Origin of the sequence: Paramagnetospirillum kuznetsovii (genome assembly GCF_003284725.1) — a bacterium.
Taxonomy (GTDB): Bacteria; Pseudomonadota; Alphaproteobacteria; order Rhodospirillales; family Magnetospirillaceae; genus Phaeospirillum; species Phaeospirillum kuznetsovii.
Map to the genome: position 1 here is coordinate 55,647 of NZ_PGTO01000002.1, position 425,532 is coordinate 481,178.

Here is a 425,532-nt window from a genome sequence, read left to right on the forward strand (position 1 = left end):
GCGGCGGCGGCGGTCGCAATACTGGGCGCTTGCGCCACCCTGCCCGAGGATCCCGAGGAGCGGGCGGAGGCCGAGGCCGTCAATGATCCGCTGGAACCGACAAATCGCGCCATCTACGATGTGAACGCGTTTCTCGACGAATCCATCATGGAACCGGTCGCCCAGGTCTATTCCGACAATTTCCCCGAATGGTTCCGCCAGGCGCTGCATAATTTCCTGAACAATCTCAACGAGCCCTATATCGCGGGCAACGACCTGCTTCAGGGCAATCCCAGGGCGGCGGCCGACGCGCTCGGCCGGTTCATGATCAATACCACCTTCGGGCTGCTGGGAACCCAGGACAGCTTGGCCGATAGCGGTGGCCCCAAGGGCCACAAGACCGATATCGGCGTGACCTTCGGAGCCTGGGGCTTTTCGGAAGGCCCCTATCTGATGCTGCCCTTCTTCGGTCCGTCCAATCTGCGCGACGGCCTTGGCAAGGTCGCCGACAACTGGGCTAATCCGGTCGGTTCGGTGATTTCCGCCTATGGCCTCGAAGCGTTCAACAATGCCCAGATGGGGGCCGATATCGTGGACGGCCGCACCGAGCTTTTGGACCCCATCAAGGAATTGCGCCGGACCTCGCTGGACGAGTATGCCGCCATCCGCAGCCTCTATCGCCAGAATCGCGATGCGGCCATCGCCGCCTCGCTCAACGGTCAGGTGCGGCCCGGCCATGACGGCCCGCCTTCGGCCGCCGCCAGTGAGGCGAAGCCGGTTCCCGCCTCGGCGACGGTGCCTGCCGCCGCGCCGGTTTCCGGTCCCGCCTCCCCGAGCATGGAAACCGGAGCCGCCCAGTCACCCGACCCCAAAGCCGCACCCAGTGCCGTCGAATTCGTCGATCCGTCGAAGTAGGGCCTCGCCGGTGCGATTCGGGCGACGTGCCGATCGGGAGCTCGTCCCGACGGCCAATGTGCATATACGAATACCCTTGAAAAATTTGTGAGCATTATACAGAGTCGCAATAAGAGTAATTCCAACTCAATGAACGGTGCGATCATGGCGCTTCTGGACCAACGACAGATGGATTGCGAACGCCTCCGCGGCGCTGGCATCCGGCCGACGACCCAGCGTCTGGGCGTCATGCGGGCGATTCGCGAAGGCGGCCGTCGGCATTTGACCCCGGAATCCTTTCACCGCGAACTGGCGGAATCAAAGATCCGCATGTCGCTGGCGACCGTCTACAACACCTTGAACCACTTCGCCGACGCGGGGTTGCTGCGTCGCGTCGGATTTGGCGAGCGCATCTGGTTCTGCACCAATACCGGCGAGCACTACCATTTCTTCGACGAGACGACCGGCCGCATCGAGGATGTTCTTGGCGAGCAGCCGCAGGTGCTCGGCGTGCCGGAGCCGCCGCCCGGCATGGAAATCCTGGGGATCGACGTGGTTATCCGGGTCGGCAAGGCCGCCTGAGTCGGCCGACGAAAAGACTCTTCTGGAATGCGGCCGAAACGGCCGCGCTCCGAGAATAGGGCGCCGTTGGGAGCGCGGGCGTCCCGCCCGCCTTCGCGGGTCACATCGGACGATGAACGGTATAAGCATCCGGTTCTAGGGCCGAAGCATCGCCTCGGTCAGTCGTTGGCGGATGGCCTCGGTGAGCGGCGTCGACTTCCGGGTGGTCTCGTCGGCCAGCACGATCACCGATTCCGAGGTGCCGACGCAGGTTCCGTCCACGAACAAGCCATGGACCAGGGTGAAGGAGCTGCGACCGATGGTCAGGGTGGCGGTGCCGATCCTGACCTCGCCGGGCCACATGATCTCGCGCAGGAAGTTCAGCACCATGCGGGCGATGACGAAGAAGGTTCCCGGCGGATTCAGCTTGTCCTTGGGGTCCAGCAGAAACTTCACTCGTCCGGTCTCGCAAAAGACGGTGAAGGCGACGTTGTTGATGTGCCCCTGCTGGTCGGTGTCGCAATAGCGCAGCACGTCGGTGGCCCAGTGATGATAGAGATCCGGATTGGTCAGGTCCGGCTTGGTTTCCTCGGTCATGCATTCTCCTCGCATGGTTTGGCCGCCGCCTGCCGCCGTTCGGGCAGCATGGCATAGGCGACCGCCGCGATCACTACCATCCCTCCCGCCATTTGGCCATGACTGGGCGGGTTGCCGCCCAGGCTGGCGATGATGGCGGCAAAGACCGGCACCAGATTGAGGAACAGGGCGGTGCGGCCTGCTCCCAGACGGGTGATGGCCATGCTCCAGAACAGATAGGCCAGTACCGAACCCAGCACCGCCATGGTCAGCAAGGCCGCCCCGGACGCCGGTCCCGGCATGACCGTGGGGCTACCATCGAACAGCGACGCCAATGTCAGGACCAAGGCTCCCGCCGCCATTACCACCGTCACATTGGCGAATTGCGGACCGGGCGGCATCAGCTTGCGGGTCAAGACATTATAGGCGGCCCAGATCAGATTGGCGCCGAGCATTTCCAGATCGCCCCGTCCCGCCTGAAGGCCGCCGACGCTTGCGCCATCCAAGATGGCAGAGGCGCTTGCCCCGCCCAAGATGACGGCGGCGACCCCGAAAAAGGCGACGGGCAGGGCGGCGAGCTGGCGGCGCGGCAGCCGCTCCCTCAACACCAAGGCGGCCAGCAGCGCCGTCATCAGCGGATTGGTCGCCATCATCAGCGACCCGTTCACCGCCGAAGTTGTCCGCATGGCATCGAAGAACAGAATATTGAATCCGGCAATGCCGACCACCCCGATCACCGCCAGCTTCAGGCCGTGTTGGCGGGCGACCACCAGCATGGCCATGCCCTCGCGCCGGACAATGGTGATGGCGAGCATGATAAGCGCCGCCAGGACGAAACGCCCGGCCGCGCCTTCCATGGGCGGCAGGTCTCGCAGCACGACGCCCGCCAAATTGAAATTGGCACCCCAGAACATGGCGGCCAGGGCGGCAAGACCGTAGACGGACATCGCGCCCATGATGGGCCTCCACTGTGCGGGTTTCCGAGCCCTGAACCATAGTCCCGGATCATCCCCGGCGACAAATGAGGTGTTCTGTGCCGATGATGAGAAAAACTCACGCAAGATGCCTGCTTGAAACATGAATTGGCCGCGCGAGCCATCTTAAGCATAGGTTCCGTGTTCGAACGGATAGGAAGGGGCGGTGCGGCTTGTCTCCCCTCCCCGGAGTGCTAGGTTTGCTGTAAGCCGTCCAACCGAGGAGTCTCCCCATGAAGGGCAAGAAGAGCGTGATTTCCCGCCTCAACGAGTTGCTGGTCGGCGAGCTGGTGGCCGCCGATCAATATTTCGTCCATTCCCGCATGTACAAGGAATGGGGGCTGCACAAGCTCTATGAGCGCATCGAGCATGAACGCCAGGACGAGATCGGCCATGCCGATCTGCTGATCAGCCGCATCCTGTTCCTGGAAGGCACGCCCGACATCTCCAAGCGGCCCGCGCCTTCCATCGGCAAGGACGTGCCCGCCATGCTGCGGTCCGATCTCGATCTGGAACTGTCGGTGATCAAGGAATTGAAGGAAGCCATCGCCCATTGCGAGGATGAGAAGGATTACGACAGCCGTCGCATCCTGGCCAAGATCCTGGAAGACACCGAGCAGGACCACACCCTATGGCTGGAACAGCAACTGGGATTGATCGAGCGCATGGGCCTGCAGAATTACCTGCAATCCGCCGCCGCCGACAATTTCTGAACGGAAGGGACGCGCTATGAAGGGCGATAAGGACGTCATCCTCCATCTGAATGCCATCCTGCGGGTGCAGTTGACCGCCATCAACCAGTACTTCCTGCATGCGCGCATGCTGAAGAACTGGGGCTTCAAGGATCTCGGCAAGGCCATCTACAAAGCCTCCATCGACGAAATGAAGGAAGCCGACGAGGTCATCGAGCGTATCTTGTTCCTGGAAGGTCTTCCCAACCTTCAGGATCTTGGCAAGTTGATGATCGGAGAGAATGTACCCGAAATAATAGCGAGCGACCTAAAGATGGCCAGTGCCGGGCATAAGGCGTTGGTCAGCGCGATTGCTCTATGCGAAAGCAAGAAGGACTACGTGACTCGCGACGAGTTGTCGGAGATATTGGAAGAACAAGAAGAACATATCGACTGGTTGGAAACGCAAGTGGGCCTGATCTCCTCCATGGGCCTGCCCAATTATCTCCAGTCGGCGGTGGGTGAGGTCGAGGGGGCTTAGTCTGGGCATAGATTTGCGATCACGCCACCCGCTGGTTCTGTCGCTGCTGGTGGTCTTGGGTATCTGGCTGTCCGTCGGCTTGCTGGTGTGGCGCGATCGCGCCGATTCCTTGCGGGCCACCGGGCTGCTGACCGAATCCCTGACCCGGGTGGTGTCCGAGCGGGTGGACGGCGCCCTGCATGGCGTCGATCTGGTGCTTCAGGAAGTGACGGCGCGGCATCTGGGCCAGGGCGGCCGCGACCGCGCCGCCCTGACCAGTTTCATGCGCACCCGCTCCGTCGCCTTCTTCGAATTGCGCAATCTCTACATCATCGACGCCGACGGCATCGTGCGGACCAGCACTCTCGACTCCCTGCTGGGGGTCGATCTGTCCCGCCGACCATATTTCCAGGACATGAAGGCGGGCAACGGCCGCGATCGCATGGTGGTCACCGGCCCGATTCCCAGCGCGGCCACCGGCCGTATCGGCGTTCTGGCCGCGCGGCCGATCATCGGCCGACTGGGCACGTTCGAAGGCGTGGTCGTCGCGGTTCTCAATCCGGGATTCTTCAACGAGTCGCTGAGCGGCGTCATGTCGCCCGACGTGGATCGCTCCGTCATCGCCAATGCCGCGGGTGACGTTCTGGCGCGCCTTCCCGAGATGGAGTTCGACGCTGGCAAGTCCATTCGTTCCGGACCGCTGTTCACCCAGCACCTGCCGAAAAGCCGCTCTGGAACCTTCATCGCGGAAAGCACCTTCGACGGCAAGCCGCGCCTTGCCTCTTATCAGGCGCTGGACCGCTATCCGGTCGTGGTCTCCATCGGCGTGACGGTAGAGGCGGCGTTGCGGCGCTGGACCTTCAGCGCCATCGTGGTGTCCGTCGGCGGGGTGATGTTCACCCTGCTGGTCCTCGTCATCGCCGTGCTGCTGGACCGCCGCAATCGCGCCGAGCGCAGGGCGTCCGCCGCCCTGGCCGCCAGCGAGGAGCGCTACCGCCTGCTGGTCGAAGGCCAGAAGGACATCATTCACCGCTATCTTCCCGATACCACTCTGGTCGCCTTCAACAAAGCCTATGCCGCGTTCTTCGATACCGACGGCGACGCGCTGATCGGCAAGAAGTGGTTGGACTTCGTGCCCAAAGAGGAGCATGCGGAAATAACGGAGGCCCTGGCCTCCATGACCGCGAAGTCCCCGACCAGGGAGGACCGCCGCCGGGTGTTGCGACCAGGAAAGCCCGATTGCTGGATCGAATGGCGGACTACGGCGCAATTCGATGGCCAGGGCAATCTGGCCGGCTACCAGACCATCGGGCGCGACGTGACCGACGCCTTCCTGGCGCAGCAGGCCACCGCCGAGCGCGAGGAACTCTACAGCCAGATCTTCCACCGCAATCCCGCCGTCAAGTTGCTGGTGGACCCCACCACCGGCCTGATCGTCGACGCCAATGAATCGGCGGCCATGTTCTACGGCTATCCGGTCGATACCCTCAAAGGCATGCGGATCACCGAGATCAACACCTTGTCCCCGGATCAGGTGAAGGTGGAAATGGAGGCGGTGGCGCGCCAGGAGCGGCTGTTCCTGCGCTTCAAGCACCGGCTTGCCTCGGGCACCATCCGCGATGTGGAGGTCTATTCCTCGCCGTTCCATGTGGGGGGGCGCGCCTATCTCAGCAGCATCGTGGTCGATGTCACCGAGCGCAATCGCTTCGAGGCGGAACTGGCGTCCAAATCCCAGGAACTGGTCCGTTCCAACGCCGATCTCGAACAGTTCGCCTATGTGGCGTCCCATGATCTGCGTCAGCCGCTGCGCATGGTCGCCAGTTACGTCACCCTGCTGAGCCGCAGTCTTGCCGGTTCGCTGACCGCCGACCAGGAGGATTTCATCGGCTTCGCCGTGGCCGGCGTCAAGCGCATGGATGCCCTGATCCTGGGGGTGCTGGACTATTCCCGCGTCGGGCGCGGCAATGAATCCCGCGAGATGGTCGATCTCGGCGAGGCGGCGACGGACGCCGCCGCCAATCTCGGGCTGGATCAGCCCGACGGCGAGGCGCGGATCGAAATCCATGGCCCGTTGCCCGCCATCATGGGCGTGAAGGTCGAGCTGGTCCGGCTGTTCCAGAACCTCTTGGGCAATGCCGTCAAGTATCGCCATCCGGACCGGCCGCCGCGCCTGTCCGTGGGCTGTCGGCGCGATGGCGGCGACTGGGTGGTTTGGGTCCAAGACAACGGCATCGGCATCGATCCGCAGTATTTCGACCGCATCTTCATGATGTTCCAGCGGCTGCACGGCGAGACCGAGTATGAAGGAACCGGTATCGGTCTATCCATCTGTCAAAAGATCGTCCGCACCCATGGCGGCCGCCTCTGGGTGGAATCCGTCGAGGGTGGGGGCGAAGGTGGGGGCGAGGGCAGTCGCTTCCTCATGGCGTTTCCGGCGGTTGACGGCGTCCCCGGATTGCGCGAGCTTGTCGACTTCTCCTGAAGGAGTTTGGGGCATGAAGCTCGCGGCCATTTCGTTCAACGACAATCACAGCGTCAGCATGGATGTCGAGGGCGTGACCTATATAGGCACCGGCGCACCGCTCGCCCTGGACGACGGCACCTGGTTCCTGGAACTGCTGATCCGCACCAAGAGCGGCACCGTGGCCTTGCAACTGGTGGCCGACACGCCCGAGGAACTGGCCATCGGCAGCTATGGCTGAAACAAGGCCTTTCCCAGCAGGGTGAATTCCTTGCCACGGGCGCTGGATTTACGCCAAGCCAGCCCGATCAGCCGGGCGCCGTTCCCCGCCACCGGCCGGGTCACCAGATCGGTCCCGCGCAAGATGCCGCACTCCACCGCCATGCGGGGCAGCAAGGTGACGCCCAATCCCGAGGCCACCATCTGAACCAGGGTTCCGAGACTGGTCCCCATCACATCCTCGCCGCGGACCGGTCCGGGCAGGGAACACGCCGCCAGGGCGTGTTCACGCAGGCAATGGCCCTCTTCCAGTAAAAGCAGATGGGCCTGGGCCAAGTCTGGTCCCGATATTTCCGTCCGCGACGCCAGCGGATGGTCGGGCGGACAGGCGAGCACGAAGGGATCTTGCGCCAGAACCACGGTCTCCAACTCCGGCGCGTCATAGGGCAGGGCCAACAGGGCGACATCCAATTCGCCGCGTGACAGCCGGTCCAGCAATCGCGCCGTCAGATCCTCGCGCAGCACCAGCTTCAAGTCCGGATAGGCCAGCCGCAGGACCGGCAGCGCCTGGGGCAGCAGGAACGGCGCGATGGTGGGAATGACGCCAAGACGCATCTGCCCGCACAACGGCTTACCGGCGGCGCGAACCATGTCGGCGATATCCTCGGCGCCCCGCAACACCTCGCGGGCGCGTTGGACGACGGCCTCGCCCAGGGGGGTCATCAGCACCTTGCGCTTGGTGCGCTCCACCAAAACGGCGCCCAGCAGGGATTCCAATTCCTGCAAGCCCGCCGACAACGTGCTCTGGGTGGCCAGGCAGGCCTCGGCGGCGCGGCCGAAATGGCGGTGCTCGGCCAGGGCGACCAGATAGCGCAATTGGCGAAGGGTGGGCAGGTGAGTCTGCATGGTTGAAGTCTATCGCCCTCTTGCCCTTGGGACCAGAGTGCCTATCATCAAGAGGAATCACCCATCCGCCACCGAGGCCTTCATGCGCCAACCCTCCACCGCCCTCGCCGCCCTGCTGTCGCTGTCCTTGCTGACCTCGTGTCAGGTTGCCCCCGGGACAGGCCAGTCCAACTTCAACATCATGTCGGCGGAGGAAGAGGCCAAGCTGGGTGCCGATGAACACCCCAAGATCCTCGGCCAGTTCGGCGGCGTCTATGACGATCCCAAGGTTCAGGCCTATGTGGCGGGCATCGGCCAGCGTCTGGTGAAGAACACCGAGACGCCAGGCGCCACCTTCCATTTCACGGTGGTCAACAGCCCCATCGTCAACGCCTTCGCCCTGCCCGGCGGCTATGTCTATGTCAGCCGGGGCCTGCTGGCCCTGGCCGATGACGAGGCCGAACTGGCCGGTGTGGTGGGCCACGAGATCGGCCATGTCACCGGCCGCCACACGGCGCAGCGTTACAGCCAAGCCGTGGCGGCCAATCTGGCCACCGGCATTCTGGGCGCCGTGGTCGGCGTGGTGACCGGCGTCAACGGGCTTGGCGATCTGGCCGGACTGGGGGCCGCGGCCTATATCCAGGGCTATTCCCGCGATCAGGAAAGCGAGGCCGACGGGCTGGGCATCCGCTACATGAATATCAGCGGCTGGAAGCCGGACGCCATGGCCACCTTCCTGGGCAAACTGCGCGATCAGTCGCGCCTGGACGCGGTGCTGGCCGGGCGCTCGCCGGATGCGGTGGATGAATATTCCATGTTCGCCAGCCACCCCCGCACCCTGGATCGCGTGAAGGACGCGGCGGCGGCGGCCGACAAGGGCGGCAATCATCAGGGCGCCGTGGGACGCGACGGCTATCTGGCCCATATGGACGGCTTGCTGATCGGCGACGATCCCGGCGAGGGCGTGGTGCGCGGCCGGGTCTTTTCCCATTCCGGCCTGGGTATCCGCTTCGAGGTTCCGCAAGGCTATAAGCTGGTCAATGGCGCCAAGGCGGTGACCGCCACCCATTCCGACGGCTCCATCATCCGCTTCGACATGGGGCCGGAAGCCCATGGCGACATGACCAATTACCTGCAGAGCCAATGGGCCAAGGGCGCCCGGCTGTCCTCCATGGAGGACATCACCGTCAACGGCATGGCGGCGGCCACCGGGGTGACCCAGCTGAACACCAACAGCGGCGCCAGGGATGCCCGCCTGCTGGCCATCAAGGACGGCAAGGCGGTCTATCGTATGCTGTTCCTGACCAAGCCCCAGGCCACCAGCGCCCAGGCGGAGGGTATGAAGAAGGCCGGCTACAGCCTGCGTCGGCTGACCGATACGGAACGGGCCGACATCAAGCCGCTCAAACTCCACATCATCACCGTGAAATCAGGCGATACGGTGGAAGGACTGGCGGAAAAGCTGCCCTATGACGACCACAAGCTGGAACGCTTCCGGGTGCTCAACGGTCTGGCCGAGGGCGAGGCCCTGAAGCCGGGGCAGAAGATCAAGATGGTGATCTGAGTTTGCGGGCGGGACGCCCGCGCTCCAAAACAAAGACCGAGGAGCGCGGGCGTCCCGCCCGCAGATTTACGCCACCGCGCCGTGGCAGTGCTTGTACTTCTTGCCGGACCCGCAGGGGCAGGGCGCGTTGCGCGAGGTCGCCGCCCAGGTGGCCGGGTCGTTGGGGTCGATGGCGGTGCTGCGCGGCGACATGGAGATGGAGGCCGATCCGGCCGCCAGCGCCGGATCCTCGCGGGTCTCCTGGGTGCGGCTGGGGCCGCGCGGCTCCAGGGCCTGTTGCGGGCTTTCGTCGTCGCCGAAGCGCAGTTGCACATGGGCCAGCACCGAGGTCACCTTCTCGCGCAGGTCCAGCAGCATCTGTTCGAACAGGTTGAAGGCTTCCCGCTTGTATTCGTTCAGGGGATCGCGCTGGGCATAGGCCCGCAAGCTGATGCCCTGGCGCAGATGGTCCAGTTGCAGCAGGTGATCCTTCCAGGCCTGATCGAGCAATTGCAGCAGCAGGCTTTTTTCCACCATGCGCATGGTTTCGGCGCCGTAATTGGCGACCTTCTCGGCCATGCGGCGGTCGGCGAAATCCTCGATGCGGTGGCGGATTTCCTGGTCGGCGATGCCTTCTTCCTTGGCCCATTCGGCCACGGGCAGATCCAGATTGAAGATGCGCAGCACTTCCTCGTGCAGCCCGGCCACGTCCCACTGATCGGCATAGGCGCGTTCGGGGATGCAGCGCGAGACCATCTCGGCGATGACCTCGTGGCGGAAGGCGGTGATTTCCTCGGCCACTTCCTCGGCGGCCATGAGATCCTTGCGCTGTTCGTAGACCACCTTGCGCTGGTCGTTCATGACGTCGTCGAACTTCAGCAGATTCTTGCGGATGTCGAAGTTGCGGGCCTCGACTTTCTGCTGCGCCTTTTCCAAGGCCTTGTTGATCCAGGGATGGACGATGGCCTCGCCCTTTTGCAGCCCCAGCTTCTGCAGCATGCCGTCCATGCGCTGCGAGCCGAAGATGCGCATCAGATCGTCTTCCAGCGACAGGAAGAATTTCGACGCGCCGGGATCGCCTTGACGGCCGGAACGGCCGCGGAGCTGGTTGTCGATGCGGCGGCTTTCGTGGCGTTCGGTGCCGATGACGTAGAGGCCGCCCGCGTCGCGGACCTTGCCCTTGTTGACCTCGATCTCGGCCTTCAGCGCCTCGACCCGGCGGGCATATTCCGCCTCGTCGGTGATCTCGCCCAGTTCCTGGCGGATGCGCATGTCCAGATTGCCGCCCAACTGGATGTCGGTGCCGCGACCGGCCATGTTCGTCGCGATGGTAACGGCGCCGGGGACACCCGCCTGGGCGATGATGGAGGCTTCCTGCTCGTGATAACGGGCGTTCAGCACCTGATGGGGGATCTTCTTCTTCTTCAGCAGGGCGGACAGATGTTCCGACTTTTCGATGGAGGTGGTGCCCACCAGGGCCGGTTGCATGCGGCCGCGGCATTCCTCGATCAGGGTGACGATGGCGTCGTTCTTTTCGTCGGCGGTGCGATAGACCTCGTCGTCGGCATCCTTGCGGCTGACCGGCTGGTTGGTGGGGATTTCCACCACTTCCAGGCCATAGATCTCGTGGAATTCGCCGGCCTCGGTCATGGCGGTGCCGGTCATGCCGGACAATTTCGGATAGAGCCGGAACAGATTCTGGAAGGTGATCGAGGCCAGGGTCTGGTTCTCGTTCTGGATGGTGACGTTTTCCTTGGCCTCCAGCGCCTGATGCAGGCCCTCGGAATAGCGTCGGCCCTCCATCATGCGGCCGGTGAACTCGTCGATGATGATGACCTTGTCGCTCTTGACGATGTAGTCCACGTCGCGGGTGAACAGCTTGTGGGCGCGAAGCGCCTGATTGACGTGGTGGACGAGGCTGACATTGCCCACGTCGTAAAGGGCGCCCTTCATCAGACCGGCGGCGGCCAGCATCTCTTCCACATGCTCGGTGCCGCGATCGGTCAGGGTGACGGCGCGCTGCTTCTCGTCCTTCTCGAAATCCTCGGCGACCAGATCGGGCATGATCTTGTCGACCAGCCGGTACAGCTCGGAATTATCCTCGGTCGGGCCGGAAATGATCAGGGGCGTGCGGGCCTCGTCCACCAGGATGGAATCCACCTCGTCGACGATGGCGTAGTTGAACGGCCGGTGGCACATCTCTTCCAGGCGGAACTTCATGTTGTCGCGCAGATAGTCGAAGCCCAGCTCGTTGTTGGTGCCGTAGGTGACGTCGCAGGCATAGGCGCGCTGGCGTTCCAGATCGTCGATGCCATGGACGATGACGCCGACGGTCAGGCCGAGGAAACGATAAATCTGGCCCATCCACTCGGAATCGCGGGTGGCGAGGTAGTCGTTGACGGTGACCACATGGACGCCCTTGCCGGACAGGGCGTTGAGATAGACCGGCAGGGTGGCGACCAGGGTCTTGCCTTCGCCGGTCTTCATCTCGGAGATGCGGCCCTGGTGCAGCACCATGCCGCCCAGCAGCTGCACGTCGAAATGGCGCTGGCCCAAGGTGCGCTTGGCGGCCTCGCGCACGGTGGCGAAGGCCTCGACCATCAGGTCGTCCAGGCTGGCGCCTTCGGCGATGCGTTGCTTGAACAGGTCGGTGCGGCCACGAAGCTCGTCGTCCGAAAGCCCGACCAGAGAGGGCTCCAGGGCATTGATGGCGTCGATATGCTTCTTCAGCGGCTTGAGGATACGATCATTCGCGGTTCCGAAGATCCGCCGGGCAATGGCGCCGAACATAAGCTTCCTCGACGTGAGTGGCCGGGGCCTCCGGTCAGAAGGCCCTTCGCGACCGGCAAGAGATAGAGCCCGGCCCGCCTTCTGTCAATGTCGCGGGCCGGATGGGGCGGGATTTAGGCGCTTGCCCTGAGACCTCGCGACATTTCTTCCAGCAGGCCGAGCACCTCGTGCGATGCACTGTTGAGAAGATCGATCTCGGCCGTCGCGCCTTCGCCGTCGCCGCCAATGAACAGTTCAAGCGCCCGCTTGCCGTGGGCATGGACTCTTTGGTGCGGGTCCAGCAGTTTGCCGTAGGCGGGAAGCTTGGTAAGGCGTTCATCGGCCAGCGTGTCGTACCACTTGCCCAACCGGCAGCTATGGTGGTTGGACAGGCGGTCCGGCGTCAGATCGTTCTGGCCCAGGATGCGTTCGACGATGGAGCGCTTGAAGCGGACATGATCGTTCTTCGCCACCTGAAGCAAAGCCTCGGCGCTGCCGGATTTGGCGAAGTCATCGGCCCGCTTGTCCAGCACCGCCGCCGAGTCGCTCATGGCCTTCAGCACGGCGGCGATCTCGCCCAGATTATGGCCCGACACTTGGGCGATGTCGGCGGCCGACGACGCCACTTCGCTGGTGGCGGCATTCTGCTGGCCCAAGACGGAGGCGATTTCGTGCATGCGCTGGGTGACGCCGTCGATGCGTCCGGCAATGGCTTCAAGGCCGTCGGTGACTTGGGTCACGGCGCCGCGTCCGTCCTGGGCGGCGGAGCGCGAGCGGTTCATGGCCAGGGTGGCCTCTGCCATCTCGGCGGTCAGCCCTTCGATGCGGCAGCGAATATCCACCGTGGCCTTGGCGGTCTGATTGGCCAGGGTCTTGACCTCGCCCGCCACCACGGCGAAGCCCTTGCCGGATTCTCCCGCCCTGGCGGCCTCGATGGTGGCGTTGAGCGCAAGCAGATTGGTCTGGCCCGCGATGGCCTCGATCTGATCGATGATGGCGGCGATTTGACCGGAGGCCGAGCCCAAGGCCTCGATACGCTGGCCGACCGCGTCCACCGCTTCAAGCAGTCCGTCCATGGCGTTGCGCGCGGCGGCGGTAGCGGCGACGCCGCCGCGTGCCGAGGATTCGGCGTCCGAGGCCTCGCGCGCGGCGATATCGGAGGACTCGGCGATGGTGTGGACCGAGGCCACCAGTTCCTCGATGGCGCTGGCGATGGTCTGGCTCTGCTCCGAGGCGCGGCGCACCGAGCCCACCATCTTGGATAGGACCACGGCGGCCTCGTTGCTTTGGATGGCGGCCTCGACGATGCCTTCCAACTGGACCTGCATGCCGTCGCGCAGATTTTTCTGACCCGCCTCCAACTCCGCCATGGTGCGCAGTTGCGCTTCTTCCAGCGCCACGGTGCGGCGGACCTCCTCCTCCACCACGGCGACGGCGCGGGCCATGCGGCCAAGCTCGTCGTCTCGGTCTTGGCCGGGAACGGTGACGCTGAGGTCGCGTTTGGCGATTTTGTCCAAGGTGTCGCTCATGGACAGGATCGGCCGGGTGATGCCGCGGCTTAGCACGACGGCGGTTATCAGGGCGATGACCAGAACGACGGCGATCAGCGACAACATGTCGTTGCGCGCTTCGGCCAATTGGGTGGCGTAATGGCTGGCGTCCATGGCGATTTCGGCCACTCCCAGCGGCTTGCCGCTGTAATCCTTCATGGCGCGTCCCAAGATGGCGACGCGCCCGCCGGCGCCGTCCGCGACGGCTTTCAGCACGTCGCGGCCGTCCATGGCCTCGGCGATTTCCGAAGGTGACAGATTGGACGCGGCCAAGGTTCCGGCGAATTGCTTGAAGCCGTCCTTGCTCTTGACATGCAGCGCGACGTCGACGCCGAAGGATTTCTTGAAGTCGGCGAAGAACGGCTGGCCGAAGCTGAGGCCGAATTCCACCGACCCCACATGGGCGCCGCCGTCGAACAGCGGAACCAGGCCGCGCACGCCCAGACCGGCGACGCCGTATTCCAATCCCTGGGTCGGCTTCTGGCTGGCGTTGGTCTGCACCACCGTCTGACGGATGGCGGACAGGTCGTCGCCGAACTTTGCGGGCGCGTGGACCCGCAGGAAGGATGTGGCGGGGGGCAGATGGAACTGGAACTGCTCGATGCCGTATTCGGCGGTCATGGCCTTGAACGCGGGGACCATCTGCGCTGCAAGGGTGTCCCTCTGCCCGGTGGCGACCAGATGGGGAATGCCCGGCAGATTGGCCACCAGGGCGGCCAGGGCGCGGGCCTCGGAGGCAGAGCCGTCGACAGAGTCGCTCAATTGCTCGAATCGGCCCAGCAGTTCGCGCTTTTCCGCCTGTTCAATCAAGGTGACGGCATGGCGGTTGGCGAACCATCCCAGCAGGGCGGCGGTACCCACCGACATGAAGACCAAAGCCGTGCCGAAACGGGCGGCGATACCCATGGACATGCAATTTCCCCTCTGGAGACGGCGCACCGGATTGCGGCGTCCTTTGGCTGGCGCGCATGGCGACCTCCCCAAGTCGCGGCGCAAATTCGTCAGGATGAAATATGCAATAATACGAATATATATTCAAACTAATTTAATGAAAGGCGGAGGGGACTTGGGGAGGTCGCGGGGCTGGGGTATAAGGAGCGGCTGCTGCCGTGGCCCCTTGGCGGAATTGGTAGACGCAAGCGACTTAAAATCGCTCGCCTTCGGGCGTGCCGGTTCGATTCCGGCAGGGGCCACCATAGCTGCGCCCCGGACCGCCGATCACGCGGAGCCGGGCGTTTTTATGTCTCAACCCAGATCAGGAACGCCGCCGGGGCCATCCCCGGTGAACGGTGTTGCGCGCTCCGACGCTCGCAAAGGAGAGGCATCATGAAATATACGTTCACCCTGACCGAGGCCAACCTGAAGACGGCCATGAATGATCCGCGTGACCTGCCGTGGAACTTTCATCCAGCCATGGGTAGAGTCCCGACCAAAGTTACGCCGTCTGGCGCGGGTTGGGCCAATCGGGTCTAGTCGCTTCGCTCCGGGCCATTGACGCCCCGACATCCTCACTTCATCTTGGCGCCATGTTTCCGCTCTTCACCCATTTCGGCCATGCCCCCGACGCCTTGTTGCTACTGGTCATGGCCATCGGCCTGGATGCCGCACTGGGCGAGATGGGGCCGCTCTTTCGTCTGATCCCCCATCCGGTGGTGATGATCGGACGCACCATCGGCGCCCTGGACAAGCGGTTGAACAAGCCCGACCGCTCGGAGACGGATCGGCGCTTTCGCGGTTTTCTGCTGGCCCTGGGCATGGCGGTGCTGGCCCTGGCGGTGGGCGGCGTGATCAGCTTCCTCGCCCGCGTCCTGCCGCATTTCTGGCTGGCCGAGGTGTTCGTCGCCGCCACCCTGCTGGCCCAGCGCTCGCTGTTCCAGCATGTGCGCGACGTGGCCAAGGCGCTGGGCGATAATGGGCTGGAAGCGGGGCGCTACGCGGTCTCGCGCATCGTCGGCCGCGATCCGCAAAGCCTGGACGAATACGGGGTGGCGCGGGCCGCCATCGAAAGCCTCGCCGAGAATTTCGCCGACGGCGTGGTGGCGCCGGTGTTCTGGTATGTGCTGCTGGGGCTGCCGGGCTTGCTGCTCTACAAGACGGTCAACACCCTGGACAGCATGGTCGGCTATCGCAACGATAAGTACCGCGCTTTCGGCATGGCCTCGGCCCGGCTCGACGACGTGCTGAACCTGATTCCCGCCCGCATCGCGGCGCTGCTGCTGGCCCTGGCCGCGCCCTTCGTCACCAAGGGCAAGCCGGTGGCCGCCCTGATCACCATGGTGCGGGATTCCCGCCATCACCGTTCGCCCAATTCCGGCTGGCCCGAGGCGGCCGCCGCCGGGGCGCTGGGCCTTGCCTTGGGGGGGCCGCGCAAATATCCCGGCCTGACGGTGGACGAGAACTGGATCGGGGCGGGCCGGGCGCGGGCCACCGTGGCCGACATCACCCGGGCGCTGCACCTGTTCGCCGTGGCCTGCGTCATGGACGCCGGGCTGGTGGTGCTGGTGTTATGGCTGCAAGCCCGCTAGGCGGGCGAGGCGTTCCACATCCAGATGGGCGTCCAGATGATCGGCGAGGCGGTCCAGCACCGCGTCCACCTGCGCTTCATAGACCAGCCCGCCCGAGCGGCCGGGACGTAATCCGGCCAGCAGCCCGGCGCGGAATTCATCCGAGGTGAACAACCCGTGCAGATAGCATCCCGCGACCCTTCCGTCCGATGACACCGCCCCGTCCGGCTCTCCCCCCAGGGTGAGATAGGGCCGCGCCGCGTCGGGGCCGGTGGTGCGGCCCATATGCATCTCGTAGCCCCGGACCGGCACGCCCGCGGCATCGGTTCCGCCGATCTCGGTCAGAACCTTGTCGCCCGCCATGACGGTCTCCACATCCAGCAGTCCCAGACCGGCGGCGACGGAATCTTTGGGGCCTTCCACCCCCAGCGGATCGGCGACGGATTTGCCCAGCATCTGATAACCGGCGCAGATGCCCAGCACCCGGCCGCCCCGCCGCAGATGGGCCATGATGTCGATGTCCCAGCCCTGGGCGCGGACGAAGTCCAGGTCGGCGATGGTGGATTTGGAGCCGGGCAGGATCACCAGATCGGCATCGCCGGGCAGCGGCTGGCCGGGGGCGATCATGTCGAGGCGCACATCCTCTTCCGCCGCCAGCGGGTCGAAATCGTCGAAATTGGCGATGCGCGACAGGCGCGGCACCGCGATGCGGATGCCCTCTCCGGCACTGCTGCTCCCCGACAGCGAGGCGGCATCCTCGGCGGGCAGGCGGGCAGCGTCGGGGAACCACGGCACGATGCCCAGGCAGTCCAGCCCGGTCCGGGCCTTGATGATGTCGATGGCGGGCAGGAACAGGGCGGGGTCGCCGCGAAAGCGGTTGATGACATAGCCGACGAGGCGCGCCCGCTCGCTCTCGGGCAGCAGGGCATGGGTGCCCACCACCGAGGCGATGACGCCGCCGCGGTCGATATCGGCCACCAGCACCACCGGCACGTCGGCGGCCTCGGCGAAGCCCATATTGGCGATGTCGGCGGCGCGCAAGTTAACTTCGGCGGCGCTGCCCGCACCCTCTATCACCATCAGATCGGCCTCGGCGGCCAAGCGGTGAAAGCTTTCCAGCACCTTGGGCAGCAGGGTCGGCTTCAAGGCGTAATAGTCCCGCGCCGTGGCGCTGGCCAAGACCTTGCCCTGGACCACCACCTGCGCCCCGGTCTCGCTTTGCGGTTTGAGCAGAACCGGATTCATGTCCGAGCGCGGCGCCACCCCGCAGGCGCGGGCCTGCAAGGCCTGGGCGCGGCCGATCTCGCCGCCGTCGGCGGTCACGGCGGCATTGTTGGACATGTTCTGCGGCTTGAACGGCAAGACCTTAAGGCCGCGCCGGGCGAACAACCGGCACAGCCCGGCGGCCAGCAGGGACTTGCCGACATCGGAACCGGTGCCTTGCAGCATGAGGGCGGGAGTGGTCCTGGTCATGGCGGCGACTGTCGCAGACGGAGCGGCGGCGGGCAACCCTACTCCTCTCCATCCTCCCCGCCGCTGGCCCATTCGCGGACGCGGGCGAGGTGGAGGTAGTCGGAGTATTTGGGCGCGTGCTCCGGGTGGGGGCGCGCCGCATAGGGGGTCTCGGGGTCGTCGAAGGCGGTGATCAGGGCGCGCAGACCGTCCAGCGCCTCGGTGGCCAGGGTATAGGCGTCGTCACCGGCGCTCTTTTCCTCGCCGCCCGCCTCGCCGCCTTTCAGGCGCCAATACAGCAGACGCGAGGGTTCCGCCGCCTTGACGCCGCCAAAGCCGCCGTAGCGGGCCATGGCGCCTTCCAGCGGCAGTTGCGGCGCGTAACCGGCGGCCACTTCCTTGGCGCTGGGGGGCTGGCCGGTCTTGTAGTCGATCAGGGCCAGGCTGCCGTCCTTCAGCACGTCCACCCGGTCGGCCTTGGCGATCAGGGTGAAGGGGGCGTAAGGCGCGTCGATCTCCAAGGCGCCCTTGACCTCGGCGTGGATCGCGGCGATGTCGGGGCGGCGCTCGCGCTCCTTGACGGCGACCCAGCGGGCGATGGACTGGAAGCGCGGCCACCAGAACGCCCAGACGGCGGGCGAGGCCACGGCCTCCGCGAAGACCTCGGCGCCGATCTCCAGCAATTTGGCCTCGGCATCATGGGGCAGGGCGGCGGGATAAGCCTTGGCGAAGCGTTCCAGCGCCAGATGGACCATGCTGCCGTAATCGGCCGCCCCCGGATCGGCGTCGATGGGGTCCAGCGCCTTCAGCCCCAACACATGCTTCGCATAGATGCCATAGGGGTCGCGCATCCAGGTCTCGATCTCGGTGACCGACAGGCGGCGGGGGCGGGCGTCCAGCGGCGGCCGGGGGGCGGGCGGCTCGGCGCGGGTCCAGCGTTCGGGCCGGTCCAGCATGGCGTGCCAGTCCAGCCATTGGGTGGCGTCCTCCTCGAATGTCAGGCCGCAGGCATGCATCACCGCTTCCAGGCGCATCAGCCAGCGCGACGGCACCGTCGGCGTGCCCTCGGCGCGGACCGAGCGGGTCAGCACCACCTGGGGGGCGGCGAAGCCCTGGGCGAAGTCGTGGGCGGCGAGTCCGATGCGGCGTTCCGGCGGCGCCAGCCCGAAGGCGGCCTGCATGGGGCGGCTCATCCAGGGATCGGCCTCGGGCGGCGAAGGCCAGGTTCCCTCGTTGAGGCCGCCCAGGATCAACAGGTCGGCGTGCTGCAAGCGGGCCTCCAACGGCCCCCAGATCTGCAGGCGGGGATGGTGGTCCCAGGCGGAGCGGGCCGCCACCCCGGCCATCAGCTCGTCCAGCAGGGCGGGATAGCAGGCGCCGGGAATTTCGCCCAGGGCCGGGGCGGCGCGGGCTAGGTCTGCGGCGAAGCGGGCGCAGGCCTCGCCCGCCTCGCCCTTCCACAGCCGGGCCGGGCCGGGCAGGCGGTCGTCGGCGGCCAGTTTCTCGGCGAATTCCATATGGGCGCGCAACAGATCGGCCAGCGGCACCGAGTCCTTGGCCAGCAGGGCGGCGAAGGGGGCGGCCACGGCCTCCAGATCGGCCAAGAGGGCGGCAAGCCGTCTGTCCTTGACCATGACGAGAAGCCCGCCAATGCCGGGGCCGGGGCGGGGGCCGCGCAGGGTGGTGACCTCCAGCCTTCGGGTCAGGGCGCGGAAGGCGCCTTCGTCCATGCCGCCCGCCGCCAGGGGATGCTTCAGACAAGCCAGCAGGGGATGCGGGGCGAAATGTTCGGCCGTCATCTCGGCGGTCAGGCGCAGGAAGGCGCCCGGCTCGGTCAGCCCCAGGGGACGTCCGGCGGAATCGTCGATGCGGATGCCCCAGCGCTCCAACTCGCCCGCCACCCGTCGCGCCAGGGCGCGGTCGGGGGTCACCAGGGCGGCGGTGCGGCCGGGCGAATCCAGGGCATGGCGCAGCATCAGGGCGATGGCGCCCGCCTCCTCGCGCGGGCCGGGGGCGTCCAGCCGGGTGACGCCGTCCAGGGTATCGGGGGGCAACGGCGTGAGATCGCGCCACGCCTCGCAGGCCCCGGCCGGGCGCAGCGCCTCGGCCAGCAGGCGGGTTCGGGCGGCGCGGGGATCGGCATCGGCGACCAGCGGCGGCACCGCTTCGCGCTCGATCCCCAGCCGGGCCAGCAGGGCTTTCAGGCCGAATTGGGGATGGGACGGCTCCAAGACGCGCCATGCGGTGGCATCCATATGGCGGTCCAGGCCGGGCAGCACGACACGGCCCAGGGGCAGACCGGCGACGCAGGCCAACAGATCGGCGGTGGCGGGGCGCGATCCGGTGGAGCCCGCCGCGATGATGGGATGGGCGGGCGGCTTGGCGGTCCAGGCATTGATCTGGGCCGCCATCACCCGGTTCAGCCGATCCTCGGAATCCAGGGCGCCGCCCTCTGCCAGAATGGCGGGCCAGGACTGGGTCAGGATTTTCAGGAAATCCAGGGTGACCTGCCAGTGCTCGGCATAGTCGGCGGGAACCAGGTGTTCCAGCCGGGCGAAGTCGAGCCGCTCCGACTGCACCGCATCCAACAGCTTGCCCAGTTCACCGGCCAGCCGCGCCGCCTGGTCGGGCGAGGGCACGTGACCGCCGAGTGCCTTGGCCATGGCGGTGATCAGGCGGGCCAGGATCAGGCGGCGTTCCAGCGGCGCCATGGCGGGGGAAATGTCCAGCGGGTCGGCGCCGGACAGCTCCAACTCCTCCTCGTCCATGTCGCCCAGCGGTTTCAAGCGGGGCAGCAGCAGCGGCCGCCCGCCCGACAGCCGCAAAAACGCGTCGGACAAGGCGCGGCAGGCGCGCCGGGTGGGCAGCAGCACCTCCATCTCGGCCAGGGCCAGCGGATCGTCCTTCGCCTCGGCCAGCAGCCACGCGGCCAGGGTATCGACGAAGGGCAGGCCCGGCGGGATGGTGAAGACGGTCATGTGGGGCACCACGACCAGACGAGGTTTTCACCACGAAGGCACGAAGGCGCGAAGGAAAAGGAAAGGGACTTCCTTCGGCCTTCTTCGTGTCTTCGTGCCTTCGTGGTCAAATCTTACCTCTCTTCCGCCCGCAGCAGGGCCTCCACCCGGGGCAGCGCCTCCGGGGTTCCCACATGGTACCAGTTTCCGTCGTGAACGAGTCCATGGAGGCGGCCTTTGGCCAGGGCGCGGTCGTAGAGGACATTCAGCGAGAACTTGCCTTCCGGCGCGCCCTCGAACAGGCGGGGGTGCAGGATCTGGACGCCGGAAAACAGCAGCGGCGCGGAATCGGCCTCGCCCCGGCGGCGCAAGGTGTCGTTGGCGTTGATGAAGAAATCGCCCTTGCCGTCATAGCCCACCGCCGTCTTGACGGGTTGCAGCAGCAGCAGGGCGTCCATGTCGGCATCGACCCAGGCATGGGCGAGGCGTTCCAGGGCGGGCGTCGCGCCGTCGGTCCAGATGATGTCGCTGTTGGCGACAAAGAAGGGGGCGTGGCCCAGCAGCGGCAGCGCCTTGGCGACACCGCCGCCGGTCTCCAGCAGGACATCCTCGTGGGACAGCCTGACCTCGCCGCGTCCGGCCAGGTGCTCCTTGATGGCGTCGGGCAGCCAGTGGGTGTTGACCACCAGATTGTCGATGCCCGCCCGGCCGAGATGATCCAGCGCCCGGTCCAGCATGGTGCGCCCGGCGACGCTGACCAGCGGCTTGGGCGTGGTGAGCGTGATGGGGCGCATGCGCAGGCCCAATCCGGCCGCAAGAACCATGGCATGGGTGATCATGGCGCCACCGGTCATGGGCTGGGCACTCCGCGCTTGTCCTTGGGAATGTGGCGGTCAAGCCAACCGGCCAGTTCCTTGGTGACGGGATGGCGCAGCGCGTTTTCCAGCAGCCGCCAGACACGGGGAACATGGACCAGATAGCCGGGTTTTGCGTCGCGCTTGCACAGCCGGGTGAAGATGCCGATCACCTTGGCGTGGCGCTGGGCCGCCATCACCGCCCACGAGGCTTCGAACACCGTGCGGTCCAAGCTGGGGAAACGGGAAAGCCAGCGCTGCTTCATGCGCTCGATCATGACCACGTCGATGTCGCGGCGCGCATCCTCCAACAGGCTCATCAGGTCGTAGGTGGCCGGTCCCGCCACCGCGTCCTGGAAGTCCAGCAAGCCGCAGGCTTTGAGGCCGGGGCGGTCCAGCAGCATCAGATTGTCCACATGGAAATCGCGCAGCACCAGGGTGTCGGGCACCAGCCGCGCCACCGGGAACAGGCGGCGCCAGATGTCCTCGTATTCGGCCCGCGCTTCCGGTGCGGTCTCGGTACCCAGCACGGCGGGCATGTACCAGTCGGTCAGCAGGGTCGCCTCGGTCAGCAGCCGGGCATCGTCATAGGGCGGCAGGCCGTCGGGCATGGCGTCGGGGCGGGCCGCGATCTCGGCCAGCACGTCGGTAGCCAGGGCGTAGAGCGCCTCCTCGTCATGACCATTGGTCAGCAGCTTGGTATAGGTGTCGTCGCCCAGGTCTTCCAACAGCAGCAACCCGTTCTCCTCGTCCACCGCCAGCAGCCTGGGCGCCGACAGCCCCAGCGAGTCGAGATGGCGGGCGATGCGCACGAAGGGCCGCACGTCTTCCTTGGGCGGCGGCGCGTCCATCAGCACGGCGGGCGCGCCGTCGCGGTCCAGGCGGTCGTAATGGCGAAAGCTGGCGTCGCCCGCCAGCTTTCCGCGCTTGGCGTCGCCCCAGCCCGCCTCGGTCAGAAAAGATTGGATCAGCGCGTCGCGCTGGGTCATGGCTGCAAATCTCCCAGTCGATCGGCCCAACTGCCGTGGGCGGTCAGGGTGACGCGCCGCTCGCCTTCGGCATCGCCGGTTTCAAGCCGCAGGTCAAGTCGCCTCTTGGGCAAATGGCGGCCCAATTGCTCCGGCCATTCGATCAGGCTGATGCCCTCGGCGAAAGCCTCCTCGATGTCCAGTTCCAGGGCGTCGTCGGGCATTTCCAATCGGTAGAGGTCGAAATGCCAGATCAGCCCCGCCTCGGACTCGTATTGCTGCACCAGGGTGAAGGTGGGGCTCGGCACTTCCTCGTCGGGACTGGTCAGCGCCCGGATGAAGGCCCGCGCCAGGGTGCTCTTGCCGGTCCCCAGGGTGCCCCACAAGGCGATGACGTCGCCGGGCCGAGCCAGCGCCGCCAGCTTTTGCCCCAGTTGCTTGGTGGCGGCTTCGTCGGGAAGATTCATCCCTTTGCCCTCGGATGCGCGTCGCGGTAGACGGCGGTGAGCCGGGCCGCGTCCACCTCGGTATAGCGCTGGGTGGTCGACAGCGAGGCATGGCCCAGCAGTTCCTGGATGGTGCGCAGATCGCCGCCGCCCGCCAGCAGATGGGTGGCGAAGCTGTGGCGCAGCGCATGCGGCGTCGCCGTCTCGGGCAGGCCCAGCAGCAGGCGCAGGCGTCGCATCTGGCGCTGGACCACGCCGGGATTGAGCGGGCCGCCGCGTGCGCCCAGGAACAGCGGGTCGGTGGGCTCGGATGGGAACGGCAACTGCGCCAGATAGACGGCGATGGCGTCCCTGACCACCGGCAGGATGGGCACCACCCGCTGCTTGCGGCCCTTGCCGGTGATGACCATGGCCTCGCTCTTGGGCGCCTCGCGCCGGGTCAGCCCCAAGGCCTCGCCCAGGCGCAGCCCGGCGCCGTAGAGCAGGGTGAACAGGGCGATGTCGCGGGCCGCCAGCCAGGGTTCGTCATGCAACTCGCCCGCACTGGCCAGGGTCTCCATCGCCTCGTCGGCCGCCAGGGGCTTGGGCACCGATTTGGGCGGACGCGGAGATTTGACCGCCTTCAGGGCCGGGTTGTGCACCATGTCGTGGCGGTCGAGGAAGCGGAAGAAGCCGCGCAGCGTCGACATGGTCCGGGCCAACGAGGCGCGACCCAGCCCGTCGGAGGCACGCCGGGCCAGGAAGGCACGGAAATCCCCGGTGCCCAATGCGCCGAGCGCCGCCAGATCGGGCTCGGCGGCCAGATGCTCGGTCAGGAAGGACAAGAAGGCGGCAAGGTCGCGGCCATAGGCGTCCAGGGTATGGGCCGAGGCCCGCTTCTCGCCCTCCAGCCACTGCCGCCACGACTCCACCGCCCGCGACAGGTCGGCAAGGGCTGCGAAATGGATGGGGGTGGGGGGCATGGGTTACGCCATTCCAAACGGACGCGGATTTTTAACCACCAAGGCACCAAGGACACCAAGAGGCCTCCCAGATGGCGCCGTCGTGCCCATCTGCCGCGCAGCGGACATAATGATATGAGGGCGTTGACGAGACCCTGAGTGATCCGGCGGCTCCGCTCTCTTGGTGTCCTTGGTGTCCTTGGTGCCTTGGTGGTGAATCACGGCGAAAGCCCAGTCAATCATGCGTCGCCTCTCTGGTCAGGAGAAACGGCCTTCAGGCCACGGGTAACCCGTGCGGGAAGCGCGAACAGGAATTCCGCCAATGCGAGGGCAAATCTCTAATTCCAGCGGAAGTAACATTTCTACCCCGCGAAGCGCAGGACGCAGCGTTCCACCACGCGGGCGAGGAAGGTGATCAGCTCGGTGGCCTGACCGGCGTGGAAGGTGCGGCCGTGGCGCGAGCCCAGCGCCATGACGCCGTCCGGGCAGGGGGCGCCGGGGCTGAGGCGCACCACCGCCGAGGACAGCACCAGACCGGCGCCGTCGCCGAACAGGGCGGGGTCGCCGGGCATTTCCTCGGTCAGGGCGCAATCGCGGTCGGCGCCGCCCATCATCTTGGCCACGGTGCCGTTGGGCAGGGTCAGCACGCCGGGCGCCGCCAGCTTGGGCAGCGGTGCCTCGGGGGTCTCGAAGCACAGGGTCGCCACATCCACGTCCAGCAGGGTGGGCAGGTCGTCGCGCACCGCTTCCACCAGTTCCGCCATGTCGTCGGCCGACAGGATGGCCAGCACCGCCTTGTGGGTGCGGGTCTGGATGGACATGTTGGAGCGCGAGGTGTGGATCAGATGTTCGGCGGCGCCGCGCACCCGCTCCACCTCGTCGCGCAACCGGTCGATCATGAAGACCTGCATGTCCAGCACGCCGTCGTCCTCGGACCAGCGCGACGGCGGCGACAGGTTCAGCAGCAGGTCGGGATGGCGCACCAGGAAATCGGAATGGGCCCGCAAGAAGGCTTCCACCTGCTTCTCGTCGGGCAGGGGCAGTTGCAGGACCGCGTCGTCGCGCTTTCGCGCCATGCTTTTCACCTTGATTGAAGGAAAACGGTGCCGGAGGTTCGACGAGAGTTGCGCCGGAGCTTGGTTCGTTGGAATCTAGCTTATGCCCGCCGAGTCCCCCACTTCAACCCCCCCGTTCTTTTCGCGCGGCGATCGTATCGCCGTTTTGCTGCCGCTGCCCCTGGCCGGAGCCTATGACTATCTGTGCGGGACGGAGGCGCTGCATCCAGGCGACTTCGTAGCGGTGCCGCTGGGGGCGCGTCAAGCCATTGGCGTGGTATGGGGCGCCGGGCGGGGTGACGTCGCCGCCGCCAAGCTGAAGCCGGTGGCGGCGCGGCTGGCGGCGCGGCCCATGTCCCGGGTGACGCGCGACTTCGTGGATTGGGTGGCGTCCTACACCATGGCGCCCGCCGGGGCGGTGCTGAAAATGGCCATGAGCGTGCCTGCGGCGCTGGAACCGGCGGCTGGCCTGACGGCCTTGCGGCTGGGCGCGGTGCCGCCCGATCTCAAGCTGACCGCCGCCCGGAAAAAGGTGCTCGACCTGATGGCGGGCATGCCGCCGCTGGCCGCCGCCGATCTGGCCCGCGAGGCGGGGGTGGGCGTTTCGGTGGTCAAGGGACTGGCGGATCTGGGCGCGCTGGCGACGGTGGAACTGCCGCGTCCCTCCTTGTTCGCCGTCCCCGATCTGTCGCTGACCCGCGCTGAACTGTCGGACTCGCAACGGCTGGCGGCCGACACGCTGGTCGCTGCCGTGGCGGGCGGCTTCTCCGTCTCGGTGATCGACGGCGTCACCGGATCGGGCAAGACCGAGGTCTATTTCGAGGCGGTGGCCGCTTGCCTTGCCGCCGGGCGTCAGGTTCTGGTGCTGCTGCCCGAGATCGCGTTGTCGGCCCAATGGCTGGAACGGTTCAAGCGCCGCTTCGGGGTCGTGCCCGCCGAATGGCATTCCGATCTGGGCGATGCAAGACGGCGCGAGACATGGCGGGCGGTGGCGTCGGGCGAGGCCCAAGTGGTGGTGGGCGCCCGTTCCGCCCTGTTCCTGCCCTATCGCGAACTGGGCCTGATGGTGGTGGACGAGGAGCACGACCAGGCCTTCAAGCAGGAAGAGGGCGTCAGCTACCACGCCCGCGACATGGCGGTGGTGCGCGCCCGATTGGGCGAAATTCCCCTGGTCCTGGCCTCGGCGACCCCGTCGCTGGAAACCATGGCCAATGTCCAGGGGGGGCGTTATCGCCTGCTGCACCTGCCCGACCGCCATGCCGGGGCAAGCATGCCCGAGATCGTGGCGGTGGATCTGCGCCGCGATCCGCCGCCGCGTGGCCGCTGGCTCAGCCCCATTCTGGTCGCCGCGTTGGAAGAGACCTTCGCCGCCGGTGAGCAGGCCATGCTTTATCTCAATCGGCGCGGCTATGCGCCGCTGACCCTGTGCCGGGGCTGCGGCCATCGCCTGCAATGCCCGAACTGCACGGCGTGGCTGGTGGAACATCGCTCCGCCGGTCGCCTGATCTGCCATCACTGCGGCTATCACATTCGCCAGCCGAGGAAATGCCCCGGCTGCGAGGCCGAGGACAGCTTCGTCGCCTGCGGTCCCGGCGTCGAGCGGGTGGCCGAGGAGGCCGCCCTGCTGTTCCCCGACATCCGCATGGCGGTCATGACCTCGGACACCTGCGCCGGTCCCCAGGCGGCGGCGGAATTCGTCCGCGCCGTCTCCGCCCACGAGATCGACCTGCTGGTGGGAACCCAGATCGTCGCCAAGGGCTATCACTTTCCCATGCTGACGGCGGTCGGCGTGGTGGACGCGGATATGGGATTGGAAGGCGGCGATCTGAGGGCGGGCGAGCGCACCCATCAATTGCTGTCCCAGGTCTCGGGCCGCGCCGGGCGGGCCGAGCGCCCCGGTCGCGTCTTCCTGCAGACCTATCAGCCCGACCATCCGGTGATGCAGGCCTTGCGCTCGGGCGAGCGCGACGGCTTCATCGCCCGCGAGGCGGAGTTGCGCCGCTCCTGCGCCATGCCGCCCTATGGCAGGCTGGCGGCCCTGATCCTGTCGGGGCCGGATGTGGCGCAATTGGAAGGCTTCGCCGCCAAGCTGTCGCGCGCCGCGCCCCACGGCGGCGGCGTCGAGGTACTGGGACCGGCGCCCGCCCCCATGGCCCTGCTGCGCGGCAAGCATCGCCGCCGCTTCCTCATCAAGGTGCCCCGCACGGTCAACATCCAGGCGACGCTCCGCCAGTGGCTGACCCGCGTCCCAGCCGTGGCGGGGGTAAGGGTCCAGGTGGATATCGACCCCTATAGTTTTTTTTAAACCGGGTAGGGTACCTTTGGGGGTGGTTTTGGCCTCATATCGGCTGCCCTGGCCGAGCATAAGGATGTGCTAATATTGTGCATACCTCCCCCGAATGGGCAGGACTCGGCTTGCAACCCAAAACTCGATGTGCTAGTTAACCGACGCGCTTGCAGGGGGGTTTCCTGTTCAGCGCAGGAATAAGTTTGCGTTTCAATAGGTTACGGCCGCCGGTTCGACCCTATCCAAGGACTTGCCCAGGTGCCATCCGAGACAATTGGCGTTATCGCCACCCGCTATGCCACCGCTCTGTTCGAGTTGGCCGATTCTTCGTCCACCCTCGATCAGGTCGCCGGTGATCTGAAAGCGTTGAAGGCCATGATCCTCGCAAGCGCGGATCTGCGTCGACTCATCGACAGCCCCGTACTCAGCCGCACGGAGCAGGGGGGCGCTATCGCCGCCCTTGCGACGAAAGCCGGTTTCACGGAGCTGACCACGAAATTCCTGGGGCTGGCGGCCAAGAACCGCCGGTTGTTCACCCTTCCCGGGGTGATCGACGCCTATCTGAGTCGGCTTGCCGCCCGTCGTGGCGAGATGTCGGCTTCGGTGGCGTCCGCCGTGGCGCTGACGCCGGCCCAACAAGATGCCCTTGTATCCACCCTCAAGACGGCTTTCGGCGGCAGCGTTGCCGTCGAGGTCAAGGTCGATCCCAGCTTGCTGGGCGGTCTGGTGGTGCAAGTCGGTTCCCGCATGGTTGACAGCTCGTTGAAGACGAAGCTGCAACATCTCAAGCTCGCTATGAAAGGGGTTGGATGATGGAAATCCGCGCCGCGGAGATCTCCGCGATCCTCAAGCAACAGATCGCCACCTTCGGGACCGAGGCGGAAGTCGCCGAAGTCGGACAGGTGCTGTCGGTTGGTGACGGTATCGCCCGCGTCCATGGCCTCGACAAGGTCCAGGCCGGCGAGATGGTCGAATTCCCCGGCGGCATCAAGGGTATGGCGCTGAACCTCGAGACCGACAATGTCGGTGTCGTGATCTTCGGCGACGACCGTTCCATCAAGGAAGGCGATGTCGTCAAGCGGACCGGTTCCATCGTGGACGTTCCCGTCGGCAAGGGCCTGCTGGGCCGCGTCGTCGACGCTCTCGGCAACCCCATCGACGGCAAGGGCCCCATCGAGGCGGCCTCGCGTCAGCGCGTCGACGTCAAGGCGCCGGGCATCATCCCGCGTAAGTCGGTGCACGAGCCCATGTCCACGGGCATCAAGGCCGTCGACGCCCTGATCCCGATTGGTCGCGGTCAGCGCGAACTGGTGATCGGTGACCGTCAGACCGGCAAGACCGCCATCCTGGTGGACACCATCATCAATCAGAAGCGTTGGCACGATGCCAGCGACGAGAAGGCCAAGCTGTTCTGCATCTACGTCGCCGTGGGTCAGAAGCGCTCCACCGTCGCCCAGATCGTGAAGACCCTGACCGATTACGGCGCCATGGACTACACCATCGTGGTCGCCGCCACCGCGTCCGAGCCCGCTCCGCTGCAGTTCATCGCGCCTTACGCGGGCTGCACCATGGGCGAGTATTTCCGCGACAACGGCATGCATGCCCTGATCATTTATGATGATCTGTCCAAGCAGGCCGTCGCCTATCGCCAGATGTCGCTGCTGCTGCGCCGCCCGCCGGGCCGCGAAGCCTATCCGGGCGACGTGTTCTATCTGCACTCGCGCCTGCTGGAGCGCGCCGCCAAGATGGGCGACGCCGCCGGTAATGGCTCGCTGACCGCGCTGCCGGTCATCGAGACCCAGGCCAACGACGTGTCCGCCTATATCCCGACCAACGTGATCTCCATCACCGACGGTCAGATCTTCCTGGAAACCGAACTGTTCTATAAGGGCATCCGCCCCGCCGTGAACGTCGGTCTGTCGGTGTCGCGCGTCGGCTCCGCCGCCCAGATCAAGGCCATGAAGCAGGTCGCCGGTTCCATTAAGCTGGAATTGGCCCAGTATCGTGAAATGGCCGCCTTCGCCCAGTTCGCCTCGGACCTGGACCCCGCGACCCAGAAGCTGCTGGCTCGTGGCGCCCGTCTGACCGAGCTGCTGAAGCAGCCGCAGTTCTCCCCCATGCCGACGGAAGAGGAAGTCATTTCCATCTATGCCGGTGTGAAGGGCTATCTCGACAAGATCGACGTCAAGGACGTGGGCCGCTTCGAAAAGTCGCTGCTGGCCGACATCAAGTCCAAGGCGCCGGATCTGCTGACCACCATCGCCACCGAGAAGGCGATCAGCGGCCCGACCGAAGAGAAGTTGAAGGCGTTCCTCGACTCGTTCGCCAAGACTTTCGCGTAACCGTCCGACACGGAGTGTAGGTTATGGCGAGTCTCAAGGACCTGCGGATGAAGATCGTGAGCGTCAAATCGACGCGCAAGATCACCTCCGCCATGAAAATGGTCGCAGCCTCCAAGCTCCGCCGCGCGCAAACCGCGGCGGAAGCGGCCCGGCCCTTCGCCGAGCGCATGGAACGCATGTTGGGAACCCTGGCCGCCAGCCTCGCTGGCCAAAGCGGCGCCCCCAAGATGCTAACCGGCACCGGCGTCGATAAGGTGCATCTGCTGGTGGCGGTGACCGCCGACCGCGGTCTGTGCGGTGGTTTCAATTCCACCATCGTCCGCGCCACCAAGGCCATGGCCGCCGACCTGCTCAAGCAGGGCAAGACGGTCAAGATCATGCCGGTGGGCCGCAAGGCGCGCGAGCAGCTCAAGCGCGATTACGGTCAGTATATGATCGAAGGCTTCGAACAGCTTGGCCGCAAGGGCATCGTGTTCGGCGAGGCCGATCAGGTGGCCAATACGATCTCCACCATGTTCGACGCCGAGGAATTCGACGTCTGCACGGTGATCTACAACAAGTTCAAGTCGGCCATCGCCCAGGAAGTGACCCGCCAGCAGGTGATCCCCTTCCCGGTGCCCGCCCAGACCGGCGCCGCCGATGCCGGCGCGAAGGCCATCTACGAGTTCGAACCCGGCGAGGAAGAAATCCTGGCCGAGATCCTGCCGCGCAATCTGGCCACCCAGATGTTCCGCGCCTTGCTGGAAAGCCAGGCGTCCGAACAGGGCGCGCGCATGACCGCGATGGATAATGCAACCCGCAACGCGGGCGAAATGATCAATGCCCTGGCGATCAAGTACAACCGGTCGCGTCAGGCTCAGATCACCAAGGAACTGATCGAAATCATCTCCGGCGCCGAAGCGCTGTGACGGAAGACTAGGAGCAAACCATGGCAAACAAGAACGTCGGCAAGATCACCCAGGTCCTGGGCGCCGTCGTAGACGTGCGCTTCGACGGCCAACTCCCGGCCATCCTCAGCGCGCTGCATCTGGAGCACCAGGGCAAGAAGCTGGTTCTCGAAGTCGCTCAGCATCTGGGCGAGTCCACCGTGCGCACCATCGCCATGGACTCCACCGACGGTCTGACCCGTGGCACCGAAGCGGTCGATACCGGTTCGTCCATTCAGATGCCGGTCGGTCCCGAGACCCTGGGCCGCATCATCAACGTGATCGGCGAGCCCATCGACGAGCGCGGCCCCATCGGCAACAAGTCGACCCTGCCGATCCATGCTGATGCCCCCGATTTCGTCGACCAGTCCACCGAGACCGAGATCCTCGTCACCGGCATCAAGGTCATCGACCTGCTGGCGCCGTACTGCAAGGGCGGCAAGATCGGCCTGTTCGGCGGCGCCGGCGTGGGCAAGACCGTGCTGATCATGGAACTCATCAACAATATCGCCAAGGCGCACGGTGGTTACTCCGTGTTCGCTGGCGTCGGTGAGCGTACCCGCGAAGGCAACGACCTCTATCACGAAATGATCGAGTCGGGCGTTATCAAGCTGGACGGCCCCGGCTCCAAGGTGGCCCTGGTCTACGGCCAGATGAACGAGCCCCCGGGCGCCCGTGCCCGCGTCGCCCTGTCGGGTCTGACCGTCGCCGAATACTTCCGCGACGTGGAAGGCCAGGACGTGCTGTTCTTCGTGGACAACATCTTCCGTTTCACCCAGGCCGGTTCCGAAGTGTCCGCGCTGCTGGGCCGCATCCCGTCGGCGGTGGGCTATCAGCCCACTCTCGCCACCGACATGGGCGCCCTGCAGGAACGCATCACCTCGACCAAGAAGGGTTCCATCACCTCGGTGCAGGCCATTTACGTGCCCGCCGACGATCTGACCGACCCCGCGCCGGCCACTTCGTTCGCCCACTTGGACGCCACCACCGTGCTGAACCGTCAGATCGCCGAGCTGGGCATCTACCCGGCGGTGGATCCGCTGGACTCCACGTCCCGCGTGCTCGACCCCCGCGTGGTCGGCGCCGATCACTACCAGACCGCTCGCGACGTGCAGCGCATCCTGCAGACCTACAAGTCGCTTCAGGACATCATCGCCATCCTGGGCATGGACGAGTTGTCGGAAGAAGACAAGCTGGTCGTCACCCGCGCCCGTAAGATCCAGCGCTTCCTGTCGCAGCCCTTCCACGTGGCCGAAATCTTCACCGGTTCGCCGGGCAAGCTGGTCGCCATCGAAGACACCATCAAGGGCTTCAAGGCCATCGTGGCTGGCGAATACGATCACCTTCCCGAATCCGCCTTCTACATGGTCGGCGGCATCGACGAAGTGATCGAGAAGGCCAAGAAGATGGCCGCCGAAGCGGCGTAATTTGTTCAATACGGCGGGCTGCCCTGCGGCCCGCCGTAAGTTGCCAAAAGGAACTGCGGCATGGCCGACAAGATCCAGTTCGAGTTGGTGTCGCCGGCGAAGCTTCTGATTTCGTCGCCGGTGGACATGGTGGTGGTGCCGGGCAGCGAAGGTGACTTCGGCGCCCTGGTCCGTCACGCTCCCATGATCACCACCGTCCGGCCCGGCGTCATCGTCGTGCATGACGGCGGCAAGGTCTCGAGCAGCATTTTCGTGGCTGGCGGCTTCGCCGAGGTCAACGAAGAGCGCATTACCGTGCTGGCGGAAGAGGCTATCCCGGTGGCCGATATCACCGCCGACATGGCCGAGTCCCGTAAGAAGGCCGCCGACGAGGCGCTGAGCGACGCCAAGACCGACCGCGAAAAGGCCCAGGCCGAGCGTCTGGTGCTGATCGCCGAGGCCCTGGAGGCCGCGCGGCACTAAGTCGCGGTCCTGAGAGATCAAGCAAAGGGCCGTCCATAAGGGCGGCCCTTTCGCTTTTGTCGGCGGACGGATAAACTCCCCCCATGCGCATTCAAGCCCTGGCCGTAGCCCTCGCCCTGTCCGCCGTGCCCTGCCATGCCGCCGAGCCCGCGGTGGATGCCGCCGAGGTGGCGTCAGCCACCTTCGTCAAGGGCTGCGTCGGTTTCATGGGCGACTACGCCAAGTTGCGCGATCAGTTGCAGCCCGAGAGGGATCTGTATCTGCCGCAGATCCCACCGTCGGCCGCCAAGCCGTTCCTGCAGGGGCGCGAGGGCGAGGCCTACGCCCGCTTCGACGCCGGGGTCACCCTGGTGCTGTGGAAGGCCGAGGATCAGTGCGCCGTCTTCATGCAAAAGGGCAATACGGACCGGCTGCGCAAGCAGCTTGATGCCGATCTGAAAGCCGGATTGTCGCGCTCCTTCACCATCAAATCAGGCGGATGCGAGACCAAGGGCTCCATGCAGTCCTGTTTCACCGACATCACGCCCATGGGCGAGTACCGGGCCGAGCTGATGAAGAAATACGGCAAGGAGCCCGCCGGTCTGCGGGTTCTGCTGACCACGTCGGAAAGCGCCAATCCCAATCTGAAGGCCATCATCACCGTCGACTGGAAACTGCCATGAGGATTCTATTCGCCTGCGTTCTCTTCCTGGCGGCCACTCTACCGGCGGCGGCCCAGACCAGCGGCGACTACCGGCTCAGGGACGAGACGTCGCGGCTGGCGGTGGCGGTGTTGGGCAAGGTCTGCCTGATGAATCTGGGCGACATCAACGCGGTGATCACGGCGGCTTCTCCCACCGGGGAATTCGGCTTCGTCGAGGCGCCGGAAGACGTCGCCAAGGGCATATTGCAGGGACGTACCGGCTATGTCCGGGTTCTGCGCCGCCCGGGTCTGGGGGCGGTGACCCTGATCGTCAGCCATGACGGGATTTGTTCGGTGTGGTCGGAATTCGCCGACATCACCGCCATGCAACGCCATCTCATGGCCATGGTGGAAAAGGGCGGGCTGAAAGGCGGCGCGCAGTTGCTGGCCCTGGATGCCCGCGACACCGACGGGGTGCGCGTCAACGATTACTATCTGATGCCGTCGGGGTGGTATGCCGCCCAACTGGGCAAGCGCTACAACGACGACGGCAGCCAGCCCCTGGCGCTGGTGACCTCCATCTCGCCCCCCGGCCGCAGGCCCATGGAAGGCGCGCTGGTGGTCAGTCGGCCGCTGAAGCAGTAGGACGAGGATGGACGACGCCACCGCCAACGACTATGCCCGCATCCTGGCCCAGGTGGCCACGGTCTATCATTGCATCCTGGAAGAGCATGGTCCGAGCGCAAGCGGGGTCGGCTGGGCCGATTCCGAGGCGCAAGCCTTTCGCTTCGGTGTCCTGACCTCGCGGATCGATCCGGAACTGTCGCTGATCGTCAATGACGTGGGATGTGGCAGCGGAGATTTGTTCCCCTACCTGGATTCCCATTTCCGCCTTGCCGGTTACGTGGGGCTGGATGTGTGCGAGGCCATGGTGGTGGCGGCCAATGAGCGCATCAAGGATCCTCGGACGGCTTTCATCCAGAACGCGGTCCCGGCGACCCCGGCCCACTGGTCGCTGGCCTCGGGGACGTTCAATATCTCGGCCGGGGCCGATGAGGCGGCCTGGCGGGAATTGACGGGCGAGGTTATCCGCCGCATGGCGGGGTTTTCCCTGCGCGGCTTCGCCTTCAACATGCTGCGCCCCCATCGCCGCGATGCGTTCTTCTGGGGTGACGAGCCGGAACCGTGGGAGGCGTTCTGCCGCGACGGCCTGGGGGGGCAGGTGGAGCGCATCGAGCATCCCGGCGGCGAGGAATGGAGTCTGATCGTCCGGCGGGTGTGATTCCTTTCGCTTGCTTACGGTGAAGGCTTCCGGTAAAGCATGCCGACCGATGGAGGAAGCCATGTTTGGGCGCTTGTTCAGTGCGAACGCTCTCGCCGTCCGGGGTCAAAGCCCGGGGATGGTTCTTCTCGTCACACCCAAAACCGGCACTACCAAGACCGCTTGAGCGGGCCGGTTCGTCGCGACTGTACGAAAAAGGCCCGCGGTCAAGCACCTGGCGGGCCTTTTCGCATGAATTAGGTTAATCGCGGGACACCACCAAGGGTTCGCAACGGAGAAAAAGAACATGGGCTACAAGGTTGCTGTCATCGGCGCCACCGGCAATGTCGGTCGCGAGATGTTGAAGACTCTGGCGGAACGCAATTTCCCGGTGGACGACATCGTCGCCCTGGCCAGCGCCCGCTCGGTCGGCCGCGAGGTGTCCTTCGGCGACACCAAGATCCTGAAGGTCAAGGATCTCGCCACCTTCGACTTCAAGGGCTGGGACATCGCCCTGTCGTCGCCCGGCGCCAAGGTCTCGGCCGAGCACAGCCCGCGCGCCGCCGCCGCTGGCTGCGTGGTGGTGGACAACACCTCGCATTTCCGCATGGACCCCGACGTGCCGCTGGTGGTGCCGGAAGTGAACCCGGATGCCATCGCCCAGTACAAGAAGAAGGGCATCATCGCCAATCCCAACTGCTCCACCATTCAGATGGTGGTGGCGTTGAAGCCGCTGCACACCCTGGGCAAGATCAAGCGCGTCGTCGTCTCCACCTACCAGTCGGTGTCGGGCGCGGGCAAGGAAGGCATGGATGAGCTGTTCGAGCAAAGCCGCGCCGTCTTCGTCAACGACGCCATCAAGCCGCAGAAATTCGCCAAGCAGATCGCCTTCAACCTGATCCCCCAGATCGACGTCTTCATGGAAGACGGCTCGACCAAGGAAGAATGGAAGATGGTGGTGGAGACCAAGAAGATCCTGGACGCCTCCATCGAGGTTCACGCCACCTGCGTGCGCGTGCCGGTCTTCGTCAGCCATTCCGAGACGGTCAACGTGGAATTCGCCAAGCCGGTCAGCGTGGAAGAGGCCACCCAGGCCTTCCGCGACGCGCCCGGCGTCATCGTCATGGATACGCGTGAACCGGGCGGCTATGTCACGCCCTTGGAAACCACCGGCGAGGACGCGGTCTATATCAGCCGTATCCGCAAGGATCCGACCGTGAAGAACGGCATCTCGTTCTGGTGCGTGTCCGACAACCTGCGCAAGGGCGCGGCGCTCAACGCCGTGCAGATCGCCGAGGTTCTCGCCCGCGATTACCTGAAGAAGTAGGACGACGGCGGGCGGGACGCCCGCGCTCCTCGACTCGGAGCGCGGGCGTCCCGCCCGCTATTCCCGCCCATCCATCTTCTTGCCGTAACCCCGGGGCGTATAGGTCCAGGTCCGGCTTGGCGTGGCGAAGCTGCGGGTCTCGGAACTGCCCACCACCACCATGGTCAGCATGTCCACCTTGTCGGGCGACAACTCGCCCAGCGTGATGACCTCGACGGTCTCGCCGGGGCGGCCCAACTGGCGGGCCAGGATGACCGGCGTCTCGGGCGGGCGGCCGGTCAGCAGGATGTCGCGCGCCCTCGGCAATTGATCGCGGCGGCGGTTGGACACCGGGTTGTAGAAGCACACCACGAAATCGGCGCTGGCGGCGGCTTTGAGCCGGGTCTCGATGCTTTCCCACGGGGTCAGCAGGTCCGACAGCGAGATGGTGCAGAAGTCGTGATTGACCGGCGCTCCGGCGCGGGCGGCGGCGGCTTGCAGGGCCGAGATACCGGGAACCACGGTGATGTCCACCCGGTTCCAGTCGGCGCGCTTCTCGCGGTCCAGCAGTTCGAACACCAGGGTGGCCAGGGCATAGATGCCGGGATCGCCGGAACAGACCAGTGATACGGCGCGGCCCTCGGCAGCCAGTTCCAGGGCCTTGCGGGCGCGGGCTTCCTCGGCGCCCAGCGCGCTTTCGTGGCGGGACTTGCCAACCGCGGCGGGGCCCAGCAGGTCGAGATACATGCCGTAGCCCACCAGATCCTCGGAGGCGGCGATGGCGGCCGAGGCCTGGGGCGCGCGCCATTCCGGCGTGCCGGGGCCGATGCCGACCACGAAGAGTCGGCCCCTCGGCCTCCCGATCACCGAAGCATCCAGCGGATGGGGCGAGCGGGCGACGGCGCAGGTGGCGCGGGCGGCTTTGGCCTTGGGCACGATCAGTGCCCCATGGGCACCGGCTGCGGCCAGGGCGGCCCCCTCGGCGACGCCGTGGCAGCCGGTCTCGGCGAAGACCACGTCGGACGGGGTGGCGAGGCGCGGCGCTTCCCGCTCCAATTCCTCAGGGGTGAAGAAGCGGGCGGGAACCCCCAATTGGGCGGCCAGGGCGTGGACGGCGGCTTCGTCGGATTTGAGGTCGATGCTGGCGACGCAGGCCACCGACAGGGGCGACAGCGCCTCGGCAGCCAAGGTGTCCATGGCCAGTTTGATCAGATCCTCGGCGGGGGTATGGCGCTCGCAGCCGACGCCCAGCACCAGCACCGGCGGATGGAACACCAGTTCGTTATCGTCGGGCGTGATCGCCCTATCGGTGATGCGGACGGCATGATCGCCGGTCTCACCGAAGTCGATGCTTGCCAGCCAGTCGGCGTCTCCCGCTTCCACTTCCAGGCTGACCGCCTCCTCGGCCAGCAGGGCGGCGGCGACGGATTTGGCGCTGGCCGGATTGGCGATCGTCCAGCCGGGCGGCGGGTCATCCAGCGCGACGCCCAGGCTCAATTCCCCGGCGGTGGTCAGGGCGGCGGAGATCCCCAGCGTCCGGGCGATGCTCCGCGCCAGGGCATTGGCGCCGTGATGGCCGCCCAGCAGTGGCGCCACCGAGGATCCGTCCACCGCCACCGCCAGCAGGGGCGGCTCCGACCATTTGTCCAGCAACAGCGGCCCGACGGCGCGGATCAGGATCCCGGCGGCGCAGATGCCGATGATGGGGGTTCCGGCGGCGAACAGGGCGCGCAGATGGACCACGGTGTCGCTGAAGCTCACCTCGGCCTCTACCCGTCCGGCAAGGCCATGGATGCGCGAACCGGGCAAGGACTGGGCCAGGGTCTTGGCGGTTTCCAGCCCGGCGGGGCTGACCACCACCAGGGCGATGTCGTTCATAACCATGCGTGTCCTCGCCGATGAACCAGGATGATGGAGAAATAGGGCAGTTCCGCCACCGTGTCGGGGGCGAGAATGCGCTGATCGGCCAGGCCGATCCTCTCGATGACGCGGGCCTTGTCCCACAGACCCGCGCGCTCCAGCACGCGGCGGATCTTGGGCAGATTACGGCCGACCTTCATGAAGACAATGGCGTCGGCGGCACTCACCTGCGCCTCGATCTCCGCCTCGGATCGGGTCGATGGGATGATGGCGACGCCGTCGTCCCAGGCGCATAGCGGCGCGCGCAAGGCGGCTCCCGCCGCCATGATGGACGAGACGCCGGGTACCACTTCCACCGGGAAGCGGGACGACAGGCGGGCGAACAGATAGATGAAGGAGCCGAAGAAGAAGGGATCGCCCTCGCACAGCACGGCGACGTCGCGGCCTTCGGCCAGATGAGCGGCGATGTCATGGGCTGCGCAGTCATAGGCCGCTTCGGTCCCGGCCCGGTCCAGGGTGAAACCCATGCGGATGGGGATTTCCACCCGGCCGGGCGAAATATGGGCCGCCGCGATCACACGGGCCATGCCGTCGCCCTCCAGCGGGGCGGGCCAGGCGATGACCGGGGTTGCGGCCAGGATGCGCGCCGCCTTGAGGGTCAGCAGCTCGGGATCGCCGGGGCCGACACCGATGCCGTAGAGGGTGGCGGTCATGGACTTTCCCCCTCTCCCTGAGGGAGAGGGATGGGGTGAGGGGGAATTCGCCTCGCTCATCGCTTCCACCCCACATACTGGGTGACCGGCATGGCGGAATGCCAGGTGTGGAAGCCGCCCACCGGGGCGAGCCGGGCCACCGACAGGCGGGTCATCTCGCCGCCATGGGCGGCATGGAAGGCGATCAGGGCGGCTTCGCCCTCCACCGTGACGGCGTTGGCGACCAATCGTCCGCCGGGCGCCAAGGCGGCACGGCAGATATCGAGCAGGCCCGGCTCGGACACGCCGCCGCCCACGAAGATGGCATCGGGAACCTCGCGGCCCAGGGGCAGCCCGGCGGGGGCGCGGGCGGTGATGATATCCAGCGCGGGAACTCCCAGCGCGGCGGCATTGCGGGCGATGCGCTCGGCGCGCTCGGCGCGGGGCTCGACGGCCAGGGCGCGCCCACCCAGACGCATCCATTCGATGGCGATGGAGCCGCATCCGGCCCCCACATCCCACAGCAGCTCGCCCGGCAGCGGCGCCAGGGCGGCCAGGGTGACGGCGCGCACCTCGCGCTTGGTCAGCTGTCCGTCATGGGAAAAGGCGTCGTCGGGCAGGCCGGGCCCCGGCGGCAGCGGCCGTCGGCCGGGGGTGACGGCGCAATCCACCGCCACCAGATTGAGGTCGGAGGACGCCATGGCCCCCGGCGCCACCCGCTCGGTGGGGCCGCCGAGATTTTCCAGCACGGTTAGGCTGCTGGCACCATAGCCCTGGTCCGCCAGCAACTCCGCCAGCCGAGCCGGGGTATTGCGGTCCTCGGACAGGATCAGCAGCCGCCGCTTGGGGGCGAAATGCAAGGCCAGGGCGTCCAACGGGCGGCCATGGGCGGTCAGGCACAGGCAGTCCTGCAACGGCCACAACAGTCGGGCCGCCGCCAGCGAGAAGGCGCCGGGGTGAGCGATTACCGTCATCTCGGACGGGGCGAACCAGCGGGTCAGGGTGGCGGCGGCGCCGAACCACATGGGATCGCCGCTGGCGAGAACCACGACCTTCTTGCCGCGTCTCGCCTCGATCTGGTCCCGGCTGTCGGCGAAAGGGGTCGACCACATCAGGCGCTCGGCCTTGGCGTCGGGAACCATGGCGAGATGGCGGGCGCCGCCCACCAGCACCTCGGCGCCCGCGATCAGGGCGCGGGCGGTCGGGTTCAGCCCGTCCAACCCGTCCTCGCCGATGCCGATGATGGTCAGCCAGGGGAAGGTCATTCCAGCCCCCGCGCCAGGGCGTTGACCGCCGCCGCCGCCATGGCGCTGCCGCCGCGCCGCCCCGTCAGGGCCACATGGGGCAAGCCGGAGGCGATCAATGCATCCTTGCTTTCCACCGCGCCGACGAAGCCGACGGCGAAGCCCAGCACCAGGGCCGGTCGGGGGGCGCCCGCCGCCACCAGTTCCAGCAGGCGGAACACGGCGGTGGGCGCGTTGCCGATGGCCACCACGGCGCCGTCCAGATGGGGGAGCCATTTGTCCACCGCCAGGGCGGAGCGGGTGGTGGCGGCATCTCGGGCCTCGACGGCGGAGACCTCGCCCAGGGTGCAGATGACGGAATTGGCGGCGGGGAGATTGCGGCGGATGATGCCGTGGGCGACCATCTCGGCATCCACCAGGATGGGCTTGCCCGCCACGAGTGCGGCCCGTCCCGCCTGTCCGCCCCCCTCGCTCCACGCCAGATGGGCGACGATGTCGGTCATGCCGCAGGCATGCACCACCCGGATCGCCAGATCGGTCAGATCGGCGGGAACACGGCCCAACGCGGCCTCGGCCCGGATGGTGGCGAAGCTTTGGGCGTAGATGTCCGCCGGGCTCTTGATCCAGCCGGTCACGGACGGGCCTCAGTGATCGTGGTGATGATGGTGGCCATGGCCGTGATGATGGCCGTGATCATGGTCATGATGATGGTCGGCGTCGGTGCCGATGCCGCGCACATGGTGGTGATGACCGGCCTGAACCGCGCCGACGCTGGCCTCGTAGCCCACCACCTGTTCGCGATACTTGCACAGCTGGCAATTCATCTGGGGCTGGCCGTCCAGGATCTCGCCCACCCGCTCGATGAAGCTGTCGATCACCAAAGGGTGATCGTTGAGATAGGGCGCCTTGAGGAACTCGATGCCGGGATTGGCCTGGGCGCAGGCGTCGGTCCAGTCGTAGATGCGCTTGACCAGGATGCCGGTGAACAGGAAATAGGGGAAGACGACGACCCGCTTGTAGCCCAGCTTGACGCAGCGCTCCAACGCCTGATCCACCAGGGGATAGGCGACGCCGGAAAAGCCGATCTCGGCCCAGCCGAACCCCATGCCTTCCCACAGCATGCGCGCCACCTTGGCGATATTGGAATTGGCGTCGGGGTCGTTGGTGCCGCGCCCCACCACCAGCAGCAAGGTATCCTTGCGCTCGACCGTGTTGGGGCTGGCGGCCTCGGCTTCCTCGATACGGGCGGTGGCGGCCTTCAGCAGCTTGGGGGCGATAGCCAGTTCGCGGCCATAGCGGACGTCCAGGCCGGGATTGGCGGCGGCGAAGGAGTTGATCTCCCACGGCAGGTCGTTCTTGACGTGACCGGCGGCGAACAGCATGCCCGGCACCGCCAGGATGCGCGACACGCCCTTGTCGCGCAGCGCGTCGAGACCGGTCTTGATGATGGGCTTGGCGAATTCCAGGAAACCGCTTTCCACCTCGTACTGGGGCAGTCTGCGCTTCAAATGGGCAGCCAGGGTGTTGAACTCCCGCACCGCGTCCACGTCGCGGCTGCCGTGGCCGCACAGCATCACACCGATCTTTTCCGACATCGCGCCTGGTCCTTGCCTCTGAGCGTACCGGCTGGTCCATGCCTCCGGCCGATGAGGAGCGGACTATAGGCGGGAGGGCCGCTCCGATGCCAGTCCAAATATCTCAGACCGGGAAGGTGACGATGACCACCGTCCCGCCGTCGCGCGACACCGCCGACTTACCGTTCAACTGGCGGGTCAGGGCCTTGATCAGGCTGAGGCCGATGCCTTTTTCCGGTCGCTCGGGCAGTCCGATTCCGTCGTCGCGGATCGAAAAATGCCATTCCGAGTCGTCGCGGGCCAGGGAGATGGAGACCACGCCCGCCCGTCCATCGGGGAAGGCATGCTTCAGGGCGTTGGCCAGGGCTTCATTGGCCAACATGCCAAGCGGTACCGCCCGCTCCAACTCCATGGTTCCCGACACATCCACCTGGACGGTGACGCCGCCCTTGCGCGACGAGAAGCCACCGACCAAGGCCTCGGCCAGACGGCCGAAATAGACCCCCAAATCGACGTTGGCGGCCATGTTGTTTTCGTAGAGGGTCTGGTGCACCAGGCCCATGGAGGAGATGCGGTCCAAGGCATCCTTGAGGGTGTCGCGGGCCGCCTTGTCCTTCACATGCAGCAACTGCATGGTCAGCAGGCTGGAAATGACCTGAAGGTTGTTCTTGACCCGGTGGTGGACCTCCTGGAACAGGACGTCCTTTTCCTCCAGGGCTTCGGTCAGCTCCACCGCTTTGTGCTCCATGGAGCGCAGCAGGCGGCTTTCGTGCCGCAGGCTCTCATTGGTGACGGCGGCCAGGGCCAGCAGCAGCAAAATCGCCCCCGCGAACAGGGTGGCATTGCGCTGGGTGCGCGCCGTCCAATCGCGGAACACCATGGTGGTGGTCATGCCCGCGGCGATCACCATGTCCAGGTCTGGCAGGCCGCGAAAGGAGATGAGCCGTTCCATTCCGTCGACCACCGAAACGGAGCGGTAACTGCCGTCCAACGACATGCTGAACTCGGTGAACGGCGGCTTGGAGGTGTCGAAGCGGTACAAGGGCGGCGGCGGCATGGGGTGGCGGGCGACCACCACTCCGTCGGTGCCGACCACCAGGAAGATGCTGCCCAGATCCGGTTGCTGCATGGAGTGGAACAGATCGTTGAAATAGGCGGCATCGATCAGGATTTCGGCGATGCCACTCACTTGGCCGGACCCATTGTGCAATGTGCGGCTGAAGACCACCAGATGGTCGGGTTGAAGCCGCTCGTCCAGGATGGCGCTGGTGATGGTCTTGCCCGGGTGGTTCAGGGCCTTGGCCGCCCGCTCGCGCAGGCCGAAGACGCAGGCGGGCAGATCGCGGTGCTCGGAACTCGCCGCCAGATTGCCTTGCGAGTCATGGATGCAGGCCGACATGCCGCGTGGAACGGCGGCGACAATGCCGTCCAGCCAGCGGCGGTTCTGTTCCGACAGCTTCGCCTTCGTCACCGAGGAGGCGCCGAGCCGGTCTTCGATCCGCAGCAAATGGGCCTCGGCATCGGAATGAATGCCGCGAAGGCTGGATTCCAGCAGGCGCGCCGAGACGGCGAGATCCTGCCGCCAGTCCTCCAGGGTCGCTTGATGATCATACCAAGTGATGGAGACCAGACCGATACTGCCACCCAGCAGACTCAGCACGCCAACGAGGGCCAGCAGCAGCTTTGGGCGCGGCAGGCCGACCACGCTCAGCGCCCCCCTCGGCGGCCGTCCTCGTCGTCGAACAGCGCGGTCAATTGGCGCATCATGGTGCCGCCCAGATCCTCGGCATCCATGATGGTGACGGCGCGGCGGTAATAGCGGGTGACGTCATGGCCGATGCCGATGGCCACCAGTTCCACCGGCGAGCGGTTCTCGATGAAGGCGATGACGTCGCGCAGATGCTTTTCCAGGGTATTGCCCGGATTGGCCGACAGGGTGGAATCGTCCACCGGCGCGCCGTCGGAGATGACCATCAGGATGCGCCGCTGCTCCGAACGCGCGATCAGCCTCTCATGGGCCCACAGCAACGCCTCGCCGTCGATATTCTCCTTCAGGATTCCTTCGCGCAGCATCAGGCCGAGATTGCGCCGCACCCGGCGCCACGGCGCGTCGGCGCCCTTGTAGACGATATGGCGCAGGTCGTTGAGGCGGCCGGGATTGACCGGCTTGCCCTCGGACTGCCACTTCTCGCGGGCCTGGCCGCCCTTCCAGGCCTTGGTGGTGAAGCCCAGTACCTCGACCTTGACGCCGCAGCGTTCCAGGGTGCGGGCCAGCAGGTCGGCGCTCATGGCGGCCACCGTGATGGGCCGTCCGCGCATGGAGCCGGAATTGTCGATCAGCAGCGAGACCACGGTATCGCGGAAATTGGTCTCCTTCTCGATCTTGAAGGACAGCGAATGCATGGGATTGGCGACGATGCGGGCCAGCCGTCCGGCATCCAGGATGCCTTCCTCCAGATCGAAATCCCACGACCGCGTCTGCTGCGCCATCAATTTGCGTTGCAGCCGGTTGGCCAGTTTGGAGACCACGCCCTGAAGATGGGCCATCTGGTTGTCCAACTGATGGCGCAGGCGGGTCAGTTCGTCGGAATCGCACAGATCCTCGGCGGTGACGATCTGGTCGAAAGCGGTGGTATAGGGCTGGTAGGGCCGCTCGAAGGCGGCGGAATTGGACAACTGCTCCTGATGCTCGCGCGACGGGCCGCCCGCCTCCTCGGTTCCGGCGCCCAGCAGGGTGATGTCGTCGCCGTCGTCCAGCCCGTCCTGCTCGCCGCTGGCCTCTGAGGAACCGGGCGCCTGGGTCTCGCCGTCCTGCTGCTGGTCCTGGCCTTCGCCGTCGCCGTCCTGCTGTTCGCCGCTGGAGGCGGAATCCTGGGCCTGCTGGCCCTCTTCCGAATCCTCGCTGTCCTGGCTGTCGTCGGACGGATCGACGCCCAGGTCCAACTGGTAGAGCAGATCCTGCAACCCCCTGGAAAAGGCGTCCTGGTCGCCCAGCAGATCCTTCAGGCGATCGAGGGTGGCACCGGCCTTGGCCTCCACCTCGTCGCGCCACAGGTCCACGGCGGCCTTGGCCGATGGCGGCGGGGCCAGACCGGCGAAGCGCTCCCGCGCGATCAGGCGCATGACCTCGGCCAGCGAGACCTGTTCGCGGCGGACGGCGCGGTCCAGTCCCTCGGCGCGGGCGCGCTGTTCCAGCACCTCGGCGATATTGGCGGCGACACCGGCCATGCGCCGCGCGCCCAACGCCTCGACCCGGGCCAGTTCCACCATCTCGTAGACCTTGCGCGCCTCGGGCAATTGCGGCATGCGCCGGGCATGCACGCCGTCGTCGTGATAGCGCAGGCGCAGTCCGATGGCGTCGGCGGTGCCGCGCAGGCGGGCGAGATCGGCGGCGAGGATGGTGCGCGGCGGCGACGGCAGCCGGATCTCGGCGCCACGCACCGAGCCGTTGCCCGCGGCATAGGCGACGTCGAGATCCATGCGGCCGGAAATGGCCTTGAGCGCGGCCGCCGTCGTCCGGCGGATCAGATCGCCGGGGGTTTCGTCTCGTTCGGTGCCGTTGCCGGGGGAGTTCCGGTCCAAGATGAAAGTCCTCTGACGGGGTTCAAAATCAACCATCCGCTTCGTCATTCCCGCGAAAGCGGGAGTCCATGTGTCCGTCCCCACCATGGACCCCCGCCTGCGCGGGGGTGACGAATCAAGCTCAAACTACGCCAGCATCCTCGCCGGTCCTTCCGGCAGATCCTCGCCGAAGCAGCGCTGGTAGTATTCCGCCAGGATGGGGCGTTCGACCTCGTCGCATTTGTTGAGGAAGGTCACCCGGAAGGCATAGGCGCGGTCGTTGAAGATGCGGGTGTTCTCGGCCCAGGTGATGACGGTGCGCGGGCTCATGACGGTGGAGATATCGCCATTCATGAAACCGGCCCGGGTCAGATCGGCCAGCATCACCATCTTGGACACGATATCGCGGCCCTCGGGTGTGTCGTAATCCCTCAGCTTGCCGACCACGATGGAGCACTCGGCCTCGTGCTCCAGATAGTTCAGGGTGGCGACGATGTTCCAGCGGTCCATCTGGCCCTGGTTGATCTGTTGGGTGCCGTGATACAGGCCGGTGGTGTCGCCCAGCCCCACCGTATTGGCGGTGGCGAACAGGCGGAAGGCGGCGTGGGGCCGGATCACCCGGTTCTGATCCAGCAGGGTCAGGCGGCCTTCCACTTCCAGCACCCGCTGAATGACGAACATGACGTCGGGGCGGCCGGCGTCGTATTCGTCGAACACCAGGGCGCAGGGATGCTGCAAGGCCCAGGGCAGGATGCCTTCGCGGAATTCGGTGATCTGCTTGCCGTCCTTCAGGACGATGGCGTCCTTGCCGATCAGGTCGATGCGGCTGATATGGCTGTCCAGATTGACGCGGATGCACGGCCAGTTGAGGCGGGACGCCACCTGCTCGATATGGGTCGACTTGCCGGTGCCGTGATAGCCCTGGACCATGACGCGGCGATTGAAGGCGAAACCGGCCAGGATGGCCCGCGTGGTGTCGGGATCGAAGCGATAGGCCGGGTCGGCGTCGGGCACATGCTCGCTGCCCAGGCTGAAGGCGGGCACCATCATGTCGGTGTCGAGGCCGAACATCTCGCGGGCGGAGACTTGGGTATCGGGCAGCGCCAGCGGGTGGTCCGAGGCGAGCGGGGTCGGTGTCTTGGCGGTCATTGATTCATTGTCCGGTTACCCAGCGGCCATGCTGGCGCGCAGGGTGTTGTAGGCGTGGTTGATGCGTTTGAAGCGCTCTTCCGCTTGCTTGTCGCCGTTGTTGGCGTCGGGGTGGTGGCGTTTGACGAGTTCCTTGTAGCGGGCCTTCAGCATGTCGAAGGTGATGGAGCCCGAAAGCTCCAGCACCTTCATGGCTTCCTCTTCCGGCGTCGGCGGCATGCGGGCCTTGACGTGGCGGTCCTCGGCCTCCTTGTCCATCAGGTCGAAGGGGTCGTGCACCGTGAAGGTGAAGCGGCGCGAATTACCCTGCATGCCCAGCGGCCAGGTGGGGCGCTGCCAGGTGGTGTCCCTGCGGGTTTCCGCCTCGATTTCCTCGGGCCCCATGCCCGCGTAGTAGTTCCAGGCGGAATTGTATTCGCGCACATGGTCCAGGCAGAACCAGTAGTAATCGTTCAGCCGGTCGCGGGCCTGCGGCGCCCGATATTCGGCGCCGTGCGGGCAGCCGGGATGGTCGCATTGCCGCTGGGACGGCTGCGGGTCGGGGGGCGCGAAACGGGGGCGCCAGGACTTGCGTGTGCTCGAAGACCTCATCACAGCGGCCATAATGAGTGCTGGAACCAATCAAGGCAAGGCGCCAGACCGGAATATGGCTGAGCCGAATATCGGGCCTTGACGCCAGACGTCATTCCCCCCAATTGGGGAGAGCCACGGATGTTTGGAAGGGAATTTTCATGCGCGTCGCGCCGGTCATGCAGAAAAAACTGGAAGAGGGGCTGAAGCCCACCCGCCTGGAAATCACCGACGATTCCCATCGTCATGCCGGCCATGCCGGTCACAACGTGGACGGCGAAAGCCATTTCAGCATCGTGGTGGTGTCGGACGCCTTTACCGGCAAGAGCCGGGTCGATCGCCACCGCATGGTCAACGCCCTGCTGGCCGATGAGCTGGCCGGGCGGGTTCATGCCATGGCGCTGACGACGCTGACGCCAGCGGAAGAAAAGCGGTAGCGGTTCGCCGTCAGTCCGCGAGACCCATGACGAAGGCGATGGCCATGTCGAGCCGGACGATTTCATCGGTGGTCAGACGGCCGATGACCTGCCCGATCCTGTCCCGCCGGATGGTGACGGGCTTGTCGGCCATGATCTGGGATCGCTCGCGCAAGCCGTTGCCCGCGCGCGGCTCGACGGTCACCCGGAAGTCCGGGGCCTCCACCAACTCGGATGTCATCTGACAGACGACCACCGAGGAATGGCGTGGTGGAAAAGCATCGGTCTGGACGATCACCGCCGGGCGGGGTTTCCCGTAATCTCCCGCCACGGCCACGACGACGACGTCACCGCGACGCATCGTCGGCCGTGTCGAATTCGGATACGTGCTCGATCCAGTCCATCGCCTCGCTCTCGGAGGTCGGCGACAACCGCTCGACCTGCTTGGCGATCCGGAGTTTGGTTATCTCCGCCCGTGCGTCGGGAACCACAAGGCGAACCTCCCGCAGGCCTTCCGCTCGGCGCCGTGCGCGCATCATCCTCATTCGTTCCGCGGTGGTGGCCATGATCGCTCCCTGGCATGACGCATCATGGGACGAGCGTAACGCGTGACGGGCGGGCGTTTCAAGTGCCTTGGCTACCCCATCAGGGCGGCGGCGGCGGCCCTGGCATGGTCGGTGACGGTCTCGCCCGCCAGCATGCGGGCGATTTCTTCTTGGCGTGCCTCGGCGGGCAACGGTTCGACGGCGGTAAAGACGGCACCGCCCTGTTCATGCTTGGCGACGCGGTAATGCTGGCTGCCCTTGGCGGCCACCTGGGGCGAATGGGTCACCACCAGCACCTGCAATCCCTGGGACAGGCGGCCGAGGCGCTCGCCCACGGCGGCGGCCACGGCGCCGCCGATGCCGGAATCCACCTCGTCGAACACGATGGTGGGCGTGCGCGACACCCGCGCCAGCACCACCTTCAAGGCCAGCATGAAGCGCGACAATTCGCCGCCCGAGGCGATCTTGCCCAGCGGGCCGGGCGGGCTGCCGGGATTGGTGGCCACTTCGAATCCCACGGAATCGAGACCCGAGGCGGTCCAGCCGGACTCGTCCAATGGGGTGACACGGGTCTGGAAGCGGGCCTTTTCCAGCTTCAGCGGCGGCAGTTCCGCCGCCACGGCGCCATCCAGCGCCGATGCCGCCTGACAGCGGGATTTGGACAGGGCGCGGGCCTGTTCGGTGTAGGTGGTCCGTGCCGCCTGTTCCTCGCGGGCGAGGCGGGCGAGATCGCCGCCGCCGCCTTCCAGTTCGGCCAGTTGACGGCCCAGGCGATCCTTCAGCAGCACCAGCTCGTCCACGGTGCAGCCATGCTTGCGCGCCGCCGAGCGCAGGGCGAACAGCCGTTCCTCCACCTTTTCCAGGTGGCGGGGATCGAGATCGATCTCGGCGGATGCGCGTTCCAGCAGGCTGGTGGCCTCGGCGGCCTCGATGGCGGCGCGCTCCAGGGCGGCGATGACGGGGTCCAAGCGGCCTTCCGCCCGTTCCGCCACCCGTTCCAGGGCGCGCTGGGCCGAACGCAGGCTCGCCTCCACCTCGCCGCGCTGGGTGAGCGCGGTCTGGGCGGCGTTCATGGCTTCCAGCAGCTTCTCGCCATGCATCATGACGGCGCGGGATTGGGCCAGGGTCTCTTCCTCGCCGGATTTGGGGTCGAGGTCGGACAGATCCTCGAACATCTGACGCAGGGTCTCTTCCTCGGCGCGGGCCTTGGCCAGGGCCGCCTCGGCGGCTTCGCGGGATTTGGCGGCGGCCCGCCATGACTCCCAGGCGGTCGCCACCGCCGCCTTTTGCCCGGCCAAGACGCCGAAGGCGTCCAGCACGCCGAGATGGGTGGTGGAATCCAGCAGGCCGTGGCTTTCGAACTGGCCGTGGATTTCCACCAGTTCGTCGCCGATGCGGCGCAGCAGGCCGACGCTGACCGGCTGGTCGTTGACATAGGCGCGCGAGCGTCCATCGGCGGTCAGCACCCGGCGCAGCACAAGCGGCGCGTCACCGGCATCCATGTCCTGTTCGGCCAGCAGGGCGCGGGCGGGATGGTCCAGGGGAGGGTCGAATTCGGCGCTGACCGAGGCCTGGGCAGCGCCATGGCGGACCAGGCCGGATTCGGCGCGTGCTCCGAGGGCGAGTCCAAGCGAATCCAGCAAGATGGACTTGCCTGCGCCGGTTTCACCGGTAAACACCGATAAGCCGCCCGCGAAGGACAGGTCGAGACGCTCGATCAGGACGACGTCACGGATCGACAGCGAGACCAGCATCTACCAGAACTTGGCCCAGTTGAACCAACCTCCGCTGGTCTTGGCGGGGTCTTCCTTCTTGGGCTCTTCCGGCTTGGGTTTGTCGCTGGACCAGAAATTCAGCCAGCTCTTTTCCCGTTCCTTGCGCTTGGCCGGGTCCATGTCGCCATGCTCGACCATCGCATAGGTGTCCTGGTACCAGTCGCTGCCGGGGAAATTGTGCCCCAGCACGGCGGCGGTCCTGGCGGCTTCGCCTTCCAGCCCGAGGATGGTGTAGATCTCCACCATGCGATGCAGCGCCTCGGCCACATGGGTGGTGGTCTGGTACTGTTCGGAGACCGCCTTGAAGCGGTTCAGCGCCGCCAGATATTGCTGGATGGTCAGGTAATAGCGGCCGATGGCCATTTCCTTGCCGGCCACATGGTCGCGGGCAAGGTCGATCTTCAGCTTGGCATCGCGGGCATAGGGGCTGGTGGGGAAGCGATCAACCACTTCTTGCAAGGTCTTCAGGGACTGCTCGGTCATCTTCTGGTCGCGACCCACGTCGGTGATCTGCTCGTAGAAGCACAGACCCTTCAGGTAATAGGCATAAGCGACGTCGCGATTGCCGGGATGCAACTGGATGAAGCGGTCGAGAGCGATGATGGCGTCGTCGTATTTGTTGCGCTCGTACATCGCATAGGCGCCCATCAGCTGGGCCTTGGTGGCCCAAACCGAATAGGGATGCTGGCGATCCACCTCATCGAAGGCTTGGGCGGCCTTGTAGTATTCGCCCGCGTCGATGTTGTCCATGGCGGCGTTGTAAAGCTCTTCGACCGGCCGCTCCACATAGGTGTCCTTCTTGTCGGTGCAGGCGCCGACAAGCAAAAGGACAAAAAGCGCGAAGGCCGGGGCGTGATGACGCAACAATGCCAGGATCATGGAGACTCGTCGGAAGAGGGCGAAAGCGAGGACGCCGAACTATAGCACGGGAGCGCCGGAGGGGAAGAGCGAAGCCTCAACCCCGCAAGGCCTGGAGTTCGCTGATGGTGACCCGAAGGCGGGACGACAGCCCCACCGCCACGGCCTCGATGATGGTCAGCGCCAGACGGGGGTGTGTCTTGGCCAATTCGTCGAAGCCCGCGCGCGGCAGGACGAAGACGTCGGTGTCGGTCAGCGCCAGTCCGTCGGCCACATGGCCGCGATCCTCCACGAAGCCCATGCCGCCCATGATGTCGCCGGGGCCGCAGGTGGTCATGTGGTAGTTTTCCTTCTTGTGGATCGGCACCAGGATCTTGACGGCGCCGCGCCGCACCAGGAACAGGCCGTCATCGCCCTCGCCCGCCTTGAAGACCTTCTTGTCGGGCTTGAAGGACTGGGTCTGGATAATGGACTCCAGGGCCGTCATCTCGGCATCGGAGCATTTGGCGAAGACCCGCATGTCGCGCAGCTCCAGCGGCTTGACCTCGCTTTGATCCACCGGCAGCTGTTCAAGCTTTTGCGCCTCGACCCATTCCAGCGCCTCGTCCAGCTGGCGGAAGGCGAAGGCCTTGTTGGTGGGGCGCACCACGCCGGTATCCTTGAGGAATCGCTTCATCTTCAAGCCGCTGGGCAGGCCCTTGGGGATGTCGCAGAACACCAGATAGGCGTCGGTTTCCTCCAGACGATCCTTGATCTGCTCCAGCACATGGGTGGCGGTGATGTCCAGCGACTGGACCCGGCGCATGCTGAGGATGACGAATTTCCGGTGGCCGACCTCGGGTTCCAGCGCCGTGTGCAACTGACTGGCGGTGCCGAAGAACAGGCTGCCCTGCAACTCGAACACCACCGTCTCGCTGCCCTCGCGCTCCAGCTTCTCCATGTCCTGGCGCGAGCGCGAGCGCTTGGAGAAGATCTCGTTGCCCTCGATGCGGTGGCGCACCACCGAGGAACGGGTCTGCTCGCGGATGAACAACAGGATGGCCAGCGCCACCCCGACCCCTGACGCGGCGATCAGGCTGCCGAAGATGGCCACCAGGATGACCGACAGGATCACCAGGAAGTCGAACCGGGTCGAGCGGGTGAAGAAGAACGCCAGGCTGTGGCGATCGATCATGCGAAAGCCGATCACCATCAGGATGGCGGCCAGGGCGGCGACCGGCACCCAGGCGATCAGGGGCGACAGCAGCAGGAAGGCCGCCAGCGAGAACAACCCGGCCAGCAGGCCGGAAAATTTGGAATTGCCGCCGCTGGAAATGTTGATCAGCGACGCCCCCATGGTGCCTGCACCGGGAATGCCGCCGATCAGCGACGCGGCCATGTTGCCCAATCCCTGACCCATCAGCTCGCGATTGGAGTTGTGGTGGGAATTGGTCATGGCATCGATGACGACGCAGGTCTTCAGGGTGTCGATGGACAGCAGCGCCGCCAGGGTCAGCGCGGGCACCGCCACCTTGACCACCAGACCCAGCCCCAAGCCGCTCATGGCGTGCCAGCGTTGGGTCACCGCGTCGCTCAGATTACTGTCGCCTCCGCCGAGGCTTCCCACCAGCAACGGGTTGCCGACGGTGTTCAGAAGGGCGGGGTCGCCAAGCGCCAGCAGCAGATAGGCGGCGATACCGGCCAGCAGGGCCAGGATGGCCGCCGGAACCGCCTTGGTCAGGCGTGGAGTCACCAGCATGGCAATGATGACCACGGTGCCGACCACCACGCTCTGCCAGCGCCATGCCGCGGGCATGGCCAGCGCGTCCAGCAATCCCGCGCCGCCGGGCGCTCCCAGGAATTTTGGAATCTGACTGCCGATGATGATCAGGCCGACGCCGCTCAGGTAACCGCTGACCACCGGGAAGGGGATGAATTTGATCAACTGGCCGACCCGTGCCAGACCGAGGGCGATCTGTATGCCGCCAGCCATGATTCCGATCAGCCCCAGCAACAACAGCGCCAGACCGGGCGCCATGCCTTCCTTGGCGAAGCCCACCGCCAGGGCGGACAGCACCGCCGCCGCCGGGGCGCAAGGCGCGGTGATCAGCCGGGTGCTGCCGCCGAACAGCGGCGCCACCAGTCCCAGGGCCATGGCGCCGAGAATACCCGCAAGGGCGCCCTGCGCCGCCAGCGAGCCGCCGAGCGGTGAATATATCGCCACCCCGAAGGCGATGGCGGAGGGAAGGGCGACAAGCATGGCGGCAAGGCCGCCCCAAAGGTCGCCAACCAAATTCCGATTTGGCAGCTTGATTTCATGCGCGGTCATTGTGTCCCGCCCCCGGACAGACCCATTTCATGGAGCAAGTGTCATGCCCAATGTCACAAAACCGCAACAGTTTTCTTGTAGCAGCGGTTGAATGCACCGGGGCTAGTCTTCACCCGTCTTGACGATGGCCTTGCGCAGGCGCCGCACCCCCAGCCAGACGGCACCGGCGACCACCGGCAGGCCGATCAGTCCGGCGAGGTCGTAATCCACCGGCAGGCCGACGGACTTCAATCCCTTGGCCAGATAACCGATCAGGCCAAGCAGATAATAGCTGATGGCCACCACCGACAGGCCCTCGACGGTTTCTTGCAGGCGCAACTGTAATTCGGCGCGCCGGTTCATGGATTTGAGCAGGTCGCGGTTCTTTTCCTCCAGCGCGATGTCCACCCGGGTCCGCAGCAGGTCGCCCGCCCGCGACACCCGTGTCGCCAGCAGTTGCTGGCGCTCGGACACCGATTCGCAGGTCTTCATGGCGGGGCCGAGGCGGCGGTCGATGAATTCGGCGATGGTCTGCAGGCCGGGGATACGATCTTCCCGAAGCTCGGCGATGCGCTGGTTGACGATGGCGTAATAGGCCTTGGCGGCCGACAGGCGGAAGCTGGTGGCGGCGTCCAGTTGCTCGGCCTCGGCGGCCAGCCGGGTCAGGTGTTCCAGCAGGTCGCGGTCGTTCTGGGCGATATGGGGATCGGCCAATTGGGTGACGATGCCCGCCAGATCCCGGTCGATGCGGGCGATCTCGCCCGCCGCGTGGCGGGCCAGCGGAAAGGCCAGCAGCGCCATCATGCGATAGGTCTCGATCTCCAGCAGCCGCTGCATCAACCGTCCGGTCTGGCCCGCGGTGAGGCCGAGATCGTGCAGCACATAGCGGCCGAAGCCGTCGGCGTGCAGGCGGAAATCGGTCCAGGCTACTCCGGCGCCCCACAGAACCTTGCTGCCCACCAGGGGGTTGTTGTCGAAGATGGCGCCGAGATCATCGGGCAGGGTCTTGGTGACCGCCACATGGACGGCGGTGATCATCTCGCCCGGCAGGCTTTCCAGCCAGTCGGCGGGAAGCAGATCCAGCGCTCGGGCGGTGACGGGGAGGTCGAACGGGTCGAACCGCATGAAGGTATAGGTGGAGAATTCGCTGTGGCGCTCCCAGCGCAGGCGAAAGCCGCCAAGGTCGCGCAGAAAGTAGCTGGCGCCGTCGCCCGGCGGTTCGGCGCCGTGGCTGATCAGCAGGCTGGCAAGATGGGCGCGCTCGTCCTCGGGAGAGCCGTGCAACATGGCGATGCGCGACGCCCTGACCGGAGCGTTCAGCGATTCATAGGGGCGCGCATGGACCTCGCCGGCCAGGATGCGGCGCTGGCTATGTTCGCGAAAGCCGATGGTCCGGATTGGCGCGGCTTCGGTCATTGCCCATATAGCTCCAATGAGAGATGCTTGAGTCCTTGACAAGGTTTACACCGGACAGCCCCCGGCTGCCAATTTTCATCAGGAGCCGTCATGCCCCACGCCGCCATGGCCCACGCGTTGTTCTTCGACCGCGCCGGGCTCGACGAGACCCAGCTGCGCCGTCTGGTGGCCGAAGGCCTGGCCGGTGCCGATGACGGGGAATTGTTCCTGGAATACCGCCAGTCCGAGACGGTGGTGCTTGACGACGGCCAGATCAAGAGCGCCAGTTTCGACACCGCCCAGGGGTTCGGACTGCGCGCCGTGGCGGGCGAGGCGCACGGCTATGCCCACGGCACCGAACTCAGCGCCGACGCCATCCGCCGGGCGGGCGTCACCGTCCGCGCCGTCCATGGCGGTCGGTCGGGCCATATGGCCGAGGGACCGCACCGGCTGGCGCGGCCGCTTTACACCTCGCTCAACCCGCTGTCGCACGTGGTCTTCGAGGACAAGGTCAAGCTGCTGGAAGAGATCGACGCCTATGCCCGGGGCAAGGACAGCCGCATCCGTCAGGTCTCGGCCTCGCTGTCGGGGTCGTGGCAGGCGGTCTGCATCATCCGCCCCGACGGCGCCTTGGCCGCCGATATCCGGCCCATGGTGCGCCTCAACGTCAGCGTCGTCCTGGGCGAGGGCGATCGCATGGAGACCGGCGGACACGGCATCGGCGGCCGCATCGCCTATGGCGGGGTCATGAGCCCGGCCGACTGGCGCCATTGCGTGGACGAGGCGTTGCGCCAGGCCGAGGTTAATCTCGGCTCCATTCCGGCCCCGGCCGGGGAAATGAGCGTGGTGCTGGGGCCGGGCTGGCCCGGCGTCATGCTGCACGAGGCGGTGGGTCACGGCTTGGAGGGCGACTTCAACCGCAAATCCACCTCCGCCTTCGCGGGCAAGATCGGGCAAAGGGTGGCGTCACCGGGCGTCACCGTCATCGACGACGGCACTATTCCCGACCGCCGCGGTTCCATTTCCATCGACGACGAGGGCACGCCCTCGGCCCGCAACGTGCTGATCGAGGACGGCATCCTGGTCGGCTATCTGCAAGACCGCCTGAACGCCCGGCTGATGGGCGTCGCCCCCACCGGCAACGGGCGGCGCCAATCCTATGCCCACGCCCCCATACCGCGCATGACCAACACCTTCATGCTGGCGGGTGACAAGGAGCCGGGCGAAATCATCGCCTCGGTCAAGAAGGGCCTCTACGCCGTCAATTTCGGCGGCGGCCAGGTGGACATCACCAGCGGAAAATTCGTCTTCTCGGCCTCCGAGGCCTATCTGATCGAGAACGGCAAGGTCGGCCAAGCGGTCAAGGGCGCCACCCTGATCGGCAACGGCCCCGATGCCCTGACCCGCGTCTCCATGATCGGCAATGACCTGATGCTGGATCCCGGCATTGGTACCTGTGGCAAGGACGGCCAGGGCGTGCCGGTAGGGGTCGGGCAGCCGACCCTGAGAATGGACGGCCTCACCATCGGCGGAACCGCCGTATGACCTTAGTTTGGGTAGGTATGTTTACTCCCTATGGATGAAGAGGAGTCGTTCGTTTTGCATCGCAATATACCGATGCACGGATACCCCTAAGAAAATTAAGGGACTAGGGTTTGGGCATGGAAAGGGCACGCCATTGGCGTCGCCCTTTATTTTTTGAAATCAGGACCGATTGCCATGACCAAATACGGCCCCAAAGAAGGCCCCTGCGGCTGGGAGCAGCGAGTTTCCGATTTGGAACTGGAGGAACTGCACCACGTCTTGAATTGCGCCTCTGAACGTGGATGCAATCTATGTGTCCGCTGCAGCGAGCGCGCCCTCGAAAACCTCCTGACCATCGCGCGTCGGGAACGCACCTTCGGCTTCCTGGCGCTGGAGCGCCTTGAGATGGACATGGATATGTCGGGGATGCTGGGCCTCTAACCCGTCACCCCTCCATCAGGCGGCGCAGCCGATCCAGGCAGGCGGCGCAGCCGATCCAGGCAGGCGTCGCGGTCCGGCCGGAAATCCTGCTCCTCCCACCACTCTTCCACCAGGGACAGAAGACGTCCGATCTCGGGGCCGTGTGGCACGCCCTGGGCGAGCAGGTCGCGGCCCTTGATGGGCAGTTCCACCGGCCGCCAGTCCAGGGCGATGTCCAGCAAGGCGGTCCAGGCGGCGGTTTCGGCGGCTGAAAGCCGCGCATCCTCGCTGCGCCGCTCGGCCCAGGCCAATAGGGTCAAATCGCGGAATTCGTCCGCCCCCACCCGATGCAGGGCGCGACGGATATCTTGCCGCGACAGATCTTGGTGGATCTTCACCCTCGGTTCCGCCATGGCCACCAGACGCTTGGTCTGGATGACCGACAGTTTCAACCGGTCCCCCACCGCCTCGGCACCGGCCCGGTCGGTGGTCAACATGGCCGCCAGTCGCCGGATGGGGTCCACATGCACGTCGTCGCGCACAAGGCCGCGCTCTTCCAGCCAGGACAGGATTCGCAGGCGTCCGAAATTGCGCGCGGCAGGCAGGACATGCCCCAGAATCCCGGTGGTGTGCATGGTCAAAAGCACCGAGGCCGGATCCTCCGCCTGTAAAAGGCGGAGTATTTCGCCCGCTACCCGTTCGCCCGACAAAGTGTCCAGTCGTGGCGCCAGCTTGCGACAGGCGGCCAAAGCCTGGGAATCCATGTCGGTGCGGCGGCCGTAATGGGCATGGAAGCGGAAGAAGCGCAGCAGGCGCAGCGCGTCCTCCTCGATCCGCTGGACCGCATTGCCGACGAACTGCACTCGTCCGGCGCCCAAATCGGCCAGACCGTCGAATGGATCATAGATGCGGCCCAGGGGGTCGGCCGACAGGGCGTTCATGGTGAAGTCGCGCCGCGAGGCGTCCACCAGCCAGTCATCGGTGTATTCCACGCGGGCGCGGCGGCCGAAATTTTCCACGTCCTTGCGCAGCGTCGTGATCTCGAAATGGGCCTTGCCGATCACGGCGGTGACGGTGCCATGCTCGACTCCGGTGGGAATGGCGTGGATTCCGGCGTCGTCCAACAGGGCGAGCACCCGTTGAGGCGGGTCCGGCGTCGCGATGTCGATGTCCTTGATGGGGCGCTTCAGCACCGAATCGCGGACACAGCCGCCGACAAAGCGAACCTTGGCGCCGTCGACCATCAGCGCTTCGACCACCGCTTGGGTGTCGGGGTCTTGCATCCAGGCCTGCGGCTCCAACTGTCCGATGGGATCGCCGGGTTTCAAGGATGCGACGGCGCTGCGGCCCAGAGTTCTACTCGTCACGATCCGCCAGCACGTCGGAGAGATTGATCAGGATACCGGCGGTCGCCCCCCAGATCAGCTTGTCGCCCCAGGTCAGCGCCCAGAACGGCCGCTGGCGTCCCTGCACCTCGCGATGCTGGAGTTGATGATTGGCCTGATCCAGCACGAAGGAGAGGGGAACTTCGAAGATTTCGGCCACCTCGAAGGAATCGGGGGCGAGGCTGAAGGGCGGCTTGATGACGCCCACCACCGGGGTCACCACGAAGCCGGTGCCGGTGACATAGTCGTCAAGGCGGCCCAGAACCTTCACAAGGTCGGGGGAAAGACCAACCTCTTCCTCGGTTTCACGCAGCGCGCAGGCGGTGAAATCGCCATGATCGTCGCTTTCCAGGCGGCCGCCGGGAAAGCTGATCTGGCCGGGATGATGGGCAAGATGGGCGGTGCGCTTGGTCAGCAGAATGGTCATGCCATCGGGACGGTCCACCAGCGGAACCAGCACGGCGGCGGGCGTCAGACTGGCGGCATCGTCTTCGATGGGGGCGCCGGGTCGGATGGCGCCGCCATTCACCATGGCTTCCAGCGCCATGTCGGAGCGTCCGCGCGGATCGAGGCCAAGGGCCAGATTCCGGGCGATGGTGTCTTGCGTCAGTCGGAAAGGTCGAGCCTTCCCAGTGGAAAGAATATTCCGCTGCTCCATAGACCGTAGACTTTCTCTCCCCCCAGTTCTTCCTCCCAGCCCTGGGCCACCAGCTCATAGTACACGGATCGGGTCAGGCGCGCCTCCAATCCTTTCCTAACCAAGAGGTATGGAGACGGTTCGTGGGAACCTTCCGCCTCGACCACCCGCAGGGGATGGTCGGCATCCACCGTGACCAGTTCGTCCATGTTGGTGCGAAAACTGATGATCTTGTCGCGACCCGATCCGCAAGAGAACATCTCCACCGCCAGGAACGGCACGTCCTCGACCTGGATGCAGCCCATCTCCCCCGGCGTGATCAGCAGATAGCGCCCGTCCTTGGCGCGATGCATCACCGAAGCGAACAGGCAGACCATCTCTTTGCGGTTGATCGGCGAGCCATGGTAAAACCAACGTCCCTGCCGGTCGATGCTGATGCCGAGATCGCCGCAGTCGTCGGGCAGCTCGCCGTCGAAATTCACGTCAAGGTCAGGCAGTGTCACCGGCCGCTCCTAAGATTTCGTCCATCCGCTCACTCATCCAGGTGCCCCTTCCATGACCACCCAATTTCCCATCGCCGCGCCGCCCGCCGCCCCCGTCGCGGACATCGAGGCGCTGGAGGCAAGGCTGGCGCAAGCCCGCGACGGCGTTGGCCGCGTCATCTTCGGCCAGGAACGCGTGATCGACGAAGCTCTTATCACGCTGCTGGCGGGTGGTCACGCCCTGCTGATCGGCCTGCCGGGCCTCGCCAAGACCCGGCTGGTGCAGACATTGGGGGTGGTGCTGGGACTGGCCGACAAGCGTGTCCAATTCACCCCCGATCTCATGCCTGCCGATATATTGGGATCGGAAGTGCTGGAGGAAAGCCCCTCGGGGGAAAGGGCCTTTCGATTTATCAAGGGACCGGTGTTTTGCCAACTGTTGATGGCCGACGAAATCAATCGTGCCAGCCCGCGCACGCAATCGGCGCTGCTTCAGGCCATGCAGGAGCAGCGCGTCAGCATCGCCGGGCTCTCCCATGATCTGCCGGTACCGTTCCATGTGTTGGCCACCCAGAATCCGCTGGAGCAGGAGGGCACCTATCCCCTGCCCGAGGCGCAGTTGGACCGCTTTCTGATGCAGATCGACGTGGGCTATCCCGACGCCGCCTCGGAACGTCGAATGCTGATGGAAACTACCGGCGCCCAGGTGACACATCCGGTTCAGGTCATGACGGCCGAGGAATTGCTGGCCGCCCAGGGGCTGGTGCGCCGCATCCCGGTGGGCGAGTCGGTGGTCGATGCCATCCTCGCCTTGGTGCGGGCGGGGCGGCCGGAAAGTTCCGACATGGACTTGATCCGCCGGGCCGTGGCCTGGGGGCCCGGCCCTCGGGCCGCCCAGGCCTTGATGCTGGCGGTTCGCGCCCGCGCCCTGCTGCAAGGGCGTCTCAGTCCGTCGGTGGAGGATGTGGCCGCCCTGGCGCCCCCCATCCTGCGGCATCGCATGGCGTTGGGCTTCGCCGCCCGTGCCGACGGCGTGACCATGGATCAAGTGATCGCGGGTCTGGTGGCCCGGCTGGGGGCGTAATACTGCTCGTTGCTTGATGTGAACCGTGAAGGCGGGCGAGACGCCCGCGCTCCGACTGGCGCGCTATTTCGGGTGGGCGGCCGTCCCGGCCGCATTCCACAACGCTCTTTTCATCGGTCGAGCGCTATCAGCCACGGGGCCGCTTCAACAAAACCCAAGCCCCCAATAAAACCGAAGCCCCCAACAAAACCGAAGCCCCGCGGGAGACGCAATGCTCGGCGCGGGGCTTTTGGTTTGGGGCTCACAGGCCCTTTATGTTCGGCGCAACGGCCGATAACGTGTCGATCAATAATGTGAAAGTCAGGGGCACCAAATCAGCGGCACCTCATACTTGACCAGGTGGCGTCGTATCTATTCGAACACCCTCCCATCCCCTACGGCCCGTCCCAGGTGGGACGCGCGGTCGGCGGATACTGTTGTTACAGCCGTCCAAGCCCTGCACGCCTCCTGCTTTGTTATGGGTTAACTATGGCCCAATTGATAGCCATTGTCAATAATGATGTGGGGCGGGGCAAATGGGTGAGGGGGGGTAGGGAGGGCGTATTCCATCGCCTGATTGCCCTGTGGGGATTGCGGTTCGATCCCAAGGCGCCGTGGTCAAGGCGGGCCAACGCCAACGGCCCGGCGCGCCCATGGGGCGGCGGGCATCGTCCTGCTGACCGCCAAAGAATCTTGGCGGCCGAGGCGGTTCCGGTTCATTCCGACGCTATCGCGCACCCGTCCCGCCGCCAGCCGCGGATACGGCTGGCCGTGGGGTTGTCGCCTGCCCTCTTGCGTCGGAACCGGTCAGTTCTTCACGCCGGTTGCGGCGGCAACCGTGGTGGCCGGATCACCGGTCGCCGGACTGACCGGCGGAGCAGCGACCGCGACGACGGGAACCGGAGCCGGAGGCACCGTCGCGTCGGCGGCGAGACTGGATCCGTCATCCGTCGGGGCGGCGGCGGCTGGCTTGGAATCCGAGGATCCGGTTTGGACGCGCTGGTATTCAGCAACCGCCTTCTTGGACGGATACTGATCCTTCTCCTCGCCCGTGGAACCGTCACGCACCACCAGCAATGCCAAGCCGGTGTTGGTGTCGACCTTGATAACGGGAGTGGTGAAGGCGATCGCATCGGTCGCGGAGGGCGCCTCCTTCTTCACTTCCTCATTATGGGGAGTGGGTGAATGGGAGTGCGACGCGGCTTCTGGACCAAGTGTACGGGGGCCGATATTAGCGGCGATTGAGGTGGACATTCTGCCCTCCTATCTAGGTGTTTCACTGTGCACGGGGCCAAACACTGCGGCGTGACCCCTGGCAAATACCTTCTGGCACAGGGTATAGGGTGCTCATAATTGGCGGAAATTTGCAATCATATTTTTACGGGATCTAATGTGTCGCCTCGGGCTCCACGGCATTGCGCTCCACCTGGGGGCGTTTGGAGATCAGCAGCTCCACCGAGGCTTTGGCGAACAGCTTCAATCGCCGGATGCGATATTCAGGCGACAAATCCGCAGCCTTGATAACGCCAAGGAAAAAGCGCGACACCTCGGCCAGGGTTTGGTCGCGCAATGCGACGTCGTCGGCGCGGCGTAGCAAAAGATTGACGAAATCCTGGGTGCGATGCATCAGGGCGATACCGTCATCCAGGGCATCGATGGCAAAGCACATCTCGTCGTAGAGTGTCTGCTGGTCCTCGTCGAGGACGATATCGCCTTCCGCCGCCGCCATCGTTCCGCCCCCATTGGTGGCGCAGTTTATCCGATGAAAAGTTTCATTTTCGTTGAGACCGCCAGCGTTCTTCGCTGGTTGGGGCATCCAGTCGAAGGGGCCTCGCCATCAGTTCGTCGCGCAGGATGCTGCCGTCCACCGCCAGCGGCAGCGAGTCGACCAACTCCACGCGTCGCGGACACTCCGTCCCCCCGCGCCGTAGGGTGATCCAAGCCTTCAGTTGCTCGGCCAAGTCGCCATCGGCGGCATTCCTTGCCACCACGAAGGCACGCAACTCGCCGTCGGCCAAGGCGATGACGCCGGATTTTTCCACCAGCGGATGAGCGTCCAGGGCCGCTTCAACCTCGTCCAGGCGCACGGGCAGGCCCCGGATCATCACGACGTCGTCCGGCTGGGCCAAGGGTTCGGGCCAGATGTAATTGTCCAGATCCCGGCACCCCAGGCGACCGGTCAGCAGCCAACCGGCGACGCGGCGGGCGGGGCCTTCCACCCGGTCGCCCCAATAGCCGAGGAAGCTGCCCGGCGCATTGGGGGAAACCGCCAGGATGCCCCGCTCTCCGGCTTTCACGGCCTTGCCGCGCTCGTCGGTCGCCTCGATGGTCAGTCCAGGCGCGGTGCGGCCGGGCGACGGAGGACGCAACTCCATCAATCCCGCCAGATTGGCGGCCACCGCGCCGGTTTCCAGCACGCCCCAAGCCTCGTTGGCATGAATGCCGAACACCTTGATCACCCGCTCGTGCAGATCCTCGTCCAGGGGGTCCGGTCCGCTGGCGATGGCGCGTGGCATGGCGTGGGGGCGATTGGCGGCGGCTTCGCATAGCGCGGCCAGATGGACCGGCGGCAAATAGGCGGCGCGCACGCCGTGGCGCGACATGATGTCCAGGGCATGGCCCGGATGGAACCCTCCCATGCTTGCGACCGTCGGGCTGGCCACCACCGGCACGCCGTGATGCCAAGCCGGAAGGACCGCCCGGAACAGGGCCTCGCCGGTCATCCAATCGGCCGATGTCCAGGTAATGTCGCCGAACTGGGGGAACAGGCCCATGGACAGTTCCACCGCGGGCAGGCCGCCTACCATGGCCCGGTGGGGCAGTACCGCCCCGGGCGGCTTGCCGCTGGCATGGGCAGGATAAAAGATGAAGGCCGGATGACCGGCGGGGGTGACCAGCGGCGCGAAGCTGTCGGAAGCCTTTTCGACGCTGGCCCACATCTCGGCGATTCCGGGGCCGCCGCCATTGGGCGACAGCACCGGTCCGAGGCCGGTCAGCGACGCGCGAATCTCCGCCAGGGCCGGAATCACGGTGGGGTCGATCACCGCCGCAATCGCGCCGCTATTGGCCAATCGCCAACCCAGCGGCTCGGCCCCGAGGGCGGTGGGAATGGGCACCGCCACCGCTCCCATGCGGGTGACCGCCAGCAAGGTGACGGCGGCCTCCAGTCCGGCGGGCAGCGCCAAGGCGACCCGGTCGCCGGGGGTGACGCCCAGGGCGTCGAGCACATTGGCCAGACGGTTGGCCAATAGCCGCAGCACATGGAAGGTATAGCGCTCCACCTCGCCGTCGGCGCCCTCGACGATCAAGGCGGTACGGTGGCCGTCGGCGCTGCCCATGGTCTGGCGGTCGCAGACGTCGAACGCCAGATTATAGCGGTCGGGAATGCGCCACTTGAAGGTTCGACAGGCTTCCTCGTAACTGCGGGGATTGTTCATTCCAGCGGCACGTCCTGACCCATATAGGTGGAGGCGTATCGAGTCCCCAGGCGACGATCGTGCTCGATCAACAGCCGCAGCACCACATCCAGGCTCTGATAGACATCGTGCAAGATGGTCGCCATGCGCAGCAGTTGTCCGGCGTCCAATTGATCGAAGGCCATGAAGTCGCGCATGAAAATGGCATCGGCGTCCACCACTTGGCTGAGGCCGCGCGCGATATTGCCTTCCACCACCATGGGCTTGAGGGCGCGGGTGAAGGGTTGGGGCCAGAACCGGTGCAGGATGAAGCCCCGGCCGCGCAGAAACTGCTCCACCTCGGAAAAGAGAGGCTGATTTTCATAAAGCGGCAGGAACTCCACCTCTGTCTGAATCACCAGGCAATCTTTCAGGCGGTTGGGGGCGTTCTGGAACACCATCAACTCGCCGCCCTGAATGTCGATCTTCAGGAAGTCGAGCCGCTTGACCTGGGGAACATCATCCAGCCGGATCGTCTTGACCTGTTCGGTGCGCACGATCCTGGCCCAGTCGCTGAAGCCGTGAAAATACTTGTACAGCGCCTGATTGGGAGTGAGCAGCGAGCTCATGCCGGAGGCCTGGCAAAGATTCAGCGTATGGGTTTGCCCATCGCCCACCGCATGGGGCAGATAGGTTTCGTTCGGGCCTTTCTTTCGCTTCAACTTGGCGAGCGCGTCCGAATTGGGTTCGAAGCCGATCAGGCGTGCGCCCTTGCGGGCCAGCAGCGCCTTATAGGGCGGGTTGCCGTCGATGGGATTGGCTCCCACATCGACGATATTGACGATCACGTCGATGCCAAGAATCTTGGACAGGGGCCGGATAGCGGACTGACTCATGAACGTCATCTTCCCAAGGGCATCAGGTCTTCGAACCACAGATAGGTGCCGACATCGTCGAACATGACGCCGTCGAAGCCCAGATCCATGATGCCCGCCAGATACTTGCCCAGCACGCCGCGCCATTCGCCGCTGCCGGTGTCGGTGATGAACACGCCGGGCGGCTCGTCATGGGCGAAGACGAAGGCGGGATTGCCCACATCCCAGTCGCGCAGCCAGTACCAGCGCCAGTCATAGGCCCGCCCGATGGGCATCGCCGCCATGACGAGACGCCGCGCCCCCAGCTTCTTGAACTTCAGCTTGGCGATGTCGGATTTGACCAGCAGGTCCGACGAGCGATGGGCCACGTCCACCACCACCATGTCGTAATTGGTATTGGCGACGGCGTCCATGAACTTGCCCTTGGTGCCGAAGCGGTCCGAGCGCAGCACCGGCAGCCAGTTGCGCGCCGTGGCCAGGCTCAGCACCTCGGCGGGGTTCTCATAGGCGGCATGGGCGCGGGGCGTATCGTCCAACGGCGTCTCGCCGGTCTTGGCGAAGGTGGGCGTCTTGTCGCGGGCACCCGCCCGGAAGGCGGCCTCGGTCTCCTTGGCGTCGGCGCAGAAATCCACCGACAGCACATTGCGGCCCTCGTCGCGCATGGCGGCGATGGCGTAAAGCGCGCGCCGTTGCACCTCGGCACGCTCCTGCTTCACCTTGATCTCGGTGGCCTTGCGCAGTTCCTCGGTGGGGTCGTTGCTGAACGGCCCCATTTCCACCGGGGTGGGGGTGCGGTGGATGCCGCGCCTGCGTTCGGCGTCCAGCTCGGCGTCCAGGTCGCGCCGGGCCTTGACCAGTTCGGCCAAGGGCTTGTCGAATTTGTAGGGGCCGCAATACAGGCCATCCACCACGATGGCGTCCAGGGTTTGGACCAACTGGCGATAGGTGGCGCGCAACGGCAGGCGCTTGATGAAGTTGGTGCCCTGGGGGTCGCGGATATCTTCCCACTCCACCTCGATCTCGCCCTTGACCAGCAGCTCCGAGCCGCCGCGCATCATCACCTGGAAATTGGGGCTGCGCTTCTTGGCGTAGCGGGCCAGTTCCAGGATCACGTCGCGGGTCTGGTCGCGGAAATTGGGGATGCGCTCCATGGGCGGCGGCACGAAGTCGCGCGGCTTGTCCAGCGCCAGGGCGGGCGAGGCCAGGGCCAGGGTGAGGGCGAGGATTCCCCCCAATAGTCCTCTTCTCATGCCAGCAAATCTCCAACGTGGCGGGCGATGGCAAGACAGGATGTCAGCCCAGGGCTTTCGATTCCGTAAAGCGCCGCCACGCCGGGGGCGCCGGTCTCGGCGGGGCCGTGGAGGACGAAGTCGCGGGCGGGCTCGCCCTCGGCCTGGATCTTGGGACGGATCCCGGCATAGGCGGGTTCCAGCGCGCCGTCCTTCAGGCCGGGCCAATAGCGGCGGATGGCGGCGTAGAAGGCGTCGCCCCGGCGGGGATCGACCACGTAGTCCTCGCGCGCCACCCATTCCACGTCGGGGCCGAAGCGGCCGCGACCGGCCAGATCCAGGGTGAAATGCACCCCCAGACCGGCGGCCACCGGCACCGGATAGACCAGATGGGTGAACGGCGTCTTGCCGGTCAGGCCGAAATAATTGCCCTTGCACAGATAGGCGGGCGGGACATTTTTCAGGCCCAGGGCCTGCCCGAGGCGGGGGCTGGACAGACCGGCGCAGACCACGACGCGATCGACCAGCAGGGTCATGGGCTCGGCGCCGCCCACCCGGATCAGGGTGCCGGATTCGGTGGCGCGGCCTTCCAGGACCGGCGACTTGAAGACCACCGACGCCCCCCGGTCCTCCGCCTCGCCCTGCAGGGCCAGCATCAGCCCGTGGGTGTCGATGATGCCGGTGTCGGGCGAGAACAGCGCGGCGACGCACTTGACCTTGGGCTCCAGGGCACGGGCCTCGGCGGCGGAAATGGCGGTCAGCCCTTCGACGCCGTTGTCGCGGCCCTTGGCGAGAATGGCGTCCAGCGCCCTGGCTTCGTCGGCGTCGGTGGCGACAATCAGCTTGCCGGTCATGCGGAAGGTGACGCCCCGGCTGGCGGCATAGTCGCGCAGCATGCGGTTGCCCGCGACGCAGAGCCGTGCCTTCAGGCTGTCCTTGGGATAATACATGCCGGCGTGGATCACCTCGCTGTTGCGCGACGAGATGCCCGAGCCGATGGCGCCCTCGGCTTCCAGCACCAGCACCTCGCGTCCGGCCAGCGCCAGCTGGCGGGCGACGGCAAGCCCGACCACGCCTGCGCCGATCACCACGCTGTCGACCCGTTCCGCCCCGATGTCCGTCAACACCTTGTCTTCCAATCCCGGATCACCCTCTAGATGTCGCGGAGCATAGCATCGGGGCGGGAAGCGCGGAAGCGTTGCCTCGGCGGCCCGGCTGCGGCTAGACTTCGCCGCGCCGCACAAAAGGATTGATGCAAGTGACCGCCGAAACCCGCCCCTCCGTCTGCCCCCACGACTGCCCCAGCGCCTGCGCCTTGGAGGTCGAGGTGCTGCCCGGCGACAGGATCGGCCGGGTGCACGGGGCCGCCATGCCCTATGTGGACGGCGTCATCTGCGCCAAGGTCGCCCGCTACGCCGAGCGGGTCCATCACCCGGACCGGGTGCTGCATCCCCTCCGTCGTGTCGGCGCCAAGGGCGAGGGGCGTTTCGAACGCATCACCTGGGGCGAGGCGCTGGACGAGATCGCCGCCCGCTTCAAGGATGCGGCGGAAAGGCTGGGGCCGGAAACCGTGTGGCCCTATTTCTATGCGGGCACCATGGGCCATGTGCAGCAATCGGGCATCAACCGGCTGCGCCGCGTCATGGGCTATTCGGGGCAATTGAAGACCATCTGCGCCTCGGCCGCCGGAGCGGGCTGGGCGGGGGGCGTGGGCTCCAAATGGGGGGTGCCGCCCCAGGAAATCGCCCAGAGCGGGCTGGTGGTGGTGTGGGGCGCCAATCCCGCCGCTACCCAGGTCCAGTTGATGGGATTGATCAAGCAGGCCAAGACGGCGAACGGCGCCAAGCTGGTGGTGGTCGATCCCTATCGCACCGCCACGGCGGACAAGGCCGACCTGCATCTGATGTTGCGTCCCGGCACCGACGGGGCGCTGGCCTCGGCGGTGATGCATGTGCTGTTCAGGGACGATTTGGCCGACCGCGACTATCTGGCCCGCTACACCGATTGCCCCGAGCGGCTGGAACGTCATCTGGAGAGCCGCACCCCCGCCTGGGCCGCCGCCATCACCGGCCTGACCGAGGCGGAGATCGAGGCTTTCGCCAAGCTTTACGGCGGCGTGCCCAATTCCTTTCTGCGGGTGGGCTATGGCTTTTCCCGCTCGCGCAACGGCGCCGCCAATCTGCACGCGGTCAGTTGCCTGCCCGCCGTGACCGGCGCCTGGAAGCACAAGGGCGGCGGCGCGATGCAAAGCACCAGCGGCGTCTTCGATCTGGCGCGAACCCTGCTGGACGGATTGGACGTGCCGCAACGGCCGGTGCGCAGCCTGGACATGAGCCGCATCGGCCCCATCCTCACCGGCGACGTGGGCAAGGGGCCGCCGGTCACCGCCATGCTGATGCAGAACACCAATCCGGCGGTGGTGGCGCCCGACAGTGGCCTGGTGCGGCAGGGTCTGGCCCGCGACGATCTGTTCTTATGCGTCCACGAACAGGTGATGACCGAGACCGCCCGGTTCGCCGATATGGTGCTGCCCGCCACCACCAGCATGGAACATTCCGACCTCTACACCTCCTACGGCCACACCTTTCTGCAAGTGGCCAAGCCGGTGATCGCGCCCCAGGGCGAATCCCGTTCCAACCATCGGGTCATCTGCGATCTGGCGGCGCGGCTGGGGGCGGTGCATCCCGGCTTCGAGATGGACGAATGGGAGATGATGGATCAGGTGCTGGATGCCTCCGACCTGCCCAAGGCGGCGGAGATTCACGCCATGGGCTGGCTGAACTGCGGCAAGGTGTTCGACGACGCCCATTTCCTGTCGGGCTTCGGCCATCCCGACGGCCGCTTCCGTTTCGCGCCGGAATGGGGCGCGGAGGGGCTGCCCGAACTGCCCGATCATTTCGACGTGATCGAGAATGCCGATGCCGCGCACCCCTTCCGCCTGATCACCCCGCCGTCGCGCCACTTCCTCAACTCCACCTTCACCGAGACCCCCACTTCCCTGGCCCAGGCCAAGGAGCCGACGGCGCTGATCCATGCCGAGGATTGCGCCGCCCTGGGGCTGGAAAGCGGCGGCATGGTCCGTATCGGTAACGCCAAGGGCTCGGTCTTGGTGCGGGTGGCGGCGACCTCCGGCATCGCCCGTGGCGTGGTGGTGGTGGAAAGCATCTGGCCGGACCGCCATTTCGCCGAGGGGCTCGGCATCAACCACCTGACCAGCGCCGACGCGGCGCTTCCCGCCGGAGGCGCGGTCTTTCACGACACCAAGGTTTGGCTGAAGGCGATGCTTCCGGCCGACGACGATGAAAATGGAGCGTAGCGACTGGCGCATTGCGCGCCCGCCGCTCGTGCGGCGAAAGCCAAGCATCCCGGAGGGATGCGCCCGGCGACTGAGGGACTGAAAGGAATTTTCCCATGACCAAGCGCGCGCATATCGTGGTGGTCGGCAACGAGAAGGGCGGCACCGGCAAGTCCACCGTCTCCATGCATCTGATCATCAGCCTGCTGGAACGCGGCCTGTCGGTGGGCAGCATCGATCTCGACGCCCGCCAGGCCACCCTGACCCGCTATATCCGCAACCGCCAAGCCCGCAAGGATCTGGCCGAGTTGGGACTGCCGCTGCCCGAGCATGTGGCGCTGCCGCCCACCGACGATCGGGCGGGCGACGAGGCCAAGTTGAACGAGACCTTCGCTCATATGGCGGCCACCCATGACGTGGTGGTGATCGACACCCCCGGCTCGGATCACTATCTGTCGCGGCTGGGCCATTCCTTCGCCGATACGCTGGTGACGCCGCTCAACGACTCGCTGGTGGATCTGGATGTGCTGGCCCTGGTGGAGCCCGGCACCATGAAGATCCAGCGGCCCAGCCATTACTCCGAGATGGTGTGGGAGACCAAGAAGGCCCGCGCCATTCGCGGCGAAAAGGCGGTGGTGGACTGGATCGTGCTGCGCAACCGGCTGTCCAATCTGGACGCGCGGAACAAGCGCGACATGGAAAAGCTGCTGGGCGATCTGTCCAAGCGGGTGGGGTTCCGCGTCATTCCCGGCCTGGGCGAGCGGGTGATCTACCGCTCCATGTTCCTGGAAGGCCTGACCCTGCTGGACCTGCGCCAGAAGATCATGGGCTTCGAATTCTCCATGAGCCATGTGGCCGCCCGCCAGGAATTGCGGACCCTGGTGGATGCCATTGGCCTCAATCATTTGAAGCCCACCGTTTAGCGGACTCTCGTTGCGTCCAGGCCGCCGTCGTGGCAAAACAGCCGCCATCGGCCCAGGGCGCTTAAATTGGCGCCGAGCGGCCGCATGGATAAAGCTCGAAGGAGTTCCCGATGTCGCGTCGCGTGCGCAAGGCCGTGTTCCCCGTGGGTGGCATGGGCACCCGTTTCCTTCCCGCCACCAAGGCGATGCCGAAGGAAATGCTGCCGGTGGTGGATAAGCCGCTGATCCAGTACGCGGTGGAAGAAGCCGCCGCCGCCGGATGCGAACACTTCATCTTCGTGACCGGGCGCGGCAAGAACGCGCTGGAAGACCATTTCGACAACAATCCCGAGCTGGAACGCATCCTCAAGGATCGCGGCAAGTTCGATCTGGTCGAGGCGGTCACCAGCTGGATGCCCAAGTCGGGCCAGATCTCCTATACCCGCCAGTCCGAGCCGCTGGGCCTGGGCCATGCCGTGTGGTGCGCCCGCGATCTGGTGGCCGACGAGCCCTTCGCCGTGCTGCTGCCCGACGATCTCATCCTGGCCAAGACCGCCTGCCTGAAGCAGATGGCCGCCGTCCACACCGAGGTGGGCGGCCATGTGGTCGCCGTCTCCGACGTGCCGCGCGAGCACACCAAGCGCTACGGCATCCTGGACGTTGAATTCGACAACGGCCGCCTCGCCAAGGCCAAGGGCCTGGTGGAAAAGCCCGATCCGGAAGTGGCGCCCTCGACGCTGTCCATCATCGGCCGCTATATCCTGCATCCGGCCGTCTTCGACGTGCTGGACAAGAAGGAAAAGGGCGCGGGCGGCGAGATCCAGCTGACCGACGCCATCAGCCAGACCATCGGCATGGTGCCGTTCCACGGCCTGCGCTTCGAGGGCCAGCGCTTCGACTGCGGCGACAAGGTGGGCTGGCTGGAGGCCAATCTGGCCTTCGCCCTGGCCCGTGACGACACCGCCGAGGCGGCCCGCGACCTGATCCGCCGCTTCCAGCCGCAATAACACAAGGACGCGACAGACATGCGCATCGCCATGATCGGCACCGGCTATGTGGGCCTGGTGTCCGGAACGTGCTTCTCGGAATTCGGCATCCACGTCACCTGTGTCGACAAGGATGCCCGCAAGATCGAGCTGTTGGGCGAGAACGTCATGCCCATCTTCGAGCCGGGCCTCGACGACATGGTCGCCGCCAATGTGGATTCCGGCCGTCTCAGCTTCACCACCGACCTGAAGAGCGCGGTCAAGGACGCCGACGCGGTGTTCATCGCGGTGGGCACGCCGTCGCGGCGCGGCGACGGCCATGCCGATCTCAGCTATGTCTACGCGGCGGCCGAGGAAATCGCCGACGCCATGGACGGCTATACCGTGGTGGTCACCAAATCCACCGTGCCGGTGGGAACCGGCGACGAGGTGGAACGCATCATTCGCGCCCGGCGTCCCGATGCCGAATTCGATGTGGTGTCCAACCCGGAATTCCTGCGCGAAGGCTCGGCAATCAACGACTTCATGCGCCCCGACCGGGTGGTGATCGGCACCGAATCGGCCAAGGCCCAGCGGGTGATGAAGCAGCTCTATCGGGTGCTGTTCCTGATCGAGACGCCCATCGTCTTCACCTCGCGGCGCACCTCCGAACTGATCAAATACGCCGGTAACACCTTCCTGGCCACCAAGATCACCTTCATCAACGAGATCGCCGATCTGTGCGAGAAGGTGGGCGCCGACGTCCACGACGTGGCCAAGGGCATCGGCCTCGACGGCCGCATCGGCAAGAAATTCCTGCATCCCGGTCCCGGCTATGGCGGTTCGTGCTTCCCCAAGGACACCCTGGCCCTGGTCAAGACCGCCCGTGACTTCGACGCTCCGCTGAAGATCATCGAGACGGTGGTGGCGGTCAACGACGAGCGCAAGAAGCAGATGGCGGGCCGCGTGATCGCCGCCTGCGGCGGCTCGGTCAAGGGCAAGTCCGTCGCCGTGCTGGGCCTGACCTTCAAGCCCAATACCGACGACATGCGCGATTCGCCCGCCATCGACATCGTCGCCACCCTCCTCGATGCCGGCGCCGTCATCAAGGCCTTCGATCCCGAAGGCATGAAGGAGGCCGCCAAGCTGCTGCCGCCCGCGGTGCAGTATTGCGACAACGCCTATGCCACCATGGCCGGGGCCGAATGCCTTGTCATCGTGACCGAATGGAACGAGTTCCGGGCGCTGGACCTGGACAAGGTCAAGTCGCTGCTGAAATCGCCCGCCATCGTCGATCTGCGCAATGTCTACGCGCCCGACGAGATGAAGGAACTGGGCTTCGCCTATACCAGCATCGGACGGCCATGACGATTTGATGGCGCTTGACGCCATCGCCTTCATGATGGCATGATTCGCCATCATGAAGGCGAGTCTGCTGATCCGTGAACGGGTCGTCTATCCTGACGGTGCCTTGGTGGAAATGGTGGCTTGGCTGCTGCCGTCGCCACTATCGCCGTCGGTTCATCCATTCAAATACAGTCTCGTCTATATCGTCGATGGTGTGCGCGTGCTCGGCTACGACAATGAGCGCGGCAAGGGCGACCACCGCCACGTCGTCGACAGCGAGGAGTCATTTGACTTCACCTCCATGGACCTCTTGTTGGAGCGGTTCGTGGCCGAAGTCGAGGATCTGCGGAGGCGGCGATGACCAAGACGGTTCATGTGGGCGGCACGCTCCAGGACGCCGCCAAGCGTTTCGGCGACGCCTGGGCTCGGGCGCAGGCGGGGGATTCCGTCGTTCCCCAAGATACCGTCACCTTCGTCAGTTGGTCGGCGCTGGCGCCGGTGATGACCGATAAGCGGCACGAATTGCTGCGCCATCTTCATCAAACGCCGGAGAAAAGTATCCGCGCCCTGGCGCGCGCCCTGGGGCGTGATTACAAACGGGTCCACGAGGATCTTACGGCCCTGGCGACGGTCGGACTGGTGGAGCGCGACGGCGATTGCTGGCGGGCCGATTACGACGAAATCCACACCTCCATTACCCTGCTTTCGCCCCAGGCAGCCGAGTAATCCGCGCTTCGCTCCATTGACACGTCAGCCCGCTTCCGCCATCAACGGCGAAGCGAATCGCGGGCAGGGAGATTGCCGCCATGGCTAGTGTGAAGACCGTCGTCACCACTCCGTTTTCCGGCCAGAAGCCGGGCACCTCGGGCCTGCGCAAGAAGGTCGCGGTATTCTCCCAGCCCCATTACCTGGAAAACTTCGTCCAGGCGGTGTTCGATTCCATTGGAGGGGAAACGGGCGGCGAGGTCGCGGGCAAGACGCTGGTGGTGGGCGGCGACGGCCGCTACTACAACCGCACCGCCATCCAGGCCATCATCAAGATGGCGGCTGGCAACGGTTTCGCCAAGGTGATGGTGGGCCGGGGCGGCATCCTGTCGACGCCTGCCGCGTCTTGCGTTATTCGCAAGTACAAGACCTTCGGCGGCATCATCCTGTCGGCCAGCCACAATCCCGGCGGTCCCACCGAGGATTTCGGGATCAAATACAACATCCCGGCGGGCGGCCCCGCTCCGGAAGCCGTCACCGAAGCCATCCATGCCCGCTCCCAGGTGATCGGCTCCTACAAGATCGTCGAAGCGCCCGATCTCGATCTGGACAAGCTGGGCGAACAGCGCCTCGGCGACATGGTGGTCCAAGTGTTCGATCCGGTGGCCGATTACGCCGCCCTGATGGAAAGCCTGTTCGACTTTCCCGCCATCCGCGCCGCCTTCAAGGGCGGGTTCCGCATGAAGTTCGACGCCATGCACGCGGTGACCGGTCCCTATGCGGTGGAGATCCTGGAAAACCGACTGGGGGCGCCCAAGGGCACGGTGATGAATGGGGTGCCGTTGGAGGATTTCGGCGGCGGCCATCCCGATCCCAATCTGGTGCATGCCCATGATCTGGTGGAGGCCCTGACCGGTGACGGCGCCCCCGATTTCGGCGCCGCCTCGGACGGCGACGGCGACCGCAACATGGTGCTGGGCCGCGACTTCTATGTGACGCCGTCGGACTCGCTGGCGGTGCTGGCGGCCAATGCCACCCTGTGCCCCGGCTATGCCCAGGGGCTGAAGGGCATAGCGCGCTCCATGCCCACCAGCGCGGCGCCCGACCGGGTGGCGGCCAAGTTGGGCATTCCCGCCTGGGAGACCCCCACCGGCTGGAAGTTCTTTGGCACCTTGCTGGACGCGGGCAAGGCGACCTTGTGCGGCGAGGAAAGCTTCGGCACCGGCTCGGACCATGTGCGGGAAAAGGACGGGTTGTGGGCGGTGCTCATGTGGCTGAACGTGCTGGCCAGGCGCAAGGAAAGCGTCGCCGATATCGTCACGGCCCATTGGAAGGAATACGGCCGCAACGTCTATTCCCGCCATGACTACGAAGGCATCGACGCCAAGGCCGCCGACGGGCTGATGGAGCATCTGCGTGGCCTCGCCCTGAAGGGCAAGCGCCTGGGGGCCTACGCCGTCGCCTTCAACGACGACTTCGCCTATACCGACCCGGTGGACGGCAGCGTCAGCACCAAGCAGGGTATCCGGGTGGTGTTCGAGGACGGGTCCCGCGTGGTGTTCCGCCTGTCGGGCACCGGCACCGAGGGCGCGACCTTGCGAGTCTATATCGAGCGCTACGAGCCCGATTCGGCCAAGCACCATCTTGATCCTCAGACCGCCCTTGCCGATTTGATCAAGATCGCCCGCGATCTGGCCGAGATCGAGGCCCGCACGGGCCGAACCGAACCGACGGTGATTACCTGATGCCCCACATCTTCCATCCCAGCATTTTGCGGGAATACGACATTCGCGGCATTGTCGGCGAGACCCTGTTCGACGCCGATGCCCGCGCCATCGGCCGCGCCTTCGGCACGCGGGTGCGCCGCAACGGCGGCCGGGTGGTCTGTCTGGGCTGGGACGGAAGGCTGTCCTCGCCCGACATGGCCCAGGCCTTGACCGAGGGGCTGATGCAGGTCGGCTGTCTGGTGCGGCGCATCGGCCGTGGCCCGACGCCCATGCTGTATTACGCCGCGAAGGTGCGGGAAGCCGACGGCGGCATCATGGTCACCGGCAGCCATAATCCGCCCAATCACAACGGCTTCAAGATGGTGCTGGCGGGTAAGCCGTTCTTCGGCCCCGACATACACGACCTGGGCAAGATCGCCCGGTCCGGCGACTATGCCCGTGGTGAAGGCGAGGCGGTCAACGACGCCATATTCGACGAATACGTCACCCGTCTGGCCCAGGATTATGACGGCGAACGCGGCCTTAAAGTGGTGTGGGATTGCGGCAACGGCGCCACCGGCGAGGTTCTGACGGCCCTGGTCAAGCGGCTGCCCGGCACCCACAAGGTGCTGTTCGGCGAGATCGACGGGCGTTTTCCCAATCACCACCCCGATCCCACCGAGCCGCACAATCTGGTGGCGTTGCAAGATCACGTCCTGGCCGAAGGCGCCCATCTGGGCATCGCCTTCGACGGCGACGGCGACCGCATCGGGGTGGTGGACGGCGAGGGCCGCATCCTATGGGGCGACCAGATCCTGGTGATCCTGGCCGAGGATCTGCTGAAGGCGCGGCCCGGCGCCACCATCATCGCCGACGTCAAGGCGTCCAAGGTGTTCTTCGACGAGGTCGCCCGCATGGGCGGCAAACCGGTCATGGGGCGCACCGGCCATTCGCTGATCAAGACCCAGATGGCCGAGATCGGCGCCCCCCTGGCGGGCGAGATGAGCGGCCATATCTTCTTCGCCGACCGCTATTACGGCTTCGACGACGCCCTTTACGCGGCGGTGCGGCTGTTGGGGATCGTGGCGCGCTGGGACAAGGAGACGCTGGGCCACCGCCGCGACCGGCTGCCTCATATGGTCAACACTCCCGAGATCCGGTTCGATTGTCCGGAAGAACGTAAATTCGCGGTGGTGGCCGAAGTGCGCGGGCGGCTGGAAGCGCAGGGCGCCGCCTTCAATGCCATCGACGGGGTGCGGGTGGATACCGAGGATGGCTGGTGGCTGTTGCGGGCCTCCAACACCCAGGCGGTCCTGGTGGCCCGCTGCGAAGCGACCACGGCCGAGGGTTTGAAGCGATTGCGGATGACGTTGACCGAGCATCTGGCGGCAAGCGGCGTCAAGGCGCCGGGCTGACGCCCGCTTTACGCATGCCAATTGCCGAGTTGATCGTTGAATTTATCCGCGACCAGCCCCATTCTGACCCAAATGCAGGCATGGCGAAACCGTTCGCCCTGTCACGACAATAACGGTGCAGTTCAGTCCAAAGGGGGACATAGATGTCGGTTGAAACCATTCTCAAGACCAAGGGCAGCAATGTTTTTACCGTGCGCCCCGAACATACCGTCGCCGAAGCCGCTGCCTTGCTGACCAATAAGAAGGTCGGCGTCGCGGTGGTGTGCGACGCCAAGGGCAAGCTGGTGGGCGTGCTGTCCGAGCGCGACATCGTCAAGGGCCTGACCCAATACGGCAAGGGCGCGCTGGAAATGGCCGTGCGCAACGTCATGTCGTCGCCGGTGGTCACCTGCGGCCCCTCCGATACCGTCAAGGGCATCATGGAAGTGATGACCGAACGCCGCATCCGTCACCTGCCGGTGGTGGAGAAGGACGACCTGCTGGGCATCGTTTCCATCGGTGACGCGGTGAATTTCCGCCTCCATGAAGCCCAGATGGAAATGAACGTGCTGCGCGACTTCGCCGCCACCCGCTGATTCCATCGCCGACAAAAGCCCCGGAGCCCTTGGGTTCCGGGGCTTTGCTTTGGGGTATGCAAATTTCGCGGAGGCCCATGCGTGACGTTTTTGCTGCGCCGCAATATTCATGTTGCACCGCAGCACGGAATCAACGAGATTATGCTCATGTTGCGGTGCACAAAAGCCATGGGGCGGAGTGCACACCACCAAATCAGAAAGGGTGTCACCATGAGCTTCAAGATCGAAGGTTTCGAAAAGCTGGTTTCTCTGTCCAAGGACAACGCCGACGCCATCGCCAAGAGCAGCGCCGCCACCGTGAAGGCTTTCGAAGAGATCGCCAAGGCCCAGCAGGCCGTGGTCGCCAAGAATGTCGAGAAGGCCGACGCCGCCGTGAAGGCTCTGTTCGCCGTGAAGTCCCCGGCCGAGCTGGCCGACCTGCAGGGCAAGCTGGCCCGCGAGTCCTTCGAGACCGCCATCTCCGACAGCAAGAAGCTGGCCGAGCTGGCCACCTCGGCCTTCACCGCCGCCGTCGAGCCGCTGAACGCCCGCTTCGCCGCGTTCCAGGCTCTGACCAAGGTCGCTGCCTAACTTTCTTCGAGAGGCCTCTCGGTCCTCCACCTTGGGGCCTCTTGAAATAAGCCGTCGCCGCGCTCGGGTATCCGGGACTCTCCCCCCCCCATCCCGCGTTTCGGACGCCTGCGACGACGGACAAGAACCCCGGCCATCCTCCCATGGCCGGGGTTCGCTTTTTGGGGGCTCTCACCGCGATCTCTTGCCCTGACGCCGCCCGCCCACTACCTTGGGAAGGAGGAGGAGACCCGTCATGACGTTTCGCGGTACCGATAGCTATGTGGCCACCGAGGATCTTTTGGTGGCGGTCAACGCCGCGCTCCGGCTGGAGCGCCCGCTGCTGATCAAGGGCGAGCCCGGCACCGGCAAGACCGTGCTGGCCACCGAGGTGGCCCGATCGCTGGGACGCCCCCTGATCCAGTGGCACATCAAGTCCACCACCAAGGCGCAGCAGGGCCTGTACGAATACGACGCGGTGGCGCGATTGCGGGATTCCCAATTGGGCGATCAGCGCGTCCACGATATTTCCAACTACATCGTCAAGGGCAAGCTGTGGGAGGCCTTCGAGGCCCCCGAGCCGCCGGTCCTGCTGATCGACGAGGTGGACAAGGCCGATATCGAGTTCCCCAACGACCTGCTGCTGGAACTGGACCGCATGGAGTTCCATGTTTACGAGACCAAGCAGGTCATCCGGGCGGAACGTCGGCCGCTGGTGATCATCACGTCGAACAACGAGAAGGAACTGCCCGACGCCTTCCTGCGGCGATGCTTTTTCCACTACATCCGCTTTCCTGACCGCGAGACCATGGAGCGCATCGTCGCGGTGCATTTCCCCGCCATCAAGCCACTCCTGCTGCACGAGGCACTGACCGCCTTCTTCGATATCCGCGAGGTTCAGGGGCTGAAGAAGAAGCCTTCTACCTCGGAACTGCTGGACTGGATCAAGCTGATCCTGGCCGAGGATCTGAGCCCCGAGGATCTGCGGGCCAAGGATTCCCGCACGCTGATCCCCAAACTGCATGGGGCGTTGTTGAAGAACGAGCAGGACGTCCACTTGTTCGAACGCCTGGCCTTCATGAGCCGGCGGGAGGGACGCTGATGGGGCTGGTTGTCCGCTCCGCCAATCCAGACGATATGGCCGAACTGGTGGCCATGCTGCGGGAACTGGCGGCGTTCGAGCGGGCTCCGCCGGAATCGCTGCGCTGCCAGGAGGAGGATTTTCGCCGCGACGGTTTCGGGCCAAACCCTCGCTTCGAATGTCTGTTCGCCGAACTGGATGGGCGGAGAGTCGGCTTCGTCACCGTCCTTCCCACCTATTCCAGTTGGCAGGCCCGGCCGGGTCTCGTGATCCATGACCTCTTCGTGCGCGAGACCGCCCGCGGCCAAGGTGTCGCCCGCGCCTTGGTGGAGCGGGTCGCCAGGATGGCGGCGGAGCGCAAATGCGGGCGCGTGGATGTCAATGTCTTGAACTGGAACAGTGCCCGCGCCTTTTATGAGAAGCAGGGATTCGCCGCGCAGGGGGATTGGGTGCTCCATCGTCTGACCCTGGCAGAACCGCGACAGGGAGAAACCGTATGACCACCATCCAGTGGACCGAAGCCATGAGCGTCGGCGTCGAGGCCTTGGACGACGACCACAAGCATCTGATCCACCTGATCAACGGCCTGCATTATTCCGACACCGGCTTCGTCGAGCTGTTCAACGAGCTGTTGGACTATGTGGGTGGCCATTTCGAGCGCGAGGAACAGTTCCTGGACTCCATCGGCTATCCCGGCTTGGATGGTCATCGCGGCCAGCACGACGTCTTCGCCGATCAGGTTTCCGCCATGCTGAAGCAGTATCGCGCCGAAGGCTTCACCGATACCGACCAGCGGGTGGCCGACTTCCTGTGGACCTGGCTGAAGGGGCATATCCTCATCGAGGATCTGAAATACGCCGCCTGGGCCAAGGCGAAGGCGGGGTAGTTTGGTGTCCTTCAATCGCCGGGCGCGCGTCTCCGCGCGCTTGGCTTTCGCGCCACGAGGCGCGCCGACCTTTGGCCGCAACTTCTCGCCAAGAGCTCGTCCATAAGCCATGTTCCTCACTCTGTTCCTCGAACTACGCGATGCCAAGGTGCCGGTCACTCTGAAAGAGTACCTGACGCTGATGGAGGCTTTGCAGGCCGGTGTGGCGGAACAGTCGGTGGACACCTTCTATTATCTGGCGCGGTCCTGCCTTGTTAAGGACGAGCGCAATCTCGACAAGTTCGACCGGATTTTCGGCAAGGTGTTCCAGGGCGTGCTGACCGAGGCCGACGCCCTGTCCGACGCCATCAAGGCGGCCATCCCCGAGGAATGGCTGCGCAGGCTGGCGGAAAAGCATCTGAGCCCGGAAGAAATGGCCGAGATCAAGTCGCTGGGCGGCTTCGACAAGCTGATGGAGACGCTGAGGAAGCGCCTCGAGGAGCAGAAGGAACGCCACCAGGGCGGCTCCAAATGGATCGGTACGGCTGGCACATCGCCGTTCGGCGCCTATGGCTACAACCCGGAAGGCGTCCGCATCGGCCAAAACGAGTCCCGCCATCGCCGCGCCGTCAAGGTGTGGGACGAACGTGCCTTCAAGAATCTGGACGACGGCCTTGAACTGGGCACCCGCAACTACCGCATCGCCCTTCGCCGCCTGCGCAAATTCGCCCGCGAGGGCGCCGCCACCGAATTGGACCTGCCCGGCACCATCCGCTCGACGGCGCGTTCCGGCGGCATGCTCGACCTCCAGATGGTGCCCGAGCGCCACAACAAGGTGAAGGTGCTGCTGCTGCTCGATATCGGCGGCTCCATGGACGAGCATGTGCGCACCTGCGAGGAGCTGTTCTCGGCGGTGCGCTCCGAGTTCAAGCACCTGGAGCATTTCTACTTCCACAACTGCCCCTATTCCGGTCTGTGGAAGGACAACCGCCGCCGCCACCAGGACGTCACCCATACCTGGGACGTGATCCACACCTTCCCGTCCGACTACAAGCTGATCTTCGTCGGCGACGCCGCCATGAGCCCCTACGAGATCACCGTGCCGGGCGGCGCGGTGGAGGAATGGAACGAGGAGCCGGGCCATGTGTGGATGCAGCGCCTGCTGGACCAGTGGCCCAGCGCGGCCTGGCTGAACCCCACTCCGCAATCGCGCTGGCAGTGGACCCATTCCACCGGAATCCTGGCCCAGCTCATGGGGGGCCGCATGCATCCCCTGACCCTGGAAGGTCTCGATCTGGCCATGCGCGACCTCAATCGCGGCGCGTCGGCGCGCTGATCGTTTGTCATCAAAGTGAAACCCCGGATCGGCGACGCAGCGGCTACCATGCCGCCGCCGATTGGACTTTTGGGGGATGACCGTGATGTCGCGCACCTTGCTTGCCGCAGCCGTGATGGGAACCGTTGCTTTCGCCGGGGTCGCCCCGGCGGCAGAGCCGCTGAAGGTCGCCAAGGTGGAATTCACCGCCACGCCCGTGCCGGTCACCGACGTGGACATGGCGGTCGGGCACTCCAAGTCCTCCGCCATCCTCACCTTGACCGACGGCACCACCCGCACCATTCCCTTCGCTCCCGACGTGATCTGGAACAGCGGCCAGCGCATCGGCGGCCGACAGGTCGGCGTGGTGGTGGACAAGTTCGGCAAGCCCATGCCGCGCTCGGCCCCCGACAAGAAGGGCCTGGTCGCCAAGGGACCGTTCGTGTCGCCCGGCCAGGACGCCAATTCGCTGCTGGTGGGACCGGACGGCAAGCTGCGGCTGGTCACCCATCTGGAATACGTGGCCGAGGCTCCGAACGTCGAAGAGGGCAGGCCGCTGGTCAACACCTATGGCCTGCTGCCCGCCATGATGCATGTGACCGAACTGGCCCAGGATCCGAAGACCGGCACCCTGACCGCCATCAAGGTCGCCAATGTGGATGCCGGAGCGGTGGGCGGCATCTGGATTCCGTGCAACGGCTCCACCACGCCGTGGATGACCCATCTGGGCAGCGAGGAATACGAGCCCAACGCCCGCTACTATGAGACCCGGCCGCTGGAGCCCATGAATCTCTATCTCGGCACGTCGGGCAAGCTGTCCTCCCAGGGTGGCGCCAATCCCTATGCTTATGGACATCCCGTCGAAGTCAGCATCGGCAAGGACGGCAAGGCGAAGGCGGTCAAGCACTATGCCATGGGCCGTATCGCGCTGGAGATGTTCGAGATCATGCCCGACAAGCGCACGGCCTATGCCGGTGACGACGGGCGCGATACCATGATGCTGATGTTCGTCGCCGACAGGGCGGCGGATCTGACGGCGGGGACTCTCTACGGCGCCAAGTGGGAGCAGACCTCGGCGGCCGATGGCGGTGCCGCCACGCTGTCCTGGATTCGCCTGGGTCACGCCACCGAGGCCGAGATCGCCAAGCTGATCGCCAGGCACATCAAATTTTCCGACATCTTCGAGGTCGCCGCCGCCCCGGCCGAGGGCTTCACGCCGGTCTTCGTCTATCCCGGCTACGATGTCGAGGGCGGCAAGCAGACCCTGGAATATCTGAAGGTGAAGCCGGGAATGGAGAAGGCGGCGGCCTTCCTGGAAACGCGGCGTTATGCCGCCATGCAGGGCGCCACCACCGAATTCACCAAGATGGAGGGCATCGCCCTCGATCCCCAGGGCAAGACCCTGTTCACCGCCATGTCCTATATGGAGCAGGGCATGCTGGAGGGCAAGAACGACAAACGGCCCAATGACCATGTGCGCCTGGCGGGCGATCCCGCCGATCTCGTCTGCGGCGCCGTCTATGCCACCCGTCTCGCCGGGGGCGCCAGGGATACCGGCGGCGCGGCCATCGCCAGCGACTGGGTGGGAACCAGCGTCAAGGCCTTGGTGACGGGGGCCAAGAAGCCCAAGGACCAGACCGCCTACGGCGCTTTGGACAAGTGCGACACCGACAAGGTGGCCAATCCCGACAATCTGTCGTTCTCGCCCGCCATGCGCACCCTGTTCATCGGAGAGGATTCCGGCAACCACCTCAACAATTTCGTCTGGGCCTATGGGGTGGACGACGGCAAGCTGGCGCGTATCTTCTCGGCCCCGGCCGGGGCCGAGAATACCGGGCTGCGGATAGTGGAAAACGCCAAGGGCTTCGCCTATCTGCTGGGCAATATCCAGCATCCCGGCGCCGAGGAGGATCTGTCCAGCTATCCCGCCGAAATCCGCGCCAAGTTCCGCACCATGGTCGACAAGCGCGGCACCACCGGGGTGCTCGCCATCCTGCCGGCCATGACCCGCTGATCAGCGGATCGGGGTCGGCAACGGGAAGACGTCGGCCATGGACATGGAGCGGCCGTCGGACTGCACCATCCGGCAATGGCGGCGCGTCAGCGCCCTGGGCTCGGGCACGCCGCAGGAATGGGCGATGGTGCAGACTTCCTTTTCCATGTTCTTGACGTAGTGGGCCACCCGGTCGGCCTTGTTGAAGGGGTCGAGCCCCCGCTGCAGCTTGGGATCGTGGGTGGTCACGCCGGTCGGGCAGGTGTTCTTGTTGCACTGCATGGCCTGAATGCAGCCCAGGGCGAACATGAAGCCACGGGCGGAATTGACGAAATCCGCCCCCATGCACAACGCCCAGGCCACTTCGGCCGGATTGACCAGCTTGCCCGAGGCGATCACCCGAACCCGGTCCTTCAATCCCCATTTGACCAGCAGGTCCACCACATGGGGCAGGGATTCCTGGATGGGCAGGCCCACATAGTCGATCAGGCTTTGCGGCGCGGCCCCGGTGCCGCCATCGGCGGAATCGATGGTGATGAAGTCGGGCGCGCTGGCGACGCCGCGCTTGTGGATGCGCTCGCACAGGTCGTCGAACCAGTCGAAATCGCCGAACACCGTCTTGAATCCGGTGGGCTTGCCGGTCACCACCCGCACGTAGTCGATCATGTCCAGCAGGCCGTCGGCGCTGTCGATCTCGGGGTGGCGGTTGGGGCTGATGGAATCCTGGCCGACCGGAATGCCGCGAATGGCGGCGATTTCCGCGGTGACCTTGGAGCCGGGAAGAATGCCACCCTTGCCCGGCTTGGCGCCCTGGGCCAGCTTGATCTCGAACATGCGGATGCATTCCAGCTCGGACAGTTCGTGCATCTTGCCTTCGTCCAGGCTGCCTTCCAGATCGCGGATGCCGTATTTGGCGGTGCCGATCTGGTAGATGATGTCGCAATTGCCTTCCAGGTGATGGGGCGACAGGCCGCCCTCGCCGGTATTGAGCCAGCATCCCGCCTTGGCGGCGCCCATGGACAGGGCGCGGACCGCAGGCACCGACAAGGCGCCGAAGCTCATGGCCGAGATGTTGAACAGTGAATCCTGGAAATAGGGCTTGCGACAGGCCGACCCGCCGATTTCCACCAGCCGGGGGGCCACCGCCTCTTCATCCAAGGTGGGGAAGGCAGCGTTAACGAAGATCAGCTCGCCCGGCACCCGCAAGACGCGGGTCGAGCCAAAGGCGACGGTGGAATCCAGGTTCTTGGCCGCCCGGTAGACCCAGGCGCGCTGTGCCCGGTTGAACGGCATCTCCTCGCGGTCCTGGGCGAAGAAATACTGGCGAAAGAATTCCCCCAGATATTCGAAGAAGTAGCGGAAGCGGCCGATGACCGGATAGTTCCGCCGCACCGCGTGCTGGGTCTGGGTGATATCGATGACATAGACCACCGCGACCACCGCCAGGATGGCGCCGATGGCAAGAATGGCGACGGCCATGAACATGCTGTTGGCCGCCTGCACCAGATCGACGAAGGATCCCATCCAGAGCTCTCCCACCCATCCCGTTGGACTGAAAGGATGCCGTGGGTCGAACGCCCTGTCACGGCGGAATTGTCGGCGGCGGCCGCGTCGAGATCAGACCGCTAGGCGGCTTTCCAGGTGGAGGGAACAGGAATCATAGAGCTGTTCCACCAGGATGCGGGCGATGCCGGGCGTCAGGCTTGGATCGCGAGCCAGCAGGACGGCGCGGGCGGCTTCGCGTTCCTCAAGACGGTCAAGCCCCACCAGACGTGCGGCGGTGATGGCATTGCCGATAATCGCGATGAGCGAGCCTTCCATGACACCTTATCCGATCTCAAATATCATGGCCGCATCTTCCGTCCGGGGGCTGACTGGGCGCCAGCCACAAATGGAAATTATTTGTGAGTCAATGTGATAAGAGCGAGCGTTGCCCGCATGGATCAAGATGGCATGCCGCGGGGATCGCAAGCGGCGGCGGTGATGATCATGGGGCAGGCTAGGGTGGGGGCCTTAGTCCAATTATTGGTGATAACAGGGGCTTGCATTCCTGTGGAGTTTGGGCTAGCCTCTCTACAACTGGGATGAAAATATATCCCGGTTTGGCCCTTTGAGGCCGCTAGAATCGGCGCAGCCTCAAAAGGCCAGCGAATATCAAACGGCTTAGTCCAGAAAGGATACCGCCATGGCTGACGTAACACTCTCATCCGCTATCCGTAGCAACCTGCTGTCCCTGCAGGCTACCGGCTCCCTCGTTGATCGCACCAACACCCGTCTGTCCACGGGCTTGAAGGTCAGCTCCGCCATCGATGACGCGGTCTCGTTCTTCCAGAACAAGTCGCTGAAGGATCGCGCGGGCGATATGGCCTCTCGTAAGGACGAAATCGACCAGGGCATCAGCAATCTGACGACCGCTCTGGGTGGCGTGACCGCCGCCGAAAAGCTGCTCACCCAGATGAAAGGTATCGTGCTGTCGGCCAAGTCCGCTTCGGAACTGGATCGGCAGACTCTCGGCACCCAGCTGATCACCTTGGCTTCTCAGCTGAACTACCTCGCCAACGACACCTCGTACCAAGGTTTGAACCTGGTCAACTCGACCGGTTCGAACATTAAGGTGCAGTTCTCGGAAAAGACCGCGAACGTGCTCCAGGTCGATGGTGCCGACGTGCGTGTCTCCGGTGGTCTGGTCATGACCGCGTTCACCATGAACGCCAGCTTGATTGCCGGTTCTCTCGGCATCTCCAAGATCTCCGGTGTTTCGATGTTCGCGGGCTTCTCCTCGGTGTCCGCCTCGGTGTCGGTGTTCGATGCCTACATCGCCATGTTCGACTCGGGCGTGACCTCCGTTCGCGGTACGGCCAAGACCCTGGGTTCGAATGTCGCGCTGCTGCAAACCCGCGCCGACTTCACCAAGGAATACATCAACACCATGAAGATTGGTGGCGACAAGCTGGTGCTTGCCGACCTCAACGAAGAAGGTGCCAACCTGGTGTCGCTGCAGACTCGTCAGCAGCTGGGCATTCAGGCTCTGTCCTTCGCCAACCGTTCGGAGCAGGGCGTCCTGTCGCTCTTCCGTTAAGTCTTGGTTGGTTGATTGGGTTGTTACGATGGGGCGGAGGGCGCTATGCGCCTTCCGCTCTTTTCTTTTGCCGTTCAGGTGGCCTGGGCGGGATTTCTGCCGATGAATCCGAGGGCTATCAACGCAACATTAACCAATACTCGGCCATGCTGATGCATTGGACGCTTGTGATATTGGAGGTTTTGACTCATGGCCTATCCCACTGCCGACCAAGGCAAATATAGGTCTGTTCCCGCGGAGGGAAATCCTCGGGAGACCGAAGCCTGGGCGCTGACGGAAACGGCGCGGCGCCTGTCGGAGGGCTTGTCGGAATCGGTTTCAATCGACGACTTTCTGGCGGCAGTCAGGCTGAATTGGCGGTTGTGGACGATATTCCAGGCCGACTTGTCCATGCCGGACAGCGAAGTTCCGTTGGAGATGCGCCAAAACATGCTGGCTCTGGCCAATTTCGTCGATAAGAGATCGGTCGAAATCATCGCCACCCGGAACCGCACCTTGGTGAACGCCCTGATCAACATCAATCGGCAACTCGCCAGTGGCCTATTCACCGTTGTTCCGCCGAAAGAGGGCGTCGAGCCCGCTCCGCAGTCCGGTCTGTCGACCAACGAAGTGGTCTGATCGGTTCTGGTGGCATCGGTATCAGTCTTAGGGGGAATCCGTGAGCACCAACGAAAGCCAAGTTGCGTCCGCCGTAGCCGAGCAATTCCGCAGCCAAATGGCCGAGTATCGGCGTGAAAATGACGACCAAAAGGCCCTGGAAGCGGCCGAGGCCGCCCTCCAGGATCCCGCCCTGTCCGTCGAGGCCACCTGCGCCTTGGCCGCTATCTATTATCGCGCCGGTGCACTGGGCTATGCCATCAAGATGCTCGCCAGCCTGATGGAGAGCACGACCTATCCTAACGATATTCCCGAAGTACTCGCGGTGCTTTATGCTCAGGCGGGTTGCCTTTCAGATGCCCTTTATCTTGCCAAATTGGCCACAACCGAAAAGCCAGCTCATGATGTGCTGGATTATTTCGGCCCAAGCTTTCCTAAATTCGCCGATGCTTTTGCCCAGGTTTCCGCCAAACCTTTGATGGCGAGCGGCATGTCCGAGATGAATGCGGGCAATCTGGATCGGGCCAAGTTCCTGGTGCAGCAACATCTCATCATCCTGCCCAACGACGTCGAGGCGCTTGATGCCTATGCGCGAATTCTGACGCAGCTTGGCGAAATCACGGACGCCATCGGGATATTGCGCAGTGTTTCCACACTTGCGGGGCCGTCGGCCACCCTGCTTAGCCGTATGGGCCACTGCCTGATTCAGGTTGGCGACTTCCAGGAAGGGCTGGCATGCCACCACGAGGCGGTTGCCCGAGCCCCCACTTCGGCCCCGATTCTGGGTGCCGCCATGGCCGACATGCGGTTCTTTGACCGCCCCGAAGCCGCCGCCACCGGAATTCCGGACACTTGGGCGACCCAGTTGGCCAGTGCCGCGCCCAAGACCGTGCGGACTGCCCCCAAATATGCGGGCGCCAGTCCGGTTCGCATTTGCTACCTGTGCTCTTCGCTGGACAGCGACGAATTGCGCGGCATGGTCGGCGCCATTGCCCGCTCTCATGATCGGTCCCGGGTCACCGTGGTCGGTTTCGGCAAGGGCGAGGCGGAAGGTCAGAACAACCAATGGTCGCGCGGCGCCTTCGATCTGTGGCGCGACGTCTCCAGTCTTGATGTCACCACCATGGGCGCCCTGATTCGTGGCGAGGGAATCCATGTGGTCATCGATGCCGATGGATTGCTCGCGCCCGCCAGAAGCAGCCTGTTCCAGCGCAACACGGCTCCGTTGCAGGTCAGTTGGCTGCACGCGCCGGTCACCGGACGCGCGCCCGGCAATTACGTGTCGTTCAGCCCCGGCTCTGGCGATATGGGCGAGGGCCGTCTGGCCCTTGCAGGCGGCCGCTACTGCCTTTCCGGCTCCACGGGCGCCGCCCCGGTGGCGAGTCCCGCGCCCATGGAATCCGGCGAGACCATCACATTTGGCGTTGAACTGAGCCGCGCCGAACTCAATCCCCGGCTTGCCATGGCCTGGGGCCGAATTCTACAGGCGGTGCCAGGTTCCGTCCTGCTGTTCCGCGACACCGGCATGTTTGGCGATCAGGCTTCCATTGATCGGATCGTCAGCCTGTTCGGCAATGCCGGTGTGTCCCACCGTATCGATGTGGTCAAGGGCGGCGATCGCGCCGAATTTGCCGCCAATATCGACATTGCGTTGCTGCCGTTCCCATCGGCGAACATCCTCGCCTATGGAGAAATCCTGTGCGGTGGTGCTCCGGTCGTGGCACTGAGCAGCAGTGGGTCCGGCGCGGATATGGGGGCATTCCTGACGCAGGCCGGACTCGGCGATGCCCTGGTGGCGGCCGATGTTGCGGCCTATGTGGCGGCGGCCTCTGCCCTGGCCGGAGACAAGGCGGGGCTGGTGGCGCTGCGCCGTGGCTTGCCCGAGCGTCTCGCTTCCGTTCCGTCGTTCTCGGCCAAGGGTTTTGCCCGCATGGTCGAGGACGCGGTGATCGGCGCCCTTGGACAGTTGCAGGCGTGATGACAGGGCATGGCGGAGGCGTTGAGTCCCTGAAGCAGCGGAATCTTGACGCCTTCCGCCTGCGCTTCCCCGAGATTCATGCCCGTCTGTCCGCCATAGTCCATCCCGTTACCCGGATTGTCGAGCAGGACGGCGTCCCCATCGACATCGATCTGGGCACGGGACGTCTGTACAAATGCGATGGACGTGACCTGGCCCTGAAGCAGGCGGAGGACTTCATCGAGTCGCCGCGTCGTGTCGGCTATCAGGTCAACAATGCCATGACCGGGGACAGCCCGGTTTCGTTGCGCCTGTTCGCTCGGATCGTCGAAAGCACGCGCGAGCACAAGGCCACCGTCCTGACCGGCGCTCCCGTCGCCCGGTCGGGCTTTCTCTTCGTGTTCGGCCTCGGCCTTGGTCACCACCTTCCGGCCTTGGTGGAAGGCTTGGAAACCGAATGGATCGTGGTGGTGGAGACCATCGAGGAATTCGTTCTCCACTCCCTGTCCACCATCGACTGGGCGGCCATCTTCGAAAAGTGCGACAACTCGGGCACGCGCCTGAACCTGATTCTGGCCGAGCAGCCGGTGCAGCTTCAGCGCGAGATCCAGGATCTGATGGAAGAGCAGGGCGAATTGGGCATCGACGGCTCGTTCTACTATCGCCATTACCCGTCATGGCCGCTGGACAAGACCTTCGAGGATCTCGTCAATAATGTCCCGTTGAAGATGATTCAGCGCGGCTATTACGAAGACGAGCGCAAGATGCTGTGGAATACCATAGCAAATTTGCAGAAATACGACTGTCATATGCTGTCGGGCGAATTCCAGCTTCATGCACCGGCGCCGGCCTTCCTGATTACCTCGGGGCCGTCGCTCGATTACGATCTCGACTACATCAAGCAATGGCGGGATCACGCCATCATTTTTTCCGGCGGTTCGTCCCTGCAGGCGCTGTTGGCCAAGGGGATCGTTCCCGACTACCACGTGGAACTGGAAAACGTGGTCCAGGTCTGGGACTTCTTCGACCACATGCTGGACCTCAACCAGGACAAGTTTCCCGACCGCCGCTTCACCGGCATCAAGCTGATTGCCTCGGTGACGGTCAATCCGCGCGTTTCGGCGCTGTTCGACGAATCATATTATTTCTTTCGCGACAGCGTCAGCTCCTCGGTCTGCTTCGCCGACAAGTTCCCCATCATGACGGCCATCGGCCCCAATGTGGCCAATACCATCGTGGCGGTGGCGGCCCGACTTGGCTTTCGCCACGTCTACATGTTCGGCATGGATTGCGGTTGGCGCGATGGCACCGCCCATCACTCCAAGAATACCGCCTATTACACCTCCAAGACCTTCATGACCGAGAAGATGGAGAGCGAGTACACCTGTCCCGGCAATTTCGGTGGCACCATCCAGTCGACCATGGTGCTGTCCTGGACCCGCGACATGCTGGAGGGCAAGGCCCAGAAGTTCGGTTTGCGCGCCTTTAATTGCAGCGACGGCGCCCTGATCAGGGGGGCGGTCCCCAAATTGGCCGAGACCCTCGAATTCGAAGGCAAGCCCATCGACCGCGAGAAATGCTTCACCCATGTGCGGGAGAAGGCAACCTTCCTTGAGAAGGGAACCTATCTCCACCAATTCGACTTCGACGGCTTCGTCGCCGAGATCGACGTCTATGAGAAAATGATCTGCGATCTGTGCGACGAGATCGAACGGGATGGCCACGACTTCCGCTGGATGCTGCGCCAGCTTGCCGACATGAATCGGAAGTGGACCACCAGCGCCTATTCCCATGTCTATCCGGTGTTCCAGGGCCCCACCATCGGCATGGCCAAATGCGGCTGCGTTTTCCTCAACCGGATCGAGGATGCCGGGCAACTGGCTTTGGTCTTCAAGGACTTCCTGGCGGAATACCGCCAGATCCACGTGGATATGGCGGTGGAAACCCGCGCTATCTTCGCCGACGCCAAAACCTGGATCAATGGTGGGCCGGAACCGAAATGGGCCGCCGGATTGCAGACCGCGCCGGGTTACACCTTCTAGACGGAGAGGGCGATGACCGAGTCCGTGTTTGAGCGGGCGGTGACCTTCCAGGTTCGCCAGCAGTTCTCCGAAGCGGCCGAACTGTTCGACCGGATCCTCGCCAACACCCCGGACGATCCCGAGATATGCTGGCGCGCCAGCATTTGCGAGATGCATAACAACCGGCCAGACCGCGCATTGGCCTTGATCCGCGACGCCATTCGTCTGAGCGGCGGCTCGCCCGCCATGGCCCGACACGAGGCCAATCTGCTGCAGCAGAGCTATCGCATCCCGGAGGCCATGGCTGTCCTGGAACGGGCGGTGGCCAAGGCCCCGACCGAGGTGGAGACCCTGGCGATGCTTGCCGACCTCCGCCACTTCGCGCGGGACTATCAGGGGGCGGTTCAGTGCCATATGGCCGTCCTTGCGGTGGACCCCGACAATCTCGACGCCATCGACGGATTGCGCGGTGTCCATTTCAGCATGGGGCAAAGTGACGCCGCCCGGGAATGGAAGAGTCTCGGCGCCGAAAAGCGAGCCGAACTTGAATTCGATTATGGGCCACTGGTGCTGTCCGAAGAGGTTTCGGAACTCTCCGACGCCGAATATGCTCGCGCCCTGACATGCCTGGAAGCGGTCGAGACCATGATCGCCCGCCGCGAGGGCCTGAATGCCGACCATGTGGGAAGACCGGCGGGACAATGGACCTGCGACGAGGAGTCCCGCAGCCTTTATCGGCTGTTACGGACGCGCGATCGCGACGTGATTCGGAAGTTGCGGTTCTACGCCCAGGAATTCAGCGGCATTAAGCTTCCCACCATGGAGCCCGCCGTTGACCGGCCCCACATCGATGCCAAGGTGCCGGACAACTATGATGAATTCCTCAGAATATGGTCGCCGCTGCCGCCGCGGGACTATTTGGATCATATCCGGGGGATGCCGGACCGGTTACGGCTGGTTCAGCCCCGAAAATTCGCCGAGATCGGCTGGGCTTACGATGGCGGCATCATCAATCTCGATACTTATTTCACCCTGGTCTATGTGACGGAACTGGATGCCAACGGCATCCTGACCCATCTGAAGCAGCGGGCCGCGATTGGTCCGGCCCTGGCTTTGGAAATCGGTGGCGGTTACGGCAATCTCGGCTTCAATGTCCGCAGGCTGGTGCCCAATACCCGATATATCATCGTGGACTTGCCGGAATCCCTAGCCTTTTCCTCCATCTACCTCTCGACCCTTTTCCCAGAGGCAGAGACCGAGTTCGTCGATGTCGGCGCGCAATGCCGCCAATTGGACCGGCCGGGATACTCCTTCGTGTCGGCGGCGGCCTTTCAGCCCGGCGTCTTGGGCGAGCGCCGCTTGGATCTGGCCATCAACACCATGTCCTTGGCCGAGATGAGCGACGCCCAGAAAAGCCATTACGGTGCGGGGATCGGCAGTTTGCTGGACGATGATGGCGTGTTCTTCGAGCAGAATCAGACCATCATCGGTGGGCTCGATTACGTGGGCAGTTTCATGATGCCCTATTTCGCGGAGCGAAGCGGCTTTGTCCGGACCGATCTACCCCATGTCCATGCCGGGCGCGGCAATCTTTGGCGTCGGCCGCGCCGGGACGTGGCCATGGCGGCGTTCGGCCGCTAAACCAGCGCCAGCCAATCCTGGGCCGCGTCACGATCGGCTTCCATGTCCTCGGGCGGTCGGGTGCGGATCGTCCGGTGCAGCAGCGCCGACCAGAAGCGGTGGCCGTTGTAATGACGCTTGGCCCAGTCGTGGGCGTCTTGCGCGATCCGCGCCGCCAGGTCGGGGCGCCTGCCGATGAAATGGGCGATGTGGACGATGTCCTCCACATTGGTCCAGGGCAGGTAATGGCGGTAGGGCGTGAAGAATTTGGCGGTGGCGGGATTGTCTTGCTCCACCAGCAAGGCTCCGGCGGCGATGGTCTCCCAGACCCGTCCGGTCACCAAATGATCGTCGGCGGCGTGGCGCGACACATTCAGATTGGCCTGTGTTCGGGTCAGCAGCCGCGCATAAGCGTCGGTATCGCCGGTCTCCGCATGACGGCGGGCGCCCGTGATGGCGGTGAAGGCGATGTCCTCCGTCATCAGCACCGCCAGCACCATGATGCGCGGCTGCCAGGCGATATTGCCGACGAAGGTCAGGCCCGGCCGTCGTTCGGCGTGGTCCAGGAACGAAGAATGCAGGCTGGGCAACGGCACGATCACCACCTTGTCGCCGCCCTCTTGCCGAATTTGCGATAGGGGATCACCCATCACCATGGCGTCGCAGGCGGGCAGCCAGGACTGCAGCAGCGGCATGGCATGGCGATGGGCATCGCGCATGAGGCAAGCCAGCCGGAAGCCGAGCCTTGCCTTCAACGCCACCATCATGGCCGGGTTGACGCCGCGCAGGCTGAGGGGCTGACAGTCCAGGATCACCACGTCGGGGCGCAGGCGTTCCATGGCGGCGACAAAAACATCGACTCGGTTGGCCACCTCGCCGTCGGACCCCACGAAGTCCCTGCCCATGATGATGGCGCTGTCCAGATAGAGGTGCAGATCAACTCCCGCATCCCGGGCGGAACGCCCGAAATGTTCGGCCAAGTCATTGGGCAGGGCGCGATGATTGAAGCTGACCATCACCACCTTGACGGCGGGTGGCGGCGGATCATCGGGCAGGGGAACGACCGGCAAATCGGCTTCGTCCAGCGCGAAGGCCGCCTCGATGCGTTTCGCCAGTTCCGTCTCGATGGTCTCGTCATAGGGGCGAATGGCGCCGTCGAAATGGCCGATCAGAGGGTCGGGGCCGCCGGACACGCCGCCCCAGATGGAGGTGAACAGCGAGCGCGCCAGATGCGGCTTGCCGATCATCATGGCCACCGCCCCCATGTCGAACACATGGCCGGGAGCAATGGGCCAGCGGTCCGTCCAGCGGGTGATGAAGGCGGTGGCGCGCTCACATCGATCCATGGCGACCAGATGTTCGATCAGGCCGCGGTGCCGCCCGCTCCATTGACCGTCTTCCGCCAGCAAGGATTCCAGGGCGTCAAGGGTGGCGGCGTCGTTGTCCAGGGCCAGCAATTGCAGCAAGGCGTCGCAGCGGGAAGGCCCCGATCCGCCAATCTCTCCAAGCACGACTCGGGCGTCATCTGGTTTTCCGGCTCGCCGCAGCATCTCCGCCAGACGGAGTTGGAAGAAGGATTGCCCCGGCATCAGCGACAGGGCCATGCGGCAGGCGTCGATCTCGGCGTCGAAACAGCCGTAATGGTGCAGGCGTTCGGCCAGGGATCGCCATAGGGCCTGTGGCGGCAGACCCGCCTGGGCCAGCCAGGACTGTGTCACCTGTCGCAGGCCGTCGGCGATGACCTCGGGGGCTTCGTCGGCGATCCAGCCGCTGGCGATGGCCGCCATGGCGGCCGGTGCGATTGGGTTTGCCATCAATGACTCTTTATCATGGGTTGCAGCAGCCTAATCCAGTCGCACCGGTCTGTCTTCCTCTCGACCGCGACGCCGGAACAATTCCGGCAAGGCGCCGCGCCTCAGTTTGCCTCCCTCGGTCTTCGGAAGTCCGGCGACGCAAGCCATGTGGCAGCGTCCGACCCAGACCGGCAGCGCCATGGCCGCCGCCTTTCTGGCGGCGGCACCGTCCTGGCCGGGTCGCAACACCAGGGCCACATGCAGTTCATCGCTGCCGTCCGGACCGGGAAGGCCAAGGACGGCGGCCTCGGCCACGGCGGCGACCGCGCGGCGAATGGTGTCCTCCAAGGTAATGGGCGCCACCTTGATGCCGCCGAAATTCAGCATGTCGTCGCGGCGGCCGAGAAGTTGGAAGCGACCATCGGCAAGGCTGCGGCCCAAATCGCCGCTGAGAAACCAGCCGTGGCGGAAGGCGTCGGCCGACGCCGCTTGGTCTTGGTAGCGATCGGCCATGCCGGGGGCGCGCATGGCGACGATGCCATCCTCGCCCTCGGCCACACGGTGCCCCGCCTGATCCAGGATGGCGATCTCCACCCCGGGCGCGGCCTTGCCGATTGCGTTTTCATCCATCAGGCAAAGGGCGCTGCCGACCTCGTTGGCGCCGTATCCGACCTGAATCTCGGCCCCCAAGATCCGGCTGGCCCGCTGGCGAAGCACGGGCGTCACCGGAGCGCCGCCGGTGGTGAGCAGCGGCACCGGCGCCCCCGACGAAGGCCCCGTCTCCAAAAGCGCGTCCAAGACGGCGGGCAGGCACCAGACATGGGTGGCGCGATGGTTCCAGGCGGTGGCGAGGGCGGCGGGAAAGGCGATTTTGGCCCCCCGGCGCAGGCAGGCCTCGGCCCGCGTCTCCACCGCGTTGAGGGCGAAGGAATACAGGGCGAGAAAAACCGAGCCCGCATCCAGCCCCGATGTTCGGGCCACATGATCGACCCGCCAGTCCCAGGCGGCGGCCGATAGCGGAATTCCCTTGGGTATCGCGGTGGTCCCCGATGTCCAGATCACCCGGCAGGGCGACGGCCGGGTGAGCGCAGGCCCCTCGGATTGGGGCGGCAGGGAAAACGCCCATCGCAGCCAGTCCGCGTCGAGGCTGTGCCGTCGGCATGGCCCCAGATCCGAATGGGACAAGATCAGATCGGTGAAGGGGCGCAAGACCTCGGGAAAGCCGTGGGATTGCCATTGGTCGGCGGTGAAGGAGGTCGAACACGCCCCCTGCGCCTCGCAGGCGATGATCAGCAGCCAGTGGATATAGGGATCAGGGTGTTCCAGCGCCACCCGGGCACCGGCGGCAACCCCAAGCGCCGCGACGGCGCGGCGGAACCGATGGGCGTCGGCCCGGAACCTGCCATAGGAAATGACAGCCTCACCGACCGTCAGGGCGATCTTGTCGGGATCGCGCCCGGCATGGAGATCAAGCCAGTCAAGCTTGCTCCGGGGCGGGGCCTGTTTCGTCGATCCGATGATCACGTCCTCCGCGCGCACGGCCCATCAGTCCATTGAGCAATGCACTCTAGGGGAGCTCCAGGGCAGTGCCAAGGCTTCCGCCGAAATGACCCGTGCCCTGATTTCCGGTTGAGACGCGGTCTGCGTTTCCCGCCGCAACCACATGTCACGGACGGGGGTGGATACCACTTTCAGGGTAAAAATTTCATCTATGGCATTAGATATATGCCACGGTCTGACTTCCCTGCTGGTCATGAACCTGTTCGACACCAACGCGGTAATGCATTTTCCATGGTTGCTGCTGGGACCGGCGGTCTTTCTGATGATGCGCCACGGTTCGGGCATCGTCGTCCTCTCCGCCCTTTGCGTCGGCGGGGGAGAACTTCTGCAGGGCGTGGCGCTTGATGAGAGCATCGGCAGCGGGATTCGCTGCGCGGTGGCGCTCTCCACGGGGGGCTGGGTTTACCGGCGCACCGGCATCGGCCTTGCCATCTGCAAGAAGATCATCGAACGCCATTTTGGGCGAATCTGGCTGGAGTCGGCGCAGGACAAAGGAACGACCTCTTCTTTACCCTGCCGGACGGCCACGTCGCTCCATCAGCCGCCTCCCCGCCAGGATCGTGATTTCCCGAATCATCGGGCGAGGCGTTTTTCGGGTGACAGGCCAAGGTTGCTAAATTATAGATTCACCAGGATAGGCAAGCATTTTATCCCGGCGGTGTCCTTGATCTGAGCCAAGGCCCATAGCCCCGAAGGTGGCCGAGTGGAGATCGTCGTCAAAGCCTTCTCGCGTCCATTTTATCTGGACCGTTGCCTGACATCCATCCGCGCCAATCTGGATAATTTCACCGGCATCACCGTTCTCGATGACGGGCTGCTGCCCCCATTCCGCCAAGCCATCGCCGAACGCCACCCCGATGTCCGTATGGTCTCGGCGCCATGGTCCGACGTCAAACCCGTCATCATCCGCGAGCGCACCCGCCAACCGGTGGACATGGGTGAAACCGGTCCCCGCAATGACCTTGCCGCCGCCCTGGAGCGGGTTCTGGTCTGGCCCAGCAGCATGGACCCGCTGCCGTTCTGGCATCAATCCATCAGTGCCATGGACTCGCGCTACATCATGCTGATCGAGGAGGACACCTGGATCACCACCCATCTGGATGTGGCCGTGATCGAAGCCGAGATGACGCGTGCCGACTGCCTTGTGGCATCGCTGTATTCCCAACGGGCCCAAGCCTTCGAATCAGTGCGCGGCCGGACCTGTGTCGGCGAGGCCGCCGCGTTGGAAGTCATGAACGCCCCCATGCCGCCCCGCCGTCAGATCATCGACACCTATTTCCCCGTCAGCCTTGCCATCTTCCGCCGCGACTTCTGGCTGCGATGCCATGCCGGAATCCAGTTCTGGATTCCCGAATCCCCGATCCATGATCAGGCCATGACGGTGCTCGGCGACATGCTGGAACGCGGCGAGAGGCCATCCTTCGCCCGCATCACGCCCCAGGTGCTCGATCACGGATTTTCCCTCTCGACCCGCATACCACCGTCGCAATACGGCAGTGACGTCACCCTTTATGACATCTCCGATCTATTATCGGAGGCATGGCGGACCGGGCGACTTGATGCCATGCGCGATTTCCCTCTCGATTTCTCGGAGAATTATCTCTCGGCCATGATCGCCGCAAGCCTGGGCGGCGACGCGGCCGGGGAATGGCTGCGGCTGCGGCGCAATTACGAGGCCGCCTACGCCATGGCCATGCACCGCAAGGACGAGACGGCCGACAAGGGGGCATAACGCACGACACCACAACCGGCATGGGAGGGCGCCGTGGTTGCTCCACGGGACTGCGCCACAAGGGTGCTACACACGCCCGGATCGGGGGTGGCGAAAGGCGCGGATTTCCTTGCGAGGAGAAGTTGGCTGGGGCGCCAGGATTCGAACCTGGGAATGCCGGTACCAAAAACCGGTGCCTTACCGCTTGGCGACGCCCCACCAGCGCGGGTCGCGCACCATAATCCGAACCGCGACGGGTTTCAACGCCCTATCCCAACAACGGCGCCGGGGCCACCCACCAGTTGGGGCGGGCGGCATGCAGGTTGGTGGCGGCGGCGCGGGCGGCGTCCTCGGTGGCGAACAGGCCGAAGCAGGTGGCGCCCGATCCCGACATGCGGGCCAGCAGGCAGCCATCGGCGGCGGAAATGGCGGCCAGCATCTCGCCCACCACCGGTTCGATGCTGACGGCGGCGGGGGTCAGGTCGTTGCGCCGGGCGCCCAGGGCATCGGCCAGGGCCTTGGCGTCGGCCGGGCTTTCGGTCAAGGGATCGAAGGCGGAGAAGGGGCCGGTGCGGGCCTTGAACACGGCGGGCGTGTGCAGCGGCACCATGGGATTGACCAGGACCAGCCAGGCGGGGGGCAGGGCCGGGGCATCGCTGAGAACCTCGCCGACGCCCTGCATGCGGGTGGGCTTGCCCGCGAGGCAGACCGGCACGTCGGCGCCGATGGACAGCGCCAGCGCCCGCATGCGCTCCTCGGACAGCGCGACGTTCCACAACTGGCTTAAGCCCTTCAGGGCGGCGGCCGCGTCGGCGGAACCGCCGCCGATTCCGGCGGCCACCGGCAGGCGCTTGGTCAACAAGATGGAGGCGCCGGTCTTGACGCCCGCGATCGCGGCCAGCAGGCGGGCGGCCTTCAAGACGATATTCTCGCCTTCGGTCGGGATCAGGGACGCGGTGGGGCCGGTGACGTCCAGGCTCAGTTCGGCGGCCGGTTCCATGTCCAGGGTATCGCCGATTCCGGCGAAGGCCACCAGGGAATCCAGCAGGTGATAGCCGTCGTCGCGCTTGCCGACCACATGCAGGGTGAGATTGACCTTGGCGGGAGCGAATATGGTGATCATGGATGGTCTTACTTCAGTGGTTGGCCGGGCAGTTGGCCGGTGGAGATCTTGGCCTTGAGCGGGTCGATCTGCTCGGGCTCGGGGTCCAGGCTCATGGCGCGCTTCCACTGGAACCGGGCCTCGTCATAGCGGCCCACTTGCCACAAGGCATCACCCAGATGTTCGTTGATGGTGGGGTCTTCCGCCTTCAATTCGGCGGCGCGCTCCAAATACCGGACGGAGGCCTGGAACTCGCCCATGCGGTACAGCGCCCAGCCCAACGAATCCACGATGGCGCCGTCATTGGGGCGCAGCTCCACGGCGCGTTCGATCAGCTTGCGGCCCTTTTCCAAATTGATCCCCTGGTCCACCCAGGTATAGCCCAGATAGTTGAGCACGTCGGGCTGGTCGGGCTTGAGCCGCAGCGCCTCCAGGAAGTCCTTTTCCGCCTTGGGCCATTGGTGCGAACGTTCCAGCGCGATGCCGCGCGCGTAGAACAGGCCCCAATTGCGGGAATCGGCGCTGCCGCCCGCCTTGACCAGGGCCAGATCATAGGTGTCGGCCGCCTCGGCGAAGCGCTTGTGCCGCCGTTGCACATCGCCCAACGCCATCAGGGCGTCATGGTTGTCGGGGGTGGCGGCGGCCAGGGATTTCAGTTCGGCGATGGCGCGATCCACTTCGCCCATCTCGTCCAGATTGACCGCGAGACGCAACCGGGCGAAGCCGGAGACTTGGGCGGAGACCGGAATGGCGCGATAGACCTCGTTGGCTTCGGCCAGCCGCTTCTGGTGGCCCAGGGTGTCGGCCACCAGGATCTGCGCCATGGGGAAATCGGGCCGCAGCGCCAGGGCGAGGCGCGAGAACACCAGGGCGAGGTCGTGGGCATTGCCCTGGCGCACCAGCGAGGCAGTGTCGAACATGGCTTCGGCAAGGCCGTCGGCGGCGGTGGCGACGGTGGCGGGCGGTCCCGCGCCCGCGGCCAGAAGACGCCGGGCGTCCAACAGCGAGCGGTCGCCGTGCTCCTTCAGGTAGCGCTGATACAGTTCGGCGGCGGCATCCATGCGACCGGCGCGCTGATAGAAGGTGCCGACGGCTTCCACCGTGCGCACGCTGGTCTGGGCGGCGAGGGCGGCCTTGTAATGGCCCTCCGCCAGATCGGGCCTACCCGCCTGTTCGGCCATCAGTCCGGCGTGAAACTCATAGATGGGGGCGAAGGAGGAGGTCTCCTCCCGTGGCGCCAGCAGCGCCAGACCGCCGTCGAAATCCCCCTGGCCCGCCTTGGCCCAGGCGGTCAGCAGCGGCCCCAGGAAGCCGTTGATGCCCTTCTTGGGCAGAATGGCGAATCGCTTCTCGGCGGCGGCGAACCGTCCGTCGCGGCCATCGCGGGCTCCCATCATCATGGAGGGAAGCGCCGCCTCGCCGTCGATGATCAGCAAGCGCTCGGCCATGACGGCGGCTTCGTCCAGACGGCCCTCGGCCACCAGCAGGGTGAAGGCGCGTTGTTGCAGGTCGAGATTGTCGGGATCGCGGCGAGACGCCGTGGTGAAATAGTCGGCGGCGGCGCGGGTGTCGCCATGGGATTGGGCGAAGCGCCCCGCCAGATAGGCGCCCAGCCCGGCCTCGAGGCGGGACTCGTCGGCCATGTCGCCGTCGTCGCGGCCGGTCCGGCCGCCCGATTGGGGCATGCAGCCCCACAGCGCGGCGACGACGACCGCGAGGCTCCAGAGACGACCGACGGATATCACCATGTGCTCCAACCAAAAACCGGGATGCGGTCCCTTGGCGTCTCCCGACGAGACGCCAAGGCCCCAGCTTTACATGTTGGGATAATTCGGTCCACCGCCACCTTCGGGAACCACCCAATTGATATTCTGGGTGGGATCCTTGATGTCGCAGGTCTTGCAGTGCAGGCAGTTCTGGGCGTTGATCTGCATGCGCGGATTGGAACCGTCGTCATTGCGGATGATCTCGTAGACCCCGGCCGGGCAGTAGCGCTGCTCGGGGGCATCGTAATGCTCCAGATTGATGGCCACCGGCACGGCTGCGTCGCGCAGCTTGAGATGGGCCGGTTGGTTCTCCTCGTGATTGGTGCTCGAGATGAACACCGAGGACAGCTTGTCGAAGCTGACCACCCCATCGGGCTTGGGATAGGCGATCTTGGGGCATTCCGACGCCTTCTTCATGGCCAGATGGTCGGGATGGTGGTGGAGCGTCCACGGCATCTTGCCCCGGAACAGATAGGTCTCCAGCGCCGCATAGGCGATGCCGCCCCACAGGCCCCAGTGGAAGCTGGGGCGGATGTTGCGGACCTGATGCAGTTCCGGCCACACCCAGCTTTTCTTCAGATTCTCGCCATAGGCGGTGACCTCGTGGGTGGCGCCTTCATGCGCCAGCGCCTCGGCGACGGCCTCGGCGGCCACCATGGCCGACTTCATGGCGGTGTGGGTGCCCTTGATCTTGGGCACGTTGAGGAATCCGGCGGTATCGCCCACCAGGACGCCGCCGGGGAAGGTCAGCTTGGGGATGGACTGGAGGCCCCCCTCGGACAGGGCGCGGGCGCCATAGCTGACCCGCTTGCCGCCCTCGAACAGGGGACGGATGGCGGGATGGGTCTTGAAGCGCTGGAATTCGTCGAACGGCGACAGATGCGGATTGGCGTAGTCGAGTCCGACCACGAAGCCCACCGCCACCTGATTGTTTTCCAGGTGATAGAGGAACGACCCGCCATAGGTCTGGGTATCCAGCGGCCAGCCGACGGTGTGCAGGATGGTGCCGGGCTTGTGCTTGGCCGGATCGATGTCCCACAGCTCCTTGATGCCGATGCCGTAGGTCTGGTCCTCGCAATCCTTGCGCAGATCGAAGCGCTCGAACAAGGTCTTGGTCAGGCTGCCGCGGCAGCCTTCGGCGAAGATGGTCTGGCGCGCCCACAGCTCGACGCCCGGCGTGTGGTTGCCGGTGGGCTGGCCGTCCTTGCCGATGCCCATGTCGCCGGTGGCCACGCCCTTGACCGAGCCGTCCTCGTGATAGAGCACCTCGGCGGCGGCGAAACCGGCGAAGATCTCGACGCCCAGCGCCTCGGCCTGGGTGCCCAGCCAGCGGGTGAAATTGCCCAAGCTGACGATGTAATTGCCGTGATTGTTCATCTGCGGCGGCGTCATCAGGCGGATGGCCTTGGACTTGGTCAGGAACATGAAGCGGTCGTCGGTGGCGGGCGTCAGCAGCGGCGCGTCCAGCTCTTTCCAGTTGGGCAGCAGCTCGGACAGCGCCCGGGTCTCGATCACCGCGCCCGACAGGATATGGGCGCCGACCTCCGATCCCTTTTCCAGCACGCAGACGTTCAGATCGGCATTGATCTGCTTCAGCCGGATCGCCGCCGACAGGCCCGCTGGCCCGCCGCCCACGATCACGACATCGAATTCCATGCTTTCACGTTCCATAACCACCCCAACTCAGAATTGACCCGGGCCTCCACGCCCTTCGGTCCCGACAGGCCAACCGCCTCTATAGCACAACAGTTGCGATGGATTCGATCACTTATGGGCATGGCTGGGGCAAGAAAATGTCGTGGTATGTTCATCGGCCCATGAAATTCGCGGTGTCAGTGCCGCAGCAGCAGCATGACAATTCCCATGGTAGCGGCCAAATTGAAGCCGAGCATCCATTTGAGAACGGCTATATCGGTGCGCATGGGCTGCAACTCGGTCTGCAACACCGACTGGGTCACCACTGAATCATGGAGCGCCGCGTCCAGCGCGCTGGCATGGGCGCGGGCCTGATCTTCGGGCACGCCGGACGCCTTCAGCGTTTCCAGGTATGCCAACTTATCGAAGGTGACAGAGCTCATGGCACCACCTTCGCTATGTTGATTATGGAAGTCAAGATCACCGTCTTAGCCGAGTCGCGCTGTTTCCTCGGACGTGCTAGCTTTTCGCCCCATGGAGACGCAGAGCAATCCCTACGACATCCTGCGCTGGTATCTGGAAGCCGGCGTCGACGAGACCATGGGCGAGGAGCCGGTGGATCGGTACGCCGCCTTGCAGCGGGCGCAGCAGGCCCGCGCCGCCGCGCCGCCGCCGCGCCCCCCTGGATTCCATTCAACCGTGGTCGCGGCGGTCGCCACCGTGCAACCGGGCGGCGTCATTCCCGGCACCGCCGCCCATATCGCCAGCGGTTGCCACAGCCTGGCCGAATTGCGGGTGGCGCTGGAACATTTCGACGGCTTGCCCCTCAAGCAGGCGGCGGCCAGCACGGTTTTCGCCGACGGCAACCCGCAAGCCTCGGTCATGTGCATCGGCGAGGCGCCGGGCCAGGAGGAGGATCGCCAGGGCCGCCCCTTCGTCGGTCCCAGCGGCAAACTGTTGGATCGCATGCTGGCCTCCATCGGGCTCGATCGCGATAGCGCCTATATCACCAACGTGGTTCCCTGGCGGCCGCCCGCCAATCGCAAGCCGACCCCCGACGAGGTGGCGGTGTGCATGCCGTTCCTGACCCGCCATATCGAATTGGTGGATCCGCAGGTGCTGATTCTGTTCGGCGGCGCGGCGGCCTCGGCGGTGCTGGCCAAGGCGGACGGCATCAACCGCCTGCGCGGCAACTGGTTCCAGTTCAATTCGCCCGGCCTGCCCCGGCCCATCCCGGTGCTGGCCACCTTCCATCCCGCCTATCTGCTGCGGACGCCGGAAGCCAAGCGGTTCGCCTGGCATGACCTGCTCATGGTCCGCAAGAAGCTTGCGTCGGGGCAGCATTGATCAACGTTCAGGCAGCCTTGCAGCAGGTGGAGGCGTTGTTGCGCGCCGGTAAGGGCGCCGATGCGGCACGGCTGTGCAAGCAATTGCGCAAGAACCGGGTGGATGGTCCCGCCCTGCTCAAGCTGGAAGGCATCGCCGCCTTCATGCTGGGCCATCACGCCGAGGCGGCCAAGGCGCTTGGCCGGTTCTGCGACATGGCGCCCAACGATTCCGGCTCCTTGGCCATCCTGGGCAATGTCCAGCAGGCGCTGGGCAAGCCCGAGCGGGCGGCGACGGCCTTCCGCCGCGTCCTGGCGCTGGAACCCAATGCCGCCCCCATTCACTACAATCTGGGCAATGCCCTGCTGGACTTGGGCGATTACGCCGCCGCCGCCGAATCCTTCGGCCGCGCCATGGCGTTGCAGCCCAACTACGCCAAGGCCATGGCCGGACAGGCACAGGCCCTGGCCGCCCTCGGCCAGGACGAGGCCGCCGTTGCCGCCTATGTCGCGGCTCTCACCGTTGATCCCGACATGGCCCAGGCGCACACCAATCTGGGCAGCCTGCTGCAAGGGCTGGGGCGGTTCGCCGAGGCGGCGGCGGCCCATTCCCGCGCCGTGGCCTTGAAGCCCGATTTCGCCGAAGCCCATACCAATCTCGGCAATGCCCTGCAGGATCTCGGCCGTCTCGACGAGGCGGTGGCCGCCCATTCCCGCGCCGTCGCCCTGGCGCCCAGGCAGGCCCGCTGCCACAACAACCTGGGCGCCGCCCTGTTCGCCGTGGCCCGCCAGAAGGAGGCCGCCGAGTGCTACGAGAAGGCGCTGTCGCTGGCCCCCGATATGAAGGCGTGGCGCAATCTGCTGGCGGCGGCGTTGTATCGCGACGATCTCGACCACGCCGGGCTGGAAAAGGTCCAGCGTCGCTTCGGCCGCGCCTTCGACCAAAGGCCGGGCAAGATGACGCCCGTCCCTTGCGACGGTCCGATCCGGGTCGGCTATCTGACGTCCGACTTCAAGAATCACCCGGTGGCGGGCAACATGCTGCCGGTGCTCGAACGCATGAACCGCGCCGCCTTCCCGATCCATGTCTACGCCAATCAGATCCGCTCCGATGCCATGAGCGAACGCATCCGCGCCCTGGCGGCGGGCTGGACCGATATCGGCCGCATGAGCGATGCCGAGGCGGCCGAGCGCATCCGGGCCGACGGCATCCACATCCTGGTCAGCCTCGCCGGGCATTTCGACGAGAACCGCCCCACCATCTGCGCCCATCGCGCCGCGCCGGTTCAGATCAGCCTGCACGACGTGGCCACCAGCGGTCTGGCCGCCATGGACTACATCATCGGTGATTCCTTGTTGCTGCCGCGCGGCTCGCCCGAGGTTTTCAGCGAACGGCAATTGCGGCTGCCCCATTTCTACGTGGCCGACCTGCCGGGCGATCTGCCGCCGCTGCGCGACCCGGACGGTTCGGCGGGGCCGGTGTTCTGCTGCTTCAATAATCCGTCCAAGATCGGCCCCGCCACCCTGGCCGCCTGGGGGCGGATTCTTGGCGCCCTGCCCGATGCTCGGCTGGTGCTGAAATATCAGGGGCGCTACGGCAACCGCGAGATCCGCGAGCGCTTTATAACGCTGCTGATCCAGGCCGGGGCCAAGGCCGAACAAGTGGTCATGCTCGATCTCTCCGAGCCCTTCGCCGCCTTCCTGGATCGCTATAACGACGCCGATCTGGCGCTGGACCCGTTTCCCTTCAGCGGCTCCACCACCACTTTCCAGGCGCTGTGCATGGGCGTGCCGGTGCTGACCTGGCCGTGGCAGCGCATGGTCAGCCGCTGGACGGCCTCCATGCTGGAGCCGCTGGAACTGAATGAATTCATCGCCGATTCGGCCGACGACTATGTCGCCCGCGCCGTCGCCTTCGCCGCCGGGCGCGCCCAGTGGCGGGCCCGCCGTGCCGCGTTGCGAGCCCGGCTGGCGGCGTCGTCCCTGTGCGACGGCAGCCGGTGGGCGCGCCATCTGGAACGGCTTTATGGGGCGGTTTGGCGACGTCATCTTGCCAAGACGCAAGCGAGATAGTTGCGCGTTTCCAGCCCCACCCTATATAAGGCCGGTGAGACGGTTCCATCTTCACGTTTTGGGCCCGTCACTGAACATGCAACGCGATGGGGGTCTCCAAGGGGCTGCTGAAGCCGTCAGGGCCACCTAAGATCCGCCGAACAGGAATGAGGACGACATGAGCAAAGTTATCGGCATCGACCTGGGCACCACGAATTCGTGCGTCGCCGTCATGGAAGGCAAGAGCGCCAAGGTCATCGAAAACGCCGAGGGCATGCGCACCACTCCGTCGATGACGGCGTTCACCGAATCGGGTGAGCGTCTGGTCGGCCAGCCCGCCAAGCGTCAGGCCGTGACCAACCCCACCAGCACCCTGTTCGCCATCAAGCGTCTGATCGGACGTCGCTTCGACGATCCCATCACCAAGAAGGACATGAACCTCGTCCCCTACCACATCGTGGCGGGCGACAACGGCGACGCCTGGGTCGAGGCCCGCGAAGCCAAGTACAGCCCCAGCCAGGTCTCCGCCTTCATCCTGGGCAAGATGAAGGAAACCGCCGAGGCGTATCTGGGCGAGAAGGTCACTCAGGCCGTCATCACCGTTCCCGCCTATTTCAACGACGCCCAGCGCCAGGCCACCAAGGACGCCGGGCGCATCGCCGGTCTGGAAGTGCTGCGCATCATCAACGAGCCGACGGCGGCCGCCCTGGCCTATGGCCTGGAAAAGAAGTCGGCCGGCACCATCGCCGTCTATGACCTGGGCGGCGGCACCTTCGACGTGTCCGTGCTGGAAATCGGCGACGGCGTGTTCGAGGTGAAGTCCACCAACGGCGACACCTTCCTGGGCGGCGAGGATTTCGACGCCCGCATCATGGATTACCTGGCCGACGAGTTCAAAAAGGAGCAGGGCATCGACCTGCGCAAGGACCGTCTGGCCCTGCAGCGCCTCAAGGAGGCCGCCGAAAAGGCCAAGATCGAGCTGTCGTCCTCCATGCAGACCGAGGTCAACCTGCCCTTCATCACCGCCGACGCGGCGGGGCCGAAGCATCTCAACATCAAGCTGACCCGCGCCAAGCTGGAAGCCCTGGTGGAGGATCTGATCGCCCGCACCGTCGAGCCCTGCAAGGCGGCCCTCAAGGACGCGGGCGTCAAGGCCAGCGAGATCGACGAAGTCATCCTGGTGGGCGGCATGATCCGCATGCCCAAGATTCAGGAAGTGGTGAAGGAATTCTTCGGCCGCGAGCCCCACAAGGGCGTCAATCCCGACGAAGTGGTCGCCATCGGCGCCGCCATCCAGGGCGGCGTGCTCAAGGGCGAGGTCAAGGACGTCCTGCTGCTGGACGTGACGCCGCTGAGCCTGGGCATCGAGACCCTGGGCGGCGTCTTCACCCGCCTGATCGACCGCAACACCACCATCCCCACCCGCAAGAGCCAGGTGTTCTCCACCGCCGAGGACAACCAGACCGCCGTGACCATCCGGGTGTTCCAGGGCGAGCGCGAAATGGCCGCCGACAACAAGGTTCTCGGCCAGTTCGACCTGATCGGCATTCCCCCCGCGCCGCGCGGCGTGCCCCAGGTGGAAGTCACCTTCGACATCGACGCCAACGGTCTGGTCAACGTCTCGGCCAAGGACAAGGCCACCGGCAAGGAACAGCAGATCCGCATCCAGGCCTCGGGCGGTCTCAATGATTCCGACATCGAGCGCATGGTCAAGGAAGCCGAGGCCCATGCCGCCGACGACCGCAAGCGCAAGGACTTGGTGGAGGCCCGCAACCACGCCGACGGTCTGGCCCATTCCACCGAGAAGAGCCTGAAGGAATTCGGCGACAAGGCGTCGGGCGAGCTGAAAGCCGAGATCGAGAAGGATCTCGCCGCGCTCAAGACCGTCATGGAAGGCGACGACGTCGAGGCCATCAAGGCCAAGACCGAGGCCCTGATGCAGTCGTCCATGAAGCTGGGCGAGGCCATGTATAAGGCCCAGGAAGCGGCTGGCGGCGCCGAGGCTCCCCAGGGCGGCGCCAGTGGCGGTCATGCGGGCGGCGGTCATGACGATAAGGTTGTCGATGCCGACTTCGAGGAAGTCGACGGCGACAAGAAGGGCAAATAAGACTGTTTGTGGATAGGGGCGACGGCGGCGGGAAACCGCCGCCGGTTCCCATGGGGATGCGGGACGCATGAGCAAGCAGGACTATTACGAACTTCTGGGCGCTGAGCGCGGCGCGACGGGCGACGATATCAAGAAGGCCTATCGCAAGATGGCCATGCAGTATCACCCGGATCGCAATCCGGGCGACGCGGCGGCCGAGCAGAAGTTCAAGGAAATCAACGAAGCCTATGACGTCCTGAAGGACGAGCAGAAGCGCGCCGCCTATGACCGCTTCGGCCATGCCGCCTTCGAACAGGGTGGTGGCGGCGGCGGTGGCTTCGGCGGCGGTTTCGGCGGGGGCGGCGGCTTCGCCGACATCTTCGACGAGATGTTCGGCGAGTTCATGGGCGGCAGGCGCGGCCAATCCTCCGGGCGCGGCCAAGACCTGCGCTACAACATGGAAATCTCGCTGGAAGACGCCTTCGCGGGAAAAGCCACCACGGTCAAGGTGCCGTCCTCGGCCCAGTGCGAGGACTGCAAGGGCACCGGCGGCAAGGACGGCTCGCAGCCGGTGACCTGCTCGGCCTGTCACGGTCACGGCAAGGTGCGCAGCCAGCAGGGCTTCTTCACCATCGAACGCACCTGCCCCACCTGCCAGGGCATGGGCAAGATCATCAAGGATCCCTGCCGGTCCTGCGGCGGCACCGGCCGCACGCGCAAGGAAAAGTCCCTGTCGGTCAATATTCCGGCGGGTGTCGAAGAGGGAACCCGCATTCGTTTGGCGGGCGAGGGCGAAGCGGGAATGCGCGGCGCACCGCCCGGCGATCTTTATATCTTCCTGGCCATACAGCCGCACCGCATCTTCCAGCGCGACGGCGCCAATATCTTTTGCCGAGTGCCGATTCCCATGACCACGGCGACATTGGGGGGCGCCATCGAGGTTCCCACCATCGACGGCGGCAAGGCCAAGGTCACCATCCCCGAAGGCACGCAAAGCGGTCATCAGTTCCGCCTGCGCTCCAAGGGCATGAGCGTGCTGCGCAGCCCGGCGCGCGGCGATATGTTCATCCAGGCCGTGGTGGAAACCCCCGTCAACCTGACCAAGCGGCAAGTCGAGCTTCTGAAGGAATTCGATAAGACCGGCGAGGGCGAGAAGGCCAAGAACTCGCCGGAAAGCCACGGCTTCTTCGCCAAGGTCAAGGAACTGTGGGAAGACCTCAAGGAAGGCTGAGGTTGGGAGTTTGCGGGCGGGACGCCCGCGCTCCGACTTGATCGGCGGTGAGGATTGGGGAGCGCGGGCGTCCCGCCCGCAAATTCACCCCGCGTCCGTCCCGCCTCATCTCCAATCCCGCCGCCCGGGCGAGATCGTCGATGCGACCGTTCAGCCGGATGCCGAAGCGCCGTCGCAGGTGGTCGCCGACGCCTCCCGCCGAGGCCCAGCCGTCTCCCGCCAATTCCTCCACCACCAAACGCAGCAACTGCGGATGCGACAGGTCGCGGTGGCGCTCCGCCGCCAGCCCGGCCGCCATGGCGCGGGCGATATCGGCGTCGAAGCCTTTGTCGTTGGAGGCGATGGCGATCCGCTCGGGCCGCTGGGGCGAGGCGATCAACGCATCCACCCGCCGCGCCATGGCCTGATCGGCCGCCTGGGAGGGCGCGTCATGGGCGATGACGGTCTCCGCCGCCCAGGCCATTCCCGCCTTCGTCAGGGCAAGCCGCCACGGCGCCATGAAGGCTTCGCGGCCGAACAGCTCGATGCGGCCATACTCCGCCCAGCGCCGGACGGTGCCGCGCTGATGGTCGGAAGACAGATTCTCGCAGTCGATCAGGGCGATGGCGGGCATGGTTGTTTCCGAAAAGAGTGCGCATCTTTAACGCGTCTTTTTGCAAGCCACGGTTTATTGATGGTTACGGCCTGCCGCCCTATCTTAGCCGCCTTCCCGATATGGTCCATGGCGGAGTAATGGTCGTGCAGAAAACTATTCGTGACATCATCGGCGGCTTGTCGGTGGTTTGCGTCAAACCCGGTGATTCGGTTCGGCATGCGGCCAGAGCCATGTATGAGCGCGACGTGGGTGCCGTGGTGGTCATGGAGGACGGGCATCTGCGCGGCATCTTCACCGAACGCGACGCCCTGCGTTTCTTCGCCGCCACCCGGCGCAATCCCTATGTCATCGACGTGTCGGTGGTGATGACCCCGAACCCCGTCACCGTTTCTCCCGATACCCCCGCCGAGGAGGCGCGGCTGCTGATGCTGAGCAACGGATTCCGCCATTTGCCGGTGGTTGATGGCGACGAGGTGGTGGGCGTGGTGTCGCTGCGCGGTCTCGACTTTGATTCGTCGTGGCCGGGATGAAACACTTCACCTTAGGGCTTTGCTCATATACCCTCTTCGCTATGGAGTGGCGGCGAAGCCAAGGGCGTGCTATTCACCTTCATGGCAAGGTGGTTCGGAGTACCAATGTTCAAGCGCAAGGTTCTCGACGCTCAGATCGGTGACGTCTTCATCAAGACCCATGACACCAAGAGAAATCTTTGGGTGGTCGAGAAGCTGTTCGAGCATGTGGACGGCATCATGCACGCCCGGCTGTTCAACAAGAACCAGCCCAAGACCATGATCACCGTGTCGGCCTCCACCTTGATCGACGCCGATTTCTTCCAGCGGGCGCCGGTCGCTCCCCAGGCGGACTGATCCGCCGCGCCCGGCGATTGAGGGCGAATCTATTCCCCGACGCACCAATTGGTGCGGAGGCAAGGCCAAAGGCCGCCGCGCCACGTGGCGCGAAAGCCAAGGGCGCGGATGCGCCCGCCCGGCGATTGAGGGCGAATCTCTTATGGCGACAGCAGTGATCGGAACGGCGCCTCGGTGACCACCGAGGGCGGCTGGAACGGGTTTCCCTGCACCAGGACGATGGCGGCCGTCGGCGCGGCGGCGGCGGCGAAGATGGCGACGGCCAGAATCTCGGCGCGGGCCTGATCCACATGGACCATGGCGATGGAAATCATGGTCAGGAAGCCGAGCCCCGCCATTCCCAGCCATTTCAGCGGATTGACATGGGTCTGGCTCAGCGCGATGCGCTGGCCGCGGGCGGCGCGCACCTGGGTGACCTGGGCCAGCATCAGGGCATGGGCGCCCGCGGGCGTGGCGGCGGCGATGTCGTTGCCCGACAGCAGGGCCAGCAGGGCGTCCAGGCGGTCCGAGGCCTCCTTGCTGCTCTGCCGCTTGGCCAGCAGCGGCCAATCCTCGTCCACCGTGATGCGGGCATAGTCACCCACCGCCTTGTCCACGGCGGCGCGGGATTGGGGCGGCAGATGGACCGCCAGGGCCTTGATGCTGCGGAGCGCGTCGGCTTCCTGGTGCACGGTGTTGAGCGCCCGGTCATGGGCGTTCCAGGTGTCGTTGGCGAGGAAGGCCAGCGTCAGGGCGAACAGCACGCCGACCACGCCGAGGAAGGGCGGCGACACCCCGCGATAGGTCTTGATTTCGTCGGCCCAGGGCGACTTCAGGGTCACCCACAGCATGAACCACGCGGCCAGGACGGTGCCCACCAGGGCCACCAGGGCATAGAAATAGTGATCAAAGGCGCCGAGATCCATCAACCCGCTTTCGCTATGGAAGCCGGGACCATTTCACCCCAGGCAGCCGCTCCGCGCCAGCGCCACTTTTGATCCCGACCGCTTTTCCAGCGCCGACGCGATGAATTCGCCCGCCGCCATCAGTTTGTCGAGATCGACGCCGGTCTTGATGCCCATGCCGTTCAGCATGAACAGCACGTCCTCGCTGGCCACATTGCCCGACGCGCCCTTGGCATAGGGACAGCCGCCCAGTCCCGCCACCGAGGAATCCACCACCGCGACGCCCAATTCCATCACGGCGAGGATATTGGCCAGGGCCTGGCCGTAGGTGTCGTGGAAATGGGCGGCCAGCATGGCGACCGGCAGCTTGGCGGCGACCGCCTCGACCAGCGCCTGCGCCTTGGAAGGGGTGCCGATGCCGATGGTGTCGCCCAGCGAGATTTCGTAGCAGCCCATGTGGGCGAGGCGCTCGGCCACCGCCACCACCGCCTCGGGGGCGACGTCGCCCTCATAGGGGCAGCCCAGCACGCAGGAGACATAGCCGCGCACCTTCAGCCCCTCGGCGCGGGCCTTCTCCGCCACCGGGGCGAAGCGGTCCAGGCTTTCGGCGATGGAGCAGTTGATGTTCTTCTTGGAAAAGCTTTCCGAGGCGGCGGCGAATACGGCGACTTCGTCCACCTTGGCCGCCAGGGCGGCCTCCAACCCCTGCATGTTGGGCGCCAGCACCGGATAGGACACGCCCGGCCTGCGGGCGATGGCGGCCATGACCTCGGCACTCGCCGCCATCTGCGGCACCCATTTTGGGCTGACGAAGCTGCCCGATTCGATCACCGGCAGACCGGCCTCGGTCAGACGGTCGATCAGTCCGACCTTGATCGCCACCGAGACGGGTTTGGCCTCGTTCTGCAAGCCGTCGCGGGGGCCGACCTCGACCATCTTGACCTGGGGAGAAAAACGCATGGCTTGGTTCCTCGGCCATCCCCCCACCCCAGCCCTCCCCACAAGGGGGAGGGGGAGAGAGGGCATTCCTGTTTCTTCTCCCTCCCCCTTGGGGGGAGGGGCGGGGTGGGGGACTAGGCCGTCGCCTCGAACTCTAACAGATCGGCCCCTTCGGCCACCGGGTCGCCCACCTTGTAGTGAATCTCCGCCACGGTACCGTCGGCGGGGGCCTTGATGGTGTGTTCCATCTTCATGGCTTCCACCACGATCAGCGGCTGGCCGCTGGTGACCGCGTCGCCCGGCTTGACCAGCACCTGGACCACGGTGCCCGGCATGGGGGCGGCGAGGCGGCCGTCGCCGGCATCGCGGTCGGCCGCCTTGGCCGAGGGGTCGTCCAGTTTGATCCGCCAGGCGTTGCCGTCGTGCAGCACGGTGATGTCGAAGCCGCTTTGCACCACCGTGGCGGTGCGGCGCTCGCCGCCGATCTCGGCGGTGAGCGTGCGGCCGGTCAGGCTGGCGCGGCAGGCGGCCAGCGAGCCGCCCGGCAGGTCGAGCCGCCAGCCGTCCTTGACGAAATGCACCGTCACCGGGCTGACATCCTCGCCATCCAGGAAGCGGAAGTCGTGCTGGTTGTCCTCGTTGAGGCGCCAGCCGCTGGTCTGGTGCCAGGGCGAATGGGGATCGCCCGACTGTGCGGCGGCGCGCTCGGCCTCTTCTTCCCGCCACAGCAGCAGGGCCAGCGAGGCGAAGGCGAGCCCCAGATCGGGCACCTTGGCGGCGGGCGGCAGCAGATCGGCCCGGTGGCGCTCGATGAAGCCGGTGTCGATCTCCAGGGCGGCGAAGGCGGGATGGGCGGCGATGGCGCCCAGGAAGCCCACATTGGTGGTCACCCCCGCCACATGATAATCGGCCAGGGCCCGGCGCAGGCGGCGCAGGGCGGCGTCGCGGTCCTCGTCCCACACGATCAGCTTGGCGATCATGGGGTCGTAGAACATGGAGACCTCGTCACCCTGGCGCACGCCGGTATCGACCCGTACATGGCGGTTCTCGGCGGGCGGCTCAAGATGGGTCAGCCGCCCGATGGCGGGCAGGAAGTCCTTGGCGGGGTCCTCGGCGTAGAGGCGGGCCTCGAAGGCGTGGCCCCTGCGGGTGATCTGGTCCTGGCCCAGCGGCAGCGGGCGGCCCGAGGCTACCAGCAATTGCCATTCCACCAGATCGAGACCGGTGATCATCTCGGTGACCGGGTGCTCCACCTGGAGGCGCGTGTTCATCTCGATGAAGAAGAAGCGGCCGTCCTGGTAGAGAAATTCCACCGTCCCGGCGCCCACATAGTTGACCGCCTTGGCGGCGGCCACCGCCGCCTCGCCCATGGCGCGGCGCACATGCTCGTCCAGCGCCGGAGCGGGGGCCTCCTCGATGACTTTCTGGTGGCGGCGCTGGATGGAGCAGTCGCGCTCGAACAGATAGACGGCGTTGCCCTGGGTATCGGCGAAGACCTGGATCTCCACATGGCGGGGACGGCCGAGATAGCTTTCCAGCAGCAGGGAATCGTCGCCGAACGCCGATTTGGCTTCCCGCTTGGCCGAGGCGATGGATTCGGCCAGCCTGGCTTCCTCGGCGACCACCCGCATGCCCTTGCCGCCGCCGCCAGCGCTGGCCTTGACCAGCACCGGATAGCCGATGCGCGCCGCCTGGGCCGTCAGTTCGGTGACCGACTGGCCGGTGCCGTGATAGCCGGGCACCAGCGGCACCCCCGCCGCTTCCATCAGCCGTTTGGATTCCGACTTGGACCCCATGGCCTTGATGGCGGGAACCGGCGGGCCGATGAAGGTGACGCCCACGCGGCCGCAGGCCTCGGCGAATCCGGCGTTCTCGCTCAGGAAGCCGTAGCCGGGATGCACCGCTTGGGCGCCCGAGCGAGCCACCGCGTCCAGGATGGCGTCGGTGCGCAGATAGCTCTCGGCCGCGGGCGCCGGACCGATCAGGAAGGCCTCGTCGGCCATGGCCACATGCATGGCGTTGGCGTCGGCCTCGGAATAGACCGCCACGGTGCGGATGCCGAGACGCTGGGCGGTGCGGATGACGCGGCAGGCGATTTCGCCCCGGTTGGCGATCAGGATCTTGTCGAACATGCGTCCCTCTATTCCTTTCCCCTCGCCCGCTTGCGGGAGAGGGTGGCGAGCATTTGCGAGCCGGGTGAGGGCAAGTCTGCCGCCGCCACCCCCTCACCCCGACCCTCTCCCCCCTGCGGGGGGCGAGGGAGACTCTGAACCGTCACGTCACCCAGCTCGGCTTTCTTTTTTCCAGGAAGGCGGCGACGCCCTCCCGTCCCTCGTCGCTGGCGCGGATCTCCGCGATCTGCGCCGCCGTCCAATCCCGTAATGGGGTGTCCAGCGGGTCGTCGGCCACCCGGCGGATCAGCCGCTTGGCCGCTCCCATGGCCTTCGGGCTGTTGGCGGCCAGCCTGGCCAGCCAGGCGTCACGCACCTCATCCAGCCGGTCGGCGGGAACCACCTCATGCACCAGACCGCAGGACAGCGCCGTCGCGGCGGTGAAGACCTCGGCGGTGATGGAATAGCGCCGGGCGACGCGGCCGCCCATGGCGCGCACCACATAGGGGCTGATGGCGGCGGGGATCAGACCCAGCTTGACTTCGGACAGGCAAAAGTTGGCCGTCTCGGCCGCCACGGCCAGATCGCAGCAGGCCACCAGCCCGACCCCGCCGCCATAGGCGGCGCCCTGGACCACGCCGATCACCGGACGCGGGCAGGAATCCATGGCCTCCATCAGGCCGGACAGCGCCTTGGCGTCGTTCAGGTTGTCGGCCGGGCTGTTGGCCGCCATGCGCTTCATCCAGGCGAGGTCGCCGCCCGCTGAGAAGCTTTTCCCCGTGCTTTGCAGCACCACGGCGCGAACGTCCTCCACCGCCGAGAAGGCCTCGGTCAATTCCTTGATCAGGGCGTCGTCGAAGGCGTTGTGGCGGTCGGGCCGGTTCAGTGTGATGGTGCGGACGCCGTCCTTGGTCTCGATCAGCAGGTTGCTCATGACGATCGCTCCCGGCCATGCGGCGGCCAGGCATGAACCACGAAGGCACGAAGGCGCGAAGACAACACGAAGGGAAAGAAGGTCAATCCGTTCCTTCGTGCCCTCTTCTTCCCTTCGTGCCTTCGTGGTGAATTCCCGTTGAGGCGATCCTGGTTCTCGATGGACATCCCCGCCTCCTACATCCGGAACACGCCGAAGCGCGTCTGCTCGATGGGGGCGTTGAAGGCGGCCGACAGGCCCAGCGCCAGCACCATGCGGGTCTCGGCCGGGTCCACCAGACCGTCGTCCCACAGGCGTGCTCCGGCGTAATAGGGATGGCCCTGGGTTTCGTACTGGTCGCGGATGGGGGCCTTGAAGGCTTCCTCCTCGGCGGCGGGCCAGCTTTGGCCCTTGGCCTCCATGGCGTCGCGCTTGATCTGGGCCATGACGTTGGCGGCCTGATCGCCGCCCATGACCGAGACGCGGCCGTTGGGCCACATGAACAGCAGCCTAGGCTGATAGGCCCGCCCGCACATGCCGTAATTGCCCGCCCCGAACGATCCGCCCAGGATCACGGTGAAGCGCGGCACCTTGGCGCAGGCCACGGCGGTGACCATCTTGGCGCCGTCCTTGGCGATGCCGCCCGCCTCGTATTTCTTGCCCACCATGAAGCCGGTGATGTTTTGCAGGAAGATCAGCGGAATGCCGCGCTGGCTGCACAGCTCGACGAAATGGGCGCCCTTCTGGGCCGATTCCGAGAACAGGATGCCGTTGTTGGCGACGATGCCCACCGGATAGCCCCAGATGCGGGCGAAGCCGCAGACCAGGGTGGTGCCGTAGGTCTGCTTGAACTCGTCCAGGCGCGAACCGTCGACGATGCGGGCGATGATCTCGCGGATGTCGTAGGGCTTGCGGCGGTCGGCGGGGATGATGCCGTAGATTTCCCGGGGGTCGTAGAGCGGCTCTTCCGGCTTGGCCACGTCCATGGAGACCGGCTTGGTGCGGTTCAGGTTGCCGACGATGCGGCGCGCGATGGCCAAAGCGTGGCCGTCGTCCAGGGCATAGTGATCGGTGACGCCCGAGGTGCGGCAATGCACGTCGGCGCCGCCCAGATCCTCGGCGGTGACCACTTCGCCGGTGGCGGCCTTGACCAGCGGCGGCCCCCCTAAGAAGATGGTGCCCTGGCCCTTGACGATGACGCTCTCGTCGCTCATGGCCGGGATATAGGCGCCGCCCGCCGTGCAGGAGCCGTGCACCACGGAAATCTGCGGAATCCCCAGGGCCGACATCTGGGCCTGATTATAGAAGATCCGGCCGAAATGCTCCTTGTCGGGGAAGACCTCATCCTGGTTGGGCAGGTTGGCGCCGCCCGATTCCACCAGATAGACGCAGGGCAGGTTGTTTTCCTTGGCGATCTCCTGGGCGCGGAGATGCTTCTTGACCGTCATGGGATAGTAGCTGCCGCCCTTCACGGTGCCGTCATTGGCGATGACCATGCATTCCTGGCCCTGGATGGAGCCGATGCCGGTGATGATGCCAGCGCCCATGACGTCCTTGGAATACATGTCCCAGGCGGCCAGTTGGGAGAATTCCAGGAAGGGCGAGCCCACGTCCAGCAGGCGGCGAATGCGTTCGCGCGGCAACAGCTTGCCCCGCGCGATGTGGCGTTCGCGCATGGCGGGGCCGCCGCCCATGTTCACCTGGGCGACCACCTTCTTCAGGTCGTCCACCACGGCTTCCATGGCCTGGGCATTGGCCTTGAACTCGTCCGAGCGGGGATTGACGGAGGATTTGATGACGCTCATGGGGGCAGATCCTGTTTCCTTTGTCTCCCTCTCCCTGAGGGAGAGGGTCGGGGTGAGGGGGGAACGCCAGCAGGAATGCTTGCGGGCGCCAACTCTCCCTCACCCGGCCTCCGGCCACCCTCTCCCGCTGGGAGAGGGGAAAAGGCCTACTTCGTTTCCTCGAATAGCTCGCGGCCGATCAGCATGCGGCGGATCTCGCTGGTGCCCGCCCCGATCTCGTAGAGCTTGGCGTCGCGCAGCAGTCGGCCGGTGGCGTATTCGTTGATATAGCCGTTGCCGCCCAGGGTCTGGATCGCTTCCAGCGCCATCCAGGTCGCCTTCTCGGCGCCATAAAGGATGACCCCGGCGGCGTCCTTGCGGTTGGTCTCGCCCCGATCGCAGGCCTTGGCCACCGCGTAGGTATAGGCGCGGCAGGCGTTGAAGGTGGTGTACATGTCGGCCAGCTTGCCCTGCATCAGCTGGAACATGCCGATGGGCTGGCCGAACTGCTCGCGCTCGTGGACATAGGGAACCACGACATCCATGCAGGCGGCCATGATGCCCAGCGGGCCGCCGGTCAGCACGACCCGCTCGTAGTCCAGTCCGCTCATCAGCACGTTGACGCCCTTGCCGACGGCGTTCAGCACGTTTTCTTCCGGCACCTCGCAATCCTGGAACACCAGCTCGCCGGTGTTGGAGCCGCGCATGCCCAGCTTGTCCAGCTTTTGGGCCACCGAGAAGCCCTTGAAATTCTTCTCCACCAGGAAGGCGGTGATGCCGCGCGGCCCGGCGCTGATATCGGTCTTGGCATAGACCACGATCACGTCGGCGTCGGGGCCGTTGGTGATCCACATCTTGGTGCCGTTAAGGATATAGCGGTCGCCCTTCTTCTCCGCCTTCAGCTTCATGCTGACCACGTCGGACCCGGCATTGGGCTCGCTCATGGCGAGCGCGCCGATATATTCGCCGCTGATCAGCTTGGGCAGATACTTCTTCTTCTGGGCCTCGGTGCCGTTGCGGCGGATCTGGTTGACGCACAGATTGGAATGCGCTCCGTAGGACAGGCCCACCGAGGCGGAAGCGCGGCTGATCTCTTCCATGGCGATCACGTGTTCCAGATAGCCCATGGCCGAACCGCCGTATTCCTCCTCCGCCGTCACGCCCAGCAGGCCCATCTCGCCCAGCTTGCGCCACAGATGGTTGGGGAACTCGTTGCTGCGGTCGATCTCGGCCGCCAGGGGGGCGATGGTCTCGGCGGCGAAGGCCGCCACTGAATCGCGCAGCATGTCGGCGGTTTCGCCCAGATCGAAATTCAGCGCGGAATTGAAACCCGACATCGTGCAGTCCCCTTCATTCGGCAAGTGACGTTAAACGAGCATACGTTTTTTTAATCCCGCCGCAAGTGGATTCAGTTCAGGCCCACCAGCCATATCCACGCGGGCAGGATCAGGGCGGCGGCCAGGGTCTGGACCGACAGCATGGTGGCCACCAGCGGCGCGTCCCCCCCCATCTGGCGGGCCAGGACATAGGAGGCGGGAGCGGCGGGCAGGCCCGTATAGAGAATGCAGATGGCCAGCGGAATTCCGCCCAAATCGGCGGTCACTCCCAATCCCCACACCACCAAGGGCAGGAGCGCCATCTTGAGCAGGATCGACAGCAAGACGGCGGGACCGGCCGTCTTGGCGGCATGCAGGCTGAGCCCGGCGCCCACCGCCAGCAGGCCCAGCGGCAGCGATGCCCCGGCGAGGATACGCAGCACCGCGTCCAGCGGCGGTGCCAGGCCGATTCCGCCGAGGTTGAGGCCTATTCCGACCAGACAGGACAAGATCAGGGGATTGCGCAAGATGGGCAAGATCACTGCCTTCCAGCGAAATCCGCCATCCTGGGGGCTTGCCGCCCAGCGCAGCATGGCCATGACGCACAGCACGTTCGCCAGGGGGATGACGGTGGCGAGGCAGACGGCGGTCAAGGCCACGCCTTCGCCGCCCCACAGGCCCGAGGCGATGGCAAGGCCCACATAGGTGTTCGGCCGCAGCGAGCACTGGAACAAGGAGGTGAGGCCGGGGCCGTCCAGGCGCATGGCCGGATTCAGCAGCCAACGGGAAGTCAGGGCGATGCCGACGGCCACCGCCGTCACGCCGAGGGCAAGGACGGCGGCCATTGCTCCCACTGGCAGGCCGGTCAGACGAGCCCTGGCCAGCCCACCCACCAAGAGGGCGGGCAGCAGGATGTAATAGGTGACGCGCTCTGCTCCCGGCCAGAAGCCGTCGTCCACCCAGCGACGCGCCCGCAACTGATGGCCAAGGGCGATCAGGACGACGATGGGAAGCAGGGCGGCCAGGACGGCGCCCATCTCAATGCTCGATCCCGTGCTCCTGAAGAATGGCCTTGGCGTCGGCCAATTCCTTGCCCATGGCCCGCATGGAACTCAGCAGCGACAGGATCAGGCTGTTCAGTCCCGGCGGCGCCTGTTCCATCATGGCGCGGATGGCCTCCTTCTCCAAAACGAGGCAGGTGACGTCTTCGTCGGCGATGGCGCCCGCCATGCGCGGCGAATCATCCATCATGGACAACTCGCCGAACACCTGGAACGGCCGGACATGACCGATGGTGACCTTCTTGCCGCCGACGGTCTTGAAGATGCGCACGGTGCCTTGTTGCAGCATATAGGCCTTGTCGCCGACCTCGCCCTCGCGAAAGATCACGCTCGCCTTGGCGAAGCTGCGGCGTTCCGGGGCACGACTTTTCTGTTCGCTCATATTCGGATCCCCTGCCTTCACAGTTTGGGCCATCCCAGTCCGGCCGCCAGCATAGCGCGAGCGAGGGCGGGAGTCAGGTTGCTCATGACCGGCGGCAGGAGTACCCTTGAAAAAAAGATAAAGCGTTTCTCTCGAGGGAGGAAAAGCCCATGGGCAAGATGCATAAGGTCGCCTTGGCCCTGCAGGGCGGCGGCGTGCACGGCGCATTCACCTGGGGGGTGTTGGACGCCCTGCTGGATGAGGCGGCGGAGGGTAACATCGATATCGTGGGCGTCAGCGGCTCGTCGTCGGGCGCCTTGACCGCGACCGCGCTGGCTTACGGCTTTCACGAAGGCGCCGCGCTTCCGGGCCCCGCTACGGCGCGCACGCGGCGCATGGTCGAGGCGGCGCGCGGCAAGATGCGGGAATTGTGGGAGACGGTGGCGCGCACCGCCTTTTGGGGGGGAAACCCCTTCGTTGCCGCCATCGGCATGGCGGCGGACTGGAATATCGACGACATGCCGTCGGCCCGTTGGGCCGATGTATCCCTCTCCTCGGGCCATCCTACCGAAACCGGGCTGAACGCCACCCTGACCACGGTGCTGCGCGAGGTGCTGCCGCAAATTCCCGCCATCTTCGCCCTGCCGCAGGCGGGAACGCCCATGCTGGTGGTGGCCGCCACCGACGTGGCGGAGTGCCGCAGGCAGTTGTTCATCGACGGGGCCGTCTCGCCCGACGTCATCAAGGCCACCAATGCGCAGCCGACCCATTTCCAGACCGCCACCATCGGCGGCCGTGCCTATTGGGACGGCGGCTATATGGGCAATCCACCGCTGACGCCGCTGATCGAGGGCCTGCGCGAGAACGAGGCCCATGACCTGCTGGTGGTCACCATGAATCCGCTCAGGCGGGACGGCGCGCCGCACGGCCCGCGTGAAATCCTCGACCGCCTCAACGAGGTGACGTTCAACTCCTCGCTGATCCACGAGGTCAACGCCATCGAGACCATCAACCGCCTGATCGATGCGGGCATGGTCAAGGATCCGCCCGCCCGCCAGCGGCCCTATCACCGCATCAACCTGCACCGGGTCCATGCTGACGAGGAAATCGCGAAGCTGGGGATCTATTCCAAGGACGCACCGGCCTGGGACTTCCTGGTCCATCTGCGCGACCTGGGACGCCAAGCCTTCAAGGCGGCATGGCCCCAGATCAAGCCGGCGCTGGGCAAGTCGTCGTCCTGGGACACCACCGCCATGTGCGACAGCATCCTGGCCCGCAAGGCGATCACCACGCGGGAGAGGTGATCGCCTATTCCGGCAGCGGGGTCGCGCCCGCCACGCTCATGCCCAGCCAGCCGACGCTGGCGCCGATGACTTCGGGCGTGCCCAGCAAGGACAATTCCTCCACCGGATGGGGCAGGACCGCCAGACTGGCCTCGGCGTCATGCCAGTCGGAGGCGACCTTGTCGCGGATATCGGGCAGCACCCAATGCAGCCGGGGCGGCGCGTCCGGCCGGGTCAGATCGGGCAACCCCACCGCGCCGACCACCTTATTGGTCAGGAAGCCCAAGGGCTGGCCGGGGCGGCCGGTCAGGGTCAGCTTCGCCTCGATCAGGCGGCGTTCCTTCACGCTCAGCGACGCGCCCAGGCGATTGCCCGCCTTGATCTTGGCAGCGGCGGCATGGTCGATGGGCAGCGAGCGGGTCATATGGGTGGTCCCCAGCTTCTTGGGCCAGCCCTGCAAAAGACCGCGCAACAGGGAGATATCCTGATCCACCCAGATGAAGGGGCAGTAATTGTACAGGCTTCCGTCGGGCCGCTCGATCTCGGTGATGACGATGGTCTCGCGGTACTGGGAATAAACCGGGTCCAACAGTTCCGAACCGTCGGTGGTGGCCTGCCAGTCGGCGAAATGGATGCAGCCCTTGCCGGTCAGGCGACCCAACCGCGCCGGAACCAGTTCGGCGCCATGGGTGGTGTCCAAGCGCACCCCCACATTGATCAGCCAACCGGCATAGTGCCATGGCGGCGGCGGCACCAGGGCGGCGCGGCCGCTGGCGGTGAAGGGGGCGGTGAAGCTCGCGAAGGTCTTGTCCATGACTGTCTCCCGCTGACCTGGGGTGGACGGTAGCAAGGGCGTGGTGGGCTGTCAAAGGAGCCGGTCCCGCTTGACCACGGGCATGGGCTCCGCCATCCTGGCACGCCATGGATGAAGTGACGCGCCAGATTTCCGCGATTGAACGACTGGACTGGCTGCGTCTGATCCGCAGCGAGAACGTGGGTCCGCGCACCTTCACGCGGCTGTTGGAGCGGTTCGGGTCCGCCGCCAGCGCCTTGGCCGCATTGCCCGATCTGGCCAAGCGCGGCGGATCGCGCCGCCCTATCGTCTTGTGTTCCAAGGCCGATGCCGAACGGGAACTGGCCCGGGCCGAGCGGCTGGGGCTGCGCTATCTGGCGACGGTGGAACCGGGCTATCCCCGCGCTCTGGCGGCCACCGAGGACGCACCGCCGCTGCTGACCGTCTTGGGGAATGCCTCCCTGCTGACCAAGCCCATGGTCGCCATGGTGGGGGCGCGCAACGCCTCGCTCAACGGCCGCAATTTCGCCCGCAAGCTGGCGGCCGAGCTGGGGCGTTCCGGCATGGTGGTGGCAAGCGGCATGGCGCGCGGCATCGACACGGCGGCCCATCAAGGGGCCTTGGCCTTTGGAACCGTGGCGGTTCTTGCCGGTGGCGCCGAGGTGGTCTATCCGCCCGAGAACGACGGTCTGTGGCGCGAGATCGTCGAGACCGGCGTGGTTGTCTCGGAAATGCCGCCGGGCACACAGCCCCAGGCCAGCCACTTTCCCCGCCGCAACCGCATCATCTCGGGCCTGTCGCTGGGCGTGGTGGTGGTGGAGGCCAATGCGCGGTCGGGCTCGCTGATCACGGCGCGCTTCGCCGCCGATCAGGGCCGCGAGGTCTTCGCGGTGCCGGGCTCGCCCATGGACCCCCGCGCCGCCGGACCCAATGACCTGATCCGCCACGGCGCCACCCTGACGGAAAGCGCCGAGGATGTTCTGAACGTTTTGTCCGACCTATTGCGGCGGCCCTTGTCCGAGGGCAGAAAGGCCGATTACCGGGCCCAGAACGTGGCGATTCCCGGCGAGGAAGAGGTGGATCGGGCGCGGGTCGATATCCTCGAACTGCTGGGGCCGTCCGCCGTGACGGTTGACGACATGTACCGACGCTTATTGGGGGAGCCAAGAAAACCTAGGAAAACAGCCACTTTCAGCCACCTAAGAATAGCCGCATAAGGCGAAAATAAGCAACCGGCAAGCCGACATGTCTGGACGGCTGACACATGAAAAAGCCCCCAACTTTAATCGGGGGCTTTTTGCTGGAGCGTCATCCGTCAATTGCGGCGTCACGGCAGTTGGTTCGTGCTGTTCACCTTTTTAGAGTCAACCCAGAGAATTAAGTCGGATCGTTTGTATAGAACCCGACCGTTCGCAAAAGGCTTACTGAAAGGTGGTCCACCGCCAAGACGGCGATAGCGTTCAAGTGTGTATGGGTGGTTCCTAAGAAGCATAGCTGCTTCCTTCGGAGTTAGGTATTCATCATCTTTGTCCATTCTATTCCCCTATTCAATTTCACAGTTTTGTATACGCCTGAACAATGAATAGTTCAATCGCGTGCCAACACATTTACCGTCAACTCAAAGCGGCAAACAATATGGCCCCCATGAAATTCAATTTCTTTTTGGGTTATCGTGGCCTGGATGCAACAGGCCGGTCCCCCCCTTCTTTGAATCCGACACTATCCCCTCCACCTCAAGGCAGGCCTTCCTGACCAGTGCCATGTCGTGAGGATCGCTCAGCCAGACGATGACGGCGACGAACCCGATGTGTTTCAGCACCGTTCGCCAATGGATGTCGGACAATTCGCCACCGCCGTTGTCGGTCAGCACTACCTCGCCCAGCCGATCCTTCATGGCCTCTTCCAGGTAGCTCAGTCCTTCGTCATCGACTGCCAACATGATCGAGCAGGGGTAGGTTTCCGATAGCCCCGCCAACCGACGCTCGATGTCGGCAACAAGAGCGAGTTCTGCTTTAGCTTTTGTCATCGGGAAACTCAGCAGGAACAAAGCAGTTTTCGCAGATGATCTTGTTAGTTAAGGTTATTAGATAAAAAATACCACCACATTTTGGGCACGTCTTTGCGTATTGGTCTGGGTTTAGCTCTCGATCCTTCGGGAAATTAACTACTTCATGCATTGAATTGTTCATGATGCACCTCGCTTTCATGTTTATTTATGCTGCGAGTGCAGTCTTGCGTCCCAGTCCCGGAAATGGTGCAGGAACCATTGATTCTGGCACCTGCACCATCAGCCCGCTCGTCCTCACCGAGCGGTGGTCAATGTGGCTTCTGACGGAGCAATCGCTTGATTTGAGACCGAATGTTCCGCGAGGTTCTCCAGTTGGAGTTGGTTGAAGCCGTAATGCAGATCATTCCTGTCTCCCGGTGGACAAGGCGGTAGTGGCCTCCAGCCGTTAATTCCAAATCCCAATCCGCCCCGAACGTTTGTCGTAGTTCACGCTCGAACTTCTTCATGGCCGTTAATCCAACTGGTCGGCAACGCAGGTCCAGGTCGGATCATCCTTGGCAAAAGCCCAGAGGGCGGTGATGCAGCCGCGATACCAGTCACTGGCCTTGCCCATGTCCATACCCTTGATGAAGTAGTGATCCAGAGCGTTCGGGTCATCCTGGAGGGCAACGGCCAACTGGCTATAGACCACTGCCGAGACAAAGATGCCGTACTGGCTCGGGGTCATGGTGGCGGAAGCCCCATTGTCACTCCGCTCAACCGTCTCAGGGTTAGGCACGAACGGAATGGGGATCAGGTGCTTTCCTGCCTTCAGGTAGCCCCAGCTTGCGATCTTAAGCGGGATCAGCTTGGCAAAAACAGTGTGCCACCTCTGCGGAAATCCACCGAAGATGGAGGAATATTCTTGGAGATAGAGTAAAATCGTATCGTCTGAGAATTCAACGCTATCATTTGGCATGAATAGCGTCGCATTATCCGACGAAATCACAGTGTCGTAGAAGAGTGCTGTCGGAGTGTACGCAGGATCATCGTTAGTCGTTGCTTCTGATGTATTCTGATAGTTTGTTGTATTTGTGCTTCTCTGTGTCATAGTTTCTTTCTTTCGAAGGCGTGTTCCGCTTCATGATTGATTTGGATTTGGACGGGCTTCATGCCACGTCTGTTCAACGCCGCCATCGGGAGTGATGGATGGGAACGACCCATCGCCTGCGACTTTCGCCGCCGCTCTACGGTGAGCTACATCACCCAGTGATCGTCTGCCTGTCGGCATGGGGTCACGACCAAGACCCAACCACGTACCCTTCCTTGTCAGTCACAACGTTGGCCTTCACCTTCGAGGACCAGCCACGGCGATGGTTTGGCTTGACCGCCCGTTTATGGGCTGCTTTGAGCTTGGATATCTCCTGATGCAGGCGGTCAATCTCACTCATTTGCACATCGGCCACGGCTTCCCAATCGATAGAGGAACCGCCGATGTGACCGTCCCCCGTGCTGATCACGAGTTGGCTTGCGTGGATTCCCTTGGCGTTGAGTATGGCGGCGATCTTACCAATGGCCGTCAGCCGTTCTGGATCGGTTGCTGCGGGATCGAGTGCTGTGGCCAGCAGCTTTATGATTTTGTCCATTTGACTCACTCAATCAATCTGGCGTCGCATGCCATCATTGAAGATGGCATGCCGCACCTGATCATTATTGGGGCCGAATTAGGGAAGCGATTCAAAAGCCCGCATGCTCTCCCACTGCCTTTCGAGTGGGACGCCGTCAGCGACACTCTCTACCCCCCAGCAGAACCCAAGGATGACAGCTACCATATGGCGAACATCATCGTCGCCAAGCGTAGATAAGCCTTCAATCGCATTTTTATATAGACGCGATACGCGATCGTTGTGCTCACTTGTCAGGCAATCAATTTTTTCCGCTGGTTCGATGCAGTATTTTTGTGCCTCATTTGATGAGATTTGTTGTTCTTTGGCGTAGGCGGACAATTCAAAAATCATCACCGCAACACTAAAGTCGGTGATGTTTGACATCGTACCGCTGACTGCTGACATGATAAATTTAAACGTCTCGCAGTCGATGTTTTTGATAAAATTAGCTCGCAACATTTTCTCTCTCCTGACTGTGATGGCATTAAAGCTGTGCACTTGCTGCCCATAACCTGACTGGGGCACCGGCAACACCGATTACCAACCCCAACCAATATGGCTATAATGCCAGGAGCAAAATTCAGTCCTATGTGAGAGCAGCTTTTCCAAATTAGAGGGCTATGGCGATGTTTCCATCATCGGCAGTCATTTGTGAGTCGGGAGAATCGGCAGAATCTGATGCGTTTTCGTACTGCAAGTATGTGGCTCAGTGCTGCGGCATCCCCGTCGAGCGGCAAATTCAGGGGAGCGGCGATCTAGAAGACCAAATCCGCGATCTGCTTCGACAGGAAGACCTCATCGAAATCACTTTTGACACTCCAGCGTGGCACCCATTTATCGTACTGTTTGACAGTAGTGACCATATTTCTGATCAATTAATGGATTTATTTCTTCTGGAGCCAATTATTTTTTGTGATGCATTCTCTGTGTCGTCAAATCTATCACCTCCGATGTACTCTGTTGAAAATCCTTATCATCTTTTGCTTAATAGGCGGAACGTGCTTAATTGTTACCTAATGCTTCGTGGTGACTTCCAGAAGAGCAAAAAATCTGTACGACACCACGCCGTTGCTTATAAAATGCACGTTTACAATAAAATGATTGATATAATTGACGAAAAGAGGGTGTGGATGTCGGATGAATCGATTGGATACGCTCTTTGCGAAATCGGCTATATGTCGTCATGTGTTATTGATACAGAGACTGGTAGGGTTCTTTGGAACAGCAAAAATATAAAAGACTGTAGTGATTTAGATCTTACTTGTGGCCTCGACAGGGTTTTCTTTAACTTTCCAATTACCTTTATTAATATTGAAAATGCCGTTAACTCAATAAGCCGTGACAATGATCCTGTTGCAAAACTAATTGCGAAAAGGAGGCTTGATGTTAATTCTCGTCCAAAAGCATCAAAGACCAACGTCCTGTCACGGGTTGATGGCTCGCACATTCCATTCGACTCATCGTTAATTAGCAATTTACTTAAAGAACTAAATAAACGATCTGAGTGGGAGGAGGTAAAATTAAAATTCGGAACTCGCACTCGCACATCAAGGTAGGATGTAATATTTAGAATGCATTGATAAGACATTAAGCTGAACACTCCTGTCCTGGCATTATTTCTGAGCCGTGCAAATGTGTTCAGCCTGAATGTCACGGTTTCAATAAATTCTGGCAGTGTCTGCCTTCGGCGACGACGGAATGTCCGAAAAACGGACTCCTCGATGCTGCCAGTGGCGTTCGTTCTGATCGCAAGCCTTGCCACCATGACAGTTTCGGTCACCCATGCCGGTTTCATTTCTGATTCCTCGCTGACTCCTGGTTGCCCACGGGGCCGCCTATGGATACTCTGAGCAATTGAAAAGAGAGAATGCCATTCCGTAACGGGCGACAATGGCTGAACCGGGGAAATGTGGTCGTTGCTCGTGGCGGCGACCTGGGGGCTGAATGAGCTTGATCACGAATTACCACGCGAAGCTATTCGCACATGAGCTTCTGCGTCGGAAGTCTGTCGCCGATTCCGAAAAGCTGGCCGGTGCCCTGTTGGATGCCCAGGTTGACCTGAACCCGCATCAGGTCGAAGCGGCCCTTTTTGCATTCAAATCCCCCCTATCCAAGGGTGCGATTCTTGCCGATGAAGTCGGCCTCGGAAAGACCATCGAAGCAGGCTTGGTTCTGTCCCAGAAATGGAGCGAACGCCGCCGCTGCTTGCTGATCATCTGCCCCGCCAATTTGCGGAAACAGTGGTCCCAGGAATTGCAGGAAAAATTCTTCCTGCCGAGCATCATTCTGGAGTCGAAGAACTACAACCAGATGAAGAAGGATGGTGTTCGCCGCCCCTTCGAGAATCCGGCCATCATCCTGTGCTCCTTCCAATTTGCAGCACGGCACGCCGATGAATTGATGGTCATGCGTTGGGATTTGGTGGTCATCGACGAAGCCCATCGGCTCCGCAATGTCTATCGCCCCGACAACCGCATTGGGCGGGCCTTGAAGACGGCTCTTGCCAATGCTCCCAAGGTTCTGTTGACCGCGACCCCGCTCCAAAACTCATTGATGGAGCTTTACGGGTTGGTCAGCCTGATCGACGAATACACCTTCGGTGACGCCAAGAGCTTTCGTGCCCAATTCGCCCGTTTGAATGGCGATGAAATGTTCACCGAGCTAAAGGCCCGTCTCGCCCCAGTTTGCCATCGCACCCTGCGGCGGCAAGTGCTGGAATACATCCGCTACACCAATCGCCTGCCGCTCCTTCAGGAGTTCGTTCCGACCGAGGCCGAACAATCCCTGTATGACCTTGTTTCAGACTATCTGCGGCGGCCCAGCCTCCAGGCATTGCCATCCAGTCAACGCACCCTGATGACCCTGATCATGCGGAAGCTGCTGGCGTCGTCCACCTTCGCCATCGCGGGAGCATTGGACACCCTGGCCCGGAAACTTGAGCGGCAATTGAAGGATGACCGGAGCCTGCGGGAAAATCTTGAGGCGGAAGAGGTCGAGGAAATATCCACCGACTTCGAGGGATTGGCTGAAACCGCCGATGAATGGGTGGATGACGAAGAGGAACCCGCCCTTCTAAGCGATGACGATATCACGGCCATCGAACGGGAAATCGCGGACCTCCGAGCCTTCCGCAATCTGGCCGTATCGGTCACCGAAAACGCCAAGGGACTGGCATTGTTGAATGCCCTATCGGCTGGCTTTTCCAAGACCGCCGAATTGGGCGGGGCCGAGAAGGCCATCATCTTCACCGAGTCCCGCCGCACCCAGGAATATCTCGTCCAGTTGCTGGTCGCCAACGGCTACGAAGGCAAGATCGTCCTGTTCAACGGCACCAACGCCGATCCGCAATCGCGGACGATCTACGACATGTGGGTGGCCCGAAATAAGGACAACGACAAGGTAACGGGATCACGCACCGCCGACATGCGAGCCGCCCTGGTCGAACACTTCCGGGATACCGCCTCCATCATGATCGCCACCGAAGCGGCGGCGGAAGGCATCAATCTTCAATTCTGCTCCATGGTGGTGAATTACGACCTTCCTTGGAATCCCCAAAGAATCGAACAGAGAATTGGCCGCTGCCATCGTTACGGACAGAAATATGATGTGGTGGTGATCAATTTTCTAAACAAGAACAACGCTGCCGACATCCGCGTTCACCAGCTTCTGGCCGAAAAATTCAAGCTGTTCTCGGGGGTCTTCGGGGCCAGCGATGAAGTGCTGGGGGCGATTGAGTCTGGCGTCGATTTCGAAAAACGCATTGTCGCCATCTACCAGACTTGCCGCACAACGGTCGAGATCGAGTCGGCCTTCACCACCCTTCAGGCCGAAATGGACGAGCAGATCAAGGCCACGATGGATGATACCCGCCGCAAGCTTCTGGAGAACTTTGACGCAGAGGTCCATGACCGCCTGAAGATCAACCTGTCCCAGAGCCGCGAGTATATCGGCAGATACGAACACCTGCTTTGGATGATCGCCCGCCACGAACTTTCCGCCACCGCTGTGTTCGACGATGCCGGAATGTCCTTCGAACTTTCGAAAGGCCCATCTGGTGTTTCCGTGCCCATGGGGCATTACCATTTTTCCAAGGATGAGGTCCGAGGACATCGCCTTCGTCTCGGCCACCCTTTGGCCCAACATGTTCTAAAGATGGCGGCGGAGCGGCCCCTTGATGGGGCGGCCCTGGCCTTTGATTACTCCTCTTGGGGTCGTAAGGCGGCGGCGGTGGAACCGATGGTCGGCAAAGCTGGAACGCTGATCGCCCACCGTCTCTCGGTCACGGGATCGGACGAACAGGACCACATCATTCTGGCCGCCGTTATAGATGGCGGTAAAGCGGTTGATCCCGAAACCGCCAGAAGGCTATTCGAACTTCCATGCTCCATCACGGGGCACCAATCTGTTCCCGCTGCTCCTGCCGTCACCAAATCCATTGAGAAGCGGAAGGGTGAAATCCTTGAAGCCCTGGCTCAACGCCAATCGGCATGGTTTGACGAGGAAATCGACAAGCTTGATAAATGGGCCGATGACAAGCGGGCCGGGTTGAAATCCGACCTTCGCGAGTTCGAAGACGAGATCAAATCCCTGAAGAAGGAAGCTCGGCAAACCGGGAATCTGCCCGACAAGCTGGCCCTTCAAAGGAAGATCAAAGGGGTGGAGCAGAAGCGGGACGAAGCATGGCGGGAATATGATTCCTCCGCCAAGGTGCTCGAAGCCCAAAAAGATGATCTGCTCGATCAGGTGGAAGAACGCCTTCGCCAACAGGTGGCCGAGGAACAACTGTTTTCAATCCGATTTGCTGTTCAGTGAGACGGTGAAAGATCATGACCATGCCCGAAAAAATGTCGCTCACTTCCATGGATATCGCCGAAGCCAAGCTTGATCGCCTGAAAGAGGTTTTCCCGGAGGTGTTTGTGGAAGGAAAGGTCGATTTCGACCAGTTGAAGCGAGCTTTGGGGGAGTGGATTGATCCGGGTAAAGAGCGGTTCGGGCTGAACTGGCCGGGAAAAGCTGAATGCATGAAGATCATTCAGCAGCCAAGCGTAGCGACATTAAAGCCCGTGCGTGAAGAGTCTCTACGCTTCGATGAGACGGAAAATCTATTCATTGAAGGTGATAATCTGGAGGTCTTAAAGCTTCTACAGAAGTCGTATTTTGGCAAAGTAAAAATGATTTATATAGACCCCCCATACAACACGGGCAGTGAGTTCATTTACCCAGATAAGTTCTCCGAAACACTTGAGACATATCTTGCCTATTCTGGTCAGTCGGATGCCGATGGGCGTAAATTCTCCACAAATACGGAGGCATCAGGAAGATACCACTCTCGGTGGATGAGCATGATGTATCCAAGACTTTATCTGGCAAAAAACCTCCTCACGGATGGCGGCCTTATTTTCATAAGCATTGATGATAATGAGCAGGCAAATCTTAAAATAATGTGTGACCAAATATTTGGAGAAGAAAATTTCCTTGCGTCAGTTGCGTGGGAAAAGCGGTATACAAGAAGCAATAATGCGAGAATGTTCTATTCACTAAAAGATTTTATATTAGTTTATAGGAAGAGTGAGGCCATCAGCTTTTTGCGTGAAGTGAGGGGCGAGAAGGCACAATCACTATACTCAAATCCAGACGACGATCCGAGAGGTGTGTGGGCAAGCTCTTCGTATGTAAACCCGGCAACGAAAGAAGAGCGGAGAAACCTCGCCTATAAAATCACAAACCCATTTACTGGGGAAATTATAGAGCATCCAACACATGCCTGGAAATATGAACCGAAAGAACACCAGCGTCATGTTGATGAAAATCGCTTGTGGTGGGGAAAATCTGGAGAAGCAAAATATCCAAGGCTAAAGAATTTCTTGAGCGAAATGGACGATGGGATGGTCCCCATCGACTTGTGGGATTACAAATCAACCGGAACAACTGACGAAGGTGGGTTGCAAGTCAAAGAGTTGTTTGGAGAAGCAATCTTTGACAATCCTAAGCCGACCAAACTGATACAGAGGATGCTTGATATGGCAACAGCCTCTCAGAGCGAAGATATCATTTTGGATTTTTTTGCTGGTTCAGCAACGACAGCACACGCCGTGATAGCAGCCAATAATGCAGATGGTGGAAACCGACGATTCATAATGGTCCAGCTTCCAGAGCCGACAGGGCGGGAAGATTTTGTAACAATTGCCGAAATATCCAAGGAGCGTATCCGCCGAGTAGCCAGGAAAATTGAGGGCGAAAAGGCCGGGACACTTGAGCTTGAGGATCGTAAAAAAATTGATTCCGGGTTTAAGTCATTTAAGCTCGATAAATCAAACTTCAAAGTTTGGAGTGGTGAATTTGAAGAAAATAAGGATGTCGGCAGACAGATAGAAATGCACATTGATCATTTGCAAAATGATAGTAGTGCAGATGATATTCTATATGAGCTTCTATTGAAGTCTGGATTTTCACTCACAACAAAAGTTGAATCCATTGATATGGCCGGGAAGAAAGTCTTCTCCATAGAAGATGGAGCTTTGCTAATCTACCTTGAGCGGGAGATTTCAATTGAGATGATTAACGCATTGGCCGACGCCAACCCGCTTCAGGTTATTTGCCTGGATGAAGCATTCAAAGGCAATGACCAGCTAAAAGCCAACGCGGTTCAAACCTTTAAAGCCAGAGCGGCTTCTCAGGAAAGCGAGATTGTGTTCAAGACGGTGTGACGCCATGGATGATTCGATGTTTCTTGCGTCAAACGCCGTTGCCACAAACAGATTTGCGTCCGAGGAATTGTTCAATCCCAGACACAACGCCGCTTGTGGTTTGAAATTGGGACACAAAAAATGAAGCTCAAATTCGACCCCTCCTTGGAATATCAGCAGGACGCGATCAATGCCGTGGTCGATGCCTTCGCCGGGCAGCCACCGGCACAGACCGGGGCCATGGCGTTTCAATCCCTTCAAATCGGCGGGCTATTCCAGAACGAGTTGGGAATGGGCAACCATTTCAATCTGTCCGATGATGCCATCCTGAGCAATATCCACCGTGTTCAGGAACGAAATGATATTGAACAGGTTGCGGGGCTTCAGGGCCGGGAATTCTCGGTCGAGATGGAGACGGGGACGGGCAAGACCTACATCTACCTCCGGTCCATCTTCGAGTTGAACAAGACCTATGGCTTCAAGAAATTCATCATCGTCGTTCCCAGTGTCGCCGTCCGTGAAGGCGTGCTGAAGAGCATTGATGTGATGAAGGAGCATTTCCAGACCCTCTACGACAAGGTGCCCTTCGACCACTTCGTCTACGACTCCAAACGCCTCACGAAAGTTCGGCAGTTCGCGTCAAGCAACCAAGTTCAGATCATGATCATCAACATCCAGTCGTTCCAGAAGGATGTCCCCGACAAGGATGTGTCGGAGATGACCGAGGACGAGTTGAAGAAGCTGAATGTCATCAATCGTGAGAGCGACCGCATGTCGGGCCGCAAGCCCATCGAATTCATCCAGGCGACCACCCCCATCGTCATCATCGACGAACCGCAAAGCGTGGATAGCACCCCGAAATCCAAGCGGGCCATCGCCAATTTGAACCCGGCGGCGACCCTGCGATACAGTGCCACTCACAAAGACCCCTACAACCTTCTTTACCGTCTTGATCCCGTCAAAGCCTACGATTTGCGGCTGGTGAAGCGGATCGAAGTTGCGTCGATCCAGTCCGACGACAACTTCAACGACGCCTATGTCAAGCTCCTGAAGGTGGACAATTCCAACGGCATCAAGGCCCAGGTGGAGTTCCATAAGGAAGGGCCGAACGGCCCCATACCGACCAAGGCGTGGGTAAAGAAGGGCGACGATCTGTATGTCAAATCCGGGGAGCGGCACAGCTACCGGCAGGGCTACATCGTCCAGACCATCGATTGCACCCCAGGGTCAGAGATCATTGAGTTCAACCAGGGCCGGTTTCTCGAACTGGGGCAGGAAATTGGCGGATTGGGCGAGGATGTAATGAAGGCCCAGGTCCGCGAAACGGTGGAACAGCACCTGCGGAAGGAGCGGGCCTTCAAGGGCAAAGGCATCAAGGTTTTGTCCCTGATTTTCATCGACAAGGTTTCCAACTACCGCGTCTACAACGACGATGGAACCGTGGGCCTGGGCAAGATCGGCCAGTGGTTCGAGGAAGCCTATGCCGAACTGACGGCGAAGCCGCTCTTCAAGGGGCTAATCCCATTCGAGGTCGCTCAAGTCCACAATGGCTATTTTTCCCAGGACAAACAGGGCAAGCCCAAGGATACCAGCGGTAAAACCGCCGATGACGAGGGCACCTACTCCCTGATCATGCGGGATAAGGAACGCCTTCTTGACCCCGCCGAACCTCTGCGGTTCATCTTCTCCCATTCCGCCCTTCGGGAAGGTTGGGACAATCCCAATGTCTTCCAAATCTGCACCCTTAACGAATCGCAATCGGTGGATCGGAAGCGGCAAGAAATTGGTCGCGGTCTCCGCCTGCCGGTGAACGATAAGGGCGAGCGGGTGCATGACGAGGCCATCAACCGGCTGACCGTTATTGCCAATGAGTCCTACGAGGATTTCGCCCGCAAGCTCCAGACCGAATTCGAGGAGGATTTTGGTATCCGTTTTGGCCGGATCGAGAAGATTGATTTTGCCAAACTGACCCGCGTGGCCGACGACGGCAAGGACGCCCATATCGGCCAGGAAGCATCGGGCCGCATCTGGTCCGAATTGAAGGATAATGGCTACATCAATGCGGCGGGCGAGATTCTGGAAAAGTTCGACCCGAAGAATCCCCATTTCGAACTGAAGCTTTCTCCCGCATTCGCCGACCTGAAGGCCGAGATCGTGGACGAGCTTCAGAAGCGTCTATTCAAGAACCGGGTGGTCAATGCCCGCGAGAGGAAGACCGTTAACTTCCGCAAGGAAGTCCACCTCAGCGAGGATTTCCGCACCCTATGGAGCAAGATCAGTCAGCGGACCCGCTATCGGGTTTCCTTTGAAACCGCTGATCTCATCGCCAAGGCCGTCACCCGGATCAAAGAGAACATCCCCAAGATCGAGCCTGCTCGGATCACCATCAGCAAGCGGGACATCGACATCACCGAGGCCGGGGTCGCGGCGGACAGGGAACTGGATTCCCGCACCTATGATGCTGAACCCGTGAAGGTGCTTCCTGACATCCTGGGCTATCTCCAGAACGAAACGGAACTGACCCGTCATACCCTGGTTGAAATCCTGAAGCAGTGCGGGCGGTTGGACGAATTCAAGATCAACCCGCAATCGTTCATGTCTCAGGTGGGCAAACAGATCGCCGCCGCCCTGCATGACCTGATGCTCCAGGGCATTCAATATGAGCAGGTGGCCGGGCAGCATTGGGAAATGAGCCGAATCGAGCAGGACGCCGAAGAGGGCATCGTTCGCTACCTCAGCAATCTCTACGAGGTCCAGAACAAGGAAAAATGCCTGTTCGATCACATCGAATACGAGTCCGAGGTCGAGCGGCAGTTTGCCAAGGATTTGGACAGCAACATCAATGTGAAGATGTTCATCAAGCTGCCGTCCTGGTTCCGCATCGATACCCCCATCGGCCCCTATAATCCCGACTGGGCTTTCGTGACCGAACGGGATGAAAAGCTCTATTTCGTCCGGGAAACCAAAAGCACCTTGGACAAGGACGAGCGGCGGTCGAAGGAAAATCAGAAGATTGCCTGTGGCGTGCGGCACTTCGAAAAGATCGGTGTGGATTTTGGGGTAGTCACCGGACTGAAGGATGTAAAATTCTGATATGAAATAAAAACCTATTCGTCAATTTTAACAATCATGGCTGATGTCCTGCATTCAGATACAACCTCCACGAGGCCCCTTCCGCTGCTGCCTAACTTTAATCTATCTATTGGTGTCTCAGTGATTTCACGCGACAACAAGAACCACAGTCGCCGAGGTGCATCTATGAGGGAATAGTATTCTGGAATGAGGTGCTTAAACTCATTCGGTGGATTTTCCTCGTAAATAGCGGATATCTCGGAAAAATGACCGATAATTCCATCACCACATCTTGAGAATAGATACAAGTTCGTTGTTTCATTCAGTAAAACATGCCTTGAAAGGCTCTTAATTTTTTTGCCATCTGGCTTCAGTCCGAATTTTGCGAATAAAACGCTACCGCAGCTATTCACAATAGCGTTGTGCTCGCCAACAGTATTGAATTTCTTCGAGCCAAGCTTTATTGATAGTGGTGAGCGTATCGCAATATGTATTGGGGAATACATTATACCTTGCCTTCGCGGTCGCGTAAGGCGACAACGATAATGGTAACATCCACCTCCATCAAGGATACAGTTTAGCTGCGACATGGACACCACGACTGCCTCCATCGCCGTTCTGAAAGTTTCCCCAGTCAACAACGCGGGCAAGCTATTGGCGTTGGCGGATGTATCCATCTTGCTGGATGGTGTCGAGATCGTGATACACGGCATCCAGGTTCGGGCCGATGCCGGTGGAACCGAAGTCACTCTGCCAAAATACCGCTCACCGAGTGGAGCATGGGTAACAGCCGTCACTCTGCCTGATGAGGTGCGGGGACCAATGGGGGACGCGGTAATGGCCGCAGCCATCGAAGCTGGAATTCTGGTGGAGAAGCACCGATGAGTTTTGTTCGTTTTTCGATCATCGCGGTGACAATGAGCCTGCTGATGTCCGCTCAAGCCGGGTTGGCCGCTGACCGTCAGATCGAAGTCTGTTTCACGCCGGGCATGGACTGCACAGGGAAGGTCGTGGATGCCATCAGTGCTGCTCGACGCACCATCCTGGTTCAAGCCTATTCGTTCACCTCACCGGCCATCGCACAGGCTTTGGTGCAGGCCAAGAAACGCGGCATCGATGTTCGAGCCATATTGGACAAGAGCCAGAGAACGGAAAAATACAGCGGTGCTGATTTCCTTGCAAACGGCGGGATTCCGGTTCAGATCGATGCGGCCCACGCCATTGCCCACAACAAGGTAATGGTGCTGGACGGTTCAACGGTCATTACCGGGTCGTTCAATTTCACCAAGGCCGCCCAGGAACGAAATGCTGAAAACCTGCTGGTGATCCACGATCCAGAATTGGCGGCCCAGTACGAGGCCAACTGGAAGAAGCACGCCGAACATTCAGAAGCCTATGGGGACCGCAGAAGGTAATGACTTCACTCCATTTTATCACCCAGTAGGCGGCGGAACTCCACCTCAAGATCAGTCAGGGCGTCCTTAATTGGTCCAGAGCAACGCTCTTCAACTTCAACCCATTTTTTCATACGCTCTGGATTCTGATCATTTAGAACTACATATGTAAATTCGTTTCCCGTTCGAACCATCATCGCGTTGATTTCATCGATTTTTGCTGCAATGAAAGCTGGGACAAATATTAGTTTCTTTGTGTATATATCAAAAAATTCCTTATGGGCGTCGGCAAGCAACTTGCTGCGATCCTCCTTCGAGGGCTCGCCGGAAAACTCAATTCCTTTAACGTAATTATAAAGCTGGTGATGAACATTCTTGAGCGTTGAGTATATATTTGCGATAACATCAGCCCGCTTCTCGTGAAGATGGGCGAATACGATATTGTTCTCTGATGCGGCACGGCTTAAGTCAGACCGAAGACGCTCTATTTCAATATTCGATTTTGATGTTAACTCGATTTTATGGCTTTCAAGTTTGATATCATACTCACTCTTTATCGCCTGACGGATTTTCTCAGTGATGATGTTCTTAATTAGCCAGTAAAATACACCGCCGACGCCCAAGCTTACAGCGACGGATATCGCGATATTGACGAAAAAGTTCAGGTTAAGTGTCAGGTTCACATCTGTGATTTGCATGCAGCCACCACCCATTGGAACCGCCGCCGAAGCCAATGGCGTGCGTTATTTTACACAGATTTCTCATCTATTTCGCCGCCCGCTTTCCGCCAACGCCAGGATGAAGGGCCAGGGATTGACCGGCAGCATGACCGGCTTCAAACGCACCAGCAGCGACCTTCTTCCCCGATGCCCGGCCACGACGCAGGTTTAGGTCCAGCTTGGCGAATTCAGATTCCACGATGGCGTGGCGGACCACCACCAGATCGCGACCACTGCTGACCCGGTTGGCTTCGTCGCGTTCGGCCTTCATGGCGATCAATTTCTCACCAATCGACACCGCCATGCCGAACATGAACGACCCTTTTTCGTCTTTGCCGTAGCGGAGAATTCGCTGGGCAAGGGCATATTGGACCCAGGCGGTCTGCATGGCCGTGGCGATCACATCGTAGACGTAATGGGCCATCTCGATGCTGGGGCGAAGACCGAAGAAGACGTACCGGATGCCCTTGTCATCCTTTTCCCGCCAGACCTTGCAATCGCAATATTCGGCAATGGCCGGGATGCAGGCGGAAATCGGCTGCCGCTGCTTCCTGTTGGTTTCGATGGTGGACTTTTCGCACTGCTCCTCGCGGATTTCCAGGTCCGTGATCGACAGGTCATGGCGATCCAGCAGTTCGGCCACCTTGGCCGCCGCCGCCAACGCTTCTTCCTCGGTGCAGCCATTGGCGATGGTCTTGGCCCGAAGTGCCTGGAGCCGGGTCTTCAGTTTGTCGAGATCGGTGGTCATGGCGTCCAGTCCATCTGCATTCCTGGAAGCTGGGTACGAGCGATCAGAATTGTTTCCATGGCTACGCCCGCCGCCTGGGCCACCTTCTCGACGGTGATGTCAGATTCGAGGACAAAATCCAACACGGCTCCGAGGAAATCGGGATCGGTGATGCGGGTGCGAAGTTCGTCGGCCCCGCTGCCGGTGTGGGACATGAACTGGTTCAGCAATTCGTCATCAGCGACAATTACCGAGACGGCGTGCAAGGCCAGTGTTTCGGCACCTTCACGTCCCAGTTTTGGAATTTTCGGCGGCATTGGGTCGGTGACCAGTTCGGAAAGCGGTTGGTGGCCGCAGTGTAGTTCCGCCGGTCGCCGGGGGAAACGCCGATGTCGTGATGAATTCAATCGGGGTGCTATGGTTGGCCCGGCATCATGAACGTTGACCAGTAAATTTCGGAAGGGCCTCCCCGTGAGCATGAAGTTCAGAAAGACCAATCCCCGGTTTGGCTATCTGGTCGTTTTGATCGTGTTGTGCCTGGGCGTTGCGGGCATCTCCAGCATGGTCACCATTCCCGCTGTCCAGGGGTGGTACAAGGATTTGGCTCACCCATCCTTCACGCCGCCTGATGCGGTCTTTGGCCCGGTCTGGACGGCTCTCTACATCATGATGGCTGTGGCGGCCTGGAGGGCTTGGGGGCGTGATCAGTACCAGTGGGATAGCTCATGCATTCGGCTGTTTCTGATCCAGTTGGCGTTGAATTTCGCCTGGAGCTTCCTGTTCTTCAAGTTCCACCTGATCGGTGTGGCGGCGGTCGAGATTGTGGTTCTGGAGATCGCCATCATCGTGACCACTGTGGCATTCTTGATGCGAGACAAGATCGCCGGAATGCTCATGGTTCCATATCTGCTTTGGGTCGGGTTCGCATCTGCTCTAAATATCGGGTTTTGGTCACTGAATTGATGTGTCATATGGACAAGTCGTTAAAATAAATTAGCGGCTGGCATTTATTTATAGTTCAGGCAGATGTATGATTGCTCTCCTTCATATTGCAGAAGGAGGCATTCATGTTGTGGCTAGTTTGTGTATTGGCGATATTTTCGTCATTTCCGGCGATGGCACAGCAAGGTGTTTATTACACAGGGACCGCCAGCGTTTCCCCAGTGCCACCGCCACTGACCGAACAGGAAATCAGCGACCCTGATTTCTGGAAAAGGCAAAAGGCTGCGGTTCTGCGTCAGGATTCCACCGGCATGAACCTTTGGGAGCGTGGACGATACTGCGAATCGCGAGAAACCGAGGTCAACAGGTTCGCCGAAATTTCTCTTGAATGGGTCTACAGCCACGACCTCTGGGTCAGTCCATCAAAGGGGTTCATCCCCCATGGAATCGCGATCAGCGACCAGCAAACCCTCAGAATGTATGCTGAAGTGGCGTTTCGGGACATGCGGTACGTCAAGGGTGATGGGGCTGATATCGGCAAATGCGATGAAATTGCCCTGTTCGCGATCAGGCGAATTCTTGGGCACATGGAACGCTACCCCGCCGACGAGGAATGACCGGCCATTGTCCGTTTCTCGGACATGCAGTTGTGGTCCAGATCATTGAAATCGACATCTCCAGTTCGCGGATCAACTTGGGTCACCCGGTTCACCCTGATTGTTGCGTTCTGGATCACGCCGTCAATCTGACCGCTTTGAATCCAGATCGAGCCGTCGAGAAACTGGTCGATGGCAATATCCTGGCCGACGACACCGCCATTTCCCCAGACCAGGGCGGTTCCGGTCACCACCACGCTGGCATGGCGATGGTCAGAACGTTCGCCCATGGAACCGTCCACCACGGTTACGACTCCATCTTCGACGGTTCTGCCCAGGGAAACCACCCGGTACGGAGTATTTTGGCCGCCGTTTCGCTTAACGCGGCCAGCAATAGTAAATGTAATTAAGTAGACGATTTTGTCGGTTGGTTCGAAGTCATGCAATCTCATAAATATATTTAGCAAATAACACGAGGTACGTGATGAGATTAAATGATTTTACGATATCACCAAGTGATGCAACTTCTGTTGGACCAGGAAGAATGCCGCCAATTTACGACGAAAACCGCATTCGCTCTGAAATTATGGTGGTGTTGGATATTTTGAGAAGTGCTTTGAAAGATGCTCAGCGTTTGATCGACCTGATCGACCGCGAGCCAACACCACGTCTGTGATCATCGCTGGCGGATACCATTTTTCCACCGGCACCAAGAATCCTGTCCGCGAATCGGACAATCAGCCGGTTCGGAACCGCCCCAGGTCGCAGGGTCATCACCAGTTCCATGGCATCATCTGGGGTCAGGTGCAGGCATGCCAACAGGAATGCTGCTGCGGTGGACCTGCTGACCCCAGCCCAACAGTGGCACAAAACCCGACTACCCTTCGGTATCTCTCGACCAAACGCGAGAATGGCATCGGCATGGTCAATGCTGGGGTTTTCAGAACGCCCTTGCCGGGCCAGAGCCTTGCCGACCAGCCCGCCCATTGCGTGGAAATCATAGAACCGAAGGCTCAAGACACGCATCGATTCAGGGAAGATCAGTGGGTCATGATCGTCCTCCCCAGGGTCGAGAATTGAGACCACATGGGTCGGGGCGAACGATTCCAGTTCGTCGTCCAGTTCGTCCAACCCGCAGATCGAAAGTTCGAAGGGCAGTTTCCCCATGGTCATGATCCTCCCTCCCCGGAGGGCCGGGACCATAACAGGTACGACAAAGACGTGCAAATCAGGGGGAATGGCTGCCGAATGAACTTTCGACAGCCATTCACGATCAAGGCGGTCACGCAACAGCAAAAGATTCGATGCTGGCTGTAAAGGCAGATTTGGGAATATCGCTGTTGGCCGAAACCAAGAATTCATCCCATACACCAACGGCCTTCATGGGCTGGATTTTTTGGCCTAAGACAGCCCCCTGAAGCAGCATCTTCAGTTCAGAAAATTCTTGAGAATCCAGCCGACCAACTAGCCGGATGGCTTCATACCCATTTGCGATCATAGAAGCGTTGTCGTTGTCATTGCTGTCGATGATGGCCCACGCGGCCATGAGAATTCCCAAAAATTCTTCCTTTTTCATGATCGCAGGGAGTTCTCCAGCGGCAGCTACCATGAGCACGAACTGCTCTCCACATATTTCATTCAAGTCTAACATATCATTTATCCTGTTGTGTTGAGGTGACAGTGGCTTTACGTCACTGCATAACGGACATTCCGGCCGATCATATGGCGGTTTCAATATAATTCTGATGGCCGGTTGAAAATACATATTAGGGTTGTCTTCTGTCAGATTGGACTATTCCCGATCCACATCGACTGCGGTTCTGTCAATTTACTTATCTGCGTTCCTGGCGAATTTACAAATTGGCCGGGAGGGCATGGCCTTGCTATACGGGTTTGGCACCCATTTCATATGGAGCCAGCGAATTATCGCTATTGATAAATAGATGTACTGATCGAGCCGCCAACAGATCACGACAATCAAACGCCCGGATAGGTTCGGGTGATAACCCTCGACAGGAGCTTGGCGGCTCGCACTGTCGAGGGTTTTATTTTTGGTGATATTATGGAGATCAAGGGAAAACGAATTTTCACTGTTTCAAGCCCTGCAAGTGCAGGCAAAACCGATGCAGCAGTTACCTATGCGGTGGATATGGCAGCCAAGGGCCACAAGGTCATCATTGCCCAACCAACCAAAACCTGCATCGATGAATGGTTTGCCAAGGCTCTTGAACGGGCCAGATCACGGCGAAAGAAGCCGGTGCCGGTCTATCGGTTCGACAGCAGCACCTGCGAAGATGGGCAGGTGATCACCACGATCATGGGGCATCTCAAGTGCCCAGGTGAAGAGGGACAGGTTCTGTTCCTGACCCAGCAGGCTTTACTGCGGCTGCCATATTTCCACCGACCAGAGCATTGGCATGTGATCGTCGATGAGATTCCTGCTCCCGACGTGATGTTTTGTCGGCATCTGCCGTACAACCACGAGATCATCACATCGGCCATATCGTGGCAGGATTATTCCGCCGATAACGTCAAGGTGGCAGCAAAAGACAATGCCAAGCTTCGCCGTCTTGCCGATGGCGATGATGCTGTTGATGCCGAATTCAGAACCATAGCCCGAGCCATTCTGGACCCGGATTATGATGTCTTCGCGATCAGGGAGAACATCGAACGCACCGTGGCCGGTGACACAGAGACCGGGAAATATCCCCTCTACCTGTTTGGGGTTCTGAAGCCATCGGCATTCACGAAGTTCGCATCGGCAATCATCATGGGGGCACACTTTGAGGAGTCGCTGCTTCATCACCTATGGGCGGTCCAGGGGGCAGTGTTCGAACCACATCGCCAGTTGACCAATGCCCTTCGGTTCCAGCAGCACCAGAACGGTCATCGGGTCTCCATTCATTATCTGGCCGACGATAGCTGGTCCAAGAAACTGGGCGGCAAGAAGGTGACTGTCGATGGTTCGGAGATCAGCAACACCATCCTCGGCCTGACCAAGGCCTCCGGACTGGTTGGGGATCAGCCATTCCTCTATCAGGTGAACAAGGACGTAGAGGATGCCGCCGAGGAATTATTCGCCCAGTTGCCCGCGACCGCGTTGCCACACAAACCCCATGGGATGAATAAGTTTTCCGAATTTCATAACGTAGTGGTGGTGGCCTCGTTCCTGCCAACACCGATGCAATGCCGGTTCCTGTCGAACTTCGGCATTACCCCAGACCAGATCAGAGACGCGATCTGCCATCAAACCGTCTATCAGGCCGTGATGCGGTGCAGTCTTCGCGATCTCCATTGTGATGTACCTGTTCGGGTCGTGGTCACTGATGTCGGTGTAGCTCAGTGGCTGGCCGATCAGTTCCCCGGTTGCACCATGGTCCATGCTCCAGGTGTTCAGCTTGCAAAGAAGGGCAAATGGCAAAGGAAACGGCTCCATGCGGATAATTCAGCCCGAGTCCGGGCATATCGCAAGAGGCAAGATGAGCAAATTGGGGAAGTGGAACTGGCTAATATATTGCCCGGAATACAAAATGGTAAGATTTCACCGTTACGATTGGCGAATAATATATATTCACCTATCGTTACATCGAAACATGACCATTTGCCGTTAGCAGATACATCTGCATCTGATTTCATGGATCTGTCTATACTGGAACGGGAGCTATTCGCTGGAACTTTGTTCCGCCACATCCGGGACACCAACACCACCCGTCATCTGTTCCTCAAGTCCATGGGCGACATGATCGAGTGGCTTCGCCGTTGCCATGGACTGACCTACCAGAACAAGCACAGCAACATGCTGATCAGCCCGACCCTGTTCAACCCAACTCTGGGCGACAAAAGCAGGGGAAGGGAAAACGCGGTGATCACCTGGGGAATCTGGCTCGATATCGATGATGGGGACATGCCGTACACCGCCTTCGCCAAGATGTTCGCGGGAAAATCCATGGTGGTTTACAACACGGCCTCCTCGACCAACGACACCCGCTACCGGGTATTCATGCCGACGACCGGCTACATGATGGCTGAGACCTACGACTCCATCTGCAAACAGATCATCAAGGTGGTTCAGTCCAACGGCTATTGCTCACCCCGGCAACGGAAACGGGGATCGGCAAAGCCATGCCATGGCATCGACCCGACCAAGCTGTCGGTGGAAAACATGATGTACCTGCCGTGCAAACCCGTGGATGGCAGTGATGGGTTTTTCCAGGTCTTCGACGGCGATCCGATCAATCCCACCCTATGGGTCCAGAACAACATCCTGCCTGTCGATATGCCGCCGCCGGTCCTGATTGCCGTTCCAGATGAATTGCCCATGCCCGAAGATCAATCCCATGCCACCGCGTTTTTCGACAGACTGGTCACCGCCATCGGTGATGTCATACTGGGGCGAAACTGTGGCCTATACCGGGCATCGCTGCATGGGTTCGCCATGGCAAGTGCCGGTTTGCTCGATACATGGATGGTCGAAACCCGGCTTGAACAGGCTGCATTCGCTGCGGGATTGGAAAAAAGAGAAATCGGGCCGACCATTCGAAGTGGCCGCTACAATTCCAAAAATCAGATCGGGCGATATATGGGGTGGGCTGCACATGGGAACGTAGCAGCTTGATAAATACTCCTGCAACATCAGCAGGAGTAACGTCGATATGCGTGGACTACAGGATATATATGAAGAGTTCTATTCACTTGGAATTGTGAAATCAGGTCGCGATTTTGGTGAGTGGCTGAATAGAGGGCAGAGTTACTTAAGTTCATCGAAATCAAGGAACCGCAGAATCTCGACAGAAGCACTTTTGTCATTGATATCAAATGTTACCGGCGTGATAGATGCGACAAATGAAGCTGCCGTAGAATGCACAGATGATGCTCAAGCTACGGAATACAAGGAAGGCGTGAAGGCACTAAAGAAACTTGAAAACGAAGCATGGACTGAGATTTGGCGTCGTGTCGAGTGACATATTCAAAATATATTTATCCAGCCATATTGCAAATAATAATTTGAGTCCGTAACCTATGTGCAGACGTCAATGCATGGAGGTTATTATGCTTAACCTGAAGTTTTCTGACGCCAAGCGTCCGCTGATCTCTGAGACCAGGAAGAAGTCTGCCCGTGATGTTGTGATCGATGGTATTCAGCACCAGATCGGTCTGCTGGGTGATGCCAATTACAAGGTCGAACGCACCCGGTACACCAAGGATTCCGAAGGCAATGCCATCCGCAAGTCGGTCGCGGCACCGCCCAAACCCTGGTTCTGGCGGGCTACCGATGGGAACATCATGGTGCAAGTACGCTACGGCCATGCCGTTGTGGTCGAACTCCAGCCGGGAAAGCCGAGCATTGTTGCCGGAAAGACCGAGAAGGAGGTGATCACCGTACTGACCCAGGTGGTCCAGGCCGTGAAGACTGGCGAACTCGATACCCAGATCGAAGCGGCAAAGGCCAAGGCCAAGCGGAACAGGTCGGGTGAATAGGTCATCAGGGATCGGCGTGAAGGTTGGGTGAAAATTCGGCCTTCACGCCGCTTCATTGCATCGTTTTGAAATCCGGTGCAGCAATGTTCCGATGTCGCGGGCAGACGGTACTCCATCATCCCACCTTCTTGATCGCATCCCAATACCGCACAGGGTGATCGTGGATGGCAGGGCCGGATCGTTCGTACACGTCGATCACCGACTTGGGAAGCGACCGGAGATAATTCGAAAACGGCCTATGGTTTCCCCAGATCACAAAGGCCAAGCCCTCGGGCATCCGGGATTGAACTTCGACACCTTTCCCATCAATCCCCTTCAAGAACCCAACCTTGCCCGTGATGAAGAACACGCAGGCATGTTCACTCACGAATTTCCGCCAGTAGCTCGTGTGGGTGCGAACCGGGATGATACCGACCACGGTTTCGCATAGGGGCTGGTCACGAACAGCAGAAGATTCGGTCGGAGCATCGGGCATGTGGCGGCACCACACCGCATCGGCGGCCTTTTCGACCCAGTGACGAAGGCTATGATATGGGGGGTTCAACCAAACACGACCGTGCCATTTTTGAGCCAAGCCGTCGTCGTCCTGGGTGAAATGCTGGAGTGCCCAAACCGGGGCACTCTCCCCCTTGCTGGGCGAACAAGGGTCGAGATCGAGCGGCTGGTTGTCGTTGGCGGCATAGATATGGCGGAGCAAACTGGGCGGTGTATACCACTCGCAATTCTTTTTTTCGTTCCCCTCGGTGATGAAAAGGGTCCGGGCCTTCCATTCCTTCTTCGTGGGTTCACCAGCGGGTGAATCGTCGGTGGCCGTTTCGGCCTTCACCACCGGCACCTCATCATTGTTGGGCAAGACTACCGGGGCGGCCTGCTCGATCTCCACCCCGATGCTGCGGGCATGGAAGGCATAGAGCGGGGTGGAGTAGTTGGCACAGATCAGTTCCGCCGCCTCGTGAAACTTGCCCATGTTGCTGGTGTAGGTACGGCAGATCGGATTCATGTCCGAGAATGCGACACGATTCTCCGGGCTGTCGTCCACAGTGACCAAGCAGGAATGGCCGCTGTTGCGAACGTGCCGGGCAAGCTCTTCCAGGTCGAGTTCGCCGCACGTATACATCCGCTTGCTCACCTGGGCATAGGGCGGGTCGAGAAAACACATGACCCCGGTGCCAGGGGCGTCCAGAACCTCGCGGTAGTCCAGATTGGTGATCCGGGCACCCTGGAGCCAAGCCGAAAACTGAGGGATGTAATTGATATGGACCGGCTTGAGGCCGCGACCATCACGTTCAATGCTCGGGGCAAAACGCGACATGCCGTTGGTGCCGAACATGGATAGGTGGTTGCGAACGTAGAAGCCCGCCGCTGCCTCGGCCCGGTCGTCGCTATCAACCATCTGAACGGCCAGATCGAACAATTCTTGGCTGGCAGCCCCAAACTGTTCAATCAGCGAATGCAGCACCCGCATCAGACCGGCGGGGTCGTCGCGAACCACGGTCCACTGGTTGGCAATGTTGGAATCGAGGTCGTTGAGCCAGATATCCGTGACACGGCCCGTCCGAACCATACGGAAACCCACGGCGGCAGACCCGGCGAAGGGTTCGCGGTATTCCTCCACATTGAATGGGGCGAGGTTGACCAGATCGGAAGCCGTCCGGTGCTTCCCCCCAGGGGACTTGATCATGCTCGACATGGATTCAGGAACGGGAACCACGGTGAGATTGGTCGCGTCCAGCTTATTGGAAAAGGGCATAGCCATTATGCAGCCTCCACTTCGGAATGGGGTTGTGCCTGATTGTCGTTGTGCGGAACGGTCGTCGGCTGCTGGTGGTTTGCCAGAAGCCGAATTTCGGCAGCGTGCTTCCCGCAGTATTCCTTCCAGAATTCCGGGCAGCCCCCGAACTTCTTGTAGCTCCCGTACCCGGACTTGTAGTGGTTGATCGTCCCCAACGTGATGTCATAGCGTTCGATCAGAACCGAAGGCGGGTCTTCGGAGAGGATGATGTCCGCCGCTTCGTCATAAGTACGGCGGGGCTTGTGGGTCTTCGGACCCTGCTTGGTCGGCGGCGGATTGACCATGTACTGGTCCATGAGCCAGAGAATGCTCTTCCGCATGGCCTCGGATTCGGGGTGGTCGAAGGGCGTCCGCAGGGTGTAACGGGCGGCTTCAATCTGGGACTTGGTGAACATTTAAATGGCCTCCTTCATGGGCTGATTGTCATTGCTGCCGGTCTTGGAGACCTGGGCAGCCTTGCGGGTAAGCAGGCGGTCGATTTCGCCCTGGTCGCGTTCAACGACCCGTAAATTCGTAAGATTGAACTGCTCGTCGATGTCGCCCACGATCAGGACTCGACCCGGCGATTGAGCCAGGGCTTCGAGAGTCTGGCTGTCCTTGACATCATTGATGGTCGTGCACTGATGGTCGGCGTAGTGGGTGGTCGTCCCGATCTGCGGCAGACCGGCGACGTAGGTCTGGATGGTGCGGACCTTCTTCTCTTTGCGGCTCGGGTCGTGGCTGGTCCGACTCTCATTGCGAAAAGCCTTCACCAGCCCCGACACACCGCCCTGATCGTGAATCAACCGCTTAATGTATTCGGCGGGGAACTCGTCACGGTGCAGTTCCAGATACCGAAGGGCGGTCGCAATCTGCCCAAGACGGCGGCGGAAGTCCGTTTTTTCCGAGATGTTGTGGAACAAGACCTTGGCCACGAGGAGGACGAAATTGTCCACCGCCTTGCCCTTGACGGTCAGGCCATATTGCTGCTTGGCGAAATTGATAAACGCGGCCTCGTCCTTGCGGAGTTCGGGCAGCACCGCGAAAGCGGCGACGACGACGTTGACGAGGGCAATGTGGGTACGAAGACCCAGGGAGACGGCGGAGTTCACCGCCTTCCGGGAAGGGCGAAGAATGGTTTCATAGTCGGACATAGTGGGGTCTCCTTGTGATTATGCGGCCAGCCGCAAAGCCATGGCCGGGGGTTTGGGCGGGGTGCTCCCTTTGTGCGGGGTGTTATCGTTGCTGGGAGTGCCAGTCGTCATGGCACTGGGCCGGGTAATGACGCAGGCGATCACCCAACCAGCAACCTTCTCCGGGGTCTGGAATTTGCCGTTGGATTCGAAAATCTGACGGTCGATTTTTTCAAAGGCGGAGGAGCGGAATTCGTTGTTCATGGCGTGCCACCATCGTGGTTTCTGTCGCCATTAAACGAGGTGAATTCAAAGTTTGCAATAGGCTAACATATTGTTTTTAAAGTGTATTTTTGAGTTTTGTGGGAGTTTTTGCGTGGGAAAATTCCCAAGCCGAAATGGCCGGAAGCCTAACTTCCGGGCTGGAATTCTGTGGGAATTTTCGGCCCGATGGACGGGGGCTATATGGGAAAATTTAGGTGAAGATAGGGGGGATGCCTGGAATCAATTCGTCCGACAGAGCCTTGATCAGTGCCGCCTTGATGATGGCCCGCACTCGTGGCTCGTTATCCCCGAAACTCTCAGTCCACTTCTTCATACTAACGTAAGTAACCTGATTCAACCGAACAAACATTGCCTCAGGCTCACTTCTGTTGGGATCAATTTTCCGCATCAACAACTCAAGATCAGTCCCGGAAACATATGTCTCAACAATGGTTACAAGCTTTGGCTGATCATATGGCAGCCGCCCTGTCCGACTAACCTCTTCTCTATACGCAAAAAGTATCCTCTTCGCATAGGCTATAATTTCCGGAGTTGGCTCAGATTCATATGGAAATGACTCGCTTGCCCTTGCGTAGTGCTTTGGGTTGTATTCAAAGTAGTCACTGATTCTGCGTTCAATAGGCTTATGTGGCGGGATTGTAACTCTGAATGACCACTTAGCTTTCCCGCCGTCATTGGTTGGTTTATTCTGAAAAATTATAATTCTCGAATCGAGATATTCAAATGGATAGCTCTTTGATTTTTTAACCATGACGCCTTCCTGCCGTCCATGGGCTACGCCCCGATCATAGGACGCGGCATTTTCAGCCGCCCCTTCAAGATGCTACCACGGTACATCAAGGCGTCTACTCCAATGACTCATAGGTTGGAAAGTTTCATTGAGTCAAAAAAGCTGTGAATTGCCATCCATGTATTTAATATATCAATGCCTTTAATCTGTATCTTAGGAAGCATTGCCGTATGCAACATTAAGGTATACCCTGCTGCAACTCGGCCACAGTCAGGAAATATTGTTCCAGATGGGTTGCTTTTGTATTTATGGAACGCTTTAATATATGGGTCTATGACCCATATGGAGCAAATCCATGTTTTACGGATATGCCCGCTGCTCTTCCGCCGACCAATCTCTCGACATTCAGATTGATGCCCTGAAGGCTGCCGGTTGCCAGATCATCAGATCGGAAAAGATCAGCGGCACCAGCCGCGATGGCCGCCGCGAACTGGAAACCCTGCTGGAGTTTCTACGTGAAGGGGATGTCCTGGTCGTGACCAGGATCGACCGGTTGGCCCGTTCTATCGCCGACCTCCAGGACATCATCAAGGTGCTGAAGGAAAGGGGAGCCAGTCTGAAGGCCACTGAGCAGCCGTTCGACACGGGCGACATTTACGGCTCCCTGACCATCAATCTGCTCGGGGTGTTCGCCCAGTTCGAAACCGAGCTTCGGCGGGAACGACAGATCGAGGGAATCCAGCGAGCCAAGCGAGATCACCCTGAACGGTACCGTGGCCGACCCCCGAAAATCGACGCTGGTGAAATTCGTCGCCTCAAGGATCAAGGGTTCGGTGTCGCGGCGATCAGCAAGGAACTGGGCATCGCCAGGACCAGCGTCTACCGGGCCTTGGACGTGATTAGCTGAACTCGCATTGGCTCGGGCCAAGGAGATTTTGAAATGACCAGCCTGAATGATCTCAAGGCTAAAATTCTGGCTGATCCCGAGGTTAAGGCCGAATATGACCGTCTTGCCCCAGAGTTCGAGATTGCGGAAACCCTTATCCGTGCCCGCCAACGGGCTGGACTATCTCAGGCCGAAGTCGCGAAGAGGATGGGTACCACCCAGTCCGTGGTTGCACGGCTGGAAAGTGGCCGCTCCCTTCCTTCATTGACTTCACTGGCACGCTATGCCGCCGCCACAGGCAGTCGCCTTCATGTTGAGCTTCTTCCTGGTCGCTGAATCCATCACGGTTCCGCTGCTGAGGTAAAGAATTCAAGCCTTCACCACCGGCAGGTCATCCCAACTGGTCGTGTAGCTCGGCGTCCTGTTGCCGCATCGCATTTGCCAGGGTGCATCCTTCGGTGCCAGCCCGAACCCGACAGCCCCCTTGCCCATCTTGCTGTTGATGCCGTCCAAAGCGGCCATCAACGCTTTTGGCCGTGCCCCTGATTCGGGTGGTGGTGAAAACAGGTCGCGGGGAATGTCCTCGGGTCGGACCAAATCCAGCATGATCACGCCTGCCTTCTTGTACTCGTAGCCGTCACGCCACGCTGATTTCAGCCCCTTCAAGGCAGCACCAATGATGTGCGGCGTGGATGATGTCGGTGGCGAAAGACGGATCATGGAGTTCAGTGAAAACTGCGGCTGATCGGGCCGGAAGCGGTCGGTATAGGCGAACACCTGGACGGCACCGGCCACCAAACCTTCACCGCGAATTTTCTCCGCTGCCCGGCTGGCAAAGGTCATCACCGCATCATGCACTTGCTCAAACTCTGTGACGGATTCACCGAACGAACGCGAGCAGCAGGTCGTGTGCTTGTCTGATGGTGCCGTGTCCAGGGTGTGGACGGGGGTTCCTCGAAGTTCCATCACGGTGCGAAGGCCGACCGCCCCCATGGTCTTCTTGATCCATCCATCTGGCTGCAAGGTCAGGTCAAAGGCTGTGCGGATGCCGTTGACGCCGCAATGGGCTGCGTACTGGCGGCCAATGCCCCAGACATCACCGACCGGCGTTTGCTTCAAGGCCGGTACGACCCACTCGGGGTGACTGGCGAGATCAAGTACGCCGTTGGCCCTGACAGATTTCTTCGCCAGCCTGTTGGCAAGCTTCGCCAAGGTCTTGGTGGTGCCGATTCCCACAGAAACCGGTATGCCGGTCCAGCGTCGCACTGTGGCTCGTATCTGATGGGACCATGCCGTCATATCTGGAACTGGCAAACCATCCAGGTCGAGGAAACATTCGTCGATGCTGTAGACCTCAGCTCCCGGCGAGAAGGTCGCCAGTACCGACATGACCCGCTCGGACATATCGCCATACAGGGCGTAGTTCGAGGACAACATGACCAAGTCATGGCTATCGACCAAATGCCGCAATTTGAAGGCGGGTTCGCCCATACCGACACCAATGGCCTTGGCTTCGGCGGATCGGGCTACGGCACAGCCATCATTGTTGGACATGACGATGACCGGCTTGCCTTCAAGGGCGGGGTTGAACGCCCGCTCGCACGAGACGTAAAAATTGTTGCAGTCCACCAGGGCGTAGACCGCCATCGTCCACTACCGTTTAGCTAAAGCCGAGACGGCGAAGGTGACGACGCCCCATATCTGGACACCTTCTTCATCGTTCACCGGGAAGCTGGGGTAGTCGGGGTTGGCCGAAGCAAGCTCCCAACCATCCTCAACCTTCCGCAGGGTCTTCACCGTCAAACCGCCATCGAGCGTGGCTACAACAACGTCGCCGTCATGGGGCTGTACTGACCGATCCACCACCAGCAGGTCACCACTTTGGATTCCGGCATCCGTCATGCTGTCACCATCCGCCCGACAGAAGAATGTCGCCGCCGGTCGCTTCACCATCAACTCGTGGAGATCGAGCTTGCCCTCCAGGTGGTCATCGGCGGGTGACGGAAACCCAGCAGCCACCAGGGCGGAATAAATAGGTGCCGTGGACTCGGACGGAGTGAAGCCACGGGTGGATGCCAGACAGGTGCCGGGTGGTAATGGAGCGTTTGGGTTGGATGCGAACATGATGAGAACACTACACCGTGACTGCGTGATGGAGCAACGGTTCCAACGAAAAATTACGGCTCGTTCTCGGGCGGATCACTGACGATGATCTCTGGTTCTTCGCCCACGGAATCTTCATCAACGAAAGCGATCCGCATTCCCCACCCCGCATGGACGGTGAGCATCCGACCAAAATCACGTAGCGACAATTCTTGATCGTCGATATGGACAACGGCTTCACCATCTTCATCGGAATCAATGAAGCACCGCAGGACTCCACCGCGTGGCACCCATTGATCGCCGTCTTCGAAATATTTGATCTGGGGACGGCCCGGCGGAATTTCGGTAACGATGTTCTCGTGTTCGGCTCGAAGCTGGTCCTGGCTGGCGATGACATCGTTGAACAGGTCGAGGATTTCCTGATCGGACATGAGCCGGATTTCGGTGCCGATCTTCAACTGCATCACCGAAACGGTCGGGTCGGCGTTTTCGATGATGGCGAACTCGCCCTCGCGGATGATCTTAACCTCATCCATCGATGCCCGACGCGGTTTTTTCATTCGCATGGATTTCGTCCCTGACGGCGGTGGAATTGGCTGTTCTGTTATAGGGGCGAGGCGGCGGTTGGCACAACGAGCGGCATGGACAACAGTGAACTTTCTGATTTCCACGGCGGCGACAGCAATCCTCGAAGGTCTGGTGGTCAGGATGATGTCCGATTAAAGGACATGCCCCCACACAGACGCTGATCGCAATTTTGAAAATATAAGAATGTTATTTGAAACGCAAAATAACACAAAGAACGCGGCCCGTCGGCCACAGTTAAATCGCAATTATATTTTGAATGCAGATCGTCCATTGGCCGATGCAAATTTGTACGGTAGTGGTGTTTTCAACGCACGATGACAGTCGTGACTTGAAAGCAACCCGGCAAGGAGATCGAGATGCCGAATCCAACTACTGAAATCGCTTGGGCGACAGGAACATGCAACCCGTTCAAGGGTTGCTCCAAGGTGTCGCCCGAATGTGCCAACTGCTACATGACGGGCTGGGCATATCGCCATCAGTGCATGGGCAACGAAGGGTACGAAGGAACCGTCAAAGGCGAACGTGGCAAGCGAGTTCCGACCGGCAAAATCGGGATTGTCGAGAAGCAGATCGAAAGCCTCAAGACCATCAAGACCAAGCGGCTGTTCGTCAACTCGATGTCCGACACCTTCCACGAGAATGTCGATGCGGAAACCATTGCCCGCGTTTTCGACTCGATGAAGGCCAATGGCAACGGAACCAATTTCCTGATTTGCACCAAGCGTTCCGCTCGCATGGCGGAAATGTCCCAGACCCTGGATGTCCCCGACAACATCTGGATGGGAACCACCTGCGGCTGCCAATCGTCGCTTCATCGCCTTGATGATCTGCGGCGGACCAAGGCGAAGATTCGGTTCGTGTCAGTCGAGCCGTTGCTGGAACCCTTGGACATCACCCCATGGTTGGCTGACGGCACCTTGAAGTGGGTGATTGTCGGCGGCGAAAGCGGCAAGGGGTGGCGGAAAATGGAAAAGGAATGGGCGGAAGCCATCCTTCGCCAGTGCCAACAGTTCAACGTCCCCTTCTTCCTGAAGCAGTGGTCGGCATTCAAGCCCAAGTCTGATGCCGAATACCCGCCGACCATTGATGGTCAGGTGTGGCACCAGTATCCCCAGATCAAGGAGTGATCAACATGAGAAAGGTTATCGCCATCCATGCGTTCTACAAAAATAAAGTCCCAGGTGGGTTTGGCATCATGTGGAACTGTCCTACGGGGTTTGCCAAGGAGTTGCTCGAAGGAATCGAGGGGTATAAGGATTTTATCAAGCCAGACCCTGGAGAGACGCAAGATGAGTTTGCAGCCTTCTTGATACGCCAACTCGATTATTTTGGTGAAGCTAAGAAGTCGCGTTTGCTGGATAAGGCGGAGCAGGTTATCGCGGTTCAGAACACATATTGGCTTGAGCAGCATGGGTATCTGAAGGCAGACGAGTTTAATGGAATGCAGTTCCATTTTACCGAGGACAGAATTTCTGATGGGCAGCACAGGCTTGGGAGAGGGGTGGTTTCCGTTATGACCATCGGTGAAAAATTGGTCGATTGCGGAATTGAAGAACCAAAGGACTTTACTGATACATCTTCTCGGCAAGCACCCGGTGAGATGCATCGACCGTGAGCGGGTCTGGACAATCGTGAAATGCCCCATACCCTCAATGGCGACACGGCGACAGATGGTGACCTGATCCATTACGACCCTGGTGATCAGGTCACCATCGAGCGAAAGACGCAACGCTCGGTCACGAACAGGGCCGGTCGCCCGGCCCGGAGCCAGAGTGTCCATTTTTGACATGCTTCTTGTGTGCGTTTAAGAGTGCCTGCCATTGATCGTCCCCAGCCAGTGCTGCCTTCAACCTCGCTGGTGTGGGAATGGCGGACCAATAGGCCGCCAGGGCACTTCGCGATGCGAACCAGGATTGATCACGAGGGCCAGCAGGTTCGTGCCAGACGCCGAGACGGCCAAGTGGTAGCCATTCGGGGCTGACCTGGGCTCCTTTCTTGGTCATGCAGCCAAACGCTCCATCCCAAGGCCCCCAAATTCGAACATCACCATCATGGCGGCACTCAAAGAGATGGCCGTCAACGAACCGCCATCTGGCCGGAAAGCATTCTGATGTGGATGGGTTCCTCGTCATGGTGACCAGCATATTGGCCATAGGAGTCAAAAGCGGTCACCATCCGTTCTCAATGCGGTTGTCCCATTTGTCCATCCGAGAGAGAATGCGTGACCATTTCGGTCATGGGGGATTCGCCGTGCGGTACGAAAAGGCTGACAATCTCTTGCAGTTGGCATTGGAACTCCAGGCGGCACGAGGCGGTCTGTCGCTCTTGGACATCGAGCAAAAATTCGGCGTTGGTCGGCGTACTGCAATGCGAATGCGAGACGCCGCCATGAGAAACTTCCCCCAAATGGAGGAGGTCGATACGGGTGAGCGGACCAAACGATGGCGGCTACCAACAGGAACCTTGGATCGACTTGTTGCGTTTACCGCCGAAGAATTGGCGGCATTGGAAGCCGCCACTCGGTTGTTCGAGCGGGACAATCGAGAAGATGAGGCTGCCGAACTGGCAACCTTGGGGGCCAAGCTGCGGGCACTGCTCAAGCCGGAAGTAGCCCGAAGGGTGGAGCCGGACCTGGAAGCTTTATTGGAAGCTGAGGGATTGGCAATGCGGCCTGGGCCTCGTCCACGGATCGACATCTCTGTGGTCGAGGAACTGCGGCAGGCCATCATGGCGTGCAGCAAGGTCAAGATTAGGTACCGGAACCGCAAGACCAAGAAGGTCAATGAGAGGCTGGTCCACCCATACGGCTTCCTGCACGGTCATCGGAATTATCTGGTCGCGTGGCATGAAAATCCGAAGGCAAATACGGTCGCGTTGTTCGCCCTGCCCCAAATCAAAGGGCTGGAATTGACCAATGAACCGTTCGTCCGCGATCCCGGATTCTCGTTGGAGGAATATGCGGCCAGATCGTTCGGGCTTTTCCAGTCTGCACCGTTCAGGACTGTCTGGAAATTTGCACCGGACGCGGCGGATGACGCCGAGGAATTCATCTTCCATCCATCCCAGATCATGGACCGCCAGCCCGATGGATCATTGCTCGTCACATTGATGGCCGCGTCGGACCTGGAAATGGCATGGCACCTATATGCCTGGGGCGACAAGGTGGAGGTGGTGGAACCTGCGGAACTGGCAGAGATGGTTCATGAACAGCGTGTCGCGTGGTCCTCAACTCCATAGGTGACCAAAATAGTCACCCATGCCTGTCACGATACCCTGGTGATGAACAGCATGACCACCCAGCACCCGACAGACGATGCCATTCACCGGGCGGCAAATGAGCTAATTGACCGCCACGGCGTCCAGATTGCTATCGAACAGGCAACGCACCGAGCGGATGCGTTTGCACAGGCAGGCCGTTGGCCGGAACACGCAATGGCGATGAGGGTGCTGACGGTGGTCGAGCAAATCGGAGGGGAAACTCGATGAAGATTCTGACCCGGCTCGGACTATTTTCGGCCATCGCCTTGGCACCGGTTCTGATGGACGACATCCACGAGTATTTGATAGGCAGATATCAGATTTCAGTCCAGGTGGCGGATATGGATGTTCGGATGCCAGAGATGCGGCAGATTGCTACCATTCAGGTGAGATAATCAGGAGCATTAACTATGGCTGGTCGGAAAAAGCCAGAACTGTTCATTTCTCCGGACGAGTTGGCGGACGAAAATCGGTGGAATAATCCGCAATCACCTTGGAATACAGCGGCAATCAAGACCCGTCAAGTTGACCCATTTTGCTGTACGACCAGTTGGCAAATGTCGTTTCATGATGCATTTAGTCCAAATCGTCGTCTGCTGATTCGCGAAACATCAGATAGCGTTGTTGCCTTTGCGGAAAAGGCATATTTCAATAATTATACAATTCTTACGCCGATTGAATCGATGTGGTTCTTTGGAAATCCTCTGCTGGGGCCAAACTCGGTTGATTTATTTCAAGATACACTTGTTGACATTGAAAAATTCTATGGAAAGAAATTCCCCAATATCATGATCAGCGGTGTTGCTCCAAAAGGCGTTTTATACCGCGAACTGCGTAGCCGATTTGATGGAAAGTTTAATTTTAGGAAGCATTCATCAGAAGTACAATGCTCATCATCTTTAAATGGTGGCGTTGATGGCTTTGTCTCTCGAAGATCGGCAAATACCAGGAGAAATATTAAAAAATCTATAGGGCACGCATCGGCACTGAGCTTGGTGTTTGAGCGGCACGCTCCATCGTCAGTTGATGACGCAAGAAATATATATTTGAGAATGCTGAGCGTGGAAGACAGAAGCTGGAAGGGGCATGGTCGTTGTGGGATGACGGAGCCGCCAGCAGATCAATATTACTGGAAAATGATTAAACGACTGTCTTTTACGAAAAGTGCCAGGGTTATTTTGGCAGTTCACGAAGGCAAGGATATCGGGTTCATTTTTGGCGGAATGGCCGGAACGATTTATCGTGGGCAACAGTTTAGCTACGACGATTCTTGGAAATCCGCTTCAATTGGAACGATGCTGCAATATGAAAAGGTAAAGTGGTTGTGTGAAGAAGGTGCTACGCGGTACGACATGGGGCCGCTTATTGGGCATAAAATGGGCTACAAGGCAAGCTGGACTGAAAGAAAGCACAATTTAGAAGTCTGGATACTATCGAAACATTGACAAGTAATTTAGCGGAATTTGCTGCAATCATCTTGATCAAAGAGGCACTTGTGGACCCCTTCAAAACATACGAACCGAAGCCAAGACCGGTAGCCATGAAGATGACCCCTGGTGATGCGGAAACTATCGCTCTTCAAGTGGTCGCCTGGATCATTGGCGATGACACCATGCGTGATCGGTTTATCTCCATCACAGGATGCGGTGCCGACGATCTGCGAAATCGTATCGATCAACCAGCATTCCTTGGATCGGTGCTGGACTTCCTTCTGGCCGACGAATCATCCGTGCTGGCGTTTGCCGACCATGTTGGTCTGCCGCCGGAACTGCCGATGATGGCCCGCATGAAATTGACTTGATCAACAACAATGAACCTAAAGCAGACCTGATGAAATCAAATCACGTCAAAAGCATAAATGCGACTTCATGGCAGCCGCACGATATTCTGCGGGTCGAAACGCTCATGATGACGCCGGATTGGTTCATCGAGAGTGTCAAGGACGGGTGGGTGAGTTCTTCGATCCATGGAGATGTCGCTGCATCATTTCATATATACCCGGAGCTATCCCGTTTTTATCAAGATAACATTGCTGAGTTGATAAACATCGTTTGGGATAGCGGGCTTCGGCCCGCGTGCTTCAGGCCGTTCTGCTGCTGCGAATACAAGACGCCAGGATTTCCTGGATATGAGTCGAATGTATCGGAAATTTCAGCGAGTTCCCTGGTAGACATGGACACTTACACGTCTGGTCCGATTGAGATTGAGGTGTTTGAGGATTATTGGCAGCAGGACTACATCGATAACATTAGAGAGCTTGCCAAGCATTTAGGTGCTTCATTTGATGAGGTGTTTCTCGAAAACGGATACGAGCAGCGGCGTAAATGCGATACAACTGGCTGCCCTATATTGTTCAAGGGCGACAGATATAAGGTGGCCTTCAACAGTGAGGCTCGAAAGACCGAAGTAGAACTGATACCGGATGGAGTGACGTGGCCTTGAAAGGGCAAAAAAGGGGTCCGACTATCAGCACCGAATTGAGAATCTTTCGACAGCAGTGATCCGGGCAGCATGAATGTCCACATCTCGCTGATAGATTTCTTGGAGCAGGAAATCCTTTTCCGACTGAAGCTGATCCTCGGCCACGTCGATGAACCAAGCCCGTGGTCGGCCATCGCTTCCGTCCGACCACCGGTATCCCCGTGCCTTCAATACGTCCTTCAGGTCAAATGGCGAATTTTCTGCCCAGACCCGACACGTCGCTTCCCTGGCTTTTTCCAGCAGCTTCCCCATGGCAGGAACACCGGACTTCGGTAGTGGCCGAGCCAGGATTTCGATGGCGGCGTGGCAGTCGTCCGTCGCCCGGTGCCCATTGTGAAAAAGGCCGAAACCGCCCAGCAGGTATCCGAGCTTGGTACCTTCGAATCCTTCACCTGTCCAATCTACCTGGGACATTGAGCAGCCCCACGGTTTGGTCGAGAAACTTGGGCAAAACTGCTCTGCAAATTTCCGGTCGAAGGCGGCATTGTGGGCGATCACGATGGCGGCAGGAGCCGCGAATGCAGATACTTCATCGGGATCGATTGATTTCCCGGCGACCATTTCATCGGTGATGCCAGTCAGCTTGGTGATTTCCGGTGGAATGGGATTCTCGGGTTGTCGCAGACCTTGGAAAGCTGTGTGAACCTCAAAAATCCGACCATCCAAACCATAAACGAACGGGACCATTGCCAACTCAATGATCTCGTCTTTGGTCGGGTCCAAACCCGTGGTTTCCACGTCGATAAAAATGCCCAATCGGGTCTTGGAACCATCGTGCGGAGCAAGATTCTGGCGGGGGATCAATTTGCGAAGGACGCGATACTGGCCGGTGGCCTCCAACGCCACAGCCATCTTCTCGTGATCACCCATCTCCTGCATTCCACGCTCCTCTTCCTCAGGCGACACCCAGAATCCAGCCTTCAACTTCAGCTACAGTTCGCTGTGGTGGTGAAAGGTTGGGGTGGAAGAACCCAGGAAGGGTGCCATCTCGGTCTGCTCGTGACATCCATGCCGCGATACTGAAAGCGTCATGCTGATCAGGTGTGCGATCCTGCCTGGGGAATCCACGGCTCCAGAGGGCGGGATAGGCTTCAACAATGGCAGAACGTCCTGAAGGAATTTCCCATCCATCGAAGGGCCAGAAATGAATTCGTCGGCCAAGCTGGTGGCGAATGAACCGGAGCCAGGGAATTCCGGAATGAGTAGATTTTGCGACGGTTCCCTGCACATCGAAGTGGAATACCGATTTGGCTCCACCGGCCCGTTCCTCAGTCAGTCGCCGCCACCGAGTATTGCCGGTGCGATCCGCACCATTCCCCACGGCACCATGCCGAACGAAATCGACATAGACATGATCGCCGTCAGTGGGCCAATGAGCATGGAAATCATCAAGGAAGGTCGGCCAATCAGGAGGTAAACCATGCACTTCAAAATATCGAAGGGGGAAGGAGAAGCCGTGATCGATGCCAACCAAAGTCGACACCTCATCTGAGAGCAGGTCCACAAGCCAGTGGGCGATACCCTTTCGGGACCAATATTTTCGAGGGGTCGGATTCGGAATAGGCGACGGCGGTGGTGGCACCTCAATCGGATCAGCAGCCCCAGTTGTGACGTAGACCCGCAGTCCTTTGAGGTTCGCTGTTGGCGTTTCCGCCCCGGAGTAGTCGATGCCCACATAACGGCTGAACATGATAAGCACATTCCAACGGAAGGGTATGGTAGGGCAATGCCTTGTGCTGTGATCGTCAGGGCGTATCAATCCCCGCTGCTGGTTCCCATCTTCCCCAGGAAATCCCCAAAATCTTTGGCCTCACGGAAGTTCCGGTAGACCGATGCATAACGGAGGTAGGCGACCTGATCGAGTTCCATCAGCACGTCCATGACCAGTTCGCCGATGAGCTTGGACGGAACTTCATTTTCGCCAAGGCTCTCCAGGCGGCGGTAGACGCCATTGGCAATCCGTTCGATCTGGTCATCTTCGACAGGGCGTTTCCGCAGGGCGATCTGAAGCGACTTGATCACCTTGTCGCGGTCAAAGGTAGAACGGCTGCCGTCCTTCTTGACCACGACAAGATCACGGATTTGAACCCGCTCGAAGGTAGTGAACCGCGATCCACAACCTGGACAAGCTCGGCGGCGACGGATGGCCGCATTGTCGTCGGTCGGGCGTGAATCCTTCACCTGGGTATCGTCTTGACCGCAAAACGGGCATCGCATTGGTTCGCCTCCCACCACCGATGATCGGGACAATCATTCAGGAAATAGCAACTGCCAGCAAGGACGGAGGCATCGGCAGTCGAGAGGATCGGCATTAGAGTTTGCGACGAGTTAAGACAATCTGGCGGAGCTTGACGGTACAAGCACCTCGTGCAATTCATGAAGCCATACTTTTCGTAGGGGGGAGCAACATGAACAAGTCCGAATTGATCAATGCCGTCGCCGATGCGGCCAACATGACCAAGGCCGACGCGGGCAATGCCATTGATGCTGTTTTCGCAGCCATCACCGCCGCCATGAAGTCAGGTGATGATGTGCGTCTGGTCGGCTTCGGCTCATTTTCTGTTGCATCACGCCCTCATCGCACTGGCCGAAATCCACGTACTGGGGAAACCCTCGTCATTCCCGCAAGTAAGTCGCCGAAATTCACTGCCGGTAAGAGGCTGAAGGACACCATCAATGGCCGATGACATCAAGGCTCTGACCACCAAGATCGTGGTCGCCTACTTGGGTGGCAACGCCTTGGCTGCCACTGAAATCCCGAACCTGATCAAGTCCGTTTATTCGACCTTGGTTGGCACGGACGCCCCGGTCACAGCACCGGCTGAACAGCAGCAACCTGCCGTTTCGGTAAAGAAGTCTGTGACCCCCGGCCATATCGTCTGTCTGGAATGCGGCGACCACCAGAAGATGCTGAAGCGGCATCTCCTGACCGGCCACGGACTGACCGCCGACGAGTACCGGACCAAGTGGTCGTTACCCAGGGATTACCCCTTGGTTGCACCGGAATATGCTGCACGCCGATCCGAACTCGCCAAGGCAGCGGGGCTTGGCTTCACGCGGAAGAATCGTCGGCCCAAATCAGCCACCTGATGATCAGGGGAAGGGATCACCATGCCGCCACGTAAGAGTTCCAAGCCCACAGCCACCCCCAAGCCTGCCAAGGTCGCCAAGAAGGCTGGCCGGTCTACCAGAGGTCGCTTGGATGACGGCAGTGCCAACCCCATTGATGTCCATGTTGGTGCCCGCATCCGGCTTCGTCGAACCCTACTCGGGATGAGTCAGGAGAAACTGGGTGAGTGCCTGGGGCTGACCTTCCAGCAGGTCCAGAAATACGAACGGGGGGCCAATCGGGTGGGAGCATCCAGACTGTTCGATCTATCCCGTGTTCTGGATGTCCGTGTCGGCTATTTTTTCGAGGAAGTTTCGGCATCAGCCCGATCGGCATCTCCTGTTGAGGTGATCCGTGGCAACGTCACCAAGGCAGTCGATGTCCCCGACGATGATCCGATGACGAAACGGGAAACTCTCGAATTGGTCCGAGCCTATTTCAGCATCAGTGACCCCAAGGTCCGGGATCAGGTTCTCGCACTGGCAAAATCACTGGCAGCCCCCAAATAGTGGGAAATTAAGCGGTATGCGATGAGGAACCATGGACGAAGCTGACGTTGCGAATGACCGGGCAGAGCAATTCATTGCGGAAGCTTTGAAGGCCGCTCGATTGAAGAAAAATGAAGCACCTTCGACCGGCGTTTGCCGATCCTGCGAGGAATTAATTGAAGCTGAACGCCTTCGGATCAACCCTACCGCCCGCCTATGTGCCGAATGTGCAGCGGAAGATGAAGCTTCCAGGAAGCGTGCCCACCGCGTCGGCGGGTAGTGTTCGCCGATGACGGTCGAAGCTGCTCTGGGCATTTCCTAAAGCTTCAGGACTATCTCGTCTGCAATCGCCCTGATCGACCGGCCTTCCTTTTCGATCAGGCCAGCGGCGGCCAGGGCGTCCACATCTTCACAGACATTTTTATAATCTCGACCGAGTTGCCGGGCGAGTTCAGCAACTGATGTCGTGGGGTGCTCCCGAAGGAAGCGAACCATTTCCAATCGCTTCATCGCCATCAAGATGCCGGTGATGCATCTAATCGCCCATCATTGCAGATGCCAATCCCTCGGCAATGTCGTGATTCGCCTTGAGCTTGGTTTTCCGGGCAATCTTGTTGTAGTGGATTCTGGTGACCTCCGGGCTTGAGTGCCCAACTGCCTTCGAGACCGTCTCAAGGCTGATCTTCAGGTCATCAATTGCGAACGTAATCCACGAACGGCGAAGATCGTGGATGTTCACATGTGGCAAGCCAGCTTCCTTTCGGACATCACACCATACTTCGTCAACAGAGGTGATGTGCAATTCCGGTGCCGTGGAGCGAGCAAAAAGCCACTTTGAATTTTTCGGGATTCTGCCAAGGAGTTCCTGAACGGGTTCCGTGATCACGATTTGCTTGATCTTCGGTTTACGACGCCGTGAATTCCCCTTGTCGGTCACATGAATATATCCATCCTTTACGGCATCCCACTGCATTGACAGCACTTCCATTTTTCGGGCTGCTGTAAATATAATCATTTCGATTGCCATATACATTGATGGGTTGTTCTGAGGGTTTGCGTCGCGATGAGCAACAAGGGCTTTGTATAGCTCCCGATATTCGTTTTCATCGATCACAACATCTCTTGATCTCTTCTCGTTCATCTCCACCTTAAATGTTGGATTGCTGTTCATCGGCAGAATTTTTGGGATGCACCAGTTCCAGGCTGATCGAAGATAGCCAACGGCATTGTTGCCGTTCCCTTCTCCCGATGTCTCCGTCACATGATCGAGTAATTTCTGGCAGTCATCTTGGGTGACATCTTTCCATGGCTTAGTTCCCATAAATGGCCGCACATAATTTTTATACATTGCTCTGTAAGAACGCTGCGTGTTTGCTCCTTTTTTCTCAATGTGATTCGCCATATATAAGTCGAGTATATCATTTATGGTGATGCACTTTCTGTCATCCTGCTTGTCCTTGGCGGGATCACCGCCCAGAGTTACCTTCGCCAACACTTCTTTCGCTCTGGTTCGAGCTTGCTCAATGGTCAGCACTCGCACATCTGAAAGTGTCATGCGTCGATCTACGCCATACGAGTTGCGGTATTGAACGACATAGCACCTGTGCCCCTTGGGGGTGACCTTGACGCCAAACCCCGGCAGAGTTTCATCCCAGTAGATTCTGTCTGTGCATTGCGGCACGAGGGTGCGAAGGGCGGTTGTGGTCAAGCGGATTTTGGGCACGGTGCTTTCCTTCGTCGTGATAGGCTTTTTCTAAACCGGGTCGAAATGGCGGATTTCCGCCTTTCTTATTCGTATGTCGGCGGCCTTCTGGGGAAAGCAACCGGTAAGCAGCGAAGTACGGTCGTGTACGTTATGTTGATGTTGTGTTCTGTATGCATTCTCAGTTTAGCCCCCTGTTAGGGCATTGAAATCGCGAAAAAAACAATAAAATCAACGATGTGCGATTGGGGTTGACGAAATCATCCGCCAATGCCAATTGTCACCCTCCGTGGTGTCCTGGGTGCTGCTGGAACTGGAACTGGCAGGCCGTCTGGACCGCCACCCCGGCAATAGGGTTTCGCTGCTGGTCGGCTGAGCCCGGTTGTTTTTGCGAGTGTGATCGGAACCCCATGAAGGTCGTCGTCGTCGAGTCTCCGGCCAAGGCCAAGACCATCAATAAATATCTGGGCAGCGATTTTCATGTGCTGGCCTCGTTCGGCCATATCCGTGATCTGCCGCCCAAGGACGGCTCGGTGCGTCCCGACGAGGACTTCGCCATGGACTGGGAGACCGACCCCAAGTCCGAAAAGCACGTCAAGGAAATCGCCGCCGCCGTCAAGGGGGCCGAGAAGCTGTTCCTCGCCACCGATCCGGATCGCGAGGGCGAGGCCATCTCGTGGCACGTCAAGAAGGTGCTGGAGGACCGCAAGGCGCTGAAGGGCGTCGAGGTCAAGCGGGTGGTGTTCAACGAGATCACCAAGACCGCCGTGCTTGACGCCATGAAGAAGCCGCGCGACATCGACCAGGAACTGGTGGACGCCTATCTGGCGCGGCGCGCCCTGGACTATCTGGTGGGCTTCACCCTGTCGCCGGTGCTGTGGCGCAAGCTGCCGGGCTCGCGCTCGGCGGGCCGGGTTCAATCGGTGGCGCTGCGGTTGATCTGCCAGCGCGAATCCGAGATCGAAAGCTTCAAGTCCCAGGAATACTGGACCATCGCCGCCGATTTCCAGACTCCCAAGGGCGCCGTGCTGTCGGCGGCCTTAACCCATCTGGACGGCAAGAAGCTCGACAAGTTCGATCTGCCCACCGAGGCCGCCGCCCGCGCCGCCGAGAAGGCCGCCGCCGGTGCCAGCTACACGGTCGGCTCGGTGGAGCGCAAGCGGACCAAGCGCAATCCGTATCCGCCCTTCACCACCTCGACCCTGCAGCAGGAAGCCAGCCGCAAGCTGTATTTCGGGGCGCAGCGGACCATGCAACTGGCCCAGCGCCTGTATGAAGGCGTCGATATCGGCGGCGAGACGGTGGGTCTGATCACCTATATGCGAACCGATGGTGTCCAGATGGCCGCCGAGGCCATCGCCGGAGCCCGCGAGGTGATCGGCCAGGAATTCGGCCCGCGCTACGTGCCCGACGCGCCGCGCCTCTACAAGACCAAGGCCAAGAACGCCCAGGAGGCCCACGAGGCCATCCGCCCCACCGATCTGGCCCGCAAGCCCGAGGACGTGGCCAGGTATCTCGACAAGGATCAACTGCGCCTCTACGAACTGGTGTGGAAGCGCACCATCGCCAGCCAGATGGCCTCGGCCGAGCTGGATCAGGTGGCGGTCGACATTGCCAGCAATGACCACAAGATCACCTTCCGCGCCACCGGCTCGGTGGTGGTGTTCGACGGCTTCATGAAGGTCTACCAGGAAGACCGCGACGATTCCGACGAGGACGAGGCCGAAAAGCTGCTGCCCGACGTGGCGGAAAAAGACGCCATGGCCCGCAAGTCCATCAAGGCCGACCAGCATTTCACCCAGCCGCCGCCGCGCTTCTCGGAAGCCAGTCTGGTCAAGCGCATGGAAGAGCTGGGGATAGGACGTCCGTCGACCTATGCCTCGATCCTGACCGTGTTGCAGGATCGTAATTACGTGAAGCTGGATGCGCGGCGTTTCATCCCGGAAGACCGCGGCCGACTGGTCACCGCCTTCCTGGAAAGCTTCTTCGGCCGCTATGTGGAATACAATTTCACCGCCGAGCTGGAAAACCAGCTGGACGACATTTCCGGCGGTCGCATCCAGTGGAAGAGGGTGCTCGATCAGTTCTGGAAGGCGTTTTCCGGCTCGGTGGACGAGACGAAGGATCTCCGCGTCACCCAAGTGCTGGACGCATTGGACGAGTTGCTGGGGCCGCACTTCTTCCCCGACAACGGCTCGGGCCATGATCCGCGCAGTTGCCCCACCTGCACCGCCGGGCGGCTGTCCCTGAAGCTGGGCAAATTCGGCGCCTTCATCGGCTGCTCGGCCTATCCCGAATGCCGCTTCACCCGGCCGCTGACCACCGCCGAGAACGCCGGTGACGAGGATGTGCGCGAAGGCCCCAAGGAGCTGGGCACCGACCCGGTTTCCACCCTGCCGGTGACCCTGCGCAAGGGGCCTTACGGCTACTATGTCCAGTTGGGCGACGAGAGCACCCTGAAGGCGCCCGAACCCGCGCCCGAGCCCGCCCCCCCGGCCAAGGGCAAGAAAGCGGCCAAGCCCAAGGTGGCCAAGGCGCCCAAGCCCAAGCGGGTCTCGCTTTTTCGCGGCCTGGAACCGGCCGACGTCACCCTCAGCGTGGCTTGCCAGTTGCTGGCCCTGCCGCGCGAGGTGGGACCGCACCCCGAGACCAAGCTGATCATCAAGGCCGGCGTCGGCAAGTTCGGTCCCTATCTGATGTATGACGGCGGCTACAAGTCGCTGGCCAAGGGCGACGACGTGCTGACCATCGGCATGAACCGGGCGGTGGAACTGCTGGCCCAGGCCAAGGGCCGCTCGGTCGCCGCGCCGCTCAAGACCCTGGGCGAGGTGGACGGCAAGCCGGTCACCCTGCATGAAGGCAAATACGGACCCTACGTGTCGCGCGACGGCGTCCACGCCACCCTGCCCAAGGGCGCGGTGCTGGACGCGGTGACGCTGGACGCCGCCATGGAGCTGATCAAGGCCCGCGCCGCCACCAAGGGAACCGGCAAGAAGGCGCCTGCCAAGAAGCCTGCCGCCAAGAAGCCTGCCGCCAAGAAGCCCGCCGCCAAGAAGGCGCCTGCAAAGAAAGCCCCGGCCAAGCCCAAGGCCAAGAAGGCGGCGGAATAGAACCAAGGCGGCCGGGACGGCCGCGCTCCGGACCCGGGGCTACTCCTCGGAGCGCGGGCTTCCAGCCCGCCCTGGTCCGGCAGGAAGCATGGGAACAAGGTGCATGAAACCCGCCAATTCCATCCTGTCGTCCTTCGGCACCACCATCTTCGAGACCATGTCGCGCCTCGCCCAGGCCCATGGCGCCGTCAATCTGGGCCAGGGCTTCCCGGAAGGGCTGGAACCGGCCGAGGTGGTCGCCAAGGCGGCGGAGGCGCTCACCAGCGGTCCCAACCAGTATCCCTCCATGATGGGCACCCCGGAGCTGCGCGCCGCCATCGGCGCCCACGACAAGCGGTTCTACGGCCTCGACCTCGACCCCATGGCCGAGGTGATGGTGACCTCGGGCGCCACCGAGGCGCTGGCGTCCTGCCTGTTCGGCCTGATCGAGCCGGGCGACGAGGTGGTACTGATCGAGCCGCTCTACGATTCCTACCTGCCCATCATCCTGCGCGCGGGCGGCATCCCGAAGCTGGTGCGGGTGGCGCCGCCCCATTGGGATTTGCCGCGCGACCAACTGGCGGCGGCGTTCTCGGACAAGACCAAGCTGATCGTCCTCAACAGCCCAACGAATCCGGCGGGCAAGGTTTGGGACGCCGATGAACTGGCCTTTTTGGCCGGGCTGCTGGAAAAACACGATTCCTATGCGGTGTGCGACGAGGTCTATGAGCATCTGGTCTATGACGACCGGCGCCATGTTCCGCTGATGAGCCTGCCCGGCATGCGCGAGCGCTGCCTGAAGATCGGCTCGGCGGGCAAGATCTTTTCGCTGACCGGGTGGAAGGTGGGCTGGGTGATCGCCGCCCCCGCCCTGTTGCAGCCGGTGGCCAAGGCGCATCAATACCTGACCTTCACCACGCCCCCCAACCTTCAGGCGGCGGTGGCCTTCGGGTTGGGGTTGCCGGATGCCTATTACCAGGGGCTGGTGACGCTGTTGCAGGCGCGCCGCGACTTGCTGGCGGCCGGTCTGGAGCGGGTGGGCTTCCAGGTGCTGAACACCGGCGGCAGCTATTTCATCTCGGCCGATTTCCGGCCGCTCGAATTCAGCGGATCGGATGAGGAATTCTGCCGCCTGATCACCGAGAAGGCGGGGGTCGCCGCCATTCCGGTCAGCGCCTTCTACCAGACCAAGGACGTCGATCATTTCGCCCGGTTCTGCTTCGCCAAGACCGATAGTGCCATTCTGGAGGCGATCTCCAGGCTGGAACGGTACTTCGGCTCTTGACGGCACCACCGGGTATTCGCTAAACATGCGCCCTCCGGTGGCGGGTGTAGCTCAGTTGGTTAGAGCGCCAGTTTGTGGTACTGGATGTCGTCGGTTCGATCCCGATCACTCGCCCCATCCCCCCCTTTCGGTCGCGCCATGACCTCTTTGCCTATCAGGCGCTGGGCTAAGATCGCGGCCTTCAATCTCGGGCTGCTGCTGGCGGTCGCCGTGGCGGCCGAACTGGTGTTCGGGGCATGGCTGTCGTCGGACCCGCTGGATCGGATCGCCCTGCCACGCGACACGCGCCTGACGGTGAGTGCCAAGGGCCTCTATCCCCATGGAGATACCTTCACCTATCGCCGCAATCATTGGGGTTTCCGGGGGGCGGAGCTGGATCCGGCCAAGGTTGATTTGGTCACCCTTGGCGGCAGCACCACCAACCAGATGTATCTGCCGGAAGACCAGACCTGGCAGGCGGTCTTGACAGACGCATTTCGCCAGGCGGGCCGTCCCATGGTGATCGCCAATGCAGGCATCGACGGCCAAAGCAGCGTCGGCCATCTGGTGGCCCTCGAGTCGTGGCTGGCCCATGTTCCCGGCCTCAAGCCGAAACTTGTCCTCGCCTATGTGGGGCTCAACGACGTGCATGTGGGCGGCAACGTGGTCGATCAGTTGAAGCATTCCAGCCGCTACAAATGGTTCACCCAGAACAGCGCCCTGTTCCGTCTATGGCAATCGGCCCTGGGGGCGTTGAATGCCCGCAAGGCGCGGCTGAACCACGAAAGCTTCGATTTCGCCTCGGCGGTTTGGACGACCCAGGCGGCCGAGCCGCCCGAAAGCGACCTAGCCCCCACCGACTATGCGCGCAGGCTGCGCTTGATGGCTGAAAAGATCAGGGCATTGGGAGCCGAGCCCATCTTCGTGACGCAGCCTCGGGGCGACTGGCGCTTCCGCGACGGCCGGGGCGAGGGGATCGTCACCCCGGCCGGGCCGAACGGCGTCGATCAACATCGCCGTCTGGCCGCTCACAACGCCGCCGCCATGGCGGTATGCGGCGAATTGCGGATGACCTGCCTCGACATGGGCAGCCAGTGGATCTTCGCCGAGGGAGACTTCTACGATGTCGCCCACAACACGCCCCAAGGCGCGGCCAAGATCGGGTCAATGATATTCGAGGGCTTGAAGGACCATCCCCTACTGGGTCGGTAGGCATTCCCAGAGATCGAAATAGCGGCTGCTCTCCACCTTCCTGGTATGGGCGAAGAAGGCGTCGCGCGCCTCTTGCGGGAAGACCTGCTGGTTGTAGTAGCCCTTGATGTTGAGCGGCTCGCCGTCCTTGGGCACCAGCCAGACCTGAGTGTGGCAGGACGCCAGCCTGCGGACCGCTTCCGCCGGGAACGGAACGCCCAGTTTGGTCAGTTCCATCATGATGCCGACGTCGAGAGTGTAGGGATTGCCGCGATAGACCGGCAGATTGCGCCACTGGTAGTAATGAAAGCTGAGTGGCGCCGTGGCATCGGTGGCCGCCACATAGCCCGAGGTCATCTGGACCCGCTTGTCCTTGTGGCGATCTAGGATGTCGGCGATATCGGCCGTGACATCTGCCGAGCGTCCCCATTCCAGCCGCTTGAAAAAGCGGCGTTCCGCCTGAAACGATCCCATGAGGGTGAGCAGCGCCATTGCCGTGATGGCGATGCGCTGGCGCCGGGTCTGCCCAAGGGCGGCCACGCGGCGCAACAGATCGGCGGCCATGGGCAGGAACGGCATGAAGTAGTGGCTGCCGCCGCCCAGCTTGGTGGCGGGGAATACCGTCAGCAGCACGCACAGGCCATAGGCGCCCAGATAGACGGTCTCTCGCACCGGCAGACGGCGACTGGCACCCAGTGCCACGAACAGGAACGGAAAGTAATACAGGGCGATTTCCCAGAACCACCCGACCAGCCAGTTGTTTTCCTTGCCCGCCATCGGCCCGAACCACGCCAGATAATTGGTCAGGGGAAAGGCCGGCATGACAAAGAACAGTCCGGCGACGGCGGCGGCGACAATAGCCATGACAGGAAGCCGCCGCCAGTTGCCCGACAGGTGATAGAGGCCGATGGGGGCGAGATAGATGAAGCCGTGAATCTTGATGTCCACCGCGATACCGGCCGCCATGGCCATGATCACGGTCGATCGCCACCCCCAGGTATCGGCCTTGGCGGCGGCGAAAACCGCGACGGCCACCACCAGGGTCAGCAGCGCATCCGGCCGAATTACCACTGGGAAGGCGACATTGACGGTGTAGATGGCGGTCAGGAAGGCGACGATCCAGCCCAGCATGGAACCGGTGCCGCGAGTCAGGATGAATAGCGCTGGCGTCATCAGAACCGCCGCCACCATGGCGGCGATCTTGCTGGCGGAGACGGTTCCGCCGAACAGTGCCAGCGGCCACGCGTGCCACAGGAATGTGACGGGGCCGTAGACATTGGAGATCCGCTCGGGCGAGTCCATCGGGTAATAGACCTGGGCGCCTTCCATAAGCTTCCAGGCCATGGCCGAAATGGCCGATTCCCCGTGATCGATATAACCCTGATAGAGCATGTAGGCCACGGCGACGGCGACGATGTTGATCCAGGCCAACCCGGCCACTGTCCATCCCGCCCGTTCCCACACTTTGTCAGCCTGCATTCCGGATAGTCCCCTAGTGGCGTTGTGGAGCGACCGGCGCACCGGAGCAGGTGATGCCGATGGTAAAGATCATTTCGTCGTTGGCCATGCAGGTATCGTCGAAATGCCGTCCCGTGGTCAGGTCGCGGAAGCGATGGAACTGGTTTCCGCGAAAGACGGCGCAGGGATAGGCGGCCAGGACGGCATCCAATTCCACGGGGTGGTTCCAGCGCATCAGGCTTTGCTTCCACCATGTATGATCGAAGATGAACCAGCTGAATTCGTCGGCGGGAAACAGCTTTTCCAGCTTGGGCGAATAGCGGGCCAGGGCGTTCAGGTCGCCGCGCTGGAAGGCGAAGGACTTGGCCGAGGCCGCGTCGTAATAGACCTTGGCGCAGGCGCCGAAGCGCTCGGTGGGAAAGGCCAGGGTCTCACGGGTCCACTGGGCCAGTTCGGCGCGCTGACGCACCATGGCATTACCGCCCGCCAGGGCCAAAACCACGCCCAGCACCGCCCAGCATCCGGTCCACCACTTCTCGGGCAGGGATTCCCGGCTGAGCGACCAGAGCAGCGCCAATGCCGGACCGGTCAGCATCAAGGGCGGCACCATGTAGTGAGGAGCCGGTTGCTTGGCGATCATGATCTGAGTCAGCAGCGCAGCCGCCACCACGCCCAGCAGCAAACGGACGCGGCGGTCGCGCAAGGTCGCCCCCAGGCCGCCGCGCCGCGCCTGGTCCGCCATTGTCGCCAGGGACAGGATCAGCGCCCCGGTATAGAACCACTTGCCCGAAAACAGATGCCAGATGGCCCGGAAAAAGCGGCTGGGATCGATGACCGTCTGCGGTCCCGCCCCATAGGCGCCCGACCCCTGGGTGATGCGGCGCATCCAGTCCAGCCAGATGTCCAGCGATCCCAGCGCCGGGGCAAAGAACACCGCGATGGCGATGGTGGAGGCAAGGCCGTAGACGAGGACGCGGCGACGGTCGAACAGCAGCAGCGGCAGCACGCCCAGGCTGACGAAGTGAATCTTGCAGACGATGCCGAACCCCATGACCACGCCCGCCCAGACGGCGTGGCGATCCTTGGGCTGCTCCGCTCGCAAGGCGGCGAAGGCCACGGCGGTCAGCAGCGCCGCCGCCATCACCATGAAGGGTTCCGGCTTGGGATGAAGCGCCATCTTGACGATGATGCGGACCAGGAAGGGCGCCGATTGCGCCAGCAAGGCCGGGACCAATCCCCCCCATCGCCAGACCTCGCGTCCCATCAGCCACAAGGACAGGCCGACCAACAGATAGATGGCGTCGGTGACGACCATCAGATGGCCTTCCGGATCGCCCAGTACCAGATCGACCACTTGCTCGGTGGAGGCGAAGGGGTGCATGGCGCGAATGATGGCGCCGATCATGATTTGAATGGGCGTGCCCGGATGACTGACATCGGTGGGCGACAGGCCCTCGACGATGCGCAGTCCGTTCAGCAGGTAGTAATAGTCCGGATCCAGATTGAAGGATTGCCAGAACGGCAGGCTGGCGCTTCGCATGGCGAAAAGGGAAAGGACGAACAGCGCGGGCAATGCCCACAACAGCAACGACTCCGTCATCGTCGGCTTTGCTGCTGGCCTGATGCTTGTCACCGCCTGGATCCTCTTCCGCTAAGGGCAGCGCACGCTAGCACAGGGGCACCCACCTGTCAGCGGAGCTTCGTCGTTGGAACGTCGTCGTCGGGGAGGGTGAGAGAGGGCCGTGGCCGGGTGGCAGGCAAAAAAGTGGCGGGACGTGGCTTTCACCGCGCCCCGCCCAATCTCAGGGAGACAAAGCAGTAATGGGTATTGTGGTACCAAAATGCCGGAATTGAGTCAACAACAAACTTGGATGGACCGTCTCATGTTACCCGCCGCCTTATGTGATTCGCGAAGGCGGGCGAGACGCCCGCGCTCCAACATGTGACCCGCAGGGCGGGCGAGGCGCCGCGTGCGCCAACTGGCGCCCCATTCTCGGAGCGCGGCCGTCCCGGCCGCATTCCACGAGAGGCTTTTCATCGGCCGAGCGGTATCAAACTTGAAACGAGCGGGTGAATACGCCGGACGCGGACGCTTGGCGACCAAGCGTCCCTCCGCGACCTCCCCGATGGGAGGGCAGGCAGACACCAAGGAAAAATCGGCCTTCCGATCACGGAAGGCCGATTTCAATGTCCTTAAGCGATGAGTTCCACCGAGTCGGCCTGGGGCCCCTTGAGGCCCAGGGTGGTGGTGACGCGCACGCGCTGGCCGGATTCGAGGCTGCCGATGCCCGAACGCTCCAAGGCCTTCACGTGAACGAACACGTCCTTGCCACCCTCGTCGCAGGCGACGAAGCCGAAGCCCTTCTCGGCGGAGAAGAACTTGACCACGCCTTCGACGGTCTGGGTCGGGCCGCGCTCTTCGCGACGCGGCGCCTTGGCCACGGCGGTGGAGCTATCGACCTCATGGACCATCACCACCTGCGGGCCGCGCTGACCGGCCCCAAGATCGACCACGAGGGTGGTACCCTCGGCGACTTGGGCAAGACCGGCGCGTTCCAGCGCAGAAATATGCAGGAAGGCATCCGGCGATCCGTCGGCAGGGGCGACGAAACCGAAGCCCTTGGCGGCATTGAACCACTTCACAGTGGCTGTGACGTTAGCCTGACTGACCATTTGACGGTCGAAAGAGCTGGGTCCGGCTGACCGGGGGGGGCTGCTGCTGCGCGGCGGCTCGTATGCCGGCTCCCCGAAGTCGTCCCGCCGCCCGCGGTCTCGTGAGCGGCTGCCATGATTATCTCGGTTCCATGCCATGTGTCGTTCTCGTCGTAAGTAAACAAAGTCCCCCGCACCCACACGAGGGCATTCCGCCTCGGCCCAATGCACCCAGGTCGGTCTGAATGGATATCATTACCCGAGAAACCGTGTCCCCGCTAGAGGGTTACGAAGATTCCGCAGAGTCTTCGCGATTATTTTTCCAAATCGCCATGCTGCTACGCACAATAATAACGTGATGTAGCCATTGCGAAAGTCCGACCACGATGACCCCGGAGAACGCCACGTCGGATAGGAAATGCCCCCCCTGGGCAATCCGTACCCATCCCACGAAGGCCCCGAAAATCAAGGCCGCCAGTATCGCTGGCCGACGGTATCGGGGGGGCGCCAGCAAGGCGAAACTCACCATCCAAAAACCCAGGGCGGCGTGGCCCGACGGGAAGGAACAATTGTCGGGGCATTGTAACGACGGGATCAACGGCGTGACGTATTGGTTGGGACCACTGAATTCGGCGATGGTTGACGGTCGCGGGCGTCCCCAATAGTCCTTGAGTAGGGTATTGACGACCAGCCCCGGCCCCAGTGCCAACGATGCGACGATGAAGGCCCCCCCCCTGGCGCTCAACCCCAGCAGAGGCTTCTTCCGCCATGCCGCCGCCGCTCCCGTTACGGCGACCAGGGCGGCCAGGGCGAACAGGATGACGGGCAGCGTCTTGCGGACGAATTCGCCCACGGGGTGAGTCCGCAGAAGAAATGTCCGGTGGATGGGATCGAAAAACAGCGCCGATGCCGAAATATCGATCTGAGGAAACAGCAACAGCGGCACCAGGGTGGCCAGCGTCCATCGCCATGGATGGCGCTCCATGGACCTCAAAAGCCCCACGCTCAGCCGTCCTCGAGATGGAATAGGCCGCCCAATCCCACCAATCCGGCGAAGACCGCCGGTGTCCAGGCCGCCAGGGCCTGGGGCAGGGTCGAGGACAGGCCGAAGGCGTAGACCACCTTGGAGAAGAAATAGACGGTGAAGCCGGTGGCCACGCCGGCCGCCACCCGCGAGGTCAGGCCGCCCGAGCGGTTGTTGGGCTTGAGCGAGAACAGCGCCGCCAACAGGACCATGCCGCAATACAGAACCGGCGAGGCCAGCAGCGATTGCAGGTAGAGGCGATGCTTGTTGGCGGTGAAACCGGCGCGCTCGAAAAAGCGGATGAAGCCGGGCAACTGCCAGAAGGACAGGGTTTCCGGCGAGGCGAAATTGTCGTGGATGCGCTCCAAGGTCAACTGGGTTGGAATGCGGATGTTCTCGACGAAGGTCGATGGCTTGCCGCCTTCCATGATCCAGGCCCGCTTCACCTCGAACACGCCCTCGATCAGGGTGGAGGACTCGGCGCTGATGCGGCGGTAAAAGTGATCGGGCTTGTCGTAGATGAAGATCTGCGGATCCTTCAGGAACAACTGCAAACCATCCTGGCGCACGTCCTGGGAATGAACCACCATCTCGCCGTCGTCATGGGGCTCGCGCAGCCACAGCCCCACCTCGGACAGGTCGAAGGCGGTGGTCCGCGCATTGATCAATTCGTCCTGCAATCGCTCATAGCGCCCATACATGGCGGCGGCCATGGGATTGAAGGCGGTGATCTCGAGGGTGCCGAACGCGGCGGCCACCCCCAGCAAGGGCGCGATGAACTGCCAGGCGGAAATACCGGCCGAGCGGGCGACCACCAGTTCATGGGTGCGGGTCAGCCGCCAGAAACAGATCATGGCGCCGATCATCACCGCGAATGGCAGCACCGTGTGCAGCATCTGCGGCAGCTTCAAGAAGGCCATCACCAGAACCAGTCCCATGCCGATTTCGGGTCGCCCGGCGCTGCGGCGGATCAGTTCGATCAGGTCGAACAGCAAGATGATGCCCAGGATCACCAGCAGGACCGTGCCGAACGCCACCGCGAATTGCCGCGCGATATAGGCGCTGAGAATGGGAGAAAGTCGCATGCTGTCCGGTTCCTGGGCGAATCGGGAATGGTGGAACGAGAGTATAGAGCTTTCGCCGCCGCTCGTGTCATAAACCTCGTCACAGGACACGAGAGGCGAATCTATGGTCAGGCTGACGCGCATCTATACCCGGACGGGCGACAAGGGCAAGACTTCACTGGGCGACGGTGTCCGGGTGGCCAAGCATGCCGCCCGGGTCGAGGCCTATGGCACGGTGGACGAGGCCAATGCCGTCCTGGGTTTGGCCCGGCTTCATGCCGAGGGTGGCATGCAGGCGTTGCTGTCGCGCATCCAGAACGATCTGTTCGATCTGGGCGCCGATTTGTGCACCCCCGCCGCCGAGGCCGAGGAACCGGGCACTCGCCTGCGCATGTCCCAGGCCCAGGTGGATCGGCTGGAACACGAGATCGATGCGGCCAATGCCGAACTGGCGCCGTTGAACTCCTTCATCCTTCCCGCTGGCAATCCGCTTGCCGCCCATCTTCACCACGCCCGGACCGTGGTCCGCCGCGCCGAACGGCTGATGGTGGCCCTGGCGGAGGCCGAACCGGTCAACCCCGTCGCCATCGCCTATGTCAACCGGCTGTCCGATCTGCTGTTCGTCCTGGCCCGCGCCGCCAATGCCAATGGGGCGGCCGACGTGTTGTGGACGCCGGGCGCCAATCGCTAGGCGGCATATGACAGAGGCGTGAAATTCCTGCGACGGGCCTTATGGTTCGTTGACTCCCCCTGTCCCGGCGACGATGAATCCCCCACGACGGATAGTCGAATCGGCGTGGAGTAACAGCCATGAGTCCGGAAACGGGCCTGGACAAGCTTGGTGTGGCGGCGGCGGGGGCGCGGCGGGGCGATCGCTGGGGCCAGCGCGACATCCGGCGACCGTTCTCCGTGCCCGGGCGGCTGCCGCCCTTGCCGTCCGAGGATCACTGGAACGATATCGTGGGCATCCTCGACATTGCCTTCCAGCCCATCGTCAATATTCATTCCGGCGCCTGCTATGGCTACGAGGCGCTGTTGCGCAACACCGAGCAGGCGGGCTTCGCCACCATCGGCGAGGTGTTCGACGCCTGCCATGCCCTGGGCATCCTGGCCGATATGGAAGTGGCTCTGTGCGAAAAGGCCATGGCCAAGTTCGCCACCTTGCCCAACGCGCACGACACCAAGCTGTTTCTCAATGTGGACAATCGGGCCCTTGATGCCGAAGGCGACCTTCCCCGCCGCATGCGGGCTATCATGGATCGTCACGACTTGGCGGGATCGTCGGTGGCATTCGAGATCTCCGAGCGCCACCCGCTGGGGCCGCCCGACGATGTGACGGCCATCTTCCGCCATTACAAGCGCAATGGATTTCGCCTCGCCATCGACGATTTCGGCACCGGCTTTTCCGGCCTGCAACTGCTGTATTTTTCCGAACCCGACCTGTTGAAGATCGACCGATTTTTCATTTCCGACATCGCGGGCGACGCCAAGAAGAAGGTGTTTCTGGCCCATATCGTCAATATCGCCCATCTGCTGGGCGTGGTGGTGGTGGCCGAGGGCGTCGAGACCGAGCGGGAGTTCTTCACCTGCAAGGAAATCGGCTGCGACCTGATCCAGGGCTGGCTGGCCCAGCACCCCACCACCCATATGGCCGAACTTGCCGCCCACTACGATGTTATCGAGGAATTGGCGCGGCGCGAGCGGCGCGCCACCACCTCGGATCAGAAAATCATCGCCGATCAGATCATCCGGACGGCGCCTATCTTGACCAGCGCGCCCATGGAACATGTGTTCGCCCGCTTTCGCGCCGACAAATCGGCCACGTTCTTTCCCGTGGTGGATAACGGCGGCCAGCCGGTCGGCATCGTCCGCGAGAAGGAGTTGAAGGATTACACCTACTCTCCCTACGGCAAGGAGCTGATCGCCAACAAGAGCTTCGGGCGGACCTTGCGCGACTTCGTCGTCCGCTGCCCCATGGCCGATATCAACAATCGGGCGGAGCAGATCCTGGAAGCCTATTCGGCGGTGGAGCGTTCGGAAGGAATCATGATCGTCGATGGCATGTCCTATGTGGGCTTTCTGTCGGCGCATTCATTGCTTCGGGTCATCAACGAGAAGAATTTGGCCGCCGCCCGCGACCAGAATCCCCTAAGCCGCCTGCCCGGCAATACGGTGATCGTCGATTGGGTGTCCGACGCGCTGGACCGGCTCGACTGTGATTTCAGCCTGGTCTATTTCGATTTCGACAATTTCAAGCCGTTTAACGACAAATACGGGTTCCGTCTGGGCGACCGCGCCATCTTGCTGTTCGCCGACCTGCTGTCGAAGACCATGAACCGCGACGGCGGCTTCGCCGGACATATCGGCGGCGATGACTTCTTCGCCGGGTTCCGCGCCGTGGATTTCGCGGTGGTGATGGAGGATTGCCGCGCCTTGCTGGAAGCGTTCCGCCTGGACGTGGAAAGCTTCTACGACGACGAGACCCGCAAGCTGGGCTATATCCACGGCCATGACCGGTTGGGCAATCCCACCAGCTTCCCGCTGATGACGGTTAGCGCGGTGGCGGTCAACCTGCCCGCTGGCCGCTGCCGCCATTCCATCGACGATGTCAGCCGTCTGATCGCCTCCCTGAAGAAGGGGGCGAAATCCTCGCCGGACCACTTGAGCGCGGCCACGCTGGTGGACCCGGGCTGCTGCTGAATCTCGTTCTGGAACGGCTTTTCCCTTTCGTCATTCCCGCGAAAGCGGGAATCCATGCAGCAGCACACCCGCATTCAGCGGGCAACGCTAAGCACTTCCCCAACATGGACCCCCGCCTTCGCGGGGGTGACGATACAAAATTGGGCTGAGGGAGTTTTTCCGCAGCCGGCTAAAGTTACCGCTTCATCTGGGCTTCCACCGCCGCCAGGGCGGTGATGTTGACGATGTTGCGCACGGTCGCCGAGGGGGTGAGGATATGGGCGGGCTGGGCCGCGCCCATCAGGATCGGCCCCACCGACAGCGCCTCGCCCGCCACCTTCAGCAGGTTCAGCGAGATATTGGCGGCGTCCAGCGTCGGCATGATCAGCAGATTGGCGGCGCCCTTCAGCCGGGAATTGGGGAAGATCCGCTCGCGGATTTCCTGGGACAGGGCGGCGTCGCCGTGCATTTCGCCCTCGGCCTCCAGATAGGGAGCCTTTTCCCGCAGCATGGCCAGGGCCTCGCGCTGGCGTTGGGCCGAGGCGGTCATGCGGTTGCCGAAATTGGCGTGGGACAGGAAGGCCACCTTGGGCTCGATGCCGAATCGCCGCACCTCTTCCGAGGCCAGCAAGGCCATATCGCACACTTGCTCGGCCGTCGGCTCGGGGGTGACATAGGTGTCGCAGATGAAGAAGGTGCCCTTGGGCAGGATCAGCAGATTCATGGCCGCGGGCATCTTGACGCCGTCGCGGGTGCCGATCACCGCCAAGATATGGGACAGATGCTTGTCGTAGCGGCCGATGGTGCCGCAGATCATGGCGTCGGCCTCCTTGCGCTTCAGCATCAAGGTGCCGATCACCGTGTTGCGGGTGCGCACCACCGTCCGGGCGTATTCCGGGCTGACGCCGCTGCGTTCCATGATGGAGTGGTAGAGCTTCCAATATTCATTGAAGCGGGGATCGTCCTCGGGGTCGCACAGATCGAAGTGCTCGCCGATCTGGAGGCGCAGGTCCAGATCGTGGATGCGCTTTTCCACCACCTCGCGCCGCCCGATCAGGATGGGCCGCGCCAAGCCTTCGTCCACCACGGTCTGGACGGCGTGCAGCACCCGGCGGCCTTCGCCCTCGCAATAGACGATGCGGCGCATGTCCTGGCGGGCGCGGTCGAACACCGGCTTCATCACCAGACCCGAGCGGAAGACGAACTGGTTGAGCTGGTCCAGATAGGAGTCGAAATCGATGATGGGCCGCCGCGCCACCCCGGATTCCATGGCGGCGCGGGCAACGGCGGGGGCGATCTTGATGATCAGGCGGGAATCGAACGGCTTGGGGATCAGGTATTCCGGGCCGAAGGTGAGCGGCGCGGTGCCGTAGGCGGCGCGCACCCGCTCGTCGGATTCGGCCATGGCGAGACCGGCGATGGCGTAGACGCAGGCCAGCTTCATCTCGTCGTTGATCTTGGTGGCGCCCACATCCAGGGCGCCCCGGAAGATATAGGGGAACACCAGGACGTTATTGACCTGATTGGGATAGTCCGAACGGCCGGTGGCGATGATGGCGTCGGGACGCACCGCCTTGACCTCGTCGGGCAGGATTTCCGGGGTGGGATTGGCCAAGGCGAAGACGATGGGCTTTTGCGCCATCTTGTCCACCATCTCGCCGGTCAGCACGCGGGGCGCCGACAGGCCGAGGAAGATGTCGGCGCCCTCGATGACCTCGGCCAGGGTGCGCATGTCGGTCTTCTTGGCGTAGATGGACTTGTATTCGTCCATCAGCTCGGTACGGCCCTCGTAGACAAGGCCCTTGATGTCGGTGACCCAGACGTTCTCGCGCTTGACGCCCAGCTTGACCAGCAGGTTGAGGCAGGCCAGCGCGGCGGCGCCGGCGCCGGACGCCACCAGCTTGACCTCGCCGATATCCTTGCCGACGACGCGTAGCGCATTGACCATGGCGGCGCCCACCACGATGGCGGTGCCGTGCTGGTCGTCGTGCATGACCGGAATCTTGACCCGCTCCTGCAGCTTGCGCTCGACCTCGAAGCATTCGGGGGCCTTGATGTCTTCCAGATTGATGGCGCCGAAGGTGGGCTCCATGGACGCGATGATGTCCACCAGCTTGTCGGGATCCAGCTCGGCCAGTTCCATGTCGAACACGTCGATACCGGCGAACTTCTTGAACAGGACGCCCTTGCCCTCCATCACCGGCTTGGCGGCCAGCGGCCCGATGGGGCCCAGGCCCAGCACGGCGGTGCCGTTGGTCACCACCGCCACCAGATTGCCCCTGGCCGTGACATCCACGGCGGAATCGGGATCGGCGACGATCAGCTCGCAAGCGGCGGCCACGCCGGGGCTATAGGCCAGCGCCAGATCGCGCTGGGTGGCCAGCGGCTTGGTCGGCGTGACGCTGATTTTGCCGGGGGTGGGAAGACGGTGGTATTCCAGCGCCGCGTCGCGCAGCTCGTCGGACATGCTCATGGACTGTGACCTCGGGTAACGAAATTTCTTATTGAGGGCGACACCATACCCGGTTCGTGGCCCCAGGCAAAGTGTCGGATAACCGGTGTTTTGGAAAACCGCAGGCTTTTCACGGGGTTGTCGGTATTACCACCGAAAAAGCCATGGGTATTAAAGTTGCGCGGAGGATGTGGTGCGGGCGAGACGCCCGCGCTCCCAGTTACGGTGTCGACGAGCCGCTGGCGAGGAGTTGCGGCCAAGGGCCGACGCGCCTCGTGGCGCGAAAGCCAAGCCGCCAGAGGCGGCGCCCGGCGATTGAGGGACAACATCTCCAACAAAAGGCCCGCTGATCATGACCAGCGGGCCTTTGGTGTTTCGGTTGGTGCGGCCAAGAAGACTCGAACTTCCACGGGTGTTACCCCACAAGCACCTCAAGCTTGCGCGTCTACCAATTCCGCCATGGCCGCGAACCGGTCCCCCGAAAGGCTTGCCAACGGGGAGACAGGGGAATACCAAATCACCTCGGTCGAATCAAGGACGCGTTCCATGCCCTTGCCTGTTGAGTGGCGAATTTCCGATCATCCGGTCGATTATCTTGATGCCGTGGCCGAAATGGAGGCCCGCGTCGCCGCCATCCGCGCCGGAACCGCGCCCGAACTGGTCTGGCTGCTGGAGCATCCGCCGCTCTATAGCGCGGGCACCAGCGCCGATCCGCGCGATCTGGTGGACCCGGAACGCTTCCCGGTCTTCGAGTCGGGGCGCGGCGGCCAGTACACCTATCACGGCCCCGGTCAGCGGGTGGCCTATGTCCTGCTGGATCTGAAGCGGCGCGGCCCCGATGTGCGGGCCTATGTCCACGCTCTGGAGGAGTGGATCATCCGCACCCTGGACCGCTTCGTGGTCAAGGGCGAACGCCGCTGCGGCCGGGTCGGCATCTGGGTGGATCGCGGCAACGGCCGCGAAGACAAGATCGCCGCCATCGGTGTCCGGGTGCGCCACTGGGTGACCTTCCACGGCATCGCCCTCAACCTGGACCCTAATCTGAGCCATTTCGAGGGCATCGTGCCCTGCGGCATCCGCGAGCACGGTGTCACCTCGCTGTGGGATCTGGGCCTGACGCCCACCATGGAAGACCTGGACTGCGCCCTGATGAGCACCTTTCCCGAGGTGTTTCCCTAGCGTCGGTTCTCGGTTATCCTTGGGCCATCATGCAAGACAATCCGGCGCCCACACTCTCCGTCATCATCCCCTGCTATAACGAGGGCGAGAACGTGCCGTTGCTGTTCGGGCGGCTGTTGCCCGTCCTGGCGGGCCTCGACGTCAGCTTCGAGGTGATCTGCGTCAACGACGGTTCGCGCGACGACACCTTGGATCGTCTGCTGGAGGTTCAGACGGGCGAGCCCCGGCTGCGCGTCATCGACCTGTCGCGAAATTTCGGCAAGGAGCGCGCCCTGTCCGCCGGTCTGCTCCACAGCCGGGGCCAGGCGGTGGTGCCCATGGACGCCGATCTGCAACACCCGCCGGAAGCCATCGCCGATATGCTGGCCAAGTGGCGGGAAGGCTGGGACGTGGTGTTCGCCCGTCGTGACGCCCGTGTCGGCCAAGGCGTGTCGGAGCGGCTGTTCGCCAAGGGCTTCTATTGGGTGTTCGATCACCTGTCCGACGTGAAGCTGCCCCGCGAGGTCGGCGATTTCCGCCTGATGGACCGCAAGGTGGTCGATACGGTCAATCGGATGCCCGAACGCTCGCGCTTCATGAAGGGCATCTTCGCCTGGGTCGGCTATCGCCATGCCGAGATCGTCTATCGCCAGGGCGAGCGGGCGGCGGGCACCACCAAGTTCAATTCGCTGAAGCTGCTGCGTTTCGCCTTCGACGGGTTGACCTCGTTCTCCAATTTTCCGCTACGGGTATGGGGCGGTATCGGGGCCGCGATCTCCTCGCTGGCCTTTCTCTACATCGTGATCCGCATCATCCGCACCATCTTCTGGGGCGTGGATGTGCCCGGTTACGAATCCATCCTGGTCTCGGTGCTGTTCCTGGGCGGCATGCAGTTGCTGACGCTGGGGATCATCGGCGACTATGTCGGACGCGTCTTCGACGAGGTCAAGGGCCGCCCGCTGTTCATCATCCGCAAACTCTACGAGCCGGGCGGCGAGTAATTACGCCGTGCCCGGATCCTGGTGGCCCTCGGCATAGGTCCGATAGCGCAGATCCTTGCCGATGATGTGGCGCATCAGCCATTTGGACAGGAAGTCCAGGGCCTCGTTGGGCGTCACGCTGGCGGGGTTGTCGGCGTAGCGCTGGCGCATGTCCAGCACTTCCTTGACCATGGAGCGATGGACGCCCTGATGGGCTTCCAGGTCGGGATAGTTACAGGCGGCCAACAGCTTTTCTTCTTCGCCGAAATGATAGCGGGTGTAGTCCAACAGATCGTTGAGGACGGTATCGACGGTGCGGGTGGCGTCGCCGCTCATGGCGTCGAACAGCATGTTGATCAGGGCGATCAGCTTTTTGTGGTGGTCGTCCATGCGGGTCACGCCGACGCTCAGATTGTCCGTCCACTCCAGATATGCCATGCCATTTCCCCTTGTTTCCGACCTTGGGAGCGACACTAGCATGGCGGCGGCGCCGTCGGGAACATGTCCCTAAGGTTAATCAAAGCCATAGGCGTCCATGGCCAGCACGCCGGAATCCACGCTGTGGTGAAGGCGCGTGCCCCGGCCGGACCGGCTTGCGCCCAAGGCGGAAAAGAAGGGCAGCAGATGTTCCTCGGTGGGGTGATTGCGCTCCGCATGGGGGGCGAGGTCGCGGTAATCCAGCAGCGCGGCCACGTCGCCGGATTCCGTCGTTTCCGCCAGCCAATGGGTGAACTCGGCCACATGGGGCTCGGTCGGCCCCCCGGCGGGACGGCGGAAATAGTCCTCCAACCCATGGGTGGCGGCGCCGGTGCCCATGATCAGGATGCCGTCCTCGCTCAGCGGGCGCAGGCGGCGCCCCAGATCATAGTGATGGCGCGGCCCGTCCTCGGGCTGGACCGACAGCGGCACCACCGGCACATCGGCTTCGGGCCAGATCAGGCTCATGACCGACCAGATGGCGTGGTCGATGCCCGCGCCGGGATCGCGGCGAAGCGGTTCGCCCAGCAGATCGGCCGCCCTGGCCGCCACGTCAGGGGCGCCCGGCGGGGCATAGGCCAACTGATAGAGTGCGGGCGGAAATCCGGTGATATCGTTGATCTTGTCCGGCCAAGCGGCGAAGCCCAGGGCGGGCACCGCGCTCAGCCAATGGGCCGACACGGCCAGCACGGCGCGGGGCTTGCCGATACGCTTGCCCAGCTCGGTCAGGAAGGCACGGGCGGGCGTGTCTTCCAGCACCATCATGGGCGATCCGTGGGAGAGATAGAGGGCAGAGAAGTCCATCATGGGCCTTTCGTTCATCGGTCTTATTGTGTCTTCTGTGTCGGCGATCAACAATGCATGATCATGGAAACGGATTGTTGACGAGGCTGCGCCAATGACGCCCCGGTTCGATTACCTGCAGGCCTTCGTCAAGGTGGCCGAGACCGGCAGCTTTTCCGAGGCCGCCCGTAGGCTGGGCCTGTCCAAGTCCATGATCAGCCGCCAGGTATCGGCGCTCGAGGCTGATCTTGGTGTCCGGCTGCTTCACCGCACCACCCGTTCGCTGTCGCCCACCGAGGCGGGGCGCGCCTATCTGGAACGCTGCCAGCGCATCCTGGCCGATCTGGAAGAGGCCAATCTTCAGGTCAGCCACCTTCAGGCGGTGCCGCGTGGCAAGCTTCGGGTCAGCGCGCCGCTGTCCTTCGGCATCGGTCATCTGGCCGCCGCCTTGCCCGGCTTCCTCGAACGCTATCCCGAGATCGAGCTGGACATGAACATGACCGACCGTCATGTGGATTTGGTGGAAGAGGGCTGGGATGTCGCGGTGCGAATCGGCAGGCTGGCGGATTCATCGCTGATCGCCCGCCGGTTGGCGCCCGTCCGCCGACTTGCCGCCGCCTCGCCGTCTTATCTGGCCAAGCGGGGGATCCCCCTGGTGCCCCAGGATCTGACGCGCCACGATTGCCTGACCCATGGGGTCATGGTGGCGGCCGAGTGGCGCTTCACCGACGCTGATGGGCAAGGATACGAAGTGGCGGTGGGGGGGCGGTTCCACGCCGACAACGGCGACGTGCTGCGGGTGATGGCCCTGGCCGGTTTGGGGATCACCATGCTGCCCAGCTTCTTCATGGGCGACGATATCCGGGCGGGACGGCTGGTTCCGGTGCTGGAGGGCTTCGTTCCGCTGGACGCCACCTTGAACGCGGTCTATCCCCATTCCCGTCACTTGTCGCCCAAGGTGCGGGCTTTCGTGGATTATCTGGCCGAGGTGTTCGGGCCGGAACCGTATTGGGACCGGGATATCACCCCGGCGGTGGAGGCGTGAGCGCGCCGGGCGCGGCGGCGCCACTTCCGGGGCAGCGGCGGCAGGGCGGGAGGCTTGGCGGTGATGCCGTCGAGGGCTTCCAGCAAGGCGGCCCAATCTATAGGCTTGGTGGTCATGGCGCGATCCGTTTCGAGGTCGAGGGATGGTGTCGTCATCTGAGGAAAACATTACCCGACTTGGGGAGGCGGATACTGTGACGGGGTCCACAATGCGTTCATGTTTCGGAAAAGCGGCCGGTTCGCGACTGGCCGTGGCGGTTCTCGCCCTCGCCCTGGCGGGGTGCGCCGATACCAAGGGCGATCCCATGCAGACCGTGCGCGACAGCCTGTTCTATGACGGCCTCGCCGCCTTCCACGAGGGTTACTACAAGGAAGCCTCCATCCGCTGGGAGCGCGCCGCCCATTTCGGTGACGGCGAGGCGGCGCGCAATCTGGGCCATCTCTACCGCCAGGGTCTGGGGGTGGATCAGGATGCCGCCATCGCGGTGGCGTGGTATCAGATCGCCGCCGATGCCGGTGTGGTTTCCGCCCAGTATAATCTGGGCATGCTCTATATGAGCGGCGGCGCTCCCAATCTCGCCCCCAATCCGTCGGTGGGGATGTATTGGCTGAACAAGGCCGCCGCCGCCGGTCTGCCGCCCGCCAAGGCCGAATTGGAGCGGTTGGCCGCCGCCGCCAGCGAACCGAAGCCCGAGCCTGTCGCCACGCCTGTGGTCGCCATGCCTGTTGTCGCCGCGCCGGACCCGGCGCCCGCACCCGCATTCGTGGATACGCCGGAGACGGCACGGGCCCAGGTGGGCTCCTACCGTTCGCGCAAGGATGCCGAGGCCGATTGGAAGCGGGTGCGCAAGCCCGGTCTGGAGCCCGAGATCATCGAGGTGAACATGGGTGAGCGCGGCCGCTGGTATCGCCTGCTGGCGGTGGGGACGCCGGATGCGGTTGAGGCCTATTGCGATTACGCCGCCAAGCAGAAGGTCGGGTGTTGGCCGGGACGTTCGCGTCAGCCGTGACGGCTCATTCCGGGTCGGGCGTTTCGCCCTGCAGGCGACGCAGCACCGCCTTCGAATGCTCGTTGGCGAAGGAACAGGCGGTATCGAGAATCAGGATGGCGCCCGCCAGCCGCCCCCAGGCCTCGCGCTGATCATTGTTCGTGGGGCGCATCTTGGCCTTGAGATCCACCAGCAGCCGCATCAAGGTCCGGCCCGGCATCAGCTCGATGGGAACATCGGGCAGCGCCGCCACGCCATAGGCGCTCTCGATGGCGTGAAGGCTATCGCGGATATAGGCCTGATCGGCCGCGTCCAACGCCAGAATCTGGTTTGGCGCCTTGCGAACCAGCCGTTCTCCGGCGAAGTCGGCCAGGGGGCGTTCCATGATCTGGCGTCCTTTGCTGTGGTGAAACCTTGATATCATTCCAATATAGGGTGGAGAGCCGCCGGGGAGAAGATGTTCGTGAATGCCAAACATGGGACGCCGATGCATAGCTATCATGACCGGACCAAGCATGCGTCCGGGCGTTACGCCGCCGGTCCGGCGTTTTTGGACTGGGACTGCCAGCCGAATCCGTTCCGCGAATTCGAAGGGGCGCGGCGATTGCTGCTGCCGCTGGGTTTGGACCGGCCGACGCCAGCCTTTTCCCAATTGGACTCGGTGGCGCCTTCGCCGCTGAATGCCGCGACTCTGGGGCTATTCCTGGAACTGGCACTGGGCCTGTCGGCCTGGAAGGAAATTCCCGGCGCCCGCTGGGCTTTGCGCAACAATCCCAGCAGCGGCAATCTGCATCCCACCGAGGGCTGGGTCATCCTGCCGCCCTTGGACGGAATCGGCGAGGCTCCGGCGCTTTACCACTATGTCCCGCTGTTCAACGGATTGGAGGAGCGCTGCCGGATGGAACGGCTTCCCGCCGATCTGCCGCCGGGCTCGTTCCTGCTGGCGCTGTCCTCCATTGCCTGGCGCGAGGCGTGGAAATACGGCGAACGCGCCTTTCGCTATTGCCAGCACGACGTGGGACATGCCCTGGCGGCGGCAAGCTATGCCGGTGCCTGCCTGGGATGGCGGGTTCGCGCCCTGACCGTGCCGGGCGACGAAACCCTGGGTCGCCTGCTGGGGCTGGACCGTCCCGGCGCCTTCCATCGCCACGAGGGCGAGCATCCCGACCTGATCGCATTGGTCTCGCCGGACCCGGTGGGCGAGGTGGCTTTGGCGGCGGTGGCGGGGGAATGGTTCGGCGAGGCCAATCGCCTGAGCGAGGATCACGAGCCATGGCCGGTGATCGACGAGGCCTTTGCCGCATCGCTGCGGCCGGATTCTCCCGCTGTCATGCCATGGTCGGCGCGCTTTCCCCGTTTGCCGGGCAGCGCCGAGGCGGCGGGAACGCTCATCCGGCGTCGCCGCAGCGCCCAGCGCATGGACCGCGCGGTGGGAATAGGCCGCGACGCCTTCATGCGATGCCTGGCGCGGACCCTGCCCGACAGCGCCACCGCGCCCTGGTGGGCCTTTCCCTGGTCGCCGCGTTTGGCGCTGTCCCTGTTCGTTCACCGGGTCGAGGGGCTTGCGTCGGGCCTGTACATGCTGGTGCGCGACGCAGACAGTCTGGAACGCTTGCGGGCCGCCTGCGACGCGGACTTCGCCTGGGCGGCGGTGGAGGATTGCCCGCTGCCGCTGTATCTCCTGCAAACCGGTGACCTGCGCTGGGCCGCCAGCCATCTGTCCTGCCAGCAGGCCATCGCCGGCCACGGCGCCTTCAGCCTGGGCATGATCGCCGATTTCGGACGCACCTTGGACGAGGACGGCGCCTGGGCCTATCGCCGCCTGTTCTGGGAAGCGGGGATGATCGGTCAGGTGCTTTACCTGGAAGCCACCGCCGCCGGAGTGTCGGGCACCGGCATCGGCTGTTATCACGACGACGAGATGCATGACCTGCTGGGACTGAGGGGCGACGTCGCGTGGCAGTCGCTCTATCACTTCACCGTCGGCGGCGCCATCGACGACACCCGCATCGCCACCCAGCCTGCTTATGGGCATTTGAGCGGGGGTTAGAACCGCCCCTTGGCCTCGGCCAGGGCGGTGCGGGCGTGGTCATAGGCCAGCCGGAAGGCGTCCAGGCCGTCGCGGGACAGCGAACCGTCGGCCAATCCGTTCAAGACCTGGGTCATGATCTCGGCCATGGCGGATTCGATGGCGGCAAGTTCCCCGGCATCGGTGGCCGCCGCGATACGATGGCACAGTGCGACCATGTCGACGGTCCGCTCACTGGCCCGGCGCGGGCGGCGGCGGAAGACGGTGCCGTACAGCGCCACCGCCAGCGAGCCCAGCACGCTGGCCACCGACATGCCGATATAGATCAGGTCGGAATAGCGGTCGAAGAAACTCTTCACCTCGCTTTCCACATATTGATTGGCGCCGTCATGGACGGCGATCAGGGCGCCCTTCTCGGTGTCGGGGGGCTCGATCTTGGTGGCGAAGGCGTTTTCCACCGCCAGTTGGCGGCCGTTCTCGAACAGGGCGCGCATCAGTTCCACCACGTGCTGCTCGGGCAGTCCGCGCCGCACCACCAGGATTTTCTGCAGCGCCACCGTCTCCATGTCGTCTTCCGGAATGCGGGGCGAGCCGGACAGCAACCCCGCCTCGATGGTTTCGGGGTAGATGCCGGGAATCTTGCGGGCCAAGGCCTTGGAATCGGCCAGGGCGTGGACGGTGAAGCCCTTCATGGCATGGGCCAGGGCCTGGAAATCCGCCGACGAGCCCAGCCGCGACAGGGGATAGAACATCACCACCATGTCGGCCGAGGCGGGCAAGAGCTTGTCCATGGCGGTGCCGGGCGGCAGGGTGCGGATTTCCGTATGGGTAAAGTCGAACTTGTACTGTTCCAGCAGGCGGCGCAGGAACACCTCGTTGCGGCCGTCGCGGCCGATCACAGCCACCCGCTTGCCCTGCAGATCGCCCAGGGTGGCGATCTTGGCGCGCTTGGCCCCGATCAACAGCAGGGCCTCGTGCTCCAGCACCGCCACGGCGCGGGCGTTGGTGGGAATCTTGGCGTCATCGGTGCGAATGATGGCAAGATCGGCCTCGTGGTGGGTGAAATTAGAGAGCGCTTGGGCACGGGATTCCGCGACCACCACCGTCAGCCGAATCGAGGCGCGCGATAGGCGCAAGGTCTCCGCCAGCTTATTGGCGAAGGCGGCCTCCGGACTCTTTTCCACCCCGACCGCGAAAGTCAGCGCGGCGGGCGCCCGGTACCATTCATTGACCGCGACCACCGCCGCCACCGACATCGCCGTCAGCAGCAGGGTGGCCGAGGCCAAAAGCAGGATCCGGGTGCGGTTCCTCACGGAAGCTCGCGGTAGATGATCAGCATCAGACCGACCAGAATGATGCAGACCGGCCAAATCAGCCCGGCGATGGCCTTGGCACGGCCCTCGCTGCGGATTTCAAGCCAGCGCATCCAGCCCGCCATGACGCCGCACAGGCCCATGGGGATGTGGCTGAACTCGATCAGGAAGCGTTCCTTCACGTCGGACAGGGTGTGATTGTGGACCAGCAGCAGCGCCGCGCCCACCGCGCACAGGATGGGGAAGGTCAGCGCGGCCTTCTCGCTTTTCAGCCGCCCGGTGCGGACCGCCCATTCGAAGATGCCGAAGGGGAACAGCAGAAAGCCTACCACCCGGTGCTGGAAGGTTTCGGGATCGGACATGGCCTCGAAGAAGCCCCTGGGGCCGATGGGCCAACTGTCCGGGTCGGCGCGCAGCAGGATGGCGGTGCCGATCACCAGGAAGGTCAGTGGCCAATGCCGCGCCCACTTCGCCCCCGCGCCATTGGCGAAGGCGAGCACGCCCATGACCAGCACGAACAGGCCCGCCCAGTTGTGATTGAACTCGGACCACTGCTTGTCGGCCAGGATCATCTCCTCGGTACGGCTTTCGCCGTCCACGTAGATGCTCAGCAACGAGGAATCCGGGCTGACCAGGCGCGGGCCACGGGTCGGCATCATGCGCTCGACGATTTCCATGGGGGTGGCCTGGAACTCGGTCTGGTCCACCGACGGCGGCTGCGAGGCCATGGAGGCGGCGATCATCAGCACGGTGATGCCGATGCCGATTTCCACCTCGGCGAAGCGGCGCAGGCGGAACATGCCCTTGTCCTCGCCGGGATTATGGGTGGAGCGCCGGTTCATGGCGGCCAGCAGCAACAGGACCGCCAGCAAGATCACCTTGGCCGAGGTCATGATGCCGTAGGCGGTGCCCGACAGCCCGCCGATGGTCTGGATATAGCCCCAGGCCAGCATGGCGGCGCCGATCAGCAGCAGGCCCACGGCGGTGGTGAACAGATTGGAGAAGCGGATCCCGGCGGCGACCAGCACGTCGGAATCCTTCAGCCGGGCCAGGGCCAGCAGCATGAAGGGAATGCCGCCGATCCACAGCGAGGCGCCCGCTTGGTGCAGGACACCCGCCACGATGAAATAGGGGCGGTCGTCAAGCCGGGCATAGGCATGGCTGGACAGGATGGAGGCGGCCAGCACGGCAGCGGCGGCGATGGAAAGCACGGCGACGCGATTGCCCGAGGCGGACCGCGCGGCGAAGCCCGCCACCAGGGCGGCGGTCGCCATCAGCAGGTTCCAGCCGATGAAATCGGCGCCCAGGGCGTTGTCGGCGGGGATGTCGAGGCCCGCCACCAATTGGGCCAAGGTATTGACGACGGCGACGAACACGATGGCGGCCAATCCGAAGCCCGCCAGCGAGGTCCAGCGCAGACCGGAGGTTTCCAATTCGGGGCCGATTGCGCCGAGGCGCGGCGCCAGCGGCCGCACGAAGGCCAGGATGAACATGACGCCGCCCAACAGGATGGCCTGGGCGGACAATTGCAAGCCGCGCAGGATGACGGAGAAGAAGGCGAGGATGTCGGGAGGAAGGGCGGCCAGCATGATCAGCGCTCCACCGCGGTGAAGGGGATCTTGCCGCGGCTGACATGGCCGTCCACCGACAAGACGTCCCACAGCAGGGTATAGGCGCCGGGCTTCAGCCCTTCGGCGGTGGCGGCGATATCGGCCTCGGTCTTGCCCTGGCGTACCGTCAGAACGGTTTCGCCTCCGGCCCCCTTCAGCACCAGCCGCGACCGCTTGGCGTCGATGCGGCTGTTGTAGTGCAGATTGATCTCGATCTTGTCGCCCGGCACCTTGGATTTGACGATGGGGGTGGATTCAACCAGCACCGCATGGGCCTGGGCGGCATCCGGCGTCATCAGGCCAACGGCCAGGATGGCGCAAAGCAACAAGGTTCTGATCATCTCTCGTCCTTCGGTATGGAGTCTTCCGACGCGGCAGACCGTGCCATGGTCGGGCCGTCAGGGCAACAATTTGGCTCGCATGGCAGGCAGAAATGCGCGATGCGGGCTTGACGGATCGTCTGGCGGCGGCACAGTGGGGGCCGGAATGCGTTTGGGTGGGGTGGAATGGACCGGTTCAACCCGGAAGTGCTGTGGCGGGAGATGCTGGCGGAGGGGCGTGATGGCCTCACCGACGACGAGGCCGTCCGTCTGCTCGACTGGGTGGATGGCCGCGAGATCGTCGACGGCGACCCGCTGACCCCCAAATCCGAGGCCCAGGCCATCCAGGCCAGCGGCTTCGCCGCCCAATTGGTGAGCGACGACCGTCTGGACACGGCGCTGACCATCTTCCGTCTTGCCATCGCGGCCTTCGAGCGTTTTTCCAAGCCGCGCTCCACCGATCGCCTGGATGCGCTGCGCTCCTTCGCCACCGCCTTGTTGCGGGCCGACCGGCTGGACGAGGCGGAGACGGCGGTCGCCCGGCTGGGTGCCCTGGCGGCGGGCCTCAAATCGGGACGCGACGGCTGGGACGCCATCATCCTTTACCACCGCGCCGCCATCGCCGACCGGCGTGGTCATCAGGCCGAGGCACCCGATCTGCTGCGCCGCGCCCTGGAACTTGCGGAAGGCGCGTTCGGCCCGGTGGGCGGCTGGACCGACATCATTCGCGGCGCCCTGGCCAACAGTCTCGCCTTTCTCGGGCAGGACGCGGAACTGACCGATCTGTGTCGGCGCGCCGCCCTGCTGTTGCACGACGACGCCGAGGCGGCCCGGCCGTGGCTGACCCGGCTGGCCGAACTGCTGAGCGCCCAGGGCGGCTCCTCGGAACTGGTGGGCGTGCAGCTTCGCCTCGCCGAGACCAGCGCCGCCCTACTGGGGCCGTTGGCGCAGTTCGAGGATCTCATGGCGTTGGGGCGCAGTCTGGTGGAGTCCGGCCGCGCCGAGGACGCCTTGGAGCCCCTGGGCCGCGCCGTCGTCCTGGCCGAGGCCCAGGTGGGCGAGTCCGGAGTGGACGAGCCCGGGCTTTTGGCCTCTGCCCGGTTCTGGATGGCCGAGGCCATGGCGCAAAGCCCCGATGGCGATCCGGAGCTGATTCACGAACTCTATGGCGACGCCATCGCCGGTTTCACTGACGCGGCCGGTCCGGACGATGACGCCACCCTTTATGCCCGACATGCGCTGGGGCGCTTCTTACGCCAGATCGGCCTGCTGGAAGATGCCGAGGCGGAAATCGCCGCCGCCTGCGCCGCCGCCGAGGCCGCGGCCAGCCCCATGGCGGGCGCGCTGGCCGAAACCCTGACGCAATTGCGCAAGCGGCGTCTGGCGACGCGGGAGAAGGGGCGTCTGTTCGGCTGGGCCTTGGCGCAAAGCCGCGAGATCCATGCGGAGGATCGCTTGTCCCTGGCCTTGGCCGCCATGCGCATGGTGGCCGAGAATGTGGAGGCGGAGCAGGTCCGCCACCAGCTTTGGGCGGAAACCGCCGTTCTCTTGGCTTCGGTCGGGCACGAGGATCAGGCCATGGCCATTCTCGGCGGTGTCTTGGGCACGCCCGCCGCCGGGGTGGCGCGGGCCCGGGTTCAGTCTCTGCTGGCCATGGAGCGGCTGCGCCGTGGCGAGACCGAGACGGCGGCCGAGATGATCGCCCTGGCCTGTGCCCAGGCGGCGCCGGACGGTGATGCGGCGCTGGCCGATTTGGTGGACGCCCTGGCCTTGGCCGGGGGACGCGAGGCCCTGGCCCTGGCCGAACCGGCGCTGCCGCCCTCCCTGCTGCCCCGCCTGCGTGATGCCATGCTGGCCGAACGGGTGGCGAGCGGCGATCTGGACGGCGCCTTGGCCCTATACGAGGCCGGTGGTGGCGCCAGCCTGGGGCCGCGTATCCTTCGCGATCTGGCGACCCAGGCCGCCAAGGCAGGGCGCTCGGACGAGGCGGTGGCGCTGGCCCGCCGTCTGGCCGATACCAGCCTGGACGGCGAGGCGGTCGAGATCCTGCTACAGGTGGATGCCGAAGCCGAGGCCATGGCGGCGGTGGGCGCGCTTGAATCCGGCCTGCCCTTCATCGACGGGGTTGCCCTGACCGCCCGGCATTTCGCCGCCAAGGGCGATCGGGCGATCTTTGCCCGTCGGGCGGGCGAGGCCTTCACCCATATGGGCGCCCATCCGCTGGACGCCGCCGATCTGGCGGTGCCGCTGCGGCACATCGCCGAAGGGGCGCTGGACCTGATGGGCAAGGATCAGGCGCTGGTTTGGGCCGCCGGACAGTTGCCCGATACCCTGGTGGGCGGCTTCGCCCAGGCCATGGGCCGCGCCCTGGAGGAAAAGCGGGGCATCGGCGGCGACGGCGCCGCGCTGGAGGCCGGGATCGCCCTTGAACACGGCAAGGAATTGATGGCGCTGGGCCGTTGGGACGACGCCATTGCCGCGCTGGTGGCCTTGACCGACCCGGCCGTGGTGGTTGGCGCCTGCATCCATGTGGCCGAGACGGCGGCGGCGGTGGGCGATCTGGATGCGGCCGCCCGCGCTCTCAAGACCGCCTTCGGGCGCCTGTCGGGGGCCGACGCTCAATGCGGCCGCCGGTTGGGCGAGGCGGTGGCGGGATTGCTGCCGTCGGGCTGGCGGGGCGCGTTCTGCGATGCCGCCTTGACCAAGGCGGCGGGCATGGATGACCTGATGGTGGCCGCTTGCCATGTGGTGGCGGCGGCTCACGCCTCCATAGGGGCCGACTGACAGGCGACAGCGTCGGCCACGATGGCGGCGACCGCCTCGGCGATGCGCCGCGGCCGATGATCGATGCCGGTCAGGGTGACGGAACCGATGCGCGGGTCGATCTCGGCGATCTTGTTGCCGGATTCCACCGGCACTCCGTCACGGGTGATGCCGCGCACCACGCCGTCGAACACCGCGCATATGGGCATATGGCCGATCCTGGCGATCTCCTCGCCGACGCGCACCACTTGGCCGATTGTCGCCGAGGCTTGCAGCAGGCCCGCCTGGGGGGCATAGCGGAAACGGTCGCGGGCATGGCCCAGCACGGCGCGGGGCTCGCCGCGCAGCGGCAGGGTCTCGCCGTGGCGAAGGATGCGTCCCAACTCGTCCCAGCTGGTCTCCACCGCCACGTCCACATTGCGGCCGATGGCGCAGCCCGGTCCCATGCCGATCACCAGCGGCGCCAGCCCCCGCTGGGCTTCGGGACTGTGCTGCTTGTTCATGCGGGCATCGACCAGCACATCCCAGTCGCATTCCCGGATGGCCAAGGCGAAGTCTCGGTAAAGCAGGGGAATCTCGCCCGCCGCCCAAACCGAGGCCAGCGCGGCGGGGTCGTCAATCCGTCGCGCCGTCAATCCGTCCAATTGGGCGGTACCGTCGAACACCGCGTCGGAAAAAGCCATCAGACGACGAATGGCGATAGGGGGGCGACTGGCCTGCAAGGCGGCCAAGCCGCCCGCCCGATGGAGCAGGCAGGCCACCGCCGAGGCGATTTCGCCCGTGCCGCGTATCAGGATTCGAGTCGGCTTCATCATGCTGGAGGCCATTTTCGCTTCAAGAGGCCAACCATAGCACGGCCTATGCCTGTTCGCGGATGGTTGACTTTGGCGGGGCACGGCCTACCCTCTTCCCATCAAGGCAAGGGGGCATCGGTGGTCATGGGGCAGGCAGTGTCGCGGGGAGTGCGGATTTCGGTCGCCTTGGTCGGCCTCATGGTGCTGGCCGGATGCGCGGACCGAGTAGTCGGCTATCCGCCGCCGACAGAGTCCTGGCCAGCGCAACCCAAGGCGATGTCCATGATTCAGGCCCCCCTGGCGCCGCCGGTTCCGCTCAACATCCCGGCGGCCTTGGCCGGAGACCACGAGGCCCAGCGGTTCTACGCCCTGCACCGGCTGATGGAAGAGGGCGTGGTTCGTCCCGACGAAGCGGCGGTCCGGCGCAATGCCAATCTGGGGGCCCTGCTGCCTTATACGGCGCCGCCACCCGCCGCGGGTCTGTCCAAGCCTTCGCCGCTGCAAGAGCTGGCGACCAAACTGTCCGAACTGACGGTTTCACCCAGTGCCGCCGCTCAGACGGAGCGGAACTTCCTGCTGGAAGGGCTGCTGCCCTCCGAACCGAAGTTGCGCGGCGTGCCGGTGCGCACCGATGCCAACGCCCTGAGGATCGGGCGCGATCGGGTGTCCACCTTGGCCAATATGGGCCTTGTCAGTCCCGCCGAGCGGGATCGCGAATTGGCGGCCATCGGCTATGGCGAGCAGATACTCGCCACGGCTCCGCCGCCAGCTCCGCCCCCGCCGCCGGTCAAGAAGAAGCCGATCAAGAAAAAGCCTCCGGTCGGCTCCGAAGGCGGGGCAAAGCCGGGCGACGTCCCCGGCGGTGCCATTCCGCCTGCTTCCGGCAAGGGCCCCATGGGGCTGCACCTGCTGTCCATGGCCTCGGACAGCATGACCGACAAGGCGGTGGATGCCCTGAAGAAGGAGTATCCCGAACTGGCCGCCCTGACCTTCAAGGCGGTCAAGACCGATATTCCCGATCTGGGGACCACTTATCGCCTGCTGGCCGGACCCATGGCCCAGGCCGAGGCCGACCAGATGTGCAAGGCATTGAGAACCAAGGGACAATCCTGCGCGGTGGCGGCCTATTGAGACGTTCTTGGCCAGCCATGCAAAGACGGAAGGCGGCCATGCTGTCGCGATGCAGCAAAATCAGCCGCTTTGCCTCGCTATATCAACCGATTTGTAAGACATTCCAGACTATGCTGCATTGCATCATAAGCGTTCGCCGCTTGTGGAGCACGGTACCTTAGGACTTGGGAGCTTGCCATGAAACCGTCGTCGGGCCTTCGTTTCGCACATGCGCGGCTGGTGTGCCAGGACGCGCTCGCCAAGGGGAAGAACATCCCCGCTCTCTGCGAGGTCATTCGCGTTACCGAGAATATCGTGTGGTATTCCGTGCTGGGCGGCGATGGAAGCCCCGTCAGCCGCGAATGGTGCGAGGAAGCGGTGTTTCCCGAGATCTGCGCCAATGCGGCGTGATCCACGATAAATTCCAACAATTCCATCGGTGAGAGACAGGGCATGGCGGCCATGCCCTGAGGGTGGATTGCGCTTTGGGGTAAGTAATATTAGAGTAATCTAATTATTGAGCCCCACCAGCGAGGTCGCCGATGATCAAGGATTGGAACGAACTGGCCCAAGGCCTGTCCAAGGCGGTCGGGCAAATCCGCACCGGCGCCCCCGAAGCCATGAAGGGCTTTTCCGCCATGGCGCGGGCGGCCACCGCCCAAGGGGCGTTGGATGCCAAGACCAAGGAGCTGATGGCCCTGGCCTTGGGCATCGCGGCGCGCTGCGACGGCTGTCTCGCCTTTCACGCCAAGGCGGTCTATGACCTGGGCGGCTCGCGCGAGGAGGTGATGGAGACCATCGCCATGTCGGTCTATATGGGCGGCGGGCCGTCGCTGATGTACGGCGCCCTGGCGCTGGACGCCTACGACCAAGTCGTCGCGGCCGCGCCTCCGGAAGAATAGTTTTCCACACCGGGCGACTGCGTTAGTGTGTGCCCGGCCAGGGCGGACACCGTCGCCCGCCCAGTGGAAGCCGATCCCCATGAACCAGGATATCAGAAGCGAGCCCCTTCCCTCGGCCGCTCTGTTTTCGCCGGACATGGACCAAGGTGCCGGCCAGCGGGCCTACCGGCTGACGGTATGGTGCTTGGCGGCGGCGGCGGTGGTGCTGATGGCCTATCCCGCCATCCGCATGGGCTGGAATTACGAGATCGACAATACCGAGGGCTGGAACGCCTATCATCAGCTCCGGGCCATGGCCGGGCTGCCGCTGTATGAGGGCGGCTCCCCCCTATTCTTCAACAACTACCCGCCCCTGTCGTTCTATTTGGTCGGCGCGCTGTCGCTGCCGTTCGGCGATCCGGTCATCGCCGGGCGCATCCTGTCCTTGCTGGGACTGGTCGCCATCTGCCTGTCGGCGGGATCGGTGGTCCGCTCGGCGGGCGGGTCCAGGCTCGACGGCACCCTGGCCGCCTCCACCTGCGCCCTGATCTTTGCCACTTTCATCGCCGATCATGTCGCCAAGAACAATCCGCAGCTTCTGGCCATCGCCTTCATCATGGCCGGGCTGGCCACCCATCTGGGCGGCCGCCCCGGAATCGGGCGGGCTGCGGCGACCGCCCTGCTGTTTTCCATCGGTGTCATGACCAAGCACAGCCTGATCTGCGTGCCGCTGGTGGTGGCGGGCGATGTGCTCATCAACGGGCGGGGCCGTCCCCGTCTGGCGTTCTTTGGCTTCGGTCTGGGACTGGCGGTGCTGTGCGGCGGCGCCATGTGGGTCTTCGCGGGTAAGGCCTTCTTCGTTCAGTTGCTGGCGTCGCGAACCTGGGAAGTGGACCGCTCGTTTCTGTTCACCACCGAGATCCTGGGGCAGTTCCAGGCCCCCATGGCGGTGGTCGGGCTGGGTCTGATCCATTTCCGCCGCCATCGCCCGGCCGGGTTGATTCTGGCCTATCTGGGGGCCTCCTTGGCGTTCGGCATTTTCTATTCCGGCGGCGCGGGCACCGATATCAACGTTTATTTCGATGTCTTCATCGCCCTGTCCATTGGGGCCGGACTTGTCGCCCATCTGCTGCCGGTCCGGCGCGCGCGGGCGGTGGTGGCCTTGGCGCTCAATGCGGGGGTGCTGTTCTACACACCGTTCTCGCTGGGCCGGTTCGGCTGGGAGATGATGGGCGAGATGACCTATCGCGAGCGGCTGTTCCAAGAAGACGTGGACTATGTCGCCGCCATTCCCGGCGTGGCTCTGTGCCATTCCCATCTCTTGTGCCTGCGGGCGGGCAAGCCCGCCTTCTACGATCCCATCAACGTGTTGCAGGCCATGATCGCCGGTCGCCTTCCCGCCGATACCCTGACCGGGATGCTGCGTCGCCACGAGATCCAGGTGGTGGAGCTGAGCGATCCGCCGCGTCACCCCGAGGACGAGAATCCAGGCCTTCCCGGATTGCCGACCCGCTTCATGGACTTTCCGGACGATGTCTTCGAGGCCCTGCGGCAGGAATACGTCATCGACCGCATCGGCATTTCCGGCCGCTTCTATCGCCCGCGCACGGATCAGTCGCCGCCGGGGAAATAGGCGGCCATGGAGCGGCATTCATCGCCGGTGAGTTCAAAATCGAAAATGCTCAAATCGTCCTTCATGTGGACGGCCGAGGTCGTGCCGGTCAGGGGAATGATTTCGATCTGGCTCAGATAGCGGAAGAATATCTGCGGCCCCGTGCGCCGGTATTTTTCCATCAGCGATTTGACCGTGGCGTGGGCAAGAATCTCGGGGTTGGCGGTCAGGGTCCAGAAGCTTTGATAAAAGATGCCGTTCTTGCGGCAATCGGCGCGGATCATGCGGTCGAACCCGGTCTGGGCGTAAAAGCGGTTCTGCAGCACGGCGGGCTTGATCCGCGCGGTCTCGCACAGATGGCGGAACAGGGTCGGGTCATAGCAATTGCTGAGTCCCAGTTGCCGGGCGCCCCCGGACTCGAAGACGGCTTCCATGGCACTCCAGACGGTGCGCAGATCGGCGGGATTGGCCAGGGGCGAGTGAAGCACCAGGCAATCCACGGTGTCGGTCCCGAGGTTCTTTTGCGAGCGCTCGAACGACTGCGCCACCTGTCGGGCGAGAGGGGCGGTGGGGTCGTAGGGGACGCGGCTGGGATCTTGGCCCGATAAGGGCGTGAACTTGGTTTGCAGATAGAGATCATGGCGGCCAAGCCCGCTCTTCAGCGCGGCGGCCACTCCGGCGCCGACGCCCGCTTCGTCGTAATGCTTGGGCTGGCAGGCGGTATCGATGCCGCGAAAGCCCAGGGCGATGGCCTGTTCCACCAGTCCCGCCGTCCTGTCTTTCTTCCAGGCGGTGCCGTAGATGATGCGGGGGATCGCGACGCCGTGGCGGGACGTCCATGGATTGGCTGTCATGGGACTCTATTGTGCCTGGCGGAGACTGAGGATATAGGCGGAGACATCCCGGATATCACCCCGGCTCAGCACCAAATCGGGCATCTTTCCGTGCGGAGCCGACAAGAAGGCGGCCAGCGACGCCTCGGTGGTCGATGGCGACTGGGCGATCCAGGCGAAGGGCGGCGCGGCGTCCGTTGCGGATTTGCGTTGCAGGGGAGCGATGAGGTGGCAGTTGCTGCACAGAACCTCGGCGATCCACTTGCCCTTCTCGAGTCCCTGTGGGCGAGGCTCGCGGCCCCCTTCCGCCGCCCATGCGCCGCAAGACAGCAGCGCCGTGAAGGCCAGCACAGGCAAGGCCGAAAAACGTGGAAGCATGGGCGTGCTCCTTGAGAGCCATCACGCATTGTAGCAGATGGGGACGGTCTTGTCGCGCCGGGGCCGTCCGGATCAGGGCAAAGTGGCTAGGTTAACTGCGACGAGGCGAGTGTGATTCATCGCGTCGCTACCACCCGCTATAACCGTCATGCGCGGGCTTGTCCCGCGTATCCACGCCGTTCCGGCTTAAGTTGGCGTGGTTTCTTCGAGCGCCTGAGTCTGCCTGTATTTGAAGCCGTCGCCTTCGGTATGGGACTTGAAAGCCGATTGACCACCAAGACACCAAGGACACCAAGAGGGCGACACGGTTTTTTGCCTTCCGTCATGCCCGTGCTTGTCACGGGCATCTACGCCCATTCGTCCGGATTATTGCTTCATGGGGATTTCGTGTGGAACCGCGTGGATGGCCGGGACACGCCCGGCCATGACGAAAGAGTGAGGCTTGGCCGTTTGCTCCGCCCTCTTGGTGCTCTTGGTGTCTTGGTGGTCAATACCCTCGGCAGCCGCGAATCCTGTCGCCGAATTTAAACCGGACAGCCGTGGAACAAGTCCGGCCATGACGCTGAACTTAACGAGCTCTCAATCTGACCACGTCGCCGTGGCGCCCGACTCACCGCTCCCGCAAGGCCTGATCGGCATAGCCCAGGAAGGGGTCCAGCAGGTATTGCAGGACCGTCCTGCTGCCGGTGACGATATTGGCCTCCACCTGAATGCCGGGATAAAGGCGGTAGCTGAGATCGCCCGAGCGGAACTGGTCGGATTCCGTTTCGATGCGCACCTTGTAATAGGCGGCGCCGCGATCGGTGACCAGGGTGTCGGCGCTGATATGGACGACGCTGCCGTCGATGGTGCCGAACCGTGTGCCCTCGTTGGAGGCGAGACGGATCTTGGCGGGCTGGCCGACGCGGACATGGCCCACGTCATAGACCGGCAACCGCGCCTCGACGATCAGACGGTCGCCCTCGGGGACGATGTCGAGCACGGTGTCGCCGGCCTTGATGACGCCGCCGGCGGTGGCCACCCGCAGCGTCTTGACGACGCCGTCGACGGGCGAGCGGAGAATGGTGCGGCTCTGGCTGTCCGACAGCCGCCGCAGCCGTTGCATCAGCTCGTCATATTCGCGCTGGGCGGCGGCCAGATGCTCCTTGACCTCCTGGTCATAGGCGTGGCGGATGCCGTCGATCTGGGACTTGGCCTCCGAGATGGCCGATTCCGCCCGGCGCGCCGTGGCGGTGTCTTCCTCGATGCGGCTGCGCAGGGCGGACTGGTCGCGCAGCAGGGCCAGATGGTTATAGCGGTTGGTCAACTGGTCCTTCAGCAGCTCCTCGCTGATGCCCACTTGCTCCTCGATCAGTTTCAGTGAGTTGCGGGTGTTGCGCAGCCGCGCCGATATCTCGTTCAGGGATTGCTCGCGCTGGGCGATGGCCTGCTGCTGGCTGGCCAGGGCGTTGAGGTGGCGCTCGCGGCGGGACTGCAACAGGGCGAGGGCCTGGCGGGTCTCGCTGGGATGGTCGCGCGCCAGGTCGGCGGGGGGCACGAGGTCGGGGGCGCCCCCGGCTTCGGTCTGAAGGCGCAGGATGTCGAGCTTGAGCGAGGTCAGGCGCACCGACAACTCATCCACCTGGGTATCGGCCGAGGTGGATTGCAGCCCGACCAGCGGCTGGTTGCGGCTGACCCGGTCACCCTCGCGCACCATGATCTCCGAGACGATGCCGCCTTCCAGATGCTGAATGCTCTTCACCTGGGAATAGGGGATGACCTCGCCTCCGGCGCGGGCCACCACGTCGAGCCGCCCCAGCGACGCCCATAGCAGGAAGATCACGACCATGGCGGTGGCGCAGAGGATGAACAGCCGCGAGCCCGCCTCTTCCTCGCCCTCCATGGGGATCAGGCGGCGCAGACGCTCAAGCATGGACGGCGGCGTCCTCGGCGCGGGTCAGGCTGGGTATGGGCTTGGCGTCCAGATCCAGCACCATGGCGGCGCCGCGCAGGATGCCTGGATCGTTGGAGCAGACCACCAGGGTGCGACCCTCGCGGGCAAGCAGGCCGAGTGTGGCATAGACCACGGCGCGACCTTCGGAATCCAAGCCCTCGGTGGGTTCGTCCAGCAGGCACAGCTTTCCCCCGGTGGCCAGGGCGCGGGCGAGGCCGAGACGGCGGCGGATGCCGGGGGGCAACTGACGCCCGGCCTCGCCGATGGGGGTGTCGAAGCCGCGCGCCGAGGCATCCAGCCAGGGCTTCAGCCCGGCGAGGCCCGCCGCCTGATTGAGCCCGGCATCGTCGAGATCGGGATTGGCGAGGCGAATATTGTCGGCCACGGTGCCGTCCATGAAGTCCGGCTCCTGGGGCAGATAGCACAACTGCTTGCGCCACCATTCCATGCTGATCTGGCGCAGATCGACGCCGCCCACCAGGATCTGGCCGCGCAGCGGCTCCGCCAATCCCACCAGCAGGCGGGCGAAGGTGGTCTTGCCCGCGCCGTTGTTGCCGCGAACCACCAGGATGCCCCCGCTGTCCAGGGTCAGGGTCACATGTTCGGCCAGGGGCGCCGGGGCGCCGGGATAGGCGAAGGCGAGGTCGGACAGTTCCAGGCGGCCGTCATAGGCGCCGAGCGCGCTGCCGCTGGACTGTTCGCGCGGCAGCCGGGTGAAATCGGCCAGCCGCCGCAGCGCCAGTTCCGCCTTGGCCAGCGGCTCGATCAGTTGCACCAGCCGGTTCAAGGGGCCGAGGGCGCGGCCCGCCAGGATATTGGCGCCGATCAATTGGGCGGTGTTGAGCTCGCCCTTGACGCATAGAATGGCGCCGATGGCGATGATGGCGGTGCCCTGGAGCGCGGTGACCAATTGGATGGCGGACCCCGCCAAGCCCTGGTCATTGGCGATGGCGTCGCGGGCGGCCACCGCCGTCCGGCGGCTGTCGTCCCAGCGTTGGCGCAAGCGGGTGGCGGCATTGAAGGCGCGGACCGTATCGGAACCGGTGGCGGTGGTGGTGGCCAGCGCTTGCAGCGAGGCCTCGGCGGCGGCGGCCTGGGCCAGCCGCGCCCGCGCCCGGCGCTCCCCCACCAGGGTGATCGCCGCCGAGGCTCCGGCGCAGGCCAAGGCGACCACGCCAAGACCGGGGCTAAGCACGAAGAGCGCCAGCAAGGTAATGGCCGAGAAGGGCACGTCCAGCAGACCGGTCAGATTGCTTGCGGTATAGGCCCGCTCCATGGTGTCGAGGCCGCGCATGACCTCCAGGCGGGCGGCCACCGGCATCCGGTCCAAAAGGGCGGCGCGAACCCCCGTCATGGCGGAAAAGGCGATGCCCGCATGGCGACTTCCCTCCGGCCCGACCACGATTCCCGCCAGCCTGCGCCGCGCCTCGCGAAAGCCGAATTCCAAGGCGGCGGCGGCGGTGACTCCGACGGTCAGGGTGACAAGGGTGGCATCGACGCCGTAGGGAACATAACGGCCCAGCACCAGCATCACGAAGGCGGTGCTGGCCAAGCCGAGCAGATTGATCAGCAAAGAGGCGACCAGCAATTCGGCCAGCAGCTTTGGCCGGTCGGCCAGCCTCCGGATCAGCTCTCTCAGCGGATGGCCCCTTCGTCGAGATTGCCCATGGTGGACAGCAAGGTGAAGGCGGCGATGGCCACGTCGGCATCGGCCGAGGCCGCGCTGCTGTTGGCATTGATCAGCGCCGTCTCGCCCGCCAGCACGTCGATCAGCGAACGGGTGCCCAGCTTGCGCTCCTTGCGCGCCAGTTCCAGGAATTCACTGGCGATGTTGGACTGGTTTTTCAGATAGTCGGCCCGCGCCTTCTGGGTCGCCAGATTTTCCCAGGCATTGCGAACCTGCTCTTCCACCAGGTCGCGGGTATCGGCCAGCCGGGCCTCGGCCGCCGCCACGTTGCTTTCGGCGGCACGCAGCGAGTTGATGGCGGTGAAGCCGAGATTGAGCGGATAGGTGACCTGCACCTTGCCCAGCAGTTCGGTCTGATTGCCAGCGGTGCCCGCGTAATTGATCTTGTTGCGGGCCTCGCCCACCAGATCGACGCGGGGATAAAGCTGCGACGCCTTGGTGGCCTCGGCGCTCTTCCTCGCCATATCTGCGGTCATCTGGGCGATCTTCAGCGCGACATTGTTGCGCCGCGCCTCGTTGATGGCGTCGTTCAGGCCGAGGGGAATCAGGTCGGCGGGAACCGGCGGCGTCGCCAGAGTCGAGACATTGGCGGGGTCGCGCCCGAACAAGGCGCGGAAGCGGTTGCGGGCGCCGTCCAGCGCCCCCTGGGCGGTGACGCGGCCCGCCTCGGCCCCGGCCAGTTGGGTCTTGGCCTGCAACACGTCGGTGGACAGGCCGGAACCGCGCTGGACGCGGGCTTCTTCCAGGCCGGTCTGCTTGCGGATATTGCTTTCGGAATCCTTGGCGAAGGTGGTCTGCTGGCTGGTGCGGACCAGATTGATATAGGCGGTCAAGCCGTCGAGGATCAGGCTTTGCTTGGCGCCCGCCCGGGTGGCCTCGGCCTGGGCCTCGGCGATCTCGGCGCGGTCGATGGTGGCGTTGGCGGCGCCGAAATCCCACAGCAATTGGCGGACCGTGGCTTCGTACTTCTTGAAGTACATGTCGGTGTCGAGCGTGCCCGGCGGCTTGTTTTCCTTCTCATAGCCGTATTCGCCGGTGAAGGTGGCGGTAGGGTACCAGCCGCCACGGGCCACTTCCCGCAGATTCTGGGCGCCTTCCACATCGGCGCTGGCGGCCTTGACCCGGTTGTGGCCGGGCAGAACCTGTTCCAACATTTCCTTGAAGGTTTCGGCTTGGGCGTGAATGGGCGCCAGAATCGCCAGGGCGGCGGATATGGTCGCGAATGAAACAAGTCGCATGGTGGTTCAATCCCCGTGACGCCTCCGAATGGAGGCGGCTAGACGCAGTGGAAGTCGCTGGTGGTCAGCGTGGTGACATCGCTGACATTGCTTAGGGTGGCGACGTCGGTCACCGTCGCCGTCGATGTGTCGGTATCGCCGTTGCCGATGGTGATGGTGGCGATGCGGGTGACGGTGCCGTTGTCATAGGCGGCCAGGAAACGGCCGCCATTGCCGATTCCGGCATTGCCGAGGGTGATGACGGTGCCGCCGCCGGTATTGATCGCCGTCTGCAGGGCCGAGGCGCTGCTGAACGAGGAATGGCTGAAGATGAAGACGTCGTTGCCTGCGGTGGCGGTGAAATCGCCGGTGCTGGCCACCGTCTGGAACGCCGTCGTCGCATTGGCCGCCGTGATGGCGACGGCGCTGGACCCGTCGCCGGTGGTCAGCAATTTGTCGGCGGCGGTGAAGCCCGAAACCAGGAAGTCCACCGCGTCCTTGGTGCCGCCCGCGGTGAAGGTGGTGATGGTGTCGCCGAAGTCGCCGGATGCCTCGTAGCGGAAAATCGTGCTGCCGCCATTGCTGGTGGCGGTCAGGGTGTCGGCGCCGCCACCGCCGATCAGGGTGTCGGTGTTGCCGGTGGTGGCGCCGCCCGACAGGGTATGGGCGGTGGATGTGTCGGTGATGGTGCAGCCGTTGGCATAGGTCGACGACAGGGTGGTGACGTTGGTCAAGGTCTTGGCCGAGACGTCCAAAGTAGACCACGTGGCGGTTGTGATGGTGGCGCTGGCGCTGGCACCGGCTCCCACGATGGAGGTCACCGCCGCCAGACTGGCGCCATCGACGGTGAAGGTCTCAGACCCGCCGCTGGCGATCTCGATCGTGTCGATATTGGTCAGCGTCACACCCACCAGATTGAGGCTGTTGCTGTTGGTCTCGAAGATGTCGGTGCCTGCCGCATCGGCACTGAACACGGTGGTGACGCTGCCGGGGAAGCTGGAATTGGAGACAATGATGGTAGTGTTACCGTTGAAGGTGTCGCTGATCGTCTCGACCCCCGACATGGTGAGCGATCCGAGATTCATGGTCGAGTTGGTGGTGGTTACATCGTCGGCGCCGCTGCCGCCGATCAGGGATTCCACATTGGTGACATTGATGGTTTGGCCGCCCGATCCCAATTGAACCACGTCGGTTCCGGCGCTACCCACCAGGGTCTCTACGCTGGTCACTGTGATGGTTCCGGCACTGGCCAGGGTGATGGTGTCGGCGCCGCTGCCGCCGACGATGGATTCGACGCCGCTGACCGTCACGCTTTGACCGTCCGAGCCCAGGGTCAGCACGTCGATGCCACTGCCGCCGGTCACCGATTCGACGGCGCTGACGGTGATGGCGTTGGCTCCGGCCGCCAGGCTTATGCTGTCGGTATTGTCGCCGCCGGTAATGGTCATGCCGGTGACGGGCGCCTGGAAGGTGACGCTGTTGGTGGCGCCGTTGGCCAGATGCAGGCTTTGCACGTTGGAGATGGCGTTGATGACATGGGTGCCGGTGCTGTCCAGGTACAAGGAATTGGTGCCGCCCGCCATGTCGATGGAATCAGCCCCCGCCACGCCCAGATGCCCGATGATGTGCCATTCCTGGTTTCCGGTGGCGCCGGACGGCGACAGGCCGTTGACCAGGGTGCCGGTCAGATTGTCGACGCCATAGCTGACATAGATGCTGGTGGTTCCGTCGCTGGCGATGTCCACGTTCTTGATGCCCATGCCCTGATCCGTGGTCATGGAGCCGGTGAGGTCCACGGTCTCCACATTGACCACCGCGAAGGTGTTGGTGGTCCCGGCGCCCACATTGATGGTCACCCGGTCGCCGTCGCCCAGGGTGGGGTCGTAGAAGGTGTCGCCAGAGCCGAAATAGCCGACCACCGAGACTTCGTTGCCCTGGTTGGCGGTGCCGACGATGCTGTCGTTGACCCCGTCGGTCAGGGTGACGGATTGCGGGCCGCCGGTCAGGGTGTGGGTGATGGTGGACTGGCTGGCTGCCTGCTGCTGAATTTGTTGAATCTGGTTCTGGATGGTCTGCTGGACGATATTTTGGATCTGGGCGCCGACCTGATTGATCTGAGCCCCGAGATCGAAGCCGGATGTCTGTCCCGGCCCGAACACTCCCACCGGCCCGGTCGGACCGACCACCTTGGCGACGGCGTCGCTCGTCTTGGTGGCGATGTCGTTGGCCTGGCCGGGAGTCAGTCCCAGCGCCTGGGACAGCGCGTCGGCGATCTTGGTTTCAGCCAGCTTGACCCCGTCGGTCAGCGCCTTTTCCGCCGTCAATTTGGCGATCTGGGCCTTTTCCACCCCCAGCTTCTCGCCCAGGGCCTTGTCGGCGGCCACGGCCTTTTCGGTGGCGGCCTTTTCCGTCGCCGCCTTTTCGGCGGCGGTGACCTGGGCGGTCTGCACCGCCTTCTCGGTGGGGGCCTGGCTGCCCTTCTGCTGGATGTTCTGCTGGATCTGCTGCGGCGTCGGCGGTGGCGGCAGCACCTGGAGCGCTCCGCCGTATTGCTGCTGGATCTGCTGCGGCGTCAGGATGACCGGCGGCGGCGGCGCCAGGAAGGCGCTGGCGATCTGGGTGGTGGCGCCGGGCACGCTCATCACTTGGACGCCCGCCTGGTTGCTGACCGCCAGTTCGCCGACGGTGCCGTCGGCATTGGGCATCAGGGTGATGCGGTTGGGCTGGCCTTCGGGCGCCGCCAAACCGGCGCCGGTGGTGCCGCGCACGCCGATGGTGGCCACCGGCGTCTTGATGGACATGGCGTCGATGCCGGTCTTGGCGATCTCGCCGCTGACGAAGGAGAAGGGGCCGCTGACCACGGAGAGGGCTTCCGTGCCCTTGGCGGTGGCCGGATCCCAGGTCATCTCGTCCACGGTCATGCGGCCCTTCTGGCCCAGGGAGAACACGGCGCCATCGTCGAAGGTGATGCCGATCTGGCCGTTGGAGCCGGTCTGGATCACGTCGCCCTGAAAGATCTGGTCGCCCTGCTTGAGCGGCGCCGAGGTGCCATCGGCATGGCGGACGCTGGCGTCGCCGGTCAGCTTGGAGACGCTTCCCACCGAGGCGATGGCGGGGGCGTCGCCTGCTTGGGCGAATTGGCCCGGCGCCAGCGGACCCGCCAGCCGCGCCGCCAAACCGCCGCCGATCACCGCCCCGTGGTCGGTCACCAGATCGGGCAAGGTCATCTGGGCGAAATAATCGCGCACCAGCAGTTGGGCGCCGTCCTCGCCGGTCAGCAGAAGGTCGGCCCCGGCATGGGCGAATTTGGCATGAAGCAGCCAGTCGCCGCCCGGAACCGTCACCGAGCCGCCCTGTCCATCAACGCTATTGAAAGCGCTGGACATGCCATCGCCGAAATTACCGATCCGCCCCATGGCCGCCCCCTGCGACTCTCCTTATCAAGCGATGATATTCTACTCTGAGGGAAGAAACATTCAAGCTGTAGTGATGCCGCACCCATGGCTTTCGCCATACCGAAAATGCAGGGTAGGGCAGAGCGGCTTCCCGGTGCCTGCAATGCATGGGGGTTGACGAGGGTCGCGTGCAGGCCTAAAAAGAGATAGAACGTTATCTATAATAAAGGCCCGTCATGCCCCCGAGAGGTCGCCCCCGCGTGGATTCCGTCATCCTGGATCACGCCTTGCGCCTGTTCTACCGCGAGGGCATCCGCTCGACCGGCGTCGATCGCATCATCGCCGAGGCCGGTGTGGCGGGAATGAGCTTTTATCGCAACTTCAAGTCCAAGGACGGTTTGGTCGCCGCCGTGCTCAAGCGCCGTGACGAGGCCTGGATGGCTTGGCTGACCGGCGTGGTGGAAGCGGGTGAAGCCAGCCCGGCCGGACGGGTGGCCCGGATCTTCGACGCTCTCGATCAGTGGTTCAAAGGTCCGGATTTTCACGGCTGTATGTTCATCAACGCGGCGGGCGAATTCGCCGATCCCGCCTGCACCGTCCGCCGGGCCGCCGCCGCCCATAAGGAACGGCTCAAATCCTATATGGGTGGCCTGTGCCGATCCGCCGGGCTTGCCTCCGAGATTGCCGACATGCTGTTCCTGCTGGCCGAGGGCGCCATCGTGGCTGCTTTCGTCCAAGGCGACCTCGGTGCGGCTGGAACGGCGGGCAAGGCGGCGGCCCTGTTGATTCGCGCCCAAACTTCCCAGGAGTGAGTTCCATGCCCCATCATCCCGGCTTTCGTCTCGGCATCTATGTGTTCAAGGATGCCGAGATTATCGATTACGCCGCACCCCATGGCGTGTTCTCGGTGGCGCGGCGCCTGGACCCCGAGCTCGAGGCTTTCCTGATCGCCGATGCGGCCCGGCCGGTCCAGACCCAGGCGGGCTTCACCGTGCTGCCCAATTACAGCTTCGCCGACCGGCCCGCCATGGACGCCTTCCTGATCCCCGGCGGCTTCGGCACCCGGCAGGAAATGCATAACCGACGTCTGCACGAGTTCATCCGCGCCCTTCCCGCCGAGACGCTGTTGACCAGCGTCTGCACCGGGTCGTGGATTTACGGCGCCATGGGATTGCTGGACGGCTTGCCCGCCACCAACCGCAAGGAGCCGGACCGGCTGGAAGCGTCCGGGGCCGGGATGGTTCCCATCGACCGGCTGGCCAAGATCGCGCCCGCCTGCCGCATCAGCCGGGCGCGGGTGGTCGACGCGGGCCGGATCGTCACCGCCGGGGGCATCGCCTCGGGGATGGAGATGGGCTTCCATCTGCTGCGCCGGGCCGGTTATGGCGAGGACTTCATCACCGAGGTGGCCCGCGTCATGGAATACGCCCAGGCCTACGAGGCCTATCGCGGCGATATCGAGTATGCCGCCTGAGAGTGGGAGTGATCCGGGGCAATCGCTTGAAGGAAGAAGGTCGCCTTTTTCTCCCTCTCCCGCCTGCGGGAGAGGGTCGGGGTGAGGGGCTTTGCGTCGGCAAACCAGTTGCTTGGCGCGCGGACGCGCGCGGCCCTCACCCGTCTCGGCCTCGCCTCGCCACCCTCTCCCGCAAGCGGGAGAGGGAGAAAAAGGCAAATGCTCCGTCACCCGATTGCCCTGGGCTCCGATCAGTAGCGCTTGTAGGACAGGAACTTGCCCGACATGTTCAGCTTGACGCGGTCGCCCTTGGGGTCGGGCTGGCGCTCCATGGTCATGTCGAAGTCGATGGCCGACATGATGCCGTCGCCGAATTCTTCCTGGATCAGCTCCTTGAAGGTGGTGCCGTAGACCATCACCAGCTCGTAGAAGCGATAGATCAGCGGGTCGGTGGGCGGCATGGACGGGATCGAGCCGCGATAGGGAATCTCGGCCAGCAGCAGCGCCGCGTCGGCGGGCAGGCCCAGCAGGGTGGCGGCCTTCTCGGCCTCGGCCTTTTCCAAGGTCATCTGGCCCAGCAGGGCGGCGGTGATGCAGATGGGAGAAACGGACGGATTGATGGCGGCGGCGATGTCCTTCCAGGACTTGCCGCTCTTGCGCTTGGCATCATGGACCAGTTGGGTGACGTCGTCGCGGGTCATGGCTGTTTCTCCTCTGTGGTGGTGTCGAGGCCCGGCGTGGTGAATTTGGGCTTGCGAGGATCGAAGGTGGAGCGGTCGAACTGCTTCGAGCGGTCCACCAGGAACTCGATCAGGTGATTGCGGATGCGGTAATAATGGGGATGCCGGTGCAGATCGGCACGGTTGCGGTCGCGCGGCATGGTGTTGACCACGATCTCGGCGATCACCGCGCCGGGGCCGTTGGTCATCAGGATGATCTTGTCGGCCAGCAGGATCGCCTCGTCCACGTCATGGGTGATCATGAACACCGTCTGCGCCGTCTGGTGGCAGATGCGCAGCACCTCGTCTTGCAAGGTGCCGCGGGTGAGGGCGTCCAGGGCGCTGAAGGGCTCGTCCATCAGCAGCATCTTGGGCTCGATGGACAGGGCGCGGGCGATGCCCACCCGCTGCTTCATGCCGCCCGACAACTGGGCAGGCTTCTTGTCGGCGGCATTGCCCAATCCGACCAGTTCGATGAATTTCAAGGCGTGGGCGCGGCGCTTGGCCTTGTCCCAGTCGGGCCAGCGCGACCGCACCGCGAAGGCCACATTGTCCAGCACGCTCATCCACGGCATCAGCGCGTGGCTTTGGAAGATGACCGCCCGGTCCAGGGACGGGCCGGATATCTCGCGCCCTCCCACCAGGATGACGCCGTCGCTGGCTTCTTCCAGCCCGGCCAGGGCGTTGAGGATGGTGGTCTTGCCGCAGCCGGAATGGCCGATCAGGCAGACGAACTCGCCCTTGCCGATGGTGAAGTACAGATTCTCGAACACCGCCGTGGCGCCGTAGGTCTTGGCCAGATCGTCGACGAGGACGAAGGGATTCACGGTCATGGCGCTACTCCGGATAGGTGACCAGCCTCACCAGACGGGCGAGGACTTGGTCGAGCGCCATTCCCACCAACCCGATCATCAGGATGGCGTTCATAACGTTGGTGATGGACAGGTTGTTCCATTCGTTCCACACGAAATAGCCGATGCCGGTGCCGCCCACGAGCATCTCGGCCGCCACGATCACCAGCCAGGCGATGCCGATGGAAATGCGCATGCCGGTGAGGATGGTGGGAGCGGCGGCGGGCAGGATGACCTGAAGCGCCTTGCGGAGCGGCCCCACTTCCAGCGTCCGGGCGACGTTCAGCCATTCCTTGCGCACCGAGGCCACCCCGAACGCCGTGTTCAGCAGCATGGGCCACAGCGAGCAGATGAAGATGACGAAGATGGCCGAGGCCGACGAATCCTTGATGGTGTAAAGCGCCAGAGGCATCCAGGCCAGGGGTGAGATGGGCTTCAAGACCTGGAAGAACGGGTCCAGGGCCTTGTGCATCAGCGGGCTCATGCCGATCAGGAAGCCCAAGGGGATGGCCACCGCCACCGCCAGCCCAAAGCCCCCCAGCACGCGCACCAGGGAAAAGGCCAGTTGGATGCCGACGCCCTTGTCGTTGGGGCCGTTATCGTAAAAGGGATGGCTGAGATGCCACCAGAATTTCCCCAGCACCTCCATGGGGCCGGGCATGGCCGACTTTCCCGCCACCGCCGTGGCGCCCATCAGGCGGGCGTATTCCGGGTCCACATCGGCCACCACCCCGGTTCCCAGGGTGGCCAGATGCCACAGAAGCAGGAAACCGGCCAGCAGGGCGGTCGAAACGATGGCCGCCCGCAGGCGAAGCGAGGAAATCATGATCAGCTCCGCTTGATGGCGAAGCTGTCGATGTATTCCTTGGGCTTGGACGGGTCGAATTCCTTGCCCATGATGACGTGCTTCTTGAAGCTTTCATTGGGCGCGGCGAGCCCGGCTTCCTTCATGGCCCGATTGGCGTCCACCGCCAGAAAGACCTGGGTGGCGATGCTGCCGTAATTGATGTCGTCCTTTAGTTGGCCCCAGCGCTTCATCTGCGACAGAATCCACACCGCCATGGAATGCCAGGGGAAGGGCTCGAAGCCGATGCGGTCGGGAACCTTGCGGATATTGCCCAGGCCATCGGCGAAGGTGCCGGTCAGCACCTGCTCCACCACCGTCACCGGCTGGTTCAGGTAATTGGCCGGGGCGATGGCGGCCGCGATCTCCTTGCGGTTCTCCGCCTTGGTGGCATAGGCGGTGGCATCGACGATGGAGCGCAGCAGCGCCTGGAAGGTGTTGGGATTCTGGGTCACGAATTCCCGGCTGGCCGAAAAGGCGCAGCACGGATGGCCGTCCCAGATTTCCTTGGACAGGATGTGGATGAAGCCGACGCCGTCATAGACGGCGCGCTGGTTCACCGGATCGGGGGCCAGGAAGCCGTCGATATTGTCGGCCCGCAGATTGGCCACCATCTCGGGCGGCGGCACCGCCCTGATCTGGACGTCCCGGTCGGGGTCGATGCCGTGCTCGGCCAGATAATAGCGCAGCAGATAATTATGCATGGAGTAGTCGAAGGGCACGGCGAGCTTGAAGCCCTTCCAATCCTTGGGGTCGCGCCGCTCCTTGTGCTTCATGGCCAAGGTGATGGCCTGGCCGTTGACGTTCTCGATGGCGGGCATGGTCCAGGGAACCGGGTTGGACCCCACCCCCAGCGAGATGGCCAGCGGCATGGGCGACAGCATATGGGCGGCGTCGTATTCCTTGTTCATGGCCTTGTCGCGGATGATGGCCCAGCCGGCGGTCTTGATGACCTCGGCGTTCAGGCCGTAGCGCGCGTAAAAGCCCATGGGCTGCGCCATGATGATGGGGGTGGCGCAGGTGATGGGGATGAAGCCGATCTTGACGTCCTTCTTCTCCAGCGGACCGATCTTCTCGGCGGCGAAGGCCTCGCGGGCGGCGGCTAATGGAAAGAATTGCGAAACGGCCGCCATGGCCGTCCCCGAGCCGACCGCCTTCAGGAAGCCGCGCCGGGTGGTGTCGTCGGGGAACAGGGCGCGCATGATCGCCTGATCGACGACGCTGCCGTAACGGGTGTCCTCGGCGGCGGCGGCCTGGGCGCGCTCGGCGGCATCTGCGTCATGGGCTTCCTGGCTGGAATGATTGCCGCATGAACAGCGCGACAGCCCGTGCCGGGGATTGAACGCGTCATCGAACATAGCCATGGCTTGGTCCCCTTGATCGGATTGCGTTGAGCCAACCAAGTGCAATGGGCTTGCCAAGTGGAATGACAGCGCCAAAGGCGCGGAAACCGCCGGTTTTTCCTTGGGTGGCCATGTAACGAGATTTCGTTATTTACGGAACTTCGTGATCTTGTTACGATTTTTCGTAAAGGAGCCGCCGTGACCACTCTCGCCCCTCTTCTGCTCGATGCCATGGCCGAAGCCGTGGTCGCCTTCGATCCGGTCGACGACCGCATCCTGGCGGCCAATGCCGCTGCCTGCCGCCTCTATGGGCGGCGAAGCGAGGATCTGGTCGGCGCGCGCATGAGCGCCCTGCATCCCGACCAGTTTCCCAGTCTGGTGGTGTTCACCGAGGCGGTGCTGCATCAAGGGCGCGGCTGGACCCGCGCCCTGGCCTTGGAGGACGCCGACGGCAAGGGTCGGCAATTGGAATATCTGGCATCGCGCCTGACCCTCGACCAGCGCCAGGTGGTGGTGAGCCTGGTCAACGACCTCGAGGATGTGCGCCGCCGCGAGGTGGATTCCGAGGCCGACGGCTTCCTGCGCGACGGCATGGAGGGATGGCGGCGGGTCGAGCAGGTCTTTCGCGACATCGAACGGCACAACCAGCTGATCCTGGGCGCGGCGGGCGAGGGAATTTACGGCGTCAACGCCGAGGGCAAGGCCACCTTCGTCAATCCGGCGGCCGAACGCTTGTTGGGCTGGAAGGCCGCCGACCTCGTCACCAGGAACATCCATCACGTGGTTCATTACGCCCATCCCGACGGTAGCCATTACGACGAGAAGGACTGTCCCATCTATTCGGCCTTTCGCGACGGCGCCACCCGGCGGGTGGAAGACGACGTCTTTTGGCGCAAGGACGGCGCCCCCATCCGGGTGGAATACACCAGCACGCCCATCCGCGACCGCGGATCCATCGTCGGGGCGGTGATCGTCTTCCGCGACATCACGTCGCGCAAGGAATCCGAGGAACGGCTGCGCGCCGCCCTGGAAGAGGTGGAGCAGTTGCGCCAGCGTCTCGAACTGGAAAACGCCTATCTCCAAGAAGAAATCAAGACCGAGCGCAAGCATCACGAGATCATCGGCGCCAGCGCCGCCATCCAACGTCTGTTGCGCCAGATCGAACTGGTGGCCGCCACCGAGGCGACGGTGCTGATCACCGGCGAATCCGGCACCGGCAAGGAACTGATCGCCCGCGCCCTGCACCAGGGCTCCAGCCGGTCGCACCGGCCCATGATCCGGGTCAATTGCGCCGCCATCCCGCGCGAGCTGTTCGAAAGCGAGTTCTTCGGCCATGTGAAGGGTGCCTTCACCGGGGCGGTGCGTGACCGGGTTGGGCGCTTCGAACTGGCCGACGGCGGCACCTTGTTCCTGGACGAGCTGGGCGAAATTCCGCTGGAGCTTCAGCCCAAATTGCTGCGGGTGCTTCAGGAGGGGCATTTCGAGCGGGTCGGCGAGGACCGCACCCGCTCGGTGGATGTCCGCGTCATCGCCGCCACCAACCGCCGCCTGGACGAGGAGGTGGCGCGCGGCACCTTCCGCGAGGATCTGTTCTATCGCCTGAACGTGTTTCCCATCGAATCGGTCCCACTGCGCCAGCGGCGCGACGATATTCCGCTGCTGGCGGCCCATATCGTCAAGACCTGCGCCCTGCGGCTGGGACGCCCGGCGCCGCAATTGACCCGAGGCGGCATCGAACAGTTGATGGACTACGACTGGCCCGGCAATGTGCGCGAGTTGGAGAACATCATCGAGCGGGCGGTGATCCTGGATCAGGGCGGGCGGCTTGCCTTCGACATCCCCGGCCGACGGGTGGGACTCCCCCTTCCCGCCACGCCGAGTCAGCCCGCCGAGGCCGTCGTCACCGAAACCAACCGGCGCGCCCGCGACCGCGCCAACATCATCCAGGCCCTGGCGGCCTGCGGCGGGCGCGTCTCCGGCCCCAGCGGCGCCGCCGCCATGCTGGGAGTCAGGCCGACCACCCTGGCGTCCCGAATCAAAACCCTCGGCATTCGTCCCTAGGGCAAGATCGCCGCGTCGATGCGCTCGATCACGGCCTTGGGCACGGTCTTGCTGCACATCATGTAGCGCTTATTGCCCACCGGGACGTCGGGGAAGGTGAGCAAGCGAAGGCTTGCCGGAGGAATATTGGCGCCCTTGGCCAGGTCCACGTATTCTTCCTGGTCGGCGAACATGTAGTCGAATCGCCCGGCCGCCAGCATGCTCACCATGCCGGTCGTGGTATTGCCCCGTGACAACTCGACGGTTTTCATCTTGGCGATGACGGCATCCACGGCGGTCCCATAGGAAAAGCCGTCCACATAGCCCAACCGTAGATCCGGTGCTTCGGCCAGGGCCGCCAAGGTCTTGAACGGCGCGAATGCCTCCGAGCGATCCGCGCTGATCAGGACGCCGATGGGCTTGTTCTGATAGATCGACTTGGTGAAGACGGCATAGGCTTCCCGCTCTGGGGTCTTGAAGTTGCCCACGATGCAGATCCGGTCCTTGCCTTCCTGCACGCTTTTCAGCATCCGCTTCGGCGGCATCGCCTGAAACTGGTGCTCGATTCCGGCGCGGGTCAGAATGTCGCGGGCGATGTCGATGAACAGACCCTCGGCCTGACGTTCCCCTTGCCAGGAATAGCCTGGGCGTTCGATGAAGCCGATGGTCAGCGGCTCCGCCAACGCGAGACCGGGGCGGAAGATCGCGACCGCAAGGCCCAAGAAGAAGATCGCACTCCGCATCTCATGCATCATCCTGACCACCGGCGTATGATGCGAGAATATAGACGCGACGCGCCAATTAGAAGTGGTTTCCCCCATGCAGCCCCGAACCATACACCTATGGCAAGGGTGGGTATGACAGGGGTGATTTTGTTCTTATTCCTGGGGTTGGCGCCTTTCGCCAAATATGACGCACGGCGCTCTCGGTCCCTTTTATAGCTAGCCCGAGGCCGTGGTGACGGCATCCAGCAGCATGCCCTTGAACAGGGTCAGCAGGTTTAGGTCGATGTCGGCGGCCATGCGATCGGTCATCAGGGTCAGGGCTTCCTCGGGGGCCATGGGCTCCTTGTAGACCCGGCGATCGGTCAGCGCGCTGAAGATATCGACGATGGAGGCCATGCGGGCCAATTCGTTCAGCTGTCCGCCCTTTAGACCGTTGGGATAGCCGCTGCCGTCCAGCTTTTCGTGATGCTGCTCGGCGATGGTGACGACGCCCTTGGGCAGGGACTCGCACAGTTTCAGATAATCGACACTTTTCGGCACGTGGCTGCGCATGACCTGCAATTCGGAATCGTCCAGGCGGCCGGGCTTGTTCAGCACCTCGTGCGGGATCTTCATCTTGCCGATGTCGTGAACCAGCCCGCCCGATGTCACCAGGTTCATATCCTCGCCTTTCAGGCCGATGGTGTGGCCGAACAGCGAGAGTAAGGTCGCCACCCGCAACGAGTGGACATAGGAGTAGTTGTCGTGGCCCTTGACGTTGTCCAGGATCACCTTGAAGTCGTGATTGCTGACGGCGTCCACCAGGGACGAGCAGGCGCCGGTGACATCCTTGTATTCCAGCGGTTCGCCCCGGTCGATCAGGTCCGAGATGGTGTTGAAGCTTTCCACCGTGCGCTGCAGGGAGTCCCGGTATTGTGGCGCCAGACTTTCCCATCTGTTTTCGACCGACTTGTTGACCAGATTGGAGATGGTCCGGATCAGGCTGCTGCGGCGATAGGGTTTTTCCAGGCAGGCATCGGTGTCGCGCGCCGTTTCGCCCAGATGGGCGATGGCGCGATTGAGGGTGCGGATGATCGGGACGCCGGGAAGGAGGCGGCGGGCCGTCTTGACCGGGTCGCCTCCCATGCGGGGCATGGCCATCTCGTCCAGCAGCAAGACGCAGGGCGGCGTCTGGGCCAAGCCTTCCATGGCCATGTCGAAATGGGAGAAATCGACCACTTGGTAGAAGGAGGTCAGGGCCGTCGCCACCTGTCGGCGGTGGTCGGCATTGGCGTCGATCACGGCGACCAAGACCTTGCGCGAATGGGCCTTGGCGGCATCGGATAGGGCGGGGGCCGCGTTCATGCGGTCGCCGCCGTGCGAAGCGTGGCGGCGGGCATGTCCAGCCCGCGCAGGGTGTGTTCCAACACCTCGCGGATGGAGTCCGTTTGTTGAGCCGACGGACGCAGGCCGGTGGGGGCCGGGCGGCTCATGGAGGTCAGCCAGGCCCGCTGGCCGTTGGGTGTTTCCAGGAAGCGAAGCAACCGCCGCAGGGCATGGGCCATGATCTGGCCGACCCGCGGTTCCGCGTAGAAGGTGTCCCAGTTCAGATTGTGGCCGTGCGCCACCAAAAGCGACTGGAGCAGGGCCTTGCTGTGGCGGTCGTATTCCCCGTATTTCTCGCCATAGGCGGCTTCCAGGACATCGAAATAATTGCCCAGCAGCGGACGCGGATAGGGTGCGGGCTCGCCGCTCAGCAGTGTCTCGAACGGCCGAACCATCAAACGGCGGAACGGATTGTTGCGGGCCGAGGCCTTGTCGCGGCCGGGCTGCATGTCCTGGCGGCAGGCCTTCTCCTGATGCTCGAAGGCCACGTCCAGCTCGTAGGTGCCGCGCCCGACCAGTTTCAGGATCTTGACCGCCTCCTCGACCCGGACCATGCCGTCGCGGGCAGTCTCGCGCAGCAGACGCTCCAACACGTCGGACACGATGGTCGCGGCGGCATAGCACTTCTTCTGAGAGTCGGAACACGCGGTTCGGTGTTTGCTCATGGCCTTATCTGCCCCAACAGATTTGCGCCCAGCCGCGAAGCGACCGTCGTCCCGGAACTCCCCCCCTAACCCCGGGGCAATGTGCCGGGGTTAGGGGGGCAACACAATGGACGGTCAGTAACCAATGTGAATGAAATATGTCTCGCTCAGCGCGAGTTGGACAGCAGGGCCGACAGGTGTTCCCATAATTGTCCATGGGTACAGGCGCAGTCGTTCCACCGTTCGCAGGTCCGCAGGGCGGCGCAGCGGCTACCGCCCTTGATCATGGCGCCAGCCTGAAACAGGGCCTGATCGCCGATCAGGCCGTGAATCCTAGGGATTCGTTGGTCCAGGCAGTCGTGTGGGTTGCCGTCGCTCATTCTTGCCTCATCACCCTTCCGAGGCGATCATGGCACGCGCAAGGTGACGCCGCCATCGGGCGAAGGACGTATAAAAAATAGAAAAGCCCTCCCCGCGAAGGGAGGGCTTCTCATCGCGGACCTGTATCAGGTCTTAGTACATGTGCTGACCGCCGTTGACCGACAGGGTCGAACCGGTGAAGAACTCGGCGTCGTCGGCCACCAGGAACATCACGCAGCGCGCGATGTCCTCGGCGCGGCCGAGACGGCCCACCGGGATCTTGGCGATGATCTTTTCCAGCACCGCCGGCGGCACGGCGCGGACCATGTCGGTGTCCACATAGCCGGGCGCGATGGCGTTGACGGTGATGTTCTTGGCGGCGCCTTCCAGGGCCAGGGCCTTGGTGAAGCCGTGGATGCCGGACTTGGCGGCAGCATAGTTGACCTGACCGTACTGACCGGCCTGACCGTTCACCGAACCGATATTGACGATACGGCCGAAGCCGCGCTCGCGCATGGATTCGATGACCAGACGCGCCATGTTGAAGCACGAGCTCAGATTGGTGTGGATGACATCTTCCCACTGCTGATAGGTCATGCGGTGCATGACGCCGTCACGGGTGATGCCGGCATTGTTGACCACGACCTCGATCGGGCCATGGTCGGCGACGATCTTGGCGATGGCGGTCTCGCAGGCGCCGAAATTGCCGACGTCCCACTTCATGGACGGGATGCCGGTTTCCTCGGTGAACTTCTTGGCGGCTTCGTCATTGCCGCCGTAATTGGCGACAACCTTGTAGCCGGCGTTCTTGAGCGCCACGGAAATGGCGCGACCGATGCCGCGGGTGCCACCGGTCACAACTGCTAAACGCCCCATGGGGATCTCCTCTTGCTTGTGTCTCCGCTCGGCTCTTGAAGCCACCGTGTTGGTCCGGCACGGCCGAGTACCACCCGAATGAATGGACGGAAAGCCGCCGGGCGGGTCCGGCTTTCCATGATGTCGAGGTCCGGCTGTCGCGGGGGAGGAGGCGGAGCCGCCGCCGTCCGCTGGACTGGACGGCGACGATCCGATTTCTTGCCTAACGCAGGATACCCCCGGTCAAGTCGGGCCGATGCCTACAGGCGCTCGAACACCGTGGCGATGCCCTGACCGCCGCCGATGCACATGGTCACCAAGGCGTATTTGCCATTGATGCGCTGCAATTCGTACAGCGCCTTGGTGGCGATGAAGGCGCCCGAGCAGCCGACCGGATGGCCCAACGCGATGGCGCCGCCATTGGGGTTGGTCTTCTTCATGTCCAGTTCCAGGCCCTTGGCCACGGCCAGCGCCTGGGAGGCGAAGGCTTCGTTGGACTCGATGACGTCCATGTCGGCCAGGGTCAGACCGGCCTTCTTCAGGGCCAGCTTGGAGGCGGGGATGGGGCCTTCGCCCATGACGTCGTTGGGCACACCGGCGATGGCGTAGGACACCAGGCGACCGATGGGCTTGTAGCCGGCCTTGGCGGCCACGGCGGCGTCGGCCAGGACGAAGAAGGCGGCGCCGTCATTGATGCCCGAGGCATTACCGGCGGTGACGCTTCCGTCCTTCTTGAAGGCGGGGCGCATCTTGGCCAGGGATTCCATGGTGGTGCTGGGCTTGCCGTGTTCGTCGGTGTCGAACACCACTTCGCCCTTCCTGGTCTGCTTCACGATGGGAACGATCTGCGACTTGAAGCGACCCTCGGAAATGGCCAGGGCGGCACGGCGCTGGGATTCCACGGCGAAGGCGTCCTGGTCCTCGCGCGAGATGTTCCACTTGGTCGCCAGATTCTCGGCGGTGATGCCCATATGGCCGCAGCCGAAGGGATCGGTCAGCACCGCGACCATCATGTCGATGGCCTGGGTGTCGCCCATGCGGGCGCCCGAGCGCAGGGCGGGCATCATGTAGGAGCCGCGCGACATGACCTCGACGCCGCCGCCGATGCCGTAGTCACAGTCGCCGAGCAGGATGTTCTGGGCGGTGGTCACGATGGCCTGCAAGCCCGACGAGCACAGACGGTTGACGTTCTGGGCCACCGAGTCCATGGACAGACCGGCCTGGATCGAGGCAACGCGCGAGACATAAGGGTAGCGCGAATCGGTGGGGATGCAGTTGCCGACGGTGACATAGTTGATCAGGTTGGGATCGACGCCCGAGCGCGCAACCGACTCCTTCATTACGGTACCGGCCAATTCCGGCGGGTCAATGTCGCTCAAGGAACCGCCGAAAGCTCCGATGGCGGACCGCACCGCGCTCAAAACGACGACATCACGTTTGGTCATTGCCTAGTTCTCCTCAAGGAATCCACACATCGGAAGGCCTCAAATGCTGGGATCGGCTCCCCCAAATCCAACACGCCCACGATTAACGGTACAAACCCCCATCGCGGGTGCAGAATAGCGGGAACACAAGCTCCAGAGAAGTCCCGATATAGCATTAAAACAAATTTAATCGGCCAATTGTGCATGTGCGAAATAAAGCCGCTAAGGCTTTATGTTGCGGCGCAACCAACGCACCAAGGGCCCGTAGACGTCGGTCTTGGCGCGAGGCCCCGTCAGCATGCCCACATGCCCTCCTGACAGCATCAGCAGTTTGGCATTTCTCAACCGTTCCGCCAAGGGCAAGGCGGACATGGGTGGTACGATCCTATCGCGGTGCGGAATCATCAGCAGCGCGGGAACCGCCACCTCTTCCGGCCGGATTGGGGTTCCGCCCACCATCCACCGGCCCAGGGGCGGCGTATTGTCGCCGTACCAGCCGAACAGGCATTCGCGGGCCACCGGTCCGGCGAGATCGACGCCGTCATTGGCCCAGTCCTCCAAGGCCACGAAATCCCGTGCCCGCGCGCTGGCGCGGCGAAGGCGGGCGAAGGCCATGAACTTGCGCGCCGCCAATCCGGGGTCCAGCCCGGCGAACATGGATTGCAGCATGTCGACCGGGGCGGTGCCGTTGGCGTCGATCAGGCCGCCCAAGGGCGCGGCCAGGGCGCGCATCATGGCGGCATTGGCCTCGCGACCGGCCATGAATTCGAACGGCGTCGCCAGCAGCACCAGCGCCGACACGCTGTCGGGGCGGCGCTGGGCCAGGGCCAGTGCCAGCAGCCCGCCCATGCAATAGCCCACCACCGCCGGTTTGCGGCCGGTCAATTCGACCACCTTGTCCAGCGCGGCCTCAAGCCGTCCGGCGATGTAATCGGTCAGGGTGAAGCGGGATTCCTCGGGGCCGGGGGCGTCCCAATCCACCAGGAACGGCGCCAGGCCTTTGTCCGCCATATAGCGCATCAGGCTGCGTTTGGCCGACAGGTCCAGGATATAGGCGCGATTGATCAGCGAGGGGACCACCAGGACCGGCGGCGCGTCGGGGGCTGTGTCGGGGTGGCGGTAGTCCAGCAGCCGGGTGGTTCCCTGCCGCCACGCCACCGGAACCGAAGGCAGGACGCGGCGATAGGGATGATGGCGATAGGCGTCGATTCCGGCCAGGAAAGCGTCGTGGCGGCGGGTGCCTTCCGCCGCGATGGCGTGATCCAGCAGCTTGACGGCGTCAGGCCCGGCGGCGTCGAGGCTTGTCTGGAGGGCCTTTGCCGCTTCCGCCAAGTGCGGCTTCCAGGGTAGCGACCCGCTTTTCAAGAGCGGCAACGCGGCGCGCGAGCTGATCATGGTGGAGGCGTGCGTCATCAGATGCAGCGGCAGCGGCCGCGGCCCCGCGCGCAAGGGCGCTTTCAGCGGTTTGGGTCTGGTCGGTGGCGCTTGGCGAGACTGCCCGTTCATCGGATCCCGGCTCATTCCTGACAGGGGCGGCCTTGCCCTTGGTGATCCCGGTGGCTTCCGCCACGGCGGTGGCGGTCTGGGTCATCATGGCGACACCCCGGGCGACGGCTTCGCCCAAGGCGGGGTCGGCCGCCACGGCGGCGACTTGCTCCTGCCAAAGGTCGAGGTATCGGCGCGCGAGCGCGTTGAGATCGGGCGGCCCTTCTGACATGGCCGAACTATAGCCGAGCCGATTCGGCTTGACCAGACCATGGTGCGGATGGGGCCGCCGATCATGCTGCGCCCGCGAATATTTTCTGCTATTACTGGGGCAAGCGCCGGGTAATGACGCCCAAACACCCCTAGCGAGATGAAGCCCAGATGTCAGAGCCAGAGACCTCCCCCAAGGCCCCCATCACCATTAAGAAATATGCCAACCGTCGCCTCTACAACACGGCGACCAGCAGCTATGTCACGCTTGATCACCTGTCGCAGATGGTCAAGGACGGTGACGACTTCGTGGTCTATGACGCCAAGTCGGGCGAGGACATTACCCGCTCCGTGCTGACTCAGATCATCGTCGAGGAAGAGGGCAAGGGCGGCCAGAACCTGCTTCCCATCAGCTTCCTGCGCCAGTTGATCGGCTTTTACGGCGACTCCCTGGGCGGGTTGGTGCCGCGCTATCTCGACTATTCCATGCAGTCGTTCTCGCGCAATGAGCAGCAGATGCGCGACTACATGCGCAATGCCCTGGAAGGCATGTTCCCGTTCAATCCCTTCGAGGAGATGAGCAAGCAGAACATGAACTTCGTGGAAAGCGCCATGAAGATGTTCACCCCCTTCTATCAGGCTCATGGGGCCGAAGGCGGCCAGCCCCGCGCCGACGAGCTTCAGGCTCGCCTCGACGCCCTGCAACAGCAGATCGACAGCCTCAGCACGAAGAAGTAATTCCGCCCGTCGTTTGATGTGACCCGCTGGGCGGGCGTCCCGCCCGCCTGGCCGGTGACCTCACATTCCCGCCGGTCGGCCGACCACGACGATGGACAAGGCGTCGGGGTCGAGCAGGCGGGCGGCGGCTCGCTTGACGTCATCCAAGGATACCGCCGCGATCAGCGCGCCGCGGCGGTCCAGGAAGTCGATCCCCAAATCATCCAGGCGCATCTGAACCAACAGAGCGGCGATGGCCTCGGTGGAGTCCAACTGCAGCGGGAACGACCCGTTGAGATAGGTCTTGGCATTGGCCAGTTCCGTCTCGCTGGGGCCTTGCTCGCGCATGCGGCGGAATTCCGCTTTGATCAGGTCAATGGATTCGGCGAAACGGCCGTTTTCGGTGGCGACGCCGCCGACGATCAGTCCGGCATGGCGCAACGGCGTCAGATAGGAGTAGACCGAATAGGCCAGTCCGCGCTTTTCGCGCACCTCCTCGGTCAGCCGCGACGAAAAGCCGCCGCCGCCAAGGATATAGTTCATCACATAGGCGGGATACCAATCGGAGTCCTTGCGCTTGATGCCCGGCGCCCCGAACAGGCCCACGGCCTGGGGATTGGCCTTGTCGATGACGGTGACGCCGCCGACGGTCGCGGGCGTCGCCTCGGGCACGATGGCGGCGGTGCCGGCGGCGGGAAGGGCACCGAAAGTCTTGTCCAGCAGGCCGCCCAATTCGGCCGGGGTGATGTCGCCGACCACCCCGACGATCAGTCGGTCGCGGGCCAGTTGGTCGCGGACATAGGCCCGCAGATCGCCCTTCTGGATGGTCTTGATGGTGTCGATCTCGCCATGGGGCGAGCGTGAATACGGGTGACCGGCGAACATGGCCTTGAACCACTGGCGCGACGCCACCGCGTTGGGGCTTTGCGTTTCGCGCATCAAGTTGGACATGATCTGGCTGCGGATGCGCTCGATGGGCTCCTTGTCGAAGCGGGGCTGGGTCAGCGACAGGCGGAACAGATCGAAGGCGGTGTCGCGATTGGCGGTCAAGGTCTTGAGATGGCCGCGCAGATTGTCCAGACCGGCATCGAAATGCAAGGTGATGACCAGATCCTCGAGCTTCTGCTGGAAGGCCTGGGAATCGTAGGGTCCGGCCCCCTCGTCCAACAGGCTCGCCGTCATCTCGGCAAGACCGGATTTGTTGGCGGGGTCCAGCGCCGCGCCGCCCTTGAAGGCGACCTCCATGGCGATGATGGGATTGGCGTGGTCTTGGACCAGCCACGCCTCGACGCCGCCGGGGCTGACGACACGCTCCACCGTCATGGCCTGGGCGGCCAGGGGCAGTAGGCAGATCATGAAAATCGGCAATTTCTTCGTCATTCCCGCGAAGGCGGGAATCCATGTACGGGCAAAAATCAGCATTGACGATGCAAGGCATCTGGCCGTGCCATGGACCCCCGCTTTCGCGGGGGTGACGACGTTGGGGGAGATATCGCTCATCAATGCAGATCCCTCTTGAACCCGGCCAATGGCGAGACGGGGGCGCGGCTCCCAGCGGGCGCCTTGGGGTCGGGCAGCAGCAGACCGGTGACCGAGCCGCGGGCGTCCAGGACCTTGGCGGCGGCGCGGGACACCTGCTGCGGCGTGACGGCGGCCACCTGGTCGGGCCAGGATTCCACCTCGGCGACGCTTTGCCCGACCGCCAGGGCCTGACCGAAGGTCTGGGCGCCGGTGTGCAGCGAATCGCGGCTATAGGCGGCGCTGGCGATCAGGCGGGTCTTGGCGCGCTCCACGTCCTCGGCGGACGGGCCGTCCTTGGCGATCCTGGCGAGGTCGTGGTCGATCAGCGCTTCCAGCTTGTCCAGCGGCACGCCGGGCCGAGGGGTCACGCCGATGCGAAAGGCGGTCGGCCCCATGGCGGTGGGGTCGTAGGAGGCGCTGGCCGAGGCGGCCAGTCCCTTGTCCACCACCAGCGAGCGGAACAAAAGCGAGGTGGAGCCGCCGCCGACGATCTCGGCCAGCACTTCCAGCGGCGTCGCCAGTTCCTTGTCGCCCGACAAGGCGCTGGGGGCGAGGTAGAGGCGGGTCCAACCGGGTTCCGCCACCCGTCCGTCGGTCAGGGTGACGCGCCGGGCGGCGCGGGTCGGCGGTTCCTCGGTGCGGCCGCGGGCGGGGGTCTCGGCCCGGTCCAGCACACCGTAATACTTTTCCGCCAGCGGCCGCACCGTGGCGGCGTCCACATCGCCCGCCACGATCAGGATGGCGTTGTTGGGGGCGTACCAGCGGCGATAGAAGGCCAGGGCGTCGTCGAGGGTGAGGGCGGCGATCTCCTTCTCCCAGCCGATGACCGGCCGGTGATAGGGGCTGTTGAGATAGAGCGCGGCTTCCATCTGCTCGGCCAGGAGGGCGGCGGGGCTGTTCTCGACCCGCGAGCGCCGCTCTTCCAGCACCACCGCCTGCTCGGTGCGAAAATTGGCCTCGTCCAGCACCAGATTACGCATGCGGTCGGCCTCGATGCGCATGACCAGTTCCAGCTTGTCGGCGGCGACGTTCTGGTAATAGCCGGTGTAATCGGACGAGGTGAAGGCATTGTCGCGGCCGCCGTTGCGGGCCACCAGCTTGGAGAATTCCCCCGGGGCCATGGTGGGCGTTCCCTTGAACATCAGGTGTTCAAGCAGATGGGCCAGGCCGCTCTTGCCCGGCTCCTCGTCGGCGGCGCCAACCTTGTACCAGACCATGTGCGAGACGATGGGGACGCGGTGATTGGGAATCACCACCACCTGCATGCCGTTGGCCAGGGCGAAGGTCTCGGGATCGAACAGCCGGGCCTGGGCGGGGACGGCCAGCGCCAACATGACGACGACCAGCACGCAGAGACGAAGAATGGTCATCCTACCTCCAAGGAACGGGATGGGATGCATATGGGGGCAATCGACCGAAGGGCAAGGCTAGTTGAAGACGCCTTCCAGCCAGGCGCGCTTGCGGCGCTGGATCTGTGGGGTCTCGCCTTCGGAAACCGACTTGCCCAGCGCCTGATTTTCGCGGATGCGCTGGGTTTCCTTGGAAGGATCGACGGCGATGCCGGGCGGGTCCGGCTTGCGCCAGAACACGATGCGGTCGGTGAAATTCTTATCCGCATCCGCAAGGGACTGGGTTTCCTTGTTCACCAGAACCCGGATGTCGGGCTGGATGGAATCGGCGCCGACCCGCTTCATCAGCGAGAGGTCGCCCTGGCTGCGGCCTTCGGTGGCGATGGGGGTGACGCCGCGTTGGCCGCTCAGAACCCGGCGCGCCTGATCGCGGGTGGTGCCTTCCTGCGGACGGGCGGCGCCCGGGGTCGGCGGCCGCAGTCCGAAATCCGGCGGCATGCTGAGCGGCGCGCGCGCGACCACCTGAAACTCGTCCGGCGGCTGCTTTTCGTAGCCCAAGGCGCGCTTGGCCTCGCCACAGGCCGACAGTGCCAGCGGCAGCAAAGCGCAGGTGAGAGCGAGGACGAGGCGGGTGCGAGCGTGCATCTTGGTCATGGCCTTAATTCTTAGTCGAAACCCGGCCGGCAAACAAGGAGTCGAACACAAGAATCGCTGCGCCGACGCTGATGGCCGAATCCGCCAGATTGAAAGCCGGCCAGTGATGGCCCGCCAAATGGAAGTCCAGGAAATCGGCAACCGCCCCGAAGCGGGCGCGGTCGATGACGTTTCCCAGCGCGCCGCCGATGATTCCGCCCAGGGCCGCTTGCAGCCACGGACTCTCCGCCTTGCGCAGCCAGACGACCATGACGGCGACGATGACCAGGGCGAGGCCGGACAGGATCACGGCGTTCCATTCCCCCGCATTATTGCCGATGCCGAAGCTGACGCCCCGGTTCCACGCCATCACCAGATCGAAGAACGGGGCGACGGTGACGCGCAGGGGGGTGAAGAACGGCGTGCCCTCGACGCCGTCCGGGCGCATGACGCGCTCCATGATCCACCACTTGCTGATCTGGTCCAGCACGATGACCAGGGCGGCGAGGCTCAGTCCCCTACGCATGATCGTGCGCGTCCATGGCGTCAGCGCAACGGTGGCAGACACCGTCATGCTTGGCGGTTCCGACCTCGTGCAAGACCTTCCAGCAGCGTTGGCATTTGGCGCCCTGGGCCACATGGGGGACCACGGAAATGCCCGGCACCTCGGCCAGTGCGAAATCCTCGGGACGCGGCCGCCCATCGATCACCACCATGCCCGAGGTGATGCAGATCTCCGACATGTCGAGCCCTTGGACAAGGGCGTGGATATCGCTGGACACGGTGAGCAGCGGCGCGGCCTGCAAGCTGGAACCGATGCGCTTTTCCCGGCGTTCGATTTCCAGGGCGCCGGTGACCACCTTGCGGACCTCGCGGATCCTGGCCCATTTGGCCGCCAGTTCGTCGTCGCGCCAAGCGGTCGGGATGTCGGGGAACTGTTCCAGATGGACCGAGCCGTCCTCGGAGGGATGGCGGGCCAGCCATGCTTCCTCGGCGGTGAAGCACAGGAAGGGCGCCAGCCACTTGCACAAGGTGTCCAGCAGGATGTCGAACACCGTGCGCGCCGCCCGGCGGCGCAAGGACGAGGGGCCGTCGCAATACAGCGCATCCTTGCGGATGTCGAAGTAGAAGGCCGACAGATCCACGGCGCAGAAATTGTGCAGCTCGGTGAACAGCCCGTGGAACTGGAAGGAGTCGCAGGCGCCGCGCACCTGGGCGTCCATCTCGGTCAGGCGGTGCAGCACCCAGCGTTCCAGTTCCGGCATCTGTTCGGCGCCCACGCGCTCGGAATCGGTGAAGCCGTCCAGGGCGCCCAGCAGGTAACGCAGCGTGTTGCGCAGGCGGCGATAGATATCCACCTGGGTCTTCAGGATTTCCGGCCCGATGCGCAGATCGTCGGAATAGTCGGACCCCACCACCCACAGGCGCAGGATGTCGGCACCTTGGGCTCCCACCACTTCCTGCGGGCTGACCACGTTGCCCAGCGACTTGGACATCTTGCGGCCCTGCTCGTCGAGCACGAAGCCGTGGGTCAGCACCGCGTCGTAAGGCGCGCGCCCACGGGTGCCGCAGCTTTCCAGCAAGGAGGAATGGAACCAGCCGCGATGCTGGTCCGAGCCCTCCAGATACAGCGAGGCGGGCCAGGACAGACGCGGCCATTCCGCGCCCTCCAGCACGAAGGCATGGGTGCAGCCGGAATCGAACCAGACGTCCAGGATATCGAACACCTGATCGAAATCCTCGGCCTTGCGGTCCGCGCCTAAGAACCGTTCCGGCTTCGAGGTGAACCAGGCGTCGGAGCCTTCCGCCTTGAAGGCCTCGACGATGCGGTCGACGACGGCCTGATCGCGCAGCGGCTGGCCGGTTTTCTTGTCCACGAAGACGGCGATGGGCACGCCCCAGGCGCGCTGGCGCGACACGCACCAGTCAGGGCGGCTCTCGATCATGGAGCCGATGCGGTTGCGGCCCTGGTCGGGCACGAAGCGGGTCGCCGCGATGGCCTCCAGCGCCTTGGCGCGCAAGCCGGTGCTCTCCATGGAGATGAACCATTGCGGCGTGTTGCGGAAGATCAGCGGCGCCTTGGACCGCCAGGAATGGGGATAGGAGTGCTCCACCTTACCGTGGGCCAGCAGGTTGCCGGTGGCGGTCATGGCCTCGATCACCGGCTTGGCGACGGGCGAGTAGTATTTGCCGTTCTTGCCCTGGTTCAGCACATCCATCCCGGCGAAGATGGCCACATGGGGGAAGTACTTGCCGTCGGGCTGGACGGTGTCGGGGATGGCGATGTCGTGTTCCTTGCCCAGATGCCAGTCGTCCTCGCCGTGGCCGGGCGCGATATGGACGAAGCCGGTGCCGGTATCGGTGGTGACGAAGCCACCCGCCAGCAGCGGCACGGCGAAGTCGTAGCCGCCCTTGGCTTCCGGGTGATGCTTCAGCGGGTGATGGGCGATGGTTCCGGCCAGTTCCGCGCCCTTGAAGCGCGCGAGCTCCTTGAACACGCATTTGGCATCCTTGGCCACCTGCTCGGCCAGATCGGCGCAGACCACCAGCTTTTCGCCGACCACCGCGAGCGGGCTGTCACTGGATTCGATCTCGACCAGCACATAGTCGAACTCGGCGCCGTAGGCCACGGCGCGGTTGCCCGGCATGGTCCAGGGGGTGGTGGTCCAGATCACCACCTTGGCGCCGTTCAGCACGGGCAGGCTGGCCGTGACCACCGGGAACTTGACCCAGATGGTGACGGAGGTGTGGTCGTGGTATTCCACCTCGGCCTCGGCCAGGGCGGTCTTTTCCACCACCGACCACAGCACCGGCTTGGCGCCCTTGTACAGCGAGCCGTCCATCAGGAACTTGCCCAGCTCGCCGACGATCACCGATTCGGCGTGGTTGGTCATGGTGGTGTAGGGATGGTCCCAGTCGCCCTCGACGCCGAGCCGCTTGAACTCTTCCTTCTGGATGGCGATCCACTTGGCGGCGAACTGGCGGCATTCCTCGCGGAAGGTGACGATGTCGATCTCGTCCTTGTCCTTGCCGGCCTCGCGGTATTTCTCCTCGATCTTCCACTCGATGGGCAGGCCGTGGCAGTCCCAGCCCGGCACATAGTCGGAATCCTTGCCCAGCATCTGCTGGCCCCGGGTGATGACGTCCTTCAGGATCTTGTTGAGCGCGTGGCCGATATGGAGGTTGCCGTTGGCATAGGGCGGGCCGTCGTGAAGGATGAACTTCTCGCGGCCCTTGGATTCGGCGCGCAGGCGGGCGAACAGTCCGATCTTTGACCAGCGCTCCAGCAGCTTGGGTTCCAGATCGGGCAGGCCGCCCTTCATGGGGAAGTCGGTCTTGGGCAGGAATACGGTGCTTTTCAGGTCGACGCTCATGGGACTTCTCAGGCGTTGGGCGTTACCGGCACCAGGGGGCCGGGTTTCGCGGTGAATTTGCGGCCCGCCAGCAAGGCGCGGCCGGTCTCGACATCGGTGGCGATCTGCGCCCGCAATTCATCGATGCCGGAGAACTTGCGCTCGGGGCGGATAAAGTCGATCAGCGCCACCCGCAGATGGCGGCCGTAAAGGTCTTCGTCAACGCCGAGAAGGTGCACTTCCAGCAATTCGTCGGTCTTGTCGAAGGTGGGGCGGCGGCCGAAATTGGCGACGCCGTCGTGCCAGACGGTGTCGCCGCCCTTGTCGATGCCCGCGCGCACGGCGTAGACGCCGGTAGCGGGGCGCTGATATTCGTCGAGGCGCAGATTGGCGGTGGGGAACCCCAGCTTGCCGCCACGGGCGTCGCCGTGCTCGACCCGTCCTTCCACTTCCCAGTAATGGCCCAGCAGCTTGGCGGCGTCACTGGGCCGACCCGCCACCAGATAGTCGCGCACCTGGGTGGAGGAATAGACCTCGCCGCTGGGCGCCATGGCGGGCGGCACCACGGTGACGCCGAAGCCCTTCTCCTGGCCGATTTGCTGCAGGAAGGCGCCGGTGCCCTGGCGGCCCTTGCCGAACACATAGTCGTAGCCCACCACCACATGGCTGGTGCCCAGGCACTGGACCAGCTGTTCCTCGATGAACTGCAGGGCGCTGATGCCGGCGAAGCCGGTGTCGAAATGCTGTTGCAGCAACAGATCCATGCCCAGCGCCTCGATCAGGCGGGCCTTGACGCGGAACGGCGTCAGGCGGAAGGGCGGCTGGTCGGGATGGAAGACGGTGCGCGGATGCGGCTCGAAAGTCATGACGCCATGGGCGACGCCGTTTTCCTCGGCGATGCGCTTGGCGGTCAGGATCACCGTCTGGTGCCCGAGATGGACGCCGTCGAAATTGCCCAGCGCCACCACGCAACCGCGGTGTTCAAGCTTGAATTCGCCACAATGCCGGACAAGGCGCATCTGAGCACGGATCCCATGGAATGAAGGGCCAAGGGGTAGTGCATTAGCGGCCGAAGCGCAAGACCGAGCAAGCCCCCCACCCCAACCCCTCCCCACGAGGGGGAGGGGCTAAGCTGATCACCCCTCCCCTTGATGGGGAGGGGCCAAGCCGATTACCCTTCCCCTTGATGGGGAGGGGCCAAGCCAGTCTCCCCTCCCCTTGACGGGGAGGGGTGGGGGTGGGGGTGGGGGTGGGGTGACCCTCTCGGACTTTAGCCCTTGGACGGGACCATCAGGGTGGCTTCGCCGTCCATGACGATCTTGCCGGCCACCGTGCAGGTGGTCTTGAAGGTGGCGAACTTCTTCTCGGGGGTCAGGGCGGTGACCTCGACGCGGGCGGTGACGGTGTCGCCGATGCGCACGGGCGCCTTGAACTTCAGCAGCTGCGAGACATAGATGCAGCCCGGTCCCGGCAGCTTGGTGCCGAACACGGTGGAGACGAAGGCGGCCGACAGCATGCCGTGGGCGATGCGGCCCTTGAACATGGTCTGGCTGGCGAATTCCTCGTTGACGTGCACCGGGTTGAAATCGCCCGAAACGCCAGCGAAGGCGACGATGTCGGCCTCGGTGACGGTCTTGGCGAAGATGGCCGACTGGCCGACGGTCAGTTCTTCGAAATACATTCCGTTCAGGGATTCGCCGCTCATTACCGGTCTCCATGGTTCAGGTTGATGCTGCGTCGCAGCGCAATGGCGGCGGGAGTATAGACTCGACCATGGGGACGGGAAACGGAATTGTTCCAAGGCAGTTGGGGCGGTCCAACGATGGGAGATTTGCGTCATCCCCGCGAAGGCGGGGATCCATGGTGGGGACGAGTGGTGCGTTGGTCGGATATCATGCCGCCGGGCAAATGGATTCCCGCTTGCGCGGGAATGACGATCACATATTTGGCGCGGAATTTCTTTGCCCGGTTGATCGACCAAAGGCATCTTGCCAAGCATTATCGACTATGGCGGTATGGGGGCATGAAGCGCTTCGCCCTCCCCATGATCTGCCTGATGCTGCCCGCCTGCGCCGCCACTTCGGTGCCGTGGACCAATCCCGACGTGCCCAAGGAGGAGTGGAGCCGCGACTATTCCGGCTGCCGCCGCTATGCCGACCGCGACGTGGGCTGGCGCGACGACGACCGCGATACCGGCAGCGTGTTTCGCGACTACGACCGCCATCAGGCCAAGAAGCGCTATGACGCGGTTCTGGCCGCCTGCATGATCGACCGGGGTTATGTCCCCATCTCCCGCAAGAAGGAATGATGCCGTTGCGCCTGCTGTCTCCCCTGGCCGCCGTCTTGATGGTCCTGTCCGTTCCGGCTTTGGCCGAGGATCTCCCCCAAGGCCCCAAGGCGCCACCGCCCGAGCCGCTGCCCGAGGCCATCTGCGACACCTCCAAGGCCGATGCGGGCAACTGGCTGCTGGGGCGCTGGGTGGCGCCTTATTCCAAGTGGGAGTTCATCCGCCCGGCCTCCGGCCCCATGACCTGGACGCTGGAGCAGAAGGCCGACCTCAACCAGTCGCTGGGCTGGAAGCAGGGAACCCGCATCGACGGCCGGGTCGCAACCCTCAGCCCGTGCTCCGCGCGGCTGGAAGCCGGTGACGACGGCCAAGTCGCCTTCACCTTCGACGGCGTGCTGACCGCCGAGGGCAAGGTCTACGGCTATGCCATGAACACCAGCGGCCAGCAGGTGCGCTGGATCCTGCGCCGGGAACGCTGACACCGTCTCTATTCAAATGGTTAGGGTCCGGCCGCCTTGTCCAGGGCGGCCAGCACCTCGGACTCACTCAGCAGTTCGGACAGCGCCAGGCCATCGGGGGCGGCCGGGCCGTAGACGGCGTTGAAGGGAATGCCGTAGCGGCCGAACGAGGCCAGATAGCGCGAGATGGTCTCGTCGGGCTTGGTCCAGTCGGCCTTCATGGCAACGGTTTGGGGCAAGCCCAGCCGCCTGGCCACTTCGCCGCGTTCCACCACCGCCGCCTTGTTGACCTTGCAGGTGATGCACCAATCGGCGGTGACATCCACGAACACCACCTTGCCTTCGCCGGTCAGCCGGGTCAGGGCGGCGCGGTCGAAAGCCACCCAGGGAATGGTCCCGCCCGAGGCCGAGGCCTGGCCGCCGTCGCCATGGAACGGAGCCGCCAGGGCCAGTCCGGCCAGCGCCACCACGCAGGCTCCCACCGCCGAGCGCGACGAGGCGGGAAGGCGGTGCTTGACCGCCATGATGGCGATGGCCGCCGTTACCGCGCCGCCCGAAACCAGGGCGGCGAAGAGTCCGGTCTGCGCCGCCAGCACCGTCAGCAGCCAGATCCCGGTCGCCGCCAGGGCCAACCCCAGCAGCTTGCGCACCGTGATCATCCAGCGCCCCGGCTTGGGCAGGCGCAGCGCCGCGTCGGGCCATGCCGCCACCGCCAGGAAGGGCGACGCCATGCCGACGCCCAGGGCGGCGAAGATGGCGGTGATCTCTTCCGGGCCGCGCGCCAGGGCGAAGCCGATGGCGGTGCCCAGGAAGGGGGCCGAGCACGGCGTCGCCAGCAAGGTGGCGAAGGCGCCCGACAGGAAATGGCCCAGCACGGTGTGATGGTTGCCGCCGCCGCCGGTCATCAGCCATGTGGGCAGCGAAATCTCGAACACGCCCCACAGATTGGCGGCGAACAGAGCCAGCAGCACCACCATGGTGACCAGGAAGCCGGGCTGCTGGAACTGGATGCCCCAGCCGACTGCTTGGCCCGCCTGCTTGACCGCGATGGCCAGGGCAGCCAGCGCCAGGAACGAGGCGATGATTCCGGCGGCCGAGGCGAGGAAGCTGGCCCGCACATGGCCGCGCTCACCGCCGCCATGACTCAGCACGCCCAGCACCTTGATGGACAGGACCGGCAGCACGCAGGGCATCAGATTAAGGATCAACCCGCCCAGCAGGGCCACCGCCATCATGGCCAGCAGGCCCGATTCAGTGGACGGGGACGCGGTTGCCGGGACGGGGGTGACCATGGCGTCCAAGGATCGCAGCCCATCGGTCACGGTGATGCGCAGCAAGGCTCCGGCCAGCGGCTTCAACACCGTGCCGGGGGTGACCGGGGAGTTCAGAACGGCATGCCTCTTGTCCGGCGACAGGGTGACGCGGGGCTCGCCGAACCCGGCGACCTCGTCGGCCTCGACGAAGATGTCGGGCGCCGTCAGCGGCTCGGTGGAGGCCAGCGACAGACGCAGGACGGAGGCCTCGCCCGCGCCGAGCGCCTCGGCGGCCTCGACGGTCAGGCCATGGCGCGATCCGTCGCCGGGGACCAGGGCGCTGAACCGGCCGATGTCGTGGGCGAAGGCGGACGGCTCGGCCGGACCGGCGGGCAGGTCGAGGGAAAGCTCGGCCTTTTGTGGCACGCAGACCTGGGCGCAAGCCAGGAACTCGACGGCGAGGCGGGCGGCGACCGGCTGGCCGGGCACGGTGAGCGGCGCATCTAGCGGCAGCACCACCTCGCCCATATAGCCGTGGTTCTGCAACCCCGCCAACACGAAGCGGTGAGGGGCGGGCCATTGGATCACCGGGGCGCCCAGATTGGCCGAACCCGCCCAGTCCAGGCGCGGCGGATAGCCCGCGTCGCCAGGGCTGCGCCAATAGATCTTCCAGCCCGGCGCCAGTTGGAAGTGCAGACCGAGGCGCAGGCTGGCGGCCGAGCCGGTGGCGGCGACCGACGAGATCAGCCGGACCCGGCCCGATTCGCTGCCGGACCAGTCGGAGGACTCGGCGGCCGATGCGGGACCGGCAAGGAGCAGGACGGAAAACAGAAAGGCGAGAAGGCGCATGGTGCCCTTACATCTGGACCTGAATGCCCAACTCTACCACCCGGCCGGCCGGAATGCGGAAGAAGTCGGTGGCCGACACCGCGTTGCGGCCCATGATGACATAGAGACGCTCACGCCATTCCGCCATCTCGGGATGCACCGACGGGATCACCGTCTCGCGGCCCAGGAAGAACGAGGTGTCCATCATGTCGAATTCCAGGCCAAAGGCCTTGCACAGCCGCAGCACCTTGGGAATGTCGGGCTCCTGGAAGAAGCCGTAGCGCACCGTGATGCGGTAGAAGCCCTCGGCGAGGCCTTCCACCACCACCCGGTCGCGGGCCGAGACGCGGGGGATGTCGTCGGTGATCACCGTCATGAAGACGACGCGCTGATGCAGCGCCTTGTTGTGCTTCAGATTGTGCAGCAGGGCGATGGGAACGGTGTCGGTGTCGCCGGTCATGAAGATGGCGGTACCGCGCACCCGCAGCATGTGCTCGGACTGCTTTTGCTGTTGCAGGAACATCTCCAGCGGCATGGCGCCCTCGGCAAGGCGCTTGGCCAGGATGACGCGGCCGCGCCGCCAGGTGCTCATGGCCAGGAACATGGCGGCGCCCACCGCCAGCGGGAACCAGCCGCCATTGGCGACCTTCAGCAGATTGGCGCCGAAGAAGGCGAGGTCGACCACCAGGAACACCACGCCCAGGGCGATGCACAGCCATGCGGGCCATTTCCACTGATGGCGCGCCACCACCAGGGCCAGCACGGTGGTGGTGGCCATGGTGCCGGTCACCGCGATGCCGTAGGCGGCGGCCAGATTGGTCGAGCTCTTGAAGCCCACCACCAGGGCGACGATGCCGATCAACAGGCCCCAATTGGCCCGGGCGATATAGATCTGGCCCTCTTCCTCGTCGGAGGTGTGGCGGATGTCCAGGCGCGGGGAATAGCCCAGTTGCACCGCCTGGCGCGACAGCGAGAACACGCCGGATATGACCGCCTGACTGGCGATCACGGTGGCCAGGGTGGCCAAGGCGACCAGGGGATACAGCGCCCAATCGGGGGCCAGCAGATAGAAGGGGTTCTTGACCGCCTCGGGGTTGTCCAGCAACAGGGCGGCTTGGCCGAGATAGCTCAGCATCAGGGCGGGCAGCACCATGACGAACCAGGAAATCTGGATGGGCAATTTGCCGAAATGGCCCATATCGGCGTAAAGCGCCTCGCCGCCGGTCACCGCCAGCACCACCGAGCCCAGCACGATGAAGGCGATCCAGCCGTGGGTGAACAGGAAGGTCAGCCCATAGGCCGGATTGATGGCGGTCAGGATGCCGGGATGACCCGCGACCTCGATGAAGCCCAGCACGGCGATGGTGACGAACCACACCACCATGACGGGGCCGAACAGCTTGCCCACCAGTTCGGTGCCGTGGCTTTGGATGGCGAACAATCCGATCAGGACCGCCAGGGTGATGGGGATGACATAGGGCTGGAACATCGGGGTTCCCACCTCGAGCCCCTCCACCGCCGACAGGACCGAAATGGCCGGGGTGATGACGCCGTCGCCGAAGAACAGCGCCGCGCCGATCAGGCCCAGCACCACCAGCGGCCCGATGCGGGCGCGGTCGGCATTGGTGGCGCGCATGGCCAGCGCCAACAGCGCCAGGATGCCGCCTTCCCCCCGGTTGTCGGCGCGCATGACGAACAGCACGTATTTCAGGGTGACCACCACGATGATGGCCCAGAACACCAGCGAGGCGATGCCGTAGATATTCTCCGGCGTCAAGGGAACCCCGTGATCGGGATCGAAGCATTCCTTCAAGGTGTAAAGCGGGCTGGTGCCGATATCGCCATAGACCACGCCCATGGCCGCCAGGGACAGGGCGCCCAGGCGTTTGATGTCGGTCTTTTCGGTGGCGGCGGGTTCCATGTCAGATCTCTATCTGGCTGCCCAGCTCGACCACGCGGTTGCTGGGCAGGTGGAAGTAATCCATGGCGCTGGTGGCCATGCGCGCCAATCCGGCGAAGAGCTGATCGCGCAGACCGGGCAGCCCCTTCTTGGGCAGCGGGATCAGGGTCTCGCGCGAAACGAAATAGGACACCGACATGGGCTCGTAGAAGAAGCCGATCTGGTCGCGTCGCGCCTGGGCCAGCGCCTTGGGCAGATTGGGGGTCTCCATGAAGCCGTAGCGCACGAACAGGCGGTGGAAATTGGGAGCGAGCAACTGGTGCTCCAACCGGTTTTCCTCGGTGACGAAGGGCTTTTCCTCCACCTGGATGGTAACCAGCACCACCCGCTCGTGGATGATCTTATTGTGCTTCATGTTGTGCAACAGGGCGATGGGCACGCCCTCGGAGGTGCCGGTCAGGAATACGGCGGTGCCCGGCACGCGTGGCACCCGGTCCGACAGGCTGGCCAGGAAGTCCTCCACCGGGAAGGCGTCGGCCTTCAATTTGGCCAGCAGCCGGGCGCGGCCGTGCTTCCAGGTGGTCAGCAGGGTGAACAGCAAGCCGCCGACGATCAGTGGGAACCAGCCCCCGTCGGGAATCTTGATGGAATTGGCCAGGAAGAAGGCCAGATCCACCACCAGGAAACCGCCCACCATGATCTTGACCGTGCGGGCCTTCCACTTCCAGATCAGCAGCATCACCGTGCCCACCAGCAAGGCGTCGATCACCATGGTGCCGGTGACGGCGACGCCATAGGCGGCGGCCAGATTGCTCGACGTCTTGAAGCCGACCACCAGGATCATCACCAGGACCATCAGCAGCCAGTTCACGAAGGGCAGATAGATCTGGCCCATCTCGTCCTTGGAGGTGTGGATGATCTCCATGCGCGGCAGCAGGCCCAATTGGATGGCCTGGCGGGTCACCGAGAAGGCGCCGGAGATCACCGCTTGGCTGGCGATGACGGTGGCCAGCGTCGCCAGGATGACCAGTGGCAAGGCCATGGCGGCGGGGGCCAGCTTGAAGAATGGATTGGCGATGGCCTCGGGATGGGCGATCAGCAGGGCGCCCTGGCCGAAATAGTTCAGGATCAGGGCGGGCAGCACGAACAGATACCAGGCCAGCCGGATGGGAAGACGGCCGAAATGGCCCATATCGGTATACAGCGCCTCGGCGCCGGTCACGCACAGCACCACCGAGCCCAGCGCCAGGAAGGCGTGCCAGTTCTCGCGAAACAGGAAGGCGATGGCGTGATGCGGACTGAGCGCCGCCAGGACGGAAGGGGCATAGGCCATGTTCTTGACGCCCAGCACCGCCAGGGTGGTGAACCAGACCAGCATGACCGGGCCGAACAGCTTGCCCACCAGATCGGTGCCGTGGGATTGGATGGCGAACAGCACGAACAGGATGGCGATGGTCAGCGGCACCACCCATTGTTCCAGATGGGGGGCCGCGACGCCGAGGCCTTCCACCGCCGACAGCACCGAGATGGCCGGCGTGATGATGGAATCGCCATAGAACAGGGCGGCGGCGAAGATGCCGAGCGAACTGACGATCAGGGGTAGGCGGCCGCGGCCTTCCGCCGCGTGGCTGACCAGGGCCAGCAGGGACAGCGATCCGCCCTCGCCGCGATTGTCGGCGCGCATGATGATGATGACATATTTGAACGACACGATAATGGTGATCGCCCAGAACATCAGCGACAGGACGCCGAGTATATTTCCCCTGTCCAGCGCCACCGCGTGGGGGCCGCTGAAGGTTTCCTTTAGGGCGTAAAGCGGGCTGGTGCCGATGTCTCCGAACACGACGCCGATGGCGGCGAGCATCAGAGCGGGCACGTTCCGGGAGTGTCCCTCGCCCGGTTGGGCCGTCATATCAGGTGTCCCCTGCAGTAACAGCGCACATGGCTACCCGGAATGGATCAGGAGTCAAGCGTCCTGACGATGCAGCAATTCCTCGACAAAGGCTGGAACCAGCTCGGACGCCCGCCCCAGGCGGCTTTCGTGGAAGAGGCTGGCGCCTTCCGAGGGCTCCAGATTCAGCTCCACCGTATGGGCGAGACCGCGCTTGCGCACCCCCGCCACGAAACCGGCGGCCGGATAGACATGACCCGAGGTGCCGATGGAGACGAACAGGGCGCAGGCTTCCAGCGCCTCGAAGATACGCTCCATCTCCAGCGGCATTTCGCCGAACCAGACCACATGGGGGCGCAGCATGCCGGGGCGGCCGCAATCGGGGCAGGCGTGGTCGAGGCCAAGGTCGTCGGTCCAAGGGAATGGCTCGGCGCAACGGCGGCAGCGGATCTTCAGCAATTCACCGTGCATGTGGATCAGGTTGGTCGATCCGGCACGCTCGTGCAGGTCGTCGATGTTCTGGGTGACCACCAGCACCGGCGCGCCCCACTCGCGTTCCAGCCGCGCCAGCGCCGCATGGGCGGAATTGGGATGGATGCCGTCCTCGGCCAGGCTGCGCCGCCTTGCATTATAGAAGGCGTGGACCCTGGCGGGGTCGCGGGCGAAGCCTTCCGGGGTGGCGACATCCTCCAGGCGCACCTTGCTCCAGATACCGTCCTTGTCGCGAAAGGTATCCAGGCCGGATTCCTTGGAAATTCCGGCGCCGGTGAGCACGACGATGGGGCCGTTCCTGTCAATCTGGGGCATTTGGCTTCCGTCGATGGCGATTGTCACATCTGGAGTCTTCCCGTCCGCGCCGAATCAGTCAATGATCTGGAACAAGTCATAGAGCTCCGCCAATGGGGCCGTCAGGGAGGTCATCATGTCCAATTCAACGCGATCCCCCCAGGGGATAAGCGCGGCCGAGCCCAAGCCGAAGACGTGGCTGGCCCGCGCCTTCGGCCTGAACGAACCCGTTCTGATCCAGGCGCCGCCCCAACCGGCGCGCGGCTTTGATTTCACCGCCATGCACCGGTCCCTGACAAGCCTGGAACGCAAGGGCTCGGTCGGCGAATAGGACTTGCGGCGGCCTCTTCAATCCGAGAGGATGCCCGCCATGGTCAAGGTTCTGTTCGTCTGCACCGGCAATATCTGTCGCTCGCCCACCGCCCACGGGGTGTTTCGCGCCCTGGTGGCGCGCGAGGGCCTTGGCGCGGCGATCCAGGTGGATTCGGCGGGAACCCATGCCTATCACGTGGGCGAGCCGCCCGATCGCCGTTCCATGGAGGCGGCCAAGCGACGCGGCGTCGACCTCTCCGATCTGCGGGCGCGCCAGGTGGTCAAGGCCGATTACGACCGGTTCGATCTGTTGTTGGCCATGGATCGCGGCCATTTCGGGCTGCTTCTCGGCAAGTGCCCGCCGGTGCGCCAGGATGCCCTGGCCCTGTTCCTGTCCTTCGCGCCGCAGCTGAACATTCTCGATGTTCCCGATCCCTATTACGGCCCCGGCGACGGTTTCGAACGGGTGCTGGACATGATCGAGGCCGGATCGGTCGGCCTGTTGCAGCATATCCGCGAGACCTTGTTGTAGGGCATCGCCCATGCCGACCATCACAAGCTTTCGTGCCCAGGAACTGGCGGCCCGCCTGCCGCCCCTGCTGGTCGCGGCCCGCCGGGTGGCGGCGACGGTGGCCCAAGGCGCCCATGGCCGCCGCCGGGCGGGGCCGGGGGAAATCTTCTGGCAGTTCCGCCGCTCCCATCCCGGCGACGCGGCAAGTGCCATAGACTGGCGCCAGTCGGCGCGTTCCGATCATCTGTTCCTGCGCGAAAGCGAATGGGCGGCGGCGCAGACGGTCTGGCTGTGGCGTGATTCATCGGCGTCCATGGACTGGCGCTCGACACCGGAGCTTACCACCAAGGGCGAGCGGGCCGATCTGCTGATGCTGGCACTGGCGGAATTGCTGCTGCGGGCGGGCGAGCGGGTGGCGCTGCTCCATGGCGGTTTGGCGCCGACCACAGGGCGCGGCGCGCTGGAGCGGTTGGCCGAGGCCATGGAACGGGGCTGCGGCGATATCGGTGGTCGGTCGCTGCCCCACCATGTTCCGGTGGTGCTGATGGGCGACTTCCTGGCGCCGCTGGATGACATCGCCGGGCAAATCCGTCGGGCTGGCGGTCAGGGCCATATGGTGCAAATTCTCGATCCCGCCGAGGAAAGCCTGCCCTATGACGGGCGTGTCCGTTTTGAAGGGGTGGAGGGCGAGGGGCAATTGCTGGTCCGGCGGGCCGAGGCGCTGCGCGCCGCCTATGCAGAGCGTCTGGCGGCCCATCGCGACGGCTTGGCCGCCCTGGCGCGGGCCAGCGGTTGGAGCTTGGCCACCCATCGCACCGATCATTCGGCCGGTCCTGCCCTGCTGGCGCTCTACGTCCGCATGGCGGAGGGCGCGGCGTGAGCTTTCTGCCCGGCCTGGCCTTTTCCGCGCCTTGGGCGCTGCTGCTGCTGGCCTTGCTGCCGCTGCTGTGGCGATTGCTGAAGGTGACGCCGCCCGCGCCGCGTCTGGTGCGCTTTCCCGCCATCCGCCTGCTGTTCGGCCTGAAGGAACGCGACGAGACGGCGGAGACGACGCCGCCCTGGCTGCTGCTGCTGCGCCTCGCGCTGGCCTTCACCCTGGTGCTGGCGGCGGCGCGGCCGGTGTTCAGTCCCCATCACGGCATGGGCAATACCTCCGGCCCCCTGCTGGTGGTGGTCGATGACGGTTGGGCCGCCGCCCGCGACTGGCCTGCGCGGCGGGCATTCCTCGACCGGCTGCTGGAGCAGGCGGGGCGGCAGGGCCGCCCGGTGCTGCTGCTGGGCACGGCGCCGCCCGCCCATGGCGGGCCGGTGGCCCTTGGTCGCATGATGAGTGCGGCCGAAGCGCGTCCCGAATTGGGCGGCCTGGAGCCCAAGCCCTGGGCCACCGACCGCCGTGCCGCCCTGGCCGCCTTGCAGGCCCTTGCCCCGATTTCCCCGGGGCGCACCGTCTGGCTGGCCGACGGATTGGACGGAGACGGCGCGGCGGATTTTGCGCGGGCCTTGCAGTCCCTGGGCGGCGGGCTCGAACTGGTTGGCGGGCGAAGCGGCCGTCAATTGCTGCCGCCCGCCGAGGACGGCGCCGCCGACCGGCTGACCATGGTGATGCGGCGAGTGCCGAGCGCGCTGCCCGAGCGGTTGGTGGTGCGCGGCCTCGATGCCTCGGGAACCGTGCTGGCCCGCGAGGAGGTGGAGGTCGATCCCCGCCAGACCGAGGCGAGTATCGCGCTGTCCCTGCCGGTGGAGTTGCGCAATCGGTTGGTCCGCCTGGATCTGGACGGCGAGCGAGGGGCGGGCGCCACGGTCTTGCTGGATGAAAGGTGGCGACGGCGCCGGGTGGGGCTGGTCGCTGGCGGTGCCAGCGCCGGTGCGCCGTTGCTGGATCGCCTCTATTATATCGAACGCGCCCTGGCGCCCTATGCCGAGGTGCGGCGGGGCGATCTGGCCGACCTGCTGGGCGAGACCGGCCCCGACATGCTGATCATGGCCGATCTGCCGCTGACTCCGGGCGCTCTGACCGACCGGTTGATCGGCCGGGTGGAAGCGGGCGGGGTGCTGCTGCGCTTCGCCGGTCCCTTGCTGGCCCAGGCGGTTGGCCAATCGGGCGAGAAAGGCGATCCGCTGCTGCCGGTCCGCCTGCGTGACGGCGGCCGCGCCATGGGCGGCGCCATGTCGTGGACCACGCCCATGGCGGTGGCGCCCTTCCCCGAGGGCAGCCCCTTCCACGGGCTTGCCGTGGCCACCGAGGTGGAGGTCAAGGCCCAGGTGCTGGCCGAGCCTTCGTTGGACTTGGCCGCCCATAGCTGGGCCTTGCTGGCCGACGGCACGCCGCTGGTCACCGCCGCTCGCCGGGGCAAGGGCTGGGTGGTGCTGATCCATACCGGCGCCAATGCCGAATGGAGCAATCTGCCGCTGTCGGGGTTGTTCGTGCAGATGTTGCGTCGGGTGGCCGCGTTGTCGCGCTCGGGGGGGCTGGCGCCGTCCCAGGGCGCCTTGCCGCCCATGGAGCTGCTGGACGGATTCGGCCGCCTCGGCCCGGCGACGGGGATCGCCGCCGCCCTGACCGAGGGGGCCGAGGTCACCGTTCCCGGTCCACGCCATCCGCCCGGCTATTACGGTGCGGGCGAAGGCCGGGTCGCTTTCAACCTGGCTCCCCGCCTGGGTTCGCCGCGTCCGCTGGCGGTGCCGCCGGGGGCGCGGATCAGCGGGCTGGAGGCGGCGGCGGTCGAATTGGACCTGGGACCGGCCCTGCTGGTGCTTGCCCTGCTTCTGGCCATGGCCGACGGGTTGGCCAGTCTGTGGCTGCAGGGCGGCCTGCGCCGCCTCGCGCCGCTGCTGGTCCTGCTGGCCGCCCTGCCCGCCGAGGCGGCCGAAAGCTTCGCCCTGGAGGCGGGGCAAGCGACCCGGCTGGCCTGCATCAAGACCTTCGATGCCGCCATGGACCGCGATTGCCTGGCGGGGCTGAAGGGCCTGTCCGCGGTTCTCGCCACCCGCTCCACCGCCAATCTGGCCGAGCCCATGGCGGTGGACCTGGAACGCGATCCGGTGGTGTTCTTTCCGCTGCTCTATTGGCGGATCACGCCCAACCAGCGGGGTCTGTCCTTCGCCGCCGCCGACAAGCTGAACGCCTATATGGCGCGCGGCGGGCTGATCGTGTTCGATACCGGCGACGAGGGCCAGCCGGGGGCGGGACCGGATACCGCCGAGCTGAACCGGCTGCGGGTGCTGGTCCAGGGATTGGCGCTGCCGCCCCTGGTGCCGCTGGCCGCCGACCATGTGCTGAACCGCGCCTTCTATCTGCTGAAGGAGGTTCCCGGCCGCTGGGACGGCGCCACCGTCTGGGTCGAGCAGACCGGCCGCGATTCCAATGACGGCGTGTCGCCGGTCCTGCTGGGCGGCAACGACTGGGTGGGAGCCTGGGCGGTGGACGAGCGCGGCAAGCCGCTACACGCGGTGACGCCCGGCGGCGAGCGCCAGCGCGAGATGGCCTATCGCTTCGGGGTCAATCTGGTGATGTACGCCCTGACCGGCAATTACAAGGCCGATCAGGTCCATTTGCCCGCCATCCTGGAAAGGCTGGGGCGATGAGCGAGCCACCCGCGGGCAGGATGCCCGCGCTCCCCATAGAGCCCCCCTGTTGGAAGCGCGGCCGTCCCGGCCGCCCTTCCCTTGATGACGTCAAGCATCGGCCGCAATCATGAATGCCGTTCAGACCATCGCCTTCGCCCCCCTGATCCCCTGGCCGTGGCTGATGGGATTGGCAATGGCCGCCCTGGCGGCGGCGGGATTGGGCATCGCGCGCGGGACTCGGGGCGGCTGGCCGCGGCTGCTGGTGGCGGTGGTGCTGGTGGCGATCTTGTCCAATCCCCGCATGGTCAGCGAACAGCGGGTGGGGCTGCCCGATGTGGCGCTGGTGGTGGTGGACCAGACCCTGTCCCAGACCATCGGCGAGCGCCCCGCCCAGACCGAGGCGGCCCTGAAGGAGGTTCAGGCGCGGCTGGCGCGGTTGCCCAATCTGGACGTGCGGGTGGAACGGGTGACCAATCCGCCCGGCACCGACGAGGGAACCCGGCTGTTCGCGGCGGTCGAGCGCGCCCTGGCCGATCTGCCGCGTCGCCGTCTGGCCGGGGTGGTGATGATCACCGACGGCCGCGTCCACGACGTTCCCGACGATTTGGGGCGCTCGCTGGGGGCGCCGGTTCATGTCCTGCTGACCGGCGCGCCGGGCGAGCGCGACCGGCGGCTGGTGCCCGGCCGCAATCCCGGATTCGGGCTGGTGGGGCGCAACGCCACCTTTGGCTTTCGGGTCGAGGACGTGGGGGGAACCGGTGACGCCGTGGTCGCGGTGCGCTTGGACGGCCAGCCCTATGCGGCGCTGACGGTGCCGCTCAACCGCGACGCCACCTTGGAGATCCCCGTCAATCACGCCGGGCAGAACGTGGTGGAACTGGAGGTCGAGCCCGGCCCCGGCGAACTGTCCTTGCTCAACAACCGCGCCGCCCTGTCCATCTCGGGGGTGCGCGACCGGCTGAAAGTGCTGCTGATCTCGGGTGAGCCCCATGCGGGCGAGCGTACCTGGCGCAATCTGCTGAAGGCTGATCCGGCGGTGGATCTGGTTCACTTCACCATCTTGCGGCCGCCGGAAAAGGACGACCGCACCCCCATTCGCGAATTGTCGCTGATCACCTTTCCGGTGCGCGAGCTGTTCGAGGAAAAGCTCACCGACTTCGACCTGATCGTCTTCGACCGCTACCGGCGCCGGAGCGTGTTGTCGTCGGGCTATTACCGCAATTTGGCCGACTATGTCCGGCGTGGCGGCGCTCTGCTGGTTGCCGTGGGGCCGGAATTCGCCGAGCCGGGCGGCATCGCCGAATCCGCCCTGGCCGATGTGCTGCCCGGCCTTCCCACCGGCAGCCAGATCAATCGGTCCTTCCGCCCCACCCTCACCGAACTCGGCAAGCGCCATCCCGTCACCGCCGGTCTGCCTGGCAGCCGCGAGGGCGAGCCCGCCTGGGGCGGCTGGATGCGCCAGATCGAGGTGCGGCCCGGTCGGGGGCAGGCCGTCATGGCGGGGATCGACGGCAAGCCGCTGGTGCTGCTGGACCGGGTGGGCGACGGCCGTGTCGCCATGGTGCTGTCCGACACCATCTGGCTGTGGGCACGCGGCTGGGAGGGCGGCGGCCCCCATGGCGAGCTGCTGCGCCGCCTCGCCCACTGGCTGATGAAGGAACCCGAACTGGAAGAGCGCTCGCTGCGGGCCGAGATCGCGGCGGGAAGCCTTGCCGTCACCCGCCGCAGCCTGGAGTCCGGCAGCGTCGAGGTAACGGTGACCGCCCCCGATGGCACTCGTCAGCCCCTGACGCTGGTCGATCAATCGGATGGAAGCGCGCTCGGACGCCTCGCCATCGGCCAGTCCGGGTTGTGGCGGGTGGAAGACGGCACGGGACAGACGGCGCTGGCCGCCCTGGGCACGCCGTCGCCGGTGGAATATTCGGAACTGACCGCCAGTTCGGAACGGCTGGCTCCGGTGGCGGCCGCCACCAAGGGGGGCGTGGCCTGGCTTGCCCAGGGAATGCCGGACATTCGACGGGTGGCGACCGGCGCCACCGCCGCCGGTCGCGGCTGGATCGGGCTGTTGGAGCGCGGCGACCATGTGGTCGAAGGCGTTCGCGAGGTCTCGCTGATGCCCGCCCTGGCCTTGCTGCTGCTGGGTTTAGGCGGTCTGCTGGCCGCCTGGCGCAGGGAGGGGCGGAGGTGAAAACTTCCTGACATGCGGCGATTCGATTTGGAATATCGGAATTGCTGATGTAAGGAGTTCTTACCTATAGGTTAACGCGTCCCCTTCTGGATACACTGTCGGCACCCAAGGCATCGGGCTGGCTTATCCGAAACGGAGGGGGGACGGAGGACAGTGGCGGAGGAACGTTTGATCCCGGCGACAGGTAAGCGCGTAAAGGCTTTGCGCCGCGCCATGGCGTGGGTGATTCCGGAATGGCAGGTCTTCATTCGCCGACCCGACGGGACGGCGGAGCAGTTCACCTTCACCCGCAAGCGCCAATTGTGGATTTTGGCCGGGATGTGCGTCATCGCCATTTGGGCCGGTACCGTTTCCACCCTGCTGACTCGCCAGCCGGAAGAGCTTTCCGCCAAGGAACGCAAGCTGGAAGAGATGATGGCCGCCACCCGCGCCGCCCAGCATCGTCTGGCGTCGTCGCAGAAGATGGTCGGCGATATCGCCCGCGAGGTGGATCTGGTTCACACCAATATCCTGGTTCTGGCCGAGACCAACGCGGCCCTGGCCAAGGACCATCAGTCGGGCAAGGTGGCGGCGGCGCCGCGTGGCAAGTCGGTGGTCAGCGCCGAGCCAAGCTGGAATGACGACGGTCAGCCCGCGGGCGAGGATGCCCGCGCCGTGCGCGAACAGGTCCGCCGTCTGGAAGGGTCGCTGGAACGCCTCAAGCTGGCCTATGCCCAGGCGGTGCAGAATACCAGCGACGCCACCTCGTCCAAGATTTTCGATGCGGAAAAGGCGCTGTCGCGCCTGGGCATCGACGCCCGCCAGATCTTCGACCGCCAGCAACAGCGCGACGGCGGGCGCGGTGGCCCCTTCATTCCGCTGCTCAGCTCGGCCAGCGATTCCGGGCTTTCCGGCTTGCTCGACCGGCTCGACCGCTGGAGCGGCGTCAAGGCCGTCATGGGCAAGATGCCGCTGGGCGAGCCGCTGCACGTGGATTACGACATCAATTCCGGTTTCGGCACCCGTTCGGACCCGCTCAATCGCCGCACCGGCGTCCACGAAGGCGTCGATCTCGGCGCGCCGCACGGCAGCCCGGTCTACGCCACCGGCGAGGGCGTGGTGGAATTCGCCGGTCCGTGGGATCGCTACGGCCTGACCATCGACGTCAATCACGGCAATGGCGTATCGACCCGCTACGCCCATCTGTCGCGGATCAAGGTCAAGGAAGGCCAGCGGGTCACCCGCTCCACCGTGATCGGGCTGTTGGGCAATACCGGACGCTCCACCGGTCCCCATCTCCATTACGAGGTCCGCCTGTCGGACTCCCCCAAGGATCCCCTCAAGTTTATCGCGGCAGGTGAAAATGCTCCCAAAGCTTGGTAAGGCGTTCGGCGCGGTTTCCGCCGCCGCCCATTCCGCCCGTTCGTCCACCGCCAATGGCCTGCCGCTCTCGGTGATCGGTCCCGACGTGAAGATCGTCGGCAATATCTTTACCCAGGGCGAGATGCAGATCGACGGCTGCGTGGAAGGCGATATCGCCTGCCAACGCCTGCTGGTGGGCGAGGGCGGCCGCATCGCGGGCGAGGTCACCGCCGAGACCGTCCAGGTTCATGGCGAGCTGACCGGCAAGATCAACGCCTCGACGGTACTGATCACCAAGTCGGGCCGCGTTACCGGCGATGTCACCCAGGACAGCCTGGAGATCGAGGCGGGTGCCTCCATGGAAGGCCGCCTGATCCGTCGCAGCCATCCCAAGGCGCCGGACCAAGTCGCCGTCAACAAGGGCAACGGTGCCGCCGAGCCGGCCCAGATCGCGCCACCCCAGGCGACACCCGACCTGACCCAGGAAGCGGCCGGCAACGCTTGATCACCGTTCATGGCGACGCCGATCGTCCCGAGCCGGGCGATCTCTCCGATCGCGACCTGACCCGGGCCATGTGGATCGACATGCTGTCTCCCACCGCCGAGGAGACGGCCCGCGTCGAAGGCCTGACCGGAATCCACATACCGCCGCACGAGAAGATGCAGGAAATCGAGGCGTCGAGCCGCCTGTTCCGTCGCGGCGGCGCCTTGGTGGCGACGGTTCCCATCCTGACCGGTTCGGGTGGCAGCGAACCGCGCAATTCAGTGGTGACCTTCGCCTTCAACGGCCGCCAGTTGGTGACGGTTCGCTATGACACGCCAAGGGCGTTCGGTTCCTATGGCGCCCTGCTGGGCGAGTGCGGTGAGCCACTCGCATCGGCGGGCGATGCCCTGCTGGGCCTGATCGAGGCGGTGGTGGACCGCATCGCCGATGTGCTGGAAGGCCTCGTCGGCGACCTGGACGCGGTGTCGCACCGGATATTCCATCAACATGCCAGGGATCGACGCCGCCGTCGGGCGACATCGCGCGAATTGGAAACCTTGCTGCGCACCATCGGCCGGGCGGGCGACCTGTCCAGCCGGGCGCGCGAAACCATACTCGGCGTCAAGCGGATGATCGCCTTCATGCCCCATGGCGATGCCGAGATCGGCGTCGCCGCCGCCGCCACGCGGCTGGAGACCATCGGCCACGATGTGCAATCCCTGGCGGAACACATCGACTTCATGAGCAATAAGATCAATTTCCTGTTGGACGCCACCTTGGGAATGATCGGCATTCAGCAGAATCAGATCATCAAGCTGTTCACCATCATGTCGGTGCTGTTCCTGCCGCCCACATTGGTGGGCAGTTGGTACGGCATGAATTTCAGGGTCATGCCGGAGCTTCAATGGGATTACGGCTATGTCTACGCCACGATCCTGGCGGTTCTGTCGGCCCTGGTGCCCTACTGGGTCTTCAAGCGGAAAGGCTGGATGTGACCGTCCAGCGCAGCACCGTCTGGGCGTGACGTTCCATGCGCGGACGGATCAGGCCGTTTTGCATGTCCACATAGGCGAAATGCTTCTGCGCCTTGGCCTCGTCCATCACCTTGAGATGCGGCCCTTGCGGGGTGGCGAAGGCATCGCCGACGCCTGGACCCTCGGCGGCGATCGGCTCGAATGCAAAGGCCTTGTCGGCAATGACGCTCAGGTCGTGATCGGGGTCGATATAGACCAGCCGCATCGCGTCCCGATCGGCCGGGGGCTCCAAAATGATCAAATAGTGATTGGTGTAGTCGCGGCCCGAGCGTTCCGCCTTGAGGCAAAGGGTGTCCATGCCGTCAAGCCGGGCCAAGACGAAACTCCCAGAGGCGATGCGGAAGGCCGGGCTCATTTGACCTTCACATCCATGAGTTCGAGATTGCGTCGGGCGGCATCGGCGGCGGCACTTTCGGGGACGGCGTTGATGACCTTCATCCAGTCGGCGCGGGCCCCGGTGGTGTTGTCTTCCAGGCGACGGATCATGCCGCGTTCCAGCAGGGCATCGGGCACATCGGGCTCCAGCACCAGGGCGCGGGCGATATCCTCCTTGGCCAGGTCCAGCTTGTCCAGATAGCGATAGGCGCTGGCCCGCAGCACCATGGCCTCGACCCGGTTGGGCTGAACCTTCAGCAGGGCGGTCAAGACCTCGACGGCTTCCTTGTAATGAGCGGCCTGGGCATAGGCGACCGCCTTATCCACCAGCAGGTCGGGATGATTGGGAACCAATCCCAGCGCGGTGTCGAGATCGGCCAGGGCCTTCTCCGTCTGTCCGGCCTGAAGCCAGGACTGCGCCGCCTGGGCCAGCATCTCGGCGCGCAAGCCGTTGGTGCCGTGGCTCTGGTTGGCCAGGGCTTCCAGCCGTCGGGCCGCCTCTTCGTATTTGCCGAGGCCGATCAGCGCCACGGCGGCGCAGTGGCGCGCCGGTTCGCCGCCGCCCAGCGACCCCCATGCGATGGCCTCTTCCCACCCGTCCTCGGGCTTGGACCGGGCCAGATGCAGGCAGGCGCGGTATTCCTGCTTGGGATTGATGACTTCCGCCTTGGCCGCGAACGGCGCCAGCAGGAGGGGCAGCAGAAGGATGACGCGAGGCTTCATGGCCGCTAGTGTCATCAAAAGACGGACGGATGCAAGGGAGAGGTTTTGTGTCGGGCACAATGTTTATATTCGGCCTCGGCTTTTCCGCCCGGGTGATCGCGAAACGCCTGCTGGAACAGGGGTGGACCGTGGCGGGCACCACCCGCTCGGGCGAGGCCGTGGACCTGCCCGGCGTGACGGTCCATCCCTTCGACCGCGACCATCCGCTACCCCCCAAGGTGCTGGACGGCGTGACGGCGGTGCTGTCCTCGGTGCCGCCCGACGCCCAGGGCGATCCGGTGCTGGACCTGATGGGGGAGGCGATCCGGGCGCGGGCGCCGGGCTGGATCGGCTATCTGTCCACCACCGGCGTCTACGGCGATCACGGCGGCGGCTGGGTGGACGAGACGACGCCGGTCAATCCCAGCCTTGATCGCTCGCGCCGCCGCGCCGCCGCCGAAAAGAGCTGGCTGGCCCTATCGGCGCATGTGTTCCGGCTGGCGGGCATCTATGGCCCAGGGCGCTCGGCGGTGGACACCGTGCGCTCGGGCGAGGCCAAGCGCATCGCCAAGCCGGGCCAAGTGTTCTCGCGCATTCATGTGGAGGATATCGCGGGTGCGGTGCTGGCCTCGCTGGCGCGGCCCCATCCTGGGCGCGTCTACAATCTGTGCGACGACGACGCGGCGCCGCCGCAAGAGGTGATCGCCCATGCCTGCGCCCTGCTGGGGGTGGAGCCTCCGGCCGAACTGGCCTGGGAAGACGCCCAGGCGGTGCTGTCGCCCATGGCCCTCAGCTTCTACGCCGACAACAAGCGGGTCTCCAACCGACGCATGAAGGAGGAGCTTGGGGTGGTGTTGAAATATCCCAGCTATCGGGACGGGCTGGCGGCGATTCTCACTTCAACCTGAGCGCCAGCGGCCCCAGGGCCACCACCGCCCCCAGCGAAGCGAAGGCGAGGCCCCAGGCCAGACCGGTGGTCGCGCCGCCCGCCGCGTCCAGCACCATGCCGAAGGCCAGCGGCCCGACGAAACCGGCCCCGAAGCCCAGCAGCGAATGCACCGCGATGGTGGCGCCGCGCCGCGCCGGGTCGGCCGCCATCACCGCTCCGGTGGTCAGCGCCGCCGAATCGATCTGGATCAACGCGTTGTAAAGCAGCATCAGCGCCGCCACCACGCCATAGGGCAGTCCACCGCAAAATCCGATCACCGCGGCCATGGCGGCCGAACTGACCATGGCGAAGGCGCAGACCCGGCGGCGGTCGAAGCGCACCGCCATATCGGCGCCGAGGATGCTGGTGGCCATGGCCACCAATCCGCCGATGGTGGCGACCGAGGTGGGCGACAGGCCGCCCGCGCCCGGCTGCGACGCCAGCACCCAGGCCAGGAAGGCGACCATCCACGACCGCGCCCCGAACAGCTCCCACACATGCACGGCATAGCCCAGCACATAGCCCATGGCGGCGCGGTTGCGCAGGACGGGCGCGAAGTCGAACGGGTTGGTCTTGCGCTCGGGCGGGACCACCTTGACGCCCGGCAGCGCCACCGCCACCAGCCCGAAGGCCGCCGCCGCCGCCGCCGCCGCCAGCCCGAAGGCGGCAGGCCAGCCGAAAGCCTCCGCCACCGCGCCGGTGATCATGAATGACCCGGAGGTGCCCAGCGAGAAACTGGCGGTGTAGTAGCTGATCCAGCGCGCCTGTTTCGGTCCCGATACCCGGTCGACCAGCGCCTTCAGTCCCGGCATATAGGTGCCCGCCAGACCGATGCCGCTCAGGGCCCGCCACGCCAGCGCCGACCAGAATCCCTCGGCGGTCAGGGTGAAGCCCAGGGCCGCCAGGGCGGCGAACAGGGCGCCTGCCAGATAGACCCGCTTGGCGTCCATGCGGTCGGTGAGCGTGGTGAGAATGGGCACCGCCACGGTATAGCCCGCGAAGACCACCCCGGAAATCCATCCCGCCTCGGTATTGCTCAGCCCCCAAGCCGCGACGAAATCAGGCAGCAGGGCGGGAAAGGCGAAGACTCCGACCATGGTCAGAACCTCCGCCGCGCACAGGCAGAAGACGGCTCGGGCTCCGACGGAGGGGGCGGCGTCGCTGGTCATGGTGGCGATGGTAGCATCAATCCTTGAACGCCGCACCCACCATCCTGTACAATAATTCGTACAATAAGGAGGTCGTCATGGATGTCCGATCCTATAGCAATGTGCGCCAGAATCTTGCCAGCGTCATGGATGAGGTCTGCGACAGCCATGCGCCGGTGATCGTCACCCGCCAGAACGCCGCCTCGGTGGTGATCATGTCGCTGGACGAGTTTAACGCCACTGAGGAAACCCTGCACCTGCTGCGCAGCCCGCGCAACGCCGAGCGGCTGTTGCGTTCGACCGCCGATGCCGATGCCGGACGGCTGGTCGAGCATCCCCTGGCCGACGCGTGATTCGTCTCGCCTGGACCCAGGACGCCTGGGAGGACTACCTGTATTGGCAGGCCACCGACAAGGCGGTGCTGAAACGGATCAATGAACTGATCCGCGACGTCTTGCGCCAGCCCTTTGCCGGGATCGGCAAGCCGGAACCGTTGAAGGGCGATCTGTCCGGCTGGTGGTCGCGCCGCATCACGGCGGAGCACCGCCTCGTCTACCGCATGGGCGGCGACGAGGTGGTGATCGCCATGTGTCGCTACCACTACTGATTCGACCCGGCCTTCCAGCGCAGCACCGGGGTGCGGGCCGCCAGGGTTTCGTCCAGGCGGCGGCGCGGCGTGTTGCGGGGCGCCGACTTGAACTCTTCCGCCGCGCCCGCCTTGGCCTTGGCGGCGAGGCCGCGCACCACCGCGATGAACTGGTCCAGGGTGTCCTTGGACTCGGTCTCGGTGGGCTCCATCAGCAGGGCACCGTGCACCACCAGTGGGAAGTACATGGTCATGGGGTGATAGCCCTCGTCGATCAGCGCCTTGGCGAAGTCCAGCGTGGTGACGCCGCTGTCCTTCAGGAAGCGGTCGTCGAACAGGGCTTCGTGCATGCACGGCCCCTCGAACGAGGCGGAAAGCACGTCGCTCAGGCGGGCCTGGAGGTAGTTGGCGTTGAGCACCGCGTCGCTGGAGGCCTGACGCAGCCCGTCCGAGCCCATGGACAAGATATAGGCCAGGGCGCGCACGAAGACGCCGAACTGGCCGTGATAGCCCTTGACCCGGCCGAACGGCTTGGCGCCCTCGCGCGGGCCTTCCACCAGTTCCAGCCCATTCTTGCCATGGACCACATAGGGCACCGGGGCATAATCGGCCAGGGCGTCCGACAGCACGGTGGGACCAGCGCCGGGGCCGCCGCCGCCATGGGGGGTGGAGAAGGTCTTGTGCAGATTGATATGCATGCAGTCGATGCCGAGATCGGCCACCTTCACCCGCCCGACGATGGCGTTGAAATTGGCGCCGTCGCAGTAGAAATAGGCCCCCGCCCCGTGGATGGCCTTGGCGATCTCGATGATCTCGGATTCGAACAATCCGCAGGTATTGGGATTGGTCAGCATCAGACAGGCCACGTCCGGCCCCAGCTTGGCCTTGAGCGCGTCGAGATCGACCCGGCCGTTGTCCTTGGCGGGAATGGGATCGACGGTATAGCCGCACATGGCCGCCGAGGCGGGATTGGTGCCGTGGGCGCTTTCCGGCACCAGCACGCGGCGGCGATGGCCCTCGCCCTTGTCCTCGTGGGCGCTTCGGATGGCCATCAGTCCGCACCACTCGCCATGGGCACCCGCCGCCGGGCTCATGGCCACGGCGGGCATGCCGGTCAGTTCCTTCAGCCAGTGGGCCAGCCCGTCGATGACCTCGAGGGCGCCCTGGACGGTCTTTTGCGGCTGGAAGGGATGCAGGTCGGCGAGGCCGGGCAGGCGGGCCACCTTCTCCGACAGGCGGGGATTGTGCTTCATGGTGCATGAGCCCAGCGGATAGAAGCCGGTGTCGATGCCGTAATTCTTCTGCGACAGCCGCGTGTAGTGGCGCACCACCTGGGGCTCGGACAGGTCGGGCAGGCCGAACGGCTCGCGCTTCCTGACACCGCCCATGCGGTCGAGATCCACGGGGCCGGGCTCGGGCAGATCGACGCCGATACAGCCGGGATTGCCCAATTCGAAGATCAGCTTTTCCTCGATCTGCAGGCCCTTGTTGCCGCTGATGCTATTGGTCTCGCTCATTTTGTATGCCCCTCAATCGCCGGGCGGCCACATCCGTGGCCTTGGCTTTCGCGCCACGAGGCGCGCGCCCTCAACGGGCTAGTCGCTCTGCTGGAGCGCGGGCGTCCCGCCCGCACGTCGCGGCGCTCCATCTTCCGCATATCCGGGCGCATCACACGACCTCCTTCAGGGCGGCGACGAGCCGGTCCATGTCGTCCTCGGTGTTGGTCTCGGTGGCGGCCAGGATCAGCACCGGGGCCAGTTCCGGCCAGGTGGGATAGAAGCGCGAGGCGGCGACGCCCGCCAGGATTCCCTTGTCGGCCAGGGCGTCGACCACCTCGGCCGCCTTGACCTCGTCGCCGAGATGGACGGCGAATTCGTTGTAATAGCTTTGCGGCAGCACCCGGAGGCCCTTCACCTTGGAGAGCTTCTGTTCCAACTGCACCGCCTTGGCGTGGTTCAACTCGGCCAGCTTGGCGAAACCGGTGCCGCCCAACAGGGTCAGATGGATGGAGAAGGCAAGGGCGCACAGGCCGGAATTGGTGCAGATGTTCGACGTCGCCTTCTCGCGGCGGATATGCTGCTCGCGGGTGGACAGGGTCAGCACCCAGCCGCGCTTGCCGTCCACATCCACCGTCTGGCCGGCGAGGCGGCCGGGCATCTGGCGCACGAACTTGTCCCGCGTGGCGAACAGGCCGAGGCCGGGGCCGCCGAAATTCATCCCCATGCCCAGGCTTTGGCCTTCGCAGACCACGATGTCGGCGCCCATGGCGCCGGGGGATTCGAACAGGCCCAGGCTGGTGGGCTCGGCCACCAGCACCACCAGCAGGGCGCCCGCCTCGTGACAGATTGCGGCCAGTGACCGCAGATCCCTGACGCCGCCGAAGAAGCCGGGATTCTGCACGATGACGCAGGCGGTCTGGGAATCCACCCGCCCCAGCAGATCCTCGAAGCCCAGCGGATCGGGCGGCAGCAGCTCCGCCTCCATCTCGGTGTAGCGCAAGGATGTCTCGGTGGTCTCGGCGTAATGGGGATGCAGCGAGCCCGACAGCAGCACCTTGTTGCGCTTGGTGACGCGGCAGGCCATGACGGCGGCCTCGGCGCAGGCGGTGGCGCCGTCATACATGGAGGCGTTGGCCACATCCATGCCGGTGATCATGGCCACCTGGGTCTGGAACTCGAACAGCACCTGCAGGGTGCCCTGGCTGACCTCGGGCTGATAGGGGGTATAGGCGGTCAGGAACTCGCCGCGCATCAGCAACTGGTCCAGCGCCGCCGGAATGTGGTGGCGATAGACGCCCGCCCCGATGAAGAAAGGCGCACAGCCCGCCGACAGATTCTTGCCGGCCATGCGGGTGAAGGCGCGTTCCACCTCCAGCTCGCCCTGATGGCGGGGCAGCGGCAGCGCCTCGGTCAGGCGGGCGGCGGCGGGGACGTCCTTGAACAGGGCGTCCACATCCTTGGCCCCGATATCCGCCAGCATGGCGCGGCGATCGGAGTCGGTCAGCGGCAGATAGCGCATGGGTCGGTCACCTTGTCTAAGGTGTCATCCTGACGACCGAAGGGCGGAAGGATCTTTCAGGCACGGCGCGTGAAAGATCCTTCGCTTCGCTCAGGATGACAAATTGGCTATTCCAGGGTCTTCAGATAGGCGTCGTAGGCGGCGCGGTCCATCAGCTCGGACAGTTCGGCGGCGTTGGACAGCTTGATGGTGAAGAACCAGGCGCCGCCCTCCGCGGCCTCGTTGACCAGACCGGGCTGATCGACGATGGCGGCGTTGCCCTTGATCACCGTGCCGGACACCGGGGAATAGACCTCGGAGGCGGCCTTGACCGATTCCACCACGGCGGCCTCGTCGCCCTTGGCCAGCTTGCGGCCGGGCTCGGGAACCTCGACGAACACCACGTCGCCCAGGGCGTGCTGGGCGTAATCGGAAATGCCGACGGTGCCGGTGTCGCCCTCGACCTTGATCCACTCATGATCCTTGGTGAAACGCATATCGCTCATGATTCAGCCCTTGAAGTAACGGTGGGGAACGAACGGCAGAGCCGCGACCTCGGCGTCCAGCGCCTTGCCGCGAACCACCAGCTTGATCTTGGTGCCGACTGCGGAAAACGCCTTGGGCACATAGCCCATGGCGACGGGCCGGTCGGCCGAGGGGCCGAAGCCGCCCGAGCAGATTTCACCCAGGCGGTTGCCGGCCTCATCGGTGATTTCCGTATGGGCGCGGGCGGGGGCGCGGCCCAGCGGCTGGATGCCGACCCGCAGCCTCGCGGAGCCTTCGGCCAACTGCTTCTGGATGATGGCGGCGCCGGGAAAACCGCCCTCGGCGCGGCGGCGCTTGTTCATGATCCAGGCGATATTGCCTTCCACCGGGGTGATGGTGGTGTCGATATCCGAGCCATACAGGCACAGACCGGCTTCGAGGCGAAGCGAATCGCGTGCCCCCAGGCCGATGGGCATGACGCCGGGCAGGGCCAGCAGCGTGCGGGCCAAGTCCTCGGCCCGGGCGGTGGGCACCGAAATCTCCCAGCCATCCTCGCCGGTATAGCCCGAGCGGGTGGCGAGACAGGCGATACCGGCAATGCTGGTTTCGCGGATGGTCATGAAGGTCATGGACAGGGCGTCGGGACAGACCATGGCCATGGCGGCGGCGGCCTTGGGGCCTTGCAGCGCCAGCAGGGCGCGGTCCTCGATCATGCGCAGCGCGACCTTGGCGCCGATGGCCGCCTTCATATGGGCGAAGTCTTCGTTCTTGCAGGCGGCGTTGGTCACCAGGAACAGGTGATCCTCGGCCAGCTTGCTGACCATCAAATCGTCCAGGATGCCGCCCTGATCATTGGTGAAGACGGTATAGCGGGTCTTGCCGATGCCGAGCCCCTGGATATCGCCAGGAACCAGGCTTTCCAGCCATTGGGCGCACTCGGCGCCCTTGATCTCCACTTGGCCCATATGGGAGACGTCGAACAGCCCGGCCTCGGCGCGGGTGTGCAGGTGTTCGGTCATGACGCCTGCGGGATACTGCACCGGCATGGAATAACCGGCGAAGGGAACCATCTTGGCTCCCAGCTCGCGATGAAGCGAATCCAGCGGTACAGTTAGCAACGGGGTATCAGGATCGCTCACCGGGTTCCTCCTTGGACAAGGGCCTTCCGGACGGAGTCATGGCGCCATCCGGCTTGCCCCCCTCTGTCCTTGGAACCTGAAAGATTCACCGCCTGATTCCGATGGAACGGAGGCGGCTTACATCGTCGGTGGGCAGACCGGTCCTTGCGGGGCCGATCGGCGCGCTTTCCAGAGTTTCATCCCCCCGCGGTCCGTTTGCCTGAGAGTTTCCAGGGGCGGTTGCTCCTTCGGCGCCGCGTCCGGCTTCGAAAAGCCTGCGCGATCTCTCCCACGGGGATCATCTGTGGCCGCCATCTTAGTCGGCACGGCCAGGGAGTCAACGAGAGTCATCTCCTAGATATTGTGTTTTTATCGCGAGGCAGACACCTAGCGCTTGCTTCGCCGCATGGCTTCCAAATCCTCTGGGGAAACCTGGAACCCCAGATAGATTTCGTAATCGTTGATGATTTCCTTGTTCTTCACCGGCAGCCGCAGCACCACGTCGTCATCGGTGGTCCGCGCCTGGTTCATGCCCTCGGGGAACACCACCGGGATGGTGAACACCGCCTTGGCTTCGGGGGCGGGGTAGAATTTGGGAATGGCGATGAAATAGGTCAGCTCCGCATTGGGGCTGGTGCTGGCCGGACCGCGATTGACGTCGAAGCTGAGCCGCATCACCACCTCGCCGCCCTTGTCGTCATAGGAACAGTCGCCCTTGAAAGCGATGATCTCCGCCTCCAACTCCACATCGGTGAGGTCGCGGCCCGACCCTGGACGGAATTTGGTGACCTTGGCCACGTCGGACAGGATGTAGATGGGCGGGCAGGGCGGAGCCACCTTCTTCTTCGGATTCATGAAGTCGAAGTCGGCGCAGGCGGACAGGGCAAGCGGCGCCGCCAGGGCGAGACAGACGAGACGGGACGAACGATGGGTCATGGAAATCCTGGAAATAGAGGTGCCGACCGCAAGGCGCTCCGGCGGGGTGGCGAATTCGCGCATGCCATTCTTCCTTCGACGGGGCAACATCTGCTAAACGTGGCCTCCGACTTTAGAGAAGGCCGCGACGCGGCACAAGCCGACAGCCAAGCCGAATAGAGGGATTAACCGCGACCATGTCTTCCGTTCCCGCCAAAAGGCCCCTTACCCTGGTTCTCGCCAGCCCGCGCGGCTTTTGCGCCGGTGTCGACCGCGCCATCCATATCGTCGAGAAGGCGCTGGAAAAGTATCAGGCTCCGGTCTATGTCCGCCATGAAATCGTCCATAACCGCTTCGTGGTGGAATCCCTGGCCCAGAAGGGCGCGGTATTCGTCGAGGAACTGGACGAAGTCCCCGACGACGCGGCGGTGGTGTTTTCCGCCCATGGCGTGCCCAAGACGGTTCCGGAAGAGGCCGATCGTCGCGGCCTGACCTCCTTGGATGCCACTTGCCCGCTGGTGACCAAGGTGCACCGCGAGGCCGAACTCCATTACGACATGGGCCGCCAGATCATCATGATCGGTCATGCCGGTCACCCGGAAGTGATCGGCACCATCGGCCAGGTTCCCGAGGGAACCGTCATGCTGGTGGGTACCCCGGCCGAGGCGGAAATGGTGCAGCCGCGCGACCCCTCCATGCTGGCCTATATCACCCAGACCACCCTGTCGGTGGACGATGCCGCCGCCGTCATCGACGTGCTCTATCGCCGCTTTCCCGACATCGTCGGACCAAAGCGGGAAGATATCTGTTACGCCACCACCAACCGCCAGGCGGCGGTCAAGACCATCGCCCCCAAATGCGAGGCCTTGATGGTGATCGGCTCGCCCAATTCCTCCAACTCGTCGCGTCTGGTGGAAGTGGCGACGCGGGCCGGTTGCGCCCGCTCGGTTCTGGTCCAGCGCGCCGCCGAGGTGGATTGGAGCCTGCTGGACGGGGTCAGCCGCTTAGGCATCACCGCCGGAGCATCGGCACCGGAAATCCTGGTGGAGGAAGTGGTGGCGGCGGCCCGCGAGCGCTTCGACGTGACGATCGAGGAGGTGCGGGTCACCACCGAGACCGTGACCTTCAAACTGCCGCAGGCGCTGTCGGAATAGAGGGCGGCCTGGACGCGGGCCATGCGCCATGACGTCAGCGGACGCCCTCTGGCGCGGCGCCGGGAACTGTCGTACCTTCCGCCGATCCGGCGTGGAATAGGGTTATAGGGGCATGGCGGTCTATACCGAGGTTTCCGACGACGAGCTGGACGAGTTCGTCGCCCAGTACGATATCGGCGCGGTGGTGTCCTGCAAGGGCATCGCCGAAGGCGTCGAGAACACCAATTATCTGCTCCAGACCGACCGCGACAGCTTCATCCTGACCCTCTACGAGCGCAGGGTGAATCCGGCGGAGCTGCCGTTCTTCATCGGACTGATGGAGCATCTGGCGGCCCGTGGATTGGCTTGCCCCAGCCCCATCCAAGGCCGCGACGGCGCCATTCTGCGCAGTCTGTGCGGTCGTCCCGCCGCCCTGGTCAGCTTCCTCAAGGGTGTCTGGCATCGGCGCATCAGCCTCAATCATTGCGCCGAGCTTGGGCCTGCCATGGCCGAGATGCATCTGAAGGGGGCGGACTTCCCGCTGACCCGGCGCAACAATCTGTCGGTGGAGGGTTGGCGCGGCTTGTTCGAGGCCATTCGGCCCCGCGCCGGGGAGATCAAGGAAGACTTGGCCGAACGGATCGCCGCCGAACTGGATTTCCTGGAAGCCAACTGGCCGAAGACCTTGCCGGTGGGGCTGATCCATGCCGACCTGTTTCCCGACAACGTGTTCTTTCTGGGCGATCGGCTGTCGGGGTTGATCGACTTCTATTTCGCCTGCACCGATTTCATGGCCTATGACATCGCCATCTGCCTGAATGCCTGGTGCTTCGAGGCGGACGGCGCCTTCAACGCCACCAAGGCGCGGCTGATGCTGAACGGCTATCGCCGCGTCCGGCCGCTATCGGCCGAAGAGTTGGACGCCCTGCCGCTGCTGGCGCGGGGCGCCGCCCTGCGCTTTCTGCTGACCCGCAGCTATGACTGGCTGAATACGCCCGCCGGGGCCTTCGTCAAGCGCAAGGATCCCATGGAGTATTACCGCAAGCTGGTGTTCCACCAGGGCGTCGGCGGTCCCGGCGAATACGGCATCGAATGAGCGAGAGTACCGGAAACGGACCAGTCGAACTCTTCACAGACGGGGCGTGCAGCGGCAATCCCGGCCCCGGCGGCTGGGGCGCCATCCTGCGCTATCGCGGGGTGGAGAAGGAGCTGAAGGGCGGCGAGCCCGCCACCACCAACAACCGCATGGAAATGATGGCGGTGCTGGAAGGCCTCAACAGCCTGACCCGCTCCTGCGCCGTCCATATCTATACCGACAGCCAATACGTCATGAAGGGCATGACCGAATGGCTGCGGGGCTGGAAGGCGCGCGGCTGGAAGACCGCCGACAAGAAGCCGGTCAAGAACGACGATCTGTGGAAGGCCTTGGACGAGGCCTGCGCCCGCCATCAGGTGACATGGCACTGGGTCAAGGGCCATGCCGGCCACGCCGAGAACGAGCGGGCCGACCAACTGGCCCGTGACGGCATCGCCGATCTTAGGGCGCTGGTTTAGCCGTCAGTTCATTCCAGATCAGGGCGACGGTTCCGGCGGTGATCGCCATGGCGAGGTAACGCAGGGCGATGGCGACGGTCTGTACCAGCGTCAGTCCTTCCAGGATCTCCATGTCCGGCAACATTCTCGCCGCCTCCATCAGCAGATTGGCGGGCAGCCATGCCAGGGCGACGGCGATGCTGACCGCGACGCCGCCCTTCATGATCACATCGGGAAGGCGCCAGCCGTCGGCGCCCGATTCCTGTTCCAGGGCCGCTTCGGCTGGCAACAGATAGACCGCTCCGATCAGCAGATGGGTGAAGCCCAGCAGCGGCATGGCGGCATCGGCGAGCGGAATGCCGGTGGCCATGGCGAGCGAGGCGCCGATCACCTGGGCGGGGAAGGTCACGAAGGTTTCCGCCAGCATCCAGCCGAAGGCGGTGAACACTTCGCGGCGGCCCAGGCGGAAATAGGCCATGCGGGTTGGCATCTCGCCCCGCGCCACCAGCCGCAGCCAAGCCACCGCGAAAACACCGCGTGCCAGCAGATCGGTCACGCCCGCCAACAGGGGGTAGCGTTCGCCGACCGCCGTGCTGACGATACTGACGCCCACGCAGACCCAGGCCAGGCGCATGAAGGCCGGAAATTGCTCCATCAGGATGACGAAGCTGCGAAGGGCATGGCGGCAGAAGCGGAAGAGTCCCATTCAGTGACTCCGCCCGCCGTATTCCATCACCGTGCGGTTTCGAAGTGGCCGCGCACCAATTGAATCTGGCGGATCAGATCATCGGCGGATATGGGCTTGGTCAAGACCTTGGACGCACCCACCTGGCGGGTGATCTCGTGGGCTTCGTCGGATTTGTCGCTGGTCAGGATCAGGACCGGCTTACGGCTGTTGATATTGGCCTTGTCGCCTCTCAGAGTCCGCAGGAAGTCGATGCCGCCCATATTGTCCATGTGCAGATCGCAAATGATGATGTCGGGCTCCAACTCGCCGGAGCGCAGCATGTCCAGCGCCTTGACGCCATCAGAGGCTTCCGAGATTTGGGACGGACTGGCCTTGGTCAGCAGCTTCTTGATGATGGTGCGCATGACTTCCTGATCGTCGATGATCAGGACATGCAGACCGCCGCCGCCGATCAGCATGGACAAGGCGGCGCCGTCCTTGAACTTTTCCATCTGCTTGGTGGCGCCCTTGGGCAGAGGCACCCTGTGCTCCTTGCAATACAGCGTCAGGGCCTGGCCCACATCCTCGCGCGAGAAGATGAAGTCCTTGGCGGAGCCTCCGGCGAAAACGGCGGGAAAGCGGATGGTCAAGGAAATGTCCTGGGCCGGGTCGAAGTTCATTTGGTCCGGGGCGGTATTGGGAAGATTCTTGCCGATCCGCTCGCCATAGCGCCGGATGGCGTCGAGGAAGTCCGATCGGGGAAAGACAATCACGCGGCGTTCAAGAATCATCGGGTCCGTAAGCTCCTGCAAGAGCACCATGGGTCAAATGACGCGTGGTGCTCAATGTCCTTTGGCTGGCGCGGCGCCGCCTGCCACCGGCTTGATATCGGCCTTGTCGATCAAGGGCAGCGACGACTTGATTTGCAGCGCCACCGGGCAAGCCTCGGCTTCCTGCTTGGCATTGACGCATTTGATCGGCGGAGTGCCGAAATCGCTGAGGGGCGAAAAGCTGAGTTGCACGGCGCCGAGGCCGCAGGAAAATAGTCGCGCCGTTTGGCCGCTGGGCGCCAAGGCGCCGATATTGACCACCCAGTTATCCAGAATCTCACCCTTGGCGCTGACCGATGACCCCACCATGCCCATGGCGACGGTGGCGGTCGATGCGTTGAACAGCACGAAATTCATGCGGCACTTTCCCGCTCCGGCGCCAGCCATCATGGTGGCTTCCAGCTTCAAGGTGCCGAGGCTGTCGCCGATCTGTTCCGGCGGGATGAATTTTTCCCGGACTCCGGTGGCGGAACTGGCGATGGGCGCGACGGCGCCGCCGCCACTTTCGCCCGCGCCCTCTTTCTTGCCGCCCGCCCAAGCCGGGCCGCAGGCAAGGAGTGCGGCAACAGTCGCCAAAGCCATCATGGTCCGGTTCACGACGCAACGAACTCCCTATGGTATCGAAACGACACAGACTAGCAGGACTTTCACCGCCGCCGAAACGACTTTGCGGACTGCCCGCCATTTGGGCATGGCGTGGCGGGAATTGCGCCAATAGGGGCATTGTGTTTCCCTGTATCGTGCGGCCGCCCTGGCCGCGCCGCATGGCATGTGCCGTGCAAAGTTGGGCGAGCATGAGGAATTAAAGGGTTGAGCATGGGCTTGCGCGTGATCGTGGTCGATGACGAACGCGACAGGGCGGCCTTGGTCAAGGTCGCCCTTGAAGGCGAAGGCTTCGAGGTCGTCGGTGTCCTGGCCAGCGGCGCGGGTCTGTACGCCAAAGTGGCGGAACTGGCCGCCGACGTCATCATCGTCGATATCGATTCGCCCGACCGCGATATCTTGGAAGACATGCGGCGCGTCGGTGTCGAACAGAACCGCCCGGTGGTGATGTTCGCCCAGGACGGCAAGCCTGAAACCATCAAGGCGGCGGTGGAGGCGGGTGTGTCGGCCTATGTGGTGGACGGACTGAAGCCGGACCGGGTGCGGCCGGTGATCGACGTCGCCATCGCCCGCTTCGCCCAGTTCCAGGATTTGCGCAGCCAGTTGGACAAGGCCAAGACCACCCTGGCCGAGCGCAAGCAGGTGGAAAAGGCCAAGGGAATCCTCATGAAGCGTCGCAAGGTGGATGAGGACGCCGCCTTCGCCCTGCTGCGCAAGATGGCCATGGATCAGAAGCTGCGCTTGATCGATGTCGCCAACAAGGTCATCGAGGCGGCCGAGCTGCTCGGCTAAAAGCCTAAAAAGTAATCATTCATCAGCAGCAGCCTAAAAAATAGGCGATCACTTTTGGGCGCCCGCTGCAACCCCTTTGAAATTAAGCGTTTTCCCATCTGGCATGAGCGTTGCTTCATGTTGCAGTGCGAAGGCGGCCAAATCTCAATGGCGAGGGTTGCCTTCAAAACGAATTGACTGGCTCTGTCGGCAATGATGCCGACACCGGCCAAGGAACAAAGGCGTTCCACGGATTGCGCGCTCCCTTGCGGGAGGCCGGCGCGACTCCGCGGAACGCCTTTTTTGTTTTCGGTTCAGCCCCCTTTTTTTCGGTTCAGCCAACGAGGGACATGACGATCATGACCAGCAAGACCTCCCAGCCCGTTTCCCGCCGTTCCGTTCTGGCCGCCGCCGCCGTCCTGGCCGCCGCCCGCGCCGCCCTCCCTGCCGGTGCCTGGGCTGCCGTGGGCGACGCGCCCGAGGTCAAGGGCGCCAATTTCGGCTTCATCGCGCTGACCGATGCCTCGCCTTTGATCGTCGCCAAGGAGAAGGGCTTCTTCGCCAAGTACGGTCTGCCCGATGTCCAGGTGCTCAAGCAGGCCTCGTGGGGGACCACCCGCGATAACCTGGAATTGGGCTCGGCGGGCGGCGGCATCGACGGCGCCCATATCCTGACCCCCATGCCCTATCTGATGGCCTCGGGCAAAGTCACCAAGAACAGCGCCAAGATCCCCATGAACATCCTGGCCCGCCTGAATCTCAACGGTCAGTGCATCTCGGTGTCCAACGAGTACAAGGCCCTGAAGCTGACCACCGATGCCAAGGCCTTCGGCCCGGCCTTGGCCAAGGCGCGGGCGGCCGGCAAGGAAATCAAGGTGGCCATGACCTTCCCCGGCGGCACCCATGACATGTGGCTCCGCTACTGGCTGGGCGCCAATGGCATCGACCCGGACAAGGACGTTTCCACCATTGTGGTGCCGCCGCCCCAGATGGTGGCCAACATGAAGGTGGGCACCATGGAGGCCTTCTGCGTCGGCGAGCCGTGGAACGACCAACTGGCCCACCAGGGCATCGGCTTTTCCGCCGTGACCACCGGCGAGTTGTGGAAGGACCACCCGGAAAAGAGCCTCGCCATGCGCGGCGACTGGGTCGAGAAGAATCCCAAGGCCGCCAAGGCGGTGACCATGGCGGTTCTCGAGGCCCAGCAGTGGTGCGAGGCCAATATCGAGGAGATGTGCAAGATCGTCTCGGGCCGCGAATGGTTCAAGGTTCCGCTGGAAGACATCGTCGCCCGCGCCTCGGGTTTCTTGAACTACGGCGACGGACGGCTGGTGGAAAAGTCCCCCCATGTCATGAAGTTCTGGAAGGACAACGCCTCCTATCCGTTCCAAAGCCATGACCTGTGGTTCCTGACCGAGAATATCCGCTGGGGCTATCAGCCCGCCGATCTCGATACCAAGGCGCTGATCAAGCAGGTCAACCGCGAGGACATCTGGCGCGAAGCCGCCAAGGATCTGGGCGTGGCGGCGGCGCAAATCCCCGCCTCCACCTCGCGGGGCGTCGAGAAATTCTTCGACGGCAAGACCTTCGATCCGGCCAATCCGGCCGCTTATCTCAAGAGCTTGGCCATCAAGCGCGTGACGGTTTGAGCACGGAGGACAGCATGACCATGGTTAGCAAGATCGCCGAAGCCAAGCCGGACATGGCGCAGGTGACACCCTACAAGCCGGCGGGGCAGCCAAGCGCCGCCGTGAAGAAGGCCAGGGAGATCGCCAGCCGCGTTCTGCCGCCGGTCCTTGGTCTGGCGGTGCTGCTGGGTATCTGGCAATTGGCCTGTTCCGGTCCCAATGCCTTGCTGCCCGGCCCCATCAAGGTGGTCCAGTCCACCTGGCCGCTGATCGCCGATCCGTTCTTCGATCACGGCGGCGTCGACAAGGGCCTGTTCTGGCATCTTTTCGCTTCGCTGAAGCGGGTGGCCATGGGTTTTGCCCTGTCGTCGGTGGCGGGCATCCTGCTGGGCGTGCTGGTCGGCCAGAGCACGCTGGCCTTCCGCGCGCTTGATCCCATCTTCCAAGTGCTGCGCACCGTGCCGCCCCTGGCTTGGCTGCCCATTTCCCTGGCCGCCTTCCGCCAGGCTGATCCCTCGGCCATCTTCGTGATCTTCATCACCTCCATCTGGCCGATCATCCTCAACACCGCCGTGGGCGTGCGCAACATCCCGCAGGATTACCGCAATGTCGCCCTGGTGCTGCGTCTGTCGCCCATCGAGTTCTTCTTCAAGATCGTGATCCCGGCGACCGTGCCTTACATCTTCACCGGCCTGAAAATCGGCATCGGCCTGTCCTGGCTGGCGATCATCGCAGCCGAAATGCTGATCGGCGGCGTCGGCATCGGCTTCTTCATCTGGGACGCCTGGAACAGCTCGCTGATGAGCGAAATCATCCTGGCCCTGGTCTATGTGGGACTGGTCGGCTTCATGCTCGACCGGGTGATCACCGTCATCGGCAAGATGCTCTCGAACTGAGGAGGAATTCCGTCATGGCTGCCTATCTTTCCATCGAGAATGTCGGAATTGCCTTCACTGGGGACAAAGGCACCTTTCGCGCCCTGGACGACGTGGTCTTGCGCATCGACAAGGGCGAGTTCGTCTCCATCATCGGCCATTCCGGCTGCGGCAAGTCGACGCTTTTGAACATCGTCGCCGGTCTGCTGCAGGCCACCGAGGGCGGCGTCCTGCTGGAAGGCCGCGAGGTGGACACTCCCGGCCCCGACCGCGCCGTGGTGTTCCAGAACCACTCCCTGCTGCCCTGGCTGTCGGTCTACGACAATGTGCGCATGGCGGTGGACAAGGTCCACGGCAAGACCAAGAGCAAGGCCGAACGCCACGACTGGACGCTGCACAATCTGTCCCTGGTGCGCATGGACGCGGCCAAGGACAAGAAGCCCGGCGAAATCTCGGGCGGCATGAAACAGCGCGTCGGCATCGCCCGCGCCCTGGCCATGGAGCCCAAGGTTCTGCTGCTGGACGAGCCGTTCGGGGCACTCGACGCCCTGACCCGCGCCCATCTTCAGGACAGCTTGATGGAGATTCACGGCCGCCTCGGCAACACCGTGATCATGATCACCCACGACGTGGACGAGTCGGTGCTGCTGTCGGATCGCATCGTGATGATGACCAACGGACCGGCGGCCCGCATCGGCCAAATCCTGGACATCGACCTGCCCCGGCCCCGTTCGCGGGTCGAACTGGCCGATAACCCTCACTTCAACCATCTGCGGGCCGAGGTTCTGCGGTTCCTCCACGGCCATTCTCCGGCGCGCGCGGCTTAAGGCGAGGGAGCAAGAACATGGCCCTGGAAAAGACCCGTCTCAAACTTGGCATTGTTCCGCTGGTGGATGCCGCACCGCTGGTGGTGGCGAAGGAGCGCGGCTTCTTCTCCGAGGTCGGGCTCGATGTGGAGCTTTCCCGCGAGTCCTCCTGGGCCTCCATCCGCGACAAGGTGGCGGTGGGCGCCCTGGACGGCGCCCAGATGCTGGCGCCGCAGCCTTTGTCCATGACCTTGGGCCTGTCGCCCATCAAGGTGCCCATGGTGGCGGGCATGGCGCTCAATCTGGGCGGCAATACCATCACCCTCGCCAATGCCCTGTGGGAGCGCATGGAGAAGGCCGATCCCGATTCCATGGCGAAGCGTCCGATCGATGCCCGCGCCCTGAAGGCGGTGATCGACAAGGACAAGGCCGACGGCGCTCCCATCATGACCTTCGCCACCGTCTATTCCTTCTCGTCCCATGCCGCCGAGCTGCGGCTGTGGCTGGAATCGGCGGGCATCGACACCGAATGCGACGTGCGTCTGGTGGTGGTGCCGCCGCCGCAGATGATCTCCTATCTCTCGGCCGGCAATATCAGCGGCTATTGCGTCGGCGAGCCTTGGGGCAGTCTGGCCATGCGCATGGGATTGGGCCGCGTCGCCGCCACCAGCGGCGACATCTTCGCCGGACGGCTGGAAAAGGTCTTCGCGGTGACCCGCGACTGGGCCGACCATCATTCGGAAACCCATGCGGCCATCCTGGAAGCCCTGCTGGGGGCGGCCCGCTGGTGCGACGAGAACCGCTGCGAGCTGGCCGAGCTGTTGGCCCAGCCGCAATACCTCAACGTTCCCGTCGATGCCGTCATGGCGCCGCTGCTGGGCGAAGGCGGCCTGCCCAAGGACTTGATCACCTTCCATGGCGGCGCCGCCAATTTCCCCTGGCGGTCCCAGGCCATGTGGTTCCTGGAAAGCATGAAGCGGCACGGCCAGGTGCCCGTGGGAACCGATAGCCGCGCCCATGCCGACGCGGTGTTCCGGCCCGATCTTTACCGTGTCGCCGCGCAAGCCCTGGGCCTGCCGGTTCCTCTGGTGGACTACAAGACCGAGGGCGAGCACGACCAGCCCTGGACCTTGCTGCGCGCCACCCGCCCCATCCAGATGGGACCGGATCGGCTGTTGGGTGGCGGCGTGTTCGACCCCTTCCACCTTTCCCCGCCCGTGGACCAAGCCTTCACGGCCGCTGAAACAGGAGACCTGTGATGAACGCCATTCCCCGCCAGAAGCTGGTCGTCATCGGCAACGGCATGGCCGGCATGCGCACCGTCGAGGAATTGCTGAAGCTGGCCCCGGCCCGCTTCGACATCACGGTGTTCGGCGCCGAGCCCCACCCCAATTACAACCGCATCATGCTGTCGTCGGTGCTGGCCGGTGAAAAGCAGGTGGACGACATCATCATCAACACGCTGGATTGGTACCGCGACAACGGCATCACCCTGCATACCGGCAATCCGGTGATGTCCATGGATCCGGCGGCCAAGACGGTGACCGCCGCGTCCGGTCTGGTGGTTCCCTATGACCGGCTGCTGCTGGCCACCGGCTCCAAGCCGCTGATGCCGCCGCTGCCCGGCCTCGACCTGCCCGGCGTGGTCGCCTTCCGCGACATCGCCGATGTGGAAAAGATGCTGGACGCCGCCGACAAGAAGCAGCGCGCCGTGGTGATCGGCGGCGGCCTGCTGGGCCTGGAAGCCGCCTGGGGCCTGCGCCGTCGCGGCATGCCCACCGCGGTGGTCCATCTGATGGACACGCTGATGGAGCGTCAGTTGGACGTGGAAGCGGGCCATCTGCTGCAAAAGGATCTGACCGAGCGCGGCCTGCATTTCTTCATGGGCGGCCAGACCGAGGAGGTCGTGGGCACCAGCCGCGCCGAGGGCTTGAAGCTGACCGACGGCCGCACCGTGCCCGCCGATCTGGTGGTGGTCGCCATCGGCATCCGTCCCAATGTGGATCTGGCCAAATCCGCCGGTCTCGACGTCAATCGCGGCATCGTGGTCGGCGACGACATGAAGACCTCGGATGACGCGGTCTACAGCGTCGGCGAATGCGTCGAGCATCGCGGCCAGGTGTTCGGCCTGGTGGCGCCGTTGTGGGAGCAGGCCAAGGTCTGCGCCGCCAGTTTGGCCGGTGATCCCGACGCCATTTATGTGACGCCTGCCTTGTCGACCCGGCTCAAGATCACCGGCATCGACGTGTTCTCGGCCGGTCAGTTGGCCGCCCAGGACGAGGCCGACGAGGAGCTGATCTATCGCGACTCCGCCAAGGGCATCTACAAGAAGCTGGTTCTGCGCGACTCCAAGGTGGTGGGCGCCGTCATGTATGGCGACGTGGCCGACGGCGCCTGGTACTTCCAACTGATCCGCGAAAAGGCCGACGTGGCCGAGATGCGTGATCGCATGATCTTCGGTCAGGCCTATGCCGACGTCTCGTGCAAGGGCAAGGGCGGTGTCGACGTGGCCGCCATGTCCGACGATGCCCAGGTCTGCGGCTGCAACGGCGTCTCCAAGGGCGCCATCGTCAAGGCCATCACCGAGAAGGGCCTGACCAGCCTGGACGAGGTCAAGGCCCACACCAAGGCCTCGGCCTCCTGCGGCCAGTGCGCCTCGGTGGTCCAGGCCATCCTGGCCCACACCACCGGCGAGGTGGTCGAAGCCAAGGCCGCCGGTATGTGCGGCTGCACCGATCTGTCCCATGACGCGGTTCGCCACGAGATCATCGCTCAAAAGCTCAAGACCATGGATGCGGTGCGTGGGGCGTTGGGCTGGCACAATCACGACGGCTGCGCCAAATGCCGTCCGGCCCTGAATTATTACCTGCTATGCGCCTGGCCCGCCGAATATGTGGATGACGGACAGAGCCGCTTCATCAACGAGCGGGTCCACGCCAATATCCAGAAGGACGGCACCTATTCGGTGATCCCGCGCATGTGGGGCGGCCTGACCACGCCGTCCGAACTGCGCGCCATCGCCGACGTGGCCGACAAGTTCAAGATTCCCACCGTCAAGGTGACCGGCGGTCAGCGCATCGATCTTCTGGGGGTCAAGAAGGAACAGCTTCCGGAGGTCTGGGCCGATCTCAACAAGGCGGGGCTGGTCTCGGGCCATGGCTATGCCAAGGGCCTGCGCACGGTGAAGACCTGCGTCGGCTCGGAATGGTGCCGGTTCGGAACGCAAGATTCCACAGGCCTTGGCGTCAAGCTGGAAAAGCTGATGTGGGGCAGCTGGACGCCCCACAAGGTCAAGCTGGCGGTGTCGGGCTGCCCGCGCAATTGCGCCGAGGCCTCCATCAAGGATATCGGCATCATCTGCGTCGAGGCGGGCTACGACATTCTGGTGGGCGGCAATGGCGGCATCGAGCTGCGCGGCACCGATTACCTGACCCGCGTCGCCACCGAGGACGAGGTGCTCGAATATTCCGGTGCCATCATGCAGATCTATCGCGAGGAAGCCCGCTATCTGGAACGCACCGCGCCGTGGGTCGAGCGGGTCGGCATGGACTACGTCAAGAAGCGGATCTTGGACGACGAGAGCGGCCGCAAGGCGGCCTATGCCCGTTTCCTGCATTCACAGAAATACGCCCAGATCGACCCCTGGGCCGAGCGGGTGGCCGGGGTGGATGCCCATCAGTTCAAAACCCTGGCCGAGGTGGAGTAAGAGCCATGAATGACTGGATCAAGATCGGCCGACTCTCCGACATTCCCCGCCTGGGCGCCCGCACGGTGGAGACCGCGCAAGGCCAGGTGGCGGTGTTCCGCACCCAGGACGATGAGGTCTTCGCGCTGTTCAACCGCTGCCCCCACAAGGGCGGGCCGCTGTCGGAAGGCATCGTCTCGGGGCGTGTCGTCGTCTGCCCGCTGCACAACTGGACCATCGATCTGGTGACGGGAGAGGCGACCGCGCCGGATGAGGGCTGCACCCGTCCGGTGGTGGTCAAGCTGGTGGACGGAGACATCTTCCTGGAATTGGCCGTCAGCAAGAAGGTGGCGCATGGCTGACACCATCCGCACCACCTGTCCCTATTGCGGGGTCGGGTGCGGTGTCGTCGCCCAATCGGGCGATGATGGATGGTCGGTGCGGGGCGATCCCGATCATCCCGCCAATTTCGGCCGCCTCTGCGTCAAGGGCGCCGCGTTGGCCGAGACCATCGGCTTGGAGGGACGCCTTCTGCATCCCGAATGGGGCGGCAAGCCGGTGGCCTGGGATGCCGCCTTGGATATGGTGGCGGACAAGTTCTCGGCAGCCGTGGCCGAGCATGGTCCCGATTCGGTGGCCTTCTACGTTTCCGGACAACTGCTGACCGAGGATTACTATGTCGCCAACAAGCTGATGAAGGGCTTCATCGGCTCGGGCAATATCGACACCAATTCCCGTCTGTGCATGTCGTCCACCGTGGCGGGCCATGTGCGCGCCTTCGGCTCCGACACGGTGCCTGGCTGCTACGAGGACATCGAACAGGCCGATCTGGTGGTGCTGGTGGGCTCCAACGCCGCATGGTGCCACCCGGTGATCTTTCAGCGCCTGCTGGCGGAAAAGACCCGGCGTCCAGAATTGCGCATCGTGGTGGTCGACCCCCGCCGCACCGCCACCGCCGAATGCGCCGATCTCCATCTCGCCCTCCGTCCCGGTTCCGACGCCATCCTGTTCAACGGATTGCTGGCCCATCTGAAGGGCGAGGAGGCCGAGGTCGAGTGCGGCGTGCCGCTGGATCAGATCGTGACCTTCTTCTCCTGGTTCGCCGAGACGGAAAAGACCGTCACCCTCTGGTCGCAGGGGATCAACCAATCCAGTTCGGGCACCGACAAGGTGGATGCCATCATCAATTGCCATCTGCAGACCGGGCGGATCGGCAGGCCCGGCATGGGGCCGTTCTCGCTGACCGGCCAGCCCAACGCCATGGGCGGCCGCGAGGTGGGTGGGCTGGCCAATATGCTGGCCGCCCATATGGGATTCGACGAGGCCTCCATCGACCGGGTCGGCCGTTTCTGGGACTCGCCCCGCGTCGCCACCAAGCCGGGCCTGAAGGCCGTCGATCTGTTCAAGGCGGTCAAGGACGGCAGGATCAAGGCGCTGTGGGTGATGGCCACCAATCCGGCGGTCAGCCTGCCGGAGGCCGATCTGGTCCGCGACGCCATGGCGGCATGCGACTTCGTGGTCCTGTCGGATTGCGAGGCCGATACCGACAGCGCGCGTCTCGCCCATCTGCGGCTGCCCGCCCTGGCCTGGGGCGAGAAGGACGGCACCGTCACCAATTCCGAGCGCCGCATCTCGCGCCAGCGGCCGTTCCTTGCCCCTCCCGGTGAAGCCAAGCCCGATTGGTGGATCATGTCGCAGGTGGCGCGGCGCATGGGCTTTGGCGCCGCCTTCGCCTATGAGAGCGCCGCCGACATCTTCGCCGAGCATTGCCGTCTGACCGCTTTCGAGAATGGCGGCAGTCGCGACCTGGATCTCGGCGGATTGATCGGGGTGGATTACGAGGCGCTGGCGCCCATCCAATGGCCGGTGCGGCGGCCGGGCGAGGGCACGGCGCGGATGTTCGGAAACGGCCGCTTCTACCATCCCGACGGCAAGGCCAGGATGATCGCGGTCGAGCCGCGTCGTCCCGCCGCCGTTGCCGACGAGGCGCTGCCGCTGATCCTCAATACCGGCCGCTCTCGCGACCAGTGGCACACCATGACGCGGACCGGCCGTTCGCCCCGGCTGGCGGCCCATGCGCCCGAGCCGGTCCTGTCCATCCATCCCGCCGACGCCATCCGCTTCGGCCTGACCGACAACGGGCTGGCAAGGCTCGGCGGACGGCGCGCCTCGGCGGTGCTGCGGGTCGCCCTGGATGCCGGTCTGCGGCGGGGCGAGGTCTTCGCCCCCATCCATTGGACCGACCGCACCGCCTCGGGCGCCGTGGTCGGGATGTTGATCGACGCTGCCGTCGATCCCTATTCCGGCCAGCCGGAGCTCAAGCACGCCCCGGTGATGGTGGAGCCCTACGCCGCCGGTTGGCATGGCGTCATGCTCAGTCGCTCACCGGTCGAACTGCCGCGCGATTTCTATTGGTCCAAGGCGGCGGGCAAATCCCATTCCATCTGGCGCATCGCCGGGGCCGAGGGACAGGACTGGCCGGTGACGGCGCGGGACTGGCTGGGCGGGGACGGCGAATGGATCGAATTCCTCGATCCCAATCGCGGCCATTACCGGGCGGCGCGTCTGGTGGACGGGCGGCTGGAAGGGGTATTGTTCATCTTCCGCTGGGCCACCGATTTCTCGCCCGACTGGGTGGCGGCCGCTTTCGGCCGCGCCGCCATCGCGGGTGACGAGCGCGCCACCTTGGTGGCGGGCGCTCCTCCCGGCGGTGATCGGGGCAGCGACAAGACGGTCTGCGCCTGTTTCAGCGTCGGCCTGGCGGCCATCCGGACCGCCATTCGCGACAATGGCCTGACCTCGGCCGCCCAGGTGGGGGCGCTGTTGAAGGCGGGCACAAATTGCGGCTCTTGCGTTCCCGAAATCCGCGCCATCCTGGCGGAGGAACGGGCGGAGAAAGTGGCGTAGGTTTGCGGGCAGGATGCCCGCGCTCCTAAAATTGGGGCGCGGCCGTCTCGGCCGCACTCACCGCCCGAAGATGCCCTTCAGCAAGTCGTCGATGGCGCCGCCGATGCCCTTGACGGCGTCGGCGCCCGCCTGGGCGGCGCCCGAGACCACGTCCTCGATCACCGAGGAGCCCGAGGATTCCTCGACCGGGACCGACAGGGCATGGGCGGGCAAGCCGCGATGGGCGGCGACCATGACCTGCTTCCACAACTGGGCGGGCAGGCCGCCGCCGGTGACCTTCTTCATCTCGATGCGATAGTCGTCGTTGCCCATCCACACGCCGGTGACGTAATCGGCGGTGAAGCCCATGAACCAGGCGTCGCGGTAATCCTGGGTGGTGCCGGTCTTGCCGGCGGCGGGGCGGTCCAGCTTGGCGGCCTTGCCGGACCCTTCCTGGATCACGGCGGTCATCATGTCGTCCATGCGGGCCAGGGCCTGGGGCGAGATCACCTGGCCGAAGCCGCCGCCGCTGCGCTGATAGAGCACATGGCCGTTGGGGTCGGTGATCTGGCTGACGCCATAGGAGGTGACGCCCTGGCCGCCATTGGCGAAGCTGGCATAGGCGGTGGTCATCTCCACCAGCGACACCTCGCTGGTGCCCAGCGCCAGGGTGGCGTCGTTGCGAAGGTCCGAGGTGATGCCGAGACGCCGGGCGGTGGCGATGACGCGGCCGGGGCTGACCTCTTCCACCAGCCGGACCGCCACGGTATTGACCGATTCGGCCAGCGCCTTGCGTAGCGTGATCTCGCCCAGATACTTGCCGGTGTAATTGCCCGGGCTCCAGTTGCCCAGCTTGATGGGGGCGTCGTTGACGGTGTCGTCGGGGGAAAAGCCGCGCTCCATGGCGGTCAGATAGACGAAGGGCTTGAACGACGAGCCGGGCTGGCGCAGCCCCTGGGTGGCGCGGTTGAACTGGCTTTCGTCGTAATCCTTGCCGCCCGCCATGGCGCGCACCGCGCCATCGGGGCTCATGACCACCACGGCGCCCTGGGATGCGTTGGCCTTGGCCGCAGGCCCGCTCATCATGGCGGCCAGCGAGGATTCCACCTTGCGCTGCAAGCCCACGTCCAGGGTGGTCTTGACCACGATGTCCTTGCCCGCCACCTCGCCGAACTGGTCAAGATGGCTCATCACCCAGTCGGCGAAATAGCGGCCCGACGGCGGCGGGCGGCGGATCAACTGCGACGAGCCGGTGACCTGGACGGTGTCGGCGGTGCGCTGGTCGATATAGCCAGCCTTGACCATGTTGGCGAGCACGTCGGCGGTGCGCTTGCGCGACGCTTCCGGGTCGTTGAGCGGGCTGTAGCGGCTGGGCGCCTTCAGCAGTCCGGCGATGACGGCCGCCTGATAGAGATCGACCTTGCGGGCGGAAATGTCGAAATAGCGCTTGGCCGCCGCATCCACTCCGAAGGTGCCGGATCCCAGATAGACCCGGTTGAGGTAGATGGTCAGAATCTGTTCCTTGGAGAACCGCTTTTCCAGCCACAGCGCCATCAGCAGTTCCTGGACCTTGCGCTTCAGGTTGCGCTCAGGCGTCAGGAACAGGTTCTTGGCCAATTGCTGGGTGATGGTGGAACCGCCCTGGACCATGTGTCCGGCGCGCAGATTGGTGAAGACGGCGCGGCCCAGGCCGATGGGGTCGAAGCCCCAATGGCTGTAGAAGCGGCGGTCCTCGGTGGCCAGCACCGCCTGGGCGATGAAGGGCGAGATTTCGCTCAAATCCAGCGGCTCGCCGTACAGATCGCCGAAGGCGGCGAAGACTTCGCCGTCCACCGACTGGAACACCACGCTGGGCCGTCGCGGCGTCGCGGTCACCTTGTCGATATCGGGCAGGTCGACGGCGAAATAGGCCACCACGGCGGCCAGGGCGATGCCGACCCAGATGGCAAGGGTCGCCCCCCAGACCAGCAGACGCTTGGGCCATTTGCCATGACCACCGCCACCCCCGGATTTCTTGCGGCGCGGGGCGGGCTTCTCCTTCTTGGGCGGCGGCGGCGGCGGCGGCGGTGCGCCCTCGCCGCTGGCGACCAAGCGGTCGGACGGGTCGACGGAGACCGAGAAACGATTGCGGCCGGGGCGGGGGCGGGGGGATGAGGCTGCCATGGGGGCTTTTACCACGACTGGCGCCCCCCTCGGAACTGTCTCTGTCGGAACTGGCAACGGCGCGACAATGGTTGTAAACTGACGACGATATTATTCACGAGGTCGAAACCATGGAAACCCTTGCGGTCACGATTCCCCCCGAACTGAAGCAGCGCCTGGAGGTGCTGGCGACGGAAACCGGGCAGACCCTGGGGGAATGCTTGCTGGTGGCGGTCCAGGAATACGTGGAGAACTGGGAAACCCACCTGTCCGACGTGCACCAGATCGACGAGCACGAGGCCCGTGCCGTGCTGAAGGCCGCCGTCAACGAATAGCCCCATGACCTCTTCCCCAAATGCCGACGCCGCCCCGAAATAGGGCGGCGTCTTTGTTTGTCTGCCCTGATTGTGGCGAAAATCAGTGCGGATGATCCTCGTCATGGGCATGGCCGTGGGAGAGTTCGGCGATGGTCGCGGGGCGCACGGCCGCCACGGTGCAGGCGAAGTCGATGACCATGCCCGCCAGCGGGTGGTTGGCATCCAGCACCACCTTGCCGTCGGCGATATCGGTGATGGCGTAGATCTGCGGCTCTCCCTTGCCATCGGCGGCAGCGCCTTCGAATTGCATGCCGATCTGGAGATTGGGCGGGAACTTGTCGGCGTCTTCCATCTCGACGAGGTCGGCGTCGTATTCGCCGAAGGCTTCGGCCGGTTGCAAGCGCACCTGCACCGATTCGCCCACCGCCTTGCCGTCCAGCGCGGCCTGGATCTTGGGGAACAGCGAGTTGGAAGCGCCGTGCAGATAGACCATGGGCTCCTTGCCGTCGTCCAGAACGTTCCCATCCGGGTCGGAAACCCGGTAAACCAGCGCGACCACGGTATCGCGGGCGACGATGTCGGTCATGATTGTGGCTCCTCTGCCTGTTTCTTGCCACCGATCCGGGGCTCTTCGCCTTTGAGCAGTCTTTGGATATTGGCCTTGTGGCGATAGAAGCCAAGGGCGGCCAGACCGGCGGCCATGACGGCGAATTCGGGACCGGCGAAATAATAGGCGTAGGCGGGCGACAGGGCCAGTCCCACCAGGGCCGACAGCGAGGAATAGCGGAGCAGGGCGGCCACGGCGATCCAGGTGCCGCAGCAGGCCAGCCCCACCGGCCATGAGGCGGCCATCAGGGTTCCGAAAGTGGTGGCGACGCCCTTGCCGCCCTTGAAGCCCAGCCAGACCGGGAAGTTGTGCCCCAGCACGGCGGCGAAGCCCGCCACCGGCACCAGATCGCGCCCCAGAATCCACCACGCCAGCCCCACCGCGATGGCGCCCTTGCCGCCGTCCAGCAGCAAGGTGGCCAGCGCCAGCCCCTTGCGGCCGGTGCGCAGCACATTGGTGGCGCCGATATTGCCCGATCCGATCTGGCGAATGTCGCCCAGCCCGGCCAGACGGGTCAGCACCAAGCCGAACGGCACGCTGCCCAGCAGATATCCGCCCATGGCGGCGAGGAGGAGCTCAAGCGTCATACGATTCTCTCGAATGGAGCGCAGCGACTGGCGCGTTGAGCGCCCGCGAGCACATGCGAGCGAGAGCCAAGCGAGTGGAACGAGCGCCCGGCGACTGAGGGCCTATTAAGCATCGTGGGTGTACACGCTGCGGCCGTCGATGACGGTGCGCATGACCATGCCTTGGACCGGGCGGTCGTCGAAGGGAGAGTTCTTGGACTTGGAGCGGAACTTCTTGGCCTCCACCTTCCAGCCGCGCTCGGGGTCGAACAACACCAGATCGGCCGAGGCGCCCACCTTCAGGCGGCCCGCCGCCAGTCCCAGGATATCGGCGGGCGCGCAGGTGATCAGCCTGAGCGCCTGCAACAGGCTGAGATGGCCGTTATGGGTCAGTTCCAGGGTGATGGACAGCAGCGTTTCCAATCCGACGCCACCGAACTCGGCCGCCGCGAAGGGCACCCGCTTGGAATCCTGATCCTGGGGGGCGTGGTCGGAGCCCACGGCGTCGATGGTGCCGTCGGCCAGGGCGGCGACCACGGCCTGGCGGTCGGCCTCGCTGCGCAGGGGCGGGCTCAGCTTGGCGAAAGTGCGGTAGTCGCCCACCGCCAGTTCGTTCAGCGCGAAATAGGGCGGGGCCGTGTCGCAGGACACTTTCAGCCCCTTGGCCTTGGCCTTGCGGATGATCTCGATGCCCTCGGCGGTGGAGACATGGGCGGCGTGATAGCGGCCGCCGGTGATCTCCACCAGACGCATGTCGCGTTCCAGCATCATGGCCTCGGCGGCGGCGGGAATGCCGGACAGGCCCATGCGGGTGGCCAGCTCGCCCTCGTTCATCATGCCGTTCTCGGCCAGGGACGGCTCTTCCGGGTGCTGAACGATCAGCAGCCCGAAGGTGGCGGCATAGGACAGGGCGCGGCGCATCAACTGGGCATTGCGGATGGCCTTGACGCCGTCGGTGAAGGCCAGGGCGCCCGCTTCGGCCAGCATGCCCATCTCGGACAGCTCCTTGCCGTCCAGCAGCTTGGTGGCCGCCGCATAGGGATAGACCTTGGCCAGCCCGATCTTGCGGGCGCGCCGGGCGACGAATTCCACCGTGGCGACCTCGTCGATCACCGGATTGGTGTTGGGCAGGCAGACCATGGAAGTGACGCCGCCCGCCACCGCAGCTTCGCCCGCCGATTTCAGGGTCTCCTTATGCTCCTCGCCGGGCTCGCGCAGTTGGACGCGCATGTCCACCAGACCGGGGGCGAGGCACAGACCGGCGCAATCCACCACTTCGATGCCCGACGGCACGCCGCCCTGGAACAGGCCGGGGCCCACATCGGCGATGGTCTCGCCATTGGTCAGCAGCGATCCCTTGGCATCCAGGCCCGAGGCGGGGTCCAGCAGCCTTGCGTTCACATAGGCCACCAGGCCGGATGAGGTGCGGGCGGCCATCAGGCGGCTCCTTCCGATAGGGGCAGATGCCGGGTCAGCATGTCCAGGCAGGCCATGCGCACCGCGACGCCCATTTCCACCTGCGAGCGGATCAGCGAGCGTTCGACATCGTCGGCCACGTCGGAATCGATCTCGACTCCCCGGTTCATGGGGCCGGGATGCATGATCACCGCGTCGGGCTTGGCGAGGCTCAGCTTCTCGTGATCCAGGCCGAAGAAGTGGAAGTATTCCCGAATGCTGGGGATGAAGTTGCCCTTCATGCGCTCGTTCTGGATGCGCAGCATCATGATGACGTCGACGCCGTCCAAGCCCTTGCGCATGTCGTGGAACACCTCGACCCCCATGCGGTCGATGCTGGACGGCACCAGGGTGCGCGGCCCGATCAGCCGCACATTGGCGCCCATGGCGTTCAGCAGATAGATGTTGGAGCGCGCCACGCGGGAATGCAGCACGTCGCCGCAGATGGCCACGGTCAGGCCCGACAGCTTGCCCTTGCGCCGCCGGATGGTCAGGGCGTCCAGCAAAGCCTGGGTGGGATGCTCGTGGCTGCCGTCGCCGCCGTTGATGACGGCGCAGTTGACCTTTTCAGACAGCAGCTTGACCGCGCCGGAATCCGGGTGGCGCACCACCAGCACGTCCAGATGCATGGCGTTCAGCGTCATGGCGGTGTCGATCAGGGTCTCGCCCTTCTGCACGCTGGACCCGGCCGACTGCATGTTGATGACATCGGCGCCCAGGCGCTTGCCCGCCAGTTCGAAGCTGGTGCGGGTACGCGTCGAGTTCTCGAAGAACAGGTTGATGACGGTGCGACCGCGCAGCAGGTTCTTGCGCTTGTCGTTGGAACGGTTCTGCTCCACATAGCCTTCGGCTAGGTCGAGCAGCATGGTGATCTCGGTCGGCCCCAAACCCTGGATGCCGAGGAGATGCCGGTGCGGGAAGCGGGCGTCTGTCATGGTGAGCGAACTATATGGCGGGAGGGCTGCGCCCGCAAGCGGGTGGACTCGCTACCAGTAGCGGGTGACGATTCCGTCAAAGACCGTGTCGGCCGAGATCAGCGGAAGAGCGTAGTGCAGGGCGGTGGCCGCGAGCAGGCGGTCAAACGGATCGCGGTGCGTCCAAGACATCATGCCAGCCTTGATGCAGACGGCCGGATCAAAACCGGCGACGGAGCCGCCTTGCTCTGCCAAAAGAGCGGAGAGTCGTTCGATGAAAGGCTCCATCTCCGGCCATTTTCCCAGTCGGACCTTCTGGGCGATCTCGAAAAAGGAAATGGGACTGACGAAAATGGTGTCGGCGGCCTCGATGGCGGATATGGCGGCTTGCGACAGGCGATCATCGCCGCTCAGGCTCCACACCCAGGCATGGGTATCGAGCAGGACAGCCTTCACGGGCCGCCCTCCCACAGGTCGCGCTCGTCCTCGGCCATGGGCTGAAGGAAGTCCGGCCCCGGACCGGTCAGCATACCCTTCAGCAACCCCATCTTGAAGGCGCCCTGCCGCACTGGAACCAACCGAACCACAGGTCGGCTGCCATTGGCGATAATGATCTCCTCGCCGGACAGAGCCGCTTCGATCAGCTTTGACAGATTGGTCTTGGCGGCATGTATGGTCACTTGCTGCATGGCTGCGATCCTTGAATGAGCCCCGGCTAACTTAGTCAGGGGACGTAATTTAGTCAAGTTAGCTAAGCGACAGTCTCGCCCACCAACCTCCGCACCTCCGGCAGCAATTCCGCGTCGAACCACGCATTCTTTTTCTGCCACGCCCCGGTCCGCCAGGACGGATGCGGCAGCGCCAGGAATTCCGGCAGGTAGTCGCGCCATGCCGCCACCGTCTCGGTCAGGCTGGCGCGGCGGCGCTTGCCCAGCACAAACGCCTGGGCGTAGGAGCCCACCAGCAGGGTCAGTTCGATGTCGGGCAGCAGGGGACGGAGCTGGGGATGCCACAGCGGCGCGCATTCCGGCCGGGGCGGAAGGTCGCCGCCTTTGGCATCCACGCCGGGATAGCACAGGCCGGTCGGCAGGATGGCGATGCGGCTTTCGTCATAGAAGATGTCGCGGTCCAGGCCCAGCCAGTCGCGCAGCCGGTCGCCGGAACGGTCGTTCCAAGGGATACCGGTTTCGTGAACCCTGGTGCCGGGGGCCTGGCCGATGATCAGCAGCCGCGCCGTCGGCGACACCCGCAGGATGGGGCGCGGCCCCAGGGGGAGATCAGCCTCGCACAGGCGGCAGGCGCGGACGCGCTCCACCAGTCCGGCGAGGTCTCCGGTCATCGCCTGTCCAGTCCGACCTCGGCCTCCACCGTCACCTGGATTTCCTGTTCGCCCGCCTCGGCGGACGGTGGAACGGCGGCGGCCATGGGAGCGGCCATGGCGCGCAGCATGGGCCGGGGGGAGTTCCCGCCTGCTTTCTCGATGCGGATTGTCCGGTAGGAGACGACCCGCAGGTCAAGGGCGGCGGCGGCGGAGTCCGCCTGGCGGCGCAGGCGGGCGATGGCCTCGCCCACCAGCTTCTCTTGAGTATCGCGGCGGGTCTCGGCGCCCACCTCGAAATTCATGCCCGACAGGGCGAGGCCGCTGGCTTGCAGTGTTCCGGTCAAGTCCAGCAGGGGCGATATCTCGCGCGAGGTCAGGGTGAGGCCCTGGCTGGCGCGCCATTCCGGCTTTTCGCGGGCGGGGCGGCCTTCGCCGGGGCGCACGACATAAGCGCTGTAGCCTCCGGTGGCAACTTTTACGCCCGACACCGCCTTGGCGGCGGCGACGGAATCCTTCATCTGGCGGTTGACCGCCTGCTGGGCGGCGGCGGCGCCGTCGGCGGCGCCCTCGGCCCTCAGCGAGACGACCAACAGATCGGGAACCACCATGGCTTCGGCGGTCTCGCGCAGGGACAGCACGGTCTGCGGTTCCGCCGCCAGGGCGGGGCCGCCGAGAAACGCGGCGACGAGAATGGCGAACAGGCGCCTCACGGGACCAGCGCCCGCAGGGTGTTCAGCTTGACCTCCGCCAGATTGGGATAGATCGCCGCCGCCCCGGTGAAGTCGTCGCCGGTGGTATACAAGCTGGGAGTCACCACCACCGGAATGCCCGCGCCGACGGCGGCCTTGACGCCGTTGGTGGAATCCTCGATGGCGATGCATTGCTCCACCGGCAATCCCATGCGGAAGGCGACCAATTGGTAGACCTGGGGGTCGGGCTTCTTGCGCACGGTGTCCTCGCCGCAGGCGATGACCTCGAACCATTGGCGGCGTCGGCCCAGCAAGGCTTCCACATTGGCGCGGCTGGTGGTGGATGCGATGGCGAGCCTGACGCCCGCCTCGCGCGCCTCGTTGATCAGCGCCTCGACGCCGGGACGAAAGGCGATGCGGCCACTGGCGATCATATCGGTGTAGATCTGGGTCTTGCGCCGATGCACGCCCGCCACCAGTTCCGGCGCGGCGTCGGGGTCGTAGGCGAGGATTCGCTCGCGTCCTCCCGACACCTTCAGAAGTTCGCGGTAGACGGTGGGATCCCACCGCCAGTCGAGGCCCGATTGCCCGAAGGCCAGCAGGAAGGCGTGGCGATGGGCCTCCTCGGTTTCGGCGAGGGTGCCATCCACATCGAAGATGAGCGCGGACAGGGTCATGGGATCACATTGATGATGCCGTTCATGCCAAGGGCTGAATGGCCGGTGACGTCACATTGGAAATGATAGGCCCCATAGCGCGCCGGGACCAGCCAGATTTCCTTGGTCTCGCCCGAGGGCACCACCAGCTTGCTCAGCCAGGGGGCGGCGGTGGCGCCGTTCGGCCCCACCACTTGGCGGGTCGCGACCTCGCGGAAGAACTGATCCGAGACCACCGTGTGGTCCTTGGTGCTGGGGTTGACGAAGACCAGACGCACGGCACGGTCGCGGCGCAGGTTCAGTTCCGAGGGGGAGAACTCGAAATTGGTCATGGTGACGGTGACGCTGTCGGGATTGCTCCAATCGGTGGCGGCCAGAATCCGAGGGGCATCGCTCAGGTAATTGGGCGGCAGGGTGGGGCTGATGACGTCGCTGCCCGCGCAGGCGGCCAGGGCGAAGGGCAGGGCGAGCAAGAAGCGGCGCATGTCTAGTCTCCGGGGTTCCAGCCCGTGGGGGCCATCTCGAAGCCTTCGAAGCGGAAGGCGGGGGAAACGGTGCAGCCGACCAGGGTCCATCGCCCGGCCGGCTCGGCGGCCTGCCAGACCTGGGGGGCGACGATCACCTGGGGCGACTGACCGGCGGCGAAATCAGGGCCGAGGACGGTCTTCCGCTCGGAGCGGCCGTCTTCCGACAGGCGCAGCGTCAGCGGGTCGCCAGCGTAAAAGTGCCAGATCTCGGTGGCGTCCACCCGGTGCCAGTGGGACCGCTCGCCCGCCCGCAGCAGGTAATAGATGGCGGTTCCGGCACCGCGCCCGCCATCCGGAGTATCGTCGCGCCAAGTCTCGGCATACATCCCGCCCTCGGGATGGGGGCGCAGGTTCAGCCGGGCGATGATGTCCCCGATCGCGCTCATTCCTTGGGCTCGGTCTCCGCCACCGAGCGGCGCTTGGCGATAGCCTCGGCCCAAGCCGCCAGTTTGGGACGGGCGGATCGCCAGTCCTCGGTGGGAAAGCGGAAGTCCAGATAGGACAGGGCGGCCACCACCGTGATCTGGCCGATCATGAAATCGGCGCCCCAGGCGGCGCAGTCCTCCTCCAGCACGTCAAGGCCGCGCGCGATGGCATTGCCCTGGCGTTCGACCCAGCCCGTCCAGCGCTTGTCCTCGGGGCGCATGGCGGTCTCGATCCGCTTGGCCAGTGCCGCGTCCAGGATACCGTCCGCCAGGGCCTGAAGCTTCAACTGCGCCCAACGCGCCCCCCCCGAGGGCGGCACCAGCTTGTGGCCGTCATGCAGCGAGTCCAGGTATTCGCAGATGACCGGCGAATCGAACAGCACCTCGCCGCCCTCGGTGATCAGGGCGGGAACCTTGCTCAGCGGGTTGTCCTTGGTGAGGTCGGTGTCGGGCGCCCAGGCATTGGTCGGCTCCAGGCTCAACCGCGCCTCCAGCCCGGTCTCCTTGGCGACGATGACGCATTTGCGGACATAGGGGGATGTGGGGGAATAGCGCAGTTTCATGGGTCGTATCCTCGGAGACGGCTGAGACGGGATCATGCTTGGCTCGGCGGGCGGCCGAGTCAATGGTCTTGCGCAATTGCCCTGTCCGCTCAGTTCCGCCATTATGGCGGCGAATGTCGAAGGGGGCGGAAGATGAAGCGTGCGGTTCTGGGCCTGGTCGGCGCCTTGGCGTTGTCCGGCTGCGCCAATGTGAACGAAGATGCCTTGTCGCGGTTGCAGCCGGGGCGCACCACGGTGGATCAGGCCATGTCGTCCCTGGGGCGGCCCGACCGCGACGAGACCCTGGCCGACGGCTCGCGCATGCTGACCTATGTGGGGTCCGGCGCCTCGCCGCGCCCCGCCAATTACATCCCGATCCCCGGCGCCGTCTATGCCTGGGGCGGCTGGAACGTCACCAGCAACGAAGCGGGGCTGATGTTCGGTTCGGACGGCCTGCTGCGATTCTGGGCGTGGTCGACCAATCAGCGCACCCCCATCAAGGTGGTGGGCCGCGACGTGGTGCCCCATTCGGCGCCTGATCTGGATGTCAGAAACGAAAGCCCCCTTCCCGAGGCCGGGAAGGGGGCATCGCCGTCACAAGACCGCTCGGGGGATTAGACCCGCTCGCTGGCCAGTTCCCACACCGCCGGGGCGCGCCACAGGCGCGACTTCAGCAGTTCACGCTCGAACAGCATTTCCTTGGGGACGCGGTCGAAGAACTTGTCGAACAGTTCTTCCTGGCTGCGGGCGTCGGAAACACCGGCCTCGCGGTCGATGCGCATGAGGTCTTGGAACTTGTCGCGGGGATAGTCGAGACCGGCCCATTCCACGTCATTGTATTTCGGCACCAGGCCGATGGGGCTTTCCACCGCGCGGGCCTTGCCCTGGACGCGGTCGACGATCCACTTCAGCACCCGCATGTTCTGGCCATAGCCCGGCCACATGAACTTGTTGTTCTCGTCGCGGCGGAACCAGTTGACCCGGAAGATGGGGGGCGGGTTGTTGACGGCGCGGCCCATGTTGAGCCAGTGATTGAAGTAGTCGGCCATGTTGTAGCCGCAGAACGGCAGCATGGCGAAGGGGTCGCGGCGGATGGCGGCCTGGCCGACGGCGGCGGCGGTGGCTTCGGACCCCATGGTGGCGCCCAGATAGACGCCGTGGGCCCAGTTGAAGCTCTGGACCACCAGCGGCGCGTTCTTGGACAGCCGCCCGCCGACGATGAAGGCGGAAATGGGCACGCCGGCCGGGTTTTCCCAATCGGGGTCCACGCTGGGGCACTGGCTGACCGGCGCGGTGAAGCGGGCGTTGGGATGGGCGGCGGGATCCTTGGACTCCGGGGTCCAATCCTTGCCCTTCCAGTCGATCAGGTGCTTGGGGGCCTCGTCGCTGAGGCCTTCCCACCACACGTCGCCGTCATCGGTCATGGCGACATTGGTGAAGATGGAGTTCTTGGCGCAGGCGGCGATGGCGCTGGGATTGGTCGAGGCGCCGGTGCCGGGCGCCACGCCGAAGAAGCCCGCTTCCGGGTTGATGGCGTAGAACTTGCCGTCGGCGCCGGGCTTGATCCAGGCGATGTCGTCGCCGACGGTCCAGATCTTCCAGCCGTCGAAGCCCTTGGGCGGCACCAGCATGGCGAAGTTGGTCTTGCCGCAGGCCGACGGGAAGGCGGCGGCCACATAGGTCTTCTCGCCCTTGGGGCTCTCGACGCCGACGATCAGCATGTGCTCGGCCAGCCAGCCCTCGTCGCGGGCCATTACCGAGGCGATGCGCAAAGCGAAGCACTTCTTGCCCAGCAGGGCGTTGCCGCCGTAGCCCGAACCGTAGGACCAGATCTGGCGCTCTTCCGGGAAGTGGGAGATGGTGATGTTGTCGGGATTGCACGGCCAGGCCACGTCCTGCTGGCCGTCGGCCAGCGGCGCGCCCACCGAGTGCAGGCATTTCACGAAATCGCGGTCGGCGCCCAGGATGTCGAGCACCGGCTGGCCCATGCGGGTCATGATGCGCATATTGGCGGTGGCATAGGCGGAATCGGTGATCTGCACGCCGATATGGGCGATGTTGGAGCCCAGCGGCCCCATGGAGAACGGCACCACATACATGGTGCGGCCCTTCATGCAGCCGTCATACAGCTTGGTCATGCGGGCCTTCATCTCGGAAGGCTCGACCCAGTTGTTGGTGGGGCCGGCGTCGTTCTTGTTGTTGGAGCAGATGAAGGTGCGGTCTTCCACCCGGGCGACGTCGCGGGGGTCGGAGCGGCAGAGATAGGAGCCGGGGCGCAGCTTTTCGTTCAGCTTGATCATGGTTCCGCCAGCCACCATCATCTCGCACAGCGCGTCGTATTCCGACTGCGAACCGTCACAGATGTGGATATGGGCGGGGCGGCACAAACGCGCCATCTCGTCGATCCAGGCCAGGAGTTTGGAATTCATGGTGGTCCCGCCGGGGATACCGAGCTTGCTCATGGTGCGTTCGTCTCCGCTTGCATAACCATGGGGGGCTTGCCGCCCTCGTTCGAAAAGTGGACGCGAAGATAGACCCCAGCGGTTCGCCGGGCAATGCCCTTGGCGCGGAATTTTCACTAAAACTTAAGAATCATATCAGGGGTGCATTGGTTGCAGCCAAGACGGCGGCGAACGCCTGCTCGGGAGTGGCGGCGGGTGGGTCGAAAACCACCCTGTGGTGGCGTTCCTCCGACAGCACGTCGCAACCGTCCATGTCGAGTCCCGTCACCTGCCAGGGCAGGCCGCCTTCGGCCGCGAGCCGTTCCAGCAATCCCGGCTCCGCCGCCGCCATGGCTTGGCTGTCGGCCAATGGGACCAGCGGCGCGTCGAACCATACCGCGCGGGCGAAACCGCCGACGAAGTGCGCCCGTTCCAAGCGAAGCGTCCAGATGGAAAAGTCGGCGAACCCGGCGTAAAGCGCGGCGGCCGGATGGCGGGCGAGGAAACGGGCCTTCAGCCTGGGATCGTCAGTCTCCTCGGCGGTCCCCACCAGGGTGACGCGGGGGCCGGTCTGGGGATTGGCGTGGCCCTCGGTGCCGTCCAGCAGCAAGGCGGCCTTTGGCTCCGCCCGCAGGTTGCGGGTGTGGTCGGCCAGCCCCGACAGCAGCAGGATCGGTGTCAGGTCATGATCGAAAGCCAGGGTCACCAGCGAGACATAGGGTCGGCCGCCCTGGTCCGTGGCCAGGCTGGTGGCAAGCGCCGCCTTGCGGCTGGCCCGCGCCACCCGGCGGAGCGCCAGACGGTTGTCGGCAGGAAGCTCGGCCTTGTTGTCGCGCTCGTTCATTGCAACCCCTTGCATGTTTTGTTCGTTGGCGCCCCGCGCCTTTGGCTGGAGATCATCGCAGATGAAGAGCGTCCTTGGAATCGCGCTGGTGGTGTCGCGTGGCGCGGCCCTTCGGCGCAACCGGAGCCGACCGCGTCACTTCGTCCGACTCCGGGAAGTGATTGCGACTCGACGTCATGAAGGCGTAATCTGATTCCATTGATCCTCGGACGGGGAGAGTTTGGTGTCCCTTGACGGCATCATCGGGTCTGACGGCGGCGCCGGTATTCGCAGCGTCCAGGGGGCTTCGCGTTCCGGAGCCATCCGGGCGGTGTCCGAGTCGCGACCGAACTTCGAACTTCCCGATACCGTCATTACCTCCCGCCGCCCCGGCTCGCAGCCCCGCGATACTTTTGTACTTGGCGGGAAAAAGGACGATGCCGCGTCATCATCCTTCCAGGGACGTCCCCAAGGCCGCGACGGCAGTTCCGATACCGGGCGCGAGCCCACGTCCACTTTCCTGGCGCAGTCCCTGGCCCAGGATTCCGGCGGCGGAGAGCCGGTGTCTTCGGTGTCGTCACGGCTGCGTGCCGGGATTGACGCCTATGTGCGGGCGGCCGGAACGACGACGGCGAATGCCGACCTGGGCGTCGAAGTGCTGCCGCCGTCGGGCGCCTCCCTGGCTTCGGGCCATGTGCTGGATTTGGCGATTTAAGGGCGCTTGATCCGATTCAAGGGTGATAAATTTTCCGTGCCCCCTGGTGGGGGGCAGGCGATGGGCCATATCAAGTTGTGCCGTCCGGTGTTCATTGTCGACGGCCCTACAAGCGCCTAGGTTGCTCTACCTAGAGCAAGTATAAAAGCGCCCCTATGGCGCAGGTATGAATACTGTTTCGGAAATCCACAATAGGCGAGCTTTCGGGTTGATCTATAGCCCAATTCCGACTATGTGAAGGGAAGGGGTCCATGCCCGAAATTGTATACAAGGGCCGGAAATCGGCCAATTTAGCCGGTGAAAAACTGACTGACATGTCACAGAAGACAGAGACCAAGGCCGCTCGTCCCATGAATCGGGCCAATGACACGGATCGACATGTGGGAACACGGATTCGGGAGCGGCGCATCATGCTGGGCCTGTCCCAGCAGCAGATGGCCGACCTGATCGGCGTGACCTATCAGCAGGCCCATAAATACGAGCGCGGTATCAACCGCATCTCCGCCGGTCGCCTCTACGAGATCGCCCAGGTTCTGGGGGTTCCCGTCGGCTTCTTTTATGAAGGGCTGGAAAACCGCCGTGGCGGGGATCTTTCCGCCCGCCAGCGCATGTGCCTGGAACTGGCCCGCAACTTCACCAGCATCTCCAACGAGAAGCATCAGGACGCTTTGTCGCAGTTGGCACGGGCCTTAGCGTCCGAGGGCTGACACGGCCCAATCCGCCATGGCGCGGACCAGCGGTGACGAATCGTCGCGCAGGGCTTGCGCGACGGCGATCAAATCCTTGCGTCCGCTATTGCCCACGGCGATCAGCACATTGGCGACGAAACGGTCGCGGCCCGCCCGCTTGACCGGCGAGGCGGCGAACACCTCGCGAAACCCGGCCTCGTCCAGTTGGGCCAGATCGGCCAGACGCGGCGCCGTCAATTCGACCCGCGGCAGGAAGTCCGGCTCGACGGCGGGCGTGGCGAACTTGTTCCACGGACAGGCGGCCAGGCAATCGTCGCAGCCATAGATTCGGTTGCCCATCATTGGGCGAAGCTCGGCCGGAATCTCGCTCTTGGTCTCGATGGTCAGGTAAGAGATGCAACGGCGCGGCTCGATATGGCCCGCGCCGTCCAGCGCCCCGGTCGGGCAGGCATCAACGCAGGCGTGGCATGATCCGCAATGATCGGGTTCCGGTCGGTCGGGCTCGATCTCCAAGGTGGTGAAGATTTCGGAGAGGAACAGCCAGCTTCCCCAGCGCCGCGACACCAAATTGGTGTGGCGGCCGCGCCAGCCCAGCCCAGCCGCTTCGGCCAGGGGCTTTTCCATCACCGGGGCGGTATCGACGAAGACCTTCAAGTCGCAGCCCCAGGTCTCGGCCATCCAGCGCCCCAGCGCCTTCAGCCGTTTCTTCACCGTGTCGTGATAGTCGCGGTTGCGGGCATAGATGCTGATATTGCCCCGATCGGGCAGGCGGGTAACCGCCAATGGGTCGCCCTTGGGGGCGTAATTGGTGCCCAGCACGATGATGCTTCTGGCCTCGGGCCACAGGGCGCGGGGAGCGGAGCGGCGCTCAACGGTCTCTTCCATCCAGGCCATGTCGCCATGGCGGCCGTCGGCCACATAGTCGGCCAAGTCCTCGCCCCAGCGGGCGGGCGCCTCGGCGGCGGCGAAGCGGATTTCGGCGAAGCCCAGGTCAAGGGCCTTGGCGCGGATGGCGTCCTTCATGGGGAGCCGTCCAGGTCTGGGGGGAGTAAACGGCGGAATTCACCACAGAGACACAGAGACACAGAGAAGGCACAGAGAAAGTTTGATTCCTTTTCTCTCTGTGCCTTCTCTGTGTCTCTGTGTCTCTGTGGTTTTCTCACCGAAGGGGCTCTCGAGATACCCAGCAGGCATTATCCCCGCCCGCGATAGCTTGGCACGCCCTGGTCGGGCAGCCACAGGCCCTCGGGCGGGGTTCCGGTCTGCCAGAACACGTCGATGGGGATGCCGCCGCGCGGATACCAGTAGCCGCCGATGCGCAGCCATTTGGGGGCCGAGGCCGCCACCAGCCGTTTGGCGATGGCAAGGGTGCAATCCTCGTGGAAGGCGCCGTGGTTGCGGAAGCTGCCTAGGAACAGCTTCAGCGACTTGCTTTCCACCAGCGCCGCGTCCGGGGCGTAGTCGATGACCAGATGGGCGAAGTCGGGCTGGCCGGTGATGGGGCACAGCGAGGTGAATTCCGGGGCGGCGAAGCGCACCAGGTAAAGCGTGCCCGGATGGGGATTGGGCACCGTCTCCAGCACGGCCTGATCGGGGCTGGCGGGCAGCGCCGTATTCTGGCCGAGTTGGGTCAGCGGGCCGGTCATGTCAATGACCGTTCATACGTTTAATGGTGTTGGTGGTGCTCTGACCGTCCACCAGATCGGCCAGCACCACCTTGCCGCCCCAGGAATGGACCTGATCGGCGCCCACCACCTTGTCGATGGTGTAGTCGGCGCCCTTGATCAGCACGTCGGGCCGCAGGGTCTCGATCAATTGCAGCGGGGTGTCCTCGCCGAAGATCACCACCAGATCGACGGTGGCCAGCGACGACAGCACGGTGGCCCGCGATGCCTCGGACTGGACCGGGCGGGTCGGACCCTTGAGACGTTGAACCGAGGCATCGCTGTTCAGTCCCACCACCAGCTTGTCGCAGGCCGCCCTGGCCTGGGTCAGGATGGAGACGTGGCCGGGATGCAGCAGGTCGAAGCAGCCGTTGGTGAAGCCGACCTTGGCGCCCTTGCGCCGCCAGCGGTCCACCAGTTCGGCCGCCGAGACCGCCGACCACATGATCTTGGATTCTCCGGCGGTCAGGTCGTCGTGATGCAGGGCGGCGATCACTTCCTCGGCATAGGCCACGGCGGTGCCCACCTTGCCCACCACGATGCCCGCCGCCACATTGGCGATGCGGGCGCCATCCAGCAGCGAGGCGCCCGACGCGATGGCGGCGGCCAGGGTGGCGACAACGGTGTCGCCGGCGCCCGAGACGTCGAACACCTCGCGGGCCTCGGCGGGCAGATGGTGCGCCTGGCCGTCGGCGGTGACCAAAGTCATGCCGTCCTGGGACCGGGTGACCAGCACCGCTTCCAGTCCGCAGGTGTCGATCAGCTTGCGGGCGGCGGCGACCACGCCATCATCGCTGTCCACCGGCATGGCGGTGGCTTCGAACAATTCCTTGCGGTTGGGCGTCACGATGGTCGCCCCGGCATAGATGGCGTAATCGGAGCCCTTGGGGTCGACCACGATCTTCTTGCCCTTGGCCCTGGCGCGGGCGATCAGCTCGGCGGTGACCGGCGGCGCCAGCACGCCCTTGCCGTAATCGGACAGCACCATGACCCCCGCCTTGTCCAACAGGCGGTCGGCGCGGGCCAGCAACTGGTCGCGGATGGAATCGGTCAGCGCCGTGCGCGACTCGCGGTCGGCGCGCAGCAACTGCTGATGCGAGGCGAAGAAGCGGGTCTTGATGGTGGTCTGGCGGCCGGTCTCCACCACGATGCAAGGATCGATCTCGCCATGCTCGCCCACCAGCCTTGTGATCTCGCGGCCCGCGACATCGTCGCCCACCACCGAGACGAAGGCGGGGGCGGCGCCCAAGGCGACCAAATTGCGAACGACGTTGCCCGCGCCGCCCAGCATGGCGCTTTCGCGCTCGATGAACAGGACCGGAATGGGGGCCTCGGGGCTGACCCGGTCCACCGAGCCATAGACGAAGCGGTCCAGCATGGCGTCGCCGACGCACAGCACCGAAGTGTTGCGAAGCTGTTCGACGCGGTCGGCGAGAGCGGAAAGTTCGGTCATGGAATCCAGCGTATATGATGGCTTGTGCCTGCTAACCCAACGGGGCGGCGCTTGCAAGTCAAAACGGCGTAATGCGCCCGACGAGCCGCAGGCGAGGAGTTGCGGGCAAGGCCCGGCGCCGCGCGTGCGGCGAAGCCAAGGGCGCGGATGCGCCCGCCCGGCGATTGAGGGCCAACACCTTAAGTGCTTAGGAAGCGCCGCCCCGCCCCTTCCAGCACAAGGCAGGTGAGGCGTCCGCTACGATAGGCGCCGGTGTCGATGGCGATGCGGTTGGGGTGAATTTCGGGCTCGGACACTTGGGTGTGGCCGTGCACCACCATTTTTGGATACGGGCCGGTATGGGACAGGAAGGGTTCGCGGATCCACATCATGTCGTAGGCGTCCTGGCGTTCCAGCGGCACTTCGGGACGGATACCGGCATGGACGAACAGATAGTCGCCCTCCACATGCTTGGCCGGCATGCGTGACAGGAAGCGCAGATGGCTGGGCGGCATGGCGCGATAGAGCAGGCGCTGCAAGGCGGGATAATCGGCAACGAAGCCATCGGGCAGATGGCCCACATAAGAGCGGATGGCTTCCAGCCCGCCGTTGCGCAGCCAGCCCGGCGCCACCGAGAAATCCGCCAGAAACTGGGTCATGTAATCTTCGTGATTGCCCCGCAGGGCGATGAACTGCGCCCCGGCCAGGGGGCCGGTGGCGGGCGCGCCGGACAACAGACGTTCGATCACGCCACGCGAATCGGGGCCGCGATCAATCAAATCGCCCATGCAAATCACCACCACCCGATCGGGCCGACCGATCTCGTATGGATCGTAGCTCACATCCGTGGAAATGGCCGCCAGCAGACGCTCGAACAGATCCATCCGCCCGTGAATGTCTCCGATGGCGTAAACCCTGGTTCCATCGGGCGCCTTCATGCGTGAAGTGTCCGAAGTCTTGAAAGCCTGATCACTCATTTCCTCTAGGACACCGCAGCCAGCCGATGTTATTTTTAACCGAGGCAACTCTGCCCTTATATCTGGCGGTCAACAATGGTCCTGACAAGAATGGACCTCGAAATGGAGCGGGAATGAACGCTGGCGCGTTCGGAACGGGACAACAGGAAGTCGTAACGCCGGAAAACCTTCTCTTCGATGCCGCCGAACGGGTCGGCCGCATCAGGGAGGGGCGTGTGGCGTTGCATCTGCACCTGTCCCAGCTGCTGCCCGCCAATCGCGACGAGGGCCGCATTCGCATCGCATTCCGCCTGTTCGAGACCATGGTGGACGCCTTTCGCGGCCAGATGTTCCTGCTGAGCAACAACGACATCGTGCTGATCTGCAAGGATGCGCGCATCAGCGAGCTGGATGCCATGGTGTTCAAGCTGCGCGCCCTGTTCTCCACCGATCCGCTGACCTACGCGGAATCGGCCGAGGGCGCCGACCGATTCGTGACCTATTATGATCTGGAAGCGGATTTCGACACCTTCTTCTCGCTATGCGGCGAGATGGTATCCCTGGCCAAGAAATCCGCGGCCGACCAGCGCAGGGCGCCGCAGATCCAGTCGTTGGATTCCAAGACCCTGACCAAGGTGCTCGAACGCATCGGGGCCACCGATATCGCGGGCGTGGTGCGCCGACAGGCCTGTATCCAAATTCACGAGAACATGACGGCCAGCGTGGCATTCCAGGAATTCTTCATGTCCATCATGGACTTGCAGAAGGTGCTGGCCCCCGACGTCAACATCTTGTCCAACCGCTGGCTGTTCCAGCATCTGTCGCAGATTCTCGATCTCAGGGTTTTGTCGGTGTTGCAGGATTCCGGGTTTCGCAAGATGCCGGACGCCTTCTCGGTCAATCTCAACATGGCGACCATCGAGACGCCGGTGTTCCAGCAGTTCGAGGCCTCGGTGCGCGGTCGCGCCGGGGTGGTGGTGGAATTCCAACTGCTGGATATCTTCAACGACCTGGACGGATTTTTTCGGGCGCGCGACAAGTTGCGTTCACGCGGGCACAAGTCGGTGCTGGACGGCATGAGCCCGCTGACCCTGCAATTCATGGACGCCGAACTGTTCGATACCGATTACGTCAAGCTCGCCTGGAGCACCGACATGATCGACGACATCAAGACCGCCGAGTTGCAGCATGCCTTGGGTCCGGTCGGCTATGACCGCGTCATTCTGTCGCGCTGCGATACCGAGACCTCCATTTCGTGGGGGCTGTCCCAGGGCATCCGCATGTTCCAGGGCCGCTTCCTCGATTCCATGATATCGGCGGTGACCATGGCCCAGTGCGACAAGTCGTCGGCCTGCACGCTGAATCAGTGCACTCAGCGTCACGGCGTCATCACGGGGCGTCCGCGCGCCGAATGCGGCAATAACGATATGCTCGACGCCTTCCCGCCCCTTCGGGCCATTCGGTAGCGCCGCCCATGTTCAACCCCCCGCCCACCGCCAGCCAACCCCGCAGCGCCGGTCAGGAAAACCTGCTGCTGGACTATGTTCACCGGTTGGAACGCCATCGCCAGGACCGCAAGGCGGTCCATGTGCATTTGTCCGGGCTTCAGCCGCAGAACCGGCGCGAGCACCACATGCGCATCGCGGGCAACACCTTCGAGAATCTGGTCAAGTTGATGCAGGCCCAGGTGTTCACCCTGGCCAATTCGGACTTGATGGTGATCTTCAAGGCCCAAGCCCAGGACGAAATGGAAGCGGCGGTGGTCAAGCTGCGCTTTCTGTTCTCCGACGATCCCCTGGTGCTGGAGGAACAGCACAGCGGCGGCGGCGGCAATTTCAGCACCTGGTACGCGCTGGACCGTGAATACGAGGTGTTGCTGACCCTGGCCCAGAAGATGGTCCAGGACGAAGCGGCCAAACGCGCCGCAACAAATTCCAAAGCCAGCGCCGCCAGTCGCGGGCCGCAAAAGCCGTCCGGGTCGCCCTTTACCCCGGAACTGCTGGCGCGGGTGGAAAACTCGCTGGGCCAGGCCGATCTGGCCAATCTGATGCGCCGTCAGGCCATCTGCGCCATGGTGGGCAAGGCGCCGCCGCAGCCGGTGTTCCACGAGTTGTTCATCTCCATCGCCGATCTGCGCCAGACCCTGTTTCCCAGCGTCAACGTCAATTCCAGCCCGTGGCTGTTCCAGCAACTGACCGAGACCCTGGATCGGCGCGTCCTGTCCATGCTGAACAAGCACGACGACCGCACCCTGGAAGGCGACATCAGCATCAATCTGAACGTCTCGACCATCCTGACGCCGGAATTCCTGGTGTTCGACGACAACGTCAAGGCGGGCATGCGCGGCACCATCGTGCTGGAATTGCAGAAGGTGGATATCTTCGCCGATCTGGGCGCCTATCTGTTCGCCCGCGATTTCGCCCATGATCGCGGCTATCGCATCTGCATCGACGGACTGACCTTCCACCAGTTGCCCTTCGTGGATCGCGAAAGGCTGGGCGCCGATCTGATCAAGCTGATCTGGGACCGCTCCTTGACCGAGGAGAAGGACAAGAAGACCGAGGCGCTGCGCCGTATCGGCGTGACCCGCATCATCATGTGCCGCTGCGACGATCAGGCGGCGGTGGATTTCGGCCATTCGGTTGGAATTACCCTGTTCCAGGGCCGTCACATCGAGTCCCTGGTGCAGGGAGATCCCCGCAAGAAGGGCCTGCGGGCGCGCCCCCGGCCTTGAGCGCCATCCAAGTCAGGTCGGTCAGCAAGGCCTTCGGGTCGGTCCTTGCCGTGGACGATATCAGCTTTTCCGTCGCCACCGGCTCCACCACCGCCTTGCTGGGCGGCAATGGCGCGGGCAAGACCACCACCTTGTCCATGGTGCTGGGGCTGTTGATCCCCAGTTCGGGCGCCGTCACGGTGCTGGGCGAGGACATGGCGCGGCACCGTTACCGGGTGCTGCCCCGGCTCAATTTCTCCAGCCCCTATGTGGAGCTGCCGCTGCGCCTGACGGTGCGCCAGAACCTGACCGTCTACGGCCATCTCTACGGGGTCGACGACTTGAAGGGGCGGATCGCCCAACTGTCGGAAGAACTTGAACTGGCCGATTTCATCGACCGGCCCGCGGGCAAGCTGTCGGCGGGGCAGAAGACCCGCGTCGGATTGGCCAAGGCGCTGCTCAACCAGCCGGAACTGCTGCTGCTGGACGAGCCGACGGCGTCGCTGGATCCCGATACCGCCGATTGGGTGCGCGGCTATTTCCAGGATTACCGCGCCCGCACCGGCGCCACCATCGTGCTGGCGTCGCACAACATGACCGAGGTCGAGCGCATGTGCGACCATGTGCTGATCATGAAGCAGGGGCGCATCGTCGATCAGGGCTCGCCCACGGATTTGATCGGGCGGTTTGGGCGCGACACCCTGGAAGAGGTGTTTCTCGACATCGCCCGCAACCGCCGCCATCCGGCCGAGGCGGTATCATGAGCGTGTCCATCCCTGCGGGCAGGATGCCCGCGCTCCAATTCGCCCCTGCGGGCAGGATGCCCGCGCTCCAAGTCGCCCATCCCTTTGGGAGCGCGGCCGTCCCGGCCGCCCGGGAGGTCAGGGAATGAACGCGCTCTCCCTGTCGTTCCGCCGCATCGCCGCCATGTGCTTGCGCCATCTTTATATCCTGAAAGGGTCGTGGCCGCGTCTGTTGGAAATGGCCTATTGGCCCGCCATCAACATGGTGGTGTGGGGATTCACCAGCCAGTTCTTCGCCAGCAATTCCAGTTGGGTGGCGCAGGCGGCGGGCATCCTGATCGGGGCGGTGATCCTGTGGGACGTGATGTTTCGCGGCAATCTGGGGGTGGCGCTGTGCTTCCTGGAAGAGATGTGGTCGCGTAATCTCGGCCATCTCGCGGTCAGCCCCCTGCGGCCGTGGGAACTGGTGGCCTCCATGCTGTGCATGAGCCTGATCCGCACGGTGATCGGGGTGCTGCCCGCCGCCTTGCTGGCCATTCCGCTCTATCACTACTCCATTTTCGACCTGGGCTTGCCCTTGCTGGCGTTCTGGGCCAGCCTGATGATCAGCGGCTGGGCCATCGGCCTCGGCGTTTCGGCCCTGGTGCTGCGCTTCGGACTGGGGGCGGAAAGTCTCGCCTGGGTGCTGATCTTCGCCATCGCGCCGCTGGCCGGCATCTATTACCCCATCGCGACATTGCCCGGCTGGTTGCAGCCGCTGGCCTGGGCCTTGCCGCCCGCCCATGTGTTCGAAGGCATGCGCTCGGTCATGCTGGGACACGGATTCCGCGGCGATCTGCTGGCCTCTGCGCTGGCGCTCAATGCGCTCTATCTGGCGGGGGGAGTGGCTGTATTCCTGCGGGTCTGGCACGGGGCACGAATGCGCGGCGCCTTGCTGAACGTGGGGGAGTGACAAACCGGCGTTCCGGCGGGTAATAGTTTCGAGGTTTCAATACAGGGGATTGCCGCAATGCCAAGCTTCGACATCGTCTCCAAGACCGATCTGGCCGAGGTCGACAACGCCCTGGCCGGAATTACCCGCGAAGTGTCCCAGCGCTATGACTTCAAGGGCGCCAAGTGCTCGGTGGAGCGCAAGGACCAGATGATCACCGTGCTGGCCGACGACGACATGAAATTGAAGGCCATGCATGAATTGCTGGCCGTCCATTTCACCCGGCGCAAGGTCGATCCCAAGGCTTTGGAATACAAGACGGTGGAGAAGGCCTCGGGCAATACCGTTCGCCAGGAAGTCCGCATCAAGGAAGGCGTCGAGAAGGACTTGGGCAAGCGGCTGGTCAAGGAGATCAAGGACACCAAGATGAAGGTTCAGGTGGCCATTCAGGGCGACGAGCTAAGGGTCACCGGAAAAAAGCGCGACGACCTACAAGAGGCCATCGCCTTTCTGAAGAAGCTGGACGTGGACCAGCCGCTGCAGTTCATCAATTTCCGGGATTGAGCCCCGCCGAGGGGAGCCACAGATGGGCGGTGGTTCCCTTGTCTGGCACCGAGTCCAGCCATAACCTGCCGCCGTGCAAGCCTGCGATCCGCGCCGCGGAGGCCAGCCCAAGCCCGGCGCCGGGGAACTTGGCGCGGGAATGCAGGCGGGCGAACGGCCGCAAGACGGATTCCAGGTATTCCGAGGGGATGCCGATACCGTTGTCGGCCACGTCGATGCGCCAGCCGCCATCCTGTTCCACGGCATAGATCCTGATGATGGGAGCCACGCCCGGCCGGTGAAATTTGAGGGCGTTGCCGATCAGGGATTCGAAGACGATGAACAGCAGCACGGCATCGCCGGGCACCGAAGGCAGATCGCCGATCTCGAAGCTTGCGTCGACGCCGGGCGCCGCGTTTCGGCAATCGGCGATGGCCTGATCGACCACATTGCGAACGGCGACCGGCGAAAAGGCCGTCTTTGGGCGATTGCTGCGGCTGAATTTGACGAGACCGCCGACCAGCAGATTCATCTGGGCGGCCCCATCGGCGATGGTGGTGATGGTGGTCTGGGCCCGTTCGGGAAGGTCGGCGGCGAACTCGCGCTGCAGGCGCTGGCTATAGGCCTGTATCTCGCGGATCGGCTCTTGCAGGTCGTGGGACGCGGCGAACAGCATCCGCTCCAATTCCGCCTTGGCCTCGATCAGCAAATCGGCGCTCTGCTTCTGGGCGGTGATGTCGCGGATGGACGAGCGCGACCCCAACGGGGCGCCCGATGGATCGAAGATGGGCTGCCACGACATGGCCACCCATAGAATCTGTCCGTCAAAGGCGCGGACGCGGAATTGGACATCGTCGCCGGACTCGCCGCAGCGTGCCTTTTCCAGGCAGTCGGCGACGCGGTCACGGTCTTGCTCGACCACCATGGGCAGCGGGAACCCGGCCATTCCGTGGCAGACCTGCGGGGAATAACCGACAATGCGTTCCACCGCTGGATTGACCCAGCGCAATCTTCCATTGCTGTCGAACCAGTTTTCCCACGAATAGGTATAGTCGGCGATGGCGCGGAAGCGTCGTTCGCTGTCCTTCAGCTCCGAGATGCGGGCTTCCACCGCACCCGACATGACGTTGAAGGTTCTGGTCAGGACGGCGATTTCATCTTCGCCATCCACGTCCAGTCGCTGAGAGAAGTCGCCGTCGGCCACCTTCAGGGACGCGCGGGCCAACAATTCGAGGTGGCGGGTCAGCCAGAAGCCGATGGCGGTCAAAAGCGCCACGGTCAGGACGATTTCGACGATGGCGATCCCCAGGCTCTGTTGCAGCAGTTCTCGTCGCGCGACACCGATGAAGGCGGTGTCGAGGCCGTAATGGGCGCGACCATAGCGCTGGTTCAGATAGGTGATGTCGAAGGCGCCGTTATAGACCCCGGACTCGCCGTCCAGCCCCCGATCCGGGCTCGGCAAGGGGTCGGTCGCCTTCATGCCGGTGGCGGCCACGACCCGGCCGACGGAATCCTCCACCGCCATATAGGTGATGGAGTGAATATTGCCCCAGCCATCCAAGACGCTTTGAATGGAAGCGTAATCACGAGCGGCCAGCAGACCGGCCAGGGCGATGTTGAACGACGCCTGCTGGGCTTCCAGTTGAACGGTGGTGTTGCGGGCAAGGTGATCGTGGATCAAGCGAACGCTGTTGGCGACCAGCAGGGTCAGCATGACCACTTCGACGACGATGCTGAGCAGCAGCAGCCTCAGCCGCAGCGACTTTCTTGCCGGAACCGAACGCATGCCGCTGAACATGGGTGTCATCGCGCATCCGCCATCATGTGGCGGACAAGGTCCGCATAGGGACGGGCGGCCGCGATATCGGCGGGGGCCAGCGGCACGAAGCCCTGGAAGCCCGAGGCGGCAAAAAAAGCCCTGCCGTTAGGGGTGACGGCGAATTCGGCGATCTCGTCACGAATGCGGTCGATGGTCTGTGCCCCCAGACGGGGATGCGCCATGGTGAATTGATGGGGCACCGCCAGGCGGCATGGCAGCGAGTCCACCTTATCGCGAATATCGGCGGGAACCTGTTGCAGCGGCGACACGCCACTGATGGCGGCATCGGCGTCGCCCATGGCGACGGCGCGAATGGCGGTGGAATGGTTGGACGCATCCACCAGTTCGTAGTCGCGACCGGCCACCAGATTATAGTCGCTTTGCAGCCAGCCTTCGGCCACCACCGACAGCGCCGTCAGTCGATTGGCGGTCAGGATGCGCTTTCCCGCCAATTGGCGGGCTTCGTGGATGGGGCTTCCCTTGGGAACGATGATCACCGGGCGCAGTTCCAGCCGATAGCGGAACAGCGGCACATAGCCCTTGTCGAACGCCATCACGCCAAAATGGGGCGCCGTGATCACCATGTCGAACGACTCGGCCATGACGTCATCGGCATAGGCGCGGAAAGAGGCCGATGTATAAAGGTCCACCGGTCGGCCGAGGGCCTGCTGAAGATGACGTCGCAAGGGGTCGTAGAGGCGGAGCAGGCTGAGCGAGGCGATGGTCGGCAGCAAGCCGATGCGAAGGGGGCGAGCATCTTCAGCCAGTGTTCGCATTGGCAAGGCCAACACAACCACAAGGATGGCAATGGCCAGAATTCCCCCGCCAATACGGCCGATCATCATAAAGATCCTAGAATGCAAGAAAAGGATAGCACCGGATATCAGCCGCCCTCAACCATACTTTTGTAGAGTAGAGTTGATCAAAATCTGCGCATCCATCCTCGGCGGGGAGGGGATGGGGCAGGTCGGCATTGGGGAATATAACGATGTTATCGTGACTTAATCAAGCGACTGCTTATTGTATTGAATGCCGGGCGAGCTGTTTCTCGTCGGTTCCAATCAGGTGCCCCTGGAATCGGCGCTGAATTGCGCCGCCAGCATCCAGTCAGATCTCGTACATCAGTACCGACTCGGCAGGAGCGCGAGTCGCCATGGCGGCCAGCATCGTGGTGTCGAGGATGGCGGCGATGGCATCGCGCACATCTTGCATGATGGCGCGCACCGCGCAGGCGGCCTCGTCGGTGCAGTCGTCGCAGCGGCGGTAGGATAGCCGCGAAACGCACCGCACAGGCGCCAGGGGGCCATCCAGGACGCGCACGATGTCGCCAACGGCGATGGTATCGGCTGGACGGGCCAGCGTATATCCCCCTCCCTTGCCTTTCTTACTCGCCAGGAAGCCCTGGTTTTTCAATTCCAGCAAAATGACGTCGAGAAATTTGCGCGGAATATGCTCCGCCTGGGCGATATCGGCAATCAGGGCCGTTCCACCGCCTTCGCGGCGGGCGAGATAAACCATGGCTTTAAGGCCGTACTTGGCTTTGCTGGAGAGCATTCCGATATTCCACTGTGCTGATGGCAAATGGGCGGATTTTGTCGACATTGTCAATCGCGGCCGCGCTTTCGGGGGCGCGGGCGGCGCGACGAAACGCCTAGGGTAAAAAATATCTACCAATCCAGTAGAAAATATCATTTAATATTTTCCAGTTCATATGACGGAGAGAGAGATGCGCCGCACCCCGTTCCTGCTGGCCGCCGCGTTGGCGGCGTCGACGATCCTGGCTCCGGCCGCCAAGGCCGAGACCACCTTGCTCAACGTGTCCTACGATCCGACCCGCGAGCTGTATCAGGACTTCAACAAGGCCTTCGCCGATCATTGGCTGAAGACCGCTGGCGAGAAGGTGACCATCAATCAGTCGCATGGCGGCGCCGGCAAGCAGGCGCGGGCGGTCATCGACGGACTGGAAGCCGACGTGGTCACGCTGGCGCTGGCCTATGATATCGACGCGATCTCGGAAAAGACCGGACTGATTCCGAAGGATTGGCAGGTCCGCCTGCCGCACAACAGCTCGCCTTACACCTCGACCATCGTGTTCCTTGTGCGCAAGGGCAACCCCAAGGCCATCAAGGACTGGGGCGATCTGGCGCGCGACGGCGTGCAGGTGATCACCCCCAATCCCAAAACCTCGGGCGGTGCCCGTTGGAACTACCTGGCCGCCTGGGGCTGGGCCGAGCGCCAATTCAAGGGCGACGAAGCCAAGGTCCGCGACTATGTCCGCGCCGTGCTGAAGAATGTGCCGGTCCTGGATTCCGGCGCCCGCGGCTCGACCAACACCTTCGTGCAGCGCGGCATCGGCGACGTTCTGCTGGCCTGGGAGAACGAGGCGCTGATGTCGTCCAAGGAACTGGTCGAGGCGAACGTGGAAATCGTCGTGCCGTCCCTCAGCATCCTGGCCGAACCGCCGGTGACGGTGGTCGACAAGGTGGCGGAGCGCCACGCCACCACCAAGGTGGCCGAAGCCTACCTGCGTTACCTCTATGCGCCGATCGGCCAGGAAATCGCCGCCCGGAACTTCTATCGACCGACCGATCCCGAGGTGGCGAAGAAATACGCAAAGCAGTTCCCCGAGGTGAAGACCTTCACCATCGCCGACGCCTTCGGCGGCTGGCAGAAGGCACAAAAGGCGCACTTCACCGACGGCGGAACCTTCGACCAGTTGTTCGAAAAGCGATGAGTGCGCTGTCCGCCTTGGTGGGAACCCGGGCCGCGAGGCACACCGTGCTTCCCGGCTTCGGCCCGTCCCTCGGCTTCACCATCGTCTATTTGGGTCTGGTGGTGCTGATACCTCTGTCGGCCGTGTTCTTCAAGACGGCGGGAATGGGATGGAGCGCCTTCGTCGAAACCGCGTTTCACGGCCGAGTGCTGGCCGCCTATCGCCTGAGTTTCGGCGGCGCGCTGCTGGCGGCGCTGCTGAACGCCGTGTTCGGCTTGCTGGTGGCATGGGTGCTGGTCCGCTATGAATTCCCCGGCCGCAAGCTGGTGGACGCCATGGTGGATCTGCCCTTCGCCCTGCCGACGGCGGTGGCGGGCATCGCGCTCACCGCCATCTACGCCCAGAACGGTTGGCTGGGGTCCGTCCTCGCCCAGTGGGGGATCAAGGTCGCCTATACTCCGCTTGGGGTGATCGTGGCGATGGTGTTCATCAGCCTTCCCTTTGTCGTCCGTACCGTGGAACCCGTCCTTCAGGATCTGGAGACCGACGTGGAAGAGGCCGCCATCAGCCTGGGGGCGGGCCGGGTGCAGACCTTCGTCATGGTGATCCTGCCTGCCCTGCTTCCGGCCTTGCTGACCGGAACCGCGCTGGCCTTCGCCCGTGCGGTGGGCGAGTACGGCTCGGTGATCTTCATCGCGGGCAATCTGCCCGGTGTTTCCGAAATCGCGCCCCTGCTGATCATCACCAAGCTGGAACAATACGATTACGCCGGGGCAACCGCCATCGGCACGGTGATGCTGTTGGTTTCGTTCGTCATGCTGCTGGCCATCAATCTGCTGCAGCGGTGGCGCAAGTCACGCATGGGCGGTTAGGAGGAAGCCTTGTCCAAGAATACATCCATGCCGACCCACTCACGCCGACCGGTGAGCGAGCCGGCGCTTATCCGCTGGGCGCTGTGTCTTCTGACCCTGGCCTTCCTGGGTCTGTTCCTGTTCATGCCCCTGGCCGCCGTGCTGGCCGAGGCGTTCCGGAAGGGAACCGAGGCCTATTTCAGCGCCTTGGCGACGCGCGAGACGCTGGCGGCCATCCGGCTCACTCTGTTGACGGCAGCCATCGCCGTGCCGATGAATCTGGTGTTCGGGATCACCGCCGCCTGGTCGGTCGCCAAATTCGACTTTCCCGGTCGTTCGCTGTTGATGACCCTGATCGACCTGCCGTTCTCCGTCTCTCCCGTCATCTCCGGTCTGATCTATGTGCTGATCTTCGGGTTGCAGGGGTGGGTGGGGCCGATATTGGCTGACCATGGGGTCAGGGTCATCTTTGCCGTGCCCGGCATCGTGTTGGCCACCATCTTTGTCACCTTTCCCTTCATCGCCCGGGAACTGATTCCGCTAATGGAGGCGCAGGGCCGCGAGGAAGAGGAAGCCGCTACGGTCCTGGGGGCCAGCGGTTGGCGGACCTTCTTCATGGTGACGCTGCCCAACGTGAAATGGGGCCTGGTCTATGGCGTCTTGCTGTGCAACGCCCGCGCCATGGGCGAGTTTGGCGCGGTATCGGTCGTGTCCGGCCATATTCGCGGCCTGACCAACACCATGCCTCTGCATGTGGAGATTCTTTACAACGAGTACGACTTCGTCGGCGCCTTTGCCGTCGCCTCGCTGTTGGCGTTGCTGGCCCTGCTGACGCTGGCCGTCAAGACCTTCCTGGAATGGGTTCACCGCGACGAGATCGCGGCCGCCTTGCGCTGATGGAGCAGACATGATCGAAGTACGCAATCTATCCAAGACGTTCGGCTCGTTCAGCGCCCTGAAGGACGTCTCGCTGTCCATCGAGCCGGGTGAACTGGTGGCGCTGCTGGGGCCGTCAGGATCGGGCAAGACCACGCTGTTACGCATCATCGCCGGTCTGGAATGTCCCGATGCCGGTGAGGTGGCCTTCGAAGGCACATCCGCGACCAATCTCGCGGTCCGCGACCGTCAGGTCGGCTTCGTGTTCCAGCATTTCGCCCTGTTCCGGCATATGACCGTCGCCGACAACATCTCGTTCGGCCTGCGCGTGCGGGAACGTGCCCTGCGGCCGTCCAAGGCGGAAATCCGCGAGCGCGTGGAGCACCTGTTGTCCATGGTGCAGTTGAAGGGGCTGGAAAGCCGCTATCCGTCGCAATTGTCCGGGGGGCAGCGTCAGCGCGTCGCCTTGGCGCGCGCCTTGGCCGTCGAGCCACGGGTGTTGCTGCTGGATGAACCATTCGGTGCTCTCGACGCCCAGGTGCGCAAGGATCTTCGACGGTGGTTGCGTCATCTTCACGACGATCTGGGGATCACCTCGGTCTTCGTGACACATGATCAGGAAGAGGCCATGGAAGTGGCCGACCGCGTGGTGGTGATGGACCATGGGCGCATCGAACAGGTCGGCAGCCCCCGCGATATCTACGACCATCCCGTCAGTCCCTTCGTCTATCGGTTCCTGGGCAACGTCAATGGCTTTCCATGCCGCTCGAACGGCGGACGCATCCATGTCGTCGGCACCGAGATGATCGCTCCCGACTTTGCGGGTCATGGCGAAAGGGATGTCACGGCTTTCATCCGGCCCCACGATTTCGACATCGAAGCCGGTTCCGAACAGGCCAACGCGACCTTGCGTCATGCCGTGGTGCTGGGGCCGCAGGTTAGGATCGAAGTGAACCTGGCGGACGGCCAAATCGTGGAGGCCGAGTTGGCACGCGACGTCTTCGACCGGCTTAGCCTGCACCCACGGCAAAAGATTCGCGTGGTGCCCCGCCGCGCTCAAATATTCCTGGACGATGGCACCCAGGCCCGCGCACAGCCGACCGGAAACGGGAGTGGTTGATATAGGATTGCGGTGACAGGAGTGCCCCCTCATCGGCATTAATGGTGGGCTGGGGTGGCAGTGCACGCAATACCTGCCCCACAAACCCATGCCTTTCCCCGTCCGACCGTCAACAGCCAGTGGAGAATATCGCGGCGGAGAGAACGGTTACTCTGAAAGGAAATTGGCGGAGGAGTGGGAACTGGCGGTGAACCTTCTCTTGTCTGAGATCAAGGTGTCATGGTGCCTTGAGTGTGGACATTAAATGCACTGTCACCGCAAGCCGTCACCGCAATCCCAGCCGGGAGAAAAGGTGTTTGGCGGCTGGGCCCAGTGCAGCACGGAATCCGCGAAATTAGAACTCGTTATTGCCGCCTTGATTGACGCCGTCCTCAAAGACTTTCCGGGAAAAGTCGGCGAAAAGTATACAGTGAATCTTCCTGATATCGAGCCATGATACATGTATTCGTAGGGCAAGCTGGGCGGTTCCAATGATGATTCCTTCTAATACTCCGACCCGAAGTTCAGCGATGGAATTGCATGGCCGCAGAGGGTGACCATGGTCGGATCGAATTTATAGACGTCGCGGCAGATGCCGAGGATGAAGTCGTGATAGGGCTTGGCCACGCTGAAATGGCACAGCATCAATTTCTTGCGGGTCAGGAACAGGGGTACGAAGGGCGATCTGCGGGTCGCCAGGGCCGCTAATATTCCCTCTGTGACGCCAGGCCAATCCGGGTGGAACATATCGTCGACCGCGATGATGCCATAGGGCGAGGTCAGCTCGCTGGCCAGGAAGAAGTCATAGGTAATGTGTTGGGCGGTGTGCCCGCCGTCGATGCTGAAAAAAGCGAACCGGCCGTATTCTGCCAGGATCTCCGCCTGATCGGCGGCATTGAGCGTCAGGCTGTCCTTGGACATCAGGGCGACGCTGTCGGGGTCGGCCACGAAGCTGTCCACATAGGCGCGGGTCAGGTCGTATGACCCCTTGCCGGACCCGTCCACGTTCTTGTCCTGGTCATCAAAGACGTCGATGCCCAGTGATCGGGCCGGAGCCAGGATGTTGTGGAGCGCGATCAGGTATTTGCCGTGATGAACGCCGATTTCGCAGGCGCCGCCGGTCACCCCGTGCCGCTCGAACAACTCTTTGAAATGGGCCATGAAAATGACGGAGGAAGGTTGCCCGGGCCAGCCCGCGATCTGTGGAAAACCCGATTCCATATAGGTCAGGAAGGCACTTCCCGGCGCCAAGGGTGGGGTCTGCGTCGTCAAGTTGGCCTCCTTATCCGCCACACTAAGTGTGCAGATTGTAGACCGCTGGGCAATATGGCAATTGAGGGCCGGGCCGACCTATCGGCGGCTGGGCGCCGAGACCGCGACCGTGGGGGCGCGTGCCGCGCGTGCCGGTCCGGGGGCGGCCGGAGCAGCGGCTGGCTTGGCGGCGGGTTTCAAGGAGGCCTGGGCGGGCAGGCCGTTGTCCAGGTCGATGGCGAAGGCCATGGCCCGCTCCGAGGCCTGCCTCAGGCTGGGCAGGCTGCGCGGCCAGGGCTTGCAGGTCTCCAGATGCTTGGCCAGCTTCTGGACCGCCCATTGGGCTCCGGTCGGCCCCATGGCCTGGCGGAAGGCCTTCTCGCCCATGCGGGCGAAGGAGGAAAACAGGAAGACGGTGACCAGCCTTAGATTGTTGTCCAGCGCGGGCACCAATTGCTGGAAGATGCGGCTGTCCATGCACGAGATCTGCGATACCGCCCGGCGGGCGCCGCTGTCCGCCAAATTGGGGAAGACGACGCTGAGATCCATCTTGGCGAAGGCCTCGCTGAGGGCGTTGGGGTCGACGCCGCCATCGGGGCCGCGCAAGCGGCTGGCGTCATCGAGCATCAACGGCAAGCGGCCATCGGCGGTCAGTCCTTCCTCGGCCAGGATCTTCAACTGGCCGGGCTCGCGGAAGGTCAGGATGCGGGCGCCAAGGCCCTTCACCGTGGGAAGGTCCAAGGGGGCGTAATGGGGAATCAGCGGCACCTGCCATTCGAAACCCAGATTCTCGCGGAAGGCGCCATACAGCTTCTCCGCCGGTCCCAGGGGCGGCGGCAGCGGGCGGAGCGGAGGCGGCGGCTTCTTCAACCGCAGGCGGATGGCGGCCTGTTGCAGCAGCGACAGATCGGGGGCCTTTGGCGCCACCGGGCGCGGGGCGGGGGGTAAGGTGGCGCGAAAATAGCGCTTGGCCGAGGCGCGCACGATCAGGCGCACCACGTCGGATACGGTGCGTCCGCACCACAGCGGGTCTTGGTCACTGGTGGCCGGCCGCTTGTCGGGGCGGACGGCGACGCGCTTGAACAGGTCGGGCTGCGAGCGGAAGACCTGAAAACATTCGTGCAGGACGGCGGGGGTATTCAGAACGTGGTCATAGACCTGCTCCGGAGACAGGACCGACAACTGAGCCATATTGACCCGTAGGATGTCGGATACTTGCGTCCTCAGCGTTCTACGAATGGCGTCGAGGTGACCTTGAGCGAGATCGCCACCGATAGCGAGACTTGCAGTTGTCACTTTGCCCCCCAATACCCAGCCGTACTACTCCCATATCCCCGCTGGGATATGTGACGGAATGGAGGGAAAGGATCAACAAAATGTTAATGGAATAGACTTCAGTATGTGATGAATTGATACAACTCAGCACATGTTGTCGGACTCTGCGACGGAATCGCCAAGATCGGTGGGAAGAAGCCGAAGCGCCGTGACGCCGACCAGCACAATAAAACCAAAGATCCCAATTCCGCCTATTCCAAGAACGATTTCAAGAACAGTCGGAACATAGGCATGTATACGTCCATCGGCGAAGCTGGAGGTGGCTTCCATTCCGGGGAACAGATCCAGGGGCCAGGATTGGCCGCCGATGATCAGGACATAGACCTGCGCCAAGCCCCCCAGCACCACCAGTGCCGAGGCCATGGCGGAGCGCTTGCGCACGGCATGGCCGCAGCCACCGAATGCGATGATCAGGGGGAAAATTCCCCCGAGCGCCACCTGGCCACCCCAGAACAGGGTGGTGTAGATGCCACCTCCGGTCAGGATGTAGCTTTCCACCGCGCCGCGTCCGGCGAAATACAACTGGGTCACGTGATGCAGTGCCAAGAAATAGAGATTGGCGGCGACGAACAGGCCCAGCAGGCGGACCAGCCGGGTCAGCAACTGGTCGCCCAGCGGCCGCCTGGTGGTCTTGGCGACGAACAGCAGCACCAGGATGAACACCGCCAGCCCATAGGCGAAGGACATGGCGATGAACAGCGGCGCCATGACGGCGGCGCCATAGGCCTCGCGGGCCACCAGGAAGCCGAAGATGCAGCCGGTGCCGGTGGTCAGGATCAGCCGCCACACAAAGGCGGCCAGGGCGGCGGGCTTATAAAAGGCCTTGGCCCGCCAATCCATCATGGTCCACAGATAGGCCGCCACCACACCGAAGAAGCCGGAATAGAGGATGACGTTCCAGGCGAAGATGGATTTGAAATTGAAATGGGTCATGGCGACGAACAGGCGGTCGGGGCGGCCCAGATCGAGAACCAGAACCGCGAGGCCGCCCGCCAGCAAGGCGATGGCCAGCAGGCCGGACATGCGGCCCAGCGGCTGATAGGGCGCGCGTCCGAACACCGATCCCACCGAGGCGATGTTCAGCGCCCCCGAGGCGGCGACGATCAGGAAGACGGCGAAGACATGGGGCATGCCCCAGACCACCTGATTGGTCATGCCGGTGACCCAGTGGCCCTGGTGCTCCATGGTCCAGACGGCGGCAAGGGCGGCCACGATCACGGCGCCCAATCCACCGGCCAGGGCGACCCAGCCGGGGGTAAAGGGGCGGACTTCCTTGTATTCTGTCTTTATCATCCCGATGCCTTCCCTCTTCCTTCTCCCTCCATTTATTTCGTCACCCCCGCGCAGGCGGGGGTCCATGGTGGGGCTGGCATCCGATATTAACCGAGAGAGTGATATTGGCGGATGCATGGATTCCCGCTTTCGCGGGAATGACGAGAAACGAAGGTCAGGCTCCTTTTGTAAACAATCAAATCCCCTGATAGCGAACGCCCGGCTCCATGCCCAGATCGGCGCGGATGCGGGTGGTGGCCTCGGCGGCGACGCGCTTGGCGATCTCGCTGGTCGGGTCTTTCAGGTCGCCGAACAGCATGGCTCCCTTGGCCTTGGCGGCGCAGGCCTCGACGCAGGCGGGCAGACGACCGTCATCGATGCGGTGGACGCACAGCGTGCAGCCTTCCACCGTCCCCTTGCCGCGCGGAAGGTAAGGCTTCTGGCCGGTTTGCTCCTCATGGGCGAAGCTGCGCGCCTTGTAGGGGCAAGCCATCATGCAATAGCGACAGCCGATGCAGATATGGCGGTCCACCAGGACGATGCCGTCGGCCCGCTTCATGCTCGCTCCGGTGGGGCAGACATCGACGCAGGCGGGCTTGGCGCAATGCTGGCACATGACCGGCAGCGAATGGGCATTGCCGGTGGCCGGATCCTTCACATCCACCTTGCGGATGTATTGGGCGTCGGTCAACGGCCGGTCGTGGCCGGACAGTCCCATCTCGGACTTGCAGGCGTCGACGCAGACCGTACAGTCGGTCGCGCATTTACGGGTGTCGATCAGCAGGCCCCAGCGCTTGGCGGCCGAGGCGGGCTGGCCCGCCTGGGCGGGGGAGACCAGCAGGATGGCGCCCGATGCCAGGATAAGATGTCGGCGGGAAAGCTCGGTCATCGACTGGCCTCCTTGACCGTCGGCGTGGTGGCATGGCACTCGAAGCAGTCGGGCTTGACGGCGGCGTAAGCGTGGCAGGACTGACAGAACTGCCCCTCGGCATTGATGGGGACCGGTTTGCCCGCCGTGTCGGCGGTGGAATGGCAGGCGACGCAGTCCTTCAGCGACGCCTTGCCGCCCCGGATGCCAAGCCGCATGGTGTCGTCGCGCTGATGCTTCAGCATGTCCGGGTGGTCGCGCCGCATCACGTCATTGGCGGCGATGCAGGCCTCGCCCTTGGGCTTGGGCAGACTGGGCAGGTCGGCGGCCAGGGCGGGCAGAGTGACGAGAAGAAGCATGAGCAGCAGGCCCCCCACCCCAACCCCTCCCCACCAGGGGGAGGGGCTAGAGCGGAATCTCCCCTCCCCTTGATGGGGAGGGGCTGGGGGTGGGGTGACTTGCATGACCATCCCTATTCCCCCAACCCCATCTGGATATAGCCGGTGGGGCAGACGTCGCGGCAGATGTGGCAGCCGATGCATTTGGAATAATCGGTTTCCACATAGCGGCCGGTGGTGCGCTCGGACTTCTTGACCCGGTCCACCGCGTGCTGCGGGCAGAACACCACGCAGTTGTCGCATTCGAAGCACAGGCCACAGGACATGCAGCGCTTGGCCTCGTCCACCGCGCCCTGCTCGCTCAAGGGAATCAGGCGTTCCTCGAAATTGCCGATCACCTGATCGGCGGCGATGTGGACTTCGTCGCGGTGATGGCGCGGCGTCTGGACGAAGTGGCCGAGGAACAGATCCTCGTGGGTGATGATCTCATTGGGGCCGCGATTCTCGAAATTGTGGACGGCGAATTTCGCCGCGTCGGTTCCCCGGGTGGCGCCCACGTCATAGGCGGCGGGCGACAGATTGGCCTCGCGCAGCTTGTCCAGCAGGTTGAAGTGGTGGACATCCACCTTGGGCCGCTTGCCCACATCGCCCTTGACCAGGAATTCCTCGATGCTGGCGGCGGCGACGCGGCCGTGGCCGATGGCGGTGGTCAGCAGATGCGGCTTGACGACATCGCCGCCGACGAAGTGCTTGGGCTTGCCCGGCACCCGCATGGTCTTGTCGGCATTGATGAAGCCACGGCCGTTGTCGATCTCGGGCAGGTCGGCCAGATCGCCGCTCTGGCCGATGGCCGAAACGATCAGGTCGGCCTCCATGACGAATTCGGTACCCGCGATGGGGCTGGGGGTCATGCCGTCCATGGTGCATTGGCACAGCTTCAGCCCGGTGGCGCGGCCATCGGCGCCCTTGATCACTTCCAGCGGCATGATGCCGCCCTTGATGTCGACGCCTTCGCGCTTGGCGTCATCGATCTCGCGCTGGGCGGCGAACATCTTTTCCACCGGGAACAGCGAGGTCAGGGTGACGTCGGCGCCTTCGCGCGACGCGCTGGCGGCCACGTCATGGGCGACCTGGCCCAGGATGACGTGATCGACGCGGTCCTGGTCGGAGACCTGCTTGATATGGCCCAGGCGGCGAGCCACCGAGGCCACGTCGATGGAGGTGTCACCGCCGCCGACCACGATGATGCGGCCGGGGACGTGTTGCAGGCGGCCCTCGTTGAAGGCTTTCAGGAAGGCGACGCCGGAGACGCAGTTGGCGGTGTCCTTCCAGCCCGGCACCGGCAGGCCGCGACCGGAATGGGTGCCGACGCCCCAGAAGATGGCGTCGTACTTGGTTTCCAGCTCGGACACGGTGATGTCTGTGCCGACCCGGCACTTGGTCTTGATGGTGATGCCCATGTCGATGATGCGGTTGATCTCGGCGTCCAGCACCTCGCGCGGCGTGCGGTAGCCGGGGATGCCATAGCGGACATAGCCGCCCAATTCCGGCTTTTCCTCCAGCAGGGTGACGGCATGACCGGCGCGGCGCAGGTGATAGGCGGCCGACAGACCGGCCGGGCCGCCGCCGATGACCACCACCGACTTGCCGGTCTCATGCTCCGGCTTGGGGAAGGTCATCTTGTTCTCGATGGCCCAATCGCCGATGAAATGCTCCACCGAATTGATGCCGACATGTTCCTCGACCATGTTGCGGTTGCAGCCCTGCTCGCAAGGAGCGGGGCAGACGCGGCCCATGACGGCGGGGAAGGGATTGGCCTCGGTCATGCGGCGGAAGGCGTATTCCTGCATGGAGATTCCCGCCGGGGGCTTTTCCACGCCGCGCACGATGTCGAGCCAGCCGCGAATGTCGTGGCCCGACGGGCACGAGCCCGAGCACGGCGGCGTGCGCAGCACATAGGTCGGGCATTTGTGCGACCATCCGGCCTGGAAGATTTCCTTCTGCCAGGCGCCCGGCTTGAAGTCGCCGTCCTTGTAGCGGCGATAGTTCAAGCCCTCGGTGGTGGCCTTGGCACTGGTCTTGGCAGCCATGGAAACTCTCCCTTGTATTTTCTTTTGTCCCTCAAGCGCCGGGCGCTCGCATCCGCTCGCTTGGCTTTCCTCCGCTAAAGCTTCGGGTCGCTCAATGCTCCCGCGCTTCGGCTAAAGCCTCGCTCTCATATTCGGTCCCTCAAGCGCCGGGCGCTTGTCGTCAGTCGTTGTCGCCCAGGATGATGGCGTTGCTCACCAGTTGGTGAACGGAGACCACCATTTCCCGGTCGTGCCCGAAATAGGGCAGGATCTTGGTGAACTGAGCCTTGCAGATGGCGCACATGGCGGCCATGTGGGTGACGCCCTCGCGCTCGACCACGTCCTTCAAGGCTTCCATGCGCGGGGCCGAGCCCTTGACGCGCAGCTCGATCAGCTCGTCGGTCAGCAAGCCGCCGCCACCGCCGCAGCAGAAGGTCTTCTCGCAGATGGTGTCGGGGTGCATGTCGACGAATTTCGGCACCGACGCCTGGATCACCGCGCGCGGGATGGTGAACTGACCGCCGGGCGTATCGCCCATGCGGGCTCCACGCGCCACGTTGCAGGAATCGTGGACGGTCAGCACCATGCCGTCATTGCCCGACTTGTCCAGCTTGATGCCCTTGCGGCTGATCAGGTCGTTGGTGAATTCCAAGATGTGCTGCGGCACCGGATAGCGGGGATCAAGGAAGTCCCACGGACCCGCCAGGGTGTTGAGGAAGGAATAGGCGACGCGCCAGGCATGGCCGCATTCGCCGAAGATGATGCGCTTGACGCCCAATTGCAGGGCGGCCTCGCGGATGCGCAGACTGATCTTGCGCATCTGCTCGTAATTGCCGATGAACATGCCGAAATTGCCGGCTTCCGACGCCAGGGTGGACAGGGTCCACGACACGCCCGCGGCATGGAACACCTTGGCATAGCCCATCAGGCCCAGGATATGCGGCTCGGCGAAGAAGTCGGCCGACGGCGTGACCAGCAGCACCTCGGCGCCGTGGACGTCGATGGGCAGCTTCACCGCCACGCCCGTCTCGGCCTCCATGTCCTCCTCGAGGCCTTCCAGCGTGTCGAGCAGGGCAGGGGCGGGCAGGCCGAGATTATTGCCGATCTTGTGGACCTTGCCGATGATCTCGTTGCAGTACTTCTGGCCCTGGCCGATGGAATCCATGATGTCGCGGGCCGCCATGGAAATCTCGGCGGTGTCGATGCCATAGGGGCAGAACACCGAGCAGCGGCGGCACTGCGAGCACTGGTGGAAGTAGTTGTACCACTCGTCCAGCACGTCCTTGGTCAGGTCGCGCGCACCCACCAGATTGGGCGCGATCTTGCCCATGGGGGTGAAATAGCGGCGATAGACCGAGCGGAACAGATCCTGGCGGGCCACTGGCATGTTCTTGGGATCGGCGGTGCCCAGGAAATAGTGGCACTTGTCGGTGCAGGCGCCGCATTTGACGCAGATGTCCATGAACACCTGCAGCGAGCGGTACTTTGACAGCAGCTCGCCCATATGGCCGATGGCCTTCTTTTCCCAGCCCTCTTCCAGCACGCCGGGAAAGCCCAGCGGTTCCTGATGGGCGGCGGCCGCCACATAGGGCTTGGATTCGGCCATGGCACCGACTTTAAGCGCAGGAATCCGGCGCTCTTCCACATTGCCCAGTTCGGGGGTGTCGAAGGGGGCGGCCATGTCAGCTCCTCTTCTCTTCGAGCTTGGCGGCCCAATCGCACAGATGGCGGTGCTCGCGCGGCGTGTCGGTCTGGTTGCGGGTCGGGCTGAAGAACAGGCCCGGCGCGTGCAACAGCTTGGAGAACGGGAAGATGATCATCAGGGCGGCCACCAGCAGTAGATGCACCGCCAGCAGCGGATCAGTGGGCAGCGGCCGCAGCTCGAAGCCCATCAATCCGGTGAAGAAGGCCTTCACCGCCACGATATCGGTGTGAACAAGGCATTTCATGGCCATGCCGCTGGCGCCGATGGCGATCAGCAGCACCAGCATCAGGATGTCGGACTTTCCGGTGATGTAGCGGATGCGTTCGATCACCACGCGCCGCGCCAACAGCAGCAGCAATCCGGCCACCATGGCGAGACCGGCGGGCTGGGCCAGGGGCTGGACCAGGGCGACCAGCGGGCCGACCGAGGTCTCGAAATAGCGGACGTGGCGGATCAGCACCACCGCCAGGCCGAGATGAAAGATCATGGCGAACAGCCAGAGCGGCTTGTTGCCCTTGAACAGGCTTTCGAACATCAGGGCTTCGCGGCCAAGGCGAAAGGCGACGCCCGGCTTGGTCAGCGGCGCCGGGGTGGTGGGAATCTTCAGCGGCGCCGGGGTGCGGGCGTACTGGGCGATCTTGAGGCCCAGTCCGACGACCATCACCAGGGTGGCGACCATGAAAAGAATGGCGAAGAAGATCGTCACGAGTCCCTCACGTCGGAGCGCGGGCGTCCCGCCCGCTGGTCCCGGAAAAGGAGGCGGGCGGGACGCCCGCGCTCCGGGGAATCGGTTACACGCAGCCGGTCGGCTTGGGCAGGCCGGCGATCTTGCACGCCTGCTTGCCGGGGCCGTAGGGGAACAGCTCGTAGAGATACTTGTTGTTGCCCTTGTCGGGGCCCATCTTCTTGGCGATGGCCTTGGTGAGCACGCGCACGGCCGGGGCGATCTGGTACTCGGCGTAGTATTCGCGCAGGAAATTGACCACTTCCCAATGCTCGGGCGTGAGCGCGATGCCCTCGTCCTTGGCGATCTGGCCGGCCAGATCCTCGTTCCAATCGTTGATATTGATCAGGAAGCCTTCTTCATCGGCCTCGATGCTGGCGCCGTTGGTGGTGTAAGCCATGGTCGAACCTCTCCTCTGGTGTCTTTCTAAATTGCCCCGATAGTCACAGCCAGGCGTTGACCGCCTTGTTCTGTGCCGCCAAATCCACAAACCCGCCGTAATCCACGACGGTCACGCCCGCGACCACATTGGCGGGGTCGAAGCCCCGCGCCTTCAGATCCGGTCCCAGGACATGAAGGCGGAAGGTCTTGGCCGCATCGGCGATCTTACCCGCGACGGCGGTTCCCGTCATGGCCGCGAACACGGCGTCCTCGATCAGCAGGATGGCGTCACCCGGCTGGGCATGGCCCAGGCAGGAGTCCAGATTGTTGCGCTCGAAGGGCGATTTGTTGACGGTGTGCAGAATGCTCATCGCTATGTTTCCTTCAAATCTCGTCTTTGCGGCTTCACCCCACCCCCGGCCCCTCCCCATCAAGGGGAGGGGAGCTTTATTGTAGCCCCTCCCCCTCGTGGGGAGGGGGGGGGGGGTCACGCCGTCAGAACCACGTCCATCTCGCTCATCAGCTTGCCCATATCGGCGCGGCTGATGACTTCGACGGGGACCAGCAGGTCGTCCTCGGTCAGGCCGCGCTCGGCCAGTCCCTCGGCTTCCACGTAAAGCTTCTCGATGTCGTAGCCTTCCAGCGCCCGGTAGGTGGGCGAGAAGTTCTTGACGCCGATCTCCGCCGGGGTCTGGCCCTTCTTGATCTGGTAGATGCCATCGTCGACGAAGGCCAGATGGACATCCTGGTCGAAGGCGGCCGAGATCAGCACCATTTCCAGCACTTCCAACGCATAGACGGTGCCATGCGGCGGCTTGCGATTGATGAACATGAACTTCTTGACGATTCCGCTATCCATCTCGTCCATGGCTTCAATCCCCAAAAGTCACGATGCGGTCGGCCTGAATGCCGGACTCGATCAACTGGCCCAGACCCGAAATACGGAAGCCGGGGGCAAGATTGCCGTCGACGATGCCGCGGCGCAGACCGGCGGCGACGCAAACCACCAGATCGACCTTGTGATCCTCGGCCAGCTTCTGCCAGTTCTTGGTCACGTTGCGGTCGTCGCTGGGCGGCTGGCCCAGGCTGGTGGCGTTGTTGACGCCGTCGTAATAGAAGAACACCCGGAAGATCTCGTGTCCCTTTTCCAGCGCCGCCTTGGCGAACTGGAAGGCGGAGTCCGAGGCCTGATGGTTATAGGGGCCTTCGTTGACCAGAATGCCGAACTTCATGTCTCGCCCCTCTTAGAAATGCAGGTGCGCCGAAGCGTTGAGATTGGCGCGGCCGCCGCGCCAGGTGTCCACGTGGTACTTGGTGAACGGCAGGTCGGTCATCTCGAAGAAGCGCGGCCAGCCGATGCGCTCGATCCACTCGCCCATGCGCTCCCACGGGCGGGCATCGGCCTTGTAGGTGGCCAGGATCTTCTTGACCACCTCGGCCACTTCCGGCCAGCGCGGCGCGTTGTTGGGCAGGCCCGCGGCCACCAGCTTATGGAACATGGGCTTGGAGCGGGTCGAGGAATGCTTGCCGCCGACCCAGATGGCGATCTTGGAATTGACCGGGTCGTTGATCTGCATGGGCGGGCAGGGCGGATAGCAGGCGCCGCAGCACACGCACTTCTTCTCGTCCACTTCCAGGCTCGGCTTGCCGTCCACCAGGGCGGGGCGAATGGCGGCCACCGGGCAGCGGGCGATGACGGCGGGGCGTTCGCAGACGCCCGACACCAGCGCGTGGTTGATCACCGGCGGCTTGGTGTGCTGGACGTTGATGGCGATGTCGCCCTGGCCGCCGCAGTTGATCTGGCAGCAGCTGGTGGTGATCTTGACCCGGTTGGGCATGTCCTCGTTCTTGAACTCGTCGACCAGTTCGTCCATCAGCGCCTTGACCACGCCCGAAGCGTCGGTGCCGGGGATATCGCAGTGCAGCCAGCCCTGGGTGTGGCTGATGAAGCCCACCGAATTGCCGGTGCCGCCGACGGGGAAGCCCGCCTTCTCCAGGGTCTCGATCAGCGGCTTGACCTGCGTCTCGTCGGTGGTCATGAACTCGACCGAGGAACGGGTGGTGAAGCGCAGGTGACCCTCGCAGAACTTATCGGCGATGTCGCACAGGGTGCGGATGGTGAAAACGTCCATCTGGCGCTGGGTACCGGCCTTGACGGTATAGACCGCCTCGCCCGATTCGGACACATGGCGCAGCACGCCTGCCTGGGGCCGGTCGTGCCAGGCCCATTTGCCGTAATTGCGGACCAGGGCCGGATGCATGAACTGCTTGGAGTCCGGCACGCCGGTTTCGTTGGGACGACGAAGTTCGCTCATAGCCTGTCTCTCCCTACTCAGCCGCGCTGGACTTGGTTTCGTTCCACTTGCGCACTTCTTCGTCCCAACCGTCGGTGCGGACATAGGAGTTGGTGCGCGGCTGGCTGATCATGTTGACGTCCAGCGGCAGGTCCAGGCCTTCCAGATAGTTGGCCAGACCGATGCGCTCGATCATTTCGCCGGTGCGTTCGTGCTCCAGCGCGTTGTCGGCGAAGAAGTCGAGCATGGCATGGCCAAGCTCCACCAGCTTCTCGAAGTCTTCCTCGGTCTCCATCTTCATGAAGGGGACCAGAACGGTGCCCATCAGATCGCCGATCTTGAGCGTGCGCTTGCCGCCCACCAGGATGGCGATGCCGCGATCCTTGCCGGGCTTCAAGGCCTTGGTGCAGACGTTGATGCAGTGCATGCAGCGCACGCAGGACTTGTTGTCCACGTCCAATGTGTCGTCGTCGTTCAGCCCCAGCGCCTGGGTCGGGCACATGCGGATGACCTGATTGATGAATTCCTTGCGGCCCAGTTGCTTGACCTTGGCCTTCACCTCGGTCTGGTCCACCTGCATGTCGTCGCGCCAGGTGCCCAGCACGGCCACGTCGGCGCGCTGGGTGGCGTTGGCGCAGTCGTTGGCGCAGCCCGAGAACTTGAACTTCATCTTATAGGGCAGCGAGGGGCGGTGAATGTCGTCGGTGAAGCTGTTGATGATGGACTTATGGGCCGTCAGGGTGTCGTAGCAGGCCTGCTCGCAGCGGGCCGGACCGACGCAGCTGGCCGCCGTGCGAACGCCCGCGCCCGCACCGCCCATGTCGAAGCCCATGCCGTTCAGCTTGTCCCAGGCGGGCTGCACCTGCTCGGTGCGGCAGCCCTGGAACATGATGTCGCCGCTCTGGCCATGCAGGGCGATCAGGCCCGAGCCGTGCTCTTCCCAGATGTCGCACATCTCGCGCAGCGTCTTGGTGTCGTAGAAGAAGCCCGGCGCGGGCATGATGCGCAGCGTGTGGAATTCCGAGGATTCAGGGAACTGGGACGCCACTTCCGAGAAGCGGGCGATGACGCCAGCGCCATAGCCGAACACGCCGACGGTGCCGCCCTTCCAATAGCCCTTGCGGGTCTGGTAGCTGTGCTCCAACTGGCCCAGCAGACCCTTCATGATCTCGGCATTGGGCTTGCCCTCGGACTTGGCCAGCCGCTTCAGTCCGGTGACGAAACTGGGCCACGGGCCTTTTTCAAGCTCGTCCAGCATCGGCGTGGAGGGCAATTTCTTCGACATCGCGTTTCGCTCCCTTACCCGTATCCGCTCATAGGCCGCACATCGCCCTTCGGCGTGATGCGGCCGTTTGCCGTCATTGATTTCCGATGGAAGCGTGCTTCCTGGAACCGTCCCTGATTTCGGGGTCGTTGGTTGGCGCCCCATTACATTAAGGGATCATAATATTATGGGCGGCGATGATCCAAGTGGATTCTTTAGAAAAATCGCATGAAAATGGGGACGGAGGAAAAATGCACGGAATCCCAGGGGTTTTTAATCTCGACGACGGTTTGGCCTATGGCCGGTGGCGCGATGCAAAGGTCGCGGATCAACCGGCGGCGGTCGGCGATCTGGTGGTGGCGGTGTCGGCCATCTCCGCCCCGACCTCGTCGGAGCGCGCGGCGTTGCGCGATCGCATCGGACGCTGGTCCATGGCGGTCTATGCCGAATCACCCCAGCGGGGGCGGGACGACAAGGCGGCCCTGAAGGCCTTGGCCGCCGGGTTTGGCCTAAGCTCCATCGATGCCAATCAACTGGCCGACGATGACGGCGTGACCCCCCTTGCCGTCCATCGCGAGGGGGCTCGGTCGCGCTATATTCCCTATACCGAGCGTCCCATCACCTGGCATACGGACGGCTATTATAATACGCCAGGGCGGACCGTGCGGTCCCTGCTGCTGCATTGCGCAAGTCCGGCGGCCCACGGCGGCGCCAACCGGCTGATGGATGTGGAGATGCTCTATATCCTGCTGCGCGAGGAGGATCCGGACCTGATCCGGGTCTTGATGGCGCCGGACGCCATGACCATTCCCGGCAACGACGAGGAAGGCATGCGGCGCCCCGCCACGGTGGGGCCGGTGTTCTCGGTGGATGCGGGCGGCCATCTTCACATGCGCTACACGGCGCGCGCGCGCAATGTGGAATGGTCCGAGGCGGCCCGCCCGGCCGCCGAGGCCATCCGGCGTCATCTGGACGCGCCGTCGCCTTATATATTCGAACACATCTTGCAGGCGGGCCAGGGATTGATCGCCAACAACCCGCTGCACACCCGCGAGCCCTTCACCGACGATCCCGCCCGCCCGCGCCTTTTGTATCGGGCGCGCTATCACGAGAGGATTTAGATGACCGACGACATCAAGCACCCGGAAGAGACGGTGACAACCCTGGCGGTCATCGACGCCCCGTGGAGCCGCGAGATCACCCTGCAAAAGGTCGAACACGACAGCGGTCTCGGCATCCTTCGCATGCGGATCAAGGAAGGCCGCGCCCGCTTCACCATCATCGATCTGGACCAGCCGACGGTGGACAAGATGATGGGCGTGATGGGGGCGTGGTCAGGGAGATGATGGAGCGCGGGCGTCCCGCCCGCCTATCCATTTTGCAAATTGCGGGCGGGGCGCCCGCGCTCCGGGTTAGGGCACGACCAGCCGCTTGGTCTTCTTCCCGGCGCAGGCCTCGGCCCAGATCATCTGGTAGGCCCGCTCCATGTCGGCGATGAAGCCCTTGGTGTCGAATAGCGGGGTGGTCAGGCGATTGGCCGCCAGCTTGGCCTTGATGGCGGCCAATTGCGCCGGATCGGAGGCGAGGCGCGCCGCCAGTTCCTCATAGGCGTCGAGATCGGGGCAGATCAGCTCCGGCAGTCCCACATGGGTCAGCAGGCTGGCCGCGACCCGAGCGGCGAACAGGCGGCCCGGCGCGGTAATCACCGGCACCCCCGCCCACAGGGCGTCGCTGGCGGTCGTATGGGCGTTGTAATACAGCGTGTCCAGGAACAGGTCGGCGTGGCGGTGGCGGGCCAGATGCTGGTCCTTGGGCAGACGAGCCGCGAAGATCAGCCGGTCGGGATCGACTCCCCCGGTCTCGGCGGCGCGTCTCAGATTGGCGACCATCTCCGGGGTGCCGCCCAGCAGCCACAGCACGGAACCCGGCACCCGGCTTAAGATACGCATCCAGCGGCCGAACATCTCGGGCTCGATCTTGAAGGCCTGGTTGAAGCAGCAGAACACGAAGCCCGATGGGGGCAGTCCGCATTCATGACGGCTTGGTCCAGCATGGGAAATGATCTGGTCGCGGTCGTTGGACTGATAGCAATGGGGCAGCACCGCCACCCGCTCGCTGAAGTCGCTCTCGTGGCCGGGGGGGCAGGTCACCGCGTCCACCAGCGCCCAGTCCATGAACGAAGCGCCGCTGGTGCCGGGCAATCCAAGCCAGTTCACCGTCACCGGCGCAGGGCGCAATGCGGTCAGGGCCAGCCGGTTGCCCCTTGTATGGACGTTGATGTCCACCAGGATGTCCACACCGGCCGCCTGGATGGCCTTGGCGGCGTCCAGGGTGTCCAGCGGGCCAAGCTCCACGAACTGGTCCGACTGCTCGCGCACCAAGCGGCGGTAATCGCTGCCGTCGTCGGGCTCCAGCGCCAGGGTCACCACCTTGAAGCGCGACCGGTCGTGTCCTGGGAACAATCCCCGCATCAGATGGGTGGTGGGGTGGTCGTGAAAATCGGCGGACATATAGCCGATGGTCAGGCGTTCGCGCGGGCCGGGCTTGGGCGTCTTGATAACGGCTTTCAGTGGCGCCGCCTCGGCGCTCACGGTCTCGGCGCGCTGGCGGGCGAACGCCAGCAATTCCTTGGCGGTCAGCGGCAGCGGGAAGGTCAGCGACATCATGGGGCCGACGGCACCCGGCGCTTTCAAGGCAGGCCCGATCAATGAGTCCCGCAGTCCCTCCACATCGCGCCAGTCGCAAACGCCGAGCCGAGCCTCGGTCAGCCGCGCCCGCATGGCAAGGTCACTGGGCCGGGCGGCGGCGGCCTTCTCGTAGTAGGCGATGGCGCGGCCCATCTCGCCGATCTTACGCACCGCATTGCCCGCGCCCATCAAGGCTTCCGGCATGGTCGGCGCAAGGGCCATGGCCCGCTCGAATAAGGAAACCGCCTCGGCGAGCGAGCCGTGATCAGACAGCAGATTGCCCAGATTGACCAGGGTCGGCGGCGCGTCGGGGGCCAGGGCGAGGGAGCGGCGCAACAGGTCTTCCGCCTCCTTGCGGCGGCCCTGGGTGATGCGGACGCGCCCCAGGCTGGTGAGAAGCTGCCACGAGTCGGGCTTGGCGGCGAGTCCGTGCTGGAATGCCTCGGCGGCCTCGGCCCAGCGCCCGGATTCACCCAGCAAGGTGCCCAGATTCAGCCAGCCTTCCATCATGGCCGGAGCAAGGCCAAGGGCCTTGCGCAGCGCGGTCGCGGCGGCGTCGATCCTGCCCCGGTCCTTCAACACGCGGGCGAGATTGTAATGCACCATGGGATTGTCGGGCAGCAGCCCCGCCAGCTTGCGCAAGGCGGTCTCGGCCTCGGCCAATTGCCCCGAGCGGTACAGGGCCTCGGAGCGCGATGCCAGCGCTTCGATGTCCTGGGCCTTCGCGGGGGTCACGTCAATGGGAGCCGGGCTTTGGCGGCGGCGGGCTGCGCGGCGGCGGGGCGCTACGCGGCGGCGGCGCATCGTCGGATTCTTCCTCCGGCGCCTTTTGGCGGATGATGAATCCCTGCAACGCCCAGCCGATCAGATAGAAGGTGGCGACGAACAGCCACAGGCCGGACAGTCCGAACACGATGGCGCGATGAATCGCCTCGTCCGAGGCGCCAAAGCTTCCCAAGGCCCACAGCATGGGGGCCGAGAACAGCGCCGCCATGGCGCCAGCCAGCCCAAGACGGGTCCAACCGCTGGCCTTCATGAACGATATCCGGTGAGCCATTCAGGTTTCCCCCCTCGCCACGTGTTCCAGTATGATTCTCCACTTTCCTCGCGCCGCGCGCAACACCTCACATATACCAAGAAGTCCGTGACAACTTGTATCATTCGCGAGTATTTCTAGACCCATCAGAAGGTTCTTGGGGGGAACCGGGGTCTTAAGACGTCAAGCAGGGCAGCACCAGAATGGTCGCGGATCGTGCAAGTTTTGAAGTACAGGTTTCCAAGGATGGCCGATGGGCCACGGAGACCATTGTCTATAAGGAAGACGAGGCTCGAGCCCTCGCCAAGAAGCTTCTCGCCGACAAGAAATGCGAAGGTGCGAAGATCGTGCGCAACTGGTTGCGCGGCGACGGCACCATGGTGGAATCCGAGATCTTCTGCGAGACCCGCACCGTCAAGGACGACGGCCCCATCCGCATTGTTCCCATTGATTCGATTCCTGACGAAAAATGCGAGACCCCCGACGATTTCATGGGCGACGGGGCTCGCAATGTGGTCAACCGCGTCTTCCGCAACTATCTGGACAAGCAGTTCCTCACGCCCACCGAGCTGATGCACTCCTACAAGGAGCTGAAGCGCCTCCAGGAAAAGGACTCCCTGGTCCCCTCGGCGGTGGATCGCGTCGCCCAGCTTCAGACCAAGGACGGCGAGCAGGACGCCAAGAGCCGCGGCCAGGAAATCTTCAAATCCATCGACGATATCTCGGCCCGCGCCCGGCGGGTGGAAAGCCTGAAGCTGCCCAAGCTGGACGGCAGTTTCAGCGAGATGATGGCCAAGATCGCGGCCATGGGAGAGTCCGAGGATCGCGACTATCTGGCCATGGTGGTGCTGTCGCGCGATCTGATGAATGTGCGCAACTGGGTCGGCAAGCTGGAACGCCTGTGCAATCTGGCGGTGGCCGACAGCGACCCCCACGCCCTGGAGATGCTCGACGGCGTCATCGCCGACGTGCTCGGCTCCAACGTGGTGCAGGACGTGCTGGGCTGGCAGCCGGGTCTGGGCGCCGCCATCATCGCCATGTTCGATCTGGCCGCCGGCAAGATGAAGGTGCAAAAGAGCGACGCGGGCGAATCCGCCGAGGTGCTGAACCGCCTGTTCGCCGAGAACAAGCTGCCGGTCAGCCGCGCCGGTCTGCTGGACCGCGCCCATCGCCAGATCCGTTCACCCAATCCGCTGAACCGAACCGAGCCCGAGAAGGAAGGCGAGGAGTTCAAGCGGCTGATGATGCGGACCTTGACGCCGACCGGCTTTGCCAGTGGCGCCGAAACCGCCGAGGCCTTGACCACTCGCTTTACCAGACTGGTGGAACAAGGTGGATCGGCCGGGCGCAAGGCGGCCATGGAAAGTCTGTTCCGCACCCTGCCGGATCGTGCCTTCGGGCTGATCTATCTGTGCGATATGCTGACCACGCCCTATGGCGAGGAGCATGCCGCCACAATCAGCGAATTACTGGGTTTCGTGTTCCGGTCTCGGGCGCTGGCCGAATTTTGCGACCGCACCCTGCCTCCCAAGGACCGGATGATGCGGGCCACCAATGCCCATCGGGCGGCCATGGCCTCCCAATTCCCGGCAGAAACCAAGACCCAACTGGCGGAGCATATCGACGGCATTCTGGAACGCTATCTGATCGACGAGCAGATCGTGGAAAAGCTGGACCATCACGAATCGCCGCTGCGTGATCGCGCCGTCCGGCTGGTCCAGTTTTGCGCCGCAGGTGTCCTGCCCGAGGGCAAGGCCATGACCCGCGCCCGCCAGCGCATCCTGGGCCTGCTGCGCATGCCCAATTTCGACGCCCACTTCATCGACGGTTTCACCGACCCGATGCGGGCGCAAAAGGCGCTGCGCGATTTCCACCAGTTGCTGGTCAAGGCCGGATTCGGCTGAGCGGTGTCGGTGCGGGCGGGACGCCCGCCCTCCATTTCATGCTTTCCGGAGCGCGGGCATCCTGCCCGCCCTATTCCTCTTCCGACCTTTGATGCAACCGCAGCGGCTTGTTGCAGTGGGGACACAGATGTCCGCTCTCCACCGACTGACGCAGGATCAGGGCGGCTTCCTCGTCCGATAGCTGGAGCGCGTGGCGAGTCTTTTCCAGCATGCGGCGGTCGCTGCGTTTCAGATTGCCTTCCTCCAGCGCCTTTTCCACCGCTTCCCGGTATTCCTCGCGGCGGATGCGCATCTGTTCGGAAAAACCCGATGCCAACACACCGGCGGGCAAGGCGATCATGCCCACGCCGAGGACGGCGGTCAGCGCACCCAGCATGCGCCCCATCATGGTGATGGGCACCATGTCGCCATAGCCGAGCGTGGTCAGGGTGACCACCGCCCACCACATGGAGGTGGGGATATCGCTGAACACATGGGGCTGGGCGCGGTGTTCAAACAGATAGATCAGGCTGGAGGTCAGCACCAAGATCACCATCATGACGAACAGCACGGCGCCGATGGAGCGCGCTTCCTGGCGCGCCACCGCTCCCATGACGCTCATGGCCATGGAATAGCGGCCCAGCTTGAACACGCGAAGAACGCGCAGAACGCGGATGGCGCGAAGGTCCATCTCGACCACGATGCCCAGATAGAACGGCAGCACCGACAACAGATCCACCACCGCCATGGGCGATACCGCCCAGCGCAGACGTCCCCAAACCGGATGGCGATAGCGCGGCTCGTCAATTTCCACCGCCGTCCACAGGCGCAGCAGATATTCCATGCTGAAGATGGCGACGGAAATCAGGTCGAAGGCGTGGAATACCGGACCATGGGCGATGGACAGGTGTTCCACCGATTCCATCACCACTGCCAAGACATTCAGCCCGATCAGGATGATGAGGAAGGAATCGACGATCTTGACCAGAAGGTCGGAATGGCCTTCGCCGCCCAGCATGTGGTAGACGGTCCGCCGCAGCGTCCGCCTGCGGTGAATGTGACGATGGCTTGGGTGCGGATGGGGATGCGCGTTTTGAGCGGTCGTCACGGAATGGCCAGGGTAAAGAAGGATCCAGGTGCAACACTATCCCGGCGCGGGTAGTTTGGGGAAGGGGTGGCGTCCCAACAAAAGCTATGATCATATTAGAATTTAATAATAAGCGGCGGTCCGGGGAGTTTTCATGACGGCCAAGAGCGACAAAGCGGCGGGGCAGGTTGCCCTGGTGGGGGCAGGTCCCGGTGATCCCGACCTGCTGACGGTCAAGGCCCTGCGCCTGATCCAGGCGGCCGAGGTGGTGGTCTATGACCGGCTGGTCAGCAAGGAGATCATGGACCTGATACCGCCCCAAACGGAACGGGTCTACGCCGGTAAGGCGCTGGGGCATCATCATCTGGTTCAAGACGAGATCAATGATCTATTGCTGCGGTTGGCGCGTTCGGGTCGCAACGTGGTCCGGCTCAAGGGCGGCGATTCCTTTGTCTTCGGTCGCGGCAGCGAAGAGGCGCTTCATTTGGCGCGCAACGGCGTCTCGTTCGAAGTCGTGCCCGGCATCAGCGCCGCCGCCGGATGTTCCAGCTATGCCGGCATACCGCTGACCCATCGCGGTCTGGCCACCGGGGTCCAGTTCGTTCCGGGACATTTGCGCGAGGGGCGCAATCTCGATCTGAATTGGGACAAGCTGGCGGACCCTCAAACCACCCTGGTCATCTATATGGGGCTGCAATCGCTGCCGGAGACTTCGGCGGAACTGATCAAGGCCGGACTGCCCGCCGACACGCCCGCCTGCGCCATCGAGAACGGCACCACGCCGCGTCAGCGCCGTGTGATCGGAACCCTGTCCAATCTGCCCGGCCGCGCTCGGGATGCCGGTCTGCAAGCGCCAACCCTGATCGTCATCGGCAAGGTGGTCTCCCTGGCCGTGGATCTCGATTGGTTCAATCTGGACGGTGGATCGCAATGACCACCTCGGCGTTGGTCCTGGTCGGTCACGGGTCCACCCGCCATCCCGACGGCGCCGCCCCCGTGCTTGCCTTGGCCGATGACATTCGCCGGTCGGGTCGCTTTGCCCAGGTGGCGGCGGTGTTCATGAAGCAATCGCCGAAATTGGCCGAAGCGGAAGCCATGGTGAATGCGGCCACGGTGTTCGTGGTTCCGGTCTTCGCGGGCAAGGGCTATTACACCGACACCCTGATTCCGCGCGAGATGGGCCTGGTCGGTCCGATCACCGAGCGGGGCGGCCGTCGTTTCATCTATACGGCGCCAGCGGGAACCCATCCCCGCATTCCCGGCGTCCTGGCCTGTCGCGCCGAGGGGGTGGCCACCGGCGCGGGCATGGTGGTCGCCGAGACCACGCTGCTGCTGATCGCCCACGGTTCGTCGCGGCCCGGAGGCGCGGGCGAGACGCCGCGCGCCATAGCCGCCGCCATGGCCGCCATGAATCGCTTCGCCGAAATCGTCCTGGTCTTCCTGGAGCAGGAGCCCAAGGCCGAGACCTGGGCCTCCTTGGCGACGTGTCGCGACGTGGTGGCGCTGCCGCTGCTGGTGGCGCAGGGCATGCACGCCAGCCAGGACATTCCGCCGCTGTTCGGGCTGGAGAACGGAAATCGGGGGCCGGTTCAAAGCCAGGGACATCGAGTCGTCCTAGGAACCGGTCTTGGGGCCGAACCCGAACTGGTGGACATCATTCTCGAAATGGCGGCGGCTGCGTCGGCCTAACTTAGGTTGCGGAAAGCTCCTTCCCGCCCCCTTTCTATCGTCACCCCCGCGCAGGCGGGGGTCCATGCTGATGCAAGACGGGGCTTTAGCGACAAGATATTGAGTGGTTGAGGCATGGATTCCCGCTTTCGCGGGAATGACGGGGCTTTTCCGCAGCCTGTTACATCTTCGGAAAGAACGCGAAACGCAGCGACTCGCGGGTGAACATCTCGCAGTTTTCGTCGTCCTCCGACCGGCGTCGCACGGCAGGCTCCTGGGCCGCCTTGCAGCGGCTTCCGACGCGGTAATAGCAGTCGGCGCATTGGCGAAGTGTCGGTGTCGGCGCCTGCATGAAATCCTCTCGGCCCGCTGCAATGCAACATGGGGAGAGGATAGCGGAATTCGACGATATCGGTATGACCAGTTGGTTAAGGTTTCTTCGTCGCCCTGACCTCGACGATCACCGCCACTTTCAAGCCGACGGTATCGCCGCTCTTCCAGGCGCCCTGGCCGATTCCGTAATCGGTGCGGATCAATTCAAGCCTACCGCTCGCCTTGGCCTTGGCGCCGTCGATGTCCAGGGTGAAGGGCAGCGTCACCTCCTTCTTGATTCCCCTGATGCTCAGGCTTCCGACCGCCTCAAAGGCATTGCCGCCCTTGGGCCGGAAGCTGGTGGCTTCGAACCGGGCCTGGGGAAAGGCCTTGGTGTGAAACCAATCGGATTCGGGCAGCGCCTCGTCCTTGTCGCGGCTGGCGGTGGTGGCGCTTTTCATGTCGATATCGATGACCGCCTTGCCCACCGTCGGATTGGCGGGGTCGAAATCGATGCTGCCGCTCCACTTGGTGAAGCTGCCCTGGAACGGGCTGCCGCCTTGGGTGCCCTCGAAGCCCAGGATGGAGTTGAGCGGATCGATCGCCCATTCGGCGGCCTGGGCGGAACCGCCCCACAGCAGGGCGGCGGCGAGGAAAAGGGCGGGCTTCATGGTGATCTCCGAAAACGAGGCAGCATGCGGATAAGGACGTCGTCCTTGATAAGGAAGTGATGGCGCAGGGCCGCTCCCACATGGCCGAGTACCGCCAGGATCATCATCCAGGCCCCCGCTTCGTGCAGCAGCTTGGCCCCGTCGTTGAAGCCGCGCGGCAAGGGAAGATGGGGAACCGGGATCAGCCCGTAAAGCACGGTGGGGATGTTGTAGGGCGAGGTGGAAACCACCGCCCAGCCCGCCAGCGGCATGGCCAGCATCAGCGCATAAAGCCCCAGATGACCCGCATGGGCGAGCAGCTTTTCCCATTCGGGCATGTGGTCGGGAAGCGGTGGCGGTCGGTGCCCAAGGCGCCAGAACAGGCGCAGCAGCGTCAGCACCAGAACGGTGGCTCCCACCGATTTATGCATCTGGTACATCTGGAACTGCTGGGCCGACCCCGGCTTCAGGCCCGTCATGATGAAACCGGCCACCATCAGCCCGATGATGGCAAGGGCCATGAGCCAGTGCAAGCCCATGGCCACCCGGTCATAGCGTGTGTGTTCGCTCATCTGGCCGACCGCTACTGGCGAACGAATTCGGCGCTGATGGTCAGGGTCACCTCGTCACCGACCACGGGCACGGCGTAGGCGAGGCCGAAATCGCTGCGCTTGACCTTGGTGGTGGCATTGAAGCCCGCCACGTATTTCTTGTTCATGGGATGGATGCCCGAACCGGCCAAGGTTGCGTCCAGCACCACCGGCTTGGTGACGCCGTGCAGGGTCAATTCGCCGCTGATCTTGCCGGAGGTCGGCCCGGTGACTTCGATCGAGGTGCTCTTGAAACTGGCGGTCGGGTATTTGGCGGTGTCGAACAGATCGGGCGACTTCAAATGGGCGTCGAATTTCGGCACCGTGGTCAAAACCCCGTCCATGTTGACGGTGACGGCCAGGGCGCTCTTGTCCACCGCCTTGGAATCGACGGTCAGGGTCGCGTCGAAATCGCTGAACAGGCCGTAGGAGGTGGAAAAGCCCAGGTGATTGAAGGAGAAGATGATCTTGGCATGGGACTTGTCCACTTGATACTGGCCGCTTTCGACCTTGTCCGAGGCATGGGCGGCCGTGGATTGGGCAAGAACCGGGGAGGCGGCGGCGATGGCGACGGCAAAAGCGGCGGCTGCGAATTTCATGGTGGTGTCCCTCGGCAGTGAAAGAATTGGATGGGCAGTGTACATGCGGTCGCCGTTGCGACAATCGCAGCATTTATAAACACATTGTCCTGCCGTGGTGGACGATCATGCGTCCGACAGATGAAGATGAAAGGCGTAGTCCTCGCTTCGAATATGGTCGAGCAGCCATTGCTTCAGCAGCAACAGCTCGGCGGAAACGGATGTCAGCTCGTCCGAGCAGAAGTCCTTGAGAACCCGGCGCGCCTGCTCCACCAGCTTGTCGTGGGCGGCCTCGTGCTCGTTGATGCGGGGATAGGCGTATAGCCGCATCAGCATTTGCTCGGACATGAAATGGACTTCCGAGTAATCGACCAACTGTTTCAATATGGACCTGAGTTCGTCGAGGCCCTTGCCGGTGGCGAGCCCCTGTTCGATGGCGAGGATCAGTTCCACCTGGACACGATGTTCCAAGTCCATGGTGGCCCGTCCGGCTTCATAGCTTTCCGTGATCTTGCTCATGTGGAGTCCCCTCCCTGCGTCCGCTATGCAAGGATGTGGCGACGCTCACCCTGAAATTCAATCAGCCCTTGTTGCGAGGGCCCTTGCGCACGGGCCGACCGTCGCCATGATCGGGCGGCGGCAGCAAGATGGGCCGCCGGGGCGGCAGTTGCGCCTCCATGGCCCGCTCGATCATTTGCGCCGTCGCCAAGACTTCGGCCAACTTGGCACGCAGCACTTCTGCCGACAGAGGTTCGGCGAGTGCCTCAATCTTGCGGATACGCTTGGGCTTGGCGGAACTCAGGGCACCGGCTCCGGCCAGGATGAAAGCATCGACCCATTCGTCCAGCTTGGAAACGCGAATGCCCAGTCCGGCGGCGACTGCAGACGCCGACTCGCCGCGCAGCACCTTCATCACCGACTGGCGCTTGACCGCCTGTGTGATGGGGGGGCGCTTCTTCTGCGGCACCACCGTCAGATCGGTCACCGACGCGGGACGGCTTGGCGGTTCGATGCGGCCGGTGGCGGCCCCAATCGTACCGCCGACAGACGCTTGGGGCGCCGCTGCGGGGGCAATTGCTGCCGCTACGGGGGCGGCGCCTGGTGCCGGGATGGTGATGCGACCGCTGACCGGCGCCGGGGCCTTGGGGGCGCTGGGAGACGCCGAGATTTGCTGCGCAAGCATGCCCATTCCGGCCAAAATCGGCATGGGCCCCATGGCGACAGTGGGCAGTGCGGGGCGCTCACCGGGCGGCAACGGCTTGGCCGTGGTCGCCACCGAGGGCAGCGTGATTCGCGATGAGGCCACGCCGAACCGTTCGCTCTCGCGGTGGGGCTTGGGTTGGGCGCTGAATTGCGGTCCGCCGGCGGCGGCGAGACGCCCGCCCACACGGGGGAGACTGGCGGGGGCAACGTGCTCGGATGACTGGGGCGCTTGCGGGCGTTGGGGCAGTTGCGGCGGGAGCGCGGTGGTTGGGACAATTCTGGCGGCAGGCGCTTGCGGGGCCGCCGCGGCGGCAGGAGCAAGAGCAGGAGCAAGAGCAGGAGCAGGAGCAGGAGCAGGAGCGGTCGCGGGTGTGGGCATCCGCGCTGGCGATTGCTGCGCGGTGGCTTCCTTGATCGCCCGTTCCGCCAGTTCCGACGCGGGCATTTTGACCGGCGTGATACGGGCCAGGGCTTGACCATCCGCCGGTGCCGCCGCGCCAGGAGGTGCGGGAAGGGCGGGCTGAGCAGGCGGCAAGACCTTTTCGGCGGTCTTGCCGATTTCTTCCAGCGCCGCCGTGGCGGCATCGATGATCGGCTGGTATTGGCGGCCCGAGGCGACCTCGTTGAGGAACGCCTGCGCCGCCGTCACATAGGCGACGGCTTCGGGGCCGCGTCCACCGGCGTCCAGAACCGCCTTGCGCAAGCGGTGCGGCATGCGGCGCAACAGGCCCTGTCGGCGGTTGGACAGCACCTTGAAGTTCAAGACTTCGGCCATTTCCTTGGGGTGACGGCCGGGATGCAGGGATTCGAACATGATCTCGATCATTTCGATCTCGGCATGCTCGAGAACCAGGAAGGTCTGCTGCGACTTCTGCCAATCAAGGATAAAGCGGCCGATGGTGGACAGTTGGGCCGCGATCTCTTCTTCGAAGGTGGCGGAATCCAGCATGCGCCATGCCCGCGTCGTCGCCAGCGGCAAGCGGCTGGGGCGGGCGAAGTGGCGCGACAGATGCAACGCCACCGCCAGCAGGGCGCGGCTGCGAATGCCGGAATTGCCGAAGGCGGCGAAGCAATCGCGAACCATGTCCGATACTTGGAAGTCGCTGCGCGGCAGCGGGTCGGACAAGAGCTCGGCCAGCAGATTGATGTCTTCGGGAAGGGTGTTGTCGCCCTTCTCCTCGGTCTCGGCGATGGCCCGGCGCACCAGGGCGACGGCTTCGGGCGTGGCGGGGGTCGGCCCAGGATGGATGGCGGGCTTGGCTTGCTCGGCAAGGAAGCGGGCGTCACTGGGGCGATCGCGGACGGTGCTGGCGGGTTCGAAGGTGAAGATGGGCTTGACCAGATGGGCGACGCGCCCCTTCAAGCCTAACCAGGCGCGTCGGCCGTGGGCGACGCCAAGGGCCAGTCCGTCGGCCACGACAACAAAGGCGCGGACGAACAGCGTCAGCACACCCGAGGCCACGGCCGCCACGGGAACCACGATGACGATGATGGGCGCCCAAATCAGCGCGGCGAGGCCACTGGGGCGCACGGCATCTCGGATCCCTTCCGGGTGGGGCGTCGCCTTGGCCTTGCCATCGGCGCGGACATTCATTCGGCGAGCATGGGCCATCGCGGCGTCCATGCGGGCACGCAAAGACGCCCAGTGCATCCGAGATGCCTGGCGCCCATTCCCCGCATGACTGTTCCTCGCATTATACGAACGCATGGTACCAGTATGTCCCCAACGCAGCCTTGGAAGCAAGGTGGCCGGTAGCCATAGTGGATGTGGATAAGTTAATAATATCGTTATGAATTAAAGTGATGGGTGGGGTTCGTCTAGTCGATCTATGTTTTGTGGTCGCGGAGTCTTAGAGGGCTAGCCCTAGGCGGGTTCCCTCCTCGAAGGCCGCCAGTGCGTCAAGGCGGGCCGCCTCTCTGGCGCCTCCAATCAGATGGACCGGCTTGCCGTTCGCTATCAGTTCGGCGAGAAGATCGCGTCTCGGTTCTTGGCCGATGCAGACGACAATTGTGTCAACCTCGACCAAGCGGGCTTCATTATTAAACAGGATGTGAATGCCACTTGGGTCGATGCGTTCGTAAGTGACGCCGCTCAACATCTCGACGCCGCGACGTTGCAGTGTCGCCTTATGAATCCAGCCGGTGGTCTTGCCGAGACTGCCGCCGGGGCGTTCCGTCTTGCGTTGCATCATGGTGATTCGCCGTGGCGGTGCGGGCGCCGTCGCGGCGGGGCGGAGACCGCCGGGAGTGGCGAAAGAGCGATCGATGCCCCAGGCGTCATAGAAGGGCTCGTGCTCGCCCAGCAGCGCCAGGGCAACGTCGAACCCGACGCCGCCGCTTCCCAGGATCGCCACGCGCTCACCGCCTTGGCGGCGGCCCGACAGGATGTCGTCGTAGCTTGCCACCAAGGGAAGGTCCGCGCCAGGCAGGTCCAGACGACGCGGACGGATTCCGGCCGCCAGCACCACTTGATCGAAATCCTTCAATTCAGCGGTGGTGGCCGTGTGTCCGAGACGAATATTCGCGCCCGCTGCCGCCAGTTCCGAGGCGTAATAGCGCGGCGTCGCCAGATATTCTTCCTTGCCCGGAACTTGACGGGCCAAGGTGAATTGGCCGCCCAGTTCATCGGCGGCTTCGAAGAGGGTGACTTGGTGGCCGCGTCTCGCGGCTTCCAGGGCGCAGGACATGCCGGCCGGTCCTCCCCCCACCACGGCGATGGATTTGACGGCGAGACTGGGACTGGCCTTGAAGCGGATCTCGCGACCGGCGCGGGGATTGACCAGGCAGGTGGCCGAAGCGCCCGAGAAGATGGGGTCCAGGCAGCCCTGATTGCAGCCGATGCAGGCGTTGATGCTCTCGGCGCGGCCGTCGCGAACCTTGGCGGCGAAGGCCGGGTCGGCCAGCAGCGGCCGCGCCATGGACACCAGATCGGCCTCGCCCCGTTCCAACAGGGCTTCGGCCAGTTCGGGGGATTTGATGCGGTTGCTGGCAGCCACCGGAATGCCAACGGCCGCCTTGACCCGGGCGGTGGCCCAGCTCCAGGCGCCTTGCGGCACGGTATGGGCGATGGTGGGGACGCGGGCCTCGTGCCAGCCGATGCCGCTGTTGATGATGTCGACGCCCTCGGCTTCCAACGCCTTGGCCACCGTGACCACCTCGTCGGCCGCCAGTCCGTCCTCCACCAGATCCACCATGGACAGGCGCGCCGACATGAGGAGATCCGGCCCGATGCCGCCGCGGACCGATCGCACGATATCCAGCAGGAAGCGCATGCGGCCGTCCAGGTCGCCGCCCCAGCGATCCGTCCGCTTGTTGGTGCGCAACGCCAGGAACTCGTTGATGAGATAGCCTTCGGACGCCATGACCTCGACGCCGTCATAACCGGCCTGGGCCGCCAAGGCCGCCGTGCGGCCGTATTGCGCGATGGTGCCGAGGATATCCGCCTCGGTCATTTCGCGCGGCACGATGGAACTGATGGGCGCCCGGATGGCGGACGGGGCGACGATGTCGGGATGCTTGCCGTAGCGGCCGCAATGAAGGATCTGCATGGCGATCCGGCCGCCTTCCGCATGAACCATGTCGGTGATCAGCCGATGGCCGTCCAACTGGGATTCATTGGCCAGAACGGTGCCGTCTGGGCCGAAGCTACCTTCGGGATTGGGGGCGACGCCGCCGGTGACGATCAGTCCGATACCGCCCTTGGCCCGCTCGGCGTAGAAATGAGCCAGCCTCGGGAACGCATCGGGGGCGCTCTCGAATCCCAAATGCATGGATCCCATGATCATGCGATTGGGAAGTCGGATCGACCGGAGTTGAAGCGGCGATAGCAGGCGGGGAAACGACATGGGGAGCTCTCACGCGGATAATTCGGCATTACGGTACTGAATTGGGTCTGGAACGGCAAGGATGGCCTTACGCAGAACGTTTCGGCTCATCGCCCGCGGTGATGGCCAGCAGCGAGAAGATGTGATCGCTGAGCGATTCCACCCAACTGCGCATGAACGGATCCAGTTCGTCCAATTTGGCCCTGAATCGCTCGGGAGAGATCAACATGACCTCTGCCTGGGTTGTCGCCGTGGCGGTGACCGGTCGGGGAAAACGCTCGATCAGGGCCAATTCGCCGAACAGCTGGTAGGGCTCCAGCTCCCCCACCACCAGCGTCTCGCCATGGCGGGGGGTTGTGATCTGGACGGTGCCCGACATCAGGATATAGCCGAAATCGGGAGTATCGCCCTTGCGATAGATCGTCTCGCCGGGGCGGTAGATCCTGACCTCGTTATCGGCCACGGTCATGGCGGCGATGGCGAGGCGCGAAAACTGGCGGCGGTGGTTGGCCTGTTCCATGCTGACCCGCGCCCCTTCGGCCTCGGATTCCGAGGGCTTCAGGTTGACGTCCACGCCCACGAGCGTCAGCTTGTCGGCCAGCGCCTCCATGGTGAAAGGCTTCATGATATATTCGTCGGCGCCTTCGGCCAGGGCGCGCTCGATGTGATCCATGGAGGTCTCCACGGTGCACATGATGATGCGGGGGGCCTTGCCCTCGGGCAGGGCGCGCACTTGGCGGACCAGGGCGAGGCCGTTCATGCCCGGCAAGTTCCAATCGACGATCATGGCGTCGGGCAGCCGCTTGGCGCAGATGGCCAAGGCATCCTCGGCGCATTTGGCCTCGATGGAAAACAGGCCAAGCTTTCTCAGCATCTCGCGCAGAACGCGGCGAATGGTTGCGGAATCCTCGACGATCATGCAGGTCCGCATCGGCAGCTTCCGGTCAGGTATTGCGTTCGACGAACTTTTCCAGCCAGTGGATATCATAATCGCCGTTGACGAAATCGGAATCCTGGACCAGCCGGTTGTGCAGCGGCAAGGTCGTCTTGATCCCTTCGATCACGTATTCGCCCAGCGAACGGCGCAGGCGCATCAGCGCCTCGTTGCGGGAATTGCCGTGGACGATCAGCTTGGCGATCATGCTGTCGTAATGAGGCGGGATGCGGTAGCCGGAATAAAGGCCCGAATCGACCCGCACGCCCAGCCCGCCGGGGGCGTGATAGCCGCTGATGCGGCCGGGGCAGGGAATGAAGCTCTGCGGATCCTCGGCATTGACGCGGCACTCGATGGCATGGCCCTGGAAGCGCACGTCGTCCTGGGTGTAGCCCAGCGGGGCACCCGCGGCGATGCGGATCTGCTCGCGCACCAGATCGATGCCGGTGATGGCCTCGGTGATGGGATGTTCCACCTGGAGGCGGGTGTTCATCTCGATGAAGTAGAACTCGCCGTTCTCGAACAGGAATTCGATGGTACCCGCGTTGCGATAGCCCAGCTTGGCGATGGCGTCGCAGGCGATCTTGCCGATGCGGGCGCGCTGGTCGGCATTGAGCGCGGGCGACGGAGCCTCTTCCAGCACCTTCTGATGCTTGCGTTGCAGCGAGCAGTCGCGCTCGCCCAGATGCACCACGGCGCCGTAATTATCGGCCAGGATCTGCATCTCGATATGGCGGGGATGGCCCAGATACTTTTCCATGTAGACATCGGCATTGCCGAAGGCGGCCTTGGCCTCGTTGCGGGCCATCTTCCAGGCCTCGACCAATTCGCCCGGCGTGCGGGCGACCTTCATGCCCTTGCCACCGCCGCCCGCCGTCGCCTTGATCAGGACGGGATAGCCGATCTCGGCGCCGACCCGCAGCGCCTCCTCCTCGGAATCGATGGAGCCGTCCGAGCCGGGAACCACCGGAATACCGGCGTCCTTGACGGCCTGCTTGGCGGTGATCTTGTCGCCCATCATGCGGATATGGTCGGCGGTGGGGCCGATGAAGACGAAGCCGTGTTCCTCGACCATCTGGGCGAAGTCGGCGTTCTCCGACAGGAAGCCGTAACCGGGATGGATGGCGTCGGCGCCGGTGATGGTGGCGGCCGACAGGATCGCCGCCTTGTTCAGATAGGAGTCCCTGGCCGAGGGGGGGCCGATGCAGACCGCTTCGTCGGCGAGACGCACATGCATGGCGTCGTTGTCGGCGGTGGAATGCACCGCCACGGTGCGGATACCCATCTCGCGGCAGGCGCGGTGGATACGCAGTGCGATCTCGCCCCGATTGGCGATGAGGACTTTCTCGAACATCATCGCTATTCGATGATCATCAGGGGCTCGCCGAACTCAACCGGCTGGCCGTCGGTCACCAGGATGCGGGTGAGCTTGCCGCCGCGCGACGCCCGGATGGGATTGAAGGTCTTCATGGCCTCGATCAGCATCACCGTCTGGCCCTCCGACACCGTGTCGCCGGGATTGACGAACTTGGCCGCGCCCGGTTCCGGCGACAGATAGGCGACGCCCACCATGGGCGAGGTCACCGCGCCGGGATGGTCGGCATCATAGGCCGCCGCGCCACCCGCCGCCGGCTGGGCCGTCGGCTGGCCGGGATGGGCCATGGCCGCGCCGTGATGGACGGTGAGAGGAGCCGCCGTGCGGGCCACCCTGATCTTGACGTCGCCGACGCCGTATTCGATCTCGGTGAGATTGGTTTCGTCGAGCAGTGCGGCGAGCGTGCGCACCAGTTCGCTGTCGATGGGAGTCTTGTTGCCCATTATGCCTCTGAACTTCCCTTGATCAGGCGGGCCAGCGCGTCGAGCGCGAGGATGTATCCGTGGCTTCCCAGCCCGCAGATCATCCCCTTGGCCGCCTTGGCCACGTAAGAGTGATGGCGGAACGAATCCCGCTGGTGAATGTTGGACAGGTGGACTTCGATGGCCGGAACCTCGGCCGCCAGCAAGGCGTCGAGAAGGGCCACCGAGGTGTGGGTATAGGCGCCTGCATTGATGACGATGCCCGCCGCCCGGCGCCGGGTTTCCTGAATCCAGGTGACCAGTTCGCCTTCATGGTTGCTTTGGCGAAACTCCACCGCGAGACCCAGCCCGCCCGCATGGGCGCGGCACAGGGCCTCGATATCGGCAAGGCTTTCGGTCCCGTACAGCTCGGGCTGCCGAGTTCCCAACATATTGAGGTTGGGGCCGTTGATGATGCTGATGATGGGGGCGGCGCTCACGTCGCGATCCCCTCCTTGCGCTCATTCGCCATGGCAGGGTTTATAGCACGGGACGGCGCGGGTGCAACCTGGAGAAAGGAGGGGGGCGTCCCGCCATCGGTCACGCCGCCTGCGTCAGGGTGAAATCCACATGAATGGCGTCATAGGGGAAGGAGACCCGACCATCCGCCCCCCGCTCGAGGATGCCGGCGTCGAGCAGGGCATGCACGTCGCCATGAACCGCCTTGACGTCTCGGCTGGAACGGCGAGCGGCCTCGCGGATGGTCATGGCCTCCTGTCCGGCCATGGTCTTCAGGAGATCCCAGCGCTTGGGCGACATCACTTTCCACAGCAGATCCACCGATGCGAATGACACATATGATCCTTGATCGGTTCCTTCGAAGGCGGCCAGTGCCCGGCGGCTCACCTCGTCACGGCTTGCGATGGAAAGGGTAAGGGTTCTCATTGTGCTCTCCATTGCTCCACATCCGCCCAGAAATCCTCCAGCAGCCGCGCGGGCGAGACGAAATCGTAGTCTGTTTCATCGCCGTCCTTGCAGTGCCTGTGATCGCCTTTTCCCGCTTCGTTGTCATAGCGGAGAACGCATGCTCCCTGGATGACCAAGGCCAGGGAATACTTGAAGGCATGACGTGAGCCTCGAACCGGCGCCGGAACGCGGTGGATGCGAATCTCGGCAAACGTCTCCTCACCGATCAGATGACGTTCGTGCAGCAGAAGAACGGCTTTCATGTTGGAGTATATGACAACAGCGGGGGTGTGTTGTCAATGCCCCCAACAGTTTGGATCGGGGCGGAGCCACCCCATTGCCTCGCTGGCGCCGTCACCCCATACTCTAGGCCTTGGTTTTTTTGCCACGGGAACTGTCCATGAAGCTGGTGATCAATGGTGAGGAGCGGAGCTTTTCCGCCTCCATGAGTGTCGAGGCCCTGTTGGGCGAGTTGGGCGTCGATCCGCGCAAGGTGGCGGTGGAACGCAATCTGGAGATCGTGCCCAAATCCGCCTATGGCCAAATGGCCGTGGGTGACGGCGACAGGCTGGAAATCGTCGCGTTCATTGGTGGCGGCTCCCATGTGGACAGCTTCACCGTGGCGGGCAAGACCTTCACCTCGCGGCTGCTGGTGGGCACCGGCAAGTACAAGGATTTCGAGGAGACGGCCAAGGCCATCGAGGAATCCGGCGCCGAGATCGTCACCGTGGCGGTGCGCCGGGTCAATCTGTCCGATCCAAGCAAGCCCATGCTGGTGGACTATGTCAGCCCCAAGAAATACACCTTCCTGCCCAATACGGCCGGGTGCTACACCGCCGACGATTCGGTGCGCACGCTGCGGCTGGCCCGCGAGGCGGGCGGCTGGAATCTGGTGAAGCTGGAAGTGCTGGGCGACCAGACGACCCTGTATCCCAACATGCCGGAAACCCTGAAGGCGGCCGAGGCGCTGATCAAGGACGGCTTCGAGGTCATGGTCTACTGTTCCGACGATCCCATCCAGGCCAAGATCCTGGAAGACATGGGCTGCGTCGCCATCATGCCGCTGGGCTCGCTGATCGGCTCCGGCCTCGGCATCCTCAATCCCATCACCATCCGCCTGATCAAGGAGACGGTGAAGGTTCCGGTGCTGGTGGATGCGGGCGTCGGCACCGCGTCCGACGCGGCGGTGGCCATGGAACTGGGCTGCGACGGCGTGCTGATGAACACCGCCATCGCCCATGCCAAGGATCCCATTCGCATGGCGCGGGCCATGAAGCTGGCGGTGGAGGCGGGCAGGCTGTCCTATCTGGCCGGGCGCATGCCCAAGAAGAGCTATGCCGATCCCAGCTCGCCGTTGGCCGGATTGATCTAAGAGAGAAGGCGGGCGGGGACGCCCGCGCTCCAAATGATGGGGAGGACGGGCGTCCTCGCCCACTTTCGGTCAGCACAAAAAAATCCCCGGGAACCGCAAGGTTCCCGGGGCGTTCAGTGCAGGGTCGATTCTTAGTAAATGTCGTGCTGCGTGTTGTAGACGTTGAACTTGCCGGTCGGGGTGATCAGCTTGGGATCCTTGATCACCGCCTTCATCTTGCGAGTCTTGTCGTCGATCACCACGATGGCGGACGGATCGGTCTTGCCGGCCCAGATGGAGAACCAGACTTCATCGCCCTTTTCGTTGTACTCGGCCTGAACGACGCGCTTGACCGCCTTGGTTTCCGGCAGGTCGGCCATCTTGGCCACGTTGATCACTTCGGGGCCCTTGTCCAAGGCGTCGATGTTGTAGACGGTGACGGATTCGGCCATGTCCTTTTCGGGGAACAGCGGAGCGTCGGCCCACAGATTCTTCGACTTGGGATGGGTCTTGACGAACAGCGAGCCCGAACCGTGGTTCTTCAGCTCGGCGACGACCTTCCAGGCGGATTCCTTATGCTTGGCGGGATCGGTGCCGATCAGGGTGATCACGTCGGCGCCCAGGTGGGACGTCGCCCAGACGGGGCCGAACTTCGGGTGGTTGAAGTTGGCGCCGCGACCCGGATGGGGCTTGGACTTGGTATCGACCAGGGCGGCCAGCTTGCCGTCCTTGGTGTCGACCACGGCGACCTTGTTGGAGGCGTTGGCGGCCACCAGGAAGTAGCGCTTCGAGGCGTCCCAGCCACCGTCGTGGAGGAACTTGGCCGACTCGATGGTGGTCTCCTTCAGATTCTTGATGTCGGAGTAATCCACCAGCTTGATCAGGCCGGTTTCCTTGATGTTGATGACCCATTCCGGCTTGATCATCGAGGCGACGATGGAGGCCACGCGGGGTTCCGGGTGATACTCGCCGTCCACGGTGATGGAGCGGGTGGACACGATCTTGAGCGGCTTCAGGTCGGCGCCGTCCATGATCACGTATTGCGGCGGCCAGTAGGAACCGGCAACGGCGTATTTGTCCTCGAAGCCCTTGAACTTGGAGGTTTCCACCGAACGGGCATCCATGCCGATCTTGATGGTGGCCACCACGGCGGGGGTCTCCATCCACAGGTCGATCATGTCCAGCTTGCCGTCGCGGCCGATGACGTAGACGAAGCGGCCCGACGCCGACAGGCGCGAGATGTGCACGGCATAGCCGGTCTTGATGATGGTCCAGATCTTCTTGGTGTCGCCGTCGATCAGGGCGATTTCACCGGTGTCGCGCAGGGTCACCGAGAAGACGTTCTTCAGGTTGACCTTGTTCATCTGCTTCTTGGGGCGGTCTTCCGGCTTGACGGAAACCTTCCACGACGCGGTCATTTCCTTGATGCCCCATTCCGGCGGAATGTCGGGGGTCATCTGGATATAGGTGGCCATGTTCTTGATTTCATCCTTGGTCAGGATGTCGTCAAAATTGACCATGCCGCCATCGGTGCCATTGGTCAGGATCTTTTCCAGGCGAGCCTGGCCGAGCTTGCTGGTGTTGGCGGGTTCCAGGTTCTTGCCCGTGGCACCCTTGCGCAACACGCCGTGGCAGCCGGCGCAACGCTCGAAATAGATCTTGGCACTGGCGTCCTTGGCCTCTTTGGACAAAGTCGCTTCCTGAGCGAACGCCGCCCCGCTCATCGCCAACGGCAACGCCGTCAACAACAGCGCGTTCCGAACACCCTTCCACATACGGCTACCCTCCCTTAAATCGATAGGAGCCATGACTGACGGGCCGGTGCGGCGTCCGGTCGTGGCTATAAGTGAGACTACGGTGCCACCAGCCTGCTGATACGGATGTGACTATCGTCAAATTCCGCGACGGAAAGTCCCGCATCTCTTGGTAATTTACGCGGAAGGCGCCCAGTCGCCGCTGGCTTCCAGGCAGGCGCGGCGAAGCAACGCCACATCCTCTATACGGATGACATTGCCGGAAGTATGTACTCCGAGCGCTCGCAGGCGACTGAGAACTCGCGAGAGACTTTCGCGACGGATGCCGACGCGGCTGGCCAGGACTTCCTTATTGAACGGCAGCGCGATATCGGCCTTGCCCTCGCTGGCGGCGGTTTGGGCCAACAGGAACTCGGCCACCCTTTGCCAGGGGGTACGTTCCTTCAAGTCGCGGATTTCCATGGCCAGCCGACGGTTCCACTTCACCAGTCCGGCCAGCATGCGATAGGCCAGGGCATGGTCCGAATGCAGGGTATGCATGAAGGCGCGGCGGCCGACCCGGATCAGGCTGGCGTCCTCGATGACCTCGGCGTGCAGCGGGAACTTGCCGGTGGCCAGCATGGCGGCTTCGGCAAAGCTGGTGCCGGGGCCGAAGATCTCGACGATGCTTTCGCGGCCGTCCTGGGCCAGGGCGAACAGCTTCACCGCGCCGTCCAGCACGATGTAGAAGCAGTCGGCCTCGTCGCCCGCGCCGAACAGAAGCGTGCTGCGGCGCCGGTTGATGGCGCTGGAATCGGCCAGCAGGCGGTTGAGGACTTCGCTTTGAATGCCGTCGAACATGGGCAGGCCCATGACGACGTCCTGGGTGGAGCGCGCCCCCCGAAACAGCCGCTGGGGCGTGCCCAGGGTGCGGTCGCAGTCGGCGGTCGGGCCTTCGCAGGCCGGTCGGCATGGACAGGACGACGGACCCGCGCCCGTCGCGCCTGTCGCATGGGGCGCGCTAATGGGTGATCGCTGAGCCGTTGCCATAATTCCTCAATCTTCCAACATCCGCGATTTCAACCTTGTCGGTCCTGCTGGCCACGACGCCCTTGTCGCGCAATTTGGCGAAGGCCCGCGACAGCGTCGCCGGATCCATCCCCAGATGGTCGGCCAGGTGTCGCTTTTCGAAGGGTAGCCGCACCACGATCTGTCCATTGGCCGGACCTGCCAGCATCAGCAGGTAATTGGCCAACCGCTCGGCGGTTGATTGCATTTTCAGCTCGGTGATTTCGCGCACGCGCTCCCGCAGATGAGCCGCCATGGCGGAAATCATTGCGATGGCCGAATCGAAATGGCTTTCCAGGTGGCGCATAAGGGCGTCCGCCGAAATGGCGGCGACGGTCGTCGGCCCCATGGCCGCAGCCGTGACGCAATAGGGCATACCCGCCAAGACGGCTTCCTCGCCGACGGTGTCGCCAGGGGCCAAGGGAAGGGCAAGCGGTTTGGCGCTGGATGCCGCCGAGGGGTTCAACCGCACGGCGCCGCGCAGAATCAGGAACAGATGCCGCGCCGGTTCTCCTTCCCGGAACAACTCGGCGCCATCGGCGAAGACCCTTTCCTCGTGACCGTCAAGCAGGCGGGCAAGATCCAAGGAGGGGATCGGCGCGAAAAGCTGATTTCTCTTCAGCGCACTCAAAGCGTCCGAACTCATGTTCCCCTCGCGATGCTGGAAAGGTCCGCTACAGTCCAAGCCGCGATTATCATCGCTCTAATGCAGATGTCGCGACCTTGACGTTGGTTAAGATTCCAAAGCCGCAGGTTTTCCCGCTCAATACCTTGGTATGGGGCGCAGCTTTTAGTTAATTCTAATGTAATGACGCGCAGGAATGAATGATCAAATTGATCAAGGTCACGTTCATTCGAGCATGCGAAACAGTACAGTCGCCTGCGCCTGAAGGTTTGATCGAACGCCGGGGGAATGGCGGTCGCGGCCGAGTCGGGAGGAGAGGGGTGCCGGCGGCGGCTTCGCAGCACCCCCATAACGATTGCCTAAGATCAAGTTTTGGCGGCCGCCCTTCGTGGTATCGCTGGATCGGGTCTTCGGGCAGATAATGGTGCTGGGGAGCGCGATGGCGACCGAATCCTTGATCAACAAGCTGTGGAAAATGAAGATTCTCGGCGCCTCGCTGTTCGGCGCGGCGGTGATCTTCGTCGGCGGCATCATGTTCTGGGGCGCCTTCAACACGGCGATGGAGGCCACCAATACGCTGGGCTTCTGCATCAATTGCCACGAGATGAAGGACAACGTCTTCCAGGAATACAAGAAGACGATCCACTACACCAATCGCTCGGGCGTTCGGGCGGCCTGCTCGGATTGCCATGTGCCCAAGGATTGGGTCCACAAGTTCATCCGCAAGATCCAGGCCTCGGGCGAGGTCTATCACTGGCTGATGGGCTCGGTGAACACGCCGGAGAAATTCGACGAGAAGCGGTTCTACCTCGCCAAGCGCGTCTGGGAGACCATGAAGAGCACGGATTCGCGGGAATGCCGCAACTGCCATGCCTTCGACCAGATGAATCCCGACATGCAGAAGCAGCGTGCCCGCAAGCAGCACGACAATGCGCAGAAGGAAGGTGGCACCTGCATCGATTGCCATAAGGGCATCGCCCACAAGCCGGTGCATCATTTGCTGGAACAGGAAGAAGAGCAGAAGGCCAAGGAGGCAGAAGCCAAGAAGGCCGCCGCCGCTCCCGCTCCCGCTCCCGCTCCTGTCGCCGCTCCGGCCGCATCCGCTCCGGCGGTCTCCGGCGCCGTGCTGCCGCCGGTCACCGGCAAGGCGGTGGATTGGAGCAAGGCCACCGAGACCAAGACCGTGCTGTTCTATCCCGGCCAGACCGCCATCGAATGGGTGCTGACCGGTACCGACCACGGCGGCACCCGCGCCTTCAAGAAGGGCGACCGCTGCTTCGAGTGCCACAGCAACGAGACCGCCGACATGGGCGCCAAGATGGTGTCCGGCTCCAAGGCGGAAAAGACCCCGATTCCGGGCAAGCGCGCCTCCATTCCGCTGTCCATCAAGGCGGCCTACGACGCCGACAATCTGTACATGCGCTTCGAGTTCCCCGCCGGGCCGCACAACGACGTTCCCTTCGCCAAGGGCGGCAAGATGGATCCCGACAACGAGATCAAGCTGGCCATGATCATCGACAACGGCAAGGTGGACATGGCTGCCCGCTCGGGCTGCTGGACGTCATGCCATTCCGATGCCCGCGACATGCCCACCGCTCCCGCTGCCGTGGGCGCTGTTCCGGGCATCGACACCAAGCTCGGCTATGTCACAAAATACATTCCCGAAAGCCGGACCCAGTTCGACACCACCAAGCGCGACAACTGGGACAAGGTGAAGCCCCAGGCCGAGCTGGACGCCCTTCTGGCAGGCGGCACCTTCCTAGACCTGACCCGCTTCAAGTCCAGCGGCGCCTCGGAACAGGGCTATATCCTGGCGGAACGGGTCTTGAAGCCCGCCAACGACGTGGCCTATAGCGGCAAGAAGGAAGGCGACAAGTGGGTCGTCACCATGATCCGCCGCCTGAAGGCGACCCAGCCGGGCGAGGTCAATCTGGTGGCGGGGCAAAGCTATTCCGTCGGTTTCGCCGTGCATGACGATTTCACCGCTGGTCGCTTCCACCATGTCTCGGTGGATCTGAAGCTGGGCCTCGACGCCGAGGGTGAAATCAAAGCGGTCAAGATGTAGTCATAATATCGACGAGCCCATGGGGCGAGGAGTTGCGGGCAAGGCCCGGCGCGCCACATGGCGCGGGAGCCAAGGGTTGCGGAGCATCTCGCCCGGCAATTGAGGGACAAAGGCGAGCCACGGCAGTGGTTCGCCGATACAAGGAGCAATCGCCATGAGACTTTCCCTGCTTTCGACTCTTGTGGCGTCTTCGGTGATGATGGCGGGAGCGGTTTCGGCCGCTCCCAAGATCAAGGACATCAACTGGGCGGCGGTGCCAGCGACCAAGACGGTGCTGTTCTATCCCGGCCAGACCTCCATCGAATGGATTCTGACCGGCACCGATCACGGCGGTCTGCGGGCCTTCAAGAAGGGCGACCGCTGCTTCGAATGCCATTCCGAGGAAACCGCTGATATGGGCGCCAAGATGGTGTCCGGCGCCAAGGCGGAAAAGACCCCCATTCCGGGCAAGCGCGCCTCGGTGCCGCTGACCGTCAAGGCGGCATACGATGCCGACAATCTGTACATGCGCTTCGAGTTTCCCATCGGCGCCCACGCCGACGTGCCCTTCGCCAAGGGCGGCAAGATGGACCCCGACAACGAGATCAAGCTGGCCATGATGATCGATGCTGGCAAGGTGGATATGGCGGCGCGTTCGGGCTGCTGGACCTCGTGCCATTCCGACAACCGCGACATGCCGACGGCACCCGCCGCCACGGCCCTGGGGGGCGCCAAGGGCATCGATACCAAGGCCGGATACGTCACAAAATACGTGCCGGAAAGCCGCACCCAGTTCGACACTGCCAAGCGCGACAACTGGGACAAGGTGAAGCCCCAGGCAGAATTGGACGCCATGCTGAAGAACGGCACCTTCCTGGACCTGACCCGCTTCAAGTCCAGCGGCGCCTCGGAACAGGGCTATATCCTGGCCGAGCGGGTGCTGAAGCCCGGCGCCGACGTCGCCTATTCCGGCAAGAAGGAAGGCGACAAGTGGGTGGTCACCATGGCCCGCGCCCTCAAATCCACCCAGCCCGGTTCGGTCGCCCTGGAGGCGGGCAAGTCCTACACCGTCGGCTTCGCCGTGCATGACGACTTCGCCGCCGGTCGGTTCCACCATGTTTCGGTGGACCTGAAGCTGGGCCTCGACGCCGAGGGTGAGATCAAGGCGGTGAAGCAATAGAATGGCCCGGCTCGGCGTCTGCGCGGCCGCGCTTCTCATGATCCTCGCCTCGCCGGTTTGGGCGGGCGAGACCGTGCGGGTGAGCATCGACAAGATGATGTTCACCCCCAAGATCCTGAAGGTGAAGCCCGGCACCACCGTCGAATGGGTCAATGACGAGAAGCGCAACAATCACAGCGTCCTGTTCGAGAAGGAAGGCTTGCCGGAATCCGATCGCCTGTTTCCCGGCGACAGTTGGAAGCGGAGCTTCGACAAGCCCGGCCTCTATCCCTATGTCTGCGGCCCCCATCGCGACATGACCGGCGTCATCGAAGTGGCGCCATGACCGAGGCGCCCCCCCTCGTCCATCTGGTCGGCGCCGGTCCGGGCGACCCCGATCTGCTGACCGTCAAGGCGCTGCGCCTGATCCAATCGGCCGATGTGGTGGTCTATGACCGGCTGGTGGGCGACGGCATCCTGGACCTGATCCCCGCCGGAACCACCCGCATCAGCGTCGGCAAGGAAAGCGGCCACCACCTGCTGCCCCAGGACGAGATCAACGATCTGCTGGTCAGTCTGGCGCGCCCCGACCGCACGGTGGTCCGCCTCAAGGGCGGCGATCCCTTCGTGTTCGGACGCGGCGGCGAGGAAGCACTGTATCTCGCCCGCTACGGCGTGGCGGTGGAGGTGGTTCCCGGTATCACCGCCGCCGCCGGTTGCGCCGCCATGGCGGGAATTCCGCTGACCCATCGCGACGTGGCGCGCAGTGTCCGCCTCATCACCGGCCATCTCAGCGAGGATCGCGCGTTGGAGCTTGACTGGGACTCCCTGGCCGATCCCAGTTGCACCCTGGTGATCTATATGGGGGTCGCCACCATCGGCCGGATCGCCGAGGGATTGATGGCGGCGGGACTGCCCCCCGATACGCCGGTCGCGGTGGTCGAGCGCGGCACCAGCGGCGCGGCGCGCACTTTGCGCAGCGTCCTGTCCGCCATCGGAGGCGCGGTGGAGGCCTGGCACATCCGCCCGCCCGCCCTGATCATCATCGGCAAGGTGGTGGGTCTGGGCCTTGCCGCCGAGACCCTGTCGGACGACGCATTCTTGCCCAACGTCAAGCCGCTGATCTCCGCCGAGTGATATGCATATCCTGGCCTTAGGGAGGGCTGAGGATGCGGTTTTCGACGACCCTGGCGCTGATTGGGATGGGGATTGCCGCTTCGGCGGCGGCCGAGGTGCCAAGCGCGCGTCAGGATCAGTTGCGCGACATCGTCGCCCAGGATTGCGGCTCGTGCCACGGCATGACGCGCAAGGGCGGCTTGGGCTCGCCCCTGCTGCCGGAAGTCCTGGCCGCCTATACCGCCGAGGGCGTAACCGAGACCATTCTGGAGGGGCGCCCCGGCACCCCCATGCCGCCGTGGAAAACCATGCTGAGCCGCGACGAGGCGTCATGGATCGCCCGCTATCTGATGGGAGAGGTGAAATGAGCCGACCGTTGGCCGCCGCCCTGGCCGTGATGCTGCTTGCGGGCTGTGCCGCTCCGTTGCGCGGCACCGGCGATCTCGGCGTCGTGGTGGAGCGCGCCGACGGCCGCGTCATGGTGGTGGAAAGCACCACGTCGAGCGTTCTCGCCTCGGTTCCCGGGCTCGGCGATCTCTCCCACGCCGCCCTGGTCTATTCCCGCGACGAGCGCTTCGCCTTCGTGTTCGGCCGTGACGGCGGCCTGACCAAGGTGGATGTGCTGACCGGCTCCGTCGCGGCCCGCGTGGTGCAGTCGGGCAATTCCATCGGCGGCGCCATGTCCCAGGACGGCTCGCTGGTGGCGGTGGCCAATTACACGCCGGGCGGCATCAAGGTGTTCGACACCGCCAGCCTTTCCCTGGTGGCCGATATCCCGGCCATGGGCGCCGACGGCAAGCCCAGCAAGGTGATCGGCATCGCCGATCTGCCGGGGCGCAAATTCATCTACACCCTGTATGACGCGGGCGAGATCTGGATCGCCGATCTGGCCGATCCCGCCAAGCCCGGCCTGCGCAAATTCACCAATATCGGCAAGCTGCCCTATGACGCGCTGATCACCGGCGACGGGCGCTGGTATCTGGCCGGGCTGTTCGGCGAGGACGGCATCGCCCTGCTGGACCTGTGGAACCCGGACAAGGGGGTGCGGCGCATCCTCGACCATTACGGCAAGGGCAAGGAGGCACTGCCGGTGTTCAAGATGCCGCATCTGCGCGGCTGGGCGGCGGCGGGCACCGAAATCTGGCTGCCCGCCATCGGCCATCATCAGGTTCTGGTGGTCGATAAGGGGAATTGGACGGAAAAGGCGCGGGTCGAAGTGGCGGGCCAGCCGGTCTTCGTCATGGCGCGCCCCGACGGCCGTCAGGTCTGGGTCAATTTCGCGGTGCCCGACTACAACCTCATTCAGGTGATCGACGTTCCCACCAAGCGGGTGGTCAAGACCATCGAGCCGGGCAAGGCCATCCTGCACATGGAATTCACCCCCAAGGGCGAGCGGGTTTGGCTGTCGGCGCGGGATTCCGACAAGGTGGTGGTCTACGACACCGAGACGCTGGAACCGGTGGCCGAACTTCCCGCCGTGAAGCCGAGCGGCATCTTCTTCACCGCCCGCGCCCATAAGACGGGGCTCTGACCATGGATAAGCTTGATCAGAGGTTGCTCAACGACTTTCAGCGGGATTTTCCCCTGGTGGCGCGCCCCTATGCGGCGCTCGCCGAATCTCTTGGGCTTACCGAGACCGAGGTGCTGCAACGGCTGGAGCGGCTGACCCGCAACGGCGCCGTCAGCCGGGTGGGCGCGGTGTTCCGTCCCCATACGGTGGGCGGCAGCACCCTGGCCGCCCTGGCCGCCCCGCCGGAGGAGTTGGAGCGGGTGGCGGACCTGGTCAGCGCCTATCCCGAGGTCAACCACAACTACCAGCGCGAACACCGGCTGAACCTGTGGTTCGTGGTGACGGCGCCCTCGGCCGAAGCGGTTCAGGCGGTGCTGGCCGATATTTCCGCCAGGACCGGCTTGGAGGTTCTCGACCTGCCGCTGCTGGAGCATTTCCACATCGATCTGGGGTTCGATCTGAAATGGAACTGAGCGACCGCGATCTCGCCCTGGTCTCCACCCTCGCCGACGGGCTGCCGCTGGTGGATCGGCCCTATCTGGCGGTGGGCCACATGGTCGGCATGTCCGAGGTCGAGGTGATCGAGCGCATCAAGGCCATGCGGGAGGCCGGGATCATCCGCCGCTTCGGCGTCATCGTGCGTCATCACGAACTGGGCTTTCGCGCCAATGCCATGGCGGTCTGGGACATTCCCGACGCCGAGGTCGCAGCGTTGGGCGCCCGCCTGGGCGACGCGCCGGAAGTCACTCTGTGCTACCGGCGGCCGCGACGGCTGCCCGACTGGCCCTATAACCTGTTCTGCATGATCCACGGCCGCGACCGCGCCACGGTGGAAGCGTCGATCCGGACCCTGATCAGCCGTCACGGCCTGGACGTTCATCCCCATAGCGTGCTGTTCTCCATCCGGCGCTTCAAGCAGACCGGGGCGCGTTACGGCCGCCGTCTGGCGGCGGAGTAGGCCATGGACCATACCGACCGCCGCATCATCAATGCCTTCCAGGGCGGCTTTCCCATTTGCGAGCGCCCGTTCGAGGCCGCCGCCGAAAGCCTGGGCCTGACCGAGGCGGAGATGATCAGCCGGGTGGCGGCGCTGCGCGCGGCGGGAACCGTCTCGCGCTTCGGCCCCCTGTGGCACGCCGAGAAGATGGGCGGCGGCCTGACGCTGACCGCCATGAAGGTGCCCGGCGACCGCTTCGACGAGGTTGCCGACATCGTCAATTCCTTCCCCGAGGTGGCCCACAACTACGCCCGCGAGCATGCGCTGAACATGTGGTTCGTGGTGGCGACGGAAAAGCCGGAACGTATCGCCGAAGTGCTGGCGGAGATCGAGGCCAGGACCGGGCTGGCCGTCCACGACATGCCGAAGGTCGAGGAATTCTTCGTCGGATTGAGGTTCGAGGCATGACAGAGCGAGGCGGAGCCGAGCGCGGGCGCATTGAGCGCCCCGGAGCGCAGCGGAGGAGCCAAGGGGCCGAGAGGCCCCGCCCGGCGTCTGAGGGACAATCAAGAAACCCTGCTCTCGACGCGCTCGACCGCGCCATCGTCCTCGCCACCCAGGACGGCCTGCCCATCACCGAGCGGCCCTACCATGCCGTGGCCGAGACGGTCGGCACCAGTGCCGAGGACGTCATGGCCCGCATGACCCGGTTGCTGAACGCGGGTGTGATCCGCCGCATCGGGCTGGTGCCCAATCACTATGCGCTGGGCTATCGCTTCAACGGCATGACCGTGTGGGATGTCGCCGACGAGCACGTCGCCGAGGCGGGGCGCCGGGTCGGTGGGCTGGATTTCGTCAGCCATTGCTATCAACGGCCGCGCCACCTGCCCGACTGGCCCTATTCGCTGTTCGCCATGATCCATGCCCGTGAACGGGCGGTGGCCGACCAACTGGTTGAACGCATCGCCGAATGTCTGGGGCCGCTGTCGCGCGGCCATCTGGTTCTGTTCAGTTCGCGCATCCTGAAGAAGACGGGATTGCGGCTTTAGGTCCAAAAGGCCTCGTTATTCCCGCGAAGGCGGGAATCCATTGGCGAGGCAGAACGGTTCTTGGTGTTTGGCGTCGATGTCGGTCCCGCCATGGACCCCCGCCTTCGCGGGGGTGACGACAGAAGGATGGTCAGGGAGGTTTCCTGATCCTGGATGGAGGTTGGTCGTGTTCCGCGTATCCCAGTTCATGCACGAGCTTGTCGCCCCCACGCCGGTGGGGCCGCGCCGCAATCCGCCCGGACCGGTGGTGATCTGGAACCTGATCCGGCGCTGCAACCTGACCTGCAAGCACTGCTATTCCATCTCGGCCGACAAGGATTTCGCCGGTGAACTGTCCACCGACGAGGTCTTCGGCGTCATGGCCGATCTGAAAGGCTTCAAGGTGCCGGTGCTGATCCTGTCGGGCGGCGAGCCGCTGCTGCGGCCCGATATCTTCGCCATCGCCGACAGGGCCAAGGAAATGGGCTTCTATACCGCCCTGTCATCCAACGGCACCCTGATCGACGAGGCCACCGCCGACCGCATCAGCGCCACCGGCTTCGACTATGTGGGCATCAGCATCGACGGCATCGGCGCCACCCATGACCGGTTCCGCGCCCTGGACGGCGCCTTCGCGGCATCCTTGAAAGGGATTCGCGCCTGCGTGAAGCGGGGCGTCAAGGTGGGACTGCGCTTCACCATGACCATGGATAACGCCCATCAGCTGCCCGAGGTGGTGGGGCTGATGGAGGCGGAGGGGGTGAGCAAGTTCTACTTCTCCCACCTCAATTACGCCGGTCGCGGCAACAAGAACCGCTTGGACGACGCCTCGGTGAAGATCACTCGCGACGCCATGGATTTCCTGTTCGATACCGCCTGGACCCATGCGGAGGCGGGGCGCGAGCGGGAGTTCGTCACCGGCAACAACGACGCCGACGGCCCCTATTTCCTGTCCTGGGCGAAGACCCGCTTTCCGGCCCAGGCCGATCACATGGCCGCCAAGCTGGCGCAGTGGGGCGGCAACGCGTCGGGCGTCAACGTGGCCAATATCGACAATCTGGGCGATGTCCATCCCGATACCATGTGGTGGAATCACAAGCTGGGCAATGTGCGGGACCGGCCGTTCTCCGCCATCTGGCCCGACACCTCGGACGCCCTGATGGCGGGGCTGAAGAAACATCCCCGGCCGGTGGAGGGGCGCTGCGCCGCCTGCGCTCATCTCACCGCCTGCAACGGCAATACGCGGGTTCGCGCCCAGCGGGTCACCGGCAATGTCTGGGCCGAGGATCCCGGCTGCTACCTGACCGACGAGGAGATCGGCATCGCATGAAATCCGCATTGATCGCGCTGGCGCTGCTGATCGCCACTCCCGCCCTGGCGGCCGAGGATGCGCCTCGCCTGTTCTCCGAGCATTGCGCCGCCTGCCATGGCGGCGATCGGCTGGGCGCCATCGGGCCTGCCTTGCTGCCCGAGAATTTGGGGCGCCTGAAGAAGGCCGAGGCGGAAAAGGTCATCGCCGAGGGCCGCATCGCCACCCAGATGCCCGGCCATGCCGACAAGCTGACGCCCGCCCAGATCAAGGCCCTGGCCGACTACGTCTTCACCCCGCTGGCCAGCGTGCCGACATGGGGCATGGAACAGATCGCAGCCTCCCGGGTGCTGAACGTGAATCCCGACCTGCTGCCCGCCAAGCCGGTCTGGACCGCCGATCCGCTCAACCTGTTCACCGTGGTGGAGACCGGCGATCACCACGTCACCATCCTGGACGGCGACAGTTTCACGCCGCTGGCCCGGTTCCAAAGCCGCTTCGCCCTGCATGGCGGCGCCAAGTACTCGCCCGACGGCCGCTTCGTCTATCTGGCGTCCCGCGACGGCTGGATCACCAAATACGACCTCTACACCCTGCAGATCGTCGCCGAGATCCGTGCCGGGGTGAACACCCGCAACGTGGCGGTCTCCCATGACGGCCGCTTCCTCATGGTCGGCAATATGCTGCCCCATACGCTGGTGGCGCTGGACGCTCGCGATCTGTCGCCGATCCAGGTGATCCCGGTGGCGGGCGACAAGGGCGTGACCTCAAGGGTCTCGGCGGTCTATACCGCGCCGCCACGCTCCAGCTTCGTGGTGGCGCTGAAGGATATCATGGAGGTCTGGGAGATTCCCTATGCCGACGATGCCGGGCCGGTGATGAACGGCTTCGTTCATTCCTACGAGAAAGGCCACGAGGAAGGCATCAGCGAGGGGGGGCGCTTCCAGGCCATCCGTATCCGCACCCCCGATTATCTCGACGACTTCTTCTTCGACAGCACCTATGAACGCGCCATGGGCGCATCGCGCGACGGCACCAAGGGCCTGGTGGTGGATCTGGACATCAAGCGCAAGGTGGCCGAGATCGACCTGCCCGGCATGCCCCATCTGGGCTCGGGCATCATCTTCAAGATGGACGGCCGCGACGTCATGGCGACACCCCACCTCAAGGAAGCGGTCGTCAGCGTCATCGACATGCAGACCTGGAAGACCATCAAGCGCATTCCGACCCTGGGGCCGGGATTCTTCATGCGCGGCCACGAGAACAGCCCCTATGCCTGGATCGACGTATCCATGGGCAAGGACAAGGACGCCATCCAGATCATCGACTTGGGCAGCCTGGGCATCGTCAAGACCCTGCGGCCGGCGCCGGGCAAGACCACCGCCCATGCCGAGTTCGACCGGTCCGGCAAGCATGTGCTGATCTCGGTGATGGAAGCCGACGGTGCCCTGATCGAATTCGACGCCGCCAGCTTCGACGAGGTCGCGCGCTTGCCCATGAAGCGGCCGGTGGGCAAGTACAACGTCTTCAACAAGATCAATTATTCGTCGGGGACGAGCCACTAGACAAGGCGGGCGGGACGCCCGCGCTCCCAATCGCGCCGGAGCGCGGGCGTCTCGCCCGCCTAAACGCCCGATGTCTTATTGTTTTCCGCTTCCAAGGCGTCATTCTCGGCCCGAATGACCAGGCGGCGCTGACCGGCGAAGCGCTGGTCGAGGCGTACCGCCCCGATCACCGAGGTGAACAGCGCCAGCCACACCACCCGGTTCTGATAGCGGTCGTGGGGATTGGAAATGGCGCCGCAGACGATGGCGTTGCCGATGATGGCGGCCGCGACCATCAGGGCAAGTCCGGTGGTGGTGCGGTCGCGCCGCCGCCATGCCAGGGCCAGCAGCCCCACCGTCACCACTTCCGCCGCCTGATTGATGGGAATCTGGAAGTCGTTGATGGGCTTGAAGTTGATGGGCGGCCGCCTTTGCTGGCGGGCATAGCGGAAGGCCTTGAACTCGTCAGGATAGCGCCGCAGCATGGTGCGCACGAAGTGCCAGGTCATGGGGACAAGGTCTTCGCCGCTTTCGATGGAATCCAATTGCTCGACGAAATTATCGGCCGCCGCTCCCAGAACCTGGAGCGGAAAGCGCCGGATGGCGTCGTCGACGATGAATTCCGATTCGTCGTGCAAGGCTTTCCAGCCGCCCATTTCGTCGAACGGGCTGTCGCCCCACAGGAATTCGTCGGCGGTACGGGGCAGCTCATCCTTGTGGTCGCACATCTCCAACTGGGCGCCAGTCGGGCAGACCTCGTCCAGATACATCTTGGCGACGCCGTTTTGGACGAATAGCGCCAGTTGCAGCACCTTGCCCGATTCGGTGAACACGAAGCGCCCCATGGCGAAGTAATGGGTGGTTGGCACCAGCAGGATGCCGCAGATGATGGCCATGGACGCGGCCCCCATCCGAGGCCGCGGCATGCGGCGCAGGAACCGCGACAGACCCCACATGGCCAGCAGCACCAGCAGCAGGCCCGCCGCCACTGCCACATGGGACATGTGGACGCAGATGGAAATGGCGGTGATGATCCCCAAGGCGGCGCGGCGCCAGGGTTGCAATCCTTCTCCGAAGGCCAGCGCGGCCACGCCGAGGACGGCGGTGCCTGCGAAGACATCGGCCAGCAATTGCGAGGCCACCCAAGGCAAGCCGGTGAACAGCGCCAGGGCGAGGCCGACGCCCAGGAACACCATATGCCGCCAACGGCCGATGAATCCCATCACAGCTTCATGCAGCACCCAGGTCACCAGGATGGCATGAACCAGCGGCAGTGCCCACAGGCTGCCGAAGAAGCGGGCGACGGTGCAGAACACGCCATAGGTCATGATCCGCCAGACGATGGGCTGGAACGTGAAGGCCATCTCCACGTAGTCCTCGCTGTCGTAATAGACCAGCGGATAGCCGTTCCAGAAGGCCGGGGCCATCAGCAGAACCACCACCAGCACGAAGGTCAGGGAATGCCACCCCAACGTCCAGCCGGTGAGCGGAGTTCGAGCCATGGGCTTAGGCCCGCTTCCAACTGGTGCCGCTTGGTCCGTCTTCCAGCACCACGCCCTGGTCCAGCAACGCGTTGCGGATGCGGTCGGATTCCGCGAAGTTCTTGGCCTTGCGCGCTTCGGCGCGGGCGACGATCAGGGCGTCGATCTCGTCGTCGGCGGGGCCTCCCGCCGCTCCGCCCTTGAACCAGGCCTCGGGATCTTGGTGCAGCAGGCCGAGCAGATGGCCCGAGGCCAGCAGGCGGCCCTTGGCGCGGGCCTTGTCTTCCAGATGGGTCGCCTTGTTGAGGGCGCCGACCAGTTCATGCAGATGGCTGATGGCGAGCGGCGTGTTGAGGTCGTCCTCCAAGGCGGCCAGAACCTCGATGGGCGCCTCGTCATAGCCGTTGGCGTCGATATCGGCGACGCCGCGCAGCGCCGTATACAGCCGGTCCAGCGTCGCCTTGGCCTGTTTCAACCCGTCATTGGTCCAGTCGAACGGCTGGTGGTAATGGGTGGTCAGCATGGCCAGCCGGATCGCCTCGCCCGGCGCCTTGTCCAGCAGGTCGCGCACGGTGAAGAAGTTGCCCAGGGACTTGGACATCTTCTCGCCTTCCACCATCAGCCAGCCGTTGTGCAGCCAGACGCGGGCGAAGGGGGCGCCGTTGGCGCAGGTGCTTTGCGCGATTTCGTTCTCGTGGTGGGGAAACACCAGATCCTGACCGCCGCCATGGATGTCGAAGGTCTCGCCCAGATGTTCCAGGCTCATGGCCGAGCATTCGATATGCCAGCCCGGCCGCCCGCGACCCCAGGGGCTCTCCCAGCCGGGCAAATCGGGGGATGACGGTTTCCACAGCACGAAGTCGCCCGCATCCTTCTTGTAGGGCGCGACCTCGACGCGGGCACCGGCGATCATCTCGTCGGAGCTGCGGCCGGACAGCTTGCCGTAATTGCCCATGGAGCCGACGGCGAACAGCACATGGCCCTCGGCCGCATAGGCATGGCCCTTGGCGATCAGCCGCTCGATCATGGCGATCATCTGGGTGATATGGGCGGTGGCGCGGGGCTCCACATCGGGGGGAAGGCAGTTCAGCGCCCCGATATCCTCGTGGAACATGCGGGTGGTGCGCTCGGTGATGGCGGAAATGGGCTCGCCGGAATCCTTGGCGCGCTGGTTGATCTTGTCATCCACGTCGGTGATGTTGCGGACATAGCGCACCGAGGGATACAGGCTTTTCAGCAGCCGGTAGAGCACGTCGAACACGATGACCGGCCGGGCGTTGCCGATATGGGCGCGGTCATAGACGGTGGGGCCGCAGACATACATGCCCACATGGCCGGGAACCAGCGGTTCGAACACATCCTTGGTCCGGGTCAGGGTATTGTAGAGAACCAGCGGCACCGATCAAACTCCCCAGTACTGAATTAGGCCGATTGCCCTTTGAGACGGCTCATGGCTCGCGCCCGTCCCATCAGAGGTAGCAGAGTCTTCAACTCGGGTCCATTCTCGCGCCCGGTCAAAGCCATGCGCAAGGGGTGGAACAGGGCCTTGCCCTTGGCGCCCGTCGCCTGTTTGACGGCTTCGGTGAACAGGCTCCAGGTGCCCGCGTCCCAGGGCTCGGGCGGCAGCAAGTCGGCGGCGGTCTCGGTGAAGGCGGCGTCCTCGATGACGGGGGCCAGTTCGGCGCGGCAGATGGCCCACCACAGGGCGGCGTCGGACAACTGGGTCAGATTGGCGCGGATGGCCAGCCAGAACGCTTCGTCGGCGTCGGGGATGTCCAGGCGGTCCCGGACTTCCTCGAAACCGGCGGAATGCAGCAGGCGGGCATCGAGGCGTTCCAGCTCGGCCGGATCGAATTTGGGGGTGCCGCGTCCGAACTTGCTCCAGGCGAATTCGGTGGCCAGATCGGCCAGGGAATGGCGGATCTCGATGGCGTCGGAACTGCCCAGCTTGGCCAGCATGGAATTCAGCGCCATGGCCTCGACGCCGCGTTCGCGCAATTCGCGCAGGGAACCGGAGCCCAGCCGCTTGGACAGGCCCTCGCCGCCCACGCCGGTCAGCAGCGGCAGATGGGCGAAGGCGGGGGCCACGCCGCCCAGCGCCTGGAACAGCTGAATCTGCGGCGCGGAATTGGTGACATGGTCTTCGCCGCGCACGATATGGGTGACGCCGAACTCCATGTCGTCCACCACGCTGGGCAGGGTGTAGAGAAAGCTTGCGTCACCCCGGATCAGCACCGGGTCGGACAGATTGGCGCCGTGGTAATGGCTGGCGCCGCGCACCAGATCGTCCCAGCGCACATCCTCGTGATCCAGCTTGAAACGCCAATGGGGTGTTCTGCCCTCGGCTTCCAGCTTGGCGATGTCGGCGGGCGACAGCGTCAAGGCGGAGCGGTCATAGACCGGCGGCTTGCCGCGCGCCATCTGGCGCTTGCGCTTGTAGTCCAACTCATCGGCGGTTTCCCAGCAGGGATACAGCCGCCCCATGGCCTTCAGGCGCTCGGCCGCCGCGTGGTAGCGATCCAGCCGTGCCGACTGGAATTCCTTGCGGTCCCAGGCGAGGCCCAGCCAGCCGAGGTCTTCCTCGATGGCGGCGACGAATTCCGGTTTGGAACGCTCCAGATCGGTGTCGTCCAGGCGCAGGATGAAGCGCCCGCCATTGGCCTTGGCGAACAGCCAATTGATCAGGGCGACACGGGCATTGCCCACATGCAGCAGGCCGGTGGGGCTGGGGGCGAAGCGAACGGTGGGGGAGGCCATTTCAATCCGTTGAAAAACAGCGGGATTCAGTGGCCCCCTATACCATCCACGGCCCCCGGGCAACAACCCTGCTCTACGCGCAGGCCTCGCCGACGCAGGGCAGAACCTCGATGGTGATATGGCTCAACTCGTGAACCGGGGCCAGCAGGCGCTTGTAATGCTCCGGCGGCCGGGGCTCGTGGGTGACGACGGAGACGATGGCGGCCCAGTGGCCGGTGCCGATCCGCCACAGGTGAAGGTCGGTCAGGCGGTTGTCGGCGTCGCCTTCGATGGCGGCCCGAACCTCTTCCTCCAGCTCACGGTCGTCGTTGTGGTCCAGCAGCACGGCGCCGGTTTGGGCCATCAGGCCCCAGGACCACTTGGCGATCACCGCCGCGCCCACCAGCCCCATGACCGGGTCCATCCACCACCAGCCGAGATATTTCCCCAGCAGCAACGCCATGATGGCCAGCACCGAGGTCACCGCGTCGGCCACGACGTGGATATAGGCGGCGCGCAGATTGTGGTCGTGATGATCATGATCATGATGATCGTGGTGATGCTCGTGGCCGTGGCCGCCGAGGATCAGGGCGCTGACCAGATTGACCACCAGCCCGATGACGGCGACCCACAGGGCCTCGTCGAAGCCGATGGTCTGGGTCTCGGTCAGGCGCGAGGCGGATTCCCACACCATCAGCAGCGCCACGATGCCCAGGATGATGGCGCTGGCGAAGCCGCCCAGCACGCCGACCTTGCCGGTGCCGAAGGTGAAGCGTCCGTCCTCGGCGTGGCGCCGGGCGAAGCCATAGGCGAAGGCGGCGATGCCCAGCGCCCCGGCATGGGTGGACATGTGCCAGCCATCGGCCAGCAGGGCCATGGAATTGAACAGGGTTCCGGCGGCGATCTCGGCCACCATCATGACCACGGTCAGGCCGACGACGATCAGGGTCCGGCGCTCGGCCGCCTCCTCGTTGCCGCCGAAATATTTGTGGGCGTGCTGCCAGGGCGTCAGGTCATGGGCATGCATGGAAAACCTCCCACGCCCGGTCTGCCTCAAATCTGCGAGGTGAAGGCGTTGGTGATGGGATAGCGGCGTTCGCGGCCGAAGGATTTGGACGATACCTTGACGCCGGGCGGCGCTTGGCGGCGCTTGTATTCGGCGCGGTCCAGCATGCGCCAGACCCGGCGGACCGTCTGTTCGTCGAAGCCCTTGGCGCAGGCTTCGAACACGCTCATCTCGCCCTCGATCAGGCATTCCAGCACGCCGTCCAGCACGTCGTAGGGCGGCAGGGTGTCCTGGTCGGTCTGATTGGGCTTCAATTCGGCCGAGGGCGGCTTGGTGATGACGCGATCGGGCATCACCGCCCCCATGGGGCCGAGGCAGCCGGGGGGGCGCTGGTGATTGCGCCAGGAGGACAGGGCGAAGACGGTGGTCTTGTAGATGTCCTTCAGCACCGCGTAGCCGCCGCACATATCGCCGTACAGGGTGGCGTAGCCGCAGCTCATCTCACTCTTGTTGCCGGTGGACAGCACCATGGGGCCGAATTTGTTGGACAGGCCCATCAAGGTGACGCCCCGGGCGCGGGACTGAAGGTTTTCCTCGGTGCTGTCGGGCTCGCGGCCGGCGAACATGGGGGCCAGCATGGCGTCGTAGGCGGCCATGGCGGGGCCGATATTGACGGTATCGAGACGAATGCCCAGCAATTGGGCCACCGCGGCGGCGTCCTCCAGGCTTTCCGTCGAGGTATAAGGCGACGGCATCATCACCGCCCAGACCTTGTCGGCGCCCAGTGCGTCCACCGCCACGGCGGCGCACAGCGCGCTGTCGATGCCGCCCGACAGGCCCAGCACCACGCCGGGAAAGCGGTTCTTGGTCACATAATCGCGCAGGCCGATCACCATGGCCTGATAGATGCCTTCCAGCCGCGACGTGGGCGCGGCCTTCGGTCCCTCACACATCCAGCCGCTGGCTTCGCGGCTCCAGCGGGTCAGCACCACCTCGCTGCCCCAGGGGGCGACGCTGGCCGCCACCTGGCCGTCGCCGTCCACCACGAAGGAGGCGCCGTCGAACACCAGTTCATCCTGGCCGCCCACCTGGTTGACGTAGATCAGCGGCAGGCCGGTCTCTTCCACGCGGGACCGCGCGTGTTCGAGGCGGATGCCCGACTTGTCGGCCTCGAAGGGCGAGCCGTTGGGCACCACCAGCATTTCGGCGCCGCTTTCCACCAGGGTTTCGGCCACGTCGGCGAACCACATGTCCTCGCAGATCATGACGCCAAGGCGAATGCCGCGAAAGGAGATGGGGCCGGGGGCGGGGCCGTGGGCGAAGACGCGGGCTTCGTCGAACACGCCGTAATTAGGCAGGTGATGCTTCAGCCGGGTGGCGGCGACGCGGCCGTGATCCAGCAGCAGGGCGGCGTTGTGAGTCTTGCCGCCGACCCGCCAGGGCGAGCCGATCAGCATGGCGGGACCAGACACCGTCTCGGCCGCCAGTTCCTGGACGGCCGTCTCGCAGGTGTCGAGGAACGAGCCCTTCAGCACCAGATCTTCCGGCGGATAGCCGCTGATGCAGAGCTCGCCGAACACCACCAGATCGGCCCCCATCTCCACCGCCTTGGCCCGTGCGTCGCGTATCAGGCGGGTATTGCCGACCACATCGCCCACGATGGGATTGATTTGGGCGAGCGCAATGGAAAGATCATCAGACATTGAGAATCGGCCGGAAATGGAGTGCGATCACCGCACACTATGGACCGGGGCCCGGCCTGTCAACGCGCTGGACACATCGGCAAGGTAATCGGGCCAGGGCAAAACCCGTCCCGCCCCTGGAATAGGGAATGACGTCAAATGTCGTACTGATAATGTTGTCCGGTACCCTGCCGATCGTCCGCTTCCACATCATGTCGCGGCAGTGTGACGGTGACGATGGTTCCTTGGCCCACCTGGCTATGAATGGCGAGGCTGCCGCCGTGAAGATCCACCATCTCGCGGACCAGGGCCAGCCCCAGGCCGGTGCCGCCGAAATTGCGGCTGGTGGCGGATTCCACTTGATAGAAGGGTTCGGTGACCCTGGCGATATGTTCCGGGGGGATGCCGATGCCGGTGTCTTTCACGTTGATGCGAAGGCCAAGGGGCTCGACGTCCACCGACACGGTCACGCTGCCGCCATCGGGCGTGAATTTCACCGCGTTGCCCAGAATATTCACCATGATCTGCATCAGCCGCGTGCGGTCGGCGGTCAAAGGCGGCAGGTTGTCCAGGCCAGAGTGACGGAGGGTGACGCCACCCGCATTGGCGCGGGCGCCCAGCATGGCGAGACTGGATTTGATCAAATCGGCGAGGTCGATCTCATCAAGGTCCAATTCCACATGCCCGGCCTCGATCTTCGCGATGTCCAAGATGTCATTGACGATGGCCAGCAGATGTTGGCCGGCATTGTGGATGTCGTCGCAATAGGATTTCACCTTGCCGTCCACCGGCACGATGATTCCGGTTCGCAGCACTTCGGAAAAGCCGATGATGGCGTTCAAGGGGGTGCGAAGCTCGTGGCTCATATTGGCGAGGAATTCGCTTTTGGCGCGGTTGGCGATCTCGGCGTCCCGCACCGAGGCCCGCAAGATACGGTTGCCCTCGCTGACGGCGATGCGCATGGCGGTGAAGGCGCGGGCCAATTCCCCCAACTCGCCGGGGGCCGAGGTATCGAGCGATAGTCCTGGACGCCCCAGCGTGAAGTCGCGGGTCGCCTTGGTCAGGGCGGCCACCGGCTTGACGAAGCTTCGCGCCACGGCGATCGACACCGCCGCGGCAGCCAAAAAGAACACGACGGCAAGGGACGACATCTTTGTCCGCAACTGGTCCAGAGGCGCGAGTGCTTCCGCTTGATCCACATGGGCCATGATGCAGCCGCCGCCGATTTCGGGCACGAAGTGGTAACCGTGGATGATGTCCACGTCGCGGTAATCGAGATCGAGCACTTGGCCCGTCTTGCCGGACAGGCAGGACTGCATGGGGCGGGCTGAAATGGGGTGGTCGTGGCCCTGGGTCGACTCGTAGCGGGCCTTGGTTATGAACATTCCCTCGCCATCGGCCAGGAAGACCTCGCCCGAATTCCCCAGATCGGCGGTGGGCAGGAACAGGCCCTGAAGAAGGCTGGACGGGAACAGCAAAGCCAGTTGCAGGTTGCGTTTCGAGTCGATGACGACCATGAAGTAGCTTCGCTCGTCCTCACCGAGCTTCGGCAGAATTCCGACAAGTTGATCGCGACCTAATGGCGGGAGCGCGGCGACCTGATCCGGAGCTTCTCCAAATCGTATGTCATCGTTGCGACCAGTTTGATGAAGTACCGCCCCAAGGGCACGCTCGCTGTGGACAAAGGCCTCCATCGCGCTTTGAAGGCACAGGGATTGGACGGGACGGTTCAGACTGGAACATCGCAGGTCGGTGTCCGCCAGGAATGCCCGCGCGCGGGCATTTGTCCGCTGGAAAATGGTGACCAACTGGTCATGCTTGGATGTCGCGACTCGGCCGACGCTGTGAAACCGTTCATTGACAATGCTGTCGAATGTCGCGTCATAGCTGACCCACCCAACCACAATAGTCGGCAATAGCAGGCAGCCGAATATGATGGCGGCAAGCCGCAGTTCCAATGACCGTGGAGCCCTATTTAGCCAGGGATAAGTCATATTTCCCGATTGCTTTGGTGGGATTATTTAGTTGGCCGAGTACGTCACTATAGTAAATCCATCATATTTTTACGAGTTTCTCTTGCGGTGGGGGTAATTCAATCTGTGGTTCATCATACTTGCATCCGCACGATGGGGTTGCCGTGACCATGGCGGGGCCGATGGGGAAGGGTTCTAACGGATTGATTTATAAAGGGTCATTTGGGGGCGGTGAAAAAACGCGCAATCGCCGGAAATTTTTACTTTTCATCCCTCGAAAACGGCGTATATAGCGCCGTCAGGACAGACGTACAGCGCACGTGCCTCTGACCAGGGTCTGGTCAGGCAACGACGTCAAAGGCGTCTTCCGGGTGCAAGCGGGGTGAAAGCCCCCGGTGCTTGGAGGAAATCTTATGAACTCGATTGCTCGGCACGCTTCGGCGTCGTCCGGATTCATTTCCCCGCACTTTTCGGAACCCGTATTCCAGCCGGGCTGGGCCCTGCTGTGGTCCGATGTTCGAAGTACGTCCAAACGGGCCTGACGGCATCCCTCCATTGCCGTCACTGACCGGTCTGGCGCCATCCGCGTGATGGAGCGCCGGTGCCGACGTCTCTTTTCCGCCTCATCGTAGACTTTACGGTTCGTTTGGAGCTCTCGCCATGACCGCCAAGATTGCCCGCTTCCTGGATGATGTTCAGCCCGCCACCCCCTGCCTGGTGGTGGATCTGGACGTGGTCCGACAGAACTATCTCGACATCCGCCACTGGCTGCCGGTGGCCGAGGTGTTCTACGCCGTCAAGGCCAATCCGGCCCCCGAGATCGTCGCGCTGTTGACCGGGCTGGGCTCCAATTTCGATGTCGCCAGCCCCGGCGAGATCGATCTCTGCCTCGCGGCGGGGGCCTCGGCGGATCGCATCTCGTTCGGCAACACCATCAAGAAGCAGCGCGACATCGCCTATGCCTATTCCAAGGGCGTCACCCTGTACGCCTTCGACTCCGAGGCGGAGTTGGAGAAGCTGGCCGAATCCGCCCCCGGCGCGCGGGTGTTCTGCCGCATCCTGATGACCTGCGACGGCGCCGAATGGCCGTTGTCGCGCAAGTTCGGCTGCGAGGTCGACATGGCCCGTGACCTGCTGGTGCGCGCCCGCGACCTCGGCCTCGACCCCTATGGCGTGTCCTTCCATGTGGGCAGCCAGCAGACCGACCTGTCGCAGTGGGATATCGCGGTGGGCAAGACCGCCATGCTGTTCACCGCCCTGGCCGAGGCGGGCATCGAGCTGCGCATGGTCAATCTGGGCGGCGGCCTGCCCACCAAGTATCGCACCGACATTCCGGCCATGGAGCGTTACGCCGACGCCATCATGACCGCCATGACCGATCACTTCGGCAACAACATCCCCACCATGATCATCGAGCCCGGTCGCGGCATGGTGGGCAATTCCGGCATCCTGGAAGCGGAAGTGGTGCTGATCAGCCGCAAGAGCTATGACGACGAGGTGCGCTGGGTCTATCTGGACGTGGGCAAGTTCGGCGGTCTGGCCGAGACCATGGACGAGGCCATCAAGTACCGCATCGAGACCCCTTACCAGAACGACGAGACCGGCCCGGTGGCCCTGGCCGGCCCCACCTGCGATTCCGCCGACATCATGTACGAGAAGTGCGGCTATCACATGCCGCTGTCCCTGAAGGTGGGCGACAAGGTGCGCATTCTGTCCACCGGCGCCTATACCAGCAGCTATTCGGCGGTCAACTTCAACGGCTTCGCCCCGCTCAAGACCTATTTCGTGTAGACGCCAGTTCGTCACCCCCGCGAAAGCGGGGGTCCATGGTGGCGGTGATAAATGTCCTTGATCGCACAGCGACGGGTGCCGAGGCGTGGATTCCCGCTTTCGCGGGAATGACGGAAGAGAAAAAGCGACGTCTTCACCCCCTCGGCAAACTCACCGTAACCCGCAAGCCGCCTTCCGGGCGGTTGGCCAGGGTGATGTCGCCGCCATGGGCGCGGATGGCGGCGCGGGCGACCGCGAGGCCGAGGCCGGAGCCGCCGGTATCGCGGGAGCGCGATGCTTCCAGGCGGACGAAGGGGGCGAAGACCCGCTCGAAATCCGCCTGGGGAATGCCGGGGCCGCTGTCGTCGATGGTCAGGGCGACGCCGTCCTCGGACGGGGCCAGGGTCACATGGGCGCAGCCGCCATATTTGACCGCGTTGTCGGCAAGGTTGGTGATGGCGCGTTTCAGCGCCGCCGGTCGTGCTTGGATGACAAGGTCTCGTGGCCCGCTATAGGAGCAGCGCGCTCCCAGGTCTTCCATATCCTCCACCAGACCCTGGACCATGGCGGCCAGATCCACCCGCAGGCGCGGCTCGCTGGCGGCGTCGTCGCGGGCGAAGGCCAGGGTGGAGGCGATCATGGCCTCCATCTCTTCCAGATCACTTAGCATCTTGGCGCGCAATTCCTCGTCCTCGACGAATTCGGCACGCAGCCGCAGCCGGGTGATGGGCGTCTTCAGGTCGTGGCTGATGGCCGCCAGCATCTGCGTCCTATCCTGCACGAAGCGGGCGATGCGGCCCTGCATGGTGTTGAAGGCCTGGACGGCCTGGCGGACCTCGCGCGGGCCGTCCTCGGCCATGGGCGGCGCCGCGACATCGACGCCCAGGCGTTCGGCGGCGGTGGCGAACAGGGCGAAGGGGCGGGTCGCCTTGCGCACCGCCAGCAGCGCCACCACCGTCACCAGCACCAGCGCCAGAAGCAGGGGCAGCACAAAGCGCGGACGCCAGATGGTGTCGCCGAAATCGAAGGGGGACAGCACATTCAGCCAGGAGCCGTCGTTCAGCTTGACGGAGATGCGAAGCGCCGGGGGAAAGATGCGGCCCGGTCCGCCCGGTCCGCCCAGTCCGCCCGGTCCGCCCGGTCCGCCCAGTCCGTCGCCCTCGCCCATATGCGGTCCCATGCCATGGCCGCGACCGCCGCCGCCCAGGCCGGTGGCGGGGCCGCCCAGGGGGCCGGGCCGGGTGGAGATCAGGATTTCACGGCCTTCCAGGCCTTTTTCCAGGACAGTGCGCACATAGCCAGCCAGGCCCAGGGTCTCGTCCTCGGTCACCACCGGCGCGGTCCCCCAGCCGACCCGGAACCGGGCCGTCTCCAGATTGCGCAAGGTCGCCTGGCGCCGCTCTGGCGCGGTTTGCTCGGCGATGGAAACAAGGCCTCCGACCCGTTCGGCGGCGTTGCGGCCGCCGATGGCCGTCAAGGCCTCCTGGCGCTGGATGGTGAACAAGGCGACCGCCGCCGCCGCCGACAGCAGCAGCGCCGCCACCAGCACCAGCGCGGTGCGACCCAAGACGCTGTCGGGGATCAGGCGCAGAGTCATGAGGTGGTCACCTCGGCGGTGAACAGATAGCCGCCGCCGCGCACCGTCTTGATCAATTGCGGATCCTTGGCGTCGTCGCCCAGGCGGCGGCGCAGGCGGCTGACCTGGATGTCGATGCTGCGGTCGAAGGGAATGGCCGATCGGCCACGGGCGAAGTCCAGCAATTGATCGCGCGACAGCACCCGCCGGGGATGTTCCACGAAGACCTGCAACAGGCTGAACTCTCCGGCCGACAGGGCCACCATGACCTGATCGGGCGAGGTCAGGTCGCGGGTGGCGAGATCGAGGGTCCATCCCTCGAAGCGCAATTTCGCACCATGCGGCGCCGCCGGGGCGCCGTCCGCCGAAGGCTGCGCCCGGCGCAGAACAGCCTTGATGCGGGCCAAAAGTTCACGCGGATTGAAGGGCTTGGGGACGTAGTCGTCGGCGCCCACTTCCAGGCCGACGATGCGGTCAGTGTCCTCGCCCATGGCGGTCAGCATGACGATGGGCATGTTGGAACGGGCCTCGCGCAGGCGCCGCGTCAGGCTCAACCCGTCCTCGCCCGGAAGCATGAGGTCAAGCACCACCAGATCGATGCGGCGTTCGGTCAAAAGCCGCATCATCTCGGCTCCGTCCTTGGCGGTGGTGACGCGCAGCCCATGGCGGGTCAGGAATCGCGCCAGCAGGTCGCGGATGTCGCGGTCGTCGTCCACCACCAGAATGTGAGCATTGGTTTCCATGACACCTTTATAACGCGGCGGCGTTCCGGCGTCGGTTTGATTTCGGTAACCGATGGTAACAGCGACTTAAAGTCTGGCCGATTTATGTCGAAGCGCCCTCTCTTCGGCATGGAACTCGAAAAGGAATCACCACCAAGGCACCAAGGACACCAAGAGAGCGGAGCAAACGGTCAGTCCTTCCTCTTTCGCCATGCCCAGTTGTCGGGGCAAGACGGAAGGCGAAGAACCGTGTCGGCTTCTTGGTATCCTTGGTGCCTTGGTGGTGAATCTGCGGCGGCGGCCATGGGGGCGGCGGCCGGGAATGAAACCGGATAGCCGTGGGACAGGCCCGGCCATCCATGGACCCTCGGGTCAAGCCCGAGGGTGACGAAAAGAAAAAACCGATTCCACCAAACTCTGGCGGACTCTAGGTTCTGGTGTGTTGGCGCGAAACCTTGTAGATATTTCAGCCCCCGAAGGAACGAGTTCTGGAATCGTGCCGTTGCAAGACAAATTGGTCATCGCCCTGCCCAAGGGCCGCATCCTCGACGAAGCGATGCCGCTGGTGCGTGCCGCCGGCATCGAGCCCGAACCGGCGTTCGACGATCCGAAAAGCCGCCTGTTGCGCTTTGCCACCAACCATCCCCATATCGATATCATCCGGGTGCGTTCGTTCGACGTGGCCACCTTCGTGGCCTTCGGCGCCGCCCATCTGGGAATCGCGGGAAACGACGTCTTGATGGAATTCGACTATCCCGAAATCTACGCGCCGCTGGATCTGGGCATCGGCAAGTGCCGCCTGTCGGTGGCCGAGCCGTCGGAAGACGCCGAGTCCGATGATCCGTCGCGCTGGAGTCATGTGCGCATCGCCACCAAATATCCGGAAGTGACCCGCCGCCACTTCGCCGCCCGTGGCGTGCAGGCGGAATGCGTCAAGCTCAACGGCGCCATGGAACTGGCCCCCAGCCTGGGTCTGTGCACCCGCATCGTCGATCTGGTGTCGTCGGGGGCGACGCTGCTGGCCAATGGATTGAAGGAAGTGGAGGTCATCGCCGAGGTGACCTCGCGCCTGATCGTCAACCGCGCCGCGCTGAAAACCCGCTCCGACGAGATGTCGGGCTGGATCGACGCCTTTCGCAAGGCGTGCCAGGCATGATCGAGCTGCTGTTTTCCGATCCGGGCTTCGAGACCGCCTTCGCCGCCCTGCTGGATATGAAGCGGGAAGCCGACGAGAACGTGGATACCCAGGTCGCCAAGATCCTGGCCGAGGTCAGGAAGCAGGGCGATGCCGCCCTGATCAGCTACACCGCCCGCTTCGACCGCATGGAGTTGAAGCCCGAGACCCTGCGCATCACCGAAGCCGAGGTGGATGAGGCGGTGGCCGCCTGCGATCCGGCGTTGATCAAGGCGCTCAACGCCGCCGCCAAGCGCATCCACGCCTTCCACGCGAAGCAATTGCCCAAGGACTACGCCTTCACCGACAAGGTCGGGGTGCGTCTCGGCCTGCGCTGGACGCCGGTGCAGGCGGCCGGTCTGTACGTGCCGGGCGGCACGGCGGCCTATCCGTCCTCGGTGCTGATGAACGCCATCCCGGCCAAGGCCGCAGGGGTCGAGCGTCTGGTCATGGTGGTGCCGACACCGGGTGGGCGGCTCAATCCGCTGGTGCTGGCGGCCGCCAAGGTGGTCGGCATCGAGGAAATCTACCGCATCGGCGGCGCCCAGGCGGTGGCCGCCCTGGCCTACGGCACCGAGACCATCCGTCAGGTGGACAAGATCGTCGGGCCCGGCAACGCCTATGTGGCCGCCGCCAAGCGCCGGGTGTTCGGCGCCGTCGGCATCGACATGATCGCGGGGCCCTCGGAAATCCTGGTGGTGGCCGACGGCACCAACGATCCCGCCTGGATCGCCGCGGATCTGCTGAGCCAGGCCGAGCACGACAGCGCCGCCCAGAGCATCCTGATCACCGATGACCGGGACTTCGGCCAAAGGGTGGTCCAGGCGGTGGAGTCTCATCTGAAGACCCTGTCGCGGGCCGCCATCGCCAAGGAAAGCTGGGACAAATACGGCGCCATCATCGTGGTGCCGACCATCGACGAAGCGGTGCCTCTGATCGACCGCATCGCGCCGGAGCATCTGGAACTGGCGGTGGACGATCCCGATGCCCTGGCGGACAAGGTGAGGAATGCGGGCGCCATCTTCCTGGGCCGCTATACCCCGGAAGCCGTCGGCGATTATGTGGGTGGCCCCAACCACGTGCTGCCCACGGCGCGCTCGGCCCGCTTCTCCTCGGGACTGGGCGTGCTGGACTTCATGAAGCGGACCACGCTGCTGGGGTGCGACGCCGACAGCTTGCGGGCCATCGGTCCGGTGGCGGTGACCCTGGCCGAGGCGGAGGGGTTGGGGGCGCATGGATTGTCGGTGTCCATCCGGCTCAATCCAGGGGAGCCCTGATGCCCCATCGGCAAAAGCTGATCCATGTGCAACTGGACGAAAAGACCATGGTTCGGCGCGCCGCCGAGGTGGAGCATGAGCGCGCCGTCGCCATCTACGACCTGCTGGAAGAGAACTACTTCGCGCTGCACGGGGACTTCGTCGGTCCCTATGCCCTGCATATCCGTCTGGAAGACAACCGGCTGATCTTCGACGTGCGCACCGAGGACGGCATGCCGCTGACCGAGGTTCCGCTGCCGCTCAAGACCTTTCAGTCGGTGGTGAAGGACTACTTCCTGATCTGCGAAAGCTATTACAGCGCCATCAAGAAATCGTCGCCCGCTCAGATCGAGGCCATCGACATGGGACGACGGGGCCTGCACAACGAAGGCTCGGAACTGCTGCGGGAACGCCTGGGGGGGAGAGTGGACGTGGATTTCGATACGGCTCGACGCCTGTTTACCCTTATCTGCGTCTTGCACATTAGGGGGTAGGGGGTGGGCGATCTGCCGTCCGCCGTCCTGTTCTGCTGCACCATGAACGCGGTGCGTTCCCCCATGGCGGAAGGCATCATGAAGCGCATCCACGGCAAGCGTGTCTATGTCTATTCCGTCGGCGTGCGGCGCGGCGAGTTGGACCCCTTCGTGGTCCAGGTGATGGACGAGATCGGCGTCGATCTGTCCAAGCACCGGCCCCGCCTGTTCGACGAGTTGGAGGACGACAGCTTCGACGTGGTGGTCTCGCTGTCGCCGGAAGCCCAGCACAAGGCGGTGGATCTGACCCGGCACAACGCCTGCGAGGTGGAGTATTGGCCCACCTTCGACCCGTCCATGGTGGAGGGAAACCGCGAGGTGATGTTGGACGCCTACCGCAAGGTGCGCGACGAGTTGGAGGCCCATATCCGCAGGCGCTTCCCCATCGGCGGCATGGCCCGCGAGTAAATCGTCGCTTGTGAGAAAGTCCCTCGCTGCGCTCGGTGTACTTTCTCACAGTGGATGATGGTGAAGGAAATGATCTCGGGGCGGCCCTGCGCTCATTTCCTCACCTTTTTCCTTTTGCAAGATTGCAGGCCCATCGGGCCTGGAATCTTGCAAAAGCGGCCTTCGGACCGGCGGACTTTGTCCGCCGGTCCGAAGGGAAAACAACATCAATCCCGCGCGGAAAGCCGCCTTGAGCACGGGATTGGCCTTAGAGAACGGGGAAAAGTACACTGAGGCCAAAGGCCGAAGGACTTTTTCCCGAATGGCCAAACCTTTTCCGCTCTTGCGAAAAGGCTTGACCAAACCCCTGCCAGCGCTCAACTTTCGACGCTTCGCAAGAACCCGGTTCGGAGGACCAATGGCGAAAGAGGATGTGATCGAGTTTTCGGGAACAGTGACGGAACTGCTGCCCAATGCCATGTTCAGGGTTAAGCTCGACAATGAACACGAAATCCTTGCCCATACCTCGGGCAAGATGCGCAAGAATCGCATTCGCGTGCTGGCCGGTGATCGGGTCAACGTGGAAATGACGCCCTACGACCTGACCAAGGGCCGCATCACCTTCCGCTACAAGTAAATGGCGGACGCGGTCGAGAACCCGGCGCTGGTTCTGGCGTCGGCGTCGCCTCGACGCCTTGATCTGCTTCGCCAGATCGGCATTGCGCCCAAGATCGTCGATCCCGCCCATCTGGACGAGTCGCCGCGCGCAGCCGAATTGCCCGCTCCCCATGCCCGCCGTCTCGCCGAGGAAAAGGCCCGCGCCGTCGCCGCCCGCCATCCCGGCTGCTACATCCTTGCCGCCGACACGGTGGTCGCCTGCGGTCGCCGCATCCTGCCCAAGGCGGAAGACGCCGCCACCGCCCGCAAATGCCTGGCGCTGCTGTCCGGCCGCCGTCATCGGGTCCATGGCGGGGTCTGCCTGATCGGTCCCGACGGACGGGCAAGGCTGCGCGTCGTCTCCACCATCGTATCCTTCAAGCGCCTGACCCCCGGCGAGATCGATTCCTATGTCGCGTCCGGCGAATGGGACGGCAAGGCGGGCGGCTATGCCATCCAGGGCCTGGCGGCGCGCTTCGTGACCGCCGTGTCGGGCTCGTACTCCAATATCGTCGGCCTGCCGCTGTTCGAGACCGCCGCCATGCTGGACGGTCTGGGGTTCAAGAGTGCCGAGCCTTTGAAATGATGGGGATCGACCGGATCGTCTGGTCGTGGGGGCCGGGGGACTCCCGTTTCGCCCTTCTGGCCGGCGACCGGTTGCTGGAACTGCGGGTTCATCGCCCCTCCATGCTGCTGGGTTGCGCCTTTCGCGCAAGGGTGGCGCGGGTGGAAGCGTCCCTGGATGCCGCCTTCGTCGATCTGGGGGAGGGGGATCGCCCCGGTTTCCTGAACGGCGCCAAGGCGCTGGGCCTGTCCGAGGGCATGAGCGTCCCCGTCCGGGTCAAGGCCGAGGCGGTCGGCGCCAAGGGACCGAAGCTGGTCCACGCCCCCGAGCTGGTGGGCGATGCCCGCCGTCCCCATCCGCTGGAAATGCTACTGGCCGCCCATCCCGGCGTTTCCGACGTGGCGGTCAGCGATGCCGCCGCCCTGGCCGAGGCGCGCCGCCTGTTTCCCGCCGCCCGGCTGGATCGCGGCATCAGCCTGGACGACGAGATGGAAGCGGCGCTGTCGCCGGTGGTCGGTCTGCCGTGCGGCGGGCGTATTATTCTTGAGCAGACGGCGGCGCTGACCGCCGTGGATGTGGATTCCGGCGCGGCGCGCCCCAATGACGCCAATCGTCAGGCGGTGGCCGAGATCGCCCGCCAATTGCGCCTGCGCGGCATCGGCGGCCAGATCGCGGTGGATTTCGTCTCCGGTCCCAAGGGCACCGCCTACAAGCTGGCGGCGGCCCTGAAGAAGGCGGTGGTGGATGACCCCGTCCCCACCCATGTGTTCGGGGTTTCGCCCCTGGGTCTGGTGGAACTGACGCGGGAGAGGTCGGGGGCTTCGCTGACGGAACTGCTGTGCCGTCGGGTGAACGAGCCGTCCGCCGAATCGGTCGCCCTGGCCGGTCTGCGCCGCCTGTTGGTGGAAGCCGAAGCCCGCCCAGGCGCTCGTCTGGCCCTGGTCATGGCGCCCGAGGCCCTGGCCTGCCTTGCCCGATTGGGCGAAGCGGTGGCGGAGACCGAACGGCGCTTGGGCCGCAAGCTGGTCCTGCGGCCGCAGGTCGGTCTCGACCAGGCGATGATCGAGGAGATCCGTGCATGACCGATCAGCCAGCAGCCTGCCCTATCTGCGGCAATCCCGCGCTGGAGCCCAAATACAAGCCGTTCTGCTGTGGCCGTTGCGCCGACGTGGATCTGCACCGCTGGCTGAGCGGCGTCTACAAGGTGGAAACCGACGAGGTTCCCGACGGCGAGGACGATGGGAATCCATAGGGGCGCCGGAATCGGTCCCGGGCTTTGACCCGATCAGCGGAAATCACGCGACGGGTATTTGCCGCCCTCGGCCAGTCGGCCAAGATGGGCGGTCAGATCCTCCACCCGTTCCGCCACCACATGGATGACGCCATCTTGGGCCTGGACGCGGCCGTCCACCCGCAGCAGGCGCCCCCCCAGGATCGGGCGGCGGAATTTTTCGAACTGGTCGGGCCAGACCACGATATTGGCGATGGCGGTCTCGTCTTCCAGGGTGATGAACAGCACTCCATTGGCGCTGCCCGGCCGCTGGCGGACCAGCACCAGCCCGGAGACCACGGCCTTGCCGCCCTTGCGGCTTTGTAGCGAGACGTTGGGCGCGATGCCCTGGCGGCTGAAATCGTCGCGCAGCAGCGCCAGGGGATGGCATTTCAGCGACAGCTTAAGGGCGGCGTAATCGCCGATCACCTCTTCCCCGGCACTGGCCTTGGGCAGGGTGACCTTGGGTTCGGGCGGCGGTGGAGCATCGTCGAACAGGGGCAATGGGGGCGCGTCCAGCGCCTTGACAGCCCATGCCGCGTCGCGCCGCGTCAATCCCATGGAGCCGAAGGAATCGGCGGCGGCCAGTCGCTCCAGGGTGGCCCGGGCGAGCCCGGAACGCCGCCACAGGTCGTAAGGGCTGGCATAGCCGGCGGCACGGGCCGCCAGCAGGCGGGCCACATCGCGTTCCGCCAATCCGTCCACCAGACGCAAGCCAAGGCGCAAGCGGCCGTCTTCCAAGGCGCAGTCCCATCGGCTGTGGTTCACATCCACCGGCAGCACGGTCACCCCATGGTCGCGGGCGTCGCGCACGATCTGGGCGGGGGCATAAAAGCCCATGGGCTGGCTGTTGATCAGGGCGCAGGCGAAGGCGGCGGGGTAATGGCATTTCAGCCAGGCCGAGACATAGACCAGATGGGCGAAGGCGCAAGCGTGGCTTTCGGGAAAGCCGTATTCGCCGAAGCCCTCGATCTGCTTGAAGACCCGCTCGGCGAAGTCGCGTTGGTAGCCCCGCGCCAGCATGCCCGAGATCAGCTTGTCGCCATAGGCGCCGACCGTTCCGGCGTGGCGGAAGGTGGCCATGGCACGGCGCAGGCCGTCGGCCTCGCTGGGGGTAAAGCCTCCGGCCACCATGGCGATTCTCATGGCCTGTTCCTGGAACAGCGGTACACCCAGGGTCTTTTCCAATACGCGGCGCAGCGCGTCGGACGGATATTCCACCGCTTCCTTGCCCTGGCGGCGACGCAGATAGGGGTGAACCATGTCGCCCTGGATGGGGCCGGGCCGCACGATGGCGACCTGGATGACCAGATCGTAGAACCGGCGCGGCCTCAGGCGCGGCAGCATGCTCATCTGGGCGCGGCTTTCCACTTGGAAGACCCCCACCGAATCGGCCTTGCACAACATGTCGTAGGTGGCGCCATCCTCGCGCGGCAGGGTCGCGAGGCTGAGGTCTCGGCCATGATGGGCGCGCAGCAAGTCGAAGCTCTTGCGGATGCAAGACAGCATGCCGAGCGCCAGCACATCCACCTTCATCAGGCCGAGGGCGTCGAGATCGTTCTTGTCCCACTGGATGACGGTACGGTTGTCCATACCGGCATTCTCGATGGGAACCAGTTCGTCCAGGCGGAACTTGGAGATGACGAAGCCGCCCACATGCTGGGACAGATGACGGGGAAAGCCGGTCAGCTCCTCGGCCAGGGCCAGGGTACGGGCCAGATCGGGCTGGTCGGGATCAAGCCCCAGCTCTCGCACATGCTCGTCCTTGATGCCGCGCCGCCCCCAGCCGGAATTGGATTTGGCCAGGGCGGCGATGCAATCCTCGCTCAGTCCCATGACCTTGCCAACGTCGCGGATGGCCGAGCGGGTGCGGTAGTGGATCACCGTGGCGGTCAGCCCGGCGCGGTGGCGGCCATAGGTGTCGTAGATGTGCTGGATGACCTCCTCGCGGCGCTCGTGCTCGAAATCCACGTCGATATCGGGTGGTTCGCCCCGTTCGGCGCTCATGAACCGCTCGAACAGCAGATCCATATGGGCGGGATCGACCGGGGTGATGCGCAGGCAGTAGCACACCGCCGAGTTGGCGGCCGAGCCGCGTCCCTGGCACAGGATGCCGCGACTTTCGGCGAAGGCGACGATGGCGTGGACCGTCAGGAAATAGGGTGCGAAGCCCAACTGGCGGATCAGTGCCAGTTCATGGCGGAGGGTGGCGGCGACCTTGTCGGGCACGCCCTCGGGATAGCGCTGGGCCGCCCCCTCCCAGGTCAGATGGTCCAGCCGCTCCTGCGGATCCTGGCCGGCGGCGACCTCGTCGGGATATTCATAGCGCAGCTCGTCGAGGGAAAAGCGGCAGCGTTCGACGATACGCGACGCATTGGCCAAGGCCTCGGGATGATCGGCGAACAGGCGCTCCATCTCGGCCGGTGGCTTCAGGTGGCGCTCGGCATTGGCGGCCAGCGCCCAGCCCGCCTCGGTGATGGCGCAGCCCCGCCGGATGCAGCTCAGCACATCGGCCAGGGGGCGGCGCGACGGCGCGTGATACAGCACGTCGTTGACCGCCGCCAGGGGAATGCCGAGCCCGGCCAATAACCTCAACCGCTGGCGGTCATCGGATCTGAAGCGGCGGGCGGCGGCAAGATACAGCCGATCGCCAAGCAAGGCGCGCCACGCGGCCGCCTGGGCGGCAAAGCCGTCGTCCAGCGGATCGGGCGGGATCAGCATCAAGATCTGGCCCTCGGCATGCTCGGCCAGATCGGCGCGGCTCAGATGGCATGCCCCCTTGGCGGCGCGTCGACGCCCCAGGGTCAGCAGGCGACACAGACGGCCATAGGCGGCGCGATCGGTGGGATAGCACAATAGCGAGGCGCCGTCGGTCAGATCCAGCCGCGCTCCCACCACCAGGCGGATCCCCGCCGTCTTGGCCGCTACATGGGCGCGCACGATTCCCGCCAAGGTGTTGCGGTCGGTGATGGCGATGGCGGACAGGCCCAGGGCGGCGGCGGTGACGGCCAATTCATCGGGATGGGAGGCGCCTTCCAGAAAGCTGTAGTTGGAGAGGCCTTGAAGCTCGGGATATGGAGTCATGGGAAGACCCCGTGCAGATACCAGCGCGGCGGCTCCGGCTGCCCGTAATGGCCCTGGCGGTACAGCCAGAAGCGCAGGCCTTGGGTATCTTCCACCCGATAGTAATCCCGCTCCTCGGCATCCTCGTGCCACCATTCGGGGGCGATGCGCTCGGGGCCATCGGCCCGCACCACCTGATGCAGGCGGCCCTGCCAGCGAAAGCGCAAGGGCGGCGCGTCGGGGATGGGGGCCATGGCGTCGATGGGATCGGGATGGGCCAGCAGGCGGATCGGATAGCGCCCGGCCGGCCATTCCCCCACGGTGGTCGGGGCGCCGGGCGGCCGACGTCGGACACAGCGTTCCGGGATATGGCTGGGGTGGGGCAGAAGGCGCATCAGACGGCGCGGCCCCAGCCGATTGCTCAGGCTGTCCAGCAGATGGGGCAGATCGCCGCCACCCGCCGGGCCGTCCAGATCGCTCTGCTCGGCGGTCTGGGCCTGGGTGGCGACGGCGTCCAGGCGAACGGCCTCGATGCCGAAGCCGGGGCGGATATCGGCCAGCCTGTCGCGGAACAGGCGGAACAGATGGCCGGGGTCGTGGGACGGCGCCCCGGTGCCGATCTCGACCCGACACAGGGTTCCATCCACCCGGAACAAGGTGAAGTCCAGCCGTCGTGCCCCCAAGCCGTCTTGGATCAGGCGATTGCACAACTCGGCCAGCAGGCGCCTCAGGGCTTCGGCGATGTCTTCAACCCGTGACATGGGCTCGACGAAGGCCATATGGACCCGGTGGGGCGCCACCGGCCGGATGGAGGAGATGGGCTCGGGCTCGACGCCCAGGGCTTGGTCCAGCCGCCACAGGACGTCACGGCCAAAGCGCAACGACACCTGTGGGCGTGGCAGATCCAACAGCTCGCCGATGCGGCGCAGGCCCAGGGCGGCCAGATCTCCGACCATGCGGGGCGACAGTCGCAGCGCCGCCAGGGGCAGCGGGGCCAGTTGATCCATCTCCTCCAAGATGGGGGCGGCGGGATCGCCGAACCGGGCCCAGGCCCAGGCAGCTCCGGGGGTCGGAGCCAGGGCGGCGCGGTTGGTCAAGCCCAGGCTTTTCAGCTTGCCGCTCAATTGATCCAGCAAGTCGGTTTCGCCACCGAACAGATGGCCGCAGCCAGCCACGTCCAGCCAGAGACCGCAGGCGCCTTCCGTCGCCGTCCAGGGGGAATACAGACCGCAGCGTTCCGCCAGCACGTCCAGCAGGCGGCGGTCGGTATCGGGGTCATGGGGCGCGACGACGGCGTCGGGGGCCAAGGCCATGGCCTGGGCCAGGGGCATGCCGGGCCGCAAGCCGTGGGTCTGGGCCGGGCCATTGGCCGCCATCACCTGCCGGGTGGTTCCCGAATTGGCGGTGATCAGCTTGGCGCTACGCCACGCGGGCCGCGTCCGGCACAGCCGGTCGGTGGCCAGTCGAGGCAACCAGACCGAGACGACGCGCCGTTCCATCCCATTCCACCTCCCATTCCCCCACCACCCCCCGTTCGTCCGGCGATCGCCCCCGGCAGCGGAGCAAACCCAGTCGCCAGCGGTCGTCGGCTCCGGCCAGCCCATTCACCCGCCAGCGGGTTTGGGCGGGCGCGATGGCGGCGGCGGCGCGGTTGAGCAGCAGAACCGTCACGCCGCTGCCCCTGGCGGCCAAATGCAGGCGGCGGGCGGCGGTGAAATCCATGCCGCGCACCTCGCCCAGTACGGCGGCCAGGGCGGGGGAGCGGGCCGCTTCCTCCAACGCCCACAAATTGGCCTTGGGCTGACCGGCGATTCCCACCACCAGCCGTTCGGGACCGAGTCCGAACCCGGCCAGGGCGGGGGCATGGGGAAGCCCTCCCTCGGCCAGCCACAGGGCGGGCTTGCCCATGAGGCGAACCAGACCGCCCAGCAGAGCGGCGGAAAATCCCAAGGCGGCGCCATCGTGATCGCAAGCCAGGGCGGCGGGCGAAATTTCGTGCAGCGCGCCGGTTCCAATCCCCTCGAACCCCGGCAGGCCCAGCGGCATGACCGGCCCGTGCCCGTCTCCGCCGACTCCTTCCAGGGCGGCGATGCGTCGGCGCAGGCGGGCAAGGGCGGGGGAGGGCATGGCATCTCCAAATGTTCGATAAATGTTCACATTTTGATCTGGAAGAGTCAAGCCCGCCCTTTGAACTGTTTTCATTCACCCGTCCGGGGGTTTGCGCTACCATGCCCTTGGTGCCGGGCGAAGAGTCGGCCCGTCCACGACACCGAATCCAGCCAATCGAGGGGGAGTGTTTCATGAGGGTTTTCGTCGCTGCCGCGCTTATCGCCGCTTTCGCCGGTGTCACTCCCGTTTGGGCCGCCGATCCGCCTGCCGCCTTCACGGTCTGCAAGTCCTGCCACAAGGTGGATGCGGGCGCCAACGGCGTCGGCCCCAGCCTGTTCGGCGTGGCGGGCGCCAAGGCCGGGACCGCGTCGGCGGGCTTCAAGTATTCTCCCGCCATGACCGGCTGGGGCAAGGTTTGGGACGATGCCGCTCTCACCGCCTATCTGGCCGACCCCAAGGGATCGATCCCGGGCAATAAGATGGTCTTCGCCGGAATGAAGAATCCCGACGAGATCGCCGCCGTGATCGCCTATCTCAAGACGCTGAAATAGCCGCCTTCCTCCCTCCCCCTTGATTCGGCGGCTTCGGCCGCCAATCTCTGGGCGGAAGGAGACAGACATGCACCGATTGTTGCCGCGTAATCCGCTGGGAGCCCTGGTCGCCTCGGCGCTTGCCGTCATGGGGGTGGGAGGCAGCGCCGCCGCCGCCGACGCCGGTCGTCTCGACTGGGCGGCGCTGCCGCTGCCCGCATTGAACGGCGGCGTCCTGAAACCCGACAGTTTCCGCGACCGGGTGGTGCTGGTGGTCAATACCGCGTCCAAATGCGGCTTCACCCCGCAATACGAGGGGTTGGAGGCCCTGTGGAAGGAATATCGCGGCCGTGGTCTGGTGGTGCTGGGGGTGCCGTCCAACGATTTCGGCTCTCAGGAGCCGGGCAGCAACGCCGAGGTCGCCACCTTCTGCGAGATCAATTACGGCGTCGATTTCCCGCTCATGGAAAAGCAGGTGGTGGTGGGCGAGGCCGCCCATCCGCTCTATCGCTGGGCGGCCGAGCGTACCGGCCCGCTGGGCGTGCCGCGCTGGAACTTCCACAAGTTGCTGATCGGCAAGGACGGGCGGCTGCTGGACTGGTTCTCCAGCATGACCGCCCCCGACGCCACCCGTCTGCGCGCCGCCATCGACAAGGCGCTGGCGGCGCCGTCGGGCGGTTAACAAGCCGCGCAAAAATGCCTTTGTCCCATTCGTCATTCCCGCGAAAGCGGGAATCCATGCGTCAACGCCCGATATTTTATGGGTATGGCGCAGATTCGCCGCACCATGGACCCCCGCTTTCGCGGGGGTGACGAGGAATAAGACCCGTCAGGAATTTTTCCGCAGTCTGCTATAGCAGCGCCTCGTCCATCCCCATGACCACGGCGGCGCCGCTGGTGACGGCAAGCTCCAACGCTTCCGCATGGGGCAGGATGTGCTCGGCGTAGAAGCGGGCGGTAGCCAGTTTGGCGCCGTAGAAGCCGTCGTGGTCCTTGCCCGTCTCCATGGCCGCCTTGGCCACCCTGGCGGCCAGGGCCACCTGTTGGCCGCCCACCACCACCCCCATCAGTTCCAGCATGGGAACCGCCGAAGCCGCCACCAGGGCGGGATGTTCCGCGCCGTCCTTGACCAGCCAGGATACCGCGCGGGCGGCGGCGGCGGCGGCGGCGGCGAGGCGCCCGCCCATCGCCCGCAGCGCGGGATCCGCGCTTGCCGACAGGTCGCCCGCCAGATCGGCGATTTCGGTCAGCAGTTGCCCGGCGAAAGCGCCCTTGTCGCGCAGGATCTTGCGATTGACCAGATCGTTGCCCTGGATGGCGGTGGTGCCTTCGTAGATGGTGGTGATGCGGGCGTCGCGCAGATGCTGGGCGGCGCCGGTCTCCTCGATATAGCCCATGCCGCCGTGGACCTGGACGCCCATGGAGGCGATGGCCTGTCCCACCTCGGTGCACCAGCCCTTGGCGATGGGGGTCAGGAATTCCACCCGCAGTCCGGCCTGGCGGCGGCGCTCGGGATCGGAATCGTGGTGGACGATGTCCGAGGCGGCGGCGGCGGTGTAGTGAATGCCGCGCATGGCCTCGATCTGGCATTTCATGGTCATCAGCAGGCGCCGCACATCGGGATGATGGACGATTCCGGCCGATCCGCTTGCGGTCCAGCCCGCCGGTTTGCCCTGCACCCGGTCGCGGGCATAGGAGACCGCCTGCTGATAGGCGCGCTCGGCGATGGCGAGGCCCTGCAGGCCGACGGCGAGGCGGGCGTGGTTCATCATGGCGAACATGTATTCCAGCCCGCGATGGGGCTGGCCGATCAACTCGCCCCAGGCGCCCTCGTGGTCGCCGAAGGACATGACGGCGGTGGGGCTGCCGTGGATGCCCAGCTTATGCTCCAGCGAGACGCATTTGACGTCGTTGGCGATGCCGCCGGGCAGGATCTTGGGCACCACGAACAAAGAGATGCCCTTGACGCCGGGGGGCGCGTCGGGAAGGCGGGCCAGCACCAGATGGACGATGTTCTCGGCCATGTCGTGATCGCCATAGGTGATGAAGATCTTCTGGCCGGACAGGCGGAACTTGTCGCCGTCGGGCACGGCCTTGGAACGCACCGCCGACAGATCCGACCCGGCCTGGGGCTCGGTCAGGTTCATGGTGCCGGTCCACTGGCCCGAGACCATGCGCGGCAGATAGAATTCCTTCTGGGCGTCGGAACCGTAAAGGCTGATGGCGTTGACGGCGCCCTGGGTCAGCATGGGGCAGAGCGTGAAGGCCATGTTGGCCGCCTGCCACATTTCGTGCACGGCTGTGTTGAACAGATTGGGCAGACCCATGCCGCCGTATTCGGCCGGGAAGGGCAAGCCGTTCCAGCCACCATCCACCAAGGTGTTCCAGGCGTCCTTCCAGCCGGGAACGGTGCGGACCACGCCGTTTTCCTGGACGGCGCCCACTTCGTCGCCGGCCCGGTTGAGCGGCGACAGCACGCCCTCGGCGATATGGCCCGCCTCGGTCAGGATGGAATCGGCCATCTCGCTGGTGGCTTCCTCGAAGCCGGGCAGGGCGGAAATCGCCTCAAGCCCCACGACCTCTTCCATGGTGAAGCGGATGTCGCGCAGCGGCGGAATATAGGTGGACATGCGGGCGGGCTCCCAGCGCGGTGACGGTATGGAAGATTGTGCCACAGATGGAAGAGGCGTGGCGATGGCATGATGGGGATTGCCGCGCCCTATATGGGGATATTGTTCTTCACCATGTGATCGACCAATTTGCCTTGCAGCAGGTCGATGCCCACCGAGCGCGCCACCCGGATGGCATTGGCATTGTCGCAGCGCGCCAGGATATAGCTGACGCCCTCGCCGTCCTCGGTGCGGCTTGTCAATTCCGTCTTCAGTTTTTCGGATTCTGTCAGGGCGTCCTCGTGCCAGAACATCTTGGCGAAGCGGAAATTCAGGCCCTTGAGGTCGAGATGGGGCAGGAAGGACGCATCGAGCGCGTCGATGCACAGGGAATAGCCCTTTTCCACCAGTCCCGGCGCCAGTTTGCGGAACAGCGAGAAATTGGCGACCAGATCGTTGCGGTGGATCTCGATGACCACGTTGGCGCGCTGTTCGGGGCGAAGCGCCGCGTCGAAGGCGGCGAAGGTCTTGGACGAAATGGCCGACAGATTGAGGTTCAGGCTGAAGCGGCGATTGGACAGATCGGGCGTGCGGGCCAGCATGCCGAGCACGGCGGCGTCCAGATCCTCGGTCAATTCGTTGAACAGGCCGGAACGTCCCATCAGGCTGACCCCGGGGCAGAACGCGTCCTCCAGGGCCTTGATGGAGACATAGATCTCGCGGAACACCGGGATGACTTTGCGATCCTTGTCCACCGCGTAGATTTGCTGACTAAGGATCATGGGGCTAATATTGGTGGTCTGCAGCTGGGCCTTGATGCGCGACAACATGGAGCCGTCGATGGTCTTTCCGTCCGAGGCGGCGTCCGTGAGCTCGCCCTTGGGACCGGCGGCGGCCTCGGCGTATTGGCGAAGTCGGGCATCGTTCTCGCCAAGTTCGAACAGATGGTAGAATTCCTGGTCCCCGTAGACGTTGGAGCGCTGCAGGCCCGCATGTCCAAAAGCCTTATGGGCCTTGGACGCCGTCGAGCGCAAGGCGCCCATGTCAATATCGCGGCAGACGCAGATCAATTCCATGTTCTTCATCAGGAAGATGCTGGACGTCAAATTATTGCGGGTGGCGTCGCGCAATGCCGCCAAGGCCTGGGTCATATTATCCCGGGTTCGCAGATGGCCCGGCAGGGCGGAAATATGGCAATGAAGCACCCGATAGCCGATGGGGGTGCGTTCCAACTGCTTCAAGTGAATAAGGAGCTTGGCGTCCTGGGCCGACACTGTGGCGTTCCTTCCCCGGTAGCGTTACCGGGGCGCTCCTTGCCCCGACCGATCGAAATGGGCCCATGATGTTGAAAACACGGGCGACCGATCGATCAATCTAGGCCATGCCTAAGGCCTGACAAAGAAACAGTGGATGATGTTTTTCAACGAAAGCTGATAGGCGCACTGTATTAATAATACTTATTATTTAGAGCGTAAGGCATCGGTGCGGCGCTTTCTATTGCACCCATGGCCGGTTGGCCTTGTACGGAGTGGTCGCCTTCGGCTTGCGGGCAGTGTTCGAGGCCGTCTGGGTGGCGGCTTGGATGGCTTGGACCTCGCGCTGCATTTCGTCCAGGCCCACCAGCCCGGCAGTGGCCAGCATCACCACCCTGTCCTTGGCCCGGTCCAGGGGCGGGCGGCTGGCGGCGAGGCGCGGCGGATTGGCGGCCAGGATGGCGTCAAGCACCTGGGCCCTTTGGCCGTCGCCCGCCTGCAAGGCCTGCCGCGCTTGGCTGAAGTCGAAGCGTCCCGCACCGGCGAACGGAGTTGGCGCGGTGGTGGAATAGGGGAGCAAGCCGCCCAGATTGGCCGAGCGGCGGCTGGCGAATTCGTCCGGGGTGATCAGGCCCGCCTCGGCCAATTGCTGCAAGACCACGAAGCGGCTCACCACCGGGTCGTTGGCGAAGACGCCGACCGCCGCCGAGAGCTTGGAGGGCAGGCCGCCTTCCACGGGTGGGGGCGGCGCGACCTCGGTGATCGGGGCGGGCGACATCGCGGCAGGGGGGGGCGGCGCGATCTCGGGGATCGGTTGCACCGTGGCCTGGGCGGCCGGTTGGCTGGCGGATGACGGCGGCGCAGCGGGAATCATGGCGGCGGCGAAGACCGGTGGTTTGACCAGGGCATCCTCGGCGGCCGCCCGTTCCAGCAGGCGGGCGGTCCCCTCCAGGTCATCGAACTTGGCGTCTTCCGGGATGGGATCCTTGCCCAGCGTGATCGCCAGGGCACCGGCCGAGCTTTCCAGCTCGATATAGGAGAGGTTGCGGCGGTAGAGCGAATCGATCCGAACGGCGGCGCGCCGCAGGAATTCCGCCTCGTTGACGGCGACGCCCAGATTGGCGTCGTAAAGACGCCCCTCCACATCGGCCATGCGCGACATGATGTCGTGATCGCCCGCCGCCAATTGGAACCGTCGCAGCGCCACATTGACCTGGGCGATGATGACCATGCTGGTGGACAATCGGCGCATCTCGCCGACCTGTTCCTGGGTGCCGTAGGCGGAAACGGTGCTGGGTCCGGCGATCAGGTTCATCAGGTTCCAGGTCAGCCGCAATCCGGCCTCGGCCCAGTTGTGATTGACCAGATAGGAATTGCTGTCACGGTTGAGCGAGGTGCTCAATTCCAATCCCGGCAGCATGCGCAGGATCGCCTTGCGGGTTTCGTCGGTATCGACGCGAGCCTGATAATCGGCCTCGCGCAGTTCCGGGCGGTTGGTCAGGGCGGTGCGTTCCATGGTGGGCATGTCCATGGACAGGAACGAGGCCTTGTCATTGAAACCGGCCGGCTCCGCCAGGGTGATCGGGCGCTGGAAATCCAGATTCATCAGCGACATCAACTCGAGGCGGCCGGTCGCCAGATCACGCCGCAGCGCCTGGAGGTGTTGCACCACGCCAAGCAGGGTCTTCTGGTATTCCAAGGCCTGGGCGGGGCTGGCCCATTTGTAGGTCCGGTCGTTCTGGACGCGGTCCCAGGCGCCTTGAACCCTGCCGATCAGGCTGTCGACCTCATAGCCCAGCTTCTGTTCGCCCAACGCCTTCCAATAGGCGGTGCGCACGTCGTTCATGATGGTCTGGGCGGCCTTGCGGCGTCGCTCCTTGGCCACCAAGGCAAGGTCGGCCGCCTGACGGGCGCGCAGATAGCTGACGCCGAAATCCAGGACATTCCAGGCCACCGCGAAGGTTCCGGTGGCCCGCGCCCGGTCGGTGGAAATGGAGGAATCCGACTTGGTTCCGGTGGAGGGAGTAAGGCTGGTGCTGAGATAGTTGTTGTCGCGCTGGGTATAGCCCGCACCCACCACCATCTGCGGCAGCAAGGTATAGCCCATGGCCTCGTTCAACTTCACCGCCTGGGCTTCCTCCAGCATCTTCTGGCGGCGATCAACGTTGTATTTCAAGGCATAGGCCTGGGCCTGATACAGGGTGATCGGGCCTTGCAGGGACTGCATGCCGCCGAACAGGGCGCGGATGTCGCGTTCGGCCCGGGCACTGCGCTCCTCGGGCGTGGTCGGCGTCATGGCCACGGCGCAGCCCGTCAACAGCAGGGCGACGGCCACCGTCGGAACAGACCTCAGCCGTTCGGACCGCAAAGTCCGTCCGAACGGCCGCGCCACATTTCGCCAGTTCATCAAAGAAACACCCTATCCCAGCGGATCACGGTCAGAACCTCTGCTACCGCGAGGCCGGAGCCGGGCCCGCGGTGCCCAATGCCGGGCCTCCGCCTGGGCCAGGACCGCCGGGACCGCCGGGACCGCCGGGACCGCCAGGACCACCGGGCCCGCCAACCGCGCCGGGTCCACCGACCGCGCCGGGTCCGCCGACCGCACCGGGGCCACCGACAGCGCCGGGTCCGCCAACCGCGCCGGGTCCGCCAACCGCGCCAGGTCCGCCAACCGCGCCGGGGCCGCCAACCGCGCCGGGGCCGCCAACCGCGCCGGGTCCACCGACCGCGCCGGGGCCGCCAACCGCGCCGGGTCCACCGACCGCGCCGGGTCCGCCAACCGCACCGGGTCCGCCAACCGCGCCGGGTCCACCGACCGCACCGGGTCCGCCAACCGCACCGGGTCCGCCAACCGCACCGGGTCCGCCAACCGCGCCGGGTCCACCAACCGCGCCGGGTCCGCCAACCGCACCGGGTCCACCAACCGCGCCGGGTCCGCCAACCGCACCGGGTCCGCCGACCGCGCCGGGTCCACCGACCGCACCGGGTCCGCCAACCGCGCCGGGTCCGCCAACCGCGCCGGGCCCACCGACCGCACCGGGTCCGCCAACCGCACCGGGCCCACCGACCGCGCCGGGCCCACCGACCGCGCCGGGTCCGCCAACCGCGCCGGGTCCGCCAACCGCGCCGGGTCCGCCAACCGCGCCGGGTCCACCAACCGCGCCGGGTCCGCCAACCGCACCGGGTCCACTGACCGCACCGGGTCCACCGACTCCACCGGGTCCGCCAAGAGAGCCTGGGCCGCCCAGGGCGCCTTGCGCGCCACCGCCGGGACCGCCAATTCCACCGCCGCCGCCAGGAGCGGCGGTTGTTCCCGCGACGGTGCCGCCAACTTGTCCGACTCCGCCCAATGTGCCTCCGGCACCGCCCGGTCCGCCGAGAGCTCCGGCGCCGCCCAGGGCGCCAGGGGCGCTTCCACCCTGTCCTCCACCGACACCGCCCGCCGCGCCGACACCACCTTGCGCCGCCGTTCCGGGCGTGACGAAGGTATTCGCCGCAGGGGCAGGGCCACCGAGACCTTGTCCACCCTGTCCACCTTGCTGGGCGCCGCCACCTGGACCGCCCGGACCGCCCGGACCACCGGCACCACCGGCACCACCGGGACCACCGGTCTGAGCATTGGCAGCGGGCTGAGCCCCGGTAGCCGTTGCGCCTGTCCCCGTCCCCGTCCCCGTCCCGCCCGCAGGCGCGCCGGTACCGGTTCCAACACCTTGGGCCTGAGCGCCGACCCCTTGACCGCCCGCACCGGGGCCGCCGATACCGCCGGGCCCGCCCGGACCACCGATGCCCGGACCACCGATGCCCGGACCACCGATGCCCGGACCACCGATGCCCGGACCACCGATGCCCGGACCACCGATGCCCTGACCACCGAGTCCGGGACCACCGAGTCCGGGACCACCGAGTCCGGGACCACCGGTTCCTTGTCCGCCAAGTCCGGTTCCAGTCGTTCCGATAGCGCCACCGCCGACGTTGGGACCACCGGGGCTTCCGCCGACACTGGGGCCTCCAATGGTGCCGCCGAGGCTGGGCGAGCCTGGGCCGCCGATGGCGGGGGCACCGGGCCCTCCGATGGAGGGCGTTCCGGGAACGCCGGGAGCAGGAGCACCGGCGCCACCGGTTCCGCTGAGGCTGGGACCGCCGCTTCCGCTTCCGCTGGCCCCGCCGAGGCTCGGGCCTCCGACGCCACCGGTGGAGCCGCCGGGGCCTTGACCGCCGATGCTAGGTCCGCCCATGCCTGGGCCGCCGAATCCTGGCCCACCCATTCCGGGGCCGCCGGGCGGCGGGGGCGGGGGACGGCCACCGGGTGGCGGGGCACCGCCGCCGGGCGGCGGGGGACCACCGCCACCACCGGGGGCTTGGGCTTGGGCGGTCATGCTGCCCAGCAAAATGGCGGATCCCGCCACGAAGCACAGAGCTTTCTTTCTCATGTGGACGTCCCTTTCCCGCTCTTTGCCCGACGGCATTCCCATAGGACAAAATCCCACCGATGCTATCTGAAATAGAGACCTGAGAAAATACGGTACGAGCCCGATTATTGGACTTGGGTGGATAAAATATAAGCAAGTCGTGAAGTAGTTTATTAACCTTTTCCCGCTCTGTGCGGCGGGCGCGGAGTGATATACCTTCGGCCGGCCACCATTCGCGGGGTGGATCATCTGGGATTTGGGTACATGACGGTTCAGCAGGGACTTGCCTTCGCCATTCTGATCGGAACCATCGGTTTGTTCGCCTGGGACAAGCTGCGCTACGACCTTGTCGCCATGTTGTCCCTGTCCGCCGGGCTGATCAGCGGCATCGTGCCGCCCGACAAGGCGTTTCACGGCTTCAGCGATCCGGTGGTCGTCGTGGTGGCCGCAGCCCTGGTGGTCAGCGCCGGTATCGAACGATCCGGCATCATCGAGCGATTGGTGGGGCCGCTGGGACGCCTGAAATCCCCCGATGCCCTGATCGGGACGCTGTCGGCGCTGGTGATGGTGCTGTCGGCCTTCATGAAGAATATCGGGGCCTTGGCCATCTTCATTCCGCTCGCCCTGCGCCTTGCCAAGGCCAACAACATTCCGGCGTCGCAGGTGTTGATGCCCTTGTCCTTCGCCTCCCTGGTGGGGGGGCTGATGACCCTGATCGGCACCTCGCCCAACATCATCGTCTCGCGGGTGAGGGAGGATCTGACCGGCCATCCCTATACCATGTTCGACTTCACCCCGGTGGGTTTGGGCATCTGTCTGTGCGCCATCGCCTTCCTGACCTTCGCGTGGCGGGTGCTGCCCAAGGACCGCCAGGGCGCCGCCTCGGCCGAAGCGCGCTTCCGCATCGAGGATTATCTGGCCGAAGTCCGCATCCTGCCCCAGTCGCCGCTGATTGGCGCCACCGTGGTGGATCTGGAGCAGTTGTTCAGCGGCGGCGCCCTGACCGTGGTCACCATCCTGCGCGATCACGGTCGCCGCTATGTGCCGGGCGGCAATTGGGAGTTTTCCGAAAACGACATTCTGATGGTCGAGGGCGATCCCATGGCCATCAAGCCGCTGCTGGAATCGGCCGGTCTCGCCATGGTCGAAGGCGGCCATGGTCTTGTCGGCGAGGACATGGTGATCATGGAAGCGGTGGTGATGCCCAATTCCCTGCTGGTGGGCACCACCATCGTCCAGAACGCGCTGCGCCGCCAATACGGCATCGCGGTTCTGGCCATCAGTCGCGGCGGCCGTCATCTGGTGGACCGTCTGCGCCAGATCGAATTCCTGGCGGGCGACGTCCTGGTGGTGGAAGGCGTCAACGACACCTTGCCCAAGACGCTGTCGCAATTGGGCTGCCTGCCGCTGGCCCAGCGCAATATCCGGTTCACCAGCCGGTCGGGCGCTATTCTGCCCATTACGATCGCCCTGGCGGCCATGCTTTTGGTGGCGCTGGGCATTTTGCCGGTCGCGCCCGCCTTCTTCCTGGCCGCCGTGGTGATGATCGTGCTGCGCTGCCTGCCCCTGCGCGAAGCCTATGAGGCGGTGCACTGGCCCATCATCATCCTGCTGGGCGGACTGATCCCCATTAGCGACGCCATCAAGAGCACCGGCGCCTCCGACCTGTTGGCCGGTTGGCTGGCCATGGCCGCGTCGCAGGTTCCGGCACCGGTCGCGGTGGGATTGGTGCTGCTGGCCTCCATGCTGCTGGCGCCCTTCCTCCATCACGCCGCGACGGTTCTGTTGATGGGGCCGGTGGCGGCGGCCATGGCGGTCAAGCTGGGGCTGGCCATGGATCCCTTCCTGATGGCGGTGGCGGTGGGGGCAGCCTGTGACTTCCTTACCCCCATCGGGCATCAGTGCAACACGCTGGTGATGGGCGTCGGTGGTTACCGCTTTGGCGATTACTGGCGGCTGGGTCTGCCGCTCAGCCTCATCGTGGTGGTGGTGGGAACCTTTTTAGTGCTGACGGTATGGCCCATTGGCCTTTAGGGGAGGACTGAATGAGGCTTTTTCCCACGGTTTTCGTCGTGCTCCTTTGCCTTGGCGGATCGGCCCAGGCGGCCGGTCTGATCGAGGAGGCCTTCGGCCTGCCGGTGACGTTCAAGGTGAATGGAAGCAGCCGTACCCTTAGGCTCGACGCCCTGGTCATCCGGCCCGACGACAGCCAACGCCATCCGTTGGCGGTGATCAATCACGGGGCGCCGCGCAATGCCGACGACCGGGCGGGCATGTCTCCGCGCAGCATGCGTGCCCAGGCCAGGGAATTCGCCCGCCGGGGCTGGGCGGTGGTGACCTTCATGCGGCGTGGTTACGGCGAGTCGGAAGGCGACTACGCCGAAAGCAGCGGCAACTGCGCCTCGCCCGACTACGTCAAGTCGGGCCGGACCTCGGCCGAGGACATCCGGGCGGTGATCCAGACCATGCGCAACGCCCCCTTCGTGGATGATGGCAAGATCATCAGCGTCGGCCGTTCGGCCGGAGGCTTGGCCACCGTTGCCTTGACCGCCGATCCGCCGCCCGGACTGATCGCCGCCATCAGCTTCGCGGGCGGCCGGGGCTCGACCGGCCCGGACGAGGTGTGCGTGCCCGAGCGGTTGGCGCAGGCCTTCGGAACCTTCGGCAAGACCTCGCGCGTTCCCATGCTGTGGGTCTATTCCGAAAACGACCATTTCTTCGGCCCCTCGCTGGCGCGCCGTTTCCACGCCGCCTTCACCGAGGCGGGCGGCCGGGCCGAGTTCATCGCCGCCGCCCCCTTCGGCAGCGACGGGCACAGTCTGTTCTCGGAAAAGGGAACCCCCATCTGGACCCGCTATGTGGACGACTTCCTGGCCCGCCAGAAGCTGGTCCTCGTCGGCCAATTGCTGGCGAGTCGCGACCCGACCTCCATTCACTATCCCAAGGGGCTGAGCAGCCAGGGCCAGGAGGCCTTCCGCAAATATTTGGACGCTTCCGACCACAAGGCCTTCGTCATGGCGGGGGACGGCAGCTTTGGTTGGCGCAGCGGCCAGAAGACGGCGGCGGAAGCGGTCGAGGGCGCCACCGGCTATTGCCGCAAGAACGCCCGCAAGACCTGCTATGCCGTAATGGTCGACGACGAACCCGTCCAATAGGGTTATTTCGCCGCGACCACCGGGGGAAACAGCCGTTCCTCGATCAAATCCATGACGTCGTCAGCGGTATGTTCGTCGCCATTGGCCAGCATGATCACCGTGGTGTCCTTGTCGGGATAGTGCCAAGCCTCGGCGCAAAATCCGGCGAAGCGGCCGCTATGGCCGAAGCGCGGGCCGAAATCGCTGGCGATCTGGACGAGGCCGTAACCATAGGACTCGTCCTCGTCCTTGCCCCATTCCGTCTTCATGGCCGACAGCATGGCAGGCGACAGCAGCTTGGAGTCTGGGCGGAACAAGGCTTTGAACAGACGGTCCAGATCGGCGGCGGTGGTGGTCACCGGCGCGTCGCCCAGCCGCGACGACCAGGCGAGCAGGCTGGCGTCGCGGCGTTCGCCTTGCGGCGTGGCCAAGCGGTAGCCATGGGCCAACCGGGGGTCGGCGGGCGCGACCTCGGCCGTACTGTCAGCCATCTCCAGGGGAGCGAGGATGCGCCGCGCCAGGATGGCGGCAAGGCCTTCGCCCTCCACTTGTTCCAGGATATGGCCCAGCAGGATGTAATTGGTGTTGGAATAGGCGTATTTGCCCGGCGGCGTCGCCGGACGGCAGCGGCCGAGACGCAACGCCTCGGCGGCGGTCCAACTGATGGACGGATGCTCGGGGATGGAAAACAAGGCGTTGCGCAGGCAGTCGGGCAGGCCCGAGGTGTGCGACAGCAAGCTGGCCAGATTGGCCTTGTCCAGATGGGTGATGCGGTCGGCATCGCGGGGATCGACGTATTTCAGCACCGGATCGGCAAGGCCCAGCTTGCCCTCGTCGACCACCTGGAGGATCGCCGCCGCCGTCAGGATCTTGCCCACCGAGGCCACATGAAAGCGGGTCTGCTCGGTGACCGGGGCGCCGGTGGCCAGATTGGCAAGGCCGGTAACCGCCGTCTCGCGCCCCTCGGGACCGGAGACCAGCAGGATGGCGCCTGGAAGGGCGAATTTGGCGGTGACGTCGGCCAGGATGGCACCAAGATCGGCGGCTCGCGCCGCGCTTGCCCAGTGAAAGAGCACCAGCGCGGCCAGCGTCAGGGCGGCGCCGCGGCCTCTGTCGCTTGTCTGCCTGGGGTGGTCGTGGGCGGACATGGCCGGGATGCTCCGAAAGGGTTTAGGACGGTCAGGCGTTGGCGATTGCCCGACGATGATAACGGAAGGCGCGGGCGGGATCGATGTCCAGATCGGGCCACCAGTCAAAGCCCGGTCCCTCATCCTGAATGGTTTTTCTCGCATTGATCTTGCTATAACCTGATTTCATATGGACCTCGGATACAGTACTTTTGTACAGAGGTGGGGCAATTGCCGAGGGCGGGAGGATTCTTGAATCGCATCGCGGCCTTCGTGACGGAGAACGCCAGGCTGGCTTGGGTCGTGGCGCTTTTGTTCGTCGTGGCATCTTCAGTCCTGGCGGCCCATCAATCTCGCGATCGGCGGGAGGCGGAGCGGTTGTCCCTGCTCCAGACCGAAGTGGGGCGGCGCGGCATCGAAATCATGTCGCAGACCCTGAACGGCAACGTGATGGGCTCGCTGTCCCTGTTGGGCGTGATCGACGACGAGGTCAAGCGCGACGCCCTCGGCACCCTGGCTCCCAACAGCCCCTATATGACCGGATTGCTCGCGGCTCTGAGCGGCGCCCATGGCGCCGACGGCGTTTTCGTCATCGGCCAGGACGGGATCTTGAAATCGTCCTGGGACATCAGCGGCAGGCCGTCCACCGGCTTGGATGTTCGCTTCCGTCCATACTACCAAATGGCCATGCAGGGCCGCGACAACGTCTATGCCGCCGTCAGCCTGGCTCGGGGCGACCGCTCGCTCTATTTCGCGACGCCGGTATTCGCCGCGAACAGTCGAAACAGCGCCGTCGTCGGGGCCGTGGTGGCCCGAACCAGTGTTGCCCGGGTGGATTCCTTGTTGCGGGAACGGGCCGATATCTCCTTGCTGCTATCGCCCCAAGGCGTGGTCTTCGCGTCGAGCCGCCCCGAATGGATCGGCACCCTGGCGGGAATGCCGAGCCCCGAACGTCTCAAGGCCATTCGCGACCTGAAGCAGTTCGGCGCCATGTTCGATCGCGCCGATCCGCCGCTGCTGCCCTTCGCCGTCGATGGCGGCATGCTGACCCTGGACGGGCGGCACTTTGCCCTGGCTTCGGCAAAGGTGCAGTGGAACGATCCCTACGGCGAATGGTCGGTGGTGCTGATGGAGGATCTGTCGCGCACGGTGAGTCCGGCCGACAGCCTGTGGGCGGGCCTTGGCACCGCGGCGGTTCTGCTGATCATGGGTGCCCTGGCATTGACCATGCTGCGCTACCTTCACGCCCAGACGCTGGCGATCCACAAGAATGAGGATTTGGCCCTGGCCCAGGCGGCCAGCGCCGAACGCAAGTCCAGGCGCGCCGAAGCGGGGCTGAACTTCCAGCGGGCCAAGTCCACCCATGAACTGGCCCGAACATTTCTGGCGGAGACCCACCGGATTTTGGGGGCGCTGCAGGGCATGATCTATGTCTGCGTCGGCCAGGGACAGATGCGGCTGGCCGCATCCTATGCCTGTGACGAGCGGGTTCCAGACGCGCTGGAGTCCGGCCAGGGCTTGCTGGGCCAATGCGTCATCGATCGCCAGCCGCGCGTGCTTGACACCACCGACCATCATTCCTGGACCATCCGCTCTGCCCTTGGCAATGCGCGACCGGCGGCGGTGATGATGGCGCCGTTGCTCTTGGACGATTCCGTCCTCGGCGTGGTGGAGATCGCGGTGCTGAACCATCCCGATCAGCATGCCCGTGAACAATTCGTCGAATTGGCCTCTCTGCTGGCCCTCAATCTGGAAATTCTACGCCGTCATTCCCCTGCCGGAACGGCCCTGACCGAGGCAAATCCATGACCTTCCTGCTGGACGTACTGGAACGCTTACCGCTGCCGCGCAAGCTGGCGCTTGGGTTTTCGGCCACTTTCCTCGTCTTGATGGTATTGGGGCTGTTCAGCCTGCATACGCAATCGAGCCTCAATCGTGAGGTGCAGGTTCTTTACGAACAGGAATTGCGGGGTATTTCCGACCTCAAGGACGCCCGCGTCGAACTGGCGAAGATGGGGCGTGCCCTGCGCCAGGCCATCTTGGCGCGCGATATGCCGGAACGTGACCGCGCCCTGGCCCAGCTGAGCGATGCGGACGGCGGCGTGCGCCGGGAAATAGAGCAAGCCCGCGGGCATGTCTTCAAGGAAGAGAACAAGCGCCATCTGGCCAAATTCGAAGAGCAATTCCGCACCTATAAAAGCAATGTGGATCAGGCCCTGGCGCAGTTCCGCAAGACCCCCGCCGATGCCGCCGCTTTTGTCTCGGCGCCGGATTTTCAACGAGTGGCCATCGCCGCCGACGAGGCGCTCGAAGCGGTGTCCCGTGCCAAGGAGGAGACGGCCAGGCAAGCCGCCCTGCGGGCTGCCGCCGTCGCCGAGGACGGAGCCCGCACGACGGTTCTTATCCTGGCCAGCGGCGTCGGGTTCGGGGTCTTGTTCGCATGGCTGATCAGCCTGTCCATTCGGCGCCCGGCCGAGCGGGTCCGCGATGTGGTGAAGAAACTGGCAGCCGGAGACCGCGACTTGGCGGTTCCGCATGTGGATTTCCCCAACGAGATCGGCGAACTCGCCCGCGCCATCGAGGTCTTGCGCAGCGAGGCCCGCCAGATGGAGGCCCAGCGCTGGATCAAGACCCATCTGGCCGACATATCGGGGGACTTGCAGGAGACCCAGTCCCAAGTGGAACTGGCGGGGCGGTTCCTGTCGAAGGTGGCGCCGCTGCTGAAGGTGGGACACGGCGCCTTCTATCTGATGAACGAAGCGGGGGATCGGCTGGCTCTGCTGGGCGGCTACGCCCATCGCGAGCGCAAGAGCCTGGAGCAGGGCTTCGCCATCGGCGAAGGGTTGGTGGGCCAGTGCGCCCTGGAGCGCTCGGCCATCATCATCACCCAGCCGCCCGCCGATTACATCAGCATCCAGACCGGCACCGCCGCGATGATTCCGAAGGCCATCGCCGTGTTGCCGGTGCTGCGGGGCGAGCGGCTGCTGGCGGTGGTGGAATTGGCCACCATGGAGGCGTTCGGTCCCGCCGAGCAGGCTCTGCTTGACGGTGCCATGCCCCTCTTGGCCATGAGCATCGAAATCATCGAACGCACGCTAAAGACCCAGCAACTGCTGGCGGAAACCCAGATCCAGGCGGCGACCCTGGCGGCCTCGGAACGCCAGATCAACGCCCGCAAGCAAGAGCTGGAGGCCATCAACGAGCAATTGGCCGAACAGGGTCGGCTGGTGGAAGAGCAGGCGGAAGATTTGGGCCGCGAACGCTCGCTGCTGCGCTCGCTGATCGATTCCATTCCCGACATGATTTTCGTGAAAGACATGCTGGGCGTCTATCTGGTGAGCAACCAGGCGTTCGCCTCCTTGGTGGGCAAGCCTTCGGACGAGATCATCGGCAAGACCGACTTCGATCTTTTCCCCCAGGAATTCGCCGAACTGTTCCGCGATCGCGATATCCAGATCGCCAGCGACGGTCAACGCCACACCAACGAGGAAGAGGTCGACTATCCCGACGGCCGCCATGCCTATTTGGAGACCACCAAGGTTCCGCTCAGCGGCCCTGACGGCGCCTTGCTGGGGCTGATCGGGGTTGCCCGCGACATCACCGAACGCAAGCTGGCGGATGTCGCGCTGTACGAGGCGGAGGAGCGGTCGCGGCTGATCCTCGGCTCCATCAACGAAGGCATCGCCGGGCTTGGCGACGATGGCAGGATGAGCTTCATCAATCCGGCCGGTGCCCGCATGCTGGGCTATGAACCCGATGAACTCGTGGGCCAGTTGATGCATCCCACGGTGCATCATGCCTATCCCGATGGCACGCCGTTTCCGCGCGACAAATGCCCCATGTACCACACCAGTTGCGACGGCCAGCCGCGCACGGTGGACAACGAGGTGCTGTGGCGCAAGGACGGCACCAGCTTCCCGGTGGAATACGCGACCACGCCGGTCATGAAGGACGGAAATGTGGTGGGCACCGTGGTGTCGTTCCGCGACATCACCGAGAGGAAAGCCGCCGAGGAGCGGCTTAACCGCGCCAATTTCCAGGCCGATATCGCCCTGGATCTTACCGGCAGCGGCTTCTGGCAGGTGGATTACAGCGACCCGGAATACTATTACCAGTCCGAGCGGGCGGCCAATATCCTGGGTGAGGAGATCAAGCCCGACGGGCGCTACCATCTCGCCGACGAATGGTTCAATCGCTTGGTCGAAGCCAATCCCGAGACCGCCAAGCTGACCGAGGAACGCTATCTCGGCGCGGTGGAGGGGCGCTATGACCATTACGATTCGGTTTATGCCTATAAGCGTCCCAGCGACGGGCGGATCGTCTGGGTCCACGCGGCCGGTAAGCTGGTGCGCGATGACGCGGGGAAGATCCGCTACATGTACGGCGCGTATCAGGACGTCACCAAGGAGAAGGAGGCCGCCGAGGCGCTGGCCGTCGAACGCGAGCGGCTGCAAACCATCCTCGACAAGAGCCCCATCAGCATCGCCATCACCACCAATGGGGTGATCCGCTTCGCCAATCCCATCGTGAACCAGAAATTCGGCTTCCATGTGGGTGATAAGGCTCCGGATGTCTATGTCCGCCAGGAGGATCGCGACGCGCTGCTGGCCAAGTTGAAGCGGGACGGCATCGTCGCCAATCATGAAGTCCAGATGTGGAGCGCCGATAGGACGCCGCTCGACATGTTGGTGACCTATATGCCGCTTCCCTATGACGGAGAGACCGGCGTGTTGGCCTGGCTGCTGGACATCACCGAGCGCAAGCAGGCCGAGAACGCCATCCGCGATCAGGCGGCCTTCCAGGAAGCCTTGGTGGACACCATTCCCTATCCGCTGTTCTACAAGGGACCGGACGCCCGCTTCCTGGGCTTCAATCGTGCCTACGAGCAGACCTTCGGGGTGCGGCGTCAGGAGTTGATCGGCAAGAGCGTCATGGACCTGGATTATCTCCCCGAGACGGATCGCCTCGCCTATCAGGCCGAGGACGAAGCCGTCATCGCCTCAACCACATCGGTGGAAAAGGAAGTTCCCATTCCCTTCGCCGACGGCAAGATCCACGACACCTTGTACTATGTGTCGGGCTTCCGGAAGGCGGATGGCGCCCCGGGCGGCCTGGTCGGAACCTTCGTCGATGTCTCGGATCGGAAGAAGGTCGAGGAAATCGAGCGCTTCAACCGCCTTGCCCTCGGACGTGAACAGCGCATCATCGATCTGAAGCGCGAGATCAACGGCCTGGCGGATCGGCTGGGGCAGGGCCTGCCTTACCAGTCACCCGAACAGCCGGAAGACGATATCGAAGAGTCCATCGACGCAATCGCGCCTGCCGCTCTCGACATCGCGGCGGTGCGGGGCGCCTTCATCCAGCTTCTGCGGGAAAACGAGTTGCAGGAGCTGTTCTCCAATTTCTGCGAGGCCGTCGGCATCGCCGCGGCCATCATCGATGTGGACGCGAACATCCTGGCCTCGTCGCGGTGGCAGCGGGTCTGCACCGACTTCCACCGGGTCAACGAAAAAAGCTGCGCCAAATGCATCGAAAGCGATACCGGGCTGGCCTTGAACCTCAACGAGGGCAAGGACTACGCCATGTATCGCTGCAAGAACGGCATGACCGACTGCGCCTCGCCCATCATCATCGCGGGCCATCACATTGCCAATGTGTTCATCGGCCAGTTCCATACCGGCGCGATCGACGACGCCTTCTTCATCTCCCAGTCCGACGCGTTGGGCTTCGAACGTGACGACTACCTGAGGGCGGTGCACGAAGCGCCGGTCATGGACGAGGAACGTCTCCCCTCGATCCTGGGCTTCCTCGCCCGCTTCTCGAAGCTGGTCGGATCCTTCGCGGTGGAGCAATGGAAGGCCAGCCAAGCCGCCATCAGCATCCGCACCCACGCGGCCGAGGTTCAGCGCGAACGCCTGGCGGCCATCAGCCTGGCCGAAGACGCCGACCACGCCCGTGCCGAAGTGGTGGAGTACAAGGAGCATCTGGAAGATTTGGTGGACGAACGGACCGCCGAACTGGAAGTGGCCAAGGACAGGGCCGAGGCCGCCTCCCAGGCCAAGGCGGACTTCCTGGCCAATATGAGCCACGAAATCCGCACCCCCATGAACGCCATCATAGGCATGAGCCATCTGGCGCTGAAGACCGAGCTCAATCCGCGTCAGCGCGATTACGTCAAGAAGATCCAGCAGTCCGGCTCGCACCTGCTGGGAATCATCAACGATATTCTCGATTTCTCCAAGATCGAGGCGGGAAAGCTGTCGGTGGAAAAGACGGCGGTGCATCTCGATACAGTCTTGGACAATGTGGCCAATCTGATATCGGAAAAGACCGTCGCCAAGGGCCTCGAACTGATTTTCGACATCGGCCCCGGCGTTCCCAACGACATGGTGGGCGATCCGTTGCGGCTGGGCCAGATCTTGATCAACTACGCCAACAATGCCGTCAAATTCACCGAGACGGGCGAGGTGGTGGTCGGCATCCGACTGCAGGAAGACGCGGGCGAGACGGTCGTGCTGCGCTTCGAGGTCAGGGATACCGGTATCGGTCTGACGGAAGAGCAGATGGGCCGCCTGTTCCAAAGTTTCCAACAGGCGGACTCCTCCACCACCCGCAAATATGGCGGCACCGGTCTGGGGCTGGCCATCTCCAAGAAGCTGGCCGAACTGATGGACGGACAGGTGGGCGTGGAAAGCGAGCCGGGCAAGGGCTCGACCTTCTGGTTCACCGCTCGCCTGGGCAAGGGCAAGCCCCGCCGCGCCCTGGTGCCGCGTCCCGATCTGCGCGGGCGCCACATGCTGGTGGTGGACGATAACGAGAATGCCCGCGCGGTGCTGGTGGATATGCTGTCGGGCATGTCCTTCCGCGTCGATGCGGTGGAGTCCGGCAAGGCCGCCATTGCCCTGGTGCGCGAGATGGCCAACGTCAAGCCGTTCGAAGTGGTCTTCCTGGATTGGCAGATGCCGGGCATGGACGGTATCGAGACGGCCCAGGCCATCCTGGGCCTTGGCCTGTCCCAGCCGCCCCATCTGATCATGGTCACCGCCCATGGCCGCGAGGAGATCATCAAATCCGCCGAGACCGCCGGGATCGAGGACGTGCTGATCAAGCCGGTCAATCCGTCCATCATGTTCGATGCCGTCATGCGGGCCTTGGGCGCGGTGCTGGAGGATGACCCCGAGGATGACGCCGACTCCGTCCAGGTCACCGATGCCGCCCTGGCCTCGCTCAAGGGATTGCGGGTGTTGCTGGTGGAAGACAACGACTTCAATCAGCAAGTGGCCACCGAACTCCTGGCCGATGGCGGCGTGGTGGTCGACATCGCCGAGAACGGCGCCATCGCCGTCGGGAAGGTCAAGTCGGGCGCTTACGACATCGTGCTGATGGATATGCAGATGCCGGTCATGGATGGCGTCACCGCCACCCAGGAAATCCGCAAGCTGGGCCATGCCGATCTTCCCATCATCGCCATGACCGCCAATGCCATGCAGGCCGATCGTGACCGCTGCGAGGCGGCAGGCATGAACGACTACCTCACCAAGCCCATCGACCCCGACGAAATGTTCGCCGCCTTGCTGAGGTGGCATGGGCCCAAACTGGCGGGCGCGGCATCGACCAAGCCGAAGGTCGCCGCGCCGGTCCCGGTGGCCGACGACGACGGCATTCCCGCCGATATCGACGGTCTGGACACCGTCGCCGGGCTGAAGCGGGTTCGCGGCAAGCGGCCGCTTTATCTGGATCTGCTGCGTAAATTCGCCCTTGGCCAAAAGGATTCCGTCGCCCGGATCCGGGCCGCCCAGGCCGCGGGCGACGGCGCGACCGCCGAACGTCTTGCCCATACGCTGAAGGGCATTGCCGGCAATGTGGGAGCGGCCGGGCTTCAGACGCTGGCGGCGGAAGCCGAGGCCGCCATCAAGGCCGGCGGGGCGGCGGTGGCGGAATTGGCGGCGCTGGACATACCCCTGTCGGCCATGACCGTTGAATTGGAACAACGGCTGGCTCCGGCGGTGGAATCCGATGGCGGCGGCCAGGATGCCGGAGGGCTGATCGAGCGCCTGCGCGCCCTGTTGACCGACAACGATCCCGAGGCGGAAGAATTGGTGGAGGCCAATCTTCGCCTTCTGCGCTCGGCCCTATCGGGGCGGGCCGACGAGATTGCCGCCCATGTGCGCGCCTTCGATTTCGACAAGGCGCTGGAACTGCTGGCTCCGGCCAAGGCCGATGACCGGCCGCCCTTGCCCGAAATCGATCCCGACGTGTTCGACTTCGACCAGATGGGGCCGATCTACAAATGGGACATGGAGCGGCTCGGCCCGATCCTGGCCGCCTTCCTCGACGATGCCGCGTCCAAGGTCGCCAAACTGGACGCAGGCGGCGATCTTGCCGTTCTGCGCAACATCGCCCACAGCCTGAAAGGCACCGCCAATACCGCCGGTGCGGTCCGGCTGGGTCGCTTGGCGGCGGATATCGAAAACACCGCCATCGCAGGCAACCAGGATGGCGCCGCCATGCTGGTTCCGCTGATGCCCATAACCTTGGCGGAGCTTCAGGCCGCCCTTGCCCCCATCGTGTCCAGGACAGGTGTTTCATGAGCGAATTCGATCCGCACCATCTGAAGGTTCTGCTTGTCGACGACGAGGCCTTCATCCGCAGCACCATCCGCCAGATCCTGATGCAGATCGGCATCCCCAAGACCAATGTCTACGAGGCGGAAAACGCCATGGCCGCCATCAACCAAACACTGCGCGTCCGTCCCGACCTCATCATTTGCGACATCCACATGGAGGGCTATGACGGCTTCGCCTTCGTTTCCAGTCTTCACAAGGCGCCTATTCCCGAGGCGGCGACCATTCCGGTGATCATGCTGACCTCGGACGCGGGCGCCGAGGCCGTCGCCATCGCCAAGGGGCTGAACGTCGCGGGCTATCTGGTCAAGCCGGTCTCCATCGCCGCCGTCAAGAAAAGTATCGAACGCGCCCTGAAGGTGACCCTGCCATGAACGAAGACTGCCGTCCCGTCGTCCTGGTGGTCGACGATACTCCGGACAATCTCAAGCTGATGAGCGGCCTGCTCAAGGATCTTTATCGGGTCAAGATCGCCAATAGCGGCGAAAAGGCCCTCTCCATCGCCGCCTCCGACACACCGCCCGACCTGATCTTGCTCGACATCATGATGCCCGGCATGGATGGCTACGAGGTCTGCCGCAGGCTGAGGGGCGATCGCGCCACCCGCGACATTCCCGTCATCTTCCTGACCGCCATGACCTCCGCCGAGGACGAGGAGATGGGTCTTAGGCTCGGCGCGGTGGACTACATCACCAAGCCCATCAGCCCGGCGACGGTGCTCGCCCGCGTCGAAACCCATCTCAAGCTCAAGGCCAGCGCCGATTTCCTGCGCGACAAGGCCGATTACCTGGAATCCGAGGTGGCGCGTCGCACCCGCGAGATCAGCGCCATTCAGGACGTCACCATCCTGGCCATGGCATCACTGGCGGAAACGCGGGATTCCGACACCGGCAATCATATCCGCCGGACCCAGTATTATGTCCGGGCACTGGCGGAGAAGCTGAAGGATCACCCCCGCTTTGTCAGCGCTCTCGACGACGGCGTCATCGACATGCTGTTCAAGTCGGCGCCGCTGCACGATATCGGCAAGGTGGGCATTCCCGATAAGATCCTGCTGAAGCCCGGCCGCTTCGAACCCCATGAGTTCGAGATCATGAAGACGCACACAACCCTGGGCCGTGACGCCATCGAGCACGCGGAGCAAAGCCTGGGCACCCCGGTGGCCTTCCTGGCCATGGCCAAGGAAATCGCCTTCGCCCACCAGGAAAAGTGGGACGGCGGCGGCTACCCCATGGGGATCGGCGGCGACGACATTCCTGTTTCCGCCCGGCTGATGGCGGTGGCCGACGTCTACGACGCCCTGATCAGCCGCCGTGTCTACAAGGACGGCATGCCCCACGAAAAGGCGGTCCAGATCATCCGGGAGAGCAGCGGATCTCACTTCGATCCCGACATCGTCGAGGCCTTCCTGTCCTTGCAGGACGAATTCAAAGCCATCGCCGCCCGATTCGCCGACAGCGACGGCGACATGCAAAAGAAGAAGCAATATCTGGAACAGGCCGCGGGCACTCCCTGACGGGCATGCACGGATGGGCTATCTTGCCGTGTTCGGGCTTCCCTGGGGCCGGAGCCCAAGCTGCTGGACGGTCTGCGCCGCCGGTAGGGTGAAGCACAGCGTCGCTCCCTCGCTCCGGCTGAAATCCACCCAGATGCGGCCGCCGTGACGTTCGATGATGCGGCGGCAGGTGGCAAGGCCGATACCGGTGCCGGGATAGATTCCAGGGCCGTGCAGACGGCGGAACACCTGGAAGATCTCACCGGCATAGCGCGGATCGATGCCGATGCCGTTGTCCTCGACGCGGATCAGCCATTCGCTGTCGTTCCGCTTGGCGTCCACCAGGATTCGCGGCGACACGCCGGGCTGGGCGAATTTAAGCGCATTGTCGATCAGATTGCGGAACACTTCGCTGAGTTGCGAGGCATCGCCATGCACCATCGGCAGCGCCGATGTCTCGATCACGGCGCCGGTGGCGGTGATGGTGGCCGCCAGGGTGTCACGGGCCACCGACAGGGCCTGATCCAAGGCCGTGGCGTCGAAGCTCCGGCTGGCGCCGCCGACCCGTGTATAGCTGATCAGGCCAAGGACTTGCGCCTGCATCCGCTCGGCGGCGGCGGCAAGATAGTCGAGGAATTCGTGGGCCTCGATGTCGATGGTCTCGCCCAGCTTGCGGCGCAGCAATTGAGAAAAGCTGACGATGCCGCGAACCGGCTCCTGAAGGTCGTGGGCGGCGACGAAGGCGAACCGCTCCAATTCGCTGTTGGCTTCCATCAGGCGGGTCATGGAGGCTTCCAGCGAATGTTCGGCCGCGACCCGTTCGGTGACGTCTTCCAGCGCGACAACGACCCGTTCAAGGGTCTGGCGATGACCCTCGGGCACCAGCCAATTGACCACCACCTGACGCCGCTGGCCATCAAGGGTCCGAACCTCGGCGTCCACCGCCAACTGCCATTCGCCGACCCAGATCGCCAGCAATTGGCGCTCGAAGGCCTCGAACGACTTCGCTGTGAAGGTGGTGCCGAGATTCCCGAGCAGCGCGTCGCGGTCGGGCGCTCCGTGCAGGGCCAAGGTGGCGGTATTGACCTCGATCACCCGGACCAGCGCGGCGCATTGGCGGACAAATTCGGGGTGCTGGCGTAGATAGCCGAAGAAGTCGCTTCCGATATTTCGGCGCACGGTATCAATGGCCGCCTTGACGGCGGAAAAATCCTCTTCCCACAAGGAAACCGGCGAACTGTCGAACAAGGTGCGGTAGCGGGTCTCGCTATCGACCATGGCCTGATAGGACTGTCGGATAGCCTGGCTCATATCTCCGAAGGCGATGGCCAGGTCCAGGAATTCGTCATTGGCGCCATCGGTCGGCCAAGGCGGAGCGGGAAGGGCGCCGAGATCCGCCCGGCCCAAGGCGCGGGCATGGGCCGCCATGCGCTCCAAAGGCAGCGTCACCAGCGGCTGCACCAACCGGTACAGGGCGGCCGATACCGCCAGGGCGATGATCAGATCGGCCAGCAGCACCATCCAGGCGCGCTCCAGGATCGGGCGACGGATATCGGCCAGGCTGGCGGTGATGGTCAGCGTGCCGAGATCGACCTCGCGGCCGAGATAGCTCCGTGTCAGCCGATAGGTCCGCACCAGCGGATCCTCGCCCCCCTCCTCGCCCGCCGCCGCCATCACGCGGCCATCGTCATCGGCCACCACGGCCCGGCGGATATAGGCCAGGTTGGTGATGCCCTGCACAAGACTGTCCAACCGTTCGCGGTCCTGCAGCCAGGCATTCTCGCGTATGCTGGCCAAGGTGCTGCCCTCGATCTGTTCGAATCGCTCGATGGCATGAGTCTTGGCCTGGACGTATTCCGCCCCCACCAGCGCCACCGAAACGGCAATGGTCACGGCAAGGCTGATAAGGAATAGCCTGGCCATCAACCGACGGGCCAAGGGGCGCCGTGGTCGAAGCAGGGCGCTGTCCATCACTTCACGCCGGTGACGGAGGCACCGAGTCCGCCGAACACCCGTTCGGCCAGGGCTTGATAGGAACCGTCATCCTTCATTCGCCGCAACTCGACGGCGACCTTGTCGACGAGGCCTTCATGACGTCGGTTGAGATAGAGATACATGGGAACCCGCGCCAACGGCGTCTCGCCGCATTTGATCGCCTGATTCATGGCCTTGGCCTGCCACAGCGCTTGCCAGCGTTCGTGCAGGATCACCTCGGTGCGGCCGATGCGGAGAAGTCCCACCAGTTGCGCCGCATCCTTGGCGACGGCCAGATCGCGGACAGTCGGCAGATTGCGCTCGAAGATCTGCCAGCCGATGATATAGGCAACACCATGAGACGTAAGCTCGTCCCAGCGTTGCGGCGGCGGCGGCCCCGCCGTGCAGGCCACGAAGTCGTTGAAGAACATCGGCTCTGGCACCCGGACCAGATTGGGGAATTCCTTTTCCATCCCCGCCACCCGCCCGGCCAGCCCATCGGTCACGCCGTCATCGGCCAAGTGGAAGGCCCGGGCCGCCGCCAAATTAACATCCACCTTCGCCTGGACGCCCGTCCGGGCAAACACGTCGCGGACCAGAATTTGGTGAAAGCCGGTTCCGTCCGAATTGCTCCAGGGCGCGATCATGCCCGTGGACAAGACCAGCGTGGCGTTCTCGGCGGCCGCGCCGGAACCGGCGACGGCACCGATCAGGATGGCGGCGAAGACTGCCGCCTTGGACCATCGAGAAGGTGAACTAACCATAAAGAGATAGTACATCGGATCTAGCTTATATGCAGCATCCGTTTCCGTGGCATGTGAATGCGATATTTCCCCTTGGCCCGGCTGTGGTGATATGGTCTGCCGCGCCCGGCTCCGTGACCGGGCTTGGCCGTTCGTTCCCTCGACACCGCGACGAGGGGGTATTTATCTTCGCGGATACGGGCCACCGGCATATGCCCGGCGCCTGCCGCTCAAGGCAATGAAAGCATGACATCGGATATGGATCTTTTTCCCGTGGGGCATCCGCTCCTCCGCGCTTTGACCGAGCGTGACTACACCGACCCCACGCCCGTGCAGGCCGCCGTTCTCGAACCGGGCGCGCAAGGCCGCGACCTGCTGGTTTCGGCTCAGACCGGCTCGGGCAAGACCGTGGCCTATGGCCTGGCCATGGCCGAGACCCTGCTCGGCGGCGAATTCACCCTGGAAGCGGCAGCCGAGCCCCTGGCGCTGATCGTTGCACCCACCCGTGAGCTTGCCCTGCAGGTGCACCGCGAACTGACCTGGCTGTACGAGCATGCGGGCGGACGGGTGGTGTCTTGCGTCGGCGGCATGGACCCGCGGGCCGAGCAGCGCATGCTGGGCCGTGGCGCCCATATCGTGGTGGGGACTCCCGGTCGCCTGCGCGATCACCTGGAACGAGGCGGATTGCGCATCAATAATCTTCGGGCGGTGGTGCTGGACGAAGCGGACGAGATGCTGGACCTCGGCTTTCGCGAAGATCTGGAGTTCATTCTCGAAGCGACGCCGCAGACCCGTCGGACGCTGTTGTTCTCGGCCACCCTGCCCAAAGCCATCGTCACCATGGCCAAGCAATACCAGCGCGACGCCTGGCGCATCGCCGTGTCGGCCGGAGAGCAAGGCCATGCCGACATCGAATACCGCGCCGTCCGGGTGGCGCCCAACGAGATCGAGCACGCGGTGGTCAATCTGCTGCGCTTCATCGAATCCCCCACCGCCCTGGTGTTTTGCAACACCCGCGAATCCGTCCGCCATCTTCAGGCCATCCTGCTGGAACGGGGATTTTCCGCCGTGGCCCTGTCGGGCGAACTGGGCCAGAACGAGCGCAATCAGGCGCTTCAGGCGCTCCGCGACGGCAGGGCGCGGGTCTGCGTTGCGACCGATGTGGCGGCGCGTGGCATCGACCTGCCCAATCTGGGTCTGGTCATCCATGCCGAGCTGCCGCAGAACGCCCAGACCTTGCAGCATCGCAGCGGCCGCACCGGCCGGGCCGGGCGCAAGGGGATCAGCGTGCTGCTGGTGCTGTTGTCGCGGCGCCGCAAGGCCGAGATGCTGCTGCAGGCCGCCAGTGTTCAGGCGGTCTGGGGCGGCGCGCCCTCGGCCGACGACATCCGCAAGGTGGATCAGGAGCGCCTGCTGCAAAGCCCCTTCGTCACCGAGGATCTGACCGAGGACGACATGGCCATGGCCAAGGCCCTGCTGGCCGAACGATCGCCGGAGGATATCGCCGCCGCCCTGGTCCGCATGTACCGCGCCCATCTGCCCGCCGCCGAGGAAGTGTTCGATCCCGGTCCCGGCACGCCGTCGCCGGAGCCGCGCCCGTTCAGGGAACCGCGCGAGCCCCGGGGCGAGCGCAGCAACGGCTTTGCCGGTGGAAGCGTGTGGTTCAGGCTCAATGTGGGGCGGCAAAAGAATGCCGATCCGCGCTGGCTGATTCCGATGATTTGCCGCCAGGGCAAGATCACCAAGCAGGAGATCGGTGCCATCCGCATCTTCGAGCGCGAGACCAAGGTCGAGATCGACGCGGCGGTGGCCGGGCGCTTCCTGGCTGCCGTCCGGCATGTGGAGCGCGCCGATGTCCGCATCGAGCCGCTGGAAGAGGCAGCGCCGGTCGAGCACGCGCCGCGCAGACCGCGGACCCATGACGCCAAACCCGCCCAGCCGCCACAGGCCCAGGACTTCGTCAAGCCGGTCAAGCCGCCCCATCAGGCGCCTTGGCGGCTGAAGGCGGGGGGGCGGCCGAAGCCTAAGAAGAAGTAGTCGAACGGAAAAGACGCGGAAGGAGACATGAATGGAACTGCCGCTTCGCTTTACCCAGGCTCAGATCGAAAGCGTCTTGGAGGACGCCGCCATCTATATGTGCGCCTGTCCGGCCCAGGTCTGTCGTGAAATCCTCAATCTGCGCAACCTCTACCGCTATCAGCAGGACTGCGTGGCAGGAAGCGGCGATCCCCATGTCCACGGTCTGATCGCCGAATCGGTGATGGCCACCCATAAGGTGATGGAGGATTGTCTGGCGGCCGTCATGGACTACGAGGGCTGGGATCGGGTGACGCTTCGGATGCCCGACGGCCTTCGCAAGATTCGCGATACCTTGATCGAAGCCGAAATCGGACCCGGTTCCTGACCCGGCTTTGCCATTGGGAACGGCAAGGGCGGCCAACGGCGCTTACGCTCAATCTCCCGCTCAGCTGCGCAGCCCCGGCGCTTCATGCCCGGTACGGGCCACGTATTCCGTGTAGCTGCCACTGTACTGGTGGATACCGTCCGGCGTCAGTTCCAGCACCCGGTTGGACAGGGCGGCCAGGAAATAGCGGTCGTGCGACACGAACAGCATGGTCCCCTCGTAATTGGCCAAGGCCGTGATCAGCATCTGCTTGGTATCGAGATCGAGATGGTTGGTCGGTTCGTCGAGAACCAGGAAATTGGGCGGGTTGAACAGCATGATCGCCATCACCAGGCGGGCCTTTTCGCCGCCGGATAGGACACGGCATTTCTTTTCCACGTCATCGCCGGAAAAGCCGAAGCAACCCGCCAGGGCGCGCAGCGATCCCTGGTTCGCCTGAGGGAAGGAGTCTTCCAGGGACTCGAACACGGTGCGCTCGCCGTCCAGCAGCTCCATGGCGTGCTGGGAGAAATAGCCCATCTTGACGCTGGCGCCGACGGTGACGGTGCCGCTGTCCGGTTGGGTCGCTCCCGCCACCAGCTTCAAGAGCGTCGATTTACCGGCGCCGTTGACCCCCATGACGCACCAGCGCTCCTTGCGGCGGATGGTGAGGTCGAGACCCTGATAGATGGTCCGTCCGCCATAGCCCTTGTCCACCTTCTTCAAGACCGCCACATCCTCGCCCGAGCGGGGCGCGGGCGGGAACTCGAAGGTCACGGTCTGGCGCCGCCGAGGCGGCTCGAAGCGCTCGATCTTGTCCAGCTTCTTGACCCGGCTTTGCACCTGGGCGGCGTGGGAGGCCCGCGCCTTGAAGCGTTCGATGAACTTGATCTCCTTGGCCAGCATGGCCTGCTGCCGTTCGAACTGGGCCTGCTGCTGCTTTTCGTTCAGCGCCCGCTGGCGCTCATAGAAAGCATAATCGCCGGAATAGGTGTTCAGCGAGCCGTCGTCGATCTCGATGATCTTGCCGACGATCCGGTTGAGGAACTCGCGGTCGTGGGACGTCATCAGAAGGCCGCCCTCGTAGCCCTTCAGGAAGTCCTCCAGCCAGATCAGGCTTTCGATGTCCAGATGATTGCTGGGCTCGTCCAGCAGCATGGCGTCGGGCCGCATGAGCAGGATGCGCCCCAGCGCCACCCGCATCTTCCAGCCGCCGGACAAAGCCCCCACGTCGGACTCCATCATCTCCTGGCTGAAGCTCAGGCCCGCCAGGACTTCGCGCGCCCGGCCCTCCAATTCGTATCCCCCCAGTTCCTCGAAGCGGGCCTGCACCTCGCCATAGCGCTCGACGACGGCGTCCATGTCGTCGCGGTCGGGATCACACATGGCCGCTTCCAACGCGGCCAATTCCGCCGCCACGCTGCTGACCGGCCCGGCGCCGTCCATCACCTCGGCGACCGCGCTGCGGCCGGACATTTCCCCCACATCCTGATTGAAATAGCCGATGGAAACCTGTTTCTCGATGGACATCTGGCCCGCGTCCGGAACCTCCTCGCCCGTGATCATGCGAAACAGCGTCGTCTTGCCTGCTCCGTTGGGGCCGACAAGGCCAACCTTTTCGCCTCGGTTGAGGGCGGCCGAAGAGTCGAGGAACAGTATCCGGTGGCTGTTCTGCTTGCTGATATTTTCGAAACGGATCATGTGCGGCTGGGTTCCTGTGGCGGGGGCGCCCCCTTATGCCACAGGAAGCGGGGCGCGACAGAGTCCTGATCGACGCCCGCGCGTGAGCGCATCGTGGTCTGCGTCGACGAGCACGTGGATTCGGGACGCCTGGCGCCGGTCGCCAAACGCGCTGCCGACCGGCGCGGCGCGGCCTGGGCGGCGGTGACCGTGCAGACCCCATTGTGAACGGGGGGATTACCCTTTCGGGGGGCTGCCCGTGATCCGGCCATGAAAATCATCCCGCCGATCATTCGGTACGGCCAGCACGTTCAGTTGAGATGGGAGATGAAACCGCTGCTCGGGCAGAAAGGGCAGCAGAACGAGGGTGGCGCGTCCATCCTTGACGGTTGGCAGGTTTTGAACGACGAAGCTGGGCTCTCCCGCCTCCCATCCCGCAAGGTAGAAGCCATAGCCACGGTCGGAAAACCAGTGGAACGGATCCAGCGTCAATCCAGGGCGGTCGCGGTGGAGCCAATTCTCAAACACCACGTAGGGCCGCGCCCTCTCTATGGTGGCGGTGGCTCCATGCAAGACCTCAAGCTCATGATCCTCGGCATCGATCTTGATCACATCCGGTGACGGCAGGTCCAGGGAGTCCAGGGTCGCTAGGCGAATGGTAACGCCATTTGCTTCCCCAATGCGGGCCAGACCGCTCTGGATACTATCGGAAAATGCCATGGTGCTGCTGCCGATGCTGTCAGCCAGTGCCAGTTCATGACACGCGAATCATGGATTCCAGTCCGGCCCCACGGACACCGCCGATCAGATCGGAGAAGGTGCTGGGAAAGGGCTCAAAGGCGTGGATTTTTCCCTTGAAGCCTGGACGGCTGGCGACAAGCAGGGAATACCATCCCCAATTGGCGCCGATATCTACGAAACAATCGTCGTCGCCGACCAATAAATCCAGCAAGGCCGACGTCTCTGCCTCATACAGTGGCTGACTTTGCGGCTGGTAGAGCGCCCCAAACTGGGTGTTCCGAGCGTTGAACCCGATCCGGCGCGGACCATCGGGCAGAGCCAGACTGAAATGTCCGGTTGCCGTCGCGCCCAACCCCATCAGCAGCCGAAACAATCGCTTGGCGGGCTTGCCGATGAAGCGCTTGGACAGGCGACGACGCGGCCGGAATGCGGCGCTGTGAAGGCGAGACAGCCAAGGAAGCATTTCAATCCGGAAGGGATTGCGCAGCGACACTTCACGGCGAAGAACTTCGGATGAGGCCAATTTGAAAGATCCTGCCATGTCAGGTTCCCGGCCCGATGCATGGGGCACACCTCTATCAGGCTATGTTGCCTGTGCCAATCTCTCTATTTCTTCGTTGACGGTTGGTGACCCGAAGGGATGGCTTTCAGATTGGTCGGCCTTCATGCCGCCGACCACATCGTCCTCTCGCAGCGAAGCGGAAGGTCAAGCCCATGAGTTACGATCGGTTGCCGATTGGAGATGCGGCGCGTATCTTGACCCGATGAGGGGGCGACCCTTCACCGCGACGACCGGTGCTGCGGGGGCCATGAGGCAAGGACACGCGACCGACGGGACATTTTTATTCGGCGGCACCCTTTGGCGCCGTCGGTGGGTTCTTGCGCTTATTCTGGCGGTTGCGACGGTTGTCGCCTTGCCCGCCTGGGCACGGCAGCGCACATCGATCACGGTGGTCCTGGACGACAACTACCCCCCCTATATCTTCCGCGGCAGCGATGGCGCGGTACAAGGAATCCTGAAGGATAGATGGGAGGCATGGGGTAGAAAGACCGGTATTCGGGTCCAGCTTCTCGCCATGGATTGGGCCCGCGCCCAGGCGGTCATGAACGCGGGCGAGGCCGATGTCATCGACACCTTGTTCGAGACGCCGGAACGCCTGAAGCTCTACGACTATTCCAAGCCCTATGCCACCATCGACGTTCCCATCTTTTTCCACTCCAGCATTTCGGGCATCACCGGCGCCGAGACCCTGCGCGGCTTCACCGTCGGCGTGAAGGACGGCGACGCCTGCATCGACTGGCTGGACAGCCGAGGCATCAAGAGCCTTCGCCGCTATCCAAGCTACGAGTCCATGATTGACGCCGCAGGCAAGCATGAACTGCGAATCTTGTGCATCGATCAGCCGCCAGCCAGCTATTTTCTCTATAAGATGGGGTTGGAGTCGCAGTTTCGCAGCAGCGCCCCGCTTTATTCGGGTCAGTTTCACTGGGCGGTTCGCAAGGGCGATGCCGAACTGTATCGGCTGATCGCCAAGGGTTTCGCGGCAATTCCGGAGGAAGACGTCGAGGCCATCCAGACCAAGTGGATGGGCTCGGCCCTGACCCGGCCAGATTCTCGCTACGTGGAGGCCATCACCCTGGCGCTTGAGGTGGCCGCTTTGGGGGCGCTGGTGTTGGCGGCCTGGGCTTGGCTGCTGCGCCGTCAGGTGGCATCGCGCACCCGTCAGCTGGAAATGGCGGTCGATGCCCTGAAGAGCAGCGAGCGGCATTATCGCGAACTGGTCAGCCTGACGCCGGTGGGCGTGTTCGAGACCGATGCCGCCGGGCATTGCATCTTCGTCAATGACCGATGGAGCAAGATCTCGGGGATCTCCGCCGAGCGCGCCCTAGGCGATGGCTGGGCCGACGGGCTGCATCCCGATGATCGCGCCAGGATCTTCGCCGAATGGGCCACCGCCGCTCGCGACAGGGTGATGTTCCAGTCCGAATACCGCTTCGTGGCCGCTGGCAGGCGCGAGACCTGGGTGCTTGGGCAGGCCCGCGCCAAGCAAGACCCCACCGGACTGATCGTCGGCTATATCGGCACCATCACCGATATCTCGGCGGCCAAGGCGGCCGAAGCCGCCCTTGCCGCCAGCGAAGCCCGCTTCCGGACCATTTTCGACAATATCAATGACGCCATCTTCATCCATGATCTCGACAGCGGCGCCATTCTGGCGGTGAACCAGCGCATGCTGGAAATGTACGGTTACCGCGATGAAGCCGTGGTGATTCACCTCAATGTCGGCGAACTCAGCGACGGCGCGCCTCCCTATGACGATGCCGCCGCCCGCTATTGGATCGGCAAGGCCGCCGCGGGCGAGCCGCAGATGTTCGAATGGCGGGCCAAGACCAGCGACGGACGTCTGTTCTGGGTCGAGGTGAATATGCGCCGTTCGCGCATCGGCGGCGACAACGACCGGCTGCTGGTGGTGGTGCGCGATATCTCCGAACGCAAGCAGGTCGAACAGGCGCTCACCGAGCGGACCGAGGCGTTGGAGCGTTCCAATGCCGATCTGGAACAGTTCGCCTATGTGGCAAGCCACGACCTGCGCGAGCCCTTGCGCATGGTCAGCAGTTACATGGCCCTGGTGGAGCGCCGCTATGGCGACCGTCTGGACAAGGACGGCCACGAATTCATTTCCTTCGCCAAGGAAGGCGCGGTCCGCATGGACCGGCTGGTGCAGGACTTGCTGGAATTCTCCCGCGTCGGGCGGATCAAAGACCCTCCGGTCGAGACCTCCCTTGATCTGGTGTTGGCCAATGTGCTGCGCGTGCTGCGGGCCGTGATCGCGGACGCGGACGCCGAAGTCAGATGTCCCATGCCCCTGCCCAAGGTGGTCTGCTGCGCCAACGAGATTTTCCTGCTGTTCCAGAATATGATCAGCAATGCGGTGAAATTCCGGGCCCATGGCAGGCCATCGGTGGTGACCATTTCCGCCGAGCAAGACGGTGGTCTGTGGCGTTTCGCCATCAGCGATAACGGCATCGGTATCGAGCAGATTTATTTCGACCGGATCTTCAAGATATTCCATCGACTGCATACCCGAGAGCATTACGACGGCACCGGCATCGGACTGTCCATCTGCAAGAAAATCGTCGAACGCCATGGCGGTCGAATTTGGGTGGACTCGGTTCACGGCGAGGGAACCACATTCTTCTTCACTTTGGGGGCCACGACCGAATCATGAGCAATGGGGATATCCAGGCCGAGGCGGAGCGCTGCTTCAAGGTGGGCGCCCAAGCATGGCAGGCGGGGCGGATGGATCTGGCCGAACAAGCCTTCGCCCGCGCCGTGCAATTGGTTCCCGGCTGGGCCGCGGCCCACGCCAATCTGGGCGCCATCTTGCGCAGGCAGGGCAAATCGGAGGCGGCGGTGACCTGCTATCGGCGCGCCTTGACGCTTGACGCCGATCATGCCGCGACCTTGTCCAATCTCGGCAATGCGCTGCGCGACCTGGGCCGGTTCGCCGAGGCGGAGACCGCCTTGATCCGCGCGGTGAAGCTGGACCCTAAATCCATCGGCTATCAATACAACCTCGCGCTGGTGCTGCGCGATCTGCGCCGCCATGACGAGGCCGAGGCCTTGCTGGAAAAGATCGCCGCCTCGGACCCCGACAACGCCGAATTCCAATGGGATCTGGCGTTGTCGCGGCTATACCGTGGCGACTATGCCAAGGGATTTGCAGGCTATGAGGCAAGGTTGCGCCTTGCTCGGAATCCGCCCCGCCATATTGCCGGGCCGCGCTGGGACGGCGGCGAGGTGGCGGGCAAGACGGTGCTGTTGACCAGCGAACAGGGATTCGGCGACGCCCTGCAGTTCGCCCGCTATGTTCCCTTGCTGGCGGAGCGCGGTGCGTCCATCGTACTGGAATGCATGCCAGAACTGGCGGAACTGTTCGCCGGTCTGGCCGGGGTCAAGGCGCTGATCGCCAAGGGGGCGCCGCCGCCTGCCTATGATCTGTGGGCCCCCATGACCAGCCTGCCCCATCTGATGGGCACCACCTTCAAGACCATTCCCGCCCGGATGCCGTATCTGAAGGCGCCGCCCAGGCCCAATTTGATGATTCCCCGCCCGGAAAGCTCACGCCTGATGGTGGGGTTGGTCTGGGCCGGCAAGACGACGCCGCGTGACCGGTCGTGGCCACTGGAAGAACTGCTGCCGTTGTTGGAAAACCCCTTGGTAACATTTTGCAGTCTCCAGATGGGGCCGAGGACCGCCGATCTCACCCGTCTGGGCGTGGACCGATTGGTGGTGGACGGCGCCCCCGCCCTGACCAGTTTCGCCGATACCGCCGCGGTGATGGAACGCCTGGACCTGATCATCACCATCGACACCTCCACCGGTCACCTCGCCGGGGCTTTGGGGCGGCCGGTCTGGGTGCTGCTGCGCCATGTCTCGGACTGGCGCTGGCAGGACGAGCCGCTGACCTCGCCGTGGTATCCCACCATGCGTCTGTTCCGCCAGCCCACTCCCGACGATTTCAAGACACCAGTGGCGGCCATGGCGAAGGCTCTTGCCGATCTGTTGGGCCACACCTGACATTCGGATGGCTTCTGCCCGGCACGCGATGCGGTTATGGTTTCGCGTCCGGACAAGGGAGGGTGGACTTTGGCGCGTCGATTGGGTCTGTGGTGGCGGTTTGTGGCCGTGGTGCTGGTCGGCTTGGCGCCTGGCCTGGCTTCAGGGCGTGAACTCAGCGTCGCCGACACCCATGTGGAAGACTATCCCACCGTTCAAGCCCTCAAGCTCATGGGCAAACTGCTGGCCGATCGTTCGCAGGGGCGATTGACCCTGAAGGTCTATCACTCCCGCCAGTTGGGCGAGGAAAAGGAAACCATCCGCCAAGCCCAGATGGGGGCGGTGGATCTGGTCCGGGTCAATCTGGCGCCGTTCAACGAACTGGTCCCGGAAACGGTGGTCCCGTCCTTGCCCTTCTTGTTCCGCTCGGTCCAGCACATGCACAAGGTGATGGACGGTCCGCTGGGCGCCGAAATCCTGAAGGCCTTTGAAAGGCATGGTCTGGTGGGATTGGCCTATTACGATTCCGGGGCGCGGTCGTTCTACACCGCCAAGAAGATGATACAGCAGCCGGCCGACTTGGCGGGCTTGCGCATTCGAGTACAGCAATCACCGCTGTTCATGGCCATGGTGGAGGCGCTGGGCGCCATCCCGGTGCCGCTGGCTTACGGACAGGTGCAGGTGGGCCTGAGCACCGGCGTGGTGGACGGGGCCGAGAACAACATTCCTTCCTATCAGGAAGCCGGTCATTTCCGGACGGCCGGGTATTACGGCCTGACCGAGCACACCATGGCGCCCGAGGTGCTGGCCATGTCCAAGAAGGTGTGGGACGGCCTGTCGCCCGAGGATCAGATCATGATCCGCAAGGCGGCGCAGGATTCGGTGCCCATGATGCGGCGCTGGTGGCAAGAGCGGGAGGAAAGCAGCCGGACCATGGTCGTTCGTGGCGGCGCCATGGTGGAAGAGGTGGACAAGAAGCCGTTCGCGCTGCTGATGCGGCCCCTCTACGACCGCTTCGCCGCCGACCCGGACCTGAAGGATCTTGTCCGCCGCGTGCAGGCGGTCGAGTAGTCGCCCAGTTGACTCCCCCGCCGCCGGGAGTATGTTCATCTCCCCCGTTTTCGACCGCATGAGCAGGATTCCCACATGAGCTTCGCCGCCCTTGAAAAGACCATCGACGCCGCCTGGGAGGCCCGCGACGGCGTCAATCTCCAGACCAAGGGCGAAATCCGCGACGCGGTGGAAGCCGCCCTGGAGGCGCTGGACGGTGGACGCTTGCGCGTCGCCCAGAAGACCGACGGCAAATGGGTGGTCAATCAGTGGCTGAAGAAGGCGGTGCTTTTGTCCTTCCGCCTCAACGACATGGCGGTGATGACCGGCGGCGCCAACGGCTCGGCCTGGTTCGACAAGGTGCCCATGAAGTTCGAGGGCTGGGACGACGCCCGCTTCCGCGCCGCCGGCTTCCGGGCGCTGCCCGGCTGCGTGGTGCGCCGCTCGGCCTATATCGCGCCGGGCGCGGTGCTGCTGCCCAGCTTCGTCAATCTGGGCGCCTATGTGGATTCCGGCACCATGGTCGATACCTGGGCCACCGTGGGCTCCTGCGCCCAGATCGGCAAGAACGTGCATATTTCCGGCGGCGCCGGGATCGGCGGCGTGCTGGAGCCCTTGCAGGCCGGTCCAGTGATCATCGAGGACAATTGCTTCATCGGTGCCCGGGCCGAGGTGGCCGAAGGCGTGCTGGTGGAAACCGGCGCCGTGCTCTCCATGGGCGTCTATATCGGGGCCTCCACCAAGATCGTCGACCGCGAGACCGGCGAGATCTTCATGGGCCGGGTTCCCGCCTATTCGGTGGTGGTGTCGGGCACCATGCCGGGCAAGCCTTTCCCCGATGGAACCCCCGGACCGGGCCTGTATTGCGCCGTCATCGTCAAGAAGGTGGACGAGCGTACCCGCTCCAAGGTCTCCATCAACGAGCTGCTGCGCGACTAGTCTTTGATGTCGTCATTCCCGCGAAAGCGGGAATCCATGCGCCCACCCCACCATGGACCCCCGCCTTCGCGGGAATGACGATAAGAAATAGAGGACCAATGAACCTTACGACCCCTTTAGACTTGGCCCAATCCCTGATCCGCTGTGCCAGCGTCACCCCCGAGGATGCCGGGGCGCTGGATGTGCTGGCCGAGGCCTTGGGGCGGCTGGGGTTCGTCTGCCATGATATCCGCTTCGATACGGGCGGGCCGGAAATCCGCAATCTCTATGCTCGCCTGGGCGATCGGGGGCCGAATTTCTGCTTCGCCGGTCACACCGACGTGGTGCCGCCCGGCAAGGGCTGGACCGTCGAACCATTCGGCGGCGCGGTGATCGGCGACAAGCTGTTCGGACGCGGCGCCGCCGACATGAAGGGCGCTATCGCCTGCTTCGTCGCCGCCGTGGCCCGCCGTCTGGACGAGGGCAAGCCGCAAGGCTCCATCTCGCTGCTGATCACCGGCGACGAGGAAGGCCCGGCGGTGGACGGAACCGTGAAGGTTCTGGAATGGCTGAAGGCCAGGGGCGAGACCATCGATTCCTGCGTGGTCGGCGAGCCCACCAATCCCCGCCGCCTGGGCGAGATGATGAAGATCGGACGGCGCGGCAGCCTCAACTGCCGCCTGACCGTATTCGGAACCCAGGGCCATTCCGCCTATCCCCATCTGGCCGACAATCCCATTCCGCGCCTGCTCGACATCCTGTCACGGCTGACCGCTTCGCCGCTGGACGAGGGCAACGATCACTTCCAGGCCACCACCCTGGCCCTGACCACGGTGGATGTGGGCAATCCGGCCACCAATGTGATTCCGGCCGAGGCCCGTGCCGGGTTCAACATCCGCTTCAACGACATGCATTCCGGGGCAGCCCTGGAAGGCTGGATCAGGCAGGTGGTTGCCGATGCGGGCGGCGAGGTGGAGATAAAGGTCGAGGTGTCGGGCGAGTCGTTCCTGACCCCGCCGGGGGCGTTGTCGCAGCGGTTGGCCGACGCCATCACGGCGGTAACCGGCCTTACTCCCGAACTGTCCACCACCGGCGGCACCTCCGATGCCCGCTTCATCAAGAACCACTGCCCGGTGGTGGAATTCGGGCTGGTCGGGCAAAGCATGCACAAATCCGACGAGCACGTGGCCGTCGCCGATCTCGAAGCCCTGACCCAAATCTATCATCGCCTGCTGGCGTCGGCATGATCAGCACGGGCGAGATCGTCGGCGGCGTCTATGGGGCGTGGAAGCTGGCCAAGCGTGATCCCGGCGCCCTGATCTGGTTCGACGATTCGACGGAAGGGTTCTGGCATTCGTTCTGGGGCCCGGCGCTGGTGCTGCCGGGCTTCCTGGTGCTGCGCACCATCGACGGCAGCTTTTCCGACGAATTGGCGCGGCCGCTGCTGGTGGAACTGATCGCCTATGTCATGGGCTGCGTCGCCTTCCCGCTGGCGGTCTCCCATATTTCGGAAGGCCTGGGACGGTCGCACACCTATATGCGCTACATCGTCGCCTATAACTGGTCGGCGGTGATCCAGATGGCGGTGCTGCTGCCGGTGGCGCTGGTGGTTTACCTGTTTCCCAATGCCGGGCTGGTTCCACTCAACGCCATGGCGGCGATCCTGCTGCTGGTCTATCAGGCCTATATCGCCCATGTGGCCCTGGCGGTGAAGCCGGGAACCGCCGGTCTGCTGGTCCTGCTGGACATGCTGATCGGCGCGTTGATCCAGATGTCGGCCGATCAGATCCTGGGGTGATGTTGCGGGCGTCCCGCCCGCAACCTCTCTATCGGAACTGGCCCTTGAGATCTGCGCCGGGGTCGGGGATCAGGGCGGCGGATTTGGGCGCGGCGCGTTGCCTCAGCCAATCGGCCATGCGCTTGGGCTGATCCACCAATTCACGCACCGCCGCCGTCAGCTCCAGTCCGTAATCGGCGATCTTGGCGAAGTGCAGGGCCTTCAACACCCCGTTCAGCGCCTGGTCATAGACATGTTGAGGGGCGCCGAGGAAGGCGGGACGGAGTTCCCCCTTTTCCAGTCTGGCCCTGGCGGCGGCTTCGTCCTCGAAGCTGGCGACGCAAAATCCCACATCCACCGAGATCAGACCCCGGCAGCGAAACGGCCTGACCGTATAGATGGAGCAGGAACCGTCTTGCAGGAAGGCACAGGGAAGCTTGGCCTTGGCCCGCTTGGAGGTGGTCAGGCGGTTGGTCTTGGCGTCCAGTTCCCGCAGCCTGGTCGTGATGGTGGCGGCGTCATCGGCGGGCAGGGCGGCGATGTGGACGGCGATGCGGACGGCCTCCACCACGGAAATCCCCACCTGCTGATGGCAGCACCAGCCGCAGCCGGATTTGCAGGCCATGGGCGGCGTGTTGAGGCGGAAGGACACGGAGGATCGGGTGGCGTCCCAGGACTGGTCGGCCATGGCGAAGACCCGGTCAAGCGCCGCCGTCACACCGGCGACGGTGGGCTTGGGGAAGGCTTCGGACATGGTCTGGGCGGCGCTGTCGAGCAGGAAGCCGGCGGTTGGTGCGAACATGGCGGCAGGGTATGGCCTAAGTGATCTGCTTGTCCAGCAGGGCGGCGAAGGCGTCGGGTGAAATGGGGCGGCTGACCAGGAAGCCCTGCATCTCCTGACAGCCTTCCTCGTGGAGGAATCGGCGCTGGGCGTCGGTCTCGACTCCTTCGGCGATGACGCCAAGGTCCAACGAGCGGGCCAGGGCGACCACGGCGCGCACGATGGCCTCGCTGCCGCGCCCGCTGTGCAGCGAGTCCACGAAGGAGCGGTCGATCTTGATCATGTCGAAGGGGAAATCGCGCAAATAGGCGAGGCTGGAATAGCCGGTGCCGAAATCGTCCATGGACAGGCGAACACCCATGTCCTTCAGCCGGTTCAGGATCGTGGCCGCCGCGTCGGGGTCGTGCATGACGGTGCCCTCGGTCAATTCCAATTCCAGGCTCAGCTTGCCACCGCCATGCTGGTCGAGGATGGTGGCGACTTCTTGGACCAGAGCCTTGGCGCGGAATTGTCGGGGCGACAGATTGACGCCGATCCTGAGCTTGCGCTCGGTCTTCGCCACCCATTCCTGGCCCAGGCGGCAGGCTTGTTCGATGACCCAACGGCCAATGGGAACGATCAGGCCGGATTCCTCGGCGACGGGAATGAAGCGCGACGGCATGATCAGGCCTTCGCGGGGGTGTTCCCATCGCAGCAACGCCTCGGCGCCCACCACCATGCCGGATGCCAGATCGATCTGCGGCTGGAACAGCAGCCGCAATTCATCGCGCTCCAGGGCATAGCGCAGGTCACGCTCCAGCGACAGCCGTTCATTGGCGCGGCGGTTCATTTCTGGGGTGAAGAAATGGAAGGTATTGCGGCCGCTGTCCTTGGCCCGGTACATGGCGGCGTCGGCATTCATCAGCAGGGTCGAACTGTCGGCGCCGTCGCGGGGATACAGGGCGATGCCGACGCTGCATCCCACCACCAGTTCATGGCCGTCGACCGTGGTCGGTCGCGAGACCTCCTCGATCAGACGGCTGACGATCTCGACGACCACATCCTCGGTTTCCGGGGCGAACAGCATGACGACGAACTCGTCGCCGCCGACCCGGGCGACGGTGTCGCCCTCGCGCACCGAGGACGAAATGCGGTGCGCCACCTGTTGCACCAGCGCGTCGCCGACCTGATGGCCGAGCGTGTCGTTGATCACCTTGAAGTGATCCAGGTCGATGAAGACCACCCCCATCAATCGGCTGTCACGCCGCGCATGGGTCAGCGCATGGTTGAGGCGGTCGGTCAGCAGCGACCGGTTGGCCAGGCCGGTCAAGTCGTCGTGGCTGGCCTGGTGGGTCAGCTTGGCTTCGAACTGCTTTTCGCGGGTGACGTCGCGCAGGGTCTCGATGGCGCCGACCAGACGGCCCTGATGGTCGTAGAGGGCGGCGGCGGTGAAGGCCAGCCACTTGCCGCCGCCGGGGAAGTGGGGGAAAAAGTCCTCGGCCTCCCAGGCGCCGTCGACCACCGCCGAGCGGCGATACTTGCCGGCGTAATAGCGATCCCCCTCGGCCTCGAAGCTGCCGTCCAGGATCAGGTCCGCCATCACCGGGCGCGGTTCACCGTAGAACGGCGCCCATGACTTGGTGGTGCCGACCACATCGGCGGCCTTGACGCCGGTGATCAGCTCGCAGGCGAAGTTCCAGTGGGTGACTCGGTGCTGGGCATCGATCACGAAGGTCGGCACCGGCGTGCCGGAGACCACTTGCAGCAGCCATGACTCGTGCTCGGAAATGGACGGAACCTGGGCCAGCCGGGTGCTCACGCCGCCACCCTCGTAATTCGCGACGAAGGCAAGGTCCAAAGATAAAGGGGAGCCATATCCAAAATTACCAATTTCCCCAAGGACATCACCGTCGGGTGCCCGGAAACTCCCCGCCCAACACAGGCCGCGCACTGTGGCAAAGTGTGTCGCTCTGTGTCGATATCGCACTGGTATTATATTGGAATAATGGGCGGAGGCAATTACTAAGCCTGCTACCATGAGTGCGTGGCGGAACTTGCCTGTTCAATCCATGCCCTTGGTTAATGGGCCGGAGGTGCCGCTCGCTTGAAGTTGTGGCTGAGTACTCAGCGCGCCGAAGGCAAGGGAGCGCCGTCGCGTGGGCGCTGAATGATGACGCCGTACCAGCCGAGTCCTTCATAGGTTTCGTAGCCCGGCGTTTCGGAATATCCGATCACGCTGCCGCGATCATCCAAATAGGACGCGGCGATACCGTGGCGGGTATCCAGCGGCACGGTTTCGGTCAGGATTCCGGTGCCGTCGGAGGATGCGATGACCCGGTAATTACCGTCCAGCAGCAGGCATCGGGTGGACGCCTTTTCGTCGGGACGAAGGCGCACTCCCTTGACGACGCTGTCGGCTTGGGGCTGCCAATCGAAGAAGATTCCCAAGGCCCCCAAAGTCTCGCCATGGAGCTCGCCGCCCTTGCGGATGGCGGCGGCGTAGGTCGCGACCAGGGAATTGTTCAAGGCGGCATTGACCGAAATGTCGGCCACGGAATATTCGCTGCCGTCGCGGCTGGCCATGGCATCCTTGAACCACTGTTCGCCCGCCACATTGGTGCCGATGGCGCGGGGGTAGCGGTCGGGGCGACCATTGGCAATCACACGGCCCGAGGCGTCGGCGATCCACAGATCCAGATAAACGGTATAGGAATCCAGGATGACGCCCAGCCGCTTGCAGGCAAAGGCGGCCGATTCGTGGCCGTCATTGGCGAGGCAGTCCACCACCGCCGAATCCGTCGCCCACCAGCGAACATCGCAGGAGCGCTCATAGAGATTGCGGTCGATGATTTCGATCATGTTCAAAGCCAGATCGGTCAGGCGCGAACCGCGCAACTGCTGAACCATGGTCTGGCCGACACTCATCAGGTCGTCGATGGAGCTCGAAAGCTCGCCCTCCATGGCCTGGGTGATGGTGTTGATGCTGTCGGAGACGTTCTTGACCTCGTTGGCCACCACGGCGAAGCCGCGACCCACTTCGCCGGCTCGGGTGGCTTCGATCAAGGCGTTGAGCGACAGAATGCGGGTGGTGCCGGTGACCTGCTTGATCAGCCGGATCTTGTCGGTGGCCACGTCGTGCACGGCCTTGGTCAGTTCAAGAATGCGTTCCGGTTCCGACATGTCCAACACCCAATCGCACAAAAAGTGATCACGCCAGCAAAAGTGACCATAAAATGTGCAGGAAGTATGCACGGCTGTCGCGAAAGTGCAATAGATCTAATTCAAGCATCTCATATATGGGTAACAACCGAGAGATCGCCCGCTCGATCACCAGAGAAAGGGAGCCGACGGTTGTTGCCGTTCCGGCCATACAGGAGAGCAGGCAGAGACCGTCCAACAGGCTGAAGGCCTCGCCGGTTTCCTCGGAATTGGTCAGCAACCACCAGGGAAGAGTGGTCTCCTGCGGTATTCAACGGCCTGGGCCATGGGAGCGGCGGCAAGCAGGCCGACGGCGAGCCCAAGGCCGAGTAAGTGGCCTTTCCCGTGGTCATGAGCAGATTCTCGAGACGGGAATGCGAATGCGAGGGAATGGCGAAATGGTGTTGGATAGTGTCCTTATCGCCGCCTCTGGCATCGCCCCGGGGCAAATCGACCCATTTACACCTTGTGAGAAAGGCGCTAAGACTGGCTAGTGCAATTAAGACCTATTCGCAGTTCAGGAGACTTCTTGATGCTTAAACGTAGCGCCGCAGCCTTCCTCGCCCTGGGCTTGCTCGTGGCTTCCGGCTCCGCCAACGCGGCGGACGAGACGGTGGTTCGGTTGACCATCAAGGACCACAAGTTCATTCCCGACCGCCTGGAGGTTCCCGCCAAGACCAAGATCGTCCTGGTCATCAAGAACGAGGATGCCGAGCCCGAGGAATTCGAAAGCCCCAAGCTGAAGCGTGAAAAGATCGTCCATCCCGGCGCCGAGATTCGCGTCATTCTCGGCCGAATCGATCCCGGCGAATATCCGTTCTTCGGCGAATATCACGAAGCGACCGCCAAGGGCGTCCTTATCGCAAAGTAGTAGGGGCGACTAACCGTTTGCCCAGTGGTAGGACCGCTCCGCTCGGGGCATGATTCCCTCATATCGTATGTGGGTATATGTGTCGCCCGAGTGGAGGGACCAACCATGGCCGATGTTTCCAAGAACCTGTTCCTCGCGGTGCTGCCCGGCGGCAGCTACTGGCTATTGGGACTACTGCTTCTGTAGCCGTAGCCAAGTCCGTTCGAGCGCGGCATGATTCGGGACGGCATACAGGCGTCTCGAAGGTGCGATGTGGCGGACGACATCATCATAGCGGCGGGGTGGCGCGCGGGCGCCATCGGCGATATCGTCGCGCTGCACGGGCGCTATTACGCGCAGCGCTGGGCCTTCGGCCCCTTTTTCGAGGCCAAGGTCGCCAGCGATCTGGCTGAGTTCATCAAGCAACTTCACCAGCATCCCAGCCAGTTATGGTGCGCCATGGATTCCATGGGCCGAGTGGTGGGGGCCATCGCCATCGACGGTCGCCATGGCCGCGACCAGGGGGCGCATTTGCGCTGGTTCATTCTCGATTCCTGCTGCAGGGGGCTTGGACTTGGCTCGCGGCTGCTGGACACGGCGTTGGCCTTCTGCCGGGACGCCGATTTCGCGCGGGTGTCGTTATGGACCTTCGAGGGATTGGTCGAGGCTCGTCGGCTTTACGAAAGCCGCGGCTTCGCCTTGGCCGAGGAACTGTCCGGTCAGACCTGGGGCAAGACGGTGACGGAGCAGCGATTCGAATTGATCGTCCAGGCGAAAAAATAGGGGAATGCGGAGGTAATTCTTCCGGACACGAAGGGGCTGGAAAATCTGGCGAACCAGACCGACAGGGCGACCAGGGGAATCGCGCAGCCGTTCAAAGCCGGGGCACTCAGTCTATGCGATTTCGGATAACACAAGGGATGCGTCGATCCCCGCCCGGCGCTTGAAGGCCTTGGTGTCAGTCGAACAAATCGGCAAAAGGGTCAATCTCCGTTTCGGGCCGTTTCTTCGGCGCTTTGGGGCGTAGGGGCGCCTTGGGCATCTGGAACGAGGAAAGGGCGTTCCAGACCTTGAGAAACAGGCTTTCGCGGCCATCCAGGATGCCTGCGTCCCGCTTTTGCCAATGAATCTCGCCCAGCCCGGTCTTGACGGACTGGGCCGTCGTGGCGGTCGGAGCGGTATCGACGACCGGTGCGGCCTCAATGGCCGGAACGGGCGCGGTAACCACCGGATCGGCGTCCTGAAGATGCGCGCGCCGAGGCCGAGGCGTCTTGGCCTTGGCGCGCTTGGCGGCGGAAGGGGAGGGCGTCCGCTCCGTGTCCGAAGCACAGGAGTTAGCATTGTCGCAAGCCGACGTTCCGCATTTCCTGGTCACTGCCGCGTCCATCCTGTCACATGGGGTCCGAGATTAGGTCTTATCAGATTCGCGGGGCGTTTTCGCCATGCCATGGTAGCCTGGGAGAAAGGGATCTCCAAGGGCGGTAACAGAAGGAGCGCCGCGCCGGTGCATATGGATGGTTCGGCCGCGTGCGTGCTTCGGAAGGGCTAGGCGTGAACAATGACCTCCACGGACCGCAATGCCGATTGGGTGGAATGGTGCCGCGCTCAGGCGGCGATGCTCCGGCGCCTGTCCGTCGCCGCCTGTCCGGCGGGGTTCGATCCCCAGGCGTTGGCGCAAGAGATCGAAGACGGGGCGACTGTGAAGGTCGATCAGGCGGCAGGATGGATGTTCCGCGCCTTGCTGGCCCTGGTGAAACTGGCGGCCTATGATGATCGCGGCCAATTGCAGCGCCTGGACTTCGCCCAGTCCCAACTGGCCCTCGTCTGGCGTTCGGGCTTTCGGCGTCATCTGAATCTGGACGATATCTGGCAGCAGGTCCGCGAGGCGGCTGGACAGCTTCGACCGACCGCCATCGAACTGCCCCGATCCTGCCCGGTTCTGATGGAGGACATGGCGCCAGGGGATGAAGTGGCCTTTGATGTCCGCACCATGGAGGCGAAGCTGCTGCGGGCGGGGCTGAACCGCCGAAGCGGCTGATGGTCGGATCTAGGATGCCGCCTGTCCCGGTCTCCCGCACCCCAATACGGAGAAAGGTGATGTAGTTCGGATACGTTCTCGATACACTCGGGGCGCGACGAGCCCTCTCAACCACCGTCTGGAGTCGGACCATGGATCACCGGTGCAAGCGAGCCGTTATCGTCGAGGATAACCCGCAGATGCGGACGCTGATCAAGGTCTTGCTGCATCAGTTCGGCGTGAAGGAGATCATCGAGGGGGAGGACGGGAACGAGGCCATGCGGGCCTTGCGGGACGGCGGGGCCGATGTAATCATCATGGATTGGATGATGCCGGGCATGGACGGCATTGAATGCACCCGGCGCATCCGGGCCGGGCAGGACGGGATCGACCCCGACATTCCCATCATCCTGGCCACCGGGGTCGAGGGGAGCAGTGCCGAGGCCATGGCTCTGGCGGCCGGGGCCAATTGCTTCATCAAGAAGCCCTTTTCCATCAAGGTGCTGCATGCGGCCTTCGTAAAGGTTCTGGGCGTGAGTCCTGCTCTGGCGAACTGACGGGACGGCGGTTCCCCACAGTGTCGGATGCAGGGCGTGCCGCAGCCGATTCACCACCAAGACACCAAGGACACCAAGAGGGCGACACGGTTTCTTGCCTTCCGTCATGCCCGTGCTTGTCACGGGCAACCACGCCCGTCCGTCTGGATTATCGGCTCATAAGGCTTTCAAGCGGAACCGCGCGGGTGGCCGGGACACGCCCGGCCATGACGAGAGAGTGAGGCTTGGCCGTTTGCGCCGCCCTCTTGGTGTCCTTGGCGTCTTGGTGGTGAATCGGCTTTCGAGTCCCATACCGAATGACGGCTTCACGTACAGGCAGACTCAGGCGCTCGATGAATCCACGCCGATGTAACAGGGGGCGGAAAAACTCCTTCCCGCCCCCTTTTTATCGTCACCCCCGTGCAGACGGGGGGGGCCATGCTGATGCAAGACTGGGCTTTAGCCACAAGATATTGAATGGTTGATGCATGGATTCCCGCTTTCGCGGCAACGACGGAGTTTTTCCGCACCCTGTTAAACCGGACCGCCGTGGGCTTGTCCCGGCCACCCACGCGGTTCCGCACGTCATCCACATGACGCAATAATCCGGACGGATGGCAGTCGTGCAATTCGACGATCCTTCAAGCTTATTTGATGCGAACATTGCGCAAATTGTACGTGCAGAATTTGATGTGACGACCGAGGGCGGAATTGTCCCGCATCACCCGTTCACAATGCGGACAGCACACAAGCTTCATTCGTTGTTTTTGCTCGGGCTTTTCCGCGAAGGCAGCATTTAGCTGATGGCCATGATCATGGATTTCGCGGAGCGTCATGAAAATCGACGCCACGGCCGTCTGTCTCTGAGTTTCAGATCGACCGCTACCGCGAGCCCATGCCTGGGCTATTTGCTCCGCGAGTTCGGCTAGATCATCGTCACGCATGGCGTGGACCAGCAAAAGGGCGACGGCCTAGGCCTCAAGATCGGTGACTGGCACATCAAGCGGACCTGCGTATTTCCGCGCGAAATAGACGCTGCCCACTGCAGCGACGGCCAAGATGGACAAAAGGCCCCATCCGACTGTCACGCCGATGCCAACGGAGATTGTCTTCGCAGCCATCGGCGCCATTGCCGCCGCCTTGGTCCCTGCAAGCATTCGCCCCCCCCCTATATCCATGAAATCCGTATGGTCTCGTCACAACTTCTTACACGAACGGGGGGGGGGAGAAAAGAACAATTGTTGCGAACAACTCGCATGATAATATTAATTTGCTTTAAATCGTGAGTTTGATTGTATGCATTTGCTTTTAGGTCAAGATGTGAATGCGTCGTGATAAATATAAACAGTCGGTAAATATACTATGATTCGTCATGGCGAACACTGAAGGCAAGGCCATGGCAACGGCGCGGTCGCTCGTTAAGACTGTTGCGATCGACGACAGTCCCGCGATTTGGTGGGGTGCTCTCCCCGCTTTCGCCTAGGTCCAATGGACATCCAAGCGGATGGAACGGAAATGGGACCGCGTGGGGGCGGTTTTGATGACGCTGCGTTAAATCCGCGACCACGGAGATCCGCGATCGGTAGGGCACGAACCGTCGACGTCCGCCGATCGGCGGACTGGACATGACCCATCGATCAAGCGATCAACTGCCCCAGATTGCGAGAGCATGATGTGAGATCTGGCCGCGCGGGCGCGGCATCGGCGGCTTTGCGTCATGGGATTGCGGAAAATCCAGCTTTCGGCAGATTGACCGCACTCGTCACGGGGGGGGAGCCGGTCCCCCCCGATGGTCCCGGCCGACGCCCGCCGAGGCGGCGTGGCCGGGAGGGGGCTCATCAGGCCAGTTCTTCCCGCAGGATGTCTTCGTCGGACGTGCCGTCGACGGCCTTGCCGCGGTTCAGTTCCTTCTCGACCAGGTCGACGCCGCGATCCCAGGCGTATTTAACGGCGACACCGGCCACCAGGGCGGTGCCCAGCGACACGACCAGACCGCCGCCGACGGCGGTCGCGGCCACCGCGGAAAACGCGGTGGCCAGCCCGGCACCGACGGTTTCCTTGCCGGTATCGATGGCTGCCTCGGTATTGGTGATGCGCTTTTCCTTCAGGAGGCGGACGTTCTTGGCCAGGGCGGCGGCGCCGCCGACCAGGGCGCCGAGAACGCCGACGCCGGGAACGGATTTCGCCAGATAGGGGGCTAGGTGAAAGGGCATTGCGATGGTCCTTGTGGTTTGGATGTCGGTCTTACTCTTCCCCGGCCGCGGCCAAAAGCGCATCGTCGGAAAGGTCGGGGGCGCCATGGCGGCGTCGCGCCCAGGCATAGAGCGCGGCCGCCCCGGCCAGTCCGGCGGCACCCAGAAGGAACGGCCCCCAGGCGCCGAATCCCAGGCCGAGTCCCAGGCCGAGTCCCTTGGCCGACAGCATGGCGCTGCCGGTTCCGGCGGCGGTGAGGGGGGTGACGGTATTGGCGCCAGCGGCCAACAGCGACGCGGTCGACCCGGCGCCCACGGCGGCGGCTCCGCCGGTACCGGTGACGGCGGCCGGAATGAATTTGGCGGCGATGGCGCCGCCGCCGACGGCCTTGCCCGCTCCGGCGGTCAGGGGCTTCAGAACCAGGAACTTGCCGGTGGTGCCGCCGATGACGGGGCTGGGGGCGACCATGAAGGTCTTGCCCACCAGGCCGCCGGTCTGCGTCGCGGCGTTCTGGACATTGATGGCGATCAGATCGCCGCCGCCGACCGGGTTCAGATACAGCATGCTGGCCGCCTTGGTTCCCGCGACGACGGGCGGCTGGGCGATGGTGAAGCTCTTGCCGGCCAGGGCGGGCAGGTTGACGGCGGCGGCGGTGCCTTCCACCTTCATCATCACCAATTGCCCCGCGCCAGCGCCGACTGCTGCGGCGGCCTTGGCGCCGGTGACCGGGGTCAGGGCGATCCAGTTGCCGATGCCGCCGATGGCGGTGGGAGTCTTGCCGACCATCACGGTCTTGCCGACCAGGGCCTGCAGTTCAGCCACCTGCCGGGTCGCGTCCAACTTGACGATGATCGGCGCCTGTCCGGCGGCGGTGGGGGTGATGGTGGCGAGATTGGTGGCCGCCGACACCTTGGTCACCGTCGCGGTCTGACCGGCGAGAGCGGAAACCTGGGACGCCTGCATGGCGCTTTCGACCTTGGCCAGGAGAAGGTCCTGCATCGTGTCTGCCTTTCTTTACGGCGGCGAGAACGCCGCTATGCGCCTGACGCCGATGGCGGCATCAAGGCGGACGGACCCGATCTGGCGCCGCGGCGCCGGTCGGACCCGTCCAACGGTTTGCGATCAGACCAGCGCGACGAAATAGCTGATCAGCGGTAGGCGCCAGGTGCGGCGAAGCGCCACCGAGGCCAGGCCGGCCACCGACAGAACCAGCACGCCCATGGACGAGAAGCCGAACAGCCACTTGCCGATCAGGGGAAGATGCAAGGCGAACATGGCCAGGACGCTCCACATCCACAGGACGAGGCCCTGCTTGGCGTGGAAATACACATATTCGTCGTCCCGGCTCATCAGCAGCGGGACGAAGCAGAGGATGCCCAGATAGCTCAGGCCCGCCATCAGATAGGAGCGGCAGCCACAGGGGGCGTTTTCGGTTTCGATCAAGATTGCCTCAGCCATTGTCGTGTCCTCTCTTAAGTCGCTTCCGCGGCGGCATTAACCTCCGCCTTGCAGTTCTTCAATCTGTCGACCAGATAGGCGGCACCCGCCAGCCCGGCGATGCCGACAAGCACAGGCCCCCAGGCGCCGAGCCCCAGGCCGAGTCCGAGGCAGACGCCCTTGCCGGTCAACATGGCGTTGCCGATGGCGGCGGTTCCGGCCGGAGAGCCGACGATGCCGCCCCCGACACCAAGGGCGGCGCCCCCGATTCCGACACCCGCGGCGGCCGAAGCCTTTGCCGGGACGGCGGAACTCGCCAAAATCTGCCCTCCAACCTGAGCGGCCATGACGCTAATCCTCAAATTCCTGTATGCAGCGCGGTCAGAATAATTGAAACAAGTGCCCAAGCAAACAGAAAATGCATTGATAGCTCTTCTCAACTTCTCTTGGGGGCTTGTGATCATAAGCCGGGGATCTCCATGCAATTCACCTTTGGTTACTGTGTGAGAATGATTTGCAGGTGCATTTGATGGGCGGAGTCTCGGCTTCGGTTTTGCTTGTCGTTGGGGTGTTCTACCAAGGCTCGATGAACAAGACTCATCGGGCCTTGGTCGGCCGCAAGGCGGCCGCGCCGCTCGTGCGGCGGAAGCCAAGGGTTCCGGAGGAACCCGCCCGGCGCCTGAGGGCCTCAGTGATCGGTTCCGATCACTGAGATTTGGTGTTCCTTATGGGTGTTGACGGTGGCTTGTCCGGTATGGCAGTCAGAAGTCCCCGGCAATGAGGTGCTTGCCATGCTTGATCTTTGGGATGCGACCGCCATGCTTGCCGTGGTCGTTTTGGTAGGGGCGTGGGCGGCGCGGCGATTCTACCGGGGCAAGGGCTGCGGGCTCGGCTGCGGCGGCTGCAAGACGACAAGAACGAGGAAGTGCGAATAATTCTCTTTTGCTGATGTCGAAAGAAAATGATAGTCGATTGCAACTTCTCGGCTGTCGTGACTTCGTTCTTATAACGTGTTGTCCTTTGCCCGGATCTCATGTTATTCACGTCACTTGTCGGACGGGGTCTGGCGTTTTCGGTCCCGCGCTACTTGATTGTGAGGAGAACAGAGGTGCCAGCTCAGATCGCCAACGGAGTTATTTGCCCCGCCGGAACCCCCGCCGGAGCCAAGGCCGCCGCCGCCATGGGCGAGATGGAGCGCGAAGGCGTTACCGCCAAGGCTGGTGCCGCCAAGGCTGGTGCCGCCAAGGGTGGGGCCGCCAAGGCCGCCGCCGCCGGTGAAATCGAGCGCGGCGCCGCCGCCAAGGCCGGTACCGTCGCCAAGACCGGAACCGCCGCGACCAAGGCTGGCGCGGGCAAGGCCGCCGCCGCCGTTGCCGCTCCGGCGGCCCCGGCCAATGTC

The 425,532-nt window shown here is 64.0% G+C and carries 399 protein-coding genes, 4 tRNA genes, 3 pseudogenes and 1 riboswitch (1 of these 407 cut by a window edge); of the genes and pseudogenes, 188 read left to right on the plus strand and 218 right to left on the minus strand.

All coding sequences use genetic code 11. The annotated features are described in order from the left end of the window. Nucleotides 1-894: the 3' portion of an MlaA family lipoprotein gene (locus CU669_RS02905; RefSeq protein WP_112142327.1), read on the plus strand. Its footprint begins 27 nt before the window's first position; 894 of the gene's 921 nt are visible here — the last part of the coding sequence; its start codon lies beyond the left edge, outside the window; the stop codon is at nucleotides 892-894. 144 nt (nucleotides 895-1,038) lie between these two features. Further along, nucleotides 1,039-1,455: a Fur family transcriptional regulator gene (locus CU669_RS02910; protein WP_112142670.1), complete on the plus strand. Its 417-nt coding sequence runs from the start codon at nucleotides 1,039-1,041 to the stop codon at nucleotides 1,453-1,455. Nucleotides 1,456-1,590: 135 nt separating this feature from the next. On the opposite strand, the gene CU669_RS02915 is transcribed toward CU669_RS02910, so the two are convergent. Together CU669_RS02915 and CU669_RS02920 are read right to left on the minus strand one after the other, a co-directional pair. Next, nucleotides 1,591-2,031 (minus strand): acyl-CoA thioesterase, encoded by a 441-nt coding sequence (locus tag CU669_RS02915; protein WP_112142328.1) that lies wholly within the window; start codon nucleotides 2,029-2,031, stop codon nucleotides 1,591-1,593. Beyond that, nucleotides 2,028-2,966: a DMT family transporter gene (locus tag CU669_RS02920; protein ID WP_112142329.1), complete on the minus strand. Its 939-nt coding sequence runs from the start codon at nucleotides 2,964-2,966 to the stop codon at nucleotides 2,028-2,030. The genes CU669_RS02915 and CU669_RS02920 overlap by 4 nt, the downstream gene beginning before the upstream one ends. 251 nt (nucleotides 2,967-3,217) lie before the next feature. On the opposite strand from CU669_RS02920, the gene bfr (CU669_RS02925) reads away from it, so the two are divergent. Genes bfr (CU669_RS02925) through CU669_RS02940 form a run of 4 tightly spaced genes read left to right on the plus strand, consistent with a single transcriptional unit; the run spans nucleotide 3,218 to nucleotide 6,877 of the window. Then, nucleotides 3,218-3,697 (plus strand): bacterioferritin, encoded by a 480-nt coding sequence (bfr, locus tag CU669_RS02925; protein WP_112142330.1) that lies wholly within the window; start codon nucleotides 3,218-3,220, stop codon nucleotides 3,695-3,697. Between the two features lie 16 nt (nucleotides 3,698-3,713). Next, a complete protein-coding gene (gene bfr / locus CU669_RS02930; RefSeq protein ID WP_112142331.1) occupies nucleotides 3,714-4,196 on the plus strand; it encodes a bacterioferritin in 483 nt (160 codons plus the stop codon). Nucleotides 4,197-4,209: 13 nt separating this feature from the next. Next, entirely contained in the window at nucleotides 4,210-6,657 is a 2,448-nt protein-coding gene (locus CU669_RS02935) for a PAS domain S-box protein (RefSeq protein ID WP_239988506.1), read from the plus strand. A gap of 13 nt (nucleotides 6,658-6,670) precedes the next feature. Further along, nucleotides 6,671-6,877, plus strand: a complete 207-nt coding sequence (locus tag CU669_RS02940; protein WP_112142332.1) for a hypothetical protein — start codon at nucleotides 6,671-6,673, stop codon at nucleotides 6,875-6,877. On the opposite strand, the gene CU669_RS02945 is transcribed toward CU669_RS02940, so the two are convergent. Further along, nucleotides 6,868-7,761: a hydrogen peroxide-inducible genes activator gene (locus CU669_RS02945; RefSeq protein ID WP_112142333.1), complete on the minus strand. Its 894-nt coding sequence runs from the start codon at nucleotides 7,759-7,761 to the stop codon at nucleotides 6,868-6,870. The genes CU669_RS02940 and CU669_RS02945 overlap by 10 nt on opposite strands. Before the next feature lie 82 nt (nucleotides 7,762-7,843). Between CU669_RS02945 and CU669_RS02950 the strand changes: the two genes are divergently transcribed. Further along, nucleotides 7,844-9,304: a M48 family metalloprotease gene (locus CU669_RS02950; RefSeq protein ID WP_112142672.1), complete on the plus strand. Its 1,461-nt coding sequence runs from the start codon at nucleotides 7,844-7,846 to the stop codon at nucleotides 9,302-9,304. Between the two features lie 66 nt (nucleotides 9,305-9,370). Here the strand turns inward: CU669_RS02950 and secA are convergent, their stop codons facing one another. Together secA and CU669_RS02960 are read right to left on the minus strand one after the other, a co-directional pair. Next, nucleotides 9,371-12,073, minus strand: coding sequence for a preprotein translocase subunit SecA (gene secA / locus CU669_RS02955; protein ID WP_112142334.1), 2,703 nt, complete (start codon nucleotides 12,071-12,073; stop codon nucleotides 9,371-9,373). 113 nt (nucleotides 12,074-12,186) lie between these two features. Then, on the minus strand, nucleotides 12,187-14,514 hold the full coding sequence (locus CU669_RS02960) for a methyl-accepting chemotaxis protein (protein ID WP_112142336.1): 2,328 nt from the start codon (nucleotides 14,512-14,514) through the stop codon (nucleotides 12,187-12,189). Between the two features lie 199 nt (nucleotides 14,515-14,713). Here CU669_RS02960 and CU669_RS02965 point away from each other — a divergent pair. The 3 genes from CU669_RS02965 to cbiB all read left to right on the plus strand — a co-directional run bounded on the left by CU669_RS02965 (nucleotide 14,714) and on the right by cbiB (nucleotide 16,127). After that, nucleotides 14,714-14,798: transfer RNA gene (locus tag CU669_RS02965), tRNA-Leu, on the plus strand. Nucleotides 14,799-14,928: 130 nt separating this feature from the next. Next, on the plus strand, nucleotides 14,929-15,075 hold the full coding sequence (locus tag CU669_RS21285; protein ID WP_161539565.1) for a hypothetical protein: 147 nt from the start codon (nucleotides 14,929-14,931) through the stop codon (nucleotides 15,073-15,075). A gap of 53 nt (nucleotides 15,076-15,128) precedes the next feature. Further along, a complete protein-coding gene (gene cbiB / locus CU669_RS02970) occupies nucleotides 15,129-16,127 on the plus strand; it encodes an adenosylcobinamide-phosphate synthase CbiB (protein ID WP_112142337.1) in 999 nt (332 codons plus the stop codon). On the opposite strand, the gene CU669_RS02975 is transcribed toward cbiB, so the two are convergent. The 7 genes from CU669_RS02975 to CU669_RS03005 all read right to left on the minus strand — a co-directional run bounded on the left by CU669_RS02975 (nucleotide 16,107) and on the right by CU669_RS03005 (nucleotide 24,800). Continuing rightward, the gene (locus CU669_RS02975; RefSeq protein WP_192884567.1) at nucleotides 16,107-17,579 is read right to left on the minus strand and encodes a cobyric acid synthase; all 1,473 of its coding nucleotides are present in this window, start codon (nucleotides 17,577-17,579) and stop codon (nucleotides 16,107-16,109) included. The two genes, cbiB and CU669_RS02975, sit on opposite strands and share 21 nt — an antisense overlap. 38 nt (nucleotides 17,580-17,617) lie before the next feature. Next, entirely contained in the window at nucleotides 17,618-20,536 is a 2,919-nt protein-coding gene (gene addB, locus CU669_RS02980; RefSeq protein ID WP_112142339.1) for a double-strand break repair protein AddB, read from the minus strand. 113 nt (nucleotides 20,537-20,649) lie between these two features. Beyond that, entirely contained in the window at nucleotides 20,650-21,369 is a 720-nt protein-coding gene (locus CU669_RS02985; RefSeq protein ID WP_239988507.1) for a nucleotidyltransferase family protein, read from the minus strand. After that, nucleotides 21,366-22,358, minus strand: coding sequence for an aminoglycoside phosphotransferase family protein (locus CU669_RS02990; RefSeq protein ID WP_112142340.1), 993 nt, complete (start codon nucleotides 22,356-22,358; stop codon nucleotides 21,366-21,368). The genes CU669_RS02985 and CU669_RS02990 overlap by 4 nt, the downstream gene beginning before the upstream one ends. Next, nucleotides 22,355-22,804 carry a tRNA (adenosine(37)-N6)-threonylcarbamoyltransferase complex ATPase subunit type 1 TsaE gene (gene tsaE, locus CU669_RS02995; protein ID WP_112142341.1) on the minus strand — a complete coding sequence of 150 codons (450 nt, stop codon included), beginning with the start codon at nucleotides 22,802-22,804 and terminating at the stop codon, nucleotides 22,355-22,357. The genes CU669_RS02990 and tsaE overlap by 4 nt, the downstream gene beginning before the upstream one ends. Next, nucleotides 22,801-23,745: a tyrosine recombinase XerC gene (locus CU669_RS03000; protein ID WP_112142342.1), complete on the minus strand. Its 945-nt coding sequence runs from the start codon at nucleotides 23,743-23,745 to the stop codon at nucleotides 22,801-22,803. Before CU669_RS03000 ends, tsaE begins: the two co-directional genes overlap by 4 nt. Nucleotides 23,746-24,086: 341 nt before the next feature. After that, complete coding sequence (locus CU669_RS03005) at nucleotides 24,087-24,800, minus strand: DUF484 family protein (protein WP_112142343.1); 714 nt, start codon at nucleotides 24,798-24,800, stop codon at nucleotides 24,087-24,089. Between the two features lie 82 nt (nucleotides 24,801-24,882). On the opposite strand from CU669_RS03005, the gene CU669_RS03010 reads away from it, so the two are divergent. From CU669_RS03010 to CU669_RS03055, 10 genes are all read left to right on the plus strand, one after another. Then, nucleotides 24,883-27,084, plus strand: coding sequence for a primosomal protein N' (locus CU669_RS03010; protein ID WP_112142345.1), 2,202 nt, complete (start codon nucleotides 24,883-24,885; stop codon nucleotides 27,082-27,084). A 240-nt stretch (nucleotides 27,085-27,324) separates the two neighbouring features. Continuing rightward, entirely contained in the window at nucleotides 27,325-27,879 is a 555-nt protein-coding gene (locus CU669_RS03015; RefSeq protein ID WP_112142346.1) for a F0F1 ATP synthase subunit delta, read from the plus strand. Next, nucleotides 27,879-29,408, plus strand: coding sequence for a F0F1 ATP synthase subunit alpha (gene atpA, locus CU669_RS03020; protein WP_112142674.1), 1,530 nt, complete (start codon nucleotides 27,879-27,881; stop codon nucleotides 29,406-29,408). Before CU669_RS03015 ends, atpA begins: the two co-directional genes overlap by 1 nt. 23 nt (nucleotides 29,409-29,431) lie before the next feature. Continuing rightward, nucleotides 29,432-30,316, plus strand: coding sequence for a F0F1 ATP synthase subunit gamma (locus CU669_RS03025; protein ID WP_112142347.1), 885 nt, complete (start codon nucleotides 29,432-29,434; stop codon nucleotides 30,314-30,316). 20 nt (nucleotides 30,317-30,336) lie between these two features. Then, nucleotides 30,337-31,761, plus strand: a complete 1,425-nt coding sequence (gene atpD, locus CU669_RS03030) for a F0F1 ATP synthase subunit beta (RefSeq protein WP_112142348.1) — start codon at nucleotides 30,337-30,339, stop codon at nucleotides 31,759-31,761. Between the two features lie 60 nt (nucleotides 31,762-31,821). Next, nucleotides 31,822-32,223, plus strand: a complete 402-nt coding sequence (gene atpC, locus CU669_RS03035) for an ATP synthase F1 subunit epsilon (protein ID WP_112142349.1) — start codon at nucleotides 31,822-31,824, stop codon at nucleotides 32,221-32,223. 83 nt (nucleotides 32,224-32,306) lie between these two features. Then, nucleotides 32,307-32,885: an NMCC_0638 family (lipo)protein gene (locus CU669_RS03040; RefSeq protein ID WP_112142350.1), complete on the plus strand. Its 579-nt coding sequence runs from the start codon at nucleotides 32,307-32,309 to the stop codon at nucleotides 32,883-32,885. Further along, on the plus strand, nucleotides 32,882-33,490 hold the full coding sequence (locus CU669_RS03045) for an NMCC_0638 family (lipo)protein (RefSeq protein WP_112142351.1): 609 nt from the start codon (nucleotides 32,882-32,884) through the stop codon (nucleotides 33,488-33,490). The genes CU669_RS03040 and CU669_RS03045 overlap by 4 nt, the downstream gene beginning before the upstream one ends. Nucleotides 33,491-33,497: 7 nt before the next feature. Then, nucleotides 33,498-34,127 (plus strand): class I SAM-dependent methyltransferase, encoded by a 630-nt coding sequence (locus tag CU669_RS03050; RefSeq protein ID WP_112142352.1) that lies wholly within the window; start codon nucleotides 33,498-33,500, stop codon nucleotides 34,125-34,127. A gap of 286 nt (nucleotides 34,128-34,413) precedes the next feature. Next, on the plus strand, nucleotides 34,414-35,433 hold the full coding sequence (locus CU669_RS03055; RefSeq protein WP_112142353.1) for an aspartate-semialdehyde dehydrogenase: 1,020 nt from the start codon (nucleotides 34,414-34,416) through the stop codon (nucleotides 35,431-35,433). Between the two features lie 57 nt (nucleotides 35,434-35,490). Here CU669_RS03055 and cobJ read toward each other — a convergent pair whose 3' ends face one another. The 9 genes from cobJ to CU669_RS03100 form a co-directional block, all read right to left on the minus strand. Continuing rightward, entirely contained in the window at nucleotides 35,491-37,296 is a 1,806-nt protein-coding gene (gene cobJ, locus CU669_RS03060; RefSeq protein WP_205119368.1) for a precorrin-3B C(17)-methyltransferase, read from the minus strand. Continuing rightward, complete coding sequence (gene cobI / locus CU669_RS03065; RefSeq protein WP_112142356.1) at nucleotides 37,287-37,985, minus strand: precorrin-2 C(20)-methyltransferase; 699 nt, start codon at nucleotides 37,983-37,985, stop codon at nucleotides 37,287-37,289. The genes cobJ and cobI overlap by 10 nt, the downstream gene beginning before the upstream one ends. A 56-nt stretch (nucleotides 37,986-38,041) precedes the next feature. Beyond that, complete coding sequence (cbiE, locus tag CU669_RS03070) at nucleotides 38,042-39,229, minus strand: precorrin-6y C5,15-methyltransferase (decarboxylating) subunit CbiE (protein ID WP_112142357.1); 1,188 nt, start codon at nucleotides 39,227-39,229, stop codon at nucleotides 38,042-38,044. Beyond that, nucleotides 39,226-39,843, minus strand: a complete 618-nt coding sequence (locus CU669_RS03075; RefSeq protein ID WP_112142358.1) for a precorrin-8X methylmutase — start codon at nucleotides 39,841-39,843, stop codon at nucleotides 39,226-39,228. Before CU669_RS03075 ends, cbiE begins: the two co-directional genes overlap by 4 nt. A gap of 9 nt (nucleotides 39,844-39,852) precedes the next feature. Continuing rightward, nucleotides 39,853-40,803 (minus strand): sirohydrochlorin chelatase, encoded by a 951-nt coding sequence (locus CU669_RS03080; protein WP_112142359.1) that lies wholly within the window; start codon nucleotides 40,801-40,803, stop codon nucleotides 39,853-39,855. A gap of 103 nt (nucleotides 40,804-40,906) precedes the next feature. Continuing rightward, nucleotides 40,907-42,487 (minus strand): sensor histidine kinase, encoded by a 1,581-nt coding sequence (locus tag CU669_RS03085; RefSeq protein WP_112142360.1) that lies wholly within the window; start codon nucleotides 42,485-42,487, stop codon nucleotides 40,907-40,909. Between the two features lie 2 nt (nucleotides 42,488-42,489). Next, on the minus strand, nucleotides 42,490-44,364 hold the full coding sequence (gene cobT / locus CU669_RS03090; protein WP_239988508.1) for a cobaltochelatase subunit CobT: 1,875 nt from the start codon (nucleotides 44,362-44,364) through the stop codon (nucleotides 42,490-42,492). 126 nt (nucleotides 44,365-44,490) lie between these two features. Next, nucleotides 44,491-45,492, minus strand: coding sequence for a cobaltochelatase subunit CobS (gene cobS, locus CU669_RS03095; RefSeq protein ID WP_112142361.1), 1,002 nt, complete (start codon nucleotides 45,490-45,492; stop codon nucleotides 44,491-44,493). Nucleotides 45,493-45,507: 15 nt separating this feature from the next. Then, nucleotides 45,508-46,083 carry a J domain-containing protein gene (locus tag CU669_RS03100; protein ID WP_239988509.1) on the minus strand — a complete coding sequence of 192 codons (576 nt, stop codon included), beginning with the start codon at nucleotides 46,081-46,083 and terminating at the stop codon, nucleotides 45,508-45,510. 140 nt (nucleotides 46,084-46,223) lie between these two features. Between CU669_RS03100 and CU669_RS03105 the strand changes: the two genes are divergently transcribed. Continuing rightward, nucleotides 46,224-46,499: a BolA family protein gene (locus tag CU669_RS03105; protein WP_239988510.1), complete on the plus strand. Its 276-nt coding sequence runs from the start codon at nucleotides 46,224-46,226 to the stop codon at nucleotides 46,497-46,499. A 10-nt stretch (nucleotides 46,500-46,509) separates the two neighbouring features. Here the strand turns inward: CU669_RS03105 and CU669_RS03110 are convergent, their stop codons facing one another. The 6 genes from CU669_RS03110 to CU669_RS03135 form a co-directional block, all read right to left on the minus strand. Continuing rightward, nucleotides 46,510-46,839 (minus strand): type II toxin-antitoxin system PemK/MazF family toxin, encoded by a 330-nt coding sequence (locus CU669_RS03110; protein ID WP_112142363.1) that lies wholly within the window; start codon nucleotides 46,837-46,839, stop codon nucleotides 46,510-46,512. Beyond that, on the minus strand, nucleotides 46,826-47,044 hold the full coding sequence (locus tag CU669_RS03115) for an antitoxin MazE-like protein (RefSeq protein WP_205119369.1): 219 nt from the start codon (nucleotides 47,042-47,044) through the stop codon (nucleotides 46,826-46,828). The genes CU669_RS03110 and CU669_RS03115 overlap by 14 nt, the downstream gene beginning before the upstream one ends. Nucleotides 47,045-47,115: 71 nt before the next feature. Then, a complete protein-coding gene (gene recN, locus CU669_RS03120) occupies nucleotides 47,116-48,777 on the minus strand; it encodes a DNA repair protein RecN (protein ID WP_112142364.1) in 1,662 nt (553 codons plus the stop codon). After that, on the minus strand, nucleotides 48,778-49,677 hold the full coding sequence (locus CU669_RS03125; RefSeq protein ID WP_112142365.1) for an outer membrane protein assembly factor BamD: 900 nt from the start codon (nucleotides 49,675-49,677) through the stop codon (nucleotides 48,778-48,780). Nucleotides 49,678-49,753: 76 nt separating this feature from the next. Beyond that, nucleotides 49,754-51,964, minus strand: coding sequence for a SulP family inorganic anion transporter (locus tag CU669_RS03130; RefSeq protein ID WP_112142366.1), 2,211 nt, complete (start codon nucleotides 51,962-51,964; stop codon nucleotides 49,754-49,756). A 102-nt stretch (nucleotides 51,965-52,066) separates the two neighbouring features. After that, nucleotides 52,067-53,359: a DUF3422 family protein gene (locus CU669_RS03135; RefSeq protein ID WP_112142367.1), complete on the minus strand. Its 1,293-nt coding sequence runs from the start codon at nucleotides 53,357-53,359 to the stop codon at nucleotides 52,067-52,069. Between the two features lie 90 nt (nucleotides 53,360-53,449). Between CU669_RS03135 and tldD the strand changes: the two genes are divergently transcribed. Next, a complete protein-coding gene (tldD, locus tag CU669_RS03140) occupies nucleotides 53,450-54,883 on the plus strand; it encodes a metalloprotease TldD (RefSeq protein ID WP_112142368.1) in 1,434 nt (477 codons plus the stop codon). A gap of 174 nt (nucleotides 54,884-55,057) precedes the next feature. After that, the gene (locus CU669_RS03145) at nucleotides 55,058-55,303 is read left to right on the plus strand and encodes a hypothetical protein (RefSeq protein WP_112142369.1); all 246 of its coding nucleotides are present in this window, start codon (nucleotides 55,058-55,060) and stop codon (nucleotides 55,301-55,303) included. Here CU669_RS03145 and CU669_RS03150 read toward each other — a convergent pair. From CU669_RS03150 to CU669_RS03160, 3 genes are read right to left on the minus strand one after another with little or no spacing between them, the layout of a single operon-like run. Further along, nucleotides 55,300-56,649, minus strand: a complete 1,350-nt coding sequence (locus CU669_RS03150) for a CCA tRNA nucleotidyltransferase (RefSeq protein ID WP_239988511.1) — start codon at nucleotides 56,647-56,649, stop codon at nucleotides 55,300-55,302. The genes CU669_RS03145 and CU669_RS03150 overlap by 4 nt on opposite strands. Continuing rightward, nucleotides 56,639-57,214, minus strand: coding sequence for a CoA pyrophosphatase (locus tag CU669_RS03155; RefSeq protein ID WP_239988512.1), 576 nt, complete (start codon nucleotides 57,212-57,214; stop codon nucleotides 56,639-56,641). Before CU669_RS03155 ends, CU669_RS03150 begins: the two co-directional genes overlap by 11 nt. 59 nt (nucleotides 57,215-57,273) lie before the next feature. Further along, nucleotides 57,274-57,807 (minus strand): DUF1285 domain-containing protein, encoded by a 534-nt coding sequence (locus tag CU669_RS03160; RefSeq protein WP_112142372.1) that lies wholly within the window; start codon nucleotides 57,805-57,807, stop codon nucleotides 57,274-57,276. A gap of 52 nt (nucleotides 57,808-57,859) precedes the next feature. Here CU669_RS03160 and CU669_RS03165 point away from each other — a divergent pair, with 52 nt between their 5' ends. After that, nucleotides 57,860-58,870 carry an AAA family ATPase gene (locus CU669_RS03165; RefSeq protein ID WP_112142373.1) on the plus strand — a complete coding sequence of 337 codons (1,011 nt, stop codon included), beginning with the start codon at nucleotides 57,860-57,862 and terminating at the stop codon, nucleotides 58,868-58,870. A gap of 786 nt (nucleotides 58,871-59,656) precedes the next feature. On the opposite strand, the gene CU669_RS03170 is transcribed toward CU669_RS03165, so the two are convergent. The 6 genes from CU669_RS03170 to CU669_RS03195 form a co-directional block, all read right to left on the minus strand. Then, nucleotides 59,657-60,103: a hypothetical protein gene (locus tag CU669_RS03170; protein ID WP_146747649.1), complete on the minus strand. Its 447-nt coding sequence runs from the start codon at nucleotides 60,101-60,103 to the stop codon at nucleotides 59,657-59,659. Nucleotides 60,104-60,236: 133 nt separating this feature from the next. Next, nucleotides 60,237-60,578, minus strand: a complete 342-nt coding sequence (locus CU669_RS03175; RefSeq protein ID WP_112142375.1) for a hypothetical protein — start codon at nucleotides 60,576-60,578, stop codon at nucleotides 60,237-60,239. Nucleotides 60,579-60,621: 43 nt separating this feature from the next. Further along, nucleotides 60,622-62,286 (minus strand): AMP-binding protein, encoded by a 1,665-nt coding sequence (locus tag CU669_RS03180; RefSeq protein ID WP_112142376.1) that lies wholly within the window; start codon nucleotides 62,284-62,286, stop codon nucleotides 60,622-60,624. Further along, on the minus strand, nucleotides 62,283-63,140 hold the full coding sequence (locus CU669_RS03185) for an FkbM family methyltransferase (RefSeq protein WP_112142678.1): 858 nt from the start codon (nucleotides 63,138-63,140) through the stop codon (nucleotides 62,283-62,285). The genes CU669_RS03180 and CU669_RS03185 overlap by 4 nt, the downstream gene beginning before the upstream one ends. A 5-nt stretch (nucleotides 63,141-63,145) precedes the next feature. After that, complete coding sequence (locus CU669_RS03190; protein WP_112142377.1) at nucleotides 63,146-64,369, minus strand: hypothetical protein; 1,224 nt, start codon at nucleotides 64,367-64,369, stop codon at nucleotides 63,146-63,148. Then, on the minus strand, nucleotides 64,366-65,475 hold the full coding sequence (locus CU669_RS03195) for an NAD(P)/FAD-dependent oxidoreductase (protein WP_112142679.1): 1,110 nt from the start codon (nucleotides 65,473-65,475) through the stop codon (nucleotides 64,366-64,368). Before CU669_RS03195 ends, CU669_RS03190 begins: the two co-directional genes overlap by 4 nt. Nucleotides 65,476-65,600: 125 nt before the next feature. Here CU669_RS03195 and CU669_RS03200 point away from each other — a divergent pair, with 125 nt between their 5' ends. The 15 genes from CU669_RS03200 to CU669_RS03270 all read left to right on the plus strand — a co-directional run bounded on the left by CU669_RS03200 (nucleotide 65,601) and on the right by CU669_RS03270 (nucleotide 81,082). Further along, nucleotides 65,601-67,664 carry a molybdopterin oxidoreductase family protein gene (locus CU669_RS03200; RefSeq protein WP_192884568.1) on the plus strand — a complete coding sequence of 688 codons (2,064 nt, stop codon included), beginning with the start codon at nucleotides 65,601-65,603 and terminating at the stop codon, nucleotides 67,662-67,664. A 95-nt stretch (nucleotides 67,665-67,759) separates the two neighbouring features. Then, a complete protein-coding gene (locus tag CU669_RS03205) occupies nucleotides 67,760-68,566 on the plus strand; it encodes a division plane positioning ATPase MipZ (protein WP_112142378.1) in 807 nt (268 codons plus the stop codon). 110 nt (nucleotides 68,567-68,676) lie between these two features. Then, nucleotides 68,677-69,552 carry a UTP--glucose-1-phosphate uridylyltransferase GalU gene (gene galU, locus CU669_RS03210; protein ID WP_112142379.1) on the plus strand — a complete coding sequence of 292 codons (876 nt, stop codon included), beginning with the start codon at nucleotides 68,677-68,679 and terminating at the stop codon, nucleotides 69,550-69,552. Between the two features lie 18 nt (nucleotides 69,553-69,570). Then, the gene (locus tag CU669_RS03215) at nucleotides 69,571-70,878 is read left to right on the plus strand and encodes a UDP-glucose dehydrogenase family protein (protein WP_112142380.1); all 1,308 of its coding nucleotides are present in this window, start codon (nucleotides 69,571-69,573) and stop codon (nucleotides 70,876-70,878) included. Nucleotides 70,879-70,930: 52 nt separating this feature from the next. After that, on the plus strand, nucleotides 70,931-71,218 hold the full coding sequence (locus CU669_RS03220; protein ID WP_112142381.1) for a toxin-antitoxin system TumE family protein: 288 nt from the start codon (nucleotides 70,931-70,933) through the stop codon (nucleotides 71,216-71,218). Beyond that, nucleotides 71,215-71,583: an HVO_A0114 family putative DNA-binding protein gene (locus CU669_RS03225; protein ID WP_112142382.1), complete on the plus strand. Its 369-nt coding sequence runs from the start codon at nucleotides 71,215-71,217 to the stop codon at nucleotides 71,581-71,583. Before CU669_RS03220 ends, CU669_RS03225 begins: the two co-directional genes overlap by 4 nt. 80 nt (nucleotides 71,584-71,663) lie before the next feature. Further along, nucleotides 71,664-73,307 (plus strand): alpha-D-glucose phosphate-specific phosphoglucomutase, encoded by a 1,644-nt coding sequence (locus CU669_RS03230; protein WP_112142383.1) that lies wholly within the window; start codon nucleotides 71,664-71,666, stop codon nucleotides 73,305-73,307. Continuing rightward, nucleotides 73,307-74,683, plus strand: a complete 1,377-nt coding sequence (pgmG, locus tag CU669_RS03235; RefSeq protein ID WP_112142384.1) for a phosphoglucomutase/phosphomannomutase PgmG — start codon at nucleotides 73,307-73,309, stop codon at nucleotides 74,681-74,683. The genes CU669_RS03230 and pgmG overlap by 1 nt, the downstream gene beginning before the upstream one ends. Before the next feature lie 143 nt (nucleotides 74,684-74,826). Continuing rightward, the gene (locus CU669_RS03240; RefSeq protein WP_112142385.1) at nucleotides 74,827-75,258 is read left to right on the plus strand and encodes a CBS domain-containing protein; all 432 of its coding nucleotides are present in this window, start codon (nucleotides 74,827-74,829) and stop codon (nucleotides 75,256-75,258) included. A 210-nt stretch (nucleotides 75,259-75,468) separates the two neighbouring features. Continuing rightward, nucleotides 75,469-75,828, plus strand: a complete 360-nt coding sequence (locus CU669_RS03245; protein WP_112142386.1) for a phasin family protein — start codon at nucleotides 75,469-75,471, stop codon at nucleotides 75,826-75,828. Between the two features lie 235 nt (nucleotides 75,829-76,063). Then, a complete protein-coding gene (locus CU669_RS03250) occupies nucleotides 76,064-76,909 on the plus strand; it encodes an AAA family ATPase (RefSeq protein WP_112142387.1) in 846 nt (281 codons plus the stop codon). Continuing rightward, on the plus strand, nucleotides 76,909-77,388 hold the full coding sequence (locus CU669_RS03255; protein WP_112142388.1) for a GNAT family N-acetyltransferase: 480 nt from the start codon (nucleotides 76,909-76,911) through the stop codon (nucleotides 77,386-77,388). Before CU669_RS03250 ends, CU669_RS03255 begins: the two co-directional genes overlap by 1 nt. Continuing rightward, complete coding sequence (locus CU669_RS03260; protein WP_112142389.1) at nucleotides 77,385-77,774, plus strand: bacteriohemerythrin; 390 nt, start codon at nucleotides 77,385-77,387, stop codon at nucleotides 77,772-77,774. Before CU669_RS03255 ends, CU669_RS03260 begins: the two co-directional genes overlap by 4 nt. Nucleotides 77,775-77,883: 109 nt before the next feature. Next, nucleotides 77,884-79,089 carry a vWA domain-containing protein gene (locus CU669_RS03265; protein WP_112142390.1) on the plus strand — a complete coding sequence of 402 codons (1,206 nt, stop codon included), beginning with the start codon at nucleotides 77,884-77,886 and terminating at the stop codon, nucleotides 79,087-79,089. Between the two features lie 85 nt (nucleotides 79,090-79,174). Next, nucleotides 79,175-81,082: a PhoX family protein gene (locus tag CU669_RS03270; RefSeq protein WP_161539566.1), complete on the plus strand. Its 1,908-nt coding sequence runs from the start codon at nucleotides 79,175-79,177 to the stop codon at nucleotides 81,080-81,082. On the opposite strand, the gene CU669_RS03275 is transcribed toward CU669_RS03270, so the two are convergent. Together CU669_RS03275 and CU669_RS03280 are read right to left on the minus strand one after the other, a co-directional pair. After that, entirely contained in the window at nucleotides 81,083-82,585 is a 1,503-nt protein-coding gene (locus CU669_RS03275; protein WP_112142392.1) for an FMN-binding glutamate synthase family protein, read from the minus strand. It abuts the gene before it with no gap. Between the two features lie 93 nt (nucleotides 82,586-82,678). Further along, the gene (locus CU669_RS03280; protein WP_112142393.1) at nucleotides 82,679-82,882 is read right to left on the minus strand and encodes a hypothetical protein; all 204 of its coding nucleotides are present in this window, start codon (nucleotides 82,880-82,882) and stop codon (nucleotides 82,679-82,681) included. 364 nt (nucleotides 82,883-83,246) lie between these two features. Here CU669_RS03280 and CU669_RS03285 point away from each other — a divergent pair, with 364 nt between their 5' ends. The 5 genes from CU669_RS03285 to CU669_RS03305 all read left to right on the plus strand — a co-directional run bounded on the left by CU669_RS03285 (nucleotide 83,247) and on the right by CU669_RS03305 (nucleotide 90,356). After that, complete coding sequence (locus CU669_RS03285) at nucleotides 83,247-84,140, plus strand: flagellin (RefSeq protein ID WP_112142394.1); 894 nt, start codon at nucleotides 83,247-83,249, stop codon at nucleotides 84,138-84,140. 189 nt (nucleotides 84,141-84,329) lie between these two features. Beyond that, on the plus strand, nucleotides 84,330-84,758 hold the full coding sequence (locus tag CU669_RS03290) for a flagellar biosynthesis regulator FlaF (RefSeq protein WP_112142395.1): 429 nt from the start codon (nucleotides 84,330-84,332) through the stop codon (nucleotides 84,756-84,758). A 40-nt stretch (nucleotides 84,759-84,798) separates the two neighbouring features. Continuing rightward, a complete protein-coding gene (locus CU669_RS03295) occupies nucleotides 84,799-86,715 on the plus strand; it encodes an O-linked N-acetylglucosamine transferase family protein (RefSeq protein WP_146747650.1) in 1,917 nt (638 codons plus the stop codon). Beyond that, nucleotides 86,715-88,736 carry a motility associated factor glycosyltransferase family protein gene (locus CU669_RS03300; RefSeq protein ID WP_112142397.1) on the plus strand — a complete coding sequence of 674 codons (2,022 nt, stop codon included), beginning with the start codon at nucleotides 86,715-86,717 and terminating at the stop codon, nucleotides 88,734-88,736. The genes CU669_RS03295 and CU669_RS03300 overlap by 1 nt, the downstream gene beginning before the upstream one ends. A 12-nt stretch (nucleotides 88,737-88,748) precedes the next feature. After that, on the plus strand, nucleotides 88,749-90,356 hold the full coding sequence (locus tag CU669_RS03305; protein ID WP_112142398.1) for a protein arginine N-methyltransferase: 1,608 nt from the start codon (nucleotides 88,749-88,751) through the stop codon (nucleotides 90,354-90,356). On the opposite strand, the gene CU669_RS03310 is transcribed toward CU669_RS03305, so the two are convergent. Continuing rightward, entirely contained in the window at nucleotides 90,353-92,149 is a 1,797-nt protein-coding gene (locus tag CU669_RS03310; RefSeq protein ID WP_112142399.1) for a glycosyltransferase family protein, read from the minus strand. The two genes, CU669_RS03305 and CU669_RS03310, sit on opposite strands and share 4 nt — an antisense overlap. A 30-nt stretch (nucleotides 92,150-92,179) precedes the next feature. Further along, nucleotides 92,180-93,667 (minus strand): class I adenylate-forming enzyme family protein, encoded by a 1,488-nt coding sequence (locus CU669_RS03315; protein ID WP_112142400.1) that lies wholly within the window; start codon nucleotides 93,665-93,667, stop codon nucleotides 92,180-92,182. A 139-nt stretch (nucleotides 93,668-93,806) separates the two neighbouring features. Between CU669_RS03315 and CU669_RS03320 the strand changes: the two genes are divergently transcribed. After that, nucleotides 93,807-94,361 carry an ATP-binding protein gene (locus tag CU669_RS03320; RefSeq protein ID WP_161539567.1) on the plus strand — a complete coding sequence of 185 codons (555 nt, stop codon included), beginning with the start codon at nucleotides 93,807-93,809 and terminating at the stop codon, nucleotides 94,359-94,361. Nucleotides 94,362-94,391: 30 nt separating this feature from the next. Further along, entirely contained in the window at nucleotides 94,392-95,420 is a 1,029-nt protein-coding gene (locus CU669_RS03325) for a hypothetical protein (protein WP_112142402.1), read from the plus strand. A 123-nt stretch (nucleotides 95,421-95,543) separates the two neighbouring features. Here the strand turns inward: CU669_RS03325 and CU669_RS03330 are convergent. From CU669_RS03330 to CU669_RS03350, 5 genes are all read right to left on the minus strand, one after another. Continuing rightward, nucleotides 95,544-95,618 (minus strand) — tRNA-Gln (locus CU669_RS03330). A gap of 49 nt (nucleotides 95,619-95,667) precedes the next feature. Beyond that, nucleotides 95,668-96,522: a 4-(cytidine 5'-diphospho)-2-C-methyl-D-erythritol kinase gene (locus tag CU669_RS03335; RefSeq protein WP_112142403.1), complete on the minus strand. Its 855-nt coding sequence runs from the start codon at nucleotides 96,520-96,522 to the stop codon at nucleotides 95,668-95,670. 8 nt (nucleotides 96,523-96,530) lie between these two features. Then, entirely contained in the window at nucleotides 96,531-98,249 is a 1,719-nt protein-coding gene (locus CU669_RS03340) for a tetratricopeptide repeat protein (RefSeq protein ID WP_112142404.1), read from the minus strand. A gap of 66 nt (nucleotides 98,250-98,315) precedes the next feature. Then, the gene (locus tag CU669_RS03345) at nucleotides 98,316-99,938 is read right to left on the minus strand and encodes an electron transfer flavoprotein-ubiquinone oxidoreductase (RefSeq protein WP_112142405.1); all 1,623 of its coding nucleotides are present in this window, start codon (nucleotides 99,936-99,938) and stop codon (nucleotides 98,316-98,318) included. Between the two features lie 161 nt (nucleotides 99,939-100,099). Next, nucleotides 100,100-100,345 (minus strand): hypothetical protein, encoded by a 246-nt coding sequence (locus CU669_RS03350; protein WP_112142406.1) that lies wholly within the window; start codon nucleotides 100,343-100,345, stop codon nucleotides 100,100-100,102. Nucleotides 100,346-100,436: 91 nt separating this feature from the next. Between CU669_RS03350 and CU669_RS03355 the strand changes: the two genes are divergently transcribed. From CU669_RS03355 to dnaJ, 4 genes are all read left to right on the plus strand, one after another. Continuing rightward, nucleotides 100,437-101,249, plus strand: coding sequence for a uracil-DNA glycosylase (locus CU669_RS03355; RefSeq protein WP_239988513.1), 813 nt, complete (start codon nucleotides 100,437-100,439; stop codon nucleotides 101,247-101,249). After that, entirely contained in the window at nucleotides 101,246-103,300 is a 2,055-nt protein-coding gene (locus CU669_RS03360) for an O-linked N-acetylglucosamine transferase, SPINDLY family protein (protein ID WP_112142407.1), read from the plus strand. Before CU669_RS03355 ends, CU669_RS03360 begins: the two co-directional genes overlap by 4 nt. Before the next feature lie 157 nt (nucleotides 103,301-103,457). Next, nucleotides 103,458-105,386: a molecular chaperone DnaK gene (gene dnaK, locus CU669_RS03365; RefSeq protein ID WP_112142408.1), complete on the plus strand. Its 1,929-nt coding sequence runs from the start codon at nucleotides 103,458-103,460 to the stop codon at nucleotides 105,384-105,386. Nucleotides 105,387-105,453: 67 nt separating this feature from the next. Then, nucleotides 105,454-106,596 carry a molecular chaperone DnaJ gene (gene dnaJ, locus CU669_RS03370; RefSeq protein WP_112142409.1) on the plus strand — a complete coding sequence of 381 codons (1,143 nt, stop codon included), beginning with the start codon at nucleotides 105,454-105,456 and terminating at the stop codon, nucleotides 106,594-106,596. Here the strand turns inward: dnaJ and CU669_RS03375 are convergent. Next, entirely contained in the window at nucleotides 106,583-107,209 is a 627-nt protein-coding gene (locus CU669_RS03375; RefSeq protein ID WP_192884569.1) for a hypothetical protein, read from the minus strand. The genes dnaJ and CU669_RS03375 overlap by 14 nt on opposite strands. A gap of 125 nt (nucleotides 107,210-107,334) precedes the next feature. Here CU669_RS03375 and CU669_RS03380 point away from each other — a divergent pair, with 125 nt between their 5' ends. Together CU669_RS03380 and CU669_RS03385 are read left to right on the plus strand one after the other, a co-directional pair. Beyond that, the gene (locus tag CU669_RS03380; RefSeq protein WP_161539568.1) at nucleotides 107,335-107,721 is read left to right on the plus strand and encodes a CBS domain-containing protein; all 387 of its coding nucleotides are present in this window, start codon (nucleotides 107,335-107,337) and stop codon (nucleotides 107,719-107,721) included. 105 nt (nucleotides 107,722-107,826) lie between these two features. After that, on the plus strand, nucleotides 107,827-108,057 hold the full coding sequence (locus tag CU669_RS03385; RefSeq protein ID WP_112142411.1) for a hypothetical protein: 231 nt from the start codon (nucleotides 107,827-107,829) through the stop codon (nucleotides 108,055-108,057). 140 nt (nucleotides 108,058-108,197) lie between these two features. Here the strand turns inward: CU669_RS03385 and CU669_RS03390 are convergent, their stop codons facing one another. From CU669_RS03390 to CU669_RS03425, 8 genes are all read right to left on the minus strand, one after another. Next, nucleotides 108,198-108,962, minus strand: coding sequence for a bestrophin-like domain (locus CU669_RS03390; RefSeq protein WP_112142412.1), 765 nt, complete (start codon nucleotides 108,960-108,962; stop codon nucleotides 108,198-108,200). A 33-nt stretch (nucleotides 108,963-108,995) separates the two neighbouring features. Next, nucleotides 108,996-109,901 carry a hydroxymethylglutaryl-CoA lyase gene (locus CU669_RS03395; RefSeq protein ID WP_112142413.1) on the minus strand — a complete coding sequence of 302 codons (906 nt, stop codon included), beginning with the start codon at nucleotides 109,899-109,901 and terminating at the stop codon, nucleotides 108,996-108,998. Between the two features lie 113 nt (nucleotides 109,902-110,014). Then, nucleotides 110,015-112,012 (minus strand): acetyl-CoA carboxylase biotin carboxylase subunit, encoded by a 1,998-nt coding sequence (locus tag CU669_RS03400; protein ID WP_112142414.1) that lies wholly within the window; start codon nucleotides 112,010-112,012, stop codon nucleotides 110,015-110,017. Nucleotides 112,013-112,154: 142 nt separating this feature from the next. Further along, complete coding sequence (locus tag CU669_RS03405; RefSeq protein WP_112142415.1) at nucleotides 112,155-112,925, minus strand: enoyl-CoA hydratase/isomerase family protein; 771 nt, start codon at nucleotides 112,923-112,925, stop codon at nucleotides 112,155-112,157. Nucleotides 112,926-113,101: 176 nt separating this feature from the next. Continuing rightward, on the minus strand, nucleotides 113,102-114,709 hold the full coding sequence (locus CU669_RS03410; protein WP_112142416.1) for a carboxyl transferase domain-containing protein: 1,608 nt from the start codon (nucleotides 114,707-114,709) through the stop codon (nucleotides 113,102-113,104). Between the two features lie 146 nt (nucleotides 114,710-114,855). Beyond that, nucleotides 114,856-116,025 (minus strand): isovaleryl-CoA dehydrogenase, encoded by a 1,170-nt coding sequence (locus tag CU669_RS03415; protein WP_112142417.1) that lies wholly within the window; start codon nucleotides 116,023-116,025, stop codon nucleotides 114,856-114,858. Nucleotides 116,026-116,096: 71 nt separating this feature from the next. Next, the gene (locus CU669_RS03420) at nucleotides 116,097-117,041 is read right to left on the minus strand and encodes an AEC family transporter (RefSeq protein ID WP_112142418.1); all 945 of its coding nucleotides are present in this window, start codon (nucleotides 117,039-117,041) and stop codon (nucleotides 116,097-116,099) included. Between the two features lies 1 nt (nucleotide 117,042). Continuing rightward, nucleotides 117,043-117,447: a cyclic nucleotide-binding domain-containing protein gene (locus CU669_RS03425; protein WP_112142419.1), complete on the minus strand. Its 405-nt coding sequence runs from the start codon at nucleotides 117,445-117,447 to the stop codon at nucleotides 117,043-117,045. Nucleotides 117,448-117,596: 149 nt separating this feature from the next. On the opposite strand from CU669_RS03425, the gene CU669_RS03430 reads away from it, so the two are divergent. Continuing rightward, complete coding sequence (locus CU669_RS03430; protein WP_112142420.1) at nucleotides 117,597-118,730, plus strand: patatin-like phospholipase family protein; 1,134 nt, start codon at nucleotides 117,597-117,599, stop codon at nucleotides 118,728-118,730. 4 nt (nucleotides 118,731-118,734) lie between these two features. Here CU669_RS03430 and CU669_RS03435 read toward each other — a convergent pair whose 3' ends face one another. Then, nucleotides 118,735-119,523, minus strand: a complete 789-nt coding sequence (locus CU669_RS03435) for an acetoacetate decarboxylase family protein (RefSeq protein WP_112142421.1) — start codon at nucleotides 119,521-119,523, stop codon at nucleotides 118,735-118,737. Nucleotides 119,524-119,630: 107 nt separating this feature from the next. Here CU669_RS03435 and dprA point away from each other — a divergent pair, with 107 nt between their 5' ends. Then, nucleotides 119,631-120,719: a DNA-processing protein DprA gene (gene dprA, locus CU669_RS03440; protein ID WP_112142422.1), complete on the plus strand. Its 1,089-nt coding sequence runs from the start codon at nucleotides 119,631-119,633 to the stop codon at nucleotides 120,717-120,719. Between the two features lie 110 nt (nucleotides 120,720-120,829). Here the strand turns inward: dprA and CU669_RS22125 are convergent, their stop codons facing one another. From CU669_RS22125 to CU669_RS03465, 5 genes are all read right to left on the minus strand, one after another. Next, the gene (locus CU669_RS22125; protein WP_112142423.1) at nucleotides 120,830-121,036 is read right to left on the minus strand and encodes a helix-turn-helix domain-containing protein; all 207 of its coding nucleotides are present in this window, start codon (nucleotides 121,034-121,036) and stop codon (nucleotides 120,830-120,832) included. 117 nt (nucleotides 121,037-121,153) lie between these two features. Beyond that, nucleotides 121,154-121,549 (minus strand): hypothetical protein, encoded by a 396-nt coding sequence (locus CU669_RS03450; RefSeq protein WP_239988514.1) that lies wholly within the window; start codon nucleotides 121,547-121,549, stop codon nucleotides 121,154-121,156. Nucleotides 121,550-122,021: 472 nt separating this feature from the next. Next, nucleotides 122,022-122,600 (minus strand): hypothetical protein, encoded by a 579-nt coding sequence (locus tag CU669_RS03455; protein WP_146747653.1) that lies wholly within the window; start codon nucleotides 122,598-122,600, stop codon nucleotides 122,022-122,024. Between the two features lie 184 nt (nucleotides 122,601-122,784). Next, the gene (locus tag CU669_RS03460; protein ID WP_112142425.1) at nucleotides 122,785-123,135 is read right to left on the minus strand and encodes a hypothetical protein; all 351 of its coding nucleotides are present in this window, start codon (nucleotides 123,133-123,135) and stop codon (nucleotides 122,785-122,787) included. A gap of 78 nt (nucleotides 123,136-123,213) precedes the next feature. Further along, on the minus strand, nucleotides 123,214-123,615 hold the full coding sequence (locus CU669_RS03465) for a hypothetical protein (protein WP_146747654.1): 402 nt from the start codon (nucleotides 123,613-123,615) through the stop codon (nucleotides 123,214-123,216). A gap of 161 nt (nucleotides 123,616-123,776) precedes the next feature. Between CU669_RS03465 and CU669_RS21010 the strand changes: the two genes are divergently transcribed. The 5 genes and pseudogenes from CU669_RS21010 (at nucleotide 123,777) to CU669_RS03480 (ending at nucleotide 132,935) form a co-directional block, all read left to right on the plus strand. Further along, nucleotides 123,777-124,712, plus strand: coding sequence for a hypothetical protein (locus CU669_RS21010; protein ID WP_146747655.1), 936 nt, complete (start codon nucleotides 123,777-123,779; stop codon nucleotides 124,710-124,712). Between the two features lie 388 nt (nucleotides 124,713-125,100). After that, nucleotides 125,101-125,814: pseudogene (locus tag CU669_RS21730) on the plus strand (SNF2-related protein); the annotation flags it as partial. Between the two features lie 255 nt (nucleotides 125,815-126,069). Then, nucleotides 126,070-127,968 carry a helicase-related protein gene (locus CU669_RS03470; RefSeq protein WP_239988541.1) on the plus strand — a complete coding sequence of 633 codons (1,899 nt, stop codon included), beginning with the start codon at nucleotides 126,070-126,072 and terminating at the stop codon, nucleotides 127,966-127,968. Between the two features lie 14 nt (nucleotides 127,969-127,982). After that, nucleotides 127,983-129,863, plus strand: a complete 1,881-nt coding sequence (locus CU669_RS03475) for a site-specific DNA-methyltransferase (RefSeq protein WP_112142427.1) — start codon at nucleotides 127,983-127,985, stop codon at nucleotides 129,861-129,863. Nucleotides 129,864-129,983: 120 nt separating this feature from the next. Continuing rightward, nucleotides 129,984-132,935 (plus strand): restriction endonuclease, encoded by a 2,952-nt coding sequence (locus tag CU669_RS03480; protein WP_112142428.1) that lies wholly within the window; start codon nucleotides 129,984-129,986, stop codon nucleotides 132,933-132,935. Between the two features lie 14 nt (nucleotides 132,936-132,949). Here the strand turns inward: CU669_RS03480 and CU669_RS21015 are convergent, their stop codons facing one another. Next, nucleotides 132,950-133,420 (minus strand): hypothetical protein, encoded by a 471-nt coding sequence (locus tag CU669_RS21015; protein ID WP_146747656.1) that lies wholly within the window; start codon nucleotides 133,418-133,420, stop codon nucleotides 132,950-132,952. Nucleotides 133,421-133,502: 82 nt separating this feature from the next. Here CU669_RS21015 and CU669_RS03485 point away from each other — a divergent pair, with 82 nt between their 5' ends. Together CU669_RS03485 and CU669_RS03490 are read left to right on the plus strand one after the other, a co-directional pair. Continuing rightward, nucleotides 133,503-133,799, plus strand: coding sequence for a hypothetical protein (locus CU669_RS03485; protein WP_112142429.1), 297 nt, complete (start codon nucleotides 133,503-133,505; stop codon nucleotides 133,797-133,799). Then, the gene (locus tag CU669_RS03490) at nucleotides 133,796-134,329 is read left to right on the plus strand and encodes a phospholipase D family nuclease (RefSeq protein ID WP_112142430.1); all 534 of its coding nucleotides are present in this window, start codon (nucleotides 133,796-133,798) and stop codon (nucleotides 134,327-134,329) included. The genes CU669_RS03485 and CU669_RS03490 overlap by 4 nt, the downstream gene beginning before the upstream one ends. A 5-nt stretch (nucleotides 134,330-134,334) precedes the next feature. Here the strand turns inward: CU669_RS03490 and CU669_RS03495 are convergent, their stop codons facing one another. From CU669_RS03495 to CU669_RS21290, 3 genes are all read right to left on the minus strand, one after another. After that, a complete protein-coding gene (locus CU669_RS03495) occupies nucleotides 134,335-135,006 on the minus strand; it encodes a hypothetical protein (RefSeq protein ID WP_112142431.1) in 672 nt (223 codons plus the stop codon). Between the two features lie 67 nt (nucleotides 135,007-135,073). Further along, a complete protein-coding gene (locus CU669_RS03500) occupies nucleotides 135,074-135,775 on the minus strand; it encodes a DUF7168 domain-containing protein (protein WP_112142432.1) in 702 nt (233 codons plus the stop codon). Next, nucleotides 135,772-136,071, minus strand: coding sequence for a DUF3572 domain-containing protein (locus CU669_RS21290; protein ID WP_161539569.1), 300 nt, complete (start codon nucleotides 136,069-136,071; stop codon nucleotides 135,772-135,774). Before CU669_RS21290 ends, CU669_RS03500 begins: the two co-directional genes overlap by 4 nt. 160 nt (nucleotides 136,072-136,231) lie before the next feature. Between CU669_RS21290 and CU669_RS03510 the strand changes: the two genes are divergently transcribed. Together CU669_RS03510 and CU669_RS03515 are read left to right on the plus strand one after the other, a co-directional pair. Continuing rightward, on the plus strand, nucleotides 136,232-136,717 hold the full coding sequence (locus tag CU669_RS03510) for a TspO/MBR family protein (protein ID WP_112142434.1): 486 nt from the start codon (nucleotides 136,232-136,234) through the stop codon (nucleotides 136,715-136,717). Between the two features lie 104 nt (nucleotides 136,718-136,821). After that, entirely contained in the window at nucleotides 136,822-137,313 is a 492-nt protein-coding gene (locus tag CU669_RS03515) for a hypothetical protein (RefSeq protein WP_112142684.1), read from the plus strand. Here the strand turns inward: CU669_RS03515 and CU669_RS03520 are convergent. The 3 genes from CU669_RS03520 to CU669_RS03530 form a co-directional block, all read right to left on the minus strand. Further along, the gene (locus tag CU669_RS03520) at nucleotides 137,292-137,738 is read right to left on the minus strand and encodes a hypothetical protein (protein ID WP_161539570.1); all 447 of its coding nucleotides are present in this window, start codon (nucleotides 137,736-137,738) and stop codon (nucleotides 137,292-137,294) included. The genes CU669_RS03515 and CU669_RS03520 overlap by 22 nt on opposite strands. A 181-nt stretch (nucleotides 137,739-137,919) precedes the next feature. Then, nucleotides 137,920-138,465 (minus strand): tyrosine phosphatase family protein, encoded by a 546-nt coding sequence (locus CU669_RS03525; protein ID WP_112142685.1) that lies wholly within the window; start codon nucleotides 138,463-138,465, stop codon nucleotides 137,920-137,922. Between the two features lie 109 nt (nucleotides 138,466-138,574). Continuing rightward, a complete protein-coding gene (locus tag CU669_RS03530) occupies nucleotides 138,575-138,943 on the minus strand; it encodes a hypothetical protein (protein ID WP_112142436.1) in 369 nt (122 codons plus the stop codon). 369 nt (nucleotides 138,944-139,312) lie between these two features. Between CU669_RS03530 and CU669_RS03535 the strand changes: the two genes are divergently transcribed. The 3 genes from CU669_RS03535 to CU669_RS03540 all read left to right on the plus strand — a co-directional run bounded on the left by CU669_RS03535 (nucleotide 139,313) and on the right by CU669_RS03540 (nucleotide 142,770). After that, nucleotides 139,313-141,907, plus strand: coding sequence for a hypothetical protein (locus CU669_RS03535; protein ID WP_239988515.1), 2,595 nt, complete (start codon nucleotides 139,313-139,315; stop codon nucleotides 141,905-141,907). Between the two features lie 37 nt (nucleotides 141,908-141,944). Beyond that, nucleotides 141,945-142,253, plus strand: coding sequence for a DUF6626 family protein (locus CU669_RS21020; protein WP_146747659.1), 309 nt, complete (start codon nucleotides 141,945-141,947; stop codon nucleotides 142,251-142,253). Nucleotides 142,254-142,341: 88 nt separating this feature from the next. After that, on the plus strand, nucleotides 142,342-142,770 hold the full coding sequence (locus CU669_RS03540) for a hypothetical protein (protein WP_239988516.1): 429 nt from the start codon (nucleotides 142,342-142,344) through the stop codon (nucleotides 142,768-142,770). A gap of 115 nt (nucleotides 142,771-142,885) precedes the next feature. On the opposite strand, the gene CU669_RS03545 is transcribed toward CU669_RS03540, so the two are convergent. The 5 genes from CU669_RS03545 to CU669_RS21025 all read right to left on the minus strand — a co-directional run bounded on the left by CU669_RS03545 (nucleotide 142,886) and on the right by CU669_RS21025 (nucleotide 146,710). Then, nucleotides 142,886-144,526 (minus strand): DNA N-6-adenine-methyltransferase, encoded by a 1,641-nt coding sequence (locus CU669_RS03545; protein ID WP_112142438.1) that lies wholly within the window; start codon nucleotides 144,524-144,526, stop codon nucleotides 142,886-142,888. Further along, complete coding sequence (locus CU669_RS03550; protein WP_239988517.1) at nucleotides 144,526-144,957, minus strand: hypothetical protein; 432 nt, start codon at nucleotides 144,955-144,957, stop codon at nucleotides 144,526-144,528. Before CU669_RS03550 ends, CU669_RS03545 begins: the two co-directional genes overlap by 1 nt. Then, entirely contained in the window at nucleotides 144,958-145,695 is a 738-nt protein-coding gene (locus CU669_RS03555; protein WP_112142439.1) for a hypothetical protein, read from the minus strand. A gap of 18 nt (nucleotides 145,696-145,713) precedes the next feature. Continuing rightward, a complete protein-coding gene (locus CU669_RS03560; RefSeq protein ID WP_011384460.1) occupies nucleotides 145,714-145,938 on the minus strand; it encodes a hypothetical protein in 225 nt (74 codons plus the stop codon). Nucleotides 145,939-146,149: 211 nt separating this feature from the next. Next, nucleotides 146,150-146,710, minus strand: coding sequence for a hypothetical protein (locus CU669_RS21025; protein WP_146747660.1), 561 nt, complete (start codon nucleotides 146,708-146,710; stop codon nucleotides 146,150-146,152). 334 nt (nucleotides 146,711-147,044) lie between these two features. Between CU669_RS21025 and CU669_RS03570 the strand changes: the two genes are divergently transcribed. Beyond that, complete coding sequence (locus CU669_RS03570; protein WP_112142441.1) at nucleotides 147,045-147,596, plus strand: recombinase family protein; 552 nt, start codon at nucleotides 147,045-147,047, stop codon at nucleotides 147,594-147,596. Between the two features lie 33 nt (nucleotides 147,597-147,629). Beyond that, nucleotides 147,630-147,911 (plus strand): helix-turn-helix domain-containing protein, encoded by a 282-nt coding sequence (locus CU669_RS03575; RefSeq protein WP_112142442.1) that lies wholly within the window; start codon nucleotides 147,630-147,632, stop codon nucleotides 147,909-147,911. A 33-nt stretch (nucleotides 147,912-147,944) separates the two neighbouring features. On the opposite strand, the gene CU669_RS03580 is transcribed toward CU669_RS03575, so the two are convergent. From CU669_RS03580 to CU669_RS03590, 3 genes are read right to left on the minus strand one after another with little or no spacing between them, the layout of a single operon-like run. Further along, a complete protein-coding gene (locus CU669_RS03580) occupies nucleotides 147,945-149,222 on the minus strand; it encodes a Y-family DNA polymerase (RefSeq protein ID WP_112142443.1) in 1,278 nt (425 codons plus the stop codon). A gap of 6 nt (nucleotides 149,223-149,228) precedes the next feature. Beyond that, a complete protein-coding gene (locus CU669_RS03585; RefSeq protein WP_112142444.1) occupies nucleotides 149,229-149,699 on the minus strand; it encodes a LexA family protein in 471 nt (156 codons plus the stop codon). A gap of 53 nt (nucleotides 149,700-149,752) precedes the next feature. Then, entirely contained in the window at nucleotides 149,753-150,244 is a 492-nt protein-coding gene (locus tag CU669_RS03590; RefSeq protein WP_146747661.1) for a DUF7713 domain-containing protein, read from the minus strand. A gap of 378 nt (nucleotides 150,245-150,622) precedes the next feature. Here CU669_RS03590 and CU669_RS03595 point away from each other — a divergent pair, with 378 nt between their 5' ends. The 8 genes from CU669_RS03595 (at nucleotide 150,623) to CU669_RS03625 (ending at nucleotide 155,966) form a co-directional block, all read left to right on the plus strand. Next, complete coding sequence (locus tag CU669_RS03595) at nucleotides 150,623-151,393, plus strand: DUF5131 family protein (RefSeq protein ID WP_040477107.1); 771 nt, start codon at nucleotides 150,623-150,625, stop codon at nucleotides 151,391-151,393. 5 nt (nucleotides 151,394-151,398) lie between these two features. Then, nucleotides 151,399-151,881 (plus strand): hypothetical protein, encoded by a 483-nt coding sequence (locus CU669_RS03600; protein WP_146747662.1) that lies wholly within the window; start codon nucleotides 151,399-151,401, stop codon nucleotides 151,879-151,881. A 602-nt stretch (nucleotides 151,882-152,483) separates the two neighbouring features. Further along, on the plus strand, nucleotides 152,484-153,503 hold the full coding sequence (locus CU669_RS03605) for a helix-turn-helix transcriptional regulator (protein WP_239988518.1): 1,020 nt from the start codon (nucleotides 152,484-152,486) through the stop codon (nucleotides 153,501-153,503). A gap of 42 nt (nucleotides 153,504-153,545) precedes the next feature. After that, a complete protein-coding gene (locus tag CU669_RS03610; RefSeq protein WP_146747663.1) occupies nucleotides 153,546-153,752 on the plus strand; it encodes a hypothetical protein in 207 nt (68 codons plus the stop codon). Beyond that, nucleotides 153,749-153,919: a hypothetical protein gene (locus CU669_RS21295; RefSeq protein WP_161539571.1), complete on the plus strand. Its 171-nt coding sequence runs from the start codon at nucleotides 153,749-153,751 to the stop codon at nucleotides 153,917-153,919. Before CU669_RS03610 ends, CU669_RS21295 begins: the two co-directional genes overlap by 4 nt. 15 nt (nucleotides 153,920-153,934) lie before the next feature. Then, nucleotides 153,935-154,969, plus strand: a complete 1,035-nt coding sequence (locus tag CU669_RS03615; RefSeq protein ID WP_112142447.1) for a GNAT family N-acetyltransferase — start codon at nucleotides 153,935-153,937, stop codon at nucleotides 154,967-154,969. 95 nt (nucleotides 154,970-155,064) lie between these two features. Then, the gene (locus tag CU669_RS03620; protein ID WP_239988519.1) at nucleotides 155,065-155,325 is read left to right on the plus strand and encodes a DUF3572 domain-containing protein; all 261 of its coding nucleotides are present in this window, start codon (nucleotides 155,065-155,067) and stop codon (nucleotides 155,323-155,325) included. Next, complete coding sequence (locus tag CU669_RS03625) at nucleotides 155,322-155,966, plus strand: hypothetical protein (RefSeq protein WP_146747664.1); 645 nt, start codon at nucleotides 155,322-155,324, stop codon at nucleotides 155,964-155,966. The genes CU669_RS03620 and CU669_RS03625 overlap by 4 nt, the downstream gene beginning before the upstream one ends. Before the next feature lie 24 nt (nucleotides 155,967-155,990). Here the strand turns inward: CU669_RS03625 and CU669_RS03630 are convergent, their stop codons facing one another. From CU669_RS03630 to nrdR, 3 genes are all read right to left on the minus strand, one after another. Further along, complete coding sequence (locus tag CU669_RS03630) at nucleotides 155,991-156,911, minus strand: 3'-5' exonuclease (RefSeq protein ID WP_112142449.1); 921 nt, start codon at nucleotides 156,909-156,911, stop codon at nucleotides 155,991-155,993. After that, nucleotides 156,901-157,695 carry a hypothetical protein gene (locus tag CU669_RS03635; protein WP_112142450.1) on the minus strand — a complete coding sequence of 265 codons (795 nt, stop codon included), beginning with the start codon at nucleotides 157,693-157,695 and terminating at the stop codon, nucleotides 156,901-156,903. Before CU669_RS03635 ends, CU669_RS03630 begins: the two co-directional genes overlap by 11 nt. Before the next feature lie 65 nt (nucleotides 157,696-157,760). Next, nucleotides 157,761-158,222: a transcriptional regulator NrdR gene (gene nrdR, locus CU669_RS03640; protein ID WP_112142451.1), complete on the minus strand. Its 462-nt coding sequence runs from the start codon at nucleotides 158,220-158,222 to the stop codon at nucleotides 157,761-157,763. Between the two features lie 191 nt (nucleotides 158,223-158,413). Between nrdR and CU669_RS03645 the strand changes: the two genes are divergently transcribed. The 4 genes from CU669_RS03645 to CU669_RS03660 are packed head-to-tail and all read left to right on the plus strand — an operon-like array spanning nucleotide 158,414 to nucleotide 159,882. Beyond that, nucleotides 158,414-158,692 (plus strand): HU family DNA-binding protein, encoded by a 279-nt coding sequence (locus CU669_RS03645; RefSeq protein ID WP_112142452.1) that lies wholly within the window; start codon nucleotides 158,414-158,416, stop codon nucleotides 158,690-158,692. Beyond that, nucleotides 158,682-159,095: a MucR family transcriptional regulator gene (locus CU669_RS03650; RefSeq protein ID WP_112142453.1), complete on the plus strand. Its 414-nt coding sequence runs from the start codon at nucleotides 158,682-158,684 to the stop codon at nucleotides 159,093-159,095. The genes CU669_RS03645 and CU669_RS03650 overlap by 11 nt, the downstream gene beginning before the upstream one ends. Before the next feature lie 21 nt (nucleotides 159,096-159,116). Further along, nucleotides 159,117-159,623, plus strand: coding sequence for a helix-turn-helix domain-containing protein (locus CU669_RS03655; protein ID WP_239988521.1), 507 nt, complete (start codon nucleotides 159,117-159,119; stop codon nucleotides 159,621-159,623). Between the two features lie 31 nt (nucleotides 159,624-159,654). After that, complete coding sequence (locus CU669_RS03660; RefSeq protein ID WP_112142454.1) at nucleotides 159,655-159,882, plus strand: TraR/DksA family transcriptional regulator; 228 nt, start codon at nucleotides 159,655-159,657, stop codon at nucleotides 159,880-159,882. A 38-nt stretch (nucleotides 159,883-159,920) separates the two neighbouring features. Here the strand turns inward: CU669_RS03660 and CU669_RS03665 are convergent, their stop codons facing one another. Continuing rightward, nucleotides 159,921-160,118 carry an HVO_A0114 family putative DNA-binding protein gene (locus CU669_RS03665; protein WP_112142455.1) on the minus strand — a complete coding sequence of 66 codons (198 nt, stop codon included), beginning with the start codon at nucleotides 160,116-160,118 and terminating at the stop codon, nucleotides 159,921-159,923. A gap of 19 nt (nucleotides 160,119-160,137) precedes the next feature. After that, nucleotides 160,138-161,325, minus strand: coding sequence for an integrase family protein (locus tag CU669_RS03670; RefSeq protein ID WP_112142456.1), 1,188 nt, complete (start codon nucleotides 161,323-161,325; stop codon nucleotides 160,138-160,140). Between the two features lie 223 nt (nucleotides 161,326-161,548). On the opposite strand from CU669_RS03670, the pseudogene CU669_RS03675 reads away from it, so the two are divergent. The 5 genes and pseudogenes from CU669_RS03675 to CU669_RS03695 all read left to right on the plus strand — a co-directional run. Beyond that, a pseudogene (locus tag CU669_RS03675) lies at nucleotides 161,549-161,680 on the plus strand (DprA-like winged helix domain-containing protein); the annotation flags it as partial. Nucleotides 161,681-161,714: 34 nt separating this feature from the next. Beyond that, complete coding sequence (topA, locus tag CU669_RS03680; protein WP_112142457.1) at nucleotides 161,715-164,414, plus strand: type I DNA topoisomerase; 2,700 nt, start codon at nucleotides 161,715-161,717, stop codon at nucleotides 164,412-164,414. 103 nt (nucleotides 164,415-164,517) lie between these two features. Beyond that, a complete protein-coding gene (locus CU669_RS03685) occupies nucleotides 164,518-165,678 on the plus strand; it encodes an aminotransferase (protein ID WP_112142458.1) in 1,161 nt (386 codons plus the stop codon). A gap of 40 nt (nucleotides 165,679-165,718) precedes the next feature. Continuing rightward, a tRNA-His gene (locus CU669_RS03690) sits at nucleotides 165,719-165,795 on the plus strand. 21 nt (nucleotides 165,796-165,816) lie between these two features. Further along, on the plus strand, nucleotides 165,817-166,869 hold the full coding sequence (locus tag CU669_RS03695; RefSeq protein ID WP_161539572.1) for an SGNH/GDSL hydrolase family protein: 1,053 nt from the start codon (nucleotides 165,817-165,819) through the stop codon (nucleotides 166,867-166,869). Here the strand turns inward: CU669_RS03695 and CU669_RS03700 are convergent. From CU669_RS03700 to lptG, 5 genes are all read right to left on the minus strand, one after another. Further along, nucleotides 166,855-168,327, minus strand: a complete 1,473-nt coding sequence (locus CU669_RS03700; protein WP_112142460.1) for a hypothetical protein — start codon at nucleotides 168,325-168,327, stop codon at nucleotides 166,855-166,857. The two genes, CU669_RS03695 and CU669_RS03700, sit on opposite strands and share 15 nt — an antisense overlap. A gap of 13 nt (nucleotides 168,328-168,340) precedes the next feature. Next, the gene (locus CU669_RS03705; RefSeq protein ID WP_112142461.1) at nucleotides 168,341-169,906 is read right to left on the minus strand and encodes a glycosyltransferase family 39 protein; all 1,566 of its coding nucleotides are present in this window, start codon (nucleotides 169,904-169,906) and stop codon (nucleotides 168,341-168,343) included. Between the two features lie 593 nt (nucleotides 169,907-170,499). After that, on the minus strand, nucleotides 170,500-171,117 hold the full coding sequence (locus CU669_RS21970; RefSeq protein ID WP_112142462.1) for a cold-shock protein: 618 nt from the start codon (nucleotides 171,115-171,117) through the stop codon (nucleotides 170,500-170,502). A 127-nt stretch (nucleotides 171,118-171,244) separates the two neighbouring features. Further along, nucleotides 171,245-171,943 (minus strand): phosphatase PAP2 family protein, encoded by a 699-nt coding sequence (locus CU669_RS03715; RefSeq protein WP_112142690.1) that lies wholly within the window; start codon nucleotides 171,941-171,943, stop codon nucleotides 171,245-171,247. A gap of 20 nt (nucleotides 171,944-171,963) precedes the next feature. Beyond that, nucleotides 171,964-173,067 (minus strand): LPS export ABC transporter permease LptG, encoded by a 1,104-nt coding sequence (gene lptG, locus CU669_RS03720; RefSeq protein ID WP_112142463.1) that lies wholly within the window; start codon nucleotides 173,065-173,067, stop codon nucleotides 171,964-171,966. 103 nt (nucleotides 173,068-173,170) lie between these two features. Here lptG and CU669_RS03725 point away from each other — a divergent pair, with 103 nt between their 5' ends. Both CU669_RS03725 and CU669_RS03730 read left to right on the plus strand, forming a co-directional pair. Beyond that, complete coding sequence (locus CU669_RS03725) at nucleotides 173,171-173,737, plus strand: cob(I)yrinic acid a,c-diamide adenosyltransferase (protein ID WP_112142464.1); 567 nt, start codon at nucleotides 173,171-173,173, stop codon at nucleotides 173,735-173,737. Between the two features lie 119 nt (nucleotides 173,738-173,856). Next, entirely contained in the window at nucleotides 173,857-175,746 is a 1,890-nt protein-coding gene (locus CU669_RS03730) for a GGDEF domain-containing protein (protein ID WP_112142465.1), read from the plus strand. A 175-nt stretch (nucleotides 175,747-175,921) separates the two neighbouring features. Here CU669_RS03730 and CU669_RS03735 read toward each other — a convergent pair whose 3' ends face one another. Continuing rightward, nucleotides 175,922-178,192, minus strand: a complete 2,271-nt coding sequence (locus CU669_RS03735; RefSeq protein WP_112142691.1) for an NADP-dependent malic enzyme — start codon at nucleotides 178,190-178,192, stop codon at nucleotides 175,922-175,924. A gap of 365 nt (nucleotides 178,193-178,557) precedes the next feature. Next, nucleotides 178,558-178,644, minus strand: a tRNA-Leu gene (locus CU669_RS03740). Nucleotides 178,645-178,723: 79 nt separating this feature from the next. On the opposite strand from CU669_RS03740, the gene lipB reads away from it, so the two are divergent. After that, nucleotides 178,724-179,356, plus strand: coding sequence for a lipoyl(octanoyl) transferase LipB (gene lipB, locus CU669_RS03745; RefSeq protein ID WP_112142466.1), 633 nt, complete (start codon nucleotides 178,724-178,726; stop codon nucleotides 179,354-179,356). A gap of 29 nt (nucleotides 179,357-179,385) precedes the next feature. Continuing rightward, nucleotides 179,386-180,336 (plus strand): glycosyltransferase family 2 protein, encoded by a 951-nt coding sequence (locus tag CU669_RS03750; RefSeq protein ID WP_112142467.1) that lies wholly within the window; start codon nucleotides 179,386-179,388, stop codon nucleotides 180,334-180,336. On the opposite strand, the gene CU669_RS03755 is transcribed toward CU669_RS03750, so the two are convergent. Together CU669_RS03755 and CU669_RS03760 are read right to left on the minus strand one after the other, a co-directional pair. After that, on the minus strand, nucleotides 180,337-180,753 hold the full coding sequence (locus tag CU669_RS03755; RefSeq protein ID WP_112142468.1) for a bacteriohemerythrin: 417 nt from the start codon (nucleotides 180,751-180,753) through the stop codon (nucleotides 180,337-180,339). Between the two features lie 75 nt (nucleotides 180,754-180,828). Beyond that, nucleotides 180,829-181,599: a DODA-type extradiol aromatic ring-opening family dioxygenase gene (locus CU669_RS03760; protein ID WP_239988522.1), complete on the minus strand. Its 771-nt coding sequence runs from the start codon at nucleotides 181,597-181,599 to the stop codon at nucleotides 180,829-180,831. A gap of 91 nt (nucleotides 181,600-181,690) precedes the next feature. Here CU669_RS03760 and CU669_RS03765 point away from each other — a divergent pair, with 91 nt between their 5' ends. Together CU669_RS03765 and CU669_RS03770 are read left to right on the plus strand one after the other, a co-directional pair. Continuing rightward, complete coding sequence (locus CU669_RS03765; RefSeq protein ID WP_112142469.1) at nucleotides 181,691-182,620, plus strand: LysR family transcriptional regulator; 930 nt, start codon at nucleotides 181,691-181,693, stop codon at nucleotides 182,618-182,620. A gap of 208 nt (nucleotides 182,621-182,828) precedes the next feature. Continuing rightward, nucleotides 182,829-183,629, plus strand: a complete 801-nt coding sequence (locus tag CU669_RS03770; RefSeq protein WP_161539573.1) for an SPOR domain-containing protein — start codon at nucleotides 182,829-182,831, stop codon at nucleotides 183,627-183,629. A 4-nt stretch (nucleotides 183,630-183,633) separates the two neighbouring features. On the opposite strand, the gene CU669_RS03775 is transcribed toward CU669_RS03770, so the two are convergent. Beyond that, entirely contained in the window at nucleotides 183,634-183,993 is a 360-nt protein-coding gene (locus CU669_RS03775) for a hypothetical protein (RefSeq protein WP_112142471.1), read from the minus strand. A gap of 102 nt (nucleotides 183,994-184,095) precedes the next feature. Between CU669_RS03775 and CU669_RS03780 the strand changes: the two genes are divergently transcribed. Next, nucleotides 184,096-185,658 carry a SagB/ThcOx family dehydrogenase gene (locus CU669_RS03780; RefSeq protein ID WP_112142472.1) on the plus strand — a complete coding sequence of 521 codons (1,563 nt, stop codon included), beginning with the start codon at nucleotides 184,096-184,098 and terminating at the stop codon, nucleotides 185,656-185,658. On the opposite strand, the gene CU669_RS03785 is transcribed toward CU669_RS03780, so the two are convergent. From CU669_RS03785 to CU669_RS03795, 3 genes are read right to left on the minus strand one after another with little or no spacing between them, the layout of a single operon-like run. Then, a complete protein-coding gene (locus CU669_RS03785; protein WP_112142473.1) occupies nucleotides 185,655-186,950 on the minus strand; it encodes a TAXI family TRAP transporter solute-binding subunit in 1,296 nt (431 codons plus the stop codon). The two genes, CU669_RS03780 and CU669_RS03785, sit on opposite strands and share 4 nt — an antisense overlap. Next, on the minus strand, nucleotides 186,947-188,539 hold the full coding sequence (locus CU669_RS03790) for a copper resistance D family protein (protein WP_112142474.1): 1,593 nt from the start codon (nucleotides 188,537-188,539) through the stop codon (nucleotides 186,947-186,949). The genes CU669_RS03785 and CU669_RS03790 overlap by 4 nt, the downstream gene beginning before the upstream one ends. Nucleotides 188,540-188,541: 2 nt before the next feature. Beyond that, nucleotides 188,542-188,901, minus strand: coding sequence for a copper resistance CopC family protein (locus CU669_RS03795; protein WP_112142475.1), 360 nt, complete (start codon nucleotides 188,899-188,901; stop codon nucleotides 188,542-188,544). A 165-nt stretch (nucleotides 188,902-189,066) separates the two neighbouring features. On the opposite strand from CU669_RS03795, the gene CU669_RS03800 reads away from it, so the two are divergent. Continuing rightward, nucleotides 189,067-191,664, plus strand: coding sequence for a tetratricopeptide repeat protein (locus CU669_RS03800; protein WP_112142476.1), 2,598 nt, complete (start codon nucleotides 189,067-189,069; stop codon nucleotides 191,662-191,664). Here CU669_RS03800 and CU669_RS03805 read toward each other — a convergent pair. Then, the gene (locus CU669_RS03805) at nucleotides 191,640-192,458 is read right to left on the minus strand and encodes a xanthine dehydrogenase (RefSeq protein WP_239988523.1); all 819 of its coding nucleotides are present in this window, start codon (nucleotides 192,456-192,458) and stop codon (nucleotides 191,640-191,642) included. The two genes, CU669_RS03800 and CU669_RS03805, sit on opposite strands and share 25 nt — an antisense overlap. A 261-nt stretch (nucleotides 192,459-192,719) precedes the next feature. On the opposite strand from CU669_RS03805, the gene CU669_RS03810 reads away from it, so the two are divergent. The 4 genes from CU669_RS03810 (at nucleotide 192,720) to CU669_RS03825 (ending at nucleotide 196,061) form a co-directional block, all read left to right on the plus strand. After that, nucleotides 192,720-193,568 (plus strand): SPOR domain-containing protein, encoded by an 849-nt coding sequence (locus tag CU669_RS03810; RefSeq protein ID WP_112142477.1) that lies wholly within the window; start codon nucleotides 192,720-192,722, stop codon nucleotides 193,566-193,568. A gap of 177 nt (nucleotides 193,569-193,745) precedes the next feature. Further along, nucleotides 193,746-193,958: a hypothetical protein gene (locus CU669_RS03815; protein WP_112142478.1), complete on the plus strand. Its 213-nt coding sequence runs from the start codon at nucleotides 193,746-193,748 to the stop codon at nucleotides 193,956-193,958. Nucleotides 193,959-194,089: 131 nt separating this feature from the next. Beyond that, nucleotides 194,090-194,449 carry a carboxymuconolactone decarboxylase family protein gene (locus CU669_RS03820; RefSeq protein ID WP_112142479.1) on the plus strand — a complete coding sequence of 120 codons (360 nt, stop codon included), beginning with the start codon at nucleotides 194,090-194,092 and terminating at the stop codon, nucleotides 194,447-194,449. Nucleotides 194,450-194,528: 79 nt separating this feature from the next. Further along, a complete protein-coding gene (locus CU669_RS03825; protein WP_239988524.1) occupies nucleotides 194,529-196,061 on the plus strand; it encodes an ArnT family glycosyltransferase in 1,533 nt (510 codons plus the stop codon). Here CU669_RS03825 and CU669_RS03830 read toward each other — a convergent pair. From CU669_RS03830 to CU669_RS03860, 6 genes are all read right to left on the minus strand, one after another. Beyond that, nucleotides 196,040-196,894, minus strand: a complete 855-nt coding sequence (locus CU669_RS03830; protein ID WP_112142480.1) for an aldo/keto reductase family protein — start codon at nucleotides 196,892-196,894, stop codon at nucleotides 196,040-196,042. The two genes, CU669_RS03825 and CU669_RS03830, sit on opposite strands and share 22 nt — an antisense overlap. Before the next feature lie 6 nt (nucleotides 196,895-196,900). Further along, entirely contained in the window at nucleotides 196,901-197,251 is a 351-nt protein-coding gene (locus tag CU669_RS03835) for a c-type cytochrome (RefSeq protein ID WP_112142481.1), read from the minus strand. 610 nt (nucleotides 197,252-197,861) lie between these two features. Beyond that, entirely contained in the window at nucleotides 197,862-199,163 is a 1,302-nt protein-coding gene (locus tag CU669_RS03845) for an HlyD family type I secretion periplasmic adaptor subunit (protein WP_112142483.1), read from the minus strand. After that, nucleotides 199,156-200,772, minus strand: coding sequence for an ATP-binding cassette domain-containing protein (locus CU669_RS03850; protein ID WP_112142484.1), 1,617 nt, complete (start codon nucleotides 200,770-200,772; stop codon nucleotides 199,156-199,158). The genes CU669_RS03845 and CU669_RS03850 overlap by 8 nt, the downstream gene beginning before the upstream one ends. Before the next feature lie 47 nt (nucleotides 200,773-200,819). Then, nucleotides 200,820-202,109 carry a TolC family outer membrane protein gene (locus CU669_RS03855; RefSeq protein ID WP_112142485.1) on the minus strand — a complete coding sequence of 430 codons (1,290 nt, stop codon included), beginning with the start codon at nucleotides 202,107-202,109 and terminating at the stop codon, nucleotides 200,820-200,822. Between the two features lie 38 nt (nucleotides 202,110-202,147). Then, nucleotides 202,148-205,504: a FecR domain-containing protein gene (locus CU669_RS03860; RefSeq protein ID WP_112142486.1), complete on the minus strand. Its 3,357-nt coding sequence runs from the start codon at nucleotides 205,502-205,504 to the stop codon at nucleotides 202,148-202,150. 239 nt (nucleotides 205,505-205,743) lie between these two features. On the opposite strand from CU669_RS03860, the gene CU669_RS03865 reads away from it, so the two are divergent. Both CU669_RS03865 and CU669_RS03870 read left to right on the plus strand, forming a co-directional pair. Continuing rightward, nucleotides 205,744-206,295 carry a TetR/AcrR family transcriptional regulator gene (locus tag CU669_RS03865; protein WP_161539574.1) on the plus strand — a complete coding sequence of 184 codons (552 nt, stop codon included), beginning with the start codon at nucleotides 205,744-205,746 and terminating at the stop codon, nucleotides 206,293-206,295. A gap of 5 nt (nucleotides 206,296-206,300) precedes the next feature. After that, a complete protein-coding gene (locus CU669_RS03870; protein WP_112142488.1) occupies nucleotides 206,301-206,957 on the plus strand; it encodes a DJ-1/PfpI family protein in 657 nt (218 codons plus the stop codon). Between the two features lie 230 nt (nucleotides 206,958-207,187). On the opposite strand, the gene cynS is transcribed toward CU669_RS03870, so the two are convergent. The 4 genes from cynS to CU669_RS03890 are packed head-to-tail and all read right to left on the minus strand — an operon-like array spanning nucleotide 207,188 to nucleotide 210,714. Next, nucleotides 207,188-207,637, minus strand: coding sequence for a cyanase (gene cynS, locus CU669_RS03875; RefSeq protein WP_112142489.1), 450 nt, complete (start codon nucleotides 207,635-207,637; stop codon nucleotides 207,188-207,190). Further along, nucleotides 207,634-208,488, minus strand: coding sequence for an ABC transporter ATP-binding protein (locus tag CU669_RS03880; protein WP_112142490.1), 855 nt, complete (start codon nucleotides 208,486-208,488; stop codon nucleotides 207,634-207,636). The genes cynS and CU669_RS03880 overlap by 4 nt, the downstream gene beginning before the upstream one ends. Before the next feature lie 4 nt (nucleotides 208,489-208,492). After that, complete coding sequence (ntrB, locus tag CU669_RS03885) at nucleotides 208,493-209,332, minus strand: nitrate ABC transporter permease (protein WP_112142491.1); 840 nt, start codon at nucleotides 209,330-209,332, stop codon at nucleotides 208,493-208,495. Nucleotides 209,333-209,334: 2 nt separating this feature from the next. After that, nucleotides 209,335-210,714 carry a CmpA/NrtA family ABC transporter substrate-binding protein gene (locus CU669_RS03890; RefSeq protein ID WP_112142492.1) on the minus strand — a complete coding sequence of 460 codons (1,380 nt, stop codon included), beginning with the start codon at nucleotides 210,712-210,714 and terminating at the stop codon, nucleotides 209,335-209,337. A 177-nt stretch (nucleotides 210,715-210,891) separates the two neighbouring features. Between CU669_RS03890 and CU669_RS03895 the strand changes: the two genes are divergently transcribed. Then, on the plus strand, nucleotides 210,892-212,754 hold the full coding sequence (locus CU669_RS03895; protein WP_239988525.1) for a sigma 54-interacting transcriptional regulator: 1,863 nt from the start codon (nucleotides 210,892-210,894) through the stop codon (nucleotides 212,752-212,754). On the opposite strand, the gene CU669_RS03900 is transcribed toward CU669_RS03895, so the two are convergent. The 7 genes from CU669_RS03900 to CU669_RS03930 all read right to left on the minus strand — a co-directional run bounded on the left by CU669_RS03900 (nucleotide 212,751) and on the right by CU669_RS03930 (nucleotide 219,555). Further along, nucleotides 212,751-213,476, minus strand: coding sequence for a substrate-binding periplasmic protein (locus CU669_RS03900; protein WP_161539575.1), 726 nt, complete (start codon nucleotides 213,474-213,476; stop codon nucleotides 212,751-212,753). The two genes, CU669_RS03895 and CU669_RS03900, sit on opposite strands and share 4 nt — an antisense overlap. 198 nt (nucleotides 213,477-213,674) lie before the next feature. After that, nucleotides 213,675-214,802 carry a response regulator gene (locus CU669_RS03905; RefSeq protein ID WP_112142494.1) on the minus strand — a complete coding sequence of 376 codons (1,128 nt, stop codon included), beginning with the start codon at nucleotides 214,800-214,802 and terminating at the stop codon, nucleotides 213,675-213,677. Continuing rightward, nucleotides 214,799-215,488, minus strand: coding sequence for a hypothetical protein (locus CU669_RS03910; RefSeq protein ID WP_112142495.1), 690 nt, complete (start codon nucleotides 215,486-215,488; stop codon nucleotides 214,799-214,801). Before CU669_RS03910 ends, CU669_RS03905 begins: the two co-directional genes overlap by 4 nt. Nucleotides 215,489-215,634: 146 nt before the next feature. After that, nucleotides 215,635-215,847: a hypothetical protein gene (locus tag CU669_RS03915; RefSeq protein WP_112142496.1), complete on the minus strand. Its 213-nt coding sequence runs from the start codon at nucleotides 215,845-215,847 to the stop codon at nucleotides 215,635-215,637. Nucleotides 215,848-215,980: 133 nt separating this feature from the next. After that, nucleotides 215,981-216,703 carry an acetoacetyl-CoA reductase gene (phbB, locus tag CU669_RS03920; RefSeq protein WP_192884571.1) on the minus strand — a complete coding sequence of 241 codons (723 nt, stop codon included), beginning with the start codon at nucleotides 216,701-216,703 and terminating at the stop codon, nucleotides 215,981-215,983. 239 nt (nucleotides 216,704-216,942) lie between these two features. Continuing rightward, the gene (locus tag CU669_RS03925) at nucleotides 216,943-218,127 is read right to left on the minus strand and encodes an acetyl-CoA C-acyltransferase family protein (protein WP_112142497.1); all 1,185 of its coding nucleotides are present in this window, start codon (nucleotides 218,125-218,127) and stop codon (nucleotides 216,943-216,945) included. A 201-nt stretch (nucleotides 218,128-218,328) separates the two neighbouring features. Then, nucleotides 218,329-219,555 carry an alpha/beta fold hydrolase gene (locus tag CU669_RS03930; protein WP_407671541.1) on the minus strand — a complete coding sequence of 409 codons (1,227 nt, stop codon included), beginning with the start codon at nucleotides 219,553-219,555 and terminating at the stop codon, nucleotides 218,329-218,331. Between the two features lie 417 nt (nucleotides 219,556-219,972). On the opposite strand from CU669_RS03930, the gene phaR reads away from it, so the two are divergent. Further along, entirely contained in the window at nucleotides 219,973-220,539 is a 567-nt protein-coding gene (phaR, locus tag CU669_RS03940; protein WP_112142499.1) for a polyhydroxyalkanoate synthesis repressor PhaR, read from the plus strand. Between the two features lie 60 nt (nucleotides 220,540-220,599). Here phaR and CU669_RS03945 read toward each other — a convergent pair whose 3' ends face one another. From CU669_RS03945 to CU669_RS03975, 7 genes are all read right to left on the minus strand, one after another. Next, nucleotides 220,600-221,886: a M16 family metallopeptidase gene (locus CU669_RS03945; RefSeq protein WP_239988526.1), complete on the minus strand. Its 1,287-nt coding sequence runs from the start codon at nucleotides 221,884-221,886 to the stop codon at nucleotides 220,600-220,602. A gap of 131 nt (nucleotides 221,887-222,017) precedes the next feature. Beyond that, nucleotides 222,018-223,409, minus strand: coding sequence for a M16 family metallopeptidase (locus CU669_RS03950; RefSeq protein ID WP_112142500.1), 1,392 nt, complete (start codon nucleotides 223,407-223,409; stop codon nucleotides 222,018-222,020). Between the two features lie 57 nt (nucleotides 223,410-223,466). Next, nucleotides 223,467-224,042 carry a DUF3035 domain-containing protein gene (locus tag CU669_RS03955; RefSeq protein WP_112142501.1) on the minus strand — a complete coding sequence of 192 codons (576 nt, stop codon included), beginning with the start codon at nucleotides 224,040-224,042 and terminating at the stop codon, nucleotides 223,467-223,469. Between the two features lie 4 nt (nucleotides 224,043-224,046). Then, the gene (lspA, locus tag CU669_RS03960; RefSeq protein ID WP_112142502.1) at nucleotides 224,047-224,547 is read right to left on the minus strand and encodes a signal peptidase II; all 501 of its coding nucleotides are present in this window, start codon (nucleotides 224,545-224,547) and stop codon (nucleotides 224,047-224,049) included. Then, nucleotides 224,540-227,395, minus strand: coding sequence for an isoleucine--tRNA ligase (gene ileS / locus CU669_RS03965; RefSeq protein ID WP_112142503.1), 2,856 nt, complete (start codon nucleotides 227,393-227,395; stop codon nucleotides 224,540-224,542). The genes lspA and ileS overlap by 8 nt, the downstream gene beginning before the upstream one ends. A gap of 8 nt (nucleotides 227,396-227,403) precedes the next feature. Further along, nucleotides 227,404-228,393 carry a bifunctional riboflavin kinase/FAD synthetase gene (locus CU669_RS03970; RefSeq protein ID WP_112142504.1) on the minus strand — a complete coding sequence of 330 codons (990 nt, stop codon included), beginning with the start codon at nucleotides 228,391-228,393 and terminating at the stop codon, nucleotides 227,404-227,406. A gap of 251 nt (nucleotides 228,394-228,644) precedes the next feature. Next, complete coding sequence (locus tag CU669_RS03975) at nucleotides 228,645-229,079, minus strand: MaoC family dehydratase (protein ID WP_112142505.1); 435 nt, start codon at nucleotides 229,077-229,079, stop codon at nucleotides 228,645-228,647. Nucleotides 229,080-229,397: 318 nt separating this feature from the next. On the opposite strand from CU669_RS03975, the gene CU669_RS03980 reads away from it, so the two are divergent. After that, entirely contained in the window at nucleotides 229,398-229,682 is a 285-nt protein-coding gene (locus tag CU669_RS03980) for a hypothetical protein (protein ID WP_112142699.1), read from the plus strand. Continuing rightward, entirely contained in the window at nucleotides 229,679-230,140 is a 462-nt protein-coding gene (locus CU669_RS03985) for a hypothetical protein (RefSeq protein WP_239988527.1), read from the plus strand. The genes CU669_RS03980 and CU669_RS03985 overlap by 4 nt, the downstream gene beginning before the upstream one ends. Nucleotides 230,141-230,160: 20 nt before the next feature. Here the strand turns inward: CU669_RS03985 and CU669_RS03990 are convergent, their stop codons facing one another. Genes CU669_RS03990 through cobB form a run of 4 tightly spaced genes read right to left on the minus strand, consistent with a single transcriptional unit; the run spans nucleotide 230,161 to nucleotide 236,798 of the window. After that, the gene (locus CU669_RS03990) at nucleotides 230,161-232,221 is read right to left on the minus strand and encodes a protein-disulfide reductase DsbD family protein (protein ID WP_112142506.1); all 2,061 of its coding nucleotides are present in this window, start codon (nucleotides 232,219-232,221) and stop codon (nucleotides 230,161-230,163) included. A gap of 7 nt (nucleotides 232,222-232,228) precedes the next feature. Then, the gene (locus CU669_RS03995) at nucleotides 232,229-234,121 is read right to left on the minus strand and encodes a potassium transporter Kup (protein WP_112142507.1); all 1,893 of its coding nucleotides are present in this window, start codon (nucleotides 234,119-234,121) and stop codon (nucleotides 232,229-232,231) included. A 1-nt stretch (nucleotide 234,122) separates the two neighbouring features. After that, entirely contained in the window at nucleotides 234,123-236,012 is a 1,890-nt protein-coding gene (locus tag CU669_RS04000; RefSeq protein WP_112142508.1) for a potassium transporter Kup, read from the minus strand. A gap of 54 nt (nucleotides 236,013-236,066) precedes the next feature. Continuing rightward, on the minus strand, nucleotides 236,067-236,798 hold the full coding sequence (gene cobB / locus CU669_RS04005) for a Sir2 family NAD+-dependent deacetylase (protein ID WP_112142701.1): 732 nt from the start codon (nucleotides 236,796-236,798) through the stop codon (nucleotides 236,067-236,069). 115 nt (nucleotides 236,799-236,913) lie between these two features. On the opposite strand from cobB, the gene CU669_RS04010 reads away from it, so the two are divergent. From CU669_RS04010 to CU669_RS04045, 8 genes are all read left to right on the plus strand, one after another. Beyond that, nucleotides 236,914-237,108 carry a hypothetical protein gene (locus tag CU669_RS04010; protein ID WP_112142509.1) on the plus strand — a complete coding sequence of 65 codons (195 nt, stop codon included), beginning with the start codon at nucleotides 236,914-236,916 and terminating at the stop codon, nucleotides 237,106-237,108. Between the two features lie 39 nt (nucleotides 237,109-237,147). After that, a complete protein-coding gene (locus CU669_RS04015) occupies nucleotides 237,148-237,621 on the plus strand; it encodes a low molecular weight protein-tyrosine-phosphatase (RefSeq protein ID WP_112142702.1) in 474 nt (157 codons plus the stop codon). Between the two features lie 10 nt (nucleotides 237,622-237,631). Continuing rightward, complete coding sequence (locus tag CU669_RS04020) at nucleotides 237,632-238,480, plus strand: DUF58 domain-containing protein (RefSeq protein WP_112142510.1); 849 nt, start codon at nucleotides 237,632-237,634, stop codon at nucleotides 238,478-238,480. Further along, complete coding sequence (locus CU669_RS04025; RefSeq protein ID WP_112142511.1) at nucleotides 238,477-241,185, plus strand: DUF4159 domain-containing protein; 2,709 nt, start codon at nucleotides 238,477-238,479, stop codon at nucleotides 241,183-241,185. Before CU669_RS04020 ends, CU669_RS04025 begins: the two co-directional genes overlap by 4 nt. 109 nt (nucleotides 241,186-241,294) lie before the next feature. Next, nucleotides 241,295-243,355, plus strand: a complete 2,061-nt coding sequence (locus CU669_RS04030) for a hypothetical protein (protein ID WP_112142512.1) — start codon at nucleotides 241,295-241,297, stop codon at nucleotides 243,353-243,355. A 213-nt stretch (nucleotides 243,356-243,568) separates the two neighbouring features. Further along, on the plus strand, nucleotides 243,569-244,717 hold the full coding sequence (locus CU669_RS04035) for a M23 family metallopeptidase (RefSeq protein ID WP_112142703.1): 1,149 nt from the start codon (nucleotides 243,569-243,571) through the stop codon (nucleotides 244,715-244,717). Next, entirely contained in the window at nucleotides 244,698-245,201 is a 504-nt protein-coding gene (locus tag CU669_RS04040; protein ID WP_112142513.1) for a bactofilin family protein, read from the plus strand. Before CU669_RS04035 ends, CU669_RS04040 begins: the two co-directional genes overlap by 20 nt. Beyond that, nucleotides 245,198-246,175, plus strand: a complete 978-nt coding sequence (locus CU669_RS04045; RefSeq protein WP_239988528.1) for a magnesium transporter CorA family protein — start codon at nucleotides 245,198-245,200, stop codon at nucleotides 246,173-246,175. The genes CU669_RS04040 and CU669_RS04045 overlap by 4 nt, the downstream gene beginning before the upstream one ends. On the opposite strand, the gene CU669_RS04050 is transcribed toward CU669_RS04045, so the two are convergent. Together CU669_RS04050 and CU669_RS04055 are read right to left on the minus strand one after the other, a co-directional pair. Continuing rightward, entirely contained in the window at nucleotides 246,153-246,569 is a 417-nt protein-coding gene (locus CU669_RS04050; protein WP_112142514.1) for a hypothetical protein, read from the minus strand. The two genes, CU669_RS04045 and CU669_RS04050, sit on opposite strands and share 23 nt — an antisense overlap. After that, nucleotides 246,566-247,312, minus strand: a complete 747-nt coding sequence (locus CU669_RS04055; RefSeq protein WP_112142515.1) for a tetratricopeptide repeat protein — start codon at nucleotides 247,310-247,312, stop codon at nucleotides 246,566-246,568. Before CU669_RS04055 ends, CU669_RS04050 begins: the two co-directional genes overlap by 4 nt. Nucleotides 247,313-247,359: 47 nt before the next feature. Between CU669_RS04055 and CU669_RS04060 the strand changes: the two genes are divergently transcribed. Continuing rightward, entirely contained in the window at nucleotides 247,360-248,199 is an 840-nt protein-coding gene (locus CU669_RS04060) for an SDR family oxidoreductase (protein ID WP_112142516.1), read from the plus strand. Here CU669_RS04060 and CU669_RS04065 read toward each other — a convergent pair. Then, nucleotides 248,186-249,424, minus strand: a complete 1,239-nt coding sequence (locus CU669_RS04065) for an MFS transporter (RefSeq protein WP_239988529.1) — start codon at nucleotides 249,422-249,424, stop codon at nucleotides 248,186-248,188. The two genes, CU669_RS04060 and CU669_RS04065, sit on opposite strands and share 14 nt — an antisense overlap. A gap of 41 nt (nucleotides 249,425-249,465) precedes the next feature. On the opposite strand from CU669_RS04065, the gene CU669_RS04070 reads away from it, so the two are divergent. Further along, nucleotides 249,466-249,720, plus strand: a complete 255-nt coding sequence (locus CU669_RS04070) for a type II toxin-antitoxin system Phd/YefM family antitoxin (protein ID WP_112142706.1) — start codon at nucleotides 249,466-249,468, stop codon at nucleotides 249,718-249,720. After that, nucleotides 249,717-249,974: a Txe/YoeB family addiction module toxin gene (locus CU669_RS04075; protein ID WP_456095303.1), complete on the plus strand. Its 258-nt coding sequence runs from the start codon at nucleotides 249,717-249,719 to the stop codon at nucleotides 249,972-249,974. Before CU669_RS04070 ends, CU669_RS04075 begins: the two co-directional genes overlap by 4 nt. Here CU669_RS04075 and gcvPB read toward each other — a convergent pair. The 5 genes from gcvPB to CU669_RS04100 all read right to left on the minus strand — a co-directional run bounded on the left by gcvPB (nucleotide 249,968) and on the right by CU669_RS04100 (nucleotide 255,553). Beyond that, nucleotides 249,968-251,470 (minus strand): aminomethyl-transferring glycine dehydrogenase subunit GcvPB, encoded by a 1,503-nt coding sequence (gene gcvPB / locus CU669_RS04080; RefSeq protein ID WP_112142517.1) that lies wholly within the window; start codon nucleotides 251,468-251,470, stop codon nucleotides 249,968-249,970. The two genes, CU669_RS04075 and gcvPB, sit on opposite strands and share 7 nt — an antisense overlap. Nucleotides 251,471-251,621: 151 nt before the next feature. Continuing rightward, nucleotides 251,622-252,971: an aminomethyl-transferring glycine dehydrogenase subunit GcvPA gene (gene gcvPA, locus CU669_RS04085; RefSeq protein WP_112142518.1), complete on the minus strand. Its 1,350-nt coding sequence runs from the start codon at nucleotides 252,969-252,971 to the stop codon at nucleotides 251,622-251,624. Nucleotides 252,972-253,078: 107 nt separating this feature from the next. Further along, nucleotides 253,079-253,456, minus strand: coding sequence for a glycine cleavage system protein GcvH (gcvH, locus tag CU669_RS04090; RefSeq protein ID WP_112142519.1), 378 nt, complete (start codon nucleotides 253,454-253,456; stop codon nucleotides 253,079-253,081). A 3-nt stretch (nucleotides 253,457-253,459) separates the two neighbouring features. Continuing rightward, entirely contained in the window at nucleotides 253,460-254,575 is a 1,116-nt protein-coding gene (gene gcvT, locus CU669_RS04095; protein WP_112142520.1) for a glycine cleavage system aminomethyltransferase GcvT, read from the minus strand. A 177-nt stretch (nucleotides 254,576-254,752) separates the two neighbouring features. Beyond that, nucleotides 254,753-254,856, minus strand: a riboswitch (glycine riboswitch). An 85-nt stretch (nucleotides 254,857-254,941) separates the two neighbouring features. Continuing rightward, nucleotides 254,942-255,553 carry a hypothetical protein gene (locus CU669_RS04100; protein ID WP_239988530.1) on the minus strand — a complete coding sequence of 204 codons (612 nt, stop codon included), beginning with the start codon at nucleotides 255,551-255,553 and terminating at the stop codon, nucleotides 254,942-254,944. A 113-nt stretch (nucleotides 255,554-255,666) separates the two neighbouring features. On the opposite strand from CU669_RS04100, the gene ispH reads away from it, so the two are divergent. From ispH to rnhA, 3 genes are all read left to right on the plus strand, one after another. Further along, the gene (gene ispH, locus CU669_RS04105) at nucleotides 255,667-256,623 is read left to right on the plus strand and encodes a 4-hydroxy-3-methylbut-2-enyl diphosphate reductase (protein ID WP_112142521.1); all 957 of its coding nucleotides are present in this window, start codon (nucleotides 255,667-255,669) and stop codon (nucleotides 256,621-256,623) included. 112 nt (nucleotides 256,624-256,735) lie between these two features. Continuing rightward, entirely contained in the window at nucleotides 256,736-257,698 is a 963-nt protein-coding gene (locus CU669_RS04110; RefSeq protein WP_112142522.1) for a homoserine kinase, read from the plus strand. Beyond that, complete coding sequence (gene rnhA / locus CU669_RS04115; protein ID WP_112142523.1) at nucleotides 257,695-258,156, plus strand: ribonuclease HI; 462 nt, start codon at nucleotides 257,695-257,697, stop codon at nucleotides 258,154-258,156. Before CU669_RS04110 ends, rnhA begins: the two co-directional genes overlap by 4 nt. Here rnhA and CU669_RS04120 read toward each other — a convergent pair. The 3 genes from CU669_RS04120 to CU669_RS04130 are packed head-to-tail and all read right to left on the minus strand — an operon-like array spanning nucleotide 258,140 to nucleotide 260,229. Next, nucleotides 258,140-258,841: a hypothetical protein gene (locus CU669_RS04120; RefSeq protein ID WP_112142524.1), complete on the minus strand. Its 702-nt coding sequence runs from the start codon at nucleotides 258,839-258,841 to the stop codon at nucleotides 258,140-258,142. The two genes, rnhA and CU669_RS04120, sit on opposite strands and share 17 nt — an antisense overlap. 26 nt (nucleotides 258,842-258,867) lie before the next feature. Next, nucleotides 258,868-259,593 carry a response regulator gene (locus tag CU669_RS04125; RefSeq protein WP_112142525.1) on the minus strand — a complete coding sequence of 242 codons (726 nt, stop codon included), beginning with the start codon at nucleotides 259,591-259,593 and terminating at the stop codon, nucleotides 258,868-258,870. Nucleotides 259,594-259,644: 51 nt separating this feature from the next. After that, on the minus strand, nucleotides 259,645-260,229 hold the full coding sequence (locus tag CU669_RS04130; RefSeq protein WP_146747665.1) for a hypothetical protein: 585 nt from the start codon (nucleotides 260,227-260,229) through the stop codon (nucleotides 259,645-259,647). A gap of 219 nt (nucleotides 260,230-260,448) precedes the next feature. Here CU669_RS04130 and CU669_RS04135 point away from each other — a divergent pair, with 219 nt between their 5' ends. Beyond that, on the plus strand, nucleotides 260,449-261,027 hold the full coding sequence (locus CU669_RS04135; protein WP_239988531.1) for an ANTAR domain-containing response regulator: 579 nt from the start codon (nucleotides 260,449-260,451) through the stop codon (nucleotides 261,025-261,027). On the opposite strand, the gene CU669_RS04140 is transcribed toward CU669_RS04135, so the two are convergent. Further along, complete coding sequence (locus tag CU669_RS04140) at nucleotides 261,024-261,257, minus strand: hypothetical protein (protein WP_146747666.1); 234 nt, start codon at nucleotides 261,255-261,257, stop codon at nucleotides 261,024-261,026. The two genes, CU669_RS04135 and CU669_RS04140, sit on opposite strands and share 4 nt — an antisense overlap. 108 nt (nucleotides 261,258-261,365) lie before the next feature. Between CU669_RS04140 and CU669_RS04145 the strand changes: the two genes are divergently transcribed. From CU669_RS04145 to CU669_RS04175, 7 genes are read left to right on the plus strand one after another with little or no spacing between them, the layout of a single operon-like run. Beyond that, nucleotides 261,366-262,655, plus strand: a complete 1,290-nt coding sequence (locus CU669_RS04145) for a CmpA/NrtA family ABC transporter substrate-binding protein (protein ID WP_112142710.1) — start codon at nucleotides 261,366-261,368, stop codon at nucleotides 262,653-262,655. Nucleotides 262,656-262,669: 14 nt separating this feature from the next. Next, nucleotides 262,670-263,530 carry a nitrate ABC transporter permease gene (ntrB, locus tag CU669_RS04150; protein ID WP_239988532.1) on the plus strand — a complete coding sequence of 287 codons (861 nt, stop codon included), beginning with the start codon at nucleotides 262,670-262,672 and terminating at the stop codon, nucleotides 263,528-263,530. A gap of 14 nt (nucleotides 263,531-263,544) precedes the next feature. After that, a complete protein-coding gene (locus tag CU669_RS04155) occupies nucleotides 263,545-264,336 on the plus strand; it encodes an ABC transporter ATP-binding protein (protein WP_112142528.1) in 792 nt (263 codons plus the stop codon). A gap of 17 nt (nucleotides 264,337-264,353) precedes the next feature. Next, the gene (locus tag CU669_RS04160; protein WP_112142529.1) at nucleotides 264,354-265,574 is read left to right on the plus strand and encodes a CmpA/NrtA family ABC transporter substrate-binding protein; all 1,221 of its coding nucleotides are present in this window, start codon (nucleotides 264,354-264,356) and stop codon (nucleotides 265,572-265,574) included. Next, nucleotides 265,574-268,021, plus strand: coding sequence for a nitrite reductase large subunit NirB (gene nirB / locus CU669_RS04165; protein WP_112142530.1), 2,448 nt, complete (start codon nucleotides 265,574-265,576; stop codon nucleotides 268,019-268,021). Before CU669_RS04160 ends, nirB begins: the two co-directional genes overlap by 1 nt. Before the next feature lie 5 nt (nucleotides 268,022-268,026). Continuing rightward, nucleotides 268,027-268,362, plus strand: coding sequence for a nitrite reductase small subunit NirD (gene nirD, locus CU669_RS04170; RefSeq protein WP_112142531.1), 336 nt, complete (start codon nucleotides 268,027-268,029; stop codon nucleotides 268,360-268,362). Further along, complete coding sequence (locus CU669_RS04175; RefSeq protein WP_112142532.1) at nucleotides 268,355-270,907, plus strand: nitrate reductase; 2,553 nt, start codon at nucleotides 268,355-268,357, stop codon at nucleotides 270,905-270,907. Before nirD ends, CU669_RS04175 begins: the two co-directional genes overlap by 8 nt. A gap of 57 nt (nucleotides 270,908-270,964) precedes the next feature. Here the strand turns inward: CU669_RS04175 and CU669_RS04180 are convergent, their stop codons facing one another. Further along, nucleotides 270,965-273,049 (minus strand): transglycosylase domain-containing protein, encoded by a 2,085-nt coding sequence (locus tag CU669_RS04180; RefSeq protein ID WP_112142533.1) that lies wholly within the window; start codon nucleotides 273,047-273,049, stop codon nucleotides 270,965-270,967. A 110-nt stretch (nucleotides 273,050-273,159) separates the two neighbouring features. Between CU669_RS04180 and CU669_RS04185 the strand changes: the two genes are divergently transcribed. Beyond that, nucleotides 273,160-273,363, plus strand: coding sequence for a hypothetical protein (locus tag CU669_RS04185; RefSeq protein WP_112142534.1), 204 nt, complete (start codon nucleotides 273,160-273,162; stop codon nucleotides 273,361-273,363). 82 nt (nucleotides 273,364-273,445) lie between these two features. On the opposite strand, the gene CU669_RS04190 is transcribed toward CU669_RS04185, so the two are convergent. From CU669_RS04190 to CU669_RS04245, 12 genes are all read right to left on the minus strand, one after another. Further along, entirely contained in the window at nucleotides 273,446-273,931 is a 486-nt protein-coding gene (locus CU669_RS04190) for an FKBP-type peptidyl-prolyl cis-trans isomerase (RefSeq protein ID WP_112142535.1), read from the minus strand. Next, nucleotides 273,928-274,539 carry a glycerol-3-phosphate 1-O-acyltransferase PlsY gene (plsY, locus tag CU669_RS04195; RefSeq protein WP_112142536.1) on the minus strand — a complete coding sequence of 204 codons (612 nt, stop codon included), beginning with the start codon at nucleotides 274,537-274,539 and terminating at the stop codon, nucleotides 273,928-273,930. Before plsY ends, CU669_RS04190 begins: the two co-directional genes overlap by 4 nt. A gap of 105 nt (nucleotides 274,540-274,644) precedes the next feature. Further along, on the minus strand, nucleotides 274,645-275,955 hold the full coding sequence (pyrC, locus tag CU669_RS04200; protein ID WP_112142537.1) for a dihydroorotase: 1,311 nt from the start codon (nucleotides 275,953-275,955) through the stop codon (nucleotides 274,645-274,647). After that, on the minus strand, nucleotides 275,955-276,908 hold the full coding sequence (locus CU669_RS04205; RefSeq protein WP_112142538.1) for an aspartate carbamoyltransferase catalytic subunit: 954 nt from the start codon (nucleotides 276,906-276,908) through the stop codon (nucleotides 275,955-275,957). Before CU669_RS04205 ends, pyrC begins: the two co-directional genes overlap by 1 nt. Nucleotides 276,909-276,959: 51 nt before the next feature. Next, a complete protein-coding gene (locus CU669_RS04210) occupies nucleotides 276,960-277,343 on the minus strand; it encodes a type II toxin-antitoxin system VapC family toxin (protein ID WP_112142539.1) in 384 nt (127 codons plus the stop codon). After that, nucleotides 277,340-277,576, minus strand: coding sequence for a type II toxin-antitoxin system Phd/YefM family antitoxin (locus tag CU669_RS04215; protein WP_112142540.1), 237 nt, complete (start codon nucleotides 277,574-277,576; stop codon nucleotides 277,340-277,342). Before CU669_RS04215 ends, CU669_RS04210 begins: the two co-directional genes overlap by 4 nt. A 62-nt stretch (nucleotides 277,577-277,638) precedes the next feature. Continuing rightward, a complete protein-coding gene (locus CU669_RS04220) occupies nucleotides 277,639-278,226 on the minus strand; it encodes a uracil-DNA glycosylase family protein (RefSeq protein ID WP_112142541.1) in 588 nt (195 codons plus the stop codon). Further along, a complete protein-coding gene (locus CU669_RS04225; RefSeq protein WP_112142542.1) occupies nucleotides 278,223-278,918 on the minus strand; it encodes an SIMPL domain-containing protein in 696 nt (231 codons plus the stop codon). The genes CU669_RS04220 and CU669_RS04225 overlap by 4 nt, the downstream gene beginning before the upstream one ends. Next, nucleotides 278,915-279,574, minus strand: a complete 660-nt coding sequence (locus CU669_RS04230; protein WP_112142543.1) for an HAD-IA family hydrolase — start codon at nucleotides 279,572-279,574, stop codon at nucleotides 278,915-278,917. Before CU669_RS04230 ends, CU669_RS04225 begins: the two co-directional genes overlap by 4 nt. Then, nucleotides 279,571-280,038: a cupredoxin domain-containing protein gene (locus CU669_RS04235; protein WP_161539576.1), complete on the minus strand. Its 468-nt coding sequence runs from the start codon at nucleotides 280,036-280,038 to the stop codon at nucleotides 279,571-279,573. The genes CU669_RS04230 and CU669_RS04235 overlap by 4 nt, the downstream gene beginning before the upstream one ends. Before the next feature lie 2 nt (nucleotides 280,039-280,040). Beyond that, nucleotides 280,041-280,466 carry a cupin domain-containing protein gene (locus CU669_RS04240; RefSeq protein WP_112142545.1) on the minus strand — a complete coding sequence of 142 codons (426 nt, stop codon included), beginning with the start codon at nucleotides 280,464-280,466 and terminating at the stop codon, nucleotides 280,041-280,043. Further along, nucleotides 280,463-281,068: a glutathione S-transferase N-terminal domain-containing protein gene (locus CU669_RS04245; protein WP_112142546.1), complete on the minus strand. Its 606-nt coding sequence runs from the start codon at nucleotides 281,066-281,068 to the stop codon at nucleotides 280,463-280,465. Before CU669_RS04245 ends, CU669_RS04240 begins: the two co-directional genes overlap by 4 nt. A gap of 132 nt (nucleotides 281,069-281,200) precedes the next feature. Between CU669_RS04245 and CU669_RS04250 the strand changes: the two genes are divergently transcribed. After that, entirely contained in the window at nucleotides 281,201-281,665 is a 465-nt protein-coding gene (locus CU669_RS04250; RefSeq protein WP_192884573.1) for a hypothetical protein, read from the plus strand. Here the strand turns inward: CU669_RS04250 and CU669_RS04255 are convergent. Together CU669_RS04255 and CU669_RS04260 are read right to left on the minus strand one after the other, a co-directional pair. Next, nucleotides 281,662-283,509 carry a phosphoenolpyruvate carboxykinase (GTP) gene (locus CU669_RS04255; RefSeq protein ID WP_192884574.1) on the minus strand — a complete coding sequence of 616 codons (1,848 nt, stop codon included), beginning with the start codon at nucleotides 283,507-283,509 and terminating at the stop codon, nucleotides 281,662-281,664. The genes CU669_RS04250 and CU669_RS04255 overlap by 4 nt on opposite strands. Nucleotides 283,510-283,639: 130 nt before the next feature. After that, on the minus strand, nucleotides 283,640-284,332 hold the full coding sequence (locus CU669_RS04260) for a HugZ family pyridoxamine 5'-phosphate oxidase (protein WP_112142547.1): 693 nt from the start codon (nucleotides 284,330-284,332) through the stop codon (nucleotides 283,640-283,642). Nucleotides 284,333-284,555: 223 nt separating this feature from the next. On the opposite strand from CU669_RS04260, the gene CU669_RS04265 reads away from it, so the two are divergent. Both CU669_RS04265 and CU669_RS04270 read left to right on the plus strand, forming a co-directional pair. Next, on the plus strand, nucleotides 284,556-285,026 hold the full coding sequence (locus CU669_RS04265) for a hypothetical protein (protein WP_146747667.1): 471 nt from the start codon (nucleotides 284,556-284,558) through the stop codon (nucleotides 285,024-285,026). A 350-nt stretch (nucleotides 285,027-285,376) separates the two neighbouring features. Further along, a complete protein-coding gene (locus tag CU669_RS04270) occupies nucleotides 285,377-285,733 on the plus strand; it encodes a helix-turn-helix domain-containing protein (protein WP_192884578.1) in 357 nt (118 codons plus the stop codon). Here CU669_RS04270 and queG read toward each other — a convergent pair. From queG to CU669_RS04290, 4 genes are all read right to left on the minus strand, one after another. Further along, nucleotides 285,716-286,738 carry a tRNA epoxyqueuosine(34) reductase QueG gene (gene queG / locus CU669_RS04275; RefSeq protein WP_112142550.1) on the minus strand — a complete coding sequence of 341 codons (1,023 nt, stop codon included), beginning with the start codon at nucleotides 286,736-286,738 and terminating at the stop codon, nucleotides 285,716-285,718. The two genes, CU669_RS04270 and queG, sit on opposite strands and share 18 nt — an antisense overlap. A gap of 170 nt (nucleotides 286,739-286,908) precedes the next feature. Next, nucleotides 286,909-287,361: a preQ(1) synthase gene (gene queF / locus CU669_RS04280; RefSeq protein ID WP_112142551.1), complete on the minus strand. Its 453-nt coding sequence runs from the start codon at nucleotides 287,359-287,361 to the stop codon at nucleotides 286,909-286,911. A gap of 1 nt (nucleotide 287,362) precedes the next feature. Beyond that, nucleotides 287,363-288,832, minus strand: a complete 1,470-nt coding sequence (gene rfaE1 / locus CU669_RS04285; RefSeq protein WP_112142552.1) for a D-glycero-beta-D-manno-heptose-7-phosphate kinase — start codon at nucleotides 288,830-288,832, stop codon at nucleotides 287,363-287,365. 179 nt (nucleotides 288,833-289,011) lie between these two features. After that, nucleotides 289,012-289,788, minus strand: a complete 777-nt coding sequence (locus CU669_RS04290; RefSeq protein ID WP_112142553.1) for a metallophosphoesterase family protein — start codon at nucleotides 289,786-289,788, stop codon at nucleotides 289,012-289,014. 113 nt (nucleotides 289,789-289,901) lie between these two features. On the opposite strand from CU669_RS04290, the gene CU669_RS04295 reads away from it, so the two are divergent. The 5 genes from CU669_RS04295 (at nucleotide 289,902) to CU669_RS04315 (ending at nucleotide 294,718) form a co-directional block, all read left to right on the plus strand. Next, nucleotides 289,902-291,233 (plus strand): hypothetical protein, encoded by a 1,332-nt coding sequence (locus tag CU669_RS04295; RefSeq protein WP_112142554.1) that lies wholly within the window; start codon nucleotides 289,902-289,904, stop codon nucleotides 291,231-291,233. An 8-nt stretch (nucleotides 291,234-291,241) separates the two neighbouring features. Continuing rightward, nucleotides 291,242-292,501, plus strand: a complete 1,260-nt coding sequence (locus tag CU669_RS04300) for an EAL domain-containing protein (RefSeq protein ID WP_112142555.1) — start codon at nucleotides 291,242-291,244, stop codon at nucleotides 292,499-292,501. Further along, a complete protein-coding gene (locus tag CU669_RS04305) occupies nucleotides 292,498-293,244 on the plus strand; it encodes an ABC transporter ATP-binding protein (RefSeq protein ID WP_112142556.1) in 747 nt (248 codons plus the stop codon). Before CU669_RS04300 ends, CU669_RS04305 begins: the two co-directional genes overlap by 4 nt. Before the next feature lie 124 nt (nucleotides 293,245-293,368). Further along, entirely contained in the window at nucleotides 293,369-294,175 is an 807-nt protein-coding gene (locus CU669_RS04310) for an ABC transporter permease (protein WP_112142557.1), read from the plus strand. A 57-nt stretch (nucleotides 294,176-294,232) separates the two neighbouring features. After that, the gene (locus tag CU669_RS04315; RefSeq protein WP_112142558.1) at nucleotides 294,233-294,718 is read left to right on the plus strand and encodes a YajQ family cyclic di-GMP-binding protein; all 486 of its coding nucleotides are present in this window, start codon (nucleotides 294,233-294,235) and stop codon (nucleotides 294,716-294,718) included. Here the strand turns inward: CU669_RS04315 and CU669_RS04320 are convergent. The 3 genes from CU669_RS04320 to CU669_RS04330 form a co-directional block, all read right to left on the minus strand. Continuing rightward, the gene (locus CU669_RS04320; protein ID WP_112142559.1) at nucleotides 294,702-296,504 is read right to left on the minus strand and encodes an ATP-binding protein; all 1,803 of its coding nucleotides are present in this window, start codon (nucleotides 296,502-296,504) and stop codon (nucleotides 294,702-294,704) included. The two genes, CU669_RS04315 and CU669_RS04320, sit on opposite strands and share 17 nt — an antisense overlap. Beyond that, on the minus strand, nucleotides 296,501-297,292 hold the full coding sequence (locus CU669_RS04325) for a phosphate/phosphite/phosphonate ABC transporter substrate-binding protein (protein WP_239988533.1): 792 nt from the start codon (nucleotides 297,290-297,292) through the stop codon (nucleotides 296,501-296,503). Before CU669_RS04325 ends, CU669_RS04320 begins: the two co-directional genes overlap by 4 nt. A gap of 331 nt (nucleotides 297,293-297,623) precedes the next feature. After that, on the minus strand, nucleotides 297,624-298,070 hold the full coding sequence (locus CU669_RS04330; RefSeq protein ID WP_112142560.1) for an RrF2 family transcriptional regulator: 447 nt from the start codon (nucleotides 298,068-298,070) through the stop codon (nucleotides 297,624-297,626). A gap of 172 nt (nucleotides 298,071-298,242) precedes the next feature. On the opposite strand from CU669_RS04330, the gene CU669_RS04335 reads away from it, so the two are divergent. From CU669_RS04335 to CU669_RS04350, 4 genes are read left to right on the plus strand one after another with little or no spacing between them, the layout of a single operon-like run. Further along, nucleotides 298,243-299,250 (plus strand): sulfate ABC transporter substrate-binding protein, encoded by a 1,008-nt coding sequence (locus tag CU669_RS04335; protein WP_205119371.1) that lies wholly within the window; start codon nucleotides 298,243-298,245, stop codon nucleotides 299,248-299,250. Then, entirely contained in the window at nucleotides 299,247-300,101 is an 855-nt protein-coding gene (cysT, locus tag CU669_RS04340) for a sulfate ABC transporter permease subunit CysT (RefSeq protein WP_112142562.1), read from the plus strand. The genes CU669_RS04335 and cysT overlap by 4 nt, the downstream gene beginning before the upstream one ends. Nucleotides 300,102-300,128: 27 nt before the next feature. Beyond that, nucleotides 300,129-300,977 carry a sulfate ABC transporter permease subunit CysW gene (cysW, locus tag CU669_RS04345; protein WP_112142563.1) on the plus strand — a complete coding sequence of 283 codons (849 nt, stop codon included), beginning with the start codon at nucleotides 300,129-300,131 and terminating at the stop codon, nucleotides 300,975-300,977. Between the two features lie 10 nt (nucleotides 300,978-300,987). Then, entirely contained in the window at nucleotides 300,988-302,076 is a 1,089-nt protein-coding gene (locus tag CU669_RS04350; RefSeq protein WP_112142564.1) for a sulfate/molybdate ABC transporter ATP-binding protein, read from the plus strand. A 483-nt stretch (nucleotides 302,077-302,559) separates the two neighbouring features. Here CU669_RS04350 and CU669_RS04355 read toward each other — a convergent pair whose 3' ends face one another. The 14 genes from CU669_RS04355 to dsrA form a co-directional block, all read right to left on the minus strand. Beyond that, entirely contained in the window at nucleotides 302,560-303,327 is a 768-nt protein-coding gene (locus CU669_RS04355) for a class I SAM-dependent methyltransferase (RefSeq protein ID WP_146747668.1), read from the minus strand. A 78-nt stretch (nucleotides 303,328-303,405) separates the two neighbouring features. Next, nucleotides 303,406-304,497: a hypothetical protein gene (locus CU669_RS04360; RefSeq protein ID WP_112142566.1), complete on the minus strand. Its 1,092-nt coding sequence runs from the start codon at nucleotides 304,495-304,497 to the stop codon at nucleotides 303,406-303,408. Between the two features lie 228 nt (nucleotides 304,498-304,725). After that, nucleotides 304,726-305,934, minus strand: coding sequence for an NrfD/PsrC family molybdoenzyme membrane anchor subunit (nrfD, locus tag CU669_RS04365; RefSeq protein ID WP_112142567.1), 1,209 nt, complete (start codon nucleotides 305,932-305,934; stop codon nucleotides 304,726-304,728). Nucleotides 305,935-306,109: 175 nt separating this feature from the next. Then, nucleotides 306,110-306,802, minus strand: coding sequence for a sulfate reduction electron transfer complex DsrMKJOP subunit DsrO (gene dsrO / locus CU669_RS04370; RefSeq protein WP_112142568.1), 693 nt, complete (start codon nucleotides 306,800-306,802; stop codon nucleotides 306,110-306,112). After that, on the minus strand, nucleotides 306,799-307,140 hold the full coding sequence (locus tag CU669_RS04375) for an Hdr-like menaquinol oxidoreductase cytochrome c subunit (protein WP_239988534.1): 342 nt from the start codon (nucleotides 307,138-307,140) through the stop codon (nucleotides 306,799-306,801). Before CU669_RS04375 ends, dsrO begins: the two co-directional genes overlap by 4 nt. Nucleotides 307,141-307,253: 113 nt before the next feature. After that, nucleotides 307,254-309,209 (minus strand): NAD(P)-binding protein, encoded by a 1,956-nt coding sequence (locus CU669_RS04380; RefSeq protein WP_112142570.1) that lies wholly within the window; start codon nucleotides 309,207-309,209, stop codon nucleotides 307,254-307,256. Nucleotides 309,210-309,369: 160 nt separating this feature from the next. Beyond that, complete coding sequence (dsrK, locus tag CU669_RS04385; RefSeq protein WP_112142571.1) at nucleotides 309,370-310,869, minus strand: sulfate reduction electron transfer complex DsrMKJOP subunit DsrK; 1,500 nt, start codon at nucleotides 310,867-310,869, stop codon at nucleotides 309,370-309,372. 1 nt (nucleotide 310,870) lies between these two features. Beyond that, on the minus strand, nucleotides 310,871-311,599 hold the full coding sequence (locus CU669_RS04390; protein ID WP_112142572.1) for a respiratory nitrate reductase subunit gamma: 729 nt from the start codon (nucleotides 311,597-311,599) through the stop codon (nucleotides 310,871-310,873). Nucleotides 311,600-311,684: 85 nt separating this feature from the next. Next, nucleotides 311,685-312,017: a TusE/DsrC/DsvC family sulfur relay protein gene (locus tag CU669_RS04395; RefSeq protein WP_112142573.1), complete on the minus strand. Its 333-nt coding sequence runs from the start codon at nucleotides 312,015-312,017 to the stop codon at nucleotides 311,685-311,687. 43 nt (nucleotides 312,018-312,060) lie between these two features. Then, nucleotides 312,061-312,369 carry a sulfurtransferase complex subunit TusB gene (gene tusB / locus CU669_RS04400; RefSeq protein WP_112142574.1) on the minus strand — a complete coding sequence of 103 codons (309 nt, stop codon included), beginning with the start codon at nucleotides 312,367-312,369 and terminating at the stop codon, nucleotides 312,061-312,063. Nucleotides 312,370-312,485: 116 nt separating this feature from the next. Continuing rightward, nucleotides 312,486-312,866, minus strand: a complete 381-nt coding sequence (gene tusC / locus CU669_RS04405) for a sulfurtransferase complex subunit TusC (protein WP_112142575.1) — start codon at nucleotides 312,864-312,866, stop codon at nucleotides 312,486-312,488. Nucleotides 312,867-312,870: 4 nt separating this feature from the next. Further along, nucleotides 312,871-313,230: a sulfurtransferase complex subunit TusD gene (tusD, locus tag CU669_RS04410; protein WP_112142576.1), complete on the minus strand. Its 360-nt coding sequence runs from the start codon at nucleotides 313,228-313,230 to the stop codon at nucleotides 312,871-312,873. A 12-nt stretch (nucleotides 313,231-313,242) separates the two neighbouring features. Further along, the gene (dsrB, locus tag CU669_RS04415; RefSeq protein ID WP_112142577.1) at nucleotides 313,243-314,313 is read right to left on the minus strand and encodes a dissimilatory-type sulfite reductase subunit beta; all 1,071 of its coding nucleotides are present in this window, start codon (nucleotides 314,311-314,313) and stop codon (nucleotides 313,243-313,245) included. A 13-nt stretch (nucleotides 314,314-314,326) separates the two neighbouring features. Beyond that, nucleotides 314,327-315,577, minus strand: coding sequence for a dissimilatory-type sulfite reductase subunit alpha (gene dsrA / locus CU669_RS04420; RefSeq protein ID WP_112142578.1), 1,251 nt, complete (start codon nucleotides 315,575-315,577; stop codon nucleotides 314,327-314,329). Nucleotides 315,578-315,807: 230 nt separating this feature from the next. On the opposite strand from dsrA, the gene CU669_RS04425 reads away from it, so the two are divergent. Beyond that, nucleotides 315,808-316,677, plus strand: coding sequence for a TauD/TfdA family dioxygenase (locus CU669_RS04425; RefSeq protein ID WP_112142579.1), 870 nt, complete (start codon nucleotides 315,808-315,810; stop codon nucleotides 316,675-316,677). Further along, the gene (locus CU669_RS04430) at nucleotides 316,678-316,902 is read left to right on the plus strand and encodes a DUF6967 family protein (RefSeq protein WP_112142580.1); all 225 of its coding nucleotides are present in this window, start codon (nucleotides 316,678-316,680) and stop codon (nucleotides 316,900-316,902) included. 66 nt (nucleotides 316,903-316,968) lie between these two features. On the opposite strand, the gene CU669_RS04435 is transcribed toward CU669_RS04430, so the two are convergent. Continuing rightward, the gene (locus tag CU669_RS04435; protein ID WP_161539577.1) at nucleotides 316,969-318,978 is read right to left on the minus strand and encodes an O-linked N-acetylglucosamine transferase, SPINDLY family protein; all 2,010 of its coding nucleotides are present in this window, start codon (nucleotides 318,976-318,978) and stop codon (nucleotides 316,969-316,971) included. 1 nt (nucleotide 318,979) lies between these two features. After that, nucleotides 318,980-319,300 carry a hypothetical protein gene (locus CU669_RS04440; protein ID WP_239988535.1) on the minus strand — a complete coding sequence of 107 codons (321 nt, stop codon included), beginning with the start codon at nucleotides 319,298-319,300 and terminating at the stop codon, nucleotides 318,980-318,982. A gap of 182 nt (nucleotides 319,301-319,482) precedes the next feature. Between CU669_RS04440 and CU669_RS04445 the strand changes: the two genes are divergently transcribed. Next, the gene (locus CU669_RS04445) at nucleotides 319,483-321,183 is read left to right on the plus strand and encodes a hypothetical protein (RefSeq protein ID WP_112142582.1); all 1,701 of its coding nucleotides are present in this window, start codon (nucleotides 319,483-319,485) and stop codon (nucleotides 321,181-321,183) included. A 70-nt stretch (nucleotides 321,184-321,253) separates the two neighbouring features. Here CU669_RS04445 and CU669_RS04450 read toward each other — a convergent pair whose 3' ends face one another. Continuing rightward, on the minus strand, nucleotides 321,254-322,270 hold the full coding sequence (locus CU669_RS04450) for an ion transporter (RefSeq protein ID WP_239988536.1): 1,017 nt from the start codon (nucleotides 322,268-322,270) through the stop codon (nucleotides 321,254-321,256). A gap of 133 nt (nucleotides 322,271-322,403) precedes the next feature. On the opposite strand from CU669_RS04450, the gene cobA (CU669_RS04455) reads away from it, so the two are divergent. Further along, the gene (gene cobA / locus CU669_RS04455) at nucleotides 322,404-323,183 is read left to right on the plus strand and encodes a uroporphyrinogen-III C-methyltransferase (RefSeq protein ID WP_112142583.1); all 780 of its coding nucleotides are present in this window, start codon (nucleotides 322,404-322,406) and stop codon (nucleotides 323,181-323,183) included. Next, the gene (locus CU669_RS04460; RefSeq protein ID WP_239988537.1) at nucleotides 323,180-323,938 is read left to right on the plus strand and encodes a CbiX/SirB N-terminal domain-containing protein; all 759 of its coding nucleotides are present in this window, start codon (nucleotides 323,180-323,182) and stop codon (nucleotides 323,936-323,938) included. The genes cobA (CU669_RS04455) and CU669_RS04460 overlap by 4 nt, the downstream gene beginning before the upstream one ends. 407 nt (nucleotides 323,939-324,345) lie before the next feature. Here the strand turns inward: CU669_RS04460 and CU669_RS04465 are convergent, their stop codons facing one another. From CU669_RS04465 to CU669_RS04520, 12 genes are all read right to left on the minus strand, one after another. After that, nucleotides 324,346-324,900 (minus strand): YceI family protein, encoded by a 555-nt coding sequence (locus CU669_RS04465; protein WP_112142584.1) that lies wholly within the window; start codon nucleotides 324,898-324,900, stop codon nucleotides 324,346-324,348. After that, on the minus strand, nucleotides 324,897-325,451 hold the full coding sequence (locus CU669_RS04470; protein WP_112142585.1) for a cytochrome b: 555 nt from the start codon (nucleotides 325,449-325,451) through the stop codon (nucleotides 324,897-324,899). The genes CU669_RS04465 and CU669_RS04470 overlap by 4 nt, the downstream gene beginning before the upstream one ends. A gap of 11 nt (nucleotides 325,452-325,462) precedes the next feature. Then, the gene (locus tag CU669_RS04475; RefSeq protein WP_112142586.1) at nucleotides 325,463-326,068 is read right to left on the minus strand and encodes a YceI family protein; all 606 of its coding nucleotides are present in this window, start codon (nucleotides 326,066-326,068) and stop codon (nucleotides 325,463-325,465) included. Between the two features lie 105 nt (nucleotides 326,069-326,173). Continuing rightward, a complete protein-coding gene (locus CU669_RS04480; RefSeq protein WP_112142587.1) occupies nucleotides 326,174-326,566 on the minus strand; it encodes a bacteriohemerythrin in 393 nt (130 codons plus the stop codon). Nucleotides 326,567-326,627: 61 nt separating this feature from the next. Beyond that, the gene (locus CU669_RS04485; RefSeq protein ID WP_146747669.1) at nucleotides 326,628-328,862 is read right to left on the minus strand and encodes a hypothetical protein; all 2,235 of its coding nucleotides are present in this window, start codon (nucleotides 328,860-328,862) and stop codon (nucleotides 326,628-326,630) included. 238 nt (nucleotides 328,863-329,100) lie between these two features. Then, complete coding sequence (locus tag CU669_RS04490) at nucleotides 329,101-331,095, minus strand: NADPH-dependent 2,4-dienoyl-CoA reductase (protein ID WP_112142589.1); 1,995 nt, start codon at nucleotides 331,093-331,095, stop codon at nucleotides 329,101-329,103. 67 nt (nucleotides 331,096-331,162) lie between these two features. Beyond that, nucleotides 331,163-332,005 carry a response regulator gene (locus tag CU669_RS04495; RefSeq protein WP_112142590.1) on the minus strand — a complete coding sequence of 281 codons (843 nt, stop codon included), beginning with the start codon at nucleotides 332,003-332,005 and terminating at the stop codon, nucleotides 331,163-331,165. A gap of 13 nt (nucleotides 332,006-332,018) precedes the next feature. Continuing rightward, entirely contained in the window at nucleotides 332,019-333,362 is a 1,344-nt protein-coding gene (gene accC, locus CU669_RS04500; RefSeq protein ID WP_112142717.1) for an acetyl-CoA carboxylase biotin carboxylase subunit, read from the minus strand. Nucleotides 333,363-333,367: 5 nt separating this feature from the next. Next, nucleotides 333,368-333,826 carry an acetyl-CoA carboxylase biotin carboxyl carrier protein gene (locus CU669_RS04505; RefSeq protein ID WP_112142591.1) on the minus strand — a complete coding sequence of 153 codons (459 nt, stop codon included), beginning with the start codon at nucleotides 333,824-333,826 and terminating at the stop codon, nucleotides 333,368-333,370. Further along, complete coding sequence (aroQ, locus tag CU669_RS04510; RefSeq protein ID WP_112142592.1) at nucleotides 333,826-334,284, minus strand: type II 3-dehydroquinate dehydratase; 459 nt, start codon at nucleotides 334,282-334,284, stop codon at nucleotides 333,826-333,828. The genes CU669_RS04505 and aroQ overlap by 1 nt, the downstream gene beginning before the upstream one ends. A 100-nt stretch (nucleotides 334,285-334,384) precedes the next feature. Next, nucleotides 334,385-334,729: an HVO_A0114 family putative DNA-binding protein gene (locus CU669_RS04515; protein WP_112142593.1), complete on the minus strand. Its 345-nt coding sequence runs from the start codon at nucleotides 334,727-334,729 to the stop codon at nucleotides 334,385-334,387. Then, nucleotides 334,726-335,013: a toxin-antitoxin system TumE family protein gene (locus CU669_RS04520; RefSeq protein WP_112142594.1), complete on the minus strand. Its 288-nt coding sequence runs from the start codon at nucleotides 335,011-335,013 to the stop codon at nucleotides 334,726-334,728. The genes CU669_RS04515 and CU669_RS04520 overlap by 4 nt, the downstream gene beginning before the upstream one ends. Nucleotides 335,014-335,150: 137 nt before the next feature. Between CU669_RS04520 and thiS the strand changes: the two genes are divergently transcribed. Next, nucleotides 335,151-336,122 carry a sulfur carrier protein ThiS gene (thiS, locus tag CU669_RS04525; RefSeq protein ID WP_112142595.1) on the plus strand — a complete coding sequence of 324 codons (972 nt, stop codon included), beginning with the start codon at nucleotides 335,151-335,153 and terminating at the stop codon, nucleotides 336,120-336,122. Between the two features lie 131 nt (nucleotides 336,123-336,253). Here the strand turns inward: thiS and CU669_RS04530 are convergent, their stop codons facing one another. The 3 genes from CU669_RS04530 to CU669_RS04540 form a co-directional block, all read right to left on the minus strand. Next, a complete protein-coding gene (locus tag CU669_RS04530) occupies nucleotides 336,254-337,876 on the minus strand; it encodes a nitrite reductase (RefSeq protein ID WP_112142596.1) in 1,623 nt (540 codons plus the stop codon). Between the two features lie 156 nt (nucleotides 337,877-338,032). Then, on the minus strand, nucleotides 338,033-338,884 hold the full coding sequence (locus tag CU669_RS04535) for a Crp/Fnr family transcriptional regulator (RefSeq protein WP_112142597.1): 852 nt from the start codon (nucleotides 338,882-338,884) through the stop codon (nucleotides 338,033-338,035). Beyond that, entirely contained in the window at nucleotides 338,856-339,548 is a 693-nt protein-coding gene (locus CU669_RS04540) for a Crp/Fnr family transcriptional regulator (protein WP_112142598.1), read from the minus strand. Before CU669_RS04540 ends, CU669_RS04535 begins: the two co-directional genes overlap by 29 nt. A gap of 418 nt (nucleotides 339,549-339,966) precedes the next feature. Here CU669_RS04540 and CU669_RS04545 point away from each other — a divergent pair, with 418 nt between their 5' ends. From CU669_RS04545 to CU669_RS04600, 12 genes are all read left to right on the plus strand, one after another. Next, nucleotides 339,967-341,592 carry a NapC/NirT family cytochrome c gene (locus CU669_RS04545; RefSeq protein WP_112142599.1) on the plus strand — a complete coding sequence of 542 codons (1,626 nt, stop codon included), beginning with the start codon at nucleotides 339,967-339,969 and terminating at the stop codon, nucleotides 341,590-341,592. Nucleotides 341,593-341,746: 154 nt separating this feature from the next. After that, nucleotides 341,747-342,751 carry an ethylbenzene dehydrogenase-related protein gene (locus CU669_RS04550; RefSeq protein WP_239988538.1) on the plus strand — a complete coding sequence of 335 codons (1,005 nt, stop codon included), beginning with the start codon at nucleotides 341,747-341,749 and terminating at the stop codon, nucleotides 342,749-342,751. A 1-nt stretch (nucleotide 342,752) separates the two neighbouring features. Beyond that, a complete protein-coding gene (locus tag CU669_RS04555) occupies nucleotides 342,753-343,076 on the plus strand; it encodes a cupredoxin domain-containing protein (protein WP_112142600.1) in 324 nt (107 codons plus the stop codon). Then, the gene (gene cobA, locus CU669_RS04560) at nucleotides 343,073-343,867 is read left to right on the plus strand and encodes a uroporphyrinogen-III C-methyltransferase (RefSeq protein WP_112142601.1); all 795 of its coding nucleotides are present in this window, start codon (nucleotides 343,073-343,075) and stop codon (nucleotides 343,865-343,867) included. Before CU669_RS04555 ends, cobA (CU669_RS04560) begins: the two co-directional genes overlap by 4 nt. A gap of 32 nt (nucleotides 343,868-343,899) precedes the next feature. Then, nucleotides 343,900-344,214 carry a c-type cytochrome gene (locus CU669_RS04565; protein WP_192884575.1) on the plus strand — a complete coding sequence of 105 codons (315 nt, stop codon included), beginning with the start codon at nucleotides 343,900-343,902 and terminating at the stop codon, nucleotides 344,212-344,214. Then, the gene (locus tag CU669_RS04570; RefSeq protein WP_112142603.1) at nucleotides 344,211-345,377 is read left to right on the plus strand and encodes a cytochrome D1 domain-containing protein; all 1,167 of its coding nucleotides are present in this window, start codon (nucleotides 344,211-344,213) and stop codon (nucleotides 345,375-345,377) included. The genes CU669_RS04565 and CU669_RS04570 overlap by 4 nt, the downstream gene beginning before the upstream one ends. 2 nt (nucleotides 345,378-345,379) lie before the next feature. After that, a complete protein-coding gene (locus tag CU669_RS04575; protein WP_112142604.1) occupies nucleotides 345,380-345,829 on the plus strand; it encodes an AsnC family transcriptional regulator in 450 nt (149 codons plus the stop codon). After that, nucleotides 345,820-346,314 (plus strand): siroheme decarboxylase subunit beta, encoded by a 495-nt coding sequence (gene ahbB, locus CU669_RS04580; RefSeq protein WP_112142605.1) that lies wholly within the window; start codon nucleotides 345,820-345,822, stop codon nucleotides 346,312-346,314. Before CU669_RS04575 ends, ahbB (CU669_RS04580) begins: the two co-directional genes overlap by 10 nt. Nucleotides 346,315-346,317: 3 nt before the next feature. After that, complete coding sequence (locus CU669_RS04585; protein WP_112142606.1) at nucleotides 346,318-346,761, plus strand: Lrp/AsnC family transcriptional regulator; 444 nt, start codon at nucleotides 346,318-346,320, stop codon at nucleotides 346,759-346,761. Beyond that, nucleotides 346,758-347,342 carry a siroheme decarboxylase subunit beta gene (ahbB, locus tag CU669_RS04590; protein ID WP_112142607.1) on the plus strand — a complete coding sequence of 195 codons (585 nt, stop codon included), beginning with the start codon at nucleotides 346,758-346,760 and terminating at the stop codon, nucleotides 347,340-347,342. Before CU669_RS04585 ends, ahbB (CU669_RS04590) begins: the two co-directional genes overlap by 4 nt. 166 nt (nucleotides 347,343-347,508) lie before the next feature. After that, nucleotides 347,509-348,651: a heme d1 biosynthesis radical SAM protein NirJ gene (gene nirJ / locus CU669_RS04595; RefSeq protein ID WP_112142718.1), complete on the plus strand. Its 1,143-nt coding sequence runs from the start codon at nucleotides 347,509-347,511 to the stop codon at nucleotides 348,649-348,651. Next, on the plus strand, nucleotides 348,648-350,195 hold the full coding sequence (locus tag CU669_RS04600) for a cytochrome D1 domain-containing protein (protein WP_112142608.1): 1,548 nt from the start codon (nucleotides 348,648-348,650) through the stop codon (nucleotides 350,193-350,195). The genes nirJ and CU669_RS04600 overlap by 4 nt, the downstream gene beginning before the upstream one ends. A gap of 59 nt (nucleotides 350,196-350,254) precedes the next feature. Here CU669_RS04600 and CU669_RS04605 read toward each other — a convergent pair whose 3' ends face one another. From CU669_RS04605 to CU669_RS04630, 6 genes are all read right to left on the minus strand, one after another. Next, the gene (locus CU669_RS04605) at nucleotides 350,255-351,676 is read right to left on the minus strand and encodes a hypothetical protein (protein WP_112142609.1); all 1,422 of its coding nucleotides are present in this window, start codon (nucleotides 351,674-351,676) and stop codon (nucleotides 350,255-350,257) included. Between the two features lie 4 nt (nucleotides 351,677-351,680). Further along, nucleotides 351,681-353,054 carry a cysteine--tRNA ligase gene (gene cysS, locus CU669_RS04610; RefSeq protein WP_112142610.1) on the minus strand — a complete coding sequence of 458 codons (1,374 nt, stop codon included), beginning with the start codon at nucleotides 353,052-353,054 and terminating at the stop codon, nucleotides 351,681-351,683. A gap of 23 nt (nucleotides 353,055-353,077) precedes the next feature. After that, on the minus strand, nucleotides 353,078-354,412 hold the full coding sequence (locus tag CU669_RS04615; RefSeq protein WP_112142611.1) for a glutamate--tRNA ligase: 1,335 nt from the start codon (nucleotides 354,410-354,412) through the stop codon (nucleotides 353,078-353,080). A gap of 73 nt (nucleotides 354,413-354,485) precedes the next feature. Then, nucleotides 354,486-355,418 (minus strand): CDF family Co(II)/Ni(II) efflux transporter DmeF, encoded by a 933-nt coding sequence (gene dmeF / locus CU669_RS04620; protein ID WP_112142612.1) that lies wholly within the window; start codon nucleotides 355,416-355,418, stop codon nucleotides 354,486-354,488. A gap of 26 nt (nucleotides 355,419-355,444) precedes the next feature. Beyond that, on the minus strand, nucleotides 355,445-357,100 hold the full coding sequence (locus CU669_RS04625) for an NAD+ synthase (RefSeq protein WP_112142613.1): 1,656 nt from the start codon (nucleotides 357,098-357,100) through the stop codon (nucleotides 355,445-355,447). 134 nt (nucleotides 357,101-357,234) lie between these two features. Beyond that, a complete protein-coding gene (locus CU669_RS04630; RefSeq protein WP_161539578.1) occupies nucleotides 357,235-358,596 on the minus strand; it encodes a sensor histidine kinase in 1,362 nt (453 codons plus the stop codon). 1,116 nt (nucleotides 358,597-359,712) lie between these two features. Between CU669_RS04630 and CU669_RS04635 the strand changes: the two genes are divergently transcribed. Beyond that, nucleotides 359,713-360,843: a type III PLP-dependent enzyme gene (locus tag CU669_RS04635; protein WP_112142615.1), complete on the plus strand. Its 1,131-nt coding sequence runs from the start codon at nucleotides 359,713-359,715 to the stop codon at nucleotides 360,841-360,843. Nucleotides 360,844-360,976: 133 nt separating this feature from the next. Here the strand turns inward: CU669_RS04635 and CU669_RS04640 are convergent, their stop codons facing one another. Beyond that, complete coding sequence (locus CU669_RS04640; protein WP_112142616.1) at nucleotides 360,977-362,419, minus strand: ATP-binding protein; 1,443 nt, start codon at nucleotides 362,417-362,419, stop codon at nucleotides 360,977-360,979. Then, nucleotides 362,416-363,141 (minus strand): response regulator, encoded by a 726-nt coding sequence (locus CU669_RS04645; protein ID WP_112142617.1) that lies wholly within the window; start codon nucleotides 363,139-363,141, stop codon nucleotides 362,416-362,418. Before CU669_RS04645 ends, CU669_RS04640 begins: the two co-directional genes overlap by 4 nt. A gap of 475 nt (nucleotides 363,142-363,616) precedes the next feature. On the opposite strand from CU669_RS04645, the gene hisG reads away from it, so the two are divergent. The 8 genes from hisG to CU669_RS04685 all read left to right on the plus strand — a co-directional run bounded on the left by hisG (nucleotide 363,617) and on the right by CU669_RS04685 (nucleotide 368,944). Further along, complete coding sequence (gene hisG / locus CU669_RS04650) at nucleotides 363,617-364,276, plus strand: ATP phosphoribosyltransferase (protein WP_112142618.1); 660 nt, start codon at nucleotides 363,617-363,619, stop codon at nucleotides 364,274-364,276. Beyond that, entirely contained in the window at nucleotides 364,273-365,571 is a 1,299-nt protein-coding gene (gene hisD, locus CU669_RS04655) for a histidinol dehydrogenase (protein ID WP_112142619.1), read from the plus strand. Before hisG ends, hisD begins: the two co-directional genes overlap by 4 nt. Then, complete coding sequence (locus tag CU669_RS04660; protein WP_112142620.1) at nucleotides 365,571-366,044, plus strand: UPF0262 family protein; 474 nt, start codon at nucleotides 365,571-365,573, stop codon at nucleotides 366,042-366,044. The genes hisD and CU669_RS04660 overlap by 1 nt, the downstream gene beginning before the upstream one ends. Before the next feature lie 3 nt (nucleotides 366,045-366,047). After that, nucleotides 366,048-366,491 carry an arsenate reductase ArsC gene (locus CU669_RS04665; RefSeq protein WP_112142621.1) on the plus strand — a complete coding sequence of 148 codons (444 nt, stop codon included), beginning with the start codon at nucleotides 366,048-366,050 and terminating at the stop codon, nucleotides 366,489-366,491. A gap of 397 nt (nucleotides 366,492-366,888) precedes the next feature. After that, nucleotides 366,889-367,107, plus strand: coding sequence for a translation initiation factor IF-1 (infA, locus tag CU669_RS04670; protein WP_068495116.1), 219 nt, complete (start codon nucleotides 366,889-366,891; stop codon nucleotides 367,105-367,107). Next, the gene (locus CU669_RS04675; protein WP_112142622.1) at nucleotides 367,108-367,713 is read left to right on the plus strand and encodes a Maf family protein; all 606 of its coding nucleotides are present in this window, start codon (nucleotides 367,108-367,110) and stop codon (nucleotides 367,711-367,713) included. Continuing rightward, the gene (locus CU669_RS04680) at nucleotides 367,710-368,774 is read left to right on the plus strand and encodes a ribonuclease E/G (protein WP_112142623.1); all 1,065 of its coding nucleotides are present in this window, start codon (nucleotides 367,710-367,712) and stop codon (nucleotides 368,772-368,774) included. Before CU669_RS04675 ends, CU669_RS04680 begins: the two co-directional genes overlap by 4 nt. Further along, the gene (locus tag CU669_RS04685) at nucleotides 368,771-368,944 is read left to right on the plus strand and encodes a DNA gyrase inhibitor YacG (RefSeq protein WP_112142624.1); all 174 of its coding nucleotides are present in this window, start codon (nucleotides 368,771-368,773) and stop codon (nucleotides 368,942-368,944) included. Before CU669_RS04680 ends, CU669_RS04685 begins: the two co-directional genes overlap by 4 nt. A gap of 33 nt (nucleotides 368,945-368,977) precedes the next feature. Here the strand turns inward: CU669_RS04685 and CU669_RS04690 are convergent, their stop codons facing one another. Genes CU669_RS04690 through CU669_RS21300 form a run of 3 tightly spaced genes read right to left on the minus strand, consistent with a single transcriptional unit; the run spans nucleotide 368,978 to nucleotide 374,152 of the window. Continuing rightward, nucleotides 368,978-372,046: an error-prone DNA polymerase gene (locus tag CU669_RS04690; protein ID WP_112142625.1), complete on the minus strand. Its 3,069-nt coding sequence runs from the start codon at nucleotides 372,044-372,046 to the stop codon at nucleotides 368,978-368,980. Next, on the minus strand, nucleotides 372,043-373,524 hold the full coding sequence (locus CU669_RS04695; RefSeq protein WP_161539579.1) for a Y-family DNA polymerase: 1,482 nt from the start codon (nucleotides 373,522-373,524) through the stop codon (nucleotides 372,043-372,045). Before CU669_RS04695 ends, CU669_RS04690 begins: the two co-directional genes overlap by 4 nt. Beyond that, entirely contained in the window at nucleotides 373,445-374,152 is a 708-nt protein-coding gene (locus tag CU669_RS21300) for an ImuA family protein (RefSeq protein WP_161539580.1), read from the minus strand. Before CU669_RS21300 ends, CU669_RS04695 begins: the two co-directional genes overlap by 80 nt. A gap of 173 nt (nucleotides 374,153-374,325) precedes the next feature. Here CU669_RS21300 and CU669_RS04700 point away from each other — a divergent pair, with 173 nt between their 5' ends. Continuing rightward, complete coding sequence (locus CU669_RS04700; protein WP_112142627.1) at nucleotides 374,326-374,685, plus strand: c-type cytochrome; 360 nt, start codon at nucleotides 374,326-374,328, stop codon at nucleotides 374,683-374,685. A gap of 67 nt (nucleotides 374,686-374,752) precedes the next feature. Then, nucleotides 374,753-375,346 carry a glutathione peroxidase gene (locus CU669_RS04705; RefSeq protein WP_112142628.1) on the plus strand — a complete coding sequence of 198 codons (594 nt, stop codon included), beginning with the start codon at nucleotides 374,753-374,755 and terminating at the stop codon, nucleotides 375,344-375,346. Nucleotides 375,347-375,515: 169 nt separating this feature from the next. On the opposite strand, the gene CU669_RS04710 is transcribed toward CU669_RS04705, so the two are convergent. From CU669_RS04710 to CU669_RS04720, 3 genes are all read right to left on the minus strand, one after another. Next, complete coding sequence (locus CU669_RS04710) at nucleotides 375,516-377,294, minus strand: acyl-CoA dehydrogenase (RefSeq protein ID WP_112142629.1); 1,779 nt, start codon at nucleotides 377,292-377,294, stop codon at nucleotides 375,516-375,518. An 89-nt stretch (nucleotides 377,295-377,383) separates the two neighbouring features. After that, on the minus strand, nucleotides 377,384-378,547 hold the full coding sequence (locus tag CU669_RS04715; protein ID WP_146747670.1) for an EAL domain-containing protein: 1,164 nt from the start codon (nucleotides 378,545-378,547) through the stop codon (nucleotides 377,384-377,386). 220 nt (nucleotides 378,548-378,767) lie between these two features. Next, complete coding sequence (locus CU669_RS04720) at nucleotides 378,768-380,822, minus strand: TolC family protein (protein ID WP_161539581.1); 2,055 nt, start codon at nucleotides 380,820-380,822, stop codon at nucleotides 378,768-378,770. Here CU669_RS04720 and CU669_RS21305 point away from each other — a divergent pair. From CU669_RS21305 to CU669_RS04745, 3 genes are all read left to right on the plus strand, one after another. Beyond that, on the plus strand, nucleotides 380,773-383,031 hold the full coding sequence (locus CU669_RS21305) for a hypothetical protein (protein WP_161539582.1): 2,259 nt from the start codon (nucleotides 380,773-380,775) through the stop codon (nucleotides 383,029-383,031). The two genes, CU669_RS04720 and CU669_RS21305, sit on opposite strands and share 50 nt — an antisense overlap. 168 nt (nucleotides 383,032-383,199) lie before the next feature. Further along, nucleotides 383,200-384,969, plus strand: coding sequence for an SLC13 family permease (locus tag CU669_RS04740; RefSeq protein ID WP_112142634.1), 1,770 nt, complete (start codon nucleotides 383,200-383,202; stop codon nucleotides 384,967-384,969). Nucleotides 384,970-384,980: 11 nt separating this feature from the next. Next, complete coding sequence (locus CU669_RS04745; RefSeq protein ID WP_112142635.1) at nucleotides 384,981-386,090, plus strand: alpha/beta hydrolase family protein; 1,110 nt, start codon at nucleotides 384,981-384,983, stop codon at nucleotides 386,088-386,090. Nucleotides 386,091-386,092: 2 nt separating this feature from the next. Here CU669_RS04745 and CU669_RS04750 read toward each other — a convergent pair whose 3' ends face one another. Beyond that, nucleotides 386,093-387,217: a serine hydrolase domain-containing protein gene (locus tag CU669_RS04750; protein ID WP_161539583.1), complete on the minus strand. Its 1,125-nt coding sequence runs from the start codon at nucleotides 387,215-387,217 to the stop codon at nucleotides 386,093-386,095. A gap of 231 nt (nucleotides 387,218-387,448) precedes the next feature. On the opposite strand from CU669_RS04750, the gene CU669_RS04755 reads away from it, so the two are divergent. Genes CU669_RS04755 through CU669_RS04785 form a run of 4 tightly spaced genes read left to right on the plus strand, consistent with a single transcriptional unit; the run spans nucleotide 387,449 to nucleotide 397,336 of the window. Further along, complete coding sequence (locus tag CU669_RS04755; RefSeq protein WP_112142637.1) at nucleotides 387,449-389,005, plus strand: GAF domain-containing protein; 1,557 nt, start codon at nucleotides 387,449-387,451, stop codon at nucleotides 389,003-389,005. Then, complete coding sequence (locus tag CU669_RS21750; RefSeq protein ID WP_239988539.1) at nucleotides 389,002-395,787, plus strand: PAS domain S-box protein; 6,786 nt, start codon at nucleotides 389,002-389,004, stop codon at nucleotides 395,785-395,787. Before CU669_RS04755 ends, CU669_RS21750 begins: the two co-directional genes overlap by 4 nt. Then, nucleotides 395,784-396,194 (plus strand): response regulator, encoded by a 411-nt coding sequence (locus CU669_RS04780; protein WP_112142638.1) that lies wholly within the window; start codon nucleotides 395,784-395,786, stop codon nucleotides 396,192-396,194. The genes CU669_RS21750 and CU669_RS04780 overlap by 4 nt, the downstream gene beginning before the upstream one ends. Continuing rightward, nucleotides 396,191-397,336 (plus strand): response regulator, encoded by a 1,146-nt coding sequence (locus CU669_RS04785; RefSeq protein ID WP_112142639.1) that lies wholly within the window; start codon nucleotides 396,191-396,193, stop codon nucleotides 397,334-397,336. Before CU669_RS04780 ends, CU669_RS04785 begins: the two co-directional genes overlap by 4 nt. Before the next feature lie 18 nt (nucleotides 397,337-397,354). On the opposite strand, the gene CU669_RS04790 is transcribed toward CU669_RS04785, so the two are convergent. Together CU669_RS04790 and CU669_RS04795 are read right to left on the minus strand one after the other, a co-directional pair. Then, nucleotides 397,355-399,238 (minus strand): sensor histidine kinase, encoded by a 1,884-nt coding sequence (locus tag CU669_RS04790; protein ID WP_239988540.1) that lies wholly within the window; start codon nucleotides 399,236-399,238, stop codon nucleotides 397,355-397,357. Nucleotides 399,239-399,285: 47 nt separating this feature from the next. Then, nucleotides 399,286-400,053 (minus strand): type 2 periplasmic-binding domain-containing protein, encoded by a 768-nt coding sequence (locus tag CU669_RS04795; protein ID WP_112142641.1) that lies wholly within the window; start codon nucleotides 400,051-400,053, stop codon nucleotides 399,286-399,288. Between the two features lie 252 nt (nucleotides 400,054-400,305). On the opposite strand from CU669_RS04795, the gene CU669_RS04800 reads away from it, so the two are divergent. Together CU669_RS04800 and CU669_RS04805 are read left to right on the plus strand one after the other, a co-directional pair. Continuing rightward, a complete protein-coding gene (locus CU669_RS04800) occupies nucleotides 400,306-402,069 on the plus strand; it encodes a DEAD/DEAH box helicase (RefSeq protein WP_456095304.1) in 1,764 nt (587 codons plus the stop codon). A gap of 31 nt (nucleotides 402,070-402,100) precedes the next feature. Beyond that, on the plus strand, nucleotides 402,101-402,436 hold the full coding sequence (locus tag CU669_RS04805; protein ID WP_192884576.1) for a hypothetical protein: 336 nt from the start codon (nucleotides 402,101-402,103) through the stop codon (nucleotides 402,434-402,436). Between the two features lie 60 nt (nucleotides 402,437-402,496). On the opposite strand, the gene CU669_RS04810 is transcribed toward CU669_RS04805, so the two are convergent. The 3 genes from CU669_RS04810 to CU669_RS04820 form a co-directional block, all read right to left on the minus strand. Continuing rightward, the gene (locus CU669_RS04810; RefSeq protein ID WP_112142642.1) at nucleotides 402,497-404,116 is read right to left on the minus strand and encodes an ABC-F family ATP-binding cassette domain-containing protein; all 1,620 of its coding nucleotides are present in this window, start codon (nucleotides 404,114-404,116) and stop codon (nucleotides 402,497-402,499) included. 216 nt (nucleotides 404,117-404,332) lie between these two features. Then, nucleotides 404,333-404,815, minus strand: a complete 483-nt coding sequence (locus tag CU669_RS04815) for an FkbM family methyltransferase (protein ID WP_112142643.1) — start codon at nucleotides 404,813-404,815, stop codon at nucleotides 404,333-404,335. Between the two features lie 34 nt (nucleotides 404,816-404,849). Further along, nucleotides 404,850-405,407 (minus strand): class I SAM-dependent methyltransferase, encoded by a 558-nt coding sequence (locus CU669_RS04820; RefSeq protein WP_146747671.1) that lies wholly within the window; start codon nucleotides 405,405-405,407, stop codon nucleotides 404,850-404,852. A 343-nt stretch (nucleotides 405,408-405,750) separates the two neighbouring features. On the opposite strand from CU669_RS04820, the gene CU669_RS04825 reads away from it, so the two are divergent. The 6 genes from CU669_RS04825 (at nucleotide 405,751) to CU669_RS04850 (ending at nucleotide 413,163) form a co-directional block, all read left to right on the plus strand. Beyond that, the gene (locus CU669_RS04825; RefSeq protein WP_161539584.1) at nucleotides 405,751-408,066 is read left to right on the plus strand and encodes a PAS domain S-box protein; all 2,316 of its coding nucleotides are present in this window, start codon (nucleotides 405,751-405,753) and stop codon (nucleotides 408,064-408,066) included. After that, nucleotides 408,063-409,418: a tetratricopeptide repeat protein gene (locus CU669_RS04830; protein WP_112142646.1), complete on the plus strand. Its 1,356-nt coding sequence runs from the start codon at nucleotides 408,063-408,065 to the stop codon at nucleotides 409,416-409,418. Before CU669_RS04825 ends, CU669_RS04830 begins: the two co-directional genes overlap by 4 nt. 69 nt (nucleotides 409,419-409,487) lie before the next feature. Continuing rightward, the gene (locus CU669_RS04835; protein ID WP_205119374.1) at nucleotides 409,488-410,468 is read left to right on the plus strand and encodes a TRAP transporter substrate-binding protein; all 981 of its coding nucleotides are present in this window, start codon (nucleotides 409,488-409,490) and stop codon (nucleotides 410,466-410,468) included. Nucleotides 410,469-410,543: 75 nt separating this feature from the next. Then, nucleotides 410,544-411,386, plus strand: a complete 843-nt coding sequence (dapD, locus tag CU669_RS04840) for a 2,3,4,5-tetrahydropyridine-2,6-dicarboxylate N-succinyltransferase (protein WP_112142648.1) — start codon at nucleotides 410,544-410,546, stop codon at nucleotides 411,384-411,386. A gap of 98 nt (nucleotides 411,387-411,484) precedes the next feature. After that, nucleotides 411,485-412,612, plus strand: a complete 1,128-nt coding sequence (dapE, locus tag CU669_RS04845; protein ID WP_112142649.1) for a succinyl-diaminopimelate desuccinylase — start codon at nucleotides 411,485-411,487, stop codon at nucleotides 412,610-412,612. Beyond that, on the plus strand, nucleotides 412,609-413,163 hold the full coding sequence (locus CU669_RS04850) for a hypothetical protein (protein WP_112142650.1): 555 nt from the start codon (nucleotides 412,609-412,611) through the stop codon (nucleotides 413,161-413,163). Before dapE ends, CU669_RS04850 begins: the two co-directional genes overlap by 4 nt. Nucleotides 413,164-413,191: 28 nt before the next feature. Here the strand turns inward: CU669_RS04850 and CU669_RS04855 are convergent, their stop codons facing one another. From CU669_RS04855 to CU669_RS21310, 4 genes are all read right to left on the minus strand, one after another. Then, entirely contained in the window at nucleotides 413,192-413,944 is a 753-nt protein-coding gene (locus CU669_RS04855; RefSeq protein ID WP_112142651.1) for a YkgJ family cysteine cluster protein, read from the minus strand. 16 nt (nucleotides 413,945-413,960) lie between these two features. After that, nucleotides 413,961-415,721, minus strand: coding sequence for a sensor domain-containing protein (locus tag CU669_RS04860; RefSeq protein ID WP_161539585.1), 1,761 nt, complete (start codon nucleotides 415,719-415,721; stop codon nucleotides 413,961-413,963). Nucleotides 415,722-416,026: 305 nt separating this feature from the next. Next, on the minus strand, nucleotides 416,027-417,082 hold the full coding sequence (locus CU669_RS04865) for a methyl-accepting chemotaxis protein (protein ID WP_112142722.1): 1,056 nt from the start codon (nucleotides 417,080-417,082) through the stop codon (nucleotides 416,027-416,029). Nucleotides 417,083-417,110: 28 nt separating this feature from the next. Further along, nucleotides 417,111-417,341, minus strand: coding sequence for a hypothetical protein (locus CU669_RS21310; RefSeq protein WP_112142653.1), 231 nt, complete (start codon nucleotides 417,339-417,341; stop codon nucleotides 417,111-417,113). A 291-nt stretch (nucleotides 417,342-417,632) separates the two neighbouring features. Here CU669_RS21310 and CU669_RS04875 point away from each other — a divergent pair, with 291 nt between their 5' ends. Together CU669_RS04875 and CU669_RS04880 are read left to right on the plus strand one after the other, a co-directional pair. Next, on the plus strand, nucleotides 417,633-417,971 hold the full coding sequence (locus CU669_RS04875; protein ID WP_112142654.1) for a cupredoxin domain-containing protein: 339 nt from the start codon (nucleotides 417,633-417,635) through the stop codon (nucleotides 417,969-417,971). A gap of 252 nt (nucleotides 417,972-418,223) precedes the next feature. Then, a complete protein-coding gene (locus CU669_RS04880; RefSeq protein WP_112142655.1) occupies nucleotides 418,224-418,733 on the plus strand; it encodes a GNAT family N-acetyltransferase in 510 nt (169 codons plus the stop codon). A 175-nt stretch (nucleotides 418,734-418,908) separates the two neighbouring features. On the opposite strand, the gene CU669_RS04885 is transcribed toward CU669_RS04880, so the two are convergent. After that, nucleotides 418,909-419,337, minus strand: a complete 429-nt coding sequence (locus CU669_RS04885) for a hypothetical protein (RefSeq protein ID WP_112142656.1) — start codon at nucleotides 419,335-419,337, stop codon at nucleotides 418,909-418,911. 171 nt (nucleotides 419,338-419,508) lie between these two features. Between CU669_RS04885 and CU669_RS04890 the strand changes: the two genes are divergently transcribed. The 3 genes from CU669_RS04890 to CU669_RS21315 all read left to right on the plus strand — a co-directional run bounded on the left by CU669_RS04890 (nucleotide 419,509) and on the right by CU669_RS21315 (nucleotide 421,303). Beyond that, a complete protein-coding gene (locus CU669_RS04890) occupies nucleotides 419,509-419,988 on the plus strand; it encodes a hypothetical protein (RefSeq protein ID WP_112142657.1) in 480 nt (159 codons plus the stop codon). A gap of 131 nt (nucleotides 419,989-420,119) precedes the next feature. Beyond that, on the plus strand, nucleotides 420,120-420,524 hold the full coding sequence (locus CU669_RS04895) for a response regulator (protein ID WP_112142658.1): 405 nt from the start codon (nucleotides 420,120-420,122) through the stop codon (nucleotides 420,522-420,524). A gap of 602 nt (nucleotides 420,525-421,126) precedes the next feature. After that, on the plus strand, nucleotides 421,127-421,303 hold the full coding sequence (locus CU669_RS21315; protein WP_161539586.1) for a hypothetical protein: 177 nt from the start codon (nucleotides 421,127-421,129) through the stop codon (nucleotides 421,301-421,303). A gap of 171 nt (nucleotides 421,304-421,474) precedes the next feature. Here CU669_RS21315 and CU669_RS04905 read toward each other — a convergent pair whose 3' ends face one another. The 5 genes from CU669_RS04905 to mamG form a co-directional block, all read right to left on the minus strand. Then, nucleotides 421,475-421,660: a hypothetical protein gene (locus CU669_RS04905; protein ID WP_112142660.1), complete on the minus strand. Its 186-nt coding sequence runs from the start codon at nucleotides 421,658-421,660 to the stop codon at nucleotides 421,475-421,477. Nucleotides 421,661-422,341: 681 nt separating this feature from the next. Further along, nucleotides 422,342-422,716 carry a magnetosome protein MamC gene (mamC, locus tag CU669_RS04910; RefSeq protein WP_112142661.1) on the minus strand — a complete coding sequence of 125 codons (375 nt, stop codon included), beginning with the start codon at nucleotides 422,714-422,716 and terminating at the stop codon, nucleotides 422,342-422,344. Nucleotides 422,717-422,747: 31 nt separating this feature from the next. Beyond that, complete coding sequence (mamD, locus tag CU669_RS04915; RefSeq protein WP_112142662.1) at nucleotides 422,748-423,695, minus strand: magnetosome protein MamD; 948 nt, start codon at nucleotides 423,693-423,695, stop codon at nucleotides 422,748-422,750. Between the two features lie 123 nt (nucleotides 423,696-423,818). Next, nucleotides 423,819-424,154 (minus strand): magnetosome protein MamF, encoded by a 336-nt coding sequence (mamF, locus tag CU669_RS04920; RefSeq protein WP_112142663.1) that lies wholly within the window; start codon nucleotides 424,152-424,154, stop codon nucleotides 423,819-423,821. A gap of 14 nt (nucleotides 424,155-424,168) precedes the next feature. Continuing rightward, nucleotides 424,169-424,480 (minus strand): magnetosome protein MamG, encoded by a 312-nt coding sequence (mamG, locus tag CU669_RS04925; protein WP_112142664.1) that lies wholly within the window; start codon nucleotides 424,478-424,480, stop codon nucleotides 424,169-424,171. 761 nt (nucleotides 424,481-425,241) lie between these two features. On the opposite strand from mamG, the pseudogene CU669_RS04940 reads away from it, so the two are divergent. Further along, nucleotides 425,242-425,532: pseudogene (locus CU669_RS04940) on the plus strand (hypothetical protein); the annotation flags it as partial.

Bases quoted from the DNA above. Each gene is read 5' to 3' on its own strand.
- CU669_RS02910 (WP_112142670.1), top strand. From the start codon at position 1,039: ATGGCGCTTCTGGACCAACGACAGATGGATTGCGAACGCCTCCGCGGC.
- CU669_RS02915 (WP_112142328.1), bottom strand. From the start codon at position 2,031: ATGACCGAGGAAACCAAGCCGGACCTGACCAATCCGGATCTCTATCAT.
- CU669_RS02920 (WP_112142329.1), bottom strand. From the start codon at position 2,966: ATGGGCGCGATGTCCGTCTACGGTCTTGCCGCCCTGGCCGCCATGTTC.
- bfr (WP_112142330.1), top strand. From the start codon at position 3,218: ATGAAGGGCAAGAAGAGCGTGATTTCCCGCCTCAACGAGTTGCTGGTC.
- bfr (WP_112142331.1), top strand. From the start codon at position 3,714: ATGAAGGGCGATAAGGACGTCATCCTCCATCTGAATGCCATCCTGCGG.
- CU669_RS02940 (WP_112142332.1), top strand. From the start codon at position 6,671: ATGAAGCTCGCGGCCATTTCGTTCAACGACAATCACAGCGTCAGCATG.
- CU669_RS02945 (WP_112142333.1), bottom strand. From the start codon at position 7,761: ATGCAGACTCACCTGCCCACCCTTCGCCAATTGCGCTATCTGGTCGCC.
- CU669_RS02950 (WP_112142672.1), top strand. From the start codon at position 7,844: ATGCGCCAACCCTCCACCGCCCTCGCCGCCCTGCTGTCGCTGTCCTTG.
- secA (WP_112142334.1), bottom strand. From the start codon at position 12,073: ATGTTCGGCGCCATTGCCCGGCGGATCTTCGGAACCGCGAATGATCGT.
- CU669_RS02960 (WP_112142336.1), bottom strand. From the start codon at position 14,514: ATGTCCATGGGTATCGCCGCCCGTTTCGGCACGGCTTTGGTCTTCATG.
- CU669_RS21285 (WP_161539565.1), top strand. From the start codon at position 14,929: ATGAAATATACGTTCACCCTGACCGAGGCCAACCTGAAGACGGCCATG.
- cbiB (WP_112142337.1), top strand. From the start codon at position 15,129: ATGTTTCCGCTCTTCACCCATTTCGGCCATGCCCCCGACGCCTTGTTG.
- CU669_RS02975 (WP_192884567.1), bottom strand. From the start codon at position 17,579: ATGACCAGGACCACTCCCGCCCTCATGCTGCAAGGCACCGGTTCCGAT.
- addB (WP_112142339.1), bottom strand. From the start codon at position 20,536: ATGACCGTCTTCACCATCCCGCCGGGCCTGCCCTTCGTCGATACCCTG.
- CU669_RS02985 (WP_239988507.1), bottom strand. From the start codon at position 21,369: ATGACCGGTGGCGCCATGATCACCCATGCCATGGTTCTTGCGGCCGGA.
- CU669_RS02990 (WP_112142340.1), bottom strand. From the start codon at position 22,358: ATGACCCAGCGCGACGCGCTGATCCAATCTTTTCTGACCGAGGCGGGC.
- tsaE (WP_112142341.1), bottom strand. From the start codon at position 22,804: ATGAATCTTCCCGACGAAGCCGCCACCAAGCAACTGGGGCAAAAGCTG.
- CU669_RS03000 (WP_112142342.1), bottom strand. From the start codon at position 23,745: ATGCCCCCCACCCCCATCCATTTCGCAGCCCTTGCCGACCTGTCGCGG.
- CU669_RS03005 (WP_112142343.1), bottom strand. From the start codon at position 24,800: ATGGCGCGAAAGCGCGACGACGCGGTCCTGCAACTGCCCCTGCCCGAC.
- CU669_RS03010 (WP_112142345.1), top strand. From the start codon at position 24,883: ATGCCCGCCGAGTCCCCCACTTCAACCCCCCCGTTCTTTTCGCGCGGC.
- atpA (WP_112142674.1), top strand. From the start codon at position 27,879: ATGGAAATCCGCGCCGCGGAGATCTCCGCGATCCTCAAGCAACAGATC.
- CU669_RS03025 (WP_112142347.1), top strand. From the start codon at position 29,432: ATGGCGAGTCTCAAGGACCTGCGGATGAAGATCGTGAGCGTCAAATCG.
- atpD (WP_112142348.1), top strand. From the start codon at position 30,337: ATGGCAAACAAGAACGTCGGCAAGATCACCCAGGTCCTGGGCGCCGTC.
- atpC (WP_112142349.1), top strand. From the start codon at position 31,822: ATGGCCGACAAGATCCAGTTCGAGTTGGTGTCGCCGGCGAAGCTTCTG.
- CU669_RS03040 (WP_112142350.1), top strand. From the start codon at position 32,307: ATGCGCATTCAAGCCCTGGCCGTAGCCCTCGCCCTGTCCGCCGTGCCC.
- CU669_RS03045 (WP_112142351.1), top strand. From the start codon at position 32,882: ATGAGGATTCTATTCGCCTGCGTTCTCTTCCTGGCGGCCACTCTACCG.
- CU669_RS03050 (WP_112142352.1), top strand. From the start codon at position 33,498: ATGGACGACGCCACCGCCAACGACTATGCCCGCATCCTGGCCCAGGTG.
- CU669_RS03055 (WP_112142353.1), top strand. From the start codon at position 34,414: ATGGGCTACAAGGTTGCTGTCATCGGCGCCACCGGCAATGTCGGTCGC.
- cobJ (WP_205119368.1), bottom strand. From the start codon at position 37,296: ATGGTTATGAACGACATCGCCCTGGTGGTGGTCAGCCCCGCCGGGCTG.
- cobI (WP_112142356.1), bottom strand. From the start codon at position 37,985: ATGACCGCCACCCTCTACGGCATCGGTGTCGGCCCCGGCGATCCCGAG.
- cbiE (WP_112142357.1), bottom strand. From the start codon at position 39,229: ATGACCTTCCCCTGGCTGACCATCATCGGCATCGGCGAGGACGGGTTG.
- CU669_RS03080 (WP_112142359.1), bottom strand. From the start codon at position 40,803: ATGTCGGAAAAGATCGGTGTGATGCTGTGCGGCCACGGCAGCCGCGAC.
- cobS (WP_112142361.1), bottom strand. From the start codon at position 45,492: ATGACCGCCAAGACACCGACCCCGCTCGCCTCGGACCACCCGCTGGCG.
- CU669_RS03100 (WP_239988509.1), bottom strand. From the start codon at position 46,083: ATGAGGTCTTCGAGCACACGCAAGTCCTGGCGCCCCCGTTTCGCGCCC.
- CU669_RS03105 (WP_239988510.1), top strand. From the start codon at position 46,224: ATGCGCGTCGCGCCGGTCATGCAGAAAAAACTGGAAGAGGGGCTGAAG.
- CU669_RS03110 (WP_112142363.1), bottom strand. From the start codon at position 46,839: ATGCGTCGCGGTGACGTCGTCGTCGTGGCCGTGGCGGGAGATTACGGG.
- CU669_RS03115 (WP_205119369.1), bottom strand. From the start codon at position 47,044: ATGGCCACCACCGCGGAACGAATGAGGATGATGCGCGCACGGCGCCGA.
- recN (WP_112142364.1), bottom strand. From the start codon at position 48,777: ATGCTGGTCTCGCTGTCGATCCGTGACGTCGTCCTGATCGAGCGTCTC.
- CU669_RS03125 (WP_112142365.1), bottom strand. From the start codon at position 49,677: ATGATCCTGGCATTGTTGCGTCATCACGCCCCGGCCTTCGCGCTTTTT.
- CU669_RS03130 (WP_112142366.1), bottom strand. From the start codon at position 51,964: ATGACCGCGCATGAAATCAAGCTGCCAAATCGGAATTTGGTTGGCGAC.
- CU669_RS03135 (WP_112142367.1), bottom strand. From the start codon at position 53,359: ATGACCGAAGCCGCGCCAATCCGGACCATCGGCTTTCGCGAACATAGC.
- tldD (WP_112142368.1), top strand. From the start codon at position 53,450: ATGCCCCACGCCGCCATGGCCCACGCGTTGTTCTTCGACCGCGCCGGG.
- CU669_RS03145 (WP_112142369.1), top strand. From the start codon at position 55,058: ATGACCAAATACGGCCCCAAAGAAGGCCCCTGCGGCTGGGAGCAGCGA.
- CU669_RS03155 (WP_239988512.1), bottom strand. From the start codon at position 57,214: ATGGCGCTGGAAGCCATGGTGAATGGCGGCGCCATCCGACCCGGCGCC.
- CU669_RS03165 (WP_112142373.1), top strand. From the start codon at position 57,860: ATGACCACCCAATTTCCCATCGCCGCGCCGCCCGCCGCCCCCGTCGCG.
- CU669_RS03170 (WP_146747649.1), bottom strand. From the start codon at position 60,103: ATGTCCACCTCAATCGCCGCTAATATCGGCCCCCGTACACTTGGTCCA.
- CU669_RS03175 (WP_112142375.1), bottom strand. From the start codon at position 60,578: ATGGCGGCGGCGGAAGGCGATATCGTCCTCGACGAGGACCAGCAGACA.
- CU669_RS03180 (WP_112142376.1), bottom strand. From the start codon at position 62,286: ATGAACAATCCCCGCAGTTACGAGGAAGCCTGTCGAACCTTCAAGTGG.
- CU669_RS03185 (WP_112142678.1), bottom strand. From the start codon at position 63,140: ATGAGTCAGTCCGCTATCCGGCCCCTGTCCAAGATTCTTGGCATCGAC.
- CU669_RS03190 (WP_112142377.1), bottom strand. From the start codon at position 64,369: ATGAGAAGAGGACTATTGGGGGGAATCCTCGCCCTCACCCTGGCCCTG.
- CU669_RS03200 (WP_192884568.1), top strand. From the start codon at position 65,601: ATGCAAGTGACCGCCGAAACCCGCCCCTCCGTCTGCCCCCACGACTGC.
- CU669_RS03205 (WP_112142378.1), top strand. From the start codon at position 67,760: ATGACCAAGCGCGCGCATATCGTGGTGGTCGGCAACGAGAAGGGCGGC.
- galU (WP_112142379.1), top strand. From the start codon at position 68,677: ATGTCGCGTCGCGTGCGCAAGGCCGTGTTCCCCGTGGGTGGCATGGGC.
- CU669_RS03215 (WP_112142380.1), top strand. From the start codon at position 69,571: ATGCGCATCGCCATGATCGGCACCGGCTATGTGGGCCTGGTGTCCGGA.
- CU669_RS03220 (WP_112142381.1), top strand. From the start codon at position 70,931: ATGAAGGCGAGTCTGCTGATCCGTGAACGGGTCGTCTATCCTGACGGT.
- CU669_RS03225 (WP_112142382.1), top strand. From the start codon at position 71,215: ATGACCAAGACGGTTCATGTGGGCGGCACGCTCCAGGACGCCGCCAAG.
- CU669_RS03230 (WP_112142383.1), top strand. From the start codon at position 71,664: ATGGCTAGTGTGAAGACCGTCGTCACCACTCCGTTTTCCGGCCAGAAG.
- pgmG (WP_112142384.1), top strand. From the start codon at position 73,307: ATGCCCCACATCTTCCATCCCAGCATTTTGCGGGAATACGACATTCGC.
- CU669_RS03240 (WP_112142385.1), top strand. From the start codon at position 74,827: ATGTCGGTTGAAACCATTCTCAAGACCAAGGGCAGCAATGTTTTTACC.
- CU669_RS03245 (WP_112142386.1), top strand. From the start codon at position 75,469: ATGAGCTTCAAGATCGAAGGTTTCGAAAAGCTGGTTTCTCTGTCCAAG.
- CU669_RS03250 (WP_112142387.1), top strand. From the start codon at position 76,064: ATGACGTTTCGCGGTACCGATAGCTATGTGGCCACCGAGGATCTTTTG.
- CU669_RS03255 (WP_112142388.1), top strand. From the start codon at position 76,909: ATGGGGCTGGTTGTCCGCTCCGCCAATCCAGACGATATGGCCGAACTG.
- CU669_RS03260 (WP_112142389.1), top strand. From the start codon at position 77,385: ATGACCACCATCCAGTGGACCGAAGCCATGAGCGTCGGCGTCGAGGCC.
- CU669_RS03265 (WP_112142390.1), top strand. From the start codon at position 77,884: ATGTTCCTCACTCTGTTCCTCGAACTACGCGATGCCAAGGTGCCGGTC.
- CU669_RS03270 (WP_161539566.1), top strand. From the start codon at position 79,175: ATGTCGCGCACCTTGCTTGCCGCAGCCGTGATGGGAACCGTTGCTTTC.
- CU669_RS03275 (WP_112142392.1), bottom strand. From the start codon at position 82,585: ATGGGATCCTTCGTCGATCTGGTGCAGGCGGCCAACAGCATGTTCATG.
- CU669_RS03280 (WP_112142393.1), bottom strand. From the start codon at position 82,882: ATGGAAGGCTCGCTCATCGCGATTATCGGCAATGCCATCACCGCCGCA.
- CU669_RS03285 (WP_112142394.1), top strand. From the start codon at position 83,247: ATGGCTGACGTAACACTCTCATCCGCTATCCGTAGCAACCTGCTGTCC.
- CU669_RS03290 (WP_112142395.1), top strand. From the start codon at position 84,330: ATGGCCTATCCCACTGCCGACCAAGGCAAATATAGGTCTGTTCCCGCG.
- CU669_RS03300 (WP_112142397.1), top strand. From the start codon at position 86,715: ATGACAGGGCATGGCGGAGGCGTTGAGTCCCTGAAGCAGCGGAATCTT.
- CU669_RS03305 (WP_112142398.1), top strand. From the start codon at position 88,749: ATGACCGAGTCCGTGTTTGAGCGGGCGGTGACCTTCCAGGTTCGCCAG.
- CU669_RS03310 (WP_112142399.1), bottom strand. From the start codon at position 92,149: ATGGCAAACCCAATCGCACCGGCCGCCATGGCGGCCATCGCCAGCGGC.
- CU669_RS03335 (WP_112142403.1), bottom strand. From the start codon at position 96,522: ATGATCACCATATTCGCTCCCGCCAAGGTCAATCTCACCCTGCATGTG.
- CU669_RS03340 (WP_112142404.1), bottom strand. From the start codon at position 98,249: ATGGTGATATCCGTCGGTCGTCTCTGGAGCCTCGCGGTCGTCGTCGCC.
- CU669_RS03345 (WP_112142405.1), bottom strand. From the start codon at position 99,938: ATGGAACGTGAAAGCATGGAATTCGATGTCGTGATCGTGGGCGGCGGG.
- CU669_RS03350 (WP_112142406.1), bottom strand. From the start codon at position 100,345: ATGAGCTCTGTCACCTTCGATAAGTTGGCATACCTGGAAACGCTGAAG.
- CU669_RS03355 (WP_239988513.1), top strand. From the start codon at position 100,437: ATGGAGACGCAGAGCAATCCCTACGACATCCTGCGCTGGTATCTGGAA.
- dnaK (WP_112142408.1), top strand. From the start codon at position 103,458: ATGAGCAAAGTTATCGGCATCGACCTGGGCACCACGAATTCGTGCGTC.
- dnaJ (WP_112142409.1), top strand. From the start codon at position 105,454: ATGAGCAAGCAGGACTATTACGAACTTCTGGGCGCTGAGCGCGGCGCG.
- CU669_RS03375 (WP_192884569.1), bottom strand. From the start codon at position 107,209: ATGCCCGCCATCGCCCTGATCGACTGCGAGAATCTGTCTTCCGACCAT.
- CU669_RS03385 (WP_112142411.1), top strand. From the start codon at position 107,827: ATGTTCAAGCGCAAGGTTCTCGACGCTCAGATCGGTGACGTCTTCATC.
- CU669_RS03390 (WP_112142412.1), bottom strand. From the start codon at position 108,962: ATGGATCTCGGCGCCTTTGATCACTATTTCTATGCCCTGGTGGCCCTG.
- CU669_RS03395 (WP_112142413.1), bottom strand. From the start codon at position 109,901: ATGCGTTTTTCTCCCCAGGTCAAGATGGTCGAGGTCGGCCCCCGCGAC.
- CU669_RS03400 (WP_112142414.1), bottom strand. From the start codon at position 112,012: ATGTTCGACAAGATCCTGATCGCCAACCGGGGCGAAATCGCCTGCCGC.
- CU669_RS03405 (WP_112142415.1), bottom strand. From the start codon at position 112,925: ATGAGCAACCTGCTGATCGAGACCAAGGACGGCGTCCGCACCATCACA.
- CU669_RS03410 (WP_112142416.1), bottom strand. From the start codon at position 114,709: ATGAGCGTCATCAAATCCTCCGTCAATCCCCGCTCGGACGAGTTCAAG.
- CU669_RS03415 (WP_112142417.1), bottom strand. From the start codon at position 116,025: ATGTCGGGTTTCAATTCCGCGCTGAATTTCGATCTGGGCGAAACCGCC.
- CU669_RS03420 (WP_112142418.1), bottom strand. From the start codon at position 117,041: ATGGGCGCCGTCCTGGCCGCCCTGCTTCCCATCGTCGTCCTGATCGCC.
- CU669_RS03425 (WP_112142419.1), bottom strand. From the start codon at position 117,447: ATGAGCGAACAGAAAAGTCGTGCCCCGGAACGCCGCAGCTTCGCCAAG.
- CU669_RS03430 (WP_112142420.1), top strand. From the start codon at position 117,597: ATGGGCAAGATGCATAAGGTCGCCTTGGCCCTGCAGGGCGGCGGCGTG.
- CU669_RS03435 (WP_112142421.1), bottom strand. From the start codon at position 119,523: ATGGACAAGACCTTCGCGAGCTTCACCGCCCCCTTCACCGCCAGCGGC.
- dprA (WP_112142422.1), top strand. From the start codon at position 119,631: ATGGATGAAGTGACGCGCCAGATTTCCGCGATTGAACGACTGGACTGG.
- CU669_RS22125 (WP_112142423.1), bottom strand. From the start codon at position 121,036: ATGGACAAAGATGATGAATACCTAACTCCGAAGGAAGCAGCTATGCTT.
- CU669_RS03455 (WP_146747653.1), bottom strand. From the start codon at position 122,600: ATGACACAGAGAAGCACAAATACAACAAACTATCAGAATACATCAGAA.
- CU669_RS03460 (WP_112142425.1), bottom strand. From the start codon at position 123,135: ATGGACAAAATCATAAAGCTGCTGGCCACAGCACTCGATCCCGCAGCA.
- CU669_RS03465 (WP_146747654.1), bottom strand. From the start codon at position 123,615: ATGTTGCGAGCTAATTTTATCAAAAACATCGACTGCGAGACGTTTAAA.
- CU669_RS21010 (WP_146747655.1), top strand. From the start codon at position 123,777: ATGGCGATGTTTCCATCATCGGCAGTCATTTGTGAGTCGGGAGAATCG.
- CU669_RS03475 (WP_112142427.1), top strand. From the start codon at position 127,983: ATGACCATGCCCGAAAAAATGTCGCTCACTTCCATGGATATCGCCGAA.
- CU669_RS03480 (WP_112142428.1), top strand. From the start codon at position 129,984: ATGAAGCTCAAATTCGACCCCTCCTTGGAATATCAGCAGGACGCGATC.
- CU669_RS21015 (WP_146747656.1), bottom strand. From the start codon at position 133,420: ATGTATTCCCCAATACATATTGCGATACGCTCACCACTATCAATAAAG.
- CU669_RS03485 (WP_112142429.1), top strand. From the start codon at position 133,503: ATGGACACCACGACTGCCTCCATCGCCGTTCTGAAAGTTTCCCCAGTC.
- CU669_RS03490 (WP_112142430.1), top strand. From the start codon at position 133,796: ATGAGTTTTGTTCGTTTTTCGATCATCGCGGTGACAATGAGCCTGCTG.
- CU669_RS03495 (WP_112142431.1), bottom strand. From the start codon at position 135,006: ATGCAAATCACAGATGTGAACCTGACACTTAACCTGAACTTTTTCGTC.
- CU669_RS03500 (WP_112142432.1), bottom strand. From the start codon at position 135,775: ATGACCACCGATCTCGACAAACTGAAGACCCGGCTCCAGGCACTTCGG.
- CU669_RS21290 (WP_161539569.1), bottom strand. From the start codon at position 136,071: ATGCCGCCGAAAATTCCAAAACTGGGACGTGAAGGTGCCGAAACACTG.
- CU669_RS03510 (WP_112142434.1), top strand. From the start codon at position 136,232: ATGAAGTTCAGAAAGACCAATCCCCGGTTTGGCTATCTGGTCGTTTTG.
- CU669_RS03515 (WP_112142684.1), top strand. From the start codon at position 136,822: ATGTTGTGGCTAGTTTGTGTATTGGCGATATTTTCGTCATTTCCGGCG.
- CU669_RS03525 (WP_112142685.1), bottom strand. From the start codon at position 138,465: ATGACCATGGGGAAACTGCCCTTCGAACTTTCGATCTGCGGGTTGGAC.
- CU669_RS03530 (WP_112142436.1), bottom strand. From the start codon at position 138,943: ATGTTAGACTTGAATGAAATATGTGGAGAGCAGTTCGTGCTCATGGTA.
- CU669_RS21020 (WP_146747659.1), top strand. From the start codon at position 141,945: ATGCGTGGACTACAGGATATATATGAAGAGTTCTATTCACTTGGAATT.
- CU669_RS03540 (WP_239988516.1), top strand. From the start codon at position 142,342: ATGCTTAACCTGAAGTTTTCTGACGCCAAGCGTCCGCTGATCTCTGAG.
- CU669_RS03545 (WP_112142438.1), bottom strand. From the start codon at position 144,526: ATGGCTATGCCCTTTTCCAATAAGCTGGACGCGACCAATCTCACCGTG.
- CU669_RS03550 (WP_239988517.1), bottom strand. From the start codon at position 144,957: ATGTTCACCAAGTCCCAGATTGAAGCCGCCCGTTACACCCTGCGGACG.
- CU669_RS03555 (WP_112142439.1), bottom strand. From the start codon at position 145,695: ATGTCCGACTATGAAACCATTCTTCGCCCTTCCCGGAAGGCGGTGAAC.
- CU669_RS03560 (WP_011384460.1), bottom strand. From the start codon at position 145,938: ATGAACAACGAATTCCGCTCCTCCGCCTTTGAAAAAATCGACCGTCAG.
- CU669_RS21025 (WP_146747660.1), bottom strand. From the start codon at position 146,710: ATGGTTAAAAAATCAAAGAGCTATCCATTTGAATATCTCGATTCGAGA.
- CU669_RS03570 (WP_112142441.1), top strand. From the start codon at position 147,045: ATGTTTTACGGATATGCCCGCTGCTCTTCCGCCGACCAATCTCTCGAC.
- CU669_RS03575 (WP_112142442.1), top strand. From the start codon at position 147,630: ATGACCAGCCTGAATGATCTCAAGGCTAAAATTCTGGCTGATCCCGAG.
- CU669_RS03580 (WP_112142443.1), bottom strand. From the start codon at position 149,222: ATGGCGGTCTACGCCCTGGTGGACTGCAACAATTTTTACGTCTCGTGC.
- CU669_RS03585 (WP_112142444.1), bottom strand. From the start codon at position 149,699: ATGTTCGCATCCAACCCAAACGCTCCATTACCACCCGGCACCTGTCTG.
- CU669_RS03590 (WP_146747661.1), bottom strand. From the start codon at position 150,244: ATGCGAATGAAAAAACCGCGTCGGGCATCGATGGATGAGGTTAAGATC.
- CU669_RS03595 (WP_040477107.1), top strand. From the start codon at position 150,623: ATGCCGAATCCAACTACTGAAATCGCTTGGGCGACAGGAACATGCAAC.
- CU669_RS03600 (WP_146747662.1), top strand. From the start codon at position 151,399: ATGAGAAAGGTTATCGCCATCCATGCGTTCTACAAAAATAAAGTCCCA.
- CU669_RS03605 (WP_239988518.1), top strand. From the start codon at position 152,484: ATGCGTGACCATTTCGGTCATGGGGGATTCGCCGTGCGGTACGAAAAG.
- CU669_RS03610 (WP_146747663.1), top strand. From the start codon at position 153,546: ATGAACAGCATGACCACCCAGCACCCGACAGACGATGCCATTCACCGG.
- CU669_RS21295 (WP_161539571.1), top strand. From the start codon at position 153,749: ATGAAGATTCTGACCCGGCTCGGACTATTTTCGGCCATCGCCTTGGCA.
- CU669_RS03615 (WP_112142447.1), top strand. From the start codon at position 153,935: ATGGCTGGTCGGAAAAAGCCAGAACTGTTCATTTCTCCGGACGAGTTG.
- CU669_RS03620 (WP_239988519.1), top strand. From the start codon at position 155,065: ATGAAGATGACCCCTGGTGATGCGGAAACTATCGCTCTTCAAGTGGTC.
- CU669_RS03635 (WP_112142450.1), bottom strand. From the start codon at position 157,695: ATGTTCAGCCGTTATGTGGGCATCGACTACTCCGGGGCGGAAACGCCA.
- nrdR (WP_112142451.1), bottom strand. From the start codon at position 158,222: ATGCGATGCCCGTTTTGCGGTCAAGACGATACCCAGGTGAAGGATTCA.
- CU669_RS03645 (WP_112142452.1), top strand. From the start codon at position 158,414: ATGAACAAGTCCGAATTGATCAATGCCGTCGCCGATGCGGCCAACATG.
- CU669_RS03650 (WP_112142453.1), top strand. From the start codon at position 158,682: ATGGCCGATGACATCAAGGCTCTGACCACCAAGATCGTGGTCGCCTAC.
- CU669_RS03655 (WP_239988521.1), top strand. From the start codon at position 159,117: ATGCCGCCACGTAAGAGTTCCAAGCCCACAGCCACCCCCAAGCCTGCC.
- CU669_RS03660 (WP_112142454.1), top strand. From the start codon at position 159,655: ATGGACGAAGCTGACGTTGCGAATGACCGGGCAGAGCAATTCATTGCG.
- CU669_RS03665 (WP_112142455.1), bottom strand. From the start codon at position 160,118: ATGGCGATGAAGCGATTGGAAATGGTTCGCTTCCTTCGGGAGCACCCC.
- topA (WP_112142457.1), top strand. From the start codon at position 161,715: ATGAAGGTCGTCGTCGTCGAGTCTCCGGCCAAGGCCAAGACCATCAAT.
- CU669_RS03685 (WP_112142458.1), top strand. From the start codon at position 164,518: ATGAAACCCGCCAATTCCATCCTGTCGTCCTTCGGCACCACCATCTTC.
- CU669_RS03695 (WP_161539572.1), top strand. From the start codon at position 165,817: ATGACCTCTTTGCCTATCAGGCGCTGGGCTAAGATCGCGGCCTTCAAT.
- CU669_RS03700 (WP_112142460.1), bottom strand. From the start codon at position 168,327: ATGCAGGCTGACAAAGTGTGGGAACGGGCGGGATGGACAGTGGCCGGG.
- CU669_RS03705 (WP_112142461.1), bottom strand. From the start codon at position 169,906: ATGACGGAGTCGTTGCTGTTGTGGGCATTGCCCGCGCTGTTCGTCCTT.
- CU669_RS21970 (WP_112142462.1), bottom strand. From the start codon at position 171,117: ATGGCATGGAACCGAGATAATCATGGCAGCCGCTCACGAGACCGCGGG.
- CU669_RS03715 (WP_112142690.1), bottom strand. From the start codon at position 171,943: ATGGAGCGCCATCCATGGCGATGGACGCTGGCCACCCTGGTGCCGCTG.
- lptG (WP_112142463.1), bottom strand. From the start codon at position 173,067: ATGCGACTTTCTCCCATTCTCAGCGCCTATATCGCGCGGCAATTCGCG.
- CU669_RS03725 (WP_112142464.1), top strand. From the start codon at position 173,171: ATGGTCAGGCTGACGCGCATCTATACCCGGACGGGCGACAAGGGCAAG.
- CU669_RS03730 (WP_112142465.1), top strand. From the start codon at position 173,857: ATGAGTCCGGAAACGGGCCTGGACAAGCTTGGTGTGGCGGCGGCGGGG.
- CU669_RS03735 (WP_112142691.1), bottom strand. From the start codon at position 178,192: ATGTCCGACGAGCTGCGCGACGCGGCGCTGGAATACCACCGTCTTCCC.
- lipB (WP_112142466.1), top strand. From the start codon at position 178,724: ATGCCCTTGCCTGTTGAGTGGCGAATTTCCGATCATCCGGTCGATTAT.
- CU669_RS03750 (WP_112142467.1), top strand. From the start codon at position 179,386: ATGCAAGACAATCCGGCGCCCACACTCTCCGTCATCATCCCCTGCTAT.
- CU669_RS03755 (WP_112142468.1), bottom strand. From the start codon at position 180,753: ATGGCATATCTGGAGTGGACGGACAATCTGAGCGTCGGCGTGACCCGC.
- CU669_RS03760 (WP_239988522.1), bottom strand. From the start codon at position 181,599: ATGATGGACTTCTCTGCCCTCTATCTCTCCCACGGATCGCCCATGATG.
- CU669_RS03765 (WP_112142469.1), top strand. From the start codon at position 181,691: ATGACGCCCCGGTTCGATTACCTGCAGGCCTTCGTCAAGGTGGCCGAG.
- CU669_RS03770 (WP_161539573.1), top strand. From the start codon at position 182,829: ATGCGTTCATGTTTCGGAAAAGCGGCCGGTTCGCGACTGGCCGTGGCG.
- CU669_RS03775 (WP_112142471.1), bottom strand. From the start codon at position 183,993: ATGGAACGCCCCCTGGCCGACTTCGCCGGAGAACGGCTGGTTCGCAAG.
- CU669_RS03780 (WP_112142472.1), top strand. From the start codon at position 184,096: ATGCATAGCTATCATGACCGGACCAAGCATGCGTCCGGGCGTTACGCC.
- CU669_RS03790 (WP_112142474.1), bottom strand. From the start codon at position 188,539: ATGCTGGCCGCCCTTCCTCCCGACATCCTCGCCTTCTTCTCCGTCATC.
- CU669_RS03795 (WP_112142475.1), bottom strand. From the start codon at position 188,901: ATGATCAGAACCTTGTTGCTTTGCGCCATCCTGGCCGTTGGCCTGATG.
- CU669_RS03800 (WP_112142476.1), top strand. From the start codon at position 189,067: ATGGACCGGTTCAACCCGGAAGTGCTGTGGCGGGAGATGCTGGCGGAG.
- CU669_RS03805 (WP_239988523.1), bottom strand. From the start codon at position 192,458: ATGATGAAGCCGACTCGAATCCTGATACGCGGCACGGGCGAAATCGCC.
- CU669_RS03810 (WP_112142477.1), top strand. From the start codon at position 192,720: ATGATTCAGGCCCCCCTGGCGCCGCCGGTTCCGCTCAACATCCCGGCG.
- CU669_RS03815 (WP_112142478.1), top strand. From the start codon at position 193,746: ATGAAACCGTCGTCGGGCCTTCGTTTCGCACATGCGCGGCTGGTGTGC.
- CU669_RS03820 (WP_112142479.1), top strand. From the start codon at position 194,090: ATGATCAAGGATTGGAACGAACTGGCCCAAGGCCTGTCCAAGGCGGTC.
- CU669_RS03825 (WP_239988524.1), top strand. From the start codon at position 194,529: ATGAACCAGGATATCAGAAGCGAGCCCCTTCCCTCGGCCGCTCTGTTT.
- CU669_RS03830 (WP_112142480.1), bottom strand. From the start codon at position 196,894: ATGACAGCCAATCCATGGACGTCCCGCCACGGCGTCGCGATCCCCCGC.
- CU669_RS03835 (WP_112142481.1), bottom strand. From the start codon at position 197,251: ATGCTTCCACGTTTTTCGGCCTTGCCTGTGCTGGCCTTCACGGCGCTG.
- CU669_RS03845 (WP_112142483.1), bottom strand. From the start codon at position 199,163: ATGCTTGAGCGTCTGCGCCGCCTGATCCCCATGGAGGGCGAGGAAGAG.
- CU669_RS03855 (WP_112142485.1), bottom strand. From the start codon at position 202,109: ATGCGACTTGTTTCATTCGCGACCATATCCGCCGCCCTGGCGATTCTG.
- CU669_RS03860 (WP_112142486.1), bottom strand. From the start codon at position 205,504: ATGGGGCGGATCGGTAATTTCGGCGATGGCATGTCCAGCGCTTTCAAT.
- CU669_RS03870 (WP_112142488.1), top strand. From the start codon at position 206,301: ATGCCCCATCATCCCGGCTTTCGTCTCGGCATCTATGTGTTCAAGGAT.
- cynS (WP_112142489.1), bottom strand. From the start codon at position 207,637: ATGACCCGCGACGACGTCACCCAACTGGTCCATGATGCCAAGCGCAAG.
- CU669_RS03880 (WP_112142490.1), bottom strand. From the start codon at position 208,488: ATGACCGTGAATCCCTTCGTCCTCGTCGACGATCTGGCCAAGACCTAC.
- ntrB (WP_112142491.1), bottom strand. From the start codon at position 209,332: ATGATTTCCTCGCTTCGCCTGCGGGCGGCCATCGTTTCGACCGCCCTG.
- CU669_RS03890 (WP_112142492.1), bottom strand. From the start codon at position 210,714: ATGGCTATGTTCGATGACGCGTTCAATCCCCGGCACGGGCTGTCGCGC.
- CU669_RS03900 (WP_161539575.1), bottom strand. From the start codon at position 213,476: ATGCGGAGTGCGATCTTCTTCTTGGGCCTTGCGGTCGCGATCTTCCGC.
- CU669_RS03905 (WP_112142494.1), bottom strand. From the start codon at position 214,802: ATGAACGCGGCCCCCGCCCTATCCGATGCCGCCAAGGCCCATTCGCGC.
- CU669_RS03910 (WP_112142495.1), bottom strand. From the start codon at position 215,488: ATGAGCAAACACCGAACCGCGTGTTCCGACTCTCAGAAGAAGTGCTAT.
- CU669_RS03915 (WP_112142496.1), bottom strand. From the start codon at position 215,847: ATGAGCGACGGCAACCCACACGACTGCCTGGACCAACGAATCCCTAGG.
- phbB (WP_192884571.1), bottom strand. From the start codon at position 216,703: ATGGGGCGTTTAGCAGTTGTGACCGGTGGCACCCGCGGCATCGGTCGC.
- CU669_RS03925 (WP_112142497.1), bottom strand. From the start codon at position 218,127: ATGACCAAACGTGATGTCGTCGTTTTGAGCGCGGTGCGGTCCGCCATC.
- phaR (WP_112142499.1), top strand. From the start codon at position 219,973: ATGTCAGAGCCAGAGACCTCCCCCAAGGCCCCCATCACCATTAAGAAA.
- CU669_RS03950 (WP_112142500.1), bottom strand. From the start codon at position 223,409: ATGACCATTCTTCGTCTCTGCGTGCTGGTCGTCGTCATGTTGGCGCTG.
- CU669_RS03955 (WP_112142501.1), bottom strand. From the start codon at position 224,042: ATGACCAAGATGCACGCTCGCACCCGCCTCGTCCTCGCTCTCACCTGC.
- lspA (WP_112142502.1), bottom strand. From the start codon at position 224,547: ATGCGTAGGGGACTGAGCCTCGCCGCCCTGGTCATCGTGCTGGACCAG.
- ileS (WP_112142503.1), bottom strand. From the start codon at position 227,395: ATGAGCGTCGACCTGAAAAGCACCGTATTCCTGCCCAAGACCGACTTC.
- CU669_RS03970 (WP_112142504.1), bottom strand. From the start codon at position 228,393: ATGCGCCTTGTCCGGCATTGTGGCGAATTCAAGCTTGAACACCGCGGT.
- CU669_RS03975 (WP_112142505.1), bottom strand. From the start codon at position 229,079: ATGAGCGGCGAATCCCTGAACGGAATGTATTTCGAAGAACTGACCGTC.
- CU669_RS03980 (WP_112142699.1), top strand. From the start codon at position 229,398: ATGAAGCGCTTCGCCCTCCCCATGATCTGCCTGATGCTGCCCGCCTGC.
- CU669_RS03985 (WP_239988527.1), top strand. From the start codon at position 229,679: ATGATGCCGTTGCGCCTGCTGTCTCCCCTGGCCGCCGTCTTGATGGTC.
- CU669_RS03990 (WP_112142506.1), bottom strand. From the start codon at position 232,221: ATGCGCCTTCTCGCCTTTCTGTTTTCCGTCCTGCTCCTTGCCGGTCCC.
- CU669_RS03995 (WP_112142507.1), bottom strand. From the start codon at position 234,121: ATGGAACCCGCCGCCACCGAAAAGACCGACATCAAACGCCTGGGCGCC.
- CU669_RS04000 (WP_112142508.1), bottom strand. From the start codon at position 236,012: ATGACGGCCCAACCGGGCGAGGGACACTCCCGGAACGTGCCCGCTCTG.
- cobB (WP_112142701.1), bottom strand. From the start codon at position 236,798: ATGCCCCAGATTGACAGGAACGGCCCCATCGTCGTGCTCACCGGCGCC.
- CU669_RS04010 (WP_112142509.1), top strand. From the start codon at position 236,914: ATGTCCAATTCAACGCGATCCCCCCAGGGGATAAGCGCGGCCGAGCCC.
- CU669_RS04015 (WP_112142702.1), top strand. From the start codon at position 237,148: ATGGTCAAGGTTCTGTTCGTCTGCACCGGCAATATCTGTCGCTCGCCC.
- CU669_RS04020 (WP_112142510.1), top strand. From the start codon at position 237,632: ATGCCGACCATCACAAGCTTTCGTGCCCAGGAACTGGCGGCCCGCCTG.
- CU669_RS04030 (WP_112142512.1), top strand. From the start codon at position 241,295: ATGAATGCCGTTCAGACCATCGCCTTCGCCCCCCTGATCCCCTGGCCG.
- CU669_RS04035 (WP_112142703.1), top strand. From the start codon at position 243,569: ATGGCGTGGGTGATTCCGGAATGGCAGGTCTTCATTCGCCGACCCGAC.
- CU669_RS04040 (WP_112142513.1), top strand. From the start codon at position 244,698: ATGCTCCCAAAGCTTGGTAAGGCGTTCGGCGCGGTTTCCGCCGCCGCC.
- CU669_RS04050 (WP_112142514.1), bottom strand. From the start codon at position 246,569: ATGAGCCCGGCCTTCCGCATCGCCTCTGGGAGTTTCGTCTTGGCCCGG.
- CU669_RS04055 (WP_112142515.1), bottom strand. From the start codon at position 247,312: ATGAAGCCTCGCGTCATCCTTCTGCTGCCCCTCCTGCTGGCGCCGTTC.
- CU669_RS04070 (WP_112142706.1), top strand. From the start codon at position 249,466: ATGGATGTCCGATCCTATAGCAATGTGCGCCAGAATCTTGCCAGCGTC.
- gcvPB (WP_112142517.1), bottom strand. From the start codon at position 251,470: ATGAGCGAGACCAATAGCATCAGCGGCAACAAGGGCCTGCAGATCGAG.
- gcvPA (WP_112142518.1), bottom strand. From the start codon at position 252,971: ATGCGCTATCTGCCGCTGACCGACTCCGATCGCCGCGCCATGCTGGCG.
- gcvH (WP_112142519.1), bottom strand. From the start codon at position 253,456: ATGAGCGATATGCGTTTCACCAAGGATCATGAGTGGATCAAGGTCGAG.
- CU669_RS04100 (WP_239988530.1), bottom strand. From the start codon at position 255,553: ATGCGCGAATTCGCCACCCCGCCGGAGCGCCTTGCGGTCGGCACCTCT.
- ispH (WP_112142521.1), top strand. From the start codon at position 255,667: ATGTCTTCCGTTCCCGCCAAAAGGCCCCTTACCCTGGTTCTCGCCAGC.
- CU669_RS04110 (WP_112142522.1), top strand. From the start codon at position 256,736: ATGGCGGTCTATACCGAGGTTTCCGACGACGAGCTGGACGAGTTCGTC.
- rnhA (WP_112142523.1), top strand. From the start codon at position 257,695: ATGAGCGAGAGTACCGGAAACGGACCAGTCGAACTCTTCACAGACGGG.
- CU669_RS04120 (WP_112142524.1), bottom strand. From the start codon at position 258,841: ATGGGACTCTTCCGCTTCTGCCGCCATGCCCTTCGCAGCTTCGTCATC.
- CU669_RS04125 (WP_112142525.1), bottom strand. From the start codon at position 259,593: ATGATTCTTGAACGCCGCGTGATTGTCTTTCCCCGATCGGACTTCCTC.
- CU669_RS04135 (WP_239988531.1), top strand. From the start codon at position 260,449: ATGGGCTTGCGCGTGATCGTGGTCGATGACGAACGCGACAGGGCGGCC.
- CU669_RS04145 (WP_112142710.1), top strand. From the start codon at position 261,366: ATGACCAGCAAGACCTCCCAGCCCGTTTCCCGCCGTTCCGTTCTGGCC.
- ntrB (WP_239988532.1), top strand. From the start codon at position 262,670: ATGACCATGGTTAGCAAGATCGCCGAAGCCAAGCCGGACATGGCGCAG.
- CU669_RS04155 (WP_112142528.1), top strand. From the start codon at position 263,545: ATGGCTGCCTATCTTTCCATCGAGAATGTCGGAATTGCCTTCACTGGG.
- CU669_RS04160 (WP_112142529.1), top strand. From the start codon at position 264,354: ATGGCCCTGGAAAAGACCCGTCTCAAACTTGGCATTGTTCCGCTGGTG.
- nirB (WP_112142530.1), top strand. From the start codon at position 265,574: ATGAACGCCATTCCCCGCCAGAAGCTGGTCGTCATCGGCAACGGCATG.
- nirD (WP_112142531.1), top strand. From the start codon at position 268,027: ATGAATGACTGGATCAAGATCGGCCGACTCTCCGACATTCCCCGCCTG.
- CU669_RS04175 (WP_112142532.1), top strand. From the start codon at position 268,355: ATGGCTGACACCATCCGCACCACCTGTCCCTATTGCGGGGTCGGGTGC.
- CU669_RS04180 (WP_112142533.1), bottom strand. From the start codon at position 273,049: ATGGCAGCCTCATCCCCCCGCCCCCGCCCCGGCCGCAATCGTTTCTCG.
- CU669_RS04185 (WP_112142534.1), top strand. From the start codon at position 273,160: ATGGAAACCCTTGCGGTCACGATTCCCCCCGAACTGAAGCAGCGCCTG.
- CU669_RS04190 (WP_112142535.1), bottom strand. From the start codon at position 273,931: ATGACCGACATCGTCGCCCGCGATACCGTGGTCGCGCTGGTTTACCGG.
- plsY (WP_112142536.1), bottom strand. From the start codon at position 274,539: ATGACGCTTGAGCTCCTCCTCGCCGCCATGGGCGGATATCTGCTGGGC.
- pyrC (WP_112142537.1), bottom strand. From the start codon at position 275,955: ATGGCCGCCCGCACCTCATCCGGCCTGGTGGCCTATGTGAACGCAAGG.
- CU669_RS04205 (WP_112142538.1), bottom strand. From the start codon at position 276,908: ATGACAGACGCCCGCTTCCCGCACCGGCATCTCCTCGGCATCCAGGGT.
- CU669_RS04215 (WP_112142540.1), bottom strand. From the start codon at position 277,576: ATGCAGCAAGTGACCATACATGCCGCCAAGACCAATCTGTCAAAGCTG.
- CU669_RS04220 (WP_112142541.1), bottom strand. From the start codon at position 278,226: ATGACCGGAGACCTCGCCGGACTGGTGGAGCGCGTCCGCGCCTGCCGC.
- CU669_RS04230 (WP_112142543.1), bottom strand. From the start codon at position 279,574: ATGACCCTGTCCGCGCTCATCTTCGATGTGGATGGCACCCTCGCCGAA.
- CU669_RS04235 (WP_161539576.1), bottom strand. From the start codon at position 280,038: ATGCGCCGCTTCTTGCTCGCCCTGCCCTTCGCCCTGGCCGCCTGCGCG.
- CU669_RS04240 (WP_112142545.1), bottom strand. From the start codon at position 280,466: ATGAGCGCGATCGGGGACATCATCGCCCGGCTGAACCTGCGCCCCCAT.
- CU669_RS04245 (WP_112142546.1), bottom strand. From the start codon at position 281,068: ATGAAACTGCGCTATTCCCCCACATCCCCCTATGTCCGCAAATGCGTC.
- CU669_RS04250 (WP_192884573.1), top strand. From the start codon at position 281,201: ATGAAGCGTGCGGTTCTGGGCCTGGTCGGCGCCTTGGCGTTGTCCGGC.
- CU669_RS04255 (WP_192884574.1), bottom strand. From the start codon at position 283,509: ATGAGCAAGCTCGGTATCCCCGGCGGGACCACCATGAATTCCAAACTC.
- CU669_RS04260 (WP_112142547.1), bottom strand. From the start codon at position 284,332: ATGAACGAGCGCGACAACAAGGCCGAGCTTCCTGCCGACAACCGTCTG.
- CU669_RS04270 (WP_192884578.1), top strand. From the start codon at position 285,377: ATGAATCGGGCCAATGACACGGATCGACATGTGGGAACACGGATTCGG.
- queG (WP_112142550.1), bottom strand. From the start codon at position 286,738: ATGAAGGACGCCATCCGCGCCAAGGCCCTTGACCTGGGCTTCGCCGAA.
- queF (WP_112142551.1), bottom strand. From the start codon at position 287,361: ATGACCGGCCCGCTGACCCAACTCGGCCAGAATACGGCGCTGCCCGCC.
- rfaE1 (WP_112142552.1), bottom strand. From the start codon at position 288,832: ATGACCGAACTTTCCGCTCTCGCCGACCGCGTCGAACAGCTTCGCAAC.
- CU669_RS04290 (WP_112142553.1), bottom strand. From the start codon at position 289,788: ATGAGTGATCAGGCTTTCAAGACTTCGGACACTTCACGCATGAAGGCG.
- CU669_RS04295 (WP_112142554.1), top strand. From the start codon at position 289,902: ATGAACGCTGGCGCGTTCGGAACGGGACAACAGGAAGTCGTAACGCCG.
- CU669_RS04300 (WP_112142555.1), top strand. From the start codon at position 291,242: ATGTTCAACCCCCCGCCCACCGCCAGCCAACCCCGCAGCGCCGGTCAG.
- CU669_RS04310 (WP_112142557.1), top strand. From the start codon at position 293,369: ATGAACGCGCTCTCCCTGTCGTTCCGCCGCATCGCCGCCATGTGCTTG.
- CU669_RS04315 (WP_112142558.1), top strand. From the start codon at position 294,233: ATGCCAAGCTTCGACATCGTCTCCAAGACCGATCTGGCCGAGGTCGAC.
- CU669_RS04320 (WP_112142559.1), bottom strand. From the start codon at position 296,504: ATGACACCCATGTTCAGCGGCATGCGTTCGGTTCCGGCAAGAAAGTCG.
- CU669_RS04325 (WP_239988533.1), bottom strand. From the start codon at position 297,292: ATGCGAACACTGGCTGAAGATGCTCGCCCCCTTCGCATCGGCTTGCTG.
- CU669_RS04330 (WP_112142560.1), bottom strand. From the start codon at position 298,070: ATGCTCTCCAGCAAAGCCAAGTACGGCCTTAAAGCCATGGTTTATCTC.
- CU669_RS04335 (WP_205119371.1), top strand. From the start codon at position 298,243: ATGCGCCGCACCCCGTTCCTGCTGGCCGCCGCGTTGGCGGCGTCGACG.
- cysT (WP_112142562.1), top strand. From the start codon at position 299,247: ATGAGTGCGCTGTCCGCCTTGGTGGGAACCCGGGCCGCGAGGCACACC.
- cysW (WP_112142563.1), top strand. From the start codon at position 300,129: ATGCCGACCCACTCACGCCGACCGGTGAGCGAGCCGGCGCTTATCCGC.
- CU669_RS04350 (WP_112142564.1), top strand. From the start codon at position 300,988: ATGATCGAAGTACGCAATCTATCCAAGACGTTCGGCTCGTTCAGCGCC.
- CU669_RS04360 (WP_112142566.1), bottom strand. From the start codon at position 304,497: ATGGCTCAGTTGTCGGTCCTGTCTCCGGAGCAGGTCTATGACCACGTT.
- nrfD (WP_112142567.1), bottom strand. From the start codon at position 305,934: ATGATAAAGACAGAATACAAGGAAGTCCGCCCCTTTACCCCCGGCTGG.
- dsrO (WP_112142568.1), bottom strand. From the start codon at position 306,802: ATGACCGAGCTTTCCCGCCGACATCTTATCCTGGCATCGGGCGCCATC.
- CU669_RS04375 (WP_239988534.1), bottom strand. From the start codon at position 307,140: ATGCTTCTTCTCGTCACTCTGCCCGCCCTGGCCGCCGACCTGCCCAGT.
- CU669_RS04380 (WP_112142570.1), bottom strand. From the start codon at position 309,209: ATGGCTGCCAAGACCAGTGCCAAGGCCACCACCGAGGGCTTGAACTAT.
- dsrK (WP_112142571.1), bottom strand. From the start codon at position 310,869: ATGGCCGCCCCCTTCGACACCCCCGAACTGGGCAATGTGGAAGAGCGC.
- CU669_RS04395 (WP_112142573.1), bottom strand. From the start codon at position 312,017: ATGGCTTACACCACCAACGGCGCCAGCATCGAGGCCGATGAAGAAGGC.
- tusB (WP_112142574.1), bottom strand. From the start codon at position 312,369: ATGAGCATTCTGCACACCGTCAACAAATCGCCCTTCGAGCGCAACAAT.
- tusC (WP_112142575.1), bottom strand. From the start codon at position 312,866: ATGGACGAGATGGATAGCGGAATCGTCAAGAAGTTCATGTTCATCAAT.
- tusD (WP_112142576.1), bottom strand. From the start codon at position 313,230: ATGAAGTTCGGCATTCTGGTCAACGAAGGCCCCTATAACCATCAGGCC.
- dsrB (WP_112142577.1), bottom strand. From the start codon at position 314,313: ATGAGCGAACTTCGTCGTCCCAACGAAACCGGCGTGCCGGACTCCAAG.
- dsrA (WP_112142578.1), bottom strand. From the start codon at position 315,577: ATGTCGAAGAAATTGCCCTCCACGCCGATGCTGGACGAGCTTGAAAAA.
- CU669_RS04425 (WP_112142579.1), top strand. From the start codon at position 315,808: ATGCACGGAATCCCAGGGGTTTTTAATCTCGACGACGGTTTGGCCTAT.
- CU669_RS04430 (WP_112142580.1), top strand. From the start codon at position 316,678: ATGACCGACGACATCAAGCACCCGGAAGAGACGGTGACAACCCTGGCG.
- CU669_RS04440 (WP_239988535.1), bottom strand. From the start codon at position 319,300: ATGGCTCACCGGATATCGTTCATGAAGGCCAGCGGTTGGACCCGTCTT.
- CU669_RS04445 (WP_112142582.1), top strand. From the start codon at position 319,483: ATGGTCGCGGATCGTGCAAGTTTTGAAGTACAGGTTTCCAAGGATGGC.
- cobA (WP_112142583.1), top strand. From the start codon at position 322,404: ATGACGGCCAAGAGCGACAAAGCGGCGGGGCAGGTTGCCCTGGTGGGG.
- CU669_RS04460 (WP_239988537.1), top strand. From the start codon at position 323,180: ATGACCACCTCGGCGTTGGTCCTGGTCGGTCACGGGTCCACCCGCCAT.
- CU669_RS04465 (WP_112142584.1), bottom strand. From the start codon at position 324,900: ATGAAGCCCGCCCTTTTCCTCGCCGCCGCCCTGCTGTGGGGCGGTTCC.
- CU669_RS04470 (WP_112142585.1), bottom strand. From the start codon at position 325,451: ATGAGCGAACACACACGCTATGACCGGGTGGCCATGGGCTTGCACTGG.
- CU669_RS04475 (WP_112142586.1), bottom strand. From the start codon at position 326,068: ATGAAATTCGCAGCCGCCGCTTTTGCCGTCGCCATCGCCGCCGCCTCC.
- CU669_RS04480 (WP_112142587.1), bottom strand. From the start codon at position 326,566: ATGAGCAAGATCACGGAAAGCTATGAAGCCGGACGGGCCACCATGGAC.
- CU669_RS04485 (WP_146747669.1), bottom strand. From the start codon at position 328,862: ATGGCCCATGCTCGCCGAATGAATGTCCGCGCCGATGGCAAGGCCAAG.
- CU669_RS04490 (WP_112142589.1), bottom strand. From the start codon at position 331,095: ATGTCGTTTCCCCGCCTGCTATCGCCGCTTCAACTCCGGTCGATCCGA.
- CU669_RS04495 (WP_112142590.1), bottom strand. From the start codon at position 332,005: ATGCGGACCTGCATGATCGTCGAGGATTCCGCAACCATTCGCCGCGTT.
- accC (WP_112142717.1), bottom strand. From the start codon at position 333,362: ATGTTCGAGAAAGTCCTCATCGCCAATCGGGGCGAGATCGCACTGCGT.
- CU669_RS04505 (WP_112142591.1), bottom strand. From the start codon at position 333,826: ATGGGCAACAAGACTCCCATCGACAGCGAACTGGTGCGCACGCTCGCC.
- CU669_RS04515 (WP_112142593.1), bottom strand. From the start codon at position 334,729: ATGAGAACCCTTACCCTTTCCATCGCAAGCCGTGACGAGGTGAGCCGC.
- CU669_RS04520 (WP_112142594.1), bottom strand. From the start codon at position 335,013: ATGAAAGCCGTTCTTCTGCTGCACGAACGTCATCTGATCGGTGAGGAG.
- thiS (WP_112142595.1), top strand. From the start codon at position 335,151: ATGAAGCTGGTGATCAATGGTGAGGAGCGGAGCTTTTCCGCCTCCATG.
- CU669_RS04530 (WP_112142596.1), bottom strand. From the start codon at position 337,876: ATGTGGAAGGGTGTTCGGAACGCGCTGTTGTTGACGGCGTTGCCGTTG.
- CU669_RS04535 (WP_112142597.1), bottom strand. From the start codon at position 338,884: ATGGCAACGGCTCAGCGATCACCCATTAGCGCGCCCCATGCGACAGGC.
- CU669_RS04540 (WP_112142598.1), bottom strand. From the start codon at position 339,548: ATGAGTTCGGACGCTTTGAGTGCGCTGAAGAGAAATCAGCTTTTCGCG.
- CU669_RS04545 (WP_112142599.1), top strand. From the start codon at position 339,967: ATGGCGACCGAATCCTTGATCAACAAGCTGTGGAAAATGAAGATTCTC.
- CU669_RS04550 (WP_239988538.1), top strand. From the start codon at position 341,747: ATGAGACTTTCCCTGCTTTCGACTCTTGTGGCGTCTTCGGTGATGATG.
- CU669_RS04555 (WP_112142600.1), top strand. From the start codon at position 342,753: ATGGCCCGGCTCGGCGTCTGCGCGGCCGCGCTTCTCATGATCCTCGCC.
- cobA (WP_112142601.1), top strand. From the start codon at position 343,073: ATGACCGAGGCGCCCCCCCTCGTCCATCTGGTCGGCGCCGGTCCGGGC.
- CU669_RS04565 (WP_192884575.1), top strand. From the start codon at position 343,900: ATGCGGTTTTCGACGACCCTGGCGCTGATTGGGATGGGGATTGCCGCT.
- CU669_RS04570 (WP_112142603.1), top strand. From the start codon at position 344,211: ATGAGCCGACCGTTGGCCGCCGCCCTGGCCGTGATGCTGCTTGCGGGC.
- CU669_RS04575 (WP_112142604.1), top strand. From the start codon at position 345,380: ATGGATAAGCTTGATCAGAGGTTGCTCAACGACTTTCAGCGGGATTTT.
- ahbB (WP_112142605.1), top strand. From the start codon at position 345,820: ATGGAACTGAGCGACCGCGATCTCGCCCTGGTCTCCACCCTCGCCGAC.
- CU669_RS04585 (WP_112142606.1), top strand. From the start codon at position 346,318: ATGGACCATACCGACCGCCGCATCATCAATGCCTTCCAGGGCGGCTTT.
- ahbB (WP_112142607.1), top strand. From the start codon at position 346,758: ATGACAGAGCGAGGCGGAGCCGAGCGCGGGCGCATTGAGCGCCCCGGA.
- CU669_RS04600 (WP_112142608.1), top strand. From the start codon at position 348,648: ATGAAATCCGCATTGATCGCGCTGGCGCTGCTGATCGCCACTCCCGCC.
- CU669_RS04605 (WP_112142609.1), bottom strand. From the start codon at position 351,676: ATGGCTCGAACTCCGCTCACCGGCTGGACGTTGGGGTGGCATTCCCTG.
- CU669_RS04615 (WP_112142611.1), bottom strand. From the start codon at position 354,412: ATGGCCTCCCCCACCGTTCGCTTCGCCCCCAGCCCCACCGGCCTGCTG.
- dmeF (WP_112142612.1), bottom strand. From the start codon at position 355,418: ATGCATGCCCATGACCTGACGCCCTGGCAGCACGCCCACAAATATTTC.
- CU669_RS04625 (WP_112142613.1), bottom strand. From the start codon at position 357,100: ATGTCTGATGATCTTTCCATTGCGCTCGCCCAAATCAATCCCATCGTG.
- CU669_RS04630 (WP_161539578.1), bottom strand. From the start codon at position 358,596: ATGGTCGTCATCGACTCGAAACGCAACCTGCAACTGGCTTTGCTGTTC.
- CU669_RS04635 (WP_112142615.1), top strand. From the start codon at position 359,713: ATGACCGCCAAGATTGCCCGCTTCCTGGATGATGTTCAGCCCGCCACC.
- CU669_RS04640 (WP_112142616.1), bottom strand. From the start codon at position 362,419: ATGACTCTGCGCCTGATCCCCGACAGCGTCTTGGGTCGCACCGCGCTG.
- CU669_RS04645 (WP_112142617.1), bottom strand. From the start codon at position 363,141: ATGGAAACCAATGCTCACATTCTGGTGGTGGACGACGACCGCGACATC.
- hisD (WP_112142619.1), top strand. From the start codon at position 364,273: ATGATCGAGCTGCTGTTTTCCGATCCGGGCTTCGAGACCGCCTTCGCC.
- CU669_RS04660 (WP_112142620.1), top strand. From the start codon at position 365,571: ATGCCCCATCGGCAAAAGCTGATCCATGTGCAACTGGACGAAAAGACC.
- infA (WP_068495116.1), top strand. From the start codon at position 366,889: ATGGCGAAAGAGGATGTGATCGAGTTTTCGGGAACAGTGACGGAACTG.
- CU669_RS04675 (WP_112142622.1), top strand. From the start codon at position 367,108: ATGGCGGACGCGGTCGAGAACCCGGCGCTGGTTCTGGCGTCGGCGTCG.
- CU669_RS04680 (WP_112142623.1), top strand. From the start codon at position 367,710: ATGATGGGGATCGACCGGATCGTCTGGTCGTGGGGGCCGGGGGACTCC.
- CU669_RS04685 (WP_112142624.1), top strand. From the start codon at position 368,771: ATGACCGATCAGCCAGCAGCCTGCCCTATCTGCGGCAATCCCGCGCTG.
- CU669_RS04690 (WP_112142625.1), bottom strand. From the start codon at position 372,046: ATGACTCCATATCCCGAGCTTCAAGGCCTCTCCAACTACAGCTTTCTG.
- CU669_RS04695 (WP_161539579.1), bottom strand. From the start codon at position 373,524: ATGGAACGGCGCGTCGTCTCGGTCTGGTTGCCTCGACTGGCCACCGAC.
- CU669_RS21300 (WP_161539580.1), bottom strand. From the start codon at position 374,152: ATGCCCTCCCCCGCCCTTGCCCGCCTGCGCCGACGCATCGCCGCCCTG.
- CU669_RS04700 (WP_112142627.1), top strand. From the start codon at position 374,326: ATGAGGGTTTTCGTCGCTGCCGCGCTTATCGCCGCTTTCGCCGGTGTC.
- CU669_RS04705 (WP_112142628.1), top strand. From the start codon at position 374,753: ATGCACCGATTGTTGCCGCGTAATCCGCTGGGAGCCCTGGTCGCCTCG.
- CU669_RS04710 (WP_112142629.1), bottom strand. From the start codon at position 377,294: ATGTCCACCTATATTCCGCCGCTGCGCGACATCCGCTTCACCATGGAA.
- CU669_RS21305 (WP_161539582.1), top strand. From the start codon at position 380,773: ATGTCGCGTTCGGCCCGGGCACTGCGCTCCTCGGGCGTGGTCGGCGTC.
- CU669_RS04720 (WP_161539581.1), bottom strand. From the start codon at position 380,822: ATGACGCCGACCACGCCCGAGGAGCGCAGTGCCCGGGCCGAACGCGAC.
- CU669_RS04740 (WP_112142634.1), top strand. From the start codon at position 383,200: ATGACGGTTCAGCAGGGACTTGCCTTCGCCATTCTGATCGGAACCATC.
- CU669_RS04745 (WP_112142635.1), top strand. From the start codon at position 384,981: ATGAGGCTTTTTCCCACGGTTTTCGTCGTGCTCCTTTGCCTTGGCGGA.
- CU669_RS04750 (WP_161539583.1), bottom strand. From the start codon at position 387,217: ATGTCCGCCCACGACCACCCCAGGCAGACAAGCGACAGAGGCCGCGGC.
- CU669_RS21750 (WP_239988539.1), top strand. From the start codon at position 389,002: ATGACCTTCCTGCTGGACGTACTGGAACGCTTACCGCTGCCGCGCAAG.
- CU669_RS04780 (WP_112142638.1), top strand. From the start codon at position 395,784: ATGAGCGAATTCGATCCGCACCATCTGAAGGTTCTGCTTGTCGACGAC.
- CU669_RS04785 (WP_112142639.1), top strand. From the start codon at position 396,191: ATGAACGAAGACTGCCGTCCCGTCGTCCTGGTGGTCGACGATACTCCG.
- CU669_RS04790 (WP_239988540.1), bottom strand. From the start codon at position 399,238: ATGGCCAGGCTATTCCTTATCAGCCTTGCCGTGACCATTGCCGTTTCG.
- CU669_RS04795 (WP_112142641.1), bottom strand. From the start codon at position 400,053: ATGGTTAGTTCACCTTCTCGATGGTCCAAGGCGGCAGTCTTCGCCGCC.
- CU669_RS04805 (WP_192884576.1), top strand. From the start codon at position 402,101: ATGGAACTGCCGCTTCGCTTTACCCAGGCTCAGATCGAAAGCGTCTTG.
- CU669_RS04810 (WP_112142642.1), bottom strand. From the start codon at position 404,116: ATGATCCGTTTCGAAAATATCAGCAAGCAGAACAGCCACCGGATACTG.
- CU669_RS04815 (WP_112142643.1), bottom strand. From the start codon at position 404,815: ATGGCATTTTCCGATAGTATCCAGAGCGGTCTGGCCCGCATTGGGGAA.
- CU669_RS04830 (WP_112142646.1), top strand. From the start codon at position 408,063: ATGAGCAATGGGGATATCCAGGCCGAGGCGGAGCGCTGCTTCAAGGTG.
- dapD (WP_112142648.1), top strand. From the start codon at position 410,544: ATGAGCTTCGCCGCCCTTGAAAAGACCATCGACGCCGCCTGGGAGGCC.
- dapE (WP_112142649.1), top strand. From the start codon at position 411,485: ATGAACCTTACGACCCCTTTAGACTTGGCCCAATCCCTGATCCGCTGT.
- CU669_RS04850 (WP_112142650.1), top strand. From the start codon at position 412,609: ATGATCAGCACGGGCGAGATCGTCGGCGGCGTCTATGGGGCGTGGAAG.
- CU669_RS04855 (WP_112142651.1), bottom strand. From the start codon at position 413,944: ATGTTCGCACCAACCGCCGGCTTCCTGCTCGACAGCGCCGCCCAGACC.
- CU669_RS04865 (WP_112142722.1), bottom strand. From the start codon at position 417,082: ATGTCGGAACCGGAACGCATTCTTGAACTGACCAAGGCCGTGCACGAC.
- CU669_RS04875 (WP_112142654.1), top strand. From the start codon at position 417,633: ATGCTTAAACGTAGCGCCGCAGCCTTCCTCGCCCTGGGCTTGCTCGTG.
- CU669_RS04885 (WP_112142656.1), bottom strand. From the start codon at position 419,337: ATGGACGCGGCAGTGACCAGGAAATGCGGAACGTCGGCTTGCGACAAT.
- CU669_RS04890 (WP_112142657.1), top strand. From the start codon at position 419,509: ATGACCTCCACGGACCGCAATGCCGATTGGGTGGAATGGTGCCGCGCT.
- CU669_RS04895 (WP_112142658.1), top strand. From the start codon at position 420,120: ATGGATCACCGGTGCAAGCGAGCCGTTATCGTCGAGGATAACCCGCAG.
- CU669_RS04905 (WP_112142660.1), bottom strand. From the start codon at position 421,660: ATGCTTGCAGGGACCAAGGCGGCGGCAATGGCGCCGATGGCTGCGAAG.
- mamC (WP_112142661.1), bottom strand. From the start codon at position 422,716: ATGCCCTTTCACCTAGCCCCCTATCTGGCGAAATCCGTTCCCGGCGTC.
- mamD (WP_112142662.1), bottom strand. From the start codon at position 423,695: ATGCAGGACCTTCTCCTGGCCAAGGTCGAAAGCGCCATGCAGGCGTCC.
- mamF (WP_112142663.1), bottom strand. From the start codon at position 424,154: ATGGCTGAGGCAATCTTGATCGAAACCGAAAACGCCCCCTGTGGCTGC.
- mamG (WP_112142664.1), bottom strand. From the start codon at position 424,480: ATGGCCGCTCAGGTTGGAGGGCAGATTTTGGCGAGTTCCGCCGTCCCG.